At 62.2% G+C, this 461,373-nt stretch carries 431 protein-coding genes, 5 tRNA genes, 3 pseudogenes and 4 riboswitches; of the genes and pseudogenes, 202 read left to right on the top strand and 237 right to left on the bottom strand.

The annotated features are described in order from the left end of the window. Nucleotides 1-30 precede the first annotated feature (30 nt). The gene (locus R4P70_RS13545; RefSeq protein ID WP_317830926.1) at nt 31-771 is read right to left on the bottom strand and encodes a helix-turn-helix domain-containing protein; all 741 of its coding nucleotides are present in this window, start codon (nt 769-771) and stop codon (nt 31-33) included. A 267-nt stretch (nt 772-1,038) separates the two neighbouring features. On the opposite strand from R4P70_RS13545, the gene urtA reads away from it, so the two are divergent. The 12 genes from urtA to atzF all read left to right on the top strand — a co-directional run bounded on the left by urtA (nt 1,039) and on the right by atzF (nt 12,828). Beyond that, complete coding sequence (urtA, locus tag R4P70_RS13540; protein WP_019744446.1) at nt 1,039-2,295, top strand: urea ABC transporter substrate-binding protein; 1,257 nt, start codon at nt 1,039-1,041, stop codon at nt 2,293-2,295. 54 nt (nt 2,296-2,349) lie between these two features. Further along, a complete protein-coding gene (urtB, locus tag R4P70_RS13535) occupies nt 2,350-3,234 on the top strand; it encodes an urea ABC transporter permease subunit UrtB (protein WP_003941514.1) in 885 nt (294 codons plus the stop codon). Next, nucleotides 3,231-4,337 carry an urea ABC transporter permease subunit UrtC gene (gene urtC / locus R4P70_RS13530; RefSeq protein WP_020906728.1) on the top strand — a complete coding sequence of 369 codons (1,107 nt, stop codon included), beginning with the start codon at nt 3,231-3,233 and terminating at the stop codon, nt 4,335-4,337. The genes urtB and urtC overlap by 4 nt, the downstream gene beginning before the upstream one ends. Then, nucleotides 4,334-5,170 (top strand): urea ABC transporter ATP-binding protein UrtD, encoded by an 837-nt coding sequence (gene urtD / locus R4P70_RS13525; protein ID WP_019744448.1) that lies wholly within the window; start codon nt 4,334-4,336, stop codon nt 5,168-5,170. Before urtC ends, urtD begins: the two co-directional genes overlap by 4 nt. Before the next feature lie 3 nt (nt 5,171-5,173). Next, the gene (urtE, locus tag R4P70_RS13520) at nt 5,174-5,866 is read left to right on the top strand and encodes an urea ABC transporter ATP-binding subunit UrtE (protein WP_003941544.1); all 693 of its coding nucleotides are present in this window, start codon (nt 5,174-5,176) and stop codon (nt 5,864-5,866) included. A gap of 1 nt (nt 5,867) precedes the next feature. Further along, a complete protein-coding gene (locus R4P70_RS13515; RefSeq protein WP_020906727.1) occupies nt 5,868-6,557 on the top strand; it encodes a GntR family transcriptional regulator in 690 nt (229 codons plus the stop codon). Nucleotides 6,558-6,693: 136 nt separating this feature from the next. Continuing rightward, nucleotides 6,694-7,683, top strand: coding sequence for an LLM class flavin-dependent oxidoreductase (locus R4P70_RS13510; protein WP_020906723.1), 990 nt, complete (start codon nt 6,694-6,696; stop codon nt 7,681-7,683). Between the two features lie 9 nt (nt 7,684-7,692). Continuing rightward, nucleotides 7,693-8,889 carry an MFS transporter gene (locus tag R4P70_RS13505; RefSeq protein ID WP_317830925.1) on the top strand — a complete coding sequence of 399 codons (1,197 nt, stop codon included), beginning with the start codon at nt 7,693-7,695 and terminating at the stop codon, nt 8,887-8,889. Between the two features lie 97 nt (nt 8,890-8,986). After that, nucleotides 8,987-9,793, top strand: a complete 807-nt coding sequence (locus R4P70_RS13500; protein ID WP_069146196.1) for an SDR family NAD(P)-dependent oxidoreductase — start codon at nt 8,987-8,989, stop codon at nt 9,791-9,793. Next, nucleotides 9,790-10,323, top strand: coding sequence for a carboxymuconolactone decarboxylase family protein (locus R4P70_RS13495; RefSeq protein WP_019744457.1), 534 nt, complete (start codon nt 9,790-9,792; stop codon nt 10,321-10,323). The genes R4P70_RS13500 and R4P70_RS13495 overlap by 4 nt, the downstream gene beginning before the upstream one ends. A gap of 76 nt (nt 10,324-10,399) precedes the next feature. Then, complete coding sequence (locus R4P70_RS13490; protein ID WP_019744458.1) at nt 10,400-11,101, top strand: GntR family transcriptional regulator; 702 nt, start codon at nt 10,400-10,402, stop codon at nt 11,099-11,101. A gap of 17 nt (nt 11,102-11,118) precedes the next feature. Continuing rightward, nucleotides 11,119-12,828, top strand: coding sequence for an allophanate hydrolase (gene atzF / locus R4P70_RS13485; protein WP_317830924.1), 1,710 nt, complete (start codon nt 11,119-11,121; stop codon nt 12,826-12,828). Nucleotides 12,829-12,831: 3 nt separating this feature from the next. On the opposite strand, the gene R4P70_RS13480 is transcribed toward atzF, so the two are convergent. Beyond that, nucleotides 12,832-13,407, bottom strand: coding sequence for a TetR family transcriptional regulator (locus R4P70_RS13480; RefSeq protein WP_019744460.1), 576 nt, complete (start codon nt 13,405-13,407; stop codon nt 12,832-12,834). 68 nt (nt 13,408-13,475) lie between these two features. Between R4P70_RS13480 and R4P70_RS13475 the strand changes: the two genes are divergently transcribed. Further along, entirely contained in the window at nt 13,476-15,077 is a 1,602-nt protein-coding gene (locus R4P70_RS13475) for an MFS transporter (protein WP_003941517.1), read from the top strand. Between the two features lie 52 nt (nt 15,078-15,129). Here R4P70_RS13475 and R4P70_RS13470 read toward each other — a convergent pair whose 3' ends face one another. Then, nucleotides 15,130-15,981, bottom strand: a complete 852-nt coding sequence (locus tag R4P70_RS13470) for an SDR family oxidoreductase (protein ID WP_211917904.1) — start codon at nt 15,979-15,981, stop codon at nt 15,130-15,132. A gap of 118 nt (nt 15,982-16,099) precedes the next feature. Here R4P70_RS13470 and R4P70_RS13465 point away from each other — a divergent pair, with 118 nt between their 5' ends. Further along, nucleotides 16,100-16,549 (top strand): winged helix-turn-helix transcriptional regulator, encoded by a 450-nt coding sequence (locus tag R4P70_RS13465; RefSeq protein WP_020906720.1) that lies wholly within the window; start codon nt 16,100-16,102, stop codon nt 16,547-16,549. On the opposite strand, the gene R4P70_RS13460 is transcribed toward R4P70_RS13465, so the two are convergent. The 3 genes from R4P70_RS13460 to R4P70_RS13450 all read right to left on the bottom strand — a co-directional run bounded on the left by R4P70_RS13460 (nt 16,525) and on the right by R4P70_RS13450 (nt 20,140). Further along, nucleotides 16,525-17,517: an iron-siderophore ABC transporter substrate-binding protein gene (locus R4P70_RS13460; RefSeq protein WP_019744462.1), complete on the bottom strand. Its 993-nt coding sequence runs from the start codon at nt 17,515-17,517 to the stop codon at nt 16,525-16,527. The two genes, R4P70_RS13465 and R4P70_RS13460, sit on opposite strands and share 25 nt — an antisense overlap. 183 nt (nt 17,518-17,700) lie before the next feature. After that, the gene (gene lpdA, locus R4P70_RS13455; protein WP_003941477.1) at nt 17,701-19,104 is read right to left on the bottom strand and encodes a dihydrolipoyl dehydrogenase; all 1,404 of its coding nucleotides are present in this window, start codon (nt 19,102-19,104) and stop codon (nt 17,701-17,703) included. 49 nt (nt 19,105-19,153) lie between these two features. Next, entirely contained in the window at nt 19,154-20,140 is a 987-nt protein-coding gene (locus tag R4P70_RS13450; protein WP_030537958.1) for a dipeptidase, read from the bottom strand. A 233-nt stretch (nt 20,141-20,373) separates the two neighbouring features. Between R4P70_RS13450 and R4P70_RS13445 the strand changes: the two genes are divergently transcribed. The 3 genes from R4P70_RS13445 (at nt 20,374) to R4P70_RS13435 (ending at nt 24,818) form a co-directional block, all read left to right on the top strand. After that, entirely contained in the window at nt 20,374-21,423 is a 1,050-nt protein-coding gene (locus tag R4P70_RS13445) for an alpha/beta hydrolase (protein WP_007733735.1), read from the top strand. Nucleotides 21,424-21,665: 242 nt separating this feature from the next. Continuing rightward, nucleotides 21,666-22,682, top strand: a complete 1,017-nt coding sequence (locus R4P70_RS13440) for an alpha/beta hydrolase (protein WP_007733734.1) — start codon at nt 21,666-21,668, stop codon at nt 22,680-22,682. An 84-nt stretch (nt 22,683-22,766) separates the two neighbouring features. Next, nucleotides 22,767-24,818 (top strand): prolyl oligopeptidase family serine peptidase, encoded by a 2,052-nt coding sequence (locus R4P70_RS13435; protein WP_029254801.1) that lies wholly within the window; start codon nt 22,767-22,769, stop codon nt 24,816-24,818. A gap of 4 nt (nt 24,819-24,822) precedes the next feature. Here R4P70_RS13435 and R4P70_RS13430 read toward each other — a convergent pair whose 3' ends face one another. Both R4P70_RS13430 and ppk2 read right to left on the bottom strand, forming a co-directional pair. Further along, nucleotides 24,823-25,656 (bottom strand): alpha/beta fold hydrolase, encoded by an 834-nt coding sequence (locus R4P70_RS13430; protein WP_020906717.1) that lies wholly within the window; start codon nt 25,654-25,656, stop codon nt 24,823-24,825. Nucleotides 25,657-25,707: 51 nt separating this feature from the next. Further along, nucleotides 25,708-26,622 (bottom strand): polyphosphate kinase 2, encoded by a 915-nt coding sequence (gene ppk2, locus R4P70_RS13425; RefSeq protein WP_024487730.1) that lies wholly within the window; start codon nt 26,620-26,622, stop codon nt 25,708-25,710. Nucleotides 26,623-26,767: 145 nt separating this feature from the next. Here ppk2 and R4P70_RS13420 point away from each other — a divergent pair, with 145 nt between their 5' ends. After that, a complete protein-coding gene (locus R4P70_RS13420; RefSeq protein WP_003941534.1) occupies nt 26,768-26,971 on the top strand; it encodes a PspC domain-containing protein in 204 nt (67 codons plus the stop codon). A 271-nt stretch (nt 26,972-27,242) separates the two neighbouring features. Here the strand turns inward: R4P70_RS13420 and R4P70_RS13415 are convergent, their stop codons facing one another. The 4 genes from R4P70_RS13415 to R4P70_RS13400 form a co-directional block, all read right to left on the bottom strand. Beyond that, nucleotides 27,243-28,688, bottom strand: a complete 1,446-nt coding sequence (locus tag R4P70_RS13415; RefSeq protein ID WP_317830921.1) for a wax ester/triacylglycerol synthase domain-containing protein — start codon at nt 28,686-28,688, stop codon at nt 27,243-27,245. A 135-nt stretch (nt 28,689-28,823) separates the two neighbouring features. Further along, nucleotides 28,824-30,284, bottom strand: a complete 1,461-nt coding sequence (locus R4P70_RS13410) for a wax ester/triacylglycerol synthase domain-containing protein (RefSeq protein ID WP_317830920.1) — start codon at nt 30,282-30,284, stop codon at nt 28,824-28,826. Nucleotides 30,285-30,741: 457 nt separating this feature from the next. Further along, nucleotides 30,742-30,936, bottom strand: coding sequence for a hypothetical protein (locus R4P70_RS13405; protein ID WP_054825594.1), 195 nt, complete (start codon nt 30,934-30,936; stop codon nt 30,742-30,744). Nucleotides 30,937-31,173: 237 nt separating this feature from the next. Continuing rightward, nucleotides 31,174-31,317, bottom strand: a complete 144-nt coding sequence (locus tag R4P70_RS13400; protein ID WP_153212751.1) for a hypothetical protein — start codon at nt 31,315-31,317, stop codon at nt 31,174-31,176. Between the two features lie 565 nt (nt 31,318-31,882). On the opposite strand from R4P70_RS13400, the gene R4P70_RS13395 reads away from it, so the two are divergent. Then, nucleotides 31,883-32,626: a DUF559 domain-containing protein gene (locus R4P70_RS13395; RefSeq protein WP_317830919.1), complete on the top strand. Its 744-nt coding sequence runs from the start codon at nt 31,883-31,885 to the stop codon at nt 32,624-32,626. Between the two features lie 154 nt (nt 32,627-32,780). Here R4P70_RS13395 and groL read toward each other — a convergent pair whose 3' ends face one another. From groL to R4P70_RS13380, 3 genes are all read right to left on the bottom strand, one after another. Beyond that, nucleotides 32,781-34,406, bottom strand: a complete 1,626-nt coding sequence (groL, locus tag R4P70_RS13390) for a chaperonin GroEL (protein ID WP_003941476.1) — start codon at nt 34,404-34,406, stop codon at nt 32,781-32,783. Nucleotides 34,407-34,679: 273 nt separating this feature from the next. Then, nucleotides 34,680-35,237, bottom strand: a complete 558-nt coding sequence (locus R4P70_RS13385) for a DUF6764 family protein (RefSeq protein WP_019744475.1) — start codon at nt 35,235-35,237, stop codon at nt 34,680-34,682. An 81-nt stretch (nt 35,238-35,318) separates the two neighbouring features. Then, the gene (locus R4P70_RS13380; RefSeq protein ID WP_211917916.1) at nt 35,319-36,104 is read right to left on the bottom strand and encodes an HAD-IIA family hydrolase; all 786 of its coding nucleotides are present in this window, start codon (nt 36,102-36,104) and stop codon (nt 35,319-35,321) included. 82 nt (nt 36,105-36,186) lie between these two features. Here R4P70_RS13380 and R4P70_RS13375 point away from each other — a divergent pair, with 82 nt between their 5' ends. Next, complete coding sequence (locus R4P70_RS13375) at nt 36,187-37,332, top strand: PucR family transcriptional regulator (RefSeq protein ID WP_019744477.1); 1,146 nt, start codon at nt 36,187-36,189, stop codon at nt 37,330-37,332. A gap of 156 nt (nt 37,333-37,488) precedes the next feature. Further along, the gene (locus R4P70_RS13370) at nt 37,489-38,742 is read left to right on the top strand and encodes an NAD(P)/FAD-dependent oxidoreductase (protein ID WP_003941496.1); all 1,254 of its coding nucleotides are present in this window, start codon (nt 37,489-37,491) and stop codon (nt 38,740-38,742) included. On the opposite strand, the gene R4P70_RS13365 is transcribed toward R4P70_RS13370, so the two are convergent. Then, on the bottom strand, nt 38,714-40,105 hold the full coding sequence (locus R4P70_RS13365; RefSeq protein ID WP_019744479.1) for an amino acid permease: 1,392 nt from the start codon (nt 40,103-40,105) through the stop codon (nt 38,714-38,716). The genes R4P70_RS13370 and R4P70_RS13365 overlap by 29 nt on opposite strands. Before the next feature lie 189 nt (nt 40,106-40,294). Here R4P70_RS13365 and R4P70_RS13360 point away from each other — a divergent pair, with 189 nt between their 5' ends. The 7 genes from R4P70_RS13360 (at nt 40,295) to R4P70_RS13330 (ending at nt 47,768) form a co-directional block, all read left to right on the top strand. Further along, the gene (locus R4P70_RS13360) at nt 40,295-40,765 is read left to right on the top strand and encodes an SRPBCC family protein (RefSeq protein WP_003941500.1); all 471 of its coding nucleotides are present in this window, start codon (nt 40,295-40,297) and stop codon (nt 40,763-40,765) included. Nucleotides 40,766-40,799: 34 nt separating this feature from the next. Continuing rightward, nucleotides 40,800-41,252: a hypothetical protein gene (locus R4P70_RS13355; RefSeq protein WP_007733713.1), complete on the top strand. Its 453-nt coding sequence runs from the start codon at nt 40,800-40,802 to the stop codon at nt 41,250-41,252. Then, on the top strand, nt 41,242-42,261 hold the full coding sequence (locus R4P70_RS13350) for a MerR family DNA-binding transcriptional regulator (RefSeq protein WP_317830918.1): 1,020 nt from the start codon (nt 41,242-41,244) through the stop codon (nt 42,259-42,261). Before R4P70_RS13355 ends, R4P70_RS13350 begins: the two co-directional genes overlap by 11 nt. Nucleotides 42,262-42,333: 72 nt before the next feature. Further along, the gene (locus tag R4P70_RS13345; protein ID WP_003941540.1) at nt 42,334-43,047 is read left to right on the top strand and encodes a phosphatidylserine decarboxylase; all 714 of its coding nucleotides are present in this window, start codon (nt 42,334-42,336) and stop codon (nt 43,045-43,047) included. 59 nt (nt 43,048-43,106) lie between these two features. Then, nucleotides 43,107-43,937, top strand: a complete 831-nt coding sequence (locus tag R4P70_RS13340; RefSeq protein WP_029254795.1) for a CDP-alcohol phosphatidyltransferase family protein — start codon at nt 43,107-43,109, stop codon at nt 43,935-43,937. Between the two features lie 21 nt (nt 43,938-43,958). Further along, nucleotides 43,959-46,136, top strand: coding sequence for an AAA family ATPase (locus R4P70_RS13335; RefSeq protein ID WP_317830917.1), 2,178 nt, complete (start codon nt 43,959-43,961; stop codon nt 46,134-46,136). Between the two features lie 9 nt (nt 46,137-46,145). Next, nucleotides 46,146-47,768, top strand: coding sequence for an amidohydrolase (locus R4P70_RS13330; RefSeq protein ID WP_317830916.1), 1,623 nt, complete (start codon nt 46,146-46,148; stop codon nt 47,766-47,768). 112 nt (nt 47,769-47,880) lie between these two features. Here R4P70_RS13330 and R4P70_RS13325 read toward each other — a convergent pair whose 3' ends face one another. Continuing rightward, complete coding sequence (locus R4P70_RS13325; RefSeq protein ID WP_317830915.1) at nt 47,881-48,579, bottom strand: phosphotransferase; 699 nt, start codon at nt 48,577-48,579, stop codon at nt 47,881-47,883. 272 nt (nt 48,580-48,851) lie between these two features. Here R4P70_RS13325 and R4P70_RS13320 point away from each other — a divergent pair, with 272 nt between their 5' ends. Further along, the gene (locus tag R4P70_RS13320) at nt 48,852-50,090 is read left to right on the top strand and encodes an HNH endonuclease signature motif containing protein (RefSeq protein ID WP_317830914.1); all 1,239 of its coding nucleotides are present in this window, start codon (nt 48,852-48,854) and stop codon (nt 50,088-50,090) included. Between the two features lie 88 nt (nt 50,091-50,178). Here R4P70_RS13320 and R4P70_RS13315 read toward each other — a convergent pair whose 3' ends face one another. Genes R4P70_RS13315 through R4P70_RS13305 form a run of 3 tightly spaced genes read right to left on the bottom strand, consistent with a single transcriptional unit; the run spans nt 50,179 to nt 53,268 of the window. Then, complete coding sequence (locus tag R4P70_RS13315; RefSeq protein ID WP_019744487.1) at nt 50,179-51,198, bottom strand: DUF2804 domain-containing protein; 1,020 nt, start codon at nt 51,196-51,198, stop codon at nt 50,179-50,181. Nucleotides 51,199-51,200: 2 nt separating this feature from the next. Beyond that, nucleotides 51,201-51,953: an isocitrate lyase/phosphoenolpyruvate mutase family protein gene (locus R4P70_RS13310; protein ID WP_007730096.1), complete on the bottom strand. Its 753-nt coding sequence runs from the start codon at nt 51,951-51,953 to the stop codon at nt 51,201-51,203. A gap of 46 nt (nt 51,954-51,999) precedes the next feature. Continuing rightward, on the bottom strand, nt 52,000-53,268 hold the full coding sequence (locus tag R4P70_RS13305) for a cytochrome P450 (RefSeq protein ID WP_019744488.1): 1,269 nt from the start codon (nt 53,266-53,268) through the stop codon (nt 52,000-52,002). Nucleotides 53,269-53,396: 128 nt separating this feature from the next. Here R4P70_RS13305 and R4P70_RS13300 point away from each other — a divergent pair, with 128 nt between their 5' ends. Genes R4P70_RS13300 through R4P70_RS13285 form a run of 4 tightly spaced genes read left to right on the top strand, consistent with a single transcriptional unit; the run spans nt 53,397 to nt 58,308 of the window. Beyond that, nucleotides 53,397-54,032, top strand: a complete 636-nt coding sequence (locus R4P70_RS13300; RefSeq protein WP_020968862.1) for a TetR/AcrR family transcriptional regulator — start codon at nt 53,397-53,399, stop codon at nt 54,030-54,032. A 9-nt stretch (nt 54,033-54,041) separates the two neighbouring features. Then, the gene (locus tag R4P70_RS13295; protein WP_317830913.1) at nt 54,042-55,454 is read left to right on the top strand and encodes a hypothetical protein; all 1,413 of its coding nucleotides are present in this window, start codon (nt 54,042-54,044) and stop codon (nt 55,452-55,454) included. A gap of 13 nt (nt 55,455-55,467) precedes the next feature. Next, complete coding sequence (locus tag R4P70_RS13290) at nt 55,468-56,880, top strand: hypothetical protein (protein ID WP_317830912.1); 1,413 nt, start codon at nt 55,468-55,470, stop codon at nt 56,878-56,880. Between the two features lie 48 nt (nt 56,881-56,928). Continuing rightward, on the top strand, nt 56,929-58,308 hold the full coding sequence (locus tag R4P70_RS13285; RefSeq protein WP_020906696.1) for a hypothetical protein: 1,380 nt from the start codon (nt 56,929-56,931) through the stop codon (nt 58,306-58,308). Here R4P70_RS13285 and R4P70_RS13280 read toward each other — a convergent pair. Next, nucleotides 58,265-58,690, bottom strand: coding sequence for an NUDIX hydrolase (locus R4P70_RS13280; protein WP_007730102.1), 426 nt, complete (start codon nt 58,688-58,690; stop codon nt 58,265-58,267). The genes R4P70_RS13285 and R4P70_RS13280 overlap by 44 nt on opposite strands. A 190-nt stretch (nt 58,691-58,880) precedes the next feature. Here R4P70_RS13280 and R4P70_RS13275 point away from each other — a divergent pair, with 190 nt between their 5' ends. The 6 genes from R4P70_RS13275 to mnhG are packed head-to-tail and all read left to right on the top strand — an operon-like array spanning nt 58,881 to nt 65,235. Further along, entirely contained in the window at nt 58,881-61,718 is a 2,838-nt protein-coding gene (locus R4P70_RS13275; protein WP_317830911.1) for a Na+/H+ antiporter subunit A, read from the top strand. After that, on the top strand, nt 61,715-62,347 hold the full coding sequence (locus R4P70_RS13270; protein ID WP_019744495.1) for a Na(+)/H(+) antiporter subunit C: 633 nt from the start codon (nt 61,715-61,717) through the stop codon (nt 62,345-62,347). The genes R4P70_RS13275 and R4P70_RS13270 overlap by 4 nt, the downstream gene beginning before the upstream one ends. Continuing rightward, on the top strand, nt 62,344-64,059 hold the full coding sequence (locus R4P70_RS13265; RefSeq protein WP_019744496.1) for a Na+/H+ antiporter subunit D: 1,716 nt from the start codon (nt 62,344-62,346) through the stop codon (nt 64,057-64,059). Before R4P70_RS13270 ends, R4P70_RS13265 begins: the two co-directional genes overlap by 4 nt. Continuing rightward, a complete protein-coding gene (locus tag R4P70_RS13260; RefSeq protein ID WP_003945063.1) occupies nt 64,056-64,628 on the top strand; it encodes a Na+/H+ antiporter subunit E in 573 nt (190 codons plus the stop codon). The genes R4P70_RS13265 and R4P70_RS13260 overlap by 4 nt, the downstream gene beginning before the upstream one ends. After that, a complete protein-coding gene (locus R4P70_RS13255; RefSeq protein WP_003945061.1) occupies nt 64,625-64,894 on the top strand; it encodes a monovalent cation/H+ antiporter complex subunit F in 270 nt (89 codons plus the stop codon). Before R4P70_RS13260 ends, R4P70_RS13255 begins: the two co-directional genes overlap by 4 nt. After that, a complete protein-coding gene (gene mnhG / locus R4P70_RS13250) occupies nt 64,891-65,235 on the top strand; it encodes a monovalent cation/H(+) antiporter subunit G (RefSeq protein WP_003945045.1) in 345 nt (114 codons plus the stop codon). The genes R4P70_RS13255 and mnhG overlap by 4 nt, the downstream gene beginning before the upstream one ends. Here mnhG and R4P70_RS13245 read toward each other — a convergent pair. The 5 genes from R4P70_RS13245 to R4P70_RS13225 form a co-directional block, all read right to left on the bottom strand. Next, the gene (locus R4P70_RS13245) at nt 65,201-66,568 is read right to left on the bottom strand and encodes a phosphatase PAP2 family protein (protein ID WP_019744497.1); all 1,368 of its coding nucleotides are present in this window, start codon (nt 66,566-66,568) and stop codon (nt 65,201-65,203) included. The genes mnhG and R4P70_RS13245 overlap by 35 nt on opposite strands. A gap of 105 nt (nt 66,569-66,673) precedes the next feature. Next, nucleotides 66,674-67,798 carry a glutamate--cysteine ligase gene (locus tag R4P70_RS13240; RefSeq protein ID WP_003945034.1) on the bottom strand — a complete coding sequence of 375 codons (1,125 nt, stop codon included), beginning with the start codon at nt 67,796-67,798 and terminating at the stop codon, nt 66,674-66,676. Between the two features lie 90 nt (nt 67,799-67,888). Beyond that, nucleotides 67,889-68,590, bottom strand: a complete 702-nt coding sequence (sodC, locus tag R4P70_RS13235; protein ID WP_317830910.1) for a superoxide dismutase[Cu-Zn] — start codon at nt 68,588-68,590, stop codon at nt 67,889-67,891. A 95-nt stretch (nt 68,591-68,685) separates the two neighbouring features. Continuing rightward, nucleotides 68,686-69,282, bottom strand: coding sequence for a LytR C-terminal domain-containing protein (locus tag R4P70_RS13230; protein ID WP_142006090.1), 597 nt, complete (start codon nt 69,280-69,282; stop codon nt 68,686-68,688). Between the two features lie 53 nt (nt 69,283-69,335). Beyond that, complete coding sequence (locus R4P70_RS13225) at nt 69,336-69,686, bottom strand: DUF3263 domain-containing protein (protein WP_007730120.1); 351 nt, start codon at nt 69,684-69,686, stop codon at nt 69,336-69,338. A 244-nt stretch (nt 69,687-69,930) separates the two neighbouring features. Here R4P70_RS13225 and R4P70_RS13220 point away from each other — a divergent pair, with 244 nt between their 5' ends. Genes R4P70_RS13220 through R4P70_RS13210 form a run of 3 tightly spaced genes read left to right on the top strand, consistent with a single transcriptional unit; the run spans nt 69,931 to nt 72,299 of the window. Then, nucleotides 69,931-70,530, top strand: coding sequence for a peptide deformylase (locus R4P70_RS13220; protein WP_019744501.1), 600 nt, complete (start codon nt 69,931-69,933; stop codon nt 70,528-70,530). 40 nt (nt 70,531-70,570) lie between these two features. After that, the gene (locus R4P70_RS13215) at nt 70,571-71,482 is read left to right on the top strand and encodes a GNAT family N-acetyltransferase (RefSeq protein ID WP_081328989.1); all 912 of its coding nucleotides are present in this window, start codon (nt 70,571-70,573) and stop codon (nt 71,480-71,482) included. Between the two features lie 16 nt (nt 71,483-71,498). After that, complete coding sequence (locus R4P70_RS13210) at nt 71,499-72,299, top strand: exodeoxyribonuclease III (protein WP_020906690.1); 801 nt, start codon at nt 71,499-71,501, stop codon at nt 72,297-72,299. 44 nt (nt 72,300-72,343) lie between these two features. Here R4P70_RS13210 and R4P70_RS13205 read toward each other — a convergent pair whose 3' ends face one another. Continuing rightward, on the bottom strand, nt 72,344-72,775 hold the full coding sequence (locus tag R4P70_RS13205; RefSeq protein WP_223257849.1) for a GNAT family N-acetyltransferase: 432 nt from the start codon (nt 72,773-72,775) through the stop codon (nt 72,344-72,346). A gap of 149 nt (nt 72,776-72,924) precedes the next feature. Beyond that, a riboswitch (TPP riboswitch) is annotated at nt 72,925-73,033 on the top strand. On the opposite strand from R4P70_RS13205, the gene thiC reads away from it, so the two are divergent. Both thiC and thiD read left to right on the top strand, forming a co-directional pair. Then, nucleotides 73,024-74,655 (top strand): phosphomethylpyrimidine synthase ThiC, encoded by a 1,632-nt coding sequence (thiC, locus tag R4P70_RS13200; protein WP_092765609.1) that lies wholly within the window; start codon nt 73,024-73,026, stop codon nt 74,653-74,655. Its footprint overlaps the riboswitch before it by 10 nt. Next, on the top strand, nt 74,652-75,494 hold the full coding sequence (gene thiD, locus R4P70_RS13195) for a bifunctional hydroxymethylpyrimidine kinase/phosphomethylpyrimidine kinase (protein WP_003945044.1): 843 nt from the start codon (nt 74,652-74,654) through the stop codon (nt 75,492-75,494). Before thiC ends, thiD begins: the two co-directional genes overlap by 4 nt. Before the next feature lie 4 nt (nt 75,495-75,498). Here the strand turns inward: thiD and R4P70_RS13190 are convergent, their stop codons facing one another. From R4P70_RS13190 to thiO, 7 genes are all read right to left on the bottom strand, one after another. Then, a complete protein-coding gene (locus R4P70_RS13190) occupies nt 75,499-76,350 on the bottom strand; it encodes an adenylate/guanylate cyclase domain-containing protein (RefSeq protein ID WP_019744506.1) in 852 nt (283 codons plus the stop codon). A 97-nt stretch (nt 76,351-76,447) separates the two neighbouring features. Further along, nucleotides 76,448-77,902, bottom strand: coding sequence for a M20/M25/M40 family metallo-hydrolase (locus tag R4P70_RS13185; protein WP_317830908.1), 1,455 nt, complete (start codon nt 77,900-77,902; stop codon nt 76,448-76,450). A gap of 132 nt (nt 77,903-78,034) precedes the next feature. Beyond that, nucleotides 78,035-78,805 carry an ABC transporter permease gene (locus tag R4P70_RS13180; protein WP_019744508.1) on the bottom strand — a complete coding sequence of 257 codons (771 nt, stop codon included), beginning with the start codon at nt 78,803-78,805 and terminating at the stop codon, nt 78,035-78,037. Beyond that, nucleotides 78,805-79,809, bottom strand: a complete 1,005-nt coding sequence (locus R4P70_RS13175) for an ABC transporter ATP-binding protein (RefSeq protein ID WP_097387693.1) — start codon at nt 79,807-79,809, stop codon at nt 78,805-78,807. The genes R4P70_RS13180 and R4P70_RS13175 overlap by 1 nt, the downstream gene beginning before the upstream one ends. A gap of 129 nt (nt 79,810-79,938) precedes the next feature. Then, nucleotides 79,939-80,691 (bottom strand): thiazole synthase, encoded by a 753-nt coding sequence (locus tag R4P70_RS13170; RefSeq protein WP_020968851.1) that lies wholly within the window; start codon nt 80,689-80,691, stop codon nt 79,939-79,941. Next, on the bottom strand, nt 80,684-80,899 hold the full coding sequence (gene thiS / locus R4P70_RS13165; protein WP_003944402.1) for a sulfur carrier protein ThiS: 216 nt from the start codon (nt 80,897-80,899) through the stop codon (nt 80,684-80,686). Before thiS ends, R4P70_RS13170 begins: the two co-directional genes overlap by 8 nt. Then, nucleotides 80,896-81,975: a glycine oxidase ThiO gene (gene thiO, locus R4P70_RS13160; RefSeq protein ID WP_080910214.1), complete on the bottom strand. Its 1,080-nt coding sequence runs from the start codon at nt 81,973-81,975 to the stop codon at nt 80,896-80,898. Before thiO ends, thiS begins: the two co-directional genes overlap by 4 nt. Continuing rightward, nucleotides 81,975-82,121, bottom strand: a riboswitch (TPP riboswitch). Its footprint overlaps the gene before it by 1 nt. 26 nt (nt 82,122-82,147) lie before the next feature. Here thiO and thiE point away from each other — a divergent pair. Further along, a complete protein-coding gene (thiE, locus tag R4P70_RS13155) occupies nt 82,148-82,843 on the top strand; it encodes a thiamine phosphate synthase (protein WP_030536005.1) in 696 nt (231 codons plus the stop codon). A gap of 248 nt (nt 82,844-83,091) precedes the next feature. Continuing rightward, a complete protein-coding gene (locus R4P70_RS13150) occupies nt 83,092-83,223 on the top strand; it encodes a hypothetical protein (protein WP_003944354.1) in 132 nt (43 codons plus the stop codon). A gap of 78 nt (nt 83,224-83,301) precedes the next feature. Here R4P70_RS13150 and R4P70_RS13145 read toward each other — a convergent pair whose 3' ends face one another. After that, the gene (locus R4P70_RS13145) at nt 83,302-83,946 is read right to left on the bottom strand and encodes an NUDIX hydrolase (protein ID WP_029254778.1); all 645 of its coding nucleotides are present in this window, start codon (nt 83,944-83,946) and stop codon (nt 83,302-83,304) included. A gap of 158 nt (nt 83,947-84,104) precedes the next feature. Here R4P70_RS13145 and R4P70_RS13140 point away from each other — a divergent pair, with 158 nt between their 5' ends. Genes R4P70_RS13140 through R4P70_RS13130 form a run of 3 tightly spaced genes read left to right on the top strand, consistent with a single transcriptional unit; the run spans nt 84,105 to nt 88,865 of the window. After that, entirely contained in the window at nt 84,105-85,466 is a 1,362-nt protein-coding gene (locus R4P70_RS13140) for a hypothetical protein (RefSeq protein ID WP_269578095.1), read from the top strand. A gap of 14 nt (nt 85,467-85,480) precedes the next feature. Beyond that, nucleotides 85,481-86,467, top strand: coding sequence for a glutamate ABC transporter substrate-binding protein (locus tag R4P70_RS13135; RefSeq protein ID WP_317830955.1), 987 nt, complete (start codon nt 85,481-85,483; stop codon nt 86,465-86,467). A 7-nt stretch (nt 86,468-86,474) separates the two neighbouring features. After that, complete coding sequence (locus R4P70_RS13130) at nt 86,475-88,865, top strand: serine/threonine-protein kinase (RefSeq protein WP_317830907.1); 2,391 nt, start codon at nt 86,475-86,477, stop codon at nt 88,863-88,865. 15 nt (nt 88,866-88,880) lie between these two features. Here R4P70_RS13130 and R4P70_RS13125 read toward each other — a convergent pair whose 3' ends face one another. From R4P70_RS13125 to R4P70_RS13100, 6 genes are all read right to left on the bottom strand, one after another. Then, entirely contained in the window at nt 88,881-90,080 is a 1,200-nt protein-coding gene (locus R4P70_RS13125; protein WP_019749511.1) for an acetate kinase, read from the bottom strand. Nucleotides 90,081-90,082: 2 nt separating this feature from the next. Continuing rightward, on the bottom strand, nt 90,083-92,161 hold the full coding sequence (gene pta / locus R4P70_RS13120; protein ID WP_003944313.1) for a phosphate acetyltransferase: 2,079 nt from the start codon (nt 92,159-92,161) through the stop codon (nt 90,083-90,085). A gap of 146 nt (nt 92,162-92,307) precedes the next feature. Continuing rightward, entirely contained in the window at nt 92,308-93,321 is a 1,014-nt protein-coding gene (fgd, locus tag R4P70_RS13115; RefSeq protein ID WP_003944371.1) for a glucose-6-phosphate dehydrogenase (coenzyme-F420), read from the bottom strand. Nucleotides 93,322-93,429: 108 nt separating this feature from the next. Continuing rightward, entirely contained in the window at nt 93,430-93,777 is a 348-nt protein-coding gene (locus R4P70_RS13110) for a YidH family protein (protein WP_019749510.1), read from the bottom strand. After that, nucleotides 93,774-94,247, bottom strand: a complete 474-nt coding sequence (locus R4P70_RS13105) for an RDD family protein (protein WP_019749509.1) — start codon at nt 94,245-94,247, stop codon at nt 93,774-93,776. The genes R4P70_RS13110 and R4P70_RS13105 overlap by 4 nt, the downstream gene beginning before the upstream one ends. Then, complete coding sequence (locus R4P70_RS13100) at nt 94,247-94,954, bottom strand: hypothetical protein (RefSeq protein WP_019749508.1); 708 nt, start codon at nt 94,952-94,954, stop codon at nt 94,247-94,249. The genes R4P70_RS13105 and R4P70_RS13100 overlap by 1 nt, the downstream gene beginning before the upstream one ends. Nucleotides 94,955-95,069: 115 nt before the next feature. On the opposite strand from R4P70_RS13100, the pseudogene R4P70_RS13095 reads away from it, so the two are divergent. Next, nucleotides 95,070-96,012: pseudogene (locus tag R4P70_RS13095) on the top strand (alpha/beta hydrolase). 30 nt (nt 96,013-96,042) lie between these two features. Here R4P70_RS13095 and R4P70_RS13090 read toward each other — a convergent pair. From R4P70_RS13090 to R4P70_RS32705, 16 genes are all read right to left on the bottom strand, one after another. Continuing rightward, a complete protein-coding gene (locus R4P70_RS13090; protein WP_317830906.1) occupies nt 96,043-96,408 on the bottom strand; it encodes a nucleoside deaminase in 366 nt (121 codons plus the stop codon). Between the two features lie 28 nt (nt 96,409-96,436). Next, nucleotides 96,437-97,579 carry an LLM class flavin-dependent oxidoreductase gene (locus tag R4P70_RS13085; RefSeq protein ID WP_317830905.1) on the bottom strand — a complete coding sequence of 381 codons (1,143 nt, stop codon included), beginning with the start codon at nt 97,577-97,579 and terminating at the stop codon, nt 96,437-96,439. Beyond that, nucleotides 97,576-98,400, bottom strand: coding sequence for a DUF1684 domain-containing protein (locus R4P70_RS13080; protein WP_046378159.1), 825 nt, complete (start codon nt 98,398-98,400; stop codon nt 97,576-97,578). Before R4P70_RS13080 ends, R4P70_RS13085 begins: the two co-directional genes overlap by 4 nt. Continuing rightward, nucleotides 98,397-99,767: an NtaA/DmoA family FMN-dependent monooxygenase gene (locus R4P70_RS13075; protein WP_020906676.1), complete on the bottom strand. Its 1,371-nt coding sequence runs from the start codon at nt 99,765-99,767 to the stop codon at nt 98,397-98,399. Before R4P70_RS13075 ends, R4P70_RS13080 begins: the two co-directional genes overlap by 4 nt. Nucleotides 99,768-99,791: 24 nt before the next feature. Then, a complete protein-coding gene (locus R4P70_RS13070) occupies nt 99,792-100,910 on the bottom strand; it encodes an LLM class flavin-dependent oxidoreductase (RefSeq protein WP_019749502.1) in 1,119 nt (372 codons plus the stop codon). Beyond that, nucleotides 100,897-102,519, bottom strand: coding sequence for an ABC transporter ATP-binding protein (locus R4P70_RS13065; protein WP_317830904.1), 1,623 nt, complete (start codon nt 102,517-102,519; stop codon nt 100,897-100,899). The genes R4P70_RS13070 and R4P70_RS13065 overlap by 14 nt, the downstream gene beginning before the upstream one ends. Then, nucleotides 102,516-103,406 carry an ABC transporter permease gene (locus R4P70_RS13060; protein WP_317830903.1) on the bottom strand — a complete coding sequence of 297 codons (891 nt, stop codon included), beginning with the start codon at nt 103,404-103,406 and terminating at the stop codon, nt 102,516-102,518. Before R4P70_RS13060 ends, R4P70_RS13065 begins: the two co-directional genes overlap by 4 nt. Continuing rightward, entirely contained in the window at nt 103,399-104,397 is a 999-nt protein-coding gene (locus R4P70_RS13055; RefSeq protein ID WP_317830901.1) for an ABC transporter permease, read from the bottom strand. The genes R4P70_RS13060 and R4P70_RS13055 overlap by 8 nt, the downstream gene beginning before the upstream one ends. A gap of 2 nt (nt 104,398-104,399) precedes the next feature. Then, entirely contained in the window at nt 104,400-106,037 is a 1,638-nt protein-coding gene (locus R4P70_RS13050; RefSeq protein WP_003944291.1) for an ABC transporter substrate-binding protein, read from the bottom strand. Between the two features lie 137 nt (nt 106,038-106,174). Continuing rightward, nucleotides 106,175-106,264, bottom strand: coding sequence for a putative leader peptide (locus tag R4P70_RS13045; protein WP_310504006.1), 90 nt, complete (start codon nt 106,262-106,264; stop codon nt 106,175-106,177). 8 nt (nt 106,265-106,272) lie between these two features. After that, nucleotides 106,273-106,367, bottom strand: a riboswitch (SAM riboswitch). 17 nt (nt 106,368-106,384) lie between these two features. Beyond that, the gene (locus R4P70_RS13040) at nt 106,385-106,975 is read right to left on the bottom strand and encodes a GNAT family N-acetyltransferase (protein WP_019749497.1); all 591 of its coding nucleotides are present in this window, start codon (nt 106,973-106,975) and stop codon (nt 106,385-106,387) included. Nucleotides 106,976-106,983: 8 nt separating this feature from the next. Further along, nucleotides 106,984-108,093 carry an FAD-dependent oxidoreductase gene (locus R4P70_RS13035; RefSeq protein ID WP_317830900.1) on the bottom strand — a complete coding sequence of 370 codons (1,110 nt, stop codon included), beginning with the start codon at nt 108,091-108,093 and terminating at the stop codon, nt 106,984-106,986. A 10-nt stretch (nt 108,094-108,103) separates the two neighbouring features. Continuing rightward, the gene (locus R4P70_RS13030) at nt 108,104-109,075 is read right to left on the bottom strand and encodes an ABC transporter substrate-binding protein (RefSeq protein ID WP_020968834.1); all 972 of its coding nucleotides are present in this window, start codon (nt 109,073-109,075) and stop codon (nt 108,104-108,106) included. Nucleotides 109,076-109,109: 34 nt separating this feature from the next. Continuing rightward, entirely contained in the window at nt 109,110-109,895 is a 786-nt protein-coding gene (locus R4P70_RS13025; RefSeq protein ID WP_046378154.1) for an amino acid ABC transporter ATP-binding protein, read from the bottom strand. Continuing rightward, nucleotides 109,892-110,866: an amino acid ABC transporter permease gene (locus R4P70_RS13020; RefSeq protein ID WP_020906669.1), complete on the bottom strand. Its 975-nt coding sequence runs from the start codon at nt 110,864-110,866 to the stop codon at nt 109,892-109,894. The genes R4P70_RS13025 and R4P70_RS13020 overlap by 4 nt, the downstream gene beginning before the upstream one ends. Before the next feature lie 106 nt (nt 110,867-110,972). Continuing rightward, complete coding sequence (locus R4P70_RS32705) at nt 110,973-111,050, bottom strand: putative leader peptide (RefSeq protein WP_378447266.1); 78 nt, start codon at nt 111,048-111,050, stop codon at nt 110,973-110,975. A gap of 7 nt (nt 111,051-111,057) precedes the next feature. Then, a riboswitch (SAM riboswitch) is annotated at nt 111,058-111,152 on the bottom strand. Nucleotides 111,153-111,351: 199 nt separating this feature from the next. Here R4P70_RS32705 and R4P70_RS13015 point away from each other — a divergent pair. From R4P70_RS13015 to R4P70_RS12980, 8 genes are all read left to right on the top strand, one after another. Continuing rightward, nucleotides 111,352-112,119, top strand: coding sequence for a sulfite exporter TauE/SafE family protein (locus R4P70_RS13015; RefSeq protein ID WP_003944404.1), 768 nt, complete (start codon nt 111,352-111,354; stop codon nt 112,117-112,119). 37 nt (nt 112,120-112,156) lie between these two features. Then, nucleotides 112,157-112,972 carry an HAD-IIA family hydrolase gene (locus R4P70_RS13010; protein WP_020906668.1) on the top strand — a complete coding sequence of 272 codons (816 nt, stop codon included), beginning with the start codon at nt 112,157-112,159 and terminating at the stop codon, nt 112,970-112,972. Between the two features lie 287 nt (nt 112,973-113,259). Then, complete coding sequence (locus tag R4P70_RS13005; RefSeq protein ID WP_020906667.1) at nt 113,260-113,817, top strand: alternate-type signal peptide domain-containing protein; 558 nt, start codon at nt 113,260-113,262, stop codon at nt 113,815-113,817. A 4-nt stretch (nt 113,818-113,821) separates the two neighbouring features. Then, a complete protein-coding gene (locus tag R4P70_RS13000; protein WP_279163223.1) occupies nt 113,822-114,385 on the top strand; it encodes a hypothetical protein in 564 nt (187 codons plus the stop codon). Beyond that, nucleotides 114,382-115,026, top strand: a complete 645-nt coding sequence (locus tag R4P70_RS12995) for a signal peptidase I (RefSeq protein WP_317830899.1) — start codon at nt 114,382-114,384, stop codon at nt 115,024-115,026. Before R4P70_RS13000 ends, R4P70_RS12995 begins: the two co-directional genes overlap by 4 nt. Next, nucleotides 115,010-115,612: a SipW-dependent-type signal peptide-containing protein gene (locus tag R4P70_RS12990; RefSeq protein ID WP_020968827.1), complete on the top strand. Its 603-nt coding sequence runs from the start codon at nt 115,010-115,012 to the stop codon at nt 115,610-115,612. Before R4P70_RS12995 ends, R4P70_RS12990 begins: the two co-directional genes overlap by 17 nt. Nucleotides 115,613-115,617: 5 nt before the next feature. Further along, complete coding sequence (locus R4P70_RS12985; protein ID WP_167333746.1) at nt 115,618-117,198, top strand: signal peptidase I; 1,581 nt, start codon at nt 115,618-115,620, stop codon at nt 117,196-117,198. Next, the gene (locus tag R4P70_RS12980) at nt 117,198-117,794 is read left to right on the top strand and encodes an alternate-type signal peptide domain-containing protein (protein ID WP_020968825.1); all 597 of its coding nucleotides are present in this window, start codon (nt 117,198-117,200) and stop codon (nt 117,792-117,794) included. Before R4P70_RS12985 ends, R4P70_RS12980 begins: the two co-directional genes overlap by 1 nt. A 43-nt stretch (nt 117,795-117,837) precedes the next feature. Here the strand turns inward: R4P70_RS12980 and R4P70_RS12975 are convergent, their stop codons facing one another. Genes R4P70_RS12975 through R4P70_RS12965 form a run of 3 tightly spaced genes read right to left on the bottom strand, consistent with a single transcriptional unit; the run spans nt 117,838 to nt 119,958 of the window. Beyond that, nucleotides 117,838-119,061 (bottom strand): O-succinylhomoserine sulfhydrylase, encoded by a 1,224-nt coding sequence (locus R4P70_RS12975; RefSeq protein WP_029538600.1) that lies wholly within the window; start codon nt 119,059-119,061, stop codon nt 117,838-117,840. Beyond that, the gene (locus tag R4P70_RS12970) at nt 119,058-119,486 is read right to left on the bottom strand and encodes a rhodanese-like domain-containing protein (protein WP_243617378.1); all 429 of its coding nucleotides are present in this window, start codon (nt 119,484-119,486) and stop codon (nt 119,058-119,060) included. Before R4P70_RS12970 ends, R4P70_RS12975 begins: the two co-directional genes overlap by 4 nt. A 46-nt stretch (nt 119,487-119,532) precedes the next feature. Further along, nucleotides 119,533-119,958 carry a hypothetical protein gene (locus tag R4P70_RS12965; RefSeq protein ID WP_069146159.1) on the bottom strand — a complete coding sequence of 142 codons (426 nt, stop codon included), beginning with the start codon at nt 119,956-119,958 and terminating at the stop codon, nt 119,533-119,535. Between the two features lie 230 nt (nt 119,959-120,188). Here R4P70_RS12965 and R4P70_RS12960 point away from each other — a divergent pair, with 230 nt between their 5' ends. Further along, on the top strand, nt 120,189-121,586 hold the full coding sequence (locus R4P70_RS12960; RefSeq protein ID WP_317830898.1) for an FAD-dependent oxidoreductase: 1,398 nt from the start codon (nt 120,189-120,191) through the stop codon (nt 121,584-121,586). Between the two features lie 109 nt (nt 121,587-121,695). After that, nucleotides 121,696-122,535 carry an amidohydrolase family protein gene (locus R4P70_RS12955; RefSeq protein WP_024487914.1) on the top strand — a complete coding sequence of 280 codons (840 nt, stop codon included), beginning with the start codon at nt 121,696-121,698 and terminating at the stop codon, nt 122,533-122,535. Here the strand turns inward: R4P70_RS12955 and R4P70_RS12950 are convergent. From R4P70_RS12950 to R4P70_RS12925, 6 genes are all read right to left on the bottom strand, one after another. Continuing rightward, on the bottom strand, nt 122,439-122,921 hold the full coding sequence (locus R4P70_RS12950; protein WP_019749482.1) for a DUF456 domain-containing protein: 483 nt from the start codon (nt 122,919-122,921) through the stop codon (nt 122,439-122,441). The genes R4P70_RS12955 and R4P70_RS12950 overlap by 97 nt on opposite strands. Then, the gene (purT, locus tag R4P70_RS12945) at nt 122,918-124,153 is read right to left on the bottom strand and encodes a formate-dependent phosphoribosylglycinamide formyltransferase (protein WP_317830897.1); all 1,236 of its coding nucleotides are present in this window, start codon (nt 124,151-124,153) and stop codon (nt 122,918-122,920) included. The genes R4P70_RS12950 and purT overlap by 4 nt, the downstream gene beginning before the upstream one ends. Nucleotides 124,154-124,193: 40 nt before the next feature. After that, a complete protein-coding gene (locus R4P70_RS12940; RefSeq protein WP_020906657.1) occupies nt 124,194-125,699 on the bottom strand; it encodes a GGDEF domain-containing protein in 1,506 nt (501 codons plus the stop codon). A gap of 240 nt (nt 125,700-125,939) precedes the next feature. Next, nucleotides 125,940-126,086 (bottom strand): hypothetical protein, encoded by a 147-nt coding sequence (locus tag R4P70_RS12935; protein WP_003944356.1) that lies wholly within the window; start codon nt 126,084-126,086, stop codon nt 125,940-125,942. Between the two features lie 362 nt (nt 126,087-126,448). Further along, nucleotides 126,449-126,571 (bottom strand): hypothetical protein, encoded by a 123-nt coding sequence (locus R4P70_RS12930; protein ID WP_019749478.1) that lies wholly within the window; start codon nt 126,569-126,571, stop codon nt 126,449-126,451. A 210-nt stretch (nt 126,572-126,781) separates the two neighbouring features. Next, complete coding sequence (locus R4P70_RS12925; RefSeq protein WP_003944443.1) at nt 126,782-126,904, bottom strand: hypothetical protein; 123 nt, start codon at nt 126,902-126,904, stop codon at nt 126,782-126,784. Between the two features lie 320 nt (nt 126,905-127,224). Between R4P70_RS12925 and R4P70_RS12920 the strand changes: the two genes are divergently transcribed. The 3 genes from R4P70_RS12920 (at nt 127,225) to R4P70_RS12910 (ending at nt 132,229) form a co-directional block, all read left to right on the top strand. Then, nucleotides 127,225-128,958 carry an ABC transporter ATP-binding protein gene (locus R4P70_RS12920; protein WP_019749475.1) on the top strand — a complete coding sequence of 578 codons (1,734 nt, stop codon included), beginning with the start codon at nt 127,225-127,227 and terminating at the stop codon, nt 128,956-128,958. After that, on the top strand, nt 128,955-131,021 hold the full coding sequence (locus R4P70_RS12915; RefSeq protein ID WP_019749474.1) for an ABC transporter ATP-binding protein: 2,067 nt from the start codon (nt 128,955-128,957) through the stop codon (nt 131,019-131,021). Before R4P70_RS12920 ends, R4P70_RS12915 begins: the two co-directional genes overlap by 4 nt. 107 nt (nt 131,022-131,128) lie before the next feature. After that, on the top strand, nt 131,129-132,229 hold the full coding sequence (locus R4P70_RS12910; RefSeq protein WP_020968820.1) for a CaiB/BaiF CoA transferase family protein: 1,101 nt from the start codon (nt 131,129-131,131) through the stop codon (nt 132,227-132,229). A 59-nt stretch (nt 132,230-132,288) separates the two neighbouring features. On the opposite strand, the gene R4P70_RS12905 is transcribed toward R4P70_RS12910, so the two are convergent. Further along, nucleotides 132,289-133,392, bottom strand: coding sequence for a class I SAM-dependent methyltransferase (locus tag R4P70_RS12905; protein WP_020906655.1), 1,104 nt, complete (start codon nt 133,390-133,392; stop codon nt 132,289-132,291). Between the two features lie 47 nt (nt 133,393-133,439). Next, nucleotides 133,440-134,915, bottom strand: a complete 1,476-nt coding sequence (locus R4P70_RS12900) for a PLP-dependent aminotransferase family protein (protein WP_019749471.1) — start codon at nt 134,913-134,915, stop codon at nt 133,440-133,442. A 61-nt stretch (nt 134,916-134,976) separates the two neighbouring features. Between R4P70_RS12900 and R4P70_RS12895 the strand changes: the two genes are divergently transcribed. Both R4P70_RS12895 and R4P70_RS12890 read left to right on the top strand, forming a co-directional pair. Next, nucleotides 134,977-135,207 carry a hypothetical protein gene (locus tag R4P70_RS12895; RefSeq protein WP_003944349.1) on the top strand — a complete coding sequence of 77 codons (231 nt, stop codon included), beginning with the start codon at nt 134,977-134,979 and terminating at the stop codon, nt 135,205-135,207. Between the two features lie 45 nt (nt 135,208-135,252). Continuing rightward, nucleotides 135,253-135,723, top strand: a complete 471-nt coding sequence (locus R4P70_RS12890) for a 5' nucleotidase, NT5C type (protein ID WP_019749470.1) — start codon at nt 135,253-135,255, stop codon at nt 135,721-135,723. 51 nt (nt 135,724-135,774) lie between these two features. Here the strand turns inward: R4P70_RS12890 and R4P70_RS12885 are convergent, their stop codons facing one another. Continuing rightward, nucleotides 135,775-137,064, bottom strand: a complete 1,290-nt coding sequence (locus R4P70_RS12885) for an adenylosuccinate synthase (RefSeq protein WP_003944351.1) — start codon at nt 137,062-137,064, stop codon at nt 135,775-135,777. Nucleotides 137,065-137,347: 283 nt separating this feature from the next. On the opposite strand from R4P70_RS12885, the gene R4P70_RS12880 reads away from it, so the two are divergent. From R4P70_RS12880 to R4P70_RS12870, 3 genes are all read left to right on the top strand, one after another. Continuing rightward, nucleotides 137,348-138,022, top strand: coding sequence for a hypothetical protein (locus R4P70_RS12880; RefSeq protein ID WP_019749469.1), 675 nt, complete (start codon nt 137,348-137,350; stop codon nt 138,020-138,022). After that, the gene (locus R4P70_RS12875; protein ID WP_019749468.1) at nt 138,019-138,789 is read left to right on the top strand and encodes a site-2 protease family protein; all 771 of its coding nucleotides are present in this window, start codon (nt 138,019-138,021) and stop codon (nt 138,787-138,789) included. Before R4P70_RS12880 ends, R4P70_RS12875 begins: the two co-directional genes overlap by 4 nt. A gap of 70 nt (nt 138,790-138,859) precedes the next feature. After that, nucleotides 138,860-139,348, top strand: a complete 489-nt coding sequence (locus tag R4P70_RS12870) for a GNAT family N-acetyltransferase (RefSeq protein ID WP_317830896.1) — start codon at nt 138,860-138,862, stop codon at nt 139,346-139,348. A gap of 89 nt (nt 139,349-139,437) precedes the next feature. Here the strand turns inward: R4P70_RS12870 and R4P70_RS12865 are convergent, their stop codons facing one another. Both R4P70_RS12865 and R4P70_RS12860 read right to left on the bottom strand, forming a co-directional pair. Further along, complete coding sequence (locus R4P70_RS12865) at nt 139,438-140,676, bottom strand: HNH endonuclease signature motif containing protein (RefSeq protein ID WP_317830895.1); 1,239 nt, start codon at nt 140,674-140,676, stop codon at nt 139,438-139,440. 92 nt (nt 140,677-140,768) lie between these two features. Continuing rightward, nucleotides 140,769-141,266: a winged helix-turn-helix transcriptional regulator gene (locus R4P70_RS12860; protein WP_003944415.1), complete on the bottom strand. Its 498-nt coding sequence runs from the start codon at nt 141,264-141,266 to the stop codon at nt 140,769-140,771. A 58-nt stretch (nt 141,267-141,324) separates the two neighbouring features. Here R4P70_RS12860 and R4P70_RS12855 point away from each other — a divergent pair, with 58 nt between their 5' ends. Together R4P70_RS12855 and R4P70_RS12850 are read left to right on the top strand one after the other, a co-directional pair. Then, nucleotides 141,325-142,740, top strand: a complete 1,416-nt coding sequence (locus tag R4P70_RS12855) for an MFS transporter (RefSeq protein WP_069146155.1) — start codon at nt 141,325-141,327, stop codon at nt 142,738-142,740. Continuing rightward, nucleotides 142,737-143,906 (top strand): thiolase family protein, encoded by a 1,170-nt coding sequence (locus tag R4P70_RS12850; RefSeq protein WP_317830894.1) that lies wholly within the window; start codon nt 142,737-142,739, stop codon nt 143,904-143,906. The genes R4P70_RS12855 and R4P70_RS12850 overlap by 4 nt, the downstream gene beginning before the upstream one ends. Nucleotides 143,907-143,934: 28 nt before the next feature. Here the strand turns inward: R4P70_RS12850 and R4P70_RS12845 are convergent, their stop codons facing one another. Then, the gene (locus R4P70_RS12845) at nt 143,935-144,591 is read right to left on the bottom strand and encodes a class I SAM-dependent methyltransferase (protein WP_003944335.1); all 657 of its coding nucleotides are present in this window, start codon (nt 144,589-144,591) and stop codon (nt 143,935-143,937) included. 240 nt (nt 144,592-144,831) lie between these two features. On the opposite strand from R4P70_RS12845, the gene R4P70_RS12840 reads away from it, so the two are divergent. Then, on the top strand, nt 144,832-145,773 hold the full coding sequence (locus tag R4P70_RS12840; RefSeq protein ID WP_020968812.1) for a DUF808 domain-containing protein: 942 nt from the start codon (nt 144,832-144,834) through the stop codon (nt 145,771-145,773). On the opposite strand, the gene R4P70_RS12835 is transcribed toward R4P70_RS12840, so the two are convergent. Further along, entirely contained in the window at nt 145,774-146,724 is a 951-nt protein-coding gene (locus tag R4P70_RS12835) for a helix-turn-helix transcriptional regulator (protein WP_030535979.1), read from the bottom strand. A gap of 64 nt (nt 146,725-146,788) precedes the next feature. Between R4P70_RS12835 and R4P70_RS12830 the strand changes: the two genes are divergently transcribed. Continuing rightward, the gene (locus tag R4P70_RS12830; RefSeq protein WP_030535978.1) at nt 146,789-147,253 is read left to right on the top strand and encodes a pyridoxamine 5'-phosphate oxidase family protein; all 465 of its coding nucleotides are present in this window, start codon (nt 146,789-146,791) and stop codon (nt 147,251-147,253) included. Here the strand turns inward: R4P70_RS12830 and R4P70_RS12825 are convergent. From R4P70_RS12825 to R4P70_RS12815, 3 genes are all read right to left on the bottom strand, one after another. Further along, complete coding sequence (locus tag R4P70_RS12825; RefSeq protein WP_019749454.1) at nt 147,243-148,172, bottom strand: cation diffusion facilitator family transporter; 930 nt, start codon at nt 148,170-148,172, stop codon at nt 147,243-147,245. The genes R4P70_RS12830 and R4P70_RS12825 overlap by 11 nt on opposite strands. Before the next feature lie 91 nt (nt 148,173-148,263). Next, entirely contained in the window at nt 148,264-149,409 is a 1,146-nt protein-coding gene (locus R4P70_RS12820) for an FUSC family protein (RefSeq protein ID WP_019749453.1), read from the bottom strand. Continuing rightward, nucleotides 149,396-149,812, bottom strand: a complete 417-nt coding sequence (locus R4P70_RS12815) for a DUF3151 domain-containing protein (protein ID WP_003944361.1) — start codon at nt 149,810-149,812, stop codon at nt 149,396-149,398. Before R4P70_RS12815 ends, R4P70_RS12820 begins: the two co-directional genes overlap by 14 nt. A 125-nt stretch (nt 149,813-149,937) precedes the next feature. Here R4P70_RS12815 and R4P70_RS12810 point away from each other — a divergent pair, with 125 nt between their 5' ends. Further along, nucleotides 149,938-150,861, top strand: coding sequence for a nuclear transport factor 2 family protein (locus R4P70_RS12810; protein WP_317830893.1), 924 nt, complete (start codon nt 149,938-149,940; stop codon nt 150,859-150,861). 79 nt (nt 150,862-150,940) lie between these two features. On the opposite strand, the gene fbaA is transcribed toward R4P70_RS12810, so the two are convergent. After that, on the bottom strand, nt 150,941-151,978 hold the full coding sequence (gene fbaA, locus R4P70_RS12805) for a class II fructose-bisphosphate aldolase (protein ID WP_317830892.1): 1,038 nt from the start codon (nt 151,976-151,978) through the stop codon (nt 150,941-150,943). A gap of 180 nt (nt 151,979-152,158) precedes the next feature. On the opposite strand from fbaA, the gene R4P70_RS12800 reads away from it, so the two are divergent. Together R4P70_RS12800 and R4P70_RS12795 are read left to right on the top strand one after the other, a co-directional pair. Then, entirely contained in the window at nt 152,159-152,896 is a 738-nt protein-coding gene (locus R4P70_RS12800; protein WP_029254751.1) for a VTT domain-containing protein, read from the top strand. 29 nt (nt 152,897-152,925) lie between these two features. Then, nucleotides 152,926-153,588, top strand: coding sequence for a DedA family protein (locus R4P70_RS12795; protein ID WP_019749448.1), 663 nt, complete (start codon nt 152,926-152,928; stop codon nt 153,586-153,588). Between the two features lie 11 nt (nt 153,589-153,599). Here the strand turns inward: R4P70_RS12795 and R4P70_RS12790 are convergent, their stop codons facing one another. Beyond that, nucleotides 153,600-154,727 carry a GTP-binding protein gene (locus tag R4P70_RS12790; RefSeq protein WP_047888713.1) on the bottom strand — a complete coding sequence of 376 codons (1,128 nt, stop codon included), beginning with the start codon at nt 154,725-154,727 and terminating at the stop codon, nt 153,600-153,602. Nucleotides 154,728-154,771: 44 nt separating this feature from the next. Beyond that, nucleotides 154,772-156,124, bottom strand: a complete 1,353-nt coding sequence (locus R4P70_RS12785; protein ID WP_007726771.1) for an LLM class flavin-dependent oxidoreductase — start codon at nt 156,122-156,124, stop codon at nt 154,772-154,774. A 91-nt stretch (nt 156,125-156,215) separates the two neighbouring features. On the opposite strand from R4P70_RS12785, the gene R4P70_RS12780 reads away from it, so the two are divergent. Further along, the gene (locus R4P70_RS12780; RefSeq protein ID WP_317830891.1) at nt 156,216-157,214 is read left to right on the top strand and encodes a GNAT family N-acetyltransferase; all 999 of its coding nucleotides are present in this window, start codon (nt 156,216-156,218) and stop codon (nt 157,212-157,214) included. Here R4P70_RS12780 and R4P70_RS12775 read toward each other — a convergent pair. The 5 genes from R4P70_RS12775 to R4P70_RS12755 form a co-directional block, all read right to left on the bottom strand. Next, nucleotides 157,177-157,884: an alpha/beta hydrolase gene (locus R4P70_RS12775; RefSeq protein WP_317830890.1), complete on the bottom strand. Its 708-nt coding sequence runs from the start codon at nt 157,882-157,884 to the stop codon at nt 157,177-157,179. The genes R4P70_RS12780 and R4P70_RS12775 overlap by 38 nt on opposite strands. 11 nt (nt 157,885-157,895) lie before the next feature. Next, nucleotides 157,896-159,017 (bottom strand): glycoside hydrolase family 76 protein, encoded by a 1,122-nt coding sequence (locus tag R4P70_RS12770; protein WP_019749443.1) that lies wholly within the window; start codon nt 159,015-159,017, stop codon nt 157,896-157,898. 57 nt (nt 159,018-159,074) lie between these two features. After that, nucleotides 159,075-159,767 (bottom strand): TrmH family RNA methyltransferase, encoded by a 693-nt coding sequence (locus R4P70_RS12765; protein WP_019749442.1) that lies wholly within the window; start codon nt 159,765-159,767, stop codon nt 159,075-159,077. Next, nucleotides 159,767-160,366 (bottom strand): DUF6636 domain-containing protein, encoded by a 600-nt coding sequence (locus R4P70_RS12760; RefSeq protein WP_020968805.1) that lies wholly within the window; start codon nt 160,364-160,366, stop codon nt 159,767-159,769. The genes R4P70_RS12765 and R4P70_RS12760 overlap by 1 nt, the downstream gene beginning before the upstream one ends. A gap of 67 nt (nt 160,367-160,433) precedes the next feature. Next, nucleotides 160,434-161,216, bottom strand: coding sequence for an SDR family oxidoreductase (locus R4P70_RS12755; protein ID WP_317830889.1), 783 nt, complete (start codon nt 161,214-161,216; stop codon nt 160,434-160,436). Between the two features lie 34 nt (nt 161,217-161,250). Here R4P70_RS12755 and R4P70_RS12750 point away from each other — a divergent pair, with 34 nt between their 5' ends. Then, nucleotides 161,251-161,694, top strand: a complete 444-nt coding sequence (locus R4P70_RS12750; protein WP_020906637.1) for a hypothetical protein — start codon at nt 161,251-161,253, stop codon at nt 161,692-161,694. Nucleotides 161,695-161,698: 4 nt separating this feature from the next. On the opposite strand, the gene R4P70_RS12745 is transcribed toward R4P70_RS12750, so the two are convergent. After that, nucleotides 161,699-162,412, bottom strand: coding sequence for a lysoplasmalogenase (locus R4P70_RS12745; protein ID WP_021343244.1), 714 nt, complete (start codon nt 162,410-162,412; stop codon nt 161,699-161,701). 49 nt (nt 162,413-162,461) lie between these two features. After that, nucleotides 162,462-163,142: a lysophospholipid acyltransferase family protein gene (locus R4P70_RS12740; protein WP_003944312.1), complete on the bottom strand. Its 681-nt coding sequence runs from the start codon at nt 163,140-163,142 to the stop codon at nt 162,462-162,464. A 63-nt stretch (nt 163,143-163,205) separates the two neighbouring features. Between R4P70_RS12740 and R4P70_RS12735 the strand changes: the two genes are divergently transcribed. Genes R4P70_RS12735 through R4P70_RS12725 form a run of 3 tightly spaced genes read left to right on the top strand, consistent with a single transcriptional unit; the run spans nt 163,206 to nt 165,526 of the window. Continuing rightward, the gene (locus R4P70_RS12735; protein WP_019749436.1) at nt 163,206-163,769 is read left to right on the top strand and encodes a TetR/AcrR family transcriptional regulator; all 564 of its coding nucleotides are present in this window, start codon (nt 163,206-163,208) and stop codon (nt 163,767-163,769) included. 33 nt (nt 163,770-163,802) lie between these two features. Continuing rightward, on the top strand, nt 163,803-164,246 hold the full coding sequence (locus R4P70_RS12730) for a MarR family winged helix-turn-helix transcriptional regulator (protein WP_020906635.1): 444 nt from the start codon (nt 163,803-163,805) through the stop codon (nt 164,244-164,246). A gap of 23 nt (nt 164,247-164,269) precedes the next feature. After that, nucleotides 164,270-165,526 carry an MFS transporter gene (locus R4P70_RS12725; protein ID WP_020906634.1) on the top strand — a complete coding sequence of 419 codons (1,257 nt, stop codon included), beginning with the start codon at nt 164,270-164,272 and terminating at the stop codon, nt 165,524-165,526. A 50-nt stretch (nt 165,527-165,576) separates the two neighbouring features. Here the strand turns inward: R4P70_RS12725 and pyrE are convergent, their stop codons facing one another. The 5 genes from pyrE to clpB all read right to left on the bottom strand — a co-directional run bounded on the left by pyrE (nt 165,577) and on the right by clpB (nt 171,694). Next, complete coding sequence (gene pyrE, locus R4P70_RS12720) at nt 165,577-166,110, bottom strand: orotate phosphoribosyltransferase (RefSeq protein WP_019749433.1); 534 nt, start codon at nt 166,108-166,110, stop codon at nt 165,577-165,579. Between the two features lie 98 nt (nt 166,111-166,208). Beyond that, entirely contained in the window at nt 166,209-167,009 is an 801-nt protein-coding gene (locus R4P70_RS12715) for an SDR family NAD(P)-dependent oxidoreductase (protein WP_029254745.1), read from the bottom strand. Between the two features lie 46 nt (nt 167,010-167,055). Next, nucleotides 167,056-167,943 carry a hypothetical protein gene (locus R4P70_RS12710; protein WP_020968800.1) on the bottom strand — a complete coding sequence of 296 codons (888 nt, stop codon included), beginning with the start codon at nt 167,941-167,943 and terminating at the stop codon, nt 167,056-167,058. Between the two features lie 86 nt (nt 167,944-168,029). Next, on the bottom strand, nt 168,030-168,983 hold the full coding sequence (locus tag R4P70_RS12705; protein WP_182261677.1) for a hypothetical protein: 954 nt from the start codon (nt 168,981-168,983) through the stop codon (nt 168,030-168,032). Nucleotides 168,984-169,141: 158 nt separating this feature from the next. Beyond that, the gene (gene clpB, locus R4P70_RS12700; RefSeq protein ID WP_020906630.1) at nt 169,142-171,694 is read right to left on the bottom strand and encodes an ATP-dependent chaperone ClpB; all 2,553 of its coding nucleotides are present in this window, start codon (nt 171,692-171,694) and stop codon (nt 169,142-169,144) included. 182 nt (nt 171,695-171,876) lie between these two features. Here clpB and R4P70_RS12695 point away from each other — a divergent pair, with 182 nt between their 5' ends. Further along, a complete protein-coding gene (locus R4P70_RS12695) occupies nt 171,877-173,073 on the top strand; it encodes an FAD-binding oxidoreductase (protein ID WP_044480052.1) in 1,197 nt (398 codons plus the stop codon). Nucleotides 173,074-173,089: 16 nt separating this feature from the next. Then, a complete protein-coding gene (locus R4P70_RS12690; RefSeq protein WP_003944435.1) occupies nt 173,090-173,836 on the top strand; it encodes an FAD-binding oxidoreductase in 747 nt (248 codons plus the stop codon). 3 nt (nt 173,837-173,839) lie between these two features. Here the strand turns inward: R4P70_RS12690 and R4P70_RS12685 are convergent, their stop codons facing one another. Further along, nucleotides 173,840-175,000, bottom strand: coding sequence for a globin domain-containing protein (locus R4P70_RS12685; protein ID WP_283310100.1), 1,161 nt, complete (start codon nt 174,998-175,000; stop codon nt 173,840-173,842). A gap of 235 nt (nt 175,001-175,235) precedes the next feature. On the opposite strand from R4P70_RS12685, the gene R4P70_RS12680 reads away from it, so the two are divergent. Continuing rightward, nucleotides 175,236-176,423: a nitric oxide synthase oxygenase gene (locus R4P70_RS12680; RefSeq protein ID WP_020906627.1), complete on the top strand. Its 1,188-nt coding sequence runs from the start codon at nt 175,236-175,238 to the stop codon at nt 176,421-176,423. 6 nt (nt 176,424-176,429) lie between these two features. Here R4P70_RS12680 and R4P70_RS12675 read toward each other — a convergent pair whose 3' ends face one another. After that, entirely contained in the window at nt 176,430-177,815 is a 1,386-nt protein-coding gene (locus tag R4P70_RS12675) for a CitMHS family transporter (RefSeq protein WP_003944372.1), read from the bottom strand. A 93-nt stretch (nt 177,816-177,908) separates the two neighbouring features. Continuing rightward, the gene (locus tag R4P70_RS12670; RefSeq protein WP_020968797.1) at nt 177,909-178,916 is read right to left on the bottom strand and encodes a Bug family tripartite tricarboxylate transporter substrate binding protein; all 1,008 of its coding nucleotides are present in this window, start codon (nt 178,914-178,916) and stop codon (nt 177,909-177,911) included. Between the two features lie 212 nt (nt 178,917-179,128). Here R4P70_RS12670 and R4P70_RS12665 point away from each other — a divergent pair, with 212 nt between their 5' ends. Both R4P70_RS12665 and R4P70_RS12660 read left to right on the top strand, forming a co-directional pair. Further along, entirely contained in the window at nt 179,129-180,781 is a 1,653-nt protein-coding gene (locus R4P70_RS12665; RefSeq protein ID WP_317830886.1) for a sensor histidine kinase, read from the top strand. Further along, the gene (locus R4P70_RS12660; protein WP_021343236.1) at nt 180,778-181,461 is read left to right on the top strand and encodes a response regulator; all 684 of its coding nucleotides are present in this window, start codon (nt 180,778-180,780) and stop codon (nt 181,459-181,461) included. The genes R4P70_RS12665 and R4P70_RS12660 overlap by 4 nt, the downstream gene beginning before the upstream one ends. A gap of 24 nt (nt 181,462-181,485) precedes the next feature. Here R4P70_RS12660 and R4P70_RS12655 read toward each other — a convergent pair whose 3' ends face one another. After that, on the bottom strand, nt 181,486-183,060 hold the full coding sequence (locus R4P70_RS12655; RefSeq protein WP_317830953.1) for an AMP-binding protein: 1,575 nt from the start codon (nt 183,058-183,060) through the stop codon (nt 181,486-181,488). 222 nt (nt 183,061-183,282) lie between these two features. On the opposite strand from R4P70_RS12655, the gene R4P70_RS12650 reads away from it, so the two are divergent. The 5 genes from R4P70_RS12650 (at nt 183,283) to R4P70_RS12630 (ending at nt 188,328) form a co-directional block, all read left to right on the top strand. Then, nucleotides 183,283-183,828 carry a hypothetical protein gene (locus R4P70_RS12650; protein ID WP_020968793.1) on the top strand — a complete coding sequence of 182 codons (546 nt, stop codon included), beginning with the start codon at nt 183,283-183,285 and terminating at the stop codon, nt 183,826-183,828. A gap of 126 nt (nt 183,829-183,954) precedes the next feature. After that, complete coding sequence (locus R4P70_RS12645) at nt 183,955-185,151, top strand: Rieske 2Fe-2S domain-containing protein (protein WP_020906621.1); 1,197 nt, start codon at nt 183,955-183,957, stop codon at nt 185,149-185,151. A 51-nt stretch (nt 185,152-185,202) separates the two neighbouring features. Continuing rightward, nucleotides 185,203-186,384 carry an acyl-CoA dehydrogenase family protein gene (locus tag R4P70_RS12640; protein ID WP_019749417.1) on the top strand — a complete coding sequence of 394 codons (1,182 nt, stop codon included), beginning with the start codon at nt 185,203-185,205 and terminating at the stop codon, nt 186,382-186,384. A gap of 39 nt (nt 186,385-186,423) precedes the next feature. After that, nucleotides 186,424-187,335: a biphenyl-2,3-diol 1,2-dioxygenase gene (bphC, locus tag R4P70_RS12635; protein ID WP_020968791.1), complete on the top strand. Its 912-nt coding sequence runs from the start codon at nt 186,424-186,426 to the stop codon at nt 187,333-187,335. Between the two features lie 210 nt (nt 187,336-187,545). Then, nucleotides 187,546-188,328: an IclR family transcriptional regulator gene (locus R4P70_RS12630; RefSeq protein WP_020968790.1), complete on the top strand. Its 783-nt coding sequence runs from the start codon at nt 187,546-187,548 to the stop codon at nt 188,326-188,328. Between the two features lies 1 nt (nt 188,329). Here R4P70_RS12630 and R4P70_RS12625 read toward each other — a convergent pair whose 3' ends face one another. Then, nucleotides 188,330-189,031, bottom strand: coding sequence for a PadR family transcriptional regulator (locus R4P70_RS12625; RefSeq protein WP_019749414.1), 702 nt, complete (start codon nt 189,029-189,031; stop codon nt 188,330-188,332). A gap of 239 nt (nt 189,032-189,270) precedes the next feature. Between R4P70_RS12625 and R4P70_RS12620 the strand changes: the two genes are divergently transcribed. The 3 genes from R4P70_RS12620 to R4P70_RS12610 all read left to right on the top strand — a co-directional run bounded on the left by R4P70_RS12620 (nt 189,271) and on the right by R4P70_RS12610 (nt 190,518). After that, on the top strand, nt 189,271-189,771 hold the full coding sequence (locus tag R4P70_RS12620; protein WP_317830885.1) for a flavin reductase family protein: 501 nt from the start codon (nt 189,271-189,273) through the stop codon (nt 189,769-189,771). Between the two features lie 115 nt (nt 189,772-189,886). Continuing rightward, entirely contained in the window at nt 189,887-190,273 is a 387-nt protein-coding gene (locus tag R4P70_RS12615) for a nuclear transport factor 2 family protein (protein WP_020906616.1), read from the top strand. Beyond that, a complete protein-coding gene (locus R4P70_RS12610) occupies nt 190,273-190,518 on the top strand; it encodes a hypothetical protein (RefSeq protein WP_020906615.1) in 246 nt (81 codons plus the stop codon). Before R4P70_RS12615 ends, R4P70_RS12610 begins: the two co-directional genes overlap by 1 nt. Here the strand turns inward: R4P70_RS12610 and R4P70_RS12605 are convergent. Together R4P70_RS12605 and R4P70_RS12600 are read right to left on the bottom strand one after the other, a co-directional pair. Then, nucleotides 190,491-190,976 (bottom strand): flavodoxin family protein, encoded by a 486-nt coding sequence (locus R4P70_RS12605; protein ID WP_020906614.1) that lies wholly within the window; start codon nt 190,974-190,976, stop codon nt 190,491-190,493. The genes R4P70_RS12610 and R4P70_RS12605 overlap by 28 nt on opposite strands. Next, nucleotides 190,973-191,173 carry a hypothetical protein gene (locus R4P70_RS12600; RefSeq protein ID WP_021334256.1) on the bottom strand — a complete coding sequence of 67 codons (201 nt, stop codon included), beginning with the start codon at nt 191,171-191,173 and terminating at the stop codon, nt 190,973-190,975. Before R4P70_RS12600 ends, R4P70_RS12605 begins: the two co-directional genes overlap by 4 nt. A gap of 92 nt (nt 191,174-191,265) precedes the next feature. On the opposite strand from R4P70_RS12600, the gene R4P70_RS12595 reads away from it, so the two are divergent. The 3 genes from R4P70_RS12595 to R4P70_RS12585 all read left to right on the top strand — a co-directional run bounded on the left by R4P70_RS12595 (nt 191,266) and on the right by R4P70_RS12585 (nt 194,146). After that, on the top strand, nt 191,266-191,700 hold the full coding sequence (locus tag R4P70_RS12595) for a nucleotidyltransferase domain-containing protein (protein WP_195791900.1): 435 nt from the start codon (nt 191,266-191,268) through the stop codon (nt 191,698-191,700). Then, nucleotides 191,697-192,308 (top strand): AAA family ATPase, encoded by a 612-nt coding sequence (locus R4P70_RS12590; RefSeq protein ID WP_264614035.1) that lies wholly within the window; start codon nt 191,697-191,699, stop codon nt 192,306-192,308. The genes R4P70_RS12595 and R4P70_RS12590 overlap by 4 nt, the downstream gene beginning before the upstream one ends. Before the next feature lie 404 nt (nt 192,309-192,712). After that, nucleotides 192,713-194,146 (top strand): FAD-dependent oxidoreductase, encoded by a 1,434-nt coding sequence (locus R4P70_RS12585; RefSeq protein WP_317830884.1) that lies wholly within the window; start codon nt 192,713-192,715, stop codon nt 194,144-194,146. 21 nt (nt 194,147-194,167) lie between these two features. Here R4P70_RS12585 and R4P70_RS12580 read toward each other — a convergent pair whose 3' ends face one another. From R4P70_RS12580 to R4P70_RS12560, 5 genes are all read right to left on the bottom strand, one after another. Next, on the bottom strand, nt 194,168-194,818 hold the full coding sequence (locus tag R4P70_RS12580; protein WP_317830883.1) for a uridine kinase: 651 nt from the start codon (nt 194,816-194,818) through the stop codon (nt 194,168-194,170). Then, nucleotides 194,815-195,117: a hypothetical protein gene (locus R4P70_RS12575; protein ID WP_113682298.1), complete on the bottom strand. Its 303-nt coding sequence runs from the start codon at nt 195,115-195,117 to the stop codon at nt 194,815-194,817. Before R4P70_RS12575 ends, R4P70_RS12580 begins: the two co-directional genes overlap by 4 nt. Nucleotides 195,118-195,199: 82 nt before the next feature. Beyond that, on the bottom strand, nt 195,200-196,030 hold the full coding sequence (locus tag R4P70_RS12570; protein WP_030535958.1) for a mycofactocin-coupled SDR family oxidoreductase: 831 nt from the start codon (nt 196,028-196,030) through the stop codon (nt 195,200-195,202). Between the two features lie 4 nt (nt 196,031-196,034). Next, complete coding sequence (locus tag R4P70_RS12565; protein ID WP_021343228.1) at nt 196,035-196,832, bottom strand: mycofactocin-coupled SDR family oxidoreductase; 798 nt, start codon at nt 196,830-196,832, stop codon at nt 196,035-196,037. Next, the gene (locus R4P70_RS12560) at nt 196,829-198,454 is read right to left on the bottom strand and encodes a flavin-containing monooxygenase (protein ID WP_031332015.1); all 1,626 of its coding nucleotides are present in this window, start codon (nt 198,452-198,454) and stop codon (nt 196,829-196,831) included. The genes R4P70_RS12565 and R4P70_RS12560 overlap by 4 nt, the downstream gene beginning before the upstream one ends. Before the next feature lie 212 nt (nt 198,455-198,666). On the opposite strand from R4P70_RS12560, the gene R4P70_RS12555 reads away from it, so the two are divergent. Continuing rightward, a complete protein-coding gene (locus R4P70_RS12555; protein WP_019749394.1) occupies nt 198,667-199,107 on the top strand; it encodes a hypothetical protein in 441 nt (146 codons plus the stop codon). Nucleotides 199,108-199,114: 7 nt separating this feature from the next. Here the strand turns inward: R4P70_RS12555 and R4P70_RS12550 are convergent, their stop codons facing one another. Next, a complete protein-coding gene (locus R4P70_RS12550; RefSeq protein WP_019749393.1) occupies nt 199,115-199,774 on the bottom strand; it encodes a response regulator in 660 nt (219 codons plus the stop codon). 176 nt (nt 199,775-199,950) lie between these two features. Here R4P70_RS12550 and R4P70_RS12545 point away from each other — a divergent pair, with 176 nt between their 5' ends. Continuing rightward, nucleotides 199,951-200,412 carry a hypothetical protein gene (locus R4P70_RS12545; RefSeq protein ID WP_019749392.1) on the top strand — a complete coding sequence of 154 codons (462 nt, stop codon included), beginning with the start codon at nt 199,951-199,953 and terminating at the stop codon, nt 200,410-200,412. Between the two features lie 91 nt (nt 200,413-200,503). Here the strand turns inward: R4P70_RS12545 and R4P70_RS12540 are convergent, their stop codons facing one another. From R4P70_RS12540 to dnaK, 9 genes are all read right to left on the bottom strand, one after another. After that, nucleotides 200,504-201,679, bottom strand: coding sequence for an NADH:flavin oxidoreductase (locus R4P70_RS12540; protein ID WP_024487410.1), 1,176 nt, complete (start codon nt 201,677-201,679; stop codon nt 200,504-200,506). A gap of 132 nt (nt 201,680-201,811) precedes the next feature. After that, nucleotides 201,812-202,531, bottom strand: a complete 720-nt coding sequence (locus R4P70_RS12535; protein ID WP_020723665.1) for an ABC transporter ATP-binding protein — start codon at nt 202,529-202,531, stop codon at nt 201,812-201,814. After that, nucleotides 202,531-204,381, bottom strand: a complete 1,851-nt coding sequence (locus R4P70_RS12530) for an ABC transporter permease subunit (protein ID WP_019749389.1) — start codon at nt 204,379-204,381, stop codon at nt 202,531-202,533. The genes R4P70_RS12535 and R4P70_RS12530 overlap by 1 nt, the downstream gene beginning before the upstream one ends. A 1-nt stretch (nt 204,382) precedes the next feature. Beyond that, nucleotides 204,383-205,240, bottom strand: coding sequence for a branched-chain amino acid ABC transporter permease (locus R4P70_RS12525; protein WP_019749388.1), 858 nt, complete (start codon nt 205,238-205,240; stop codon nt 204,383-204,385). Continuing rightward, nucleotides 205,237-206,451 (bottom strand): ABC transporter substrate-binding protein, encoded by a 1,215-nt coding sequence (locus R4P70_RS12520; protein WP_019749387.1) that lies wholly within the window; start codon nt 206,449-206,451, stop codon nt 205,237-205,239. The genes R4P70_RS12525 and R4P70_RS12520 overlap by 4 nt, the downstream gene beginning before the upstream one ends. Nucleotides 206,452-206,785: 334 nt before the next feature. Further along, the gene (locus R4P70_RS12515) at nt 206,786-207,196 is read right to left on the bottom strand and encodes a heat shock protein transcriptional repressor HspR (protein ID WP_003944355.1); all 411 of its coding nucleotides are present in this window, start codon (nt 207,194-207,196) and stop codon (nt 206,786-206,788) included. Further along, a complete protein-coding gene (gene dnaJ, locus R4P70_RS12510; RefSeq protein WP_019749386.1) occupies nt 207,193-208,365 on the bottom strand; it encodes a molecular chaperone DnaJ in 1,173 nt (390 codons plus the stop codon). The genes R4P70_RS12515 and dnaJ overlap by 4 nt, the downstream gene beginning before the upstream one ends. Before the next feature lie 22 nt (nt 208,366-208,387). After that, on the bottom strand, nt 208,388-208,984 hold the full coding sequence (grpE, locus tag R4P70_RS12505; RefSeq protein ID WP_019749385.1) for a nucleotide exchange factor GrpE: 597 nt from the start codon (nt 208,982-208,984) through the stop codon (nt 208,388-208,390). After that, nucleotides 208,981-210,834: a molecular chaperone DnaK gene (gene dnaK / locus R4P70_RS12500; protein WP_019749384.1), complete on the bottom strand. Its 1,854-nt coding sequence runs from the start codon at nt 210,832-210,834 to the stop codon at nt 208,981-208,983. The genes grpE and dnaK overlap by 4 nt, the downstream gene beginning before the upstream one ends. Before the next feature lie 262 nt (nt 210,835-211,096). Between dnaK and R4P70_RS12495 the strand changes: the two genes are divergently transcribed. Beyond that, nucleotides 211,097-211,672 carry a hypothetical protein gene (locus tag R4P70_RS12495; RefSeq protein ID WP_070797223.1) on the top strand — a complete coding sequence of 192 codons (576 nt, stop codon included), beginning with the start codon at nt 211,097-211,099 and terminating at the stop codon, nt 211,670-211,672. Further along, nucleotides 211,669-212,673, top strand: coding sequence for a TIGR03617 family F420-dependent LLM class oxidoreductase (locus R4P70_RS12490; protein WP_021334267.1), 1,005 nt, complete (start codon nt 211,669-211,671; stop codon nt 212,671-212,673). The genes R4P70_RS12495 and R4P70_RS12490 overlap by 4 nt, the downstream gene beginning before the upstream one ends. 19 nt (nt 212,674-212,692) lie before the next feature. On the opposite strand, the gene R4P70_RS12485 is transcribed toward R4P70_RS12490, so the two are convergent. The 5 genes from R4P70_RS12485 to R4P70_RS12465 form a co-directional block, all read right to left on the bottom strand. Further along, entirely contained in the window at nt 212,693-213,337 is a 645-nt protein-coding gene (locus R4P70_RS12485; RefSeq protein ID WP_134998297.1) for an FMN-dependent NADH-azoreductase, read from the bottom strand. Between the two features lie 23 nt (nt 213,338-213,360). After that, complete coding sequence (locus R4P70_RS12480) at nt 213,361-214,944, bottom strand: MFS transporter (protein ID WP_019749380.1); 1,584 nt, start codon at nt 214,942-214,944, stop codon at nt 213,361-213,363. Between the two features lie 104 nt (nt 214,945-215,048). After that, a complete protein-coding gene (locus R4P70_RS12475) occupies nt 215,049-216,524 on the bottom strand; it encodes a dynamin family protein (RefSeq protein ID WP_317830882.1) in 1,476 nt (491 codons plus the stop codon). Further along, the gene (locus R4P70_RS12470) at nt 216,521-218,389 is read right to left on the bottom strand and encodes a dynamin family protein (protein ID WP_021334270.1); all 1,869 of its coding nucleotides are present in this window, start codon (nt 218,387-218,389) and stop codon (nt 216,521-216,523) included. Before R4P70_RS12470 ends, R4P70_RS12475 begins: the two co-directional genes overlap by 4 nt. A 123-nt stretch (nt 218,390-218,512) precedes the next feature. Beyond that, a complete protein-coding gene (locus R4P70_RS12465) occupies nt 218,513-220,780 on the bottom strand; it encodes an IniB N-terminal domain-containing protein (protein WP_317830881.1) in 2,268 nt (755 codons plus the stop codon). Between the two features lie 335 nt (nt 220,781-221,115). Here R4P70_RS12465 and R4P70_RS12460 point away from each other — a divergent pair, with 335 nt between their 5' ends. From R4P70_RS12460 to R4P70_RS12440, 5 genes are all read left to right on the top strand, one after another. Next, nucleotides 221,116-222,837 (top strand): Hsp70 family protein, encoded by a 1,722-nt coding sequence (locus R4P70_RS12460; protein WP_317830880.1) that lies wholly within the window; start codon nt 221,116-221,118, stop codon nt 222,835-222,837. 14 nt (nt 222,838-222,851) lie between these two features. Next, nucleotides 222,852-225,287, top strand: a complete 2,436-nt coding sequence (locus R4P70_RS12455; RefSeq protein ID WP_317830879.1) for a LuxR C-terminal-related transcriptional regulator — start codon at nt 222,852-222,854, stop codon at nt 225,285-225,287. Nucleotides 225,288-225,398: 111 nt separating this feature from the next. Beyond that, complete coding sequence (locus tag R4P70_RS12450; RefSeq protein WP_317830878.1) at nt 225,399-226,646, top strand: hypothetical protein; 1,248 nt, start codon at nt 225,399-225,401, stop codon at nt 226,644-226,646. Nucleotides 226,647-226,755: 109 nt separating this feature from the next. Further along, nucleotides 226,756-228,096, top strand: coding sequence for a S1 family peptidase (locus R4P70_RS12445; protein WP_019749373.1), 1,341 nt, complete (start codon nt 226,756-226,758; stop codon nt 228,094-228,096). A 223-nt stretch (nt 228,097-228,319) separates the two neighbouring features. Further along, entirely contained in the window at nt 228,320-229,630 is a 1,311-nt protein-coding gene (locus R4P70_RS12440) for a S1 family peptidase (protein WP_029538548.1), read from the top strand. A 95-nt stretch (nt 229,631-229,725) separates the two neighbouring features. Here R4P70_RS12440 and R4P70_RS12435 read toward each other — a convergent pair whose 3' ends face one another. Beyond that, entirely contained in the window at nt 229,726-230,376 is a 651-nt protein-coding gene (locus R4P70_RS12435) for a glycine zipper family protein (RefSeq protein WP_020968768.1), read from the bottom strand. A gap of 359 nt (nt 230,377-230,735) precedes the next feature. On the opposite strand from R4P70_RS12435, the gene R4P70_RS12430 reads away from it, so the two are divergent. After that, entirely contained in the window at nt 230,736-233,945 is a 3,210-nt protein-coding gene (locus R4P70_RS12430; RefSeq protein ID WP_317830877.1) for a (Fe-S)-binding protein, read from the top strand. A gap of 177 nt (nt 233,946-234,122) precedes the next feature. Here R4P70_RS12430 and R4P70_RS12425 read toward each other — a convergent pair whose 3' ends face one another. Both R4P70_RS12425 and R4P70_RS12420 read right to left on the bottom strand, forming a co-directional pair. Next, the gene (locus R4P70_RS12425) at nt 234,123-234,578 is read right to left on the bottom strand and encodes a hypothetical protein (RefSeq protein WP_029254716.1); all 456 of its coding nucleotides are present in this window, start codon (nt 234,576-234,578) and stop codon (nt 234,123-234,125) included. Between the two features lie 60 nt (nt 234,579-234,638). Next, a complete protein-coding gene (locus R4P70_RS12420) occupies nt 234,639-235,901 on the bottom strand; it encodes a DUF6745 domain-containing protein (protein WP_317830876.1) in 1,263 nt (420 codons plus the stop codon). A gap of 245 nt (nt 235,902-236,146) precedes the next feature. On the opposite strand from R4P70_RS12420, the gene R4P70_RS12415 reads away from it, so the two are divergent. Then, nucleotides 236,147-237,079: a hypothetical protein gene (locus R4P70_RS12415; RefSeq protein ID WP_317830875.1), complete on the top strand. Its 933-nt coding sequence runs from the start codon at nt 236,147-236,149 to the stop codon at nt 237,077-237,079. Here R4P70_RS12415 and R4P70_RS12410 read toward each other — a convergent pair. Beyond that, nucleotides 237,069-239,009, bottom strand: coding sequence for a prolyl oligopeptidase family serine peptidase (locus tag R4P70_RS12410; protein ID WP_317830874.1), 1,941 nt, complete (start codon nt 239,007-239,009; stop codon nt 237,069-237,071). The genes R4P70_RS12415 and R4P70_RS12410 overlap by 11 nt on opposite strands. Nucleotides 239,010-239,085: 76 nt before the next feature. Between R4P70_RS12410 and R4P70_RS12405 the strand changes: the two genes are divergently transcribed. Both R4P70_RS12405 and R4P70_RS12400 read left to right on the top strand, forming a co-directional pair. Further along, on the top strand, nt 239,086-240,339 hold the full coding sequence (locus tag R4P70_RS12405) for a pyridoxal phosphate-dependent aminotransferase (RefSeq protein WP_003943683.1): 1,254 nt from the start codon (nt 239,086-239,088) through the stop codon (nt 240,337-240,339). A 489-nt stretch (nt 240,340-240,828) separates the two neighbouring features. Next, nucleotides 240,829-242,091, top strand: a complete 1,263-nt coding sequence (locus R4P70_RS12400; protein ID WP_019747414.1) for a YibE/F family protein — start codon at nt 240,829-240,831, stop codon at nt 242,089-242,091. 9 nt (nt 242,092-242,100) lie between these two features. Here R4P70_RS12400 and R4P70_RS12395 read toward each other — a convergent pair whose 3' ends face one another. Continuing rightward, the gene (locus tag R4P70_RS12395; RefSeq protein ID WP_235867835.1) at nt 242,101-243,777 is read right to left on the bottom strand and encodes an Hsp70 family protein; all 1,677 of its coding nucleotides are present in this window, start codon (nt 243,775-243,777) and stop codon (nt 242,101-242,103) included. A gap of 149 nt (nt 243,778-243,926) precedes the next feature. Further along, nucleotides 243,927-245,246 carry a UDP-glucose dehydrogenase family protein gene (locus tag R4P70_RS12390; RefSeq protein ID WP_069146130.1) on the bottom strand — a complete coding sequence of 440 codons (1,320 nt, stop codon included), beginning with the start codon at nt 245,244-245,246 and terminating at the stop codon, nt 243,927-243,929. A gap of 108 nt (nt 245,247-245,354) precedes the next feature. Between R4P70_RS12390 and R4P70_RS12385 the strand changes: the two genes are divergently transcribed. Further along, entirely contained in the window at nt 245,355-245,879 is a 525-nt protein-coding gene (locus R4P70_RS12385) for a protein-tyrosine-phosphatase (protein WP_020906582.1), read from the top strand. Here R4P70_RS12385 and R4P70_RS12380 read toward each other — a convergent pair. The 24 genes from R4P70_RS12380 to R4P70_RS12265 form a co-directional block, all read right to left on the bottom strand. Continuing rightward, nucleotides 245,851-247,275 (bottom strand): polysaccharide biosynthesis tyrosine autokinase, encoded by a 1,425-nt coding sequence (locus R4P70_RS12380; protein WP_019747418.1) that lies wholly within the window; start codon nt 247,273-247,275, stop codon nt 245,851-245,853. The genes R4P70_RS12385 and R4P70_RS12380 overlap by 29 nt on opposite strands. Nucleotides 247,276-247,405: 130 nt before the next feature. Beyond that, a complete protein-coding gene (locus tag R4P70_RS12375) occupies nt 247,406-248,731 on the bottom strand; it encodes a UDP-glucose dehydrogenase family protein (protein ID WP_020906581.1) in 1,326 nt (441 codons plus the stop codon). Between the two features lie 53 nt (nt 248,732-248,784). Then, on the bottom strand, nt 248,785-249,753 hold the full coding sequence (locus R4P70_RS12370) for a GDP-L-fucose synthase family protein (RefSeq protein WP_029254711.1): 969 nt from the start codon (nt 249,751-249,753) through the stop codon (nt 248,785-248,787). Further along, the gene (gmd, locus tag R4P70_RS12365; RefSeq protein ID WP_019747421.1) at nt 249,750-250,781 is read right to left on the bottom strand and encodes a GDP-mannose 4,6-dehydratase; all 1,032 of its coding nucleotides are present in this window, start codon (nt 250,779-250,781) and stop codon (nt 249,750-249,752) included. The genes R4P70_RS12370 and gmd (R4P70_RS12365) overlap by 4 nt, the downstream gene beginning before the upstream one ends. A gap of 97 nt (nt 250,782-250,878) precedes the next feature. Continuing rightward, entirely contained in the window at nt 250,879-251,676 is a 798-nt protein-coding gene (locus tag R4P70_RS12360; RefSeq protein WP_019747422.1) for a WecB/TagA/CpsF family glycosyltransferase, read from the bottom strand. 5 nt (nt 251,677-251,681) lie between these two features. Then, nucleotides 251,682-252,848, bottom strand: a complete 1,167-nt coding sequence (locus tag R4P70_RS12355; RefSeq protein WP_021343206.1) for a glycosyltransferase family 4 protein — start codon at nt 252,846-252,848, stop codon at nt 251,682-251,684. Beyond that, on the bottom strand, nt 252,845-253,741 hold the full coding sequence (locus R4P70_RS12350; RefSeq protein ID WP_019747424.1) for a glycosyltransferase family 2 protein: 897 nt from the start codon (nt 253,739-253,741) through the stop codon (nt 252,845-252,847). Before R4P70_RS12350 ends, R4P70_RS12355 begins: the two co-directional genes overlap by 4 nt. Then, nucleotides 253,738-254,949 carry a hypothetical protein gene (locus tag R4P70_RS12345; RefSeq protein WP_069146126.1) on the bottom strand — a complete coding sequence of 404 codons (1,212 nt, stop codon included), beginning with the start codon at nt 254,947-254,949 and terminating at the stop codon, nt 253,738-253,740. Before R4P70_RS12345 ends, R4P70_RS12350 begins: the two co-directional genes overlap by 4 nt. After that, nucleotides 254,946-256,157, bottom strand: a complete 1,212-nt coding sequence (locus R4P70_RS12340; protein WP_069146279.1) for a glycosyltransferase family 4 protein — start codon at nt 256,155-256,157, stop codon at nt 254,946-254,948. Before R4P70_RS12340 ends, R4P70_RS12345 begins: the two co-directional genes overlap by 4 nt. Before the next feature lies 1 nt (nt 256,158). Further along, the gene (locus R4P70_RS12335) at nt 256,159-257,469 is read right to left on the bottom strand and encodes an O-antigen ligase family protein (RefSeq protein ID WP_317830872.1); all 1,311 of its coding nucleotides are present in this window, start codon (nt 257,467-257,469) and stop codon (nt 256,159-256,161) included. Then, nucleotides 257,456-258,979, bottom strand: a complete 1,524-nt coding sequence (locus R4P70_RS12330; RefSeq protein WP_269577931.1) for a sugar transferase — start codon at nt 258,977-258,979, stop codon at nt 257,456-257,458. Before R4P70_RS12330 ends, R4P70_RS12335 begins: the two co-directional genes overlap by 14 nt. Before the next feature lie 823 nt (nt 258,980-259,802). Further along, nucleotides 259,803-260,171: a GNAT family N-acetyltransferase gene (locus R4P70_RS12325; protein ID WP_372461248.1), complete on the bottom strand. Its 369-nt coding sequence runs from the start codon at nt 260,169-260,171 to the stop codon at nt 259,803-259,805. 418 nt (nt 260,172-260,589) lie between these two features. Further along, nucleotides 260,590-262,035, bottom strand: a complete 1,446-nt coding sequence (locus R4P70_RS12320) for a polysaccharide biosynthesis tyrosine autokinase (protein ID WP_019747429.1) — start codon at nt 262,033-262,035, stop codon at nt 260,590-260,592. Between the two features lie 682 nt (nt 262,036-262,717). Beyond that, a complete protein-coding gene (locus R4P70_RS12315) occupies nt 262,718-264,043 on the bottom strand; it encodes a UDP-glucose dehydrogenase family protein (RefSeq protein ID WP_099698604.1) in 1,326 nt (441 codons plus the stop codon). Between the two features lie 52 nt (nt 264,044-264,095). Next, nucleotides 264,096-265,064: a GDP-L-fucose synthase family protein gene (locus tag R4P70_RS12310; RefSeq protein WP_042951021.1), complete on the bottom strand. Its 969-nt coding sequence runs from the start codon at nt 265,062-265,064 to the stop codon at nt 264,096-264,098. Then, nucleotides 265,061-266,092: a GDP-mannose 4,6-dehydratase gene (gene gmd / locus R4P70_RS12305; protein WP_042951020.1), complete on the bottom strand. Its 1,032-nt coding sequence runs from the start codon at nt 266,090-266,092 to the stop codon at nt 265,061-265,063. The genes R4P70_RS12310 and gmd (R4P70_RS12305) overlap by 4 nt, the downstream gene beginning before the upstream one ends. A gap of 48 nt (nt 266,093-266,140) precedes the next feature. Then, entirely contained in the window at nt 266,141-267,493 is a 1,353-nt protein-coding gene (locus tag R4P70_RS12300) for a lipopolysaccharide biosynthesis protein (protein ID WP_019747433.1), read from the bottom strand. Beyond that, the gene (locus R4P70_RS12295) at nt 267,490-268,416 is read right to left on the bottom strand and encodes a glycosyltransferase family 2 protein (RefSeq protein ID WP_021343200.1); all 927 of its coding nucleotides are present in this window, start codon (nt 268,414-268,416) and stop codon (nt 267,490-267,492) included. The genes R4P70_RS12300 and R4P70_RS12295 overlap by 4 nt, the downstream gene beginning before the upstream one ends. After that, the gene (locus tag R4P70_RS12290) at nt 268,406-269,197 is read right to left on the bottom strand and encodes a glycosyltransferase (RefSeq protein WP_019747435.1); all 792 of its coding nucleotides are present in this window, start codon (nt 269,195-269,197) and stop codon (nt 268,406-268,408) included. The genes R4P70_RS12295 and R4P70_RS12290 overlap by 11 nt, the downstream gene beginning before the upstream one ends. Then, nucleotides 269,194-270,162, bottom strand: a complete 969-nt coding sequence (locus R4P70_RS12285; RefSeq protein ID WP_256064995.1) for a glycosyltransferase — start codon at nt 270,160-270,162, stop codon at nt 269,194-269,196. Before R4P70_RS12285 ends, R4P70_RS12290 begins: the two co-directional genes overlap by 4 nt. A gap of 77 nt (nt 270,163-270,239) precedes the next feature. After that, nucleotides 270,240-271,562: an O-antigen ligase family protein gene (locus tag R4P70_RS12280; protein ID WP_317830871.1), complete on the bottom strand. Its 1,323-nt coding sequence runs from the start codon at nt 271,560-271,562 to the stop codon at nt 270,240-270,242. A gap of 1 nt (nt 271,563) precedes the next feature. Beyond that, nucleotides 271,564-272,715, bottom strand: a complete 1,152-nt coding sequence (locus tag R4P70_RS12275; RefSeq protein ID WP_235867974.1) for a polysaccharide pyruvyl transferase family protein — start codon at nt 272,713-272,715, stop codon at nt 271,564-271,566. Continuing rightward, the gene (locus R4P70_RS12270; protein WP_031332980.1) at nt 272,687-273,784 is read right to left on the bottom strand and encodes a glycosyltransferase family 4 protein; all 1,098 of its coding nucleotides are present in this window, start codon (nt 273,782-273,784) and stop codon (nt 272,687-272,689) included. The genes R4P70_RS12275 and R4P70_RS12270 overlap by 29 nt, the downstream gene beginning before the upstream one ends. A gap of 151 nt (nt 273,785-273,935) precedes the next feature. Then, entirely contained in the window at nt 273,936-275,456 is a 1,521-nt protein-coding gene (locus R4P70_RS12265; protein ID WP_069146123.1) for a sugar transferase, read from the bottom strand. 872 nt (nt 275,457-276,328) lie between these two features. On the opposite strand from R4P70_RS12265, the gene R4P70_RS12260 reads away from it, so the two are divergent. The 3 genes from R4P70_RS12260 (at nt 276,329) to R4P70_RS12250 (ending at nt 279,835) form a co-directional block, all read left to right on the top strand. Further along, nucleotides 276,329-277,798 (top strand): hypothetical protein, encoded by a 1,470-nt coding sequence (locus R4P70_RS12260; RefSeq protein ID WP_264614013.1) that lies wholly within the window; start codon nt 276,329-276,331, stop codon nt 277,796-277,798. Next, the gene (locus R4P70_RS12255; protein ID WP_082148575.1) at nt 277,792-279,264 is read left to right on the top strand and encodes a glycosyltransferase; all 1,473 of its coding nucleotides are present in this window, start codon (nt 277,792-277,794) and stop codon (nt 279,262-279,264) included. The genes R4P70_RS12260 and R4P70_RS12255 overlap by 7 nt, the downstream gene beginning before the upstream one ends. A gap of 262 nt (nt 279,265-279,526) precedes the next feature. Next, complete coding sequence (locus R4P70_RS12250) at nt 279,527-279,835, top strand: helix-turn-helix transcriptional regulator (protein WP_317830870.1); 309 nt, start codon at nt 279,527-279,529, stop codon at nt 279,833-279,835. 9 nt (nt 279,836-279,844) lie between these two features. Here R4P70_RS12250 and R4P70_RS12245 read toward each other — a convergent pair whose 3' ends face one another. The 4 genes from R4P70_RS12245 to R4P70_RS12230 all read right to left on the bottom strand — a co-directional run bounded on the left by R4P70_RS12245 (nt 279,845) and on the right by R4P70_RS12230 (nt 286,226). Continuing rightward, entirely contained in the window at nt 279,845-280,768 is a 924-nt protein-coding gene (locus R4P70_RS12245) for a UTP--glucose-1-phosphate uridylyltransferase (RefSeq protein WP_019747444.1), read from the bottom strand. Between the two features lie 571 nt (nt 280,769-281,339). Next, nucleotides 281,340-282,488: a hypothetical protein gene (locus R4P70_RS12240; RefSeq protein ID WP_020968736.1), complete on the bottom strand. Its 1,149-nt coding sequence runs from the start codon at nt 282,486-282,488 to the stop codon at nt 281,340-281,342. 46 nt (nt 282,489-282,534) lie between these two features. After that, nucleotides 282,535-284,268, bottom strand: coding sequence for a glycosyltransferase family 39 protein (locus tag R4P70_RS12235; RefSeq protein ID WP_021343189.1), 1,734 nt, complete (start codon nt 284,266-284,268; stop codon nt 282,535-282,537). Further along, entirely contained in the window at nt 284,265-286,226 is a 1,962-nt protein-coding gene (locus R4P70_RS12230; RefSeq protein WP_205907559.1) for a hypothetical protein, read from the bottom strand. Before R4P70_RS12230 ends, R4P70_RS12235 begins: the two co-directional genes overlap by 4 nt. A 306-nt stretch (nt 286,227-286,532) precedes the next feature. On the opposite strand from R4P70_RS12230, the gene R4P70_RS12225 reads away from it, so the two are divergent. Next, nucleotides 286,533-287,255, top strand: coding sequence for a hypothetical protein (locus R4P70_RS12225; protein ID WP_317830869.1), 723 nt, complete (start codon nt 286,533-286,535; stop codon nt 287,253-287,255). Nucleotides 287,256-287,288: 33 nt separating this feature from the next. Here the strand turns inward: R4P70_RS12225 and R4P70_RS12220 are convergent, their stop codons facing one another. The 9 genes from R4P70_RS12220 to R4P70_RS12180 form a co-directional block, all read right to left on the bottom strand. Next, a complete protein-coding gene (locus tag R4P70_RS12220; RefSeq protein ID WP_019747449.1) occupies nt 287,289-287,486 on the bottom strand; it encodes a CsbD family protein in 198 nt (65 codons plus the stop codon). 100 nt (nt 287,487-287,586) lie between these two features. Continuing rightward, nucleotides 287,587-287,850 carry a GlsB/YeaQ/YmgE family stress response membrane protein gene (locus tag R4P70_RS12215; RefSeq protein WP_003943661.1) on the bottom strand — a complete coding sequence of 88 codons (264 nt, stop codon included), beginning with the start codon at nt 287,848-287,850 and terminating at the stop codon, nt 287,587-287,589. A 409-nt stretch (nt 287,851-288,259) separates the two neighbouring features. Continuing rightward, entirely contained in the window at nt 288,260-288,844 is a 585-nt protein-coding gene (locus R4P70_RS12210) for a hypothetical protein (protein WP_020968732.1), read from the bottom strand. Continuing rightward, the gene (locus tag R4P70_RS12205) at nt 288,841-289,410 is read right to left on the bottom strand and encodes a DUF6286 domain-containing protein (protein ID WP_317830868.1); all 570 of its coding nucleotides are present in this window, start codon (nt 289,408-289,410) and stop codon (nt 288,841-288,843) included. The genes R4P70_RS12210 and R4P70_RS12205 overlap by 4 nt, the downstream gene beginning before the upstream one ends. After that, nucleotides 289,407-289,799 carry an Asp23/Gls24 family envelope stress response protein gene (locus R4P70_RS12200; protein ID WP_019747452.1) on the bottom strand — a complete coding sequence of 131 codons (393 nt, stop codon included), beginning with the start codon at nt 289,797-289,799 and terminating at the stop codon, nt 289,407-289,409. The genes R4P70_RS12205 and R4P70_RS12200 overlap by 4 nt, the downstream gene beginning before the upstream one ends. Beyond that, the gene (locus tag R4P70_RS12195) at nt 289,792-289,971 is read right to left on the bottom strand and encodes a hypothetical protein (protein ID WP_003943629.1); all 180 of its coding nucleotides are present in this window, start codon (nt 289,969-289,971) and stop codon (nt 289,792-289,794) included. The genes R4P70_RS12200 and R4P70_RS12195 overlap by 8 nt, the downstream gene beginning before the upstream one ends. A 38-nt stretch (nt 289,972-290,009) precedes the next feature. Further along, on the bottom strand, nt 290,010-290,198 hold the full coding sequence (locus R4P70_RS12190; RefSeq protein ID WP_223258031.1) for a hypothetical protein: 189 nt from the start codon (nt 290,196-290,198) through the stop codon (nt 290,010-290,012). A 70-nt stretch (nt 290,199-290,268) separates the two neighbouring features. Then, on the bottom strand, nt 290,269-290,553 hold the full coding sequence (locus tag R4P70_RS12185) for a hypothetical protein (protein ID WP_021343181.1): 285 nt from the start codon (nt 290,551-290,553) through the stop codon (nt 290,269-290,271). Beyond that, nucleotides 290,550-291,014: an Asp23/Gls24 family envelope stress response protein gene (locus tag R4P70_RS12180; RefSeq protein ID WP_317830867.1), complete on the bottom strand. Its 465-nt coding sequence runs from the start codon at nt 291,012-291,014 to the stop codon at nt 290,550-290,552. The genes R4P70_RS12185 and R4P70_RS12180 overlap by 4 nt, the downstream gene beginning before the upstream one ends. Nucleotides 291,015-291,200: 186 nt before the next feature. Between R4P70_RS12180 and R4P70_RS12175 the strand changes: the two genes are divergently transcribed. Both R4P70_RS12175 and R4P70_RS12170 read left to right on the top strand, forming a co-directional pair. Further along, nucleotides 291,201-291,779, top strand: a complete 579-nt coding sequence (locus R4P70_RS12175) for an RNA polymerase sigma factor (RefSeq protein WP_020968728.1) — start codon at nt 291,201-291,203, stop codon at nt 291,777-291,779. Beyond that, nucleotides 291,776-292,267, top strand: a complete 492-nt coding sequence (locus R4P70_RS12170; protein ID WP_225989303.1) for a hypothetical protein — start codon at nt 291,776-291,778, stop codon at nt 292,265-292,267. The genes R4P70_RS12175 and R4P70_RS12170 overlap by 4 nt, the downstream gene beginning before the upstream one ends. A 220-nt stretch (nt 292,268-292,487) precedes the next feature. Here R4P70_RS12170 and R4P70_RS12165 read toward each other — a convergent pair whose 3' ends face one another. Then, complete coding sequence (locus tag R4P70_RS12165) at nt 292,488-292,736, bottom strand: hypothetical protein (RefSeq protein ID WP_019747457.1); 249 nt, start codon at nt 292,734-292,736, stop codon at nt 292,488-292,490. Between the two features lie 165 nt (nt 292,737-292,901). On the opposite strand from R4P70_RS12165, the gene R4P70_RS12160 reads away from it, so the two are divergent. From R4P70_RS12160 to R4P70_RS12145, 4 genes are all read left to right on the top strand, one after another. Continuing rightward, nucleotides 292,902-293,090 (top strand): PI-type proteinase, encoded by a 189-nt coding sequence (locus R4P70_RS12160; protein ID WP_228117918.1) that lies wholly within the window; start codon nt 292,902-292,904, stop codon nt 293,088-293,090. A gap of 259 nt (nt 293,091-293,349) precedes the next feature. Next, nucleotides 293,350-293,769 (top strand): STAS domain-containing protein, encoded by a 420-nt coding sequence (locus R4P70_RS12155; protein WP_019747460.1) that lies wholly within the window; start codon nt 293,350-293,352, stop codon nt 293,767-293,769. Beyond that, complete coding sequence (locus R4P70_RS12150) at nt 293,766-295,253, top strand: trehalose-6-phosphate synthase (protein WP_019747461.1); 1,488 nt, start codon at nt 293,766-293,768, stop codon at nt 295,251-295,253. Before R4P70_RS12155 ends, R4P70_RS12150 begins: the two co-directional genes overlap by 4 nt. A gap of 136 nt (nt 295,254-295,389) precedes the next feature. Beyond that, entirely contained in the window at nt 295,390-295,767 is a 378-nt protein-coding gene (locus R4P70_RS12145; protein ID WP_019747463.1) for a hypothetical protein, read from the top strand. A gap of 24 nt (nt 295,768-295,791) precedes the next feature. Here the strand turns inward: R4P70_RS12145 and R4P70_RS12140 are convergent, their stop codons facing one another. Next, on the bottom strand, nt 295,792-296,094 hold the full coding sequence (locus tag R4P70_RS12140; protein WP_003943719.1) for a MerR family transcriptional regulator: 303 nt from the start codon (nt 296,092-296,094) through the stop codon (nt 295,792-295,794). 358 nt (nt 296,095-296,452) lie between these two features. On the opposite strand from R4P70_RS12140, the gene R4P70_RS12135 reads away from it, so the two are divergent. From R4P70_RS12135 to R4P70_RS12115, 5 genes are all read left to right on the top strand, one after another. Next, on the top strand, nt 296,453-296,611 hold the full coding sequence (locus R4P70_RS12135) for a hypothetical protein (RefSeq protein WP_003943664.1): 159 nt from the start codon (nt 296,453-296,455) through the stop codon (nt 296,609-296,611). A gap of 84 nt (nt 296,612-296,695) precedes the next feature. Further along, nucleotides 296,696-297,241, top strand: coding sequence for a Dps family protein (locus R4P70_RS12130; protein WP_019747464.1), 546 nt, complete (start codon nt 296,696-296,698; stop codon nt 297,239-297,241). After that, the gene (locus R4P70_RS12125) at nt 297,222-297,449 is read left to right on the top strand and encodes a hypothetical protein (protein WP_225989304.1); all 228 of its coding nucleotides are present in this window, start codon (nt 297,222-297,224) and stop codon (nt 297,447-297,449) included. The genes R4P70_RS12130 and R4P70_RS12125 overlap by 20 nt, the downstream gene beginning before the upstream one ends. 48 nt (nt 297,450-297,497) lie before the next feature. Continuing rightward, complete coding sequence (locus tag R4P70_RS12120; RefSeq protein ID WP_020906546.1) at nt 297,498-298,169, top strand: ANTAR domain-containing protein; 672 nt, start codon at nt 297,498-297,500, stop codon at nt 298,167-298,169. A 184-nt stretch (nt 298,170-298,353) separates the two neighbouring features. Continuing rightward, complete coding sequence (locus tag R4P70_RS12115) at nt 298,354-298,671, top strand: WhiB family transcriptional regulator (protein WP_020906545.1); 318 nt, start codon at nt 298,354-298,356, stop codon at nt 298,669-298,671. A gap of 9 nt (nt 298,672-298,680) precedes the next feature. On the opposite strand, the gene R4P70_RS12110 is transcribed toward R4P70_RS12115, so the two are convergent. Then, nucleotides 298,681-299,118, bottom strand: a complete 438-nt coding sequence (locus R4P70_RS12110) for a hypothetical protein (RefSeq protein WP_029254688.1) — start codon at nt 299,116-299,118, stop codon at nt 298,681-298,683. A gap of 236 nt (nt 299,119-299,354) precedes the next feature. On the opposite strand from R4P70_RS12110, the gene R4P70_RS12105 reads away from it, so the two are divergent. Both R4P70_RS12105 and R4P70_RS12100 read left to right on the top strand, forming a co-directional pair. After that, nucleotides 299,355-299,789, top strand: coding sequence for an ATP-binding protein (locus tag R4P70_RS12105; RefSeq protein ID WP_019747468.1), 435 nt, complete (start codon nt 299,355-299,357; stop codon nt 299,787-299,789). A gap of 95 nt (nt 299,790-299,884) precedes the next feature. Beyond that, nucleotides 299,885-300,604 carry a SigB/SigF/SigG family RNA polymerase sigma factor gene (locus tag R4P70_RS12100; RefSeq protein ID WP_223258034.1) on the top strand — a complete coding sequence of 240 codons (720 nt, stop codon included), beginning with the start codon at nt 299,885-299,887 and terminating at the stop codon, nt 300,602-300,604. A gap of 15 nt (nt 300,605-300,619) precedes the next feature. Here the strand turns inward: R4P70_RS12100 and R4P70_RS12095 are convergent, their stop codons facing one another. Continuing rightward, nucleotides 300,620-300,868, bottom strand: coding sequence for a hypothetical protein (locus tag R4P70_RS12095; RefSeq protein WP_020968722.1), 249 nt, complete (start codon nt 300,866-300,868; stop codon nt 300,620-300,622). 316 nt (nt 300,869-301,184) lie between these two features. Between R4P70_RS12095 and R4P70_RS12090 the strand changes: the two genes are divergently transcribed. The 3 genes from R4P70_RS12090 to R4P70_RS12080 all read left to right on the top strand — a co-directional run bounded on the left by R4P70_RS12090 (nt 301,185) and on the right by R4P70_RS12080 (nt 303,206). Continuing rightward, the gene (locus R4P70_RS12090; RefSeq protein WP_070797274.1) at nt 301,185-301,622 is read left to right on the top strand and encodes an STAS domain-containing protein; all 438 of its coding nucleotides are present in this window, start codon (nt 301,185-301,187) and stop codon (nt 301,620-301,622) included. Nucleotides 301,623-301,708: 86 nt separating this feature from the next. Further along, nucleotides 301,709-302,686: a YihY/virulence factor BrkB family protein gene (locus tag R4P70_RS12085; RefSeq protein WP_003943713.1), complete on the top strand. Its 978-nt coding sequence runs from the start codon at nt 301,709-301,711 to the stop codon at nt 302,684-302,686. 316 nt (nt 302,687-303,002) lie between these two features. Then, a complete protein-coding gene (locus R4P70_RS12080) occupies nt 303,003-303,206 on the top strand; it encodes a cold-shock protein (protein ID WP_003943666.1) in 204 nt (67 codons plus the stop codon). A gap of 128 nt (nt 303,207-303,334) precedes the next feature. Here R4P70_RS12080 and R4P70_RS12075 read toward each other — a convergent pair whose 3' ends face one another. After that, complete coding sequence (locus tag R4P70_RS12075) at nt 303,335-303,574, bottom strand: CDGSH iron-sulfur domain-containing protein (protein ID WP_019747472.1); 240 nt, start codon at nt 303,572-303,574, stop codon at nt 303,335-303,337. On the opposite strand from R4P70_RS12075, the gene R4P70_RS12070 reads away from it, so the two are divergent. Then, nucleotides 303,575-304,624 carry an iron-containing redox enzyme family protein gene (locus R4P70_RS12070; RefSeq protein ID WP_151530597.1) on the top strand — a complete coding sequence of 350 codons (1,050 nt, stop codon included), beginning with the start codon at nt 303,575-303,577 and terminating at the stop codon, nt 304,622-304,624. On the opposite strand, the gene R4P70_RS12065 is transcribed toward R4P70_RS12070, so the two are convergent. Beyond that, nucleotides 304,581-305,279 (bottom strand): HemK2/MTQ2 family protein methyltransferase, encoded by a 699-nt coding sequence (locus R4P70_RS12065; protein WP_019747474.1) that lies wholly within the window; start codon nt 305,277-305,279, stop codon nt 304,581-304,583. The genes R4P70_RS12070 and R4P70_RS12065 overlap by 44 nt on opposite strands. A 110-nt stretch (nt 305,280-305,389) precedes the next feature. Between R4P70_RS12065 and R4P70_RS12060 the strand changes: the two genes are divergently transcribed. From R4P70_RS12060 to R4P70_RS12040, 5 genes are all read left to right on the top strand, one after another. Beyond that, nucleotides 305,390-306,157 (top strand): GAF and ANTAR domain-containing protein, encoded by a 768-nt coding sequence (locus R4P70_RS12060; RefSeq protein ID WP_019747475.1) that lies wholly within the window; start codon nt 305,390-305,392, stop codon nt 306,155-306,157. Nucleotides 306,158-306,389: 232 nt separating this feature from the next. Then, complete coding sequence (locus R4P70_RS12055; RefSeq protein WP_019747476.1) at nt 306,390-307,094, top strand: glycosyltransferase; 705 nt, start codon at nt 306,390-306,392, stop codon at nt 307,092-307,094. Continuing rightward, nucleotides 307,091-308,029 (top strand): acyl-CoA dehydrogenase, encoded by a 939-nt coding sequence (locus R4P70_RS12050; RefSeq protein WP_019747477.1) that lies wholly within the window; start codon nt 307,091-307,093, stop codon nt 308,027-308,029. Before R4P70_RS12055 ends, R4P70_RS12050 begins: the two co-directional genes overlap by 4 nt. Continuing rightward, nucleotides 308,023-308,781: a PIG-L deacetylase family protein gene (locus R4P70_RS12045; RefSeq protein ID WP_030535919.1), complete on the top strand. Its 759-nt coding sequence runs from the start codon at nt 308,023-308,025 to the stop codon at nt 308,779-308,781. The genes R4P70_RS12050 and R4P70_RS12045 overlap by 7 nt, the downstream gene beginning before the upstream one ends. After that, nucleotides 308,778-309,392, top strand: coding sequence for a class I SAM-dependent methyltransferase (locus R4P70_RS12040; protein ID WP_283384532.1), 615 nt, complete (start codon nt 308,778-308,780; stop codon nt 309,390-309,392). The genes R4P70_RS12045 and R4P70_RS12040 overlap by 4 nt, the downstream gene beginning before the upstream one ends. Before the next feature lie 52 nt (nt 309,393-309,444). On the opposite strand, the gene tatA is transcribed toward R4P70_RS12040, so the two are convergent. From tatA to R4P70_RS12025, 3 genes are read right to left on the bottom strand one after another with little or no spacing between them, the layout of a single operon-like run. Then, complete coding sequence (tatA, locus tag R4P70_RS12035) at nt 309,445-309,621, bottom strand: Sec-independent protein translocase subunit TatA (RefSeq protein WP_019747480.1); 177 nt, start codon at nt 309,619-309,621, stop codon at nt 309,445-309,447. After that, nucleotides 309,621-310,292, bottom strand: a complete 672-nt coding sequence (locus R4P70_RS12030; RefSeq protein ID WP_020968713.1) for a Rid family hydrolase — start codon at nt 310,290-310,292, stop codon at nt 309,621-309,623. Before R4P70_RS12030 ends, tatA begins: the two co-directional genes overlap by 1 nt. Before the next feature lie 39 nt (nt 310,293-310,331). Next, nucleotides 310,332-311,912 carry a flavin monoamine oxidase family protein gene (locus R4P70_RS12025; protein WP_264614627.1) on the bottom strand — a complete coding sequence of 527 codons (1,581 nt, stop codon included), beginning with the start codon at nt 311,910-311,912 and terminating at the stop codon, nt 310,332-310,334. A 238-nt stretch (nt 311,913-312,150) separates the two neighbouring features. Between R4P70_RS12025 and R4P70_RS12020 the strand changes: the two genes are divergently transcribed. Beyond that, the gene (locus R4P70_RS12020) at nt 312,151-313,662 is read left to right on the top strand and encodes an APC family permease (protein ID WP_317830865.1); all 1,512 of its coding nucleotides are present in this window, start codon (nt 312,151-312,153) and stop codon (nt 313,660-313,662) included. Further along, nucleotides 313,662-314,414 (top strand): IclR family transcriptional regulator, encoded by a 753-nt coding sequence (locus tag R4P70_RS12015; RefSeq protein ID WP_020968711.1) that lies wholly within the window; start codon nt 313,662-313,664, stop codon nt 314,412-314,414. The genes R4P70_RS12020 and R4P70_RS12015 overlap by 1 nt, the downstream gene beginning before the upstream one ends. A gap of 3 nt (nt 314,415-314,417) precedes the next feature. Here R4P70_RS12015 and R4P70_RS12010 read toward each other — a convergent pair whose 3' ends face one another. The 4 genes from R4P70_RS12010 to dcd all read right to left on the bottom strand — a co-directional run bounded on the left by R4P70_RS12010 (nt 314,418) and on the right by dcd (nt 317,149). Further along, nucleotides 314,418-315,941: a hypothetical protein gene (locus tag R4P70_RS12010; protein ID WP_317830864.1), complete on the bottom strand. Its 1,524-nt coding sequence runs from the start codon at nt 315,939-315,941 to the stop codon at nt 314,418-314,420. A 30-nt stretch (nt 315,942-315,971) separates the two neighbouring features. Beyond that, entirely contained in the window at nt 315,972-316,178 is a 207-nt protein-coding gene (locus R4P70_RS12005; protein ID WP_019747486.1) for a hypothetical protein, read from the bottom strand. A gap of 91 nt (nt 316,179-316,269) precedes the next feature. Next, entirely contained in the window at nt 316,270-316,554 is a 285-nt protein-coding gene (locus tag R4P70_RS12000) for a hypothetical protein (RefSeq protein WP_019747487.1), read from the bottom strand. Nucleotides 316,555-316,579: 25 nt separating this feature from the next. After that, nucleotides 316,580-317,149 (bottom strand): dCTP deaminase, encoded by a 570-nt coding sequence (gene dcd, locus R4P70_RS11995; protein ID WP_019747488.1) that lies wholly within the window; start codon nt 317,147-317,149, stop codon nt 316,580-316,582. A 306-nt stretch (nt 317,150-317,455) separates the two neighbouring features. Here dcd and R4P70_RS11990 point away from each other — a divergent pair. The 4 genes from R4P70_RS11990 to R4P70_RS11975 all read left to right on the top strand — a co-directional run bounded on the left by R4P70_RS11990 (nt 317,456) and on the right by R4P70_RS11975 (nt 321,827). Further along, nucleotides 317,456-317,529: transfer RNA gene (locus R4P70_RS11990), tRNA-Gly, on the top strand. 2,266 nt (nt 317,530-319,795) lie between these two features. After that, nucleotides 319,796-320,158 carry a GntR family transcriptional regulator gene (locus tag R4P70_RS11985; protein WP_019747490.1) on the top strand — a complete coding sequence of 121 codons (363 nt, stop codon included), beginning with the start codon at nt 319,796-319,798 and terminating at the stop codon, nt 320,156-320,158. Then, the gene (locus R4P70_RS11980) at nt 320,155-321,090 is read left to right on the top strand and encodes an ABC transporter ATP-binding protein (protein ID WP_317830863.1); all 936 of its coding nucleotides are present in this window, start codon (nt 320,155-320,157) and stop codon (nt 321,088-321,090) included. The genes R4P70_RS11985 and R4P70_RS11980 overlap by 4 nt, the downstream gene beginning before the upstream one ends. Next, nucleotides 321,087-321,827, top strand: coding sequence for an ABC transporter permease (locus R4P70_RS11975; protein ID WP_317830862.1), 741 nt, complete (start codon nt 321,087-321,089; stop codon nt 321,825-321,827). Before R4P70_RS11980 ends, R4P70_RS11975 begins: the two co-directional genes overlap by 4 nt. A gap of 142 nt (nt 321,828-321,969) precedes the next feature. On the opposite strand, the gene R4P70_RS11970 is transcribed toward R4P70_RS11975, so the two are convergent. Next, nucleotides 321,970-322,461 carry an FBP domain-containing protein gene (locus R4P70_RS11970; protein WP_019747493.1) on the bottom strand — a complete coding sequence of 164 codons (492 nt, stop codon included), beginning with the start codon at nt 322,459-322,461 and terminating at the stop codon, nt 321,970-321,972. A gap of 228 nt (nt 322,462-322,689) precedes the next feature. Further along, a pseudogene (locus R4P70_RS11965) lies at nt 322,690-323,308 on the bottom strand (DUF1109 domain-containing protein). Nucleotides 323,309-323,490: 182 nt separating this feature from the next. Between R4P70_RS11965 and R4P70_RS11960 the strand changes: the two are divergent. From R4P70_RS11960 to R4P70_RS11945, 4 genes are all read left to right on the top strand, one after another. Beyond that, nucleotides 323,491-325,155, top strand: a complete 1,665-nt coding sequence (locus tag R4P70_RS11960; RefSeq protein ID WP_317830860.1) for a hypothetical protein — start codon at nt 323,491-323,493, stop codon at nt 325,153-325,155. 46 nt (nt 325,156-325,201) lie between these two features. Continuing rightward, nucleotides 325,202-326,479, top strand: a complete 1,278-nt coding sequence (locus R4P70_RS11955) for a wax ester/triacylglycerol synthase domain-containing protein (RefSeq protein ID WP_019747496.1) — start codon at nt 325,202-325,204, stop codon at nt 326,477-326,479. Between the two features lie 279 nt (nt 326,480-326,758). Then, nucleotides 326,759-327,220, top strand: coding sequence for an Hsp20/alpha crystallin family protein (locus R4P70_RS11950; RefSeq protein WP_029537818.1), 462 nt, complete (start codon nt 326,759-326,761; stop codon nt 327,218-327,220). Nucleotides 327,221-327,278: 58 nt separating this feature from the next. Further along, nucleotides 327,279-327,422 (top strand): hypothetical protein, encoded by a 144-nt coding sequence (locus R4P70_RS11945; RefSeq protein ID WP_019747498.1) that lies wholly within the window; start codon nt 327,279-327,281, stop codon nt 327,420-327,422. A gap of 361 nt (nt 327,423-327,783) precedes the next feature. Here the strand turns inward: R4P70_RS11945 and R4P70_RS11940 are convergent, their stop codons facing one another. Then, entirely contained in the window at nt 327,784-328,500 is a 717-nt protein-coding gene (locus R4P70_RS11940; RefSeq protein ID WP_019747499.1) for a TetR/AcrR family transcriptional regulator, read from the bottom strand. 224 nt (nt 328,501-328,724) lie between these two features. On the opposite strand from R4P70_RS11940, the gene R4P70_RS11935 reads away from it, so the two are divergent. From R4P70_RS11935 to R4P70_RS11920, 4 genes are all read left to right on the top strand, one after another. Then, the gene (locus R4P70_RS11935) at nt 328,725-330,023 is read left to right on the top strand and encodes an ice-binding family protein (RefSeq protein WP_029537823.1); all 1,299 of its coding nucleotides are present in this window, start codon (nt 328,725-328,727) and stop codon (nt 330,021-330,023) included. Next, entirely contained in the window at nt 330,024-330,677 is a 654-nt protein-coding gene (locus R4P70_RS11930; protein ID WP_019747500.1) for a class F sortase, read from the top strand. A 95-nt stretch (nt 330,678-330,772) separates the two neighbouring features. After that, entirely contained in the window at nt 330,773-331,924 is a 1,152-nt protein-coding gene (locus R4P70_RS11925; RefSeq protein WP_070385366.1) for an alkane 1-monooxygenase, read from the top strand. Continuing rightward, entirely contained in the window at nt 331,921-332,262 is a 342-nt protein-coding gene (locus R4P70_RS11920) for a hypothetical protein (protein WP_019747502.1), read from the top strand. Before R4P70_RS11925 ends, R4P70_RS11920 begins: the two co-directional genes overlap by 4 nt. Before the next feature lie 77 nt (nt 332,263-332,339). Here the strand turns inward: R4P70_RS11920 and R4P70_RS11915 are convergent, their stop codons facing one another. From R4P70_RS11915 to R4P70_RS11900, 4 genes are all read right to left on the bottom strand, one after another. After that, a complete protein-coding gene (locus R4P70_RS11915) occupies nt 332,340-332,756 on the bottom strand; it encodes a hypothetical protein (protein WP_030535916.1) in 417 nt (138 codons plus the stop codon). Nucleotides 332,757-332,769: 13 nt separating this feature from the next. Beyond that, nucleotides 332,770-333,531 carry a pentapeptide repeat-containing protein gene (locus R4P70_RS11910; protein ID WP_021333876.1) on the bottom strand — a complete coding sequence of 254 codons (762 nt, stop codon included), beginning with the start codon at nt 333,529-333,531 and terminating at the stop codon, nt 332,770-332,772. 243 nt (nt 333,532-333,774) lie between these two features. Next, nucleotides 333,775-334,587, bottom strand: coding sequence for a peptidoglycan DD-metalloendopeptidase family protein (locus R4P70_RS11905; RefSeq protein ID WP_317830859.1), 813 nt, complete (start codon nt 334,585-334,587; stop codon nt 333,775-333,777). Nucleotides 334,588-335,285: 698 nt separating this feature from the next. Next, nucleotides 335,286-336,983 carry a 3-ketosteroid-delta-1-dehydrogenase gene (locus tag R4P70_RS11900; RefSeq protein ID WP_020906521.1) on the bottom strand — a complete coding sequence of 566 codons (1,698 nt, stop codon included), beginning with the start codon at nt 336,981-336,983 and terminating at the stop codon, nt 335,286-335,288. A 187-nt stretch (nt 336,984-337,170) separates the two neighbouring features. Here R4P70_RS11900 and R4P70_RS11895 point away from each other — a divergent pair, with 187 nt between their 5' ends. The 5 genes from R4P70_RS11895 (at nt 337,171) to R4P70_RS11875 (ending at nt 341,581) form a co-directional block, all read left to right on the top strand. Beyond that, complete coding sequence (locus R4P70_RS11895) at nt 337,171-337,563, top strand: hypothetical protein (protein WP_020968699.1); 393 nt, start codon at nt 337,171-337,173, stop codon at nt 337,561-337,563. A 15-nt stretch (nt 337,564-337,578) separates the two neighbouring features. Next, nucleotides 337,579-338,127 (top strand): hypothetical protein, encoded by a 549-nt coding sequence (locus R4P70_RS11890; protein ID WP_030535912.1) that lies wholly within the window; start codon nt 337,579-337,581, stop codon nt 338,125-338,127. A 122-nt stretch (nt 338,128-338,249) separates the two neighbouring features. After that, nucleotides 338,250-339,644 (top strand): FAD-binding oxidoreductase, encoded by a 1,395-nt coding sequence (locus R4P70_RS11885; RefSeq protein WP_317830858.1) that lies wholly within the window; start codon nt 338,250-338,252, stop codon nt 339,642-339,644. A gap of 164 nt (nt 339,645-339,808) precedes the next feature. Next, entirely contained in the window at nt 339,809-340,231 is a 423-nt protein-coding gene (locus tag R4P70_RS11880; protein ID WP_029537826.1) for a hypothetical protein, read from the top strand. A gap of 99 nt (nt 340,232-340,330) precedes the next feature. Continuing rightward, a complete protein-coding gene (locus tag R4P70_RS11875) occupies nt 340,331-341,581 on the top strand; it encodes an amidohydrolase (RefSeq protein WP_317830857.1) in 1,251 nt (416 codons plus the stop codon). Nucleotides 341,582-341,638: 57 nt separating this feature from the next. On the opposite strand, the pseudogene R4P70_RS11870 reads toward R4P70_RS11875, so the two are convergent. Then, nucleotides 341,639-342,745, bottom strand: a pseudogene (locus R4P70_RS11870) (MFS transporter); the annotation flags it as partial. Nucleotides 342,746-342,872: 127 nt separating this feature from the next. Between R4P70_RS11870 and R4P70_RS11865 the strand changes: the two are divergent. The 10 genes from R4P70_RS11865 to R4P70_RS11820 all read left to right on the top strand — a co-directional run bounded on the left by R4P70_RS11865 (nt 342,873) and on the right by R4P70_RS11820 (nt 355,279). Beyond that, the gene (locus tag R4P70_RS11865; RefSeq protein WP_317830856.1) at nt 342,873-343,322 is read left to right on the top strand and encodes a helix-turn-helix domain-containing protein; all 450 of its coding nucleotides are present in this window, start codon (nt 342,873-342,875) and stop codon (nt 343,320-343,322) included. A gap of 23 nt (nt 343,323-343,345) precedes the next feature. Continuing rightward, nucleotides 343,346-343,948, top strand: coding sequence for a hypothetical protein (locus tag R4P70_RS11860; protein WP_317830855.1), 603 nt, complete (start codon nt 343,346-343,348; stop codon nt 343,946-343,948). A gap of 493 nt (nt 343,949-344,441) precedes the next feature. Further along, nucleotides 344,442-345,668 carry an aminotransferase class I/II-fold pyridoxal phosphate-dependent enzyme gene (locus tag R4P70_RS11855; protein WP_020968692.1) on the top strand — a complete coding sequence of 409 codons (1,227 nt, stop codon included), beginning with the start codon at nt 344,442-344,444 and terminating at the stop codon, nt 345,666-345,668. Further along, entirely contained in the window at nt 345,665-346,864 is a 1,200-nt protein-coding gene (locus tag R4P70_RS11850) for an MFS transporter (RefSeq protein ID WP_080910136.1), read from the top strand. The genes R4P70_RS11855 and R4P70_RS11850 overlap by 4 nt, the downstream gene beginning before the upstream one ends. Next, on the top strand, nt 346,851-348,452 hold the full coding sequence (locus R4P70_RS11845) for a carboxyl transferase domain-containing protein (protein WP_069146106.1): 1,602 nt from the start codon (nt 346,851-346,853) through the stop codon (nt 348,450-348,452). Before R4P70_RS11850 ends, R4P70_RS11845 begins: the two co-directional genes overlap by 14 nt. Nucleotides 348,453-348,456: 4 nt before the next feature. Next, nucleotides 348,457-350,424, top strand: a complete 1,968-nt coding sequence (locus tag R4P70_RS11840; RefSeq protein WP_317830854.1) for an acetyl/propionyl/methylcrotonyl-CoA carboxylase subunit alpha — start codon at nt 348,457-348,459, stop codon at nt 350,422-350,424. A 61-nt stretch (nt 350,425-350,485) separates the two neighbouring features. Further along, nucleotides 350,486-351,316, top strand: a complete 831-nt coding sequence (locus R4P70_RS11835) for a sulfurtransferase (protein WP_042950994.1) — start codon at nt 350,486-350,488, stop codon at nt 351,314-351,316. Next, nucleotides 351,313-352,617: an NtaA/DmoA family FMN-dependent monooxygenase gene (locus tag R4P70_RS11830; RefSeq protein WP_060938292.1), complete on the top strand. Its 1,305-nt coding sequence runs from the start codon at nt 351,313-351,315 to the stop codon at nt 352,615-352,617. Before R4P70_RS11835 ends, R4P70_RS11830 begins: the two co-directional genes overlap by 4 nt. 14 nt (nt 352,618-352,631) lie before the next feature. Beyond that, a complete protein-coding gene (locus R4P70_RS11825) occupies nt 352,632-354,242 on the top strand; it encodes an ABC transporter substrate-binding protein (protein WP_158024838.1) in 1,611 nt (536 codons plus the stop codon). Nucleotides 354,243-354,301: 59 nt separating this feature from the next. Continuing rightward, on the top strand, nt 354,302-355,279 hold the full coding sequence (locus R4P70_RS11820; protein ID WP_020968685.1) for an ABC transporter substrate-binding protein: 978 nt from the start codon (nt 354,302-354,304) through the stop codon (nt 355,277-355,279). Between the two features lie 30 nt (nt 355,280-355,309). Here R4P70_RS11820 and R4P70_RS11815 read toward each other — a convergent pair whose 3' ends face one another. Beyond that, on the bottom strand, nt 355,310-356,761 hold the full coding sequence (locus tag R4P70_RS11815; RefSeq protein ID WP_317830852.1) for an APC family permease: 1,452 nt from the start codon (nt 356,759-356,761) through the stop codon (nt 355,310-355,312). Nucleotides 356,762-356,917: 156 nt separating this feature from the next. Here R4P70_RS11815 and R4P70_RS11810 point away from each other — a divergent pair, with 156 nt between their 5' ends. After that, complete coding sequence (locus tag R4P70_RS11810) at nt 356,918-357,538, top strand: TetR/AcrR family transcriptional regulator (protein ID WP_029254655.1); 621 nt, start codon at nt 356,918-356,920, stop codon at nt 357,536-357,538. Nucleotides 357,539-357,561: 23 nt separating this feature from the next. On the opposite strand, the gene R4P70_RS11805 is transcribed toward R4P70_RS11810, so the two are convergent. Next, nucleotides 357,562-359,175 carry an amidohydrolase gene (locus tag R4P70_RS11805; protein WP_029254654.1) on the bottom strand — a complete coding sequence of 538 codons (1,614 nt, stop codon included), beginning with the start codon at nt 359,173-359,175 and terminating at the stop codon, nt 357,562-357,564. 122 nt (nt 359,176-359,297) lie between these two features. After that, complete coding sequence (locus tag R4P70_RS11800) at nt 359,298-359,519, bottom strand: RGCVC family protein (RefSeq protein ID WP_019747515.1); 222 nt, start codon at nt 359,517-359,519, stop codon at nt 359,298-359,300. A 238-nt stretch (nt 359,520-359,757) separates the two neighbouring features. Between R4P70_RS11800 and R4P70_RS11795 the strand changes: the two genes are divergently transcribed. The 3 genes from R4P70_RS11795 to R4P70_RS11785 all read left to right on the top strand — a co-directional run bounded on the left by R4P70_RS11795 (nt 359,758) and on the right by R4P70_RS11785 (nt 362,758). Next, nucleotides 359,758-360,102, top strand: a complete 345-nt coding sequence (locus tag R4P70_RS11795; protein WP_019747516.1) for a nitroreductase/quinone reductase family protein — start codon at nt 359,758-359,760, stop codon at nt 360,100-360,102. Between the two features lie 234 nt (nt 360,103-360,336). Further along, complete coding sequence (locus R4P70_RS11790; RefSeq protein WP_046379799.1) at nt 360,337-361,068, top strand: response regulator transcription factor; 732 nt, start codon at nt 360,337-360,339, stop codon at nt 361,066-361,068. Then, entirely contained in the window at nt 361,058-362,758 is a 1,701-nt protein-coding gene (locus R4P70_RS11785; RefSeq protein ID WP_046378073.1) for a GAF domain-containing protein, read from the top strand. Before R4P70_RS11790 ends, R4P70_RS11785 begins: the two co-directional genes overlap by 11 nt. A 3-nt stretch (nt 362,759-362,761) precedes the next feature. Here the strand turns inward: R4P70_RS11785 and R4P70_RS11780 are convergent, their stop codons facing one another. Next, nucleotides 362,762-363,142, bottom strand: a complete 381-nt coding sequence (locus R4P70_RS11780) for a VOC family protein (RefSeq protein WP_020906510.1) — start codon at nt 363,140-363,142, stop codon at nt 362,762-362,764. A gap of 198 nt (nt 363,143-363,340) precedes the next feature. Between R4P70_RS11780 and ctaD the strand changes: the two genes are divergently transcribed. After that, nucleotides 363,341-365,083, top strand: a complete 1,743-nt coding sequence (gene ctaD / locus R4P70_RS11775; RefSeq protein WP_047890136.1) for a cytochrome c oxidase subunit I — start codon at nt 363,341-363,343, stop codon at nt 365,081-365,083. A 233-nt stretch (nt 365,084-365,316) separates the two neighbouring features. Next, nucleotides 365,317-366,168 carry a universal stress protein gene (locus tag R4P70_RS11770; protein WP_046378072.1) on the top strand — a complete coding sequence of 284 codons (852 nt, stop codon included), beginning with the start codon at nt 365,317-365,319 and terminating at the stop codon, nt 366,166-366,168. A gap of 17 nt (nt 366,169-366,185) precedes the next feature. On the opposite strand, the gene R4P70_RS11765 is transcribed toward R4P70_RS11770, so the two are convergent. The 4 genes from R4P70_RS11765 to R4P70_RS11750 form a co-directional block, all read right to left on the bottom strand. Then, nucleotides 366,186-366,659 (bottom strand): NUDIX domain-containing protein, encoded by a 474-nt coding sequence (locus tag R4P70_RS11765; protein ID WP_020906507.1) that lies wholly within the window; start codon nt 366,657-366,659, stop codon nt 366,186-366,188. A 79-nt stretch (nt 366,660-366,738) separates the two neighbouring features. Next, complete coding sequence (gene katG / locus R4P70_RS11760) at nt 366,739-368,961, bottom strand: catalase/peroxidase HPI (protein ID WP_211918067.1); 2,223 nt, start codon at nt 368,959-368,961, stop codon at nt 366,739-366,741. 36 nt (nt 368,962-368,997) lie between these two features. After that, complete coding sequence (locus tag R4P70_RS11755) at nt 368,998-369,441, bottom strand: Fur family transcriptional regulator (protein ID WP_020906505.1); 444 nt, start codon at nt 369,439-369,441, stop codon at nt 368,998-369,000. A gap of 116 nt (nt 369,442-369,557) precedes the next feature. Continuing rightward, nucleotides 369,558-369,890: a hypothetical protein gene (locus R4P70_RS11750; RefSeq protein WP_037119238.1), complete on the bottom strand. Its 333-nt coding sequence runs from the start codon at nt 369,888-369,890 to the stop codon at nt 369,558-369,560. Nucleotides 369,891-369,963: 73 nt separating this feature from the next. Here R4P70_RS11750 and R4P70_RS11745 point away from each other — a divergent pair, with 73 nt between their 5' ends. Further along, nucleotides 369,964-370,272 carry an amphi-Trp domain-containing protein gene (locus R4P70_RS11745; RefSeq protein ID WP_024487387.1) on the top strand — a complete coding sequence of 103 codons (309 nt, stop codon included), beginning with the start codon at nt 369,964-369,966 and terminating at the stop codon, nt 370,270-370,272. Nucleotides 370,273-370,299: 27 nt separating this feature from the next. On the opposite strand, the gene R4P70_RS11740 is transcribed toward R4P70_RS11745, so the two are convergent. The 10 genes from R4P70_RS11740 to R4P70_RS11695 form a co-directional block, all read right to left on the bottom strand. Continuing rightward, nucleotides 370,300-372,597: a serine/threonine-protein kinase gene (locus tag R4P70_RS11740; RefSeq protein ID WP_317830849.1), complete on the bottom strand. Its 2,298-nt coding sequence runs from the start codon at nt 372,595-372,597 to the stop codon at nt 370,300-370,302. 84 nt (nt 372,598-372,681) lie between these two features. After that, nucleotides 372,682-374,097 (bottom strand): FAD-dependent oxidoreductase, encoded by a 1,416-nt coding sequence (locus R4P70_RS11735; RefSeq protein ID WP_317830848.1) that lies wholly within the window; start codon nt 374,095-374,097, stop codon nt 372,682-372,684. Nucleotides 374,098-374,188: 91 nt separating this feature from the next. Next, a complete protein-coding gene (nagB, locus tag R4P70_RS11730) occupies nt 374,189-374,968 on the bottom strand; it encodes a glucosamine-6-phosphate deaminase (RefSeq protein ID WP_029254646.1) in 780 nt (259 codons plus the stop codon). Next, nucleotides 374,969-375,886: an N-acetylmuramic acid 6-phosphate etherase gene (murQ, locus tag R4P70_RS11725; RefSeq protein WP_020968668.1), complete on the bottom strand. Its 918-nt coding sequence runs from the start codon at nt 375,884-375,886 to the stop codon at nt 374,969-374,971. A 97-nt stretch (nt 375,887-375,983) separates the two neighbouring features. After that, complete coding sequence (locus R4P70_RS11720; protein ID WP_042950990.1) at nt 375,984-376,859, bottom strand: MurR/RpiR family transcriptional regulator; 876 nt, start codon at nt 376,857-376,859, stop codon at nt 375,984-375,986. Continuing rightward, complete coding sequence (locus R4P70_RS11715; RefSeq protein WP_020906499.1) at nt 376,856-378,049, bottom strand: anhydro-N-acetylmuramic acid kinase; 1,194 nt, start codon at nt 378,047-378,049, stop codon at nt 376,856-376,858. The genes R4P70_RS11720 and R4P70_RS11715 overlap by 4 nt, the downstream gene beginning before the upstream one ends. A 46-nt stretch (nt 378,050-378,095) precedes the next feature. Further along, nucleotides 378,096-379,427 carry an MFS transporter gene (locus R4P70_RS11710; RefSeq protein ID WP_317830847.1) on the bottom strand — a complete coding sequence of 444 codons (1,332 nt, stop codon included), beginning with the start codon at nt 379,425-379,427 and terminating at the stop codon, nt 378,096-378,098. A 105-nt stretch (nt 379,428-379,532) separates the two neighbouring features. Further along, nucleotides 379,533-380,513, bottom strand: a complete 981-nt coding sequence (locus R4P70_RS11705; RefSeq protein ID WP_317830846.1) for a linear amide C-N hydrolase — start codon at nt 380,511-380,513, stop codon at nt 379,533-379,535. A 17-nt stretch (nt 380,514-380,530) separates the two neighbouring features. Further along, nucleotides 380,531-382,438 carry an alkyl/aryl-sulfatase gene (locus R4P70_RS11700; protein ID WP_134998334.1) on the bottom strand — a complete coding sequence of 636 codons (1,908 nt, stop codon included), beginning with the start codon at nt 382,436-382,438 and terminating at the stop codon, nt 380,531-380,533. Nucleotides 382,439-382,534: 96 nt separating this feature from the next. After that, nucleotides 382,535-383,941 (bottom strand): MFS transporter, encoded by a 1,407-nt coding sequence (locus R4P70_RS11695; RefSeq protein ID WP_317830844.1) that lies wholly within the window; start codon nt 383,939-383,941, stop codon nt 382,535-382,537. Between the two features lie 110 nt (nt 383,942-384,051). Here R4P70_RS11695 and R4P70_RS11690 point away from each other — a divergent pair, with 110 nt between their 5' ends. Continuing rightward, nucleotides 384,052-384,654, top strand: coding sequence for a helix-turn-helix domain-containing protein (locus R4P70_RS11690; RefSeq protein ID WP_030535889.1), 603 nt, complete (start codon nt 384,052-384,054; stop codon nt 384,652-384,654). On the opposite strand, the gene R4P70_RS11685 is transcribed toward R4P70_RS11690, so the two are convergent. Continuing rightward, nucleotides 384,651-385,430, bottom strand: coding sequence for an IclR family transcriptional regulator (locus R4P70_RS11685; protein ID WP_317830843.1), 780 nt, complete (start codon nt 385,428-385,430; stop codon nt 384,651-384,653). The genes R4P70_RS11690 and R4P70_RS11685 overlap by 4 nt on opposite strands. Before the next feature lie 167 nt (nt 385,431-385,597). Between R4P70_RS11685 and R4P70_RS11680 the strand changes: the two genes are divergently transcribed. From R4P70_RS11680 to R4P70_RS11660, 5 genes are all read left to right on the top strand, one after another. Then, on the top strand, nt 385,598-386,365 hold the full coding sequence (locus R4P70_RS11680; RefSeq protein ID WP_153211317.1) for a CoA transferase subunit A: 768 nt from the start codon (nt 385,598-385,600) through the stop codon (nt 386,363-386,365). Beyond that, nucleotides 386,362-387,024 carry a 3-oxoacid CoA-transferase subunit B gene (locus R4P70_RS11675; protein ID WP_020906493.1) on the top strand — a complete coding sequence of 221 codons (663 nt, stop codon included), beginning with the start codon at nt 386,362-386,364 and terminating at the stop codon, nt 387,022-387,024. The genes R4P70_RS11680 and R4P70_RS11675 overlap by 4 nt, the downstream gene beginning before the upstream one ends. Then, nucleotides 387,021-388,220, top strand: coding sequence for an acetyl-CoA C-acetyltransferase (locus tag R4P70_RS11670; protein WP_317830842.1), 1,200 nt, complete (start codon nt 387,021-387,023; stop codon nt 388,218-388,220). The genes R4P70_RS11675 and R4P70_RS11670 overlap by 4 nt, the downstream gene beginning before the upstream one ends. Nucleotides 388,221-388,320: 100 nt before the next feature. Next, nucleotides 388,321-388,683, top strand: a complete 363-nt coding sequence (locus tag R4P70_RS11665) for a DUF3817 domain-containing protein (protein WP_317830841.1) — start codon at nt 388,321-388,323, stop codon at nt 388,681-388,683. A 105-nt stretch (nt 388,684-388,788) separates the two neighbouring features. Beyond that, complete coding sequence (locus R4P70_RS11660) at nt 388,789-389,685, top strand: tetratricopeptide repeat protein (RefSeq protein ID WP_029538373.1); 897 nt, start codon at nt 388,789-388,791, stop codon at nt 389,683-389,685. Nucleotides 389,686-389,703: 18 nt separating this feature from the next. Here R4P70_RS11660 and R4P70_RS11655 read toward each other — a convergent pair whose 3' ends face one another. The 3 genes from R4P70_RS11655 to R4P70_RS11645 are packed head-to-tail and all read right to left on the bottom strand — an operon-like array spanning nt 389,704 to nt 395,377. Further along, nucleotides 389,704-391,152 carry a neutral zinc metallopeptidase gene (locus R4P70_RS11655; RefSeq protein WP_317830840.1) on the bottom strand — a complete coding sequence of 483 codons (1,449 nt, stop codon included), beginning with the start codon at nt 391,150-391,152 and terminating at the stop codon, nt 389,704-389,706. After that, entirely contained in the window at nt 391,152-393,353 is a 2,202-nt protein-coding gene (gene glgB, locus R4P70_RS11650) for a 1,4-alpha-glucan branching protein GlgB (protein WP_317830839.1), read from the bottom strand. Before glgB ends, R4P70_RS11655 begins: the two co-directional genes overlap by 1 nt. Beyond that, on the bottom strand, nt 393,353-395,377 hold the full coding sequence (locus tag R4P70_RS11645; RefSeq protein WP_041816053.1) for an alpha-1,4-glucan--maltose-1-phosphate maltosyltransferase: 2,025 nt from the start codon (nt 395,375-395,377) through the stop codon (nt 393,353-393,355). The genes glgB and R4P70_RS11645 overlap by 1 nt, the downstream gene beginning before the upstream one ends. Nucleotides 395,378-395,577: 200 nt before the next feature. On the opposite strand from R4P70_RS11645, the gene glgP reads away from it, so the two are divergent. Beyond that, a complete protein-coding gene (glgP, locus tag R4P70_RS11640) occupies nt 395,578-398,178 on the top strand; it encodes an alpha-glucan family phosphorylase (RefSeq protein ID WP_046378802.1) in 2,601 nt (866 codons plus the stop codon). 68 nt (nt 398,179-398,246) lie between these two features. On the opposite strand, the gene R4P70_RS11635 is transcribed toward glgP, so the two are convergent. The 3 genes from R4P70_RS11635 to R4P70_RS11625 are packed head-to-tail and all read right to left on the bottom strand — an operon-like array spanning nt 398,247 to nt 402,289. Next, entirely contained in the window at nt 398,247-400,295 is a 2,049-nt protein-coding gene (locus R4P70_RS11635; RefSeq protein WP_019749155.1) for an ATP-dependent DNA helicase, read from the bottom strand. Between the two features lie 9 nt (nt 400,296-400,304). Next, nucleotides 400,305-400,952 (bottom strand): isochorismatase family protein, encoded by a 648-nt coding sequence (locus R4P70_RS11630; protein ID WP_019749154.1) that lies wholly within the window; start codon nt 400,950-400,952, stop codon nt 400,305-400,307. After that, on the bottom strand, nt 400,949-402,289 hold the full coding sequence (locus R4P70_RS11625; RefSeq protein ID WP_021344775.1) for a nicotinate phosphoribosyltransferase: 1,341 nt from the start codon (nt 402,287-402,289) through the stop codon (nt 400,949-400,951). The genes R4P70_RS11630 and R4P70_RS11625 overlap by 4 nt, the downstream gene beginning before the upstream one ends. A 121-nt stretch (nt 402,290-402,410) precedes the next feature. Here R4P70_RS11625 and clpS point away from each other — a divergent pair, with 121 nt between their 5' ends. The 7 genes from clpS to rdgB all read left to right on the top strand — a co-directional run bounded on the left by clpS (nt 402,411) and on the right by rdgB (nt 407,491). Next, nucleotides 402,411-402,722 (top strand): ATP-dependent Clp protease adapter ClpS, encoded by a 312-nt coding sequence (gene clpS, locus R4P70_RS11620; protein ID WP_029255695.1) that lies wholly within the window; start codon nt 402,411-402,413, stop codon nt 402,720-402,722. Nucleotides 402,723-402,778: 56 nt separating this feature from the next. After that, a complete protein-coding gene (locus R4P70_RS11615; RefSeq protein WP_069147356.1) occupies nt 402,779-403,369 on the top strand; it encodes a DUF2017 domain-containing protein in 591 nt (196 codons plus the stop codon). Continuing rightward, entirely contained in the window at nt 403,366-404,433 is a 1,068-nt protein-coding gene (locus R4P70_RS11610; protein ID WP_020970034.1) for a P1 family peptidase, read from the top strand. Before R4P70_RS11615 ends, R4P70_RS11610 begins: the two co-directional genes overlap by 4 nt. 92 nt (nt 404,434-404,525) lie before the next feature. Then, nucleotides 404,526-405,185 (top strand): rhomboid family intramembrane serine protease, encoded by a 660-nt coding sequence (locus R4P70_RS11605; RefSeq protein WP_317830838.1) that lies wholly within the window; start codon nt 404,526-404,528, stop codon nt 405,183-405,185. Nucleotides 405,186-405,282: 97 nt separating this feature from the next. Beyond that, a complete protein-coding gene (locus tag R4P70_RS11600) occupies nt 405,283-406,041 on the top strand; it encodes a cyclic nucleotide-degrading phosphodiesterase (RefSeq protein WP_007733274.1) in 759 nt (252 codons plus the stop codon). Between the two features lie 52 nt (nt 406,042-406,093). Beyond that, entirely contained in the window at nt 406,094-406,879 is a 786-nt protein-coding gene (rph, locus tag R4P70_RS11595; protein WP_003945332.1) for a ribonuclease PH, read from the top strand. Between the two features lie 3 nt (nt 406,880-406,882). Further along, nucleotides 406,883-407,491 (top strand): RdgB/HAM1 family non-canonical purine NTP pyrophosphatase, encoded by a 609-nt coding sequence (rdgB, locus tag R4P70_RS11590; protein WP_019749148.1) that lies wholly within the window; start codon nt 406,883-406,885, stop codon nt 407,489-407,491. Between the two features lie 63 nt (nt 407,492-407,554). Here the strand turns inward: rdgB and R4P70_RS11585 are convergent, their stop codons facing one another. Further along, nucleotides 407,555-407,935 (bottom strand): DUF3817 domain-containing protein, encoded by a 381-nt coding sequence (locus R4P70_RS11585; protein ID WP_003945334.1) that lies wholly within the window; start codon nt 407,933-407,935, stop codon nt 407,555-407,557. After that, nucleotides 407,932-408,339: a hypothetical protein gene (locus tag R4P70_RS11580; RefSeq protein ID WP_021333455.1), complete on the bottom strand. Its 408-nt coding sequence runs from the start codon at nt 408,337-408,339 to the stop codon at nt 407,932-407,934. The genes R4P70_RS11585 and R4P70_RS11580 overlap by 4 nt, the downstream gene beginning before the upstream one ends. A 256-nt stretch (nt 408,340-408,595) precedes the next feature. On the opposite strand from R4P70_RS11580, the gene R4P70_RS11575 reads away from it, so the two are divergent. Further along, nucleotides 408,596-409,315 carry an aspartate/glutamate racemase family protein gene (locus R4P70_RS11575; RefSeq protein ID WP_317830837.1) on the top strand — a complete coding sequence of 240 codons (720 nt, stop codon included), beginning with the start codon at nt 408,596-408,598 and terminating at the stop codon, nt 409,313-409,315. Between the two features lie 57 nt (nt 409,316-409,372). Here the strand turns inward: R4P70_RS11575 and R4P70_RS11570 are convergent. Further along, nucleotides 409,373-409,454: transfer RNA gene (locus tag R4P70_RS11570), tRNA-Leu, on the bottom strand. 73 nt (nt 409,455-409,527) lie between these two features. Further along, nucleotides 409,528-410,244 (bottom strand): hypothetical protein, encoded by a 717-nt coding sequence (locus R4P70_RS11565; protein ID WP_317830836.1) that lies wholly within the window; start codon nt 410,242-410,244, stop codon nt 409,528-409,530. Between the two features lie 419 nt (nt 410,245-410,663). On the opposite strand from R4P70_RS11565, the gene R4P70_RS11560 reads away from it, so the two are divergent. Both R4P70_RS11560 and R4P70_RS11555 read left to right on the top strand, forming a co-directional pair. Continuing rightward, entirely contained in the window at nt 410,664-419,975 is a 9,312-nt protein-coding gene (locus R4P70_RS11560; protein ID WP_317830835.1) for a polyketide synthase, read from the top strand. Nucleotides 419,976-419,985: 10 nt separating this feature from the next. Beyond that, nucleotides 419,986-420,384: a holo-ACP synthase gene (locus R4P70_RS11555; RefSeq protein ID WP_042446143.1), complete on the top strand. Its 399-nt coding sequence runs from the start codon at nt 419,986-419,988 to the stop codon at nt 420,382-420,384. 58 nt (nt 420,385-420,442) lie between these two features. Here the strand turns inward: R4P70_RS11555 and R4P70_RS11550 are convergent, their stop codons facing one another. Next, the gene (locus R4P70_RS11550) at nt 420,443-421,144 is read right to left on the bottom strand and encodes a TetR family transcriptional regulator (protein WP_019749142.1); all 702 of its coding nucleotides are present in this window, start codon (nt 421,142-421,144) and stop codon (nt 420,443-420,445) included. 290 nt (nt 421,145-421,434) lie between these two features. On the opposite strand from R4P70_RS11550, the gene R4P70_RS11545 reads away from it, so the two are divergent. After that, nucleotides 421,435-422,784 carry a dipeptidase gene (locus tag R4P70_RS11545; protein ID WP_317830833.1) on the top strand — a complete coding sequence of 450 codons (1,350 nt, stop codon included), beginning with the start codon at nt 421,435-421,437 and terminating at the stop codon, nt 422,782-422,784. Here R4P70_RS11545 and bcp read toward each other — a convergent pair. Then, entirely contained in the window at nt 422,781-423,254 is a 474-nt protein-coding gene (gene bcp, locus R4P70_RS11540) for a thioredoxin-dependent thiol peroxidase (RefSeq protein WP_019749140.1), read from the bottom strand. The genes R4P70_RS11545 and bcp overlap by 4 nt on opposite strands. A gap of 145 nt (nt 423,255-423,399) precedes the next feature. Between bcp and R4P70_RS11535 the strand changes: the two genes are divergently transcribed. Next, entirely contained in the window at nt 423,400-423,621 is a 222-nt protein-coding gene (locus R4P70_RS11535; protein WP_007733292.1) for a DUF3618 domain-containing protein, read from the top strand. Between the two features lie 66 nt (nt 423,622-423,687). Here R4P70_RS11535 and R4P70_RS11530 read toward each other — a convergent pair. The 3 genes from R4P70_RS11530 to R4P70_RS11520 form a co-directional block, all read right to left on the bottom strand. Continuing rightward, nucleotides 423,688-423,760 (bottom strand) — tRNA-Lys (locus R4P70_RS11530). A gap of 93 nt (nt 423,761-423,853) precedes the next feature. Then, nucleotides 423,854-425,284, bottom strand: a complete 1,431-nt coding sequence (locus tag R4P70_RS11525; protein ID WP_285183121.1) for an amidase — start codon at nt 425,282-425,284, stop codon at nt 423,854-423,856. Nucleotides 425,285-425,395: 111 nt separating this feature from the next. Then, nucleotides 425,396-425,468 (bottom strand) — tRNA-Lys (locus tag R4P70_RS11520). Between the two features lie 368 nt (nt 425,469-425,836). Here R4P70_RS11520 and R4P70_RS11515 point away from each other — a divergent pair. Beyond that, nucleotides 425,837-427,006, top strand: a complete 1,170-nt coding sequence (locus R4P70_RS11515; RefSeq protein ID WP_125052658.1) for an Ig-like domain-containing protein — start codon at nt 425,837-425,839, stop codon at nt 427,004-427,006. A 134-nt stretch (nt 427,007-427,140) separates the two neighbouring features. On the opposite strand, the gene R4P70_RS11510 is transcribed toward R4P70_RS11515, so the two are convergent. From R4P70_RS11510 to orn, 3 genes are all read right to left on the bottom strand, one after another. Continuing rightward, nucleotides 427,141-427,266, bottom strand: a complete 126-nt coding sequence (locus tag R4P70_RS11510; protein ID WP_256279807.1) for a hypothetical protein — start codon at nt 427,264-427,266, stop codon at nt 427,141-427,143. A 150-nt stretch (nt 427,267-427,416) separates the two neighbouring features. Next, nucleotides 427,417-427,489 (bottom strand) — tRNA-His (locus R4P70_RS11505). 84 nt (nt 427,490-427,573) lie between these two features. Further along, on the bottom strand, nt 427,574-428,173 hold the full coding sequence (orn, locus tag R4P70_RS11500) for an oligoribonuclease (RefSeq protein ID WP_024487359.1): 600 nt from the start codon (nt 428,171-428,173) through the stop codon (nt 427,574-427,576). Between the two features lie 120 nt (nt 428,174-428,293). On the opposite strand from orn, the gene R4P70_RS11495 reads away from it, so the two are divergent. Continuing rightward, nucleotides 428,294-430,042 (top strand): helicase HerA-like domain-containing protein, encoded by a 1,749-nt coding sequence (locus tag R4P70_RS11495; protein WP_317830831.1) that lies wholly within the window; start codon nt 428,294-428,296, stop codon nt 430,040-430,042. 19 nt (nt 430,043-430,061) lie between these two features. Here the strand turns inward: R4P70_RS11495 and lysA are convergent, their stop codons facing one another. The 5 genes from lysA to R4P70_RS11470 form a co-directional block, all read right to left on the bottom strand. Further along, nucleotides 430,062-431,405 (bottom strand): diaminopimelate decarboxylase, encoded by a 1,344-nt coding sequence (gene lysA / locus R4P70_RS11490; protein WP_020908262.1) that lies wholly within the window; start codon nt 431,403-431,405, stop codon nt 430,062-430,064. 135 nt (nt 431,406-431,540) lie between these two features. Further along, nucleotides 431,541-431,978, bottom strand: a complete 438-nt coding sequence (locus tag R4P70_RS11485) for a hypothetical protein (RefSeq protein WP_020970019.1) — start codon at nt 431,976-431,978, stop codon at nt 431,541-431,543. 172 nt (nt 431,979-432,150) lie between these two features. Further along, the gene (cmrA, locus tag R4P70_RS11480) at nt 432,151-432,954 is read right to left on the bottom strand and encodes a mycolate reductase (protein WP_019749133.1); all 804 of its coding nucleotides are present in this window, start codon (nt 432,952-432,954) and stop codon (nt 432,151-432,153) included. A gap of 19 nt (nt 432,955-432,973) precedes the next feature. Next, nucleotides 432,974-435,004 (bottom strand): NADPH-dependent 2,4-dienoyl-CoA reductase, encoded by a 2,031-nt coding sequence (locus R4P70_RS11475; protein WP_021344757.1) that lies wholly within the window; start codon nt 435,002-435,004, stop codon nt 432,974-432,976. Next, the gene (locus R4P70_RS11470; RefSeq protein WP_019749131.1) at nt 435,001-435,615 is read right to left on the bottom strand and encodes a PadR family transcriptional regulator; all 615 of its coding nucleotides are present in this window, start codon (nt 435,613-435,615) and stop codon (nt 435,001-435,003) included. Before R4P70_RS11470 ends, R4P70_RS11475 begins: the two co-directional genes overlap by 4 nt. A gap of 128 nt (nt 435,616-435,743) precedes the next feature. Between R4P70_RS11470 and R4P70_RS11465 the strand changes: the two genes are divergently transcribed. Beyond that, nucleotides 435,744-437,105, top strand: coding sequence for an MFS transporter (locus tag R4P70_RS11465; protein ID WP_019749130.1), 1,362 nt, complete (start codon nt 435,744-435,746; stop codon nt 437,103-437,105). Here R4P70_RS11465 and R4P70_RS11460 read toward each other — a convergent pair. The 3 genes from R4P70_RS11460 to R4P70_RS11450 form a co-directional block, all read right to left on the bottom strand. Continuing rightward, a complete protein-coding gene (locus tag R4P70_RS11460) occupies nt 437,095-437,916 on the bottom strand; it encodes an acyl-CoA thioesterase (protein ID WP_020908258.1) in 822 nt (273 codons plus the stop codon). The genes R4P70_RS11465 and R4P70_RS11460 overlap by 11 nt on opposite strands. 75 nt (nt 437,917-437,991) lie before the next feature. After that, nucleotides 437,992-438,831, bottom strand: a complete 840-nt coding sequence (locus tag R4P70_RS11455) for an alpha/beta fold hydrolase (protein ID WP_020970015.1) — start codon at nt 438,829-438,831, stop codon at nt 437,992-437,994. 35 nt (nt 438,832-438,866) lie between these two features. Further along, nucleotides 438,867-439,562, bottom strand: coding sequence for a TetR family transcriptional regulator (locus tag R4P70_RS11450; RefSeq protein WP_003945327.1), 696 nt, complete (start codon nt 439,560-439,562; stop codon nt 438,867-438,869). 168 nt (nt 439,563-439,730) lie between these two features. Here R4P70_RS11450 and R4P70_RS11445 point away from each other — a divergent pair, with 168 nt between their 5' ends. The 3 genes from R4P70_RS11445 to R4P70_RS11435 are packed head-to-tail and all read left to right on the top strand — an operon-like array spanning nt 439,731 to nt 442,331. Continuing rightward, on the top strand, nt 439,731-440,864 hold the full coding sequence (locus tag R4P70_RS11445) for a ferredoxin reductase (protein ID WP_021344756.1): 1,134 nt from the start codon (nt 439,731-439,733) through the stop codon (nt 440,862-440,864). Nucleotides 440,865-440,899: 35 nt separating this feature from the next. Next, nucleotides 440,900-442,072, top strand: a complete 1,173-nt coding sequence (locus R4P70_RS11440) for a fatty acid desaturase family protein (protein ID WP_020908255.1) — start codon at nt 440,900-440,902, stop codon at nt 442,070-442,072. Between the two features lie 13 nt (nt 442,073-442,085). Next, nucleotides 442,086-442,331, top strand: a complete 246-nt coding sequence (locus R4P70_RS11435; protein WP_019749125.1) for a hypothetical protein — start codon at nt 442,086-442,088, stop codon at nt 442,329-442,331. 175 nt (nt 442,332-442,506) lie between these two features. On the opposite strand, the gene R4P70_RS11430 is transcribed toward R4P70_RS11435, so the two are convergent. From R4P70_RS11430 to gdhA, 4 genes are all read right to left on the bottom strand, one after another. Beyond that, a complete protein-coding gene (locus R4P70_RS11430) occupies nt 442,507-442,674 on the bottom strand; it encodes a hypothetical protein (protein WP_003945367.1) in 168 nt (55 codons plus the stop codon). A gap of 244 nt (nt 442,675-442,918) precedes the next feature. Then, complete coding sequence (locus R4P70_RS11425) at nt 442,919-443,065, bottom strand: hypothetical protein (protein ID WP_019749123.1); 147 nt, start codon at nt 443,063-443,065, stop codon at nt 442,919-442,921. Between the two features lie 363 nt (nt 443,066-443,428). Further along, on the bottom strand, nt 443,429-444,688 hold the full coding sequence (locus tag R4P70_RS11420; RefSeq protein ID WP_019749122.1) for a PucR family transcriptional regulator: 1,260 nt from the start codon (nt 444,686-444,688) through the stop codon (nt 443,429-443,431). Nucleotides 444,689-445,174: 486 nt separating this feature from the next. After that, nucleotides 445,175-446,518, bottom strand: a complete 1,344-nt coding sequence (gene gdhA, locus R4P70_RS11415; RefSeq protein ID WP_003945368.1) for an NADP-specific glutamate dehydrogenase — start codon at nt 446,516-446,518, stop codon at nt 445,175-445,177. Nucleotides 446,519-446,788: 270 nt separating this feature from the next. Here gdhA and R4P70_RS11410 point away from each other — a divergent pair, with 270 nt between their 5' ends. Further along, entirely contained in the window at nt 446,789-448,123 is a 1,335-nt protein-coding gene (locus R4P70_RS11410; protein ID WP_317830952.1) for a DUF4185 domain-containing protein, read from the top strand. An 82-nt stretch (nt 448,124-448,205) separates the two neighbouring features. On the opposite strand, the gene R4P70_RS11405 is transcribed toward R4P70_RS11410, so the two are convergent. Then, the gene (locus R4P70_RS11405) at nt 448,206-450,383 is read right to left on the bottom strand and encodes a glutamine synthetase III (protein WP_019749120.1); all 2,178 of its coding nucleotides are present in this window, start codon (nt 450,381-450,383) and stop codon (nt 448,206-448,208) included. A 225-nt stretch (nt 450,384-450,608) separates the two neighbouring features. Between R4P70_RS11405 and R4P70_RS11400 the strand changes: the two genes are divergently transcribed. Further along, nucleotides 450,609-450,878 carry a putative quinol monooxygenase gene (locus R4P70_RS11400; RefSeq protein ID WP_225989342.1) on the top strand — a complete coding sequence of 90 codons (270 nt, stop codon included), beginning with the start codon at nt 450,609-450,611 and terminating at the stop codon, nt 450,876-450,878. A gap of 364 nt (nt 450,879-451,242) precedes the next feature. Here R4P70_RS11400 and R4P70_RS11395 read toward each other — a convergent pair whose 3' ends face one another. From R4P70_RS11395 to R4P70_RS11380, 4 genes are all read right to left on the bottom strand, one after another. Then, complete coding sequence (locus tag R4P70_RS11395; RefSeq protein ID WP_020908249.1) at nt 451,243-452,058, bottom strand: class E sortase; 816 nt, start codon at nt 452,056-452,058, stop codon at nt 451,243-451,245. Nucleotides 452,059-452,124: 66 nt separating this feature from the next. Further along, nucleotides 452,125-452,268, bottom strand: coding sequence for a hypothetical protein (locus R4P70_RS11390; RefSeq protein ID WP_003945342.1), 144 nt, complete (start codon nt 452,266-452,268; stop codon nt 452,125-452,127). 128 nt (nt 452,269-452,396) lie between these two features. Then, nucleotides 452,397-457,004, bottom strand: coding sequence for a DUF5979 domain-containing protein (locus R4P70_RS11385; protein WP_411742470.1), 4,608 nt, complete (start codon nt 457,002-457,004; stop codon nt 452,397-452,399). A 1,725-nt stretch (nt 457,005-458,729) separates the two neighbouring features. Beyond that, a complete protein-coding gene (locus R4P70_RS11380; RefSeq protein ID WP_003945304.1) occupies nt 458,730-458,888 on the bottom strand; it encodes a hypothetical protein in 159 nt (52 codons plus the stop codon). Between the two features lie 101 nt (nt 458,889-458,989). Between R4P70_RS11380 and R4P70_RS11375 the strand changes: the two genes are divergently transcribed. Continuing rightward, the gene (locus R4P70_RS11375; protein WP_259349277.1) at nt 458,990-459,115 is read left to right on the top strand and encodes a hypothetical protein; all 126 of its coding nucleotides are present in this window, start codon (nt 458,990-458,992) and stop codon (nt 459,113-459,115) included. Between the two features lie 268 nt (nt 459,116-459,383). Further along, nucleotides 459,384-459,920, top strand: a complete 537-nt coding sequence (locus R4P70_RS11370; RefSeq protein ID WP_182262272.1) for a hypothetical protein — start codon at nt 459,384-459,386, stop codon at nt 459,918-459,920. A gap of 75 nt (nt 459,921-459,995) precedes the next feature. Here R4P70_RS11370 and R4P70_RS11365 read toward each other — a convergent pair whose 3' ends face one another. Beyond that, on the bottom strand, nt 459,996-460,754 hold the full coding sequence (locus R4P70_RS11365; protein ID WP_182262271.1) for a hypothetical protein: 759 nt from the start codon (nt 460,752-460,754) through the stop codon (nt 459,996-459,998). A gap of 201 nt (nt 460,755-460,955) precedes the next feature. On the opposite strand from R4P70_RS11365, the gene R4P70_RS11360 reads away from it, so the two are divergent. Then, nucleotides 460,956-461,168, top strand: coding sequence for a hypothetical protein (locus R4P70_RS11360; protein WP_182262270.1), 213 nt, complete (start codon nt 460,956-460,958; stop codon nt 461,166-461,168). Nucleotides 461,169-461,373 lie beyond the last annotated feature (205 nt).

Raw genomic sequence — 461,373 nt, 5'->3', positions numbered from 1 at the left:
ATTCGAACTACACGCGCAGGAACTGCGGTGTTACGGCTTCTGCAGCTGCCGGATCGAGGAGCTGAGTTCGCGAATGACGGACTTCAATTCGTCGACATCAGAGCGGAGTTCGGCAAATTCGGAGGCAGGAGATACGGCCTGCGCTTCCTTCTTCGTCGTGCGCTGCGCAATGCGTGCCACCGGCTCGCCGTCGACGGAACGTGCGGCGAAGCCGTCCAGGAAAACCGAAATCAGATTGCGCTGCAGATCATCCGCCAACTCGGAAAGCTGCGGGCGATACTGCGCGACGGTGGACCAGACGGATTCACGCAGGAGACGGTGAAACTGTTCGGGATCGATGTCTTCCCGAAACTCCGCGTCGGCAATTCCGCGAGCGATAGCCGATCGCCAGTATCTGTGTGCCTTCTGAACCAGGATGGTGATGGGCGCGTCCGCCGGTTGCGACGAAAGTATGGCTTCTCCCTGGTAGACCTCCGTGGCATACGGGTGATCCACCGCCGATGCAAAAGACACCGAGACCATCGTTGCCAGGCGATCTCGGGCCGAACCTCCCGACTCGATCGAGTCTTCGTACCTGACGTTGAGGTCTTCGAGAAACCGGACGACGATCTCGTTGGCTATCGCATCCTTGGAGTCGAAGTAGTGGTAGAGGCTGCCGGAGAGAATCCCGACTTCGTCGGCGATGTCGCGTACCGTCGTCGCGGCGATTCCCCGCTCACTGAACAGCTTGGCCGCATGAGCGAGTATTTCGTCCCGTCGGGTCGAGCGCACGAGAAGATCCTTCCGACGTTCCGATCGTCAAGCGAGTGCTTGATCAATTTCTCGTCGATGCTAACACCGCACCCTCGCTGACCTGCGGTGTGAGGTCCTGGACATCCAATCGAAACACCGGACACACACTTGTCACCGACAGTCATTCCACCGCAACAACTTCCACCTACTCTGTGCACTCGACGAATACAGCGTTGTATACGCACTCCGGATACAGATCTGTCAGAGCCATTGTCTGCCAGAGCCATCGACACGAAAGGCCCGTACATGCGAACCTTCTCGAAGCGCACCCTTGCCGCGCCGGCCGCTCTCGCCGCGCTGGGCTTGGTTCTCACCGGCTGCGGAAGCAAGGCGACAGACACCGCATCGGGAGATTCGACGGCTACGTCGTGCGTCGACACCTCGGGGGACACGATCAAGGTCGGTTCTCTGAATTCACTCTCGGGCACCATGGCCATCAGTGAAGTGACGGTCCGCGACTCCATCTCGTTGGCGGTGCAGGAGATCAACGATTCCGGCGGTGTGCTGGGCAAGAAGATCCAGATCGTGGCAGAGGACGGCGCGTCGGAGCCGACAGTGTTCGCCGAGAAGGCCGAGAAACTGATCAGCAGCGATTGCGTCGCAGCAGTTTTCGGTGGCTGGACTTCCTCGAGCCGCAAGGCCATGCTGCCGGTGTTCGAGGACAACAATTCCTTGCTCTACTACCCGGTCCAGTACGAGGGGCTGGAAGATTCGAAGAACATCTTCTACACGGGTGCAACGACCAACCAGCAGATCATCCCGGCTCTGGATTACCTGAAGGAGAAGGGCGTCAAGTCGCTGTATCTGGTCGGCAGCGACTACGTGTTCCCGCAGACCGCCAACCGCATCATCAAGGCCTACGCGGCAGCGAACGGCATCGAGATCAAGGGCGAGGATTACACGCCATTGGGCTCGACCGACTTCTCCACCATCGTGAACAAGGTCCGCACAGCCGACGCCGATGCCGTGTTCAACACACTCAACGGCGATTCCAACGTCGCGTTCTTCCGTGAATACTCGAATGTCGGCCTGAAGCCCGCCGACATGCCCGTCGTCTCCGTCTCCATTGCGGAGGAAGAGGTCGGCGGTATCGGAGTCCAGAACGTCGAAGGCCAGCTGACGGCGTGGAACTACTACCAGACCATCGACTCCCCCGAGAACAAGAAGTTCGTCGAGGCGTACAAGGCGAAGTTCGGCCAGGACAAGCCCACGTCCGATCCGATGGAAGCGGCATACACCTCCGTCTACCTCTGGAAGAACACCGTCGAGAAGGCCAACTCGTTTGCGGTCAAGGATATTCAGGACAACGCCGACGGTGTGACCTTCCAGGCACCCGAAGGACTCGTCACCATCGACGGCGACAACCACCACATCACCAAGACTGCCCGAATCGGCGAAATCCGTTCCGACGGACTGATCTACACGGTCTGGGATTCGGGACAGCCGATCGAGCCGGATCCGTACCTGAAGAACTACCCCTGGGCCGAGGGACTCGGCAGCTGATCGACGAAAGGCGGAATTGACGGAATCGACGAGTAGAGAGGTGGAGCGTCTGTCATGGATGTTGTGATCGGACAGTTGTTCACGGGTTTGAGTATCGGATCGATTCTCCTGTTGGCAGCGTTGGGATTGTCTCTCACGTTCGGGCAGATGGGTGTCATCAACATGGCACACGGCGAGTTCATCATGGCCGGCTCGTACACCGCATACGTAGTGCAGCAGGTGATCTCGAATGCAACGGGATCGTTGATCATTTCTCTGCTCGTCGGTTTTGTCGTCGGCGGACTGATGGGTGTCGTGCTCGAAGTGGTCCTGGTATCGCGGATGTACCACCGACCCCTCGACACCCTGTTGGTGACATTCGGCGTCGGATTGATCCTTCAGCAGTTGGCGCGCGACATCTTCGGCGCGCCGGCAGTCAATGTTTCGGCGCCGAGCTGGCTTTCGGGTGGGGTCGATATTTTCGGCGCCGTGGTACCGAAAACCCGCATCTTCATTCTGGTGTTGGCGATCGCAGCGGTGATCGCGCTTTCGGTCGCACTGAAGCAGTCGTCGATGGGTCGACGCATCCGGGCCGTCGTCCAAAATCGCGATCTGGCCGAGACGAGCGGAATCTCTTCTCGTCGTACGGACATCACGACCTTCTTCCTCGGTTCCGGACTCGCCGGCGTCGCGGGTGTCGCGTTGACACTCATCGGTTCCACCAGCCCGACCATCGGCCAGTCGTATCTGATCGACGCCTTCCTTGTTGTCGTCGTCGGCGGTCTCGGTCAGATGAAGGGAGCCGTGATCGCAGCCTTCGCCCTCGGCATCTTGAACTCGTTCATCGAGTACTCGACGACGGCGTCGATCGCGAAGGTGATCGTGTTCGTCATCATCGTCGTCTTCCTTCAAGTTCGGCCGCAGGGCCTGTTCGCAGTCAAGACGAGGAGCCTCGTATGAGCATCCTGAACAATTCCCGAATTCGGGTGTGGGGCGGATTTGCACTTGCCGCGATCGTGCTGTTCGCCATCGCTCCGGCTGTGCTCTCGGACTTCAGGCTGTCACTGTTGGCCAAATTCCTGTGCTTCGCCATAGTCGCTGTCGGCATCGGCTTGGCTTGGGGCAGAGGCGGAATGCTCACGCTCGGCCAGGGCGTCTTCTTCGGAATCGGCGCATATGTGATGGCGATGCACCTCAAGATCGCCGATGCCGAACTCAAGGGCGACGCGGTCCCGGACTTCATGTCCATCGCCGGCAAAACAGAACTTCCGGGATACTGGCAACCGTTCGCCTCGCCATTCGTGGCGATCTTCGCCATCCTTTTCCTGCCTGGCGCTGTTGCCTTTCTCCTCGGACTCGGTGTGTTCAAGCGGAGAGTCAAGGGCGCATACTTCGCGATCCTCTCGCAAGCACTCGCCGCGGCTTTCGCGATCCTCTTGATCGGCCAGCAGTCGATCGGTGGCAGCAACGGCCTCAACCGCTTTCGCACGTTCTTCGGTTTCAACCTCAACGATCCGGCGAACAAGCAGATGTTGTTCTTCATCGCCGCCGGAGTTCTTCTCGCATCGGTCGCTCTGATTCGCCAGCTGATGAACTCCCGATACGGCGAACTCCTCGTCGCCGTCCGCGATCAAGAGGAGCGCGTACGTTTCCTCGGATACGATCCGGCGAACATCAAACTGGTCGCCTACGTGACCGCGGCGTTCCTCGCCGGTATCGCCGGTGCGCTGTTCGTTCCGATCGTGGGCATCATCTCCCCCGCCGACGTCGGGATCGTTCCGTCAATCGCCTTCCTCATCGGGGTCGCGATCGGTGGCCGCGCAACGCTTCTGGGTCCGGTACTCGGTGCGATCGGCGTCGCTTGGGCGCAGTCGACATTCTCGGAGAAACTCCCTTCGGGATGGATCTACGCACAAGGGTTGATGTTCATCGTCGTGGTCGGGTTCTTCCCGGCAGGTGTGGCCGGATTGTTCGCCCTGATGCGCCACCGCAAGAAGCGTGAGACCCCGGCCGACCCGCCGGTCAAGGTCTCCCAACCCGAACCAGTGGAGGTGTCGTCATGACCAACACAACCGCCACCAGCGAACCCACACCGGCACTGGGCGGCAACGCCGGAATGTCGTCCGAGTACCTCGAAGTACGGAACCTTTCGGTCAGCTTCGACGGTTTCAAGGCCGTCGACGGCGTCGACTTGACCCTCATGCAGGGCGACCTCAGGTTTCTCATCGGCCCGAACGGGGCTGGAAAGACAACGCTGGTCGACGCCATCACCGGACTCGTTCCCGCGACGGGTTCGATCACGAAGTCCGGCGAGCAACTGCTCGGCAAGAAGGTTCACAAGATCGCCCGCCTCGGCGTCGGGCGAACCTTCCAGACGGCAAGCGTCTTCGAAGAACTCTCGGTGCTGCAGAATCTCGACATCGCGGCGGGAGCCGGTCGATCGGCGTGGAACCTGCTCCGAAGGCGCAAAGGTGTGCTCCCCGAGATCGAGGAGGCTCTGGAGACAACCGGCTTGGAGCACCTCAGAGACACTCCCGCGGGCATTCTGGCGCACGGGCAGAAACAGTGGCTCGAAATCGGAATGTTGTTGGTGCAGAACTGTTCCGTGCTACTACTCGACGAGCCCGTCGCTGGGATGAGCCTGGAGGAGCGCGAGGAAACCGGAAACCTTCTACGGCGCATCGGCGGTGCACGAACCGTCGTCGTGGTCGAGCACGACATGGACTTCATGCGATCGTTCGCCACGTCCGTCACAGTGCTCGCCGCTGGGAAAGTACTCGCCGAAGGAACTGTGGCGGAGGTTCAAGCCGACCCCAAGGTGCAAGAGGTCTATCTCGGCACAGCCGCTGCCGGAACCGATCTCGGCGCCGACACCGAACCGACCCCGGAGGACTGAATCATGCTCGAGCTCGTCGACATCCGCGCCGGCTACGGACGCACCGAAGTGATCCACGGCGTTTCCCTGCTGGTTCCCAGCGACGGGGTTGCGGCAGTCATGGGTCACAACGGTGCGGGTAAAACCACCTTGCTGCGCGCCGCCGTCGGTCTGATCAAACCTACGCGGGGAAAGGTACTTCTGAACGGTGAGGACATCACCGGACTACGGCCGAGCGCCCGCGTCGCTCGCGGACTTGCCTACGTACCGCAGGGTCAGCAGTCGTTCGGACAACTGACAACTGCCGAGAATCTTCGGGTGGTCGCCGACGGGCGCAAACGCGGAAAGGCGCTCATCGCAGAGGCATTGGATCTGTTTCCCGCGCTCACCACACTCCTCGACCGTCGCGCGGGACTTCTCTCCGGCGGGCAGCGCCAACAACTTGCCATCGCCCGCGCATTGATCACCGAGCCCAAGATCCTCATCCTCGACGAACCAACCGAGGGTATTCAGCCCAACGTGGTCGCCGAAATCGAAAGAACCGTCATGGAACTCACCGAGCGCGGCGATCTCGGTGTCCTCCTTGTCGAGCAGCACATCGGTTTCGCGCTCCAATCTGCTCAGCATTACAGCATTCTCGCGGCCGGACACGTGACCTCGACCGGTGAGGGCGGCACCACGTCCACCGAGGCGGTTCGTCGAGCGATGGCAATCTGACATGAGTGTGCGGCCGCCGCTGCGCGAACAGGTTTACCGGTCGATCCGAAACGATCTGATGTCCGGTCAGATCGCGCCCTCGGAACGACTGGGCGAGGAACGCCTGGCCCATCTCTACGGTGTCTCGCGAACACCGGTGCGCGAAGCGCTCGCAAAGTTGGAATCCGACGGGCTGGTCGAGCGCGACGAACACGGACTCTTTCCGTACCGACCGCACCTCGACGAGTTGGGTGGCCTCTACGAGCTGCGCATACTCCTCGAGGTGCACGGGCTTCGTCGGGTACTCGACGGTGAGGCCCCCGCTCATGATCGAGACGCGCTCGGTTCCGAGCTCGACAAGTGGTACGCATTTCTCAAACAGATGCCGGTACCGGACGCCGGTTTCGTGACGCTCGACGAGGAGTTCCACATCGCGCTCCTCGCCTCGTCCGGAAACCACGCGTTGGTCGACGCCTTGCAGGCCGTCAACTCGAAGCTGCGCCCCGTGCGGATGTTCGACTACCTGACTCCCGACCGTATGAAGGCCACCGTGGAGGAACATATCTCCGTCGTCGAACTGGTTCTGGACGGCAAGATTCCGCAAGCGCACGAGGCACTGGTATCGCACATCGACATCTCTCGTGCGGTTGTCCTCGACCGTGCTCGTCAGGCCCTCTCGTTGGCCGCCATGGCCAACGCTGTGCGGAACTGATCGAGCGGGAGTCACCGCCCCTCCGAAAATCGCACTTGCTCAGCGTGGGAAGGCTCTCGGAAATAGGAATGGACTCACAGCGGTTGCACCTCACAACGACGCTTGCGTTCTATTCGCTGAGAAAGGCTCCACCTCCATGGCCGTACCACTTTCCATCCTCGACCTCGCCCACATCGGGGACGACGAAACCGCCAAAGACAGCTTCGACGCCAGCGTGACCTTGGCGCAGCGTGCCGAGGAGTGGGGCTACAAGCGAATCTGGTACGCCGAGCACCACAACATGGGTTCCATCGCGTCTTCGGCAACCAGCGTTCTGATCAGCCACGTCGCCGCGAACACCAGCAAAATCCGCCTCGGCGCCGGTGGAATCATGCTGCCCAACCACGCACCGCTGACGATCGCCGAGCAGTTCGGCACCCTCGAGACTTTGCACCCCGGTCGAATCGATCTCGGTCTCGGCCGCGCGCCCGGTAGTGATCAGAAGACGATGCAGGCTTTGCGACGCGACCCGAGTTCTTCGGACAGCTTCCCGCAGGACGTACTCGAGCTTCAGGGCTACCTCGGCGACACCTCGCGCGTCCCCGGAATCAATGCCGTTCCCGGTAAGGGCACTCACGTTCCGCTCTACATTCTCGGATCGTCACTGTTCGGCGCCAAGCTCGCCGCGATGCTCGGCCTGCCGTATGCATTTGCCTCGCACTTCGCCCCCAACGCCCTGCGCGACGCCGTCGCAATCTACCGACGCGAGTTCAAGCCGTCGGAGCAGTTGGCGGAGCCGTACGTCATCGCCGGCGTCAACGTCATCGCCGCCGACACCCATGAGCAGGCTCAGCAGGACTTCCTCGCGGCCAAGCGTTCGCGCGTCAGTCTTCTTCTCGGGCGTGGACGCAAATTCACGGACGACGAAGCGGACATGCTGCTCGACTCCCCCGCCGGTCAGCAGGTTCTGCAAATGACCAAGTACAGCGCCATCGGCACGCCCGCCGAGGTGCGTGCGTACCTCGACGAATTCACCGAGCATGCGCAGGCCGACGAGCTGATCACGGTGTCGACCGGCACCAACCGCGAGGCATGGTTGCGCACGTTTGAACTCCTCGCCGACGTGAGCGATCTGGTGCCCGCCTAAGCTGCCGGTATGGGCGATCCATCCCGTCGCGGGTTCATCTCGGTACTGGCCGTACTACTTTCGACGGGTTGGGCCGCCAACCACTTTGCTTCGCTCATCCCGGTTCTCCGGGTGGACGAGGGCCTTTCGCATACCGTGCTCGACGGTGTTTTCGGTATCTATGCGCTCGGACTCCTACCCGGCCTGTTGACCGGTGGAGCAGTGTCGGACCGCGTCGGCCGAGCTGTAGTCGTCCTTCCCGGAGCACTCATAGCCTCGCTCGGAACCTTGATTCTTCTTCTCTGGCACGACGCGCCCGGGCTCATGGTCGGGCGCCTCGTAGTCGGTATCGGTGCCGGTCTGGCAATCGGCGCCGGTACCGCGTGGGCGGCTGACCTTCGCGGCAAGTCCGGAACCGTGATGGCGGGTGTCGCACTCACCTCGGGTTTTGCACTGGGACCACTGTTTTCGGGTCTGTTGGCACAATTTGCCGCCTTCCCACTCGCTACGCCCTTTGTCGTCTCGGCCGTCTTGTCGGTGGGTTCGGTTGCCGCGGCAGCTGTGTGGAGTCGTACTCCTGCTCCCACCAAAGCTGCGATGTTCACACAAATTCCCGACCGCGCAGAGCGGTCGGGAACCGGTGTGAAGGTCGCACTGCTCTGGGCACTTCCGTTGGCGCCATGGGTGTTCGCCAGCGCAACAGTGTCTTTCGTGACCATGACGGCCAGGCTCGGCGACCGCTACTCAGGTCCTCTCCTTCCGGGTTTCGCCGCGGCGCTGACTCTGGGTGCTGGAATCCTGGTTCAAACCGCTGCGCGCCATCGCAATTGGGGTCCTCAGGCCGGCACGGTCGGCGCCGCACTGGCGGCACTCGGATACTGCCTGGTCGCAGTCGGCGGCGCGCACCCCGCGCTCGGGTTGTTCATCGTCTGCGCGCTCGTCCTCGGTACGGCCTACGGACTGTGTCTACGTGAGGGACTGCTCGACCTCGAGTCGCTGGCTCCCCCGGCCTCGCGGGGCGCTTTGACCGGGATCTTCTACGTCGGCACCTATCTCGGATTCGGACTGCCGGTGCTACTGGTTGTCATCGAGCCCACGATGGGTCCGGCACTGCCGTTGGTGATCCTCGCCGCTGTTGCCGCCGTCGTTGCCGTGGTCCGATTCCGTCGATTGCGGTCGCCCCAGGCTTCCACGCCACATCCGCGTCTCGAAGCCGCATCGGTCTGAACACCCGTTCGGACGGAGTTGGCGGTACTTGCAGTCGCAGCTACCCGGCGGTGTTAGCGTCGGAGGACCAGAAGGTAACTGCGTAGGGACACAGCACATGGGCAAGAGCGAGGCGGGCAAGGCCGAATCGGCCAAGAGCAGTGGCGACGATCTGACGGGTCGGCGCATCCTGATCACCGGCGCTGCCCGCAATATCGGTTCTTCGCTGGCCAGACGCCTGTACGACCGTGGTGCGTCCGTGGGACTGCTCGGCCTCGAGCCGGAACTTCTCGAGCAAGTCGCCACTTCCTGCGGCCGCGCACCCTGGCAGTTGTGCGATGTCGCCGACCCCGAGCAGGTATCTCGCGGCGTCGACTACATCGCTGAGAAGTTGGGAGGCATCGACGTCGTCGTGGCCAATGCCGGCGTCGAGGCGAACTCGTCGATCCTCGACGGAGACGTCGAAGACATGCGTCGCGCAGTCGAAGTCAACCTCATGGGCACGTACTACACCCTGCGCGCAGCGGGTCCCCACATCAGTCACGAAGATGGTTACGCCCTGGTGGTCGCCTCGGCCCACGGCGCGGCGAAGCACCCGTTCCGCGGACCGTTCGGTGCTTCGCGCGCCGGTGTCGAAGCGTTGGGCGACGCGTTGCGCCTGGAAATGAAACACCTTGGTACCAAGGTGGGCGTCGCGTATATCGGAGACATCGACACCGATACCACCGCACTCTCTTTCGACGGCGCTCGCGGAACCCTCGCCAGCGCCGGCACCACGACCGTCGCTGACGCCGTCGACGCGTTCGAGCGCGGTATCGTCGGCCGGAAGTCACGCGTACACGCGCCCCGCCGCAGCGCTGCGGTTCGCCACATCGCGCAACGAGCTATCGACCTCCGTCCCTCTCACATCCGTGGAGTCGCATGAACCCCCGCATCCCGCCCGGCCGATTCAAAGATCTCGGTCCGATCAACTGGGGAATCTGGCGTGTCCTGTCGAAGGCTGCCGGAGCACCCGATGCGCATCTGTTCAGCACCTTGGGGCGCACGGGTGGACTCTTCCGCGGTTGGCTGCACTACTCCGGCTCACTCATGCCCGGCGGCAAGATCTCTCGCCACGACACCGAACTGATCATCCTGCGGGTCGCGCACCTGCGGGACTGCGGTTACGAGATGGATCACCACATCAGGCTCGGCCGCAAAGCCGGAATCGACGCAGAAGAACTGGCCCGAATCATCGAGGGCCCTGGCGCTTCCGAGTTGAGTCCGCGTCACCGTGCGATCTTGACTGCGGTCGACGAGTTGGTCACCACCAAGGACATCACCGACAACACGTGGGGAACGCTCTCGCAGCATCTCGACGATCGTCGGTTGATCGAATTCACCTTGCTGGTCACTCAGTACGACGGCCTGGCCACCACGATCGGAACCTTGCGGGTTCAGCGCGACTTCTCCTGAAGTTCCGCGGCGGCCGTAACTCAGCTCTTACCCGAAGACATCTGGACGAAACACCTGATCAATAGCGTATACAGGTATGTCGACAGGGATGAATACGGCGCCGGAGCCACTGCGTGAGGTGGTCTACCGGGAACTACGCACCGAACTGGTCAACGGGACTATCGGGTTCGATCAACGCCTGACGGAACCGAAACTCTCCACGCGTTTCGGCATTTCTCGCACACCAGTACGGGAAGCGTTGACGATGCTGTGCGCCGATGGACTCCTGCGCCGGGAAGAATACGGGTTCTCCGCCGTGCGCCCGAGCATCCCGCGGATCCGAGATCTGTACGAACTCCGAATCACTCTGGAACTACAAGGAATTACCCGGGCGATCGCAGATCCGACGATCCGGCACGACCGAACAATCCTCGACGACGAGTTGGTGCGGTGGCGTGCCCTGGCTCTCGATCCGCCCGCTCAGGAACCGGGGTTCGTCGAACTGGACGAGGAATTCCACGTCGCCGTACTGAGGGCGTCGGGAAACAATGAACTGGTCGCGTCGCTGCTGTCGGTGAATTCCCGTATCCGGCACGTTCGGATGTACGACTTCATGGTCAACGGCCGCATCGACACCTCGATCGCGGAGCACATTCGAATCCTCGAAGAACTACGTGCCGGCAATCTGCCCGAGGCCCGCACGCTTTTGCACCAGCACATCGGCGAGTCTCTCGACGTCGTCCTCGACCGGGTGACCCGCGCGATCACCGCGCTCTCACTCGCCAACATCACGGACTGATCGGAGCAGTACACACCATGACCATCGCAGCAGAAGTTTTCACCCCGACAGCCCGGGTCGAGCAGGCATTCCAGCGGATCGAGGAAGTAGATCGCCCCGAAATCTGGATCACGTTGCGCCGCAAGGAAGATGTGCTTGCCGATGCCGCCTCGGCCGAAGCCAGACTCGCCGCAGGCGAGCACCTTCCCCTGGCTGGGCGCCTGGTCGCCGTCAAGGACAACGTCGACGTCGCCGGTCTGCCGACCACAGCGGCGTGCCCCGAATTCGCTTATGCGCCGGACGAAACTGCCAGTGCCGTTGCGCGGTTGATCGAGCACGGAGCTGTTGTTCTGGGGAAGACCAATCTGGACCAGTTCGCCACCGGACTGGTCGGAACGCGTAGTCCGTACGGAGCCGTTCGCTGCGCCTGGGACGAGAAGTTGATCTCGGGCGGTAGTAGCTCCGGATCCGCCGTCGCCGTGGCACTGGGGATTGCTGATATCGGAATCGGCACCGACACTGCCGGTTCCGGCCGGGTACCGGCGGCATTTCACGGGATCTACGGACTCAAGCTCTCGCTCGGCGTCATTCCCGTCCACGGAGTAGTGCCCGCCTGCATCGACTACGACGCTCTGACGGTGTTCGCCGGCGACCTCGAATCGGCAACCGCGGCAGCGGCAATCATGGTCGGCCACGAACCTCGAGATCCCCGCAGCCGCGTCTGGCCTTCCGACGTTCGTCTCGCGGCGGCGCCGAATCCCCGCGTCGCGGTCCCCCGAATCGAGGATCTCGCTCAACTTAGCCCGTCGTATCTGGCAGCATTTCAGGACACTGTGACAGCTCTGGTAGCCGGCGGCGCCGAGACCGAGACCGTCGACATCTCCGGGCTGCTCGACGCGGCCCGATTGCTCTACGACGGCGCCGTGGTGGCGCAGCGGTACGCCGCTGCCGGCGAGTTCCTCGAAACTCGTCCTGCCGGAGCAGATCCCGCGGTGTCCGACATCGTGCTCGGCGCGAAGCACCCCACCGGATACCAGCTAGTCGACGATCTCGACGCTCTCACCCACGCCAAGGCTGCCGCCCGGGAACTCCTCGCAGGGTTCGACGCCCTACTGCTTCCCACCACCACCGAACATCCGACCATCGCTGCCGTGACCGAGGATCCATTCGGAATCAACCGCCGGATGGGAACTTTCACCAACTTCTGCAACCTGCTCGACATGGCGGCCGTCGCGGCGCCCGGACACCGCACTGCCGAAGATCACCCGTTCGGCGTCATGTTCGTCGTACCCGCTTTCGACGACCAGATCGCCATCGACCTCGCCGCACGACTCGGTGATGTGCCTTCACCCACCCTCGTCAATACCGGAATCGACCTCGCAGTATTCGGCGCTCACCTGCGCGGGCAACCCCTCAACACACAGTTGGTCGACCTCGGCGCGCGGTACGTCGAAACCGTCACGACCTCGGATGCCTACCGGCTCTTCGCTCTCGACACGACGCCACCGAAGCCCGGCCTGGTACGCCGTGGCCCTGGACTCGGCGCACCGGTCGTCGGCGAGATCTTCCGGATCTCACCGGCTGGCCTGGGAACGTTTCTCGCCGCCTTGCCCGCGCCGATGGCGCTCACCAGCGTCGAGTTATCGGACGGCAGAACGACAGTCGGTTTCAGCTGCACTCATGACGCCGTAAACGGCGCAGCTGACATCACCGGCTACGGCGGTTGGGCCGCGTACCTCTCTCGCTGACAGTCACGGCTTGCAGATTCGAGTGACGGCCTCGCGCACCACTTCACGGCGGCGCGCGATCTCGTCGGCGTCGACGTTCTGGTTGTCGGCCACACCGGGGGCCACGACCCAACCGAACACGAGGCCGAACAGCATCGTGATCAGGTCCTGGGGATCCCAGTGCTTCGAGATGAGGCCGTCTTCTTGAGCCTTGCGGATCGTGGCCATTCGCGGAACCCAGCTGGAATGTTCCTCGGCCAGCTTCTTCATCCGTGGTGCCTCACCCTGCAATTGACCCCAGATCATCATCCGTTGAATCTGTGGTTTGGCGAGCATTGCGTCGAACAGTTCGACGGCATGCGCGGGCATGTCTTCACCGGTGAACTCGACAGACTCCATCGCCTGCTCGAAGTCGACGTCGAGCACCGCGTGGAACAACGCGACCTTGTCACCGAAATAGGCGTAGAGGCGCTCCTTACTGGCGTTTCCGTTCTTCGCAATCCGATCGATGCGCGCACCGGCAAGCCCGTAGGTACCGAATTCTTCTTGCGCAGCGTCGAGGATTCGCTGTTTCGTCGCGGTCACGTCAGTGGGAGCCATAGTGATGATGGTAACCGAACGAACTATTTCGTTTGACTCACCTGAGAAGGCTGGAATACCTTTTTCCAATGACCACCACGTCCCACGTCGACGGCGGCACTCTGCCACCGATCCCGGCTGTCTCCGAGAATCCGAATCATCAACGTCGCTGGCTGGTGCTCTGCATCGTCGCGTTCGCTCAACTCATGGTGGTGCTCGACGGCACCATCGTCTCCATCGCCCTACCGGCAGCCCAGGAGGAACTGGGCATCAGCGACCTTGACCGCGCGTGGGTGGTCACGTCGTACGCCTTGGCGTTCGGTGCGCTGCTGCTCCTCGGCGGACGTATCGCCGACTACTGGGGCCGAAAGCGATCCTTCATCGTCGGCATGGCGGGCTTCGCGGTTGCCTCCGGCATCGGCGGCATCGCGCAGAGCGGTATCGAACTGTTCATCGCCCGCGCCGGCCAGGGCGTCTTCGCAGCATTGCTCGCGCCCGCTGCGCTGTCGATGCTCACCACCACCTTCATCGGAGAGAAGGAGCGCGCCAAGGCTTTTGCCGTCTACGGCGCGATCTCCGGCGGTGGCGCTGCCATCGGCCTGCTCCTCGGTGGAGTGCTGACGCAGTACGTCGACTGGCGCTGGTGCCTGCTCGTCAACATCCCGATCGCGCTGATCGCCATCGCTGCAGCCGTCCCGATCGTCAAGGAAACCAAAGCGCACGGCGACACGAGCTACGACCTTCCCGGCGCTGTCCTCATCGCCCTGGGGCTCGGCTCACTGGTCTACGGATTCACACGCGCCGAGCACGGCTGGGGTCAGGCGGACACTTTGCTGTTCATCGCACTGGGTCTGGTCTTCCTCGCGATCTTCGTGGTCGTCGAGAGCCGCAGCAAGAATCCGCTTCTACCGCTGAGCGTTCCGTGGCATCGTGATCGCGGCGCTGCTCTGATCGGCTCCATGCTGGTGGGCGCCGCCCTGCTCGGCGGCACGTTGTACCTGACGTTCTACCTGCAGATCGTGCTCGGATTCAGCCCGGTCATGGCCGGCGTCGGATCGCTGCCGATGGCATTCTTCATCGTCTTGGCGTCGACCATCGCAGCGCAGTTGTCCACCAAGATCGGCCCCAAGCCGCTCATGGTCGCCGGCCCGCTGGTGGCAGCAGTAGGACTGCTCATGCTGACCCAGATCGAGGTACACAGCTCCTACTGGACGCACGTGTTCCCCGGCCTCGCGATCTTCGGCTTCGGACTCGGTCTACTGATGGTGCCGATGCAGAACCTCGCACTGATCGGCGTTCCCGACCACGACGCCGGCGCTGCCAGTGCCCTGGTCAACGCCACCCTGCAGATCGGCGGCGCACTCGGAACCGCACTGTTCACCACGATCTACGCTTCGGCCAAGTCGGCCTTCACCGCCGACAACGCGGCGCCGATCCCGCCGGAAGGCATTCCTGTCGACATGTCGAATGCGACCATCCCGACCGGGGACCAATTGGCGCTACTCCCCCAGCCGGTGCAGGACTTCGTCGCCTCGATGACGGACTACTTCTTCGGCGCCGAGGTATCCGGATACTCGGCCGCATTCGGTTGGGCGGCAATCCTGTTGGCGATCATCGCACCGGTAGTGCTGGTTCTGGTCCGCGCCAAGAAGGGTGATCTGCCCGCCGAGGGTGCAGTCCACATGGGATAACCCCCTGTGCGCCTTTATTAACCGCCCGCGGTTAATAAAGGCGCACAGCAGGTCAGGCCTTCCTCAACACCTCAGCCACCGGAGCGCTGCTGCGGCCGATCAACTTCTGCAGGTCACCAGACTCGGTGTCCAACGCCCCCTTGGCAATTGCAGCATCGGAATCCGCGAGAATCTCTGCGACCGGGGCAGGCAGGCCGACGCTCTCGAGAATCCCCTTGTATGCGTCCTCGCTCACGAATTGGTACGCGACAGGCTTGCCTGCAAATTCGCTGATCTTCTCGGCCAATTCGGCGTAGGTGAGCCTCTCGTCACCGCCCAACTCGTACACTGCGCCTTCGTGACCATCGGTGGTCGCGACTACTGCTGCGGCGTCGGCGTAATCCGCACGCGCCGCAGCCGCGATCTTGCCTTCCGCTCCCGCACCGACCAGTGCGCCGCGTTCGATCACACCGGCCAGGTCGTTGGTGAAGTTCTCCCAGTACCAACCGTTGCGCAACAGCGCGAACGGAATACCGCTCCGAGTGAGCACGTCCTCGGTCGCCTTGTGCTCGGCAGCAAGCTTCATCGGCGTGTCCTGAGCATTCAAGATGCTCGTGTAGGCGATGAATCCGACGCCGGCAGCCTTCGCCGCGTCGATGATGTTGGTGTGTTGCGCGAGCCGTGACCCCACTTCACTTCCCGAGATCAGCACCAGCTTGTCGACGCCCGCCAATGCGGTTTCCAACGCCGAGGCATCCGCATAGTCCGCTTGACGTACAACTACTCCGCGCGCGGCGAGGCTTTCCGCCTTCTGTGGATTGCGGACGACTGCGACGATGTCGGACGCGGCGGTTCCCCGCCCGATCAACGACTCGACTACCAGTTGTCCGAGGTTTCCGGTTGCGCCGGTGACTGCAATGCTCATGCGAACTCCCGATCCAGGTTGAAGCGTAAATGCGTTCTGCAACCATCATGCACTTATTTTTCGTAAGTGCAACACTTCGAGTTAGCGCTATGGGATCGTGCAGTAGTAGCCTGGGTTCATGACCAGCACCGACTCACCTTCATGTGCTGCCCAGACTCCTGATCCGAATGCCGACGTCGTGGACCCGACGCTCGAGGCTGACGTCTTCGCTCGCGGGTGCAACTCTCGGGCGGCATTGCAGAATGCAACCGGACGCTGGGGCGCACTCGCGCTGGCAGCACTGAACGAGGGTCCGTACCGGTTCAGTGCCCTGCGCCGACGCGTCGACGGAGTCAGCGAGCGCATGCTCTCGCAGACCCTGCAAACACTCGAGCGGGATGGCCTCGTGCACCGTGAGGTACTCGAAACCATCCCGCCCAAAGTGGAATACAGCCTGACCGAACTCGGCGCCGACGTCGCCGCAAAGATCACGGCCCTGATCGAACTACTCGAATCGCAGGTGCCGAAAATCGTTGCGTCACAAGCGTCGTACGACGCTCGGAATCAGCTCAACTTGTCCGAAAGCTGAGCGATGAACTCGTCGAATGCGTAGGGAACGCTCAGCACCGTCGGAGCGGACGTAGCCATCGCGTAGTCCATTCCGACCAGACGAACCAGACGGCCGTTCGACACCGAGGTCATGTTCGCGAACGGACCGAAGGACATCAGCTTGTCCAGGTTGGTGCCGTCGGCGTCGACGAGAATGAAGACGTCGGCGTCGAGTGTGTCGATGGATTCCATGCCCACGGACACCGAACTGTCGCCGGAAGTGCACACTGCGTCGACACCGGGCGAGGTCTTCACCCCGAGCTGGCCGAGAAGACGGATCCGCGGGTCGGTGCCGCAGAAGACGATCAGGCCCTCGTCGGTGCGCATTGCATACGTCGCGGTTTTGCCCTGGAACTGTGGGTGATCAGCGGCCTGCTTCTCGAAGTACGCCCCGGTCTCGTCGATCAGCGTCTGAGCCTGCTCCGGCTGTCCGAGCGCTGCACCGATCATGCTCATCTGCTTGTCCCACGCCGTATCCCACGGCTGGTCGGGGAACGCGACGGTCGGCGCGATGTCACTGAGGCGCTTGTACTCGCCCTCGTCGATGCCGGAGTAGACGGCGAGGATCACGTCGGGATCGAGCCCGAGGATCTGCTCGAACGGGATATCGGGATTGGTCGTCATGAGAACGGGCTTGGCACCGTTCAGACGCGAAGCGTCCCAGGGCAGGATGTTGTTCTCGATGCCGTCGCCGGAGAAGCTCTCCATGGCGACCGGAACCTTGTTCAGTGCGATCACCGCATCCTGGCCACTCCATCCGATGGTCACGATGCGCATAGGCTCCGCGTCGATCGTCGTCGAACCGTAGGCGTGGTCGACGGTCACGGGGAACGCCCCCGCCTCGGCGGCACCCGAAGCTTCGGTGTCCGATCCGGAGTCACCTGAGGTTCCACAGGCGGAGAGCGTCAGCGCGACGCAAGCCGCGAGCAGTACGGAACGAGTTTTCATGAGTGGTCCTTCGAAAGCCGGATGGTCGACTCGGGACGCTAATGCGTTGCGCGCCTACACCCCGACTCGAAGGCCTCAGATGGCGGTTTCGCAACACAACTCGACACAAAAGACGAAAAACCCCGTGCGTCTTTCCGGTAGTGCGAACTACCGAAAAGGCGCACGGGGCCGAAGGCCCTGCCGTCAGAAGTTGATCATGTGGCCGGCGAGGCCGTGGATCGCTTCTTGCAGTGCCTCACTGAGTGTGGGGTGGGTGTGGACGTTGCGTGCCAACTCGTTGACCGTGAGGTCCCACTTCTGGGCCAAGGTCAGCTCGGGCAGCAGTTCCGAAACGTCCGGTCCGATGAGGTGCCCGCCGAGCAGTTCGCCGTACTTCTTGTCGGCGATCAGCTTGACGAAACCGGTCGGGTCACCGAGACCGTGTGCCTTGCCGTTGGCGGCGAACGGGAAGTTCGCGACCTTGACGTCGTAGCCCTCGGCCTTGGCCTGCTCCTCGGTCAAACCGAACGAGGCGACCTGCGGCTGGCAGAACGTCGCACGCGGCATCATCCGGTAGTCACCGAGTGTCTGCGTCTCCGCGCCGCCGATGGTCTCGGCAGCGACGACAGCCTGAGCTTCTGCGACGTGCGCGAGCTGCAGCTTGGCGGTGACGTCACCGATGGCGAAGATGTGCGGGACGTTGGTGCGCATGTAGTCGTCGATCGCGATGGCGCCGCGATCGGTCAACGCGACACCGGTGTTCTCGAGACCGAAGCCCTCCACACGCGGTGCGAAGCCGACGGACTGCAGAACCTTGTCGACGACCACGGTCTCGATCTCGCCGGACTTGTTGTCCTTGATCGAGACGGTGACCTTGCTGCCGTCGTCGCTGATGGACTGCACAGCGGCACCGGTCTTGATGGTGACGCCGAGCTTCTTGTATTGCTTGGCGATTTCCTTCGAGACGTCGGCGTCCTCGTTGGGCAGTGCCCGATCGAGGAACTCGACGATCGTGACGTCGACGCCGTAGTTCTTGAGGACGTAACCGAACTCCATGCCGATCGCGCCGGCACCGACGATGAGGATCGAACCCGGAAGGTCACGGGTGAGGATCTGCTCTTCGTAGGTCACGACGTTCTCGCTCAGCGAGGTGCCGGGCAGCAGCTTGGTGTACGAACCCGTCGCGATGATCGCGTTGTCGAACGTGATCGTCTCGGTGCCACCCTTGCTCAGCTCCACGCTGATGGTGTTGGCGTCGACGAACGTGCCCTTGCCGTCGTACTCCGGGATCTTGTTCTTCTTCATCAAGAAGTGAATGCCCTTGACTCGCCCGTCCGCGACCTTGCGGCTGCGATCGAAAGCGGAGCCGAAATCGAAGGACACGTCTCCGGACATGCCGAACGTCTTCGCTTCTTTCGTGAAGATGTGCGCGAGTTCGGCGTTACGGAGAAGCGCCTTGGACGGAATGCAGCCGACATTCAGGCATACACCGCCCCAGTACTTCTGCTCGATGATGGCGGTGCTCAGGCCCAGTTGTGCCGCGCGGATAGCAGCGACGTACCCACCGGGGCCGGCTCCGAGGACAACGACGTCATAGTGTGAGGTCACGATTCACCAGGGTAGTCCTGCATCGTTTCGCTGTCCCCAGATGGTCGCATTACCCGTCGGTAGCCCACACTTCTCGGGCAACTCGGGCGAAATTTCCGCCGTACACGGCCTCGATCGACGGCTCGTCGAAGCCCCGCTCACGCAATACCTGATCAAGTGTCAGCACGTCCTCCGGAGGAGTCCACTGCAGTGGCCCCCACGCGGTGTACGCCTCGGAGAACGACGACGGGTTCTGCTCGATCTCTTCGCGGAAGTCGTCGGCGTCGAAGGAGAAGTCGGAGCCGATCCCGACATGATCGATGCCGACGAGTCCCACAGCCTCTTCGATGTGGTCGGCCATCGCGGACAGCCGAGCCTGGTCGTCATCCGGTCCGTTGACGCCGAGGAATATGCCCACGCCGTTGATCCCGATGACGCCGCCGGTCTCCGCACACGCTCTGGCCTGATCATCGGTGATGTTGCGCGGATGCTCCCACAACCTTCGGAGGTTCGAGTGGCTGTAGATCATTGCTCGCTGGGTGATAGCTGAGATGTCCAACCCCGTCTGTACCGAACAATGTGATCCGTCGACTGTCATTCCGACGCGATTCATCTCGGCAACCAGGTCACGGCCGTATCCACTCAACCCCGTGTCCGCCAGGTCCAAGCAGCCGCAGCCGGCAGCGTTCATGTAGTTATACGTCGGCAACATCGAGCGGACTCCGAGATTGTAGAAGTACGAGACGTTGGCCAGGTCTCCCTCCAGCGGATTCGAGTCCTCCAGGTCAAAGGCCAGGGCGATTCCGCCGGACTCCTGAATCTCGACGACGCCGTCGACGGTGAAGACAGGGGTGATCTCCGGGAACTCGACCCGCGCCTGCCACGCGAAACTCTTGGCGATTGCCGTCGAGTCCGCGCGAGTCTGCGGCGAGTAACCGACGTTCACCGAAACGTAACTCCCCGCTGGGCGCTGATATCGGAGAAGATCTTCGACAGACGCGTTCGACTGCAGAGGTAGGCAACAATGTTGTTCCCATAGTGGATATGTCCGGTTCACTCACTAATCCCGTCGATGATCAGGGAAATTCACCTGAAACTGGTCGTACGTTCAGCAAATCTCTGGTTCACTGGCGGATAACGCACCGATGCGGTAGAACTTACAAGACTCACACGCCCTGTACCTATCGACAGAGCATGTACCCAGCATGAATTCCCGCACGGGAACAGCAACAAAGGACCGTTCACTCCTGGGCGGATTCGAAGAAATTTTAGGTGGAGGTTTCTGAACGTATGCGTGCTCGCACTTTCAAGCGTGGCCGTCTGGTCGCCGCTGTAGCCGCAGTATCCGTGCTGCCGATGCTGATCAGCCCTGCAGTATCGTCCGCAGGCGGAGATCCGTCGACCACCACGGCAACTGTTGCCAAGGCAAACACAACGGGTTCCAAGCTCTCGAGCCGCACGGACAACGGGCGCATCGCCACCATCAAGGTGTACTCCCCTTCCATGGAACGCGATATTCCGCTCGAGGTCATCCTCCCGGCAGACGGCAGCGAACCCCGCCCGACGCTCTACCTGCTCAACGGTGCAGGCGGCGGCGAAGACCGGGCGACGTGGCAGCGTCAGACCGACGTCAACGAGTTCTTCGCTGACAAGAACGTCAACGTCGTCACCCCGCTCGAAGGTGCATTCAGCTACTACACCGACTGGGTGAACGACGACCCGTCCCTCGGCCGTCAGAAGTGGCAGACGTTCCTGACCCAGGAACTCCCGCCCGTCATCGACGCCGAGTTCAACACCAACGGCGTCCAGTCGATCTCCGCGATCTCGATGACCGCGACCTCGGTCCTCAACCTCGCCATCGCAGCTCCGGGCCTCTACAAGGGCGTCGGTGCATACAGCGGATGCGCCGAGACCAGCACACCGGTCGGCCAGTCCTCCATCGAACTGGTTGTGGGCATGCGCGGCGACGCTGACGTGACCAACATGTGGGGCCCCCTCGACGGCCAGGGCTGGATCGACAACGACCCCGTCGTCAACGCCGAGAAGCTCCGCGGCACCGAGCTCTTCATCTCCACCGGCTCCGGACTCCCCGGCCCGCACGACACCCTGAACAACGAGGCGATCAACGGACAGGTCGGCACACTCGCCAACCAGGTGATCGTCGGCGGCGTCATCGAGGCAGCAGTCAACTACTGCACCCACAACCTCGCCTACCGCCTCAACGATCTCAAGATCCCGGCCACCTTCGACTTCAAGCCGACCGGCACCCACTCGTGGGGCTACTGGGAAGACGATCTCCACAACTCCTGGCCGATGCTCGCTCGTTCGATGGGCATCTGACCGAAATCGTTCCGACTCGACCCCGCTCCCTGCACTTCCGGGAGCGGGGTCGAGTGCTTGTCTGGGCCGATTCGGGGGTTAATTCCGGGGCCAATTCAATTGTCAGGCAATCGAATCGCGTCACTTTCTGCGCCGCTCTGCTTTACTGACACATAACAAAAAGTGAACCTGTTCCAGTAAGGGCTCACAGGCACTTCGATCCGTTCCGGATCCGAAGACATTCAGGTGGAGGATCCGAACGTATGCGTGCTCGAATTTTCAAGCGTGGCAGTGTGATCGCAGCTCTCGCAGTGGCCACGGTGCTGCCGATGCTGATCAGTCCGGCGACAGCTTCTGCAGGCGGTGACACGTCCGGATCGCACGTCGTGAGCAACACCAAGACCGGCGACCGCAAGGTCACCATCTCGGTCTTCTCCCCGGCGATGGATCGCAACATCCCGCTCGAGGTCATCCTCCCCGCAGACAACAGCGAACCCCGCCCGACGCTCTACCTGCTCAACGGTGCAGGCGGCGGCGAAGACTCGGCGACCTGGCAACGCAAGACCGACGTCATGAACTTCTTCCAGGACAAGAACGTCAACGTCGTCACCCCGCTCGAAGGCGCATTCAGCTACTACACCGACTGGGTGAACGACGATCCGGTTCTCGGTCGCCAGAAGTGGCAGACGTTCCTGACCAAGGAACTCCCGCCCGTCATCGACGCCGAGTTCAATACCAACAAGGTCCAGTCGATCTCCGCGATCTCCATGACCGCGACCTCGGTCCTCAACCTCGCCATCGCAGCTCCCGGCCTCTACAAGGGCGTCGGCGCGTACAGCGGATGCGCTGAGACCAGCACCCCCGTCGGTCAGAGTGCGATCGAACTTGTCACAGGTACCCGCGGCGGAGCTGACATCACCAACATGTGGGGCCCGCTCGACGGTCAGGGCTGGAAGGACAACGATCCGGTCCTCAACGCCGAGAAGCTCCGCGGCACCGAGCTCTACGTCTCCACCGGCTCGGGACTCCCCGGCCCACACGACACTCTCGCCAACCCCGCGATCAACGGTCAGGTCGGTGCGCTCGCCAACCAGGCGATCGTCGGCGGCGTCATCGAGGCAGCGGTCAACTACTGCACCCACAACCTCGCCTACCGCCTGAGCGATCTGAAGATCCCGGCCACCTTCGACTTCAAGCCGACCGGCACCCACTCGTGGGGCTACTGGCAGGACGATCTCCACAACTCCTGGCCGATGCTCGCTCACTCCCTGGGCGTCTGACCCGATTCGTTCTCACTCGACCCCGCTCCAGTGTTTCGGGAGCGGGGTCGAGTGCTGTCGGGAGCGAGCAGTAAGAATGGACGTATGACTTCCGATCAGCAGCCCACCACCGGCGACGACCCCTACCTCTGGCTCGAAGACGTGACCGGTGAGTCTGCACTCGATTGGGTCCGTCAGCACAATGCCGTGACCGAGGAGCAGCTCACCGACAACGAGCGCTTCGATCGACTGCAGAGCGACGTGCGCGAGATCCTCGATACCGACGCGCGAATCCCCTACGTCCGCCGTCGAGGTGAGTTCCTCTACAACTTCTGGCGCGACAGCACCCACGTTCGCGGATTGTGGCGACGCACGACGTTCGATCAGTACGTCACCGACGACCCGGAATGGGACGTCCTCGTCGACCTCGACGCCCTGGCCGAGGCCGAGGGCGAGAACTGGGTCTGGAAGGGCACGCAACTTCTACGGCCACACCGCAACCGTGCATTGATCAGCCTCTCCCGCGGCGGGGCAGACGCGGCGGTCGTTCGCGAGTTCGACATCGACAAGCGCGAGTTCCTCGCTCCCGAGGGCGAGAACCCCGGCTTCTACCTTCCCGAGGCCAAGACCGACATCGACTGGATCGACATCGATACCGTCTACGTCGGAACGGATATCGGACCAGGGTCGCTCACCGATTCCGGATATCCCCGTCTGGCCCAGCGGTGGAAGCGCGGCACTCCCCTCTCCAGCGCCGAGACCGTCTACGAGGGCCAGGCCACGGACGTGGCCATCTCGGCTTCGCACGATCCGACGCCCGGGTTCGAACGAGACTTCGTCACTCGCTCGGTCGATTTCTACAACTCTCAGCATTTCGAAGTTCGCCCCGACGGTGAACTGGTGCTCGTGGACGTCCCCGAGGACGCCGGGATCTCGATTCACCACGAGTGGTTGTTGATCCGCACCAAGTCCGTGTGGGCCGTCGAGGACACCGAATATCCGACCGGCGCACTGCTTGCCATCCGTTACGACGATTTCCTTGCCGGCTCACGAGCACTGACATCGATCTTCGAACCCGACGCACATTCCTCACTCGAGCACTACACCTGGACACGCGATCATCTGATTCTCGTGGTACTCACCGACGTCCGCACCACGCTGCGCATCCTGACACCGGGCGAAAACGGCTGGGAGGACCGGCCTTTCGAAGGGCTCCCAGAACTGACCAGTATCGAAATTCTCGACACCGACCCCGATGTCAGCAATGAATACTTCGTCAACTCGAGTGGATACACCTCCCCTGCAACTCTTTTGCACGGCGTGATCGGCGAAACCGAACCCACTGCCCTCAAGCAGGCTCCCTCGTTCTTCGATGCCGAGGGCATCACCACAGAGCAGTTCTTCGCCACCTCTGCCGACGGCACCCAAGTTCCGTACTTCGTGGTGCGCAGTCCGCGTAACGAGCCCGGCCCCACCCTGCTCTACGGGTACGGCGGATTCGAGATCTCGCTGACGCCGTCGTACAGCGGTTCTCTGGGCCGTGCCTGGCTGACGCAGGGCGGCACCTACGTGGTTGCGAACATTCGTGGTGGCGGCGAGTACGGACCCGGTTGGCACACACAGGTTCTCAAGGCCGGGCGCCACAAGGTGCACGAAGACTTTGCTGCCGTCGCGAGGGACCTCGTCGATCGCGGAATCACGACCCCGGATCTTCTGGCAGCTCAGGGCGGAAGCAACGGCGGCCTGCTGATGGGCATCATGCTGACCAAGTACCCCGAGCTCTTCGGCGCCATCGTCTGCCAGGTTCCGCTGTTGGACATGCGGCGATTCCATCTCCTGCTGGCCGGCGCTTCGTGGATGGCCGAATACGGTGACCCCGATGTCCCGGAGGAGTGGGCATTCATCTCGGAGTACTCGCCGTATCAGAACATCGACGCCGCCGCGTCGTACCCACCGATCCTGATCGCGACGTCCACCCGCGACGACCGCGTCCACCCCGCACATGCCCGCAAGATGGCCGCACGGCTGGAAGAGCTGGGAAAGCCGGTGCTGTATTTCGAGAACATCGAGGGTGGCCACGGCGGCGCCGCGGACAATGCTCAGCTGGCCTTCAAGACCGCGCTGACCTACGAGTTCCTCTGGCAGAAGCTCGGCTGATCTTTCAGCGGTCGCGCAACCACGCGACGACGCGCTCGCTCACAGCGGTGGGATTGCGTATCCAACCGTTGTGACCGAGTGGTTCGTCGATGTGCGTCATCGTCACTTGGGCCCCGGAGAGCTTGTCCACCAGGTTCTTTGCCGACCGGCGTGGAGCGAGATCGTCCCCTTCGATCGTGATCGACAGAACCGGCAAGGTCAGGCGAGCGATCCGCTCCTCGTAGTCGATATCCGCACCGACGGGTTCCATGCGACCGGTCCTGGCGAACCGGGCCCAATCGGTGATCAGTACTTTCGACTGTCGACCGAAGCCGCCGACGTTGACCCGGTCTCCAGGCCAGAAGCCGGCAATGTTGGCTGTCACCGACATCGCGGACGAACCCAGATAGAGTCCGGGCGCACGGATTCCGGGGAATCCGCGGTGATACGGCGATCCGGAGGCAACCAGGATCAGTCCGCCGAGCCGGCCCCGAATCCTGGACGCGTACATGACCCCGATCTGGCCGCCCATGCTGTGCCCCATCAGAAATGGTGTGCTGGCCGGAAACCGCTCACGCACCACCTCGAACGTCGCCGGACAATCGATCGAGACCAGTTCCTGATATCCGAAAACACTCGACGCGCTCGGGCGCGGTTTGCTGTCACCTTGGCCACGCAGTTCACCGATGGCCGCATTGAAGCCGGCTTCGACCAGGGCCTGCGCCACCGGATCGTAGAACCCGGCGGGAACTCCGAGCCCGGGCAACATCACCACCACGGGTGCGTCGTCGTTCGGTCCGGGAAACAGACGGATCGGGGTCACGGTGCCGTCGGGGAGTTGGATCGGTACGGTCTCCATTCAACTCACACTAACCACCCACGCCGCGGATGGGCAGAGCACACGCGCCGACTATTCGAGGCTTCCCACGATCAGCGGATCCGGAGTACCCACGATCTCGTAATCCTTGTTGTCGTAATCGAACTGACTGAGCACGTGACGCATCGCGTTAATCCGCGCGCGTTTCTTGTCATTGCTCTTGATGACGGTCCACGGAGCGGTGTCGGTATCGGTGAACCGAATCATCTCTTCCTTCGCCGCCGTGTACGCATCCCACTTGTCCAGAGAAGCGATGTCCATCGGCGAAAGCTTCCACTGCCGAACGGGATCGACCTGTCTGATCGCGAACCGCGTGCGCTGCTCCAGCGGTGAAACCGAGAACCAGAACTTGATCAAGCTGATGCCGTCGTCGACGAGCATCTGCTCGAACAACGGCACCTGGCGCAGAAAACGCTCGTGCTCCTCGTCGGTGCAGAAGCCCATGACCCGCTCGACCCCGGCCCGGTTGTACCAAGACCGATCGAACATCACCAGTTCCCCGGCTGCGGGAAGGTGCTGCACATAGCGCTGGAAGTACCACTGCGTCGACTCGCGAGCCGACGGCTTCTCCAATGCGACGACCCGTGCGCCGCGAGGATTGAGGTGCTCCATGAATCGTTTGATCGTTCCGCCCTTGCCGGCGGCGTCGCGTCCTTCGAACACTATGGCGTGCCGTGCGCCGGTTTCTTTCGACCAGTTCTGCAGCTTGAGGAGTTCGATCTGCAGCAGACGCTTGGACATTTCGTACTCGTCCCGAGGCATCCGTGCGTCGTACGGGTAGCCCTCCCGCCAGGTGTCGACCTCGAAACCGTCCGGCGACGTCAGCAGCACCGGATCGTCGTCGTCATTGTCGTCGACGGTGAAGGCGGCGGTGTCGGCCAGATCGACGGCGGTCGAGAGATCCGCGAAGGCGCTGAGGAACGGTCGGCGTTCTGCTAAATCGGTCACCGCCGACAAGTTAGTCTCCCGCAGCAACTGTTCGGTGAAGCTGGGATGAACTACCGGGGTATGACACGGCGGCCTCAAAAGATCAGGGTGCAGATGGGGGTCGTCCCCGATGGTGCGCGGCGCCATCTCGCTTCAGAATTGAAGCATGACATTCGAAAGCAACACACCTCGCCCCTTCACCCGTTCCAACGACAAGAAAATGTTCGCCGGAGTGTGCGGCGGAATTGCAGATTACTTCGGCGCCGACGTAAATCTTGTCCGTCTACTCGCGGTTATCGCCGCTATTTGCACGGGTGGAACCGCGGCTTTGGTATATCTCGCCGCCTGGATGCTCATGCCGTTAGGGTGAGAATTCCGGCAATTGACATGGCTGGAATTACGCGCCGACAAAAGGTATTTCGGGGCCTACGCGCCGATACGAGCAGGCCCCGAAATCGACAATCTACTTGGCGGCCTTCAACTCTCCACCGCTGAGCGCAGCGAGGGCCTCGAGACCCTTGACGGCCAGGCCACTGACGCTGCCCAACCAAGATGTTCAGTGGTTCGCTTGGGACGAGCAAATGACGCCGATCAGAAAACTCGGGGACGACAGGCGGCGTAAAGCTGAGGGTGTCGAGAGATTATCGTTCGACCAACTCACGATTTTGGTCGGAAACCGCCTGCAGAAGCGTCGTGAACCCCACCCGCAACAATTCGACGTAGTGCTCGATATCCGGCATCGTCTCTCGCGAGACGATGACATTGAGCGTCAGAGAACCTCCACGCGCGGCAATGAGGAAGTGGCGCAGAATGTCTCCGTCGACCGGCGCCTGCCCACCGAGAACTGCCACCGCCGGCGCACCTTCGAAGACATTGCCGTCGACCGATACCGGGACATTGCTGATCGTCGTGTTCTGAATGACCTTGTGCGAAGGGTCCAGCTTGTTGAGCCGACGCGAGAGACAGGTGAGTCTGAGCAGAGCCGCAGGCGAGGTTTCGATGCGTGTGCCGTAACGACGGACGGCTGGGTGTGAACTCCGCCCTTTGGCCCTCCGCGCCGAATCCCTGATCAGTGTCAGCCGCTCGACCGGATCTTCGACGTCTGTGTGCAGATCGACCGTCAACAGCGCCAGTTGGTTGGCCGATTCCCATTCGGCTATCTTCCGCATCGATCGGGGAACCATCGCCGCCAACCCACTGGCCGATTTCTCGCCCTTCTCCGACAGGTATGCGTCGAGAGCACCGGCGACGACGGTCAGGAAGATGTCGTTGACCGTCACGCCCGGAACGGCCGCTCGGATCGCCTTGATGTCTAGGCCGTCCAGAGTCAGGAAATCGATCGTGATGTCTCCGCCCAGCACGCCGTTGAATCGGGTCGGTAAGCGGTCGGCCGAGTACGTAGGTAGCTCTCCGGCCTCTTCTGCCTCCCGAACCGTCTCGGCCGCAACCTTTGTCACGGACAGACCCCGGTCGAAGCGGATCGCCTGGCCGGGCAAACCGACGACCGTGCGCCCGATCAAATCCAGCGACGAAAGCCCCGAACCGGCACGCTTCGTCTCCGGCTTCGGCAGAGCGGAGAACAGAAGGTTGGTCAGATCGCGGATCGCCAGACCGTCACCGGCCCCGTGGTGGGTCTTGAGCATGATCAGCGTCAGATTGCCCGGCAGCTCGTCGATCCCGTGCACTCTGGTCATGACGTGCAGCGCCCAGGGCGGCCGGGACAGGTCCATCGGCTCCCCGAGCGAGCGCCCGAGCAATTCACGAACCGGCGCCCACCCGGCAACAGGGGCACGATGGACGTGCACGTGATCATCGACGTCGAAATCGGCCGGGACCCAATAGGGATAGTCCAGATCCAGCGGAACTCGCTGGAGGCGACTCGTGAACAGTGGCCAGTACCCGAATCTTTCGGTGATCCACCGAACCGCGTCGTCGTGCGTCATCTCTGCGAGTGGATGGCCCGTCGTGTCGAAGAAGCAGGCGCAGACCATGTGGCTCAGATGTCCGCCGGACTCGTTGTAGACGAACTCCGCGTCTCGCGGTCCCATCTGAGATACAGCGGCTGGCAACGAGTTCCGAAAGATCATGCATGCCCTCAATTCCGACGCTGAACGAATGTCCGAATTGGAGCGGGCTGACATGCAGATCCTCTGGGTTCTGCTCGGAATCGTTGAGCATCACCGGATCCAGCAATCGGAGAAGGTGCCTGTGATTCCGATCAGTCAGGAGGCAACCTCTTGGTTAGGTGAATCCGCAGTCTGCATTGCGGCTGCCGCTGCCAAGTCATCGAAACTTGCTCGCAGTAGTTCGATGTAATGGTGGAGATCGGGCATGGTCGCGGTATCCGCGATGACGTTGAGGGTCAGTCCCCCACCTGCTGCGGCGACCATGAAATGCCGTAGCCCGTCCCCGTCGATAGGCGCTTGCACTGCAAGCACAGCCGCGCCCGGGGCGCCGGCAAGCGTCAACCCTTCGACCGAGAGAGGAATGTTACTCACCATGGTGTGCTGGTAACGCGGTCGATCGAGGCTGTGATCGTTCTGCTTGCGCGCATACGCCATCAATCTCATCAACGGCGCCGGCGTGGTCTCGACTGCGGCCCCGGCACGCCTGACCGCGGGATGGGACGTGCGCGCCTTCTCCGACCGTGCCGAACTCGAAATGAGCGCCAACCTCTCCAACGGGGACTTGACCTGGGTGTGCATATCCACCAGCAGAGCCACCAACTGATTCGCCGACTCCCACGCTTCGACCTTGCGTACCGAGCGAGGAACCATCGCGATCAAGGAATCTCGTGGCCGTTCGTCCTTTTCCGTGAGGTAGCGCGTCAGAGCACCTCCGACGACGGCGAGTAGAACGTCGTTGACAGTCGCACCGGGCACCGAATCCTTGATCCCACGGACCTGCTCCCCGGACATTGTCATCGGTTCCAGTGAGGCCACTCCACTCACCTTGCCGTTGAATCGAACTGCAGGCCTCTCGTTGAGGCTCTCCACCCATTCTCCTGCCCTCTTCGCAGCGTCAGCATCTCTCTGAGCGCGTCGGTTGCCTGGTACCTGCCTTGCGAAGCGATAAATTCGGCCGGGAAACCCCAGTAGCGACTTGGTGAATATCCTCGCTCGCACAAACGGCACAGGCGGTTCGGACCCAGCCTGCTGCACCTTGCCCGAAAAGATAGTTTCGCCCAACGTCCTGATGGCGATACCGTCAGCTGCACTGTGGTGAGACTTGAGCACCACCGCCGTCAGTCGGCCCGGCAATTCTTCAAGTCCCTCCAAACCTACGAAGAAGTGCAGTTCCCACGGCGGACGGCGCAGGTCCATCTTCGTCGTCAACAACGCGCTCAACGGCTTTTGCAGTGCTGCCCATCCGTTGTCATTGATCTTGTTGACGTACACGTGCTTTCGCACGTCGAAGTCAGGGTCTGTCACCCAGTAGGGATGGTCCAGTCCCAACGGAGTCCGTTGGACTCGTTGAGTGAACATACGATCACATCCAAGGCGTGCGGTAACCCAGTCCACTGCCTGTTCTGCCGTGAATTCCGCGCTTGGGTGCAACGATGTCTCGAAGAAGTACACAGCGATCAGATGGTTCAGGTGACCAGCGCCCTCGTGATAGATGAATTCGGCATCGCGTGGGTTCAGCTGCGCCATCCTTGCGCCTGACGTGTTGGACGCGCCCATTGAACTCCTTGTATCGCGGCTGGTTGCCCGCACATTCGCCTGAGTGCAAAGCTTGTGACTATAGATCCGGTGATTGCAAAACCAATGGTCCCCGGAGCCACAGGGCTACGGGGACCATAGTTTCAAGCAAGTGCAGGTTCGCCTGACTGCTCCGCTACGATGCTGTCCTCGACAACCGAACAATATGATGCAGTCGCTGGAGTGATCACGGCTTTTGTGGAGGATCCTTGATGATCTTGCTTCCAGCGGAAGTTAGACCAAGCATGCTCGATACCCACGTGATCATTCCGGTTAAATAAGTTTGCAGCATGACCGATTCCGTTCTTCTATGGCGTGGGGGAGGACGACAGCGCGTTCAAATACTTCACAAACGTGCCTACGAGATCGATCGATCCGAAATCGACGATCTTGGACAGGTAGTCCAGGAAGAGATCGAACATCTTTTCTCCTTCTCCTTTTACAGGCCGGCTACGGAACCGAGGACCGATTGGACGCTGCCTGCCGCAGCCTCACCGAGCGCACCGCCCATGTTGAGGCTTCCGGTGATCGACAAGAAGATTCCGTCAACGACCTTGACCAAGTAGAACAGTGGATCCACCAGGGATCCGACGTCAACGCTTGCGAGCGCACCTATCAAACTAGCTGTGTCCACCGTATTTCACACTCCTTGAGATTGATTTCGTTCACTGGGTAAAGCAATTCACTTCTCAGTCGACGTTCGGGAACCACCCGAAGTCAACCGAAGCCATAAACGGGGTAAACAAAGCCACCCCGAGAATGTTTTTGATCAACCCCCCGGCCTCGCCCTCGAGAACATCCGCAATCGATCCCAGATCCATCATTCACTCCTGTCATCAAGAAACATTGGAAGAAGAACTAGCAGGTGCCGTCAACTGAGGTCGATTGCCGAAACCAACGATCCGGTGACCCCGTCGATTCCCGGCATGAGCGAACCGGACCAGACGTTACCCAGCAGGTCGGTGAACAATGCCGCCGTTGTCTGCAGGAACATGACGATCATATTGAATCCCACGCTTTCGATTGGCCGCGAATACTCACGGAACATTTACATTGGAATGCTTGATGCAGCCCACAAAGAGCCGGTCCAAGTAGCAATTAAAGAATCTCTGTCGAACGATGTAACCGAGATCCTCCGGGGTTGGTGCCCACTTTCCGCGGCTGTGACTGACATCAAGGTAGTGCAATAGGATCCGGTTTGGGTGCCTTTTGCCCAAGAATTTCAGATGGATCTGAAACCTGTTCCATATTCGCAGGTCTAGCGTCCAAGACGCTTGAAAATCGAGCAAAATGGAATAGCAACCGGAATGCACGTCATCCGAAAGGCCTAGTACTTGAGGGTATTCAGAACAGAATTATCCACCAAAAGAACTAGAGGTATCCGCACTTCACAGGTTAGCGGAGGCGAACAATCGGGACGGAAAATATCAAACATCCTTCAACATTCGGATAGATGAAGCTTCTCGTTCCCCACCTTCTCGATACACCTGTTACGCCATGAGGTTGTCCACACACACGCGGCCATCCACAAAGTGGCTTCTGAATCCGCGTCGTCAGGCCCTTGCCGCCACAGTGCATACGTGGAAGTTGTCACGAGAAACCAGTTGCTCGAGCAGGGCACCTCGAGCAGTTCGATCTCTCGATCCACGCGGTCAGGGCGACTCCATCGAATCCTGCCGTCGGTGTACTCCACCGAAGAACCTGGATACTTCGAGCGTTGCGTCGCGGTCACACTGTGGAAGCCCGAGGCCGTCCTCAGCCATACCAGCGCGGCCTGGCTGTGGGATCTCCTGCCGGAGGAACCACGCTTTGTCGAGGCCACCGTGGCTCCCAGCGTCCGAGCAGGCAGTCCGCAGTGGGTACGGCTTCACCGACGAACAGGAGTCTCGTCGGATGAGTGGATGGGTTTACCGATCGTGCCGATCGAGCAGTGCTTCATCGACGTCGCGACCACGTTGCCACGCCCGGAACTCGAGGCCTTCTTCGACGCGGCGGCCTGTTGCCCGCTCACTCGTTCGGAACCGGAGCGAGCAGTCGCCCGTGCGCTGACTGCGCGCAACGTCCACCTGGAGATCAACGCTCGGGTCGGACCCTACTTCGGCGACCTGGTCGACACGCGAGCCCGGGTGATCGTGGAGATCGACGGGCGCGAATTCCATACCGACCCCGCAACTTTCAACAACGATCGACGGCGTCAGAACGCACTCGTTCTCGACGGATGGATGGTGTTGCGTTACTCCGCCGCCACCGCGATGGCCCATCTCGACGCTGTTGCGGACGAAATCATCACAGTGGCCCGAAGACGCCGACACAACCGGGCGTAAGCGCGGGCGTAAACGCACACAGCATCGAGCGTGCAACGGGAAACCGCGATCGCGTCGCAGTAGTGGACAAAAATGCCCGCATTTATCTCCAGACAAGCAAAAGCCCGGCCCACCGAATGGTGGGCCGGGCTCTAGGAGCTAGGTGGAGATGGACTCAGAAGTCCATGCCGCCCATGCCGCCGGTCGGATCGCCTGCAGGCGCTCCGGCCTTCTCGGGCTTGTCAGCGACAACGGCTTCGGTCGTCAGGAACAGAGCCGCGATAGACGCTGCGTTCTGCAGTGCCGAGCGGGTGACCTTGACCGGGTCGTTGATGCCTGCAGCGAGCAGGTCGCCGTACTCGTTGGTCGCAGCGTTGAGGCCGTGACCTGCGGGCAGGTTGGAGACCTTGTCCGCAACAACGCCGGGCTCGAGGCCTGCGTTGAATGCGATCTGCTTGAGCGGAGCGGACAGTGCAACGCGAACGATGTTCGCGCCGGTTGCCTCGTCACCTTCGAGCTTGAGGTCGTCCAGTGCGGGAGCTGCCTGGAGAAGTGCAACGCCACCACCGGCGACGATGCCCTCTTCGACGGCTGCCTTTGCGTTACGCACTGCATCTTCGATGCGGTGCTTGCGCTCCTTGAGCTCGACCTCGGTAGCAGCGCCGGCCTTGATGACTGCAACGCCGCCGGCCAGCTTGGCCAGACGTTCCTGCAGCTTCTCACGGTCGTAATCCGAGTCGCTGTTCTCGATCTCGGCGCGGATCTGGCTGACACGACCGGCGATTGCGTCGGCGTCGCCGGCACCCTCGACGATGGTGGTCTCGTCCTTGGTGATGACGACCTTGCGTGCCTGGCCGAGGAGCTCGAGGCCTGCGGTCTCCAAGGAGAGTCCGACCTCTTCGCTGATGACCTCGCCACCGGTGAGGATGGCGATGTCGGCGAGCTGAGCCTTACGACGGTCACCGAAGCCGGGAGCCTTGACGGCAACAGACTTGAAGGTGCCACGGATCTTGTTGACCACGAGGGTGGAGAGAGCTTCGCCCTCGACGTCCTCGGCGATGATCAGGAGCGGCTTGCCGGACTGGATGACCTTCTCCAGCAGGGGCAGCAGGTCCTTGACCGTGGAGATCTTGGAGCTGACGAGCAGGATGTACGCGTCTTCGAGGACGGCTTCCTGACGCTCTGCATCGGTGGCGAAGTACGCCGAGATGTAGCCCTTGTCGAAGCGCATGCCCTCGGTGAGCTCGAGCTGCAGGCCGAAGGTGTTGGACTCCTCGACCGTGATGACGCCTTCCTTGCCGACCTTGTCCATAGCCTCGGCGATGAGCTCACCGATGGACGGGTCGCCGGCGGAAATACCGGCGGTAGCAGCGATCTGCTCCTTGGTGTCGATCTCCTTGGCGGTCTCGAGCAGGCGAGCTGTGACAGCCTCGACAGCCTTCTCGATGCCGCGCTTGAGGCCGAGCGGGTTCGCGCCGGCTGCGACGTTGCGCAGGCCTTCACGGACCAGAGCCTGTGCGAGAACGGTAGCGGTGGTGGTGCCGTCGCCAGCGACGTCGTCAGTCTTCTTGGCGACCTCCTTGACGAGCTCGGCGCCGATCTTCTCGTACGGGTCGTCGAGTTCGATCTCCTTGGCGATGGAAACACCATCGTTGGTGATCGTGGGGGCGCCCCACTTCTTTTCGAGAACGACGTTGCGACCCTTGGGGCCCAACGTCACCTTGACAGCGTCGGCGAGGGCGTTGAGGCCTCGCTCGAGGCCACGACGTGCCTCTTCGTCGAACGCGATGATCTTTGCCATTGCGAAGTGATCCTCCGGATAGGGGGTGACACACAAGGTGACCGCTCGTCGGGTCACCTCATCGGCACAAGGCGACCGTTTGACCAGTCACCTCATTACACGGGCGACCGATTTGCCTGGTCACCCATCTACGCCTGTGGTCTAGTCAGTGCCCGCGACGGACGACCGGGGGTGTCTATGGTTCCCGGTCTCACTGCCTCGACCTGGCACTCACGGTTCGCGAGTGCCAACTGCATTTTTAGCACTCGAGCGTGCCGAGTGCAAGGTTGAGCCTCAGCCCGCGATGCAGAACTGTCCGTTACTCAAATTGACCGCAAACGAGAGCACTCCGACGCAGTCGACGCCGTTGGCATCGGCCGTAGCGCCCGCTCCGTAACCGGCGATGGCGAAGGTGACGTTGCCGTCAGCCGCCCCGGCCCGCGCGATACCGCCGCCGAGCGCAAATGCCTGCGCCTGACCGTTACCGCGAGAAGCCCCCAGCGCGGTTCCGAAGCCGTTTGCATATGAATTGGAGTAGCCGTTGTCGGCGGCGACGCTCACAGCGGTACCGCTCTCGGCAGCACCGGCCTGCGAACGGCCGGCTCCGACGGACTGCGCGCCGCAGCTCGCGGTCTCGGAGACCTGGATGTCATTGGCCGACGGCGGCGAGACACACGTGACGGGGGCTGCCGAAGCAGCTCCCGCACCGGTCAGCGCCAGCCCGGCGGCGAGCCCCATACCTACAGTCATCACAGCCCCTGTTCTCGCCAGGCGGCCCCCCAACCGACTACTGGAAATTCCGCTGACTCGAGAGGATGAGCGACGGAACCAGACTGACGAGATCAAGGGCATAGAAAACTCCTTCGTGGAACAAGTTCATTGGATTCGGGCGCGAGAGTACCCGCTCGAGTGAAGTCCGTCACCCCCGCCTGGTCAAGCCTCGAGGACGACCCCGAGAAGGGCCGGAAGATCCGCGACCGAATCGATGACATGATCAGGCTTCTGAACCGACAGGTCGAGCACTGTTTGCCGAAACTTGCCTGTGCGCACCAGAACTCCGGTCAGGCCGACCCGCTGTGAGGAGAGGACGTCCCCGATCAGGTCGTCGCCGACCATCACCGTCGCCTCAGGTTCGACATGCATCAGCTCCGTGGCTGTCAGGAACCCCGTGAGAGACGGTTTACCCACTGCGGCGATATTTACACCTGCCACTTCCTCGAAGCCCGGCAAGTACGTTCCGGTGTCGATCCGAAGGCCGTCTACGGTCTCCCACATCATCCCGCGGTGCATCGCGACGACGGGCACACCGGCGAGCAGAAGTTCGAGCACTCGGCTCAGCGCCTCGTGGGTGAACTCCGGGCCGGCGCCGCCGAGAATCACGACCTCCGGATCGGCGTCGTCGAATTCGATTCCCTCGAGATCGGCAGACACGTCACCGTGATTGAGGACCCACGCCCGCGCGTCCGGGTAGGTCGCCCGCACGTACTCCCCTGTGAGCCTGGCGGCAGTAACTATCTGGCTCGCCTCGACCTCGATACCGGCGTCGCACAACCCCTGCGCGATGAGCGTCGAACTGCGCGAGGTTGTGTTGGTCAGAAATCCACAGGCCAATCCGCGCCGCCGAACTTCGCGTACTGCTTCCCCTGATCCCTCGATCGGCTGCCAGGACGTGAGCAGGACTCCGTCGATATCGAACAGAACACCTTCGATGTCGGCCATTGCACCAGCCTATATTCGCCATCGAGGTCCTGCCGAGGCGTCGTAACCCGAAATCCGTCGATCGCTCAGTAGGCTCCCACCCATGGACCTGCGCGACGACGACCTCTTCTCCGTTGCCGGTTCTCTGGCCGAATTGCTCGGCGCTCCCGTCACGATCGAGGACGAGAACTCGACTGTCCTCGCGTACTCCGGCGGCGAGCAGGCCGTGGACGAAGCTCGCATCGGCACGATCCTCGGCCGGCAGGTACCCAGCCGATTCCGCCAATTACTCTCCGATGCAGGAGTATTCGATCGCCTCCACCGAGAGAGCGACCCCATCTACGTCGATCTCGAAGACCCTGCGATCACGCCGCGACTGGTCATCGCAGTTCGCGAGAACGATCACCCCGTCGGCTCGATCTGGGTCGCACTCGCCGGAACACCGACGCCCACACAGGAATCGATACTTCGATCCGCGGTATCTGTCGTGGCCGAGAGAATCGCCTCGGAGCGTGACCGGGTCGACAGCACACGCCGTCGTCAATCCCAGCGCGTCCAGGCTCTGATCGGTGGTGGCGAACCCGCATTCCGCGCCGCAGACGACTTGCGGTTGGCAGGCCCGCTCACCGTCGTCGCCGTCGGAACCGTTGCGGGACCACTGCCGGCGGGGTTGGTCGCGTCCTTGAGCTTGTACCTCGACACTCTGGCCGTCGACGCCGTTGCCGCTCAACTGTCCGAGACCATCTACCTTGTCATCGCGACAGACGAGACCAACGCTCGCCGATTGTCCGCCGACTTCCTCACCCGCGCCCGTGGCCGCGAATTCCTGGCAGTGGCCGTCGGCCGGACCGTGAAGTCTGCAAGCGAATCACATCTTTCGCGCTCGGACGCCGACCATGTTCTCGGAGCGCTTCGTCATGGCCGGTCCGGCGGAACCGTCGCGGGAATGAGGGACACGTTGGCCTCCGTACTCGCCCTGCACGTCGCCGACATCATCGACGGACTCGGCGACTCCACACCACTCGGAAGCCTCGAACGTCACGACTCTCAGCACGGCAGCGATCTGGTCGCGACGGCAAAGGCCTTTCTCGAGCACGGCGGTGACGTGGCGAATTCTTCTGCCGCACTGCATGTTCACCCCAACACGCTCCGCAACCGCCTGCGTCGAGGCAAGGAGATGTGCGGCGTCGATCTCACCGATGCCGACACCCGCCTCATTCTCATGTTGCAGTTCAAACTCGCTCGCTGAGCAGGCGTGGCGGCGCGTTGTGCGAATCCACAACGCGGCAGCTCCGACGATGGCCGAACGGCCAGTCCTTTTGCCGCCCCCGCGATTCATGCTTGAGAGAAGAGCCGGATGTGACCGGCGTCTCGGTTCGAGCAGAGTCTGTAGAAGGAGTGCGTCATGGGAACTCGTCAGAGCCCCGATCGTGTGGTCGTGGTCGGTGCGGGTGTTGTCGGATTGTCGACGGCCTGGTTCTTGCAGGAACGTGGAGTCGAGGTCACCGTCGTCGATCGCGACGGCGTCGCAGCCGACGCGAGCTGGGGCAACGCCGGTTGGCTTGCCCCCGCATTGACGCTTCCGCTGCCCGAACCCGCAGTGCTCCAATACGGCTTGCGCGCGATGCTCAGCCCGTCGTCCCCGGTGTACGTGCCACTGACCACCGATCTGAAGCTGATTCGGTTCCTGGTCGGGTTCGCGCGCCACTGCACGCCGTCGAAGTGGCAGGAAGCGATGTCGGTCTACACCGAGGTCAACCGAACAGCCTTGGGCGCGTACGACGAACTCGCCGACGGTGGCGTCAAAGAGCTGACCCGCCTGGCCGATCCTTTCCTCGCCGCGTTTGCGTCCGAGAAGGACCGACAGACTTTGGTGGACGAGTTCCATCACGTCGAGGCCGCGGGCGGCGAGGTCGACTTCGACCTCCTCGACTACGACGCGATTCACTCGCTCGAGCCTTCACTCGGTCAGGGTGTGAAAGCCGGTTTGCGTCTGCGTAATCAGCGTTTCATCGATCCCCCGTTGTTCGTGAACTCGTTGGCGGACGCGGTTCGTGAACGTGGTGGAGAAATCGTCAGCGGTTTCGACGTCACGCAGATCGACGATCGGGTCGGCGGAGTCACTGTTCGCAGTGCACACGGTGATTCACGCGACGGTGACTCCGTAGTCATCTCGAGCGGTGCCCGCTTGAACAAGCTCGCAGCACCGTTCGGTGTGCGCAAACTGGTGCAGGCCGGACGCGGATACAGCTTCAGTGTCAAGCCCGAGCACCTCCCCAAGAACCCTGTGTATTTCCCCACCCAGCGCGTCGCATGCACTCCGTTGCACGATCGCTTCCGAGTGGCCGGAATGATGGAATTCCGCAGCCCTGACGCGCCGCTGGATCCGCGCCGCGTGCAGGCGATCATCGATGCGGCCAAGCCGATGCTCAGCGGCATCGACTGGACTGCGCGGGAAGAGGAATGGGTGGGATCACGACCGTGCACTACCGACGGCTTGCCGTTGATCGGAGCCACGAAGTCGCCGCGGGTGCACGTCGCCGGTGGTCACGGGATGTGGGGAATCGCCCTGGGTCCGTTGACCGGAAAGATGGTGGCCGACTCGATGACCGGCGCTCAGACGCCGACCGTCATGCGCCACTTCGATCCGCTGCGCTGACAGCCGGTTTCACCCACTTGTAGTACGCGCCCGTCAGCAGAACCAGCCATCCGGCACCGACGAGCAGCGCAACTCGGGTATCGGCGATGACGCCGAGCAACACGATGACAAAAGCCAGGAACACGATCGCGAAGATCTGACCGTACGGCCACAGCGGCACTGGAAACTTCAGTGCCGCTGTTTCGTCTGCACTCATCTGAGCGCGGGAACGGAACTGCGAGAGCAGGATCATGATCCAGACGAAAATCGTGGCAAAGGTGGCCAGCGAGGCGATGACGAGGAACACCTGGTCCGGGATCAGGTAGTTGAGCAGTACTCCCACCAACAGGGCACCGGTCATGATGACAACGGTCATCCACGGAACACCGTTGGCGGAGACTCTCTTCATCACCTGCGGGGCCTGACCGGCATGCGACATTCCGAACATCATGCGACCCGCACCGAAAACGTCGCTGTTGATGGCGGACAGGGCCGCGGTGATGACAACGATGTTGAGGATCGATGCGGCCGTTCCCAATCCGAGGTTCTCGAAGATCTGGACGAACGGGCTGTTGTCGGAGTTGATGGTCTGCCACGGAATGATCGCCATGATGACGGCGAGGGTGCAGATGTAGAAGAGAATGATGCGCACCGGGACCGTGTTGACGGCTTTCCTGATGGTCTGCGCCGGATCCTCGGCTTCGCCCGCGGTGATACCGATGATCTCGGTGCCACCGAACGCGAACATGACGATCGCGAAACACGCGACGAATCCGCCGAAGCCCGTCGCGAAGAACCCGCCGTCCGACCAGAGGTGGCTGATTCCGGCATCGGTGTCGTGAACGCCGAATCCGAACACGATGATCGCGATGCCGCCGGCGATCATCGCGATGATGGCGGTGATCTTCACGAGCGTGAACCAGAATTCCAGTTCGCCGAACACCTTGACGCTCAACAGGTTTATCGCGCCGATGAAGAAGACGACAGCCAGAACCCAGATCCATCTCGGTACGTCCGGGAACCAGAACTGCATGTACAGCCCGAAGGCGGTGACGTCGGCGAGGCACACGATCACCATCTCGAACGTGTACGTCCACCCGGTCATGAAACCGGCGAGTGGTCCGAGGTGCTTGTTCGCGTACTCGCTGAACGAACCGGAAACCGGGTTACGGACCGCCATCTCGCCGAGCGCTCGCAACACCAGGTAGACCGCGATACCGCCGATCAGGTAGGCCAGGAGCACCGACGGGCCGGCTCGTTTGATGGCCTCGGCGCTGCCGTAGAACAGTCCGGTTCCGATGGCTGATCCGAGGGCGATGAAGCGGATATGGCGCGCTGTCAGCCCTCGCTTGAGGCCATCCTGCGTCGCGGCGTCGCTGTTCACTTCTCGGTACTCCAGTCGGATGGATCGTCATACGTGCGCGAACCATTGTCCGCTACCACCGCGCGTGTTCCCGCACGACCCTGTTGGACGGCCGTACAGTGACCTGACACACATGGTCCATTGACGGATCGCTTACGATCGACAAAAGTGTTTGTAACTTTACGTAGCATCAACTCGACTGGAGAGACTGTGTCCAACACCCTCGAAGCAAGCATCGACATCGACGCATCACCGCAGGACGTGTGGGCAATCGTCGCCGACCTGCAGCGCATGGGCGAATGGAGCCCCCAGTGCAAGGTGATGAAGGTAATCGGCGGGACCGTGCGTGAGGGCGCCAAGACGATCAACGTCAACCGCAAGGGCCTGCTGGTCTGGCCGACGTCGTCGAAGGTCGTTCGCTTCGAGCCCAACAAGTCGGTGGCGTTCCGCATCGCGGAGAACCGCACGATCTGGTCCTACGAACTCGAGCCGACCGCTACCGGCACCAAAGTGACCGAGCGTCGCGAGGCTCCCACCGGAACGTCGAAGGTCTCGCAGTTCCTCGTCAAGACCGTCCTGGGCGGAAACGCCGACTTCGAGGTCGAGCTCGTCGAAGGCATGAATGCCACATTGAAGCGTGTGAAGAGCGAGGCCGAGGCGGCTGCACGCACCTCTGCTTGACCCTCGACCTGGTCGAGGCATCAGGATCCGTTCCATGGATCCCGTGATGACACAGATAGCGCAGGCACAAGAATTGGCGAGCTCCGGCGATCGAGCCGGGGCTCGCTCTGCGTTCGAGAAGGTGTGGGAAGAGATCAGCGCCGCCCCCGATGCGCTCCACATCGTCTCCCTCGCGCACTACATGGCCGACGTTCAAGACGATCCGGCTCAAGAGCTCTGCTGGGACCTGCGCGCCCTCGACGCTGCCGATTCGTTGACCGACGCGCGAGCCCAGGAACACCACGCATCGCTGCAGGTCGCCGGTTTCTATCCGTCGCTGCACCTCAACCTGGCTGCCGACTACCGCAAACTCGGACGCGACGCCGAGGCCGTCGAGCATCTGACGAAGGCCGAGGCGTCGGTCGGCACACTCGCCGACGACGGTTACGGCCGGATGATCAGGGGCGCTATCGAGCGACTGCGGGCAGAATTGATCCGTGACCACTAGTTCCGCCCTCCTGACGATCGGCGAGATGTCCCGGGCGTCGGCGCTCCCGATCAGCGCGCTGCGGTTCTACGACAAGGAAGGCGTGCTCGTCCCGCATTCCGTCGATCCGCACACCGGTTACCGCTGGTACACCGACGATCAGCTCCGCGACGCCCGCGTGATCGCCGGTATGCGGCGCGTCGGTGTTCCGATCCGCGACATGATGGCCGTCCTGACCGGGCCGGAACCCCATTCGTGCCTGGACGCCCATCTGCGCAACCTCGAGGACGGTCTCGCCGACGGCCGGGCCGAACTGGGGCGAATTCACCGGCTGATCGATTCGCTACCCGCCTCCGGCGGCGTGGACATCGACTCGTGGGATCTACGACGCGCACTCGACGCCGTGCTGTTCGCCGTGAACGAGGAATCGGAGTTCCCGATACTTCGCGGCGTCCACCTCGACATTCACGACGGCGTCGCTGCGTTTGTCACCACTGATCAGTTCCGGCTCGCGGTCGCAGAGGTGAAAGTTCACTCTGCTCTGACGGTGTCCGCTGTCGTTCCCGTGGCCTTCGCGCGATTGTTGCGCGATGTCGCCGGCGTCGTGACGCTGACTTTCTCCCCGCGCACGGTGACTGCGTCGTATCCGGGAGGTGAGGTGTCCAGCCCGCTGATCGAGGACGGCGAGTTCCCCGATCACCGAATCCTGCGCGAGCACCACGACGCGGTCGAACTGAGCGGCGACCAACTTGCCGCCCTGCTCAACGGCACCGGACACGGAGCCGTCGTCAGCATCGGCGAAGACGGTGGTGCCCGGGTGGATCCGGGTGGAATGGATCCCCGTGAGAGGTTCCGCGTACTGGTCGACCGGCAGCGACTGCGCGACGCCGCCGCAGCCCAACCGGGGCGGCAACTGGTGATCCGAGTAAGCGGCGCGACGCTCCCGCTGGCGATACGCACCGGCGACTGTGTCGGGTACTACTCGTACTTGATGCCACTACAGCCTGTAGGAGAGAAGGCGTTCACGTAATCTATGGATGCTCTACCACCCCGTACTGTCAGTGCGACCAGCAGAAGACCTACCGAGTAGTTAGAGGAGCCTGTGGCACGCCGACCCACACCCCCCGGAACCCCGCAACCCACCGGGATCGGACATATCGTCGATCTGGTTCGCCATGCGATTCCGCCACTTCATCCCGCCGGCCTGCCGTTCGTGCTGGCCCCGCTGGGAGTTGCAGCTCTAGGCCGCAACCGTAAGTGGGTGCGCCGAGCCGGTCTGACCACCGCCGCCGCATGCGCCACGTTCTTCCGTCACCCGCACCGGGTGCCGCCGAACCGCATCGGCGTCGTCGTCGCGCCCGCCGACGGCGAGGTGGCGTTGGTCGACAACGCCGTTCCGCCCGCCGAGCTCAATCTCGGAAGCGAGCCGCGCCCGCGCGTCAGCATCTTCCTGTCTGTTCTCGACGTGCATGTCCAGCGCAGCCCTGTCGGTGGAACGGTCAAAGAGGTCGTTCACCAGGCAGGCAAGTTCCTCTCCGCAGATCTCGCCGACGCCAGCGAGGTCAACGAGCGCAACAGCATGCTGATCGAAACCGCCGATGGTCACGACGTTGCGGTTGTCCAGATCGCGGGACTGCTCGCGCGCCGCATCGTCTGCTACGCCGGTGTCGGTGACGTCCTGCCGATCGGCGACACGTACGGACTGATCCGTTTCGGCTCACGCGTCGACACGTATTTCCCCGCCGGAACCACACTCCTGGTCGAGCCGGGACAACGCACGATCGGTGCTGAAACAGTTATCGCGCAACTGCCGTGAAGACGCCGAAGATGAAGTCAGCCGTGAAGAAGCCGGGAGCAGCCCAACCCGGCGCGAAGATGCCCAAACGCACCCAGGCGGTGCGGTTGCTGCCGTCCGTCATCACCATCCTGGCGCTGTGCGCCGGGCTGTCCGCCGTCAAATTCGCTCTCGACGGACAACCCGGTACCTCGCTCGCGATGATCGGCGCCGCTGCCGTCCTCGATTCACTCGACGGCCGCATCGCGCGACTGCTCGACGCCACCAGCAAGATCGGCGCCGAACTTGACTCACTGGCCGACTCCATCTCCTTCGGCGTCGCCCCGGCCCTGGTCCTGTACGTGACCTTGCTGGACGGCACCAGCATCGGCTGGATCATCGCGTTGATCTACGCGGTCAGCATCGTGTTGCGACTCGCACGTTTCAACACCCTGCTCGACGACGACGACGTCCCCGCGTACGCACGTGAGTACTTCGTCGGCGTGCCGGCTCCGGCCGGCGCACTCATCGCCCTCACTCCCCTGGCCGCGACGGCTCAGTGGGGTGACGGCTGGTGGTCTTCGCACTTCGTCGTCATCGTGTGGACGCTCTTCTCGGCTGCACTGATCGTCAGCCGCATCCCGACGCTGGCGATGAAGTCGGTATCCGTGCCGCCGCACATGGCGGCCGGCCTGCTCGTCCTGGTGACGTTGGCTGCGGCCGCACTCATCACCTACCCGTACATCCTGCTGATCGTTCTCATCGCGATCTACCTGGTGCACATCCCGTTTGCCGTGCACTCGAAGCGGTGGGTGGCAGCACGTCCCGAAACCTGGGACATCAAGCCTTCCGAACGCCGCGCGATCCGACGTCAACCCAACGTCGGTGGCCGCCGCTCGGCCGCTCGTCTCGGATTGCGGCGACCCCGCTAGTCCACGACGTACTCTCGAGAGGTGACTTCGCCGGAACTCGCCCTCACCGTTCGACTCAACACCTCTGCCGCCGACCTACGCCGCGGGGTAGTGCGCTTGCACCCCGAAGCGTTGGCGGCGTTGGGCATCCGCGAATGGGATGCCATCGCACTCATGGGAGCCCGCGGCACCGCGACCGTCGCGGGCCGTGCGCCCACCGGAACCCCGGCAGGCACGATCCTTCTCGACGACGTCACCATGTCGAACGTCGGCCTGACCGAGAACTCTTCCGTCGTGGTCGGTCCGGTGACGGTGTACGGAGCGCGATCCGTCTCCGTCACCGGCTCGTCCATGGCGACAAATTCGATCAGCTCGACGGTTCTGCGACAAGCCCTTCTGGGCAAGGTCGTCAGCGTCGGCGACACGGTCTCGCTCCTCCCCCGCGATCTCGGTCCGGGTACAAGCACTTCCGAAGCCACCCAAGCGCTTTCCCGCACCTTCGGCGTCGCGTGGACATCCGAACTGCTCACCGTCACGGCCGTCGAGCCTGCCGGTGGTCCGGTCAGCGTCCAGCCGAATTCGGCGGTCAACTGGGGTTCCGGCTCGGCGGGCACACTGACACCGAGTGCGCTTGTTTCCAGTCCGGCCGCCGTCGCGATCGAGCCTGCGCCGTCGGTTCCGCTGGATCACCTTGTCGGCGCGCAAGCGCAGGCAGCCAAGCTGACCGAGTGGCTCGGCCTGGCACTCGACGAACCAGAACTGCTCCGTACGCTCGGCGCCTCCCCGCACCTCGGCGTCCTCATCACGGGCCCCGCCGGCGTGGGCAAAGCCACGTTGGCCCGCTCGGTCCTGTCCTCGCGCAAACTGGTCGAACTCGACGGCCCGGGAGTCGGTGCCACCGAGGCGAATACCCGCCTGCAGCGAATCGTCGACGCCGTTGCTGCCGTGCGCGGCGGTGGTGTACTGCTGATCAGTGACATCGACGCTCTGCTTCCGGCCGCCGCGGAACCGGTGTCCGCACTGATCCTCGAACAACTGCGCAGCGCCGTCGCAACCCCGGGCGTGGCATTCGTCGCGACCTCCGCCCATCCGGAGACCGTCGACGCGCGCCTTCGCGGCCAGGATCTCTGCGATCGAGAACTCGCACTTACCCTGCCGGACGGCGCAACTCGCAAGGCGTTGCTCGAACTCCTGCTCCGCCGCGTGCCCACCGGAACCCTCGAACTCGACGCCATCGCCTCGCGCGCACCCGGATTCGTGGTCGCCGACCTCGCGGCGCTCTGCCGTGAAGCTGCCTTGCGAGCGGCGACGCGGGCGTCCAAATCCGGTGATTCTCCGGAGATCACGCAGGAAGATCTTGTCGGGGCCCTCGAAGTGATTCGGCCACTGTCTCGTTCGAGTACCGAAGAACTGTCGATCGGCAGCGTCACCCTCGACGACGTCGGCGATATGGTCGAAACCAAACAGGCCCTCACCGAAGCGGTGTTGTGGCCGCTGCAGCACCCCGACTCCTTCGCACGCCTCGGTGTCGACCCACCCCGCGGCGTGCTCCTCTACGGCCCTCCCGGCTGCGGTAAGACGTATCTCGTTCGTGCCCTTGCCAGCTCAGGTCACCTCAGCGTCCACGCCGTCAAAGGGGCAGAGCTGATGGACAAGTGGGTCGGCGCCTCCGAAAAGGCCGTGCGCGAGTTGTTCCAGCGCGCACGCGATTCGGCGCCCTCGCTGATCTTCCTCGACGAGATCGACGCCCTTGCACCGCGTCGTGGTCAAAGCTCCGACTCCGGAGTGTCGGATCGCGTCGTAGCCGCGTTGTTGACCGAACTCGACGGCGTCGAACCGCTACGCGACGTCGTGGTGTTGGGCGCAACCAATCGACCGGATCTGATCGACCCTGCCCTCCTGCGCCCCGGCAGACTCGAACGTCTCGTATTCGTACCGCCGCCGGATGCGGAGGCTCGCAAAGCGATTCTGCGTGCTTCCGGCAAGTCGGTACCGCTCGCCGAAGATGTCGATTTGGACATTCTGGCCGTCGATCTCGAGGGATACTCGGCAGCAGACTGCTCGGCTCTCCTGCGTGAGGCTGCACTCGCCGCCATGCGTCGGAGCATGGACGCGGCCGACGTGACGGCCGCGGACGTGGCAACCGCCCGTGAGAAGGTACGTCCCTCACTCGATCCCGAGCAGGTGGCACACCTACAGGCGTACGCGGACAACCGATAAGGACTGACCATGGCTGTTGATCTGGTTCTGTACGGCGACATCGTGACCATGCACGAGGAAGCACCGCGCGCCCAGGCGCTCGCCGTGACGGGCGGCCGGATCACGGCCGTCGGCGCGCGCACGGACGTCGAGGAACTGGTGGGGCCGGATACCCGCGTCGTCGACGTCGGAGGTGCCACTGTTCTGCCGGGGTTCATCGAGCCACACGGTCACCCTTTGGAAGAAGCCATCGTGCTCGGGCCTGACGTCGTCGACATTCGGCCTGTCACGATCGCCGAGGCGGATGCCGTAGTTGCTGCCGTCGTCGACACTGTTCGTTCGCGAGGTGCTGCCGGCGCTTCTTTGAACGGTTGGGACCCGTTGCTGCAGAAGGGCCTACCCGATCCGACCATCGACTGGCTGGACTCCGTAGCGCCGGAGTACCCCCTCGTGATCATGCACAACTCGGGACACGTCGCGTATTTCAACACGGCGGCAGCAGTGCAGGCCGACATCACCCGCGATACCCCCGATCCGATCGGCGGATCGTACGGCCACGACGCGACGGGCGCACTCGACGGATCCGCGTACGAAATGCCCGCGGTGTTTGCAGTCGCGGGCCACGCAGTCACCATCGGTGACGACTTCCCCGCACTGGTGGCGGCCGAATGCGCCCGGCTGAACGCCGCGGGAATCACCACCATCGCCGAATTGTCGTTCGACCCCAAGATGCGGCCCGCCCTGGCAGCGATAGCCGACGCCGGACTGCTCACCACCCGCCTGCGGCTCTACGAGATGTCCAACGACGCGCGCACTACCGAGGCGTCACCGGGCGACGGAAACGACCTGGTGCGCCAGATCGGCATCAAGGTCTGGTCCGACGGTTCACCGTGGGTCGGCAACATCGCCACCAGCTTCCCGTATCTCGATACCGAAGCCACCCGCGCGCTCGGGATCGCCTGCACGCACGGGCATGCCAACTACACCGGCGAACAGATCCACGACATCAGTTCCGCTTACTTCGCCAAGGGGTGGCAGATGGCGTGCCACGCCCACGGCGACGACGCGATCACCATGGTTCTCGATGCGTGGGAGCAGCTACTGAAAGAGCATCCCCGGCCCGATCACCGGTTGCGTCTCGAACACGTCGGCGCGATGCGTCCGGATCAGTTCGTCCGCGCAGCGGAACTGGGCGTCACGGTCAGCATCTTCATCGACCACTTGCACTACTGGGGTGACGTTCTGGTGGATGACCTGTTCGGACCCGAATACGGATCCGTCTGGGCCGCAGCAGGTTCTGCGCTGGCAGCCGGGCAACGGTTCACCTTCCACAACGACGGTCCCGTCACCCCCGCCAATCCGCTACGGAATATGCAGGACGCCGTCACCAGGCTTTCGCCCAGCGGCCGCGTCGTCGCGCCCCAGGAGCGGATCCCCGTGGACGCCGCCGTTCGCGCCCACACGGGCAACGCCGCTTGGCAGCTGTTCAGCGAAGATCACATCGGGTCCATCTTCCCCGGCGCCTACGCGGATCTTGTTGTCCTGTCGGCGAATCCCCTCGATGTCGAGCCGACCGAGTTGGCCGACATCACGGTGCTCGCCACCACCCTGGAGGGCCGGACGGTGTACGGGGACCTGAGCGCGATCGGCTGATCGGTCGCCGAACGCCGTGGACAAAAGCCGATAACCTTCTCTGCTCGAGTTCCAAGGATCGTTGCGAGAACGGAGACGGCGCAAGTGGTCTCAGGGTTCAGTGCGGATCTCGTCAATGACCTGGGCAATCGCATGTTTCGCCCAGGCCGTGATCTGCTCGTTCGTGTCGCGGTAGTACGGCAAGGCAACCAATGCAATTGACGCTCACCAGGATGTTTCCCGGGTGCAGATCCGAGTGCATCCACACCGCTGGGCCTGCGTAGTCGATGACGTGGCGCGCCTTTTCCCACGCCGCCTCCGTCAGCGCTCCGTTCAGCAGGTCGCCACACGCTGCAATACTCGCTCGAGTCGCTGAATCTCGTCGCTCAATCGGATCGGCCCGGTAGGAATGCAGCGATCCCTGTGGGCGCAATCCGAGTGTGTCGATCCGACGTAGACTGTTCACGAAGTCTGCGAGTTGGATGGCCAGGTGGTCATCGACCATGCCGGGCACAGGGTTTCGCCCTGGCACCCACGGGTGCACCGACCATTGCCACGGGTATCCGAAGGCCGCCTCACCCACACCTACCGGAACGGGCACGGGGACCGGTAGGTGTGGAGCCAGATGCGGCACCAACTGTTGCTCCTTTGTGATTCCCTCTGCCGCACCTGGGGTGCGGGGCATACGGATTACGAGTGAATCGCCTACTCGGATCATGACGTTGTCGGTGCCGATCGACTCGACCAAGCGCAACGGCAGATTGGCCCACTGTGGCATCTGACTCGAGAGCAATCGCCGCACCAACGCAACATCGATGTCTGGTTCCTCCATGTGCAACTTCCGAATCTGCATGACATGAGCAAACCACTCCCGCACATTCCGGCGATCAAGAAGTCATGAAGAAGACAGCAGCCGCACAGTGCCGACAATGTCCGTCCGCATCACCGACTGCGACACATCCAGACCTCCTTCGCCGTGACTGCCGCAGATCGAATGAACATCCGAAAAGTCCCAAAAATCGGAATTGTCGAAAATTATTGCATAGGAACAGTTTTCGAGATACAAGTCTTGTGTTCGAAACTTTGTTCGATTAAACTTTGGGAATGGACAGTCGGGAAGCGTGGCAGCTGGATGGTGAGGGCCTCAAGGGTGAGGTTCTGGATCTGGTGCGTGTCCGGCACGAGTTGCAGTCGCGGATGGTGTTGTTGATCGTGGAGATGTTTTCCCGTGAGGTTCTCGGTGGGAAGGGTTTTCGGGCGATCGCGCAGTGGTTGCATGGTTCGACGAATCTGGAGATCGGTGAGTGCAGTCTGCTGGTCGGGTTGGCGCGGTTGTTGATGCTCGAACCTGTTGTGGGCGATGCGTTTCACCGGGGTGATGTCGATGCGTTGAAAGCCCGTCAGGTGGCGTCGTTTTGTCAGCATCCACCCAAGAACATGACCCTGGCGGATGTGGACAAGGCCCGGGGGATTCTGCTTGGCCTGGCGTCGAAGAACATTGCCGATTGTGATGCGGTGCGGGCGGCGATCCGGCGGATCGAGAAGCAGTACGGCAAGCGTGAGGACGGTGTTCCGGTCGGGGAAGATTCGGAGCGTAATGAGTTCTACGCCTCGAAAGGCTTGTACGGCAGAGTGACTGTGAAGGGCGATTTAGATGCTGTGAACGGGGCCCGGTTGATCACGTTGCTGTCGAGCCTGTCCGCTCCGACACCGGAGAAGGACGGCGTGAAGGACACGCGCACGCCGGCATTACGACGGGCGGACGGGTTTTGCGAGTTGTTGCGCCGGTACGAGCGAGCGGGGTTGGGTCCGATCGAAGGCGGAGTGAAACCACACATCACGGTCACCGCGTCCGCGAAAGACATGACGGACCTTAAAGTTCTGAAAGACCTGTTGCCGTCCACTCAGGAGTTGGGGTTCGCGTGGACGGATTGGGTGGGCCCGATCAGCATCGACACTGCCCGGATGTTGGCGTGCGACTGCACCGTCACCCGGATCCTCCTGGATGAGAATGGTGTTCCGCTCGAGTGCGGTAAGGAAGCGAGAACGGCGACGGTGCCGCAGCGGCGGGCGTTGGCGGTTCGGGATGGTGGGTGTGCGTTTCCGGGGTGCGGGACGCCGTCGGGGTGGTGCGATGCTCATCATATTGTTCACTGGAACGATGGTGGCCCAACAGATCTCGACAATCTGATCTTGTTGTGCGGTCATCATCATCGGACACTGCACCACACGGAGTGGCGTGTCGAGATCGGCCCGGATCGGAAGTCGGTGTTCTATCCGCCGATGTCCGTTGACCCGTATCAACAGCCGATCGGCGGGAACAGCCCACCAACAGCAGCCTGAAGTGAAATAACTCGAGACGCGAGCACCGGGGCACGATCATGCCCCGGTGCCCATGCTGCGTTCCGTCATCTTCGCGGAGATGTACGGCCTACCAGCGGTTCCGAACCTCCTCGGCAAATCCGAGGAGATCTCGAACCACCACGGAGGTACCGTCGTCGAGGATCACTGTGCCGGAGAACTTTCCGAACACCTGATGCTGAATCGAACGCAGCACCCCGACATCGAAAGTCGCGGCACGGTCGATGATCGGCTCGAAAGTCATCTCGAAGCGACCATCGTTGCTCGAGAAGTTCCACGGCGCGCCGTCGTACTTTCCCTGCGGGATGCCGAAGTCGATCCTGTCCAGTTTGTGTGCCCGCCCTCCGACAAACACGATGTTCTCGCTGGCCGCCGTCGTGTCGCCGAAGCCGTAACCGATGTTGAATCCGAACCGCTCGCCGTTCACCAGTCCGGATGCAGAACCCCAGTACCAGGTGTTGTCGTAAGTCCAGACTCCCCTGCCCCAATCGAGAACGCCGAACGAGTCTTCCGAGCGAAATGTGAAGTCGTCGCTCCCGATTCGCACAGTCCCGGCAGCGGGCAGGCAGTTGATCTTCTGGTTGTAGTAAAACGAACGGGACGCCTTCGGAAACGGTGTGGCGATCACCATCCGGTCATCGGCAGGACTCGCCAGGAACAAATCGGCATGAAGGCCTCGCCCACCGTCGAAAGCCGGGTAGTCGACAATCAGGTGGCGCCCACCGTCCACATGGCGAAACTCGAAGCGAGCTTTACCTTTCGACACCACCACATCACCGTCGTCCGCGCTTTCGGGCAGACCGAGCCTTCCCATCGGGAACGGCAGCATCACGTTTTCGGTGATCTCGTGTGGTGTTCGGAAATCGAGCCAGGAGACTCCGAGCAAGCCCATGTACCCGTTGTCGGCGACGGTCAACGCGATGCCGTAATCCGCAGTGAGAACGCAGTAGTAGTCCCACTCCTTGATCCGGAACTTGGGAGCGGTGATCGCAGAGCGTCGATACTTGCGAATTTCCGATGGGGCCCAACCCGTCTCGACCAAATGTCCACGATCGTCGAGAAGCGGGCCGGGCGACATCAGTGTCTGCATTCTTACTTCCAGCGTCCCAAGATCTCGTTCGCACGGTTGGCCAATGCCATCTGGAAGAACGGACCGAAGCTCACACGTGCCACTCCGAGCGGACCGAAACTTGCCGGATCGTCCTGGTCCGGGATTCCGATCGCATTGATCGGAAGTGGAAGTTCGGACGTCAGGCGGCGCTGGGTCGCGTCGTCATGCCGCCCGACGGGGTAAAGAACGTCGGCGCCGGCGTCGGCCGCCAGCTTGAGGCGTGCGATGGCGCGATCGACACGATCGGACTCGTCACCGACCTGCTTCACGAACAGGTCGGTGCGCGCGTTGACGACAACGTGAACTCCGGCTGCGTCGGCGGCCTGACGAAGCCCACCCACAAAGTCGGCGTGCTCCTGCGCCTCACGCAAGCGTCCGCCTTCACTGTGGACGGTGTCCTCGATGTTGAGTCCGACAGCGCCGGCATCGATCAACCCGTCGATGAGAACTGCCGGCTCGAGCCCGTAACCACCCTCGATGTCCACCGAGATCGGGGCGTCGACCGCACCGGTGATCTGCTTGATCCGGTGCAGAAGTTCGTCGAAGGTGATGCCCTCGTTGTCCGGCTTGCCGATGGAATCGGAAACCGGGTGGCTGCCCACCGTCAGGGCCGCAAAACCGGCAGCCACCGCAAGATTCGCCGACCACGCGTCCCAGACCGTCGGGAGAATGACCGGGTTACCTGGCTGGTGCAACGCCAGTAGAGCAGTTGCTTTGTCGTTGATCGAAGTCATGCGGTGGCTCCTCGAGATCGTGGGGTGTACCTCTCACCTATCGACTCTAGTGAGCGACCGGGCAGCCTGTGCTCTTGTAATCGACCTGGAACTCCTTGATGCCGTTGATCCAACCCGAGCGCAGACGGCGCGGATCACCGATCTTGGTGATGTCCGGGACGTTGTCGGCGATCGCGTTGAACATCAAGTCGATCTCCATGCGAGCGAGGTTGGCACCGATGCAGAAGTGCGCGCCCGTTCCGCCGAAGCCCAAGTGCGGATTGGGGTTACGAGTGATGTCGAACGTCATCGGGTTCTCGAACACGTCCTCGTCGAAGTTCGCGGAGCTGTACAGCATCACCACGCGCTGCCCCTTCTTGATCGACACTCCTGCCAGCTCGGTGTCCTCGAGCGCGGTGCGCTGGAAGGCGGTGACGGGTGTCGCCCACCGGACGATCTCGTCGGCCGTCGTCTTGGGACGTTCCTTCTTGTACAGCTCCCACTGCTCGGGGTTGTCCAGGAACGCGATCATTCCGTGCGTGATGGCGTTGCGGGTGGTCTCGTTCCCTGCGACCGCCAGGATGAGCACGAAGAACCCGAACTCCTCCGGGCTCAAAGCGTCGCCGTCGATGTCGGCCTGGACCAGTGTGGTGACGATGTCATCTGCCGGACAGGTACGACGCGCGTCTGCCATTTGGTACGCGTATCCGAGGACCTCGGTGGACGCGACTGCCGGATCACCCTGGTATTCCGGGTCGTCGTAGCCCATCATCTCGTTGGACCACTTGAACAGCTTGTCCCGATCGTCCTGCGGTACACCGATCAGATCCGCGATCGCCTGGAGCGGCAGCTCGCTGGCGACCTGCTTCACGAAGTCGCCCGGGCCTTCGCTCACAGCGGTGTCGACGATGCTGCGCGCACGACGATCCAATTCGTCGCGCATGCCGTTGATCGCGCGCGGCGTGAACAGCTTCGAAATCAGCTTGCGGAGCTTGGTGTGCTCCGGCGCATCCTTGTTGAGCAGAAGATGCCGGAGCATCTCGACGGCCTCACGTGGCATGTCGTCGGCGAAACGCGCGATCGCGGTGTTCTCCCAGCTCGAGAACACATCGCTGCGCTGGCTGACCTCTTTGACGTCAGCGTGACGCGAGACCACCCAGTAGCCCTCGTCCTGGAATCCACCAACGGTCGGCGGCTGCTCACACCACCACACCGGCGCGCTTCGACGCAGTTCGGCGAATTCCTCGAAAGGGATCCGCTCCCCGAGGACAGCAGGATCGGTGACGTCGAATCCGGCCGGTAGGTCAGGCGTGCGAGTTGTGTCCGAGATGGTCATGGCGTCCTCTGATCGGTCGATTGTGCGCTACACCACAGAGTAGCTTTCACTAACAGACTGTCAAGTGAAAGACGGAGAGTCTCGTGCAACTGACCCGTGAGAGCCCCCGCGGCACTAGGATCCCGGTAATGACAGATACCTCCGGCAGACTGACGCTGCGAGAGAAGCAGAAGCAGCGAACCCGCGCAGACCTCGTGGATGCCGCCGGCGCGCTCTTCACCGAACGCGGATACGCGGCTGTCACCGTCGAGGACATCGCCGGCCGGGTCGGTTGCAGCCGCGCCACCTTCTACCTGCACTTCCCCGGCAAGATCGACATACTCAAGGCCCTCGGCTCGAACACGGTGGTATCCAGCACGCTCGCGATATTCCAGGATCTCGACCACGTACTCGATTCCGGTTCGCGCGAAGAATTCGCCGGCTGGATCAACCGCGCTCTCGACTGGTGCCGCGATCACCACCACATGATGCGGGCGTGGGACGAGGCCATGGTCCTCGAACCCGAATTCCGAACACTGGCACGTGAAGGCATCTCCGCACTGCCCAACGCGATGCCGTCGTACCTGGCACGCTGGCCGCAGAGCCGACACGACGAGGCGAAACTCCGGGTCGAGCTCCTGCTGACACAGATCGAGCGCTTCTTCATTCGGTGGGCGGAACAGGGCGCGATCACCGCGGGTGCGGACGTCGCAGCAGACGTTCTCACCGACATCTGGTTTCCGGCACTCACGCCGCCCACGACCGATGTTGCGGCGCCGCGATAGGTTGGCCCGATGCCACTCGACCTTCGAGCGATCCTCACCACCGTCGCTGCACTCCTGTCCGGGATACTCGCGGCGCTGGCCCTGACCAATCCCGTTCTTCGCGACTGGGCCATCGTGGCCTCCCCGTCAGAAGTAGATCGCTGGATCAGCAGCGGACCGACTGCTGTCGGCCTCGGCGCCGTGATCGCCGTGCTTGCCTGCGCCCTCTCACAACGTCGCGGGTCCCGTCGGGCGGCGTGGATCGCGATCGCCGCCGGCGTCGCCGTCATCGCGATCGTTCGGGCAGTCGTACCCGAAGTTGCGTCACTGGACCTGCTGATCGCCTTGATCATCGTCAAAAGTGTTGCAGCCGGCACCATTCTGGGCTGCGTGGTTGCCGTCAGTTGGGACCGCACTGCCACGAAGAACGCGACACTCCTCGGCGTGCTCGCCACCTTCCTCGCGATCCGCACGTTCGCCGGTGGGACAGCCAGGATGACGACGTCTTCGGTGGGTGAGCCGTCGTGGTGGCTGATCGGCGCCACGGCCGCAGCAGCAATCGCCTGTGCAGTGACCGCGCAAGCCGGCTTCCGGATTCGCAAGCCGGACTCGGGTGAAATCCGCATCGCTCTCGTGGTGATCACCGCGCTGGCGATCGGGCATCGAGTGCTCGGCGCCGTGATCGACCGCCAGCAATACGCGTCTGAGGCGACCGCCTGGATCGTCATGGTTTTGGCGGCAGGCGCTGCGCTCGCCTTGACGTGGATCGCCGCTTACCGCCTCGGCGACGCCTCCGGTGCTGGTGGCAAGTTCCTCTGGGCGGCAACCGCACTGGCCGCTGCGTCGGCCCCGCTCTTCGTCGACATCGCGAAGGGTTCCGGCCACTGGGGAGACCTGAAGTCCCCTTGGGTACTGGTGCTTTTCGCGGCCCTGCCGGTTGCCGTCGGATTGAGACTGCACAAGCAGGTGCCAAACTTCGTGCCCATCGCCGTTCTCGTTGCGGTTCCGCTGTCAGAACTACTGCCCTTCGACTCCGCGCACGGCGTCTGGTCAATCGCGCTGAAGATCGCCGCGCTGGGCCTCGCCGCCGGTTTGCTGTTCGGTTCCCTTGCTCCCGGCAGCCTGGTCGACGCCACACTCGGACTCGCCATTCCCTTTGCCGCGATGACCTTCTCGTCGATCGCCATTCTCACCGATCAGCTCTCTTTCCCACCGATGATGACGTCGATATACATCCAAGGCCAGCTCGACATCGATGCGGTCTCTCCCCACGGCGACGGAGGACTATTCGGACGCGGAATAGGCATCACCGTCGACTACGTCACCGCTCAGACTGTCGGCACTGCAATCCTCTTCGCCCTGATCATCGGATTCTGTGGTGCGGCGATCCTTCGACGATCCCACCCACCCGTCGAGGTATCGGAACCCACCGAGACCGCCTGATCGGGACAGACCGATGACCATCGACCTCCGGTCATGCACCGGCGCCCTCGCGGCCTTTCTCTCGGGAATCCTTGCCGCCCTGGCGCTGACGAACCCAGCGCGAATGAGATGGCCTGTTACCGAACCGCAGTCGAAGATCGACCAATGGATCAGCAGCCAATCCACCAGCGTCGTGGTGGGTGCCATCGTCGCCGTAGGGGCCTGCGCGTATCTCCAGCACCGCCGTTCTCGCAGGCGTGCGTGGGCGTTTGTGTACACGGGCGTCGTCGTGCTGATTCTGATCAGATTCCTCGTCGCCGAAGAAGTCGGTCTTGATCTGCTGAGCGTTCTGGGTTTCGCCAAAACCATTGCAGCCGGACTCATCCTGGGCGGCGTTGTCGCCGCATCGTGGGACAGCCGCCTCGGACGCAACCTGCTGATCATTGGCGTGGTGTCGACGTGGTTGGCCGCGCAATCGTCCACCGGCGATTTGATACCCGTCAGCACGTCGTCCATCGGCGAACCTGCCTGGGCACTTCTGTTGCTGACCCTGATCTGCGCAGTGGCGTGCGCAGTGACAGACGACTCCGAATTGCGGATCAGCGAAAGCGAACCGGGCGTCGCCGCAGCCGCTCTGGCAGTTGTCACCGGCCTCGCTGTCACCCAACGGATTCTGAGTTCGGTCGTCGACCGGCAAGAGAACCCACCGACGTTTTCGGGTTGGCTGGTCATGGTCGCGTCCACCGTCGCCGTCCTCACCCTGACCTGGTTCTGTGTGAGGAGACTGGACACAACTTCAGGCAGTGGCGGATTCCTTTGGGCTGCAACCGCTGTTGGAGCCGCCGCCACGACGGTGTTCGCGGATCTGACCGACCGCTTCTTTCTCGACGGTGACCGAACCTCGCCGTTGGTAATCGCTGCCCTCGCGATCATCGCGGTCGTCTTCGGCTTGTCGCGTTCTCGACACCGGGATCGCACGATTGCAGGTCTGGCTCTGCTGGCTGCGATCCCGTTGTCGGAGTGGATCTTCGACGGCGAACACGAACTTGCTCTACTGCTCCGCATTGTCGCGCTAGGCGTCGGGTCGGGATTGCTGCTCGGATCTGTTCTGCCGTCGAATCCCGTCGCAGCGACGCTGGGGTTGACGATTCCTTTCACTGCCCTGGTCTTCATGTCGATCGGGCAGCACGAGATCGAGACAGTGTCGTCAACGTACGTCCGGCACGATCCGCCCTCGACGTACGTCGAGTACAACTCTGAATTGCGAGCCTACGTCGACGCGAGCGAGCCCGATGCAGCCTTCCGGGCCGAGGCCGCGACCATTGCCTACGCGTACGAGGCGTCGCCACGCTCCGACGGCGCGGCACTCCTGATGTGTGTAGTTGTCGTCGCCACCGGGATCGCGCTCCGCCGCCGCAGCCCCGTTGACACACCGTCACCGGACTGAGACCTCCTATTGCGGTGCAACTGGTACCGGATTGACTATTTTGGAGCAGTGCCCATCGCCCGCAGGACGCTGCTCGTCGCACTGAGTGGTGTGACGGCATTCGTCGTCACCGTCGTCGCTTTGGCACCGTTCGTGAACAGCCAGTCGACGTCGATTTCGACGGGCGACCGATTCTGGTCCATCTCGACCATCGGCGCCGGCGTCTTGGCTGTCGTCGCGGTCGGGACAGCCGCGATGATGGCCCGTTGCCGATTGCGGACCGCGGCCATGACGGTCTTCGGCGGGCTCCTCCTCGAACTGCCCGGGCTCTACGATCACAACTTCGAGGCACTCTCGCCCGTCGGTGCGGGAGTCGCTGTCGGCGCGGTGACGGTTGCTGCCGCTCCCCGGGTTCGAGCTGCCTCGGTCGCGGGAACGATTGTGGCTGTGCATGTCTCGGATTCGCTCCTGGACGAAGACGCAATTCCTCGGCGGTACGCGGACTACATCGCCGACAACACCAACCAGTTTCAACCACCGGTGTTGGGGGCAACACTTCTCGCGCTCGCTTTGGCCGCCGCCTGCGTCGCCGCGTTCTGGTTCCACGATTTCGACAAGGACCACCCCAAGGAACGGATGGCCGTTCGGCCGGTGACTATCGCGGCGGTGCTCACTCTCTTCGGGGTCGCGGCAAATTGGTGGTTCGAGATCACCACCGTCACGGCGGCCGTACCCCTTCTACTCGTCGCGCTCGTAATCACGGTGATCTGCGCGCGGGTGCTGGGCGATGGCGGTCGAATCCTGCTGATGTGTACCGCCGCCGTCGCAACTCTGGCGGCGGTTTCGGCGAACCGTCCCGCAACCGAAGCCATGGAATGGTCGAAAACCCCCGCCTCGACCGCCGTCGTGATCGGCGTCGTCATCGTCGCCGCGGCAGCAATCGGCGCGATCGCTCCCTCGCGGGTCGTCGGCTACGGATTGCTCCTGACGGTGACGGTCGCCGGGATCGTCAGCTACGCCACGTCGCCGTCGCCGAAGATCGGTGACGTTCTCACGATCAGCGATCTTCTTGTCGCCTTCACCTCTGCGGTCGTCACGTACGCGATCGCCAGCGCGATGTACCGAGAGCCACCGCGGACCGGAGCGTCACGAGCCCTCGTCGGACTCGGTGTCATCTTCGGCCCGACGGCGCTGGCCCTGCTCGTCTATCCGCAGTTCGACTACGGATGGACCGCGTACACGCCGCTCGACGAGAACAAGCCGTTCAACGGCATCACGACGGTCGGCCCGTTCGAAATCTCGACCGACATCCTGATACTCGACGCCGTGGCACTGATCATCGTGGCCGTCTGCGCCTATGCAAGTCTGCGCTTGGGGCGAGTCAATCGATCCGTACCTCCGCCGATCAGTCGATCAGATCCATCGACGCCAGGCGATGGAACACTTTGAGTGATCCCGGCGCCACCTCGTCCATCGCTGCGTACTCGGCGAGCGTGAAGTAGCGGAACTCGGCGATCTCGCTGGTCGGGTGCGGGTCTCCGGCCATCTCCGCCAGATAACAACTCATGTGCAGTCCCGTGTCCGCGGAATGTCCGAAAGCGTGAGCCTCGAAGACGTCGAGGAACGTGACCGTCCCGTCGACCAGATCGACGTCGAGTTCCTCCCGAATTTCGCGGTGCAGTGCCTGCTCGGGCGTCTCACCCGGGTCGATCTTTCCGCCGGCCATGTAGAACGCGGTCTTGCCCACGGACCGGGTCTGGATCAGCTTGCGGTCACGAATGTGCGCAAGGGCGGCGGTACGGATGATCGTGGTGGGAGTCGACGAATTCACGTCGTCCAACCTACGTGTATCAGCGAGTGCCGATGATGTCCGAATCGACTCGCTGCACATCGAAACTGCCACGCCCGGTAATATGTACGCAAAGACAACCTCTCCGACTAGGTGAATTGTCTCGTTAATCCGATAGGTTCGATTTTGTTCGGACACCCCGCCGCCCGCTGACAACACGACGGAGTGCCTTTTGCTCGCTATCTTGCTTGCCCATGCCGTTGCCGCCCTCTTGGCTCCGCTTGTGGTGCGCAGGTTAGGGCGAAACGGCTTCTTCCCCCTCGCGATAGTCCCCCTCGCCAGCCTCGGCTGGGTCATCGACAAATGGGGCACCGTCGAGACGCTGCACATCACCTGGGTTCCCGGCCTGTCGATGGACATCGACTTCAGGTTCGACGCGCTTTCGGCCATCATGGCCGTGCTCGTCCTGGGCGTCGGCACGCTGATTCTGATCTACTGCGCCCGCTACTTCAACGACGACGAACCTCGACTCGGCATCTTCGCCGCCGAGATGGTCGCCTTCGCGGGTGCCATGTTCGGACTCGTGACCAGCGACAACATGCTGCTTCTCTACGTGTTCTGGGAACTGACGACGGTCTTGTCGTTCCTGCTCGTGGGTCACTACGCCGAACGCGCCACCAGTCGCCGCGCCGCGACCCAGGCACTGCTGGTCACCACCGCCGGTGGTCTGGCGATGTTGGTCGGCATGATCATCCTCGGCCAGGTCGGCGGCAGCTACAACCTGTCCGAACTGGTCGCGAACCCGCCGACGGGGTGGCTCCCGTCCGTCGCGATCGTCTTGATCCTGATCGGTGCGCTCTCCAAATCGGCAATCGTGCCCCTGCACTTCTGGCTGCCAGGTGCGATGGCCGCGCCCACCCCTGTCAGCGGTTATCTTCACGCGGCAGCAATGGTCAAGGCCGGTATCTACCTCGTCGCGCGCCTGGCTCCCGGGTACGCCGATTCGCCGCCGTGGCGCATCACCATCATCAGTTTGGGTCTGCTGTCGATGATCCTCGCCGGTTGGCGAGCCATGCGCGCGTACGACCTCAAACTCGTCCTCGCCTTCGGAACCGTCAGCCAACTCGGCTTCATGATGGTCCTGGTCGGCATCGGCACGCGTGACGCCGCCTTGGCCGGCATGACGATGGTCGTGGCGCACGCGATGTTCAAGGCCGCACTCTTCATGGTCGTTGGCATCATCGATCACACCACCGGCACCCGTGACCTGCGCAAACTTGCTCACCTGGGTAAAGCGGCACCCGCTCTCGCGATCATCGCGAGCCTCGCTGCCGCCAGCATGGCCGGTCTACCACCGCTACTCGGATTCGTCGGCAAGGAAGCCGCACTCGAATCAGTTCTCGAAACGAACGCGCTCGGCCACTGGTCGTCGATCGCCGTCGTCACGGTGATCGTGTTGGGCTCGATCCTGACCGTCGGCTACAGCGTCCGGTTCATCTGGGGCGCCTTCGGACGCAAGACCTTGAGCAAGCCGAGTCCGGCCGTGAGCAAGATGCACAAGCCGGGTTGGCTGTTCCTGTTCGCGCCCGGCCTACTCGCGGTTCTCGGTCTGGCCGCCGGCATTCTCTCGCCCCAACTCGAGAAGCTGCTGACGCCGTACTCGACCACACTGGCCCCCGGACCGCACGCCGACTACCACCTCGCGCTGTGGCACGGATTCAACACTCCACTGCTGCTCACCTGCATCGTCATCGCCGGCGGCATCGCGCTCTACATCGCGCAGCGTCAGATCAGCCGCCTGCACTTCGAGCACCCGCCGCTCGGCAACGCCGACCGCATCTACGACGCGACCCTGCGCGGCATGGACACCATCTCGATGCGCCTGACCGGTGCCACTCAGCGTGGTTCGCTCCCCCGCACGCAGTCGACGATTCTCGCGACACTGGTCGTGGTGCCACTGTTCCTGCTGATCATCGACACCGATGGCGGCGGAGTCGACCTTCGGATGTGGGATTCACCCATCCAGTTCACTATCGCGCTGATGATGATCTCGGCCGCCATCGCCGCGACGCTGATGCGCAACCGACTCGCCAGCGTCATCCTCGTCGGACTCACCGGCTACGGCTGTGGCGTGTTGTTCGCGCTGCACGGCGCACCCGACCTCGCGCTGACCCAGTTCCTCGTCGAAACCTTGACCCTCGTGATCTTCGTGCTGGTACTCCGGAAGTTCCCCGCAGAGGTCGACGAGAGCAAGGCAATCGGCTTCAAGTGGCCGCGTGCGGCACTCGCAGTCGCGGTCGGTATCACCGTCACCACCATCGCGGCCTTCGCGACCAATGCGAGAAACACTCGTCCGATCTACGAACTGCTTCCCGACGCGGCCTACGAACTGGGCAACGGCAAGAACGTCGTCAACGTCCTACTCGTCGACATCCGCGCATGGGACACGCTCGGTGAGATCTCGGTGCTGCTGGTCGCGGCAACCGGCGTCGCCAGCCTCGTGTTCCGCAACCGCCGCTTCGGTATCGCGCCGCGAGTCGCGGACGCCCCCTCCGTCATCGTCGACAAGGCAGCCGCCAACTCGGACACGACGTGGTTGCGCGGCGGAGACCTCATCGATCCTCGACACCGTTCGCTGGTTCTCGAGGTCACCACGAGGTTGATCTTCCCGACCATCATGGTGTTGTCGATCTACTTCTTCTTCTCCGGTCACAATGCCCCCGGCGGCGGTTTCGCCGGAGGCCTGACGGCGGGCCTCGCCCTCGTGCTGCGTTACCTCGCTGGTGGCCGCTACGAACTCGGTGAAGCCGTACCCATCGACGCGGGCAAGATTCTCGGCCTCGGTTTGGCGCTGGCCGCGGGCACCGCCCTGGTGTCGCTGTTCCTCGGCGCTCCGGCACTCTCGTCTGCTGTCTTCGAGTTCACGCTCCCACTCATCGGCCACGTCAAACTGGTCACCGCACTGTTCTTCGACCTGGGCGTCTACCTCATCGTGGTCGGCCTGGTCCTGGACGTACTCCGAAGTCTCGGCGCCCGCCTCGACGCAGAAATCGAGGTGAAAGCACCATGAGCGCAAATATCGGAATGCTGATCCTGATCGGCGTCCTCACGTCGGCCGGTGTCTACCTGCTGATCGAACGAAGCATCACCCGGATGCTCCTCGGACTGCTCCTGTTCGGCAACGCCATCAACCTCTTGATCCTGACCGTAGGTGGATCGGACGGGAATCCGCCCATCGTCGGCCGAGATTCGGTCCACGAGGAGATAGCGGATCCGCTCGCCCAGGGCATGATCCTGACGGCCATCGTGATCACGATGGGTATCGCCGGCTTCGTTCTGGCACTGGCGTACCGGTCTTACAAGATCAACACCGCCGACGCCGTCGAGGACGATCCCGAAGACACCAAGATCCTCAAGCGTCGCCTGCCTGCCGACGCTCCCGACCACGACCGCTCCGACGACCCGGTCACCGGTGCCCCGAGCATCGGCGGCGACGCATTCGACAAGGACGGAAACCCTATTCCCCTCGAACAACTGGTCAACCTCGAGGACATCGAATGCTACGACGACCTCCACGACGGCGACTTCGAGGACGAACCGGTACCCGACTGGGCCACCGACCTTGCTCGTAAGAAGGAATCCGAGAAGCGGCGCAAAGACGCTCGCCAGACCAAGATCGAGGGAGGTGGCGGCGCATGACCATCTCGGACAACCTGATGGGAGCCCTTGCGCCCCTGCCCGTCCTGATCCCGATGCTGGCCGCAGCTGCGACGCTGGTTGTCGGCCGACGTCCGCGTTTCCAGCGTGTCATCACACTGATCGCGCTCATCGGCGTCGTCGCGGTGTCTGGATTGCTGCTCTACCTCGCCGACCGCGACGGTACGACGGCCGTTCAGGTGGGCGGCTGGGACTCCCCCATCGGCATCACACTCGTCGTCGACCGTCTCTCGGCGATGATGCTCGTGGTCTCGTCGGTGGTGTTGCTCGCCGTCATGATCTACGCGATCGGTCAGGGTATTCGCGACGGCAGCGAGGCCCAGCCGGTCTCGATCTTCCTACCGACCTATCTCGCATTGACCGCCGGTATCTCCAACGCGTTCCTCGCCGGTGACCTCTTCAACCTGTACGTCGGATTCGAGGTTCTGCTCGCCGCGAGTTTCGTGCTCCTGACGCTCGGTGCCAGCGCCGACCGCGTTCGGGCCGGTGTCTCGTACGTGATGGTCTCGATGGTGTCTTCGCTGATCTTCCTGGCGGGCATCGCCTTCGCCTATGCGGCGACCGGCACCCTCAACATGGCCGACATGGCCCTGCGCTTCGACAACATTCCGCCGGGCACACGAACCGCCATCTTCGCTGTCCTGCTCGTGGCGTTCGGCATCAAGGCTGCGGTCTTCCCGCTGTCGGCGTGGCTACCGGACTCGTATCCGACCGCGCCCGCACCGATCACCGCCGTCTTCGCCGGGTTGCTCACCAAGGTCGGTGTGTACGCGATCATCCGCGCGCACTCACTGTTATTCCCGCAAGGAGAACTCGACAACGTACTGATGGTGTGCGGTCTGCTCACGATGGTGGTCGGCATCATGGGTGCCATCGCGCAGAGCGACATCAAACGTCTGCTCTCGTTCACACTGGTCAGCCATATCGGTTACATGATCTTCGGTATCGCACTGTCCACGACGTCCGGGCTGTCCGGCGCGATCTACTACGTCGCCCACCACATCATCGTGCAGACGACTCTCTTCCTCGTCGTGGGTCTGATCGAACGACAAGCCGGGTCGTCGTCGCTGCGCCGACTCGGCGGTCTGGCGGCCGCCAGCCCGATCCTCGCGATCGTCTTCCTGATCCCGGCACTGAATCTCGGTGGTATCCCGCCGTTCTCGGGCTTCATCGGCAAGGTCGCGCTCCTGCAGGCCGGTGCGGCCGACGCCAGCGCGCTGGCCTGGATCCTCGTCGCCGGCGGCACGATCACCAGCTTGCTGACGCTCTACGCCGTCGCCCGCGTGTGGACCAAGGCCTTCTGGCGAGCCCGCGCCGACGCCCCCGAAGGTGACCTCGCCGACGTCAGCCCGTCAGCACTGATCGACGAGTCCGAAGAGGACATCGCGTTCGTCGACCGCGAGGACGTCGGCAAGATTCCGGTCTTCATGCTGATTCCGACGGTCGGACTCGTCATCGTCGGCCTGGCACTGACGGTGTTCGCAGGCCGGATCATCGACATCAGCGACAGAGCGGCGAAGGATCTGCAAGACCGGTCCATCTACATCGACGCGGTTCTCGGCAACCACCGACCCGTGCCGGTCGACGAAGCTCCCGTCGCTGCAGACGACCCTGCTGTAGCTCCCAGTACCGATGCCCCGAACAGCGATGTCCCGAACACCGACGCCCCGAACACCGAGGAGGCTCCGCGATGAAACGCGAACAGGTACTCCGCGTCGGGATCCTGCTGTGGCTGATGGTCGTATGGATCCTGTTGTGGGGCAACATCAGTTTCGGCAACATCTTCGGCGGACTCGCCGTCGGCCTGATCATCATGGTCCTGCTTCCCCTCCCTCGCGTACCGGTCGAGGGTCGGGTACATCTGTTGTCGATTCTGCGCCTGCTGTGGATGATCGTGTACTACGCGATCCAGTCGAGTATCCAGGTCGCGTGGCTGGCGATCCGTCCGTCGCCGCCGCCGGTCACCGGAGTTCTGCGTTACCAACTCGGGATCAAGTCCGACCTGGTTCTCACGCTGTGCATCGACGTACTGAACCTGATCCCGGGCACCATGGTTCTCGAGATCGACCAGAACCGGCGCATCGTCTACGTCCACGTGCTCGACGTCGGCTCGCAGAAAGCCGTCAGCGCGTTCTACCGCTCAGTGGAGGATCTCGAACGGTTGTTCATCGCGTCGTTCGAACGTGATTCGGACTGGCAACCCAGCCCGTGGCACCAGCGCGACTACGAATTCGATGCACCCCGGCAGGAGGACCAACCATGAACGGGTTCATCACCACCATCTTGATCATTTCCGGAGTGATTCTGCTGATCGCCGCCGTACTGACCACGTTCCGATTGCTCGACGGTCCGAGCTCACTCGACCGCCTCGTCGCTCTGGACACGATCATCGCGGTCTCGATGTGTGGACTCGCCGTCTGGGCCGCGTACAGCAAAGACACCACTATCGTTCCCGCGATCGTGGCGCTGGCACTGGTCGGCTTCATCGGTTCCGTGTCAGTCGCGCGCTTCCGGGTGAGTGACCAGTGATCGGCAACATCCTCGACACGATCGGGGCCATCTCCATCTTCCTCGGCGCGCTGCTCGCGCTGACCGCCGCGGTGGGAATCGTTCGCTTCCCCGACACCCTGCGTCGTATGCACGCGGCCACGAAACCTCAGGTGGTCGGACTTATCCTGGTTCTGATGGGCGCCGTGTTCCTGCTTCGTGGGAGCGTCGACATCTGGATGTTGGTCCTGGTGGGCATCTTCACGCTGCTGACCGCGCCCGTGATCGCGCACAGTGTCGGCCGAGTCGCCTACCGCGAACAGCGCGAAGAGGACGACCTCATGAAGATCAACGAGCTGGAAGACCCGGACTCTCTCCTGTAGCGGCATCCCACTCGCCGTCGCGCTCGCCCCACACCGCAAGAGCAGTGCCGGGGCGGGCGAAGAAGGTTGCGAAGTACGCCACCGACATGAGAACCAGGACAGCCATCAGCAGCGGCCCGAAGATCGCCGGGTACTCGGCCATCTGCACCGCAGCGAACCGGTACGAGAGCAACAACCCCGCAAGTAGTGCCGAGCCACCGATCAACAGACGCACTCGGAACCACCCCCAGCCTCGCTCCGGATCCCGTAGCGCCGCATCGAGGGTCAAGCACAGGACGGCACCGGCAATGAGGTCGACGCCGTAGTGGAATCCGAAACCGAGCGTCGCGGTCAGGGTCGCAACGAGCCAGAACGATCCCAGGCTGCGAATCCACCACGGCCCGCTGCGCGAGTGGATGAACAATGCGACCGCCCACGCGGTGTGCAGGCTCGGCATGCAGTTTCGCGGTGCGGCGTCGTCGAACGGCAGCGACGACGGTGATGCGAAGTCGAAGTTGGGCACGATGTTCGGCCAGTAATCACCGATCTGGAATCCGAACCCACGCGGACCGAAGGCGAACACCGGGCCGACCACCGGGAACAGGACGTAGAAGATCGGGCCGATCAGCCCGATGAGCAGGAACGTGCGCAGCAGGTGATGCGACGGCCATCCCTTACGTGCTTGGTAGAGGGCAACCACGATCACTGCGACGGGCAGTTCGACGTAGATCCAGTCGAGGGCTGCTGCACCGACGGGGCCCATGGCGTCGACGATCTGGCCCATCACCCACGACGGATTCCCGAGAGCCTGGTCGGCGAGGAACACGTACTCGTCCCACACGTCGGTGCCGACGAGAATGGTGATCTCCAGCCACGTCTCGGCAACCTTGGCCGCGATGATGAGCAACGCGCCGAGAGCGACGCCGTGCAGAACGCTGAGTCGACGCTCGCCGGACAACTTCCACACCGCGTACACCGCGATGGCCGTCAGTACCCAGGTGCCGCCGGTGCCCATAGTCAGCGGCCCACCCGAGAACCAGCGAATTGCCCCGACGACCACGTCGATGACAACGGCCGCGGATACCGCGTAGATGCGTTCTTTGTTGTTCAGTCCAACCAGCGCGAGAGCGAGACCCACCCAGGGCATGGTCGCCGAGCGAGGAACGAGGAAGTAGTCACCGAACAGGCTTTCCACCGGACCGAGATAGCCCTTGTACGACGCGAACGCCTGCACACCCAGGACCAGCACGGTCAAGGCTGCTGTGCCGATCAGAAGGAGTCGATGAGAACTCGACCACGAACGATCCGACTGTCCGGGTACGCCCCCTCGTTGGGACCAACTGTCTATCAACACCGGACAATAGTAAACGCCGTGTGAACCGAATATGGACGCAGACTGGACAATCGGTCTGTATGCCCGTATTTCGACCCTACGAAACCATCGGCAACACGGAGTGCTCTAAGTACCCAACTCCGCGACCAATGCGTCGACTACCGCAACCAGATCGCCGCCCGTCGCTTCCGCGACACGGCGTTGACGCTGGTAGGAGGCACCGCGACGGGGAATGTCCGCCACCGACGCCAACTCGTCCGCGCAGCCGAGTGAGACCGCAATCGGCGCCAAGTCGTCGAGCAGGCGATCCAGATCGTCAGTGACGAGGCACTCGTTTGCGTCGGAGTCGAGGATGATCTCGGCGTCCAGTCCGTATCTCGCTGCGCGCCACTTGTTTTCCTTGACGTGCCACGGCTGCATGTTCGGCAGAGTCTCACCGGCACTCAGTCTGCGGTCCAGATCGACGATGAGGCAGTGGACCAGAGCAACGAGAGCACCCAGTTCAGCGCGTGTCGAGACGCCGTCGAACACCCGGACCTCGATGGTTCCCCACTTCGGCGCGGGACGGATGTCCCAGTGCATGCCGCCGATCTTGGTGATCACACCGGTCTTCATCTGGTCGTCGATGAACGACTCGTATTCGGCCCAGTTCTCGAACTGGTACGGAAGGCCCGCGGTGGGGAGTTGCTGGAACATCAACGCGCGATTGGACGCATAGCCGGTGTCCACACCGGCCCACATCGGCGAGGACGCCGACAGCGCCAACAGGTGCGGATAGCGCTGCAGCAGTGCGTTGATGATCGGGAAAACGCGATCCGCGGACGAGACACCCACATGAACGTGCACGCCCCAGATCAGCATCTGCCGACCCCACCACTGCGTGCGTTCGATGAGTTCGTCGTAGTCGGGTGTCCGGGTGACCAGCTGCGTCGACCATTGCGCGAACGGGTGCGTGCCCGCGCTGATGAGGTCGACGCCGAGCGGATTCGCAGCGCGGCGAAGCAGATCCAGTGACCTGTCGAGATCACTCATCGCCTCGCCGACCGTCGAGTGAATACCCGTGACGAGTTCGACGGTATTTCGCAGTAGTTCCTTGGTGATGTGCGGGGTTTCCGAGCCGGCAAGCTCTTCGACCGCCGAAAACACCTCGGCTGCTGTGTTGGAGAGATCTCTGGTCTTGCGATCGACCAGCGCGATCTCCCACTCCACGCCCAGCGTCGGGCGCGGCGAACCTGGAAATGGAACTACCACGCAGAGAATCCAATCACAGTGTCGGTAAAAACACCGTGCTGGCTACTGCGTGGTAGTCGCCGGAAGTGATGCAAAACTCAGGTGAGTTTGTCAGCTCTTGGTGATGACACCGCAAGCGACGCGTCCGCCGGCGTCACCGGTGTCGAGGGTCTGCTGATCCGGTGCCGGCGCGTAACGCGTCGGGATGTTGCCGAAGTTGTCCGCACCGGCGTGGATCATGACGGATGTTCCACCGTTTGCGACCAGTTCGTCGACGGTGAACGCGTCGGTAGTGGTGACCAGCGTGGCGGTGCCGTCTTCGAGGACCTGAACCGAAGTGAGGTCACCGCTCGCCGGGTGGCCCGTGTGACCCTCGGCCTGGAAGTGTCCGCCTGCCGAGAGGAAGTTACCCGGCTCTCCGCCGCTGGGGGCTACGGAATTGGTCTCGCACTTGGCGACCTGGTGAACGTGGAATCCGTGGAAGCCGGGGGTCAGGCCCTTGGCGTCGAGGGTGACCTTGACGTCGCTACCTTCCTGCGCGAACGTGACCGTTCCGACCTTGGCGCCGTCGGTGCCGTTCAGTGTTGCGGTGACCGTTTCGGCAGAAGCGCCGGCGTGAGCCGTCTCGGAACCGTGGCCGCCCGCGCTTTCGTGCGCGCTGGGATCGGCTGCACCGGTCCACACCGGAGGAGTCGTGCCGGGGACGCTGCTGGGCTCTTCGCTGTTACTGCAAGCGGTCAAGCCGAAAGCGGCAATCGCGACTACAGGGGCAACGACGCGCCAGGATATACGCCGGGTGCTGCTGGGGGCCATCGAACCGCTCCTTTGAGGTGGCGAGAAAGTGCTTCTGATCATAACGGCGCGTGTAGTAGCTGGAACCGACGGGTCAGTTCCACCTTCACGACCGGTCAGTTGGAGGTCACGATCACGATCACGCCAGGTGACGCGTTCGCGATGCCGGCGAATCGAGGTTCTGCGGTGACTCCGAGTTCAGCTGCGATCTTCTGCGCCGCTGCCTTCTCCGCCGCGGACGATCCGTAGTACACCGTCGTCGTACTGACGGTGCCCTCGCTGTAGTTACCCGTCTCCTCGACGTTCCAACCTGCAGCCGTCAATTCCTCGGCAGTGCCTGCTGCCAGACCCGAGACGGTGCTGTTGTTGAGAACTCGAACGCTGATATTCGACGTGTCGACGCCGCTCGCGGAGCTGGAAGTCGTGGTCGTCGCAGTTCCCGAGGGACGCGACGTAGTGGTGGTATCGCCCGAAGCGGGTTGCGTCGTCGCTGCCGGCTTGGAAGTGGCAGGTGCCGACGCGGGGGCGCTCGTCGTGGCAGACGCCGAGGATTCGGCCTGCTGTGCTGCGGTGTTCTCGTCGCCCGATCCACCGTCGCTCGATCCACCCAGTGAGGCTGCTCCGAGACCGATGAACACGATCGCCAACGCGATCAACACCATGGCGATTGCGCGAAGCGGAGGTCCGGACGGCTGCTCTTTCGGGGTACTCACGATGTCGACCTTATCGCCAGTGCGTGGACAGCCCGATCATATGTACGCGTGATTCAGGTGACCTCGAAGCCGAGGCGACGGGCGGCCCTGGCCTTCTGACGGCTGGCACGCAGACGACGCAGGCGCTTGACCAGCATGGGATCAGCCGCCAAGGATTCGGGGCGATCGACCAAGGCATTGAGAACCTGGTAGTAGCGGGTTGCCGACATGTCGAACAACTCCTTGATGGCTTCTTCCTTCGCACCGGCGTACTTCCACCACTGGCGCTCGAAGGAGAGGATGTCGTGCTCCCGGCGGGTGAGGCCGTCTTCGCCCACCTCGTGCATGCCTGCTGTATCTACTACCGAATCGTCGGCGCCAGTGCCTTCGGACTGGTTCCGACTACGCGCGGTTGCGCCGTCCATGTCACTCCTCGACTGCTGTGCTCGGCGTCAGCGAGACTCGTATGCCCGGTGTTCTTTTCCGACCGATATTCTCGCGGCCGTGAGTTTCCCGGTCCCCTGGCCCGAAGGTAACTCACAATTTCCCCCGCGGCCCACGTTCCGACCGAGCAACGAATTACATCGCTGTTCTTCAGCAACCATTGAACCATGATCGAGTGTGCGGGCCGTGATAACTACGCGGGCGCGCCGCACTATCCTTGTCCGCATGGCTATCCTCCCCATCCGAATCGTCGGCGACCCGGTACTGCACAAGGCGACAGAGCCGGTCACTCAGTCCCCGGCCGAGATCGCCGAACTGATCGCAGACATGTACGAGACGATGGACGCCGCCAACGGCGTCGGTCTGGCGGCCAATCAGGTCGGCGTTTCACTCCGAGTCTTCGTCTACGACTGCCCCGGTGACGACCGCAGCAGCGAGCGTCGTCGCGGCGTCGTCGTGAACCCGGTACTCGAGACGTCCGAAATCCCCCAGACGATGCCCGACCCGGAAGAAGACTTCGAGGGTTGCCTTTCCGTTCCCGGCGAGCAGTTCCCGACGGGCCGCGCCGATTGGGCGAAGGTCACCGGCACCGACGCCGACGGCAACCCGATCGAGGTCGAGGGCACCGGATTCTTCGCACGGATGCTCCAGCACGAGACCGGGCATCTCGACGGTTTCCTCTACACGGACGTGCTGATCGGCCGCAACGCGCGCGCCGCCAAGAAGATCATCAAGCGTTCCGGTTGGGGCAAGCCCGGTCTGACCTGGACGCCGGGCACCGTCGACGATCCGTTCGGTCACGACGACGACGATTACGAAGACTGAGAATTCCGCTCTGAACGGCAACATTTCGATCGGTAGCCGGGTGGTTTTGCGATACAAGCTCCCACCCGGCTATTCGCATCCCATGACCGACGTCATCGGCATCCTCGAGGGCGCCGATCCCATCGCCGTCCGCAGCGGCGACGGTCGGCTGGTCCAGGTCTCCGCCGATCAGGTGATTGCACTCAAGACTCTCTCGGCCCGTCCGATTCGCATCGGCGAGATTCGAAACCTCGAAACGGCTGCTGCGGCGGCGTGGCCGGGGGTCGAGCAGGCGTGGATCGACGGTTGGTTGCTGCGCGCCGGTCACGGTTTCACCGGCCGCGCCAATTCAGCTTTGCCGCTCGGTGGTGCGGGGACGGTTGCCGGCTTCGACGCGAGCACCATCGAACGGATACGCCAGTGGTTCGGTGACCGCGGCCTGCCGACCCTGCTTCTCCTCCCCGATCGACTCGGCACCGCTCCGGACGGGTGGACCAGCGAGAAGGAAACCATCGTGATGGCCGCCGATCTGGGCAGTGTCACGCTGCCGCTCGGTCCTCCGGTCACCTCGTTCGCCGACCGCCCCGACCACAACTGGCTGTCGACGTACGACGCCCACGGAGATCCGGCGTACGTCGAGGCGGTCCTCACGGCTGTCGTGGGCAGTGCAACTTTCGGCGCGATCGGAAACACCGACACGACGCTTGCCATCGGGCGCGCTGCGCTCACCGAGGCGCCCGATGGCAAGCGCTGGGTAGGACTGACCGGCATTCACGTCGCCCCTGAACACCGTCGTCACGGAATCGGGTCGCTGATCTGCGGAGATCTACTCTCCTGGGGTCGTCAGAACGGTGCGACGCACGCGTACCTCCAGGTTTCGGCGGAGAACTCCGCGGCGATCGCGCTCTACGAGCGGCTCGGATTCGTCGAACACCACCGCTACCGATACGCCACCGATCCTGTCGGCGGCTGACGCTAGGCTTGCCCTCGTGCGCATCGCTACTTGGAACGTCAACTCCGTCCGTGCCCGTACCGACAGGATCATCGACTGGCTCGGTCGATCCGACGTCGACGTCCTGGCAATGCAGGAAACCAAGTGCAAGGACGAGCAGTTTCCGTACGAACGCTTCAAGGAAATCGGCTACGAGGTCGCCCACGTCGGGTTAAGCCAGTGGAACGGTGTCGCCATCGCTTCGCGCGTCGGCCTGGACGACGTGCAGATCGGCTTCGAGGATCAGCCCGGGTTCGACAAGGATCCCGAGGCAGACCCGGTCCGCGAGGCACGTGCGATCGGTGCCACCTGCGGCGGTGTGCGGGTGTGGAGCCTGTACGTCCCCAACGGCCGTGAGCTGGAAGACCCGCATTACGCCTACAAGCTGGATTGGCTGGCCAAGCTGCGCGACGACGCGGAGGGCTGGCTCAAGCAGGATCCCGACGCGCAGATCGCCCTGGTCGGTGACTGGAACGTCGCTCCTACGGACGACGACGTGTGGGATCCCGCTTTCTTCGAGGGCAAGACCCACACGTCGGAGCCGGAACGAGCTGCGTTCACCGCCTTCACCGAGTCCGGGTTCGCGGACGTCGTTCGCCCGTACACCCCCGGTCCCGGTGTGTACACGTACTGGGACTACACGCAGCTTCGCTTCCCGAAGAAGCAGGGCATGCGAATCGACTTCATCCTCGGCTCTCCGGCATTCGCAGCGCGCGTCGAGGCGGCCGAGATCGATCGAAACGAGCGAAAAGGCAAGGGCGCCAGCGATCACGCTCCAGTGATCGTAAAGCTCGGGTGATCGTAAAGCTCGGAGCCTGATCGTCTGTTTGCAACCTCCGGCGGCTAGTCCTCGACGAGCAGTTCCAGATACTCGGGATGCTCGCCGAGGTACCGCTGAACATAGGTGCACACAGGCCGCACCGACCATTCACGTTCACGGGCGCAGTCCATCGCGAACTGCACGAGTACGGCTGCCAGTCCCTGCCCGCCGTACTCCTCCTTGACGACGGTATGCATGTACGCAACCACGTCGCCCGCTTCGGCTCCGCTCCCCGAAATCTCGTCCTCGTCGCGGTATCCGAGGATGCCGACCAACTCGTCGTCGGAGAGCAGTTCGAATCGTTCGTGCGACGGATTGTCCACGAGCGTGACTTCCGGTGAGGTTCCGGTTCTCGAGTTTTCGATGTCGTTCATTGCGGCGACCTCCACGGCACGATCTGCAACTGCGCGATCTGCGACTGCTGCGTTCGCACGCTCTCCATAACTGTGATCCATGCCACTCATAGAATCAGCTACCGACGACGCTGTCCCGGGTTCGACCAATTTTTGCACCGCGAACGACTCCACCGCAATCGCAGTGAAACGCTTTTTCGGGGTTGAGATAGAGTCGCCCGGTGCCGCTGTGACAGCGAGCACAAATTTCATACAACCACCACGGGGGCTCGCACCAGCGGGCTGAGAGGACGGCTAGGGCCGTCGACCGGATGAACCTGACCGGATAATGCCGGCGTAGGGAGCGCACCATGCAGGAGAAGTCTGTCCGTACGGCTGTTCACGCGACTGTCCACACCGCTGTGACAACCGGCCCGATCGAGGGCAGTAGCAAGCACTACGTCGAATCGGATTCTCTCCGGATCCCACTTCGACGCGTCACTCTCACCAATGGTGAGCATCTGGACCTGTACGACACGTCAGGTCCTTACACCGACACGGACGCCGACATCGACCTCGATGCAGGGCTCCCGACGACCAGGGACACCTGGGAACGCCCGGAAAGCGATCGGACGCAATTGGAATGCGCCCGAGACGGTGTGATCACCCCGGAGATGCGCTATTGCGCTGCACGCGAGGGCGTTTCAGCCGAACTGGTGCGTTCCGAGGTGGCTCGCGGGCGGGCGGTAATTCCCGCGAACCATCGCCACGGCGAGCTGGAGCCGATGATCATCGGCAAGAAGTTCGCCGTCAAGATCAACGCGAATATCGGGAACTCGGCCGTAACCTCCTCTGTTGCAGAGGAAGTCGAAAAGATGGTGTGGGCGATCCGCTGGGGCGCCGACACCATCATGGACCTGTCCACCGGCAAGGACATCCACCTGACCCGTGAATGGATTCTGCGCAACTCACCCGTACCGGTCGGCACGGTACCGATCTACCAGGCACTCGAGAAAGTCAACGGAGATCCCACCGCTCTGACATGGAAAATCTACCGCGACACGGTAATCGAGCAGTGCGAGCAGGGCGTCGACTACATGACCGTGCATGCCGGTGTACGAATCGGTTACATCGCTCTGACTGCTGGTCGCGTCACGGGAATCGTCTCGCGCGGCGGCGCGATCATGGCCGCGTGGTGCATGCACCACAGGCAGGAATCGTTCCTCTACACCCACTTCGACGAACTGTGCGAGATCTTGCGCCGATACGACGTCACGTTCTCCCTCGGTGACGGGCTTCGACCGGGATCGATCGCCGACGCCAACGACGCCGCCCAATTCGCGGAGCTTCGCACTCTGGGAGAACTCACGCAGATTGCGAAATCCGCAGGAGTCCAGGTCATGATCGAGGGCCCCGGACACGTTCCCATGGACAAGATCGAGGAAAACGTCCGCCTGGAAGAGGAGCTCTGCGACGAGGCACCGTTCTACACCCTCGGACCGCTCGCTACCGATATCGCGCCGGCGTACGACCACATCACCTCCGCCATCGGTGCGGCGATGATCGCACGGGCGGGAACGGCGATGCTCTGTTACGTCACACCCAAGGAACACCTCGGCCTGCCCAACCGAGACGACGTGAAAACCGGTGTGATCACCTACAAGATCGCTGCCCATGCAGCAGACCTGGCAAAAGGGCACCCGAATGCACAGGCCCGCGACGACGCACTGTCCAAGGCGCGCTTCGAATTTCGCTGGTTGGACCAGTTCGCTTTGTCACTCGACCCGGACACCGCCAGGGAGTTCCACGACGAGACACTACCGGCCGAGCCCGCCAAGACCGCACATTTCTGCTCGATGTGCGGGCCGAAGTTCTGCTCGATGCGGATCTCGGCGGACGTACGTCAGTACGCGGAAATCCTGGAAGCGGAAATCCCGGAAACCGAGTCCATCCGGACCGAGCTGCCGTTTCCCCAGGTCCGGTCGGTAGGCTCGTCGTCGTGAAGCTGCTGCCCCTGACCCCCGCCGGACAGACCCCGATTCGGGCATTGACCATCGCCGGAACCGACTCCGGCGGCGGAGCCGGCATTCAAGCCGATTCCCGCACGATGGCGATGTGCGGAGTACACGCCTGTGTGGCCGTCGCCGCTGTGACGGTCCAGAATTCGGTGGGCGTCAGCGGATTCCACGAGATCCCGCCGGAGATCGTCGCCGACCAGGTGCGCGTCGTGGTCTCGGACATCGGCGTCGGCGCAGCGAAGACGGGAATGCTGGCCTCGACGACGATCATAGAAGCGGTAGCCGCAGTTGCCGCCGAGGTGGGGATCGGCCGCGACCGACCGATTCCGCTGGTGGTCGACCCCGTGTGCGCGTCGATGCACGGCGATCCGCTGTTGCACGAAGAAGCTCTCGACGCGGTCCGCAACACCTTGATCCCGGCTGCCACGGTGGTCACTCCGAACCTCGACGAGGTTCGGTTGATCACCGGCATCGAGGTCGTCGACGACAAGAGCGCCCGCCAAGCGGCAGAAGCGTTGCATGCGCTCGGCGCTCAATGGTCCATCGTCAAGGGCGGCCACCTTCGTACTTCGGAGTTGTCCACCGATCTGTTGTTCGACGGAGACCGTTTCCTCGAATTCAGCAGTGCCCGGATCGACACCGGCAACGATCACGGCGGCGGAGACACGCTGGCCGCTGCGATCACTTGCGCTCTCGCACATGGCTATTCCGTTCCGGACGCGGTGGCGTTCGGCAAAGAGTGGGTGACCAAGTGTCTCGAGGCGTCGTACGACCTCGGCGCGGGACATGGTCCGGTGTCCCCGCTTTGGCGGCTCCAGGTCTAGTGCGCTAGTTCCGGCGTACGCGCCAGATTCCCAGGTCGACGGGAACTCCGTTGGGCGTGGTCGCGAAGAACCCTCGCCGCCACGGACGGATCGTGAGATCGAGATCCTCCAGGGTGCCGGCTTCGAGTTCCTCGAGAGTTGTCGCCGACATCATGACGTTGCCGTCGCCGCCCAAGCCCATCATCCGGGCGGCGATGGTCACGTCGACGCCGAGCCAGTCGTCGCCGATCTGGCGCGGGGTACCCGTGTGGAGGCCGACGCGCATTCGTGGGGTGTATCCGTCGAGGTCGACTTCCGCGAGTGCGTCCTGCGCGGTGAACACCGCCTTCAAAGCCGCATCCGGGCGAATGAACACGGCCATCAGACCGTCGCCCATCCGTTTGACGACGTGTCCGCCGTTGTCGGTGATCGGGGTTTCCACGGCCTGCGCCACGGCACGCAGGAGCGTCAGCGTGGCGCCGTCACCGGCTTCGAGTGACCAGGTGGAGAAGCCAACCAGATCGGTGAAGACGATGGTCAGTTCTTGATCACCGCGGCCGCGGCCCATCTTTTCCAGCGCCGCCTGCCACACCTGCAGTGCTCCGAGGCTCACTTCGCGAGTGGCTGCCGGCTTCTGATCGAGCAATCTGTCGGCGACGCGGGCCACGGCACGAGCACCGCCAGGACCTGCCAGCGAGAGCGGGTCTCCGAACCCGGGATCACCGGGTAGTGCCCGCCTCAGCCGTCGTAGCGCGTCGATGAGCTGCTGCCGACGGTTCAGTTCTGCCGCAGAGTTCAAGACGACGTCGACGACGCCTCGAACCGAGGAGGAAGGAGCACCTGTCGTGTCGGTGCCCTCCGGGGACAGATCAGCCATAACTCAAGCGTAACTCAGAGTTACAGACAGTGTGCTGCCGCCGTTCTCGCACAGTGGCCTCCTGGTCGCTCGCACAGTCGATCATTCGGTCAGTCGATCATTCGGTTCTGGCCTGTGTCCGGGCATCGCCGACGGGAACGCCGTTCGGCCCGCTCAAATCCTGGGCATACGTCGCAACTCCGAAGGCTACTGCAGAAGCGTTGGCAGCGAGCGCTTCGCGATCGATGTTCGCGAGGTTGTCCTGGGCACTGTGGTAGTTCGGGTCGAAGGTCTCCTCCGCTTCGCCGCCCCACTTCTCGGCCTGAGCCGGCGTCTTGCGTTCGTCCGCGCCGCTGAACACTCCGCCCGCCGGGATTCCGATCTCGATGAACGGGCCGTAGTCGGAACGCCCGTCGAAGTCAGTTCCGTCCGCCGCAATCCCTCGCCCGGCGAGAAAATCGACGAAGGTGCGCTCGATGCCCGCCGACCCCTCGGGCCCTGGCCCCTCCCCGACGGCATCCGAGTTGTCACCGTCGTAAGCCAGGTATCCGGCATTGGGCGAACCGAGCATGTCGAAATTCAGATACAGGGCGATGTCGGCCCGTTCCTGATCGCTCAGACCTTCCACGTAACGGGTGGAGCCGACCAATCCCACTTCTTCCGCTCCCCAGAAAGCGAAACGCACGGCATTCTCGATGCTCGGTGAGCTTCCCATCTGCAGCGCGGTTTCCAGCACGGCTGCGGTGCCGCTTCCGTTGTCGTTGATTCCGGGACCTTCCGGCACACTGTCCAGGTGGGCGCCCACGACAACCACGTTGTCGGTCGCGCCGGTCTTGGTCTGTGCAATCACGTTGCGCGACTTCGTCGTTTCCGTCGACGTGTCGAGAATCAGCGTGAGGTCTCCGGGCGCTACGGCAAGAGCCTCGCCCGACGCCTTGCTCACCCCGCCGGTCGGGATGCGGGCGTCTTCGGGTTCACCCAAGGTTGCCCCGCCCAGCATCGCGTCCTCGTTGTTGGCAACCAACAACGCTGCCGCGCCGCGGTCAGCGGCGATCTTCTGCTTGTCGCCGAACGGGCACACTCCGCGGGTGACCAGCACGATTGCACCATTCACGTCACGGCCGTCGTAGTCGGTGGCCTCGCAACCTGGTGTCTCGTCGGCGGGAATCACCACCAGGCGTGCCGTGATTCCGGTCGGTCCCGTGGAGGGGGAATATGTCAACGCCCGCACCGGAACATCGGAGCCGTCAGTAGCTTTCAGGGATTCGGTGCCGGGATCGAAGGAGCTGAAGTCGAATTCCGGGGTACTGACGTCGAAGCCCTTGTCTTCGAGCAGGTTTGCCACGTAGTCGACACTGGCGTCGTAGCCGGGGGTTCCGGCCGATCGATTGCCGTCGTTGTTACCGGCGATCTTCTCGAGTTGCTCCAGATGCCCGGTCACGGCGTCGACCGTGACGGTCTCGGCGAATGCCACCGGATCTGCCGGGACGGCTGCTTCACTTCCTGACGACGAGCATCCACTGACCACGAGTGCTCCAGCCATTGCGACCACAACCACACCGAAGAGTCTCATCTTCGGAGGATATCGGCCGGAGCACAGGAAAGGGACCCAGTACGAATGGTTTTTCGTACTGGGTCCCTACTCTGCTGTCACTCCGCGTTCTCGGTAGGTCTCCCGACAACACCTACCGAGGGAGCGACAAGATCAGGCGTCGCGACGATTCACGATGACAATACTTGCTCCGAAAATCACCAGAACGAAGGCCGCGAAGTAGATCAGGCTGCCCCAGGGTCCCCAGTGGAAATCAAGGCTTCCGCCGCCAGGGCTGAGGAAGTGGTTTGCATTCGCGAACGGCAGGAACGGGGTGATCTTCTCGCCGACACTGCCGAACAGTCCGAACAGGCTCTCGATGAGCAGCGGCCAGAGCAGGAGCAACGCAATAGCGCCCGCCGACTGGCGGATGATCGATCCGACGCCGACAGCAAGAATCACGCAGAGGAAGGCGTACACCGGGATGCCGTAAATCGCACGCCAGTCATCGCCGGTCGACAGGGTCAGGCCCGTGCTGGCCTCGGTACCGGCCATGGCTTTGGCCACCGCATAGGACCCGAAAGCGAGGACAAACGTCAGCACCGCGCCGAAGGCACCGATGAGGCCGGCTTTGGCGATGAGAACCGAGGCACGGTTCGGAACTGCCTGGAACGTGGTGCGGATGGTCCCGAAGCGGTACTCACTGGTGACCGCGAGGGCCGCCATGATCATGAGAACCATGATTCCGAAACCCGAGATGCCGGCCGTGGCAACGGCGGTGTCGAGGTCCGGTGCTCCCTGGACATCGGAGGACGTCAAAGCCGACTTGGCAACCGCGCCCATGATGGCAGCGAAGCCGAGAGCGAGCACGACGATGATGACCGAGCACCAGAGCGGCGACTTGGTCGTGGTGATCTTGATACGTTCAGCACTGAGAACAGCCATTACAGTGCACCTCCCATAGCCTGCTGTGTGTTTGCCTGCTGTGTGTTTGCCTGCTGTGTACTTGCATGGTGTGCACCAGCACCCGGATCGATACCGGATGCGTGGTACTGGACATCGTCTCCGGTCAACTTCATGAACGCATCCTCGAGCGAACCCTGCTGGGACGCCAACTCGTACAACACGATTCCCTGCGAACCAGCCAGACCGCCGATCACGTCAGTGGTCGAATCCACGACCACCAACGCCGGCGCAACACCGGAACCGTCCTCACGCACCGTCAACCCCTGCGAGAGCAACACACTGCGCAACGCATCGAGCTGAGGACTACGCACCCGCACCGTCGACTCCGACGAGCGATCCACGAACTCCGCGACCGTCGAATCCGAAATCAACCGTCCCCGACCGATCACCACCAACTGCTCCGCCGTCAATGCCATCTCCGAGAGAAGGTGACTCGACACCAGCACCGTGCGGCCCTCGGCCGCCAACCGCTGCATGAACTTACGAATCCAGACGATGCCCTCCGGATCGAGACCGTTGACCGGCTCGTCGAACAACAACACCTTCGGATCACCCAACAACGCACCCGCCAACCCGAGACGCTGCGACATACCGAGCGAGAACCCGCCGGCCTTCTTGCCCGCCACCTCGGACAACCCGACCAACCCGAGCACCTCGTCCACGCGGGACTTCGGGATCCCGTTCGAAGCAGCCATCCACTGCAGATGCGCCCGCGCACTGCGATTGGGATGCACCCACTTCGCATCCAACAACGCGCCCACCGTCCGCAACGGCGTCTTCAACTCCCGGTACGGCTTGCCCTCGATCAACGCCGCACCCGACGTCGGCTGATCCAAACCCAGGATCATCCGCATCGTTGTCGACTTACCCGCACCGTTGGGGCCCAGAAAGCCCGTCACGATGCCCGGCTTGACCGTGAACGACAAATCGTCCACCGCTTTCGTCGGTCCGTAAACCTTGGTCAATCCCCTCAGTTCAATCATGAGGAGAACTCTGCCCTACCGGCAATGACCAGCACATCGGCCACAGGTCTAGTTCCGAGTGGTACTCAGGTAGGACATGAGTCCGGGCAATTCGGGCAGAACCCCGAGAAATCACCCGGATCTCGTCCCTCAGGACGACGCTTGAGCCCAGAATCGCTTGGGGATCCGGCCGGCGTGCCGCGCCTCGAAACCTGCCACGACAGCGTGACGCATCGCCGACGCCATCAGCGCGGGATTCTTGGCCCGCGTCACCGCTGTCGCAAGTAGGACGGCGTCGCAGCCCAACTCCATGGCAAGGGTGGCGTCGCTGGCCGTTCCGATCCCGGCGTCGAGGATGACGGGTACGCCGGCGCGCTCGACGATCATCTCGATGTTGTGCGGATTCGCGATACCAAGCCCGGTGCCGATGGGCGAACCGAGCGGCATGACCGCGGCGCAACCAACCTCTTCGAGGCGAAGCGCCAGCACCGGATCGTCCGTCGTGTACGGCAGAACGGTGAATCCGTCGTCCACCAATTGTTCTGCGGCGGAGACGAGTTCGATTGCGTCGGGCAGCAGTGTCCGCTCGTCGGCGATGACTTCGAGTTTGACCCAGTTCGTCTCGAGCGCTTCGCGTGCCAACTGCGCCGTCAGGACCGCTTCGGCGGCGCCCCGACACCCGGCGGTGTTCGGCAACGGTTCGATTCCGAGGCGACGAAGCAGGTCCAGAACGCCGGTGCCGCCGGCCGCGTCGACTCGCCGCATCGCGACGGTGGTCAGTTCGGTGCCGGAGGCGACGAGCGCTTCCTCGAGCACCGCAAGGTTGGCGGCGCCGCCTGTTCCGGTGATGAGCCGGGAACCGAAGGTGCGGCCAGCGATAGTGAGAAGGTCCTGCTCAGCCACCCTGCACCGCCGTGAGGATCTCGATTTCCCAACCACGTCCGACGGATTCGTCCCAACGCCCGCGAGGAAAGAGCGCACCGTCGACGGCGACGGCGATACCCTTGCTCGGCAACTCGAGGTGCGTCAGTAGCTCGGTCACCGTGACTGCTCGATCGAACTCGAGATCTTCGCCGTTGACGGTGATCCCGATCGGGACCTGCTCACTCATGAATTTTCCTTAACTACTGCGAACCGCTCGGGTTCGGTTCCTTTTACCTCGACCAAAGATGTGCCGTTCAGCAACGCGACCGTCGCATCGGCGGTGACGGGCGTCAGCAGGACACCGTTGCGTCCGTGTCCGGTGGAGACGACAACACGATCGGACACGCGCCCGATCAAGGGCAGGTTGTCCGGCGTCATGGGACGCAGGCCTGCCGCGCATTCGTACAGTTCGTATTCGCCGATCGCCGGCATCAGCGCCTCGGCGTCGTTGATCAGGTCCCGTACTCCGGCCATCGTGACCTGTGTGTCCTCACCGGACTCGTATTGTGTTGCGCCGACGACGATTCCGTCACCGCGCGGGACGAGGTAGGCGGGCCGCCCGTGGACGCTTCCGCGGATGGTGCGGCTGGGCGCCGGGGTGACTCCAGGCCTACTCCGCAGGCGAAGGATTTCGCCCTTGACCGGGCGTACCGGTAACCCGGGCCACAGCTTGGGTGACGCGATACCGGCGGTGAGCACGATCTGATCGGTGTCGAGTTCGGCGAGGTCGTTGACGGCACGCGCGATCAATTCGACGCCGGATTCCGCACAGGCCTTCTGCAACGCCTCCAGCAGAAGTCTGTTGTCGACGGCGGACTCACCGACAGCCATCAGTCCCGACCGGATGCCCCGGCCGAGCATCGGTTCGAGTTCGCGGATGCGGGCGCGACCGAGAACTTCGAGTTCATGGCCCTGCGCGGTCACCCACTCGGCGATGGTCTGCAGGTCCTGCGCGTCGGCCGCATCGAGTGCAACCGTCAGCGAACTGTCCGCGGTGAAGACCGATGGCCCGAACTTTCCGAGCTCCTCACCGAACGTCGGCCACCGTTCCAGGGACGCTGCACCAACCGTCAACGCTGTCTCTTCACCCGGCCAGCCTTCGGAAAGCGGGGCGAGCATTCCGCCCGCCACCCACGAAGCACCTGATCCAATGGACGGGTCGTACAACCGAACGGACCACCCGTCGCGGGCTGCTCGCCACGCAATGGCGAGACCGATGACACCGCCGCCGACAACCGACACCGTACGAGCGTGTGTACTCACGAAACTCCACCTCCACTTCCTGCGCCGGCATGATCCGGGTCAGGTCTGACGGTCGGGATCTGGTCGCGATCCCCTCTCAGCCCCACGAACCTCGCAGTCACGACAAAAAGTGACAACGACGTTTCAGGACTCCCGTGTCGAACCTTGCTCCCTAGAGGCTACCGTTTGCTCCGTGCACCCCACACATCCCAGTAACGTCATCGACCGGCGCGAGCGCCTGGCAGCAGCACGGCTGTACCTGTGCACCGACGCGCGCCGCGAGAAAGGCGACCTCGCGCAGTTCGCCGAGGCAGCATTGTCCGGCGGAGTCGACATCATCCAATTGCGCGACAAGGGCTCTGCCGGTGAGCGCGAGTTCGGCCCGCTCGAGGCCAAGGACGAATTGGTAGCGCTGGGCATTCTCGCGGCCGCAGCGCGACGCCACGGCGCATTGTTGGCCGTGAACGATCGCGCGGATCTCGCGATGGCTTCCGGTGCCGACATCCTCCACCTTGGCCAGAACGACATTCCCGTCCCCTACGCGCGAACCGTTGTCGGTGAAGACGTCGTCATCGGGCGTTCGACGAGTAGTCGCGCGCAAGCAAGTCTGGCCGCAATCGAAGAGGGTGTCGACTACTTCTGCACCGGGCCGGTCTGGGCGACACCGACCAAACCGAATCGAAGTGCGTCCGGTCTGGAACTGGTTCGATCGACCGCCGACGCCGCACCGCCGCGCCCCTGGTTCGCGATCGGCGGCATCGACGAGGATCGCCTGCCGGAGCTGCTCGATGCCGGTGCCACGCGCATCGTCGTCGTGCGTGCAATCACGCAGGCGTCGGATCCCCAGGCGGCTGCGCAGCGCCTCGCCGCCGCCGTCGCTGGACGCTGAAAACCGGTAACTGGCGACCGTCAACTGTTTGCCGGGCGATTTCTGCACAGTTACGGGTCAGCACGCCTGACTCGAAACATGAACGGAAGTTGTCCGATCAGACAACAAACCCCCAGTTCCTAGGTGCGATTGGATGTCCGAAAAGTCGGATTACGTGATCTTGATCACAGTTGTTTCGATTGCGTGTCACATCCCATTCGGTTTGTTGTAGTTTACCTCCAGTTACTAACTGAACCTAGGAGCACTAAATGGGATCCCTCGACACCGGCTCGCTCAGCACCGAATCGCTCGAAGACCTGAACCTCGGCAAGATCAGCGAGCTGCTCAAGCTCGGTATCACCGCGGTCAGCTTCATCACGGCGCTGAACTCGCTCAGCTGAGCCTCGTTTCGGTCGGGAGACCGAAACACAGAAGGGCCGGACTCCTGAGGAGTCCGGCCCTTCTGTGTATATGCCTTGTTAAGACTGCGTACTCGACGCCTCGGACAGGTTCTGGTCACTGCCTGACTGCTCACTGCCTTGGTGGGAACTGCCTTGGTGGGAACTGCCTTGGTGCGAGCTGACCGACAACCATCCGAAGCCACCGTCTTCGAGTACGACGGTGTGTGGGTCGCCGGCCTGTAGGTCTTCGGTCTCGGCTGGTACAGGCGCAGTCCGGAGCTCGGGCCACGAGGAACCGAATCCCGGATGCAATGGCAGCGAATCGACGTCGGCTTCACGCACCCACCGCAACTCGGTGCTCTCACCGTTGGCAACCGTCGACAGTGGATGTGCCGCATCAGCCACGACGGTGGTGTAGGTCCACCCGCTCTCCGCGTGCATCGTCACTACCTCACCGCGGACGCGAACGGCGTCTTCGGCGATTCCGGCTTCTTCGTGTGCCTCCCGGACAGCGGCGTGCGTCGTGCTTTCGTGTGAGTCCCGTGCTCCACCGGGCAATGCCCAGGTACCACCTTGATGGCTCCACGCCGCACGATGCTGCAGCAAGACCAGGGGCGATCCGTCCGAATCGGGGGCGCGCAGAAGCAGTCCAGCGGCTCCGTGTTTACCCCAATGCCGAGTACCGTCCGGTCCGATCGACCAACCGTCACCGTCACCACGCATCGACTACCTCGCTCCGCCTGCTCTCGCCGTTGTCCCACACTAACCGTTTCAAACTGCTCCAGGTGTAGGTGATGCTTATATGCTCGCGAAGATGCCCTGAATCATTTCTCGGCGGCATCATTTCTCGGTAGCCCGCCTACAGCGAAGTGAGGTGCTCGATGGTCGACCGTGTCGTCCCGTCCATCGAACCCCGGTCGCTGCCGCCCTCCGAGGGCACTTCGGTATCGGCGGAGGACGAGCGAGCACTTCTGCGGCGCGAACTCCAGGCATTCATGTCCTCGACGCCTGGCCGGTTGACCGTCGTCGGAGTGATCTTGATTGCGATCACCTTGATCGCCGGACTCCTCGCCACCGCAGCGATCGAGAACCGACAGGCGAACCTCGACCTCCTCCTCGTCGAAACCGAACCTCTCGCCAACTCGGCCCAGAACCTCTACAGCGCGTTGTCTTTGGCAGACGCCGCCGCGGCCACCGCCTTCATCTCCGGCGGCCTCGAACCCGCCGAAGTACGCGACCGATACACGCAGTCGATCGGTGAGGCGTCGGCGGAGATCGTCCAGGCGTCGGCCGGTCTCGACTCGACTGATCTTGCCGGGCACAGCGCGTTGACCACCATCTCGACCGACCTCTCCGTCTACACCGGGCTGGTCGAAACTGCACGGGCGAACAATCGCGTCGGAAACCCGGTCGGGGCAGCATATTTGAGCGAGGCCTCGCAGTTGATGCAGACCTCGCTGCTGCCGATGGCTCAGCAACTGCACGCCTCGCAGGAGACCCTGGTCTCGCAGGTACAGCGCGATTTCGAGACTCCACCGTGGTGGCCGATCGTGGCATTCGTCCTCGTGTTGTGCGCGCTGGTGGCAACACAGGTGTACTTCTCCCGCAAGAGTCGCCGACGCTTCAATCTCGGGTTGATCCTTGCCTCGCTCGCCGTCGCGGCTGCGCTGCTGTGGCTGCTCACCGTCGGACTGGTGTCCGCACTTGCCACCGGACGTGCACTCGACGCGGGCGCCGAGCCACTGCACGAACTGACCGAGGCCCGGATCATGGCACAGCAGGCACGTACCGTCGAAACCCTCACGTTGGCGAGACGGGATTCAACTGCCGAGGACAACGTGACGTTCACTCGCAAGGTCGACGCCCTGCGCGACATCCTCGAGGGCCTACGCAGCGACGAACGCGCCCGAGTGAACAACGAGGTGCTGACCGCCGCACTGGATTCGCGCGAGCAATGGGTGGCTGCGCACACGCGCATGTACGACCGTCTCGCGACCGGCGACTTCACTTCCGCTGCCGCCATCACCATCGGCTCCGGAGAACAGGATTCGGCCGCGGAATACGGAAAGCTCGATCACGAACTCTGGCAAGGAATCGTGGATTCGCGCACAAATCTTCGGTCCGACGTCTCGTACGCCTCACGTGTGTTGGCTGCCTCTGCACCGGGCATGACTGTATTGGCAGTTCTCGGAGTTGCCGGAATCTTCATCGGGTTCTGGCCCCGACTGCGGGAGTATCAGTGACGGGAGTACCGGAGATGCGGAGGAAGCTCCCGGCCGTGTGCGTCGCGGTTCTGGCAGCGGCCATGCTGGTGCTCGCCGGTTGCGGTGCGGATCGAGCCGAAGACTTGGACAACGCAGGCGCCACGTCGTACACGGAACCGCCGCTGCCGGCCGAGGCCACCATCGCTCCCAGCCCGACACCGACGACTACCGCGTCGTGCACCAACCTCACCGCGAGCCTGCGGCCCACCCCCGCAGACGCATCTCCGCAGCCACCCACGCCGAGCCTCGACGCCATCCGCGCCCGCGGGCGGCTGATCGTGGGCCTGGACACCGGTTCCAACCTCATGAGCTTTCGCGATCCGGCCACCGGGCGCCTCGAGGGTTTCGACGTGGACATCGCCCGCGAAATCGCCCGAGATCTGCTCGGTGACCCGGAGAAGATCGAGTACCGAATCCTGACGTCGGACGATCGGATCGCCGCACTCCAGGAATCGATGGTCGACGTGGTCGTCAAGACCATGACCATCACGTGCGAGCGGCGCGAGAAGGTCGACTTCTCGACGCAGTACTTCTCCGCTGAACAACGAATTCAGGTCTTGCAGGGGTCATCCGTCCGCGGCATCGACGACCTCGCAGGCAAGCGGGTCTGCGCTGCCCGGGGAACGACCTCGGCCACTCGAATCCAGCAACTCCAACCCGAAGCCACCGTCGTCACCGTCCCGATGTGGTCCGACTGCCTCGTCGTCCTCCAGCAGGGGCAGGTGGACGCGATCAGCACCGACGACACGATCCTCGCGGGCCTCGCCTCGCAAGACCCGTATCTCATGATGGTCGGTGGTTCACTGGGCGTCGAACCCTACGGAATCGGAGTGAACAAGGACAACCCCGACTTGGTCCGATTCGTCAACGGAACCCTCGAGCGGATCCGGGGTGACGGGACCTGGAACCGTATCTACGACCGTTGGCTCAGCGTCCTCGGTCCTTCACCCGGTCCCCCGCCGGCCGTCTACCGGGATTGAGGCTGACATGACCGAAGAATCCGGCCCCGAGCCCGACGCCACGCAAGCCTCCGTACGCCCCGAGCCTGACTCCACGCAAGCCTCCGTACGCCCCGAGCCTGACTCCACGCAGGCAGTTCACCGCGAGCCTGACTCCACGCAGGCATCCCTACGCTCCGAACCCGAAGCCACCGGTGCCTACGAGCGCCTCGAACCGACCTCGGCCCAGATACGAGGAACCACGCCGTCCGCATCCTCCTCCCCGACCGGCCGCTCCACTCGATCCCGCCGCAGCCGGTCGGGACGAAAGCTGCGCCTCGGCGGCGGCCTGGTCGAAGTTCCTCCCGTCCCGCAGATCGACCCCGCATCTGCGGTGATGAGTGACCCGACGGTCCCCGAGCGCAAACGGTTCTGTTGGAAATGCAACGAACCGGTCGGCCGTAAGAGCGCAAGCACCAAGGCAACTCAGCACGGCACCTGCCCCAAGTGCGGTTCCACTTTCGACTTCCGCCCACTCCTCGAAGAGGGCGAATTGGTATCAGGTCAATACGAGGTTCAAGGGCCCATCGCGCACGGCGGCCTGGGATGGATCTACCTCGCGATCGATCGCAATGTCAGCGACAGGTGGGTAGTTCTCAAGGGACTCTTGCATTTCGGTGATTCCGAAGCGCAAGCCGTTGCGGTGGCCGAGCGTCAGTTCCTCGCCGAGGTCGCCAACCCCAGCATCGTCAAGATCTTCAACTTCGTCGAGCATCCGCGCCCGGACGGGACACCCATGGGGTACATCGTCATGGAGTACGTGGGCGGGCGATCATTGCGCGAGGTGCTAGCCGAATTCCCGGACGGCAAGCACATGCCGATCGAGCAGGCAATCGGCTACGTACTGGAAATCCTTCCGGCGCTGAGCTATCTGCATTCCACCGGCCTGGCGTACAACGACCTCAAACCTGAGAACGTGATGGTCACCGAGGACCAACTGAAGCTGATCGACCTCGGCGCCGTGTCCGGGATCGAAGACTACGGATACCTGTACGGCACTGCCGGCTATCAAGCGCCGGAGATCATCGAGACCGGCCCGACCATCGCCTCCGACATCTTCACCGTCGGAAGAACACTCGCGGTTCTCACCCTCGACATGCCCTCGAAGCACGGACGGTACCTCGACGGCCTTCCCGAACCCGAGGACGAGCCACTGCTGCGGGACAACGAGTTCTTCCACCGCCTGCTGCTGCGCGCCACCGATCCGGATCCGAAGAAGCGTTTCCAGTCGGCCGAGGAGATCGCGGGCCAACTCACCGGCGTTCTGCGAGAAATCCTCGCGGAGCAGACCGGGCAGGAGAATCCCGGGCTCTCGCTCGTGTTCAGCAGGCAGCGAACGTCTTTCGGCACCGACGAATTGGTCGGGCCAACCGATGTGTACGTCGACGGTATCAGCCACGACGCTGCTCTCGATCCGCGCGAAGTTGCGCACGCACTTCCCATCCCGTTGGTCGACCCCACCGATCCCAGCGCGCCGTTGCTGGCGGCAGCGGTGCACAGCGAACCGTCTCAGACTCTCGATGCTCTCAAGCATGCCCGTGAGAACGGAATCGACCGAACATCCGGCACACCGGCGGCCGCTATCTCCGGCGAGGTCCGACTGGCCGAGGCCAAGGCTCATCTCGATCTCGGCGATCCGGAGACCGCGCTGAGTGTTCTGGACGAACTCCAGCAGAGCATCGGTGATCACTGGAAGATCCAGTGGTATCGAGGGCTTGCAGCGTTGCAACTGGACCGATTCGAGCCCGCCTTCAGTCATTTCGAGACCGTCCTGACGGCTCTGCCGGGCGAGGCTGCACCCAAACTCGCGTTGGCGGCGACAGCAGAACTGATCCTCCAGCATTGGGAGAGCGACGACCCGGACCAATGGTGCCGCTTCTCGGAGAAGTACTACCGCACCGTCTGGCGGACCGAACGGAACTACGTCAGCGCAGCATTCGGGCTCGCCAGGCAACTCGCCGATCACGGCAACAAGAAGGCAGCCATCGCCGCCCTCGACGAAGTTCCCACGTCTTCCCGGCACTACAACGTCGCACGGATGTCGAGCGCTCTGACGATGCTGTCCGGCGTTCCGATCGCCGAACTCGACGAATCGACTCTGAGGGAAGCCGCCCGTCGCGTTCGCGCGCTACCGGCCGAGGAGAGCCGAAGTCTGCAGATGCGAACCCTGGTGTTGGGTACGGCACTCGATTGGATTCGCTACGGAAACCGCTCGCACACCGAACTCGAACCCATCCTCGACCTGCCATTCACCGAGCAGGGTCTGCGCACCGGAGCCGAAGCCTGCCTTCGCGCCCTCGCCCGCGCCACGACCTCCCGCACGCACCGCTACGCCCTCGTGGACCGGGCGAACGCGGTGCGTCCGCGCAGCAATTTCTGACGCGCTCCCCGAGATTTACAGCGCGGCCACCAAAGCCTTCGCCGCGCGGGCGATCGCCAACTCCTCGTTGGTGGGGACCACCAGCACCTCGACGGCCGACGTGGATGCGGAGATACGACGCTCGTCGCGGCTCTTCGCCTCGTTGAGAGCCGGGTCGACCTCGATTCCGAGACGGGAGAGGCCGGCCAGGCTGTCACGTCGTACGTCGATGTTGTTCTCGCCAACACCGCCGGTGAAGGTGATGACGTCGACGCCACCGAGTTGAACGATGAAGGCGCCGATGTACTTACGGAGCATGTGTACGTAGACGTCGTAGGCAAGTTGTGCGTCTTCGTCGCCGCCCTCGATCAGTGCGAGCAGGGCACGGAAATCGTTGACTCCCGACAGTCCCTTCAAACCGGAACGACGGTTGAGGAGGTCGTCGATCTCGTCGACCTTCATTCCCGAGTTGCGGTTGAGGTGCAAGATGATGCCTGGGTCGATGTCGCCACTGCGGGTGCCCATGACAAGACCCTCGAGCGGGGTGAGGCCCATCGTGGTGTCGATAGCCTTGCCGCCCTTGATTGCCGAGGCCGAAGCGCCGTTTCCGAGGTGCAGAACGATCTGATTCAGCTCGGCCGGATCCTTGCCGAGGAAGTCCGCGACTCGTCCCGACACGTATTCGTGTGAGGTCCCGTGGAAGCCGTATCGACGAATCTGGTTGGCCTTGGCCACATCCCGATCGATCGCGTAGGTCGACGCTGCGGCGGGCAGCGTGTGAAAGAAGGCAGTGTCGAACACTGCTACGTGCGGAACGTCTGGCAGTTCTTCGCGCGCCACCTCGATACCGATCACGTTGGCCGGATTGTGCAGCGGCGCAAGGTTCGACAGATCCTCGATTGCTTTCACGACGCCGTCGTCGATGAGCGTCGGCGAATAGAAGATGTCACCACCGTGCACGACTCGGTGACCGACGGCGATGATTCCTGCCTCGCTCAGCGGCCGTCCGACCTCGGCGACGATGTCGAGCACCATCTTCAGTCCCGCACGGTGATCGGCGATGGGGAGGCTGCGGTCCTCGACTCCGGTGCGGTGGTTGTAGACGATGTGGCCGTCGGGTTCACCGATACGCTCGATGAGGCCGTGCGCTACCGATTCCGCTGTATCCGGATGCACGAGTTGAAATTTGATCGATGACGAGCCGGAATTGATGACCAGTACGGTGCCGTCGCTCACGCTTACGCTCCCTGTGCCTGTATTGCCGTGATAGCCACGGTGTTGACGATGTCCTGGACCAACGCTCCACGCGAGAGATCGTTGACCGGCTTGTTCAGTCCCTGCAGAACCGGGCCGACGGCGATAGCGCCGGCGCTACGCTGCACTGCCTTGTAGGTGTTGTTGCCGGTGTTCAAGTCCGGGAATACGAACACCGTGGCCTTGCCCGCCACCAGAGAATCCGGCATCTTCTTGTCAGCGACACTCTGCTCGACGGCCGCGTCGTACTGAATGGGCCCTTCCACCAATAGGTCTGGTCGGCGCTCGCGCACCAACGCGGTCGCGGTGCGAACCTTGTCGACGTCGGCTCCACTGCCCGAATCGCCGGTGGAGTACGAGAGCATCGCAATGCGCGGATCGATACCGAACTGCGACGCCGTCTGTGCGGACGAGATCGCGATGTCCGCCAACTGCTCCGACGTCGGGTCCGGAACCACGGCGCAGTCACCGTAGGAGAGAACGCGGTCGGCCAGGCACATCAGGAAGATGCTCGAAACCGTCGAAACTCCGGGGGCCGTCTTGATGATCTCGAACGAGGGCCGGATCGTGTGAGCGGTGGTGTGGGCGGCACCGGAGACCATGCCGTCGGCAATACCCAAGTGCACCATCATCGTTCCGAAGTACGAGATGTCGGCGATCACCTCGCGTGCCCGCTCGATGGTCATGCCCTTGTGCGCCCGCAGCGCGGTGTATTCCTGTGCGAAGCGCTCGGTGTACTCGGACTGCGCGGGCGCGAGGACCTGCGCGCCGCTGATGTCCACGCCGAGTTCCGCTGCGCGTCGACGCACACTGGGTTCGTCGCCGAGGATCGTCAGGTCGGCAACCTGGCGCTGCAGCAGCCGGCCGGCCGCGCGCAGGATCCGGTCGTCGTCACCCTCCGGGAGGACGATGTGCTTGCGATCGCGTCGAGCGCGGTCGATGAGCTTGTACTCGAACATCTGTGGGGTCACGACCGACGGAATCGGCAGTGCCAGTCGGTCCATCAGGACGTCGGCGTCGACGCGCTGTTCCATCAAGCTCAGCGCAGTGTCGACCTTTCGCTGCGAACCGACTGCCACGCGTCCGCGGGTTTGGGCTGCAGCGCTTGCGGTGTCGAAAGTGCCGAGGGTTGTCGTGAGGATCGGAAGACGCTGTTTGAGGCCGGCCATCAACGCCGCGATGGCCGGGTGCGGCGTGATCCCGCCATTCATGATGATGCCCGCGAGCGACGGAAATCCCTCCGCCTCATGCGCATTGAGCAACGCGAGCAGCACGTCCGAGCGGTCACCCGGTGCGATGACGACCATGCCCTCGACCAGACGCTCGAGGATGTGCTCGGCGGTCATGCCGCCCACCATCACCTTCAGTGCCTCACGGTGCAGCAGTTCCGGGTCACCCGAGTACAACTCGCCGCCGGTGGCTTCCATCAACTCGGCCATCGTGGGTGAGACGAGCAACGGAATCTCCGGCAGGCTCCACGTCGGAACACCGATGTCGGACAGGGCTGCGGTGACCTCGTCGAGCTTGTCGGGATCGCAGCGATTGGCGACGACCGCGAGCAGGTGAGCGTGGTTGGCAGCCAACTCGGCGGCGCACAGGTGCGCGAGCTGAGCAACCTCCTCGACGCTGCGCCGAGCGCCTCGAACCGCCAACAGGACCGGCGCTCCCAGGTTCACAGCGATGCGGGCGTTGAAGCTCAATTCGCTGGGGCTTGCGACGTCGGTGTAGTCACTTCCGATGATCACGACGGCGTCGCACTGCTCGGCCACGGTGTGGTACTTCGCGACGATGTCGGCCAGTGCGGCTTCCGGATCGGCGTGAACTTGCTCGTAGGTGACGCCGAGTGCGTCGGCGTAGGAGAGATCGGCAGTGGTGTGCTCTAGCAGCAGTTCGAGGATGTAGTCGGTTTCCTCGGTCGAGCGGGCGATCGGGCGGAAGACACCGACCCGGGCGACAGTCGCGCACAACATCTGCAGCACGCCAAGCGCGATGGTGGATTTTCCGGTGTCACCTTCAGGGGAGGCGACGTAGACACTCGACACGGCAGCGGGCGCTTCTGGCATGCCCAACAGCCTAGTGTGGGCCGCCGCCCACCTTGCCACTGATCGTGGTCACGCTCACGGTGCAGCCGACAACCGGCCGCTACGAGAAAGACGAACGGTGCCTGCCACACGTCGAGTGGCAGACACCGTTCAGTTGATCTCGAGGATCAGCCAAGAGCACGCAGGCGGGGCGCGAGGTCACGCTCGAACAGTTCGAGGAAGCGGCGCTGATCGTGGCCCGGTGCGTGGAACACCAGGTGATTGAGACCGGCGTCGACGTAGGCCTTGACCTGCTCGACGGCGTCGTCGGGATCGGAAGCGACGATCCAGCGCTTGGCCACCTGCTCGATGGGCAGAGCGTCGGCAGCTGCTTCCATTTCGATCGGATCCTCGATGCTGTGCTTCTGCTCCGGCGTCAGGGACAGCGGCGCCCAGAAACGCGTGTTCTCGAGTGCAGCCTCCGGGTCGGTGTCGTAGCTGATCTTGATCTCGATCATCTTGTCGATGTCGGCGACGTCGCGCTCGGCCTTGGCTGCGCCCTCGGCAACCGCCGGAAGCAACTTCTCGGTGTAGAGCTCCATGCCCTTGCCGGAGGTGCAGATGAAGCCGTCACCGGCACGTCCCGCGTACCGGGCGACAACGGGTCCACCGGCCGCGATGTACACGGGAATCCCACCCTCGGGGACGTCGTAGATCGACGCGCCACGAGTGGTGAAGTACTCGCCTTCGAAGTCGACACGATCGCCCAGCCACAGCTCACGCATCAGCCGCACCGACTCACGCAGGCGCGCGAAGCGTTCCTTGAACTCGGGCCACTCGCCCTGGAAGCCGGTGGCGATCTCGTTGAGAGCCTCACCGCTGCCGACGCCGAGCATGATGCGCCCCGGGTAGAGACATCCCATCGTCGCGAACGCCTGAGCGATGACCGCCGGGTTGTAGCGGAACGTCGGCGTCATCACGGACGTGCCGATCTGCACGCGCTCGGTGCGCTCACCGACGGCCGTCATCCAGGCGAGCGAGAACGGCGCGTGTCCACCGTTGTGGCGCCACGGCTGGAAATGATCGCTTACCGCAACGGAATCCATGCCGTGCTGCTCTGCCAGAACTGCCAGCTCTACCAGTTCGCGAGGGCCGAATTGCTCGGCCGATGCCTTGTATCCGAGCTTGAGTTCCTGCGCCACCGTGCACTCCCTTGTCGTCTGTTTCGTTTACTTCTCTGACGTGCTTCTCGTTCTTTGCAGACTATCCAGACACCGCTCGGACTTCTCTGCGTATCTCAGCGAGGTATCTCAGCGAGCGAGGCTGGTAACCACCGTTGCCACGCCGGCCGCGACGGCAACCCCGGCCAATGCCAGTGCGAACAGCCACAGCGCATGCGGTTCCGGCATCGCCGCTCCGTCCTCGAGCGCCTTCTTCACCTGTAGCCAGCGTCGCATACCGACAAGGGCGGCTGCTGCCGAGAGTGCGATCAATGTCAGACCGAGCGCCGTACGAACCCACCCTGTACTCCACTCGGGGACCAACTGGACGACGGCAATGCCGCCCGCCAGCAGGGCAAGCGAGCTACGCATCCACGCGAGGAAGGTGCGCTCGCTGGCAAGGGTGAATCGCTCGTCCGGGCGGTTCGGTTCACTCATGCGTGCTCGCCTCCGTGGGGTGCCACCAGATCCGGGTCCTGACGCCAGTCGTAGACGACCTCGGTGCGCAGAACGATGTCCTGCAACGATCGTCGCCGCCGATCGACCGCCGACCACAGCAATCCGAAGGCGAAGAGCACACAGAGCACCGCACGGATGAAGGCGAGCGGCCAACGGACCAACCGGTGACCCGACGTGATCACCCGCAGCCCCATCACGAGGGAGCCGACAGTTCGACCGGTGGTCGCCCAGCAGGCAGTCAGGTAGGCCACCGAGACGCCGAGAAATGCCGTCGTGGACAGGAAGATTCCCGGTTCCGAGAACGTGAAACTCTGCGGCGAGAAGAGCAATCGAACAAAGGCCAAGGCCACGTACACGGAACCCATCAGGATCAGCACGACGCCCAGGTCGATCAGTCCGGCGAGGCCACGGGTGACGATTCCGGCCGGGCCGGAATTCTCCTGGGCCACTAGCGTTCACCTGCGTTCGTGTCCGGATGCGGCTCGTGTGAGGGTGGTGCGTTGTCGCGGCCGAACAATCGTCCGACGAACCCGGCGACAGCGTCGTCCGCCTGCATCCCCTGCACGCGCGCCCCGTGCACGGCTTCGGTGGAGAGTGAACCGGTCGATTCACGAATCATCTGTGGGAGGTCGACACCCTCGATGACCTGGTCGGCGATCTTGAGGAGGTCGACGCGGTCGATCTGGCGCTCGAGGTCGACGCTGTCGACGATGCCGTCGAGGTCGAGGCGATCGATCACTGCTTTGACGTCGAGTCGGCTCGCGATCGCATCGACGTCGACGCGATCGATGATCGGTTCGAGCGAGACCCGTTCGGCAATCTTGTCCACGTCGATGTTCTCGGCGATCTTGTCGATGTCCACGTGGTCCACGACGATCTTCGTGATGTCGACTTCGGCAAGAGCAGCGTCGACGACAGCTTTGATCACCGTTCTCAACGTGGAATCGGCAAATTCCGCTGTCGAGCGAATCGCTTCCGTGCCGCGGGTGGCGACCTGGGTGATCGCGTCGTCGAGTGCGTCACCGACAACGGGGATCCGCTGCACCGAATCAATGGCGAGACCAGCGGTTCTGCGCGCCGCACCAGCCGTGATCGCGGCCAGCCCGAAGGCCAGCCGAATCACGTCGGATTCGGGGTGATGCGACTGCGATCCCACGCAATTGTCTCCATCTTCTTACCGGACTGTTATCCGGACATTCGTCACTCTCCTTCGCATTGTGCCACTGTTGGTAGGCACAAATACGCTGTCCGGCTTGCGCCAGGGGGAAATAATGAAGGCACGTCGATTCACGGTCCGATTGACGATGGCGGTGGCCATGGCTGCCGGCTTTCTCGGGCTCAGCGCGCCGACCGCGAGCGCGGATTCAGTGGTCAGCCGCATCGATGTCTACTCCCCCTCCATGGGACCGCTGGATCGCCAACGACGTGATTTCCCCGGCCGGCGGTGGCCCCGCCCCTACCTTCTACCTGTTGACCGGCGTCGGCGGCGGTGAGGACGGAATCTCGTGGTTCAACAACACCGGAGTTCGTGACTTCTTCGACGACAAGCACGTCAACGTGGTCATGCCGGTCGGCGGCAAGTTCAGCATGTACACCGACTGGAACGCCGACGATCCGGTGCTCGGCCGCAACAAATGGCAGACGTACCTCACCAAGGAACTACCGGCAGCGGTCAACGCTCGATACAACACGACCGGCGTCAACGCACTCGGCGGCGTGTCGATGGCCGGTGGACCGGTTCTGGACCTCGCGATCCAGTCGCCGGGCACCTACCGCGCCGTCGGCTCGTACAGCGGCTGCCCGCGCGCCGGCGACCCGCTCGGCCAGGCTGCGGTGCGCTCGATGGTCGAGATACTCGGCGGAGGAAACGCGGCCAACATGTGGGGGCCGTGGGGTAGCCCGCAGTGGGCTGCTCACGACCCGCTGATCAATGCCGAGAAACTGCGCGGCACAGCGCTGTTCATCTCCACCGGCAACGGCCTTCCCGGTCCGGTGGACGGAATCAACTCACTGGCGATGGCTGCCGGAGTCGTTCCCGGCGCTGTGCTCGAAGGCATCACCAACATGTGCACCGCTGCCCTACAGGGTCGATTCGGTCAGCTCGGCATTCCCGCGACGTTCAGCTTCCGGCCTGAAGGCACCCACACCTGGGGACTCTTCGAAGCCGACATGCGTGCGTCGTGGCCGATGATCGCGGGCGCGATCGGGGCGTGAGCCTCACGGCCCGCCTTTCAAGCCATGGCGTCAGGTGAGACTGCGCGCCCAGTCCCGCATCCCGGCGGGGCCGGTGCCAGTGGCGTATTCAGCGAACCACACCCGGGACACGCCGAGTGTGATCGCGGCACCCATGCACATCAGGCATGGTTCGAGATTGACCGCCAATGTCAATTCTCCTGACGCTCGAGTGAACCCGAGAGCCTCGTCGGCCTGCAAGAGCGCTTGAAGGTCCGCATGGACTACCCGTCGGCCGAGTGCCCGTTCTTGCGTATACGCCCGCCCGAGCACACGGTCGTCGTCGAACACGACTGCCCCGATCGGCATCTCCCCGAGTTCCATGCCCTCACTCGCTACGTCAAGAGCAAGCGAAAGCGCATCTCGGGGCGAAAACATCACTCGACACTAATGGACAAAGGCAAGCTCATGCTGCCAGTAGTGCGGGTAGTCCCCATTCCTTGGCAAGCAGCTCGTACGAGCGCAGGCGATCCTCGTGCCGATGGGTCACCCCGGTGATCACCAATTCGTCCGCTCCGGTGAGCTTCTGCAAACTGTCGAGCCTGTCGGCGACGGTGGTGGGTGAACCGACGAACTGCGTGATCAGCCGATCCTCCACTACTGCTTTGTCGGCATCGGAAAGTGGGAGCGCTGTGGCCGGATCGGGGTACGGGATGGCGCCGTGCCCGCTGCGAATGCTGTGTGTCCAGTGCGCGAACGTCGACGCCAACTCTCTCGCCGTCGCATCGTCCTCTGCGGCAACAACATCCGCGGAGACGACGACATACGGCTCCGACAGAACTGCCGACGGCCGGAATGCTGCACGGTATGCCTCGACGGCATCAAGCGTACTCGAGGGCGCCACATGGTAATTCGCGCCGAACGGCAATCCGAGTCGTCCGGCGAGTTCGGCACTGGGGCCTGCGCTGCTTCCGAAAACCCACAATTCGACGTCGGCGTCCTCACCGGGACTGGCGTGCAATTCGATGCCGTCGCGGGTGCGGTGGGTGCCGTTCAGGAGCGAGAGTATGTCGTCGACCTGCTGCTCGAAATCGGGCGCCTGTGAGCCCGGAAACGCCAATGCCTCGAACGACGCCTGCAATCTCGGTGACGTGAGAAGACCGGTTGGATCGAAGGGCGCCGGGATCACGACGCCGTCGCGTACGACGGTCTCCCGCTTCGATTCTGCCGGGGCGGGCGTTCCGGCAGCGACGGCACGAAGTGCCTCCACCCGACGCTGTCCGCTGCGCCCGATACCGAGATCGATACGACCCGGATACAACGCTTCGACGGTACCGAAGGCCTCGACCACTTGAGCTGCCGTGTTGTTGCCCAGCAGCACGGCGGCCGAGCCGACGCGAATGGTGTTGGTCGCGGCCGCAATCAGTCCGACCAGAACGGCCGGTGACGAGCTGGCTACGCCGACGAAGTGGTGTTCGGCGACCCAGTACCTCTTGTATCCCCACGCTTCGGCAGAACGAGCGAGGTCCAGCGAGTTCCGCAAGGCCTGGCGGGCCGTTTCACCCTCACTGATCGGAGAGAGGTCGAGTACGGACAGGGGCGCGCTCACCTCGGTGCGCTTCCGTCGCGGGTCTTCGGTGTCTTCTCGCCGGCTTCCACCGCGAACGGCAAACGATTCTCGGCGGGGGCGACGGGGCACGTCGCGTAATCGGTGAAGGCGCAGGGCAGGTTCGACGCCCGATTGAAATCGAGGGCTACCGCACCACCGGGCTCCGGTGCGCTCACGTGCAGCGAGCGTGCGGCCGGGTAGGTGGATACACCACTGGTCGCGTCGGTGAACAGGATGTGAAAGCCGTTGTCCTTGCCCGCGAACGCAATCAGCGTATGCGTTGCACCATCGTGTTCGAAGCTGATGGTTCCGCGGGCGTCGTGATGATGCTCGAGGCGCTCGACGACCGCACCCGTCGTCACCGTGCGAGCCTCCTCGAAAGCTGTGAAGACACCCTCGATGCGCCACTGCGGGTTCGGCTCGAAGGTCGGGATACCACTGAACTGCGCCAATGCCGGGGCCGACGAATCGTGGATCCGCAGAGCTACCTCGCCGGTGCGGCGGATGACCTCGACCAACCGCGCGCCCTGCTTGACGATCAGTCCCGGCGCCCCCTCGATCGGATTCAGAGTGAGTGAACCGTCCACTGCGACGCCGTCGATCGAGAGGTCGTCGGCCGGCGTCGCGGTGACGACAACGGCATTCGCGTCGGCGCGCCACGCACCGGGCAGGTCCGTGAAGGTGGAATCGGTGTCAACCAGCCAATGCAACGCAGTCAGGCTCAGCCAGCCGAGCGGTTCGCTGAAGGTGGCGTCGCGCGAGGCATGCCAGGCATTCCACTCGCCGGTGAAGGTGCTGGTGGAAGTGTCGGTAACGGTCATGATGCGCGGACTCCTTCAGCCTGCTCGTACGGGTGGCGCAGCCCGAGATGGCTGCGCAGGGTGGTTCCTGAGTATTCGGTCCGGAAACTGCCGCGGTCCTGTAGTTCTGGTACGACGGTGTCGATGAACTCGTCGAGGCCCGCGGGGGTGATGTGGGGAACGAGAATGAATCCGTCGCTCGCGTCGCCCTGGACGTAGGTGTCGATCTCGGCAGCCACCTCCGCTGCACTACCCACGAACTGTTGGCGGGCAGTCACTTCGATGATGAGTTCACGGATGCTGAGGTTTTCGGCCTCGGCCTTGGCACGCCACTGATCTGCGACCGCTCGCGGATCCTTGACGTGGCGGACGCGTCCGCGGGTGATGTTGACGTCGTCCGACGGATCTTCCTTCGGCAACGGGCCGTCGGCGTCGTACTGGGAAAGGTCTCTGCCCCAGACTTGTTCGAGAAAAGCGATGGCAGTCTGGGGTCCGACCTGCTGCCGCCGGATGTGATACGCCTTCTCCTGTGCGTCCGCGGCGTTGTCACCGAGCACGAAGGTGGCGGCGGGGAGAATCTTGAGGTCTGCGTGCGTGCGTCCGTACTTGGCCAAGCGTCCCTTCACGTCGGCGTAGAAGGCCTTGCCTGCTTCGAGCGTTCCGTGCCCGGTGAAGATGGCGTCTGCCTTGGCGGCGCCGAACTCGCGTCCTTCGTCGGAGTCACCTGCCTGCAGCAGGACTGGGTGTCCTTGGGGACTCCGAGGTACCTCGAAGCGTCCGGTGATGTCGAACTGCTTACCGGAGTGTTGGAACTGACCGACCTGCTGGTCGGTGGCAAAAACGCCGCGCTCACGGTCGACGATCGGACGATCGATGCTCCAACTGTCCCACAGAGTCCGTACTGCGTCGACCAACTCGTTTGCGCGTGCGTACCGCTCGGAATGCTCCAGATACCCACCGCGGCGGAAGTTCTCACCGGTAAAGGCATCCGAAGAGGTGACCAGGTTCCACGCGGCGCGGCCGTCGGAGAGATGATCGAGCGTCGAGAACTGCTTGGCCAACTCGTATGGCTCGTTGAACGTGGTGTTGATCGTCCCGGCCAGGCCGAGATGCGTTGTCACACCGGCAACCGCGTTGAGAATACTGAACGTGTCCGGGCGACCGACCACGTCGAGGTCGTGAATCTTGCCCTGATGCTCGCGCAGGCGCAAACCCTCTGCGAGGAAGAAGAAGTCGAACAATCCGCGTTCGGCACTGCGGGCGAGATGCTCGAACGAGCTGAACTCGATCTGGCTCTTGGACGCCGGATCGGTCCACACCGTGGTGTTGTTCACGCCGGGGAAGTGAGCACCCAGGTGAACTTGCTTGCGAATCCTGTTCTGTGTCATCGGTGTTCCTGTTCTCTGTTCGCGCTACGCGAACTGATTGACGGGCAACTCGAAACCCAACCGCTCGCGCAGCGTCGGGCCGGTAGTCGGTCGCGGATTGAGAGTCGGCACCACGTCCGCCGCGATCTTCTCCACTGCGGCAGCCAAAGCCAAGGGACGCAGGACAACACCGTCGACCCCGGCCAGCCCACCGATCTCGCGAAGGAGGACAGTCAGGCCGGCGCTGTCACCGCGATAGAACAGCGAGTGCGGGGCGTACGGCGCTCCCGCCCATTCCTCGAGTTCCGCCAGAGCGTCGTCGGCGGCTCCGCGATCAGCGCCGAGAAGCACGTCGACGTCGAGGAGAACCCTGACGCTGCGCCCGAGGGCAGCGGCATTCGCGTGGACCAACTTGGCCGTGGCGTTGGCCTCGCCGAGGTCGGTTGCCGAGATCCGAATCAGATCTCCGCGCGCAACAGCGAGCTCGCGTGCCTCCGGCCTGCTCGCGTCGACGGCGATCAGCGGCTGCCCCTGCGGGGAGCGCGGCGTGATGGACGGCCCCTTGACGGAAAAGTTCTTTCCCTCGAAGTCGATGTAGTGCAGCTTGTCTCGATCGATGAATCGTCCGCTCGCAGCGTCCCGTATCTCGGCGTCGTCCTCCCAGCTGTCCCACAGCCGACTGACCACCTCGACAGCCTCGGACGCTTCCTCCCACGCGGACTCGGGGCCCTGCACTGCCTTTCGGCCGAACAACGACGCCTGCTCAGCGGTGTCGGACACCGCGACCTGCCAGCCGGCCCGCCCCGCTGAGGAGTAGTCGATACTCGCGACGGCCTTGGAGATGTGGAACGGCTCGGTGTGCGTGACTGTCGCAGTGGGGATCAGGCCGATACGCGAGGTCACAGCACTCAGTCGCGCCGCAGTTGCAACCGCCTCCAATCTGCCCCGCACTGCGTGCTGGCCCTCGGATTGCAGTCCGAACGAGTCAGGGAGGAACGCCAGATCCACCCCACCCCGATCCGCGGCGGTCACCAGGTCCACCCAGTACGAGGGCGTGAACAGATCTTCGGCGCGCGAATCCTCGCGTCGCCAGGAGTACGGATGAGCTCCGGTTCCCTCGAATTCGAGGCCGACCAGGAATGCTCCGGAACTACGCTCGGACATGTTCGGCCTTTCGTGTCGAATGATCCCGCCCGGGGATCGCGTCGAGAAGTGTGCGTGTGTACTCGTTTCGGGGATTGTCGAAAATCTCGGTGGTAGCACCGATTTCGAGCAATCGCCCGGCCTGCATGACGCCGACCACGTCGCTGATCTGGCGAACAACCGCAAGATCGTGGGAGATGAAGAGATAGGTCAGGCCCAGTTCGCGCTGCAACTCGTCGAGTAGCGCCAGAATCTGCGCTTGCACCGAGACGTCGAGAGCGGACACAGGTTCGTCGAGAACGAGCAGGTCCGGCTTCAAAGCGAGCGCACGAGCGATCGCCACCCGTTGACGCTGGCCGCCCGAGAGTTCGGCCGGTTTGCGGCTCAGGAACTGCTCGGGAAGTGCAACCTGATCGAGCAACTCTGCTGCACGACTCTGCTGCTGGCTGCGTCCACCAACCTTGAAGGCCCGCAGCGGCTCCGCAACGATGTCCTGGACGGACAATTTCGGGTCAAGTGATGCATAGGGGTTCTGGTACACGAGCTGGATCTTTCGGCGCAGCTCGCGCAGATCGCTGCCCTTGACCTTCGTGATGTCGTGTCCGTCGAAGGAGATGGTGCCGGCATCCGCCTGCTCCAACCGCACGGCGATGCGCGCCGTGGTCGACTTGCCGGAGCCCGACTCCCCCACCAACGACACCGTCTGACCACGCGGAACAGTCAGCGATACCTCGTTCACCGCGGTGATCGAACTCCCGCGTCCGACGTTGAAACGCTTGGTGATTCCGGTCAACGTCAGCAGCGGGCTCGTATCCTGACGGACCGGCCGATCGACCGGTCCCGAGGACAGGCTCGGAGCCGAGTCGAGCAGCTTCTTCGTGTACTCGTGTCGCGGGTTGTCCAGAATATCTGCGGTGCGGCCGGATTCGACGATCCTGCCGCCCTGCATCACCAGGATCCGGTCCGCGCGGTCTGCGGCCACTCCCAGGTCGTGCGTGATCAGGAGCACGGCGGCACCGGATTCGGCGATTCGCTCGTCCAAGTGGTCGAGGATGCGTCGTTGAACCGTGACGTCCAGAGCACTGGTCGGCTCGTCGGCGATGATGAGGGCGGGGTTCGCGACAAGCGCGATACCGATCAGAACTCGTTGCCGCATACCGCCGGAGAGCTCGTGTGGGTACTGGCGTGCTCGGATTTCCGGCCGGTCGATACCCGCGCGCTCGAGCACCTCGACGGCGTCCAACCGGGCTTTGCGACGGTCTGCGAGGCCGTGGATCCGGAGGACTTCTGCAACCTGGTCGCCGATCCTCGTCACCGGGTTGAGCGAGGTCGTCGGATCCTGCGGCACCAAACCGATACGCGCGCCGCGGATTCGCTGCCATGCACGGTCGGAATACGAGTCGATCTGTTCACCCTCGAACTCGACGGTCCCGCCGGTGACGTGGCCACTGCCGGCGAGCAGACCCAATATCGCGTGTGCCGTGGTCGACTTACCGGAACCCGATTCCCCGACCACCGCAACTACTTCGCCCCGACCGACGGTGAAGCTCACGCCGGATACCGCGGGCTCGGCGCCGTAGGCGATCTGTAAGTCGGTGACGGAAAGCAACTGTTCCTCGGTCGTGCTCATCGCCGGTTGTTCCTTTCGATCTCGTGGCCGATACGGTGTGCCGAGATGACCACGGCGACAATCGCGAGACCGGGAAGTGTTGTCATCCACCAGGCATTGGCGAGGAAATTGCGTCCCTCGGATACCAGCGATCCCCATTCCGGGGTAGGCGGAACGGCGCCGAATCCCAAGAAGCTCAGAGCCGACACCGCCAGTACCGCCTGCCCGAACTCGACAGCGGACAGCGCGACCACCGGCGCGTAGGAGTTGGGAAGCACGTGCCGACGCAGGACACCGAGCCACTGCACACCTGAACTGAACGCAGCCTCGACGTACTGAGCTCCGCGCACCCGCATCACTTCGGCACGCATCACTCGCGCGAAATTGGCGACCATACTGACGCCGACAGCAATGGCGACGTTGATGGTGCCGAAGCCGAGTGCGGTGACAAGGGCCAACGAGAGCAGCAGTGCCGGAATGGACAGCAGCACGTCGACGAGGCGCATCAGCACGGCGTCGACGACGCCACCGACAAAGCCCGCGAGCAATCCGATTATCGATCCCGCCACCAATGCGATTCCGACCGCCACCAAGGTTGCGGTCAGGGACAGCGCGGCGCCGTGCACGAACCGTGTGTACAGGTCACGTCCGAGATTGTCGGTTCCGAACCAGTGAGCCAGGCTCGGGCCCTGCAGTTTGTCCGCCGGGACACCGGACAACGGATCGCCGCTGGCGAAAAATCCGGGTGCGACGGCAAAGCCGATGGCAAGCAACACGATCAACACCGGAATGACCAAGCCGGGCTTTCGGATCCAGCCGATGGCCGTGGACTTTCGGCGCGAGACAACAGGTGCCTTCGCCTCGACGCTCGGATCGAGGAGTAGGGGTTCGATCAATGTGTCAGACATGAGCCGGCTCCAGATCGGTCGAGCTTTCGGTATTCGACTTTTCGGTGTGACTCTTCTTCGTCTGGATGATCCGTGGATCTATCAAGGGGTAGAAGAGGTCGACCGCGAGGTTGACGAGCACGAACACGAGAGAGGCGAACACAACGACTCCCTGCACCACCGGGATGTCCTGCGCCATCACCGACGTCTGTGTCAGACGGCCGACGCCCGCGCGAGAGAACACCGTTTCCACAACCACCGAGCCGGCGAGCAGCGTGCCGACCAGCACACCGGCAATGGTGAATGCCGGAATGCTCGCCAGTCGCAACGCGTGACGGGTCTGCACGCGCCAACGGCTTGCGCCCTTGGCGTACGCAGTCTCCACGTGCGGCGAACGTAGCGTCGACTGCAGGCTGGTCGTGAGCACCTGCGCGATCACCGCGCCGGTCGGGATCGCCAAGGTGATCGCCGGAAGAATCACCGTTGCAAATCCCTTGTCTCCGAATGCCGGGAAGATGTGCAGACGGAACGAGAAGAGTTGCAGAAGAATCAGGCCCACCCAGAAAGTAGGCACTGCCACACCCAGCGGCGGCAGAGAGAAAAACAGGTTCGCGAGCCACCGCTTGCGGGTGTAGGTAGCGAAGAACGCGATCGCCACTCCGAACAACACGGCCAGAACCAAGGCGGTGGTTGCCAGCACCAGAGTGCTGGGCAGCGCCGAGAAGATGGCATCCGTCACCGACTGACCGGTGGAGATCGATGTACCGAAATCGCCGCGAAGAGCATTCGTCAGCGACGTCCAGTACTGCACCCACACCGACTGGTCCAAGCCGTACCGCGCCCGAAGCTGATCGAGCGCAGCCTGATCCACTGCGACACCCTGACCGGACGAGTCGGCAGCCATGCTGACGGGGTCACTCGGCAGGAGGAACAGAATCACGAACGAGATGGTGAAGGCGGCCCACAGGACCACTGCGGCCTGACCCAGTCGGGTGAGTACGTATCGAGTCATGATTACTTACCCGACAACCATGCGTCGTAGAACTGCAGGCGTGAAGAGGCTTCGAAGTTCAGGTCCTGCACACTCGATCCGGCGCCGATGGCCTGTGAGAGCTCGATGGTGGGGATGGAGAGTCCACGGTCGAGGATCAATTCCTGTGCAGTGGATACCAGTTCGCCGCGTTGGCCGTTGTCCGTGGCTGCAAGCTGGTCTGTGAGTACCTTGTCGAGCTCCGGATCTGCGCCGCGACGGTTCAGGTTGCGGCCCTCTGTGCTGAACGATGCCCGCAGGATGTCGGCGTCCGCGCGAGTGCTGTTGTAATACAGCGAATCGTAATCACCCGATACTCCCTTCTCGGTCCATTCACCGTTCGAGACCAGGTTGAGCTGCAAGTCGACGCCGACCTTCTTGAGCTGCTGCTGTACGAGCTCGAGGATGGCCTGGTTACCCGAGAACACCGGACTGAAGGTGACGCTGAAAGTGAGCTTCTGCCCGTCCTTCTCGCGGATACCGTCGCTGCCGGTCTTCCAACCAGCCGCGTCGAGAAGCTTCGCCGACTTGTCGGCGTCGTACGTCACGACACTGGATTCGTCGCTGTAGAGCGGAGTGGTGTGAGCCAACGGGCTCGTGGCCGGGAAGAACGACGGATCCAGAACGGTGTCGACGAGTTCTTGGCGGTTGATCGCGGGAATGATGGCCTGGCGAACAGCCTGATCGGCGAGAACGCCGCGACTGACGTTTGGCTGGAAGAAGAAGCTCACACCCGGGTTCGGCCTTGTGAGGATTCGTCCGCCTGCGCCCTCGATCTGCGGCGCATCCTGCGGAAGCGCATCGCTGACCGCATCGAGCTGGCCGGAGGCCACGCTGCCTGCCCGCACACCGGATTCGGGGACCACCGTGAAGTCGACGCCGTCGAGGTAGGCCTCACCCTGATGCGCGACCGCGTCCGACGCCCAGTTGTATCCCGCACGCTTGGCGATCTTGACGCTCTTGTCCTGCTGCCAGTCGGTGTACACGAACGGTCCGGAGGCGATCACCGCTGCACCGGGGCAGCGCTGCTCGGATGCCAGCGCGGTGGTGGAATCGGCGAGGATTCCGAGCTGTGGCGTCGAAGTTGCCTGCAGGAACTGAACATTGGGTCCGGAGAAATTGATCTTCGCCGTGTGAGCATCTACGACGTCGGTACCGGTGTACGAGGACAGGTAACTCTTCGCCAACGACGCGTTCGGTCCGAGATTCTTGACCGAGTCGAAGGTCTTCTTCACCGAATCCGCCGTCACCGGGGTGCCGTCGCTGAAGGTGGCGTCGTCGCGAAGGACGAACGTGAAGCTAGCGGCGTCGGGGCTGATCTCCCAGCTCTTGGCGAGCCACGGGGTGATCTCTCCGGTGTCGGGATTTTGATCGGTCAGCGAATCCACCACGGTCCGAGTGACATACACGGTCTGGTTACTGCCGGCCTGGGCCGGATCGGCGCACGTCGGCGCCTGCGACAGACCATAGCGAAGGGTTCCGCCGGACTGGGCGGGGCCTGCGTCGGCAGCACTGTCACTCCCGCTGCTGCAGCCGGCGAGGACGGTGCCGAGAACCGAGACAGCACCGATACCGGCGATTACGGTCGCGCGTTTGCGGGCACCGAATGAGGGCGAAGACACCAAGAACTCCTAAAGAGGCATGCCGAAGAGCGCACCCGTCGCCTGAGACGAGAAAGGCGATCGAGCACGAATCACTTGTGAGAGAATAGAAAACAGACTTGTCGACGACTCGCCTGAGTGTGAATGACTGACCGAGGTCAGTTGGTACAGAAAGATCCCGCGGTGCGGCACAGGTCTACGTGACGACGCGACCAGGCGGTATCGAAACCGCCTTCGACTGCCTTCATTTCGTGTTCCTCCATCGGTCCTGGCGGTAGCACCCGCACCCGATCACTCGGGGGGTTGCTGCGACTTCAATGAGCCAGGTCTCTCGGTCGCTCTGGATGGTCGTTCGCAAGTGTACGAGGTTAAACCCGGGTGTTGTCAACCCGGTCGGTAGGAATTGCTGCTCGAGTCACATTTTCGAGGACCCGAAGTTGTTTCTCGAACGGGTGGATGCCCACCTCTTCGGGCGAGAGTGAAGCGTCGTAAAGCGGTGTGTATCCACTGGACAGATACAGCGCGACGGCCTCGGGTTGCCGAGGACCCGTCGTGAGAAACACCCGGTTGTATCCACGAAGTTCGATCTCTCGTTCCAACTCGCGAACGACGGCCTTGCCGAGGCCGCGCTTCCGATAGTCGACCGATGTCCAGATTCTCTTCAGTTCGGCAGTGGTGGAATCGAATTGACGAAACGCACCACCGGCGATCGGCAGACCGTCGTGGGTGAGCACCAGAAGCGCACCCTGCGGGTAGGCAAATTCTTCTGCCGGATACGTCGTGAGATCCTCGAGCATCGCTTCGCGAGTCCCGCCGTAACGCGAACTGTATTCGAGTGCCAACTCCGCGATCAGTGGAGCTGCCAAGGGATCGTCCTGCGATACCGAATAGACCTCTACCGCTCCGACACCCTCGAGCTGTCGAGTTCCGAGCTCCAGTGCCACAACACTTTCCTCCATGAATCTGGTCAACGCTCCCCCAGCCTGAAAACTTCCGGAGCGAGGGTGGTTCCGTCGACGAGGTCCGCCACAAGTTCACCCAAGGCCGGACCGAACTTGAACCCATGCCCCGAGAACCCCGCCGCCACCGTGACGGCTCCGACTCGGTCGATGACGAAGTTACTGTCCGGCGTGCTCGTGTACAGGCAGGTGAGCGACTCGACACGGGTGGAATCGACACCGGGCAACCACGACTCGGCGTACTCCACCAATCGCTGCTCTCCGTCGACACCAGGGCTGTAGTCACGGGTCTGCGGAGTCACCACCGGCCCGGTCGCGTGTTCGCCGATCTTGATCCCGTCCTCGGAACCAAGCCCGTAGATCCCCGCGGTCTCCAATTCTGCGCCGGTGTGGTGAACGAAACTCGGCCACTCGACTCCGGGATCGAGCGGTGCGAAGTGTGCCGGTTGTTCCTGTGTCGTGCGCAGTGTCGGCAGTACGATCTCGGAGCCGAGACCGCTGTCTGCGATCAGATCCGCAGTCCACGCACCGGCCGCGATCACTACCTGACGAGCTGCGAGCGTTCCACTGTCCGTCACCACGTCCACGCCGTAGGACGCCCGCGCGAGTGCCAACACCCGAACGTCGTGACGGACCTCGGCGCCGGCAAACACCGCTCCCGCCTTCAGAGCGGTCACGGCGCGGTCCGCGTGCAACCGGCCTGCGTCGGGATGATGGAGCACCGTGGTGTCGAATCGCAGCCCCGGCCAACGGGCGGACGCCTCGGCAGGGGTGAGGATCTCGCCCTTGATGCCCGCCTCGAGAAGTATCTTCGCCTTGGACTGCACTGCCTGCGGCAGGCCGTGATCAACGGCACCGGTGAGTTCCAGGAACCCGATGTCCGTCGTGGTCTCCAACTCCCGCCACAGCGGCAGCGCGTCGGCCGCCAACCCGGTGTACAGGTGATTGTCGTACGCCTGCCGGTAGATGCGCGAAGTACCGTGCGACGCACCGTGCTTGTGCCCCGGCCCGAACTGTTCCAGCTGAACGACGCTACGTCCGCGCGCCGCGAGCCGCCAGGCGGCGGAGGACCCGACGAGTCCTCCACCGATGACGATCGCATCGAAAATCTCACTCATGGACGAGAGCTCACTTGGTCTTCGGAAGGCCGGGCGGGTTGATCAGGGACGTGTCGACAGCTTCACTCGTGATGTTCCAGCGCTCGAGGATCTGCTGGTACGTGCCGTTCTCGATCGTGTGGTTGATCGCGTCGTTGATTGCCTTGATCAGGCCATTGTCCTTCTTCACCAGAACCGCGATCTGACCCTGCAGCGTGTCGCCTGCACCGGAGAACTCACCGACAACTTCGGTTTCACCCGACTGCTTGGCATGGAACTGCGACGACGGGTTCGGTCCGAAGTAGGCGTCGATCCGGCCGGACTGCAGCGGCAGGTAGTAGTCGGTGGTGTTCTGGTAGTAGGAGATGTCGGTGGGCGCCAGGCCGGCCGCGACGTTCTGCTCACTCCATTTGACCAGCAGCGCTTCCTGATTGGTGCCCGAGGAGACGGCGATCTTCTTACCCGCGACGTCCTTGGGCTCCTTGATGGAGATCCCGGCTCCTTTCTTGGCTTCGAAGGCGAGGGTGTCGAGTCGGTAGGTGGCGAAGTCGTACTTCTCCTTACGCTCTTCCGTCACAGTCACATTGGACAGGAATGCATCAGCCTCGCCGGAATCGACGCGAACGAAGTTCTGTGCCCAGTCTGCGGTCTGCAGGTCGACCTTCAAACCGAGAACGTCACCGATCAAGTAGGCGAAGTCGGTCTCGGAACCGATGAGAGTGGTGTCGTCGTCGGCGTAGAAGCGGAGCGGCGGAGCGGAACCGGCACTGCCGGTGACGCGCAGCGTGCCACGATCGCGGATGTCCTGAGGTAGCTCGGCGGCGATGGAATCCACCTTGTCGGTGGTGATGCGGTTCTGATCGGCCGTGAGGTTGTAGCCCGCAGCAGCGGTGACCTGGGCGCCGTCGGACTCGGCGTCCGCGCTGCTGCATGCAGCGCTGAGCAGTCCGACTGTGGCAAGGGCCGAGATCAGAAAAGTCGCGCGACGGGATGGGGAGAACATCAATTTTTCCTTCCGGGAATGAGTCTGGGTCGCGTCAGAGGACGCGGGAGAGAAAAGCTTTGGTCCGTTCGTGGACCGGATTGTCGATCACCTGCGAAGGTGGGCCCTGTTCGACGATGACGCCGCCGTCCATGAAGACCGCTGTGTCCGCCACTTCCCGGGCAAATCCGACCTCGTGTGTGACGATCACCAAGGTGGCGCCGTCACGGGCCAGCTGAGCGAGGACCTCGAGAACCTCGCCGACCAGTTCCGGGTCGAGCGCCGACGTCGGCTCGTCGAAGAGAATGACCGCCGGCCGCAGTGCCAGCGCTCGCGCTATCGCGACGCGCTGTTGCTGGCCACCGGAGAGTTGGCGGGGATACTCGTCCGCCTTGTCCCCCACTCCCACTCGCTCGAGCAGTGCGCGGGCCTCGCGGTACACCTCGTCACGATCACGCTTCTGGGCCGAGAGCGGCGCTTCCACCACGTTTTCCAACGCGGTCAGGTGCGGAAACAGGTTGAAGTTCTGGAACACGAATCCGATGTGCGAACGCTGTTTCAGGATCTCGCGGTCACGCAGTTCGTGGAGCCGATTTCCCTTGCGCCGGTACCCGATCAGTTCTCCGTCGATCCGCACGGTCCCGCGGTCGACCTTCTCGAGGTGATTGAGGGTGCGCAGCAAGGTGGACTTACCGGAACCAGACGGACCGAGAATGACGGTCACTTCACCCTTGCGGACCAGGAGATCAACGCCTGCAAGTACTTCCAGCGTGCCGAACGACTTGTGAATTCCGCGCGCTTCGACGGCATACACCGTCTCTTCGGTCAGTTCTGCGGTCATCGGGTCGCACCTCTCGGAATATCGAGACGCGCATCACGAATCTCTTCGAACTTCTTGCGCGCCTTCTGTACCGGAGTCAACGGAAGCGCACGGGCGGATCCTCGTGCATAGTGGCGCTCCACGTAGTACTGACCGATCGAGAGCAACGTCGTGAGGATGATGTACCAGATCGTGGCGACCATCAGCAGGGGCACGACTCGTCCGTTGCGGCCGAAGATGACCTGCACCTGGTAGAACAGTTCGGCGATTGCCATGGTGGAGACGATCGACGTTCCCTTGAAGAGTCCGATGACCTCGTTGGCGGCGTTGGGGAGGATCGCTCGCATTGCCTGCGGGAGAACGATCTTGAAGAACTGGCGACTGCGCGGAATACCGAGCGAGTGAGCAGCTTCGATCTGACCGTGATCCACCGAGATGATTCCGGAGCGGATGATCTCGGCCGAGTATGCAGCCTGGTGCAGCGCCAAACCGATGACCGCCGCGGTGAATCCGCCGATCACACCGCTGACCTGGAAGGTGAAGAACTCGGGCCCGAAAGGTATTCCGAGAGAAAGTGTCTGGTACAGGTATGTGATGTTGAACCAGAAGAGCAGCTGCACGATGAGTGGAATCGAGCGGAAGGCCCAGATATAGGTCCAAGCGATCACCTGCAGGACCGGGTTTTTCGACAACCGACCGAGTGCCAGGAAAACACCGAGACCGAATCCGAGGATCGTCCCCCACAGCGTCAGTTTGATCGTCATCCACAGCGCGGCGAGCACTGATTTCGCGGTGAAGTACTGCGCGAAGGTCGGCCAGTCCCAGCCGGGGTTGACGACGAGTCCGTGGATGAACTGAGCAAGCAGTACCAGCACGACCGCACTGATCACCCAGCGCAGCGGGTGCCAGGTGCGAGCAACGACAAGCTCCGAGTCCGGAAGTTGCGGCTCGGACACCGACTTTTCGGGGCGGACATCGGTGGGCGCGCTCACGGCGCGCTACCTGACGGAGTGGACATGACGAATAGACCTTTCGGGGAATGGGAACGCAGCTGTGGTCTCGAGTTGGTGAGCTCGAGTTGCGAAGACGACGGTTCGGTCAGCGACAGTGACACGAAGCGGTGCGGCACAGATCGATATGGCGGCGCCTGTGCGCAGCGTGCGAAGTGGAACCCATGTGATGCCTTCCATCGGTCCTGGCGGTAGCACCCGCTCCCGATCACTCGGGGGGTTGCTGCGACGTCGACGAGCCAGGTCTCTCGGTCGCTCTGGATGGTGAGCAAAGACTAGACCCGAAATGCCTAGTCGTCAAATGTTGTATTTCCCTGCACTGCAAGGGAAATGAAGGATCAACCAGGTTGAAATCGCACTGATTTCAACGGTGTCAGAAGCCGCGTTCGACGTGTTCAATGGAGTGTTCGAACGAAGACCGGGACCGCCGTCTGGACCGACTTTTCCTCTGCCGTACCGTCTGCGGAGTGAGTGGACTCGACGCTTTCTTCATATTGCTGGCCGGCATCGGTGCGGGCGCGATCAACGCCGTGGTCGGCAGTGGAACGCTGATCACGTTCCCGACGCTGGTCGCCTTCGGCATGCCGCCCGTGACCGCGACCATGTCCAACGCGGTCGGGCTCGTCGCCGGCGGAGTTTCCGGCACCTGGGGCTACCGACGCGAGCTGTCCGGACAGTGGGATCGACTGAAGTGGCAGATTCCGGCGTCACTCGCCGGGGCACTACTCGGTTCCTGGTTGCTCATGCATCTACCCGAGAAACTGTTCGAAACCATCGTTCCGGTGCTGTTGGTCCTCGCCCTCGCGCTCGTCCTCCTCCAACCACGCATCCAGGCGTGGGCCAAGAAGCGTTCCACCGAAGAAACGACGCTGTCCACCAAGAGGCTGATGCTCCTGACCGCCGGCACCTTTGCGGTCGGCATCTACGGCGGATACTTCACTGCCGCGCAGGGCATCCTTCTCATCGGTGTGATGGGTGCCATCCTCCCTGAAACCCTCCAACGCATGAACGGCGCGAAGAACCTGCTCTCACTGCTCGTCAACATCGTTGCAGCGGGGATGTACATCACTCTGGCGTTCGATCAGATCAATTGGGCAGCAGCCGGTTTGATCGCTGTCGGCTCGCTCGGCGGTGGCGTCCTGGGCGCCCGCTACGGACGGCGCCTGTCCCCCACTGCATTGCGCTACACGATTGTCGTCGTCGGCCTGATCGGGCTGTGGCGCCTTCTCGCTTGATCGCCCACATCGGGCGGCACCCGCACATACTGGAGTCATGACCAGTACAGAAGATCAGACCGGTTGGACCTACCTCATGGACATGGACGGGGTTCTCGTCCACGAGGAGCACTTGATACCTGGAGCGGACACGTTCCTGGCAGAGCTGGCGTCGAACGACATCCCGTACATGGTGCTCACCAACAACTCCATCCGAACCCCGCGTGACCTGCGAGCACGCCTGCTCAATTCGGGACTCGACATCCCGGAGAAGTCGATCTGGACGTCAGCGCTCGCTACCGCGACGTTCCTGGCCAACCAGCGGCCAGGCGGCAGCGCCTACGTGGTCGGCGAATCGGGCCTGACCACTGCCCTGCACGACATCGGTTACGTCCTGACGGACAGTGACCCCGACTACGTCGTCCTCGGCGAGACGCGCACGTACTCGTTCGAGGCGATCACCACCGCCATTCGCCTGGTCGAGCGTGGTTCGCGGTTCATCGCCACCAACCCCGACGCCACTGGGCCGTCGCGTGACGGCTCGCTGCCGGCCACCGGCTCGGTCGCCGCTCTCATCACCAAGGCAACCGGACGCGATCCCTACTACGTCGGCAAGCCCAACGCCTTGATGATGCGCTCTGCCCTGCGGTCCATCGGCGCTCATTCGGCCAACACGTTGATGATCGGCGACCGGATGGACACCGACATCGTCTGTGGCCTCGAAGCCGGACTGCAGACGATTCTGGTGATGACCGGGATCTCGACCCGCGCCTCGGTGGAGCTCTTCCCGTACCGACCCACAGTCGTTCTCGAGTCGGTCGCCGATCTTGTAGGAATGACAACCGATCCATTCCGTCGCACCGCAAACAATTGATTCAATTGCAAAACAAAACCGCGAGTCGGTAATTAGCTGGTAAAAAACGCTAGATTTGCCAGGATCCGACTCGTCCACTTTGTCCACCTGGACAAACAAGCGGTTTCTTTCGAAGGAAGATTGCGTACTGATAGTTATTCGCAGGTCAAAGGCAAATCCACCTCCGACGATAGGTGGATCACAGTCCAAAAAGAAATTTGAGAAAAAGTAGTAACGAATCGTTTGCCGTGGCTGATACTCATGTCTGAACGACCCATTTCGGGTCCCAGACATGAAATGAGATTTTCATGAAGAAGCAGACCAAGGGCGCGATCGCTGCTGCGGCGGCCGGCGCCCTCCTCCTCGGCGGTGCCGGCTCGCTCGCTGTGTGGAGCGACTCAGCCGACGTCAGTGGCGGCGGACCCGTCACTTCCGGTGCACTCGACCTGAGCGCCTGCGCACCGGTCGGCGGCGGTTGGAACTCCCTCAACCCGACGAAGACCGCGATCACCAACATCTCGGCTTACCGCATCGTCACCACCGAGAGCATCGAATACACCTGCGACGTCACAGTGACCGCAGTTGGCGATCGTCTCGCGGCTGTTCTGACCGCTGATACGGCCGGCATCGTTCCGGGTGCCAACAGCGCCGAACTTGCCGCCGCTGTACAGCCGGTTACGACCATCAAGGACGCTGGTGGCAACCCGATTTCACAGATCACCAAGGTACAGAACGGCACGATCGTGCACGTCGGAGTCCGTCTGAACTTCACCGAGGTGGCCAACCAGGTCGCGCAGAATCAGTCGCTGAACTTGGCGGCGATGAAGCTGGTCGTCACTCAGACAGCGCTGACTCCGGCTCCGTAATTTCATGAGGAAAAAGGTCTGGGGAGCGATCGCAGTCGCGGTGGCTGCTGTAGCGGTGTTCGCATCGTCACAGCAGTCGCTCGCGCTGTGGTCCGATTCGGCGAGCGCGAGTGGTGGGACCGCAACTGCCGCAAGCGTCAACCTGCAGGTAGGAACGTCCGGCGGCACCAGCGCGTCGTACCCGTTGTCAACGCTGACGACCGGAACGACTCTGGTAGTTCCTGGTAATACGGTGCAAGCGCCGCTGACCGTCAAAAACTCGGGAACCGACCCCTTGCAATGGCGAATGCAGGCGACGACGCCTCTGACCGACTTCACGCTGACCACATACGGAGTCGCCAACGAAGGCGCCTGCCCGGTTGGAGTGAACACAGCGGCTCCGGCAGTCGCCCCCCTGATATCGGGTTCGATGAACGCATCGCTGCAATACCCGGTTTCACCGGCGTTCATGCCTCCGCTGGCCTCGAACGCAACCTACGTCCTGTGTTTGCGACTCACGGTAGGAACCGAGTCGGCCTCCGGAGCAACAAACACCACTGCCTTGACGTTCCAGGCAGGTCCGGTATGACAAAGCACTCCACGAAGCGCACCGAACGTACAGGCCCGCTCTGGTGGGTCACCTCTATCGTCAGTTGGACACTGCTGCTGGCAATTTCGGCTGTCATCGTCGCAACCATCGTCGTCCCGTTCTTTGCCGGCGCACAGCGCTTCACGATTCTGACCGGTTCGATGCGCCCGACGTACAACCCTGGATCACTGGTCGTCGTCAAACCTGTCGATCCGTCCGAACTGGGGATCGGTACACCTATTACGTACCAGCTGGAATCCGGTCAGCCGACAGTCGTCACGCACCGGATCATCGCCACAAGTGAAAACCAAAAGGGTGAACGAACTTTCATCACCCAGGGCGACGCGAATGGTGAACGCGACGAGAAAGAAGTACGGCCAGTACAGATCCGGGGAAAGGTCTGGTACAGCCTTCCGTATCTCGGCTACGTCAACACTTGGCTCACCGGAGAGCAGCGCACCGTGATCGTGGTGATAGTCGTGACGGCACTACTGCTGTACGCGGCCTACATGATGATCAGCGGCATTCGTGACGGCCGGAAGGAGCGAACTCGAGCCCGATTGGCTCCTGACGCTGCAGCTTCCAACCTCACCGACTCCGCCCAGACCGAGAAAGGCCAGCACGATGCCCTCGCGCCCTGACCGTCCGGCTCACCGGATTCGTCACCTGTTGACCAGCACGCGCTTTCGCGCGCTGCTCGCTTTGGGGATGGTACTGGGTGTCGGCGGTGTCACTACACTCGCCGCCTGGACGTCTTCGGCGATTGCGACTTCGGGCAACATCACGACCGGGTCGATCAATCTGCAGTTGAACAGCACCACCAATCCCGGCCTGACCACAACCCTGAATTTCAGCGAACTCGGCAAAACCGGGATGATTCCCGGCGATTCGAACTCCGCGATCCTCAAAGTCAACAACGTCGGCACGGGGGCGACCGTTCCACTGAAGTACACGATCACATCGACGAGTAGTGGTGCTTTGACGACGTACCTGCGAATGACGGTGTCGTTGAATGGAACTGTGGCCAACAAGTGCGCCGACGGCATCATCGTGGTGTCATCGCAGCAACTCAGCCTTGCAGTGAATCAGGCCGTCGGTTCCCCCGACCGCTCGCTGGCGGCCGGGGTTACCGATAACTTGTGCTTCTCGGTACAGCTTCCGGCAAGTCCGACGCCGCCGAAAAGCAATTCCTCGAGCATCAACCTGACCTTCAAGGCAAAGGTGTGAGCACAGTGGCCCGACACACGAAGTCGCCTTCGATCACTTCAAAGCCCCGCCGCGTTCAGGAGGTCTTGCTCACGCTCGGCGCCCTCGCCGGACTGGTGTCCATCGCCTTGTTCGTCGCCGGTCTGGCTTTCAATATCACTCCGTTGATCTTCACGAGCGGATCGATGTCTCCCACGATCGATACCGGCGCATTGGCATTCGCGCGTACCGTGCCCGCATCCGAAGTTCAGGCCGGTGACATCGTCAGCGTGTACGACAGCCAAGGGTCGCGAATCACCCATCGCGTCGAAACGATCGAGCAGCAAGACAACAATCTTGCAATTGCACAGCTGCGCGGCGACGCGAATCCCGTCACAGACCCAGATCCTTACGTCATCACCGAAGCGGATCGAGTTTTCTTCAGCATCAACCGCCTCGGCTACGTGGCCGTCTGGCTGTCCGGACCGAGCGGGCTTGTGCTTGGTGCGATTGCCGTCGGAGGACTGCTGTACATCGCATTTCGCCCACGGAAAAGACCGGATGAAGGGGAACCCAGGCTGGATCGTCAAGACGCGCACGGCGATTCCCACGCCTTCAAGGCAATCGTCGCATTGGCAACGGTCGGTCTCAGCGTAGCTGGCGCGACCAACGTCGGCGGTACGCGAGCCGCATTCACCGGTACGGCGACTGCAGGTACGGCTCAATTCCAAACCGCGGCAACGTTCCCCGCGCCAGCGGTCGCTCCCACATCGGTGTCGTGCGCGACCGTAGGATTTCTGGTTACCACGGGAGTCGATATCTCCTGGCCTGCCGTCAGCGGGAATTCGTATCGGCTGATCGTGCGAAATCCCACGACCAATGCGTTTATCGGATCGAACGACTACACGGCATCATCGTCAGTGGGCACAGTGCGGTACGGCTCACCCAATGGTATGACGGTTCCTTTCAATCTCATCGCCGGCCAGTACAACGTCGAAGTCCACGGCTTGAGCGGAAGCAACGTCACCACCGACTACGCAGGATTTCAGTTCGGCATTCTTTTGACATTGCTCTATTCGTGCAACCAAGCGATCCCGTACACAGCCGGTGCCGCTGCAGCCCGCATCGCCGCATCGCCCCCGGCGCCAGAAACCACAACGCCGTCTGGCACGGCTACAACATCCGTAACCTCACCGACTCCAACCGTCACGACTGAGCCGAGCGCATCGCCAACCTCACGAACTGCAACACCTACCGGCTCGACTGCGCCCTCGACAATCACCTCGTCACCGCCCACAACTACTCCGTCCACAACGACAACGGTGCCACCGATCACGACCACACCGAGCGAGGTTCCCATCGGCACCCCGGCGACCACGACCGGTCTCAGCGCCCAGAAGCTCTCGACTGCCAGTGGAACCGTTGTGTCCGTGTCGAATTCATCAGGAACCGAGGTATATCGAGGTACCGTCGACGCTGACGCTGCCCTCCACTGGCTCACCGGAACCGATCAGCTGTACGTGATCACCACTGGCGGCGTCACGGTCATCGACACGTCAACGGGAGTCTGGGCCGAATCTCCTGCCCCGAGCGAACTTCCGGACGAGATCCAGGCCCTGGTGCCGTGATGAAAAAGACGACGAAAGCCGCCATGGCAGTCGCCGCGGCCGGAGCTGTATTGCTCGGCGGCTCGGGCACATTGGCGAAATGGACGGACAGTACGACCCTGACGAGCGCCGCTGTCCAGTCCGGGACCCTGGATCTAGGAGCATGCGTGACCACGAGCGGCGGGGGCTGGTACTCGCAGGTCTACGTCAACGCGCCCAACAACCCGAATCCTCTCGTATATATCCCGGACATCACTACCTACCGGCTCAAGCCCGGATTCAACTACACGTATTTCTGCGATTCGAAGGTGATGGCCACCGGCCCACGTCTGAAAGCGAACGTGACAGTCGACAAGACCAAGTTGAGCGGCGGGCTCGCAGCCGCCAACATCGACCTTCGCACGTACGTCACGGACCAGAGCGACAATCTGCTGTACGACAGCACGTCACCGACGCCGAACCTCATCGCGATCACGTCGGCGTTGAACAACACCAATCTGACGGCGCAGGTGCTGTTCACGATCTACCCCGGCGACACGACAAGCTCAGGCCTCACACTGAATACGACAGCATTGACGATCGACGTCAAACAACTGGGTCTGACACCTGCGCCGTAGAACGCCTTGCCGTCGGAAGTTCGAGGCAAGGCGCTCTAGCGTTTCAGCCGAGAGCGCGCTTCAGATCAGCCAAGAGATCGGCGGTATCTTCCAGACCCACCGACAAACGCACAACGCCATCTGTAAGACCCACTGCTGCACGACCTTCCGGACCCATGGCCCGGTGCGTTGTGGTTGCTGGGTGGGTGATCAACGACTTGGAATCACCCAAGTTGTTGGAGATGTCGATGACGCGCAGACCGTTGAGAACCTCGAACGCCCGCTTCTTGCCCTCGCCGTCAGGCGCATTGAGCTCGAACGTGACTACAGTTCCGCCGCCGCTCATCTGAGACTTCGCGAGCTCGTGCTGCGGGTGCGAAGTCAGGTACGGATACTTGACCCACTTGACGCCGGAGTGCCCTTCGAGGAATTCGGCGATCTCGAGCGCTGAGGCCACGGAATGCCGAATACGGACCGGCATGGTCTCGAGACCCTTGAGCAGAGTCCACGCGTTGAACGGGCTGAGCGCAGGACCGGTGTGCCGCATCAGTTCTCGGACGGGACCGCTGATGTATTCCTCGGTTCCGAGGATCGCGCCGCCGAGCACGCGGCCTTGACCGTCGATGTGCTTGGTACCGGAGTACACCACGACGTCGGCCCCCAGATCGAGGCTGCGCTGCAGAAGCGGCGTCGCGAAGACGTTGTCCAGCACTACCTTTGCACCGGCAGCATGAGCAAGCTCCGACACCCGCCGAACGTCGACGAGGGACTGCATCGGGTTGGACGGCGTCTCGAAGAACACCGCAGTGGTCGGCACCGAGAGCGCCTCTTCCCACTGCGCGTTGTCTTCACCGTCGACGAAGACGACCTCGACTCCCCAGCGCGGAAGAATCTCGTTGCACACGACGAAGCAGGATCCGAACAGGCTGCGCGCAGCCACCAATCGGTCGCCGTTGCCCAACAGCGCGCCCAACGCGGTGAAGACAGCCGACATTCCGCTGGCAGTCGCAAAGCAGGCTTCCGCGCCTTCGATGAGACGCAAACGCTCTTCGAACATCTTGACCGTCGGATTGCCGTAGCGGGAGTAGACAAAATGATCCACCTCGCCGGTGAAGGCTTGTTCGGCGGCTTCTGCACTCTCGTAGACGAATCCGGAGTTGAGGAACAGCGCTTCGGAAGTCTCCTCGAACCCGGTACGCATCAGTCCGCCGCGAACACCGAGAGTGCCGAGACCGACGTCGTCCGGCAGCGCTCGTTGAAATGCGCCACCCTGGGGAATTCCGCTCACTGCTGCCTCCATGGCAAGCCGATGGCCCGCCAACCTACAAGTCCGCGATGTCCGTCGGCACCCAATGCGCCTTCGAACCCGTCGAGCACGTTGTACGACGGGCCGATGCCCGCCGCAGTCGCAGCTTCCGCCGCACCGATGGAACGTTGTCCGGATCGACACAGGAAGATCACCGGACGCTCCGACCCGGAGGAATCGGCGGTGATGCCGGCTTCCTTCAACTGGTCGACGAAGTTGTCATTGCGCGCGCCGGTCGGGTGGCTCACCCATTCGATCAGTGCGGCCTGCCTGCCGAGGGAGGAAACATCGGGGACACCGACGTACTTCCACTCCGCATCGGTCCGCACGTCGACCAGCACGGCGTCGGGGTTTTCGCGGAGCAGCTCCCAGGCTTGCTCCGGCGTCAGATCGCCTGCGTAACTCACGTAGTCCATGTTTTCACAAGACTGCCGTGAGCGCCTGAGCGGGCCGTCAGTTACAGACGACCCAACGGTTGCCGTCACGGGTCAGGGCCCAGGTCGAGACCCGCTCGCCCGCTCCGCCGCCGGTGATCGTCACGTCGGCCCGGGCGCGATCGCCGTTGACCACGACCCCGTCCACACCCTTCAGTTCGACCGTCCCGTCGACTCCGGCCATCGGACCAGTGCTCGAATTGAAGCTCGCGCAGGTCAGGGTCTTGACCGTCTCCGCGTCATTTCGATTCTCGGCATCGACGTAGTCGGTGACGGAGCGGCTCACGCGGTCCGACTCGGTGACGTTCTTCTCGGCCGGCGAGATCCACGACGCGACGAAGATTCCACCCAGAATCAAGGCGACGATGGCGACAGCCAAGAGGAACGGCCCCGCAGACGCCTTCTTGCCATCGATGTTGTCGGATTCGCGAAGCTCGTCACTCATAACGCCAATACTCCCCCACAACTTGAAATTGTGGCCCGTCAAGGACCAGGCCCCTACCCCTAATACCCGAGACAACGGGAGAATGGGAAGAAAGAATAGGTTTACCCACAACCGATCGAGTGAGAGTGTGGATCCGTTCGGCCGCAACCGAGGCACTGTGCTTAGGTTCGGCTAAATTGGATACTTGTCGATATGTTGTCCGAACTTCGAAGAAGGTAGCTGTCCTCACGATGACTGACTCCAACCGCCCACTCCGGGTCGCGATCGTCGGCGCCGGCCCCGCCGGCATCTACGCCGCCGACGCCCTCATGAAATCCGACACCGCAGTCTCCGGCCGCGGCGTCAGCATCGACCTCTTCGAGCGCATGCCCGCGCCCTTCGGCCTGATTCGTTACGGCGTCGCGCCTGATCATCCGCGCATCAAGGGCATCATCACCGCTCTGCACAAGGTGCTCGACAAGCCTCAGGTCCGCCTGCTCGGCAACATCGACTACGGCACCGACATCACCCTCGACGACCTGCAGTCGTTCTACGACGCGGTCATCTTCTCCACCGGCGCCAACGCCGACCGCGCGCTCGGCATCCCGGGTATCGAACTCGACGGCAGCTACGGCGCGGCCGACTTCGTCTCCTGGTACGACGGCCACCCCGACGTACCGCGTACGTGGCCGCTCGAAGCCGAGAAGGTCGCTGTCCTCGGCGTGGGCAACGTTGCGCTCGACATCGCCCGCGTCCTCGCCAAGACCGGCGACGAACTGCTGCCGACCGAGATCCCCGCCAACGTCTACGAGGGCCTCAAGAACAACAAGGCCGTCGAGGTTCACGTCTTCGGACGCCGTGGCCCGGCCCAGGCCAAGTTCACGCCTCTCGAACTGCGTGAGCTCGACCATTCCCCGACCATCGAGGTCATCGTCGACCCCGAGGACATCGACTACGACGAGGGCTCCGAGCAGGCTCGCCGCAACTCCAAGCAGGTCGACATGGTCGCGAACACGCTGCAGGACTGGGCAATCCGCGACGTCGGAGCCCGCCCCCACAAGCTGTTCCTGCACTTCTTCGAATCTCCCACGGAGATCCTCGGTGAAGACGGCAAGGTCGTCGGCCTGCGCACCGAGCGCACTCAGCTCGACGGCACCGGCAACGTCAAGGGCACCGGCACGTACAAGGACTGGGATGTCCAGGCCGTGTACCGCGCCGTCGGTTACCTCTCGCAGAACGTCACGCAGCTGCCGTTCGACGACCAGGCGGGCACCGTCCCCAACGACGCCGGACGCGTCGTCGCCGACGACAACGCCGAGGGCGCAGCCCGGTTCATGCTGGCCACCTACGTCACCGGCTGGATCAAGCGCGGCCCCGTCGGCCTCATCGGCCACACGAAGGGTGACGCCAACGAAACCGTCGCGAATCTTCTCGAGGATTCCGTCGGCTTCGCCGGCGCCGCGAACCCCGACGAGAACGCCGTCATCGAGTTTCTCGAAGGCAAGCAGGTGCCGTACACGACCTGGCAGGGCTGGTACCGCCTCGACGCGCACGAGCGCAGCCTGGGCGAGCCCGAAGGCCGTGAGCGCATCAAGGTCGTCGAGCGTCACGACATGCTGAAGGCATCCGAGCCCGACCGCGCGAACTGAGTGCGCAGAAGTAACTGAACAGAAGCCCTCCACCGGCCCGACGCGACCCAGGTCACATCGGGCCGGTGGTGTGTGCGGGGACCCAAGGCAACAGGGCAAAATAGACCCCGTGTTTGACGCCCACGTGCATATCATCGACCCGCGCTTCCCGCTGGTCGAGAATCACGGGTACCTGCCTGAGCCCTTCACCGTGGCCGATTACCGGGCCCGGCTTGCCTCACTGAAGGGCCTGAGTGTCGACGGCGGCGCGGTGGTGACCGCGTCGTACCAGGGCAATGACCAGGAATACCTGAAAGCCGCCTTGTCCGAGCTCGGCGAAGGCTGGGTGGGCGTCACTGCTTTGCCGCTCGATGCGACGGATGAAGACATCGTTGCGCTGGACGCGCTGGGAGTGCGCGCCGTCCGATTCAATCTGCGCCGAGGCGCCACCGACCTGCGTCTGCTCGCCGATCTCGCCAACCGCGCATTCGATCTGGTCGGCTGGCACGCCGAGTTCTACGTCGATGCCACGCTGTTGCTGTCGCTGGAACCCGTATTCGCCAAATTGCCGGCGGTGAGCATCGACCACTTGGGAATGTCCACCCGAGGACTGCCGTATCTCCTCAACCTCGTCGACCGCGGGGTACGCGTCAAAGCCACCGGGTTCGGACGCACCACCATCTCCGACGTCGGCGACGTGCTTCGCCAGATCCACGCGGTCAACCCCGCTGCGCTGATGTTCGGCACCGATCTACCCGGCACACGGGCACGTCGAGCGTTCGAGGTCCACGACCTGGACGTGATCGCCGAAGCTGTCGGCGACGACCTGTCCGCGGTCATGTGCGACAACGCCCGCTCCTGGTACCGCTGCGCTCAAGTGAACGCGACGGCTCCCAGCCACAGCCCCGCCGCGATCAGCGCTCCGAACAGTTCCACCAGCATGGACAATCCGACTGCCTTCACCGCGTGAAGCGTCGACGACCAGGCGATGTCGTAACGGCGCAGCCGCGCTAGTTCGGCGAAATACGTTCCGACGATGAATCCGAGGAACAAGCCCACGACCGGAATCACGAAGAACCCGATGATGCCGACGACGCCGCCGACCACCACCGACAGGTTGGGCACTCCCCCGGACTTCATCCGCTTGCCTGGCCAGGTGTACTTCACGATCCCGGTGACCACCAGTGCCAGCGTCGACAGCGCGAACACCGTCCACGCCGTCGCGCCGCCGGTCATGATCGCCCACACCAGAATTGCACCGAAAACGAGAAGTGTCCCCGGAAGAATCGGAACGACGACACCGATCAGACCGACCAGGATGACCAGCCCGACGAGGACCTCGGCCACAGGACTCATCCGACGGGACGCACCTTCGACGCGGCCTCGCGAGCACGGGCGCGTGCAGTCGGCACATCGGCGGCCGTCGACACTGCAACACCCATGCGACGACGCGTGAAGCTCTCGGGCTTGCCGAAGAGCCGCAGGTCCGTCTCGGGAACCGAGAGTGCCTCGGCGACGCCGTCGAATCCGATCCCCTTGGCCTCCATTCCGCCGTAGATCACCGCCGATGCTCCCGGAACCGTGAGCGTCGTGTCGACCGGCAAGCCCAGGATCGCGCGGGCATGCAGCTCGAACTCCGAAAGTCGCTGCGTCCGCAGAGTCACCAATCCGGTGTCGTGCGGCCGTGGGCTCACTTCGGAGAAGAAGACGTCGTCGCCCTTCACGAATAGCTCGACACCGAAGATGCCTCGCCCGCCCAGAGCCGTGGTCACCTTCTCGGCGACGTCTCGGGCCGAGGCGAGGGCAACTGCGGACATCTGCTGCGGCTGCCACGATTCGATATAGTCACCGGCCTCCTGCAGGTGCCCGATCGGCTCGCAGAACGACGTCTCGACCTGACCGCTCTCACCGACGGCGCGAACCGTCAATTGTGTTATCTCGTAATCGAAATCGACAAAACCCTCGACGATCACCCGGCCGTGATTCACACGACCTCCGGCCATCGCGTAATCCCATGCGGCGTCGAGATCTTCGGCGGATCGAACCGTCGACTGTCCCTTCCCCGACGAGGACATGACGGGCTTGATGACGCACGGGAAACCGATTCGGTCTGTCGCTGCCTGCACTTCGGCAAGCGAGTCCGCGAAAGCGTACGGCGAAGTGGGCAGGCCCAATTCCTCGGCCGCGAGCCGACGGATCCCCTCACGGTTCATCGTGAGCTGGGTGGCGCGGGCGGTCGGAATGACCACCGCGGCCCCGCGTTCTTCAACGAGTGCAAGCGCATCCGTCGCAATGGCCTCGATCTCGGGAACCACGAAGTGAGGCTTTTCCAACTCAATGACGGCAAGCAGCGCTTCCGGATCGGCCATGTCGACGGTATGCGCACGATGAGCCACCTGATGCCCAGGGGCATCGGGATACCGATCCACCGCAATCACTTCGACGCCCAGACGCTGCAACGCGATGACAACTTCCTTACCCAACTCGCCTGATCCCAACATCATCACGCGGATGGAGTTCTCGGTCAGGGGAGTTCCGAATCGGAGCGGAAGCGTCGGCAGGGGCGAAGGCGTCGAATCAAGCTGCATGGGTGCGACTATATGCCAATCCCGATGCAGGTCAGCGCGGTTATCGGCCGTCCACCACACCTTCGCGGCCAAATCCCCGCCTGATCGTTCGTGGTATGTCAGGTTTGCGATAGGTGCGGGTGGCCATATCCGGCTCGGAATTCCGTTGCGGCAATGCATCGTTGCCGAGCCGGCGCACTTTCACGAGGTTGCGCCCGGCGCGCTTGGCTTCGTACAGAGCCTCGTCCGCGACGCTCATGAGGGTGGTCAACGTCGGCGTCGCATGATCGACCCACGCGACGCCGACACTGACGGTGCTCGTCACTTCTGATTCGGCCGAGTACTCGACTTGCGCGCCGCGGACCGCCTCGGCCACATCGACTGCTCGCGCGTAGCTGCAGTCCGGAAGCAGAATGGCGAACTCCTCGCCGCCGAGCCTTCCGATCAGATCGCCGTCCGACAATCGGTCAGCGGCCCGTTCGGCGAAGTTCGCGAGAACGCTGTCACCGGTCATATGTCCATGCGTGTCGTTGATGCTCTTGAAGTGGTCCAGGTCGAGCATCAGCAGGCCGACCGGGGATTGTGTGCGGGCCGCGGCGGCAAGCTCCGATTCCGCATGCCCGAGAAACGCACCACGCGAGAGGACCCCGGTCAGATGGTCGAATTCGACAGCAAGGAAGAGCTCACGCTCGGCAGCGCGACGTTCCTCGGTCGCACAGGCAACCGCGATCGGCCCCAACGCGATCAGCGTGACGGCAATGGACGTGATGACGTCCTCGTTCCACGTCGAGGCGGCTTGATCTCCGATATCGAGTCGACCGCTACCCGCCATCATGAGCGACCACACCGACCAAACCACGGAAACGAAGGCAGTGCTCGGAACCGAGATGCGAGTGGCGCACCACAGGAGAGCCGGAATCGGAAGGACCAGCGCGATCGGCCCTTCGATACTCAGGGCGATCGGCACGCAGGCTGCAGTGGCGAGTAGCGGAACGCTCATAGCGGCGACAGTTTTGGCAGTCAGTTTGCTGCGGAACTCGGCAAGGCTCGACGGGATGGTGAGAGTGAGAATGAGAGGAAGGACCAGCAGGTACGCCATGACCTCGGTGGCGCCCCAGTGGAAAAACGTGTCGGTAAAGGACTGACCGCGTAAGAGCCGGTCCAAGGCGCCGGCAGTGGCCGCGGTACCAGTCGCCGCGACGAACGAGACGAAGACCATCCACACCAGCGACTGCGAATCGACCAATCGGAACGGTGTGCGCTTCAAGTAGTACAGAACAAGAACACCGACTGTGACTCCGGCGAGGTTCGCCCCGTTCAACTGCACCGCAAGCGAGAGCGAGTTGCCGGTGATCAGGTCAGCGCAGACGTATCCGACAGCCGCAGCGATCCACGTCGGCCACTCGATCAGGACCGGCCATCTGACCATCATCCCCAGCAGAATGGCGTTGGCGCACCAGAATGTCGCGAGCAACCCTGGTGGGCGCGTGAGGATGCCGATCAACGAAGCCGCAAGTACAACGGCCAGCACTAGGAGAAGGCGCAGAAAGCGACTCGTCCCTACCATGCGTCACCTCGCGGTCGGCTACCTCTGAATTCGGGAGCACCGGACGTCGCGGTGACCGTATGCCGATGTCGTCGAACCATCGTACGCAGGTGCTGCCACTCACAGTTCTGTGTTCACATGCCAAAACGGCAATTACGAAAATCTCCGCAAACGCGGGTGCCCTCCGGCCACGACAGTGGACAGAGGGCACCTGCATGCAATCCGATTGGCAGAGCCGAATGGACCTGCCGGAAGGGATGACTACTCGGCGGATCCGCTGGACAGACCCGAGAGTGAACCGGTGGACGAGCCCTCGCCCTCGCCGGACAGCGATTCGGTGGGAACGGACTTGAGGAAAGCTCCGAGCGCGGTGAGCAGGGGTCCGAGGGTGCTGAGTGATCCGAACATAGGAGGTTCTCCTGTTTGTGAGGTGGTGTGATGTTCCAGCGCCATTCCGGCCGCAGGCGGTGGCCGAGATGGTTCGGGAACTTCTGCCGCGCGGATGGCTGAACCGCCCCCCGAACAACATCCCGAGCTGTGATGTAGCGCACTACCTTGGCGCTGCCTGCATTTATAGACCGACTGCTCACACTTGTCTAGCTACCGAATAGCTACCAACGTGAACTGTCGGTAACACCTTCTGGCATAATTGCAGTTCAGAGCCCAAATAGACAGTTCGAAATATCCAATAATGTGATTTAGCTCACAATTGAAATGCAGAAAGTGTGGCTCGCAGACAACCGCGAGCCACACTTTCGGACAAACGGGACTTACTTGTCAGCCGCCGATCCGGTACCCGGGGTGAGCGAGCCACCACCGAGTGCCGTGAACAGGTCCTTGAGTACCGGAATGAACGTCTTGACGACGCCGCTGAAGTCTTCGAACGAACCCATGTCGGGTCTCCTTATGTCGGGATGCAGTTGAAATGAAGTGGGGACCGAGAACTACTCGGCAGTGGAACCGGCCGAACCCGAGCCGTCTGCCGATCCCGCGTTCAACTTGGTCACGAACGCGAGAACGCTCTTGAGGAAGGCGTCGAGATTCTGAATCGAGGTCATGCGACTACTCCTGTGTTGTTTCGGAAGAATTGTTGTGGTCGAACGTCAGGAGTTCGAGCTCGCGGTGTCCAGCCCCTGAAGGGTCTTGAGCATGTTGACCAGGGGAAGAAGCTGGAGAATGCCCCAGCCCATGCCGTTGGCCTTGAGAAGGTTTCCGAGGGATCCCATGTGTGACTCCTTGCATGAATATCTATGACGCGGCGCACGTTTTGTTCGCTCCGCCGCTTTGTAGCCAAGCTAAATACGTACGTCCAGTTTGTTTCGATCCAAATAAAACCGTGACATATTGGAGCAATGTGTAAACCGGCAGTTCAGGACCTGTGACCTGAAACCAATATCGAATTCAAGTGTGTTGGACATCACATTCGATTTGGACAAATGGTTGCAATCGTCAGAGTCGGTGCCAACCTCGACCACGATCTGTCATACCGTGTGCTTGTGATCAATCGCGAACGAGCGGCAACCGAAGCAACTCACCGGGAACCGTCGTGCTAGCAAAACTCCTCAAGGCGTACCTGCCGCCGTACCGCTGGTTGCTTGCCGGGGTCCTCGCACTTCAACTCTTCGGGGCCATCGCGTCGTTAGTCCTCCCCACGCTCAACGCTCGGATCATCGACGACGGTGTAGCCCGAGGCGACACCGGATTCATCATGTCCACCGGCGGGATCATGCTGCTGGTCTCGCTTGCGTCGATCATCGCGTCGGTCGCATCGACCTATCTGGCGGCAAAATCGTCGATGGGCTTCGGCCACGACGTTCGAGGCGCCTTTTACAAGGCCGTCGGCAGCTTCTCTGATCGCGAATTCAACAGTTTCGGTGCGCCGACGCTGATCACACGGAACACCAACGACGTCCTGCAGATCCAGGCCCTGGTCATGCTGACCTCCTCGATGCTCGTCAGCGCCCCACTGATGTGTATCGGCGGCATCATCATGGCGCTGCGCGAGAACCTGCAGATGTCCTGGCTCCTGACGATTTCGGTACCACTGCTCGGCATCACCGTCTCGGTCGTGGTGGCCAAGCTGATCCCGCATTTCCGGACGATGCAGACGCGGATCGACAACATCAATCGATCACTGCGCGAACAGCTCACCGGTATGCGTGTCATCCGCGCCTTCGTTCGAGAACCCGACGAGACGATCCGCTTCGACAAAGCCAACAAGGAACTGACCGACACCTCGCTCCTCATCGGTCGCTACCAGGCGGTTCTGCTGCCCACCGTCATGTTGATCGCCAACCTGTCGAGCGTCGCGGTGCTGTGGTTCGGCGCGCATCTGGTCGATACCGGAGACATGCAGATCGGCCAGATCAGCGCCTTCCTCGCCTACGTCATGCAGATCCTGATGTCCGTGGTCATGGCGACCATGTTGGCCGTCGTGATCCCCCGCGCGGCCGTGTGTGCCGACCGCATCACCGAGGTACTCGACACCGAGCCGACCGTGCCCGCACCGGCCCAGCCCCTTCGCCCGACCAGCCCCTACGGCGTTGTCGAGTTCGGTGGAGCCGGATTCACGTATCCGGGAGCAGAAACGCCGGTCCTGTCGAATGTCTCGATGCGATGCATGCCAGGAACGGTCACCGCGATCGTGGGCAGTACCGGTAGTGGCAAATCGACCCTCGTCTCACTCATCCCCCGACTCTTCGACGTCACGGCCGGCGCCGTCCTGGTCGACGGCTTGGACGTCCGTGGCTGGGATCAGGACGAACTCTTCGCCAACTTCGGATACGTGCCCCAGAAGGCCTACCTGTTCGCCGGCACGATCGCGAGCAATATCCGCTACGGAAACCCGACCGCCACCGACGACGACATCTGGGCAGCCCTCACCATCGCCCAGGCAGACGACTTCGTCCGTGAACTCTCCGACGGTCTCGAGTCTCCGATCGCCCAGGGCGGCGGCAATCTCTCGGGCGGACAGAAACAACGTCTCGCCATCGCCAGAGCTGTAGTCCGCAGACCCCGGATCTTCGTCTTCGACGATTCGTTCTCCGCACTCGACATGCACACCGACGCCGCAGTCCGACGCGAACTCCGCACGGTCTCGACTCATTCGACGGTCATCATCGTCGCGCAGCGCGTCGCGTCCATCATCGATGCCGACCAGATTATGGTCCTCGAAGACGGCGCTCCGGTCGGTCTCGGCGACCATCAGTTCCTTCTGGCCAACTGTCCGACGTACCAAGAGATCGTGGCTTCCCAGATTCCCGCGGAGATGAGCGCATGACCAGCCCGCAGGACCCGACGTGGGGCAGCCCCAACAGCCAGTACTTCGACGATGCCCCGACGGTGGTGTTCGCCAAGATCCCGAGCGAACCTGAATCCGCGGACGGGGATGCGAAGTCGAGTAACCCCGAGAACCCCGACAAAGAGCCGAAGCCCGCGCTGACCGCGACGGACACCAAACCTCGCCACTTCAAGGCGACGATGAAGCGGCTTCTCTCGCTTCTGCAGCCACACAAGTTTGCGGTCGTCTGTGTCGTCGTTGCGACGATCGCCAGCATCGCGCTCTCCGTCGCGGTGCCGAAGATCCTCGGTCACGCAACAGACCTCATCTTCGCCGGGTTCATCGGCAAGAGCCTGCCCGCCGGACTGACCCGCGATCAGGCAGCAGAGGCGATCCGCGCATCAGGAAATTCGACGTTCGCCGACCTCGTCGCCAACTCGACCGACGTCGTTCCCGGTGTAGGTCTGAACTTCGACGCCATCGGCAAAGTCGTCATGCTCGCGATCGTCGTGTACTTGCTCTCGTCGCTACTTGCCTGGTTGGAAGCATTCCTCCTCAACATCATCGTCCAGAAGACCATCTACAACCTGCGTGCCTCGGTCGAGGCGAAGCTTCACCGTCTCCCCCTTCCATACTTCGACAAGACACCTCGCGGCGAGATCCTCAGCCGCGTCACCAACGACATCGACAACATCTCGTCGACGTTGTCGTCGACGTTGACCTCGCTCCTGACGTCGGTGCTCACCGTCCTCGGCGTCCTGACGATGATGTTCGTCATCTCTCCGATGCTCGCCCTGATCGCACTGATCGCGGTGCCGGTATCGGTGCTCCTCGTTGCCAGGGTCGCCAAGCGTGCACAGGTGTTGTACAAGGCTCAGTGGACCGAGACGGGCAAGATCAACGCACAGATCGAGGAGAACTACAGCGGTCGCGACCTGGTACGCGTGTACGGGCATCAGGCCGAAGCCGAGCGTGAATTCGCCGAGCAGAACAAGAAACTCCTCGACGCGTCCTTCGGCGCACAGTTCCTCTCCAGCCTGATCATGCCGGTCATGAACTTCGTCGGAAACATCACCTACGTGCTGCTCGCTGTGGTCGGCGCACTCAAGGTCGCCAGCGGCAACATGTCACTCGGTGACGTTCAGGCGTTCATCGTCTATTCGCGCCAGTTCAGCCAACCACTCACGCAGATCGCGTCCATGTCGACGAGCCTGCAGTCCGGAGCCGCGTCGGCTGAGCGGGTCTTCGAGCTTCTCGACGAACCTGAGCAGTCGCCCGACATCGACGTGCCACTAATGCCCGAGCCTGCCGGACGCCATCGCAACGTCGGACACATCGAGTTCGAGAACGTCTCGTTCCGCTACGAGCCGGACAAGCCGTTGATCGAGAACGTGTACCTGACGGCTCGGCCCGGGCAGATGGTCGCCATCGTCGGACCCACCGGTGCCGGCAAGACCACCTTGGTCAACCTGCTCATGCGCTTCTACGAAGTCGACTCGGGCCGAATCACTCTCGACGACGTCGACATCTCGCAGATGCGCCGCTCCGACTTGCGCAAGCACGTCGGCATGGTCCTGCAGGACACCTGGCTCTTCGGCGGAACGATCCGCGACAACATCGCGTACGGCCGGCTCGACGCCAGTGAATACGAGATCCACGAAGCCGCACGCGCTGCCTTCGTCGACCGCTTCATCCACACGCTCCCGGACGGGTACGACACCGTGCTGGACGAGGAGGCATCGAACATCAGCTCCGGCGAGAAGCAGCTCATCACGATTGCCCGAGCATTCCTGTCGGAGCCGTCGCTGCTGATTCTCGACGAGGCGACCAGCTCGGTCGACACACGTACGGAACAGCTTGTGCAGCAAGCAATGTCCGCGTTGCGCGTCGGGCGCACCAGCTTCATCATCGCGCACCGGCTCTCCACCATCCGTAACGCCGATCTGATCGTCGTGATGGAGGCGGGCAAGATCGTCGAGCAGGGCACACACGACGAACTCATCGCAGCTGCGGGCGCGTACTTCCGTCTCTACAACGCTCAGTTCGAGGGTGCCGCCGTCTAGTGATCGGCGCCTCCCTCGGCGGACACAGTGCCCCGGAGCACACCTGACCGATTCGACACGTTACCGTCGAGTCAGGAGTGTTGTCACCGTCTGAATTGGGAGTGCGTGTGTCTGCAGAAGCTGTGGAGAAGAAGGGCCCGCTCGCGGGCATTCGGATCGTGGAATTCGCTGGATTGGGACCGGGCCCGCACGCCGCGACGCTTTTGGCGGACATGGGCGCCGACATCGTCATCGTGCAGCGCGCAGGGCAGATTCCGCAGGACTCGAACGCAACCGACCAGATCAAGCGCGGCCGCCGCATCGTCGAGGCCAACCTGAAGGATCCGGCCGACGTCGCCAAGGTTCTCGATCTCCTGGGCCGCGCCGACGTCCTCATCGAGGGCTTCCGCCCCGGCGTCATGGAACGCATGGGACTCGGACCCGACGTGGTGTCGGAGCGCAATCCGCGCCTCGTTTACGCCCGTATGACGGGCTGGGGACAGGAAGGACCGCTCGCCAACGCCGCCGGTCACGACATCAACTACATCTCACTGACCGGTGTCCTCAACGCCATCGGACGCAAGGGTGAACGCCCCGTCCCGCCGCTCAACATGGTCGGCGATTTCGGCGGCGGTTCCATGTTCCTGATCTTCGGCATTCTGTCGGCTCTCGTCGAGCGCTCGACGTCCGGTAAGGGCCAGGTCGTCGACGCGGCGATGGTCGACGGAACCCTCGCGCTCTCGCACATGATGTGGGCATTCCGCGGTCGCGGCGTCTGGTCCGACGAGCGCGGCGTCAACCTCCTCGACACCGGCGCTCCGTTCTACGACACCTACGAGACCTCCGACGGCAAGTACATGGCCGTCGGATCCATCGAACCGCAGTTCTACGCATTGTTGCTCGAGGGCCTCGAACTCGATCCCGCGACGCTCCCTCACCAGATGGACACGTCCAAGTGGGACGACATGAAGACGCTCTTCACCGAAAAGTTCTTGTCCAAGACTCGCGACGAGTGGGCCAAGATCTTCCTCGGCACCGACGCCTGTGTCTCCCCTGTCCTGACTTTCGCCGAGGCTCCGTCCAACGAACACATCGCGGCCCGCGGTTCGCTCATCGAACTCGACGGCGTCACTCAGCATGCTCCCGCACCGCGCTTCTCGCGCACGCCCACCGCGACGCCCGCTGCGCCGGCGCGTGAGGCGACGGATATCGACACGGTCTGGACCTAGGGCCTTCGGCCCCGTGCGCGGTTAAGGAGCCTCAGGACTCTCTAACCACGCACGGGGCGTCAGCCCAACCTGTAGAACCTGAACATCTCGTGCTCGATCGGGAGCACGTCAACCCGCTCGAAACCGGCCGCCTTGGCATAGCTTTCGAGTGTCGAGTGCCTCATCACCGTCCCGGTGGCAACGCTCCCCGGATGCGACAGGCTGTCCGGTAAGCAGCAGGTCAGCGAAAATCCGTACAGCAATTGCTCGATCGGACCCGCCTCGGGATCGAACACATCTGCCGTTCGTTCGTCCATGACGATCACCGGAGCGCCCGGCTGGGCAATCGCCCGAGCCGTGGACAGAAATCCCACCGGATCCGGAACGTCGTGAAGGCACTCGAAAGCGAAGACGGCATCGTAGGTCCCGGCATCGACTCGCCCGGCCTCAGGAGCCTGTCCGGCGACGTCGACCAACGAGAAATGTACTCGGTCGTCCACCCCACGATCGTGGGCGTTACGACGGGCAGCGTTCACCGATGCCGCGTCGACGTCGAAGCCGTGCACTTCGATCTTCGGGTATCCGAGGGCGAGCGCGATCGACGACCAGCCCTCCCCCATCCCGAGATCAGCGACCTGCCCGCCGCCGACAAGTATGGCGTGCAGGTCGGTGACTACCGGCAGGAACTGCTGACAGAGCTGCTGGAGATACATCGGCCGGTTCAGCAGCGCCTGGCCCTCGCGAGCATCGGGGCCCATCGATTCCCACGTGACTCCCCCGCCGTGACGATAAGCGTCGAGTAGACGCGGCATCGACGACGTTGTCGCGACGAACAGCCTCGCCAACGGCGCCAGGAAAAGCAGGTTCTCGTCGTCGACCAGAACATCGGCGTGGGCCTGCGGCAGGCTGTACCGGCGATCGGCATCCGAATTGACCTCCACATAACCGGCGACGGCCTGCTGCTCGAGCCACTCCCGCGCATACCTTTCGACGGTCCCGGTCCGGTCCGCCAGCTCCGTCGACGTGAGCGGGCCGTGATCGCTCAGCGCGCGGTACCAGCCCAGCCGGTCGCCCAGATACACAGCCTGCAGCTCCGACGCCCCGAGCGTGGCCGCGAACAATCGTTCTGCGAGCGCGTCCGCCGCACTTGTTCCCGCTGCGCCTGTACCGTCTACCGCCGTCATGCCCTACCTCCTGGTTTCACACCACTTTCAGGGTGTGTACCCAGTTCTCAGACGACGACCATTCGTTGGTCTGCCGTGTCGCGATCCGTCGCGAGGGTGTCGTACGCAGCGGCGATGGACGCGACGCCGCGAATGAGGTCCTCGGGAGAACGTGCGTACGGCACGCGGATGAATCGTTCGAACGCACCTTCGACGCCGAAACGGGGGCCGGCGGCAAGGAGTACGCCGAAGTTGGGTGCCACCGCCGCCAACGCCGTCGAGACTGGCGCGGACATTCGCATCCAGACCGACATTCCGCCGGAGCCGATGGTGGGACGCCAGTCCGGCAGATGCTCTGCCACTGCGCCGAGGAGTACCGCACGCTGTTCTCGCAGAACTTCGCGACGCTGTTCGAGCAACGAGCGGTCGTCGGCGAGCAAGTAAGCGGCTGCCAACTGATCCATGACGGGAGTACCGAGGTCGACCGCGGCACGCGCCCCCACCAACTGGGTGATGAGCGCGGCATCGGCGCGAATCCAACCGACACGTAGCCCGCCCCACAACGACTTCGCGGTCGAACCGAGCGTCACCACTTCGGTTTTCGCCGCGCCTCGCCCATGTGAGGCGACCGGCGCCGGCGGCGGTGCGTCGAGCCACAGGTCCACCATCGTCTCGTCGACGACCAGAGTCATTCGCGTTTCGTGCGCAATCTTCGCAAGCTCGGCGCGGCCGGAAGAGTCCATGCAGAGGCCGGTCGGGTTGTGAAAGTCGGGAATCAGGTATGCCATTCTGGCAGCGGTTTGCCTTGCTGCACTTCGAATCCCGTCGAGATCCCAGGCTCCGGCCGCCGCGAACTCCGGTCGGACCGGAACCGGCACGGGCCGAGCACCGTTTCGCCGAATCGCTTCCAGCGCATTGGGGTACGTCGGATGATCGACCAGCACTCGCTCGCCGGGTGAGGTGAGCACCGACAGCAACAACCGAAGCGCGTGCTGCGCACCCGAGGTCACCATGATCTGTTCGGCGGTGGTGGGAAGACCCCGCGCCGTGTAGCGCTGCGCGATCACGTCACGCAAGTCGGCGATCCCGACCGGTTCCATCCCGTGCGTGGGCAGGAAGTTCGGAAGTTCCTGCAGCGCAGAAGCATACGCCAGTTCGACCTGAGCGGCGGGAGCTGCCATCGCCGCGTAACTGAGGTCGACGACGGGCCCACTCGGCCCCGGTTGATGGGAGCGGAACATCAACCCGTTCGGCCGCGCGCCGGCGGGCAAAGCCACGGTGCTTCGCGAACCCTGCCGGCTGATCAGATACCCCTCGTCTCGCAGCACCGAGTACGACGACGTGATCGTGGTCCGACTGAGTTCGAGCACCGCCGCGAGTTCACGCTCACTCGGCAGTGCGACCCCCAGCGGAACGCGACCGTCGTGCACGAGCAGGCGGATACCGTCGGCAAGCGCACGGTACGCGGGCCTGCGCCCAGACTCTTCCTGCCAGGACCCCAGATCGCGCGCAAGCGAACGGGCACCGAGAACTCGAGTCATCATGCAGTCCAGTATCGACAACTTGGCTATGTAACTCAATACCAGTCGAGTTGATCATATGTCCATGACTACCTTCGCAACCCTGATCGGCATCGGACTCTTCGTGGCACTCGTCTACTTCTTCGCGCCCGCTGAAGGTGAAGGTACATACATTCGTTTGGAGCAGTTTCGCCTGGCAGCACCCCTCGGCGGCATCTTCCACGACAAGACTTCAGACCGCGAAAACGACGCTGTCAGACCCCCGTGCGATTGTGATCAGGGGGAAGAATTCACTGATCTCAGTCCAGTTGCGTAAAACTGGACTCTTTTCGCACTCAGAAAGTCTCCAGAGAGGGATTGCATGCCGGCTTCCAAAAAGATCCTCTACATCGATCTCGACAACACCTTGGTCAACTTCCAGTCGGGCATCGATCGCCTGACCGACGGCGTCCGGGAGAAGTACAAGAACGACCTCGACGAAGCGCCACACATCTTCTCTCGCATGGATCCTCTCGACGGTGCTATCGACGCCTACCACCAACTGGCGCAGCAGTTCGACACCTACATCCTCTCGACAGCGCCGTGGAAGAACGCCACAGCCTGGCACGACAAGGTTCTGTGGGTCCAAGAGCACCTCGGCATGGAGGAGGGCAGCGTCGCGTACAAACGTCTGATCCTCTCGCACCACAAGCACCTCAATCGAGGCGATTACCTCGTCGACGACCGCGGAGCAAACGGCGCAGATCGTTTCGAGGGCGAGTGGATCAAGTTCGGCAGCACCGAGTTTCCCGACTGGAAGACCGTCACCGCACACTTGTCGAAGCTGGCTTGAAACACGAATCCCCGCTCCTGCTTGCAGGAGCGGGGATTTCGAGGGAACGAACTATCGGACGATCTCGCGCCGGACGATCGTCTCGTCGCGGCCGGGACCGACACCGATGCAGGAGATGAACGCACCCGAAAGCTCTTCGAGCCGAAGCACGTAGTTCTGCGCATTCTGCGGCAGTTCCTCGAAGGTGCGAGCCTCCGAGATGTCTTCCCACCAGCCAGGCATCTCTTCGTAGATGGGCTTGGCGTGGTGAATGTCGCTCTGCGACATCGGCATTTCGTCGTGGCGGACACCGTCCACCTCGTACGCGACACAGATCGGCACGGTGTCGAGGCTGCTCAACACGTCCAGCTTGGTGAGGAAGTAGTCGGTGATGCCGTTGACGCGCGTCGCGTAACGCGCGATGACAGCGTCGAACCATCCCGTACGACGAGCGCGTCCGGTGGTGACACCGACCTCGCCGCCCTGCTTCGCCAGGTATGCGCCGTGATCGTCGAACAGCTCCGTCGGGAACGGACCGGAACCGACACGCGTCGTGTACGCCTTGAGGATTCCGAGCACCGTGGTGATCTTGGTGGGACCGATGCCCGAACCGACCGCCGCACCACCTGAGGTGGGGTTGGACGAGGTCACGTACGGGTACGTGCCGTGGTCGACGTCCAGCAGAGTGCCCTGCGAACCTTCGAGCAAGACGGTCTCGCCGCGCTCGAGGGCGAGGTTGAGCTCCAGGCGCGTGTCCGAGATGCGGTGCTTGAAACCCTCGGCCTGCGTCAGTACCTCTTCGACGACCTGCTGCGGGTCGAGTGCCTTGCGGTTGTAGATCTTGACCAGCACCTGGTTCTTGAATTCGAGTGCTGCTTCGACCTTCTGGGTCAGGATCTTCTCGTCCAGGACGTCCGCAGCACGGACACCGACACGGGCGATCTTGTCCTGGTAGCACGGGCCGATACCGCGGCCGGTCGTGCCGATCTTCTTCGCTCCCAGGAAGCGTTCGGTGACCTTGTCGATGGCCACGTGGTACGGCATGATCAGGTGCGCATCAGCAGAAAGCAGCAGGCGGGACGTGTCCACACCGCGCTCTTCCAAGCCTGCCAATTCAGTCAGCAACACACCCGGGTCGACGACGACACCGTTACCGATGACGTTGTTGACGGCGGGGGTGAGGATTCCGGACGGGATGAGGTGCAGTGCGAACTTGTCACCGTTCGGCAGAACCACGGTGTGTCCGGCGTTGTTACCGCCCTGGTATCGCACGACCCACTGAAGCTGCTCGCCCAGTAGATCTGTAGCTTTGCCCTTACCTTCGTCGCCCCACTGGGCGCCGATCAGGACGATTGCCGGCATGACGTTGTCTCCTACGGTCGACGTGCAGCAGTTGTCCCGCCGCATTGGTACTGCCTGGCTTCCGCGCACATGATGCAGCGCCGAACTGTTGCAGTGACCGAAGGAGCAGTCTAGCCCAGAGCACCAGACCAGACCTGACGGTCCAGAATTTGGCCGGTGACCATCACGATTGCGAGTCGACACAGAGACTCGCACTAAGATCGTCGGCAGTGATTCGGACGGCCATTTCGGGGAAGGGTGGCGAGGTCCCACTACCCGAGAAGAAGTCTTGATCGAGCTAGGAGTGGCTTTGACCCCTGTGGTGCTCAAATGTGGCGATTCGCCGGTTCCACTCCCCCTGGGTGAACTCACGTCGTTCACTGTCCCTGAACTTCCGGAGAAGCAGGACTTCGACGAGGCCCTGTCCCAACTGCAGGTCGTCACGGAGCCTCGCTTGATCGTCGTGGGTAACGACGGCGCGTTTGCCGCGGCATTGACACGGTTGATGCGACTGGAGCGACTCAACGTCGAACTCGCCTACGTCACCGAGAACAGGTCCGACGCAACCGACGCGTACAAACTCGCAACGGGTGCCCGGGCTGCGCGCACGGCGTTGAAAGGCACAGTCCACACCGTGCCGCTCATTCGCGACGACGCCGGAATCGCGCTGGTCGGTGCGGCAACTGTCACGGGTCCGGCCGATGCCGCCGAATTGATCGGCGAGGCGTATGTCGACGACAACAAGCTGTTCTCCGGCACAGTCCCCGGTATCCGGATTGTGCCGAGCCCCAAGCTCCCGGGGATCAAGGCATCGGTCGACCGCAAGAGTCGCTGGAGCGGGCGACGCTGGCTGGAAGGCCGAGCCATTCAGCTGGGCTCGCCGGCAGCGCGTCTGGTTCGCGACGGGGTGGCCAACCCACGCGATCTCAAGCGTTCGACCTTCTACCGGCACGACAAGACTTGGTTGTTGGTCAGGTGAGAACCGGAGCAGCACGGTCGGCGGTTCGGCCGAGCCCTGTCTTCCTGGGCGTCGTTGCGATCACCGTCATCGCCGGTGTTGTCGCCTGGAACTCGACGTGGGGTTCCATCGCGGGCCGTGCGGGTGTTTTTGTCCTCGTGGTCGCAGGCTGGGTGGTCACGCTGTGCTTGCACGAGTTCGCGCATGCATATCTGGCGTGGCGTCACGGAGACACCGACGTCGAGGCTCGTGGTTATCTGACGCTCAACCCGCTCAAGTACAGCCATCCGATGCTCTCGATCGGGCTGCCGGTGCTGTTCATCGCCTTGGGCGGCATCGGGCTTCCCGGCGGCGCCGTGTACCTGCGCACCGGGATGTTCCCGCCCAAGGTGCAGGCGCGAATATCGCTCGCCGGTCCGTTCACGAACGCCGTCGCCGCGGTGATCCTCCTCGTCGTCATACGTACGTACGGCTCATCGGCCGAGCATCTGACGTTCTGGGCCGGCCTCAGTTTCCTGGCCTTCTTGCAGGTCATGGCAACAGTTTTGAACCTGCTCCCAGTCCCCGGTCTGGACGGATACAACGCGCTGGAGCCCTACCTCGCGCCCAACACACGACACCAACTCGACCAGTTCAAGCCGTACGGACTGCTCCTGCTGGTTGCGCTCCTGTTCGTCCCGCAGATCAATGTCGTCTTCTTCGATGCGATCTACTGGATCTTCGAACTGAGCGGTGTGTCCGACTACTACGCCATGCTCGGTAACGCCCTCATGCGTTTTTGGACGTGATCGAGTGCACTGGAGGAGACTCGTGAGAGTCTGACATTTCAGACATTCATTCTTCTTCAGGAGAGCATCGATGATTGCGACGTCATTTCAGTCCGGCGGAGTGGAGTACACCCTCACGCGGGCCGAGATTCGACACGTGGAAGCACTGATCGACTTGCTCGCCGACGACCCGATCGGGAGCACCCGGGAGACGACCAACCCCGAGGCCCGAACGATCTACGAGGACGCATTCAAGCGAATCGACGAGGATCCGGCGCAACTCCTCGTCACCGTTCTGGTCGGTGACGCAGTGATCGGCACCATGCAATTGACCTTCATTCCGGGTATGAGCCGAATGGGGGCGACACGACTGCAGATCGAAGCTGTTCGCGTCCACGAGGATTACCGGAGCAAGGGCATCGGCAGTTCGATGATCCGTTGGGCCTGCGAAGAAGGTGCCCGGCGCGGCGCGTTCCTGGCGCAGCTCACCTCGGATCAAACTCGCAGGGAAGCCCACGACTTCTACGAGCGACTCGGATTTGTCGCCTCCCACGTCGGGTTCAAGAAGTCGCTGAGCTGACACACAGCCAACCACCCAGACTCCCAAACGCGGGCGCGAGCACCGGGGCATGGTTGTGCCCCGGTGCTCGCGTCTCGAGTTGTTTCACTTCAGGCTGCTGTCGGTGGGCTGTTCCCGCCGATCGGCTGTTGATACGGATCGATCGACATCGGTGGATAGAACACCGTCTTTCGATCCGGTCCGATCTCCACCCGCCATTCCGTGTGGTGCATCGTCCGGTGGTGATGACCGCACAACAAGATCAGGTTGTCGAGATCTGTTGGGCCACCATCGTTCCAGTGAACAATATGGTGAGCATCGCACCACCCCGACGGCGTCCCGCACCCCGGAAACGCGCACGCGCCATCACGAACTGCCAACGCCCGCCTCTGCGGCACCGTCGCGGTTCTGGCTTCCTTGCCGCAGTCGAGCGGAACACCGTTCTCATCCAACAAGATCCGCGTCACGGTGCAGTCGCACGCCAGCATCCGGGCAGTGTCGATACTGATCGGGCCCACCCAGTCCGTCCATGCGAACCCCAACTCCTCGGTGGACGGCAAGAGGTCTTTCAGAACTTTAAGGTCCGTCATGTCTTTCGCGGACGCGGTCACCGTGAGGTGCGGTTTCACTCCGCCTTCGATCGGGCCCAACCCCGCCCGCTCGTACCGGCGCAACAATTCACAAAACCCATCCGCACGCCGTAATGCCGGCGTGCGGGTGTCCTTGACGCCGTCCTTCTCCGGTGTCGGCGCCGACAGGCTCGACAGCAGCGTGATCAGACGGGCCCCGTTGACCGCATCCAGATCACCCTTCACAGTTACTCTGCCGTACAGGCCTTTCGAGGCGTAGAACTCGTTCCGTTCCGAATCCTCGCCGACCGGAACACCGTCCTCACGCTTGCCGTACTGCTTCTCGATTCGGCGGATCGCTGCCCGCACCGCATCACAATCGGCGATGTTCTTCGACGCCAACCCCAACAAGATCCCGCGGGCCTTGTCCACATCCGCCGGGGTCATGTTCTTCGGCGGATGCTGACAAAACGACGCCACCTGACGCGCCTTCAACGCATCCACGTCACCACGGTGAAACGCATCGCCCACAACGGGTTCGAGCATCAACAACCGCGCCAACCCGACCAGCAGACTGCACTCACCGATCTCCAAATTCGTCGAACCATGCAACCACTGTGCGATCGCCCGAAAACCCTTCCCGCCGAGAACGTCACGGGAAAACATCTCCACGATCAGCAACACCATCCGCGATTGCAACTCGTGTCGGGCGCGCACCAGATCCAGAACCTCACTCTTGAGGTCCTCACCATCCAGCTGCCATGCTTCCCGACTGTTCATGCCGAAAGTTTAATCGAGCATACTTTCGATAACCAGGGACATAACGGACAACTTCAAGAAGACCTACACTCGAGAGCTGTTGAGATGCATTGCTATTCGCGCAACCGCCGACGCGATTCATTGACAGAGACTCGCAACTCCCCCAAAGGCACTTCACGGCCCGACTCACTGCGCACCTCGACACGAACACGCTCACCAGTAGCGTCGTCAGCCACCTCCAACGGTCCGCCTTTTCCGCCGTGCAGATACTTGTCTCCCCACTGCATCAGCGCAAGAACCGCCGGCAGCAGGTCACGACCCTTCTCGGTGAGCACGTACTCGTGCCGCGTCCGCTTTCCAGGCTCCTTGTACGGCACACGCTCGAACAGTCCCGCCTCAGTGAGCTCTTTCAGCCTTGCCGACGCAACCGCCTCGGTGATGCCGACTCGCGACGCGAAGTCGTCGAAACGCGTTGTGCCGTAATAGGCCTCTCGCAGAATGAGCATCGCGGACCGGGTGCCGACCACTTCCATCGCCCGCCCGATCGAACAGTGCGTGGCCCGCCAGGCGTCGCGATCTTCGAGCACTCCGGTCAGTCGTACAGCGTCCATGCAATTCACCATACCCCCTGGCTTGCCATAACCATAGTCAGAGTCTAGATTCCTGACTATGGAACTTCATAGCCAGCCGGTGCGGACTGGGCCGCTCCTCGCAATTCTGTCGGGAGCACCGTTTGTCGCCAGCCTCGATCTTTTTGTGGTCAACGTGGCCTTCGGCGACATCGCCAAGAGCTACCCGGGCCACTCACTCGGCGAGTTCAGTTGGATCCTCAACAGCTACGCGATCGTCTACGCCGCGCTTTTGATCCCCCTCGGACGCTGGGCGGACCGGATCGGGCACAAGCGCGCCTTCATCGCCGGCCTCGCACTGTTCACCCTCGCCAGCGCCGCCTGCGCTTTCAGTCCGTCATTGTGGGCACTGGTGGCATTCCGCATCGTTCAGGCAGTCGGCGCCGCAGCGCTCACCCCGGCCAGCCTCGGCCTCCTGATCAGTGCACTCCCGGCTGCGAAACGTCAATCCGGCGTACGCATCTGGGCGGCAGCCGGCGCGGCCGCTGCGGCATTCGGCCCCGTCGTGGGCGGCATTCTCGTCGAGGCGTCGTGGCGCTGGGTCTTCCTGATCAATGTTCCAGTCGGGATCGTATTGCTCTACTTCGCAGTCCGACTCGTCCCGGATACAACACACAAGGACTCCGATGCCGGGATCGACTTCGTCGGCGCCGCCCTCCTCACCGTCGGAATCGGCTCTCTCGCGCTGGCACTCGTCCAGGGACCTGATTGGGGATGGACCGACAACCGCGTTCTGATCGCCTTCGCCGTCGCCGTTGCGACCCTACTTTCGTTCTGGTGGAGCAACTCTCGCCATCGCACTCCGTTGATTGCTCCCGATCTTCTGAAGATCCGCTCCTTTGCCTGGTCCAACGTCACCGCCATCCTGTTCAGCGCGGCATTTGCTGCCGGACTGCTCTCGAACATCCTCTGGCTGCAAGAAGTTTGGGGATACTCGGCATTGCGCACCGGTTTCGCCGTCTCGCCGGGTCCGCTTCTGGTTCCGCTGTTCGCGATCGCCGGTGGATCGCTTGCGCGCAAGTACTCGGCGGGACGCGTCGCCGCACTCGGCAGCCTTCTGTGGGCAGTCGGAACCGTACTCGTTCTCGTCTCGGTTGATTCGACGCCCAACTACGCGACCGGACTACTGCCGGGCTGGATCATCGCCGGGATCGGTGTCGGCCTTGCCCTGCCGACCATTCTGTCGCAGGCCACGGCGGATCTTGCACCTGCCAGATCGGCCACCGGTAGCGCAATCGTCAGCATGAGCCGACAGATCGGAACCGTTCTCGGCGTGAGTGTTCTGATCGCGGTTCTCGGCTCCTCCGTCGACCCCGACACCTTCCGCCAGGCCTGGTGGGTGATCTTTGCCGTCGCGCTTGTGTCTGCCCTGGCATCGCTGGGAATGACGCCTTCGACCACACCCACCCCAGTTGTCCCTGCTGAATCCGCCATCCCTGAAAGGAATTTGTCATGAGAGACGCAGTTATCGTCGAAGCCGTTCGCACTCCGATCGGCAAGGGAAAGGCGAACGGCGCCCTGCACGGCATCAACGCCGTCGACCTCCTCGCCCACAGCCTCAAAGCGGTAGTCGAGCGCACCGGGATCGATGCCGCGCTGATCGACGACGTCATCGGCGGCGCGGTCAGTCAAGTCGGTGAACAGAGCCAGAATGTCACTCGCACAGCCCTTCTCGCCGCCGGCTACCCCGAGTCGGTACCGGGAACCACCGTCGATCGCCAGTGTGGAAGTAGCCAACAAGCAGTTCATTTTGCTGCTCAGGGCGTTATTGCCGGTGCGTACGACATCGTTGTTGCTGCCGGAGTCGAGTCGATGAGCCGAGTGCCGATGGGCTCGAGCAGCGTCGGGCGCGAGTCACTCGGTGTAGGTTTCGAAGAGCGCTATCCGGACGGTCTGGTACCGCAGGGCATCAGCGCCGAATTGATCGCTGCCAAGTGGGGACTGAGCCGCACCCAACTCGACGAATTCTCGGCGTCGAGTCATCGGAAAGCCGCGCTGGCAACCGAGAGTGGTTACTTCACCAAGGAACTCGCCACGCTCCCGCAGCTGTCGGTCGACGAGGCCATCCGCCCCGGTACCACGGTCGAGACCCTTGCCGGCCTACGGACCGCCTTCGAATCCGACTACTACGCCCAGCGATTCCCACAGATCGACTGGTCCATCACCGCGGGCAACAGCAGCCCGCTTTCGGACGGCAGTTCGGCGGTGATGATCACGACCAGTGAGATCGCCGCGAAACTCGGCCTCACCCCGAAGGCACGGCTGCACAGCTTCGCTGTCGCCGGCGACGATCCGCTGTACATGCTCGCGGCGGTCATCCCGGCCACCGAGAAGGTCTTGGCCCGTGCGGGTTTGACGATCTCGGACATCGATCTGTTCGAGGTCAACGAGGCCTTTGCTCCCGTCGTCCTCTCGTGGGCAGCAGACACCGGCGTCGATCTGTCCAAGGTGAACGTCCGCGGCGGTGCCATCGCACTCGGCCATCCGCTGGGCGGCAGCGGAACCCGGATCATGACCACTCTGGTCAACGCTATGGAACAGCGCGGCGCGCGCTACGGACTCCAGACCATGTGTGAGGCAGGTGGGCTGGCCAACGCAACCATCCTGGAGCGCTTGGGCTGAGCAATCACCGCTGGACGGCACTCGGACACTAGTGACCGAGTGCCGTCCATTCGGGATCCGGCTTGCGCGCAACGACCCGGAACACGATTCCACCCCGTCCACTGCGCTGCACCTCGTCGATCAGGAAGCCTGCGTTTTCGAGGTATCCGACCGGTTCGCGGGTGAGGTGATCGGCACCGAACCGTACAGAAAGCGGTTCGACGGCCTTCATCAGCGCCCGTACAACCGTGTTGGTGCTCGGCCCGTGCTCAGCGAGCACGAATCGACCACCAGGCACCAGCACTCGAAATGCTTCGCTGGCAACTCGGTCCGGATCGGGGATCGTGCAGAACGCGTAGGTGGAGACCAATGTGTCCACGCATTCGTCAGGAACATCGAGTGCTTGCACGTCTCCGAGTCGTAGGTCGACTTCGGTCTTCACTCCCTCGGAGACCTTGACCCTGGCCTGATCGAGCATCGCAGTCGAGATGTCCACGCCGATGACGTAGTCGACGTCGTCCCCGTAGAGCGGCAGGTTCAGCCCGGTGCCCACGGCAATTTCGACCACGCGCCCATGCGCCTGATCTACAGCCCATTTCCGGGCGTCACCGAGCACAAAGCGCTCGAAGCGCCCGATCTGTCGGTCGTAGTGCGCCGCCATTGCGTCGAAAGTCTTGGCGACCTGTGCAGTGTCTGGTTCACGCATAGTGCCCCGTTTCGATCGATCTTCTGTGCAGTCTTACACGCGAGCACCGGGTCGGGAAGACCTTTCGTGACGAAGAGCGACCGGCCGCGCGACGCAGTCCCTGACGGATGACCCCGGTATCGTTCCAGGTGACCTGACCTCACCAACGACCATCATGGATAGAGACCTCGTGCGATCAAGTAACTGCGTCACCGGATCGGTCCGGCCACCTTTTTCCACTGATTCCACTGGAGGTCTGTGATGGCCGGAGGACTCTTCGCCCTGCTCGACGACGTCGCAGCCCTGGCTCGTATGGCTGCCGCCTCGATCGACGACGTTGCCGCCGCAACCGGTAAGGCGACCGCCAAAGCGGCAGGCGTCGTCATCGACGACGCAGCCGTCACGCCGCAGTACGTCCGTGGGCTCGCGGCCGAACGCGAGTTGCCCATCATCAAGCGCATCGCCATCGGATCGCTGCGCAACAAGCTGCTGATCATTCTTCCGATCGCTCTGCTGCTGAGTCAGTTCCTCCCCTGGCTGCTGACGCCACTGTTGATGGTCGGCGGCTGTTACCTCAGCTACGAAGCGGTTCACAAGATCTGGGGTGCAATTTTCGGCCACGGTGACCACCACGAGGCCGCCGACGAGCATCCTCGCGACGAAGAAGCAGTGGTTTCCGGCGCAGTCCGCACCGACCTGATCCTGTCCGCCGAGATCATGGTGATCGCACTCAACACCATCGCGGGCGAAGGTTTCTGGAGCCGGTTGGTGATCCTTGCCGTCGTGGCGGTCGTCATCACCGTGGTCGTCTACGGCGTCGTCGGACTGATCGTGAAGATGGACGACATCGGATTGAAGATCGCCGAGACGTCGTCTGGCTTCACCCACAAGGTCGGCCGAGGCCTCGTTCGCGGCATGCCTCACGTGATGTCAGTGCTCTCGGTGGTGGGTACCGCCGCGATGCTGTGGGTCGGTGGCCACATCCTGTTGGTCGGCATCGACGAACTGGGCTTCCACCCGCTCTACGACGCCGTTCATCACGGCGAAGAAGCAGTCAGTGACATCGCCGGAGTCGGCGGGGTACTGGCGTGGATCGTCAACACACTTGCGTCGGCGGCACTGGGTCTGGTGGTCGGCGCCATCATCGTCGCAGCTCAACTGGGTATCACCCGCCTGCTCGCAAAGCGTTCTGCAACGGCCTAGTCACTGCGAGTTGTGGCGGAGCACCATCTGCTCCGCCACGGCGCGCAGTCCTTCACGCAACGACCGTGGCTCGAGCGCTTCGACGTCCGCTCCCAAACCGATCAACTGCGAGAGCGCAACAGCTTCGCTCTCGAGTTTCAGCTCGGCATTCACCCATCCGTCGTTGTCCTCTGGCCCCACTTCGACGGCAGCGGCAAGCTCGCCCACCACATCGGGGAGCCGGCGCCTGCCCTCTGGTGACAACCGCACGCGACACTCGAAGCGAAGCAGCGAACGGTCGAACTCGGCCATCGACGCCGCCCACCACGACGGCAGATCGAAATCCACCGGCCGAGTGAACGAATCATCTTCTACCACGGCATTTTTGATGCGCCCGACTCGAAACGACAGCGTTCGACCGTTCATCCCCGCCACCAGATACCAAACACCGGCTTTGATGACCAGACCCAGCGGATCGACCGTCCGATCGCGATCGCGATAGACGAAGCGCAGTCGACGCGAGTCCAGCACAGCGGATGTGACGATCGGAAGCGCAGAGATGTCGTCGACGCCGCCGAACCAACCCGGAACGTCCACGAGAATGCGGTCCTGCCACAGTCGTGCACTCTCGCGCAGGGGACCGGGCAGGGAGCGGAGCAGTTTGGCCCCCGCCGAACCGACGGCGTCGGATCGCCCGAGATCTGCAGCGATGGACGGCACGCCCAACAGCATGAGTGCGGACGTCTCGTCGTCCGTCATGCCGGACAGCTTGGACTGCCAACCGTCGAGCAGACGGATGCCACCACCGGGTCCGCTCTCGGTCCAGATCGGCACGCCGGCAGCCGACAACGAGGCCACGTCGCGGTAGATCGTCCGCACCGAAACGCCGAACTCTTCGGCCAACTGATCGGCGACGACGCCGCGACTCCCCTGCAAACGCAGCATGAGTTGGAGCAACCGCGCGGATCTCATGGACCGAACATTACCGAGAATTATTGACAGAAGTTGTCAGGAATAGGGGTGCACAATGACCGTCATGGTCACTTGGAAGCAGTTCTCCGAAGAAGTTCCCACTCTTGCCGACGCGGTCCAAGAACGGTTCAAAGCCCACAAGCATCACGTCCTCGCAACGCTGCGCAAGGACGGTTCACCGCGCGTGAGCGGCACCGAAGTCGAAATCCTCGACGGGCGTCTGGTGCTCGGTTCGATGTTCGGCGCACTCAAGGCGAAGGATCTCATCCGTGACGGGCGCTACGCCCTACACAGCAATCCCGGTGAGCACACCATGGAGGGCGGCGATGCGAAGATCGCCGGAATCGCACGCGAGGTGACCGGCGACGAGTTCGAAGCCGTGCTCGCAAGCTACACCTACGAGGTTCCGAAACCCCTGCACCTCTTTGTGCTCGACATCGACGAGGTGGTGCACACGACGGTCGACGACGAGCACATGTACGTCGATCTCTGGAAGCCGGGCAAGGAGATCACCCGCTTCACCAAGTGACGTTCTTCTCGCAATGCTCGCCGTTGGCGCACGATTCCACCTGAACGGTGGCGTGGGAAAGACCGTGACTCTCGAGGACGGTGCGCGCGGATTCCAGAACGTTCGACGAATTCGCGTCACTGGTCAGGTGGACCGTCGCGACATCCATGCCGGTGGTGAGCGTCCAGACGTGTAGGTCGTGAACACCCATCACGCTCGGCAGCGCCGCCAGGTCGGCCTCGACCGCTTCGACGTCGACGTCGGCCGGCGACGCCTGCGTCAGAATGCGCAGCGATGCTGCGGCCAGTTTGATCGCACGCGGCACCACCCACAGCGAGATGAGAACACCGACGACGACGTCCGCCCACGTCCAGTTGAACAGCAGGACAAGGCCACCGGCGATCAGAACACCCACGCTACCGACGGCGTCTGCAAGCACTTCGAGGTACGCGCCACGCACCGCGAGGCTGTCCTTGGAATCGCCGCGCAGCATCAGCATCACGACGATGTTCGCGGCCAATCCGGCAGCTGCAGTGATGATCAGGGCGCCGCCCGGGATCTCGGGTTCGTTACCGATCCGGCCGATTGCCTCGTAGAAGACCCAGGCGGCGACGGCCAGCAGCATCACGGCGTTGGCCATGGCAGTCAGCACTTCGGCGCGGTGCCAACCGAAGGTCCTGGCCGCGGTGGTGCTGCCCTTCTTCGCGAGCAGCAAAGCCGTCAATCCCATGGCCATGCCCACCACGTCGGTGAGCATGTGGCCGGCGTCGGCAAGCAGCGCCAGCGAGTTGATCAGAATGCCGACCGTGGCTTCGAGTACGAGAAATGCAACGAGGATCGCAAGCGCGATCGCCATTTTCTTGATGCGTTGCGGTGACGGCCCTACTCCGACCGAATCTGCTGCCGAGTGGCCGTGTGAATGGCCGTGCCCTGCTCCCATTTGTCCTGTTCCCTCCCAAGTCCTTCTCAGAGCATATGCATACATTCGCATACATACAATGAGTTGCTCAGTGAGCGGGAAAAGGCAGAGGTCAGTGATCCGGCTCGTACGCCGGGTGCGGCACAGTGGGCGGCAGTGTGGCGATCGACGAGATGCGCTTCATGCCTGCTACCTGCAAGAGGTCGACCACCAGCGATCGAATCTGGGCAAACACCACCGTCGAGGACAGGCCTGCGTTCTCGACTATCGCCGGTTTCAGTTCCTTCGCCACCGAGCGCAGGACGCGCGCTGCCTCGGCCTGATCAGGCTGCTCCCCCGGCTCCGCCAGGATCATGTCCTTGAGAACTTCGACGGCTTTCGACAAGCGCTCGACCTGAGCCACCAGACGCGGATCGAGGATCTCGTCGTCCCTGACCAACGTCAACGAACGACGCGCGAGCACTCGAATGTTGCGCATCGCGTTGTCGATGGGATCGGCTGTCGCCATGAGCCTTTCGAGGCGCGGTCGACTGTTCCAGTACAGCGGGGAGATTCGGCTGATCTCGCGCCCGCCGAGGAGGTTGCTGCGCAATCCGTCGATGGCACCCTGAGTTGCGCGCGCCTTCTGCAGCGCCTTCACGATCGGGTCCGGGTCGTTCGCGACGAGGCCGTCTGCCACCAATTGCAGTACCTCTGACGCTGTTCCGAGGATCGATGCAGCGTCCTTGCGTGCGCGTCGTACCGGGTGCGTGGGGATGATCGCGACCACCGCGATGCCCACCAAACCACCGACAAGGGCGTCGATCATGCGATCGGGCCCGCCGCTGCCGCCCGGTGGGATCAGCGTCGCCACCAGCACGGCCGAGTTTCCGGCCTGCATGGAGAAGATCGGCCCGCTGTTCAGTAGCACCGCGACGGACATCGCCAGCACGACAACCAAACTGATCTGCCAGGGTCCGCTCCCGATGCCGGAGATGATCAGGTCACCGATTCCGATACCGACCGTGACACCCGCAACCAACTCGAACGAACGTCGTAGTCGGGCGCCCAACGACAGACCGAGCGAGACCACGGCGGCAATCGGCGCGAAGAACGGCGCATGGTGCCCGATCACCGTGGTGGCAACCCACCACGCCAATCCGGCCGCCAAGGCACATTGAATGATCGGTAGTGCCGACGTCTGAAGCCGACGCACCGATTTGCGAGCACGGTCCTTGATACCGGCCCGGCTCGGACGGAAACTGCTAACCGAGGCCAAGCGCTTCGGCGGCGTTGGGATCGCAGTCTTCGAGCAGATCTAGGCAACGCGCGTACTCGTCGGCCTCACCGATCGTCTTCGCGGCCTTGGCCAAGACAGCGACGCAACGGAGGAATCCGCGGTTCGGTTCATGGCTGTAGGGCACAGGACCGAAACCCTTCCAACCGTTACGACGCAGTTGGTCGAGTCCGCGGTGGTAGCCGGTACGCGCGTAGGCGTAGGCAGTGATGGTTTCGCCCTTGTCCAGGGCAGCCTCGGCGAGGTAGGCCCACGCGATGGAGGCAGTGGGATGGTCGGCCGCGACCTGGGCCGGGTCAGCGTGGTTGAGCAGTGCCGATTCCGCCTCGTCGTCGCCGGGAAGCAGAGTGGGCTTGGGTCCGAGCAGGTCACCGAATTGGGTCATGCGCTCATTGTGCCCGCTACGCCTTTCTGCCACAGGACCGCCTCGCCGACGGTCGGAGTTATGCCCGGTACATACCGGTCGTTACCCTGACATGGTCATTGCCGCATAAGACCGAAGGGTTACCCGTGCCGGACTCGAAAGACGACAACTCGAAAAAGAGCGCAGCCCCGAAGGGTGCGCCCGAGAAGTCGGCCCCGACCGAACCTGCGACTGTGGCGATCCAGAAGGCAGACAAGAACTCGAAGGCGGACAAGAACTCGAATGCGGGCGGCGACGCCAAAGCCGCCAGCGCGCCAACCGTCGCGATCCCCAAGGCAACTCAGGCACCCGCAGCAACACCAGCAGAAACACCGGCAGCAGCACCGACACCCCAGCCCAAGCCGGAGCCCGCCACCGTCGCGATTCCGAAAGCCGCGCAGCCGACACCGCCACCCCGGCAAGCTCCAACCCCGCCGCCACCGCCACAGCGCGCCGCGCCTCAACCGCCACAGCGCTCCGCGCCTCAACCGCAGCAGCGCGCCGCACCTCAACGCGTGGGTGTCGCAGCGACCCCACCGCCGGCCCAGCCGATGCCGACTCGCATCGAGCCTGCAGCGCCGGAAAAAACCAAGCGCAGCGGCAAGGGCTGGTACATCGCGGCAGCAGCGGCCGGCGTCGCCGTCCTCGCGGCAATCGGCATCGCAGTCTTCGTCTCGTCCACCAGCGGTAGCGGCGAAAGCTCACCTGAAGCCCAGGTTCAGACCGCCATCTCGACGTACGTCGACGCTCTTCAGACCGGCGATCTGGCAACGCTGCGAACGTCGACATGTGGGGCGTTGGGTGAGTACTACCGCACCATTCCGGACGCGGCGTTCGCTCAGGTCCACGACAATGCCGTCGCTCAGAAGACGATCCCGCAGGTCGGAGCCGTCGATGCGGTGCGCATCACCGACGACACCGCGATCGCTCAGGTCCAGGCAAGTTTGCCAAGCACCGGCGAGCAGTCGTGGCGCACGTTCGACCTCGAGCGCCAGGACGGCACGTGGAAGGTCTGCGATCCCAGCAAGTAAGCACCTGAACAGAAAATGCGCGCCGACGAGAAATTCGTCGGCGCGCATTTTGTTCTGTGAAGCTGAGTTGTGAAGCCGATCAGCCTGCGGACACCGAGCGTCCGGCCGACTTCAGGTCGTTGCACGCCTCGACGACGCGAGCCGTCATGCCTGCTTCGGCCCTCTTGAGGTAGCTGCGCGGGTCGTACGCCTTCTTGTTTCCGACCTCGCCGTCGACCTTGAGGACGCCGTCGTAGTTGGAGAAGAAGTGTCCGGCGATCGGACGGGAGAACGCGTACTGGGTGTCGGTGTCGACGTTCATCTTGACGACGCCGAAGTTCAGCGAATCCTCGATCTCGGACTTCAGCGATCCCGATCCACCGTGGAAGACGAAATCGAAGGGCTGCGAGCCGGCGGCCAGGCCGAGCTTGGCAGCGGCGACCTTCTGGCCCTCTTCGAGAACCTCGGGCTTGAGCTTGACGTTGCCCGGCTTGTAGACGCCGTGGACGTTGCCGAAGGTGGCTGCGAGCAGGTACTTGCCCTGTTCGCCGATGCCCAGAGCATCGACCGTCTTCTCGAAGTCTTCACTCGAGGTGTAGAGCTTGTCGTTGATCTCGGCCTCGACGCCGTCTTCTTCGCCGCCGACGACACCGATCTCGACCTCGAGGATGATGCGTGCAGCCTTGGAGAGGGCGAGCAGTTCCTTGGCGATTGCCAGGTTCTCGTCGATCGGGATAGCCGAGCCGTCCCACATGTGCGACTGGAACAGCGGGTTACGACCGGCGTCGACGCGCTCCTGCGAGATCGCGAGCAGCGGACGCACGTAGGTGTCCAGCTTGTCCTTCGGGCAGTGGTCGGTGTGCAGCGCGATGGTGACGTCGTACTTTGCCGCGATCACGTGTGCGAACTCGGCGAGCGCAACAGCGCCGGTGACCATGTCCTTGACGCCCAAACCGGAACCGAACTCGGCGCCGCCCGTCGAGAACTGGATGATGCCGTCACTGCCGGCGTCCGCGAAGCCCTTGATGGCTGCGTTGATGGATTCGGAGCCGACACAGTTGATGGCGGGGAAGGCAAAGGAATGCTCCTTGGCCCGACCAAGCATCTCGGCATAGACCTCGGGAGTTGCGATAGGCACGGCGGGAGTCCTCCATATACGTGTCGTTCGGAGCGCTCGGCGATGTGAAAGCGCTTCGTGTGGTCCTAGCAGTATGGCAAGTCCGACTCGTCACGTCTCTTTGCGGTCTCGGCCGCCGCCACCGACGCGATGACCTGCGGTGGTGGGAAACACTCAGATTCGGCCGGTACTCTGGCCCCCGTGAATGTGCAGGCAGCAACTGAATCCGTGACGAACCTGGCCTTGCTGCCCGGCTTCCTCGATCCCGTGAACCTCTTGAATTCCTTCGGAACGTGGGTTCTGGTGGGACTGCTTCTGGTGGTCTTCATCGAATCAGGGCTGCTGTTTCCGCTCTTGCCCGGCGATTCTCTGCTCTTCACCGCAGGGCTGATCGCGGCTTCCAAGTCCACCGAGATCGAACCGTTCGCGCCGCTGTGGGTGCTCCTGGTGACGATTCCGATCGCCGCGATTCTGGGTGACCAAGTCGGGTTCTACATCGGCGCCAAGGGCGGAACTGCCCTGTTCAAGACGGACGACGCGCGGTTCTTCAAGAAGAAGTACATCGACGAGTCGCATGCCTTCTTCGAAAAGCACGGCCCGATCACCATTATCCTGGCGAGGTTCGTGCCGATCGTGCGTACTTTTGCACCGGTTGTCGCGGGCGCCTCGAAGATGAAGTACTCACTGTTCCTGACCTACAACATCGTCGGCGGCATCCTGTGGGGTGCCGGTGTGACTTTGCTCGGCTACCTCCTGGGGCAGATCGAATTCATCCGCGACAATGTCGACTACATCTTCATCTTGATCGTCCTGGTGTCGGTTCTGCCGATCGTCTTCGAAATCGGAAAGCGAATTCTGGCGTCGAGACGTGGTGAATCGGCGAATACTTCCACTACGGACAATTCGACGGTGACAGTCCCCGAAGACCCCACCCCCTGATTGCAGAACGAGGCGAAGAACTGACCACGATGACGCTCGCATCCGGCAGTTTCTCCCCACTCGAGACTGCCGGACCCCTGTTGGTCTGGATTATCGTCGTCACGTTCGTCTTCATCGAGTGCGCGATCATCCTCGGGTTGTTTCTCCCTGGTGACTCGCTGCTGATCACAGCCGGAATCGTGCTTGCCGGTCACGAATCCGGTGCAGGCCACGTGTGGGCGCTGTCGGTGGGCGCGATGATCGCTGCCATTGCCGGCAACCAGGTCGGGTACGTCATCGGCCACCGGACGGGCAACCACATCAAAGCCCGTAAGGGCGGCAAGTACTTCACCGAGAAGAATCTGCACCGCGTCAACATCCTGTTGGAGAGACACGGGTTCTGGGCCGTCCTGATCGCCCGCTGGGTTCCGTGGGTTCGCACCCTGTGCCCGATGGTCGCAGGCGCAGCCAAGATGAACCACACGCGCTACACCATCGCGAGCACCATCGGCGCGATCATCTGGGCACCGGTACTCCTGCTGCTCGGTTTCTACGGTGGCTCGTTCCTCGATCGCGTTCCGTGGTTGCTGCCCGCCGTGCTGATCGTGATGATGGTCAGCTTGGTCATCGGCACCGCGTTGGGAATCTGGCAGTACCGCAAGGAAATGGCCCGACCGGCCGAAGACGTCGAGGTCGAAGAAGTCCTCGACTAGAAGCTGTCTGCTCAGTGCAGGTGGCTCTGGTCCCACGCCGGAAGCGGGTCCTCGTAGCGAGTCCAGGCCCGCGGTCCTTCGCGTAGTTCGTCATCGGTCAGCAGAGCCGGATCGAGGATTCGCGACGGCGTCGCCGGGTCGAGTTTCACTCCGATGAACACGATCTCCTGCCCTGGCACCTCCGCTGCCGACGCCCACAGTTGCGCCGGTTCGATGACGAGGTTGGGGCCTGCCTGCGACCAGATAGCGGCGAACTCGGGCCTACTGGCGATCCAGCAGAAGCCTTTGCTTCGCAAGAGTCCCGCGAACTGACCGAGCGCAGCCTCGAGTCGCGCCGGATGAAAGGGTCGCGAGGCTCGATACGTGACGCTGCGTATTCCGTATTCCTCGGTTTCCGGGGTGTGCCCGCCGGCCAGCTCCTCGTCCCAACCGGGTACCTGCGCAGCCAGTTCCGGGTTGTAGAGACCGGTTTCGAGGACGCGATCGAGGGTGACTTTTCCGTGGTCGGTCCGAATCAGCTGAGCAGTGGGGTTGAGCCTACGAAGCGTCGCCTCGACGGTTCCCGCCGCCCGCGGACTCACCAAGTCGGTTTTGTTCAGCAAGATGACGTCGGCGAACTCCACCTGATCGACCAGGAGATCGGAGATGCTGCGTCCGTCCCCCTCCCCGGCTTCGAGGTTGCGCTCGTCCAGTCGTTCGCCTTTTGCCAGCTCGCCGAGGAAAGTCGACGCGTCCACCACGGTCACCATCGTGTCGAGCTTCGCGAGCGAGCCGAGGCTGAAGCCGTCCTCGAATTCCCAGTCGAAGGTGGCCGCCACCGGCATCGGTTCGGAGATGCCGGTGGACTCGATCACCAACTGATCGAACCGCCCCTCGCGGGCCAGCGCGCCGACGGCGTCGATCAGATCCTCGCGCAGTGTGCAGCAGATGCATCCGTTGGTCAGCTCGACCAACTTCTCCTCCGTGCGATCGAGGTGGCCCTGGCCCGCGACGAGGGCCGCGTCGATGTTGATCTCGCTCATGTCGTTGACGATGACGGCGACCCGCCGGCCGTCGCGATTGGCGAGGATGTGGTTGAGGAGTGTGGTCTTGCCTGCGCCCAGAAATCCGGACAGCACGGTTACCGGTAGCTGCTTCATTCCTTAATGGTAACCATTGTCATTATCGACAACGGGAGGCGGGCCTACTGCACTGCAGACGCACTACCCGAGAACTGGCTCTCGGGCCTCGGCAACCCGAAATGATCACGAAGCGTCGTACCCGTGTATTCGGTGCGGAACAGACCGCGATCCTGCAGGATCGGGACCACACGCTCGGTGAAGATTTCGAGTCCACCCGGGTAGTACGGCGGCATGACGTTGAATCCGTCAGCAGCACCGCTGGTGAACCATTCCTCGATCGTGTCAGCCACCTGCTCGGCGGTTCCGGCGAACACCCGGTGTCCGCGCGCACCCGCCAAACGATGAAGCAGTCCCCGAACCGTCGGACGCTCACGCTCGACTATGCCGGCGATCACCTGCAATCTGCTTTGCTTGTTGTCGGTGACATCACCTGCCGCCGCGAACAATTCGACAGGAACCGGTGCATCCAGTTCCAGATTCCGAACATCGGTCCCGGTGAGTGCACCGAGTTGCGCGAGCCCGTACTCCGGCGAAGTCAACTCGTTGAATTCTCGCTCCAGCGCCTTGGCTTGTTCCTCGGTGTCACCGATGAACGGGCTGATTCCCGGCAGAATCTTGACATGATCGGGGTTGCGCCCGAACTGAGCAGCCCTCGACTTGATGTCGGTGTAGAACGCCTGCGCATCGGAAAGTCTCTGGTGCGCTGTGAAAATCGCCTCCGCATACTGACCGGCAAACGCGCGACCGTCGTTGGACGCCCCGGCCTGCACCAGCACCGGGTATCCCTGCGGCGTTCGCGGTGCGTTGAACGGCCCCCGCACCCGAAGATGCCGGCCGACGTAGTTGATCTCGTGAATCTTGTTTCTGTCCGCGTAGATTCCGTTCTCCCGGTCCAGACTGATCGCGTCGTCCTCCCAGCTGTCCCACAACCGCACCACCGCGTCGACGAATTCCCTTGCACGCGAATACCGGTCGCCGTGGTCCGGATGCTTGGCCAGCCCGAAGTTGGCGGCAGCCAGATCCGTACCCGTGGTGACGATGTTCCACCCAGCGCGTCCGTTCGAGATGTGGTCGAGTGAGGCGAACAGCCGAGCCAGGTTGTACGGCTCGTAGTACGTGGTCGACGCCGTCGCGATCAATCCGATCCGCTCGGTTGCCACTGCAATGGCCGTCAACAAGGTGATCGGCTCCAACGTCCCTGCGGGACCGTGCTCGACGTCGCTGCGCAACGCGGGACCGTCGGCGAAGAAGATTCCGTCGAACTTCGCCGCCTCAGCAGTGCGAGCGATCTCCTGGAAATACGTGACGTCGAACAGACGTTCCGGTGTTGTCCACGGATGACGCCACGCCGCTTCGTGATGACCGGCGGGGTGGATGAACGCGTTGAGGCTCAGTTGGCGCGGAGAATCAGACATGCCTGAATGCTGGCAACTGCCGCCGCAGTCCGACAGGGTTAGGGTTCGCGTGATTCCAACTCGGGGTTGGCAGCTCGGTATCGTCACATGGGTGAGCCGCGTAGTTGTAGCCGAGTTCGTACCGTCCGGATCGACAGCATCGGTTCTTCACCAGTGGTGTGAGGTCTTCGCCGAAGGCCAGCGTCACCTGTCCGGAACTGCGCCGACAGCGACGGCGCTGATGGAAATGATCGAGGCCGAGGACGGTTCGGCCGATGTATGGCGTTGGATCGCACGCGACGGCGGAACGGACGAGGTCCTCGGTATCGCCCAGGCGCGACGCAACTCGGCGGAACCTGATCTCGCAGAGTTTCGGATGTACGTGACACCCCACGCGCAGCGACGAGGGGTAGGACGAGCGCTTGCCGAACTCGCCGAAGTCGACATCGCCGGGTTCGGCGTGCGAAGAATCAGAGTGACGGCGCTCGTCGGAAGCGCAGCCGAGCATTTCCTGGGATCGTTCGACGGCCACCGTGTGTTGCTTCGGTTGGCCAACCAGGTTCAGCACCTCAGCCCTCCCACCGCACACAGCGCCCGCCCCGGCTATCGAATCGTCAGTTGGCGCAACCGAACCCCGGACGAGCTGGTCCACTCCTTCTCGGAGGCATTGAACCGACTCCTCGACGCGCCGGGCGCTGAACTGCAGATGCCCGAACGTAATTGGGGAGCCGACGAGGTCAGATCGTGGGAACAGAAGATGACGGGTGGCTCTCAAGTACTCCTGGTGTGCTGCGCGGTCGACGACAGCGTCGGCGAAGTAGCCGCAGCGACAGTGGTGACGGTGGACGAACATGACAGCACCCACGCATCACAGCACGACACCGTGGTACTTCCCCAGCACCGCGGACACGGTCTCGCTCGGTGGGTCAAGGAGCAACAAGCGTCTGTGTTGGCAGCTGAATTTCCCTCGCTGCAAAAGATTTACACAACGGTGAACGCGGAAAACCACCCGATGCTGACCGTCAATCGGAGCCTGGGATACCAGACCGTTGCGGAGCGGATCCTGGTGGAGATCAGGAGAGTCCTGAGTGCGTCGCACAAGCCTCGGTGACGATCTTCCTCCACAGGAGCGGGTGAGACTGCCAGAAGTTGTGCGCGACACCGTCGACGACCTCGAAACTACCGTTAGGCACGAGCTCGGCCAGTTGCTGCAACGGCCACGACGGGCGAATATCGTCGGCCGCCGCGAGAAATGTCATGGGCACGGGTGAGTCGGCCAACTGCCGAAACAGCTGTGGTTCATAGATCCATTCGATGAACGATTCTTGAAGCGATTGCCAGACAACAGGTTCCCAAGGTATCTGCGGGTCCGGCTCGATTCCCGCTTCGTACTGCTTCGACCAGGTCCGGTCCTTGTGGAGGCCGTGCCCCGCGATGCCGACGACGCCGGACACTGATTCCGGACAGTCGAGTGCGTACCGCACCGCCAAGTCGGATCCCCACGAGTGCCCCAACACGACCCAGCTGTCGATCTCGAACGTGCGTCGGACGAGTTCGAGGTCCGCAACCGCCTGCGCCATCGTATGAGCGCCGCCACCGGACCAGCCGACTCCGCGCGGCTCAGGGCACCACGCGCGCATTCCTTCCGGAACCAGCTCGTCGTGAGCAAGATAGTGAACGCATCCCGGGCCGCCGGAGAGAACCAGAACGTCCGCCCCTGCCCCACCGACATCGATGTGAAGACGTACGCCGTCCGTGTCGACCACGTGCCGGGATTCCATGAGCGAAAAGCCTAACGCTTACGCGGGTATCCAGCCGCCGAGACGACAAATGCCGCCTCCATGAGCATCCACCCACCTACCTGCACCGAGAGGTCTCGCTCGGGCACGCTCGACGAGCGCACCGTTCCGGCGGCGAAGGTGGCGATGTCGCCGGACAGACTCGGCAACTGAGCATCCTTGGTCCAGTCATGCCCGAACAGCGGCAGACCTTCGATCTGCAGTCTGTTGTTCCAGGCCGCTTCCGCGGAGGACAGAACGATCTGCGCTGCGAGTTCGCGCGCTCGCAGGTCCTCGTGAGTCTCCCAGGACAAGTTCACCACCACGAACGCGAGGTAGCGAGCCAGGATTGCGTTGAACAGTCCGCCGTCGCCTCCGCCACCGCCCGTGATGACTCCGTACTCGGTCATTCCGTCGTACACCGCGTCGACGAGTTTGTGGACTCGCTCGCGGTGGCGCGGTTCGCCCAATCGCGTCGACAACTCGGTTTCCAACCCCAGCGTGACGCCCTGACAGTACGAATAGATCGCGCGCTCGAGGGTGCCGTCGCGGCGGATACCGTCGAAGATCAGTCCGGAGTCCGGATCCCGCAGCGTCTCGTCGATCCAGTCGGCCGTTGCCTGCGCGCGCCAGAGTTTTCCGGTGCGCGCCAGCATGATTCCGGCGGGTCCGTTTGCCGGGGTGTTGTAGAAATCGGAACCTTTGCACCACGGAATACCGCCGCCGTCGGCCGGGGACCACGAATCGAAGAGTTGCGATTCGAGCGCCTGGACCGCGGTCCGGTGATCGACCGAGAACATACGTTGAGCACGTTCGAGCGAGAGGCCCAGCCACGCCATGTCGTCGTAATAGTTGTTGGTCCACGCCGAGACGTTGCGGACCCGCACACTGCGGGCAACCTTCGCCACCCGGCGACGACGCTTGGGCGTCGGGTCACGTTCGAGCGCGTCGATTGCAGTGTCGAGCAGGTGTGCTTGCCACCAGTAGTGCCACGGCTTGAACATCCGCTCGCGCCGAACAGCAGGCCAGGCAACCACGCCGAGTGCTGTCCGGGGCAGTCCCCACAGGCGCCGAAGGTGACGACTGACTATCGCGCCCTCAGCCGCATCGGCTCGCTCTGCCCACACTTCCTGCATAACTACCTATCCTGTCTGGTCGAGGCGCTACGCGCTAGCCGGAATTCGCGAGCGAGATCAGCGGGAATCGGCGAGATCGGCATGCTCACGTACCCACGCGTGCATCGCAATGCCGGCCGCGACACCGGCGTTGATGCTGCGAGTCGACCCGAATTGCGCGATCGAGACCGTCATGGACGCAACCTCTTTCGCATGATCGGTCACTCCGGGCCCTTCTTGACCGAACAGCAGGATGCACTCTCGCGGCAGGCTTGCCGTTTCCAGCGGCACCGACCCCGGGGTGTTGTCGACGGCAACGATCGTGAGTGAATTCTCACGGGCGTACTCGACGAGCTCGCTGATGTCGGCGTGGTGAACGATGTGTTGGTATCGATCGGTCACCATGGCGCCCCGCCGATTCCAGCGCCGACGCCCCACGATGTGGACCGCGGCCGCAGCAAACGCGTTTGCCGTGCGAACCACCGTGCCGATATTGGCGTCGTGCGCGAAATTCTCGATGGCGACATGCATCGTGTGACGGCGCGAGTCGATGTCCTCGACTATCGCTTCCCGCGTCCAGTACCGGTACTCGTCCAAGACGTTTCGACGATCACCCTCGGCGAGAAGTACGGGGTCGTAGCGCTCGTCTGTCGGCGGTTCCGTGTCGTGCTCCTCGGCCCACGGCCCGACGCCGTTGGGGTTCTCGCCCCACTCGGTGGGTCCCGGTTCACCGGCCCCACCGGAGACGTCGTCGGCTGCGACTTCGGTCATCAGTACACCTCGTTGGAATCTGCAGCCACCGTGAAGCCGTGCGTGGTCTGATCGTTGACACACGAGACGTCTGTCGCGGTGGTCGTACAGGTGAAACCCAGTTTGCTCAGCGGTTGACCGGCCGCCAACACCGGATCGGCGTCGGGACCGCCCGAGGTGTACACCTCTCCGCCCGAACACATGAAAGCACCCTCGCCCTCGTCGGTGACGCGAATACCGTTGCCCCAGTTGACCATGCAGCTCTCCGGCCGCGGCGGAACCGGAGTGGTCGTTCCCTCGCACCCGGCTTCGATTCTGGTGGGCAACTTGATGATGCCGCACTGGAAGTTCCCGTCGGGAGTGGTGAAGTAGTACGACTCGTTGCGCTCGAACTGCACGTCCGTGAGCGTCGTCGTCGGTGGCAGCGTCGTGGTCGGTGGTTCGGTGGTCGTGGGGACGACGGGCGCGACGGTGGTGGTTGTCGTCGGCACTGCGGTAGTGGTGGTCGAACTTGGCTGCGCCGCTACGGTCGGCGCTGAATCCGCCTCCCCGCCGCACCCTGCGAGCACGAGCGCCGACCCGACGCCCAACAAGACGAACCCCACCCGAACACGAACCACCCGACTACCTCCACACACGTCATCTTGGCCCAGCAACAGCCGACAGTGCACTCTATCGTGTGGTCGACTAAGTGCTGGTGACGCGCTTGTTCATCAGCCGTGAGAGCCACGCGGGCGAGAACCGCGACGCACTGAGAAAGAGCTTCGCCTGCGTTCCGACCGGGTAGTGAACCTTGTGTACGCGTCCGGCGCCGCGTGTGGCCGCCCACAGCTCCTTCGCGACATCGGTGGCAGTCAGCTTGATACCCAACGATCTGGTGGCTCCGGTGTCCATTCCAGTGACCATCGCGGTCTGGACGAACAACGGCCAGAGCGCGAGAACACGGATGTCGTGCTGTGCCCATTCCAGATCGAGCGCCTCGGTCAGGCCGCGGATCGCGAACTTGGTTGCACCGTACGTCGCCAGTTCGGGCTGGCCGTAGATCGCCGAAGCGGAGCACAGATTGACCACCTGAGCGCCGACGGTATCGCGGAGGTACGGGAAAGCCGTGTGCGTGCCGTTGAGGGTGCCGGTGATGTTGATGTCGACCATTCGGCGATGCGCCGCAAGAGAAATATCCTCGAACCGTCCCGAGGAGAGCACGCCCGCATTGTTGATCAGGATGTCCAGACGCCCGGACTCCCCGGCAAAATCGGCCAGACACTGCGCCCATCCCACCGGATCGGTGACGTCCAGGACACCCGTCACGACGCTCCCCCCGAAACCGTCGATCTCGGCCTTCAAGGAGGCAAGGCCGGCGTCGTCGATGTCGAACGCGCCGACGCGGTATCCGTTGCGCGCGAACAACAGCGACGTCTCCCGCCCGATTCCAGCCGCAGCACCGGTGATGAAGATGTTCGGTTCGCTCATCCGGTCAGGCTATCCTGGATGTGGAGGAAATCTGATGAATCACCGTCGCGTCGTACACACCGTGTGTTTCATCGCGGTGGGATATCTGATCGTGCTCGCGGTGTGGCTCGGATGGCTGGTCGAGCACACCCCACCTGGCACTCTGCCCTATCAGATCGGCGGGCTACTCGCCGCTTTCGGCTCGGTACTCGGATTCGGAATGGCCTGGGCCAATCGACCGACCCGCGCCGAGCGCAAGCTCGAAAAGCACGGCCTCGAAGGGTGGGCACGAATCGACAAGGTCACACCCCTGCGCCGAACCGTCGACGGCGAGTTGGCCAAGCTCGCACTCCGCCTCACGGTTCCAGGTTCCGATTCGTACTCGGGCCGGATCGAGTACGAGATCCGACCCGAGTTCAAAGACAAGATCACTCCCGGATCCACGGTCACCGTCATGGTGGACCCGAAGAACCGAGACCGAATCATGCTGTGCCCGTGAAAAACTAGACGCTCTTCTTGCGTCCCAGCGCCAACATGCCCTCCACCAGCATCAGTTGCGCTCCCGCGTACGACGCCAGGATCACACCCTCGGCAGCGGCGCGGCCGGCGGTCCCTCGAATGAACAGTCGACGCACCACGATCAGCCCGTCGGACGCGGTGAAGAGCACTCCGCCCAATCCGAGCCAGGAGCGTCGATCCTTGTTCGGGACGACAACGTCGAGCACGGCCTTGGACTGCGGTGCCAGAGCGGGGTCCGCCGACAACGTCGAGGTGGTTCCCAACATCAATCCGTATCCGGTGAGCGGCGTCGACACGCTCGGTGCCTTGGCACGGAGCAGACCGGACGCCGTCGACCAACCGCTGATGCGGGGTTTGAGGGCAGCACGGGTCGGCCGTGCCCCGCGGCGCAGGAGAAGAGCCGAGTAACTGGCCTGCATCACCGCGAACGACGACGCGCCCTTGATCAGACGAGCATCGTTGTCCGGGTCGATCATGAACACGTCGCCGACGGTCGCAGCGGCGAGGCCGGCGAGAAGCAGTGCGGTATCGGCTGTTTCCGTCTCCGAGCGCTTGCGCAGCACTCGGGCCGCCAAGGCAGGTGCAATCAGCGGCTTCGCGATCTGCTGAACCCGCTCGTTACCGACCACTGCCCCGACCACCGTCGCTGCCGTCGCCGCCGCAAAAACTGCGTGCTCGATGCCCCACTTGCCCGCCATCACAATCCTCCTGTTGGTTACACGTCCAACAGCGACCGTACTGGGTCACTCAGGCAGCATCGCCGGATTTGACGTCCGCGCCGTAGACATCGACGTATTCCTGCCCCGACTGGTCACAGAGCACCGCCATCAATTCGTCCGTCGCCGCGCGCACGACGGCCTGGTAGCCACGAAGTTCGCGGTACCGAGAGAAGTCGATCGGCTCCCCTACCGTGATCCGGACCTTGCTGAAGCGCCACATCCGCGTACCCGGCGGGTTGACTGCGTCGCCGCCGTGCACGACGACGGGAATGACCGGCGCCCCGGTTTCCAAGGCGACACGAATCGCTCCGGTCTTTCCCTTGTACAGGCATCCGTCGGGCGATCGCGTTCCCTCGGGATAGATCCCCCAGACGCCGCCTTTGTCGAGAATTCCGATGGCCGTGTCCAATGCCGCACGGGAGGCATCGGCGCCACTACGGTCGATCGGCACCTGACCCGCCCCACCGAAGAACCAGCGCTGCATCGCGCCCTTCACACCGGTCCCCGTGAAATATTCACTCTTCGCGACGAAGGTGATGCGCCGGCGCACCATGAGGACCAGGAAGAACGAGTCGACGACTGCCCGATGGTTTCCGGCGAGAATCACCGGCCCTTTCTTGGGGATGTGGTGCTGCCCCTCGATCGTCGGCCGCCCGAACAGCCAGAGGACCGGGCCGATCAGAACGTATTTGAACAGCCAATAGAGCACAGGGCATCACCTTTTCCGTCTAGTAGACAGTGTCTACGTCCAGAATAATAGACACTGTCTTCCATGACTGTCAGCAGCCTTCGCGAAACACTCGTCGCCACCGGCGTCGAGATTCTCGATGCCGACGGCGCCACAGAACTGACGCTACGGGAGATCGCGCGTCGGGCGGGCGTGTCGCACGGCGCCCCGCGGAGATACTTTCCGACCCACAACAGCCTGCTTGCCGCAATTGCCTCACACGGCCTGCGCGATCTCACCGAAAGACTCCAACCGGCACTTGTCGGCAAACAACCCGCTCGTAGCCGATTGATCTCGGCAGCAATCGAATACGTGTCATTCGCCCAGGAGCGGCCGGCGATGTTCGAGTTGATATTTCGCCACGACCTCCTCGAAGCCGCCGGCAGCAACCTCCGAGAGTCGTCACTCCCGCTCTTCGCCGCCCTGCAAGCCTTGACCGAAGAGGCCGACGCGTCCGATCCCACCACTTCTGCGGTGAACATCTGGACCGGAACCCACGGCATCGCAGTGCTGGCGGCAAATCGAAGCCTCGCGCTCGTTGCACCCGGCCTCGACATCGCGGCACTGGTCACCACAAGTGTGACGGACCACCTTTTACGGACTCGTTGATTTACATAGTTACCCTATGCAATAATATTTTTCGTGACAGATGAAGAGCAGCAACTGCACGAACTACTCGTCGACCTCGTGAGCAACACGCACCGCTTCGCGAAGCTGGCAGGTTCTTTCGCGTCCGATCAGTACCCACGCGCCTGGCTGCGCGCGCTCTCACTCCTCGAGGAATACGGCGAAATGCGGATCAGCGATTTCGCTCGACTCGACAGAAGCTCGCAGCCCTCTGCCACTGCCCTACTGCGCAAACTCGGCGAGAACGGTTACGTCGAACGCCGCGCCGACCCGGAGGACGCCCGCGCAGTGCGCGTCGCCATGACCGAGAAGGGTCGAAAGATCCTGAACGACGGCCGAAACGAGATCGCCGACGCTCTAGTCCCCCACTTCGTCGAACTCGGGCCCGAGCAGATCAAGAAACTGGCCGACGGATTGGCCGAATTGCGGTCCATCATCAAGACTTCCGACCCCAGCTGAAATACCAACCACTGAAAAAGGAGGTGGCCGTGAGCAACACGACCGCGACATCAACGCACCAGAACGAGGCTCCGCCGAGCCTCCTGAAACAACCGAAAGCGGTGTGGGCGGTAGCCTTTGCCAGCGTCATCGCCTTCATGGGCATCGGATTGGTCGATCCGATCCTCAAGCCGATCGGCGAACAACTCGACGCCACACCGTCGCAGGTTTCGCTCCTGTTCACCAGCTACATGCTCGTCACCGGCGTGGCCATGCTCATCACCGGTGTGGTGTCCAGCCGCATCGGCGCCAAGAAAACACTTCTTGTAGGCCTTGCCATCATCATCGTGTTCGCCTCTCTGGCAGGCGCTTCCAGCACCATCGGCCAGATCGTCGGATTCCGTGCCGGCTGGGGACTGGGCAATGCACTCTTCATCGCAACGGCACTGGCGGCCATCGTCGGCGCGGCCAGCGGCGGCGTCGCACGGGCGATCATCCTGTACGAGGCTGCACTGGGCATCGGTATCGCGGTTGGACCGCTGGTCGGCGGCGTTCTCGGTGACATCAGCTGGCGCGCACCGTTCTTCGGCGTCGCAGCCCTGATGGCGGTTGCTTTCATTCTCATCGTCGTGATGCTTCCGAGCGCACCCAAGCCCGAACACCACACGTCCATCGCTGCACCGTTCCAGGCGCTGCGACACCGCGGGCTACTCACCGTTGCCATCACCGCGCTGCTCTACAACTACGGATTCTTCACGCTGCTCGCGTACACACCGTTCCCCCTCGACATGGGGGCGTACCCGATCGGATTCATCTTCTTCGGATGGGGCCTGATGCTGGCGATCTCGTCGGTTTTCCTCGCTCCTCGCCTGCAACGACGCTTCGGCACACTACCGATGATGATGCTGGCGCTGACACTGTTCGCACTCGACCTCGGCATGATGGCGCTCTTCACCGAGAACAAGATCGTCTTGATCGTGGGTGTCGTCCTCGCCGGGTTGTTCCTCGGTGTGAACAACACACTCATCACCGAAACCGTCATGATCTCGGCGCCCGTGGAACGGTCGACCGCCTCGGCTGCCTACAGCTTCGTTCGATTCGTCGGCGGCGCCGCAGCTCCGTGGGTAGCCGGCAAGCTCGGCGAGTCCAACGTCCACATGCCGTTCTGGGTCGGCGCGGTGCTCACCCTCGCCGCCGTGTTCGTCCTGTCGAGCGGACGCAAGGTCCTCGCTCACGTCGACGACCACGATCCCGCGCCGCACAGCGTCGACGAAGCACTCGCCGTCACCGTCGGCGACTGACCCTGTGAGTGGTTGAGGAGTGCAGGGACTCCTTAACCACTCACGGGGCATCAGCTCAGGTTCAGATCTTCCAGGCCCAGCAGCGATCGGTACTCGACGCCCTCGGCGCCGATAATCGCGTCCGCACCCGTCGCGCGATCGACGACGGTAGCGACTCCGACCACTGTGGCCCCTGCCTCGCGCAGAGCCTTCACTGCTGTCAACGGAGAATTGCCCGTCGTGGTCGTGTCCTCGACAACCAGGACACGCTTGCCCACGATGTCCGGGCCCTCGATCTGACGCTGCATCCCATGAGCCTTCGCAGCCTTGCGAACGACAAACGCGTCGATCGGGCGTCCGGGAGCGTGCATCACCGCCATCGCAACCGGATCGGCGCCCATCGTCAAACCTCCGACGGCGTCGAAATCCCAGTCCGCGACCAGTTCACGCAGCAGCGAGCCGATCAGCGGCGCCGCCTTGTGATGAAGTGTCGCGCGGCGAAGGTCGACGTAGTAGTCGGCTTCCTTGCCCGAAGACAACGTCACCTTTCCGTGTACAACAGCCAATTCGCGCACCAGCGCAGCCAAATCCTCACGATCGCTCATGAGTGCTCAGCCTACCGACCACTGGCTTATGTTCGGCTTCTGCCTCTGGGCTACGTGCGGCTACTGCCTCTGGGCTACGTGCGACTGCTGCCTCTGGGCTACGTTCGCCCGCGGCCTCGTCCAACGATGTTGGTCAACCGGCGAACCAGCCCCTTGGGAACCAGACGCCCAGCCGTCGTGAGGACCTTGTACTGAATTCCCGGAATGCTGATGACCTTGTCGTCACCGAGATCCTTCATCGACGCCGCAACCACCTGGTCGACGCTCAACCACATCGGCTTGGGGATCGTGGACATCTCGATGCCAGCACGCTCGTGGAACTCGGTGCGGATGAAGCCCGGGCACAGCGCCTGAACGCGCACTCCCGTCCCGGCCAACCCGCCGGAAAGCCCTTCGGTGAACGAAATGACATAGGCCTTGCTTGCCGAATACGTCGAACCCCGCCCGGAGAGCAGGCCCGCGACGCTCGCCACATTGACAATCGTTCCGTGCGCCGACGCGATCATGCTGGGCAGCGCCGCACGGGTCAGCCGCATCACGGCGGTGACGTTGACGTCGAGTTGAGACTGAAGAAGCGCCGGATCTGCAGTCCAGAACTCACCGGAGGTACCGAATCCGGCGTTGTTCACCAACACCTCGACGCCCTTCTCCAGACGAAGCGCGACGGTGTCGCGTCCAGCCTCCGATGCGAGATCGGCAACCAGAATCTCCGACTCGGTGCCGAACATCGTCTTCAACTCGGACGCGAGGTCGTGCAATCTGACCTCGTCACGTGCGACGAGAACCAGGTCGTATCCGAGGGAGGCGTATTTCTTGGCGAAACCGGCGCCGAGACCAGAGGTAGGTCCGGTCACCAGGGCAACGGGACGCACAGGGCGATCCGAGTGGGAAGTCGACATACCGGCCACGCTAGTGGTTATCGCGGCTGGACGGGAACCTTAAAGGTCAGTCGACCGGGCGAATTGTGCCCGAGCGCTGGGACGCCGGACGCTGAGCCGGCTTGTCAGCCGCCTCGGGCTTGCGCAGCGATTGATCCGGACGTGGCGCAGATTCCCGCGGTGCAGGCTCACGCGGTGCGGACTCACGCGGGGCAAATTCACGCGGCGGAGCTTCACGGGGCGGCTGCTCTTGACGCGAACGGGGCTGTTCTACCGGATCCGGAGTTGGGCGAGACTTCTCGGCGCCCGGCCGCGGGCGGCTCGGATCGTGATCGACCTCGAGTTCGTTGGGATCGGTGACGGGAGGCAGGACATGCAGAATGCCGGACAGGCGCGCAACCGACTCGATTGCAGCGTCCCAATCCCGGCCGTTACTGGTCACCGGAAGCGAACCGAGCGTCCACTGCCCTTCGCTCCACAGCATGCTGATCGACGGCGGAACCGATTCGGTGAACGCCACCATGCGCTGATCACAGACACGACGTGCGATCTCGAGATCGGTCGCGAAGACGACTCGTGAACCGATCGCACCCAGCAGGTTCAGGTCGCCGTCCTTGGGCGGAGCCGTCGATTTCAACCGAAGATCGATGTCGACGTCCGACCCGATCTCGCGGCGAACGGCGACGATGGTTGCGGTCTCTTCCAGGTCGAACAGCACGAACTGCTCTCCGCGACGACGGCCGCGGACGACGTCGGTGGCAGTGAGGTAGTCCTGCTTCGCCATGACCGCGCGATGCCATTCGCCTGCGAGCTGATCGTCAGTGGCCGTGTACGTGTATCCCTGCGCCTTGGCCCAGATCTGACGCACTCGCCCGGATTGATCTCGCCTCGTCCTGTCGACGTACAGGAGCGCACCCGCGCCTGCGAGTGCAATTGCTGCCAGTCCGAACCACATTCCAGTCATCACCCTCCAGGGTAGCGACTCGCGGCCTCAACCTCCCGCGACACCCTGGTGGACTCGCCTGATGTGTCGTGAACGACTCAGTTGCCGAACTTCGGCAACGACGTACTCAGAATCGTGTTGGCGGTCATCGTGCCGTTCTCCACCGGAGTTCCGTCGACGACGATGTTGTCTCCTGGTTGCAGATCGGCGATCGTGGCGCGGTTGAGCGCGATGAGGGTGGTGTCGGCTGTGGTCAGAACCGTCACCTGCGATCCACCGATCGAATCGATGACCAACGTGCCGCCGTCGTTCGACTTGACGGTGCCGACGGCTCCCCCGGCGTCGCCGATGACTTCGCCGAGCCCGCCCGGGAGCTGGCTGAGCGGGGAATCCGTCGTCGGAGTCGGTGCCGTGGTGCTCGCCTTCGGCGGTGTGGTGGTCGGCGCCTGCGTCGTGGTTGTCGGGGGAACGAAAGCGGTCTGGGTGCCCTTGTCGTTCGAACCGAACGCCGAGAACGCGATGATCGCGATCACGGCGACCAGGATCCCGACCACGCCGGCGGCCACCCATGTCGCGAGCTTGCGCTTCTTGCCGCCTCCCGACGACCCGTCTTCGATGAACGGCTGTTCCGGCGGGACACCACCGCCACCACCGGCAACCGGATACTGCTGTGTATTTCCGTACTGCTGCGTACTTCCGTACTGATCCGTGGTCCCGTACTGCTGGGCCGTGTACGGCGGATAGGCCTGCGTCGCTCCGGGCGGCGGCGCCTGCGGATCGAACTGCGGGTTGTAGGCAGGGAACGCCTGAGTGGGATTCGGCTGCTGCCCCTGCTGCCCCAAGTACTCCGTGTTCTGATCCGGGCCACCGTAGGGATACTGCTGTGCCCCCGGCTGCTGACCGAAGTACTCCGTCGGCTGGTTCGGATTCTGGCCGGACACCGTCCCGTACTGCTCTGTCGGCTGGTCGGGCGTACGCCCCCACACCTCGGTGGCCTCGGGATCCTCACGGCGCGGCCCACCCGAGTTACGCGGATCGTTCTGATCGGTCATGCCTGGCTCACCTTCGGTTGGGACGAAAGAGCGTCGAAGTCGTTCGGAGAGGCGCGGGTGCAGACATCCCCAGTTCGAGCATCCAGCCATCCAGGGTAGAACAAAATGCGAATGCCCCGCCGATCCACTTGGATCGACGGGGCATTCCACTTACCGAATCAGGACAGAACCAACTGATCCGCGTCCTCACTGACACCGACGTGCACGGTGTCGCCGTCCTGGACCTTGCCGGCCAGGAGCAGCTTGGCGAGCTGGTCGCCGATCGACTGCTGAACGAGTCGACGCAATGGCCGAGCGCCGTACAGCGGGTCGTAGCCGCGCACCGCGAGCCACATCCGAGCCGCACCGTTCACCTCGAGGGTGAGACGACGCGCAGCCAGACGCTTCTGCAGCTGCTCGAGCTGGATGTCCACGATGTGCTCCAACTGCTCTTCGGAGAGCGAGTCGAAGACGACCACGTCGTCGAGACGGTTGATGAACTCGGGCTTGAACGCGTGGCGTACCGCGTCCATGACCTGCTCCCGCGTGCCACCGGATCCCAGGTTGGAGGTCAGGATCAGGATGGTGTTGCGGAAGTCCACCGTGCGGCCTTGACCGTCGGTGAGACGGCCTTCGTCGAGCACTGCAAGCAGGACGTCGAACACGTCGGGGTGTGCCTTCTCGACCTCGTCGAAGAGGACCACCGAGTACGGGCGTCGCCGAACTGCTTCGGTGAGCTGGCCGCCGGCTTCGTAGCCGACGTATCCCGGAGGGGCACCGACGAGTCGGGCCACCGAGTGCTTCTCACCGTATTCGCTCATGTCGATGCGGATCATCGCGCGCTCGTCGTCGAAGAGGAAGTCCGCCAAGGCTTTGGCGAGCTCCGTCTTACCGACGCCGGTCGGGCCGAGGAACAGGAAGGAACCGGTGGGCCGATTGGGGTCGGCGACACCTGCTCGGGCGCGGCGAACCGCATCCGAGACGGCGACGACGGCGTCGGTCTGGCCGACGACGCGCTTGCCGAGTTCGGACTCCATGCGGAGCAGTTTCTCGGTCTCGCCTTCCATCATCCGGCCGGCCGGAATGCCGGTCCAGGCTGCGACCACGTCTGCGACGTCGTCCGGCCCGACCTCTTCCTTGAGCATCACGTCACCGTCGGAGGCGGCTCCGGAAGCGACTGCTGCCTCTTCCAGTTCCTTCTCCAGCGCCGGGATGCGGCCGTAGCGCAACTCGGCTGCCTTGCCCAGATCGCCGTCACGCTCAGCGCGTTCGGACTCTCCTCGCAGGGTTTCGAGCTGTTCCTTCAGCACGCGCACCGAGTCGATGGCCTGCTTTTCGTTCTGCCAGCGGGTGCTGAGCTGATTGAGCTTTTCGCGATCGTCGGCGAGTTCCTGACGCAGCTTCTCGAGCCGAGCCTTGGACGCGTCGTCGGTTTCCTTCTCGAGTGCCACTTCTTCGATTTCGAGTCGGCGAACAGTGCGTTCCACCTCGTCGATCTCGACGGGTCGCGAGTCGATCTCCATACGAAGTCGCGATGCGGCTTCGTCCACGAGGTCGATGGCCTTGTCCGGCAGGAACCGCGAGGTGATGTACCGGTCCGACAGCGCGGCAGCAGCCACCAACGCGGAGTCGGTGATGCGTACGCCGTGGTGAACCTCGTAGCGCTCCTTGAGACCGCGCAGGATGCCGATGGTGTCCTCGACCGAGGGCTCACCGACGAGCACCTGCTGGAAACGACGCTCGAGTGCTGCGTCCTTCTCGATGTACTTGCGGTACTCCTCGAGCGTGGTGGCACCGACCAGCCGCAGCTCACCGCGGGCGAGCATCGGCTTGATCATGTTGCCTGCGTCCATCGCGGATTCACCGGTGGCGCCGGCGCCGACGATGGTGTGCAACTCGTCGATGAAGGTGATGACCTGTCCGGCACTGTTCTTGATGTCGTCGAGAACTGCCTTGAGGCGTTCCTCGAATTCACCGCGGAACTTGGCACCGGCGACCATGGACCCGAGGTCCAGGGACACGACGGTCTTGCCTCGAAGCGATTCCGGGACGTCACCCGCGACGATGCGTTGGGCAAGGCCCTCCACGATCGCGGTCTTGCCGACGCCGGGCTCACCGATGAGTACCGGGTTGTTCTTGGTACGACGCGAGAGCACCTGCACGACACGGCGAATCTCGGTGTCGCGACCGATCACCGGGTCGAGCTTGCCGCTACGTGCAGCTTCGGTGAGGTCGGTGGAGTACTTTTCCAGCGCTTGGTAGGTGCCTTCGGGCTCCGGGCTGGTGACGCGAGCGCTGCCGCGGACGGTGGTGAAGGCTTCCCGCAATGCGTCCTGGGTAGCGCCATGACGTACGAGCAACTGCGCGACGTCGGAGTCGCCGCCGGCCAGTCCGTAGAGGACGTGCTCGGTGGAGACGTATTCGTCGTCCATCTCGGTGGCGAGGTGCTGAGCAGCAGTGAGTGCCGCGAGTGCCTCACGCCCGAGTTGCGGGGTGGAGCTTGCGCCGGTTGTCTTGGGCAGGCGATCGACGATTGCCTGTGCTTCACGGTGTACGACCGTGGGGTCGACGCCTACAGCTTTGAGTAGTGGGGCAGCGATGCCGTCGGTCTGGTCGAGCAATGCGACCAGCAGATGGGCAGGCCGGATATCGGGATTACCCGCCGACGACGCCGACTGCAGTGCAGCCGTCATCGCAGCCTGGGTCTTGGTTGTTGGTGTGAACGAGTCCACTTGTCACCTTTCTGGCGAAGTCGAACGGGAAGAGCCGCGACCGGTTGGTATTGCGACTGTGTCAATATGCTCAACGCGGACAAACTTGAGTCTATTCCGCTCAAGTTTGTTTTCGCCAGGCCGAGTTGGTTTCGTAGGTCACATTTTGAGCCGTACTAGAATTGTGGCGAGAGTTGCAGCTGGTGCGAAAGGGGGATGGATTGGATCCGACAGTGATCGCCCGTCTGCAATCCAGCCTCGATTCTCTGACCGACGACGAAGAGAGCCGTGCGCACTTCTCGGCTGTGTTCTACACCGGCCTCTTTGCGGAACATCCTCTGTACCGCTCATTGTTCCCGGCCGGGATGGAATCGCAGGGGCACCGTTTCTTCAGAGCGATCGAGTTCGTCGTCAAGAACCTTCCCCAGCATCGTCGGATCCGGAAGTTCCTCACCCAACTCGGCCGCGATCATCGCCGCTACGGCGTCGAGCGTGAGCACTACGAGGCTGCCGGTGTTGCACTCGAGCGCGCAGTTCGGTCGATGTACGGAACCAGCGCGCACAGTCGCTACAAGTGGACGCAGGAACTGGAGGACGCCTGGTCTCAGTTCACCGACCTCGTCGTGAGCACGATGGCCGACGGCGCCGAGTCCGATACGACCCCGGCACTCTGGGGCGCAACCGTGGTCAGCCACGAACGAGTCCTCGACGATCTGGCGATAGTGCGCCTCGAAGCCGACCCACCCATTCCGTACGGGGCGGGACAGTACGTCGGCGTTCAGATTCCGCAGCGTCCGAAAATGTGGCGGTACTACTCACCGGCGATTCCGACCAACCCTTTCGGTCAGCTCGAGTTCCACATCCGCAAGGTGTCGGGAGGATGGGTCAGCCCCGCGATCGTCAGCGAGACCAACGTCGGTGACCGCTGGGTCATGTCCACTCCCCTCGGCGGTCTCGAGGTCGATTTCACCAGCGACCGTGACGTTCTCATGATCGGATCCGGCACCGGCATCGCCCCACTGCGGGCACAGGTGATGGAAATGTCCCAACGCGCGCACAATCCGCGCGTGCACCTGTTCGTCGGCGGCCGGTATCCGTGCGACCTCTACGACCTCGAAACGCTCTGGCACATCTCGCTCAGTAATCCGTGGTTGACCGTCGTACCGGTTTCCGAAGAACCCGAAAACCCTTGGTGGCACAACGGACCGGTGCTGGAGCCACCCTTCGGAATGCACAGCCGACTGATCGGACCGATCGGAAAAGTGGTCTCGCAGTTCGGCTCGTGGGCCGACCGTCAGGTGCAGATCTCGGGGTCACCGTCGATGATCAAGACCACCGTCTACGCCTTGCGGGCCGGCGGAACTCCACTCGACCAGATCCGGCACGACCCGCTCTACTGACTACAGGAGAACTTTCATGGCCCAGCGAACCTGGTCGAGCACAGTCGTCGAACATCACCGTCTCCGTGAGGATCTGGCGGTTGTCCGCTTGGTCGGCGATGTCGTCCCCTTCCGCCCCGGCCAGTACGTCGATGTCAGCGTCCCGCAGAATTCGCGGTTGCTCCGCCGACTCTCCCCCGCCCTGCCTCCCTCACACGACGGGAAGTTGGAGTTTCACGTCAAGACGGTTCCCGGCGGTTGGGTCAGCGGTTCGATAGTCAAGGACACCCAGCCTGGTGACGTCTGGCAGATCCTCGACCCGCGCGGCAACCTGTCCGTCGACGAGAACGGCCCCACCGTCATCATGGTCGCGGGCGGAACCGGCTTGGCCCCACTCCGGTCGATCATTCTCGATCTGGCTCAGACCCCGAACCCGCCGCAGGTGTACCTCTTCTTCGGTGGCCGAACGCTTCGCGATCTCTATGCGGCGGACATGTTGTGGCTACTCGCCGATCAGTTTCCGTGGTTGCAGCCCATTCCCGTCGTCGAAGATCTCTCCGACGGCGGCCCGCCCGACGGATGGTTCGACCGTTTGAACGTCGACATCGGATTCGGCGACGACCATCTCATCGAAGGCACGCTCGCCGACGTCGTCGCGTCGTACGGTGCGTTCACCGAACATCAGGTCTTGGTGTGCGGATCAGCGGCCATGGTTCGATCGACGCGTGATCGATTGATCGAGGCCGGAACGCCGGCCGAGGTCATTCAGTTCGATCCGTACTGACGGTCAGTACGTCGGATCATTGCGAACGGTGTCGACGTCGATGCCCACCGCGCGAAGCCTGAATTTGGTGCTGTTGACCATGGATTCACTGCCGACGACCTGGATGTCGTAGCCCGCCCAGTCCCCGAACGAGGTCACGACCTTACCGACCTTGCCGACGATGCGCCTTGCCATGCCGATCGGCGGCAGCGGTTCCGGTTCGTTGTGCCACCACGGATTCTCGTCTTCTTCCGAGACCGGGATGATCGTGAGCCACGGGTGCTTCTCGGCCAGCTTCCACAGATGAGGAAGGTCGTAGAGATCGCACGGATGCTGTCCGGAGTAGAACAGTTGGACCTTGCGAGTGTTGCCGCGTCGGATCAGTTCGAGGATCTGAGCGCGAAGAGGCGCGACACCTGTTCCCGACGCAATCATCAAAAGGTCCTTGGAGTTCTCCGGAATCCCCAGGGCGCCGATGGGCGAACCGACCACCCAGGTGTCACCGACAGCGGTTTGGTTCACCATGACCGGGCTGACCCACCCGCCGGTGACCTGACGAACGTGGAACTCGAGGACTCCAGTCCCGTCGTACGGCGTGGCCGGTGAGAGGTAGCGCCACATCCGCGGCCTCGCGGCGACCTGCACGCTGACGTACTGACCGGCGCGGTATTGCATAGTCTGGTCGAGTTGCAGCCTGACGACGGCGACGCCCTTGATGACCGGGCGGCATTCGATGACGGTGGCACTCCAGGCGGGCGGGCCGTCCTCCGCGTTGGCGGCGTCCATCATCGCTGCCGAGATGATCGCGAGCGCGTTGCGCCATGCGCTGTCGACCTCGTCTGTCCACATTTCGGCGCCACCGAAAGTCTCGAGTGCTTCGATCAGGGCATTGCCGACTGCCGTGTAATGCTCGTCGGTGACGCCGTACTTGCGGTGATCGCGGCCGAGCTGCGCGAGGTACTCGAGTATCGCGTCGGACTCGTCGAGGCGTTCGACGACGTGAGCGATAGCGCCGACAAGCCGGTCCCGCTGCACATCCATCGCCGCCGGAAAGAACTCCCTCGTTTCGGGCGATCGAGCGAACAGGATCGAATAGAAGGTACGGGCGAGCCGTTCCGGACCATCTTCTACCGCAGCGACGGATTTGAAGCTCGACCGGACCAGAGAGATTGCTTGCGAATCCACGCTCATCCTCGTCCCGACTAGACGCGGCAAGACCCGCCGCGGAATTTCGTCTGCAGCTTATGTCACAAATGTCTGACTCGTAAATCATTCTGGACAAGTGTCACAATGCGACCCCATTTCGCGGTGTGACCGTCCCTTTCTTATTCTTGCGTGCAAGATAAACAAGAGCTTCGACACTCTCAATCGCCGAGCTAACGTTCAGCGAAATCTCAACCAGCCAAACAGGAGTCGTGCCGTGGATTTTGTTCGACAGGACGAATTGCCCACCGATAGCGGGCTTACGTCCCAGATCGCCTCCACCACCCCGACGCTGACCGAGCTTCAACGTCGGGAACTCGAGTGCGTCGAATTTTTCGACTCTCCGGAACTGGGCCACCTTCCGACGTCTCGGCGGCGCGAGGCCTTGCGTGAGCTCCACCGGACCGGTACCTACACGCACACAGCGGAGGAATTGCTCGTCGGCGCCAAACTCGCCTGGCGAAACCACGCCAGGTGCGTCGGTCGCGCGCATTGGCGGACCCTCAAACTCATCGACGCGCGCGACGCCGTCACGGCTTCCGCTCTCGCAGAAGCGTGCTGGGAGCACCTGCGACTGTCGACCAACGGCGGCGCTCTGCAGTCCGTCGTGACGGTCGGGCCGCTTCCCCGCGAGGACGGCCAGGAGTACCGCATCCTCAGCCCGCAACTGATCCGCTACGCCGGCTACCGTCAACCGGACGGCACCATCCTGGGCGACCCGTGGCACGTCGATCTCACCGCTCAGGTCACCGCGATGGGATGGAAGGGCGCCGGCACGGCGTTCGACGTTCTCCCCGTGCTGATTTCGGTTCCCGACGAACCCCTGCAGTACTTCGACGTCCCGACCGACCTCGTTCTCGAGGTCGAGATCGAGCATCCCGAATACAGCTGGTTCGCTGATCTGGGGCTTAAATGGCATGCCGTTCCCGCGGTCTCGGACATGAACCTCGACATCGGCGGAATCGTTTATCCCTGCACACCGTTCAGCGGTTGGTACGTCAGCACCGAGGTCGGTGCACGCAACTTCAGCGACACCGATCGCTACAACATGTTGCCGACCATCGGGGCGATGATGGAGCTCGACATGAGCCACGACCGCACGCTCTGGAAGGACCGTGCACTGGTCGAACTGAACCGTGCAGTTATCCACAGCTACCGCAAGGCCGGCGTCATCATGGTCGACCATCACACTGTCGCAAAGCAATTCATCGATCACATCGCGCGTGAGGACAAGGCCGGGCGCAAGTGCCCGACCGACTGGTCATGGGTGAACCCGCCCATGTCCAGCTCGCTCACGCCGACGTTCCACCGCCTGTACGACGAGCCCGATCTCGACATCCGGCCCAACTTCGTGACAAAAAAGAAGAAGGGCACCGACCAAGGCCGGTGCCCCTTCCACAACTGATCGCACTCAGAAGGGGATCTGCCCCAATCCGACACCGACTACGAGCATCGTGATCGAGATCAGGCCTGCTCGCCACAGGACCTTCTTGTGGTGATCCGCCAGGGACACACCGGCGAGCGTGACCAGCAGCAGGATCGCCGGGACCAGCGGACTCTGCATGTGCACGGCCTGCCCGGTGATCGAGGCGCGCGCCATCTCCACCGGCTCGATGCCGTACTGGGCTGCCGTCTCGGACAGCACCGGGAGCACACCGAAGTAGAACGCGTCGTTGGTCATGAAGAACGTGAGCGGAATGCTCAGGACGCCCGTGATGACGGCCAGATGCGGGCCCATCGCGTCGGGAATGACCTGGAGCAGCCACTCTGCCATCGCCTCGACCATGCCGGTTCCCTGGAAAACGCCGGTCAGCACCGCTGCTGCCAGGACCATCGCGACAACGGAGACGATGCTCGACGAATGGCGTGCGATTGCTTCGCCCTGATCCTTGACCGCCGGGAAGTTGACCGCGAGAGCGATCGACGACGCAATCATGAACAGCACCGGGATGGGCAGGATGTCCATCACGAGCACGACGAGAAGGATCGTCGTCAGCGCGGCGTTGAACCAGAGCAGCTTCGGTCGCAAGGTGTCCCGCTTGGGGTCGAGGCCGTCGATGAATCGTCCGGTGTCGCCGCCGTCGTCTTCGGAGTCGTTCGAGCCGCCGGTGCCGGCGCTACCGGTGCTGGAACTTCCACCGTTTCCGACCTTTTCGAGGATGCGCTCAGAAGTCAGGACCAAAGTCCCGATCCTGCGACGCTCCATGATCCCGAGGTGAATCGCGAATCCGAGCACCATGATCAGGCCGACGATCAACGACGGCACCATCGGGACGAACACGTCGGAGGGCGAGAGTCCCAGCGCGCTAGCCGCCCGCACGGTCGGGCCACCCCACGGAATGATGTTCATCGTCGCGTTGGACAAGCCGGCGATCACCGTCAGTACAACGGGACTGACACCGAGTTTGAGGTAGAGCGGCAGCAGCGCGGAGGTCACGATGATGAAGGTCGTCGAACCGTCGCCGTCCAGCGAAACCACCATCGCGAGCACCGCGGTGCCGACCACGAGCCGCATCGGATCGTCTCGCACCATCCGCAAGATGAGTTTGACCAGCGGATCGAAGAGGCCGACGTCGATCATGATTCCGAAGAAGATGATCGCGAAGAACAACAGCGCCGCGGTGGGTGCGAGCGACTTGATGCCGTCGGTGATCATGTCGCCGATGCCGAGGCCCGCTCCGGCGAGTAGTCCGAAGGCCACCGGCACCAGGGTCAGTCCCACCACCGGGGTCGCGCGTTTGGTGAGGATCAGGAACATGAACACCGCAACCATGAGGAAGCCGAGTGTGACGAGCATGATGAACTCCTTTTGTGCTGAGTTGCCGAGAAAAACGGCACGGCAAATCGAGCCGGTGGCCTTCGTGGAGGTGAAACGAAACTTCGGTTGTGCTCAGTAGGTGCCGGGCGGATCGAGTGTCGCGTCGACGAACCGGGATTGTTCGGCGAGGAAGGCAGAGAACTCGGGTTCGGTGAGAACTGCGCTGTTCCAACCATTTCGGTCGGACAGCTCGTTCCACCGTGGACTTGCCGCCAGATCCCGCACTAAATTCTGTAAATGCTGACGCTGGTCGTCACTCAATCCGGGGGGCGCCATGAGACCCCGCCAGTTGGTGAACGTGACGTCGACGCCCGACTCCGCCATGGTCGGTGCATCCACCGCCGGAGTGCGCTCCGGCGAACTGACCGCAAGGACCCGAACCGTGCCTGCCGCAATCTGATCCAGGTACTCACCGATACCGGTGGCGGCGACGTCGACCTGCCTGGTCAGCAGCGCCGGAAGCAGTTCTCCGCCGCCGTCGTAGATTCGGTAAGGGGACAGCGACGGATCGACGCCGACCGCCCGTGCGAACAGAAGGCGGAACAGCCCGTCCGGTCCGCCTTCACTCGAACCACCACCGATCGAGATCGACGACGGATCCGCCACCCAGGCCTGCGTCAGATCTGCCAGAGTTTTGTACGGCGAATCTGCTGGCACCAGTACAGCTTCCGGTTCTTCGACCAGTCTCGCGATCGGTGTCACGTCGGAAAGGGTGTGCTCGGACGGCAGTATCTCGAGCGAACCGAGAACGCCGAGTCCCATGACCATGAGTAGATCGGGATTTCCGCGTTCGAGAGCCAACCGGTTGAGTCCGACGATGCCACCCGATCCGGGCAGAACAACGACGTCGGCGTCGACGGTCCCTTCGTCGGCCAGTGCCTGCACCATGGTCCGGGCGGTCAGGTCGTAACCACCACCGGCCACCGAGGGCACCAGTACACGCAGTTCTTCGGAAGTCTCACCCGCTCGACCACCGGCGAAGAAGGACTCGACCGGAGTGCATCCGGTCGAGAGCACAAGAGCCATCGCGCAAGCACCGAGCAGGGCGATATGCCTGCTCAGTCGCTTCGATGTCCTCATGGCCTTGTCCTTGTCTGCTGGCTGTCTGCTGGCTGTCTGCTGGCTGTCTGCTGGCTGTCTGCTGGCTGTCTGCTGGTACCGCTGTGTGAACAGTTTTCATACTGACGCACTTTGTGACTGGGGTCACCATTGGGAAAGCAAATTGATTTGTGCTCATTGTGCTCACGAACAACTGCTTTCCCGGCATCGAACCGAAGGCTAGGGTCTGGCTGATGTCCTCAGGAAACGAGCAGGCCGAGCGAGAGCGCAAGTCGCCTCTGCGTGAGCGCCTGTTTCGGCGCCGGCACACTCTGGCGACCCAACTTCTCGAACTGCAACTTCTGATCGTCGTCGCAGTTCTCGTGTGTGTCACCGCCCTCTCCCTCGCTCAGTCGTCTGCGAGTTTCCAACGCGAGGAGGGACGTCGCGCACTCTCGGCAGCGGAATCACTCGCGGCCAATCCAGCGGTACGTGAACTATTCCCCCAGGCGCAGACTCGTCTCCGCTCCGGACTACAAGGTTCGGTCGACTCGGTGCGCGCCATCTCGGGCGTCACCTACGTCTCGCTTGCCGACGCCGACGGCAGTGTCGTCATTTCGACGCGTCCCGGTGATGTCGGCGTCGACGCACGTCAGACACAGGATCGGTCATGGACGGGTTTGGTCGACACGTCCTCCGGCAAGGCAGTGGAAGCGCACGTTCCGATTCTCGGCAGCGAAGGAGGGATCACCGGAACCGCGATCGTAGGCATCGAGTACCCCTCGATCTGGACGCGACTGCTGCAGTCTGCACCGAACCTCCTGGTATACCTCGCGGTGGCCTCGCTTCTCGGGGGCGTCGGTTCGATCCTGTTGGCCCGCAGGGTCAAACGGCAGACCCTCGGCATGGAGGCCCGCGAGATCCTGGACCTGGTTCGCCAACGTGAGGCGATGCTGCGTGGCCTCAAGGAAGGTGTCATCGCATTCGATGCGCAGGGAAAGGTGGTGCTGATGAGCGACAGCGCCCACCAACTCCTCGACATCCCACGCGGGAGTGCCGGTAGATCTGTGCGGGACCTCGGTCTCGACGACCGACTCCAGAGTGTACTGACCTCCGGCACAACCGAATCCGATCAGTTGGTTCTTGTCGGAGATCGACTACTCGTCCTCAACACCGTCTTGATCGAATCGAAAGGCCGCACCATCGGGTCGGTCACCACCTTCCGCGACCGCACCGAATTGCGCTCCGTGGAAGAAGAACTCGACGTGACCAAAACCAGCACGGACGCGCTACGCGCCCACATCCACGAGTTCGACAATCAGTTGCACACCATTTCCGGCCTCATCCAGCTCGGCGAGTACGACGAGGTGGTCGGCTACGTCGAGGGCCTGACCATGGAGCGCGCACAGGTCAGTGCGGCCGTGACCGACAAGATCGCCGACGTCGGCACTGCCGCACTCGTGATCGCCAAGATAGGTGCCGCTGCACAGGGATTGGTCACCGTGGAACTGACCTCGGACACGCACCTGGACTCGGTTGATCGCCGACTCGGCCGAGACCTCGTGACGGTGGTCGGAAACCTCGTCGACAATGCCGTCGACGCTGTCGGTGAGATGCCGGAAGCGTCGCGCCGCAAGGTTCGATTGTCGATTCGGGGCCGTGGCACCGCCGTCGAAGTGCGGGTCGAGGACGCCGGCCCCGGTATCGCGCCGGAGAATCGCGACAGGGTTTTCGGCCAGGGCTGGAGCACCAAGGGACAATCGAGCGACGGACACGGTTTCGGCTTGGCACTGGTACGCCTGACGTGTCGTCGACGCGGTGGCGACGTCACCGTGAGCAGTCGTTCGACAGAGGGCATCGAATGGACTGTCTTCACCGCAGTCCTACACGACGGAGAGGGCGCATGATCCGGGTACTGGTGGTCGACGACGACTTCATGGTGGCGAAGGTGCACAGCGGATTCGTCTCGCGGATAGACGGTTTCGAAGTGTGTGGCGTTGCCCATTCGGCCGAGGCCGCGCTGGCCGCAGTCGGTGAGTTCCAACCCGACCTGGTGCTTCTCGACGTCCACCTGCCTGGCACCACCGGACTCGATCTGATCGCCCCGTTTCGCGAGCTGGCACCGGAGCTGGATGTTCTTGTCATCACGAGTGAGCGTGAGGCCGGCTCGGTCAAGAAGGCGCTGCGCAGCGGCGTCGTGCATTACCTGATGAAGCCATTCACGTTCGAGGTTCTCCGTGAGCGTCTCGAGCGTTACCGATCGACATACGCGAATCTCGACAGCTCCGGCGAAGCAGAACAGACAGCAGTGGACGAGGCCTTCGGTGTTGCAGGTGGCGCGCCAGGGGCGTCGTCCCACAAAGGTTTGCCCAAGGGACTCAGTCCCGAGACCCTTCAGTTGGTCGAGACAGCTCTGCGAGACGACACCGAACCCGCCTCGGCAACAGACATTTCCGAGAGGGTCGGTATCTCGCGCGCGAGCGCGAGGCGTTACCTCGAGTACCTCTACGAGTCCGGGCGGTCCACCACCTCGCTGAAATACGGAGTGGTGGGCCGCCCGGAGCGTCGTTACGTCTGGAAACGCTGACCCTTCGCTACACGACGCTGGTTCCTAGACTGCGCGGGCGCTGGTCTCCCAGTACCGCGCGCGCAGTGCCTTCTTGTCCAGCTTGCCCAGCGGTGTCAACGGGAGTGAATCCACGAAGTCGATGCTCTTGGGAGCGTGAACCGAACCCTTGGCTGCCCTCACCTTGTCGACCAGTTCCTCGGTGTCCACGGTCAGTCCGGCACGAAGCACCACGCAGGCCTTGACGGCTTCGCCCCACTTGTCGTCCGGTACACCGACTACCGCCACCGATGCGACGGACGGGTGCGCCGAGATCACGTCTTCGATCTCGCGCGGGAACACGTTGAAACCACCGGTCACGATCATGTCCTTCTTGCGATCGACGATGGACATGAACCCGTCCTTGTCCTTACGTGCGATGTCGCCGGTGTGCAGCCAACCCCCACGGAACGCCTCGGCGGTTTCGGCCGGCTTCTTCCAGTAGCCCTTCATGATCAGCGGGCCGCGCACGCAGATCTCACCGAGCTCTCCTTGCGGCACCTCGTTGAGGTCGTCGTCGAGCAACCGGACGTCGAGCCATGGCACCGGCCGCCCACAGGTAGCGAGGCGGGCCGGATCGTCGGCGACGTGTTCTTCCTTGCGCAGCACCGAGATTGTCATGCCGCACTCGGTCTGACCGTAGAACTGGAAGAAGATCTGCCCGAACTTCTTGATGCCCTCTTGCAATCTGGCCGGGGACATCGCGGACGCTCCGTAGAACAGCGTCTGCAAACTCGATACGTCACGCTTGGGCAGATCGGGGTGGTCCATGAGCATGTAGATCATGGTGGGCACCAACATGGTTGCCGTGATCTTGTGCTTCTCGATCGCCTCGAGCACGGCCCCCGGTTCGAAGGCGGGCAGGACGATCAGAGCGCCCCCGCGCAGCAAAGTCGGGATGAAGAACGCCGCGCCTGCATGTGAGAGTGGCGTGCAGATGAGAAAGCGGTTGTCCTCGGGCCACTGCCACTCCGACATCTGGATCTGATTGAGCGCTGCACCCGAACGGAACGATCCCACAACACCTTTGGGCTTGCCGGTCGTTCCACCGGTGTAGACCATGCTGCTGGCGTCTTCGGCATCGACGTGCGCTGCCTTCAGCGGCGCAGGCTCGAATGTCGCGGCCAGAGCAAGGATGTCGATCCCCACTTCGGACGGGCCCATCGAGAGCACGTTGGTCAGCGAAGGCGACGACGCCTTCAACTCGGCGGCACGCTCTTCGAAGGCGTTGGGATCGAAGATGAGGGTCTCGATCTCGGCGTCGTCGACGATGTACTTGTGGTCGTCGAGCGATCCCATCGGGTTCAAGGCACTCGCCCGGCAGCCGGTGATCATGGTCGCGCCCATGCTGATCAGCACCTCGGGGCGGTTCTTCGACAGCATCGCGGTGCTGGTGCCCTGAGTGATTCCCAGCGACGCGAGAGCCTGGGCGAAGCAGCTGATCTGATCGCGCATCTGCCCTCCGGTGAGGATCACGTCTCCGAGGTACAGCGCAGGCTTGTCGTGATTGCGTTCCAGAGCGGTGATGAGCAGGTCCGGACCGTATACCGGTCGGTGCAGGTCAGCGAACTCGTCTGTCATCTGGTCTTCCTTCTGCTCGGCGCGTGCAGTCATCGAGATGTGCTCCCGGTCACGGATACGATATCCAGAATTGCACAAAACTGGAACAGGTTCCACCTCTTCGATCGAATCCGAGAATGCTCCCGATCAGCGGGAAGCCCGTCGTCACCCGCGAGAGCGGTGGTTAGCGTCGATGTACCCACCGAGACGACAGCGTCTCGGTCGCGTCCAACGGAGAGTGTCATGACTACCAACCTCGGTACCGCCCACTTCACGGCATCTGCTCCCCGCACGTCCACCACGCTCCTCTCGGATTTCGACTCGCTGTACGGCACCGTGCGCTCGGCACCCGACGGGTCCGTCGTCGAACAGGACGTCGTGTTCTTCGGGCGCCCTGATCCGGGCGCACTGCTCACCGGATCCGTGAGGCCGCTGGGCTCGACTCTCGAGCGAATCACCGAATACCACGACCAGACCGGGCATCTGGTTGCCGAGGTCTTCGTCCGGGAAGCCCCGACAGCGGGCACCGGAACCGATTCCGTTGCTGCCCTTGCCGATTTCGCCGCTCGTCGTTACGGTTCGGCGTCGCTACGACGGTTCCGCGGACGTTGCACCGCAACTTCCGCGGGGGCAGATCTGAACTGCTCCGTGACGGTGCTCGCTACGTACGAGAAGGACCACGAGAGCGTCGCCGACGTAGCTCTGGTCGCCACCGATCCCACCGGGGTCGTCACCGCTCGGGCCTGGGCGACTTACGCGATCGACGATGTGGCGACACTCGCGAGCTGAATCTCTGCAGGTCACCGAGCGGGTGTTCCATCCAGCGGGAACTGCCGTATCTCCAGAGGACGCTTCGTCGTTGTATGAGACGGATCACATCACTGGAGCGTCGCAAGACGCGGCTCGGAGGAAGACATGGCACTCGGAACCGGCCCACTCACCACTACGGACGCCTCGACGCAGTCGGGCGCCGGCGAGGAAATTCGAGAAATCGAAGCGGCAGCGCCCCCGGCGCGGTTCGCGCGTGGATGGCACTGCCTCGGACTGAGCAATACCTATCGCGACGGTCAGCCCCACCAGATCGAGGCATTCGGCACCAGCCTTGTCGTCTTCGCCGACAGCAAGGGCGACATCAAGATTCTCGACGCCTACTGCCGCCACATGGGTGGCAACCTCGCTCACGGAACCGTCAAGGGCGATTCGATCGCCTGCCCGTTCCACGACTGGCGTTGGGGCGGTAACGGAAAATGTACGGCGATCCCCTACGCACGACGCGTTCCGCCGCTGGCCAAGACGCGGGCGTGGACCACACTCGAGAAGAACGGTCAGCTGTTCGTCTGGCACGATCCCCAGGGGAATCCCCCGCCCGCCGAGGTCACAATTCCCGACATCGAGGGCTTCGGAAGCGATGAGTGGAGCGACTGGAGCTGGAACACGCTCACCATCGAAGGCTCTCATTGCCGCGAGATCGTGGACAACGTCGTGGACATGGCCCACTTCTTCTACGTTCACTACTCGTTCCCCAAGTACTTCAAGAACATCTTCGAAGGTCACGTAGCGAGCCAGTACATGGAATCGGTGGGACGCGAGGACATCATCAGCGGCACCAACTACGGCGATCCCAACGCTGTTCTTCGTTCGGATGCTTCGTATTTCGGTCCGTCGTACATGATCGACTGGATCAAGAGCGAAGCCAACGGGCAGATCATCGAAACTGTATTGATCAACTGCCACTACCCCATCTCGAACAATGCCTTCGTGTTGCAGTACGGCGCGATGGTCAAGAAGCTTCCCGGTATGGACGACGAGTCCACTGCCGCGATGGCCGCGCAGTTCACCGAGGGCGTCGAGATGGGATTCCTTCAGGACGTGGAGATCTGGAAGAACAAGGCCCCGATCGACAACCCGCTGCTCTCGGAGGAGGACGGCCCGGTTTACCAGTTGCGGCGCTGGTACAACCAGTTCTACACCGATGTCGAGAACGTCACGGAAGACATGACGAAGCGCTTCGAATTCGAGATCGACACTACCCGCGCAGTGGAGAGCTGGAAGCGGGAAGTCGCCGAAAACGTTGCCGCACGTGACGCCCAGGCGCTCGAGACAACCTCCTGATTCGCAGTCGAAAACACTGCTGAGACAACCTGACTGAACGCAAGGAACAACATGACGTACGAAGTGCTCGAACAGATCAACGCGATGGCCGACGACATCTTCGCCGAAGGCATCGAGGCCGAGCGGATCGGCCGGGTGGCCGACGACACCGCCAAGAAGATGAAGGCAATCGGTTCCATCCGCATGCTCCAACCCAAGGAACACGGCGGAATGGAGGCGCATCCTCGCGAGTTCGCCGAGACCGTGATGCGCATGGCTTCGCTCAATCCCTCGGCCGGCTGGGTACACGGGATCGTCGGAGTTCACCCGTGGCAGCTCGCGTTCGCCGATCCCAAGGTGCAGCAGGAGATCTGGGGATCGGATCCCGACACCTGGATGGCATCGCCGTACATGCCCGGCGGAATGTGTATCCCCACCGACGGCGGCTACAAGTTCTCCGGCCGCTGGCAGTTCTCTTCCGGCACCGACCATTGCGACTGGGCTTTCCTCGGTGCGATGGCGTGCGACAAGGACGGCAACATGGAGATGCCGCCGCGCATGCTCCATGTGATCATTCCGCGCACCGACTACGAAATCATCGAAGACTCGTGGGATGTCATGGGACTTCGCGGCACCGGCTCCAAGGACCTCGTGGTCAAGGATGCGTACGTCCCCGATTACCGCGTCATGGACTGCGACGAGGTCATCGACGGAACGGCGGTGCGCAAGTACGGGCGCACCGAGACGCTGTACCTGATGCCGTGGTCGAACATGTTCCCCCTCGGTATCACCGCCGCCACCATCGGCATCTGCGAGGGAATGCTCTTCCACGCCAACGAGTACCAGGCCGATCGCATCAACGCACAGGGCACGGCGGTCAAGGACGACCCGTACACCTTGTTCGCCATCGGTCAGGCAACTGCCGACATCCGGGCAGCCCGCGACACTCTGCTGGCCAACGTCGACCGCATGTGGGATCGAGTGGATGCCGGCAAGGAAGTCACCTTCGAGCAGCGCGCCGAGGGACGTCAGACTCAGGTGCAGGCAGCGTGGCGCGCAATCAACGCGATCGATCAGGTCTACCCGCGCTGCGGCGGCAACGCACTGCGGATGGACAAGCCGCTTCAGCGATTCTGGCGCGACGCCCACGCGGGACAGCACCACGCAATTCACGTGCCGGGCACTGTATTCCACGCCGCCTCGCTGAGCCGTCTCGGCGCAGATCCGCAGGGTCCGCTGCGGGCGATGATCTGATCAGACTTCGACACAAGAAATCGACAGGAACAGAACACGATGACACACACTGACATCAAGGGACTTGGCTACGTCAAGATCTCGACCAACGACATGGCACGTTGGCGCACTTTCGCTTTCGATGTTCTCGGATTCGCCAAGGGCAGTGGGCCGGACGAGAACGCTCTCTACCTACGACTCGACGAGCGTGCTGCTCGCATCGTCGTCGTCGAGGGTGAGCGCGACGAGATCGTCAACATCGGTTGGGAGGTCGCCGATCACGCCGCACTGCGCCGCGTTCAGGAGTCCCTCGAAAAGAACGGCACCGAGGTGGAGCAGCTTTCGCTCGCCGAAGCGGATGCTCGACGGGTCGAAGAGGTCATCGCCTTCACCGATCCCGGTGGAGCAGCCATCGAGGTCTTCCACGGCGCGATCCTCGACCACAGCCCCGTGGTGACGCCCTTCGGCGCTCGATTCGTCACCGGCGCACAGGGTCTCGGCCACGTCGTGCTCCCGGTGATGGACAGTGCTGCGAGCTTCGACTTCTACACCGAGGTGCTCGGCTTCTACCCGCGCGGCGCCTTCCGCCTGCCGGCCCCGCCCGAATTCGGGCCGCTGCGAATCCGTTTCATGGGCGTCAACGAGCGTCACCACAGCTTGGCCCTGTGCCCGGCACCGCACGGCGGCGCACCCGGCCTGATTCACATCATGGTCGAGGTCGACACCCTCGACGCTGTCGGCCAGGCTCTCGACCGCGTGATGAAGGACGGATTCTCCGTGTCGTCGACCTTGGGTCGCCACACCAACGACAAGATGATCTCCTTCTACGTCCGCGCACCCGGCGGCTGGGACATCGAGTTCGGCACCGAGGGCGCGAAGGTGGATCAGGACTCGTACTCCTCCGAGGAGATCACCGCTGACAGCTACTGGGGCCACGACTGGTCCGGAAGCGAACCGCTGGCAGCTATGTAGTACCTGTCGGCGACGATGTAGTACCCGCCGGTAGTGAACCGACGAAGGGGCTTGCGCGAGCATTCGCGCAAGCCCCTTCGTCGTTTCCACCGTGACGCGCCCGAAAACAGACCGGTGATCCACTTCACAAATCCAGAACTCTATGACACTATTTCTAATTGAAATAGCCAGTTCACTGGTTGTGGAGCTCTAAGAGAAGTGAGGTACACGATGACACTGCAGGCTGTGGATGCTTTAGGCGCCGATTCGGCCCCGACAGCAATTCTCGATCGCGTCTCGCTGGTTCTCGACGCCTTCGACGGTCCCGGCAGGTTGACGCTCGCTCAGGTCGTTCGGAGCACGGGCCTGCCACGCTCGTCTGCCCACCGCATGCTCGAACGTCTCGTCTCGATGCGTTGGCTGCGCCGCGACGGCCGCGACTACGAACTCGGTATGCGCCTCGTCGAACTGGGATCGCTCGCGGTTCATCAAGACCGCCTCCACGCTGCAGCCATGCCGCTCCTCCACGAGCTCTACCGCGTCACCGGCTTCGTGGTTCACCTCGGCATCCTCGACGGGCCCGATGTGGTCTACATGGAGAAGATCGGCGGACGCCTCGCTGCCGCGGTGCCGACGCGTGTCGGTGGTCGACGCCGGGCCGAGACCACTGCGATCGGTCAGGCACTGCTTGCATTCGGTTCGCCGAAGTCCTCGGGCTACGCACTGCCCCACCTCGCCAGGATTCGCGAATCAGGGGTGGCATTCGAAACCGGAAACGGCCTACCGGGATTCAGCTGTCTTGCGGCACCGATCGGCCCCATCGGCCGCGCTGTTGCCGCGGTATCCATCTGCGCGCCGTCGAAGGCTCTCCGACTCGACCACGTCAGCGCAGCGCCGGTTCGGATGGCGGCCGCTGCCATTTGGCGTGGCATCGACGGCGGATCGCTGAGCGTCACTCCGACGTTGCAGCGTCGTCACCTGCTGCGCAACATGCCCACCGCAGCCGGGGCCTGACTCAGATATTCGAGCCGTTGCCGGTGAGACCGGCTTGCTCGAGCGCCAACACGTACTCCTCGACGTTCTTCCATCTGCCAGGCGTCGAGGGCAACGGCGATCCCAGTCGGTCGTGCTCGGCGACGTTCGCGAACTCGGCGGACGCACGATCGATGTCTTCGAGTAGTTCGCGAGCAAGTTCGATCTCGGCTCGGAAGTACCGTTCCGACCATCGCAACGTCATGACCGGGAACGACCAGGCCGGCTCGTTCTCGGCATGATCTGCGTGGAGTTTCGCGCGTCGAATCTGCTCTTCGACGTTGGCGATATGGGCTTCGACCAGTGCCTTCAGTCGCTCGGGTTCGTTGAGGTGTCCCATCCACAGACGCAACATCACGCCGTGCTTGAGCACCGGGACTTCCACCGGCGCCTCCCGTGACCACGTCCGGACGGCGTCGGTTCCTGATTGGGTGATCGAGTAGAGGCGCTTGCCCCGTACCCCGGGCTCGGAGACGACCCGGGACTCCACGAATCCGATGCTTTCGAGCTTCTTCAGCTCTGCGTAGACCTGGCTGATGGACGGGCTCCAGTAGAAGAAGCCAACACTCCAGTCGGCCCACTTCTTCAAATCGTTTCCGGTCAGTTCCTCCCCGAACGTCAGCATCCCGAGCACTGCCCAGCTGGTAGCGGGAAGTCCTCGGGACACGTCATCAGGTTCGGACATGCCCGAAGTCTAACAATCACTGGTGATTTGCTGGTTTCGTAGAATCCGAACGGACCGCTGAGCGGGATCAAATTTGCCCGAGACCCCTCCACCTGACACTCGGTCGGTCCGAACCCGTGGCGAGAAGCCATTGCTGCCATTGAGTGGGACTGCCGCTGGATTACGACCGCGGCGCCACACATCGTTGCTTCTGAAGCTGTTTGCAGAGTTTTGAACAGAGATTTGAACAAGGAGACGACATGACCGTGGAAAACGCCGAGCCGCCAGTTCTGGACGGACGCACACTTCGCAACGTGATGAGCAATTTCTGCACTGGCGTCACCGTCATCACCGCTCACGATGGAGATTCACCCCTCGGCTTCACCTGCCAGTCTCTGGTCTCGGTATCGCTCGATCCCCCGTTGCTTTCGTTCTGCCCGGCGAAGACGTCGACAAGTTGGCCGAAGCTTCGCGAATCCGGAACTCTCTGCATCAATGTTCTCGCCCACGATCAGCAGGACATGTGTTCGGCGTTCGCTCGCGGCGGGACCGACAAGTTCCTCGACGTCGAGTGGGACGCGGCCGGCAACGGTGCTCCGGCGCTCAGCGGCGCACTCGCTCGCATCGAGGCCACCGTCGAGCAGGAGCACGACGCCGGTGATCACACCATCGTCGTCGCACGCATCACCGATCTGAACGTGCTGCGCCACGACGGTCCGCTTCTGTTCTACCGCGGCGGCTTCGGACGCTTCGACGCCTGAATTTCTTGCGGGCCGTCCCGCTGCGTGGGAGATTGCGACGCCGAATCGAGACGGCACCGATAGCGTCCGAAGTAGTTGTCAGACCCTGAACTTCTCGACTGATCGGACTAACTCGATGACCACTCTCGAACCAGACACCACGGCCGCGATCACGGCGACGGTTACCACCTACCTCGACGCCGTGGCTCGCGGATCGTCAGCGGACATCGCCGCCCTCTACGCCGAGAACGCGACACTCGAAGACCCGGTCGGCAGCGAACCCCGTGTCGGCAAAGCTGCGATCACCGAGTTCTACGGCGCTCTCGAGGGCGGTTCGCAAGAGACGGAGCTTCTCACCTTGCGGGTGAGCGGATCCAGCGCGGCCTTCCACTTCCGCGTCGTCACACCGGTGGGCGATCAGGTCTACGAGGTCGAACCGATCGACGTCATGACTTTCGACGCGGACGCCAAGATCACGAGCATGCGCGCGTTCTGGTCACCGGCCGATCTGATTGCACGCTGATGCGTCAGGTCAGCTGTCGGAACTGCGGAAACCGCGTTCTGGTCGAGAAATACAGCGAAGCGCACACCAGCGTCCAATGGCTCGAAGAGTCGCAAGTGGTGTGCCCGGAACTGGGGCGTGAGAACGGTCGAGCCAACGCTCAGCGGACGTGTGGCGCTCTGCGTCAGACGATCAACGACCTTGCCGACGCCGGTGAGCTGGAGATGAGCCTGCGCAGCTACCCGGTGCCGGGCAAGCTGTCCTGAACGCTACCGCGTAGGACTTCGGCGAACGTGCGCGCCGATTCCAAGTCGTCGGCGTTCGGCCGCCCCTTCCGGATACCTCCGAACGGCTTGAACGGAAAATACGTATCCCACGCGCGGGACGAGAAGGCTGCGACCACATCGAAGCCCTTCTGCTCGAGCAGCTGAACCAGTGGACGCGAGAAGCGATGAATCCCCTTGTCGGGAAAACCACTGGTGGCGAAGACAAAAGCCTTGGATCGCCGTTCTTCGGGGAGTGCCTCGATGAACGAGCGTAGATCTTCGTGGTACGAGCGTAGGTAGATGCCGGAGCCGAAGCCCACGAGGTCGTAGTCAGCGAGCTGCGCGGCGTCGATGTCACCGGGCTCGACCACGCGAGCATCGAGAACTTCTCCGATGACGTCGGCGATACGCTTCGTATTGCCATGGGAGACAGAGGTACACACGATGATTGCCTTCATCGACTGCCTTCTTTCGTCGCTGTGTGTGGGACGCCATCTACGTTCTCGCGCAGGTAGATCCAGGTGATGAATCCACCGCAGATTGCAAAAATCACGGCGACAACCGAATATGCGTCGAGCGGAAACCCAGTCCAGATCAAGCCTGCAACAAGGACCATCGCACCAACAGCCAGACCTGCCGATACTTCCTTGGACATTCGCATCCCTCCCCTGGTTCATCACTGACAATTCCAGGATAGAGGTACCAGCGAAGCTACGGACAGCCGTGACGGTGGGGAATGATGCCCGTATGTCAGCACGATTGAAAGGACGTAGGCGCGCGGTCAACGCTTTGCTCGTCGACGTCGAACGATGGGCCGATGAATACGACGGAGTCAAGGCTGTAGCGCTGGTCGGGTCCTACGCGCGCGGCGCGGAGCGTATGGCGAGTGATCTTGACCTGATGATCCTGGCCGACGACGCGAACGCGCTCGCAAATGAAGACTGGTTCGTGCGGCTCCGCCCCGACGCGCGATTCATCAGAGCCGCAAACTGGGGGCCAGTTCGAGAACGACGCTTCCGCCTACGGTCCGGCCTCCTCGTCGAGCTGAATTTCGCGAGCGAGAGCTGGGCGGACGTTCCGCTCGACGCGGGCACTCGACGTGTTCTCGAAGACGGACACCGAATCCTGTACGACACGGGGCCTCTTCGTGTCGCTGCGAGTGCAGTAGGAATTGATCGATGAGCACTGCGTCGGTCTTCGAAACCTTAGCCGCCGAAATATCCGCGTTGCGCGGCTCGCCTCTCGTCGCGATCGACGGTGTCGATGGGAGCGGCAAGACGACATTCGCGAAAAGCCTTACAGCGCAGCTGAATGCACGCACAGCCATCGTGATTCACGTTGATGACTTTCTGAATCCGCCGGAGATTCGTCATCGTAGAGGTCGGCAATCACCGGAAGGCTTCTGGCTCGACAGCTACGACTACGACGCCCTCGAACGACATGTTCTCGATCCGTTGGGGCCGGGCGGGAGCAGAAGGTACCGACAACGGCGGGACAGCGACGCGTACCTGCATGCAGCCGATGGAGCGATAGTCCTTGTCGAAGGACTCTTCCTGCATCGAGACGAACTCGCCGAACGATGGGACTATTCGATCTTCCTCGATGCGCCCTTCGAGGAGACCGCGCGGCGCATGAACCTTCGCGACGGAACGAACGCGGATCCGGATCATCCTTCGATGAACAGATATGTGGGCGGGCAACGGCTTTACTTCGCCGCTGCAAAACCCTGGACCCGAGCCGACTGCGTCATCGACAACTCCGACCCGGGCATGCCGCGCATCCACTCCTGATATCGCGTCGAGATCGCGAGCGATACTCGTATTCCGCCATCCCTCCCGGCCTGGGAATTCTCCCGAACGGTCGTGAGAAGTCGAGTAGGGTTTCTCAATGACGTCACCAACCGCCTCCCGCATCAGAACTCTGAACTGGATCGCATTCGGGATCGGGATTCTGCTGACTGCCCTCGCAATTTACGATCTCGTTCAAGGCGAGCGTTCAACGAGTGTATGGATCGCCGTTGTGTGTTGGCCGATTGTCGCAACACTCAGTGCGGTCCAGCTATTCAAGTCGAGACCCGACAGCTGAGTACCTGATGTGCACCCACCGATCCTCAGGCGAATGTCCGGAACAGGCCTTCTCTCGCTCACCGGGAAGGCACGTATGAGGCGCCACCGTCCGACCATAGCTTTGTGACATGGACAACAACGTCGATGTCATTGTCATCGGATCGGGCGCTGCCGGATCCGCCGCAGCACTCCAAGCACACGCTGACGGCGCGTCGGTGGTGATTCTGGAGAAGCGTGGACGCGATACCGCGGGCGGCAACACTCGACTGTCCGGCAGTGGATGGTTCGTCAACCAGGACCCTGCCGCCGCCCGCACCTTCCTGCGTTCGTTGAACGGATCGTTCACCGTTGCCGACGACGTCATCGACGCCTGGGCAGAGAATACGCAAGGACTGTCCGACTGGCTCCGCAGTCTGGGTGCAACTGTAGCGATGAGCGGCGATTTCCATTCCACGGCGGAGTACGGCGAACTCGACGGAAGTTCTTGTTACGCAGGGATGGATACCATCGAAGGGAAGATGGGCAATGAACTTCTATACCGCTTCCTCGTTTCCGCTCTCGCTGAACGCGGCATCACAACTCTTTTCGACACCGAGGCCACCAGACTCTTGACGGACGAATCCGGAGCGGTGACCGGAGTCGAGATCCGTTCGGGTGAACAAACTTCGCAGATCCATGCGCGCCGAGGTGTCATCCTTGCCACCGGAGGTTTCGAAGCAAATCCGGCCATGGTGCGCGATTACCTACGCCTGGAGAATCCGAAGATCTGGGGCTCACCTTCGGCAACAGGTGACGGCCACCGGATGGCACAGGCAGTGGGCGCAGATCTGTGGCACATGAACAACATGATGACCATTACGGGAATCCCCGGCGACCTCGAAAATCCGACTGGATTCTTCCTCGCACTGTGGAACGCGCACAACTATGTATTCCTCAGCCGGGAAGGTCGACGCTTCACCGACGAGTCAGCCGAAATGCGGCACGGTCATGTGTTCAGAGAGGGTTCCTACCAACACTTTCCGGTGCAACCGATGAACATAGTGTTCGACGAGACGATGAGGTTGGCCGGGCAGCTGAGCCCCGGTCGCGACGTACTGCCCGTCGGACACATGGTCCTCGACGAAGGGTACGAGTGGAGTTCGGACAATCAAGCCGAGATCGACAAGGGTTGGATCGTCAAAGCGGACACGCTTGCCGAACTCGCCGGGAAGCTCGGCTTGGACCCCACCGTCGTGGAAACAAGTGTGCACCGCTACAACGAGGCGTGCGCGGACGGCGTAGACCATTCCTTCGGCCGCAACCCGGAAACTTTGGCCCCGGTGGCAACCGCTCCGTTCTACGCCGTCTCCGGGCCGCCACTGCTGGGATGGAGTAGCGGTGGGCCGCGCCGCGACGGTCATTCCCGCGTCCTCGACACCGCCGGTAGCCCGATTCCGGGGCTGTATGCGGCGGGCGCAGTGAGTTCCACCTACAGCGCGGCGAAGGACGGTGGATTCCATATTGCCGACGCCTTCGCATTCGGCCGTGTCGCCGGGGCCCACGCTGCCGCGCGCCAAGCTTGATACCGTCGGCCTTTCGACTGACTATCTGCGCACAATCACGTGGCTCGTCAGTTGTGGTCGATCGTCACGCAGATGAATCCTCTGCGCCGGATGAAACCGGGATTCGTACCGGGACACTATCGCCTCGGCGGTCCCGTAATAGCTCACATCGCGCGGACGAACCTTCGCACGCCGCAAGGACTCGTCGAAGCTGGTTTCAACCCAGATTCGTAGGTCGAACTGATCTCGCATCAGTCCCCGAAAAAGCAGAACTCCCTCGACGAGCACGATGGCACGATCTGGAACCCGGGCCTTCGTTACCACCGATTCGTCTGTCTCCGGATCAGTCGAGACGTAGGAAATGTCGGAAACTTCGGCCGACCGTAGCGGCACCAGCACACGACTGCTGAGGATCGAATAGTCGTACGCATCCTCGAGATATCCACGCACCGTGTCAGGATTGTTGTTTCGTACGGCTTTCGCAGTCGAGAACTCGTCGCCACGGATCGTGACGACGTCATGGCCCGACGTCGAGATACCGTCAGCCAACTCGTCTGCGATCGTCGATTTTCCGGACGCCTCGATTCCCGAGAGCCCGACGACAGTGCGTCCGAAGCGTACTTCGTGGCAGCGTACGACGTGTTCGACGAGAGAACCCGAATCATCTGCCCCGAAGGTTGTCTGTCGCTTCACACCCGAGCGGCCTTGACCTCGTCGAAGAACGCGACGACGGCGGCTTCGTTCTCCGGCGGAACTGTGAGCGATGCCCGTGGACCCGCTACCGCGATGGAGTCGTCGGCGAGCCGGTTTCCAATGGTGAGTTTCAATCCCGATTTCGACGGTTTCGCCTTCACCGCAATGTGTTCGACATGCCAGCGAGCCACTTCGCTCGTGCTCGCGGCGGTGCGGTCGAAGACCTCCACCGTGCGGTGGTCGAGGACCATGACGATGTTGGTCCCGACGGTGACTTCCAGATAGCGTCGTTCCGCCACGGTGTGCGCCTTTCGGTTAGGTGAAACCGACGCTACACACCGTGGCGGAACCCAGCGCGACAAACCTCAGCTATTCCAAACTTCAGCGGGACGAACTCCCCGCATCCACCGGCAGGGCGACCGACGTGATGTAACGGGCCTCGTCGGAGGACAGGAACAGTGCCGCATTCGCTACGTCCACCGGTTCGATCCACGGAATGGCAAGCATGTTCATCGTCATCGCCGCCGCAGCGAATTCCTCCCGCGTCGGGTTCTCGAGATCGGGGCGGAACTTGCCGCGCACCAACGGGTTCTGAATCATCGGAGTGTCGACGTTGGTGGGATGAACGGTGTTGACCCGCACGTTGTGCGGCGCCAATTCCTTTGCCAGCGAACGCATCAGACCAACGACTCCATGCTTGGCTGCGGTGTAGTGCGCAACTCCGACCAGCCCCCGCAGTCCGGCGATGGAACTGGTGAGTGTCATCGATCCCCCACCTCGCGCGATCAAGTGCGGCGCCGCAACCGTCGTGGTGTGCCACACCCCGGTCAGGTTCACGTCCAGCATGGTCTGCCACATCGTTTCCGACATCGTCAGAGCCCCGTCGGAAGACGTGATACCAGCTGTAGCGCACACGATGTCGAGTCCGCCGAGCGCTTCGACCCCCGAGTCCACCGCGCTGCGTAGTGCCTCGAGATCCCGAACGTCCACTACCGCAGATTCGACCTTTCGCCCCAGTGCCTCGATCTGGGCTACCGTCTCGGCGAGATCGGATTCCGACGCGGGCGGGGTGACTGTCGTTTCCACCGACGCGCACACGTCGATCGCGATGATGTCCGCACCCTCTTCGGCGAATCGCACGGCCTGAGCCCTGCCGATTCCTCGAGCCGCACCCGTGATCAGCGCGATCTTGCCTTCCAATCGAGAAGTCATCAATTCACACTTTCTGGGTCAGGCCGGCGTCGACCACCAACTGACAGCCGGTCATGTAGCGGGACTCCGCGGATGCGAGAAACAGGACGGCATTGCTGACATCCACCGGATCGACCCAGGGAACAGGCAGCAGGTTGCGTGCGCTCAGTACTGCAGCGGCGTCTGCTTCCGTGGGATTCTCGATGTCCGAGCACAGGTTCGCGAACACTCGCTCGTTGATGATCATCGGGGTACGTACCGAACCCGGATGCACGGAGTTGACGCGAATACCCTCCGCGCCCAACTCGTTGGCCAGCGTTCTGGCCAGGCCCACCACGGCGTGCTTGGCGGCGCTGTAATGACTCGCTCCGGCAATACCTTTGATTCCCGCTGTCGAGCTGACCAGAACGACGGATCCACCGTCGCCGAAGTGCGGAACACAGGCCTTGACGGTGTGCCACGCCCCGGTCAGATTGACGTCGAGCGAGCGGTTCCACACTGCAGGATCGACGGTCCACGACGGTCCCGGCGTGTCGTACACGCCTGCATTCGCGACCACGACGTCCAACCCGCCGAGTCCGGCGACACAATCGGCGACTACCGCGGCGAGATCTTCGAAGTCACGAATGTCCGCGACGCCGGTGACCGCCACGCCTCCACGCTCGCGTACCGCCTGGGCGGTCTCCTCCAGCTCGGACTTTGCCTGCACGACATCCAACGCGATCACGGACGCGCCTTCGTCGGCGAGACGCTCGCAGTGTGAGCGGCCCATCCCGCCGGCCGCACCTGTCACCAGTACACGAAGACCCTCGAGGCGACTCATGCGTGCACCGCACTGTTCAGTTCGAAGCCTCGGTATCCCGCTGCTGCCACGTCTGCACAGATGTCGGAGTAGACACCGAATCCTCCGATGAATGGCATGAATATCCTCGGCTTTCCCGGAATGTTGGCTCCCATGTACCAGGAGTTCGCGGATGGAAACAGCGTCGCCGACGCCCGGCGTGAGCATTCGTCGAGCCAGTTGTCCACGGCTTCGGCACTCGGTTCGATGGTGTCGATGCCCGCCGAATCGAGGTGGTTGATCGCGCCCGCGATCCAGTCCACGTGCTGCTCGGCAGCGAGAATCATGTTGGACAGCACACTCGGGCTACCCGGCCCGGTGACGATGAACAGGTTGGGGAACCCGTGTACTCCGAGGCCTAGATACGTCCTTGGACCCGCATGCCAGTTCTCGCGCAACGTCTCGCCATTGCGGCCGCGGATGTCGATGCGATCGAGCGCTCCCGTCATCGCGTCGAACCCGGTGGCAAACACCAGCGCATCCAGTTCGTAGTGCGCATCGGCCGTCTTGATTCCAGCCTCGTCGATCGCCTCGATCGGTGCGGACTTGAGATCTACCAGGCTGACGTTGTCACGGTTGTAGCTCTGGTAGTAGTTCGTGTCCGTGACAATCCGCTTGGTTCCGATGGGGTGGTCGTTCGGAATGAGCAGGTCGGCGATCGCCTGATCCTGGACTTCCGAGCGAATCTTGCGTTCGGCAAACGCTGCCGCTGTCCCGTTGGCCTCGATGTTGCTCGTCTGGTCTGCGAAGGTCTTGGCGAACAGGACACCGCCGAGCTTCCACCGCTCCTCGTATGCCGCGATTCTCTCGGCCTCCGAGACCTCGAGGGCGCTGCGAGGATCTGAAACGAACGGCGATCCACCGCCACTGCGCTTGGACAGCGCTCGACGCTCTGCGTAGCCGGCCTTGATCTCGGCGCGGCGCTTGTCATCGAGAGGCGTGTTTCCTGCCGGCACACTGTAATTCGCGGACCGCTGGAAAACGTAGAGATGATCGGCCTGCTCGGCGATCAGCGGAATGGATTGGATGCCCGAGGATCCGGTGCCGATCACGCCGACTCGTTTGCCGGTGAAGTCGACGCCCTCGTGCGGCCAGAAACCGGTGTGGAACACCTCGCCACCGAAGGTCTCACGGCCCGCAATGTTCGGAACGTTTGCGGTCGAGAGGCTACCGGTAGCGCACACGACGAAGCGTGAGGTGACGTCGTGACCGCCGTCGGTCTGTACTCGCCACGTGGCAGTACCCTCGTCGAACTGTGCGCTCAGAACGCGTGTGTCGAAGGTGAAGCCAGTGCGTAGGTCGAAGCGATCAGCCACGTGATCGAGGTACGAGAGGATCTCCGGTTGCGCGGCGTACTTCTCGCTCCAGTCCCAATCCTGTTGCAGCTCTTCGGAGAACGAGTAGGAGTAGTCGAAACTCTCGACGTCACAGCGTGCGCCGGGGTAGCGATTGAAATACCACGTGCCGCCCACTCCGGAGCCCGCCTCGAAGCCGTGGACACGCAGCCCCTGCTCGCGAAGTCGGTGCATGGCGTACATGCCAGCGACGCCGGCGCCGATGACTACGACGTCGAGTGGTGCGGTGGAGAAGTCAGGATCGGTCATGGTGGTCACGCTACGAGTGGACTGGTTGGTAGAGGAACGGGTTCTCCCGCTGGGTGGGCGGGCCCGGACGGGTTTGTCCGCCGATCGGGGGACACCGATGTCATCCAGCACTCGGACCCGTAGGTGGACAGACCCGAAGGGATTTCGGGGCCATAGTTGTCTCATCACCGAAACACACGGTCACCGAGACCGACAAATCGAGGAGAAACATCATGGCTACCAACACAATTCGACCCGAAGCAATTTCCTTCTCCGGCCTCAGCATGGCAGCTCTGGTCGCCCGCGCCGCCGGGGCGAACGCGGTGAAGTCGATAACCGACACTTCCGTCACGACGGCGATGATCAGCAATTCGGGCTTCGGGGCCCTGTATCTGGTCGACGCATCCAATCCGAACGGTGACTGGATCGTCCCGCCGGCCGACTACATCCTGCCGAACATGAACGTCAACGTGGTCGCCACGAGCAAGAATCAGAACGACTTTCCCGTCGTGCTGACGTACCGCTCCGACGACGGTGGAGTGTTTGTCTTCAGCGCCACCAACTCGAAGACCAGGGCAGATGCCGGCGGAACGTACGCCCCCGACGGCCACGACGTCACGGTGACGATGACCTCGGGTTACCCGGCCATGAACGTCACGTACGTACTGCGGTGACTCCCGTTCACTCCAACAGACCCTGCCGCATCGCGGCGGCGACGGCGGCACCTCGATCGTTGACTCCGAGTTTCTCGTAGAGGCGCTGCACGTGGGTTTTGACGGTCGAAGGCGCAAGAAAGAGCTGGGAGGCGATGGTGGGGATACTGGCGCCCTGTGCGATCAATCCGAGAACTTCACGCTCACGGGCGCTGAGAGTCGGGCCGGACGGCTCGCTACGGCGACGCACCTCCCCCACCAGTCCGGCAGCGATGCTGGGCGGCAACACATCTCGGCCCGCGGCGCAGTCGAGCACGGCGCTCACGATCTCGGCCCGGGTGGATTCCTTCGGCAGAAATCCGGCAGCACCCGCCTGCAGAGCCTGATACACGACGGACGATTCGTCGTGAGCACTGAGCAGGAGCACCCTGGTCGGCAACTCGTCTCGAACCACTGCTGCTGCCACCTGGGTCCCGTCCAGGTGCGGCATCCGGAAATCGATCAGCGCCACCTTCGGGCGTAATTCCCGAATCATTGCGAGCGCAGCTGCGCCGTCGTCGGCCTCGCCCAGAACGTCGATGCGGTCACTGCCGGTCAGGGCCCGAACCACGCCCTCACGAAACAACGGGTGATCGTCGCCGACCACCACGGAAACCTTGCCGACCACCGGCTTCGTGCCTTCTCGCATTGCTCACTTTCTCACGCCCGTACCAGCAATGCGAGCACTTGCGCCTCCCCCGATCGGGGGACACGCGATTCAACCCCGCCACGGCCCCGTCGGCGGACATACAGCAGCCCTGATTCGCGACAAGATTGATTCATCGCCGAGAACGGCAACCACACACCAGCCCAGGAGCAGACATCATGCGTACCAACACCACTCGCTTCGTAGCAGTCACCGCGATCGCCCTCGCTCTCGGCGGAACCGCACTGGGAACCGCGGCGGTCGCCAACGCCGGCACCATGCCGACCGACGGCCCGACGGTTGCCATGACCATCACCAACAACACCGACAACCCGATGCTGCTGGACAGCGCGTCCAACCCCTACGGACAGTGGATCAACGGCCCCCGCTCCTACCTGGCTCCGCACACGACCGAAATCGTCACCGCCTACAGCAGCGATCCGCGCGGCATCGGTGTCGACGTCACCTACAACGTGGCCGACGGAGTCCAGACCGTCATGGCGGCCAACAACTACGCCGGCAACCCCACCCTCGACGGGACCCGCATCATCGGTGACCCGACGCACGTCATCCTCACCGACTACATGGCCACCGGCTACCCCACGATGAACGCCTCCTACGACGTCTTCACGCAGAACTGAACCGAGCGTTGAAGCAACCACGAACTTGATCCGCTACGGCCCACGACCCGGTATCCGCATGGATGTCGGGACGTGGTGTGCGCTGACCAACTCAGACGCGTTCGACCAACACGCAGCGGGCACCACTGAAGATCGTAGGCATGCACTTGTTGCAGTGGATGCACAGTGATTGGGTATCGGATTCGGCTGCGATCCGATTGATCAGATCCGGTTCTCTGAGCAGTGCCCGTGCCATGGCGACGAACTCGAACCCTTCCGCCATTGCGGTATCCATGCCCGCTTTGTCCGTGACACCGCCGAGCAGCACGAGCGGCAACTTCACCGCAGCACGGATCTGCCGAGCCTCTTCCAGCATGAACAGCGGCTTGTACGGATAGGCATGCAACATGCTCTTGCCCACCAACTGCACGCCGAGTCGAACAGGTTGCGGCATCGCGGCGGCAAACTCGCGGATCGGCGCATCGCCCTTGAACAGGTACATCGGGTTGAGCAGTGAGCTACCCATCGTCAACTCGAGCGCATCGACACTTCCGGATGCCTCGAGCCACTGCGCCACCTGGATTGCTTCGTCCACCCAGAATCCACCTGGCACACCGTCATCCATGTTCAGCTTGGCCAAGATCGCGATCTTGTCACCGACGGCGTCGCGCACACTGCGCGCAGTTTCGAGTACGACGCGAGCCCGGTTCTCGAGCGATCCGCCGTAGGAGTCCTTACGACGGTTGAGTTTCGGACTCAGGAACGAGCTCGCGAAATAGTTGTGACCGAAGTGGATCTCGACGGCGTCGAATCCTGCTTCGACGGCAAGTCGCGCAGCGCTCCCGTGCGCCGCCGCAATTCTGGTGATGTCCGCTGTGGTGGCAGTGCGAATCATCCTCATGCTCAACGGATTGAACGAACTCGACGGTGCCAGCGCAGGCAGTCCGGTCGACTTCTGATTCGCGACGGGGCCGGCGTGCCCGAGCTGCGCCGATGCTGCTGCCCCTTCGGCGTGAATGGCATCGGTGAGTCGTCGCAGTCCGGGGAGGGCATCGGGCCGCATCCACAGCTGGCCGTATTCGGTGCGCCCTTCCGGTGCGACGGCGCAATACGCGACGGTGGACATCCCGACTCCGCCGGCTGCCGGGCGGCGATGGAACTCGATCAGCTCGTCGGTGACCAGGGCGTCGGGAGTTTTGCCTTCGAATGTCGCGGACTTGATGATTCGATTTCGCAAGGTCACCGGGCCCAGCTTTGCCGGGGCGAGCACGTCGGGAGCAGTCATCAAGTTTGCCTCTCGCAGGGGTTGTTTGCTGGACGGTAGATCGATGGTCCAGAGCTGGCCAGCCCCCGTGCCACGGAGCGGGAAAACAACTTCAGCCCGGCCGAGGTGGCCGGGCTGAAGTGACATCGCTGCAGATCAGATGCGTCCGAAGTACGCGTCCTTGAGCACTGCCAGGTCGTCGATGTCCTTGGCGTCGGCATCGAGGACCACCTTGCCGATGTCGAGGACCGTCACGTGATCGGCGACGCTCATCGCGGCCTCCACTGCCTGCTCCACCAGCAGAACAGCCAGGCCGGTTTCCTTGAGCTGCTGGACGCGGTCCATCACCTCACCGACGATCACCGGAGCCAGCCCGCCCGACGGTTCGTCGAGAAGGAGCAACCGCGGCTGCGCCATCAGCGCTGCGCCGATCGCGAGCATCTGCTGCTGACCGCCCGACATGGAACCGGCGGGAAGCGCACGCTTCTCCCCCAGGATCGGGAACATCTCGTACATGGACTCGACGGATTCCATCAGCTCGCCGCGCTTTGCCTTGCGGGTGTACCCGCCCAGCAGAAGGTTCTGCTCGACGGTCTGCTTGTGAAAGACCCGCTTACCCTCCTGCACGTACGCCATACCCTGCCGCACCCGCTTGTGGGCGGGAACTCCGGTGATGTCGGCACCGTCCATTTCGACGGTTCCAGAGGCCACCTTGTTGAGGCCGGACAGAGCACGGAGCGTGCTCGTCTTGCCTGCACCGTTGCGCCCGAGCAGGGCTGTCACCTGACCGGGATAGACGTCGAACGAGACATCCCAGACGACGCGCAGATCGCCGTACCCGGTCTGCAGGTTACGGACCTTCAGAATCGGTTCCATCACTTCACCTCGCTGGTCTGATGGTCTACCGCGCCGATTTCTTCGAGCAGCGCATCCTCATCACCGGACTTGACTCCGAGGTATTCGCTCAACACGCGCGGGTGATGTTCGATCGTCGCCGCATCGCCGGTGGCGATCACCTGCCCCTGCGCCAGTACCACGATCTCGTCGGCCAGCGAGAGCACGAGGCGGAAGTTGTGCTCCACCAACACCACTGTGGCCCCAGCATCTCGCAGTACCCGGATCAGGTCTGCCAGGCGTTCGAGTTCGTCCTCGTCGAGTCCGGACGCAACCTCGTCGAAGAGGACGACCCTCGGCTCGGCGATGACGGCGCGAGCAACTTCGAGCATGCGACGCATCCCCAGGGGCAGCGACGTCGCGATCTCGTTGCGCAGGTGCGACATCCCCACGAGCTCGAGAACACGCTCTGCCTCGACGATGTCGGCCTTCGCGATCCTGCGGAAGCTGGGCAGGCGAAGCACAGCCGACGCCATCGACGCGCGGTGCACCGAATAACGTCCGGATGCAACAGCTTCCAGAACCGTGATGTTCTCCGGAATCGTCGGAGTTTGGAACGTCCGCGCCACACCCACGCGCGCCACCTTGTGCGGCGACGACTGCGAGACCACCGTGTCACCGATTGTGATCACACCGGCGTCCGCGGTGTAGAAGCCGCAGATCATGTTGAGCATGGTCGTCTTACCCGAACCGTTGGGCCCGATCAACGCGGTGACCTTACCTGCCTCTGCGGTCAGGGTTGCCGCATTGAGAGCCTGGTTGCCACCGAATGCCTTGGACACTCCGTCGACCACCAACCGTGCGCCGTTGATCGGCGCCAGTTCCGGTGTTCCGCCGCTGTTTTCCTTTGCGGTGACTACGCCCAGTCCGGCCCTGCGATCGAGTTTCGAGACGATCGCTCGCCCGACCTTGGTCAGCCCACCGGAGAGCAGCACACCGCCGATGATCAGGAAGCCTCCGTAGAAGATCAGCGAGTATTCCTGAAATGCCGTCGACTGGTTGGGACCGAGCTGCATGATCGCGGCACCGACTACGGCGCCGTACACACTTGCCGCACCGCCCAGAATGGATGCCGCCAGAACCGCTGTGGCAAAGGTGAACCCGAAGGCTTCCGGCGAGATGAACAGGTCGGTATTGGCGAACAACGCACCCGCCAGGCCGGCCGGGAACGCACCGATCGCATAGCCGAGCAGTTTCATCCGGAACACCGACACACCCTGCGACGACGCCAGCACCGGCGACTGCTTGAGCGTGCGGAACGCGATGCCGTGGCGCGAGACCACCAGGTTGCGCATCACCGCGAACCAGAGGACGGTGACCACGACAACCACCATGTAGTACTGCTGGGTGTCGAGTTCGGAGCCGAAGAGCGTCGGTGGCTCCATACCGGTGAGGCCGTTTCGGCCGCCGGTCTTGCCGCCGAAGATCGCCAGTACGTCCGGTACCAGCAGGACCAGGAAGAACGACGTCATCGCCAGGGACCAGTTGCCCAGTCGCAGACCGGGAACGCCGGTCAAGATGCCGACGCCCAATGCCACGGCACCGGCCGCAGCGAGCTGGACCAGGATGTCGGTGTGACCGGCCTGGGACATCAGACCCGCGGTGTATGCACCCGCCGCGTACATCGCGGCCTGGCCGAGCGCCAGTTCACCGGCAAAGCCGAGGCTCAGGTTCAGGCCGCTGACCACAAGTGCCAGGATGCAGGCCAATTGAATCTGCCGTGATGTCGACAGGTCGAGCCCCATCACGGGCAGCAGCAAGATCACTACCGCCAGGACCAGCGGGATGATCCAACTCGGAAGGGAACGGAAAGTCCGCCACGCGCTTACCATTTCACACCACCCGTTCTCGGACGTTGCCGAACAAGCCGGCAGGTTTGACCATCAAGATGATGATCAGCACCGTGAAGACGGCGATATTGCTGTACTGACTTCCCGCCCACAGGGCGGTGAACGATTCCACCAGGCCGACGGTCAGGCCGCCGATCAAAGCGCCTGGCAGAGAGCCGAACCCGCCGATCGCCAAAGCCACGAATCCCTTGAGGGCCAGCGCGGCACCCAACGTCGCAACTGCAAACGTCTTGGGGCCGACAAGGAGTCCGAGGACACCGGCCAATGCACCCGAGAAGGCAAACGCACCCAGCGCCAACCGTCGTACATTGACTCCTCGCAGCATCGCCGCTTCACGATCCTCGGAGATGCCGATCAGAGCCAGACCCGTCATGGTCTTCTTCGAGACGTAACTCAACCCGATGACCAGTGCAATAGCCGCAACAAGCAGAGCGATCTCCACCGGGTAGGTACGGCCGCCGAGTAGGGTGATCGGTTCGTTCGATCCGAAGAACGGAACCGTGAGAGGTTCACTACCCCAAATCAATTGAGTTGCACCATTGAGCAGCGTGGCAACGCCAAGCGTGGTGACCAGCTGGTTCTGGTGATCGGCCACCGGTCTGATCGCGACGATCTCCTCGACCGAGGCGAGGAGCATCACGGTCACGGTTGCCATGACGGCCACCACGAGAACGGGAAGTTTCAGGGTCACGAGACCCGTGTAGGCGACGAAAGTGCCCACCATCATCAGCTGAGCTTGAGCGAAGTTGAACGTGTTGGAGGAAACGAAAACGATGTTGTACCCGATGGCAACCAGCACGTAGACCGCGCCGAGCGCCAATCCGGACCACAGAATGGTCATGACGCAGCCGGGTTTCCGAACTGACCGTTGAGGATCTTCGTCGGGCTGATGAACTTCAGCTCACTGGTATCCGGGTTCGGGCCGTGGTTGTCAGAGCTGAAGTTGTAGCGCGAGAGGAATGCGGTCTTGGCATTCTCCTGAACCTCTGCGGTTTCCAGTGCTTCGGCGAGCTTCTTCGGATCGGTCGAACTGCCGACCTTCTCCGCTGCTGCCGCGACGAGGGGGAATGCGTCGTAGTTGTCCGCGAGGATCAGCGTCGACGGGATCGAGCCCAGCGACGCCATCGTGTCCACCATCGTGTTGACGAGCGCGTTGTTCGGATCGAACACCGTGCTGGTGAACACCTGCGTCACCAGGTTCTTCACCTGCGGGGTGCCGAGCACACCGGCGGGCGGATCATTGGCGATGAGGTTGGTGGCAGAGACCGACGTGTTGCCGATCAACGGCACGTCCCAGCCGAGTCGCTCCAGGCTCTGCAACACGTATCCGAGCGGGGCGCCGTACGCGTCCAACGCGATTGCCGTTGCACCGGCATTCTTGAGGGACTGCAACTGCGCCGTCATGTCCAGAGCAGCGGCGTCGTATTCTTCGTTGCCGGCAGCCTTCAGACCGACCTTCTCGAGCGCACCGGTCATCTCCTCGCCGAAGAGTTCACCGTAAGCGGTACTACCGTGCAGGACTCCGACGCTGCTGTAGCCCTTGGTCTTTGCATACTCGGAGATGCCGCGAGCGGTGTCGGTCGCGCCCGGAGCCAGGTCGAAGTTCAGCGGGAACTTCGAGGGGTCCGTGGAATCGGGAGAAGGCGCCATGCTCAGCGAGAGGATGTTGTTCTGCTTGAGGATCGGGAGAACCGCAGCCGCGATCGACGAAGGACCCGAGTTGAGGTAGAGGTCAGGCTTGTTCCCCGAGTTGATGGCTTCGCGCAGCTTGGTGACAGCGATGGTTGCATCACCCGCGTCATCGACAGTGGTGAGCTCGATCTGACGGCCGCCGATGCCCCCGGCCTCGTTCTGGACCTGAACGCCGGCCTTCGTGGCCAGCAGGGAAGTCTGCGAGTTCGCCGCGAGAACACCCTGCGCACTGATCCCGCCGGTCAGCAGGACGCGGTACGGCGAATCCGCGCCACCTTCGGACTCCGAAGAACCACTACACCCCGCGAGAGCCAGAGCCGTCACGGCAACTGCCGCAACAAGAATGGGCCGACGATTCATGTCTGCACTCCTAGAACACATGTATGCACCGAACGTCAGGCGAATACCTGACGAAAGAAGGATCGGCCGGTGGGAACGCCTGATTTCGAGCACCAGCCAACCAAGCGCCCGCTTGATGATCTAGCAAGCAGTTGCTTGGGTTGGAGCATAGAATGTGATCTGGATAACGTCAAACGCACAAAAGAGGAGACATGGAAGCGGACGCTATGCATATGCGGGCGGCCTCGACAGACCGATTCCCGCTGGGTGGAAACGCCAAAACGGCCCCACGCCCTGCGGGATTCGATGAGGTGAATCCGAGCAGGGCGTGGAGCCGTTTGCGTAAAAGTCTGAACTATCGCTGGTTTCGTGGTTTCCAAACCACCAACGCGTTGTTGCGTGGAATCGGAACGAGGTCCCGGCGATAGCCCGCATGGACTTTCGCGATTTCCTCGGCCAGTTCGCGGACGCGATGCTGCAGAGCCTCGACCTGGTTGGTCAGTTCGATGATCCGTTTGATTCCGGCGAGGTTGACGCCCTCGTCCTGCGAAAGCCGTTGCACTTCACGCAGAAGCGCAACATCACGCGGGGAGTAGCGTCGTCCGCCACCAGTGGTTCGGTGAGGGGTGACCAAACCGAGTCGATCGTAGTTACGCAAGGTCTGCGCATGCATTCCGGCCAACTCGGCTGCCACCGAGATCACGAAGATCTGGGCGTCAGGATCGACCGTCGCATCCCATTGATTCTGCGGTCGTTCGGTCATCATGCACCGGCCCACCCGGCCCGTGGATCGAACCCGCTCGCCTTCTCGGCTTCGAGATAGGTCTTCAGCGCTTCGATCGCCGGGTCGTCCAACTTCTGCGGGACGGATACCTTGACGGTGACCAGAAGGTCGCCTGCCCCCTCGGGACGCTTGGGGATGCCGCGTCCGCGAACTCGCAGAATGCGTCCGTCCACCGTTCCGGCCGGAACCTTCACTCCGACGCGGCCGTCCAGGGTCGGCACGGACAGCGTCGTCCCGAGCACCAGTTCGCCGTAGCTCACCGGAACCGTCAGCGTCAGATCGTCGCCGTTACGGCCGAAGACATTGTCCGGCTTGACGCGGATGTTGACGAACAGGTCACCCGCCGGAGCTCCGCGGAGACCCGCTTCGCCCTTGCCCTTGAGTCTGATTTTCTGACCGTCGCTCACGCCTGCCGGCACGCGAACCGTGATGGTCCGTGTCCGGTTGGTGACGCCGCTACCGTGGCAGTCCTCGCAAGGCGAGTCGATGATCGAGCCGGTTCCCCGGCAGTCGTCACACGGCTCACTGAATCCGAATGCGCCCTGGTTGCGGCTGACCACGCCGGTTCCGTTGCAATGCGGGCACACTCGCGGGCTGGTGCCCGGCTTTGCGCCGCTGCCGTGACACGTGGTGCACGACGTCGGGCTGGTCAGACGAAGTGGGACGGTGACACCGAGCGCCGCTTCGCGGAAGGCGAGCGTCGTCTCGGTCTCGAGGTCCTTGCCTCGACGCGGGCGGTTGGGCGCAGCGGTGCGCTGGCCCGCTCCCCCGCGATTGAACAATCCGCCGAAGATGTCTCCGAGACCCGAGTCCTGCCCGCCGGCACCGCCGCCGAACAGGTCGTTGATGTCGAAACCACCAGCGCCGGGGTTGAATCCACCGCCACCTTGCGCACGGGGACCGAAGCCTCCGCTGGCAAAGAGACGCCTGGCCTCGTCGTACTCCTTGCGCTTGTCCGGATCAGACAGAACGGCATGAGCTTCACTGACGGACTTGAAACGCTCTTCGGCCTTCGCATCGTCAGGGTTGGCGTCGGGATGAAGATCCCGGGCCAGCTTGCGATACGCCTTCTTGATTTCGTCGGCCGTCGCGGTGGACGAGACGCCCAGCTCCTTGTAGAAGTCCTTCTCGATCCACTCCCGTTGACTCACTGGGCGTCTCCTCCTCTCACTCTTACTTCGCTTCTTGTTCTGAACCGTCTGCAGGCTTGTCGCCTACCCGGTCCGTCACGGCCACCATTGCGGTCCGAAGGACCCGGTCGCCGAGCTTGTAACCCTTGCGCATGACCGTCCCGAGTACGGGGTCGTGGCCTTCGCCTTCATGCTGCACCGCTTCGTGGAGTGCGGGATCGAAATCGTCGCCCTCGTTACCGAAGTCGGTCAAACCCAGACCCGTCAGGGTCGTGTTGAGCTTGTCCGCGAGTGCACGCAGTGGACCTGATTCGAGGTCACCGTGTGCCCGAGCGCGATCCAGGTCGTCGAGGATTCCGATGAGTTCGGTGATGACCGAAGCTCGCGCGGTTTCCTTGATGACCTGCTTGTCACGCTCGACGCGACGACGGTAGTTGGTGAACTCCGCCTGAAGTCGCTGCAGATCCGCAGTTCGTTCGGCGAGCTGATCGGTGGCGGATGCTTCCTCCACGATCGACTCTGCTTCCTGAACTACCCCTGTGTCTTCCGAGTCGAGCGGCGGCAGGGATTCCCCCGCCGCCTCTCCCTGTGCACCGGTCTCGGGGTCGACCGGGTTGTTCTCGGAGTTGTCCGAGGTCACTTCTTGTCCGAGTCGGTGGGCTCGTCGACAACCTCGGCGTCGACGACGTCGTCGTCATTGCCTGCGCCGTCGGTGTTTCCGGCCTCGTTTGCAGCGGAAGCCTCGTAGATGGCCTGGCCCAGAGCCTGCGACTCGGTGCCCAGCTTCTCCACCGCGGTCTTCACTGCAGCGATGTCGGTGCCTGCCAGGGCGTCGTTGACGTCCTTGACCGCTGCCTCGACCTTGGTCAGGATCTCCTCGGAGACCTTGCCCGCGTTCTCACCTTCACGCTGCTCCTTGACGAACTTCTCCGTCTGGTGGACCAGCGACTCGGCCTGGTTGCGGACCTCTGCCTCTTCGCGACGTGCCTTGTCTTCCTCGGCGTGAGCCTCGGCGTCCTTGACCATGCGCTCGATCTCTTCCTTGGACAGACCGGAGCCGTCCTGGATCTTGATCGTGTTTTCCTTGCCGGTGCCCTTGTCCTTCGCCGTCACGTGCACGATGCCGTTGGCGTCGATGTCGAAGGTGACCTCGATCTGCGGAACGCCACGCGGGGCGGGCGGCAGATCGGTGAGCTCGAAGGAGCCGAGCAGCTTGTTGTGCGAAGCGATTTCGCGCTCACCCTGGAAGACCTGGATCTGCACCGAAGGCTGATTGTCGTCAGCGGTGGTGAAGGTCTCGGAACGCTTCGTGGGGATGGTGGTGTTGCGCTCGATGAGCTTGGTCATCACGCCACCCTTGGTTTCGATACCGAGGGAAAGCGGCGTGACGTCGAGGAGCAGAACGTCCTTGACCTCGCCCTTGAGCACGCCGGCCTGGAGTGCGGCGCCGACTGCGACGACCTCGTCCGGGTTGACACCCTTGTTGGGCTCACGGCCACCGGTCAGTTCACGAACCAGATCGGAGACTGCCGGCATACGGGTGGAGCCACCGACGAGCACGACATGGTCGATGTCCTTGACGGCGATTCCGCTGTCCTTGATCACTGCCTGGAACGGCGCACGGGTGCGATCGAGCAGGTCCGAGGTGATCTTCTGGAACTCGCTGCGGGAGAGCTGCTCGTCCAGGAAGAGCGGGTTCTTGTCCGCGTCGACCGTGATGTACGGGAGGTTGATGGAGGTGCTCTGCGAGCTGGAGAGCTCGATCTTCGCCTTCTCCGCAGCCTCACGCAGACGCTGCAGGGCCATCTTGTCCTTGGTCAGATCGATGCCGTTCTGAGCCTTGAACTTGTCGACCAGCCAAGCGACGACGCGCTCGTCCCAGTCGTCGCCACCGAGGTGGTTGTCACCGGAGGTTGCGCGAACCTCGACGACGCCGTCGCCGATTTCGAGCAGGGAGACGTCGAAGGTGCCGCCACCGAGGTCGAAGACCAGAATAGTCTGCTCGGTGTCACCCTTGTCCAGTCCGTATGCCAGTGCAGCCGCGGTGGGCTCGTTGACGATACGAAGGACGTTGAGGCCGGCGATCTGGCCGGCTTCCTTGGTTGCCTGACGCTGTGCGTCCTCGAAGTATGCGGGGACGGTGATGACGGCGTCGGTGATGTCTTCGCCGAGGTAAGCCTCCGCGTCACGCTTGAGCTTCATGAGCGTGCGGGCGCTGATTTCCTGCGGCGTGTACTTCTTGCCGTCGATTTCCACGTTCCAGTCAGTGCCGATGTGGCGCTTGACGGAGCGGAGGGTGCGGTCGACGTTCGTGACTGCCTGGTTCTTCGCGGGCTGACCGACGAGAACCTCGCCGTTCTTGGCAAATGCGACCACCGAGGGGGTGGTACGTGAGCCTTCGGCGTTGGCGACCACTACGGGCTCGCCGCCCTCCAGCACTGCAACTACCGAGTTGGTCGTACCGAGATCGATACCGACTGCACGAGCCATAGTGTTCCTACCTTTCGTTCTGCGGTTTTCTGCCCGAGTGGTTGATCTCGAACATGACCGCGAGTTTTTCGCTTGGTGAGCGTCCTCCGCTCAAGTTTGCCTCCGACCGTGGCCGGGAGTCAACTTGAAGTTGAGCCGAGGGCGCTCAAGCTTGTCGAAATGGTCAACTACAGCCCACGTAGATTTGTTCCCGCCTTCCCCGAAAAGCCGAAAAAGTGCGCCACATCACTTCCGAATCTCTCCGAATGGCTACGATCGGCCGGTGACCGATCCCGACAATTCTCCCGTTCGACCTGCTCGACCGGCGCCGGCGCGCCCGGCACCCGAGCGACCCGACGTCTCGGTTCGGCCGCTCCGACCTGCAGCGAACGACGAGATACCCAAGGCCGTGACCTTGTCCACCTCTGCCTGGATCGGCTCGTTCGTCGTCGTGGCCGGTATCGCCGGAGTGGTAGTCACCAGCCTCGACGACGTCCGGTCAGCCCTCGAAGAATCGACTGCGCGCGACAATCCCGGATACTCGTCCACCGACATCTCCGATGCCGTGACGGTCGTACTGGCCGGCAGTGGCGGCGGCGCTCTCGTCCTGATCCTGCTCGCACTCATGAGCCTTCAACTCCTCCGTGCCCGCAAGAACGCCGGGCGGGTGATGACGGCGATCATCGGAGCCCTCAGCATCGCGGCCGCACTCGGCTTCATGTCTCTGGTCGACGGCGCTGCGGATATCGGCGCCGGAGTTCTGAGATGGGGTCCGATTCTCTACTGCGTCCTTGTAGCAGTGGCGGCGATCGCTCCGTTTGCTCCCGGTGTCAGCACCTGGCTGCGAGTACGCCGATGAAGGTTCACGTACAACTCGACTCCGCGCCGGGCGCGGGCGCTGCTCGCAGCCGTGAACTCGCGGACACCGGCGCCGGTGGCCTGTTCACATTCGAGGGACCACACGACGTGTTCTTCCCGCTCGTCGAAGCGGCATCGGCCGTCGACCTCGACCTGATGACCAACGTCGCCATCGCATTCCCCCGCAGTCCCATGCATCTGGCGCATTCGGCCAACGACCTACAGTTGCTCAGTCGCGGCCACTTTCGCCTCGGTCTCGGATCGCAGATCAAACCGCACATCGAAAAACGCTACAGCGCAACGTGGTCGCGTCCAGCGGCCCGCATGAAGGAGACGGTCGCAGCGGTCAAGGCGATCTTCACGGCGTGGGAGAACACCTCGACGCTGAACTTCCGCGGCGAGTTCTTCACCCACACTCTGATGCCCCCGACGTTCGATCCAGGCCCCAATCCCTATGGACCGCCGCCCATCCTGATGGGTGCGCTCGGACCGGTGATGACCCGGACGGCGGCGGAGGTGGCCGACGGACTCCTGGTCATGCCGTTCCACACGCAACGCCATTTCCTCGAACGAACACTTCCGGCCGTCGATGCCGGCCTCCGTGAATCCGGCCGCACCCGAGACGAATTCACGATCATCCCGCAGGTCATCGTCGGCGTCGGCCGCGGCGACGATCAACTTGCCGCGGCCGCCCGAGGCGTCCGAGCCCTGCTCTCGTTCTACGGTTCGACGCCCGCATACCGTCCGGTGCTCGACGTCGAAGGGTGGGGCGAGGTCCAACCGGAACTCAATGCCCTGTCGAAGCGAGGTGGTTACGCCGACATGGCATCACTGATCACCGATCCGATGCTGACAACACTCGCCGTCGTCGGCACCCCCGAAGAGTGTGCTGCCGAGATTCGGCGGCGGTTCGGCGAGCATGCCGACGAAGTGTGCTGCTACTTCCCGGGTTACGACGTAGAACCGTCAGACGTGGCGTCGATGATCTCGCTTCTCACCTGAACCTGGTCGAACTTCCTGATCAGGCCCCCAAGGTACGGGCCAGCTCGGTCAACGACTCCCGGGCAGCACGCAGGCTCGCGTCACCCTGCTCGATCAGCGGTGCCATCGCCGGAATACGCTGCGCCAAAGTCAGTTCCGCGGTGATGACGGAGACATCCATTCCCATCGACACCCCGAGCACCTGAACGAGTGGCGGGACGGTGTGATCGTTGGCCTCGTTCCCCGAGCCCGGTGCATAGGTGTTCCCACGGCTGGACACGATCACCACGGGCTTACCTGCGAGCGGCTGAGTACGCGTGTCGAAAGGCACCGTCGTCCCCAGGACGTGCACGTAATCTATCCACGCCTTCAACGTGGACGGGATCGACCAGTTGTACATCGGCGCGCCGATCACGACTACGTCTGCAGCGGTAAGTTGCTCGATGACCCGAGCCTGTAGTGCTTCCGCGGCGGGATCCGGAATCTCTCCCTCGACCCGCAAACGTGGTGCATAGTGCAGAGCCGCGTCCGCGAGGTGCGGCAAGGGATCCCGGTGCAGGTCCACCGTCACCGTCGTGTGATCCGGACTGTTGTTCGACCACTGCTGAGCGAACAGGGCGGTGAGTTCACGAGAGGTCGAGTTGTGGAGTTCGGCAGACGAATCAATGTGAAGTAGCTGTGGCATCCTTCATCAGTACCAGAGCGCGCTCAACTCTTCTCCGCGGCGAGATCGGATTCTGCCGCGTACTGCGCCAGCAGGACACGTTCGCGCTCGCGGCGCGGATAGAAGAACGTCACCACCGCGGCACCGGCACACACGATGATGATCGCCGCGATGTAGGCGTTTGTATCCCCGTCCAGGAAGGCGTTTTTGGCGGCGGTCATGATTTGGTCCGCGTATTGCGGGTAGCGTTCCGCGAGAACTTCGGCGCTGGAGAAAGATTTGGTGAGCGCGGCCTGAGTTTCGGGAGTCACCTCGGATGCGTTCGGCGAGGACGAGATCGCATTCCCCAACGATTTTGCGTACCCGGCCGTGAGTATTCCGCCGAGAATCGACTGCATGATGGCGCCGCCCAGGTCGCGTTGCAGGTCCGAGGTTCCCGACGCCATACCAGCGCGGTGCACGGGAACGGATCCGGTCAGCGAACGCGATGCCGGTGTGCCGGCCAGGCCGACGCCGATCCCGACAAGCGCATAGGCCAGCGCGACCTGCCAATACTGTGTGCTTTCGTTCCACAGGAAAAGCGCGACAAACAACCCGAGAACCACGAACAGGTAGCCGGAGAGCAGCGTGACGCGGGCGCCGTACCTTTCGATCATGGTCGCCGAGCGCGGCGCAACGATCACCATCGCCAGCGCAGCCGGAATGATCGCCGCACCGGCTGCCAGCGTCGAGTAGCCGAGGACGTTCTGCAGGAACTGCTGGCCGATGAACATCGCGCCCATGAGCGAACCGAACACGACCAACCCGCCCACCGCCGCGACCCAGAAGGTCGGGCGCGCAGCTACGTGAAGATCGAACAGCGGATTGACCGCGCGTCGCTGTTGCAGGAAGAACCCGATACCCGCGACGACCGCTATCGCCCCGAGCACCAGAGCCAACGTGCCCGAACCCTTCACCGGCGCAAAGTTGATGGACAGCACCAGCGCCCCGATGAAGACGATCGACACTATGCCGCCGAGGTGATCAACTCGCTCGGTCGTCTCGTTGACGTGCGCGGGCACCAACACCAGCGAACAGATCAGTGCCACGAGAGCCAACGGAAGGGTGACGAAGAAGACCGAACCCCAGTGAAACTGCTCGAGCAGCGCCCCCGAGACGATCGGACCGAGTGCTGAAATCGCGCCACCGATTGCGGACCACATGGCAATCGCCTTGGTTCGTGCCGGTCCGGCCCACAGCGCCGTGATGATCGCCAGCGTGGTCGGGAATGCGAGACCTGCCGAGACGCCTCCGACTATCCGAGCAAGGAACAGCACTTCGAAGTTCCCGGCGAATCCAGCCACGATCGACGCCGGAATGGACAGCGCCATGCCGGTGACCAGCAGCATCTTGCGGCCGTATCGGTCTCCCAACGCCCCAAGGTAGAGCACCGTTCCGGCCAGGCCCAACGAGTACCCGACCGCGATCAGGTTCAGTTGTGTCTGGCTGGCGTCGAAGGCCCGCCCGATGTCCGGCAGCGCGACATTCGCGACCGAGAGATTGAGATTCGCGACCGCAGCGACCAGGATGAGCGTCCCCAGGACGAGGGTGGCTCGATCCGGTGAAGCGGACTTGATGTCACTCGCCATGCGCGTGCTCCCATCGAGGTGGGACCCGAACCTGGGAGTTATGTCCGGGTCATCCCGAACTCAAGATAGAACCCTCTCCAAGCGCTCGCACAGTGAACGGGTCCCTATTCGGGCACAATTTCAGCCAAGGCGCCCTCGGCGCTGCGGGCAGCAACCAGGCAGGCGCGGGAGGTGAACCTGTCGAAGAGCGGATGCCTGGACAACTCCCGCCATCGCCGGACAGCCGCGGTAGCCCGCGCACGCTGGACCTCCGGCGATTCTTCCGGTTCGCAGCCCAACCGGTCACTGGCCCGGATTCCGTAGCCACCGATCAGCCTTTGCAGTTGTGCCAGGTCGTCGGGTGGCAGATCTGTGTGTACCGAACGAAGTCGCCCGAGCAGGCGAAGTTCGTGGAAACCGTGAACGTCGGCGAGCAACCGTTGTGCCTCCGCCGCGATCAGATCGCCTTCCTCACTCGGATCGGCTTCGAGGATTCGGCCCAACGTCACCAGCGCGGTGTGCGATTTCAGTTGATCCGCGCGCTGCCCGAACTGAACGTCGATCACCTGACGAAGTTCGTCCAGTCCGCTTCGCTCCAGCAGTTCCGCGGCCAGAGACGGTGAATCAGTGGCCCCCAGCTTGATCGACGTCACGGCGAGGCGAATTCCGAAGAGCCCGAACCGATCGGCCAATTGCGCCCGCATCGCCGCGTCGACCGGGAGCGGACTGTCCTGCCTGGCAAAACGATCCGCGGAGAGCAGTGCCAGGCTCAGGTCCTCGGATGAAACCTGCGCGAGCGCCGAGAAGGCAGCGAACTCGCTCTGCCGCATCGTCCGTGCGGCGAGTGCCAGCAGACCTGCCACGGGAACCACCGACTGGCACAGGCCGGTTCGCTCCAATTCCTCGGCAAATCGTGCCGCGACGTCCTTCGCCGAAGACAACGCGTCGAGCCTGCCTGCGCCGACCTCGTCGGCACGCGAGAGAACACCGATCACTCCGAGCGGGCCGGATTCTCCGCCGACATGATCAGCGATCTTCCCGAGGAACTGCATGTCACTGGCGTTCAGGGCGCGCAGCAGGTAGACCACCGCGTCCGCGCCGGGCGCACCACCATCGGGAACCAGCATGTCCCAGGTTCGGGCCGAAACCTCGGTCGAGAGCGACGACGTACCTGGGGTGTCGATGATCGTCGTACGAGCCAATGCCGAAGACGGCCAGTCGACGTCGATGCGGTCCACCGAGTCTGCGGTGTACTCCCCCAGATCGAACGTGAGCCTGCCGTCGCGGCGCGTCACCGGCACGTTGAACTCGGCACCGTTCTCGGCCGTCGCAGTCACCTGGGGCGTTGTCCCGTTCCGATACCAGGTGACGACGCGCGTGCACTCCGTCGCGTCGGTAGGCGCTATGTCCTGTCCGACAAGCGAATTGAGCAGCGTCGACTTCCCCGCCTTGAGGGAGCCGGCGAGCGCCACTCGGAGTGGCTCGCCGAGTCGGGCAGCGCATTCGTCCAACTGGGCTCGCGTCTGCGGCTGGTCCGCGTAGACCCGTCTGGCCTGGTCGATCAGAGCATGTGCCGACTCCACGGCGGTCGTGGCACTCATGCGTTGGTCACCTTTGCCGGAGCAGGAGCGGGAGTTTCGCCGATCAGCGTTCCGGCAACGGCGTCAAGCTCTGCGACGACGCGCATGTCGGTCTCCAGACGCTTGATACGAGCGGCGTGTTCGCTCGACTCCAACTGCGCGGCTTCCTGCGTGGCGCGGAGGGATTCGTTGATCGAGCGCAGCGCCTGCTCGGCGATGTCGGTGAAATGATCCCGCAGAAGCCGCTGCACCAGGCGGAGGCGGTCCTTCGACTCCTTGCCCACCTGGAAGCTGACGTCGTCGGCGAACCGTCGGATAGCCGCTTTCGCCTCGGCCCGACGCTTGAGCACCTGTGCTTGTTTGTCTTCGCGATAAGCCTTGGTACCCAGCAGAACCCCGGCTCCGATGGAGATCGGGTTGACCAGTGCCATGCCCATCATCGTGGTGATCAAGCCGAACATCAGGACGCCGCCGTACGAGCCGCGCATGCCGACCAGGACCTTCTGAGTGATGCCGATACGGCCGGATTCGAGGTCCGACAACGCGCCAACCGGTTCCAGGAAACCGTCGGTGTCGGCGACGTCGAGATGCGGGAGCGCGACGTCGCCGGTCTCCGCGAAGTGCTGCGCCACAACTTCTGCCAACCATTGAGCTCGATCGTGAGCCCACACGAAGTTGTCACCGATAGCGGTGGCGATCTCCTGTTCGAGCCACTCCCCCACTACGTCCCAGTCCTTACCTGGATCGCCTTCGTCGACCGTCTCTTCGGCCTGGCGGGTGACCCGGCGCAACCGGTCCCGGAGGTCGTGATCGATGTCGGCGGCGAGGTCTGCAATGCCGTCGCCGAGGCTCTGTTGCCAGAGCGAGGTCTTCTTGTGCAGTTCCTCGGCCGCTGCCCGGGCACGCTGCAGGCCGGCGACCGCCGCTTGAGCGGTGGACGGATCCTTCAGCGCCGCAAGCTCACTGCCCATCTCCAACGTCAGATGTGCTGCCGAGGAACGCACGTCCATCGCAACTGCGCGTCGCGTGTTCGACTCGGCACGCGCAACCACGTTGTCCCGCAGGAACTGATAGAGGTCCAGAAATCCGGATTCCGCCTCGAGTTCCTTGTCCCCCAGCCTCAGTGCGTGCGACCGCAGTACCGAGGAGATCGGAATGAGCGGCAGGTCCAACCCGGCGCGCTGGAGATGTCCGCGATCGGCGTCGAGGATCTGTCGCCAGTGCGGGTACAGATCGGTCTTGCTGATCAGACCGGCCACCGCAGGACACAGATTGACGACCTGGCGGATGAATCCCAGCTCGGGTTCGGTGAACTCCTGACTGGAGTCCGACAGAACCAACACGGCATCGGCCGCAGTGATCAATCCCAATGTTCCTGCAGCATGCGGATTTCCATGACCGCCGACACCGGGGGTGTCGATCAGAACCAAACCGTCGGCCAACAGCGGACTGGGAACACCCACTTCCACACGCAGAACTTCACGCCCTTCGGCGCGAGGCGTGGCCGGGGTGATCCCCATCAGTTCTTCGAGCGGGAGGGGCACCCGGATGGGCGCCGCACCCGGATCGGCGAGAATCAATTCGGCGACCGCGGTCTCCGCGTACTGCACGACCGTCGCCACGGCAGTGGTCTCGTCGTCACCGACCGAACACACGTCGATGCCGAGCAGAGAATTGACGAACTGGCTCTTGCCCTGTTTGAGGGGACCGACCACCACGATACGAATACGTGGATCATTGACTCTGACCTGAGCATTCTCGAGTCGGCGCACCAGATCCGTGCGCCCGAAATCCTTCGCCACGACGGCTGTTCGTTCGAGCAACGACGCCGTCGACGACGCGACGCGCGCCTTCCGACTGCTTACCTGACTCGCTGAATCACTCATGAGCTACGTTGACCCGCAATTCTTCCCGACTCGAATATCCGGCCCTGCGAACGCATAGCGCACGCAGGGCCGGATTTGTTACATCAGGTCATTTTGACCGATTTCAGTTCCTGCGTCAGCAGATCAGGGATGCAGGTGATCGACAACCGCAACCGGGTCGATGTGATCGACCGGTGCTGCAACCGAATCCTCGGCGAAGAGCGAGTGTCCGGTATCGGCGCTCAGTCCCGAACCGGAGCCCGCACCGAAAGCGTCGGTCGCATCGATCGACGACCACGGGTTCAGCGCACCGGTCAAGGAACTTGTCAGGTCGGACACGCCGCTGACTGCTCCACCGAGGGATCCACCCAGGTCAGCGACTCCGCCGCCGCCAACGGTACCGCCACCGTCGACGGTGCCACCGGCAGCCGCGGCTGCGTCGGCACCGATCGAACCTGTCACGTCGGTGACTGCTCCGACAGCCCCGCCGAGCGATCCACCGAGATCGGTGACGCCGTTCAGTGCTCCGCCGAGCGACCCACCCAAACCAGCCGCAGCGTTCGTGGCGGCGTCGAGACCTGCTGTTGCGTCCAGAGCACCGCCCACCGTTGCTCCGAGGTCGCCGGTCACACCGCCGAGGTTCAGGCCGTCTGCCGCGATGCTTCCGAGGTCGACGGAAGGCAGTTCAGCGGAGATCGGGCCAAGGTTCACTGCGCCGAGGTCGACGGAGGGCAGGTCGGCGCCGATCGAACCGGTGTCGATTCCGCCGAGGTTCAGTGCCGTGTCCAGCGCTCCACCGAGTGCGCCTTCGGCACCGAGCACGCTGTCGAGAGAGCCCCCCAGCCCGAGGCCGGCGCCCAGCGCACCGTCCAGCGCGCCGGTGAGGTCCGTGCCCACGGAACCGACAGCACCCAAGCCGCCTGCACCTGCGAGAGCGGTGTCGAGAGCCGCAGCCACACCGGCTGCCAAGCCTGCTTCGCCGCCCAGGCCGAGTGCACCACCGAGGTCGATTCCGGTAAGTCCGCCTGCGCCCAGCGCTGCGTCGAGTGCGCCGCCGAGACCGCCCGCCAGCCCGGCATCGATGCCGAGTGCCGAACCGAGGACACCTTCGAGAGCCGTCGACAGATTCGCACCGCCGCCCAGAGCCGCTGCGAGGTCTGCGCCGAGACCGCCTTCGAGGTCGAGTGCTCCCCCGAGCAGTCCACCGAGTGCGCCGCCCAGGTCGGCTCCGACCGTTCCGCCGGCACCGAGGGCGCCGGAGAGTGCCGCGCTGAGCTGCGCGCCCAGGTCTGCACCCCCGCCGAGTACGGCGTCGAGGTCGAGTCCTCCGCCGAGGCCCAATGCTGCGTCGAGTGCGCCGCCGAGTGCAGTTTCCAAACCGCCGCCGACGCCGAGTGCGCCGCCGAGTGCGCCGCTCAGGGCTGCACCGAGATCGAGGCCGCCCGCGATATCGGTGAGAACGCTGACATCCGTGATCGCTCCGAGGACGCCGCCGAGTGATGCACCCAGATCGGCGCCGATCGTGCCGCCGGCTCCCAGGACACCGGAGAGCGCGCCGGACAACGCCGTGCTGAGGTCGCCCGTCAGAGCGCCGGCCAGATCGAGGCCGCCGCCCAGTGCAAGGGCGGATTCCAGTGCGCCGGTCAGGCTCGCGCCCAGTTCGCCGCCGATGTCGAGGAGTCCGCTGAGGTCTGCTGCGCCGCCGAGGAGTCCACCGAGAGCCAGTCCGAGGTCGGCTCCGAGGTCGCCACCGATGGCAAAGACCGGTGCGAGGGCTCCGCTGAGCCCTGCCGTCAGGTCGAGTCCGCCGACCACACCGATGGCGGCGTCGAGGGCTTCGCCCAGTTCCGCGGTCAGACCGCCGGTCACTCCGAGGGCGCCGCCCAGAGCCGCGCTGAGCTGTGCGCCCAGATCGAGAGCTCCTTCGAGATCGAGTGCACCGCCGAGGCCCAGGCCGGCTTCGATGACGGCGCCGAAGGCTGCGCCGAGGTCGGCACTGATCTCGCCGCCGATGGCAAGCGCAGCGCTGAGGGCTGCTGCGAAGTCGCCGACCAGGTCGAACTGGCCGCCGAGGGCGCCTCCGACTCCGAGGCCTGCACCGGCACCGAGACCCAGGCTGCCGCCGAGGCCGCCACCCAGTCCACCGGTGAGACCACCACCGATTCCGAGACCGCCGCCGATGGCACCCGCAGCGGACGCGCCGGCGTTGACGATCGCGGACAGGTCGGCGCCGCCACCGGCAAAGAGTCCGGACTCGGCAACCAGCGGAGCGACGGCGACGATGTCGGCGGGGCTGACGTCGCACAGACCGGCAGCGTTGAGTGCCGCGGTCGGGTTGGCGCAGTAGTTGGCAGCTGCCTCGTCGTCACGAAGTAGCCCGAGGATGAATTCGAGTACGGCGTTCGTTGCCATGGCGGGTTCTCCTGAAGTTCGTTGACCGGGTTGTTGCCGGTGGGTTGTTGCCGGTGATCCGGAAACTGGTGCGCTGCCAGAGGTAGCGAGTGGAATCAACGCTAAGAACTTTTGCGACTGGGGCCAACGGGGAGCGCCCCCCTCTTCTGCGTGGACAGACGGGGAAGCCCCCTACGGGGTACGCCCGCTCGGAATAGGGGGATTTGCTCCGATTAGGGGATCGGTCCCCTACTTCGCCGCGACGCCTCCGATCCGGTAACGATCTAGGTCCTGAAACCGACATCGCAGACAACCGCGACAGTCCTTCTGTCGCCCACGACCAGGGGAGTTCGTTCATGGCGGCAGGGCTCGGCATCAGCATCGGTTCGGCCACTCTCGTAGCTGTCACCGACGGCTCGACCGGTGAAACGCAACAGGTCCGCTTACCCAGTGCGCTGCAATTGGAGGACGGATCCGTCATCACCGGATTTGTCGAGCGCGTCGGAGACCCGATCCCGATACTTGCCGCCGACGGTACCGAGTACCGCGGCGAGGCTCTCGCAGCGACAGCGGTAGGCGCGCTCGTCGGCCAGGCTGGCGGCGAAGAAGGTCCAGCTGTTGTCCTGGCTCACCCGGTGGGGTGGAATCGTCACACAGCACGCACCATGGAGTCCGCGCTGGACGACGCCGGGGTTCACGGGGCTACTCTCGTCGCCGAACCCGCGGCCGTCATGGCGTGGCTCGCCGCTTCCGGAAACGCTGCCAACGACGGTCTGACCGTCGTCTACGACCTCGGCGCTCGCTCGCTCGACGTCACGATGATGTCCACGACCGGCGGACGAAGCGAGATCTTCGGAAAGCCACTGCGCAGCGAGGACATCGGCGGCGACGAATTCGATCACCTCGTCACCGTGCACCTGCTCGATGCGGTTTCCGACCACTTCGCAGCCCTTGATCCCTTTGCTCCCGAGACGATTGCAGCGCTGGAAACTCTGCGCGAGCAAGCCCGCGCAGCCAAGGAGGAACTTTCCACCGAGACGGAAACCGTTGCTCGCGTGACGCTTCCCGGCGCCGTCAGCGACATTCGACTGGTTCGTTCCGAGCTCGAGGATCTGATCAGGCCCGCCCTCACCGAATCGGTGGCCTTGGTTCGCGAAAGCCTGCGATCTGCCGGCGTCGAGTCCAGTGATGTCAATCAGGTTGTTCTGGCCGGCGGAAGCTCGTCCATTCCCCTTGTCGCCGAACTACTGTCCGCGGAGCTTCGTGTTCCGGTGATCGCCGACGCCGATCCCGCGTCGTGCGCGGCGTCCGGCGCCGCGGCACTCGCCCTCGACGCCCGAGACTCGCAAGTGCCGGCCGCCGCCACTGCAGTGATTCCCGCCGAGCCGTCGCGCAAGCCCGCACCGGTTCCTGCCTTCTCCACTCCGTTGCTTGCCGAGCCGACAGAGGAAGAGAACACGGCGACTCGACGCTCGTCGAGGGTGGGCGTCGTTGCTGCGGTGGTAGGAGCGTTCATCGTGCTCGCCGCAGGCGGACTCGGAATCGGAACGGCCATGGACAAGATCAACGTTCCGTCCAGTTCGGCGGACACCACCAGTGAGTCCACCTCGTCCACCGCTTCGACCACGCCGGGCTCTACCCCCGGCAGCACCACGGCAGCCGAAGCAGCAGGTAACGGATCCACGACTGCGAACAACGTTACTCAGAACAATCAACCCGGCTCTCCTGCTGCCGCAGGCGGTTCGACGACGGCACCAGGGGCAGTTCCGGTTGCCGGCGCACCAGCTGGATCTGCTCCCGCACCAGGTGAGACCGCCCAGTCGGCGCCTGCACCTGCCGCACCCGGCGCCCCGGCGCCCGCACCGGCTCCCGCCCCGGCACCGGCGCCCGCGCCCGGAGCAGGCGTCGGAACCGGTATCGGTGATGCTGCGACCGGCATCGGCAACGGTGTCGGCGGTTTGGTCAACGGCGTCGGGGACGGTGTCGGCGGCGTGGTCGGAGGTCTCGGTAACGTCGTCGGTGGTGTCGGAAACGTGGTCGGTGGTGTCGTCGGCGGCGTCACCGCGCCGATCCGCTGACCGGCGGGCTTTCGATGAACCGTGGCAGCGGCACCGAATCGTCTTACATTGCAGGACTTTTGCGCGGCATCGACCTGACTGCATCGCCACTGCGCCTGTTCGTCACCGGGACCGACGCCAGCGCTCGGCCCCAAGTGACGAGGGCGGTGCGCAAGAGGATCGAATCTGGTGACAGACCCGTGGTCACCGTCGTCACGCATGACGCCCCGGCCGATGCGATTGTGGTGATCGCGGACGCGCAGGCTCTGACCTCCGACGAAATCCGTGCTCTGAACGAGCTGGTTCAACGTGACGACCTCGGAGTTGTCATCGCCTCCGATCGGATCGATCCTCCACTCGCACCGATCTACTCGAACATCTCGAGTTTCGGTACCGTCCTACATCTGAACCCGTTGAACCGGTCAGATATTCGGAAGATCGCCGCGGAGCGAAGAGTTCCGCTCGACGATCGTGCCGTGCTGACGCTCGAGCATCTGGCCGGTGGTTCCTTCGGGGCCGTCGAAGCGTATTTCACCGCCGTCTCGGCGGGCCGCCCGGAAATGGCGACAGCCGTACGCACACACATCCTCCATCAGGTCACCGCTCTGCATCCGATCGAGCGTGAGATCCTCGAGGTTTCATTCGCCGTCCCGGACATCGACGCTTTCGAGCTCGATCTGGGACAGGAGAAGTTCAGCCTCACAGCGGCATTCGACCGAGCACTGGCCACCGGACTGTTCGGTTCGCGATCACCTCTCGTCGCGAGCGTTGTGGCAGAGTCGACCAGCACAGGACGTATTCGCAGCGAGCTGATCAGAATCGTCGAATCACGCGCGCACGCGAGAACCCTCGATATCGGTACAGCACGAAGACTTTTCGACTCCGGCATCCGACACCGCGATCTCACGGCTGTACTACGAGACGCAGTCGACGCGAGCACGCCGGCGGTCGCGGCAGATCTTTTTCGTCGTGTGAATTCGATCGAGCCTCTCGGCGTGGCGGACACGCTGCTGTACGCCCAGGTCTCGGCTCGGAGTGGTGACCTCGACACTGCCTGCCGCCTGGCCGATTCCGTCATCGCCGAACCCGATCTCGACAACGCGAGACTGGCTGCGGCGGTGCGAATCCGCGCAGCTTCGTCCGCAGCATGCGGCCAACTCCGCGCCGCCGCAGATCTCTACACCTGGCTCGGGCCAGGGCGCACCGAAACCGAATCCCCCTTCGCCGCAATCACCTTCCTCGGCATCGGCAACGTCGACGACGCGAACGCGGCGCTCGCCGGGCATACTGGATCACCGTCGAGCTCCACGGTCGGCGCTGCCACACTGGCCAATGGACTGATGCAATCGGTCACGGGGAGTGCACCGAGTGCGCTCAACACGATGTCGCGCGCACTTTCGCTCCCCGGCGGCTCCGGCACATCTGAATTCCAGCCTGATTCCGCCCCGGCGCTGGTAGCTCTTGCACTCCTGCACAACGGCGCCCATGAACGGGCCGCCGCTGTCGTCGCGGCCGCGATCGCCGCCGACGACGCAAGCAGTCACACGTGGGCGCGGCTTCACCTTCTCGACGCGTGGATCGCGATGACCCGTGGGCACGACACTGCTGTCGAAGATCTACCGGAGGAGGTAGTCCGCGGCCCCCTCCGTGAGCGTGACGCACTGTTTCTGCATGCCATGATCGTGGGTCTCGCTCGACGCTCCGGCGATCTCGCCCAGCTGCGGCGCGCCTGGTCGGGCGCAGCCGGCACCCTCTCGTCCTGCAGCGTGGATCTCTTCAATTTGCTTCCCATCGGCGAACTGTGGCTTGCGGCAGTACGACTCGACGAGGCCGAGCAGGTCGAGCATCTGGTCGACGACGCACGCACGCTCCTCCGAGCACTCGGCGAGCCTCCGCTGTGGTCTTCGCCGCTGCATTGGTACGGCGTCCAGGCGTCGATCCTCTCGCAGTCACCGGCCGATCTCCTTCCACACGCCCATACCCTTGCGGAATCAGCCAAAACCCACACTTACGCAGCCGGTTTGGCGACCGCCGGACGCCAATGGCTCCTACTCATGCAGGGCAGCGTCGACGCAGACGACGTGGAAGCTGCAGCGCGAACACTCAACCGCATCGGGCTGCCCTGGGACGCGGCCCGCTTGGCGGGCGAAGCAGCATTGCGCACACCGGACACCAAATCGGCCACCGCATTGCTCCACGTTGCGCGCTCGCTACGCACAACGTCGACGGCCGAGACGAATGCAACCGATTCGACCGACAGCGCGGCACCACCGTCGGTACTGACCGAGCGCGAACAAGAAGTTGCCGAACTCGTCGTCGTCGGCCTGACCTATCGGGAAATCGGCGAACGCCTCTACATCTCCGCAAAAACCGTCGAGCACCATGTCGCACGCATCAAGCGGCGCGTCGGGGCGCAGTCTCGTTCGGAACTGCTCACCATCCTTCGCAGCATGACACCGCCGAACAAATAGTTAGCTGCATATTGTCCGGAGGGTTGCGTATATCCGCTTAAGTGATAGTTTTCACAGGAATCAGGACATGCATGCCGAGCAAAGTTCGGTAACTGTGAAACGGGGATCGCTATGAAGTGGGGAGTCGAACTCGCCGTCGGCAATAAACGAAGCATTGCTGCGATCGCGAAACCCGACTCGGAACCAGTGATCCTCGAACGCGAATCGGTGCTGCACCACGCTCCTGACGGCACCGTGCAGCTAGGTGAAACCGCGTTGGGGTCAACCGGCTTGCGCGGGTTCCTCGACAGGGTCGGAACTGACGATACCGACAACTTCTCCGAGCACATGACGCGAGGAGAGGAACTCGTAGCGACAGCAATGTATTGCCTGGTCAAGGAGGTCCGAACACTCACTGATCAGAACCTGAACATCTCTGCGGTGATCCCGGCAGGTTGGTCGAGCGATTCCGTCGACGCACTGCGCGGCGCACTCGACAGCATGGATCTCGACGGCGTCGAACTGATTCCGGAAGAGAAAGCCTCCGCGGCCTGGCTCGCGGATCCGGATGCCGACGACAGTGCAGCCCGCGGAGCCGCAGCGTTGGCCGCGCCTTACTCGATCACCTCTACCTGTTCCGAACCCGAGCCAACCGATCTTGCCGAGCCAGAGGACACCATCGAGGAGTTTCCGCCGTTCGTCCTGATCGAACCGGAGCCGGAATCCGGCGTGGAAGTACCGGGCACGAAAGCACCGAGCGTCGACGGTTGGCTGAATCGTCAGTGGCGATCAGAGCGCCGACCGATCATCGCCGCAGCCGCCGCCGCAGTCTTTCTGACGGTGTCGGGGTGTGCGGCCGCGGTCATCATCGGACACACTCCGACCATTTCAGCGCCCGGGATTCTCGACGCACAATCTCCCCTGCCCACCGGCACCACGCCCGCCACTGCGGCGAGTCCGTCCGGCACGGTTTCGCAATCAGCGACCTCGCTCCCGTCGGAAGTACCCGCTCTCGGCGCGCAGCCGACGGCGCAGTCGTGGTCATCCGACGCGGAATCGACCTCATCCGAATCCCAGCCCATCCCGGCGAGTCCGGGCACCGGTACCGAGAAATCCACTACGGCGAACGTCCCCGCGCAACAGGGATCGCCGATCACCATCCAGCTCGACCCCCTTCGGATCGAGAACCTGCCGCCGGTCGTCGGACCGCTGAATCCGGTCGATCCGGCTACCCCGGACACTCCCGCCGTGACCGACCCCACTGATACACAGACAACGCCGACGCAGCCCTCCAACCCGACCGACACAACCGATCCGGTGGTGCCGAATCCCGACATGCCCGTCATGCCATTGGCCCCGAGACCCGGAATGCCAAGTTAGACAGAAAGATTGAACAGCCAGACAGGAGGCGCATATTCCTCGTCGAAACTTTTCCCCTATGGTGGGTGCGGTACCTACCGGCTCGGTGCCGGGGACTTGAAGGGATTTCATGCGTAACTCGTTGGCGATCCGCACCGCTGTGGTCGGCGCCTCGGCACTACTGCTCGCAGCTCCATTCACCACGACGGCATCGGCAGAGCCCGCCTCCGACACGCATGTCGAACAGCTCGAAGCCGACCAGCTTCCGGCTGAGCTGGTCGAGGCGATCACACGCGATCTGAAGATCTCCCCACAGGAGTATCTCGACCGCGCTGCCAAAGCTCAGGAACTCGGCGCGTACGCCCAGGAATTCAAGTCCGAGCGCCCCGGCGACTACGCCGGATCGTGGATGGGACTCGACGGTCAACCCGTCGTAGCCGTCACCACCACCGAAGCTGCTCGAATCGCGGCCGACGACGGATACCGCACCCACGTCGCCCCCGTCTCCGCCGACACCCTCGAGAAGACGCTGGCCGACGTAAACGGATGGATCGCCGGGCTGCCCAAGGAAATATCACGCGCAGTCAATTCGGCGACCATCGACGTCTTGAACAATCAGGTCGTCATCGACGTTGCGAACAGCCCCGTCGGGCAGGCACTCAATCTTCCGACCCTGCTCGAGAACACCAAGATCGTTCTCAGCCCGGACGGTGGCGGATCGGTTGATCCCGGAGCGCTCGGCGGCGACACCTACATCACGTCGACGGGACCCATTCGCGAGACGCCGACCGAGAACATCTCGGTCTGCTCGTTCGGGTTCAACGCCGTCGACGATCAGAACAATGCACTCAATATCAGTGCCGGACACTGCAATCCGGCCGAGGGCTCGAAGTCGCCGGTCTACCTGCCGAATCACGCGAACGTCGACGACAGTCAGTTGATCGGCGCGTTCTCACAGTCTTCCGTCGGCAACAACGCCGGTGATCTCGATTACTCGGTCATCAAGTTCGACCAGTCGGGCATCGACGCGGGCCTCGACCGCGCTGCCGTCCGCGGTGCCAACGGGACCACCCTCGCGATCACCGGAACAGCACGTCCCGTGATCGGCGCTCCCATCTGCAAGTCGGGTCAGACGTCGTCCTTCACCTGTGGCGTCGTGGCAGCCGATCGCGTCGAAACACAACTGGTCATGGCTGACGGCGATTCACGAACCGTCCGCGGGTTCGCCGGTACCGCGTGCACCCTCGCCGGGGACAGTGGCGGCGCCATCGTCTCCGGAACCCTGGCGCTGGGCATCACCAGCGGTTCCAACAGCAGCGGCGCACCCAGTTGCAACGAAGCGAACCTGGTACTCGCGACCTCCGGTGGAACCTCGAATCTGGGTATCCCGGTCGGAGACATCCTCGACGCTGCAGATCGCGCATCCGGCGGCGGTGTCGGTTCCGGAATCCGCGTTCGCACTGCGGGTTGACCAACGCCTGATTCACGCACTGTGCCCGCCGATCTGTTCTGATCGGCGGGCACAGTGCTGTTGTCGGTCGGGGTCAGCGCTGTTTGCTCATGTAACGGGTGGGAATAGCGCGTTCGAACCCATATAGTCATGGTCGACTGTGATCGGCTCACCACAAGTCCGTGAGCCGTATCCGTGTGCTCCCAGGGGGGTGGTACGCGGTCAACGAAGTGGAAAGGCCCACATGCGAAGCTCCATCGCACGTCGCGCCGCAGTGTTCGGTTCGGCCGCGCTGCTGCTCCTCGGACCGATTACCGCGGTCGCGAACGCAGAACCGAATGAACCCGGTGTATCCGATCAGGCAGCCCATCTGCCCGTCGAACTCGCCGAAGCCCTACAGCACGACTTGGCGCTGACGCCCGACCAGTTCGTCTCGCGTTCCGAACTCGCGCAGAAGCTCGCAGAGTTCGCCGCCATCGCGCGCGTCCAGTTTCCCGACTCTTTTGCCGGCGTGTGGCTCGACGACCTCGGCAAGGGCATCGTCGCTCTCGCTGACGGTCGCGACAAGGATGCTGCCCGCGAGGCCGCCGAGAAGGCCGGCTTCGAGGTCAAGGACGTCGCGCAGAGCGAGCAGGCTCTGCAAGGTCAACTCTCGGCACTCAACACCTGGCTCGATTCGCAGCCTGCCGAGGTCGCAGACCTCGTGCGTGGCATCGCCGTCGACGTGGTCGGCAACGGAGTCGCCCTCACCGCCGATCCTGCCGCCGGCATCGAATTGCCTGAGTTCCTGAAGCGGACCGTCGTCCACACCGCTGCTCCGCTACTGGTTCCCCCGATCGTCGCGGACCTCATTCCCGCAACCGGATCCGCAACCGGCGACGCTGCACTGGGCGGAGACGCCTTCGGCGCAACCTCCGGTAACACCGGACTGCGTTGTTCATTCGGCTTCAACGGCACCGACGGTTCAGGACGCACGGTCAACATCAGCGCCGGTCACTGCGATCCCAACCGTGCCGCTGCCGGCACCTCGAACTCCAGCCAGGTCTTCCCGATGGTGAACAACCAGACCGGGCCCCGCGTCGGATACTTCGCCAAGAGCAGCTTCGACGGGCGTGACTACTCGATCATCAACATCGACGACAACGCGAAGTACCGCTTCGAGAACAACAGCGTGCGGGTCCCGTTCAACCGTTCGGTCAATATCACCGGTACCGCCGATCCCATTGTGGGCGCCCCGGTCTGCAAGGCGGGATCGACCACCGGCTTCAGCTGCGGCGTCGTCACCGGCGTCAACCGCGTCGCCAAGGTCTTGGATCACACCCTCGACAACGGCTTCACCACCAACATCTGCGTCCTGCAGGGTGACAGCGGTGGCCCCATCGTCTCCGGAACGTTGGCAGTGGGCATCACGAGTGCGTCCAACGTCGCCACCTCTCCCCTGTGCGAGATCGCTCAGGCCGAGACGTTGTTCGGACAAGAAGCACCGACGCAGTACGCGACGCCGATCAACGACATCCTCGCCGCCAATCCAGGCCTGAAGGTTCGCGACTACTGATCGCACGCATTCCCCGAGACAGCAAAACGGGCGCCACACCTTTCGAAGGTGTGGCGCCCGTTTCGGCGTTCGTGACGTCTAACCGGTAGAGCTGCTTACTGGAAGAGAGTTGTTCCGGCCGGAGCGTTCAGGACCTTGATCAGGTCCATGCCCGCGACGATTGCGGTTCCGCCGCCGGCGAGGATCGTACCGGCGACTCCACCGATACCGGCACCGGTGACCATGCCGGGGAGGCAGCCGATAACCAGGCCGGGCAGACCCACGATGCAACCGATGACTGCTCCGACGATCGTGCCGGTGAGGCTACCGATCTGCGTGGCAAGCCCGAGCTGTGACTGGAACTTCTCGATTGCCTTCTGATCCTCGTCAGGCGAAGCAACCGGGGTGAACTCGGCAGCGACCGGCTTCGGCTTGGAGCTGGCCGGGTCCAAGTTCGGCTTGAGGGTGAGGGTCTTGCCGTCCTCACTGACGGTCTCGTCGAACGGGAACTGAACGTCCCCGAGGTTGAACGCGAGCGGCAGGCTCACGAGAGTTGCGCCCTGGCTGTTCTGCAAGTCGACGTGTGTGCCGTCACCCGATACCCGGAATGCCCCGGCATCGATGGTGGTGACAACAGCCTGGTCGACGACCTCGGCGGTGTACGAAACGTCGGGTGACGTCTCCGGAGCTGCGTAAGAAGTACCTGCAGCGATGCCCGTAGCGGCAATGGTCATCGCTGCGATGGCCGCAGCTTTACGAATGAACATTTTTGATCCTCCCCGGGAGCGAGCGGGCGCAAGTCGATGACTCACACCACCCGTTTCCCCTGTGCGTGACGGGCGTAACGATAACAGCCGGTCGGTTGTCCTCACCTGCCCGGAAACCGAGTTAGGGCTGCCTGACAGAAAGGAGCCCGACGGCCACCGCCTAACGTGACGACCAGACATGTCTGCGTTTGACCAAGCCCGTCCGACGCAGAAGATTGATCTCTCCAGGCCACGAGCGGTTACCAGTCGGTATCTACAGGCTGGTAATGCTAGTTACTGGCGGGTAACATAACGCAGGTTAGTATCAGTGGGCTGTCCCGAGGTGGCCGACGCGTCGCCCTGAAACGAAAGGCCGCGACATGAATGCCCTGACGATTACGTTGGGCACGATTGGTGCTCTGCTGAGCTTGGTGTGTTGGTACATCTTCCTCTCAGGCGCGCTGAGGATGTTCAACACCGTGCGCATCGGCCAGTCGGCACCCGATCGATGGCGCCCGTTCTTCCCTCGCTTCAAGCAGATGATCATCGAGTTCATCGCGCACACGCGCATGAACAAGTTCCGCAGCGTCGGCTGGGCCCACTGGCTCGTCATGGTCGGCTTCCTCGGCGGATTCCTGCTCTGGTTCGAGGCTTACGGCCAGACGTTCAACCCCGAGTTCCACTGGCCCATCTTCGGTAACACGTGGGCGTGGCACCTGTGGGACGAGATCCTGGGCCTCGGCACCGTCATCGGTATCACCACGCTGATTGTGATCCGTCAGCTCAACCACCCGCGCCTGCCTGCGCGCCTGTCCCGGTTCGGCGGCTCCAACTTCAAGGCCGCCTACGTCATCGAGGGCATCGTCCTGCTCGAGGGCCTGGGCATGATCATGGTCAAGGCCGGCAAGATCGCGACCTACGGTCACGCCAACCCGTGGACCGACTTCTTCACCATGCAGGTCGCCAAACTGCTTCCCGCCAGCCCCGTCATGATCTCGGTGTTCGCGTTCGTCAAGCTGATGACCGGCATGATCTGGCTCGCGATCGTGGGCCGCAACATCACCTGGGGCGTCGCCTGGCACCGCTTCTCCGCGTTCTTCAACATCTACTTCAAGCGTGAAGACGACGGCACCGTCGCGCTCGGCGCGGCAAAGCCCATGATGTCCAAGGGCAAAGTCCTGACGATGGAGAACGTCGACCCCGACACAGACACTCTCGGCGCCGGAAACATCGAAGACTTCTCCTGGAAGGGCTGGCTCGACTTCACCACCTGCACCGAGTGCGGGCGTTGCCAGTCCCAGTGCCCTGCTTGGAACACCGGAAAGCCGCTCTCCCCCAAGCTGCTCATCATGTCGCTGCGTGACCACGGCTACGCCAAGGCCCCGTACCTGCTCGCTGGTGGACGCAAGGACATGGGCGGCGACGAGATCGGACTCGTCGACAGCGAAGGCAACGTCAAGGAAGCCGCACTCGCAGCCATCCCCGAGGCCGCACGCCTCGAGGCCGACCGCAAGCTCGTCGGTGAAACCGTCGAAGGTGAGATGGCCCCGGTCATCGACGCCGAAACCTTGTGGAGCTGCACCAACTGCGGCGCCTGCGTCGAACAGTGCCCCGTCGACATCGAACACGTCGACCACATCATCGACATGCGTCGCTACCAGGTCCTGATCGAATCGGAGTTCCCCTCCGAGCTCGCCGGCCTGTTCAAGAACCTCGAGAACAAGGGCAACCCCTGGGGCCAGAATTCCAAGGACCGTCTCAACTGGATCAACGAGATGGACTTCGAGATCCCCGTCTTCGGCAAGGACGCCGACAGCTTCGAGGACTACGAGTACCTCTTCTGGGTCGGCTGCGCCGGCGCCTACGAAGACCGTGCCAAGAAGACCACCAAGGCCGTCGCCGAACTCCTTGCCACCGCGGGAGTGAAGTTCATGGTCCTCGGCGCCGACGAAACCTGCACCGGCGACTCCGCACGTCGTGCCGGCAACGAGTTCTTGTTCCAGCAGCTCGCAATGCAGAACATCGAGATGCTCAACTCGGTCTTCGACGGTATCGAGCAGAAGAAGCGCAAGATCGTCGTCACCTGTGCGCACTGCTTCAACGCCCTCGGCAACGAGTACCCGGAGGTGGGCGGCGACTACGAGGTCGTGCACCACACTCAGCTGCTCAACCGTCTGGTGCGCCAGAAGAAGCTGATCCCGGTGGCATCCGTGAGCGAAGACGTCACCTACCACGACCCGTGCTTCCTCGGACGCCACAACAAGGTTTACGACGCTCCCCGTGAACTCATGGAAGCCTCAGGCTCCAAGCTGGTCGAAATGCCGCGTCACGGCGAACGTTCCATGTGCTGTGGTGCCGGTGGTGCTCGCATGTGGATGGAAGAGAACATCGGTAAGCGCATCAACGTCGACCGCGTCGACGAAGCGCTCTCCACCAACCCCAAGAAGATCGCCACGGGTTGCCCGTTCTGCCGCGTCATGCTCACCGACGGCGTCACTGCCCGCCAGGAGCAAGGCCAGGGCGAAGGCGTCGAGGTCGTCGACGTCGCGCAGCTGATGCTGAACTCCGTCACCCGCCTCGATCCCGCCCAGCTCGGCGAGAACATCAAGGTGATCCCGCGTGAGAAGGCCCCGGTCGCTGCTGAGGCAAAGGCTGAGACTGTCGAGCAGGATCGGGTCGCCGAAGTCGAGGAAGCCGCCGCGACTCCGGAAGCCAAGGCTGCACCGGCAGGCAAGGGTCTGGCCATGAAGGGCCTCGCCAAAGCACCAGGCGCAAAAGCTCCCGGCGCCAAGGCACCAGGCAAGGGCCTCGGAATGGCCGGCGGGGCAAAGGCTCCCGGCGCCAAGAAGGCGGCTCCCGCCGCAAGCGCGGAAGCTCCCGCCGCCGAAGCTGCTGCACCGGCCACACCTGCGGCAAAGCCCAAGGGGCTCGGTCTTGCGGGCGGAGCCAAGGCTCCCGGCGGCAAGGGACTGCAGATGAAGGGCGCCGCCAAGGCACCCGGAGCAAAGGCCGCTGCCGCACCGGCAGCGGAAGCACCGGCAGCTGAGGCTGCTGCACCCGAAGCTGCTGCGCCCGTCGCCAAGCCGAAGGGTCTGGGCCTGGCGTCCGGCGCCAAGGCTCCCGGAGGCAAGGGACTGCAGATGAAGGGCGGGGCCAAGGCTCCTGGCGCAAAGGCTGCACCTGCTGCTGAAGCACCTGCCGCTGCTCCGGCTGCACCCGCCGAGGCACCCGCAGAGGCTCCGGCCGCCGAGGCGGAAGCCCCGAAGGCTCCACCGGTCGCCAAGGCCGGCGGACTCGGATTCAAGTCGGGCGCAAAGGCTCCCGGCGCTCGGAAGGCTGCTCCTGCTGCAGCCCCGGCGCCAGCTGCGGCACCGGCTCCCGAGGCCGAACCCGTGAAGGCAGAACCCGCCGCCGAACCTGTGAAGGCAGAACCCGCCGCCGAACCTGTGAAGGCAGAACCCGCTGCCGAAGCACCTGCTGAAGCGTCCGCACCCGCGGAAGCTCCGGCTCCTGCTGCCGCGCCGCCCGCCCCCAAGGCAGGTGGGCTCGGATTCAAGGCCGGCGCAAAGGCTCCCGGCCGCAAGAAGTAACCGCTCCACACGCGAATGCCCTCACCGTCATGGTGAGGGCATTCGTGTTTGTGTGGGGAGCCAATCCCGACCGAGCACCCTTTCCCGCGACTCAACACACCTTGCTCTACGCGGAAAGCGGTGCTCGCCGTGGACAAGTGGTGCTCACTCCCCCGCTGCCAAATCGAGGTCGCCCTGTCAATCTGCGACAAGCATCACCGCACCGCGCGCACGCCCGACGCCCCTTTCCTGCTGCCGTCCGATGACGTATCGCCCCGGAGCGATTCCGGTCGCGCCGTGCTCCGGATGGATCAGGTACGCGGTCACTCGGGTGTCGAGCATGCCGAGCGCAAGGCCCCGAGCATCTTTCACCGGCGTCGACCACGTGCACTCCCCTTCGTCTGCAACCAGACTGTGGGGGTTACCGCCCGCCGCGCTTCGCAGCAACTCCACTCCCGAGAGCGGCACTCTCACAGAGCGTGTCCACGGCAGAGGCGCCACGATATTTGCGAGCAGCGAAAACGGGATCACGATGAGATCGCCCTGCGCCTGAAGTCCGTCGATCACAGGAATGGACACTTCCTGGTCCAGGTAGTCGAAGACATCGAGGCCGGTGAGGGTGGTGAGAGCGGACAAGGTCATGTTCGAGTTCATAAGTATCACCAAGGGTTTGAGGATTGAGGGTTTGAGGATTGGGGCTTGAGGGGTCGAGATTCAGGTTCGACGAACGAGACGGGAGTAATCGGCGCCGGTGATGCCGTAAGTCCAACCGGCGGCATCCAACGCGGAGGTAAACCATCCGGGTACGTGAAGGCCGTATCGACGCCGATGCCCGTCGCGTTCGAAAGAACCGTTGACCGCGAGGAGAATGCGTCCACTTCGGCCCCAGCCCTCCGGTGACGCGTAGAGCTGCAGCAGGCAACCGACATTACCGGGATCGTCGGCTTGGTCGACCAGTGTCAGGCCGGCCAGCTCGATGTAGGAATCCCACCCGATCCGCTCGATTGCACATCGACGGATCTCTACATTGCGCTCGTGTGCGATGCGTTCGGCGGTCGGTTCGAGCACTACCCAGTCGGGAACGATCGCTCCGTGCAGAACGAACGCCTTTGTTCCGTCTGCGAATTCGAGTGCCGGGGAATCAGAGTGGTGGAGTCGGCGTTCTCCCCGCGCACTGCCCGGTATCCGCTCCGAGTGCAAGACCCTGGGTCGTTCCGCCATGATGCACACGTCGTCGAACGCCCACCACCACCCGGTCGAGTCAGCCAGTGCGGTCTGCACATCGAGAAGTTCACGGTCTTCCGAGCGGAAGGTCGCAAGACCGTATCGATGGCATGTGTCGTAGTACGCGATTCGATGGGCGTCCTGCTGCCCGTACCAGGTCACTCCGCCCGCCACCGGGGTCGACATCGTTCGTATCGCAGCCGCGACGCCGTCGAACAGTGTGGTGTGCAACGATTCCCAGATTGCGGATCTGATGATCCGCGCTGGATTAACGCGGCGCTGAGTCGACCCCCGCTGATCCGACCCCTCGGACACGCTGGCACCAACGCCCCCGAACGCGCGACGTTCCATCTCCCAGCGTTCTATCTGCCAGTCAATGCTCCGACGTTCGATACGCGCGTTCATACGTCGGCGCGACGCCGAAAACATGCTCGCGATGTGCCCGCAAGCGCAGTCGAGTCCAGTGCCGTCGAAGGACATCTTGTTCGACAGACCTTCGGCGGCGATCAGATCCGATCCAGCAGAGGGCGACTGAACCCAGACGAACTCCGGTTTCGGGAGCCCGGATCGTCGGTATAGTTGCGCGACAGCAGATTCTGCAGTGGATCGATCGGCCGGGCGTGTACACAGACCGCGTTCGAGCCATACGTCGCGGACTGTTTCCAAGGCCTGATTGTCTTCATCGAAGATATCGATGTTCTCGGTCGATGTCGCTCGACGTGACGTCGACGAGCGAAACGGTGCGGCGCTCACGCGACGGTGGCGGTGTCCGCCTTTCCTGTAGTCATAGTTCAACAGCCTGGCACGCAAACGCTCCGGACGCAAGGGTTGCCTAGAGTGCGACACCGAGAACCTGCCACCGTTTCCCCACACCCAACACCCTCTCCAGCGACGCGAAACCGGTTCGAACTGTGGACAAGTGGTGTTCACTCACGGCTATCCACAGCCCCGGGTTCACGGCTTCCTTTCCAGCGCCGGGCGCAGCAAGATCGATCGGTATGGGGGAACAAATACGCATCATCCGTCGGCCAGAGCAACTGTCGACAGGTCGTACCGATTCCGAGATCCGGCAGGCCTGCGCGAGTGGAAATTGGTCCAGAATCCATCGCGGTGCCTACGTACCCAGCGACCACCTGTCCCACCTCGACGCATACGGGCTACATCGATTGCGCGTCGAGGCTGTGGCCGGTACCGCTTCGGCACATGCAGCGGTCAGCCACATCTCGGCAGCGGTGGTGCACGGCTTCGAACTCTGGAACACTCCGCTCGAAGTTGTGCACCTCTCTCGGGACCGACGAGGCGGTGGCCGTAAATCCGCTCGACGACACGTGCACTCGGTATCGTTCACCGACGACGAGGTCACCCACGTCGACGGCCTACGCGTCACGACGCCGGCACGAACTGTTGCGGATCTCGCGAGGACGCTCCCTTTCGAACCGGCTCTCGTGGTGGGCAATTCAGCATTGCACCGTTCAGCGTTGACCAAAGATGCAGTTGCGGCCTCGCTTGCACTCAGCCCGAACCATCCGCGCCATCGACATGCGCTCCACGCGCTCACCGCGATGGACTCGCGCATCGAAAGCGTCGGCGAATCACGGAGCCTCGCATTGTTCCTGCAGGAGCACTTTCCACTCCCCGAACCCCAGGTCGAAATCCACGACGCTCGAGGGTTGGCCGGCCGCGTCGACTTCCTGTGGCGTGAGCAGCGCACCATCGGAGAGTTCGACGGCCGCATCAAATACGGCCGACTGGTGCCCGCCGGGCGCAGCGCCGAGGACGTGCTCTGGAACGAGAAGCTCCGCGAAGACCGACTCCGTGACGCGGGGTGGGAAGTCGCGAGGTGGACGTGGGCCGACCTGTCGACCCCGTCACTGGTGGCAGGTCGGATCCTCGCGGCCTTTGCGCGCAGCCGCGGGGCCGTCAGCTACTGATCGCAGGCTTCCACAGCTCGAGCGTCGCAATGCCGGGTGGGGTGAATCCGAGCACCTGCCCGTAGAAGGACAGCTCGGCGTTGCGTGAGCTGATGATGGTCGACTGCTTGCGGAATCCGTGAGATTCACCCTCGTAGGCCAGGTAGGCATGCGGAATACCCTTGGTCACCAGAGCATCCCGGAATCGCTCCGCCTGCGAAGGTGGCACGATCGGATCGTCGAGACCCTGGAGCAGCAACACCGGGCAGTTCAACCCGTCGACGTTGTTGAGCGGAGCACGTTCCGCGTACAGGTCGGCAGATTCCGGCAGCGGGCCGATCAAACCGTCGACATAGCGCGATTCGAAATCGTGAGTTTCCTGCACGAACAGGTCCAGTTCGGCCACGCCGAAATAGGAAGCACCACAAGCGAACACGTCGGACGTCGTCAGTCCGGCCAGAACGGTCCATCCACCGGCAGATCCGCCTTCGATGGCAAGGCGGGCCGGATCGGCAAGCCCTTGCTCGGCCAACCCGGTGACGGCGGTGACGACGTCCTGCACGTCGACGACACCCCACTGTCCGCGCAGCCGGTTGCGGTACTCACGTCCGTAGCCGGTCGACCCGCCGTAATTCACATCGACGACGCCGATTCCGCGGCTGGTGAAGAAGGCGTAGACGAGGTTGAGGGCCGGGGCGACGTGCGCCGTCGGCCCACCGTGAACAAACGCAACGTATGGCGGCAGTTCGCCGTCGAGTCCTTTGTATCGCGGACTGCGCGGCGGATACGCAACGGCGTGAACTTCTCGCCCGTGTCCGTGAGCCACGACAGCTCGCGCTTCCGGAAGGTATGCAGACTCGGGTAATTCTTCGACCGACGAACGGATTTCGGTGAGTTCGCCGGTACCGAGGTCGAACTCGCGTAACGCGCCCGCCAGTTTCGCGCCTCCCGAGGTGAGCAGCAACCGATCGCCGCGAACCTGCATGAGGCCGATGCTGGTGACACCTGGAATCGCGATGTCGCGCAGTTCCCCCGACGCCGGATCGAGTACCGCCAGCGTGTCGGTTCCCACCGTGCGTGCGGTGAGAAGGTGCCCGTTGTCGAGTTCGACGAACCAGCGCGCACCGAAGCGCCACTGTGGGCCACCGAAATCAGCATCCACCGGGCAGATCGGGGTGATCTTGCCGCCGACGCGATAGATGTTCCACCAGCCGCTGCGATCACTGATTGCGTAGAGTTCGTCGTCGGTGATCCACTCCGGTTGCAGGACGGACTCTTCAAGTCCGCCGATCAGCACGGAGCAGTTCTCAGCGACGCCGTCGACGAGTGGAGCTACCCGCAGTTCGGTACCGTCCCAGGGCATTTGCGGATGGTTCCACGCGATCCAGGCTATTTTGGTTCCACTCGGCGAAAGCCTCGGTGACGAGAGGAAGTCCGAGCCGCCGACGATCGAGCGAACCTTGCCGGAACCGTCCAGCGGAATCGCGCAGATATCGCGAGTGATCGCCCCGCCCTCCGCGTGCGCTTCCCGAACCGCCCACACCTCACCGTTCACGATCTGCAGGTCTGCGTATCGCAACGCGGCCGGCGACGCGGGTTCAGGCGTCAGAGCCCGCGGAGTGACTCCTTCGAGGATGTACACCCGTTGATCGGAGAATTCACTGAAGACCAGTTTTCCGGACTCGGTGACGGTCCAGGCGCCACCGCCGTACTCGTGAACCCTGGTCCGCGCGTTCCACGGCGCAGGGAGGATGTCGACGGGTTGGTTGTCGAGACCGGATCGACGGATCGATGTCCGACCACCCTCGGTCGGACGAAGTTCAGCCCACCAGATCTCGTCACCGACGTATCGTCCACCCTCGACAGGGTGGCCACCTGCAGCCAGATCCGCTGCTCCGATCGGAGAAGTCCACGATCCGTACGGGGCTGCAATCTGCTCGCTGGGGGTCATCGCTCGACAATAGCCAACTGGTCGCGCGACACGGTCCCCGACAATGCACTTGCACAGTGGTGGAATCATGTAACTCGTGAGCACACCAGAACCCGTCCGCCATCGTCAGCCGCAGCGCGAGCTGGAGCAGTCGTCGAAGCTCCAGAACGTCCTGTACGAAATCCGTGGGCCGGTGCACGCGCATGCCGCCCGGTTGGAGGCGGAAGGACACCGGATCCTCAAGCTCAACATCGGCAACCCGGCACCGTTCGGATTCGATGCTCCCGATGTGATCATGCGCGACATGATCGCCGCCCTGCCCTATGCGCAGGGCTATTCGGAGTCGAAGGGCATTCTGTCGGCGCGGCGCGCAATCGTGACGCGTTACGAGCTGGTTCCCGGCTTCCCCGAGCTCGACGTCGACGACATCTACCTCGGTAACGGTGTTTCCGAGCTGATCACGATGACCATGCAGGCCCTCCTCAACAACGGGGACGAGGTTCTGATCCCAGCGCCGGACTACCCGCTGTGGACTGCGATGACGAGCTTGTCCGGAGGCACGCCCGTCCATTATCTCTGCGACGAGGCCAACGACTGGAATCCCGATATCGCCGATATCGAATCCAAGATCACCGACAAGACCAAGGCTCTCCTCGTCATCAACCCGAACAACCCCACGGGTGCGGTGTACTCCATGGAGGTTCTGCAGCAGTTGGTCGATCTGGCACGCAAGCATCAGCTTCTGCTGCTCGCCGACGAGATCTACGACAAGATCCTCTACGACGACGCAAAGCACATCTCGCTGGCAACACTTGCCCCGGACCTGCTGTGCCTGACGTTCAACGGCCTCTCGAAGGCCTACCGCGTCGCCGGCTACCGCTCCGGCTGGGTGGCGATCACGGGCCCGAAGGATCACGCCGCCGGCTTCCTCGAGGGACTCGACCTCTTGGCGTCGACCCGCCTGTGCCCCAACGTCCCCGGACAGCACGCCATTCAGGTCGCCCTCGGCGGACACCAGAGCATCGAAGACCTGATCCTGCCCGGCGGCCGCCTGCTCGAGCAGCGCGACGTCGCGTGGGAGCGATTGAACATGATTCCGGGTGTTTCGTGTGTGAAACCCCGCGGTGCGCTCTACGCGTTCCCTCGTCTGGATCCGAACGTCTACGAGATCCACGACGACGAGAAGTTGGTTCAGGACCTGCTTCTCCAGGAGAAGATCCTGATGGTTCAAGGCACCGGGTTCAACTGGCCGAACCACGATCACCTTCGGATCGTCACCCTTCCGTGGGCCCGGGATCTCGCCGTGGCCATCGAGCGATTCGGCAACTTCCTCACCAGTTACAAGCAGTGATTTCGGCCCGTCGAATCGGGCAAAATCAGGTAAACAATTCGTTGTACAAATACCCCGTAAACGTAAAAGTGCGGCGTATTTGTGAGACCTTCGTCACAACATTCGCATACCAGGCGGTTTGATTGACACTTTAACTATTTAGTGACCTGCCCTGATGCGAAAACGGTCCAACCGGTACGTGATTCGTCGTGAAATTGGTAGTTGGACAACGCGCCAAACCCGATTGAAATTGGGTACATTGGTTATCAGCACTTCGGTGCCGCGAGCACCTGGTATCCCTCCCCCCCCTGTGGATACCAGGTTGGTGGCGGGGACAACCCCCCCCTGTTCCCCGCCACCCAGCTCGACCAATCCCAGTTTCGCCTGTTTCCCGGAAATCACCTGTGCCGACGCTGTCGTCGATCGACACTATCCGCAGAAGCTGACCATTCGCATCTGAGCCGATAACATTGCACCGGTGCAAATCCCCAGTCCGACACTCAGTTTCCGATGAGTCACGGCCACGGCCACGGTGGCCCCATTCAGATCGGCCCCACCGCATCACGCGTCGTCATCGGCTTGCTCGTCGTCATCGGCATGGTTGTCGTCGCGGCAGCTATCGCGCTGTGGCCGGACAAGAACACCATTCCCGTCCCGCTCCCCTTTCAGAATGCCGACGGCAGTTCGGTGGAGACCGAGGCGGGCACCGTCACGATGCAGGATCTCGGCGACTGCGGAAGTTCCTCCGCTGGAAGGGTATTCGTCGGTGCACCGCAACCGCCACCCACCTCCGCCTATCAGTGCCAGCGCAGTATCGTCGATATCGAGTCCGGGCCGAATGCCGGAACGAAGACACTCCTCGAGATCATCCCGGGTGCCGGACAACCGGATCTACGGGTCGGTGACCACATTCGCCTGGTGCGTCAGACCGACCCGAACGGAAACACGCAGTACTCCTTCGAAGACTATTCGCGTGGACTCCCACTGGCGCTGATCGTCATCGCGTTTGCCGTCGTCATCATCGCCGTTGCGCGGTGGCGCGGACTGCGCGCACTCGTCGGTCTGGTGATCGCCTTCGGCGTCGTCGTCGGGTTTCTCCTGCCCGCATTGCTCGACGGTAAGCCTGCGATACCGGTTGCACTGGTCGCCGGCGCGGTGATCTTGTACGCGGTTCTCTATCTGGCGCACGGTGTCTCACTCAAGACCAGTTCGGCTTTGCTCGGCACCCTTGCCGCGATGGTGCTCGCTGCCGTTCTCTCCTACCTCTGTATCGAACTGACGCACCTCACCGGGCTGTCCGAAGAGCAGAACACCAATGTGCAGACCTACATCGAGCACATCGACATCACGGGCCTGCTGCTGGCGGGCTTCATCATCGGATCGCTCGGTGTTCTCAACGACGTCACCATCACCCAGGCATCTTCGGCATTCGAGTTGGCCGAACTCGACAAGCACGCACCCCGCCGAAAGGTGTTCAGCGGGGCGATGCGGGTCGGACGCGATCACATCGCCAGCACGGTCTACACCTTGGTTCTCGCGTACGCCGGCGGGGCGTTGCCGCTGCTTCTGCTTTTCAGCGTCAGCGGGCGCCCTCTTCAGGACGTCCTGGTCGGTGACGCTGTAGCGATCGAAATCGTACGGTCCGCGGTCGGCGGGATTGCTCTGGCGCTATCTGTTCCGCTCACTACTGCTATCGCCGTGATTCTGGCTCGCCCACCCGGTAGTGCGGTCAAGGCCGGCCCCACGTCAGGCGGCCGACACTCTAAACGCTGAAAGCGAGCCTCAGAGTCCGGGAATCGGTGGGAGAACCGGTAACAGAATCGGCGGAAGCCCCGGAATGTAGATCGCGGGCGGTGGCGGCGCGGGAGCGGGCGCGGGCGGCACGTAAGTGTCCTGCACGACTGGCGGAGCCTCGACGACCGGAGGGGCTTCCTCCGTCGTCGTCGGGGGCGGGGTCGTTGTGGTCGTAGGCGGCGGGGTAGTCGTGGTCGTCGGCGGCGGCGTAGTCACCTCGGTTGCCACAGGTCCGGCATCCTCGGAATCGAAGACCTTTCCTCCGTAGCCCAATCCCAACCCCACGATCACGATCGCCGCGATCACACCGGCGCCGAGGCCCGCGAACCGTAGCGGGTTTCTCGGCTCTTTGGATGTCGATTCGACGGGTTGTGTCCCGGCGAGCCAGGACGGGTGTGCGGTTCCTGCCCCGGGTGCCTCGCCTTCGTACATCGCCGAGTACGCCTGGGCGTCAACCATCACAGCCTCGGTGTCGGCGTCATGTTCTGTGCCGAATCCGTCCGTGGCCTGATCACTGTCGGCGACCGCGAGATCTGCGGCCGGATCGAATCGTTGCTCGTGTCGGTTCGGTCGCGGCTGAGGCAGTTCCGCCGCGTAAGGGCTCGGCACCTGTTCCTGCGGAACGGACTTCGTGCCGGAAGCGGCTTCGGACAAGGCATTCGGCCGCTCCGATTCCGCGAGCGTTGCCACCCCTCCGTGGCTGAACGCCTGAACCGGAACGGGTACCTCCGCCGGGGTGTGGATCGGATACGGCGCAAAGATCGGCGCTACAGCCGGAACCTGAACCGGGGCAGATACCGCGCGCGCCGATGGCGTCATCGACGACTCCGCGATCAGCGCAGCACCTTGCGCCGTCACGAGTTCCGGCTGCTCGGGCGCGATGAGGGGGCACTCCAGCCACGCGGCGAGGGTCGCCCGCACGATCGGAATGCGTGCACCGCCACCGATCAGGAGAATCGCGTCGGGGTTACGGCCGGACGTTGCGATGACCTCTCGTATCTCGCGTGCGAAGGCCTCCACCGACGTGACGACCAACGAATCGAAAACTTCCCGCGACAGCAGGAGAAGCCCGCCGGGCCCGGGCAGGCACACCGCACTTCGTGAGGACAGCTGTTCCTTCGCGAGTCGGCATCGCGCCTGCAGTTCGGCATCGCCGCCCGGGTCGGCCGGCGTAGCTATACGGCGACGCACGGTCTGATCCGAGTAGACGAGCTCGTCGAAGTGATCTCCGCTGACCCGCGTCGACCGGGCGGTGACGACGGTAGACCGCATCTGCCTGTCCACAATGCTGATCGTCGATCCAGAACTACCGATGTCGACGACGACGAGTGTGCTCTGGTCGGTCAGCGCGCCGGACTCCTCGAGCATTCGAAGCGTCGCGACTACTTCCGGAACCAGCTCGAAGTTGTCGATGCCTTTCTGTTCGAACGCTGATTGGAGTGCGCCGGCCTGCGCTTGATCCCGGTAGGCGACGACCGTCTTGCTGCCGAGATCGGCATTCTCTGTCAAAGCCACGCCGGTTGCCTCCGCTGCGACTTCCTCCGGAATCTCACGACCGCGATCGACCGCTCTGGATCGGAACACCGGACCACTGTGGTCGGGCGTCCCCGGGCGCGCCAAACGCACAGCGCTGGCTCCCACCGTCACACCCAAAACCAAGTTCATGATCCACCTTCGTCGACCGGCGACGGGTTCCGTCAGCAGACCCCGTCATTCCCCGGCCGGAAGTCTACCCACTGGGCATGGTCTGCGAGGTTCGCGCATCTCACCTAAGGCCTTCTCGCAGCTATTTTTTCGCAACCTGGACGGTCGACCTACCGCCCCAATCCGCGGTAGTTCCAACCGGCGCCGCGCCACAGGTCCGGATCGAGGCAATTTCTGGCGTCAACGATCACCCGCCGCCGAACGAGTGGTTCCAAATCGCCGGGCACGAGTGAGGCGAACTCGTCCCATTCCGTGGCGATCAAGACCACATCAGCATTTCTGCAAGCTTCTGACGTGGAGGTTGCATAGTGAAGGGTGGGAAACAGTCGGCGAGAATTGTCCATGGCCTTCGGATCGAAAACGGTGACCGCTGCCCCGTGCAACTGCATCATTCCGGCAACGTTGAGCGCAGGCGAATCGCGCACATCGTCGGATTCGGGCTTGAACGCGGCCCCCAGCACCGAGATGTTAGCTCCCAGCAAACTGCCGTCGCAGGCTGCCGTCACCAGTTCCACAGCTTTTGTGCGTCGTCGCATGTTGATGCTGTCTACCTCGCGGAGGAAGTACAGAGCCTGGTCGACACCCAATTCCCCGGCGCGTGCCATGAACGCCCGAATGTCCTTCGGCAGGCAACCACCGCCGAACCCCAAGCCCGCATTGAGGAACCGTCTACCGATCCGAGCGTCGTACCCGAGAGCGTCGGCCAACATCGTGACGTCGGCGCCGGTCGCCTCGCACACCTCCGCAATCGCATTGATGAAGGACACCTTGGTCGCGAGAAACGCGTTCGCAGATCCCTTGACCAACTCGGACGTCGCCAGATCGGTCACGAGGAACGGCACCCCCGCGCCCAGTATCTCGGCATACACCTCGCGAAGAACGCCTTCGGCGTTTCCCGGCCGGTCACGATCGATCCCCAGAACCAACCGGTCAGGGCTCAAGGTATCCGCGATCGCGTGTCCTTCACGCAGGAACTCCGGATTCCAGGCCACCTCTACCGAGCCACCCGCCGGCGAATTCGCTCGGAGTCGCTCGCCGAGAGCCGCTGCCGTGCCTACCGGCACCGTCGACTTCCCGACTATCAGCGAAGGCTTTCGCAACAACGGCGCCAACATGTCGATCACCGAATGAACATGACTGAGATCTGCGGCGTACTCCCCCTTCTTCTGGGGCGTCCCCACACCGACAAAATGGATGTCGGCAAAATCCGCGGCATCGGCGTAGGAAGTCGTGAACTGCAGCCGACCCGACGCCAGATTCTTCTCGAGCATGTCGGTCAGACCCGGCTCGAAGAACGGGACCTCCCCACGAGACAACTTGTCGACCTTGGACTGGTCGATGTCGACTCCCAGCACGTCGTGACCAAGTTCGGCCATACACACTGCGTGGGTCGCCCCCAGGTATCCCGTTCCGAACACGGTCATCTTCATGTGTAGTTGGTATGCGTCCGAACTTTCCGAAACGCGTACGCCAGGTGGGCGCGAAACCAACATCGGGCGTACGACGAGTGCGTCGCGCGTGCAACCTATGCTTCTGCCATGCACGTTCTCTTCGTTTGTACGGGAAACATCTGCCGATCACCCACTGGCGAACGCCTTGCACGTGCTTATGCCGCCGAAGCCGGAGTTTCCGGATTCACCGCGTCGAGTGCCGGAACCCGGGCGATGGTCGGACACCCGATCGAGCCGACTGCTGCGAGGGTTCTCGCGGGGCTCGGCGGCGACCCCACGGAGTTTCAAGCCCGACGCATGACAACAGCGCTGGCCTCGGACGCCGACCTCATTCTCACGATGACCGAAAGTCAGCGAGACAAAGTCCTGGCGATGGCTCCGGCGCGCCTCAAGCGCACGTTCACACTTCGAGAAGCCGCACGGTTGGGCTCGCTCGCAGATGCAGCAACTGTCGAGGACCTCGCCGCCGCCAGACCCCGATTTCGTGCCGCCGAACCCGAGGACGTCATGGATCCGATGGGTAAGGAAGAGAACGTGTTTCACGAAATCGGACTTGAGATCGCCGATCTCCTCGGCCCGCTGCTCAGCCGACTTCGCTTCGGTGAGCGCTGAGAGCGGGCACCGCGGTCAACTGCGGTAGCGACTTGTCCGACTCGTAGTAGTAGCTGTACTCGTACGCATTGCGTCCGCGAGACGGCGTCATCGTGATGACAGTGCCCAGGACGTGTGCACCCACACTCTGTAGGTTTCCGACCGCGCGCGCCAGTTGATCGCGCTTCGTGGAGCCGTGTCGGGCGATCACCAGGGCACCGTCCGACATCGCGGCCAGGACCGCGGCATCCGTGACGGGTAGCAACGGCGAGGCGTCGATGATGACGTAGTCGTATCGCGCCCGCAGTTCATCGAGAACATGTTTGGCCGTGTCGGTGCCGAGTAGTTCGCTCGGGTTCGGCGGGATCGGTCCGGAGGCGAGCACTGTCAGCCCGTCGAATTCGGTCGGCTGAAGCACATCGTCCAGCGTCGCTTGACCGGAGAGCACCGAACTGACGCCGACGCTTCCGATCAACCCCAGATACTTCGACACTCGCGGCTTCCGGAGGTCGCCTTCCATCAGGCACACTGATTTACCGGCCTCCGCCAAGACAAGAGCGATGTTCACGGCGGTCGTCGTCTTACCCTCGGAGGGAAGCGAACTCGTGACGACAATGACACGCGGTGGATGATCCACCTCGAGGAACTGAAGGTTGGTGCGCAATTCACGGAAGGCTTCGGCACTCACGGAATTTCCGTCACTGAAAGTGATCGCATGGTTGACTTCGACGACTTTGTCGAACGGGATCGTGCCCACCATTGCCGAACCCGCAATCTCTTCCACCGTTCGACGATCCTTCACCGTGTTGTCGAGTCGATCGCGAATCAACGCAAGCGCGATTCCCGACACCAGTCCCGCCACTGCTCCGAGAGCGAGATTGCGCGAAGTCTTGGGCGAAACGGGAACAGACGGCTCTTGGGCCTGTTGCTCGACGACCACACGTGCAGGCGGCGTTCCGCCGTTCTCGGGTGTCTCCAGTTCCTTTGCCAGTGCGACGAATTCGGACGACAGAGTATTTGCGATCTCTCGCGCGAGCTCCGGTGAAGGATCCTTGACTCCGAGGTCGATCAACACAGTGTCGGGCGCCGACGTCGCAGTGACCTTGGAGGCCAACTCTTCAGCCGACATCCCGCCGACCACCCTCGGTCCCAGTTCGTCGATCGTCCGCTGCGCAAGTGTCCGGCCGGTCAGGAGTTTTGTATAGGACAGAACTCGCTGCTGTGAAAGTTGACTGCCCTGCAGTGCCTCGTTGACCGAGGTACCCGCCGACGTCGAAACGAACAGCCTCGTCGAGGCCTGGTAAACGGGCGTCGAAAGAAGAGAAGCGCAAAGGGCTCCCAGGATTCCGAGCACGGTTACAGCAGCGACTATTCGCCATCTGGCTTGCAATATCTTCAGGTAGTCGACAATTTCCATCTTGATGTCTCCTTCGGCTCACGCATGTCCACTGCGGGTCTGAGCGGTCTTTGCCGGTCAGACCGCGAGGGCGAACCGGGCTTTCTCAATTTCGATATCGATCAGCTGCGACGGACGAAACGTCCTGTGCTCACGGGCGTCCCAGTCCGCGGTAGTTCCAACCTGCGCCTCGCCACTCGTCGGGGGAAAGGCAATTGCGCCCGTCGACGATCACCTTCTTGCGAACGACTGCATCGAGATCGGACGGCTGCAACTTCAAAAATTCGGGCCACTCGGTCAACACCAGGACGACATCGGCGCCTTCGCACGCCTCCAACGCATTTGCCGAATAGGTCAACGTCGGGAACAGCGCACGCGAATTGTCCATGGCCTTCGGGTCGTACACGTTCACTGCTGCGCCTTGAAGCTGAATCTGACCCGCGACGTTGAGCGCCGGCGAATCACGAACGTCGTCCGAGTCCGGTTTGAACGCGGCACCCAGAACTGCGACTCTCGCACCGAGAAGCGATCCGCATGCCTCCCGCGCCAGTTCGACCATGCGTGTCCGTCTGCGCATGTTGATGTTGTCGACTTCGCGTAGGAACGTCAGTGCTTGGTCGGCGCCGAGTTCACCGGCGCGAGCCATGAAGGCACGGATGTCCTTGGGTAGGCAACCGCCGCCGAAACCAATTCCCGCGTTGAGGAATCGACGTCCGATCCGAACGTCGTACCCGATCGCGTCGGCGAGCACTGTGACGTCGGCGCCAGCAGCCTCGCACACTTCGGAAATCGCGTTGATGAACGAGATTTTCGTGGCCAGGAATGCATTCGCTGACGCTTTGACCAACTCGGACGTAGCGAGGTCCGTGACGAGAAAGGGAATTCCCTCATCGAGGAGGTCTGCATAAACCTCGCGCGCAGCAGATTCCGCGCGACCGTGTCGACCGCGGTCGACCCCGAGCACCAGACGATCTGGATGCAATGTGTCCTGGACGGCAAACCCCTCGCGCAGAAACTCGGGATTCCATGCGACTTCGACGCCGTCACCAACCGGTGCCAGTTCCCGCGCGCGCTTACCGAGCCGTTCCGCGGTTCCCACCGGCACCGTGGACTTCCCGAAGATGACCGCGGGTTTGGTGAGCAGCGGTGCCAGAGTTTCGATCACGGCATCCACGTAGACCATGTCAGCGGCGAACTCACCCTTCTTCTGCGGCGTACCGACCCCGAGGAAGAACACGTCCGCAAATTCAGCGGCTTCCTCGTAAGACGACGTGAACTTCAGCCTTCCTCGATCGATGTTTCGTCGTAGGACCTCGCCCAAACCTGGCTCGTAGAAAGGAACTTCCCCTGCTGCCAGTTTCTCCAGCTTTGCCGCGTCGACATCCACTCCGAGGACCTCGTGACCGAGTTCGGCCATACACGCCGCGTGTGTCGCGCCCAGGTATCCCGTGCCGAAAACTGCTATGCGAGTGCTCATGTTGCTCGATCTGCTTTCTCGACAGTGTGTGAAGTGTTGATGGGATGGGTAATTCAGGTGCGCACGGCACCGATGTTGTCTCGGTACCACGAGACCGTCGACGCGATTCCTTCGCGCAATCCGATTGTCGGCCGCCATCCGAGTTCACGAATCATGCTCACGTCCAGAAGTTTCTGCATTGTTCCGTCAGGCTTCGAGGTGTCCCACCGCGTCTCGCCGGTGTATCCGACCTCGTCGGCGACCATCGAAGCGATCTCACGAATTGTGTGGTCCTCGCCGGTTCCCACGTTGACGTGCGATGCACCGTCGTAGTTGTCGAGCAGATGCAGACACGCCGACGCCAGATCGTCGACATGCAGAAATTCACGTCGAGGATTGCCACTCCCCCAGTTGACAACCAACGGCACTGCGGATGACTGCGCCTCGTCGTAGCGCCGAACGAGGGCGGGAAGTACATGCGATCCACGCGGCGAGAAATTGTCTCCCGGGCCGTACAGGTTGGTGGGCATCGCCGAGATCCACGATCGACCATGCTGCCGCCTGGCAGCTTGAACATGGAGTATTCCCGCAATCTTTGCTATTGCATAGGCGTCGTTGGTCGGCTCGAGATGCCCGGTGAGCAGGTATTCCTCCTTGATCGGCTGCGGCGCCAATTTCGGGTAGATGCACGATGATCCGAGGAACAGGAGACGCTCGACGCCGTGTGCAAGGGCAGCGTCGAGCACGTTCACCTGGATACGAAGATTCTCCGACAGGAAGTCGACGAGGAACGTGCTGTTCGCCGCAATCCCACCAACTTTTGCTGCTGCAAGGATCACGTTGGTCGGCTTTTCGCGGGCGAAAAAATCGAAAACAGCTTCCCGCTCACGCAGATCGAGTTCGGCGGAGGTCTGTCCGAGCAACCGTGAGAAGCCGGCAGATTCCAGTTTTCGCCACACCGAAGAGCCGACCAAACCTCGGTGTCCAGCCACGTAGAACGGTGCGCCTCGATCGAGTGGTCGCGCTGCGAATGAATCACTCATCGCGTCGCCAACCAGTCGGGAAGTGCCGGAGTGTCGATCCACGGGCGCCCTTCATGTTCGAGCGCTTCGATGTCTGCCTCGACCATGATTCGAGCCAGTTCGGGTGTGTGCACGCCGGCCTTCCAACCGAGTTTGCGCTCGGCATGGCTCGGATCCCCGATCAGTGCGTCCACCTCGGTCGGCCGAAGATACCGTTCGTCGAATCGAACGTGGTTCTCCCAGTTCAGACCTGCGTGTTCGAAAGCGACTGTGAGGAAGTCGCGCACCGAGTAGTTGCCACCGGTGGCCAGCACAAAATCCTCAGGCTCGTCGACCTGCAGCATGCGCCACATTCCCTCGACATACTCCGGCGCGTACCCCCAATCGCGTATCGCATCGAGATTACCCATGTACAGATGATCCTCGATCCCGGCCTTGATACGTGCGACTGCCCGCGTGATCTTGCGCGTCACGAACGTCTCGCCGCGCCTGGGGGACTCGTGATTGAACAGAATTCCGTTCACCGCGAAGATTCCGTACGCCTCACGGTAGTTCTTGGTGATCCAGTACGAGTACACCTTCGCCGCACCGTAGGGCGAGCGTGGATAGAACGGTGTCTCCTCGTTCTGCGGTGGTGGTGTGGCACCGAACATCTCAGAGCTCGACGCCTGGTAGAACCGGCAGTCGAGTCCGGCCATCCGAACCGCCTCCAGTAGTCGGATCGACCCCACACCTGTCGTGTTCCCCGTGTGTTCGGGTTCGTCGAAGCTGACTCTGACGTGAGACTGCGCAGCGAGGTTGTATACCTCGTCCGGTTTGATCTGCGCGAGCAGCGTCACCAGGCGCGCTCCGTCACTGAGGTCACCGTAGTGAAGGAAAAGCCGTGCATCCGCATGGTGGGGGTCCACATAAATGTGGTTGATCCTCGAAGTATTGAACGTCGACGATCGACGGATCAGTCCGTGAACCTCGTAGCCTTTGGAGAGCAGCAACTCGGCGAGGTAAGAGCCGTCCTGTCCCGTGATTCCGGTAATCAGTGCGCGTTTCATCCTGCGTTCCTTCCGTTGCGGGACAGCCCGCCTGATAGTTGCGAAACCACGGTTGTGGTCCGTATTCCTCCGAATCGCCCGGCAGTCTTGATCTCGCTCATGTGCGTCCCCCCGAACGGCCGAGGAACTTTCGAATGTCACGCGATGCCAACCGAACGAATGTCGAGTTACCGAACAGGTAGCGCCGCCACAGACGTTTGGGTTCCGATGCAAGTCGATACAGCCACTCGAAACCCGAGTTCTGGACGAAAGATGGTGCCTCCGAGACAGTTCCGGCCAAGAAGTCGAAGGCCGCGCCGACACCGACGGCCACGTAGTCGGTTCGATCCGCTATCGCCTTCGTGACAAAATCCTGCTTCGGAGCTCCCAAGCCGACCCACACGATGTCCGGGGCCGACGGACCGACCTTCGTGATGATGTCATCGACGAACTCCTTGCTGAACGCGGCAAACGGCGGGGCATAAGTGCCAGCCACCTCGATGCCCGGGTATAACTCCTCGACTCGATCCGTCAAGAGGCTCAACGTCTCTTCTGTCGTGCCGACAAAGTGGTGACGGAGGCCGTAGCGGCGCCCCTTGTCCAGGGTGGCCTCGAAGAACGACGGACCCCGGACTGGTCGAACACCGACGTGATCGGAAGCGGTGCCGCCGATCAGGCGCATCACCCAGTTGACCGGGGTTCCGTCTGCGAAGTTCACACCGGGACCCTTCAAAACCGCGGAGTAGTCGCGATCGCTGTGCGCCGCCGACACGCAGTAGGAATTCGACAACCTCACGGAGACTCCGGTTCCCGCTCCCTCTCGTCTGTCGTTGACTACCCAATCGGTAGCTCCCTCGAGATTGGTCGCGGCAAACGGAATGCCACCCACCTCGATGACCTCGAACGGACTGCTCATCTGTCTCACCACTTCTTCGAGTTCGTTTGTTGACGTTCATTGCACTGGCCGTAACTGCGCGACAAGACCGATGTCAACCGAGATCGAGTCCAATCACGCTGTGGTTCAAAGAAAGAAAGTTCTGTCTCGACAACCGATCGAGCGATACGAGAGGCGAGAGTCGAGGCCGGAGCAACCGGGATCGCCACGGCGTTACTACCGGCCAGTGTCGGCACACCGCCGAGATCCAAACAGACCACCGGGAGGCCCACCGCAGCCGCTTCGGCCGCCACCCAGCCGCCCGAATCGTGCATGCTCGGGAAGAGCAGAACGGAGGAGGCCCCCATCTCGCCCACCACTTCCGATCTGTCGAGCCACCCGCGAAGCGTGACCTGACCGCGCCGATACGGAAGCGACTTCTCGATCCGCCCGCGGGCGGGTCCCTCCCCGACAAAGGTCATGGACCACTCGGCGCCCAAATGCTCGAGCGCGTCCAGAATCAGGTCGATTCCTTTGTACTGCAACAGTCTTCCTACGAACAAGAGCCTTCGTTTCGGCCTGGGTACCGCTTGCTTCTCGATTCCGTCGTAGTCCAGAACACAATTGGGTTGGATGACGACGTTGCGTGCCCGCGGTGCGCCACGCCCGCTGTCGGAGTTCATCGCGATGAAAGTGTCGACTCGTCCGGCCATGAAGACATGTGTCAGTGACCGAACGGCTTTCGTCGAGCAGGTTCGAACTGCCGTGGTTGCCAGATACCGCATACCGATGCGCTTGGCGAGCGGCATCGGCGGGTAGGTGTTGCCCCCGGCAGGCCCCCATACGAGTCGTGCGCCGCCGGCTCCACCGAACAGCACCGGTGGTGGCAGCCAGTCGGAGGCGAAAGTTGCATGGTGCAGGACGTCGAAGTTTGCCGCTTCACGCCGAACGAACAGTGAAGTGTGCCAGAGCCATCGGAGGTATCGACCGTACGATCCGGCTTCTTCCGCGGTCAAAGTCGCTATTCGCACGACACGAACTTCGCAACCGAGCTTTTCACACTCCGATTCCAAAGCAGGAGCCTCACCGGAGCGAGTCACCACCGTGATCGACTCACACAGTTCGGAAGCCGCCGAGAGAAGCGCCCAACCCGCACCGGATTCACTCCCCTGATTCGGATCGCAGGCGTATGCCGTCATCAACAACCGTGTCATCGCGCTACCACCAGCCTCTGTGCGCGCGGCTTCCGAGAATCGCGGCGGCTGAATCGCTCTGAGAACCAACCGATGTTGCGTGCACCGTGGTCGAGAACCACGCGTTTGATCCGTGGACTGATCAGGGCAACGGGGATCAACGTCGCCGACGCGAGTACGAGCAGAGCGCGTTTGGCACTCTGAGCCGTCAACAGTGGCAGGTCGAGCTGTCCTTGACAGACCGCGAGGATTCGTCCGTTGTTGACATACCGGGCGAAGAGCCAGGAGTCCCGACGCCGATCCTCGTCGACGGGTTCGTACGCAAGCGCCTCGTCGCACCACAACAACCGGACACCGCCGGCGCTCATCCTGAGCGTGAACTCGGTGTCCTCGCCGCCAGGTAGATCCCAGTCGTCACTGAAGTTCAAGCCGTTCAAAGTCTTCAGGTCCAACAACAGATTTCCGGCGCCTGCAGACGCAACCGGGGTGCCGGTCGAATGGCGAACGCGAGTGTGCAATGGAAGTTCTGAGGCAGGCAGACCCACCGGAATCACAGGACCGGCCACAGCACCTGCGTCGAAATCTGCGGCGCAGGTGAGGAGATTCGACAGCCAGTCGACATCGACGTACTCGTCGTCGTCGACGAAGACGATGTAACGACGATCTCGTGCACGGGCGAGATCGACCAGCGCACGTCGCGCCGGAGATACCCCGCCAAATCCGAGATGCAGTCGTTCGATCCCGTCGGCAACATACGTCGGTGTGGTGGATTCCGGATCATTGTCGCCTACTACGACCTGGGCGGAGACACCGGAAGCCTGGATCGATGCCCGGACGCTGTCGATGCATACAGCCAGTTCCGATTCGCGACGGAAGGTCAGAATCGCCACTATGACGCCGCTGGGATTCTTCATGAGAGGTCAACTTTCGGTCGGGCGCCACGGTTCATCGAGACCAGGAGTGCGACGCTCGCGCTGACGCACGCCGACGCGGCCAATGCTCCTGCGACGTGTACGGCGCTGTCGGTCAGTCCTGCCCCGAGAACGATCAGAAACTGCAGAGGCAACAGCAAGGCGCGAAATCTGTTGAGGTTTCCCGTCTTGTCCACGACGCGGATCGACGTGCCGACTCCCAGCAGAATCCCGTTGAACGCCACCGCCAACCCGCAGAGCAGAATGACCGGTATCAAGTTCGGAAAGTGCGGTCCGACCAGATGATCCATCAATCGCACTCCCGAGAGTCGAATCTCGAGTGTGAGACAGATCAGCGAAACGCAGATGATCGAAATCCAGAAGATCTGCAAGCCCACTCGGCGGCCGAGTGCCATGCACTCGCTCGCGCTCATCGCTTCGACACCACTGCCGAACTTACGCATCAGAATTGGCGAGATGCCCGCGAACATCAAGGACAGTGGACCGAGCAGTGTCTGGGCAGTTCTGATCTCACCGATCATCGAGATCGACGCCACCACGGTGAGTATCAAGAACATCGCCTGCTGCGCAGCTGATCCCATCAATATCTCGATCGCAAACGGCACGGATCTATATCGGTGAGTGCGCGAGTACCTGACCGACGGCACCGGCGGTACCAGACGCATGGATGCGTGACCGAGCGCGAGCGCGACGAAGACACCGACCGTATAGGTCACGAGTGCAAGTGTCAGATTCTCGACCAGGAAAGCTGCAATTAGGACGAACGAGAGTGTCACGATCTGTATCGACGCAGAGATCCAACTCGCTCCGTCGTGCATCAGCATCGTACGTATCACGTCCAACACCACGAAACCAGCTGCAGCCAAGGCGTATACCGTGAGATTCATCGAGTCCGAGCCGGCGATCAGGAACAGTGCCCACACCGATGTCACCGATACCGCCGCCAGCACGATCGTGGGTGCCAACGCCGGTCCACGCTCGTCGGACACCGCCCCTCGCGACAGCCAGACGTCGACGCCGATCGCTCTCCCCAGTGCCAGTGCCAACAGACCCGCCGATTGAATCACGGCAACCTGGCCGACTTCGATCGGACCACCGAGTCGTGCCACCGAGGTGAGAACGACAAAAGTGAGGACGCTCGAAAGCCCTTGATCGGCCATGAATGTCACATACCGAGTGCGATCGTTCACGATCTCACCTCGTTGATGAGCTCACGCATCGACGTCGCCGCCTTGCGCGATGTGAAGCGATTCGAGTAGTGACGATAAGCGGATCTGCGTATCGCCGATCGGTCGTCCGCTCCGAAGATTCGGTCGAGGGCCTCGCGTATCGACGACTCTTCCAAGGTATGGAGAGGCGTTCCGCCCGGTCCGACGATGTCCGCGAGTGCACCGCTGGTTGCGTAGATGACCGGGGTGCCAACCGACATCGACTCGATCGCAACGCGTCCGAACGGTTCTGCCCACTGAGACGGCACCACGGACGCCGCACTGTCGCGGAGTATCTCGATCACATCTTCGTGTGAAGTGAATCCGGCCAGCGTGACGTTGTCGAGAGCTGCGCTTATGCTGGAGATCTCGCCGTACTGCGGTCCGTCACCGAGAACTGTGAGCGAGGGACTTCCAGCGCCCTGCGGCCAGTTGCGCACCAAGTCCAGGACGCCCTTCTCCGGTGTCAGTCGGCTGACGCACACGACCGAATCAGTGCTCCGGAACTCGGGTTCATTTTCTTCGAATCCGAAGTTCGGACGAACCACGACGCGGCCAGAATCGATCAGTCGTCCCTCGACCAGACGTGCTGTCATCGCGCTCGTTGCGACAAACCTGTGCTGCTTCCACCCCAAGACGCTGATCTTGACCGCCGCAGCGCTCAGGTAGCAGACAAGGCTCTGCAGTCGGCTGTTTCCGTAGCATCCGTTGCGGACACAACTCGTGAAGTAGTTGGTGGAACCGCATTCGGTGCACGTGCCATCTGCGCGCAACTTTGCTGACGGTGTGGCGAGGCGATAGTTCCGAACCGCCTGCAACGTAGGAATTGCGGCGGCTCGTGCGGCCACGAGCAACGAAGCCGAGAACGCCGGCCAGAGATTGTTCACGTAGACGATGTCCGGTCGCTCCGAACGAATGATGCGCAATGCATCGACGAGTACTCGAGGACTGAACACTGCGGTGACTGCCGCCCACGGTCCCCGGGAGATCTTGGAATTCTCGGTAGTGCACTGAACCGTCTCGTATCCGATCGATTCGAGGAGCTTGGATTCGTTCGCGAAGCTCTGCTCCTCACCACCCGGATTCCGATAGATCGCATGGAACATCAAGGCTTTCGGCGGCGTGGATCCACCGGCGGACGTCGGGTTCACTTCAGGCTTCGAACGCGCTACATCGAACGACTTGTACATCTCACTGACCTCCTCTTCGCTCCGGAGCGAACCCGTACGCACGACCCCTACAGATCGACAATTCGGCGTTGCCTGCACTGTGAGAGCGGTGCGTCGAGGGTCCGTACGGCGCCAGGAAGACCCATGCGATCAGCCACATGGCGCCGAAGAAGAGCGTCGACTCCGTCAAGTCCATCGAGAAGACGAGAACCATGATCGCGACGACGGCGATGTACTCCGTTCTGCTGCGAGCTCGCCCGAGCGCCGTGTTCAGAAGCAGGTAATAGCCGGCCAACAGCAGCAGGAATCCGATCCAACCGATCTGGAGACGAATGTCGAGCATTCCGTTGTGCGCGCTGGTCGCCGGAAAGGACAGCTTGGACCGGATCATCTGTCCGACAACGCTGTCAGGTGCCCAGACCGAGCCGAAGCCCCAACCGAGCAGGGGCCGCTGTTCGGCGTAGTACTCGGATACCGTCCAGAGATGTAGCCGGCCGGTCAACGTGACATCTCGCGAGAGTAGCGCTGCGACATCGGGTCCGAGCACCTTCATCGCGCCGGACACCCCGATGTACAGCCCGATGATCACCGTCGAGGCAAGGCGAGCGTTAGGTGTCCGTCGAAGGCACTTCAGAGCAAGCACTGTCGCCAGCGCAATCCCTGCAGCGACGAGACTGGTCTGGCTCCGGGCTTCGAACAACACGATGCCGGCGACAGCCAGTGCCGCCACCCACGGAATACGCTTGACGTCGGGAAGCATGAGCATGACAGCAACAAGGACAACTTCGATCGCAGCCATTCGGCCCAAAGTATTCTTGTGCGTGAAGATTCCGCGGTAGGCAACAGCGCGGGTATCCACATCGATGCCGGTCGAAGGATCGAGGACCACGACCATCAGCGACAGCACCAGTAGTACCAGCAAGGTGACGGCCACAGTCCGCACTCGCACCGGGAAGGTCAACTCGCGGGCGACCATGATTCCCGTGATCGCCAGGCACACGATGACGATGCCGGCGACGACGGAGTTCCGGGGCAACGTCGACCAGTACCAGCTGGTTGCCGGAACGCCGGCCGCGATCAGAAGCGTGAAGACAGGCCAGGACGCGTTGCGTGAGTATCGCCGGTCGAGGAAGTAGACCAACGCGAGTGTCGCCGAGAGAACAGCCGAACCGTGTACGAGCAACGATCCGAGCGCTGTCTTCTGCGTGTAGGCCTGAAAGGCTCCGCTCGCGCCGATGACCGCGATCACCAATGCCGTTCGCAAGATCAGCGGATTGTTCGGTGCCTCATTTTCGCAAGGCGCCGGTGCCGCATTCTTGTCAGTAGGCGCCATCACTTCCCACCACCGCCTTGAGCGTCTTCGCGACGATCATGACGTCACCCATCATCGACCAGTTGTCGACGTAGGAAAGATCAAGGCGGACAGTGTCTTCCCACGACAGATCAGAACGTCCGCTGACTTGCCACAGACCGGTGACACCGGGCTTGACCAGTAGCCGGCGACTGACCGCACCGTCGTACATCTCGACCTCGCGCCGAAGCGGTGGCCGCGGTCCGACGACGCTCATCTCGCGCCGAAGAACATTGACGAACTGGGGCAACTCGTCGATCGAGTACCGACGCATGAAGCGACCGACCGTCGTCACACGCGGATCATCTCGCATCTTGAAAAGCACTCCGGCGCCTTCGTTCTCCTTCATCAGCGCCGTGACTTGAGAATCCGCATTCTGGACCATCGAGCGGAACTTGAGCATGGGGAACGGCTGCCCGTCCAACCCCATCCGCTCGGACTTGTACAGAACCGGCCCCTTGCTCGTGAGCTTGACTGCGATCGCAGCCGCCAGAAGCACCGGACTGATCACGGCGAGTACCACGGTCGAGAAGACGATGTCGAAGGTCGTCTTCGTGAACTTCTGCGCGCCGTGATAGCGCGGACGCTCGACATGGATCAGCGGAAATCCAGCGACCGGGCGCATCGACAGTCTCGGTCCGGACACATCCAGAATCCCTGGTGCAACAACAAGGTCCACATGATCGCGCTCGAGATCCCAGGCCAACGTGCGCAGCCTTTCCGGTCCGAATCGCTCCGACGCCGTCACTGCCACCGTGTCGGCACCGACCTGTTCGATTGCGTCCGTGACACTGTGCTCATCTCCGAGCACCGGAATGTCCCGACCGTTCACTGTGACAACTTCGCCCACGTCTCCTCCGTAGCCAGGTACGCAGACTCCGACGACTCGGTATCCATGGGCATCGTCTCGCTCGAGGTTGCGTGCAAGATCGACAACTGCCCCTCGCACACCGACCACAAGTACGGCAGTTCGAAATTCACCTCGGGCTCGCTCACGAGCAATCACCCGTCGCCAGATCCAACGACTCGCGATCAAGGCGGTCAATCCCATCGGAAACGCCACGGCGAGGTACAGGCGCGCGATCTCCAGGTGAAGGAGAAGGCTGGCGATCGCAATCAGTCCGAACAGGCGGAGCGTTCCGACAGCGATCAATCGGTACTCTTCAGGGCCGCTTCCGATCACGCGAGGAGATCTGGTGCGAAATACTCTCAATACGGCGAACCAGCCGATAATCAGGGCGAAAGACAGTGCGGTGTAGCTGAAATGGCCGAACGCTTCACCGTCGACGACGTCCGCGTCGCTACCGAATCGCCACCATTGAGCCAGAAACACAACTGCCGCAACAATGATCGTGTCGGTGATCGCCAGACGACGAAGATACGCAGATTGCCATTTCCTGCGTGCGGAAACTCCACCAGCCCTCTCGGGCGCTACTCGTCGGTGTTGTTGTGGCCGTTCTTTCGTGGGCGCGGCCATCTCGAGAACCGTCATGTGTTCAGAAACCTTTCCCCATGCACAAAATTCGGCCTGAAGCTGTTCGCCGGCCGAGGTCCATCGGACCGCCTTGCCGAATCCCGAAACTTCGACAGCGAAGCAACTGCTCCGCATTGCTGCGTTCAGTGCGAATGGTCGCATTACGTGCGCCTTGCAGTTAACCCGGCGACTGTTGTCAGGCCTCGGCCCAACTGTCGATTTATGCGGCATTGCCGCAGCTCACACCCCATGATTGAAGCAGAGTCCACTAACGACCCAAACACAGGACGATCGGCGATTTCTCCTCGCCCGCTGACGTCGCCAGCCTCGATATTGTCAGGACTCACGTCTTGGCAATTTTTCGGCTAGCTGGTCAGTACCAGTGAGGAGTTTGCCACATTCCGGACAGTGTGGCAATAGCGCTTTCCGAACTTCTTCCGAACGCCAGCATTGAGGTCAGTTATTCACCCTCTAAGCAGGAGGGTGCGAACATTCCTCACCATTACCATTGCGTACCTATAGTTTTCATCGCCTTGATCAATTGGACTCCACGTTTGGACGGAAACCAGCACGCAGTTGGTAATCGCTCTGCAAACCATACTTTGATGCGTTCGGCGTCGCCTCAGACCTGGACGATTGTCCGGCACTTGGCCTCTGCGCGCTTTACTTACGACTGGCCGGCAATGCGCGAACCTACGGTCGGGCGACACCGAGAATTTAGACATGCGAAAGGAGGAGCCTGGACCGCCACTGACCGTCCATGCGGTGCAGAAAGATTTGCAGCACAATCCAATTCGAGAAGGGGGAATTGAGCAGCCGTTCGACTACAAACTACCGACGGCTATGTCCATGGCAAGCATGCACGGCCATGGCAAGAGTGCGTGGCCGCGTATAGGTCAACTGACGCTCGACATGCTCGTTGGCGCCCAGTAGCGGATCGTGTCTCTCGAACAGCCGAGGTTGCGGTCGACTGATCAGCTGGGCGCACGCTCGCGAGTAGACCCCCGCAAACCTCGATGGCCTTGCGTGAACCCACGTTCATCTCGTTGCGGGCAATCAGGACTCGACCGAGGCCCACCGGTTGTGTGGCATACGTGAGCATCTCCTGCAGCGCCGTCGACGCGATACCTTGCCGGCGTTCCGGCGGCCGGATTCCATAGCCGATATGACCACCGAAATCGGCCAAGATCTCGTTCATGCTGTGCCGCATCTGGATAGCACCGAGATACCGGCCGCCGCGAGCGATCCACCAGTTGGTTGCCGGGACAATGTCGGGCCCCGTCCACGACTCTGGCTGCGCCAACAGCTACTGCACCCACTGCCTGAATCCAGCACAGGATGCCAGACCGAGATCTAGACGTTGCGCAACTCCAATCGCCGAACCGTGCTGGTCCGCCTGCGGTCAGCCACACTCGTCACACGACTCCAACAGGAAGCTCACAACGGCTCGTCAGGCGCAACCAGATCGAAAGCCGTAGCGGCACCGGTCAAGTAGGACAGGTCAGACCGCAGCGTCGCAGACTCAGAGGACCCGACTAAAGAATTGCGTCCGATTCACCACACGCAGAAGGGCCCTCGAGCATTGCTCGAGGGCCCTGTGAGGCGTCGGGATTTAACGTACGACCAGATCAGTTGACTGTCGACGTTACCCTTCGTTCGCCGACTGGATTGCTGTCCACGGAACCTCCCACGGCCACGTCAGCGACAACCGGATCGGAATCGTAGTAGTACTTGTACTCGTAGACACCACGACCGTTCAGCGGGGTCATCGTGATGACAGTGCCGAGAATTGTCGCGCCCACACTGTGGAGATTGCCGACCGCCCTGCTCAGCTGATCCCTCTTCGTCGAGCCGTGACGAGCAATCACGAGCGCACCGTCCGCCAGCGCTGAAAGCACTGCAGCATCCGTAACCGGAAGCAACGGCGAGGCGTCGATGATGACGTAGTCGAACCTTCTGCGGAGATCGGTAAAGACTGCATGGGCAGTGTCAGTCCCCAGCAGTTCGCTCGGGTTCGGGGGAATCGGACCTGAAGCAAGGACCGTCAGGTCAGCATTGCTCGTGACTTGAAGTACGTCGTCGAGATCTGCTTGCCCAGCCAAGACCGAGCTCAGACCGACGCTTCCGATAAGTCCAAGGTACTTCGAAACGCGAGGCTTACGGAGGTCACCTTCGACGAGACACACCTTCTTGCCTGCCTCGGCCAGCACGAGTGCGATGTTTACCGCAGTCGTGGTCTTTCCCTCGGAGGGAAGAGAACTCGTGACGACGATGACACTCGGTGGACGATCCACGGCCAGGAACTGCAGATTGGTTCGCAGTTCGCGGTACGCCTCGGCACTTGCGGAGTTGCCCTCGTGGAAGTTGATCGCTTGATGAACTTCACGTTCCTTGTCGAACGGAATTGTTCCCACCATCGCCGCGCCGGCGATGTCTTCGACCACCTTGCGCTCTTTGACGGTGTTGTCCAGGCGATCACGCACGACAGCCAATCCGATCCCCAGCAGAAGCCCGATCGCGGCACCGAGCGCCACGTTCCGCGAAGTCTTCGGCGACACCGGTTCCGCGGGAGTTTGTGCTCGCTGCTCGACAACGACGCGCGCCGGCGCTGTGCCACCATTCGCGGGCGTACCCAGATCTTTGACCATCACGACAAACTCGTCCGACAGCGCATTTGCGATTTCGCGTGCCAGTTCAGGCGACGCATCTTGCACGCTCAAATCGAGAAGTACAGTATCCGGCGCCGATGTGGCGGTCACCTTCGACGAGATCTCCGCCGCGGACAGCCCACCCAATCGATCTGACCCCACTGCATCGATTGTTCGCTGCGCGAGCGTCTCCCCAGTGAGGAGCTTGGCGTAGGAGGTGACCAACTGCTGTGAAAGCTGGTTGCCTTGGTAAGCCTCGTTCACGGTCGTTCCAGTGGAAGTCGACACGAACAGGCGCGTGGAAGCCTGGTAGACCGGTGTCGCAATCAACGAGGCACCCAAAGCGCCCAAGATCACAACCACGGTGACGACAACGACTATTTTCCACCGTGCCTGCAAGATCTTCAGGTAGTCCCGTACATCCATCGTCGAATCTCCTTCGGCTCGAGCACGTAGTACGTATTCGAGTAGTAATCGACAGCCGCTTGTCGAGCCGCTGCACTCAATCCAGGCTGAACGAGGCAGCCAATCTTTTTATCGCGCGTCCCTGCGTCACAGAGAGGTCGATCCCGAAACAGGCAGGGACAAGAAACCTTCGTGGCATCTCACGCATCTCAGTTCGTGGTCCACACTTGACGGCACGACTACATGTTGACGCAGCGGCGAACCTGCGACACGGACATCTGGTCCAGTTCTCTTCGTCAGCCTCATCGGCCGACACCGCCACCTGGAGTTCACTGCACATCGAAGAGAGCGGACGTAACGTGCAGCCAGGCTGAACTCTACTGTGTCGTGGTTCTTTTCACCACCGCAACGCAGCATCGAAACCCCTCGATTTCGCCAGCCGAATGTGCTGACCACGCGAAGATCACACACCCTCAGCCGGCCGTAGGACCAAAGTCCGCAAACATCCAACAACACCCGCCGCCACCGGAAGCCGGTGCACACCAATCGAACAGGGCAAACACCACTCGCCCCGAAATCGACGGGCGGCGATCGAAGTTTCCACACCGGAATAGTTCATCTACTGACGGACCTTCGTCCCAGACACGCGGGCACTCCCCTCGACGCCATGCAATAACCATCCCTCACTGAGGGTTTCATCGATCTACGGCCTTCCAAGACCTCGATAGGTCCACCCTGCGTCGCGCCAGGTGGTCGGTTCCAGGCAGTTACGTCCGTCGATGATGACCTTCTTGCGGACGACCACTTCGAGATCCGACGGCAACAACTTTCGAAACTCGGTCCACTCGGTCAGAACCAAGACGACATCAGCTCCTGCACACGCGTCAAGTGCACTCGAAGTGTAAGTGAGGGTGGGGAACAACGCCTTCGAGTTTCCCATGGCCTTCGGGTCATAGACATTGACGGCAGCGCCTTGGAGCTGAATCTGGCCGGCAACGTTCAGCGCAGGTGAGTCGCGCACGTCGTCGGAGTCAGGCTTGAAGGCTGCACCGAGAACCGCCACATTGGCTCCGAGTAGAGAACCACACGCTTCTCGAGCCAGTTCGACCATCCGAGTACGACGACGCATGTTGATATTGTCGACTTCGCGTAGGAAAGTGAGTGCTTGATCTGCTCCCAGCTCACCCGCACGCGCCATGAAAGCACGGATGTCCTTAGGTAGGCAGCCACCACCGAAACCGATTCCGGCGTTGAGGAATCGCCTACCAATTCTCTCGTCGTGGCCGATGGCATCGGCAAGAACGGTCACATCCGCGCCCGACGCCTCGCACACCTCCGAGATCGCATTGATGAACGAGATCTTCGTCGCCAGAAATGCATTGGCTGACGCTTTGACCAACTCCGAAGTCGCAAGGTCGGTCACAACGAAGGGAATACCTTCGTTCAAGAGCTGCTCGTACACTTCACGCGCAACCGATTCCGCACGTCCGGGTCGATTACGGTCGACCCCGAGCACAAGCCGGTCCGGGTGAAGTGTGTCTTTCACCGCGTAGCCTTCCCGGAGAAATTCCGGGTTCCACGCCACCTCGACGTCTTGTCCGGCAGGCGCCAGTTCCCGTGCCCGCGCACCCAATCGCTCTGCTGTACCAACTGGCACTGTTGATTTCCCGAAGATAACGGTCGGCCTGGTCAAGAGGGGTGCAAGCGTCTCGATCACCGAATCGACAAAACGCATGTCGGCCGCGAACTCCCCCTTCTTCTGCGGCGTACCGACGCCGAGGAAATGGATGTCGGCGAACTCTGCGGCCTCCTCGTAGGAAGCCGTGAATCGAAGACGTCCCGCGGCTATGTTGCGGCGCAGCACTTCCTCGAGTCCCGGTTCGTAGAAAGGAACCTCCCCAGCTTCGAGCATCGCGAGCTTGTTCGGATCAACATCCACCCCGAGAACCTCGTGACCCAACTCGGCCATGCAAGCTGCATGTGTCGCCCCGAGGTAGCCGGTGCCGAATACCGCAATACGAGAAGTCATAACGATGTCTGCCTGTCGAAGTCGGGTTTACGTCGAATAATGCTGTAGTACTTCATGTCCTGATCGAATCGACGTTCTGTCGATACCACTCCACGGTCGATGCGATTCCCGCACGAAGATCAATCCTGGGCTGCCACCCCAAATCTCGAAGCTTCCCGATGTCAAGCAACTTCCGCGGCGTCCCGTCAGGTTTCGAATGATCCCATTCGATCTCGCCGTCGAACCCGATCTCGTCCGCCACGATCGCGGAGATCTCCGCGATACTCTGGTCCTCGCCCGTACCAACATTGACGTGTTCTGCTCCGTCATAGTGGTCGAGCAAATGAAGGCAGGCATCCGCCATGTCGTCGACGTGGAGAAACTCGCGCCTCGGCGTCCCGCTGCCCCAGTTAACGACTGACGCAGCTCCATCACGGCGCGCGTCGTCGAAGCGCCTGATGAGGGCTGGCAGCACATGAGAGCCCTTGGCAGAGAAGTTGTCACCCGGGCCGTAGAGGTTCGTCGGCATCGCGGAGATCCACGGTCGCCCGAACTGCTTGCGAACAGCCTGTACCTGCAGGATTCCCGCGATCTTTGCGATGGCATATGCATCGTTCGTCGGTTCCAGATGACCGGTCAGCAGATATTCTTCGCGAATCGGTTGAGGTGCGAATTTCGGGTAGATGCAGGATGATCCGAGGAATAGAAGGCGATCTACGTCGAATTCGGCCGCCGCGTCCATCACGTTCACCTGGATGCGAAGGTTGTCGGAGATGAAGTCCACCGGCAGTGTGCTGTTCGCCAGTATCCCGCCCACTCTGGCTGCCGCGAGGACCACGTTCTTCGGCCTCTCAGCGGCGAAGAATTCGAATACGGCACCGCGGTCGCGAAGATCGAGTTCGGCGGACGTGCGACCGACAAGGCGATTGAAACCGTCGGCTTCCAAACGACGCCAAATCGCTGAACCAACGAGTCCACGATGGCCCGCAACGTATACCGTGTCGCTTCGATCGAGGGACTTCTGCGTGTACTCCCCCGTCATCGAGCGTGCTCCCAATCCACCAGGTTCGGACGGTCGATCCAGGGCTTGCCCTCACACGTCAGAGCCTCGATGTCCGCATCGACCATGATTCGAGCCAGCTCCGGGGTATGTACAGTCGCCTTCCATCCGAGCTTCTGCTCCGCCTTACCGGCGTCTCCGATCAACGCATCTACTTCCGTCGGCCGCAGATAGCGCTCGTCGAAGCGCACGTGATCTTCCCAGTTCAGGCCGGCGTGCTCGAAGGCCACCGTCAGGAAATCCTTGACCGAGTAGTTACCGCCTGTCGCGAGCACGTAATCGTCCGGTTCGTCGACCTGAAGCATTCTCCACATTCCCTCCACGTACTCCGGCGCATAGCCCCAGTCGCGGATTGCATCGAGATTGCCCATGTACAAATGGCTTTCCAGACCGGCCTTGATCCGCGCCACCGCTCGCGTGATCTTGCGAGTGACGAATGTTTCGCCTCGCCGGGGAGATTCGTGGTTGAACAGAATTCCGTTCACGGCAAAGATCCCGTACGCCTCGCGGTAGTTCTTGGTGATCCAGTACGAGTACACCTTCGCCGCACCGTACGGCGATCGAGGATAGAAGGGAGTCTGCTCGTTCTGCGGAGGCGGTGTCGCACCGAACATCTCGGAACTGGATGCCTGGTAGAACCTGCATTCGAGACCAGCCATCCGGACTGCTTCGAGCAACCTGATCGACCCGATTCCGGTCGTGTCACCGGTATGTTCGGGCTCGTCGAAACTCACTCGTACATGGGACTGCGCTGCAAGGTTGTAGACCTCGTCCGGGCGTATCTGTGCGAGAAGAGTGACCAAACGCGCCCCGTCGCTGAGATCTCCGTAATGAAGGAACAGTTTTGCATCCGGCGTGTGGGGATCCACATACATGTGGTCGATTCGAGCTGTATTGAACGTGGACGATCTACGAATAAGTCCGTGGACCTCGTATCCCTTGCTCAACAACAGCTCCGCGAGATAGGAGCCATCTTGACCGGTAATGCCTGTGATCAGTGCCTTCTTCATTTCTCTCCTTGATGTGGATGTACGACTTCACAATTTCCTGGCATCTATTCACACGGCCACGCCCGTCTCCACCGCCTTCTCCATGCTTGAAATTCGCCGTGTCGAAATATAGATGCACGGAATGACTTGGAGTACAACCATTCCTGCGGATAGCCCCAGGTAGAGTGCGGCGGGTCCGAGTTCAGGAATCAGAGATATTGCCAATACCATTCCGACGAGGCCGCTCAGCCAGACGCACAGGACTTGCACCCATAGTCCTCGTGGGTCCATGAGGAACATTGCTGCCGGTTGATGCACCGAAACAACAAGGATGTAAACACTTCCAGCCAAAACGGTTGCCAGTGGGACGACAAGACTTCCACCCGAGACAAACCGTATTCCCGGATAGCTGATGACGATCAGAGCGAGCGCAAATACGGCGCCTACTGTGCCGAGAAGTACTATATGCTGGGCGAATTCGCGTACCCGAAGCGTCCCGATTCGGAATCGTTCGCGATACCTTGACCACAAGTTCTGGCCCATCACTCCCAAGATCGCCAATAGCGGTCCAGCGAATTGCGCCACTACCGAATATTGTGCGACGTCTTCGACCGTTCCGAAAGTGGAGATCAGCAACCTGTGGCTCTGAAAGCCGACAACCATACCGATCGATATCAGAAAAAACGGGACCGCAGTTTCAGCTATGCGAACTCGCACCGGGCTTGTAAGACTCCAACCGATCAACGAACCCTCATCGCCGGAAATCGACCGAAGCGCGAGAGCGAGGGTAAGAAATCCGACGGCGAGGTAGCCTGCGCACGGTGCCAGAACAAACAGGTAGGCCGGCGCGTGAGTTGTCCAACAGACCACTATCACGATCAGTTGAATGATCGGACCGATCAACGCTGCGGTAACGACAACGCGCATCTTTCCGCAACCCTGCAGGATGCGGGACCCCAAACCCAATGGAATACCAACTGCCGCAGATATAATCACCACTGTGGCCAGCGCCGACGCATGATTCATCTCACCGACCGCGCCTAGTATCGGCACCCACAGCCCCATCTGGTACAACAGGAACGCGAGGCTTGCGACAGCGAGGGAAACCAGAACTGTGACCAGACTCGCCCGACGAAAATGGGATTGGAACGACATCCGATCGAGTGCACCACTTCGGTAATCTGCTGTTGCGTTCACCATGGTCGCGCCGATACCGAAGTCCGCGAAGGGAAGTAGATTCAACATGGACGCCATCAGCGCGTAGAAGGCGTAGTACTCAACGCCGTAGTCACGAGACAGAATTGCTATTACGGCGAAGTTCGCACAAGCTCCAGCCAGCAGACCTACCAGTCGAAAAAACCCGGTCCCGCCCAGGTCGATCGACTTCGCCGACCTCAGGTAGGAGCTGACGACTGTGTTCACCCTCGTGCCTCCGAGGTCCCAGCACCAGAGACGATTGTGGACTGCTTCAGACCGCTGTTACCGAGCCGAGAAAGTACCTTGTAGCACGCGGCAACTACTACCTTTGTGCAGCCTCGCCAGTACAAACCTTGCGCGAACGACGCTCGTCCCATACGTGCATTCGCAGCTGCGGCAACCGCCGATGCGTTCATCAGCCGAACGTTGATCCCCAGATGTCGCGCGTAGTGGCCCCTGATCGACTCCTTGCACAACAGCGATTTCTCAGGAGAACCAATGGATTTACCTGCGTACATCGAATACACGAGGGAAACAGTGTTGTGCTGAACGATTCGGCCGACGACGGATAACCGAATGAACATCTCGTAGTCGTCGGCGTAACGCTCGACGATCTCAGGTACGTCCAGCGCAATCGCCGCTTCGTAATCGGCACGCCGAACCAGCGCAGCTCCCGGTGGAAACGGACCGTACCCTTGTGTCAACAGGGTTCGAGTATTGATCTCGGAGTACGACTGATTGTTCAACCGACTACGCCCACGCGGGAGGCTCGCCATCACACGTCCAGCGACGACTGCGCAGTCCGCCTGCGCAGAGAGAATACGCAAGGACTCGTGAACGCCGGATGCGACCAGAAGATCATCCGCGTCCAGGAACACGATGTACGGTGCCGTGACAAGCTCGGCCCCCCGCCGTCTCGCGAGGTATGCACCCGCATTTGGCTGCGTCAGAACACGTATATCGTGGGCGCGACATAGCGCGGCAGTACTGTCGGTGGAACCGTCGTCTACCACGATGACTTCCGAAGCGCCCGCACTGTGCGCGCTCTCGATTGACGCCATAAGTGTGGCTTCCGCATTGAAAGCTGGTATGACAACTGCGAATTCCGCACTCAATTGCGTTGTGGGTTCCAAATAGTCATCGGACACGAGGAGTCACCCCTGCTAACACACGTCTTTGGACACGATCGGTTTTTGCCAGAAGCGCAACTCCCAAGGACACTGCATAATCAAGCCACTGCGCCCTGAAGACTGTGACACCGGTCAGGGCGCGTGATCGCCGCATGTCCCGGTAATGATCCATCATGCCCCGCACCGAACCGGCGCCGGCCGAATCAAAATCACAGAAAAACTCGGTCCACACCCGCGGTTGCGATCGAACCGCCATCTTCAGCAGATAAAGTTGGTCGGCACTGAGCCCGAATTCGGTATCGTAGCCGCCGATCTCAACATGCAGCGACTTCTCGATCACACATGCTTGATGGGGAATTATGTTTCCGCCTAGCGAAAATCGGGACAGACTGAACGGGATTCGGCCACCGATTCCGATGGAACTTCCGGAGTCATGGATGTTGCTCAGCCCGTAACCCCACCGCCAAGAGACATCCCCTCCTTGATACTCCCGAGAGACTCTCTCCAGAACGTCACATGAATGGAACACGTCGGACGAGTGCATGAACCACAGCAACTCGCCACTCGCCAGTTCCGCGCCGATGTTCATTGCGTCATAGCGACCGCTGTCGAGACCTGAGTTCCACACTAACGAATCACCCAACGAATCAAGGTATTCGACAGTCCCATCGGTCGAGCCACCATCGATCACGATGTGTTCGACTCCTTGTGCACTCTGAGCCCGGACGCTCTCGATCGTGCGGATCAGCCCCGAAAGATCGTTCCTGGTGATGGTAATGACGGTGACCGATGAAGTCATCGAGAAGCCCCTATCGCGAATGCATAGGCGTCGATGAGCGCTGTACGCGAACTCACGACGTCCACTGTTCGGTTGAAATATTGTGTCTTGGCTTGAACCGTCGTTCGGTAGTCCAGGCAGTCGAAGTAATGTGTGACGGCCATCGACAGAGACTCGGCGGTATTGCCAGCGACTGGATAGCCAAGCGAGACCATACTTTTGATGTCACGACTGATTACGGAGACACCGACCGCGGCGGCTTCCGCAGCGGAAATCGGAGCGCCCTCCCAGGCCGCAGTATGGAGATACAGCGAACTGGCGCGCACTTCGTCCAGCACCTGTTCAGCTGGAATCCAACCCGTCACCCGAACCCCTGATTCCACGAGACTTTCTTTCAAGACGGCTTCGCCATCTCCTACCCACACGAACTCGAACCTGCTCGACAGCCTTGCTGCAATATCGGCGAACAGTTGGGGATCCTTTTGGGGAAATATCCTTCCCACCATCACTACTCGGCTTCGTTCAGCCGGTACCTCCGCTGTCCGAGAGCTGCTTGCGCGCAAATATTCGCCGTGATCGGTCGGTGATACGTTGCCGACCACGATGGAGGTGGAGGAGTTCGACAACTCCGTAGTCAACTCGGCTTCTCGTCCACTCACTGCAACAACACACTGACGCCGAATCGAAAGTAGCCCACGCTCAACAGACTTGTAGAGTACCCGCGCTAGGGGACTGACGTCGGTGCGCTCGAATGCGTAACAGTGTGGGGTGTATACGATCCCAGCTCGGTGCCCAGGGATGATCCGGGCGAGACCGGCAAGACTGGAATGCAGGTGCAGAATATCGAAATCTCCTCGGCGCACCATTCGAATCGCGGATAGCAGTAGTGCGGCCAGACTTCCAGGTACCAATGTCACGCTGAGTTCGGAGGGGAAGCTGTATGTGCTCTGCCCGACCCGTTCGCGAGCGATCACGCAGTGATGCATTTCTGGCGTCAACGCCTGATAGTTCAAGATCGCGGTGCTTACACCTCCTCCGAGTGCTTCCGTGACGTGCAGAACCTTCATCGCGCACCATCCCTCGTAAGGCCGGCAAGAACATTTTGGTTTCGAATAGCTTTCATCGCAAGGTCTTCCGTCTCCGAAGTATCAACTGATCTTTTCCGCATGCCTGAGGAGCACAAGAGAAGAATGAGAGGGCACAGGAAGGGAAGCAGACCGGTTCGATACGGCTGGATCGGTGCCTCCAGGAAACCCACAGCGACCGTGGTTACGATCAGCGCCGATGCCAAGTATCGATTTTCGACATCCGTGGTCAGCAGCGCCCAGACGGCAGCGACGACAAGCACGGCAATTCCGAAGAACCCGACGGCGACGCCGAGTTCTAACCAAATGTTGTGCGCGGCATAGTTGGAGGAGAAGCGATACGCGTTATGCTCCGTCCAATAGTTCGCACCGTGACCAACATTCGGGCTCTCCGAAATCAGCTCCTTCGCCCGCATCCACAAAGCACCGCGATAGGTGTAATCACGGAGTCCGTAAACTCGGAACACTGGCACAAAAGAAATCACCAACGCAACCATCGCAGCTGCCAGTGCCACAACCCGCGACATGCGGTTTCCGATACCGAGGACTACCAGGTAGCCGAGAACCAGACCGATCATCGCTGTTCGACTGCCAGAAATTTCGATCACGATCAGGCTCGCCAGTCCAACCGCCGCGACTGTGATCCAGTGTTGCCGATACACCGCAATGACGCTCAGCAGTGCGACACACAGCCCCAGGAAGTTGCCATTGCCTGTGATCGACGACGTGAGCACTTGGCCGGCCACAGTGCACTTGTCCAGCCGACAGGTCTCGACCACAGCCTCAGGCCAGACGACGAAAACCACAGCCATACTCAGACAAAGGACGAGCAGACCCTGGTAACAAAGACGGGGCCAGTTCAGTACATCAACCGAGAGCGCGCGGCACCACAGAAGCGTAGGCACAATCATGAATATCGCTCCGACGACACCGATGTCCACGACCCCGAAGATGAGGATCGGCATGATCACCACCGCCATGACCAGTATCGCGGGGACATAGGGGAATGAATCTCGGGATCCGAGCGCGACGATGAAAATCGCGATTCCGATGACAATCGAAGGCACGTAGGAGATCACGAAGACCGCGGAGCCAGAAACTGGAAGGTATAGGGCAAGGACGCTGCCTAACACCGCTTTGAAAAGGACCGGCCATACGACCGATACCCAAAACCAGATCCCGATCAACCCGCTTCTGGTGCTTGTCGAGGTTTGTCGTCGGGGTTGCAACACCGTGACCACACGTAAACGTGCCATCAGCAAGAGAAAAACACTGGCAAACAACAAGATCGAGAGATTCATGTCATTGGCCAACCGTCGGCAGGTGGCATGGCACAGCCAGGGAGTCGAGCAGGCATTCCCTCTGGGATGCGACGGCCTCGATGCGTGAATCGATCAGGCTCCAGTAAGCGGCTGGATCGTCTCGAATCGATTCCACCGCGTCGAGAACGCGAGTTGCCGAGGTCCTTCGGGCATCGAGAACGTACTGTTCCAACCCCAGATCATGAAATGCTCCCCATGATTTTCGTTCGTAGCCTAGGTGCACACTCGGCTTTCCGGCGAGCAATGCAGACAACGATCCGTGGAGGCGCGTACTGACAACGACGCGATTCTCCGTGCTTTCCAAATAGTGCTGCAATGGCTTTGGGGTTCCCGGAGAGTATTTGACGGTGAGGGGCGTGTCATTGTTTCCGCCACCGGTGGACTGAATCGCCCATACAACATGATCTGACCGAGCCAAGTCGGACAAAGTGTTCTCGTAGGATCCAGGGCGGGACAGCTCACGTGCCACGACTACCGGGCCATGCGTGATCTCGATATTGCGAGGTGTACGGACCTCCGCCATCTTCAGAACCGCCAGATCCGAGATTCGTTCGACATTGGTCAGGTCGGCGAACAAATCGCGTGATCGATCGTCACGAACGAGCACCTGGTCCATCGCCTTCAGTGAACTCGCGATACGGCGACGGAGAATGTTCGGGAACGGGCCGATACTCTGCGGCAGATAGATCTTGCGCGCACGACTTCGTGCGGCAAGATCGAGTTGACCGAAATGCGCCCCCGCAGTTTTCAGGGCCTCGGAAACAGACGAGCCCCGAAGGTATCCGCCCCCGACAGCGACTATCAAGTCCGCTTGTTCGAACAGTATCTTGACAGGTGCTGGCCCGCCGGTGACGGAACTAGCCAGCATGGAAACACGCACGGACGCCTTCTTTTTCGGGTTCGGAATCCATGCCGATGCCCACTGATGAAACTTGACATGATTTGCCATCGGATGGTGGCGGAACGATTCGGCATCAGTGGCAATCACGTCGACGACAGAATCCGGCCACACCGATCTCAGCAATTCGAGTGTTTCCTCCACCAACAACCGGTCGCCAGAGTTTTGAGCACTGTATGCGTGAATGACCAGGATGCGCGGGTGGTCACGATTGTATTCGGGCAACGATCTCACTCCTGGTCGTCATGGTTCGGGACGCCTGCAAACCCATTGAATAGGCAAAATCTCGGTACTCGTCACTCGATACGACGCCGAGGGCGGACCGAAGGCTGGGCGCGCCGGCAAATGTAAGCACCGGCCCGGAGGTGCGCAGATCCTCGAATGCAGGTAGATCGGCAGCAACAACCGGCCGGCCGCGCGCCCACGCCTCCCATACGAACACAGGATTGAGTTCGTTTCGACTGGGCATAAATGCTGCATCTGACCAATCCAGGTAGGGCACAACATCGTCGACGCGTCCCACCAGTTCCACCGTATGCGAAGAAGGCTTCGCACTGTCGAACCGCTGTCTCAGGTCTTCTTCTTCGGGCCCTGAACCCAAAATCTTTATTTCACAGGGAATCTCGATATCCGACAGAAGTTCGGGAATACGATCGAAGCCCTTCTGCTTGGATAGACGGCCACAGGCCAGCAGCCGTAGGGGTGCCCCCGAAGATTCACGACGAGTGGTTTCTCTCGAGTCAACTCGGATCAAGTTCGGCTCGTACACAAGGCGAGCGTGCGGTCCGTAACGTCGTTGACGAATCTGACTCACGGCTAATTCCGAAGGCGCAGTGATCAGCTTTGCGTGCCGAAGTGCATTACGAACGAGCACGTTCTCGACCAGGGAGACAACGCCAGTTTCATCCGCACTCGGCAACTGATGGAAGGTCGCAATCAGCTCACCCGGAAGACGTTTGAACATACTCGAAACACCGAGGGCGACATGGCTACCCCTCATCAGTGAATAGACCACATCCGAACGCTGCAGATGTGTTGCTACTGCACGACTGGCTCCGACCAGTCCGCCAGGACTTCTTGGATAGTCGAGCATGACGAACTCGTCTGCGAGGTCGGCAACCTCGTTGAAGTCTCGGCAGCCTGCGAACAAAGTGACCACGGTCGTATGTGTGTCGGTAAGCCCGCGCAATAACCCGCACAAGGATTTCTGTGCACCCCCACCTTCCAACCAGGGCGCCACAACAAGCAACGACTTCAACTTTGGCGGTTCCGACACAAACTTCTCCTGGTCAATTTGCTCCATCACTTCCCAACATCGCCTTGAGCGCCTTCGCGACGATCGTGTTCTCGCTCGTCATCGACCAGTTGTCGAGGTACGAAAGATCAAGGGGAGCTGCGCCTTTCCACCGAGAACATCACGAACTGAAGTCGGTCCAGACATCCGTATTCACGTCTCAGTACGCGCCGTCACTGGCCAATACCGCTTTCAACGTTTTGCCGACGATCAAGACATCACCCATGAGCGACCAGTTGTCGACGTACGAAAGATCCAGTCGTACAGTCTCTTCCCAAGAAAGGTCCGAGCGCCCACTGACCTGCCACAGCCCTGTGATCCCCGGCTTGACAAGAAGTCGGCGACTGACAGTTCCGTCGTAGGCCTCGACCTCGCGACGCAGCGGCGGCCTGGGGCCGACAACGCTCATCTCGCGCCGAAGAACATTGACGAACTGGGGCAGCTCGTCAATCGAGTAACGGCGCAAGAAGCGCCCGACCGGTGTAACGCGCGGGTCGTCGCGCATCTTGAAGAGCACACCCGCGCCGTCGTTCTGGGCCATCAACGATGCCACCTGCGAGTCTGCGTTCTGGACCATCGAACGGAACTTGAGCATCGGGAACGGTTTCCCGTCCAGCCCCATTCGTTCCGCTCGATACAACACCGGGCCCGGGCTCGAGAGCTTGACCGCCAGAGCAGCGGCCAGGAGAACAGGTGCAATTGCCGCCAGTATCAGTGACGCGAAGATCACGTCGAACGAGGATTTCGCAAAGCGCTGCGCACCATGATATTTCGGACGCTCGACGCGTATCAAAGGCTGACCGGCCACCGGCCGCATCGACAGGCGTGGCCCCGACACATCGACGATGCTGGGCGCAACGACGAGATCGACGTCCCGCGATTCCAGATCCCAGGCAAGCGCACGTATGCCATCCGAGCCGAGATGCTCCGTTGCCGTTACCGCAACGGTGTCTGCGCCGACCAGTTCCAACGCTTCGACTACCGATGTCTCACCGCCGAGGAGCGGTATGTCACGCCCGTCGACCGCGATGGACTCGTCCGCGTGCCGAAGGAACCCCGGCACACATACTCCGACCACGCGGAAACCGTCTGCGCTACCTCGCTCGAAATTTCGTGCGAGTTCAGCGCCGGCATCCTTGCTGCCCACCACCAGTACAGATGTGAGGCACTCACCGCGAGTACGCCGTCGCACGATCACCCCACGCCAGAGCCAACGGCTCAACAGCAGCGCGAGAAGGCCGACAGGAAACGCGAATGCGAGGTAGAGCCGGGCGATATCGAGACGGAGCAAAAGGCTTACGATCGCAATGACGCCGAACAATCTCATCGCGGACACCAGGATTCGTCGATACTCCTCGGGACCGCTTCCGATCACACTCGCAGATCTCGTCCTGAATATCTGCAACGTCGCCAGCCACGCGACCACCACACCGATGGACAAACCGGTGTAGCTGAACTGCCCGAGCTCACGAGCGTCGACGGCGGTCGGCGCGGCGCCGAATCGAAGCCACTGAGCGGCCGAAACCGCACCAACGACAATCAGCGAATCCGTCACTGTCAGAGCACGTATGTATCGATGCTGCCACGCAGCACGCGAGGAAAACTCCGCACGGGAGTCCGGCACGATGCGCGGACGCCGATACCCGAGCGACGGCGCCATGGACATGTCCAATGCCGACATCTGACCAACCTTCCCGTTTGCGAGCCGCCAGGCCCCGACCGTTCTTCGGAATTTCCGGTTTGCGCCCGAAAGCTTCAGGCACAACTAAAAGATGGAGAAGAGCAAATGTTCCGCTTAGGTGTCGGCAACGTTGCAACTCGATAATCTGGAGGCATTGCACGTGCCGCGTGAGTACTATGAGAACATCTCGAAGGCCGGAGTTCAATTCGAATAATGTTGCAGGTCAAGACTCTAACCGGCAATTCTTCTTCCCAGCACACACCCGAAGAATGTTGGACGATCGTTCACGTTCGATCGCCGTAAAGCCACGGTGCCATTTGCGATGCAGTTACCAGTTGGTAGCTATAATTCAGCTATTCAGCAAATGCACGGAAACCTCCAGGGCTTAGGTCCCGACGACCGCAATAGCTCACAAAGCGGACATTGCCTCTCACTGCTGACCACAGTTCTTTCGCATGGGTAACTGGACCCGCATCCACGCAACCGAGAACCGTCCCTGCACGTTGGGGACCTATGTCCCCGTAGGTCGAATCCGCGGAACTTGATTGAACGTTCTGCAATCCGAAAGTGAATTACCCTTCGATACGGAGTAATTCGGCAGACCGAAAATCTCGTCATGCCATCCGGCCGGCCAAGGCCCGCACTGGGAAGCGAAAAAAAGATTTCAAACTTCCCACTATGTGAGATGCGAGCACGTGAGGCGTCCGGCCGGACTGCTCAGAGACCGGCGCCTCGACGTGGCGAGGGCGATATGTCTTGATCAAGTAATGTCTGCATGTGGCGCCGGACCGACGGCGATGGTCGGCAGTCCCTAGCGGTGCGCAGCCTCGAATCGCACGCAGATGTCGGGTAGCAAGCGAATGGAACTGGAAATGTTGAAGATTCGTGAGATCCGCTCCGAGTCCGGGATCATTCCTCGACTCGCAGTGCGGTGGTTGATGATCGCGCTCGCCACGATCTTTGCATTCTGGCCCACCTGGACCAAGCTTTGGCAGAGCACGGCCAGCGGAACTGCCATCGGCTACGTCTTCGCTCTACCGCTCTTGTGTTTGGTTGCCTCCGTCGGAACAGACTTGAGGCGCGGCCCGGAGCTTCCTATTCACGATCGCGAGACCGACAAGATAGTCGGCTGCATCGGCCTCTTCGTCGCATTGGGACTCCAAGCGCTCCTGCTGCCGCGTTTTGCCGAGACCTACGAATTGATGCATATCGACGTGATCGCGGCGTGGGTATTCGTCTGGAGCGCAGCGGTTCTGATGTTCGGCCTCCGTCCGGTCAATCGGTATTGGGCAATCTGGGTGGTCCCGGTCATCTTGGCGCCGCTACATTACCGCGCCATCGCGACCGAAATGGGCGGGACCCGTTTCGACTACAGCGTCCTCATGGTGCTGGTCGCGTCTGCCGCGACCACGATCGCCGTCAGTAGAACGTGGAGGCGAGGGGCGATCGCCTTTGTCGCCGCAACGGTGCTCGGTGTGGTGGTTCTCTACGTCACGATTCAGAAGTATCCCACTGCTCCGCTTTTCGCCGTGCAGTTGTTTCCGGCGCTCGGAACCGCAATCGTCGTCGGTGGCGCCTTCTATCTGTACGAACGCCGGGGAAAGTCGCTCAAACCGTTCGATCGACCACTCCGAAAGCCTTCGACAGCCACGAGCAACTGGACCATCCTTGCGGTGTTTGCCGCCGCAGTGCTGATGTTCTTCACACCGCTGCCACCGACAAGTTTGACCGTCAACGTCGGTCCGCCTCCGGCTACGGCCGATCCTCGACTGGTCGTTCCACTGGGCTGGCATCAGATTGCAGCATCCGAATACGACTGGCCCCGTCGGTACTTCGGCAGCACCTCCGAACTGAGCCGTCAGACAATTCGGGCCGACACTCCGAATCCCGCTTGGGACGCGCAGATGCGGCCTCGCACGGTACAGCTTGACGTCGTCCAGGTCCGGCGGCCCTCCACGCTCGCCGTGTACCCCAGCAAGACCACCTACGACCTGGAGAACGCGAGAGTCAGCCCGACGGTCACGGTGGAGTTGCCGCACGGGATCGTCGCCGAGATGTACACGATCGTCGACGACGCTCTCCTTCTCACATGGAGCAATCTCAATTTCGTCTGGACGCGGGGCGACGGAGCCGCGCAGCGAGTCAGCCTGATCAGCGTCGACAATCACGATCCCGACGCCTACTTCCCCGAACCGAAGCCGTCGATGGCGTCCAACGGTAGCAATACCCTCGCCGTTCTACTGCGTGGTGAAACCTCGACCGAAGACACCGAATCCGAGTACAAGGACCTGGACATGCTCGAAGCACTCGCTCGACTACTCGTGGAGGCTCAGACGTGGTGAACGAAAACCGAAGCCAGTCCAACAGTGTTGTGGTCAGCGGCGACCCGGATACAGCGGAGTACCGCGAGGCCGCCCTGCACGATGCAGTGAACGGTCTACGCGAGCGCCATCCGATCTCGTCCGCCTCCGTGGCCTTCTATCCGTGGCAACGAAATACGTTGTTGGCAGGCTTCGCACTAGTCGTCATCAGCCTCGTGCTCTTCCTCGTCCCAACTCTCATCGCGCTGACACTGATCTGCACCATTGGATACATCTGGGCGATGGTCGACCGTCTGATCTTGTTCACGAGGGGTCTCGATGCGTCCTCGATCATGACGATCAGTGACGAAGAGGCACTGGCTCTTTCATACGACGACCTTCCCACGTACACCATTCTGGTCCCCGCATACAACGAGCCTGAAGTCGTCGGCGACCTCATCGCAGCCATGCGAGCGATCGATTATCCGGAAGACAAGATGCAAGTCCTTCTCCTATTGGAGGAAGATGACGCCGTCACTATCGAAGCCGCTCTTGCCGCCGGCGTGGACGAGGTCGTCAGCATTCTGAAGGTGCCCGCGGCCGATCCACGAACCAAACCGAAAGCATGCAACTACGGTCTGCATTTCTCGACGGGCGAGATCGTCACGATCTACGACGCCGAGGATTCCCCCGACCCACTCCAATTACGGCGAGTAGTTGCAACTTTCGCGAAACTTCCCGAGAACACTGCTTGTGTTCAGGCCAAACTTGCATTCCACAACGGAACTCAGAACCTGTTGACCGCGTGGTTCACCGCCGATTACGCGCTGTGGTTCAACTTCATCCTCCCTGGATTGATGCGGAGCAATTCACCGATTCCTCTCGGCGGTACCTCGAATCACCTACGACGTAGCGTCCTCGACGAGATCGGTGCGTGGGATCCCTTCAATGTCACGGAGGATGCGGACCTCGGGGTACGGATTGCCGAGAGCGGATACCGCACCGCGGTGTTGAATTCCACCACGCTCGAAGAAGCCAACAGTGACACGATCAACTGGATCAGACAGCGCTCGCGTTGGTACAAGGGCTATTTGCAGACGTGGCTCGTCCATATGCGCCAACCCGTGAAATTATGGCGAGGATTGGGCCCGATCGGCTTTCTCCGCTTCACGATTCTCATGGCCGGCACACCTTTGGTCGCCACTTTGAACATGGTGTTCTGGCTCATCAGTCTGGACTGGATTCTCGGACAACCTGAAGTGATCCACCAGGTCTTCCCCAACTACGTCTATTTCCCCGCGTTGATCTCTCTGGCATTCGGTAACGCCGCTGTTCTCTACATGAACCTCGTGGCGTGCCGAGAAACGCGAAACGCGATGCTCCTCCTCGCCTGCCTGACTGCTCCGTTGTACTGGGTGCTGATGAGCATCGCGGCGATCAAGGGGACCTACCAATTGATTCGCAACCCGTCCTACTGGGAAAAAACCTTCCACGGTCTGAACACGTGACAACGCAATCCTTCACGTTCTACACAGGTGTGAGTTATGTCTACTGGTCCGCCTCACCCACAATTTCACCCGATTTCGGGTTTCAACGGAAAACACACAGCTAGATGGTCGCGGTAAACACACAATCCAGTCACAAAACTTAACTACCGGTACGCGAGAACCGCGGTGATTGGTTGCCGAATGATCACAGATCGGCCGTCGAGCGCCTTAAGTGCCGAGACGGCACTGGCTTACCGCGCAGCACTCAGGCACTATGACCGGTATGAGCGGTTTTTCGGAATGGGTGAAGCATCAACTGGAACTTCGCCAAGAAACAGACGTAGCCGATGCTGCGCGTGCGCTGGGAATACGCCCCTCCGAGCTTGGTCGGTGGCTGTCCGCGAAACGCCCTCCCACGCAGGACACGATCAGAACTGCTTGCCGCGTCTTCGACGTCCACGTACAGGAAATTCTTGTCGCGGCGGGCTACATGACACCCGACGAGTCGGGTCTGGACGACAAGCCGATTTCACTGTCGTCACTCAGCACCCGAGATCTCCTCGATGAACTGGCGAGACGCTCCGTCGCATAGCCTCGCAAGTCAGTAGGTCAGCTGCGGATCCGGCTGATCCAGTCGTTCCTTGAGCCAGACTCTCAATTCCGGTCCGTACTCGGTGCGACTGAGCGCATGGTCGAGAGAGGCCCGCAAAAATCCGCCCGGGTTTCCCAGATCGTGACGCGTTCCGTGATGGACGACGACGTGAACCGGATGCCCCTCTGCAATCAGCAGCGCTATCGCATCCGTCAGTTGCAGCTCGCCACCCTGCCCTGGCGAGATTCGTCTGAGCGCGTCGAACACGGCGCGATCGAGAAGGTAGCGTCCGGCCGCAGCGAGAGTGGATGGAGCATCCGCTGGTGCGGGCTTCTCGACCATGCCGACGACGGCAAGCACATCGGGATCACCGCCCTCCACAGGCGCTTGGACGTCGAATACTCCGTAAGCACCAACACGATCCGGCGCGACGTCGAACGCGCACAACACGGAACCGCCTCGCTCGGCACGTACCTTCGCCATCGCGTCGAGAACACCGCAGGGGTGGACCAGATCGTCCGGAAGCAGCACCGCGAACGAGTCCTCGTCCGCATCCAGCACCGATTCGACAAGACCCACAGCGTGTCCCAATCCCAGCGGAGACTCCTGCACAACCGGCTCCACCGAGATCAGGCCTGGAGCCCGGCGCACACGCTCGAGTAGATGATGCTTCCCGCTGGCGGCGAGCTTGCCCTCGAGCACCAGATCCTCGACGAAATGCCCGACGACCGATGCCTTGCCCGGCGCAGTGACGATCACCAGACGTTCCGCGCCTGCTTGCGCCGCTTCGCTTGCGACCAGCTCGATCCCGGGTGTATCGACCACGGGGAGCAACTCTTTCGGAACCGTCTTGGTGGCCGGGAGGAAGCGAGTCCCCATCCCGGCAGCCGGCACCACAGCAGTCTTGAAAGCCCGTTCAGCGCACCCAGTCATCGTTCACCTCTCCGCTCACGCGATGTTTCACACAATTACCGTTACGCGCATGCAGCGATCGTCCCCTCATTTCGACGACCGAAGCTCACACCGCATGTACAGCCTGCGCACAAGGTTTACCGGGCGACCGATGCCGTCGCAAGTTGACCCGAACTCGGAATTCGTTGCGCGCGAGAGCTACACAGCACCCCCCGATGTCACTTCCACGAAGGGCACACGGCACTCCGCGCACTACCCGTTACCGCAGCGAACGGTTGAGATCCTTTTTCGACGTTGACCACGGCGGGACGTAGCAACTGGCCAAAGAGACAGGTACGACACAACTTCCGAACTCAGCACCTCAACCGGACCGTCCCCAGCCGACCCGGACGTAGGTCCTGGAGGCGTCGCATCGATGGTCCCGAGCGACTCCACAAGCCTTCAAGTTCGGTTATCCGCAGGTGAATGCCACTGAATACCATTGGATGCAAACGAAATACGGTCATCACGTCACAACACCAGGTTCAGGTTGTTATCAGATCGTGACCATACTCCCACTGGGCGGAACTCCTAGTGGACTACCAGCAGTGTCCTAACTTGCCAGTGAAGCGATCACGTCGAAGAGTGGATCGTCGGGCCCGATGTCCATTGTGCACTCGTTCGGCCGCGGATCCGGTACGAAGGCCCACAGGAGAGCTCCGGCCGTGCCGGCCGCCTTCTGCCCCGTCAGCTTCGTCTCGATATTCGTGGCTCGGGTTGCCAATGATTCACAACTGCCCGCCAATTCGCCTGTCTCAGCGACCAACAACGGCTTCGAGACGTTCGTGGCCTGTTCGATGCGACGCGCCAGTCCGTTCCACTGGTCGCCCGGAAGCGGAACCCCGTCTGCTCCGTAGTCGTGATACTGCAGAATGTCGACGAAGTCGGACTCGCTCACGTATTGGTAGTCGTCACCAGCAGTGCCGCACTGACCGCCCCCGACGTATCCCGCCGTGATCAGGGTGTTCGGATCGATCGCCCGAAGTTCGGCGCCTGCCGTGTCGAAGAACTCCCGCAACACCTGCGCGGAATCAGACGGGCACGTTCTTGTCCACCAATTGCAGGCGGCGTCGGTACACAGGCTCGGTTCCGGCTCCCCCACCAATTCCCACGCCGCGACGGAAGGCTCGTTCTTCCAACGGTCGACGGCGGTGTGCATCCAGTCCTGAAAGCTCATGGTGGCTCGACCTGGGATCAGGTTCGCAACCTTCCAGTCGTCGGTGTACCAGTCCCTGGATTTGAACAGCCCGTCATCACACCCGCTGTCCTGTGGTGAGAGCACCGGAATCGTGAACTGGTTGTGTCGCGCCGCAGCGTCGAACACCGCGTCCATCGGTCCGAAATCCATCTCCCCGGACACCTTGTTCACCGCGAGCGCTTGGAAGGCGTTGAAACGCGTGACGGAATTCGGTGGCAGAGAACCGAAGTAGGCATCGAGATCGACCATCGCGCCACAGCCGAAGTTCACCGACCAATCAGTGGCCAGTTGATAAGCATTGAGCCCGGTGGGCCACCACGGCTGTCCGTCGAGTGTCAGTCCGCTCGACGACGCTCCGACCCGAACCGTCTTGGGCGAATCGGCAACCACCGGCGTCGTGAACATTCCTGTCACGACCGCGACGGTTGCAAAGCTGACTACAGCGGCAGCGATACGGCGACGCACTGTGCCACGCACACGCGGACGCGCTTCTTCAGAAGACATCTACAACCATCCACGTCATACGGACAATCCTCCCACACGAATTCCCTCATCGACCCGTTTGACGTTCACCGGTCACGCGATACAAACGCCAGGCCGAAGGGTCCATGCCGCCGTCGTTGGGCACCTCGAGCACCAGTGCTCCCACACCGCCGGCACCGGTGTCGTACATCGTCGGATAACGCCGATTGACCGCGTCCGACACACCGCGACCGGTGTTCGGAACCGACAGGATGTACTCGACGTGATGTTCGGCCGGGTTGTTCAGTACGCGCACGAAGTCCGCATCGGAAGGCACGACGAATTGCCGAGGGTTGTTCGACGACGCCACGACGGCATAGCTCTGTACGGTGTCGAGCAGAACCGACCCCTCCGGCAGAGCCAAGTCGTCCAGGTACCTGGCGATGCGACGCTCGGCCGCAAACGTGCGTAGATTCGTCTGCTCCTCCAGGTTCTGGCGGCCCGGAATGATCGCGCTGGCAATGGAATGCTCGAGCACTGCGATCCGCGCACTACCCATCGCGACAAACGTGACCAGCGTCGAACCGACCAGCAAGCACAGGGAGATCACAAGAGGTAGAGACGGTCCCGCCTGCTCGGGGTACGTCGACACCGAGCGCGACGCAGCAGCCCCTGGTCGACGCGTGATGACCGGCGCTCCGCGAGGAGCGATCAGGACGACCAATACGAAACACAGCGGAATGATCGAAATGTAGAAGCGCAGAAGAGGAAACGTCGATCCCATCAGGTAGAGCAACGTCTGCGCTCCAAGGATGGCGCCGAACAGCACAAGAGGCACCACCACTTCGGTGTCGCGCCGCCGAAGTGCGCAGATGACTGCCAGAACCACGAACACCGGGAGCGCCGGCCCGAGTACGGCCATTTCGGTAATCGAGAACGCAAGGCGGGCAACCGGTGAGTCGGTTCCGGCACCAGCCTGTTCCAGGATGGAACTGTTCCCGTACACCGACGAGAACTGTTGGAACGCTTGACCCGTGATGAGCCAACTGGCAAACGACCACAAGGCGAAGGCCAGGAATCCCGGCATCAGCACGACGGCACCGTCGAGCGCTGCTGCCCAGAGCCGCAAGCCAGGTCCTGCGCCCTCGCCCCGCTCCTCCGCTGTCGGTTGAAAACGAAGCCAACTCACCACGGTCACCAGCACCACCGCGACAAACAGGGGTGCCAATGCGTCGTATCGAGTGAGGTACGCCAGAGCGAACGCGAGGCCCGCACCGATGAGGTCGTGTACGTCGTCGCTGCGCATCCACCGAATCAGTCGACGTGTCGCCCACAGAACGAAGAAAAGGAACGGAGCTTCGCTCATTCCGCTCGCCGCGTACATGACGATCATCGGATTGACAGCGAACAGCACGGTAAGGACGACGGTGACCCATCGCGGACACCCACGGTCGCGGCTGATCCCGCGTATCTGAATCACCGCGCCAGCCATGAAGGCCGCGGACATCACGACCGCAGTGATGTTCCACCGCAGCAGATCCGGCCACCAATGACCCATCAGGCCCATCGGAATCTGGACTGCCGCCGTCAACGGGGTGAACACGAATCCGATCGCCGCGAAGTGCGGATCACGGCTGAGCAGCATCGCCGACACCGCGGCGACACGACTGAGCGAATCGGTGAAGATGAACCCGATACCCGCGTTCATCCATACGCCCAACGCGGTGTAGATCGCGAAGAGCACGACGAACATCCGCCATGGCTTCCGGCCCGGTAGATCGTGGACCGCGACGGACAGGGCCGGGCGATCGGTGACGGTCACTGTCCGCGACGCCGAGCCACGAGCACACCACCGACGGCAACAGCGATCAGAACCACGGTCCCGAATCCGATCCAGCCGATCGTGACCGCGCTCAGTCCGGTCTCTTCTTCGGCCGAGGTCGCAGTGCCCAACGGGGCGACGTCGACTCCGACGTCGAACGGCTCACCTCCGCGAGGTGCGACCAGTAGATCGCCGGTCAGTTCTGCGAACCGGTCTTTCCCACCTTCCAACCAGTTGAGCAGACCGTCGGCATCGGCCGCATCACCCTCAGACGTCAGCGCCACTACTTCGTTGTGCGAACCCGAAACCACCTGCAAGGCACCGTATTGTCCACCGAATTCCAGACCCTGCAAGCGCAGGAGACCTTGATCTGCCGTGTCCATGGGTAGAGCCACCGGAGTGGGCAGCGTCCCGTCCGCCGCGATCAACAACGCCGGCAGCGAACTGGTCGCCGCGTCGCCGAACGGGAGCACGCGCGGTTGCAGCGGCAGATAGCTCAACCGCTGCATCGCGACAACGAGGCGCTGGGCTCGAACGAGATCTGCGAAATCACCGTGACTCAAACCGACATCGAGTGTGGGCAGCATCGACTGAGGCAAGGACTGGAATCCTCCAGGCGTCGGCGGGAATCCGGTAGTGGACGTGATGGTGCTGGCCGGATCCACAGTGAGCGAAGAAGGGCTACTGGTGCCGCACTGGAAGTCGCCGGTCACATCCATCGAGACCTCGAACGTCAAGTCGCGACGCAGGAGTTCGTTCGGAACATCGACGCCGATGTCGAAGCGCCCTGTCTCGTTAACCGTCTGCGAGGCGAGTCGTCTATCCCCGAGTGAGATCGACAGTTCTCCGTTACGCGAATTCGGTAGCGGGACATAGGAACCAATCATTCGCACCGAGACATCCTTCATCGGACGCCCCAGTTGCGACTGACTGAACGGGACGCCGACCTCGATGTGATTGAGACCGGAAGCCGTCAGCGTTCCGAGCTTCAGCTCACCGACGGTGATGGCGTCCTGGGAAATCTGGGCAACCGCGTTGTCCGGTGACGCCAGCGCTCTGCTCGCCGCCCAGTAGCCGTCGAAGTTCGCCGCCAAGAGACTGACCTGAGGAACGAGCATCTTGTCGTCCCCTGAAATCCGCAGCACGGGTGAACCATTCGGCGCCGTCGCGAGATCGATGCCGGCGTCCCCACTGTTACCGAGCACTACAGCTCTCTCGAACAGTCCCGGCTCAGCGGAGGGCAGACTCTGGCCGTTCGGCAGCTGCTCCACCACCACGGCACCAGGCTGACTTCCGTACTTGTTGACAATCGCTGCACTCAGTTGCAAAGCCGCACTCTGCTGCGCCCCTGACGAACCATCCGTGACGTAGATGGTTGCCTTCCTCAAAATCGGTGGGAAGAAGGTTGCAACAGTTGTGGGCTGTCGCTCTGCACCGTCGTAGGCGACAAAGGCATCCCGGAGCGCGAGGGGCTGGTATCTCGTTCGGTCGTAGCAGCGGTCGTCGACGGGAACTAGGTGAGCGATCATCGACACGGTCACACTACGGTCGACCACTTCGAGACCTTGCAAGGGAACCGAAATCGGTAACCCGGCCCCGGCCTGCCCGGCGTCGAAGTCGACGCGGCTCACCAATCTGCCGTCCGAAGTCACTTCGAGCCAGCCCCTACTGAAGTCGGTCGGGGCGGTCAGGATTCCGGTCACGGCTGTTGCGGTGAGTCCGTCCGGCACCGGCACGGTCACCAACACTGGTGCGTCATCGGAAGAGAACACGATGTCCGTTCCTCGGCCGAGTTCGGTGAAGGAGATCGGAGTTGTGGCTGCGGCGACCACCGAAGTATCTGCGTCGTCCTCGAAATCCTGGGCCGAGGCGACACTGCCGAGAGGAAGCAACAAAGTCACCGCGACAGCCACCGGCATTGCCAGCGCGCGCGTCAGCCAGGTTCGAGAGTGGCCCATCAGCGTGTCTCCTCGACATTTCTTGTTTCCGCGCAATCACCAAACACAAATCACGAGTAGCAATCTCGCCAGTTCGCGACGGTCGCAGGTCCGATCGCACCGTTACGGACAAACGAACCATAACGACCAATTTGTGCGTTTGGCTAATTATCCCGACCGGCGAGACTTTTGTTACGGCGCGTCACATGATTAGCAATCGCTGCCGCTGGGAAGCCGAAAGAAACCGTCCGCAAGCCCGTCAACACGCCTGAACGTCCGTCCAGTCTGGGCGCTTCGGGGGGCGGAGAATTCTCAGACAAGGAAGCTGTGACGCTCAATTCGATCATCCCCGCCGGCAAGAGCGCGATCGGAAAGCTGGTCGGCGCACCGTTCCACTTCGCATCATCGCTGCGCATGGCCAGGGTTTTTCACCCGCACGGGATCGAACTGAAGGGAACATTGAAGCCGGCCACCCCGTGGTGGCCGGTAACGGAGTCGTCGACGATCGCCGTCACCGCTCGAATGTCGAAAGCACTCGGAATTCCGGGAGACCTACCCGACATACTTGGCCTGGCGCTTCGGTTGCACGATGTCGGCGCAGATGAATACCCGTGGGACATTCTTCTCGCAACATCAGGACTTTCTACCTTCTCGAAAATGTTTCCAGCTCCGGCTTTCTCGTGGAACGGCGCGAGATACAGCACACTGGTTCCTTACTCACGCGCGGGCGGGGCCGCGGCGTGGCTGATCGTGACACCGCGCGGCGTCCACCCGGCCGGCACTTCTTTGTCTGCATTAAAAGCTGCGGTCGATCATTCCCCGCTGCACTTCTCCGTGTACCTCGCGAGAATTCAACTTCAGTTGATACCGATCGGACATCTCTGTCTCGACGAAGTCGAGGACCACCCGGATTGCCTCCAGCCGTCCTTCGATCCGATCCTGAACAGGCCGGCACACATGCGCATGGTTCCGGAGTGGCTCGCGGAAACGCGGAAGCTAGCGTATCGCGGTAGCCGCGACGGCCGAGGAGACACACAAAAGCGCGGTTGACCGGACATGCCGGTCAACCGCGCCGAAACTCATTCAGCTTGTGAACTTGTCCTTGATATCCGAGACCTTGTCACTGACAGTGTCGCCGGCCTTCTTGACCTTTGCCTCGCCCTGATCGGCAACACCTTCGGCAGCCAGATCGTCATTGCCCGTGGCATTTCCGATCTTTTCCTTGGCTTCGCCGATGAGATCCTCAGCGCGGTGCTTTGCCTTGTCGATGAAGTCAGACATGTGTTTCTCCTTCTTGAATTCGGTGTGGATTCGGTCGTGCGTTCGGCCGTGGGATTCGGCCGTCGGATTCAGTCGAACTCGAACTGCGTGGACAAATGTGTCAGCGCTTTCCGGTGACTGCCTTGACCAGGAACAGCAAGATGACTGCACCGAGAAGGCAAGTGAGGAAGCTGAAGATCCAGCCTGCACCCTCGACATCGACGCCGAAGACTCGAAGCAGGAAACCACCGATCAGGCCGCCGATCACACCGACAACGATGTTGAGGAAGATCCCCTGCTGCGCATCGGTTTTCATGATCTTACTGCCGATCCAACCCGCCAGCCCACCGATGATGATCCAGGCGATGATACCGAGAGGAAGCATTTGAACTCCTTAGAGTAAAGAGGGACGGCGCAATGAGTGACTGCCGGTGAAGGGAGAGTTCCGAGCGATCGGCCCGCGCAACTAGACCGTGATCGCGGGTTGTGTTTGCACACAACCAGACTCTCCGCCGCACGACGCGGGGGATCGTGCACTCAGTAGCAGCCACATTGTCTGCTTACCTTTCTATCAGGTGTTCACGACAGAACCAAAATGACTGGCGATTCACCACATACGAGAAACGACACTCACCGACGCGCACATGATCAGCGTCACTACGATCGCGATCGCCATCGAAGTGACGGCCGCAAGGAGCACCGTGACACACAGTGCCACAGCAACATCCATGACTCTGTGCACGATCGGGAGGTCTACCAATACCCGGTCACCGGGAGGCTCAAACCTCGATTGATCAGAGAGTTCTCGGCTCATCGCGTTTCGCGCTTTCCACGGCGATGTGAGTTCTGGTCGCGACGGATGGATCACCGACCATCGACTCGACTTGATCCCCCGTGTCAGTGACGCGAGAAATCAACTCGGACAACGTTTCCGATCCGGATACGACGCTACGTCTCAATGTCACTCGCAAATCGATCGTGCGAACTCCACGATCGAGCAACGCTTTTCCTCGGACACGCGACACTTCGTCGAAGTCCTCCAGTGATGCGCTCGCCCCTTCCGCCACCGCACCCAGATCCGCGGTGATGGAATTGTGTGAGTTCGACCCAGGGACCGTGATCTCCTTCACCCGACGCAGCGGCACATGCGCGATCAACCACCGCAACGCGAGGAGGACTAGCAATACTCCCCCAGCTCCGACAGCCCATGGCCACCACGAGTGATCGACAAGATCTTCAGCCCACGGGATCTCGATACGCGCCGGGAAATCCTTGATCGCGTCGAGATTCCACAGGATCGCTGCAACTCCCAGCGCTACCGCGAGCATCCCCACCACGCATGTCGCCACGCGATCCATCGCCGTCGCCGTCCGAGTCATGACATCGATCCCGTCTGGATACGAACCTTGATTCGCGGCGATGGTGACAGCGACCCGGCCAAGTCCCCCAGCACCGCACGGATCTCCGATTCAGCGGTCGCGGCTCCATCGGGCGTGACCGAGGCCTTCACTTCCAGCTTGCGCCGGGTCGCGTGTGACGAAGCGGATCGAACCTGGGCCAGTGACTCGACGCGAACAGACGCTATCGCCGCTACATCGGCGGGATCGATCCATGTATTCGCGACTCCGACCAAGGCATTGGCAGTCTTTCGTCGCGGTTTGAGTCCGAGGATGACGAACCACAGGCCGAGAACGACGGCTGCGATCCCCGCCGGCAACATCCAACCCTGGTACGCGAGCCCGTCCACATATGCGGCAGCACTTGGTATCCGCTGCGACCCGGTGATCACGCCGGTATCCACCAGCGCGTCGCGGACGCCGACCACGCCGAGCGCGAGAAGCGCCGCGGCGATGAGGAATCCCGTGACGGCCGATCCGGGCGCCGCAAGGGGAACAGGAGCAGCAGCCCTCGAGGCAGTGGGTGGTGCGACCTTGTCGGCGGTCATCGCACTTTCCTTCCCGCGTCACGCTTGGTCGATGCCGGGAGAACGCTCACGATCGCCACGTCCACGCCGTCTACGTCCAGGCCCGATACAGACTGCAACTGGGTTGTCACGTTCTCTCGCACCGCGGTACCGATGACCGACAAGGATCCGGGCCACTCGATCGCGATGTCCACCTTGGCCCGTACCCGCTTGCCGGATACCAGCACTCGCGCCCTCGGCAATTCGCGCCCGGTCAGTTTGTCCATGCCGGCGGCGTGATGGCGCACCCCCGGGGTTCCGCGCGTCGCCTCGAGAACCAACTTCTGCGCGACTCTGTCTCGAATCGTCAGCGTTCCGCGATCGCCCGGCTCACCAAGCACAGACGACTCCGGTCGAGCTGTCTCAGCCACGTCCGCGACCCTTCAGCATCACACCGAGATCGAACTCGCCGTCACGCTGACCACCGACGAGGTATCCGATCACACCGAGAACCAGAGCGATGAGGAATCCGGTGAAACCGCCTGCAGCAGCTGCGACTCCGAGAAGTAGTCCTGCCAGTAGGCCGACAGTCGAGGTGGTCATGTGAATCCTCCGTTGTGGATGATGTTCGATGGTGCCTGTCAGATCTCGGTGTAGGTCTTTGCACCCGGAAACCGAGCGCGCACCCGCGTGTACTGGGCCCGAACGGGTTTGGCTATCTGTCGCATCGTGCCGCGCAGCGACGTGCGCACAACCACACCGATCGGGGATGCGAAGTCCCGGTCGACGCGTTCGAGTGCTCGATTGAGCGCGTCGGCAGATCCGCCCACGTCGGGGTGGTAGTTCCTGATCGCCTCTCGGCGTGCGGATCGTCGATCGGGAACTGAACCCCGAGAGTGCTCAGGCATCGCGTCCACGACCGACTACGTCTTCCACTGTCACGTTCACGGGGCCTGTAACGAGTCCTGAAACCGCTTGGCGGATACGTAAAGCCGTGTCTCGAACGGCGGCGTCGGCGAAGATGCACACATGGATGTCTGTCGACGACTCCGTCACCCGCACGCCGACGACGCGGCGACCGGGGAGGTACGTGCCAACCTCGCCGAACATTCCGGCATGAAGCGAGGCGACCCCAGGTACCCCCGTCACAGCCGCCGCGATGGTGTCAGCGATTTCGGAACTCACTGCACCCGTGCAGTCTTGGGCTCGCCGGTTTCGTCGTCGCTGCCCTCGTCGAGGTGGACGTCGTGAACTGTGATGTTCACCTCGGTCACTTCGAGACCCGTCATCCGTTCGAGCGCCGCAATGACGTTGCGGCGAATGCCGGTGGCCAGATCGGCGAGCGATACGCCGTACTCGGCCACGATGTCGATGTCGACCGCTGCCTGCTTTTCGCCGACCTCGACCGATACTCCCTGGGAGTGGTTGACACTCGCGCCGGGGATCCGCTCGCGCAGTGCCCCGACAACCCGGGACGCTCCGCCGCCGACGTCGTACACACCGCTCACCTCTCGCGTGGCGATGCCGGCAATCTTCGAGACAACGGTGTCGGCGATCGACGTCTTTCCTTGAGAGCTCACGAGAGCCGAGTCGTTCGGTGATGCAACATCCTTCGTAGATGCTGTCGCAACCTGTGTGCTGACCATTGTCATCTCCTCCTGTTGATCGATCTACCTGTGTAGTCGTCACTCGAAGGCAAAACCGAATGCCCCAGTCAGGTGACGTGCATCACTGACACTTGTTAGTTACTGTCCGTAACATTCAACGCCCCGGCCGGGCGAACAATCTTCGAACGCAGCCGAGTTTTCCGCATTTCCGCGAGAGGAGCGACTGTGGCGTTACCGCACACACAGGGGCTCACCGAAGCACCTGACGGCTTGGACACCGCAACGGTGGACGCTGCGATACTCGGCGACCGAGAAGCATTCGAGTCACTGGTGCACTACTACGGACCTGCACTTCACCGCTATGCGCGTCGAATGCTCGCAGATGAAGGCGACATTCTCGAGGTAGTCCAGGACACCTTCGTGGCCGCGTGGCGCCGACTCGATTCATTTCGTGGCGAATCGTCGATGCGAACATGGCTTTTCGCGATCTGTTCCCGAAAGATCGTGGACAGCTATCGAATCAAGAGAGCGCAACCGATCGACGACAAGCTGCTGGATCCTCTCGTGCCGTCTCCCGAGGCCGGCCCGTTCGACACGACCTCGAACGCCGCGTTCCTGGAGGCACTGGAAGAAGCGTTGGGTGAATTGCCTTATCGCCAGCGTGCGGCCTGGACGCTGCGAGAGGTGGAGATGCTCACGTTCGTTCAAATCGGCAAGATTCTGAGACTCACTCCGGATGCAGTGCGAGGGCATCACCATCGTGCACGGGCTAACCTGAGTGAACGAATGACGAGGTGGCGATGACTGAATCACGAACCGACGCATTGATGGCGCACGCATCCGACGTCCTGCGGAACGCTCCCGAGCCAGGCTGGGATCGAATCAGCGACAAGGTGATCCGGGCGCTACGGTCGACCTCGGCGTCCGGTTGGCCGCTCGACGCACACGCGTCCGAAGGTCCACGTCTAGGCACGGTGTCGGTGAGCGATCACGTACTCCGCACCCATTTGGCCGCCGAGATACGTTCTCGACACCACTGCTCGCCGAGCAGTATCGAGTTCTTCGTCGACGGCCACGAAATACGTTCACTACGTATCGAACTGGCAGCGCCATACGGAGTGGATCTGGCCGAACTGTCGGACCGGGTTCGATTCACCGTCGTCGATGTCGTTCACCTGATCCTCGGTGACATGGACCCACCCGTCTCTGCAGAGAGCGTCCACATCGCCGTAGTCGACATCGTGGATGATCTACCTGCCGAGGAGAACACCAAAAGCCACTCCGAGCACTAGGTGTTTGTTCGGCAAGTGTTTGGGAACCCGGCACTCATGACCACGCCCCCACCACCGGATCCGGGCCCCGTCCCCGACCCGGGGTCGCCGACACCACCCGCGCCGGCACCACCCGATCCGCTGAATCCCCCGCCCGTGCCACCGAGTCCGACGCCACCGAACCCGTATCCCCCGGATCCGATCCCGCAGATCTGAAGTCAGCTGCCCCGAACTTCAGACTTCAGCCGCCGAGTTCGGCGATCATCTCGCTCAACGATTCTGCGGCGATACGTAGTTCACCTTCGTCGGGGTTGTCGGGCGAGGACGGTAGGCGCTCGGCCAACTGCTCGCGAGTGACAAGCGAGATACCATCGAGGCCGAACCCTTCTTCATCGGGGACGTAGATCTCGATCTCACCCCCAACCGCTACCAATTCCGAATGGGGCCCGCTGCCCAGCAGTGCACGCAGGTGTTCGGTCGTCACGGTCATATGGTTCACGTGAAATCTCCTGCTTCGGTGACAGCTGACTTTGCCGGTATGGCTCGACGTGACGTACTGACTCGACGTGACGTACTACCCCTATTGAGTACCCCTCGCGGGTGAGCAAGAAACGACAAGTACATGAACACCAACCTTCAGAGAGACGCAGCCACCATGAGTGAACGAAATTCCACCGACCGCACGGATCAGACGGATGAGCCGCAGACCACCGGCACCGACCACGGTCCCGGAACCGGGGCCGATGCCGCACACAAGGACGTTCAGACCGATCCGTCGGGCGAACGTACGTGGGCCGACGAGGGTGGAGCCTCGAGTACCGGCCCGGCAACCGACACCGACTGATCGCGCAAGAGCTCGACCCACGGGACCAAGGTCCCGTGGGCCGACGCTCACGGGTCCTTGAAATCCTTACGGATCTAACGCTTTTCACCTGGGTTTTCGCGATGCGGTAAGGTAGGCACTCAGCACGGTTGAGTACCCAGCCGTTGAAGACGAGCACGGTTCGTGCGTTGCTTCCCGTGCCGTTTCCCGGTTTCGAACGAAACCGTTTCGAACCAGACCGTTCGAACGAACCGTTTCGAGCAATCCGTCAGGAGTTTCGATGAACGAGTTTTCGAGAACTACAGATGAGCGTACGGACAGTCCCCCCACATTCACCACGACGTGTGCGGAAAACATTCAATCACTCGTGGTCAGCGGCGAGATCGACGTCCGGTCCCGAGCTGATTTCGCTGCCTGCGTCGACGACCTGATCGGTGAGCGTCACCCGTTCGTACTCGACTGCTCGGACGTCCAGTTCATCTCCGTCGGAGGTCTTTCCATCATCGAGACTCTGTCGGCCAAGGCACGAAGGCTCGGCGTTCCTTGGACGCTCGTCGCAGCGCACCCCGTCAGGCGCCCGCTGTCTCTTCTGAAGATGGACGCAGACATCGTGTTCACCGACTCGACAGCCGAGGCGGTCACATACCTGTCCTCGACCACCGTGCTGGACGAGACCCTGGCGGAGCCGATGTCGGCGTGAGTACCGATCTCGAAAAGCTCTCCGAATTCGTCGTCGTCGCAAACCGACTACCCGTCGATCTCGAAACCGACGAGGACGGTGGCAAGAACTGGAAGCGAAGTCCGGGTGGACTCGTCACTGCTCTCGAACCCATCCTGCGACAGCGAGACGGCGCTTGGGTCGGCTGGCCGGGCGTCGCGGACGAGAAGGTAGATCCCATAGTGGTTGACGGCCTTCGTCTGTTTCCCGTCGAGCTGACCTCTCAGGACCTCGCCGAGTACTACGAGGGGTTCTCCAACGACACGCTGTGGCCGCTCTACCACGACGTCCTGGTGGCACCGACGTTCGAACGGTCGTGGTGGCACACGTACGTCGCGGTCAACCAGCGGTTCGCCGAGGAAACCGCCCGTTGCGCCGCGGACGGAGCCACCGTCTGGGTGCAGGACTATCAATTGCAACTCGTGCCGGCAATGCTGCGCGAACTGCGCCCGGACCTGACGATCGGGTTCTTCCTTCACATTCCGTTTCCTCCGGTCGAGCTCTTCATGCAGCTTCCGTGGCGCAAGGAGATCGTCAAGGGAATGCTGGGCGCCGATCTGATCGGCTTCCACTTGCCTGGTGGCGCAAACAATTTCCTGTTTTTGGCCCGAAAACTACTCGGACTCAAGACAACGACCGCGGGCGTCGGTGTTCGAAGTGCGCTCGGGCATGTGGATTTCGACTCTCGCGTCGTCAAGGTGGGGGCATTTCCCATCTCCGTCGATTCGGCCGAGCTGGAGCGCCAGTCGAAGAGCGAATCGGTCCTGCGCCGCGCACGCGAATTGAAGGAAGAGCTCGGAAATCCCGAAAAAATCCTGCTGGGAGTCGACCGCCTGGACTACACCAAGGGCATCGACCTGCGACTGCAAGCCCTCAAGGAACTCCTCGACGAGGGCCGCTTGGATCCGGAGAAGTACACGATGGTGCAGCTCGCCACGCCCAGTCGTGAACGCGTGCAACACTATATCGACCTTCGCAGTGTCATCGAGGAACAGGTGGGCCGCATCAACGGCGACCACAGTCAGATCGGCCGCCCCGTAGTTCACTACCTGTATCAGCCGGTCGACCGCGAAGAACTGATCGCACTGTTCGTCGCTGCCGACGTCATGCTCGTGACGCCGATGCGTGACGGGATGAATCTGGTGGCCAAGGAGTACGTGGCCTGCCGAGGCGACCTCGGAGGCGCTCTCGTTCTCAGCGAGTTCACCGGTGCTGCAATGGAATTACGACAGTCATACCTGGTCAACCCGCACGATTTGGACGGCGTGAAAAATACAATCCTGACCGCAGTTCATCAGGATCCGAAAGAGGGCCGTCGCCGTATGGCTGCGCTGCATCGCCAGGTCATGACGCATGATGTGCATCAGTGGGCCGAGTCGTTCCTGACTGCACTTTCGCCGCCCGAACCGCGCCCGGACAATCAGTTCGTCACGGAGCGCGAGTCTGACTTTGCACGCAACAACTGACCCCGTGGGCTTGCGTCAAGGGTGAGCGGAGACTCGAGCTAGGATTGGTTTCAGTTCATCGTCAAGCAGCGGCTGCGAACTGATCTCCTCAACATAGCCGTGCAATGCTGCATCGGCCCAGAAAGACAGGCCGACCATGCCCCTCACGGTGAAGTACTCCGAAACCTACAACGACGCTCTCATCGCGCTCGCTGCTGCTACTCATCGGCCGGCCAATGTGGTGAACCTGTTCGGCGAGTACGCCATTCGTGTCGATCTCGAATACAACCGTTATCTTCTGGCGACCAATACCGCGGCCGGACTCTCCGATCGACCCGACAACGGAGAATCGTGGCTGGTGCGGTTCTTCCAATCCGAAAACACCGACACACCGGATCGCCTCCTCGCGGAAGCGTCGCATCAATGGTTGGTCGATGCTTTGGACGCCGCGCTCGAACAGATCGAAGCGGCAGGCAACAAGATCTCCGCCGACGCGGACTTCGGCGACCCTACCCGCACCGAAACTCCATCCTGAACGGCATCGTATGGAGCAACGCTACTAGTCACCCTCGGCGGTCAACTGGCTGATTCGAGCCGCCAAGACTGCATTCTCGGCCTCCAGGGACAGAATCAGACGGATACCGACCAGATTGACTCCGTCGTCGATCAGCGCGGTGATTCGTCCGAGCGTATCCAGGTCGGCCTCGCTGTAACGGCGTGTACCGCCATCCGTGCGGGTTGGTGTGAGCAGGCCCCTTCGCTCGTAAAGGCGCAGCGTCTGAGGTCCTACCCCGGACAGTTCTGACATCACTGAGATCCCGTATACGCCGCGCAGCGCCCGGGTCTGGGATTCCGACGTCACTGGAACCTCCTAGTTCGGTGTCGGCTGTCTCAATCGGCGTCATCCGACCTTAGCATCATCACGCAGTGAATCTGACGCCCAGGACATAGATTCAAGCGTGTCCAGGGCCACTCATGACAAAAATCGTCGAGCCGAGAAGGCATGTAATGGCAGATCAAAGCCGATTTCGGCAAGATCGCACAGGGAGCTTCCCTTGGCTGTCGAATCGAAGTAGCCTTGCCAATTATCTACATCGGCTGATATAGATTTTGTAGCACTTGAAAGCGCCATAACCGGCACTCGAAGGTGTAGAACACCCAGACGTCGGAGTCGGTGGTTCAGCCGACTCCCTCACGGCACACTCTTCACCGGGAGCAAGATGACCACGATCGACATCCCGCCCACACAGGGCGAGAGCACCACCGGCATCGGAATCACTGTTGCAAGCGCGACATTGACAACCGAAGAGGTCAAGCGCCGAATCGCGATGATGTACGGCGACCCGGTGACAGAGGAGCCAGTAGCACTCGCGCACTGAACCTGACCGACACGCGATCCGATTGACGATGGCGCGAGACCGCCCCGTTCGCGGGCGATCCCCATCAAGACGAGAGGAAAACATATGTCCGAGTTCACCGTACCGGGACTGAGCAGCGCAGACGGTTCGTCCGTCGCCGATATTCTGCAGGAACGCCTCAGCGCCTACAACGACCTTCATCTGACGCTCAAGCACGTCCACTGGAACGTCGTCGGACCCAACTTCATTGGCGTGCACGAGATGATCGACCCACAGGTGGAGCTGGTTCGCGGCTACGCCGATGATGTGGCGGAACGTATCGCGGCACTGGGCAACTCCCCCAAGGGCACAGCGGGAGCGATCGAGCGCGATCGGACTTGGGACGACTACTCCGTCGGCCGCGACGACGCTCGCGCCCATCTGGCTGCGCTCGACCTCGTCTACACCGGGGTCATCACCGACAGCCGCACTGCAATCGACAACGTCGGCAAGATCGATCCGATCACAGAAGACATGCTGATCGGCCAAACGGCACAGTTGGAGAAGTTCCAGTGGTTCGTTCGTGCGCACCTCGAGAACTCCGGCGGCAGCCTCGTACACGAAGGCGCGTCCACCGAGCAGGATGCCGCAAATGAGGCGCGTCAGAACTGACGCACCGTCCGCGATTTCGGCCGATCGGGGGTCGGCCGAAATCGCGATCCCCACAACAGGAAAGGGCAAGAGCATGTCTGCGGACTCGCGCGGCACGTCGGCACAAACGCGTCGCGAGTATCAGATGTTCGTGTTGCAACAGCGTTTGTTGTTCGGATCGATCGTGGCAGGCACCGCCCTTGGAGTTCTCGCGATCAATTACTTCTGAAATATCAGGGGCCGCAGCCGTCGAAGACAGGACAGAAACGACACAATCATGAGTTCGAGCACTCTCCGCTCGATCGTTCGAAGCGATCGATTTGCGGCAAGCACTTCTTCTCTTCTGCTCGTGGACAGCGATTTCCGTATCCAGGGCGCAAACGACGAATACCTTGCCGTGTCCGGCCGCAGCCTCGATCAGTTGCACGGAGTGGAAGTGTTCGAAGCCTTCCCCGACAATCCCGACGACTCGTTTGCCGACGGAATCTTCTCGTTGACAGCGTCATTCGAGCGCACGATGCACTCCAGAACTCGGGACGCACTGCCGACTCAGCGTTACGACGTGCGCGATGAGCGAGGTAGTGGGCTGTTTGTCACGCGCTATTGGAATACGGTCAATTCCGCCGTCACCGATGATGACGGCAGGGTGATCGGAGTGCTTCATCGTGTGTACGAGGTTCAACGACCCCAGGCTCAGCAGTCCAGTTCAGCGTCAGACGTCCTCACCCGCCTTCGCGCGGAAAACGACGAACTGAGAAGAGCTTTGGATTCTCGGCCCGTGATCGAGCAGGCCAAGGGATTGCTGATGGCCGAGCGCGAGTGCTCGGCCGACCAAGCCTTCGACCTTCTGGTCGAGATGTCGCAGGAATGGAACGTCAAGTTGCGCGACATCGCCGGTGGTCTTGTCGCCGCAGCAGAGAGACGTGCCGTCGATCAAAAGAATTCCTGACGACCGGGATTCAAAGGTTGTACGGCTGGGTAATGACCGACCAGAGGTACCCCCGAAATCTTCCCCTCGAGGGAGGAGCCTCGAAGGTCCCGCCGGTTCAGGCCGGCGGGACCGAGCTTTGCCTTAACACCCGACCCGGATCCCCGATCCGAGTCGAGTTCGTCACGCAGCGAAGGGAACGTCCATGTTCATGCGCTCCTACACATCTCCCAGGCCCCTTGCCGACGAGTGGGATTGGCAGCTGTCCGGCACCTGCCGCGACACCGACCCCGCCCTGTTCTACGACGACACGAACGAGCGCGGCTCCAGGCGAGCGAAACGCGAGAGTTCGGCGAAGCTGGTGTGCGCCAGGTGTCCTGTCGTTCAGAGATGCCTCGTGCACGCCATCCAGACCGGGGAACCCCACGGTATCTGGGGCGGCATGACCGCGACCGAACGAGAATCGTTGCGTAAAGGTCGAACTGAACCACTGATCAGTGCCGCTGCGAACTCACCGGAGTAGGTGGCAACCTCAAGGCCTGGCCTCGTGATGTCGTAAACCGTGCGTGCGGCGTCGCTCCTTCATCTCGGCTTCGAAGAGGTGCGGCACTCCGCCGGCCAGCTTGTCACGCACCACCTGTTCGCATTCCCGAAAGAAGGACCAGTAGTTCTCGTCGAACTCCTCGACCAGCTGGAAGGTCCAGCGCCCTTCGACCACGTTCCGGCCCATCAACTCTTTCTCGACCTGATCGGCCAGCTCGTCGTTACCGCTGGTTCGCAGTAGCTCTACGACCTCGTCGAGCATCAGATCTGCATGTCCGATCAGCTGATGGAAGTCGTACAGAGCGCCTCGCGCCCGCTCCACCGTTTCGAGGGCGTTCGACAACACCCCCGCTGCCTTCACCTCGTCGTCCGTGACGCCTTCCGGTCGTGCGTGTACGGGGATCTGCCTGTCCGCCTGAGTGCCCATGAAACGGACGTACCCGAACGGGTCACAAATGAAAGATGGGATTCGGTACGAGCGCACCACAGGTGATGTGTCTCACAATTCATCCTCTAGTTCGGGTAAAGAGGATTACTTCGCCGGGCGAAGGGTAATCGAAGGCCATGAATACTTCCGGGGTAGAGATGGCTGGCACGCATGGCCGGTACCGTTCCTTGCCTCGGTCCGCCGGAATTACGCCACATCTACCTACAGGAAGCCCCTTGATTCCTCTGTCGAGTCCGACCGAAGCCGAACTTACTCACGACTCCATTGCCTCGCTCCGCGTCCGAGCGTCGTACTCCCAATTGCCGACTCTGCGCGGAATCACCCGCACGGTTGCCAACAACACCGGATTGGACGTCGACGGGACAGCCGACCTTGCTCTGGCAATGGACGAAGTCGCGAGCATCCTCATCGGCCATGCGATACCGTCCAGCGACTTGACCTGCCGATTCGAGACCTACGGTCGCACTCTTCGGATCGTCGTATCGGTGATCGCACACTCCGAAATACCCGACAAGTCCCACAGCTTCGGATGGTTCGTTCTCGAAGCACTGGTCGACTCGGTCCGTTTGGAGCAATCGGAAATCGACGCGGACGGTCACATCACGCTGACGATGACGCTTGAAAAGGGCTTGCTCCAGGAGCGTGCGTGACCGCTGTCCCACCGGACGATACTGTCCCACCGGACAAGGCTGTACCACCGGACAAGAAGGACCAGTACGAACTAGCTGTCGAATTGTTCGTCTCGATGGCCTCGCTTCCGCCGGATGATCCGACCCGGGAAAAGATCACCAACTCGATCATCGAACTGTGCCTACCGCTCGCCACCCACGTTGCACGTCGCTACCAGGGGCGCGGCCAGCCTTTCGAGGACTTGGAACAAGTTGCGCGCGTGGGGTTGGTACAGGCTGTGCAGCGATTCGACGTAGACAAAGGATCGGATTTCCTGTCGTTCGCAGTCCCCACCGTAATGGGTGAGGTACGCAAGCATTTTCGCGATCACGGCTGGTCCGTACGCGTACCTCGCAGCCTTCAGGAACGACATCTTGCCCTCAACCGGGCGCTCACGTCGTTGTCGCAGACGCTCGGCCGTGCACCGACGGTAGCGGAACTTGCCACGGAGCTCGACATCGAGCCGGACGAGGTCGAACAGGGGTTGACCGCCGGAAATTCGTATCGAACCACACCGCTCGACACCGCGTCAGCCGGCGACGGGAGCGGTCTGACTCTGATCGATACTTTGGGACAGTACGACGAAGCGATCAGTCGGATCGACAATCACGAAACCCTGCGACCCGCGCTCCTTGCACTACCGGAGCGCGAGCGCACGATCGTGGTTCTCAGATTCTTCGGTCATCTCACCCAGTCCCAGATTGCCGAAAAGATCGGCATCTCTCAGATGCATGTATCCAGAATCCTCACTCAGACACTGAAGCAGCTGCGCACCGAGATGGGTGAAATCTTCTGAAGTAGGTCCCCAGGATCAGATGTATTCCTGCGCAAGACGTTCCATCTCGTCTCGGTCAATGAGCCCGGGCTGGCCGATGTCGAGAGCCTCGAGATACTTGTTGGCGAGACGGTAATCGTGCCCCCACCGGCCGTGCTCGCCGTCCTGCTCGGTGCGCTGAACACTGGAACCGGGCGGAACCTCGTCCTGCAGACCGTTGGTCTCCGCACCGATCAGTGTGTCGAGCTTGGTCGAGATGGCCGTGAGTGCATCGCGGTCGTTCATCTGAATCCCTTCGTCAGGTGGCACCGATCCCCAACCATACCGAAGTCTCGAGCCAAAAACATTGCACCGCTTAATGTTCGACTACAAGCCTGGACCGATCCAAGCCCTCGAGCTACACTGAGCGATACCGAGGTTGAGAATACAGCCGGGGCTGAAGCCGCTGGCGCTCGGTTCGCATCAGGACTCTGGATTCAGGTCACAACTTCCTGCGTACATCCATTGGGCTCAATGCTTTCCACACCTGGACTCTTCCACTTTCCGTGCCGCCAGGTCGGTCGTCAGCCTTTCGACGAAAAGCACACAGACCGGATCTGCCATGAATCTGAATGAACTCGACCACACAGCGATCGATTTCGTCGATCCCTCAACACAATTGGGTCCGATCGTGGACACACATGGCTTCGCGGCCTGGCGGATAGCACCCTCGACAGTCCTGATCCAGGTCGACGTCGACCTCGATAAACTGTCCGCCCCAGAACTGAGAGAACTTCTCAACTCGTACGCTGCGGAGTGGTCCCGCGTCATTCTCGACCTGTCAAACTCACTGTTCGTCGGTGCGGTCTGCCTCGAACTGTTCGCCGAACTGAACTCCCGTTCACGAGCGCACGACTTCCAGTGGTCCGTCATCGGGTCACACCCGCTTCGACGCTTGCTTCGGGCCGCACGGGCGGAAGAGGAATTTCCGGTCACCAACTCTGTCGAGGGAGCAATGCGCGCGCTCGCCGAAGCAGAAAAGTCACTCGAAGCCTCCTGACGCCAAGCCTGCACCGGCGTCGAGCGCCGCGCGCTCGCAGCGACTAAGGTTCGTCGGGCTGTCCGACGAGCTGAGAGAGACCGAGAATGACAATCGCCAAGCGCCTCGATGCCTTGCAACAGAAGCATCCGGCCCTGGGGTTCCCGATAGCGGTCCTCTACAAGTTCCTCGACGATCAAGGTGTTTATCTCGCCGCGCTGATCGCGTACTACGGCTTCGTCTCGCTCTTCCCTCTTCTTCTGTTGCTCTCGACCATTCTCGGCTTCGTGCTCTCTGGCAACCCCGAGCTTCAGCAACAGATCTTGGACTCCGCTCTGCATCAGTTTCCGGTGATCGGTGACGATCTGGGCAATGCGCAACAGATCGGCGGCGGTGTCACAGGGCTGGTGATCGGAATCGTCGGTGGTCTCTACGGTGGCCTCGGTGTCGCTCTGGCTTGCCAGAATGCGATGAACACGGTGTGGTCGGTGCCCCGAAACATGCGACCGGATCCCATCCGCGGGCGTCTTCAAGGGTTACTGCTCCTGGGCACCATCGGTCTCGCGATCTTGGGGACCACCGCTGTCTCCAACATCGGCGGTGCGCTTCATCTGGGCGGTTCGTTCAGCTTCCTGTTGACCCTTGCGGTAGTCGTCTTGAATGCAGGCATCTTCATCGTCGCTTTCCGGCTCACCTGCGCCCGCCCGCTCTCGGTAGCCGATGTGGCGCCTGGAGCGATCGCCGCTGCTGTTCTCTGGCAAGCACTTCAGTCCTTCGGTGCCCTCTACGTGACGTCCGTGGTGCGGGGCGCCTCCACCACCAATGGCGTCTTTGCCATCGTTCTGGGTTTGTTGGCCTTCTTGTTCCTCGCTGCCGCCTCGATCGTCATGTGCGCGGAAATCAACGTCGTGCGAGTCGACAAACTCCATCCGCGGGCGTTGTTGGCTCCGTTCACCGACAACACCGAACTCATCGAAGGCGATCGGCGTACCTTCGCCGATCAAGCAAAAGCCCAACGCGCGGTTCCCCACGAGAACATCCATGTGACGTTCGACGGGCACACCAAACCCGACGATTCGGACTGATCTCGACCCCGATCGAGTTGGGTATTTGGTCCCCTCCTGGGTATCGGGGTGGCATTCTGCGCCGCGAATCCAGATTTAACACAGGTGTTGTCATTTCGCGCTACATCGAAGCGACGAATACATCACAGCAGGTAAACGCGCATAGTTGAACAATCACCTGCTTCTGACGTGGTCCAGGAACGGGACAAACCCGTCAAATACTGCAACTCGCCATGCATGTAATTGGAGACAGAAAAAGAAGAGCATGGCAGGATCAGGTGTGAGACCGGACTCTCGATGGGAGGGCTCGGCTCGATGGATCCAGGAGAATTTGGTTATGGCTCAGGGCAGTGTCAAGTGGTTCAACGGTGAAAAGGGCTTCGGATTCATCGAGCAGGAAGGTGGCGGACCGGATGTGTTCGTTCACTACTCGGAGATCCAGGGCAGCGGCTACAAGTCCCTCGACGAGGGCCAGAAGGTCGAGTTCGAGATCGGACAGGGCCAGAAGGGCCCCCAGGCTCAGAACGTTCGCGCCATCTGAGTTCGATCCCAGTCTGACTTCAGACTGAAAAGGCTGGACGCTGCACCGCACGGTGCCGGCATCCAGCCTTTTCTTGGTTTCAGGGCCGTCTTGGTTTACGGGTCCGGCTCGTTCCGAGTTGGCCCCGGTTACGTCGCTCGCGCCCGCTTCTTCTTGTGGGAGCTGTCGCAGAACGGCGCGATGCCGGTCCGCCCGCATCGACACAAAGCAACCGTAGAGCGCTTGTTCTCTATCGGAGTGCCGTCGTCACGGAGCAACTCGAAGTCACCACGCACCAGCAGCGGGCCGTCCGAGCAGGCGGTTATGGTGGTGTTGTTACCGGCAACACTCGGTGTTTCGGCAGATGACGATTCGGGAAACGCGGTCATATGTCCTCTTCACTTCTCGATTCGGCCACTGGCGTGCCCACTTCCATGCCTGTTCCACAGGCTCGCGGCCCACTGAGCGCCACTCTCGTTTCCATTCTGCGCTCCTCGGCCGATCCGAGGGAGCTTACGGCTGCCGCTGACGCGTACGAGGTTGCACGGTCCATCGACCCCACCTACGACATTCTTCGAGACGACGACGCTCAGTTGACTCTGACGCTCCTCTACGAGCTTCATTTGCAGGGAATCGAGAACGTCTCGGACGCGTGGGAGTGGAATCTGGACCTGCTCGCGGCGAGGTCGCGTCTCGAGACGCATTTCGAGGCCGCCATCGTGGAACTCGTGGGAAAGGTTCCGTCGTCCGGTGACGTCGTAGCCGATTTGTGGGCGATGACGGCTCCCAGTGCAGGCCCCGGTCTGGCGTCCTTTATGGCGAAGGACGCCACAATCGATCAGTTCGCGGAGGTGCTGATTCACCGTTCGCTCAATCAGCTGCGTGAAGCGGATGTGCACACCCTTGGAATTTCGCGCCTCTCCGGTGCCGTCAAAGCAGCCCTCGTCGAAGTGCAGAGCGACGAGTACGGAGGGGGCAGCGCAGAGCGAATGCATTCGCGTCTTTTTGCCGACACCATGCGGGCTGTCGGCCTTTCGGACCGCTACGGCCACTACATCGATGCTGTTCCCGCGGTAACCTTGGCGTCGTTGAATGCTCTCTCGCTCTTCGGCTTTCATCGCCGACATCTCGGAGCGCTGGTCGGGCACCTGTGCGCCGTCGAGACCACGTCGGCGCTGCCGAGCAAACGGTACAGTGCCGGCTTGCGCCGACTCGGATTCGGTTCGGACGCGACACTGTTCTACGACGAGCACGTGGAAGCGGATTCCGTTCACGAACAGATCGCCGTTCGGGAACTTGCCGGCGGTCTTGCTTCTTCGCAGCCGCACCGCACTGATGACATCTTGTTCGGCGCTGCAACGTGCCTCGCGTTCGACGACCTTCTCGGCGATCACCTCACATCGAGTTGGGAGAAGGGCGAGACTTCGTTGCGCGAATGATCACGAGTTGTTCGATTTCCTGACCGGTGGTGATCAACCCTCGTGCCTCGAGCATGGTGCGCCTCTCGCGCATCACGGGCCCGAAGGGAATGTACTTCCGGGCCGAGATCTCCACGGCCATACCGTGTTCCTCGAGTATCGCCTCGGTCTTGTCGACCCCACACAGTACCGACTGCAGAAGAAGTAGTGTGCCGCCGGGGACGAGTACTTCGTGAACGGTGGCCGCGATCCTGTCGATGAGGGCGCGTCCGTCCTTGCCTGCGTCCCAAGCCCGTTCGATTCCAGCGGTAGGTAGATCGTCTGCCAGTGCAGGGACGTACGGCGGGTTGGAGATCACCAGGTCGAAGAGTTCGCCGTGTACCGCCTCGGTGAGGTCGCCGCGACGGGAATCGATCAAGGTTCCGTTGAGGATTCCGTTGAGACGAGCATTGGCGCACGCTCGGCGAGATATGTCGACCGCGACGACGTGGCCTGCACCAGCCGCCGATGCCGCGACGGCGAGGGCGCCGGTCCCCGTGCACAGATCCAGGACCCGGCTGCGAGCGGTGAGGTGCTCGAACAGCAGCGCATCCGCCAGTAACGACGTGTCATGTTGCGGTCGATACACACCAGGTAGACGCAGGATCATCATCGGCTCCTCTTTTTCAGGCGACATCGCACATCGCTGCGTGCGGCTACCCAGGAACCTCGGATTTCATGCGAACATCGCAGCATCGACTGCCCGGAACGGTTACATCGTCGCAGTTTGCGGAGTAGACCTGAGTCATGACAGGCAATGCGGACGCTCCTCAGGTAGCCGCGGCGTTTGCTTCCGCAGCAGATTCGCTCGACACACTCGCCGAAGCGATTGCCGGACTCCGGTCCAATCTGAACACGGACGAGCATCTCGACTCCATGCTCCAACGTCTGGCCGAGACGGCGGTCAAAGCACTGCCTGACGCCGATGCTGTCAGCGTGACGGTGTTGTCCGCCGATGGCCCACGAACTGCTGCGTCCACCGCGGACTACCTTTCCGAGATAGATGACGCCCAGCACTCCGCTGATCGTGGTCCGTGCGTTGACGCCGCGCGCACGGTGTCCTCGGTTCGGGCGAAGGTGGGTGATCACGTCGACGAATGGCCGGAATTCACCGACGAAGCCCGCAAACAAGGCGTCCGGTCCTACTTGTCCGTGCCGATCACCATGGGCGAAGGGAACACCGAACTGCTCGGCGCTTTCAACGTCTACGGATTCGCCTCGACAGAGTTCAAGGCCTTCGACGAAGAGTTGATGAAATTGTTCACCGCCGGTGCGGGCGCGGCGATCGCAGATTCACGACGCTGGCGTCAAGCACACGAGCACATCGAACAGTTGCACTGCGCCATGGAATCTCGGGCCGAGATCGAACAAGCCAAAGGTGTCCTGATCGCCGTCCACGGCATCGACGCCGAGGAAGCATTCAGCCGTCTTGTGCAGCAATCGCAGAACACCAACGTGAAACTGCACGAGGTTGCCCGGATGCTCATCGATTCGGTGCGCCACCGCCGGCTCTGAAGATTCTTCGGTGCAAAACCCCGTTTTGCACCCGAAGCACAGTCGCAAAACCCCGTCTTGTACCCCGAAGTCACAGTTCCCAAACGCATCCAGAGATGTTTCACCGAAACAGTTTTCGACCTGCGTGACTGCTGGCGGTCGAGCGGCGGCACTCGTCCGAAATGTGGTTATCTGTTGAGAACCGGGACGAAAGAAGACCCGACCGTACCAGGGTGAGGAAAGGATCGTCACTGTGCCAATCGACCAGGTTCTTGTCGTAGTTCCCGCCCACAACGAAGCCGAAGACCTCCCCAGTTGCCTTCGCGCACTCGCAACAGCGGCGTCGGCTTGCGTTGTCCCCGTCCGACTGGTTGCCGTCCTCGACAACTGTTCGGACGGAACCGCCGGTGTCATCCCCGACGGGGTCGAAGTACTTCGCGTCGAGCACCAGAACGTCGGACGTTCGCGAGCGACGGGCTTTTCCGAGTTCGGCCGAGAGTTGGGAGCTTCGGCGTGGTTCACCACCACCGATGCAGATTCGGTGGTCGGCCCCACCTGGATTGCGCGCCAATTGGAGTATGCGCGTACTGCGGACGTCGTCGCGGGAACCGTACGCATCGCGGATTGGGAAGGCCATCCACACTCCGTTCGTGAACGATACGAACGTATGTACCACGCACATCCATATGGCCGACACGGTCACGTCCACGGGGCCAACCTCGGTGTCCGCGCGGATATGTACTGGAGCGTCGGAGGATTCTCCGATCTCGAAGAAGACGAGGACGTCGATCTCGTCCGGCGGTTGAGCGAGGCTGGTGCCTGTATCGCGTGGGCAGAAGACATTGCGGTCACCACGTCTGCGCGTCTCGACGGCCGAACTCCGGGCGGCTTTGCCGGACATATCCGTAACCTGGGTTGTACGACCGCCGATAACGAAGAAGCGGAGCTGGCACGATGAAACGACTACACACACTCCTGGACGCAGGTGGACTGTACTTGCCGCTTCCCGGCGGCGGCGCGACAGCCGCGCGGTGGACCTCCCTGGCAGAGCTCACGCGCGAGAATGTGGTTCTCGGGCGGATGGCTGAGGCTCACACCGATGCCGTCGCGATACTCACCGAACTCGACGGGCCGGATCCCGAACCCGGGCAGCTGTGGGGAGTGTGGGCGGCCGAGCCACCCGAACCTGTGGTGAATGCGTCTGAGCACGTAGGGATCTGGACGCTCACCGGCCGCAAATTGTGGTGTTCCGGCGCCAACACCTGCACGCATGCACTGATCACCGCCTTGGTCGACGGAGTACCCTCACTCTTCGCAGTTGAGCTCGGACTACCTGGGGTGCATCCCGTTCCCGATTCGTGGAAGGCCGTTGGTATGGCCGAAAGCGACTCCAGCGCGGTCGACTTCGACATGGTTCCGGCGATACCGGTCGGGACGGCAGGCGACTACCTGAGCAGGCCGGGGTTCTGGCACGGCGCGATAGGCGTGGCTGCATGTTGGTACGGCGGTGCCTGCGGCGTTGCAGATCCGTTGTACGACAAGGCTGCAAGCAGCGACGATCCCTACCTACTCGCCCACCTCGGCGCGGTCGATGCAGCGCTGGCCGCAGCGCGCAACGCGCTCGCAGTCGCGGCGGCGGAGATCGACGCCGATCCTTTCGACGAAAATGCCGAGGCCATGCAGCGGGCACTCCGTGTGCGGGCAATTGTCGAGCGCGCCGCCACCGAGACCCTGGATCGGGTGGGACGCGCTCTCGGCGCCGCACCGCTCTGCATGGACGCCGAGCATGCCGCGCGGGTAGCCGACCTCACCGTCTACTTGCGGCAGAGCCACGCCGAGAAGGATCTCGCCGAACTGGGCCGGATTGCGGCCAAGGGGAAACGGCCGTGGTGAACTCGAAACTGTTCGCGCAGAAGCCTGTCGACGATGGCGGCACTCCCGAATCGACATGGCAGGAGTGGGGACGCAGCTTTCCGGAACTGGATCTCACCGGGTGCTCGCGATTGATCGTCGTCGCTCCCCATCCCGACGACGAAATACTCGGACTGGGTGGAACTGCTCTTCTCGCAACGCTTTCCGGCATCGACGTTCACGTGGTGTCTGTCACCGACGGTGGAGCCTCACATCCCGATTCACCAACAGTGACTCAGCCTGAGATGGAACATCTCAGGCGGTCCGAGTCGGATCGAGCAGCGCGTGTACTCGGAATTCCCGCACCGGTTCGATTGAGCCTTCCAGACGGGAAGATCAGGGAGAACCGACAGGAGTTGACCGACCGTCTCAGCTCGATTCTCGGTGATTCCTCGACGGGTACCTGGTGCGCCTCGACATGGCGCGGGGACGGCCACCCCGACCATGAAGCCACCGGGGAGGCAGCGGCGAAGGCCTGCGCGGACACTGGATCACGATTGATCGAGTACCCCATCTGGGCGTGGCATTGGGCTGAGCCGGATCATGCAGCAGTCCCGTGGGAAAGGGCCAGAAGAGTGGCCTTGCCCTCCGACGTTCAGGCTGCAAAATCCGCTGCTGCCAATGAGTTCACTTCACAGATCGCCCCGCTTTCCGACCATCCCGCGGATGCCCCCATCCTCCCCCGACATGCGATGGAACGACTACTGCGACCGTACGAAACGGTGTTCGTATGACCGATCGTGAGCTTCCCGCGGACTACTTCGCCAAGATGTATGCGGCGCAATCCGATCCGTGGGACTTCGAATCCCGGTGGTACGAGCAGCGAAAGTACGCGCTCAGCGCCGCGATGCTCCCCAAACCTCGATACCGTCGCGCATTCGAACCAGGATGCTCGATCGGGGTTCTCACCGAGAAGTTGGCAGAGCGCTGCGACAGCGTTCTCGCCACCGACATCGTCCCGGCCGCACTCGAGACCGCCCGTGCGCGGCTTACCGGACGTGATGCCGAATTTCGTCTGTGGGCGTTGGGTGACGACTGGCCCGACGAGACTTTCGACCTCGTCGTCATCAGCGAGGTCGGCTACTACCTGACCTTCGAAAAGCTGATCGAGGCAATGCTGCACGTCGTCGAGCATCTCGAGACTGGTGGAACGCTGCTGTGCGCCCATTGGCGTCACGTCGTACCGGAGTATCCGCAGAACGGTGACGCCGTTCATTCGGCTGTGCGCCAGACACCGGGGTTGGCGCAGTTCGCGTCGTACCAGGACGAGGACGTGCTGATCGATGTCTTCGTGAAGGGTCCGCCGTCACCACCATCGGTAGCGCGTTCCGAAGGTCTGATCTAGAAGACCTGTGCGCGGTTGAGGAGTGTGGGGACTCCTCAACCGCGCACAGGGGTCAGTCTCGCTTCTCCAACGCGAGGTCCGTATCCGAGTGCAGTTCACCGACTTCGGTCTTGAGGATCCGCATCGACCTGCCAAGGCCGCGGGCCGCGTCGGGCAGCTTCTTCGAACCGAACAGCACCACGAGCACCACTGCAACGATTGCCCAGTGGGTCGGGCTGAGCGCGCCCATCAGGCGGGTTCCTTGCCATCGGGGTACACCGCGTCGACCTCTACCTCGACGAGCCAACCGGCAACGGGCAGTCCGGCAACCTCGAGGGCGAAGCGGGTGGGCCGAGCGCTGTTGCGCTCGATCGGAGCGATCGGCTCGGCAGTGCCCATCGGCACCAGCTCCGTATCACCGGTGTCGAGATTGGTATTGGCGAAGAACTGGCGGTACGCGCGATTCCATCCTGTGTAGTCGGCCTTGTCCGACCCCGGCGCGTTGTCCAGGAAGACGCGCATCGTCACGACGTCTTCGAGACTCAATCCCTGGGCTTCGAGGTTGTCGCGGATCTTCTTGAGTACGTTGATGCCCTGCGCCTCGGTGACGGTGACCCCGGCAGGCAGAACTCCGCCGGAGAACTGCCCGTCGATGTATGACTCCGGCGAACCTTCCGGCGCCGCCTTGTTTCCTGCCGACGGGCCGATGCCGCTGGTCTTGTAGATCGCGGTGTCGCCGCCGATCGCGACACCCTGAGCGATCATCGGGTTTGCCTGCCCCGCTTCGAGAATCGATTTGGAGACGAACGAACTCGATGTGGTCTCGGCGTCCGCCTCATCGGACGAGCAGGCCGTGGCGAAGCCCAGTAGCGCGGTGGCGGCAAATGCCGCTGCAAGAACCTTGGTGCTGCGAGATTTCATGATGTGACCTCCAGAGAAAGTGATGGAAAACGAAGCACGTCAGGCAGTTTGCGCAACACGCTGATGCAGATGGGTGACGACGTCCTGCGCGGACGTGAAGGCCCCGTGCTGCCAGGCGATGGCGTTGGAGAGGTGATCGCCGGCGAAGTAGATCCGGTCGACGGGTTCGAGCAGCTTGGTGTACTCGGGAGTTGCCATGCCGCCGTGGGAATCTCCCGCGCCGGCCCATGATGCCCAGGCGGATTCCGAATACTTGGTGCGACGCCAGCTTCCGGAGAAGGACGACGAGATGTCGCGAGTGTATTTGTCGCCGTGGATTTCTGCGCCTTCGGCGATGGCCTTTGCCAGCCGCTGACGGTGGGTGAGCGATTCGAAAGCCTGTTGACGCTTACCCGAGCTGTAGTACGCGACCACGACGCCGCGGTCGGAGTTGTAGTGGTCGTAGGGGAACATGATCTGGGAGATGTCGCGGTCGGTGTTCGACGCGCCGCCGTAGATGCGGTCCTCCGTCTCCCACCACCGACGCGAGTATTCGATACCGAGCTTGCCCGACGACGACGGCTTGGCTGCATCCAACGCGAGCAGGATGTCGGAGGGCAGGTTGTTGTTCAGCCGCTTGATAAGGTGCGGTGGGATCGTGCAGATTGCGTAGTCGGCGGTGATCGACTTGGTGTTGCCGTCGACGACGTAGTCGACGGTGACGCCTTCCGGCACGTTCTTCATGCCGCTGACCTCGGCGCCGAACTCGATGTTGTCCATCCCGATCGCGTCCTGGAACTTGTAGTAGATCCGGTCCATGCCGCCGACGGGGGTCATCATCGTCATGGCCTGGTCGTAACCGAACTCGAAGGAAAATGCACGTCCGATGCCGCCCTGGATGACATCGCTCATCCCGAATGGTTCGATCTCGGTTCCGAAGTTGAGGCCGGCGCCCGGCTCCGCGGAGTGTCCTCGACGCGAGGATCCGACGTAGCGGCCGTCGCTGGAGAGATCACCGAAGTCGGTGAGGAAGGACGAGAGTGCTTCTTTGTCTTCCTTGCTCAAGACCTGGTCGAGAGCGCCCTGATTGGTGGCCTTCTGCAGCAGCTCGGACATGTATCCGTAGGTGTCGGCTTTGGCTGCTCGGTAGGTGATCGACTGATTCGCCAGCGGCTTGTTGCCGGTGTAGTTGACGAAGGTGTTCGCATTCTGGTTTCCGAACATCTGCAGTTCGACGCCCAGTTCGCGGCAGTAGTCGATGGTGTTGTGATTTTGCGGAATACGCGTCGCACCGAGGTTGTAGAAGTGCCCCTCGGAGAACGTACAGGTCTGTGTCTCACCGTTCAGGTCGGTTTCTTCGGTGCCGTTGCGGATCGACCACACCCGACCACCCGGCCGGTTGCGCGCTTCGAGGACAGTGACCTTGTATCCGGCCTTCTGCAGTTCGTAGGCGGAGCACAGACCGGACGGTCCACCGCCGAGGATCACGACGGAGTGATTTCCCTTGACCTTTCCGATCAGGTCACCCGCGGCAGGTGCCTGAAATCGCCTCGGCGTCGATGCCACCGCCGGCGCCAGGCCGATGGACGACATAGCACCGAGTGCCAGGCCGGCGCCGCCGGTGATTCCCAGACTGCGCATGAAAGATCTACGTGTGTATGGCATTCGAGCTCCCCAGTGTGCTCCCGGTGACCCGGGTGGTTGGTGTTGAACACAGACTTCAGGAGCGTTGGGTCCGGAACTTGACGCGCAGGAAACAGTCAGTGGGGACCGAGTGAGAAACCTGCGAGCATCAGCATCGGGCTCTCTCACCCGAGTGCGATCAGCGGAAGCATGTCCGCAATATCCGCGTTACAGAACCGGACTAGCGTGACGCGACATGTCCGCTCTCACCGAAGCTATCGCGCGGTCCTTCACCACGCGCGAGAAGCAGCCCCCGGCGCGATCACCGCTGCGCGCGTTGGGCCGTCGGCAACTCTCGGGCGCTGAAGTGCTGGCCCAGTCGGTGGCAACCACCGCCCCTGCTGTGTCGATGGTCGTTCTGCCCGTCACCATGCTGACACACGGCCGATTGTTGAGCGGGATGATCACCATCATCGCGGCCACCGTGCTGGTGACGCTCATCGCTTTCTGCGTTTCGCAGTTCACGCGCCGAATGGCAGCATCGGGCGGGCTGCACAGCTTCGTCTTTCGTGGCCTGGGCACCCGGGCAGCATTGACCACCGGCATCGCCATGCTGGTCAAGTACGTCGGCAGCGCGGTGATGACGCTCTATCACGGAGGACAGGTCGCAATCGCATTACTCGGCTTCGCGGGTGTGCACGTGGACAAGACTTTTCACGTCATCGCGCTCTATCTGGGGATAGCCCTGCTGATTCTCGGTGCCCTCGTTCGAAGTGTCAGATTTGCTGCTCTCGCGATCCTCGTCGTCGAAAGCTGTTCACTTCTGTTCATCGTCGGGCTCATGATTGTGGGCGGTTCCGGAAGTCAACAAGCACAGATCGTTCCGCCCACCTCCGGCCACGGGCTGTTACTCACCGCCCTGGCTGCCGTGTTCGCTCTCGCCGGATTCGAGAGCGCGGCCTTCTTCGGCCCCGAAGCTCGTCGTCCGCTGGTAACCGTCACCCGCACAGTCCTTCTCACCCCGATCATCTGTGGATCGCTCTTCATCTTTGCGGGCTGGGCCGCTTGGTCGGGACGTAGCGACACCCTCGTCAACGCCTATCTCCACGGAACAGCGACGGGTGTGAGTCCAGGTGTCGTCATCGCGCTCAACGTCGGTCTGGGGTGCTCGTGGCTGGCGTCGTCGATGGCGTCGTCCAATGCTGCGTCGCGTCTGGTCTACTCGTTCGGCGTCGAACGCCTACTCCCCCGCCGGTTCGCCTCGGTTCACAGCGCATTTCGCACGCCCTACTTCGCGCTGACCGTCGTCGTCTGCACAGTTCTGGTGGGCGGCGGAGCCTTTGCCATCCTTGGACGCGGAGAGATTTTCGACGACGTTCGACTGACGGTTCGCGGTGCCGTCATCGTTGCCTATGCACTGGTGGCGATCGCATCGGTTGTCTTCCTGACGCGTATCGGAGAGCACACTCCCGGCGTTCTCGCAGCCGCGTCATGTGGAAGTGGTGCCGGTGCGATAGTTCTCGGTTACCTCGTTTACGCCAACACGATCGACCATGCGTACGTTGCACCGATCGCTGTGCTCGTGATCCTGACCTCGGGCACGCTCTGGCAGTTCTACCTGCGACACCGAAGCCCCAAGAGCCTGCTGCACGTCGGCGCGTTCGACAGTCCCGAAACCGAGGACGTACTACCAGGAGCTGGGGTGTTCGCCACCGACGCAGCCGGAAACATCGTGCTGGTGGGCGAGCCGACTGCCGGCGCCCGCTGATGGTGGGCCGACCACGCGACCTCGGTGGGCACGAACCCCGAGCGGTTCAGCGCGCCCTTGCCCTCCTCGAGTCGGCGGCCAGGCTCGGATCGGGAGCCACCGCCAAAGACATTGCCGCCCTTGCCGACATCCCACCTGCCACTGCGTATCGGTTGCTCAACATCCTTGTCGCCGACGGTTACCTGGTTCGGATCGCCGACCTCTCCGGCTTCGCGCTGGGCCGACGCACCCGTGAATTGGCCGGGGCTGCCGCCGAACCCACCCCCGTCGACAATTCGGTGCTCCTCGAAGAACTCCGCGAACAGCTACGGTTCGGCGTCTACCTCGCGTCGTTTGCAGAGAACAGAATTCGACTGGTCGATCGCGATCCAGACCACGAGCTCAGCGGCGAACGGACGCTGGTCGCAGCCGTTCACGCGTCGGCTATCGGGAAGCTGCTCCTCGCCAGCCGACCCGAATTGGCCGAGGCCCCATTGCGAAAGGTCACCGCACACACCATCACCGACGGCGACCAGTTGGAACTCGAACTCTCTCGGATCCGGCGCGGCGAGCCCGCCCGTGAGGTCGACGAGATCCGTGTCGGACGCTCCGCCGTCGCCGTCCCGATCCACGACGCGGAAAGGTGTGTCGTCGGTGCCTTGGCTGCGATAGGTCCGACCGGCAGACTTTCCGTCGACGACGTAGACCTGGTCGTGCTGTTGCGGGAGTACGCGGAACGCATCGTTGCACCGACGATGTCGAAGGCAAGCTGAAAATCAGAGGCCGAACACACGTTTGGCAAAGCCGAGATGCTCGTCAGCCCAGCCGATGACCTCGAGCGTGGAATCGAGATTCTGCGGCGGAGTGCGCACCAAGGTGTCGCGTCGGACGAGTCGGTCGAAATCGACCTGAGCGCGGTCGAACTGGACCCCGGCCGTGACCATGATGTTCGCCAGTTCTTGCGCCATCACCCCGTACGCGACTGTCGTGGGATGAACGCCGTCGAGCGAGAAGAGGCCGCCCGACGCGCGGCCGCCGCGACCGTCGGCGGAGAGGAACAGCGAGTCCGGCACGGGTTGCAAGTCGGTCAGTGCTTTGGGGAGGGGGTACGGCGTCCACCATGACGGCCGCGCATTGACGTCGGTGACGTAGCGCCGTGAGGCCACGCGCTCGAGCAACCCGGCAATATCGCAGAGGTACCAGTCCTTCCCCACCCGACGGGCATTCGCGACGGCTTGCTCGATTCCGTCGTTGTACACATCGATTGCGGTATCGACGGCCCACGCCTGCGCGCCGGTGATGTGTTGATCGCGCTGTGGGTCGAAGTCTGTGTCGCGCACCCACGGTCGCGCGTAGTACGGGAAATAGCGGGATCCGATTTCGATCTTGCCGCCGAGCCCGTGGGCGATCGGTGCGATGGTCACGTGTGGGACGGTGCAGAGGATGACGTGCTGGGCGTTGATCTTGCGGATCGCGGCCAGCACCTCGGCGTACTCCGACGCGAAGTGCTCGGGCTGCCACACCGTGTATTCGCGCTTGCCGTCCGGGTCACGGAAGTTGTTGCCGCTCCACTCGACTCGGAGTTCGGTGACGGTGCGGAGCGCATTGTTGGCCCCGAGAAAGACGATCAGAGTTTCGATGCCTTCCTTGCCCAGTTCCGCTGCCGCGTCGAACGCCGTCATGCGCTTCTCTGCCTCGGAGCCTCGCGGCAGAACTCTCAGTGCGGCGCGTTCGCCGTTGTTCTCGACGATCTGGCTGATCAGGTCGTCGTGCGGTTCGTGCAGGGCTGCCTCACACCCATGTGCGGTCTTGGTCAGAGCGTCACGAAGATCCCACCCGTAGACCGAAAGGCTGTGATTGATCGCCGAGAACGTCGGCGCTTCGCTGCCCGGCCCACGCTCCCAGTAGTCCTCCACCTGGTCCATGAACTCGCGTGCAGCAAAGAGTGCGAGCGGAACCTCCCAGGGGTCGAGCCGTGGGCCGAAGCGCTCTTCGAGGGTGCGGAGCAGCAGTTCGATGTTGAGTGGGAGCCCGCCCGGACCGCCGTATCGGGGAAAGCGGAACCGCTCGAGCCAGCCCAACTGGTGAGCAATGATCGACGGATACGACAGATCGGTATTGAAGACCGCCCCGCTCTGAAATCCCTGCGACAGCGAGTCGCCGATGACCACCAACCGGTGTGGAGCATCTCCCGCAGGCGGAACTACCGGAATCCCGACTGTGGGATCGAACTGCGGAATCCTGGGTCCTCCGGCGGCTGCGGCCACGACGTCGTCGGGAGTATCGGATGGAAGTTCCACGCCCACTCACCTCCGGAAAAGTTCAGCTGGTCAGCTGATCAGTGGTGGCTTACGCCGATCGGCATTGTCCTGATCCGATTGCTTCTCTATCGACCTGACAACCTCGTCGGCCCACTGTTGATTTCGGCCGTCGAATTCTGCGCGGTCCCGGCGCGCGATACCGCGTCCGACCAGGATGGCAATCGGAATGGAACACACGACCCATACGAGTAGTACGCCTCCGACAATCCACCACATACTCAGTAATTGTGCCCGATTCGCCGACCGTTGTGCTCCAGGTCGAAACTTCTGCCCGAATCGTGGCGTTCAATTGAGGTGAGCTCGCAGGTCAGTAACGATCGGCGTCGACGGTTTCGCGGACCTTACGGACCTGATTCCAACCACGAGCGGCGATGCCGAAGGCAACAAGCGACATCAGATCCGAGACCGTCAGACCGTGTTCTCGATTCAACGACCACAAGACCTGACCTTCCAGCGGGCCGTTGAAGAAGAGCCACGCCACTCCTGCGCAGACGGTCGCAACAACACTGGCCTTCGACGGCTTCATCAAGCACACGGTGCTGGTCACGAACAACAAGTTCATGAACACCAGACCGTAGAAAATTCCGATCATGCGACTCCCCCCGAAGTTGGTTCGTTCAGCTGCGGTTGAAGTTCAGGTACGCCTTCGACGGAGTCGGGCCGCGCTGACCCTGGTACTTGGATCCGGCCTCGGAGCTTCCGTAGGGGAACTCTGCAGCGCTCGACAGCTTGAGCAGGCAGAGCTGCCCGATCTTCATTCCCGGCCACAGCGTGATCGGCAGGTTTGCGACGTTGGACAGCTCCAGTGTGATGTGGCCACTGAAACCCGGGTCGATGAAGCCGGCAGTGGAGTGCGTCAAAAGGCCCAGGCGCCCGAGGCTCGACTTACCTTCGAGGCGGCCGGCCAGGTCGTTCGGCAGTGAGCACACTTCGAGAGTCGAACCGAGAACGAACTCGCCGGGATGAAGCACAAACGGCTCGCCCTCTGCCGGTTCGACCAGGCTGGTCAGCTCGTCCTGGCGCAGTGCCGGGTCGATGTGCGTGTACCGCGTGTTGTTGAACACCCGAAACAGACCATCCAGGCGCACGTCGACGCTCGACGGTTGCACCATGGAATCGTCGAAAGGGTCGATACCCAGACGTCCAACGGAGATTTCGGCACGGATGTCACGATCGGAGAGCAGCACAGGTAGAGGTTACCGGTTCTGCGGGCAGTGCCGACCCATCGATGGGTGCGATCACACCGTGGTTACCGAACACGATGCGCGGGTTCTGGACTCCCACGGCAGAGCCCAGCCCCACCTGTCTCAAGTTCTCCATGCCGAAAGGCTTTCCCGCGCAGAACTTGTGGGCAAATCATTTACCGATGGCGCCGACTTCCACACGCCTGTGTTGATCAATGACGGCCGGGGACACCGCTGCTTGAAAGCTCGTCTGATAATGTTCGGACAGCACGTTGATCGGCGGTGAAAACACGTCCGGTCGGCTGCGACGCCGATGTAGTTCAATGGTAGAACATCAGCTTCCCAAGCTGAATACGCGGGTTCGATTCCCGTCATCGGCTCCACAGATTCTCCGCAGTTCAGAGTCCTTTTTGGGGCAGACGAACTTCGCTTGTTTGGGTCCCAAATCCTGTGACAGGTACACGGCAGGTACACAACCTCCTCCATTCAGTGATCAGTTAACGTGTATCCAACGCAAATGGGGGTGCTAGAGGACCGGATCTCGGAATTCTGCAGTTCATCGATGCCGTCCGACTGGTCGTGCCCCGGCCTAAATCGGTGTCCATTGCGCGCACTGTCAGGAGAGTGCTGTCGACCTCGAAGCCGATGGTCGCCGGTACCTCGGTTCGTTTGCCGTCCATCAGTGATTCGAGCGCGACTACCAACCGATGGGGTTGGAAACTGTCTCTGCTCGGGCACCGCGCGCTTATCAGTTTTTAAAACCGATCTGCCGTAGCGCACCCGGACACCGGGGACCACAACTCACGCAAGAATGCAGGTCTTCTCACAATCACAACTGTGAAAATACCCAAGTCCGTCAAAAATCACCTTCGAAAAGCATCAAGTACGTATTCTTCCTCAGTATCGGACAGCCCTAACCGTAAGTCCCAATGCACGACCATCGGTCTGCACATTAAAAACCCTCACCGACCTACATCTTGTGCCTGCTCGGATCATCCGTGGTTCGACTCATACACTCCGGATCCGGAAGAGCCGGATAAATCTCGAAGAAATACCCCAGTTTGGAGGACTGTCACCTTAGCGTCGCGCTACCTTCCCGAAGATCTTAAAAAACCGGCAGGTTGGCCCCAATTCGATAGAGGGCCGTAGGTGTCCAGAGTCGAAACCTTATTCCTCGCAAGCATTGCGGCGCCTTCCCTGGTTATGACGTTCGGAGCTACGGCTTCTCACGCAACTCCCAAACCGGGCAACTTTGGCGGAGGCGATTCTGGTGGACCTTGGTTGGTGGACTACAACTCCTCGAATGGCCTCGGATATATCAGGACAGCCACCTCATTCGGTCCAGGCTCGCCCGCTTACATTGCAGTCCCAATTTCGATAGCAGGGCCTCTGCCCTGTATGCAATAGCGAATGCTGCCGGGCTCTAGACGGAGAGAGGAGGTGAATTTGAAATGAATAACGTCCTCTTTGCTATCGTCAACGTGATCGTGGCGATGGCGAACGGTTCCACGATCCCCTTCTCATTAGAAGGCGCAGGGCCACTAACCGCACCCGACTTGTAGAGAAGATCGGCCGACCGCATGTGAATGACAGTTTCAGCTCTGCCTGAAACCTGCATATCAGCAGATGCGTGGATCGTGCGGTGGTCACAAACACAATCTCCCCTACCTGTCCAGGAAGGGGAGATTGTGTTTGACAGGTCCCATGCCACGGTGAGGCAGCTACCGATCTCGGACGCGAGCGGGAGCTGTCTCCGATGTTGACCACGATGGACCTGTACCTAGTTGGCACAGAACCTAGTTGGCACAGACCACTTTAAGTCGTCGACCAGGTAGCCGGTGGAAGCGCTTCGGTCTTCGGCCTGATCACGGGCGGCCGCACTATTTGGTGAGAATCGGTCGGTCGCCTCTTGAAATGTAATTGGCGAATCGCTCAATTCCTGCTTGTGAGAAGCTCCCTCGGCCTGCGCGTTTCAGTGCGGCTTCGACGAATGGGAGCGGTTTCCTGCGGTATGTGCGGTAGATGCTGTCGAGTACTGGTTGCAGTGCCCGGCGTGCGAGGTCTGCTGTTTCCGGGTCTGAACCCCCGAACTTCACTGTCACATTCGGCATTGATACCCCTGTTGGTCGAGTGTCCGATTCCCTGGCCGGAAGCGTACGTATCGGGATCGCGAATCAGTACAGAAACACCAAAACGAGGCGCTAAGTCCCTACTTGCGGTGGATGCGATTCCGTCTTTGGGTTGACGAAAAACAGCCCGACCGCGGCGTGCGGTCCGGCTTCTGTTCTACGACTCCGGGTTACGCCCCGAAGCCGAGGCCGCGGTTTCGTCTGTTCACGTTGGGTGGCGAATTGCCGATGCTGACGGGTGTTTCGGTCAACCCCGTCCCGTGGTCGACCACCTAGATCGGCGGTTCCACGGTTCCGCAGAAGCTCAATGCCTGTGCGCAGCGCCCCGGGGATCTGGAAGTCGTAGCTGGTCTGCATCCAAGCTGTTCCATCAGCCTCTGCGATGAATATCGCGATGGGTAGCGCTCGGAGACCCAAGGCATCGGTGCCAGATTCCGCGATCTCATTGCCAACATGCCCCACGACGTTCTATGGTTCATTACATGAGTAATGAACCAGTGAACACCGGGCGTCGATCATCGTGATCGACGACGGACGACCACTGTTCCAGCAGATCGCCGAGCAGATCGAAGGCTCGATCATCGACGGCTCACTGCCGGAAGACGGGCAGGTGCCCTCAACCAACGAACTGGCGGCGTTCCACCGAATCAATCCGGCGACGGCAGCCAAGGGCCTCAATCAACTCGTAGGCGAGGGGCTCCTCTACAAGAAACGGGGAATCGGAATGTTCGTCACCGTCGGCGCCCGCGACGCACTCAGGTTCAGACGACGAGAAGCGTTCGCGCGCCAATACATCGAGCCGTTGGTCATGGAGGCCGACCGCCTTCAGATTTCCCTCGACGAACTCAAATCCATGCTGGACGACAGGAAGGCGGACCGATGAACTCAAGCACGACAACGACCAAGTCGCACGTCAGGCGTTTCGACGAAACTGAACTCGTCGCCTCGATGCGAGCAGTGAACAGAAGCTACGGGGACGTCGATGCGCTCTCGGACGTCTCGTTCGAGATCGGCCAGAACAAAATCTACGGCCTGCTCGGACGTAACGGCGCAGGCAAGACCACGATCATGCAGATACTGACCGGACAGGACCTGCACACCAGCGGCGACGTCGAGGTATTCGGCGCTGCCCCTTTCGAAAATGCCGACGTCTTGGCGAACGTGTGCTTCGTCAAGGAAAGCCAGACGTACCCCGAGGACCTCAAGGTCAAGCATGTACTCGTCGCCGCCGGCCATCTGCTCCCGAATTGGGACCACGCGTTCGCCGAGACACTGCTCGACGATTTCCAACTTCCACTGTGCCGCAAGGTGAAGAAGCTCTCGCGCGGCATGCGGTCAGCGTTGGGAGTGATCATCGGACTTGCCTCCCGTGCACCGCTCACGCTATTCGACGAGCCGTATCTCGGCCTCGATGCCGTTGCACGCCAACTGTTCTACGATCGACTGCTTGCCGACTACGCCGAACATCCTCGCACTGTAGTGCTTTCGACTCACCTTATCGACGAGGTAGCCAATCTGCTCGAGCACGTGATCGTCGTAGACAGCGGCCGGATTGTCGTCGACGAGGACGCGGACGCACTGCGAGGTCGCGCCGTAGCGGTATCCGGCCCCATTGATGCGGTGGATGCCGTTGCCGCGTCCGGCAGGGTCCTGCGCCGGGAGACACTAGGCGCCCACAGCCGAATCATGTTGCAGGCCGATGTGACCGAGACCGAGCGAATCCGACTGCGGGAGGCCGGAGTCCAAGTGGAACCGGCATCTTTGCAGGAACTTGTCATCGCGACTTCGACGCAGCGCAAGGAGATCACCGCATGAGCATCGCAACGACAGCGCCACGGACGGTCCCGAAGGCGCCCACTCGGTCCAGGATCGGTTCCGTCCTCCAACTGCACACGGTCGCGTGGCCGTTGCTGATCGCCTGGCCGGTAGGCATCCTTTTGATCTCTTTCCTCATCAGCTTCACCATCTACGCGATCGTCCGGAACGATGAGGGTGAGGGATTCACCGGCAGTATGTTCTCCGTTTACGGTTTCGTGCTGGCGTTCTACCTCCAGTCGATGACCCAGACGTTCCCGTTCGCGCTCGGGCTGAGCGTGACTCGCCGCGAGTTCTTCACTGCCACCACGATAATGGCGTTGGCACAGTCCGCAATCTTCGCAATCGCGCTACAACTGCTGTCAGTGGTGGAGTCCGCCACCAACGGCTGGGGTGTGCACATGCGCATGTTCGGCATCGCACGCTATTTCACCGACAGCGCAGCCGTTCAGTTGCTCGCGCTGTTCGCGACGCTGCTGCTGACCAGTTCGATCGCAATGCTGACAGGTGCGATCTACCAGCGATGGAGGACCACCGGTCTGCTCGCCTCTCTCACCGGTCTCTTCGGTGTGCTCGGCCTGTCAGCGATCGTAATCACCTGGGCCAGCTGGTGGCCGGCGATCGGTTCGTGGTTTGCCGATACTTCCCGAGTGGTGCCGATGGCACTACTTCCATTGGCCCTGGCCGTCGCCTGCATAGCCGGAGCCTGGGTCACTTTACGTCGAGCAACGCCCTGACCGAGTAATCATGTGCGACGCCAGATGTCGCACCGTGTCCGAGTGCCCCTCGGATCGACACCGTCCAGGCAGTTCGGCCCCTTCCTCAGCCCAGGGAGGGGCCGAACTTCACAACAGGGATATCGCGTCCCCGGGGTCCCCTCTACTGCCGAGCCACTCGCTCGACAAAACTCGAAGCACGCAGCACCAGTTCATCTTTCCGGTCCTGGCGCGCAGCGGCGGCATCGTAGCCGGCATACGGGAGCGGGGGGTCGTTACGAACATTGGCCGAGCACTGGAAGTCTCGGCAGATCAGTGTTCCGACTGTGCTGCCACGTCGACCAGCGGGCCCGGCCAACTTGGCGCCGTAGAAGACGACCTCGTTGGGAAGGCGCGTGTCACGGCACCAGGAACACTGGGCACGCGATCGCGGAGTGGCTTGCGCTTGAACGAGCAAGACTCCGATGATCTCCCCGTCGAGTGTCGGGACGATCGCGTAGGCGCGTCGGCCCATTTTGGGATCTCGCCAGCCCAGATAGTCGAGAGCGTCGAAGTCGATGGTGTCGAAGCCATCCGGCAACGTGAGATCAGTCTTCTCCTTACGGCTCGCGTTGACGAGGCTGGAACGGGTAGATGTATCGGTCAAAATGATCATGGGTGTATGCCAATCGTGGATCGGTGAAGGTGGGTACAGCTCATGGCCCGACCAGCACCTAGTGCTGTCGGGTCCGAAATGCGCTATCTGCTGCCGGCGAAGACGACGCCGACAACCCCCTCACGCCCATGGGGCATCACGATGTCCACACCCCGATGGTAGCCACAGGTCCTCGACACGGGCCACTCGATTTATCGACGCACTTCATGCGTGAAATGGCGCGGTGAATCAGTCACGCCAGACCGCCGTGAACTCGTACCAAGGTCCGTCCGAGGTGCTTTGCGGAGAAATCGTCGAACCCCGTTGGTGCGCCGCTGGGCGAGTACACCCATCCACTCGTGGTGGTGAACATGCTGTCGTTGTCGATGAAGTAGACCTCATCGGGACGTACGACATGGGCACTGCTGATCTCGAACTGGCCGATCTCGAGCTCTTCCACAGTCGATCCAGGCTGCTCCAGGAGAGCAATCGCGACGGTCTCGAACTCTCCGCTCTTGTCGAGGAAAGTTGCCGGCGGCATCAACAACACCGCAGCGACCGCGGCGATAACGGCAACCGGAGAGGGCAGGATCCACCACGACCACCGTCGGTCCTGGCCGAGAACGTAGAGCGTACGAACCGCCCACACCAGACCAACAACGATCAAGGTGAGCAGAGCCGCAGCGCTGACGAGGAGAGGATCGAACCACCTGAAGTCACCGAATGGCGAAGGCCACCACCCGTAATGCCGGCAGACCAACGCAATAAGCGGAACAACGGTGAATGCCAAAAGAATCGGCCCCGGTGGCTTGGACGACTCCGGAGGGTCAGCTACCAACCATTCACCCAGCGACTTCGGCCTTCTCATCACCCCACCGTATCTGCAGGTCATGGCAAACTCAGCTACACGGCGAATACCTTTGCAGTACAAGCACTCTCGTTCCACCCACAACAACCAACGCCGCGATCGGCACTCTCGCCGCAACCGACACAGATGGACAAACCTCACAATCCGCAGATTCAACGTGCCGATCATGCGACAATCGGACGGTGAACGAGACCGCGAGTGGAGTTTCGCACCCGTACCGATCGCGACTGTCGACCGTCGGCATCCTCTTCGCCGCCGGCCTGCTGTGGTCCACTCCCCTCTCCGCAGCCACGCCCACCGAAACCGGGCCGGCCAGTTGCGTACCATTCGGAACCGCCCAACTGCCACCCGGCGCACCCTCGGGAGGCGGACGAGTCGGGTTGGAAAACCTTCCGTTGTTCAACGGCACGGCCACCCCCTCTTCCATCGAGATTCGCACGCCAACAACCCAATTCAATCGATTCTGGGACTTTACACTGGTCGACCACGACTTACTCACTCGTCCGCGGGCGCCCGGCGAACCAACGACCGAGCCATGGCGTTTCGTACCGATGCCCGAATGCCTACGTGGACGACTGGTCGGGATATCACTGGACGACGACGAACTCGTCGCAGTCGACGACAACGGCTGGATTTACACGATGGACAACGCCTCCCAGGACCCGCTCGTGTGGAACTGGACTTCCGCGTGGGGTGCGCCCCTGTGGAGCGGCACAGGTCGACAACTTCCGGGAGACCGGCCGAACGGGTGGGCACTGAGCGTCTCGTCGCCTTGGGATAATCAAACTTTCACCGACATCGCAGGACGGATTCACTTCGTCGGACTCGCCAAGATGACGATGATCCCCACGCTGACCGCGGACGGCAGCCGAATAACCTACGCAGACCCGTGGCTGCCCAACGACGACAGCTACGAGATCGGCGGCCCGCTCGGCGGGCGATTCCAGGCGGACTCGCTGTCGGCGGCCGGATCAACCACTTTCGTGATGAACAAGTACGGCGACATGTACACCCGCACATTTGATTTCGATTCTTCGGGATCGGACTCGATCTTCTTCCGCTACAGCTGGGAAGATCAGTCGGACAAGCCGTCGGCACCCAACCTCGTGGCCGAAACGCTGGACCGCAGCACCGCCGCGATCCAACTTCCGGCACCGGACTGGGTGCACCAGCCCAAGATTCCCGGTGAAGTCACATCCGCGATCAGTGTGCACTCACTCGGCCCCGGCCCGAACCGGCGGGAGTTGCGTGTCGAGGGCCGCCGCGGCGCCGAATCCGGTTTCTGGCACAAGGATCTCGTCGGGGATGCTTGGGAGTTCACGCCGACTGGCGCGTCCCTCCTCGGCACACTGATCGAAAACGCGCCGACAGACCGGTCGACGGATACCCTGTCCCCCGCTGCCCCCTGGCACTTGTCCACGACCTTGCCCGCCCGCGACGGCGCCATCGACGGTCAGACTCTGATCGACATCGGGTTTCCGTACTCTGTGGTGGATCCGCGCATGCTGGACGCGATCGGCCAGTACGCACAACCGTCCGGATACCGACTGGACGTGGACCATTTCGACCCGGTCGCCACCACCCGGACCGCGACCGTGACTGCACCGGATGGCACGGTTCTTCCGGTCGTCCTGCACACCGCCGACGGACTACGGATGACTCGCCGCGCATCCGGCCTCGATGCCGATCCGCGCCACCTCGTCGGGGCAATCGAGATCCCGTCGGACGCGTACGCGGATCGGGCATCGAACCCCGCTCTGAACGCGTTCGTGCAGGACTGGATGCGCGGAAACCCCATTGCCGCGATCACGCTCAGCGCCACCGACCACGACTTGGTGATCCGCTAGCCGAAACCAGCGCCGTCCACCGTGTCGCCTCGATTAGGCTCAGCAGATGGTCGACACCACACCCGACGTGCCGATATCACCCGTCGACGCTGCGAGCTTCCAGCTCGGTGTGGATGTCCAGCCGTACCTGGTCACTATTGCCGGTCTGCTCTCTCCGGGCGGCTTTGTCGACAGCGACGGTCGACCGGATCTAGCGCATCTTCACCGAACACTCGCCGCGCAGATCGCGCAGGAACCGTTGTTGCGGCAACGACCGATTGTGCGGCATGGGTCATGGTGGTGGACGGAAAGCAACATAGAGGTCGACCTCCATGTCTCACTGGAGGAACGCGGTCCCACCGAACCCGACTTCGAAGCGGTTTGTGGTCGACTTGTGATGCAACCCCTTGACACCACCCGACCGTTGTGGCACATCGCATTGATTCCTGTAGCTCGAACTGGTCAGTGCGGCATCGTCATTCGAGTGCATCATGCGGTTCTCGACGGCGCCGGTGCCAGCGACCTTTTCGAGCGCTTGTTCGCCTCGCCTGATTCGAAAAAACCCGACCCAGGGGCGCCACCAACGGCGAAAACCGGCCACTCCCCCGAGCCACACATCCCCCAGAAGGCCAGTTCCCTGGACCTCCTCCGATTTCGAATCGGGACGTTCCTACATCGGCCGATCCGATCACGGGTACTCCTCGGCACAATCGGCACCACTAGATCCATCGCTTCCGTCAGCACCCGGACCGCTCCGGTCGTGCGCGGTGCGCAAAGTGTGGGAGGCACATTGAACGATGCCTACCTCGTTGCAGCGGGCACCGGACTGCGATTCATCCTCGAAGATCGTGGCGAGTCCATTCCGAAAACGATCGCCGTATCGGTCCCCGTCGCAGTCACAGCGATCGGAGACGCACGCAACGCCGTCGGATTCATGATCATCGACCTCCCACTTCAAGAAACAGACCTGGAACGTGCCGTCGCAATCGTCGCGAAGCAAACTGCGGCCGCAAAACCGTCCGCACGTGCGGCAGGAACAACATTTCGGTCGCCGCGTGTAGCCGGCATCTTCGACAAATTCGCGAAGCGACAGCACATGATCGGTGCAGTGGTGTCCAATGTTCACGGACCACGCGGTCCGCTCACGCTCGACGGGGCAGCGCTCGTCCAACTCTGGCCGCTCGGCCCGTTGGCGGGCAATGTTCGAATCGGCTTCACAGCAGCGTCCTACAACGACAAATTCTGGATCGGAATCCAGACCGATGCCGAGCATCTCCCTCCGGCAAGCAAGATCGCGCAAGCCGTAGAACGAGCTCTCAACGAAATAGCCAGCACCACAAGCTGACTGGTACTTCATCACACTCGTTCGAGTCGGATCGAACCGAGGCATCTGCGGATTTCTCAACCCGGGTGTCCTGATCCAGCAGGACTCGAGTGATCGCGTGATCACCGAACAGTCACGCCCCCAGATGCTCCCGAAAATCTAGCCGAAGTTCAGTCGAAGAATCTGGCACTCAAGGTTGCAGAGTGCCAGATCGGTTGGTTATCATGTTCTCGCACAGTGAGTTCGGTCGCCGTCGAGGTGACGGTGGCCTTTCTTAGACGATACGGGAGGTGTGTTGCTGTGCTTCGTTTCGATCCCTTCACCGACATTGACGCGATCACCAAGTCCTTGCTTGCTACCGGAACCGGCAGCAACCGAAGTCCACGTTTCATGCCGATGGACCTCTACAAGATCGATGATCACTACGTCCTTCACGCCGATCTTCCCGGCGTCGACCCGGGATCGGTGGACGTACAGGTAGATGGCTCGACCTTGACCTTGACCGCGCACCGCAGTGCTCTCTCCGAAGATGGAGTGACGTGGCTGGCCAGTGAGCGTTTCACGGGAACGTATAGAAGGCAGCTGTCCATCAGTGAGGACATCGACTCCGAGCGGATCGTCGCCTCGTACGACAACGGCGTGTTGACCGTGAGCTTGCCGATCGCAGAGAAGGCGAAACCGCGGCGGATCGAAATCGCGTCGGGGCCGCCGTCCAGCACTGCCAACTCCGAGGCAGAAACTCAGGGACAGATCGAAGCCTGACCTGAACGGCTTGGCACGAAATCGACTGTACAAGAACCTTTCATCCAGGAGGTCCACTATGCCCGCGCCAATCATGGCCCCCGCCGCAGCTCTGGCTGAACCGGTCGTCTGGAACGAAGATCCGCAGCGACAAAGGTGGTGGACGCGCATACTCGCGGCCGGCTCGCCGGAGAATTCATCCAACGACGAATTTCAACCCTGACAAGACCCGACCGCGATCGCCGAGTGCGTTCACCCGCAACTGAATTGAGGTCTTCCGTCCGTCTATTCGGGCGGACGGAAGGCCGTATTCAGTCGTCAAGCCCGGGCGAAGCCTGAGGATCGTTCCACGACGCAAGCCGAAGATTCACCAACCTCAGCTAGATGAAGAATCGCCCGAAATGGGCGGAGCGGGACAAAACACTCACACAACAAGGACGAAGCGCGCCGACACCGGCCACCCGTGACACGTACGGTTAAAATGTATACGATCAGTGACCCCACTGATGTTTACCGGCCTCGTCGGTCCCCTGAATTGTGTGGCCGTCGAGGTCGTCTCATCTCGATGCCCAACCTGAAAGTGGTCAGCCTTCTGCACTCGAGGGCGGGGAAGCTGTCGCCAGGCCCTCCAGAAGAATTGCCAGACCGCGCTCGAGTTCGTCCTGCCCGTCGTAGTGAGCCATGATCGTAGCCATCGATCGCAGTCTGGGGAACTCGGCAAGCGGAAGCCGATGCAGGCCGAGTCGCAGGAGATCGTCGGTCTCCTCCGGATTTTCGACTATTTCCTGAAGCTCGTTGAGAATGTGCCCATTGAGGAAACCGAACACCGCCCGGTAGATGTGCAATGCGTCTTCAGAGGTGAAACCGGCGCGTATCAGCAGTTCGAGTATCGCCTCGAGGTAGCGCAGCGTTCCCGGGGGACGCAATCCGAGCGGCGTCGACAACGGCCGAGTGACCAGCAAAGGAACCACGTTAGGGTGCTCGAGTGCGAGTCGGCGATACCCGTAGGCAACCGCGTGCAGTTGCCCTCTCCAGTCGCGATCGGACGGATCGACGGCCAGTTGTTCGAGCACGGTCTCTACGACCCCGTCCAACAGCGCCGCCTTGTTTGCCGCATATCTGTAGAGGGTCATCGGATTTCTATCGAGCGCTTTCCCCAGCCGCCGCATGGAAAGGCCTTCGGCGCCTTCCTCGTCGATGATCGCCAATGCCGTCGAAAGCACGAGCGCCCTGGTGAGAGGTTCCTCGCGGTCCGCGACTGGAACCAAACCATCATTGCGATCTCGCGAGTGTCCGGTCATTCACAGAACATACATCGTATGCCTACGCATTGACAGAACCGCACGGCTGGTTTACTGTTCGGGGACGCCCTACCTATACAACGTATACACACATCGTATAGCCGGAATGTCCGGATTCATTGGGCGCTCATCGATACGTCCCTGGCGCCGAAGCCGGCGCGGAACGTACGGACTCACTTTCGTCGCATGAGTCCCTTCTTCAAAGGATCGAAGATGAACAGAACATGACAGCACCCACCGCAACACGACGCTCGCGGTTCTTTCAATTTTCCGGCATTGCAACGATTTCCGTATTCTCAGTCGGCATTCTCGTCCTGCCGGCCGGCACTGCGGGCGCCGAAGCGACTGCCGTCGGACTCGGTACCGCTGAGCCCTTTGCAGTCCTTGCCGGAGCAGGAATCACCAACACTGGGCCGACGACGCTCGGCGGCGACATCGGCACATATCCGACGCCTACCATCACCGGTGTATCGGATCTGACGATTACCGGCACCAACCATGGCGGCGACGCGGTATCGCAGGGAGCGAAGCCCGATGTGTTGACTGCGTACAACACTCTCGCCGGTCAGGGACCCACACAACCGACCGGAGCCGACTTGACCGGTCGGACACTGGTTTCGGGTGTCTACAACTCCGGTTCGTCGATCGCGCTGTCGGGAACCGTCACCCTCGACGCGCAAGGTGACCCCGATGCAGTCTTCGTCTTCCAAGCGGGATCAACGCTGATCACATCGTCTTCGAGCACCGTCGCACTGATCAACGGAACGCAGGCATGCAATGTTTTCTGGCAGGTTGGAAGTTCCGCCACCCTCGGCACCAACTCCGTCTTCCGAGGAAACCTCTTGGCGCTGACAGACATTACTGCCACAACCGAGGCAACCGTCGAGGGTCGACTGTTGGCGATCAATGGCGCAGTCACTCTGGATACGAACACCGTTACGATCCCGACCTGTGCGCCTCCTGTCACGACTACGACCCCGACCACTACGACGACGACCGTCCCGCCTGACACCGCGATAACTACCACCACGACTGTGGTCCCGCCGGTGGTGACTACAACCACGACGGTCGTCCCGCCGGAGGTGACTACAACCACGACTGGTACACCGGTGGAAGCGACGACCACCACACCAGGGCCGAACGGCACGACTACAACCACTGCGGGCGTACCGCCGATCATCACGACCAGCCGAAACATTCCGTCCATACCCGAGATTCCCGGTCTCCCAACACTGCCGGTAATACCTCCCACCGTGCCCGGGACGGTAACCGTCCCGTCTCAGGTGCCGACGACGTCAGCTTCTCGAACGGGTGCCCCGACCACTCAACCGACAGTCCCGGAATCCCCGAATGTTCGAGCCCCTCAGGTGCAGCAGGTACCACGAGGGTCGGTCGACACCGGTGACGGAAGCACACAATCCCAACGTTCCGGCCAGTCGGGTGGAGCGTGGACAGCCTTGCTGGTCGCCACCTTCGGCGTCGTGGCTATATCGGCCCTCGTCATCCGTCGGACAAGTCGATAGATGAAAGACAAGAACTCCGTGATGGCTCCGCGATCTCGCCGAGCCATCACGGCTCTCGCCCTCACTGTTTCAGTACTCGTAACGGTGGTCGGATGCGCCGGTGGACAATCCGACAGCGGAAATTCACAACCACACTCGTCGCTTCGACAAGACACCACATCCGCGCCGCGCGCCACTGACTCTGCACTGCCCGAAAGGGCACCGGTAACTGCTGACCACCGCCCCGCTCGACTCGAAATCCCGTCCATCGGCGTCGATACCGACATCATCGATCTCGGACTCGATACCGATGGAGCACTCGAGGTCCCACCGGATGGGAAGGACGCAGGGTGGTACACCGGCGCTCCCGCCCCCGGTGAGGTCGGACCGGCAATCATCGCCGGCCACGTCGACTGGCAAGGCACCGACGGGGTCTTCTTCGATCTGCGGAATCTCGAAACAGGAGCCGACATCATCGTCACCCGCGAAGACGGAAGTCGCGCAGTGTTCACCGCTACCAGTGTCGAACACTTCCCCAAAGAGGACTTTCCCACCGAGGTCGTATATGGCGACATCGACCACCCTGGACTCCGGATCATCACGTGCGGTGGATCCTTCGACGAAACCGCACGCAGTTACAACGACAACATCATCGCATTCGCCGACCTGGCCTAACCGCCTGAGACGCCGCAGCACACCACTTCGAAAGTCCGCACGAACCGTTGGAGAGCAATGACCGTATTCCACTTTCCCGTGCTCGAGAAGTTTCGATGACAGACACCGACGACATTCGAGCGAGCGCCGAAGCAGGTGTCGACGCTCCTGCATGGCGGGATCGGAAGCGTTACTGGTGGCCGTTGGGATTGCTGATCCCGCTGAGTCCCTTCCTGTCCTGGCTGCTGGTCGAATATTTGCACCTCGGCCTGTTCTGGGCGACCGGTGCCTGGATCCTGATTCTCGTCATCCCGATCGTCGACGTCGCAGTCGGCGCAGACGGCCGCAGCCCACCCGACAACGTGATCGCGGCATTGCAGGACGACCGCTACTACCGATGGTGTACCTACCTGTTCGTGCCACTTCAATACGCTGGCCTCGTCTTCGCCGCATGGTGTTGGGTGTACGCCCCGATGGCAACCGGAGAGAAGATCGCACTGGCGATGACCGTCGGCGTCGTTGCGGGAGTCGGTATCAATGCCGCACACGAACTAGGCCACAAGAGCAGCCGCCTCGAGCGGCGGTTGGCAAAAATTGTGCTCGCTCAATCGTTCTACGGGCACTTCTACATCGAGCACAATTACGGGCACCACGTCAACGTTGCGACACCGCGTGATCCCGCCAGTGCTCGTTTCGGGGAATCGTTCTGGATATTCTTGCCCCGCAGCGTATTCGGAGGTCTGAAATCGGGCTGGCGGATCGAATCAGCACGCCTGCGCCGACAGGGTTCACCCGCACTGTCGCCTCGAAACAACATCGTGCAGGCATGGTCGCTGAGCGCCGCACTGTTCGGGACGTTGATCACCCTATTCGGGTGGCAGATACTGCCCTGGCTGCTCCTGCAAACCTTGGCCGGGATCACGTTCCTCGAGGCCGCAAACTACCTCGAACACTACGGATTGCTCCGTGTGCGAAGACAAGACGGCAGCTTTGTCAAAGCCCGGCCCGAAGACAGTTGGAACAGTGATCATCTCGTGTCCAATTTGTTCCTGTACCAATTACAACGACACAGTGACCATCACGCGAATCCGCGTCTGCGCTACCAATCTCTGCGCAGCGCTCCAACCGCTCCGCAACTCCCTGCCGGATACGCGGTGATGATCGTCTGCGCTGCCGTACCACCACTGTGGCGGCGGATCATGGATCACCGTGTCCTCGGCTACTACAACGGCAACGTCGAGCTCATTCACACCAAGGCCATCATATGAATAGCACTGCCCGAAATGACGATCGCAACGACGGGCGCTACACAGCCATCGGACCGGCCCAGCACACCAGAACCGAGTACCAGCCGGCGCATACCCGACTCATGCGAGCTGCACCGAGCCCGGACGTCGTCGCCGCCGCGGAGTACCTTTTGACCCAGCCCGACGCATACCTCTATCGCCGCCGATACCTCGATCTGATCACCCAGACCTCCGGGCCCGACGGCACACGGATCACCGACTACGCCGCAGCTGAACGCTACCTACTTGTCACCGCTACCGCGCACCGCAGAACTCATAGTGAGGTTCGTCCATTACCGGCACCCGGCGATTTTCTGTGAAGTGGTCACCGCAGTGTTTGATGCCAGAAAGTGACAACAGCCTGACGAATTTGGGAGCGCAGCATTTGTCATTGCCTTCACAGCTTTGATTCGCACTCGCCACTGTCATCGAGGATCAAGAACTCGATCTTCGCCCGCTCCCCGTCCGCATCGAAGACGTTGTCGCGGTCTGAGACACGCGCGATCAGTTCCGTCAGTGCCGCATGGATCGTCGTGTACAGAAATGTGCGGGGATCGGACACCCCCATCACGTCGTCAGTGTTCATCTGAACCTGCGCCGTAGCGGTACGCCTGCCCAGAAACACACGTGGAAGCCGGATCCCGGTCGGATCGGTCACCACGGTGATGTCGCCACCAACGACAACAAACAGATCGAAGTCGTACTGCATCGCGATGCCCCTCAGCCGGTGTCTGAGCCGAGTCAACTCCTCAATGAAGTCGAGCGGCACCGACGGTCCACCGAATACTGTTCTGAACGTGACCCCGCGAGTCATCGATCTGCCCCCTTTACGAATCATCCATTTCAGGATCGAGGGCCATACCCTCTGTGTCCCCCACGCCGAGTGCTCGGGCATATCGACCGGCATACCGCTCCAGTGCGACTGCTGAATCAGCCTCACCTGCCCATTGATCCGGAATCGCGGTGCCGTCACATGTTGTTCGCGACACTCGCGCCTCGGAGAACTCGACAGCGGTCCGGGTGAAGGAACACCGCACAAAACTCGTGGCCGCCGAGAATCGTGCGCCGCCGAAAGTGCACTCCACGAAAGAGGTATCGGCGAACTGCGCACCAGGCAGGTCTGTGTCGTCGAATGCACATCGTTCGAACACAGTATTGGGCACGGAGCGGAGCCCGCGTGCTTTGGCTCCAGTGAAATCGCAATCGACCACCCTCGGTCCGAGCGCCAGACGCGAGAGCGTGGCACCCCGGAAACTGCACCGTTCGAATCGGCGATTGAAACGGGGTTGTCCGGTCAGTGCAACGAAATCGAAACGGCAGTCGAATAGTTCGGATTCGAAGACGGAGATCGCACCCCGAGCGAAACTCAGATCAATCCGTTCCAACGTGAGATACCGGATGTCCAATCCACCGCTACCCGCTGTCAGGCCACGCACGTCGATCAGCCCGTCATCGGTCTCCGCCCATGGGGAGACGAGAGTGTGGGGCGGCTTGACGATCCGCGACTGATCGAGCAGCTGCGCCCGTAAATTGTCGACGCCCTCATCTGACCAACGTCGACGTAGGGAGGTGATCGCGGACCGGTTCACGGGCTCAATAGTATCGGCAAGATCCCCCGCGATTGGCCGTGGCTGCCCAAGAAGCGAACCGCCACGCATCAGCACTTCGGTAGGAATCACTTCTCGGAGCGCGCAAACAGCCGGACCGTGAAATACACGGCCCGGCTGCAGCGCTCACACGCACCAACTGGAACTCGGAGTTAACTCGGGTACTGGAACCGGTCGTATACGAATCTTTGACTCACCCCAGGATCAGTATCGAATTATCCACTCTCACAGATTGACTACGTCGCCCACAAAGATCTGGTCGGGATCGGCGATCTGTGGATTGATGTCCCACAGCTGCTGCCAGGTGAGACCTCGTTCTGCAGCGAGGCCGAACAATGTATCACCGGCCGCAACGACTACCTCTTCGCCAGACGCTGGAGCCTTCGACTCCGGAATGCTCTCTACCGGTGCAGATTCGGCTGCCTCAGAGTAGACAACGGGAACTGGCGCCGATTCCGGTGCGGATTCGGGTGCTACTTCCGGTGCCGGCACGGGTGCGGGTGCGGGTGCGGGCACGATACTCGACCCGGTATCGCACGCCCCGATCGAACTCAGGAAGGACATGGGATCGACGGCGCCACCAGTGTGAATGCGGAGGTGCAGATGTGGACCGGTGGAGCTACCGGTGTTACCCGTTGCCCCGATCTGGTCGCCTACCTCGACGTGCTGCCCCACACCGACCCAGGTTTCGGAGAGGTGGCCCATCTGAATCTGCTCGCCACTGTCCGCTTCCAACTGGATGTACGTTCCGTATCCACCCGGATCATTGGGTCCGGCAACAGAAATCGTGCCCGATGTCGGCGCGTGAAGCGCGGTGCCGACGTTGACAGCGAAGTCGACTCCGTCATGTCCCGCGTGGTACCCCTGCGAAAGTGATCCGCTTACCGGCCACTCCCAACTGCAACTCGCCGACCAGCCCTGCGCACCGGCGGTACCTGCATTGACAACTGCTCCGGCCCCCACAAGGGCGCCCAGTCCTGCAGTTACGGCGATGAATCGTTTTGTGCTGGAAGGCTTGTGTTTTCTGTGCTTACTCATATTTTCCTTGACTGATGTGCTCGGAGCCGGCGCAGGCTCTACCGCCAGACAGCACTCAGTACGTGCTGAGCTACGCGGTGCATCGCACCGAGACTCCGTTGGAGTGAAATTTTCGGATTGCGCCATGGAGAGAAGTACGGTGACCACTCTCGAACGCGATCGCGCGCATAGACCCGCAGGTCTGTATCTCCTGGTGACAGCACAGGAGATACGGGTTCTACTTCGAGGCAGTGCCTGAATCGATCGTTGATCGAGGACTACGAATGCCGGACCGAACTGAGGGCATTTTGTTCGAAGATCGACAGGGTGGGTGTCTACCCGGTTGGTCGGAAATGGGGTGGAACATGGAGATCCTTGCGTTGCGGATGAGGAATCACCTCATACGCTGTCGCTTCACGACGCTCCACGCCACGGTTGAATTACCTGGGTACGTACCTGTTTTTGCGCTTTCGACCCGACCGGTCGATATCAGGCGCCACTTCATTCCACGGCATCTGGTGAAAAAATCAGTGCCTCACATCACTTCTGGAGACGATACCGCGCCTCGGTCACCCGGCACGTCAGCGTTACCGAGATGGGACATACAGCTGGCATTGCTGCTACACGCCGAACGGGAGACCAGTGCACGTTCCGGCATCGGAAACGCGCGCTGATCTCCCGTCAGGTCGATCTACTAGCTAGTGCATCTACGGTTTGAGCTACTTCTCTGCTGCGTGATGGGCCGCGATGTATCCGTAAACCAGCCCCTGGCCGATCGTCGCGCCGGCGCCTGGGTAGGTGTGACCGAATGCGTTGGCCGCAGTATTGCCGATCGCGTACAGGCCGTCGATGACGCTGCCGTCCTCACGAAGCACGCGTGCATGCTCGTCCGCCTGCACACCGCCGCAGGTGCCCAGGTCGCTGAGCGTCATCTTCACCGCATAGAGGGCGCTCTTGTCGAGCTGGCGCAGATTCGGGTTCGGAGACACTGTCGGGTCGCCGTAGTACCGATCGTATGCGCTGCCGCCGCGACCGAACTCCGCATCGCTACCTGCAGCAGCGGCCTCGTTGAACTTCTGGAAGGACTCGGCAAACGCATCCTCGGGGAGACCGACCTTGCGGGCGAGTTCGGCCGGACTGCTCGCCTGGTGCGCGATGCCGGACTCGAAGAACGCCTGCGGAAGGGGCTGACGGGGGAAGATACCGCCTGCGAACACGTAGCTGTTGCGGTACTCCTGGTCGAAAACAAACCACATCGACTCGGCCGGATCGCCAGCCTTTTCCCGTTCGAGCACGCGCTGGCCGAACGACATGTAGTCCGTCGCCTCGTTCACGAATCGACGACCGGTCTGGTCGACGATGAAAGAGCCGGGCAGCGCACGCTCTGCGAGCATCACCATCGGCGGGCGGCCCTTGATGCTTGCCACCGCGGGGAACCACCAGGACTGATCCATCGATCCGATACCTGCACCGAGCTCTTGTGCTGCCTCGATCGCTTCGCCGGTGTTGCCCTCTGCGCCCAGGCTCTCATGCTCACCGAGGCTCTCCGACTGGTACTTGTGGCGCCACTCCATGTTGTGGTCGAACCCGCCGGCTGCCAGGACGACACCGCGCCGAGCGGTCACCGTCACTTCACGTCCGTCTTGCACCACAACTGCACCCGTTACGCGGCCGTCTTCGGTGATGAGCCGAACCAACGACGTTTCCGTCCACACCGGGATACCGGCCTGGACCACACCGGCGAACAGTCCGGCGGCGAGCGCCTGACCGCCCGCGATGTATTCACGCTTGAGGACGTACTTGCCGTAAACGCCTTGCGCCAGGCGGCGGATGATGCGGGGAAAAGCCTTGCTCGGCTTCTTCACCATCAGATTCATCCACTTGTAATCCGCACCCGTCACCGGCATCGGCAGTCCGGCTTCCATCAAACCGGGGCGCAGGCGACCGCGTTCCGCTCCCAGTACCGACGCGTCGAACGGCAGGCACTCGCAGGTACGTCCGGCGGCGCTACCGCCCGGCAGTTCGGGGTGGTAATCGGAGTATTCCTTGGCCCAGAAGAACTTCATGGGCGTCGTGCGGTAGAGCATGTCGACAGTGGCCGCACCGTTGTCGACGAATGCTTCTCCTCGTTGGGCAGGGGCAGTATCACCGACCACCGAACGCACGTATGTCTTCGCTCGCTCAACGGTGTCGCCCGCACCGGCTTTCGCCAAGATCGGGTTGGCAGGCATCCAGAACGCACCACCGGACCGCGCCGTCGAACCGCCGACGTACTGCGTCTTCTCCACGATCAGCGTGGACAAGCCGAGTTCGTTCGCGGTGAGGGCGGCAGCCATGCCGGTACCGGACCCGATCACCAGTAGATCGACAACGATGTCCTTGGCTTGTGTCGCGGGGGGTGCCTGATTCTTAGCCATTGAACAAATCCCTTCACGTGGTTATCGACGTAGAACGCTAAGGCAGTCGCGGCGCAGAAGGTTCCGGATGCCCAGTCAGCGGGACATTGCGAGTGGATTGGCGAAAAACAGCTCCTGCCACGGTTCGGACGTTGTGGCCGTCTCAGCAGAACTACGCCTTGCCCTCGTCAACCTTTAGGCTGCTCTCGTGACGACAGACTCCGGCTTCGGCATCACTGACGAAGCGCTCGGCACCCTTGTCCGCGGGCACTACATCTTGTCCGACGGTGAGCGATTGGACGACGACTACTACAGCCTGACCTGCAACCTCGACGGGCGAGCCGTCGGATTTATCGCCCACTCACTCGAGCCTGACACCGTACGCGGCATGCTTCCCCGCCTACGCCACGTCGTCGACCAGCACCAGGCTCTTCATCGTCTGGCCGTCGAAGCGATTGTCAACGAATTCAGCGAAGAAGCTCCGTCACGAGGCGAAGTGATCGATGCACTGCGCGATTTGGTGCTCGAGTCCGTCGAGGTCTTTCCCGACAACTGCGATCCTCGTCTCGGACTATCTGCTGACGTTCCTCGGCACCGATGAAGAATAATCATCTACATGAAATGGAACACCCCTACAGAGACCGGCTGGTTCGTGAACCTTGCCGAAGGTGGTTCGGCCGTATCGATATTCGATCCGTCGGGGAGCGTCCAAGGCGAACTGATTCCCGCACCCGACGACGAATTGGAGAGCGTTTCCGGCGGGCGGAAGAGAAAATCGTCAACAGCCGAGCAGGATCGACCAAGGCTCACATTCCGCAAGGGCCGACCTGCATCACTTCGATTGTCCGACGGAACGATCGGGACTCTGATCGACCAGAGACCCAAGGCCATGCGCCGCAAGAACAAGCTGTGCGAAGTCGATATCGCGGGCAGAAGATACCTCTTCGTTCATTCATCGGGCCGAAAGGCAACAGCCCGGCGTGACGGAATCGCATTGGCTCACATGGAACGTGGGCGATGGTCCGGTAGAAGTATCGTCACCAGAAGAACCCTCACAGCAACGGACACCCTTGACGAGTGTGTCCTGACTCTGTTTCAGAAGGTAGTGACACCTGGACGTACCGGTGCCTTCGATCAGGTACTGACCGACCTCAGCAACATATGACGTACGCCACATTCGGTGGATCTCAACCGCACTCGAGATACTAACTTTCAACTCTTAGGTCCACGGACATGCCCTGGACACAATGAGTTTCACATCTCGGATCGGAAGGCTGAAGCCAGATCATGGTCAATGTCGACGCTTTGAACACGCTCGCCCGACGATTGTCGCCGGGTGCGATGATCACAGATCCAGATCTACTCCAGTCCTATCGGCAGGACTGGAGTTTCGATCCCGCAGCCGGCACTCCGATCGCCGTCGTACGTGCTTCGACGACGGCAGATGTCCAGGAGACCTTGCGCTTCGCCAACAGTCACAATGTCCCGGTCATTCCACGGGGCGCCGGCACGAGCGTCGTCGGCGGATCCACCGCCGTCGACGGCGCTATCACCCTCAGCCTCGAGCGAATGAAATCTATTCGAGTGGACGTCTCGTCACGAACCGCGATCGTCGAACCAGGGGCAATCACCAATGACGTCAAGGCTGTTGCCGCACGCGAAGGTTTGTACTATCCACCAGACCCGTCGTCTTATGAAATCTGTTCCATCGGCGGTAATGCCGCCACCAACGCAGGCGGACCGTGCTGCATAAAATACGGCGTCACCAGTGATTACATCCTGGGTATGACGGTTGTGCTGCCTGATGGATCCGTCGCCGAACTGGGCGGAAAACGGATCAAAGACACCCCAGGGCTTGCATTGACCAAGCTATTCGTCGGCAGTGAAGGAACGCTCGGTGTGATAACCGAACTGTCGCTGCGACTCATCCCTCAGCCTCCGACTCCCCACACATTGGTGGCCTTCTTTCCACTCATGGCCGACGCAGTTGCCGCTGCCCGAGATATCACAAGTTCAATACGCCCTTCAGAACTCGAAATCCTCGACAACGCAGCCATCAAGGTGGCGGAAGAATTCCTCAACATGGAACTGGACACCGATGCCGGAGCACTCCTGATCGGGCGATCCGACGCCGGTAACGGCGCAGAGACAGAGATGAAATTGATGAGCACTCTCTGCGAAAAGCATCGAGCCACAGCTACATACGCTACCGACGACCCTCACGAAGGCGAACTGTTCATCCGCCCCCGCTATGCCGTTTACGAAGCCTTCGAGCAGAAAGGGGTGGTCATCGGCGACGACGTCGCGGTACCCATCGACAGACTCCCCGAGCTCACCGACGGTATAGCCGACATCGCGAAGCGCTACAGCACCACCATCGTCAGCTACACCCACGCAGCCGACGAGCTCACGCACCCAGTCCTCAACTACCCCATCGGAGACGTGGCCGCCGCTGAATCCGCCTCCGCGGCGCGACAAGAAATCTATCAACTCGTGAGCACTCTGGGCGGATTCGCAGCAACAGAATATGGTGTAGGACAAGATAAACGAGATCGCTTGTCGAACTCGCTCGATCCCGTCGTCAGCAAACTGAACAGGACCATCAAGAACGCTGTCGACCCCAACAACATCTTGAATCCGCGCGTTCTGATCCCCTCGAGCGGTTCGACGGACGGCATCTGAGGCCGCTACAGGTATCGAATAGCGACGAGTACCTGAATTCTCCTGTGCAACCGGATATGGTGAGGCTGTCGTCTTCAATGCGGCGGTGTAAGAAGGGAAGTTACGACCAAGACGTTATGTCGGGGAATAAGCAAATCGCCTGGATATGGCTGGAGGCCTCCGTGATGAATCTCGTTCGCCGACTGAGCGTCTGCACATCCGTCGTGATCACGTCGGCTCTGACGTCGGTAGCGCTCGCATCCGCTGCGGTGACCATTCCATTCCAGATCAACCCTGCGCCGTACGGCAACCCGAACGGCAGCTTCGACGCGCCGGCGGTCCGCTGCGTAGCTGTAGTCGGCGAACTACCCGGCACAGTGACGATCACTGGGGGCAAGGAAGACCGCTGGGGATGCCTGCTCTCGTCCGAAGTGCGCTGGCTGAACCTTTCGACCGGGGTCTCCGGCTCCGCTCGTCTCTCGGACGGTCTGAACGGAGTCCCGGCAGGGGCGATCGTGCAGACCGGGACCGGTCAAGTCGCTGTCGCCGTGACGTCTGTGGCCGGATCCATCATCACCCCAGGTGTCGCATCGTTCTACGTGCCGTAGCACCAGAACTCCGCATCGCGGACGCGGTGGGGCCTAAGGGTCCTGTTTACCGACCCGTCATCCCGGTTAGCCTGAAAAGACGCTACCGAGAGGACTCTCATGACCTCGTCAGTGCACGAAACGATCGCAGTGGATCTGGATTTGATCGACCTGTACAAAGACCTCCACGGCAACCCGGAACTTGGATTTCACGAGCATCGAACGTCCAGTCTGGTGGAAGGACATTTGACAGCACTGGGATTCGACACGACTACCGGCGTCGGGACAACCGGAGTCGTCGGAGTCCTGAAGAACGGAGCGGGCCCCACAGCGCTGCTGCGTGCGGACATGGACGCCCTCCCGGTTCGGGAAGAAACCGGATTGGACTACGCCAGCACCGTGACAACGACCGACGATCAGGGGAAGACCGTCTCGGTCAGCCACGCGTGCGGACATGACCTGCATACGACCTGCTTACTCGGTGCAGCCCGGATCCTCTCGCAGGACACGACGACCTGGTCCGGCACTCTTGTCCTCGTATTCCAACCGGCTGAGGAACTTGGCGCGGGTGCGCAAGCCATGGTCGACGACGGACTGTTCGAGCGATTCCCGAAGCCCGACATCGTTCTCGGCCAACACGTATCGCCGCTACCGGCAGGCACGATCGCCGGGCACGCCGGCCCCTCGTATGCGGGATCGGACTCACTTCGTGTGAGACTGGCCGGAAAGGGCGCCCACGGATCTATGCCGGAGAACTCGGTCGATCCCGTGGTCATGGCGGCCGAAACCGTGTTGCGTTTGCAAACTGTCATCTCACGCGAGGTCCCGAGTACTGCAACAGCTGTCCTCACCGTCGGCTCCATCCATGCTGGAGATGCCGCCAACGTCATTCCCGGCGAAGCAGAACTGCAACTCAACATCCGCAGCTACGACGCAGTTGTGCGTCAGCGCATCCTGGATAGCGTCGACCGCATCGTCCAGGGCGAAGCGGCCACCGCCGGCGCTCCCACCCCACCGACCATCACCGAGACGGAGCACTTTCCGATCGTCGTCAATGACCCGGCGGCGCTGGACAAGACACTTGATGCGTTTGCCGAATGGTTGGGGACGAACAAGATTCTCGATCCCGGCGCAGGAGCAGGTAGTGAAGACGTCGGCATTCTCGCGACCAGTGCCGGTGCGCCACTGTCGTACTGGTTGTTGGGCGGTACCGACCCTTCACTGTTCACGACAGGTGACATGACCGATCCGGCTTTGCGAACCGTGCCGTCGAACCACTCCCCGCACTACGCTCCCGTGATCGAGCCGACCCTGACCATCGGTGTGAACGCCTTGGTCGTCGCGGCCAGGACGTGGCTCCCAACTCCCTAGGGTGTTGCGGGTCCGCAATCGATCGACCGTCCACACGATCAAGGCTGCAAACGCGTAGGCGCCGCCGAGAATACTTGCAGCGCCCCACCCTGCCGCGTCGAAAACCATAGTGGTGGAAACCGCCCCAGCCGCGCTGCCCAACGAATAGAACACCATGTAACTACCGATGGTCCGCCCGGCCGATTCCGGTTCATCCGCGACGATCAGGTTCTGGCTCGAGACATGAACAGCCTGCACGGCGAAGTCCAACGCAACAACACCGACTACGACTAACACCAGCGAGTGCGTCGCCTGCGCGTTGAAAACCCACGACAGCAAGAGAACGACCAACGACGCCCCGGTGACGCGTTGGGCTTTGCCTTGATCGGCCCAACGTCCGGCACCGATCGCGCCCAATGCTCCGACCAATCCGGCGATTCCGAAGAGCCCGATCTGTGTGGTCGACAATCGCCATGGCTCCTCGCTCAGTGGTAATGCCATACCGCTCCAGAGCGCACCGAAGGACGCGAACAGGAACAGGGTGATCAGAGCCCTCGTGCGAAATAGTCGGTTCGTAAGAGTCAATGTCACGACCGATCCCATGGCACGCGCATACGAACCCCGATCCGAGTGCGAACGAAGGTCTTTCGGCAGCATCGTCAACGCGACAGCCGCGATGAGGACCGAAATCAAGGTGGATCCGGCGTAGACCGCCCGCCAGCCTGCCAGATCCGCAACTGCGCCGGCGACAGTTCGAGCGAGGATGATGCCGACAACAACGCCGCTGGTGATCACACCGATGTTTGCGCCGCGCTCATCTGGGTCGCTGATTGCCGCAGCGTAGGCGACTACGACTTGAACGACGACCGAGAAGGTGCCTGCGACGGCCATCCCGATCAGCAGTTGCAGATTCGTGGCGGCCACAGCAACAAGCATCGTTCCTGTTGCAGCAGAGACGATCTGGATTGCGATCAATTTCTTGCGATTCACGAGATCGCTCAGTGGCACCAACACGATCAACCCCACCACGTAACCGAGTTGGGCGAGTGCCACGACGAAGCCGAGGCCGGCCGGAGCAATTGAAAGATCTGAACCGATTTGCCCGAGGAGCGGCTGTGCGTAGTAGATATTGGCTACCGAGACCCCGCAGAGCACCGCGAGCAACAGGCGAAGTCCACGAGGCATTTTGAACTTGTCCCGTGCGCTCTCGACAGTATGACGTGCAGTCACTTCCACCTCAATTTGGTTGCGTTTTGATACCATTTGAAGACTACGTCAATACAGTTTCAAAACGCAACCAATGAGGAACCCGATGCCTGATCGCACACAATGGACGGACCCGCACTGCCCGACAGCCCGAGCGGCCGACATCATCGGCGACAGATGGTCGCTGTTGATCGTGCGAGACGCCTTCGACGGGTCGTCGAGATTCAGTCAGTTTCAGCGAAACCTGGGCATCGCAAAGAATATCTTGACGGACAGGCTGAAAACCCTTGTCGAGCAAGGAATTTTCGAAGTCCGACCGAACGAACAAGGGACCCGCAACGAGTACATCCTGACCGGACGCGGTATGGATCTGTTCATCGTGATCACGAGCCTGCGGCAATGGGGAGAGCGCCACGCCTTCGATGACGGTGAGCCACACTCGATCTTGATCGACGACACCACGGGCGATCCGGTGCCCAGGCTTCGACTGATCAACGCACGGAATATCGACCTGGACCCGGCAAGTACACATGTGGAGAAGATCGAGGAAGGTTGACCCGCAACTCGCCAGATCGGTAGATGGGCGCACAGGATTCGAAGTTCGCGCATACTCCGATCATGACTGTCGATCTCGAGTTTTCCTGGCCGCAGTTTCTCTGGATTGCATTCATCTTCGTCGGCGTGCCCACAGCTATCGGCGCGAGCATCATCTGGACAATCTGGCGTTCGGAACGAACTGGCGTGGAGCACTCCACGACCGCCCTCGACGCCGGGCGCACGGGATCGGGCCCACTCGGACTGTGGCGCACCGGTCTGTTGGCCTTTGCACTGGGCTTTCTGTCTTGTGTGGGCTGGCTCAGCTGGTCAGCCGACTACAAAGGCGGATTCCGCGGCCCCGGCCTGCCTGCCCCGACGCAGTTTCCTCCCTGGCAGGTGTTTGCCTGCGGATTAACGGTGATCCTCGCGTGTTTCGTTTCCGCGCATCGGTCGCGATGGATGGAGGCAGGCGGCCTGACTGCAGCTGCCGGCACGGCTGCGGGATTCACCACAGCATTCAGTATCGACGCCAGTACTGATGTCACCGGACAGGCAGGCGTGGGCGTCGCACTGTCCACGATCGGATGGGGCCTCACCCTTACCGCACTGATGCTTCTGCGCGGCAAGTGGTCGCGACGAGGATGAATCATTGCCGGATCATCCATCCTCCGAGTAAAGAATTCGATAAGCGGACCTAACACGTTTTGAAATTCATTAAGAAGAAAATCGATTCCAGATACAGGATCGCCTGATTGCCGAACCTCCACGAGATCCTCGAAAAATATGAGACAGAAGCCTTATCGCTTCCGTGCCAACCCTTTGACGCATGCGGATCATAATGTTCTTCGAACATCACGCGGAAGTGCACACAAGTCTGTGACTCACGGCATTATCCGATTTATCACGGGAAATCGTGATAAATCATCACCGTCATTGAACTGCAACAACGCCTTAAGTTACAGATTCAACTAGTTCCAAACCATAGGGTTTCTTCCTTTTTCTCGGCGTCTCGATTCCGTAATGCTTGACATCGAATTGTCTTTCGTTCTCAATGAGCGATGTCAACTGACGATGATGCATCTCAGTGCATCAACGCAGTAATTCCGCTATCGAATCCAGTGAAGGGACCAGCCGCGAAATGACGGTTGCCGAGAGCTTGAAAGATAGGAATCTGTACTCCAACCTCAGGCGTGCTGCTGATTTGAGCAACCCATTCTGGGATCGCGCAGTCAGTGAGGGTCTGGCCGATATCACCGCCGATCGCGTCGCAGGTTTCGAACACCGGACGATCCAAGGATACGAATTCGAGAACTTCTCCACGTACTCGTATCTGGGGCTCGACACCGACGACCGAATTCGTTCGGGTGCGATCGCCGCTCTCGAGCGCGAACGAACGTTGAACAGTTCCATCTCGCGGATGAGAGTCCACTCCAGCCTTCTCGACGACACAGAGGCCGCGTTGAGCGAACTGCTTGACGCACATGTGCTCACCCTCGGATCCGCCGCAAACGCTGCGTGGAGTTTGCTCCCCCTCGTTGCGTCCGGGTTGCTCACCGGCGGTGAACCTCCCCTCATGGTGTTCGACAAGAACGCACACTTCTGCCTCAATGCCATGAAGGCGAGCGTCGCCGACGAAACGACGATCGTGACCATTCGGCACGACGACGTCGATGAACTCGAAAGTCTTTGCCGAACAAATTCTCAGGTGGCATACGTGGCGGACACCGTCTACAGCACAGGCGGGAAGGCGCCGCTGAACGAACTGTTTGCATTACAGGCCAAATACGGACTGATTCTCGTTCTCGACGAGGCGCACAGCACCTCGGTCATCGGACACAACGGGCGTGGCGCGGTCCTGGATCTCATCGGCAGCCTCAATGATCGAACATTCTTGCTGACATCACTGAACAAGGGATTCGGTGCTTCCGGCGGCGCGATCGCACTCGGTCGGAACGGGGGCAGCCGAAATCGTGATCTCGCACTTCGCTACGGCGGCCCGTTGACGTGGTCGCAGCGTGTGAACGTAGCCGGGCTGGGTGCTATTGCGGCGTCCGTGGAGCTCCACCGCAGCGGAGAGGTCGACAAGCGGCAGCGGCAACTCCGCACGGTTGTCGAACTGTTCGATTCGCTCGTCGACACGCCGGCATCGGGCGATGGACTCCCGATCCGCTTCGTCACGCTCCACGAGGAAGAACAAACCATCACCGCAGCACAGAAACTGCTGGCTAGCGGTTTCTACACATCGGCGGTCTTCTTCCCTGTCATCGGCCGGGGCAAAGCCGGGCTGAGACTGATGCTTCGGGCGGACCTTCCACATGCAACGATCGAGCGCTTCGCCGACGTCCTACGAAGAGTCACGGAATGAGCGACGACCGCACTGTCGCAGTGACACCTCTGGCTTGTGCCGTCGTGTTGACAGCACAAATGGCCACGACCATCTACCTCCCTTCACTGCCGAAGATCGCGACGGATCTGGGCATCGAAGATTCCGTGGTGAAGTGGTCTGTGACACTCTTCGTGATCAGTGCCGCACTTCCGGTGGTCGTGTGGGGGCGGTTGGCAGATCGACTCGGACGCAGGACGGCACTGTTGTCCAGCTTAATACTGTTCGTGATTGCCTGCGTTGCATTGGCTTTGGTCCAGAGCGCCGCCGTACTACTGATCGGCCGGATCGTTCAAGGCATCGGAGCAGGGGGTGCGGCCATCATCGTGCGAATGATGGTGAAGGACAAGTTCACCGGTTCGGAGTTGGCTAGTCGATTGTCGCTGTTGTCGATGGCATTTGTGGTGGCACTGGGCGGTGGCCAACTGATCGGCGGCGCTCTCGCGTCGTTCACCTCGTGGCGAACCGGCTTCGGCGTGCTCGGAGTACTCGGAGCAGCACTCGCTGCGGTGGCACTGAGGACCGAGAACACCACAGTCCGCGACAACAACGAACGCGTTGTTCGGTGGAATGCCATAGTCCTGACACCGCAGTTCTACAAACCAGCCATTGCGGGGGGCCTGGGTTTCGGCGCGATAGTCCTTGTGCAGCAATCGAGCCCCTTCCTGTTCAGCGATCGATTCGACTTGCAACCGTGGGCATTCGGAGCCTTCGGTATCCTCTACGGAACCGCCTACTTCAGCGGCGCGCTTTACGTCAATCGAAGGGCCACAACCGTCGGTTCAGAGAAGTTGATGCGTCGAGGTGCGCTGTGCATGCTGCTTGCCGGCCTCGTCCTCATGCTCTGCTGGTATCCCCCACTCGGTTCCACGCCGTTGCTCGCGGTCTTCCTGCTCGGATACATCGCACTGACATTTGGGCAATCACTTCTCTTCCCGAACTCGGCAGCATCAGCAGTGACGCATTTTGCTGAAGGCGGAGCCATCGCCGTCGCGTACTGCGGACTCGTACAGCAGGGGATTGCCGGCATCGCCTCTGTAGTCGGACCTCTCGCATCCGATGAACGCGTGTGGTCGGCAATCGTCGCACTGATCACTGCAGCAGCGACTGCGCTCGTATTCTCCCTCCGCACAGCTTCCTCCGAACCGACAGTAGGTACGTCCCATGCCCGTCATTGAACGCACCGCACAACTCGACCCCGGCACCCGCGAGCAAAACTTACTGGCATACAAGCAAATTCGCGAGCGAGTTGCGGACGCGCAACACTTGTCCGTTCACGGGGCACCCGAGCGGTCGGTCGCCAAGCACCGGGCTCGCGGCAAATTGCCCGCTCGCGAACGCATCGATGCTCTTCTCGACGTGCAGTCCCCGTTCTTCGAGATCGGACAACTGGCCGGATTCGAGGTGTACGACGAGCAACTCCCGTCGGCTGGTCTGGTCACGGGCGTAGGGCTCATCCGCGGCTCACTCTGCGCCATCTTCGCGAACGACGCCACCGTCAAGGGCGGCACCTACTACCCGCTGACCGTCAAGAAGCAACTGCGATTGCAATCCGTCGCTCGTCGGCTGAGGCTGCCGTGTGTCTATCTCGTCGATTCCGGAGGTGTTTTCCTTCCGATGCAGGACGAGATCTTCCCCGACGAGCACCATTTCGGCGAGATGTTCAAGAACATCGCCGAAATGTCGGCGGACGGCATCGTTCAGATCGCAGCGGTCATGGGTTCCTGCACGGCTGGAGGTGCATACATCCCAGCGATGTGCGACGAGACCGTCATCGTCCGCGGTACCGGCACCGTCTATCTGGGCGGCCCTCAGTTGGTCAAGGCTGCAACCGGTGTCGACGTCGAACCGCAAGAGCTCGGCGGCGCCGACGTGCACGGGGTGATCAGCGGCGTCGTCGATCACATCGCCAACGACGACATCGAGGCTCTGAGCATGATCGCCGACATCGTCGCCCGCGGTGATCGACGGGAGGTAAGGGCGCCGTCACGATCTCCGCGACCACCTCTTCACTCCCCCGAATCGCTCGACACGGTGATCCCGGCTTCCTCGAAAACCCCGATCGTCGCGCGCGACGTTCTGGCCCACCTGCTCGATGCCAGCGAATTAGTCGAGTACCGAGCGAATTACGGCCGAACCATCGTCTGCGGGACCGGCCACATCGAGGGGTACACCGTCGGGGTCATCATGAACGACGGTGTGCTCTTTTCGGAGGACTCCCTCAAGGCCGCGAACTTCGTCGAACTGTGCTCACAACGAGACATCCCATTGTTGTTCCTGCACAACGTCAACGGATTCATGGTCGGGAAGCAGTACGAAGCGGAAGGTATCGCCAAACACGGAGCGAAACTGGTCAATGCCGTTGCCTGCGCCAGGGTTCCCAAGCTCAGCATCGTCATCGGCGGAAGCTACGGGGCGGGAAACCTCGCGATGTGCGGACGCTCGATAGGTCCTGACTTCATGGCCGTGTGGCCGAACGCGAAGACCACCGTGGTCGGTTCCGAGCAAGCAGCGTCGGTGATGGCATTGATGAAGATCGAATCTGCGCGCACACGCGGAACTCCGCTCACGGAAGAGGAAATCGAGGAAATCAAACGGCCGATACGCGAAGGTTACGACCGGCAGGGCGAGTCGGTGTACGTCGCATCCAGGCTGTGGGTGGACGCGATCGTCGACCCGGTCGACACGCGATCCTGGGTTTCACTCGCGCTGTCCATGCTTCCCCGCAATCACGGAACTACGCGCTTCGGCGTCTTCAGGATGTGAGAACATGACTCGACTTCTCATCGCCAATCGGGGTGAAATCGTCACGCGCATCGCGCGCACGGCCCGTCGTCTCGGCATGTCGGTAGTGACGATCTCCTCCCCAGTCGATTCACACGCACAGTGGCATCGCCTCGCCGATCACACCGTGCTTCTGGACGGAGACATCCCCTCGGAGTCCTACACCAATTCGGATCAAATCATTGCGGCCGCGCTGGCCGCGGATTGCGATGCCGTGCACCCGGGTTACGGATTCCTCTCCGAAGACTCCGATTTCGCTGAAGCCGTCGTCGCTGCAGGTCTGACATTCGTCGGTCCGGCCGCTGAATCCATCGCTCTACTCGGAGACAAGGCAAGAGCGAAGAAGGCCGCCGCTGACGCCGGCATCCCGACTCTCACCGCGTGGGGCGAGGCAAGCGCCGATCCCGATACCGTCCTCGGTCACGTTCGATCTCTCGACGTGCCGGTGCTGCTGAAACCGGTGTTCGGGGGCGGCGGCAAGGGGATGGTTCGACTACATCCGGGTGATGACGCACGAGAGGTCATCACCTCTGCAATCGGTTTGAACGAAAGGAACTTCGGCCGCGGCGACCTGATGATCGAATCGCTGGTGGAGCGTCCGCGTCACATCGAAGTTCAGGTCCTCTTCGATTCCTTCGGTACAGGAGTTCACTTCTTCACCCGTGAATGCTCCCTACAGCGTCGCAACCAGAAGATCATCGAGCAGGCACCGGCAAGTTCTGTCCCCGAATCGGTCCTGGGAGCCATGCAGCACGACGCTCTGCGACTACTCGGAGGCGTCGGCTACGTGAATGCGGCAACCGTCGAATTTCTGGTTGACGCCGAAAACCGCTACTACTTCCTCGAAGTCAACACGCGCCTGCAAGTCGAACACACGGTCACCGAGGAAGTGACCGGCGTCGATCTCGTCGAACTGCAACTCGACATCGCCCTCGGCGCCCGTTTGCCGTTACGGCAGCGCGATATCGCGCTGCGGGGTTTCGCGGTGCAAGCCAGAATCTACGCCGAGGATCCGTCGAACGGATTTCGGCCCGCACCTTCACATTCCGTGGACGTAACCTGGCCGTCGACGGTTCGCATCGACAGTGCTTTCGAGGGTGTCGGCAGCATTGCGCCGTTCTACGATCCGATGATCGCAAAGGTCATAGCAAGCGGTCCGACGCGGTCAACCGCACTGGAATCATTGGACCGAGCTTTGGCCGACTCCAGTTACTTCGGTGGAACCTCGAATATCGGTTTCCTCCGACTTCTCTTGGCGACACAGGCTGTGCGCGCGGATGACATTCACACTTCCTTCGTCGACGAGCACCTCACTCGGTTGATCCCGGATTCTGCAGAGCTCCAGGCCACCGCCGCTGCTGTTGCGATGGTGTGGACTTCCGTCGAGGAACAATCGCCGGTCACCGGGTCGTCATGGACCGGCCCCCACGGACTACATCGAGAGACATTGCGCAAGGTGGGATCCGACCCGATCGGACGCGAACTCATTGCCGACGGCCGCGTCGTGCCGACCACGGTCATCTCACAACGAAGCAACCACTGGATTGTCACCGCCGACGGCCGGAACATTTCGGTGGTCGTCAGGGGCGGAACCGACGAAGTGACACTCAGCCTGGTCGCCGATGGTTTGACAACCACCGCTGGACGCCTCGGAGTCGGCACCGGTACATGGGTGTGCGTTGGTGGCTGGACCGTGAAGGTGATCGAGAAAGTCTATACAGCAAAGGATTCCGATCTCAGCGACGGAGAGATCACATCGAAGATGCCGGGAACCGTGCTGGCAGTGCTGCAGACTGGAACGCGGGTGTCGGAAGGTGATGTCGTCGCGGTCGTAGAAGCAATGAAGATGGAGACTGCCCTTCGTGCTTCCTCACCCGGAATCGTCTCGGCGGTGACAGTAGCGGTGGGAGATGTCATCGATGCCGGACAAGTGCTGGCAGCCGTGGCGCCATGAGTAAAGATTGCCACGATCTTATCTCTTTCTTGACTGAAGCAATTGTTACACAATATCTTTCATGCCAGAAGCAGGGGGAATCGAGCGTCGCGCAGTCATTGTTTCCGCAACCGAACTCCGCGAACTCCTTCGTTCCGATCGGACGCTCGTCGTCGTCAACGTGGTACGAGACAACAGCGAGGGCGGAGCCGGAATCATTACTGCGCCGCAGTCCATCACATTGTCGATCAACGACTTTCAAAGCAGTGGCGGCGGGACTGAAGGGAATCGACCACTGCCAGATCTCGACGCATTCGGAAGAACACTGAACGATCTGAAAGTATCCGCCGATGCTCACATCGTGGTCTACAGTTCGGACAGCCCCCTGCTTGCGGCCCGCGCGTGGTTCACGCTTCGCTGGGCGGGACGTTCAGTGCGGTACTTGGACGGCGGATCGTCCGCATGGGCTTCATCCCGAAAACCCATATCGACAAACGATTCGATGCCCGTACCACCTTCCACCGCTAGCACGACACTCGCCGACGCAGAAGGCGCCCTGCGCGCGGCATCGGCCGGCAGATTGCTCGACGCCCGAGGATCGAGCAGTTTCCGCGCCGGCCACATCCCCGGATCTATCTCAGCGCCGGCAACTGACCTACTCGACGACAACGGATTCCTACTTCCCGACCGCGAGTTACGAGAATACTTCCACCAGTTCGGAATAGAGCGTGGTGGCACCGTCGTGTCCTATTGCGGCGGCGGAGTTGCCGCGTCGCACAACGCACTGGCGCTTGCAGCGGTCGGCATCAGCTCCGCGGTCTACGTCGCGTCGTGGTCGGGGTGGAGCGCCGACCCCGAACGACCCGTCTCCACTGACATCCATCACACACCAAGGAATCCGGACCAGCGATGACACGACAGATGATCCTCGGCGCCTACATGGTGTTTCCGAGTATGCACAGTGCCGGAATGTGGCGACATTCTTACTCGGAGAATGCCTTCGAGGACAGAGCGCTCTACGAGCGATACGCGCAAGCCGCGGAACGAGCGAAATTCGACCTGATATTGATACCTGAGCGTGTGCACTACGTCGACGGCCACACCAAATACGGTCTGCTGACCGGCTTTCAACATGATCCGACGCAGTTGGCTGCAGTGGTAGCCGGCGTAACAAATCGTATCGGTCTCGGCGTAACCCTTTCGGCAAGCTTCAACAGCCCGTACAACCTGGCGAGAACTCTGGGCAGCCTCGACATACTCAGCGGTGGGCGCGCGGCCTGGAACATCGTGATGACGGCGCCCGGTCCGGCAAACGACAACTTTCCCGAAGTCGATCGGCTTCCGAGAGAAGAACTGTACGAGCGCGGCGACGAGGTTCTCGAAGCGACCACCGCACTCTGGTCATCGTGGGACGGCGACGCCGTATTGGCCGATCGCGACAGCGGAATCTACGCAGACACAAGCAAGATTCACGCGGCCGACTACAAGGGCAAATACTTGTCGGTGCAGGGTCCACTCACCTTGCCACAATCACCTCAGGGCCGCCCGGTCTTCATCCAGGCAGGTGAATCGGCGCGAGGGCGCGAGTTCGGTGGGCGGTGGGCAGATCTGGTCTTTGCGATCGACCCGTTGGAGGAAGATCTTCGAGCGAAGCGCCAGGCAATTCGCGGCTACGCGGAAGAGGCTGGACGCGACCCCGATTCGGTGCGCCTCGTCGCCGCCGTGCAACCGATAGTCGGCGAGACGACGAGCATCGCGAAGGAACGGCAGGAGTATCTGCGATCCCTGATCCATCCGGATGCAGCAATCGAGTGGGTCTCCCACTCCGCCGGACTCGATCTGTCGCAGTTCGATCCGACAACTCCGATCAACGACGTCGTCGATCAGGGAAAAGGTCCGTCGCGTCGTCTGGCGCGGCTGATCGACGCCCAGGATCTCACTATCGCCGAAGCCGCACAGTTGTTCGCGCGTAACGATCTCACTCCCGAGATTGTCGGCTCGCCGCAAGAGATAGCGGACGAGTTGACCCATCTCTTCGAATCGGGAGCAGCTGACGGTTTCATCCTGACGGCTACCCACTTCCCCAGGGGGCTCGACGACTTCGCCAGTTCCGTTGTGCCACTTCTGCAAGATCGGGGCGTGTTCCGGCGCGAATACACCGGAACGACCTTGCGGTCCAACATCTTCGATTCCACTCGCACTTCCACACGATGAACGGAACTCAGTCCATGACGACGTCGCGGCTTTCATCCACACCGATCCGAGTCGCCATCCTGGCGTCGACGCTTGCAGTTGCGGCTGGTTGCAGCACTGCAACACCAACTGCCAGCGCGGACTCCGAGCCCGCGTCCGGGGGCGATCTGACCTTTGCCATCAATACGTTTCCACCGTGCATCGACAAGACCCTGAACGGTCAAACCGCCACGGCGTTCCATCCCCTCTACGACAAACTCGTCGACCAGAATCTCGACACCGGGGAGATCGTGCCTTGGTTGGCGACGTCCTGGGAGGTCCAGAACGACGGTCGACGATTCGTCTTCACTCTCCAGGACGGAGTTACCTTCAGCAACGGCGAACGTCTGGATGCACAGGTCGTGGCAGATAACTTCGAGAGCCAGAAAAGACTGGGAGACAGCGGCTTCGCAACCACTGCGAAATCTCATCTCGCGACCTTCATCGGGGCCGAGGTACTCGACCCCTCGACTGTCGCACTCGATTTCTCGGAACCATCGGCAGGATTCCTTCAATCCGCCCGCTCCGACACGCTCGCCATCATCGCACCGGAATCCTTGAAGAAGACGCCCGAAGAACGCTGCGCCCAGGGCGTTATCGCTTCAGGTCCGTTCGTACAGAAAGAACTGGAGACCAACGCGAAGGTCGTACTCGCCCGCCGGGACGGGTACCACTGGGGATCCTCACTCAACAAGAACAAGGGAGAGGCATATCTGGATTCGATCACCTTTTTGGTGGTCCCCGAATCCTCGGTGCGAATCGGCGGTTTGACGTCAGGACAACTGGACGCCGCGATCGACATTCCGAGCACAGACGTCGACCGCGCACAAAGCGCCGGACTCACTGTCATCCCGTCCATTGCTGCCGGCATCAACGACTCGCTCTTGCTCAACCCCACGTTCGCGCCGGTACTTGCGGACCTGAACGTGCGGCGTGCTTTGGTGAAGGGCATCGATACCCAACAGATCATCGATACCACCTACACACCGAGTGACGAGAAAGCACGCAGCATCCTGTCTGTGAAAGCGCCCGGCTACACCGATCTCTCGTCCGAGTACACCTATGATCCGTCGGGTGCGAAGTCACTGCTGGACGCCAGTGGATGGACAGTCGGCGGTGACGGATTCCGAACCAAGGATGGTGAGAAACTGACCGTTGAATTGGCCTACCGCAACCACCTCCCACAATCGCAGTTCGAACTGATCCAATCTCAGCTGCGCGACATCGGAGTCACGGTGAACTTGCAACCTCGCTCGACTGCCGAGGACAACGCCGCGAGAACCGACGGCACGTGGGAATCGATCTACTTCCAGAGCTTGCGCGCCGACGGTGACGTACTGCTGGTGTTCAGTCCCACTCTCGGCTCGACCAAAGGCATCGCCTCGACTCCCGAGCTGAATGCGTTGCTGGTCAAACAATCTCAGACCGTTGACATCGATGCGAGAAACGAAGTGTTGAAGGAGATTCAGGAGCTGATTGCCGATCAGGCACTGGCGATCCCGTTGCACGCCTCTTCGTTGATCTACGCGACGACTCCCGCGGTTCACGACCTGCGCATCCAAGCCGATCTCTACTCGGTGGACTTCGTGGATGCGTGGAAGAGCTAGTTCACACTTCCTCAACTCGACAACCTGCTTCGACAAACCCTTTTCTCGGAAGGAACCCGATGTTCACCCGTCCTCGCACCGCGACGCTTCTGATCTCTGCCCTGGCCACAGTTGCCCTCCTTGGCACCGCTTGCGGAAGCCCAGATGAAGAATCGACCGAGCAACATTCCGGTGCAACAACATCCGGTATCAACTTGTCGGCCGAGCAGAACCGCATCAGTACCGACAAGGTTGATTCGATCGCAGCGAAGGTCCCTCAGGAGTTCCGCGACCGAGGCACGATCCGAATCACCGGCAACGCTGGAACCGCGCCGCCGTTGCGCTTCTATGCCGACGACGACAAGACGGTCATCGGTTCCGAGACCGACTTCGCGTATTTGATTGCAGAGGTGCTCGGGTTGAAAATCGACCTTCAGGTCGCGGATTGGGCCCAGAATTCAGTGCGGATCGATTCGGGAGATGCAGATGCGTTCATCTCCAACGTGACGGTCACCGAAGAGCGTAAAGAGAAGTACGACTTCGCGACGTACCGCCTCGATACTCTCGCATTCGAAGTCAGAAAGGACAAGAATCTCTCACTCGAGAAGCCGGAAGACATCGCCGGACTGAAGATCGGAGTCGGCGCTGCCACCAATCAGGAGGCATTGCTTGTGAAGTGGAACGAGGACAACGTCGCGGCCGGGCGTGCTCCCGCTGAAATCACCGTATACCAGAAGACCACTGACTACTACCTGCCGCTGTCTTCCGGTCGAATCGATGCTTACTTCGGCCCCAACCCGTCATCGCAGTTTCACGCTGCACAGACTGGCGAGAACGAAGTGATCGGTCAGTTCTCCGGGGCCGGTGAGGCCGCGTTGGGCCAGATCGGTGTACTGGTCAAGAAAGACAACGGCTTGGTACAACCGATCAGCGAAGCGATAGATCATCTCATCGAAAACGGCACATACGAGCAAGTTCTCGAGCGGTGGAAGATCACCAACGAGGCAGTCGACAAGTCGCTGGTCAATCCCCCTGGCCTCCCGAAGACGAACAAATAGGAGAACACCACTGGTGGAGTAAAAGCCGAGTCAGGCCGAAGGACCGGCATCGACGTCGGTAGTTCCCAGCCGTGCGAACTGCGCCGGGTCACGTCGTTCGAGTCGGGAGCCGAGTAGCCAGCCGACAGCCAAGCTGACCGGTGTGACGGCAACGAGCACCACGTTCACTGCCGTGCCGGCGGCAGTGATCAGCTCCATCTGATCAACGATCAAATACGTTGCGTAGACCAACATCAGGAGAGCGGATGCGGGCGCGATCAAGACTCTCCACACCGAATGCCCACGGCGATCTTTCCAGAAGAATGCGATGACAGCCGCGGCCGCCATGACCTGAAGCACGACGATGCCGACAATGCCTGGCGAGTTCACCCACAGCAGGAGTTCGAGGTACGGGTCTGCGCCGATGATCACGAACACGACGATCACCACCATCGCGAGGAAACTCTGGACTGCGCTGGCAACGTAGGGCGACTTGTAGACCGGATGTAGTTTGCCCAACGCTCGGGGCAGCACGCGTTCACGCGAGAGCGCAAAGACGTAGCGGGTGATCGCGTTGTGGAACGCGAGCAGACTGGCGAAAATGCTCGTGATGATCAACAGTTCCATCAAGGTGCTCGCCCAACCGCCGACGTACTGCTCGATCGCGTTGAAGTACATGCCGGCGGGATCGGAAGCAGCAAGCGCGAGAGCCTGATCCGGGCCGTACGCCTGAATGATGATCCACACCATGAATGCGTAGAAGAGTCCGAGGAACGCGACGGCAATGTACGTTGCCCGCGGAACCGTCCGAGCGGGATCTTTAGCTTCCTCCCGATACAGGGCGGTGGCTTCGAATCCGATGAACGCAGCGAAGGCCAGAGTCAACACCCCGCCGAGGCCTGGACTGAAAACATTGGAAGGAGCAAAGGATTCGACATCGATTCCGACGGCTCCGCCTTGAAAGAGGACCGCTCCTGCGAGCAGAACCAGAATCCCTGTCTCCGCGGTCAGCAAAAGGATCAAAAATCGCGCCCCGAGGTGTACCGATCGAGATCCGAGGAACCACACCAATCCAACACCCAACAGCGACCACAATCCCCACGGCAGATCTACCCCGACCAGGTCCGCCATAGTGGTTTGGGCGAAATATCCTAGAGCCCCGAAGATTCCGATCTCGAGAGCGTTGTAGGACACCAACGCGAGTACTGCTGCGGCGAGCCCCCAGCGAGGCCCGAGTCCAACTGAAATGTAGGCGTAGAAGGCGCCTGCATTGTGGATGTACTTGCTCATCGCAGTGAAACCGATTGCGAACACTCCCAACGCGAGCCCCGCCAAGATGTATCCGCCCGGAGCCCCGATGCCTGCAATGTTCAAGGCCAGCGGCGCGACCCCTGCCATCACCAGCAATGGAGCCGCGGCGGCCACGACGAAGAAGACGATCCCGGCAGTGCCCAGGACGCCTCCTTGCAGCTGCACGGTGGGCGAGGTTTCAGATTTCTTCATGAGGCACTTCTCCAGTGAAGGAAGGGGCATGACGAGGAGAAAACACGAACGGGAATCACCGACCGGATTAATCGAATCAGTTTCGATTATGATAGATCCTTGTGACCGGCGCCACAAGGGCATAATCGAATCAACTTCGATTAGAGAGGTGGGACCGTGGGTAGACCTCGTATCGCACGCCTGGACCGCGAACGGATCGCAAAGGCTGCACTGGAACTAGTCGACCGCGACGGCGACTTCACGATGCCTGACCTGGCGAAACACCTGAATGTTCAAGTCTCGTCGATCTATCACCACGCCAAGGGCCGCGCCGCGGTCGTAGACCTGGTTCGTGATCGCGTCGTACGTGAAATCGACGGGTCGTCGTTTGAGCGCTTGCCATGGGACGAAGCGTTCTCCGAGTGGGCGAGGTCGTATCGAGCCGCGTTCAGTCGCCACCCCACTTCCATCCGCCTCCTCGCCACGGAGACGGTGCGCGACCCCACGTCACTGTCGGTGTACCGCGCTCCCGCTGCGGGTCTGTGCGAGGCGGGATTCCCGGACGACCACATCTTGGCCGTCATCACTGCATCGGAGAATTTTCTGCTCGGAGCGGCACTGGATGCGGCCGCACCGGAGGTCATGATCGAAGCGGACGCGACAACACCCGACGACGCCCTGACTCGGGCACTTGCCGCGGCACCGAGGGGACCGGCCAGGGCCGAGCAAGCCTTCGAACTCGGCTGGACGGCATTGCTTTCAGGTTTTCGACGCCTCTTACATGAGGTGCACGAGTAGCCGTCGCGAATCCGGCCGGGAGGTCAATGAACGCGCTTACCCGCCAACCAGGTTCGGGACACGACCAGGTCACTGAGCTCCTTGGACGAAGCAAGGTGGCGGGGATCGACGGGCAGCTGGATCATGTCGGCTCGCATGCCCGGAAGGAGGCGACCCCACGAGTTCTCTTCGAACCCTTGATAGGCGATACCGGCCGAATATGTCGCGAGGGCCCAGTCGAGGCCGACGCGTTCACGAGGCAGCCATCCTTCGCTCGGAACTCCTGCAGACGTCTGGCGGTGAATTGCGGTGGCAATTCCCTTGATCGGTTCGTGGGCCGTGATGGGCCAATCGCTGCCGAATGCCACTCGCGCGCCTCGCTCGGCGAGACTTCCGATGCGATATTGCAGCTCACCGCGGTCGACGCCGATACGCGGAATGGTCAGTTCCGTCATCAGAGGATCGAGCTGAGCCCAGAGCGGCTGGAAATTGGCAATCACGCCCAATGATTCGAACCGGTCGAGGTCGTCGCCGTCAACCAATTGCAGATGCGCGATCGTGGCGCGCCGATCACGCGGGCCATTACAGCGATCGACGTATTCGATCGCGTCGAGCGCCATGCGTACACCTGCATCACCGATGGCATGGATATGGATCTGAAAGCCCAACCGGTCCACTTCAGCTGCAACCCGACCGAGTTCATCCGTCGTCCAGTTACTGATTCCGTGCGAATGCGGGCAGTCCGAGTACGGCGCAAGGAGCGCTGCCGTGCCCGCCTCGATGACACCGTCGGCGAAGAATTTCACCGTTTCGGCTCTGACTGTGTCACCGCCCCGTTCTGCAACTTTCTGCCGAGCCTCGACAAACGCCGGTAGGTCGGCTTTCCAGCTCTCAGGTGTTGCTCGGAAGGCAAGATTCACTCGCGTCGACAGGCGCCCGCTTTCAGCGGTGGCCAACCAGATCTCGACATCGTCCAACTCGGTCCATGCATCCTGAACCCAAGTGATACCCGCTGCCGCAAGCATTTTCGATGCCGCAGCAAGCGAATCGACTCCGTCGTGAAGTGTCACTTCGGGAAGAAGAGCCAGTACCGGGTTGATCGCTCCCCATTCACGCAGCGTCCCCAGCAACTCGCCGTCAGCTGTTCGCACAATTTCCCCGCCGACCGGATCCGGGGTATCGCGCGTCAGACCGGCGCTCCGAAGCGCGGCGCTGTTGACCCACGCGGTGTGATAGTCCATCGTGCGCAAGACGACCGGCCTGTCCCGCACTACATCGTCGAGCCAGTGGGCGTCGAACAGTCCGCCCGGCGCCAGAGTGGGAGAGACGCCCTCTCCGAAGATGCACTCGGCGTCCGGATTCGCGTCCGCCCAGCGACGCACTTCCCGCACCACCTCGTCGATGCTGTCGCAATCACGAATCTTGGCGCCGCGCATTTCCAGGCCAGCCATCAACGGGTGAACATGGCCGTCGCCGAACGACGGTAGAAGCGCTCCCCCTGCCAAGTCGACAACTTCCGTACGGGCCGACTCCAACGCCCTGGCCGCATCCCCCAAAGCAACAACTCTGCCGCCTGCAACGGCCAATGCGTCACTGACACCGCGGGCCGAATCCCCCGTACGAATCGTGCCTCCGACGAACAGAAGTTCGGCCTCCACTTCCAGCACCTCCGCAATTAATCGAATTTGATTCGATTAATCTAGACCGCGTTTGCACCGCCGTCAATAGCGGTTCAGTCGTTGCGAATTGAAGGATCTCCGGCGCTGTTCAGCCCGAAAGCTCAGTATCGCGAATAGTGCTGCATCTCCTCACGATCGGCAGCGCAGATGCACTTTCGATCGAGACCGCGGTCGGCTGTCACTGCGCAGAACCGAACGCCGAGCGGATCGTGGGATTCCATACTGTGCTGACACGCAGGGCAGATGGACGGCGTTTTCTGATCCGCGTCTGTCGACTCGGCTTGCCCTGGTGCATTCGACACATCGGACGGGTTCGACGCCATACAGGCGCTCCAGTTCTCGGCCGTTCGACCACAGACCGGGTTGGCGTCGAGGACGACATGGCTTGACCGCGCATATACGAATGACCCTCGACGTACCCCCACGCTACTCGCTTCGGCGCACCGGTTTGTACCAATTTCTGCCACGCGACAATCACCGTCGAGCAGGATAGAACTACAGCACGCACCATTTCCGTGCAGCGTTCGAATCCGTGCAGCATCCGAAGCGAAAGGGCTTCTTGTGAACACTTTCCAACGTGTATCCGCCGCCGTCAACGTAGTGGTCCAACCACTGATCGGCGCTCCGATCGTGGGCAAATTACTCGGCCGTTCAATGACCGTCATCACCTACGTCGGCCGCAAATCGGGACGTACCTTCAGCGCGCCCGTGTCCTACAAAAGAAAAGGCGACCATGTGACGATCGGAGTTGCCATGCCGGACAAGAAAAGCTGGTGGCGCAATTTCTATCCGGAACAAGGCCCCATCGTTCTCCAACTGGACGGTATCGATCGTCCTGGCGAAGCCCTCGCACATCGAAAAGGCAAGGGAGTTTACGTTTCGGTCGAACTCGCGCCTACGGACTGAAACGATCGAAACGGCACCGGCGCAATCACATTCACTTCACACTGATCGCCTAGCCGAACCTCGGTGATCCATATCTCGTCGCGATCGGGACCTTTGACTCTGTGCAATCGACACTCGGTCTCGCACCGTTCGACGCGGGTTTTTTGTCGACCGTTTGACGAACAACCCGTCCTTGCCAGTACATTACCGTCCGGTAACATCGATGGCAGGCGCGAGCTGGAAGAGGTGACCACCGTGACGATCGGCATCTATCTGGTCGACGACCACGAGATCGTCCGTCGTGGATTGGCAGACCTGTTGAATCAGGTATCGGGACTCAACGTTGTGGGCGAGGCGTCGTGTGTTCGCGAAGCTTCGGACGGAATACCCGAATGCCGACCCGACGTGGTCGTCATGGACGTCAGACTTCCCGACGGCAACGGTGTGGAACTGTGCCGGGAACTGGCGTCGACCTGCCCGGAAGCGGCCACGTTGATGCTCACGTCGTACTCCGACGACGACGCCCTACTCGACGCCCTGATCGCCGGCGCACGCGGATTCGTCCTCAAGAACATCCGCGGCCACGACCTGGTATCCGCGATCCATACGGTCGCCACCGGCAAATCGCTGTTGAACACTCAGGCGGTGGTCGGTTTGGTCCGGCGCATCCGATCCGAGCAGGAGTCGGGCACTGCGGCAGCACTGTTGACCGATCAGGAACTGTTGATCTTCGAGTTGATCGGCAAGGGGCTGAGCAATCGAGAGATCAGCACGCACGCGGAACTCTCGGAGAAAACAGTCAAGAACTACGTCTCACGCATCCTCGAAAAACTGGGTCTCGAACGTCGAACGCAGGCTGCAGTTCTGGCGACCAAGCTTCGTGCGGGCACTGCTTACCCGGATCCATCGGGACAGGCGACCACACACCTACTGACGCCGTCCGGTTCACCATTCTCCGCCACTACAGGCACACACCATGCCAGGTAGCCGCGACGCGCTCATGCTCAGCCTTTTCGGCGACATCGCCGGAAGCGCAGAGCTGACTGCCCTCAACCCGACTGCAATTCCCAAGCTGCTCAGTGCCGTATTGACAGTCGGGTCCACCCTCCAACTCGACGAAACGCTGCAACAGATAGTCGACGTCGCAAGACATGTGCTCGAAGCGGACTACGGTGCGCTCGGCGTGAAGTCTCCCGACGGCCGCTTGTCGCGCTTCATCCATTCCGGTTTGAATCAGGGGCAGGTTGCCAAGATCGGGCATCTTCCCGAAGGTCACGGACTGCTGGGCCTGGTCGTTCAAGAACCTTGTCCGGTTCGAACCGACCGAATCGCCTCACACCCGTCCTCGGCGGGGTTTCCAACCAATCACCCACCGATGGACACGTTTCTCGGTGTTCCGATCTTCGTCAGGGGCGAGGTGTTCGGCAGCATCTACCTCGCGGACAGCTCGGAACGGACTGCATTCGACGACCGTGACGAGGCCGTACTCCAGATTCTGGCAAACGCTGCGAGCATCGCCATCGACAATGCGCGTCTGTTCGAGGAATCCCAAACGCGGGAAGCGTGGCTCAAGGCCGTCGCCGCCGTAAACGCACGCCTGCTCAGTGGAGGATCTCGCGACGAGACACTGGCCGAACTGGTTCGCACGACGCGCCGTCTCACCGACGGCAATCTGGTGTGCATAGTTCGCTACGACCTCGGCGAAGGGCCGGGTGTTCACGTCGCAGAATCCCGGACTCGCGGGATGACCGTCTCGGACGGCACAGTTCTCGATCTTTCCGGAACCGTGATCGACGAAGCTGCCCGCAGCCGGCGAACGATTTCCGCCCCCAGCGCCAGTGCTGTTCCGGCACTGCATGTTTCCAGCGAGGAATCCGTCGTCGCACTCCCATTGTCGGGAACCTCGTTCGGCGGCGGCGTCCTCTTCGCGTCACGCCGCAGCGATCGTCCGTGGGGCGTCGATGAGATCGAGCAGCTGACGGCAATGGCCGACATCGCCGCTGTCACTGTCGAATTCGCCGAACAGCAACGAAAAGAGCGACTGGTCGACGTCCTCGAAGATCGAGACCGAATCGCGCGTGATCTTCACGACCACGTCATTCAGCAGTTGTTCGCCACCGGATTGAGTTTGCAGGGGGCATTGCAACGTCCCGGCGACGAGGAAACCATTCGCACGGTGTTGGACAACTCCGTTGATCAACTCGATCGAACGGTCCGCGAAATCCGCACCGCAGTCTTCGACCTCCACACGAGTGAGATGTCGACTCCCACAAGCCTGCGACGCCGATTACTCGACGCCGTCAACGGTCTGTCCGGTCACTCGTCGATCACTCCCAGCGTCACTTTCGAGGGGACCATCGACAGTTCCGTCCCGGCTCGACTCGCCCCGCACGCCGAAGCCGTTGTGCGCGAAGGGTTGAGCAATGCTCTGCGGCACGCCCATGCCAACGCCATCGACGTCACCATCCGGGCAACGGAAGATCTTGTCATCAGCATCGTCGACGACGGTGTGGGAATCGACCAGGCAACCAGAATCCACGGTCTCGACAACCTGGCGACCCGCGCTCGTCAGTGCGGCGGCTCGAGCAACATCACCAGCGAGAACGGCGTCACCGAATTGGTGTGGCGAGTTCCGCTGAGCCCCAGGCGAAGTCCGTTGTCAATCCAGCACGGTTGAGCGTCAGAGCGGATCCAGTTGGGCCTTGAGCAGGCAGAACTCGTTACCTTCTGGATCGGCCAGGACATGCCATTGTTCCTGCCCCGTCTGGCCGATGTCGGCCGGCCGCGCACCAAGACCCAATAGGCGTTCCAGTTCGGCTTCCTGATCGCGGTCGGTGGCGTTGACGTCAATATGTAGGCGGGGCTTACCCTTCTCCGGTTCGTCTCTGCGACTGAGGATGATCGTCGGCTGCGGACCGCCGAACCCTTCGCGCGGGCCGATCTCCAGAGAACCGTCGTGCATTCGATCGAGCACGACGAAGTCCAGGACCTCGCACCAGAACCGCCCCAGAACCTCAGGATCCCGGCAACCGAGCACCAATTCACTGATACGACATGCCATGACAACTCGCTTTCCATCCGCAAGGACAATTGTCTTTCGACCGTACCGGACCACGTGATCTACGCCATGCCGCCCTGTCCGATCCTCGGGACCTTTTCCCCTCGTCCGAGGTCGTGGCCGCCGCGATCATTGCGTTTATGTTCCACAGGCCCAATAATTCTCGGTATTTCGTCACGTCGATGCACACAGGCGGCCGTCGTGGTTGATCTCGCGCCCCGGCCGGTCGACGAGGTCGATATCCACCTCGGCGCAACTCCCCGGACCGCTCCGAAGGGTTCGAAACTGGTCGAGATCCTGAGGACCACCGATCACAAGATGATCGGGCTGATGTACATCGTGACATCGTTTGCCTTCTTCCTGATCGGCGGACTGATGGCGCTGCTCATGCGCATGGAATTGACTGTCCCGGGAATGCAATTCCTGTCAAACGAGCAGTACAACCAGCTGTTCACCATGCACGGCACGATCATGCTCTTGCTGTACGCGACCCCGGTCTTCTTCGGATTCGCCAACTACCTCATGCCGCTGCAGATCGGCTCGCCGGACGTGTGTTTCCCGCGGCTCAATGCGTTCAGCTACTGGTTGTATCTCTTCGGCGGCCTGATCGCCTCCGCCGGGTTCGTAACACCCGGTGGTGCAGCAGATTTCGGCTGGACCGCTTACGTGCCACTCACCAGCGAACTCCACTCCCCCGGTATGGGTGCCGACCTGTGGATCATCGGGCTTACTCTCGGCGGCGTCGGCACCATCCTCGGCGCAGTCAACATCGTTTCGACGATCGTCTGCCTGCGGGCCCCCGGGATGACGATGTTCCGCATGCCGATCTTCACGTGGAATGCGCTGGTCGCCAGCATGCTGATCCTCCTCGTTTTTCCGCTGCTCGCTGCTGCCTTGATCGGGCTGTGGGTGGACCGGCACCTGGGAGCGCATTTGTTCGACCCCGCGACAGGTGGAGTCATGTTGTGGCAGCACCTGTTCTGGTTCTTCGGCCATCCCGAGGTCTACATTCTGGCGCTTCCGTTCTTTGGCATAGTCTCCGAGATCTTCCCTGTCTTCAGCCGCAAGCCGATCTTCGGATACACCGGATTGGTCTACGCAACACTGGGAATTGCAGCTCTGTCGATCGCTGTGTGGGCGCACCACATGTACGCAACCGGCGCCGTTCTCCTCCCCTACTTCTCGTTCATGACCTTCTTGATCGCAGTTCCCACCGGAGTCAAGTTCTTCAACTGGATCGGCACGATGTGGAAGGGGCAGTTGACTTTCGAGTCGCCGATGCTGTTCTCCGTCGGCTTCCTGGTCACATTCCTGTTCGGCGGACTCTCCGGCGTAATTCTCGCAAGCCCGCCCCTGGACTTTCATGTCACCGACTCGTACTTTGTTGTCGCGCATTTCCACTACGTCCTCTTCGGAACAATCGCGTTCGCGACATACGCCGGAATCTATTTCTGGTTCCCGAAAATGACCGGCCGGATGTTGGACGAGAAGCTCGCCAAGATCCATTTCTGGTTGACTCTGATCGGCTTTCACGCGACATTTCTCGTCCAGCATTGGCTCGGCGCTCAGGGTATGCCTCGGCGGTACGCGGATTACCTGCCGTCGGACAATTTCACTCTTCTCAACACGATCTCGACCGTCGGCGCGTTTGTGCTCGGAGCCTCGACGATTCCGTTCATCTGGAACGTTTTCAAGAGCTATCGGTACGGCAGGATCGTGACGGTCGACGATCCCTGGGGATTCGGAAACTCACTCGAATGGGCGACGTCCTGCCCTCCACCACGACACAACTTCACCGAACTCCCCCGAATCCGCAGTGAGCGGCCTGCATTCGAACTGCACTACCCCCACATGGTCGAGAGGATGCGCGACGAGGCGCACGTCGGACTGCTTGGTCACAAGCCGGTTTCCACGGTAAGCACAGAGGTGAAACGACATGAATGACGGCACGAAGTATCGAGCTTGGGCAGAAAGTCAGCAGGTTGAACGCCGAGCGAAACCCGGCCATCTCCTGATGCCGTTGCTCTTCCTCATGTTCGCAGTCACGACGCTCGTGTGGTTGCCCCTGACAACTGCCGCTTGCTCGATAGTGGTTGCAGGATTGCTGTTCGGCACTGTCCTGCAAGCCAGTTCGCATTCAGCAGAACCTTCGACAGACATAGCGCGAGGAGCTCGGAATGACCTCCCAACTTTCGACTGACGTCTTCACCTCGGAGTGGTCCGCAGACGGAGCGGTCGTCGTGTGCATCGATGGATCCCCGCTGCGCACCGACGTGATCACGTGGGCGGCCGAGTTCGCGCATCGCCACAGTCTCTGGATGCGAATAGTTTTCGTAGCTCCGAACTCCGCAGATCCGAACACCGGCGATCCGAATACCTCGGCATCACCGACCGGCCTGTTCATGGAAGCCATTCAAATCGCAGAGTCGGTGTCGCCAGATCTTCGGATCCGGACCGATCTGATCTCCGGGGAGAACACCGCAATCCTCACCGCGTTGACGTCCGAGGCTGCCTTGATTGTCAACCCGTTGATCGTCACACCACAGGACGATCTCACTGCACCCGCCCCGGCATGTTCATTCGCAACAGTCGGAACTTCGTGTGAAAGCCAGGCTACGGCTGATCTTCCCGTTGTCGTCGGTTTGGACGGAAGCGCCTACAGCGAAAGCGCTTTGGCCATTGCATTCAAGGAAGCCGAGGCGGCGAGCACCGAACTGGTCGTCGTGCACGCCGCCCCGCCCGAGGCCGAGCTGAGTCGAAACTTCGCAGCCGGGCACGCGCCCCAGCATTCGACGCCGCTGACGTGGCAACTGTCAGGTTGGGCCACGCTCTACCCCGGCGTCACCATCCGACAGATCGAGTACGACGGCCCCTCGGTTGCCATTCTGGAACAACTCTCCACCGAGGCACGGCTTCTCGTCGTGGGCCGGCGCGGCCGAGGTTCGTTCGACGACACCGCTCTCGGCACCACGAGCAGTGCAATGATTCGAAAAGCTCACTGCCCGGTCATCGTTGCGAGCGAAGCCTGAATTGGATCCTCGCTCGGTCAGAACCCGTAACTGTGGATGGGTGCGAGCTGACCGGCGTGGTGGGCTTCGATCACGAAACGCTCGTGGTCGACCAACTTCTCCGGGAGTTCGTCAACCGGCCACCACCGCAGATCTGCAGATTTCAACGGCTCCATCCGGCGTGGTTCACCCGACCACGTGCGGCATTCGTAGAAGAAGTCCACTCGATGATCCACCGGGTCGACCCCTTCCGCATGTCGGCGATGCAACACGGTGAGTGGCTTCAGTTCCGAGGAAAGCAGCTCCACGCCAAGTTCTTCCGCGGCCTCCCTGACAGCCGCATCGAGTGCCGACTCCCCCAGTTCGACGTGTCCCGCAGCAGCGTGAGCCCAGTATCCGTCCATGAAACCGGTGCCCTCACGCAACTGCAACAGCACCTCCGGCCGTTGCGCCGGGTTGCTTCGACGAAACATCACGTACACCGCTGGTACCAGCGCAAATTGATCGGCCACATGACCACGCTATCGTGCGGGAAACGGCGGCGCCCCGCGAGAACAAAGCTCGCGGGGCGCCGTCGGCTAATCTGCTGAATCAGTTGACGTCGAACCTGTCGAGGTCCATCACCTTGGTCCAGGCGGCAGCGAAGTCCTCGGCGAACTTCTGCTTCGCGTCTTCGCTGGCGTACACCTCGGAGAGTGCGCGCAGTTGCGAATTCGATCCGAAAACAAGGTCGACCGCAGTTGCCGTGTACTTCGGATCTCCAGTCGCCCGATCAACCCCGTCGTAGACGTTCTCTTCCGTCTTCGACGGCTTCCACTCGGTACCCATGTCGAGAAGGTTGACGAAGAAATCGTTGGTCAACGTCTCGGGACGGTCGGTGAACACCCCGTGGCCGGTCTTGCCGAAGTTCGCGTTCAGCGCGCGAAGTCCGCCGACCAGAACTGTCACCTCGGGCGGGGTCAGCGACAGCATGTACGCGCGGTCGACCAACAGAATCTCTGCCGGAATCTTCTCCCCTCCCTTGAGGTAGTTCCGGAATCCGTCGGCCCGGGGTTCGAGTACCTCGAACGAGTCGACGTCTGTCTGCTCCTGAGTTGCATCCGTACGTCCCGGCGTGAACGAGACCGTGATGTCTTGTCCGGCGTTCTTCGCGGCCTGCTCGACTGCCGCTGTACCACCCAGAACGATCAGGTCGGCAAGTGAAACCTTGGCTCCACCAGCCTGGTTGAATTCCTGCTGAACTCGCTCGATGGTCTGAAGCACCGCGGAGAGGGCTGCGGGCTCGTTGACTTCCCAGTTCTTCTGCGGCTCCAGGCGAATTCGAGCACCGTTGGCGCCGCCGCGCATGTCAGTGCTGCGGAAGCTCGCAGCCGACGCCCACGCGGTCGACACCAACTGTGAGACGGACAGCCCGGAATCGAGAAGTCGACTCTTGAGGATCGCGATGTCCGCGTCCCCGATCAGTTGATCATCGGCCGAGGGAACCGGGTCCTGCCACAACTGCGGTTCGGGAACCCACGGTCCCAGGTAACGCGTGACCGGTCCCATGTCGCGATGCAGGAGCTTGTACCAAGCCTTGGCGAACTCTTCAGCGAATTCTTCGGGATGATCGAGCCAACGCCGTGTGATTTTCTCGTACGTCGGATCCAGGCGTAGGGAGAGGTCGGTGGTCAGCATCGTCGGAGTACGTCCGGCCGTCGAATCGAACGGATCCGGGATCGTGCCGGCCCCCGCGCCATCCTTCGGGATCCACTGCCACGCACCCGCCGGGCTCTTGGTCAGCTCCCAGTCGTATCCGTACAGAATCTCCAGGAAAGTGTTGTCCCACTTCGTCGGAGTGGGAGTCCACACGACCTCGAGACCACTGGTGATCGCGTCCTTACCCACGCCCGTACCGAAGGCGCTCTTCCAGCCCAGTCCCTGTTGCTCGACGGGTGCGCCTTCCGGTTCGGGTCCGACGAGGTCGGCCGGACCGGCACCGTGTGTCTTGCCGAAGGTGTGGCCGCCGGCGATCAGCGCGGCCGTTTCCACGTCGTTCATCGCCATGCGAGCGAAGGTTTCTCGGATGTCGCGGGCGGCCGCTACCGGGTCCGGTTGTCCGTTGGGTCCTTCGGGATTGACGTAGATCAGGCCCATCTGAACTGCGCCGAGCGGTCCGGACAGCTCACGGTCTCCGCTGTAGCGCTCGTCGCCGAGCCAGGTGTCCTCAGGACCCCAGTAGATCTCCTCGGGCTCCCAGATGTCTTCTCGGCCGAAGCCGAAGCCGAAGGTCTTGAACCCCATCGACTCCAGAGCGCAGTTGCCTGCGAACACCAGCAGGTCGGCCCAGGAAACCTGCTTTCCATACTTCTGCTTGACCGGCCAGAGCAGGCGACGTGCCTTGTCGAGGCTGGCGTTGTCCGGCCAACTGTTGAGCGGGGCGAAACGCTGAGCGCCCTGACCGCCACCGCCGCGGCCGTCTGCGATGCGATAGGTGCCGGCAGCATGCCAGCTCATACGCACGAAGAGTCCGCCGTAGTGTCCGTAGTCGGCCGGCCACCAATCCTGCGACGCCGTCATCAGCGCGATGACGTCGCGCTTGAGCGCCTCGACATCGAGTTTGGCGAATTCCTGGGCGTAGTCGAAGTCGGCACCCATGGGATTCGACTTCGACGAATGTGAATGCAAGACAGAGAGATCCGGCTGATTCGGCCACCAGTCCCGGTTGGTTCTCGGACGATTCCCGGTCGGTGTCGGAGACGGGATCGCGGGGTTTTCACTTTCGCTGGTGCTCGCGGTGTTTCCATCGTGAGCAACCGGGCAACTATCGGACACGGTAATCCCTCCATGAGCGAGTAGAACGGACTTCGATCACGGGTGTGATCGCAAACTCTGAGTTGTCGAACAGTCGGCACACAGGCCCCAGTAGATGACCTCGGCTTCATCGAGGACGAAGCCGTTGTGCGCCGACGGCGTCAAGCACGGCGCCTCTCCGACTGCACAGTCGACATCTGCAACGACCCCGCAGGACCGGCAGACGACGTGATGGTGGTTGTCACCGACGCGAGACTCGTACAGCGCCACCGATCCGGACGGTTGGATCCGCCTGATCAGCCCGGCGTCGGTGAGAGCGTGCAACACGTCGTAGACCGCCTGCCGCGACACCCCTGGCAGAACAGCCCGCACAGCATCGAAGACAGTCTCGGTGGCTGCGTGTGGGCGTGCATGCACAACCTCGAGCACCGTGACTCTGGGACGAGTCACGCGAAGCTCAGCGTTACGCAGTTGGGCTGCATAATCCGGCGTCGAAGGCACCTTTCCACTATTGCGCAATCTTCTGGACTGAACCCAGACTTTCGCGAAAATCCTCGCCTACGCGGATTTGCCGACCGATTCGTCAGCGCTCCGAACAGGACGAACGGGCCCGGGAATCATGGGAGATGAACTGGGGGTAGGTCTTGTTGCGCCAGTCGCAGTTCAGCGGCGGCGATGACGCCGGGGAAGTAGTAGTGCCCCTCCGGCGACTGAACAAGAGATGCAGCGTCGATACCGTCGACTTCCCATACGTCAACCGCGCCGCCGGTGTTGTTCATTCTGACAAACCAGTCCCGTTCGCCCTCGTCGCTGGCGAGGAAGCATCCCTCCTGCTCTGCTCGTAGACTTCCTGCGATTCCGCGAGCTGAGCCCATTCGGCGCCAGTCCAATCCATACCGCTGGATCGACGCACGGTTCAAGGCGGAGGTGACGTGGTAGCGGGTCGACATCGTCCAAAGGTAACAATCTTCCGTTTGTTCCAACTACGGTGAAGGGGAGAATCCGCCGAGGTCAGGAGTGATCGTGCCCAAATTGGAGATCAAGAGGAAGTCACAACTCTCACGGCAGGAAGTCGCCGACCGACTCATCGCCCTCGGCCAGGCCCTCGCCAGTGGATCGGAAGTGGAACTGGGGTCGGGTGGGGACTCGATCGAAATCAGTGTTCCGGAACAGGTTCGGTGGGAACTCGAGATCGAAGTCGACGGTAACGAGGTCGAGATAGAAATCGAGATTCACTGGCGCGACGACCCTCAGGAAGAATCAGAAGAGAAGTCTCCGCCGCCCACCAAAGCAGTTCGTCGCAGCCGACCGCGCAAGAGCACTGCCAAATAGGCCAACCCGGGTGCGGTTGTCAGGCAACTACGGAGACGCCGACACCTCGAGAGACACAACGCGCAGCAGTGCTCGGAGATCACTTTCGATCCGTCGAAACAGTTGATACACAACGATGAAGCCCGCGATCCCGCCCAGACACAGCGCACGGACGGTTGCGTTGAGTTCCTCCCCGGCCCCGGAACCGACAAAACTGAGTCCCGCGATTCCCACCAGTGGAACCGACGCCGCGACTGCGAGGTAACGCGTGCTGCTCCGACCCAACGAGCGAATATCGCGTCCGTCGTCGCTTCGTAACTCGCCGTGTGACAACAAGATCGGATACAGACATCGAACCGAGTAGTACGTCAGGATGAAGAACGGATACGCGACTGCGACGGCGCCGCACACTGCCAGCGACGACATCAGGTGCACGTATGCTCGTTGCGGAATTCCTCCGGCGGCAATCTGCAACGCAACTGGATATGCGATACCGGCCAGGACCCACAGACCGAATGCGATCACCACCGCGCGGTGTCCGACGTTCAGCGTCGCGGTACGCGCTTTGTTCAAGACCTCCGCGCTGTACGTCTGACCGTGACGCAGTCCGTGAGGCACAGTGAGCGCAAGCCGGCACCAATACAGGATCGCCGCGGCACCGAGTGAGAACGCGGCCACCCCGATGACCAGATGAACCTGCTCGAGGTGCTGCTGAGCCTGCGGCGAGAGTCCCGAGATGATCAGCATCTTGTTGTAGTAGTAGTTGTAGCCCGCCGCCAGGAGATTCGGAACTCCGATCGCGGCCAGAAGAATCGGCAGTGCCCACTTCCACAACGTCGAACGCGGGCTCCCTTCCGGTGGGTCCACCAGGTTCCGGGCCGACCGGTCCAGACACAGTGCGAACTGACGGGCAAGCTTTCGTCCGCCAGACCACCTTCCGTCTCTCTCGGGCGAAAGAGACTTCACCAGTACTCGGCGCAGCGCCGGCGGGCAGTCGTCCGGTAACCGGGCCTCGGCCGCGGGATCCACCCCACGCCGACGTGCCTCGAGCGCCTTCTTGGGCGACGGTGGGTTCTCCCCCGTGCCGTCGTCCGTGAAAGGCCTACTCCCGGTGAGGAGTTCCCACAGCATCACACCGAGTGCATAGATGTCGCTACGGGTGTCGAGTGTGCCGGGAGACCCCACGGCACAGGCCTCCAACTGCTCTGGAGACATGTAGGCGAGCGAGCCTCCGACAAAACAGGCAGCGTCCTCGGTCGAGACCTCCTCGCTCGAACTGACGTTGAAGTCAGCGAGTTTGGGAATGCCTTCGACACTGAGAAGTACGTTCGCCGGCTTGATGTCCCGATGTAGTACGCCGTGCTCACGCGCGTACTCGAGGGCGTCGGCCAGTCTCATTCCCATCCAGGCCACGGTCTCCGGCCACGACATCGCTGCGATCTCGTTACGTAAACTCGTCTCGCTCGGTTTCATCTCCCCCTTCTTCGCCAGGGTCTGATCGATGGCGTCGAGAAGTAGTTGTCCGGACCGCTGAGCCTGCGGTGTCACGCGGACAAGTTTGACCACGTCGAGCAAGGTCCCGCCTGGCACGTATTCCATGAACAGAACTCGCAGTGCGCGTTCCTCGAGCAGCCGTTGATCGAAGACGCGAACGATGTTGGGATGGTCGAGTTGGGCGAGAGTCTGCGGCTCGACCCCGACGTTGCGCGAGATTTTCAACGCAACCCACCGCTGCATCGACAGTTGCCGTGCCAGGAACACTCGGGCGAATGCACCGTGCCCGAGTTCCAACACCAGTTCGAAATCATCGAGGCGCTGTCCGATCTCGAACTCGTCGAAACCCGAGAGCCCCAACATCATCACGTCTTCGCGGCCGGCCATCGAATCACGGTCGAACAACCGCTCGAAACCCTCTGCTTGCAAAGGGAACTCGCTGAGGTACTCGGCCGCTACGACGTCCTCCCCGCCCTGCTTCCGCAGCCGGAACTCCTCGTACAGAAGCTCGGCCGGTAGTGGCTCTTCGAGCAATTCCGGGTACTCGGCGCAATACTCCGTGAGTCGTTTCGGACCGTCATTCTTCAGCCAGCGGTACTCCATGTCGATTCCGACCAGTTCGATCAGCGCGCCCCGACGAATCTTGGCTGGATCGGGCAGATATTCACTCAGGTCGGACGGGGTTCGTCCCGCCTCCCAGTCCCCGACCAGGCGCCCGAGACCGTCGGCATCGTTCGATTCGCCGCGCACTACCGGCAGTGCGGACAGCCGCAACTCGGTGACGGTGCCCCGTTCGGTCAGGGGCCCGCTCGCGACTGTCGCGTCACTGGCCTGCGCACCACGTTCATTCATGAGTTCTGCTCCGCACCTCGAGCACGATGAATCGAGGCGACTCATTTCAGCGTAACCCCGGCGGTACCTCTGACCCCAGCGAATCTATTCGGCGTGAACTGCCGACTTCGTGCCGATACGAACGAGTTCTTCGCGGTCACCGATCTTGACGCGTGGACGTCCGTGCTCGACACCGAGGTCCTTCTCGGCGGCGTCGATACGAAGCCAGCCTTCCCAATCGACGGGCAACAGATCGCCGGCCGCGAGGACCTCCTCGATCCGGCTGCGATCTACCCGACGCCCGCCGAACGAATCAAGTTGGCGCAGCATCGTTTCGACTGTTTGGCGAGCGTCTGGCCGCGCCGCACCGATCAGCCCCGCGGCACCGCGCTTCATCCAACCGGTCACGAACAAGCCCGCGATCGGTAGACCGCTCTCGTCGACCACCGCGCCGCTCCGGTGCGAAACTATGCCGCGCCCGTGATCGAAGGGCACCCCGGCAAGTGGCGTGCCGAGGAATCCGATTGCCCGGTACACAGCTTGAACCGGATAGTCGGTACAGACACCCGAAGCGGTGACGTGACCGTAGCCGTCGGGATCAGTCCGCTCGACGCGGAGTGCCTCGACTTTCCCGTTACCGAGAATCTCCACGGGCTGTCGGTAGAAGTGCAGGTGAACTCGACGCTGGGCAGTTCGGTCGGCAGGCGCAGTGCCAGCGAAACTACGGAGTGTCTCGACTGCCAGTCGGGTGTGCACCAACTGTTTTGTCATCCGCTCGATATGCCGGTCCGGCGCGACATCGGCAGCATCGACGACAACATCTACGCCGGGTAGTTCACCGAGAGCGCGCAACTCGTTCGGGGAGAAGCGAGCGTCGGCGGGTCCGCGCCGGACAAAGATGTGTACTTCACGAACGCGACTTCCGGCGATCCCTTCCCGAACTTCGTCGGAGACGTCCGTGGCCTGCAGCGGTTGCGCCTCTACGAGGAGCATCCGCGTGACATCGAGCGCGACATTGCCGCCGCCGATCACTGCCACCGACTCGGCGTGCATGGGCCAATGTTGCGGGGCGTCGGGGTGATCGTTGTACCAACCGACAAAATCGGCGGCCCCGAATGAACCGGGAAGCTCGACGCCCGGAATTTCGAGTAGTGCATCCCGCGGCGCACCGGTTGCAATGATCACCGCGTCGTAGGAAGAACGTAGGTCCTCGACGGAAAGGTCCTTTCCGATCTCTACGTTGCAGAACAGCCGGAAGTCACTGGCGACCAGCACGGTGTGCAGAGAATCGACGAACTTTTCGGACTCGGCGTGCCCTGGGGCGAGACCGTAGCGCACGAGTCCGTACGGCGTCGGTAGACGCTCGAACATGTCTATGTTGGTGCCAGGAGCCAGTTCAGCGAGAGCGCCGGCAGCGTGGATTCCCGCCGGCCCTGCTCCGACGATCGCGACCCTGAGCGGTGGTGAGAAAATCCGGGGCGCCGCCGGCGGGGATACCGCTGAACCTCTAGCGTTGATCATGCCCCGAGGCTAGGACCTCAACTGCGCTGGAGATCAAGTCCGCTTTTCAGTAACCCGCTTTTCAGTAACCCGCTTTTCAGTAACCCGCTTTTCAGTAACCCTGCTCGGCCGGCTTGTGCTCGGTTGTGTAGCGGTAGAAGTCCGCTAGTTGGAGTTCACCGGCCGCTGCCTCGTCGACGACGACCGTCACGTGCGGATGCAACTGAAGTACCGATGCCGGGCAGAACGCCGACACCGGACCTTCAATCGCAGCCCGGACCGCGGGGGCTTTGCGCGCCCCCTCCGCAATCAGCACAAGATGCTTTGCATCACTGATGGTTCCGAGACCCTGCGTGATCACGTGATGCGGCACATCGGCTGGATCTGCGAAGAACCGCGCGTTGTCGGCGCGGGTCCTCTCGGTCAAGGTCTTCACTCGGGTACGCGATGTGAGTGAGGAGGACGGCTCGTTGAAGCCGATGTGCCCGTTGAGACCGATGCCGAGAATCTGCACGTCGATGGGACCGTTGTCGACGATGGCAGCGTCGTAACGCCGTGCAGCTTCACTGGGATCCGCGGCTCCCCCATCGGGGCTGAACACTCGCGCATTGTCGATGTCGAGGTGATCGACGAGTTCCGTGCGGATAGTGTGCGCGTAGGACTGCGGCTGATCGGGCGTGAGACCTACGTACTCGTCGAGAAGATACGCGCTCATCGCCGCGAACGACACTCCCGATTCTCGATGCCGCTTGATCAGCTCCCGATACGTGTGCAGCGGTGACGATCCCGTCGCGAGGCCGAGCGTCCGCGCTCCTTTTTCGATTGCGCCGCAAACGATGTCGGCAGCGATTCGCCCGCCGTCTTCCGGACTGGGAACTATGACGATTTCCATTCAGGCTTCCTCTCTGCTCTTGCCGGCTCCGACGATGGCTTCGCGTACGGAACCCGAAGCGCGATCCAACAATTCGGTTGCTTCGGCGAAGTCGCATTCGGCCAACAACATGACGACCGCTGCCTTCACATGACCGTCGGCATTCTCGATGGTCTCCGAAGCGATCTCGGTATCCACTCCGGTGGCTGCCGCGACGATCCGGTTTGCACGATCGACCAGTTTGGCGTTGGTAGGCCGAAGATCGACCATCAGGTTGTGAAACGCCTTGCCGGAACGGACCATGCTTGCCGTCGAAAGCATGTTGCACACCATCTTCTGTGCAGTCCCGGCCTTGAGCCTCGTCGATCCGGTGAGGATCTCGGGGCCGGTCTCCACTTCGATGGCCACTCCGGCGTGCGAACTCATTGCCGCATTTCGGTTGCACGAGACTGCCACTGTTGCGGCGCCGAGTGCGCGGGCATGATCAAGTCCCCCGATGACGTAGGGAGTACGACCACTCGCCGCCAGACCCACCACGACGTCCGTGGCGTTCAACGAGATTGCGTCGAGGTCGGCCCCAGCCGCTCGCGGATCGTCCTCTGCTCCCTCGACGGCGTTCAGAAACGCTCCCGGGCCACCGGCGATGATGCCGATCACCTCACCTGGATCGGTCCCGAAAGTCGGAGGGCATTCCACCGCGTCGAGCACTCCCAGACGCCCACTGGTCCCAGCTCCCAGGTAGATCAGCCGACCACCTTGTGCCCGAGCGGTGACGATCGAATCGACTGCGGCTTCGATGGCCGGTAACACCGCCGCGACCGCGTCGGCCACGATTGCGTCCTGCTGGTTCATCACCGTCAGCAGATCCGACACCGACATGACGTCGAGATCGCGGGTGAGAGGGTTCGGTCTCTCGGTAGACAGCATGTCCAATTGCATTGTGGCGAGTCCTCCTCGATCAAATTTCACTACGACGACTCCTCGTCAGTAATCACAGCGACGACTCCTCGTCAGTAATCACAGCGACGACTCCTCGTCAGTGACGCTTCGAAGCAATGGCATCATGACTTCGTTGCAGCGCAGACAGGGCGCTCGGCAGCGAGTGCGCGACCATCGCAAAAATTGTGTCGACTACCAACAGCTGGCCGGTGCGGCTTGCCATTGCTGCCGACCGGAAACCGAATTCTCTACCGGCAGTGAGTAGAACGTGGTGTGACTGCACAGCGAGCGTCGACCGCGCCCCGCCGGTGATCGCGGCCGTCGACGCCCCGGTACGACGGGCAAGGGCAAGCGGTTCGACCACATCAGAAGTCTCGCCGGAATGCGAGATTCCCACTGCTATGTCGTCCGGCCCGAGCAAACTGGCGCTGACCATCGCCGCGTCTCGGTCGAGATGAACCCGGCAGTTGACGTCGATCCGCGAGAGCTTCAACGTGAGGTCTTGCGCGACGATGCCTGACGCGCCGATGCCGTACACCTCGACCCGGCGGGCGGATCGAATCCGCGACACCACTTCTTCGAGTGCAACAGGGTCAGTCAATTGTGCTGTGCCCTTGAGTTGTTCGGATTCGAACTCGGCGAGTTTGGCCATGACTTCACTGGCAGAGTCGGCGGCAACGATGTCCACACCGAGTGGAATCGAATCACTTGACGCGGAACCGCTGATGGCCGCCAATGCCAGACGAAGCTGGGGATACCCCTCGAATCCGAGCCTTTTGGCTGTGCGGACCACTGTCGCCGTGCTTGTCGACGCTCGTTCGGCAAGATCGTTGACCGTCAGTGTGGACGCCAGGCTGGGGTCGGCTTCGATGATTTCGGCGATCCGCAGCTCGGCAGGTGAGAGGCTGCTCAGTGATGCGCGAATACGAGCAAGCAGGTCGACGGACGCCGGAGCACTCCGGTCCAAAGTCATAACGCCTCGATTCGCATCGTTTTCGGAGCTGACGGCACCGATGTGATTCTAGGCAGCCCACGGCTTCCTGGCGTCAAAGATCCGAGCACACTGGCGTGACGCGCACCGGTGCACGACGCAATACTGCCGGGCAATCCGTGTGCGGTGAGGAAGCCGAGAACCGCGAAAGCCAATGCTTCCTTGATGTCGGAGGTGACTCCGAGTTCGTCCGAAGAGACAAGCGCGATGTCGCCCAGTTCGTCACGGAGCATCGCCATCAACGTCGGATTCTTGGTGCCACCACCTGACACAACCACTTCGGTGGCCGCGAGTGCTTTGACGGAATCGGCGACGGTCCGGGCCGTAAGTGCAGTCAGAGTCGCGACGATGTCTGCCAGAGACAACGACTCGTAGCCCCGCAGAGCGGCGAGCAGATAGTCCCGATGAAACAATTCTTTGCCCGTGCTCTTGGGAGCGGGCTGCGTGTAATACGGTTCGCTCAGTAGATGTGCGAGCAGATCGACGTTCGGCGTGCCGGCTGCACCCAGCGCGCCACCGAGGTCGAACCACTGCTCCCCCGCAGTGAATTCGCTTACCGCCGCGTCGATCAGCGCATTTGCCGGGCCGGTGTCGAAGGCAATCGGTACTGCGGGACCATCTGCCGTCGTACCGCCGCCACCCGGAGCAGTGACGTTCGCGATGCCACCGAGATTGAGCGCGACGGAACCCGAAGTTCTTCCGTTGAGCCACAATACGTCGAACGCGCTGACCAATGGTGCACCCTGTCCACCCGTCGCCACGTCGCGAGAGCGCAGGTCCGACACGACGGTGCATCCGGTCTTCTCGGCTATCCAGGCCGGCTGCCCGAGTTGGAGAGTGCCCTTTACTTGCGCTCCTTCGACCCAGTGGAACATCGTCTGCCCATGTGAGGAGATCAATTCCGCACTGCCGCCACACAGTTCCGCGTTCGCCCGCGCAGCCACGGCCGCGAATGCCTGCCCGATCTCGGTGTCGAGTTGGCAGATCTGACCGACAGTGGTGGACGCAGGCGGTACCGCAGCGGCCACCGCTGCCCGCAACTCACCGGAATATGGTTCGCTGACCATCCCCAGTGGGGTCAGCACAAGAGTGTCCCCGTCGATCCGGATATCTGCTGCGGCAGCATCGATAGCGTCGTACGAAGTACCGGACATCAGGCCGATGACTCTCATGAAATTTCCCTTACTCGGATCGTTTCGGCATTCGGGCAAGCTGCGGTCAGTCGACGAGTGCCCGCTTGTGGGCATTTCCTCGCAAGGTACTCAAAGCGATCGCGCTGACGGCGCACGTTGCCATCACGAAGTAGGCCGGAATATCGAGATTGGAAGTTTCCTTGATCAGCCATGTGATTATCAGACCGGCGCAGCCCGAAAAGACCGCGTTGGACAGGGAGTATGCGAGTCCTAATCCGGTGTACCGGACCGAGGTGGGGAACATCTCGGAGAGCATGGCGGGTCCGGGTCCGGCGACAAGTCCCACTGCGGCGCCGGCGGCAAACACTGCAAATCCCTTGGCGGTCAGAGACGTCTGCTCATTCTGCAGGACGTTGAGCAGCGGCAACGCAAGGACCAAGATCAAAACGGTGCCGGTGAGCATGACCGCGCGTCTCCCGATGCGATCACTGAGCCCGCCCGCAAGCGGAATCGTCACCGCGAAGCCGGCATTGGCAAGTACCGAAGCAACCAGTGCCTGATGGAATGTCGCGTTGAGTGAACTCTGAAGATAAGTCGGCATCACGACGAGGAACGTGTAACCCGCCGCAGACCAGCCCATCAACCGACCGATGCCGAGCAGGATCGCCCTGGCGGTCTCGCCGACCGTCGGCTGCGCTACCGGCGTCGCCGCATCAACTGTCGGTTCGGACTGGACTGCGCGGGCACGCTCGAACGACGGCGTTTCTTCGAGTCGGAGCCTGAGCCACAGGGCAACCAGGCCCATCGGAAGTGCAAGGAGGAACGGGATGCGCCAGCCCCAGTCGTTGAGCTGACCGGAGTCGAGAGCTGTCGCGAGGAGCGCCGCGATTCCGGCACCGGCGAGCAATCCGAGCGCGACCGTGAACGATTGCCACGACCCGTACAGTCCGCGTCGTCCCGGGGGCGCAAACTCGGTCATCACCGACACCGCGCCGCCGAACTCGCCTCCGGCCGACAATCCCTGGAGGATCCGAAGGACCGTCAAGAGCAGCGGTGCCAGAATTCCGACACTCTCGTAGGTGGGGAGCACACCGATCAGGGTCGTCGCACCCGACATCAGCAGAAGAACGATCACCAAGGTGGGGCGTCGGCCGATGCGGTCACCGAGTCGACCGAACAGTGCTGCCCCCACTGGGCGGAAGAAGAAGGCGAGCGCAAACGACGCGTAGGTCTTGATCAGGCTTTCGAGGTCGCCGGAGCCGTCGGCGCTGAAGAAGTTCGACGCGATGATCGTCGCGAAGAACCCGTACACACCGAACTCGTACCACTCGATGAAATTTCCGACGGAGCCGGCGACGAGCGCCCTGCGCCGTTTGAGCTGCGCACCATCGTTCCGTGTCTGCACTGTGATGCCCATGCCGTCCTCCGTTGACGAAACCCGAATATGCAACAAAGTTTCATCTGAACGAAGTAGAAATGTCAAGAAGTTTCACAATTGGGTTTTCGTGGGTCCCCCGAATCCCTACGCTCCTGCGAACGTGAATGCCTCCGCCCGTTCGAACTGGACGGTGGAGTCTCCGGAGTAGACCGTGCTCTCGTTCGGGCCCAGCCCGAGCTTCCGGACGGGCGTCCCCTCCCCGAGATCCATCGACGCCACATCCACCCAGAACGTATTCGGGGTCATCGCGGACTCGAAGAAATAGAGCGTGCGTTTGTGATCGACCACCGTACGCCAGCGGGTCGACGAGATGTTGGGCTCGTCTGGAGTCGAAATACCCAGCGGCACCGAGACATTGCGAATAACACTGAACGTCGACGCCAACGCGGACCGCGGATCGTCCGTCTGGGGTATCGCATCCACGTAGAACGACGCGCGGGCGAATCTGTCAGCGGCACGGTTCGTTCCGGGCAGCATCACAGTCCCGTTGATCTGCTTCCAGTACTCGTTGACCGCGAGTTGCTGATCGAAGATCGGAGAATTTGTCATCACCTGGTACTCACGGCTGTGATGAATAGTCGCGCGTCCACCGACGTATTCGATGATCGCACTGTCTCCCCTGGCGTCCGAGAGTGACATGTGAAGGGTAGCGAGACGGTCTTCACCGGGAACAGCAGCAGTCACGACGGTGAACGGTTCCGCTGCCAACACCTCCACTGCTTCCTGAACTGTCGCAAAACAATCCAGAACATACTGCGCCCACGCTGCGATGGACAGACCCGGAGTCGAGCCGTCGTATGCCGGGTACTCCGACTCGACCAACCACAAGAGATTTGCAGACAGTCCTGCCTCGTTGACCCCATCGGTTGTGCACATGTCGTAGGCCGTTGCGACAACACTTCCGTATTTCGACGTCCACTGAATCGAGTTCGGACCCGCGCAACCCTCTCGCGTCATGCCCCGCGGAAATGCCCAGAGATTGGTTCCGAGATCAACCTTCCAATCCATCGATCGAGCAGTGATCACAGTGTCGTTGGGCCCCAAGTAGACCAAGCGTGTACACATCGAAAACTATCCCTTCCTCACGGCGTGACGATATTGAAACTGGGATCGAAGGTATCCAGCAACCCTCCCAGTGTCTCCAGCGCCGTTTCGTCTCCGGTGAGCGAAATCTTCCCGGCTTTGGCAAGTTCCGCAGCCGCACCCGGTTGCAGAAGTGCGCCGATCAGTGCAGCTTTCGGCCCGGACACCGTCAGTTGTGTGTTCGACGCCGCTCCCCGGCGGGCATTGAGGACGCCGCGCCTGACCCAGGCCGTCCAGGTCTCGTCGTCGTGATCGGTGAACACGAAATCGATGTGGAGGTCGACGTCAGTTGCCTTGTCTCCGATGAGATGCACTGCTACGAAGTCGAACAAAATATCGATGGGCATCGCGAGGACGCTGTCTTCGCTCGCAGTGATGTACGGCGGGGGTTGCGAGCCCTCACGCAATTCCAACGCTGCCGAAAGGTAGATACCTCGCCACTGAGGTCCCTCGGCTTGATACCCCATCTGCTCGTAGACGTCAGCCTGAAGGTTCTTCGCCTCCGTGTTCTCCGGTTGAGCGAACACCAACTTGTGCAGGATCTCTGCCGCCCACCGGTAGTCCGCGGCGTCGAATGCTCGCTTACCCTCATCCAGGATCTTCTGCGCGCCAAGGAGATCGACGAACCTCTTCGCCGACTCGACCGGTGGATGTGGATGAAGCGTCACCGGATCGCCGTCCCACATTCCCAGCTCCTTGGTGTACACGGCACGCACGTCATGATGCAAAGTTCCGTGGTAACCGCGGTTGTGCCACTTGCGGCCGAGCTCCTCGGGTAGCTCGATCACCTCGGCAGCTTCGAGCGGCGTGTATCCCTTGTTCGCCAGCCGGAGCGCCTGGTCGTGAATGTATTTGTAGGTATCCCTTTGTGATTCGATGAAGCCAACGAGGTTCTCGTTCCCCCACACCGGCCAGGTGTGCGGTCCGTAGTGAACGGCCGCGTCGTCGCCCCACCGTTCCAAAGTCTCGTCCAGGTATCGCGCGAAATTGCGGGCATCGCGGGTACGCGCACCGCGCAGGGTCTGGATGTTGTGGAGTGAATGATTGGCGTTCTCCGCACACGTCAGTGCAGCGAGTTCGGGGATCCAGATGTGCATCTCCTCCGGAGCCTCGGTATCGGGTGCATAGAGGAATTCGAACTCCAGACCCGCAATTTCTCGCTTCGTTCCGGTTTCGGTGATGCCGTCGGTGGGGGAAATATACGAGATCTGAGGGCCTTTGGTGCTGAGCACGCCGATCCCGCACGAGACCGCCCCTTTCGGACCGAGGTCGAGCAATCCGCCGAAGGCATAGAACGACCGCCTCGCCATGGCATTGCCGGCGACAACATTCTCGCCGATTGCGAACTTGTCGAACGATGCGATCGTGCCCGGCGCGATGATCGGCACCTTTCCCGACGCAACGTCCTCGACGTCGATGATGCCTTTGACTCCGCCGTAGTGGTCGATATGGGTGTGCGTGTAGATGATCGCGGCAACCGGCTTGTCGCTGACGTGCTCGCGAATCATCTTCATGCCCTGGCGCGCTGATTCGACTCCCGCCATGCAGTCGATGATGATCAGGCCTTCATCACCCTCGACGACCGTCAGGTTTGCGATGTCGTTGTTTCTCACCTGGTAGAGGCGATCCGTCACCTGGTAGAGCCCACCCCGGCGAATGACCTGACTCTGGCGCCACAAACTGGGATTGACGGTGTCCGGCGCCGGAACGTCGTCACCGATGTACGCCAATGCCTCGGGGTCGAAGACCACATGCCCGTCGTCGCCGAGAACATTGCCAGGCAACGGTGCGATCAAGCCACGATCCGCGTCGACAAAATCTTGCCGGTCATCCATGGCGTACCGCGTGACCGCTTCGCGGTTCACCGCCACGGTGGCCGGTGTTGCGTCCTTAGGTGTCTGGCACATGGCTCTCCCCGCTCGGATACGACGATCAGATACCCCATAATCTCTATCCGGCGGCAGCGGCGTTGGAATCACCCGCGCAGGGTGAACTCACGCTCCTCACCCCTTCGTCTTCTCGGAACCTCCCGACGCCAGGGCGATGACAAGAACCACGAGCCCACAGGCGACAACAAGGATCCAACCCGCTCTCGATGCCTCGGCGATGCCTGATTGTGCGCTGCCTGCGATCATGCCGCCGGCCAGCGCCACACCGAGAGCAGCGCCGAACTGCCTTGCACTGGAGGTGATCCCGCCGGCAAGGCCTGCCTGCGATCTCGGTAGTCCGTTGACGGCGGTGTTGGTGATCGGAGCATTCGAGAAACCGAAGCCGATACCGAGGAACAGGTACGCGACGAGCAACGTCGAAGTGCCTGTGCTGTTGTCGAGAGAGACCAGGCACAGTCCGCCGAGCGCGGTGAAGCTTCCGGCGATCAGCAACGGCAATCGTGCACCGAAGCGCCCGACGAGAATCCCCGACAACGGCGCACAGATGGTTGCCGCGACTGCCATCGGTAGTGTCATCGCGCCCGCGGCGGCGGGAGTCATTTCACGCGCCTGTTGAAGGTAGAAGGTGCCCAGAAGCAGCGTCGCGTTGAGAGCCACGAACACCACGATCGCGCCGAGGACTGCCGCGGTGAACGGCCGGTGCCGAAACAGCGAGGGGTCCATGAGCGGCTCGCTCTTTCTCGATTCGACGCGGACGAACGCTGCCAGCGCGGCGGCGACGGCGACGTAACCCGCGATTGCACCGGAGGCCAGCCACCCGATTCGTGGGCCTTCGATGAGCAGAGCCACGGATCCGCCCACGACGACCATCAGAAGCACCTGCCCCGGTAAGTCGAGACGTCGAGGTTGTTCAGCCCGGGACTGCGGTACGAACACCGCGGTCAGCACAAGAACGACTGCAATGACGGGCACGTTGATCCAGAAAACGGATCTCCAGCCGAAGCTCTCGATGAGGACTCCGCCGACTATCGGTCCTGCTGCCATGCTCAGACCGAAGACCGCAGCCCACACGCCGATCGCCTTGGCTCGCTCCTTCGGGTCGGTCATCACGTTGACGACGACCGCCAGGGCCACCGGACTGAGCATCGACCCACCGACTCCCTGCGCGATCCTCGCCGCAATCAGAACTCCCACCGACGGGGCCAGCGCGCAGACGATCGACGCCACCCCGAAAACGACCAGTCCGATCTGGAAGATCCGCCTTCTACCGAACCTGTCGGCCAGGGCGCCGGACGAGATCAGCAAGCTCGCCAAGACGAGTGTGTACGCGTTGACGATCCATTCGAGACCAACGGTTCCGACGCCGAATCCCTCCCCGATCGCGGGGAGAGCGACGTTGACGATGGTCGTGTCCAACCCGACGACGAACAAGCTCGTGCAGCAGATGGCCAGAATGCCCCACCGGCGGCGTGCGTCAAGTCCGATCACTTTCGGTTCGTCGATCCCGCTCGAAGGTTTCATCTCGGACTCCATCTCTCGAAGTGTTCTGCCGTGCTCGCCAGTCGAAAAGATCGTCGCAACCCGGCCCGCGAAGCCGGTAAGAAATTTGCAGAAACTGCAAAGATGAGCGCATGGACGCCGAACTCGAGCAGTTGCTTACCGATATCGGACCGAGACTGCGAACACTTCGTCGGGATCGCGATTTGACCCTCGAGGCCCTGTCCGACGCCACCGGCATCTCCGTCAGCGCACTGTCGCGACTCGAATCGGGTAAGCGTCGTCCCACCCTCGATCTGCTGTTACCGCTCGCGCGTGCTCACCGGGTCGCGCTGGACCAACTCGTCGGCGCTCCCGCCACGGGCGATCCTCGGGTCCATCTCACCCCGAGCCGACGCAAGAACGGCAGTGCCGTCGTTCCGTTGACGCGCTATCCGGGCCGGGTGCAGGTGTTCAAACAGGTGATCGGTCCACGTCCACCGAAGCTCGTCACCCACGCCGGCTACGAATGGCTCTACGTCCTCGCCGGGGATCTGCGTCTCATTCTGGGTACGAACGAGGTTGTCCTGCACCCCGGTGAAGTCGCGGAGTTCGACACCGCCGAGCCCCATTGGTTCGGGCCCGCCGATGAACAGGTTGTGGAGATCTTGCATCTGTTCGGCCCGCAAGGCGAGAAGGCCCACGTGCGCACGAAGGCAAGAACTGCTGCTGCGCATGACGCAGTTCCCGAAAGTTAGACCACTGCATGCGTTTTCAGTCGGTTCGACAGCGTATGAGCGTATTCGAGAAGTAGCGTTCCCAACTCGGCATGACGCGCGGGCCGAAAGCGGGTTTCCACTCCGGTCAGGCTCAGCGCCCAGTCCGGGCGCCCGTTGCGGTCGAACACCGCGGCACCCATCCCCCAGCTTCCCTCGACGATGAGGGCTGGATTGACGGCATAGCCGGTGACACGCGTCGACTCGATTCGCTCGCGGATTGATGCCTCACTGTGGATCTCACCCCATTCCGACTCCAGATTCACTCGGGCGAAATAGTCGTCGACGTCCCGCGTCGGTAGGTGACTCAAGATGGCAAGCCCCGCCGACGCGACCCCCAACGGGAATCGCTTCCCCTCGTGCAGCACGTGAGATCGCAGCGGAAAACTGCCTTCCTGACTCAAGATGCAGACGGTCTCGTCGCCGCGACGTGCCGAGAGGAATGCACTCTCCCCCGTGACCCGGGCGAGGTCGTCGACGATGTCGCGAGCGCGGTCGGTGATGTCGTACCGATTTCCGGCCGCGGCGCCCAGGAGGTACAACTCCGGGCCGAGAGACCACCGACCGGTTCGTACGTCACGGTCGACCAGTCCTTCGGCAGCCAAAGACGTGAGCAGTCGGTGCGCGGTGGGCCGAGCGAGGCCGGTGACCTTGCCCAATTCAGTGGTGGAAATGCCCGTTGGCTCAGAGGCGCCGAGGGCTCGCAGAAGTGCCGCCACCCGCGCGACCATGGCCGGTGATTGCTCGTGAGTAAGCATGAGTTCATCCTAGTGTCCATTCAGTGAACGAATTTTCTTCAGATGGTCAGCAGTCGATCAGTTCTGTGTTGATATTCAAGATCCCTTGAACCTGTGAACAGGAGATAGTTCACTGGATAGCGAAGTGAGTGAGTGTCTACTCAATGAACGCTTGGCAGGGAGAAAACATGACAGCAAAGGTGTACGAGTCCGCGGCGGACGCGGTCGCCGACATCGTCGACGGAGCAACGCTGGCCGTCGGCGGATTCGGTTTGTGCGGCATCCCCGACGTATTGATCGACGCGATCGCAGCAACGAGTGCAACCGACCTCGAGGTGTTCTCCAACAACTGCGGCGTCGACGATCACGGTCTCGGAATCTTGCTGAGCGCCGGACGTATCCGACGGGTGACCGCGTCGTACGTCGGTGAGAACAAGGAGTTCGCCCGGCAGTACCTGGCCGGCGAACTCGAAGTGGAACTGACGCCGCAGGGCACGCTCGCCGAGCGTCTGCGCGCCGGCGGAACCGGAATCCCCGCATTCTTCACACCGGCCGGAGTGGGTAGCCCCATCTCCGACGGCGGAATGCCCTGGCGCTACGACGCCGACGGCTCGATCGCTATTGCATCGCCTCCGAAGGAGACTCGCGTCTTCGGAACCAAGCGTTACGTGATGGAAGAGGCGATCAACGCCGACTACGCACTCGTGCACGCTGTTCTCGGTGACACCGACGGCAACCTCGTGTTCGACAAGACCGCGATGAACTTCAACCCGCTCGCCGCGATGGCGGGACGGGTCACCATTGCTCAGGTGGAACGTCTGGTCGAGCCCGGTGAAATCGACCCGGCATCGGTACACCTGCCCGGAGTCTTCGTGCAGAGAATTGTGCACACCGGCCCTCAGAACAAGCGAATCGAAAAGCGAACCGTCAGCGCTTCGGAAGGAACCTCACGATGACCGCACCAGTGACAGTGACGGGTTGGACGCGCCAGCAGATGGCAGCGCGGGCGGCTGCAGAGATGATCGACGGCGAGTACGTCAATCTCGGAATCGGTCTTCCCACACTGATTCCCGGATACCTGGGCTCGGACGTTCGTGTGGTCCTGCACTCGGAGAACGGAATTCTCGGTACCGGACCGTATCCCACCGAGGACAACGTCGATCCTGACCTCATCAACGCCGGCAAGGAGACCGTGACCGTCAATCCCGGTGCGGCATATTTTGATTCGGCCCTCTCGTTCGGGATGATCCGCGGCGGCCACATCGACACCGCCGTTCTCGGCGGCATGCAGGTGTCGAAGACGGGTGACCTCGCAAACTGGATGGTCCCCGGCAAGATGGTCAAGGGAATGGGCGGCGCAATGGACCTCGTCCACGGTGCCCGGCGTGTCATCGTCGTCATGGAGCACAACGACCGCGACGGCAACCCCAAGATCGTCGACGCATGCACCCTGCCCCTGACCGGCCAGGGCGTGGTGAATCGGATCATCACCAACCTAGCCGTCATCGATGTGAGCGACGAAGGCCCACTCGTCCTGCGTGAACTGGCCCCCGATGTCAGCGTCGAAGACGTTGTTGCCGCGACCGGCACCGAACTGAAAGTTGAACTGGCATGACCGACACGACCACTGTGATTGTTGCGGGAGCTCGTACCCCGATGGGTCGACTCCTCGGATCGTTGAAAGACCTCTCCGGGTCCGACCTCGGCGGCATCGCCATCAAAGGCGCCCTCGACAAGTCCGGAGTCGCCCCCGAACAAGTCGACTACGTCATCATGGGACAGGTCCTCACCGCCGGCGCCGGCCAGATGCCCGCCCGCCAAGCCGCCGTCGCCGCCGGCATCCCCATGAACGTCCCCGCCCTGAGCATCAACAAAGTGTGCCTCTCCGGCATCGACGCCATCGCCCTCGCCGACCAACTCATCCGCGCCGGCGAATTCGACATCGTCGTCGCCGGCGGGCAGGAATCGATGTCCCGCGCACCCCACATGCTCGAAAAAAGCCGCGAAGGCTTCAAATACGGAGACGTCACCCTCCGCGACCACATGGCCTACGACGGCCTCCACGACATCTTCACCGACCAGGCCATGGGCCTGCTCACCGAACAAGTCAACCAACAAGAAACCGCCCACATCACCCGCGCCGAGCAGGACGCCTTCGCCGCCGCCTCACACCAGAACGCGGCCCGCGCCTGGAAAGACGGCTACTTCGACAACGAAGTAGTCCCCGTCTCCATCCCCCAACGCAAGGGCGACCCGATCGTCTTCTCCCAGGACGAAGGCATCCGCGCCGACACCACCACCGAATCCCTCGGCAAACTGCGTCCCGCGTTCAGCAAGGACGGCACCATCACCGCCGGCTCCGCCTCCCCGATCTCCGACGGCGCCGCCGCCGTGATCGTGATGAGCAAAACCAAAGCCGAAGAACTCGGCCTGACCTGGATCGCGGAAATCGGCGCCCACGGCGTCGTCGCCGGACCCGACTCCACCCTCCAGTCCCAACCCGCCCGCGCCATCGCCAAGGCCTGCGCCAAGGAAGGCATCGACCCCACCGACCTCGACCTCGTCGAAATCAACGAAGCCTTCGCCGCCGTCGGGATCGCCTCCACCCGCGAACTCGGCCTCGACCCCGCCAAGGTCAACGTCAACGGCGGCGCCATCGCCATCGGACACCCCCTCGGCATGTCCGGCGCCCGCATCGCCCTGCACCTCGCCCTCGAACTGCAACGCCGCGGCGGCGGCATCGGCGCAGCCGCACTCTGCGGCGGCGGCGGACAAGGCGACGCACTCATCATCCGCGTCCCCAAGGCTTGAGTGTCTAAATACACCTGAACGAGCGCTCTCGCTCTGCGACGCCCCGTGGTTTTGCTCACACAACTACGGGGCGTCGTAGTTGTTCGGGCACAATGGCCTCATGGCGAACATCTTTGACGTATCCACTCCCGCGAAACGCTTCCGTCTGGTGGCGTGGTGGGAAGCTGTGACCTGGGCGGCCTTGCTGGTTGCCATGTTCTTCAAGTGGGTCCTCGGACACGAAGAAGCGATTCGCATCCCCGGAATGGTCCACGGCACCGCGGGCTTCCTGGTGTTCATCGTTGCTGCTCTGCTGACTGCGTGGTCGCTCAAGTGGGATATCAAGACCACGATCCTTGCGCTGATCTCGAGCGTTCCCCCGTTCGGCACCGTCATATTCGAACGCTGGGCAGTGCGAAACGGCAAGCTCGGCGAGCTGTCCACGGAGTTCGAGGCGTCCAAGGGCAACGCGGCGCTCGTCTGAGTGCTGCATCCCTCTACGTAGCTTCGCGCAACTCGTGACAAACTGGGAGTCGTGACTCGACCAGGTTCCAGGCCCCCCGCGCGTTCGTCCGCAGTTGCTGCCGCCATGAGCGGCGCAGTCGACTTGTCCGCCTTCAAAGAGCGGGCCACGGCCCCACCACCGCCGCGTAACACCAGCGGCGACGGGGCCGTTTCTGCTGTCTCCGAGGCAGTGATCGAGGTGACCGAGGAGAACTTCGAAAGCGAAGTCCTGCTGAAGTCGAGCCAGGTGCCGGTCATCGTCAACATCGGTGGCCGCGCATACGAGCCCTCGGTCGTGTTCACCGAAGTTCTCGAATCATTGGCGGCGCGCGCCGGCGGCAAGTGGATTCTTGCCAACGTCGACGTCGACGTGAGTCCTCGCATCGCGCAGGCATTCGGTGTCCAGTCGGTGCCGACGGTTGTTGCCGTCGCAGCTGGTCAGCCGTTGGCCGATTTTCAGGGCGCTCAGCCAGAGGCGCAGCTCAGCCAGTGGTTCGACGCAGTGCTCCAAGCTGTCGAGGGCAAGTTGAGTGGGCCGGTGTCCGACGGGGACGAACCGGTGGAGGAGGTCGAGGATCCACGCTTCGTGGCCGCTGAAACCGCGCTGGACGGGGGCGATCTCGACGCCGCCATCGCTGCGTACCAGATGATTCTCGACGCCGAACCCAACAATGCGGAGGCCAAGAGCGCTGTCCGCCAGGTGAAGTTCATGGCCCGGGTTCAGGGCGTCGATCCCGAGTCGATCGCGGCCGCGGATGCTGATCCGTCCAATCTCGAACTGCAGTTCGCTGCGGCCGACCTGGAAATGTTCGCCCAGCAACCCGAGGCGGCGTTCGCGCGCTTGATCTCGGTGGTTTCGCGAACTGCCGGCGACGACAAGGCCGCAGCGCGGACGCGCCTGCTCGAGCTGTTCGAACTGTTCGACCCGGCAGAACCGATCGTCATCGCGGCCCGGCGTAAGTTGGCTTCCGCTCTCTACTGACGTGTGGACCGGCAGCCGCTACTCCGTGTAGCGGCTGTCGCACACTTCCCGGCCACCCAGTACACCGGTCCGGAACGCGTCTACGCGTGCAAACCCGCTCGGCACCGTCTCACCGTTGACGTCACTGGCGGCGAGGCCGTCGGTCAGCAGCCCCGATACGGCTTCGTCGAGGTCGCCGGGGGAGAGTGTGACTTGAGCTCCGGACGCCGCAGCGTTGGTGGGACTGAGCGCTGCGGTGATGACGCCGGACAGGCAGGCGGCGCGCAAGGCAGTCTGCGGAGTGTCGAGCGATTGGCCGTTCTCCTTCTGCATCGCGAGGGTGTACCGCGACGCGAGCAGGACGTAGGCGTTGTAGTCACCGGTGATGTTGGTCTGGATCAACTCACGTCGTCCGACGCGACCCGGCGTACCGCGCTCGGCCAGGTCGTCGACGCTGATTCCGATTGTGTTCGTCGACGGGCAGTACGAGACGGGCTCTGTCGCAACGGCGTCGCTGCACCCGGTGTCTGCGCCGGTGAACACGACCTTCGGCGGCTCGGGTAGATCGAAGATTGCTTGGAATGTCTTCACGAACTCGTCGAGCGTTGCCTCGGTGACAGGCAGTTCTCCGGAGTCGTTGCCTTCGGCGAACTGCTGCGGGAGGTCTGCGCGTCGTGACTCGATTTCGTCGGCGTCCATCTTCGCGCAGGCGCCGGCGCCGTCGGTGAAGCCGATCTGAGTGGCGGTGACGCGCTCGAACGCCGAACCATGGTGGCTCTCAGGATCATTAGGGTCTTCGTCGCGGATGGCGACCGCCGAGGCCAACACCTTGTTGAGGCCGTCGGAGGTGTTCATCGTGAAGTGTGCGGCCTTGTCCTCGGCGACGTGCCGCAAGAAGGCACCGCCGAAACAGTCGGCTTGCTGTTCTCGCACCAGGGCCGCATCCCGTTTACCGCCGACGATCCCGGCTTTGCGTTGAACGGCGTGGCCGTACTCGTGCGCGAAGATGAAGGCGACGGCCACTTCACCGAACTTCTCTCGTACCTCGGGCAGTAGCAGTTCGCGATCCCAACCGATGGTGTGATCGATGCTGCAGTACCCGGCGTTGATGAGTTCTTCGGTGGTCTCTTCGCAGAAGTCCGGGCCGTTCGGTTCGGTGGGGTCCCACGAGATCAGCTCGTCGACCGGTTCGAAGGGCTTGTCGAACAGAGCCGGGTACTCGGTGGCCCAGTAGGTTTCGAAGTCGGTGATGGCATTGGCCGCCAGGGCGTCGATGTCCCCGCCGTCGGTACCGGTGATTGCTCGGTCGGCATTGGGGGCTCCCGGGCGCAATCCGCTGGGGCCTGCTGTTGCGTCGAGTCCGGCGACGCGGAACGGATCGTGATAGATCGAGACGGCGTGCCCGTTCGTTCCGCTGGCACAACCGGCGAGCAGTGCGGCCACTGCGAACAGTGACGACGTGACAATGACTACTCGCCGGCCGACCATCAACGCTCCAGACTTATCCAAATCGCTCCAGCAGCTGGCAGCGCCACCTGTGCGGAGGCTGGCCGACCGTGCCACGAACGCGACGTTGCCGTGACCGCTCCGAGGTTCCCGACTCCGGAGCCGCCATACACCTCGGCATCGGTGTTGAGAATTTCCACCCATCGGCCGGGCTCTGGTAGCCCGACGCGGTAGCTCGAGTGCTCACTGCCCGAAAAGTTGAACAGGCAGGCGACAATCGAACCGTCAGTACCGTAACGCAGAAAACTGAGGACGTTGTTCTCGGTGTCGTTGGCGTCGATCCAGGAGTATCCGCCGGGGGAGGTGTCGAGGGTCCACATCGCCGGATGGCGTCGGTACGCGGAGTTGAGATCTCCGACCAGTCGCTGGACGCCGCGGTGGAGAGTGCCGGTGTACTGATCGTCGAGTTGCCACCAGTCGAGGCCGCGTTCTTCGGACCATTCCGCGCTCTGACCGAACTCCTGTCCCATGAACAGCAGTTGCTTGCCCGGATGCGCCCACATGTACGCAAGCAGTGAGCGCAGGCCGGAAGCCTTGGCGAAGTCGTTGCCGGGCATCCGGGTCCACAGAGTTCCCTTGCCGTGCACCACTTCGTCATGGCTGATCGGTAGCAGGTAGTTCTCACTCCACGCGTACATCAGCGAGAAAGTGATCTCGTGATGGTGGTAAGTCCGGTGCACCGGGTCGTGACCGAGGAATCCGAGGGTGTCGTGCATCCACCCCATGTTCCATTTCATGTTGAACCCGAGGCCACCGACATTGGTCGCCCGAGTGACTCCGGGCCACGCCGTCGACTCCTCGGCGACGGTGACGACTCCTCGGTGGTTCTTGTGGACGGTGGCGTTCATCTCCTGCAGGAACGCAACAGCTTCGAGATTCTCGCGGCCACCGTGAATGTTGGGAGTCCATCCACCTTCCGGACGTGAGTAGTCCAGGTACAGCATCGATGCGACGGCGTCGACGCGCAGTCCGTCGATGTGGAACTCCTCGAGCCAGAAGAGCGCGTTGGCGACGAGGAAGTTCCGGACCTCGCGGCGACCGAAGTCGAATACGTATGTGCCCCAGTCCAACTGCTCGCCGCGACGCGGATCGGCGTGCTCGTACAACGGCGTTCCGTCCAAACGGGCAAGCGCCCATTCGTCTTTGGGGAAGTGTGCAGGCACCCAGTCGACGATGACGCCTATCCCTGCGGCATGCAGGTGGTCGACGAACCACCGGAAGTCGTCCGGGGTGCCGAAGCGGGAGGTCGGTGCGTAGTACGAGGTGACCTGGTACCCCCACGATCCACCGAACGGATGCTCGGAGACGGGCAGCAGTTCGACGTGGGTGAATCCGGTTTCGGTGACGTATACGGCGAGTTGCTCGGCCATCTGCCGGTAGTCGAGTCCCGGACGCCACGATCCGAGGTGCACCTCGTACACGCTCATCGGGGACTGCGAAGGGTCGACACCAGCGCGGGTTTCCAGCCAGGCCGCGTCGTTCCATTCGTGCGAACTGGTGGTCACTCGCGACGCCGTCGCCGGCGGTACCTCGGTACCGAATGCCATGGGATCGGCCTTGTCGCGAACCGAGCCGTCGTGGCCGTGGACCCGGAACTTGTACAGCGAACCGACTGCGATGTCGGGCAGGAAGAGTTCCCAGACCCCGGTGGAGCCGAGGACTCGCATGGGGGCGAATTGCCCACTCCACCCGTCGAAGTCGCCGACGACGGTCACGCCGCGGGCGGCCGGAGCCCAGACGGCGAACGAGGTGCCGTCGACGGGTCCGTCCGGTGTCTCGTACGAACGCGGATGTGCGCCGAGGATGTCCCACAGTCGTTCGTGCCGACCTTCGCCGAACAGGTGAAGGTCGAGTTCACCGAGAGTCGGCAGGAATCGGTAAGGGTCGGCTGCGAGAACTGTGTGGCCACCCGGGTACGTCACGGAATAGCGATAGTCGATCAGGTCTGGGTAGGGGACCAGGGCCGCGAATATTCCGTTCGAAACATGTTCGAGAGGAAAGGTTTTGCCGCCGATGACGGCACTGACGGACTCGGCGTTGGGACGCAACGCTCGGAGAACGGTGCCGTCGGCGTGGGGATGGGCGCCGAGGACACTGTGCGGATCGTGATGTTCACCGCGCGCCAACAGTTCCAGATCGTGATTGTCCGGCGCGATACCCGAAGGGGACTTTTCGGTTGGCATCACTTGCCTCCACCTGCGCGGTGCGCATTGCGAGCTTGGTAGGCCAGAGAGATCCGGGCCGGATACGGAACGGGTGGGAGCGCGAGGATGTGCGCCACCGAACGCCAGGGCTCGAGCCGGACGAAATTGGCCTGGCCCCAATTGAACTGCTCACCGGTAACCTCGTCGAGCACGGTCATGTGGTCGTGCCATTCGCGTCCGAGCGCCGGCATGTCCAACCAGACGGTGCCCTCTTCTGCCGCGAACGGGTTGAGGTTGATCACCGTCAGGACGGCGTCACCGGTCGAGGCGTCGAACTTCGAGTAGGCGATCAACGCGTCGTTGTCGATGTGGTGAAAGTGCAGGTTCCGCAACTGCTGCAGGGCCGGGTGTGCACGCCGGATGCGATTGAGTGCGGTGATCCACGGCTCGAGAGATTCGCCTCGCGCTGCCGCTTCGGCGAAACGGCGCGGACGAAGTTCGTACTTCTCGGAGTCGAGGTATTCCTCGCTGCCGGGGCGAACGGCTTGATGTTCGTAGAGTTCGTAACCGGAGTAGACGCCCCACGTCGGCGCCAGGGTGGCGGCGAGAGCTGCTCGCAGTGCAAACATTCCGGGCCCACCGTGCTGGAGGGACTCGTGCAGGATGTCCGGTGTGTTCACGAAAAGGTTCGGTCGAGCTTCGTCGGCCTTTGCCGCCAGCTCGTTACCGAATTCGGTGAGCTCCCACTTCGCAACTCGCCAGGTGAAGTACGTGTACGACTGCGTGAACCCGCGCCTGGCAAGGCCGTACATGCGCGCCGGACGAGTGAACGCCTCGGCGAGGAACAGGACGTCGGGGTCGGTTTTCTTGACCTCCGAGATGAGTGTCTCCCAGAAGTTGGGCGGCTTGGTGTGCGGGTTGTCGACACGAAAGATCTTGACTCCGGCGTTGATCCAGTGGCGGACCACGCGCAGGATTTCCTTGTCCAGACCGCGAGGATCGGTGTCGAAGTTGATCGGGTAGATGTCCTGATACTTCTTGGGCGGGTTCTCGGCGTAGGCGATGGTGCCGTCGGGAAGGACGTTGAACCACTCCGGATGCTTCTGGGCCCATGGATGATCCGGGGCGCACTGCAGCGCGAGATCCAGTGCCACTTCGAGATCCAGCTTGCGGGCCGCAGCGACGAAGGCCTTGAAGTCCTTGAGCGTGCCGAGTTGCGGGTGGACTGCGTCGTGCCCGCCGTCGGCAGAGCCGATCGCCCACGGCGAACCGACGTCGCCGGGTTCGGGGGTGAGGGTGTTGTTGCGTCCCTTGCGGTTGATCTCGCCGATGGGATGGATCGGCGGAAGGTAGACGACGTCGAAACCCATTGCGGCGATGCGGGGCAGGTCTTCGGCAGAGGTGCGGAACGTGCCGTGCTGCGGTACTCCGTTCTCGTCCCATCCACCGGTCGAGCGGGGGAAGAACTCGTACCAGGAGCCGAACAGCGCACGGCTGCGATCGACGACGACAGGGTGGGACTCGCCCTTGGTGACCAGTTCGCGAAGTGGAGTAGCGCGGAGCAGTTCGGCGACGTCGGAGGCGAAGGCCGGAGCGACGCGAGCAGTCAGCGCCTGATCGCTGCGCAGCGACGCCGTGACGGCCTCGAGCCTGGACCTGTTGCCCCGCGGCACTTCGTGCGCGGCCTGTTCGAACAGGCGCGCACCGATTTCCAAGTCGTTGGCCAACTCGGCCGCCCCTTGCCCGACGGCGAGCTTTGCTTCCACGGCGTGCTTCCAGGTGGCGATGGGATCGCTCCACGCCTCGATCCGGAACGACCACATACCTTCGGCGGACGGCGTGAACACCGCGTCGACGGTGTCCGGTTCGGTCCCGGGATCCATCGGAATGCGCAGCGGCTTGGTACCGCGCGGACCACGCACGACAAGAGTGGCGGAAATGGCGTCGTGGCCTTCTCGCCACACGGTGGCGTGCACCGGGAAGACTTCACCGACCACGGCCTTTGCCGGATAGTTACCCGAGATCTCGGGTACCACGTCGTCGATACCGAGGCGTCCTGACACGGGAAGCTCCATTTCTGATGATGGATCGCGGTAAAACTTTCTTTCGCCGGGTCCAACCGTAGTGGGTGCGGCGCTGGAGTGCTGATAACGGCGAAGCCGCCAGGCTGATAACGACGAATTCGGGTCTGTCGGTGGTCAGGTCGGCTCGGGCGTTCGGTTCCACCGGACAGAGTGCAAGGAACTCGACTAGGGTTCGCGGGGTGAAAGCCTTGCGTCGGTTCACTGTCCGAGCCCACATTCCGGAGCGCCTTGCCGCGCTCGGCCCCCTGTCCACCAACCTTCGGTGGTCGTGGCATCCCGAGACACAGGATCTGTTCTCGCGACTCGACCCCGAACTCTGGCAAGCAGTCCAGTTCGATCCGGTCCGCATGCTCGGGGAAGTCAACCCCACCCGTCTCGACGAACTCAGCAGTGACGAGGCATTTCTCGGTGACCTCGACACTGCAGCAGCCGATCTCGATGCCTATCTGAGCACGCCGCGCTGGTATCAGTCCCAGCAGGCCAAGGGCACATCGTTGGCCGGCGGAATTGCGTACTTCTCCATGGAGTTCGGAGTCAGCGAAGTTCTGCCCAACTACTCCGGCGGATTGGGCATCCTCGCGGGCGATCACCTCAAGGCCGCGTCCGACCTCGGGCTGCCGCTCATCGGCGTCGGACTGCTCTACCGATCCGGCTACTTCCGCCAGTCACTGACTGCCGACGGTTGGCAGGCCGAGCACTACCCGCCGCACGACCCTCAAGGGTTGCCTCTTCGTTTGCTGACGGACGCAGGTCCGGCGTCCGACGACGGATCGCCGGTCGTCATTCACGTCGCCATGCCCGGTGGCCGAGTGCTGCGTGCGCGAGTGTGGATCGCTCAGGTCGGACGAGTGCCGTTGCTGCTGCTCGATTCCGACATCGCCGAGAACGACGCGGATCTGCGCGGCGTCACTGACCGTCTCTACGGTGGGGACCAGGATCACCGCATCAAGCAGGAGATCCTCGCAGGTATCGGCGGCGTCCGTGCGGTGCGTGCCTACACCGCGGCGTACGGATTGCCCGATCCCGAGGTTTTCCACATGAACGAGGGGCATGCCGGATTCCTCGGCATCGAACGGATTCGGGAACTTGTGACCACCAGCGGTCTGGACTTCGATTCGGCTCTGGCCGCGGTCCGCGCCGGAACGGTCTTCACGACGCATACTCCGGTTCCCGCCGGAATCGACCGCTTCCCGGCAGATCTGGTCCGTCACTACTTCGGCGGAGCGAACGGCGAGAACGAATCGAGTTTGCTTCCCGGACTGACCGTCGACCGCATCGTCGGGATGGGGCGCGAATCTGATCCGTCGATCTTCAACATGGCGCACATGGGTCTTCGCCTGGGCCAGCGAGCCAATGGCGTCTCGAAGTTGCACGGCATCGTCAGTCGCGACATGTTCAACGGACTCTGGCCGGGATTCGACGCCGACGAGGTGCCGATCGGATCGGTCACCAACGGTGTCCACGCTCCGACGTGGGCGGCGCCGGAGTGGATGGACGTGGCCAGGCGGATCGTGGGGCAGGAGCAACTCGAAGAAGCGCGAGGTTGGGAGCGCCTACACGAGTTGTCGGCCACCGAACTGTGGGAAACACGTAATGCGTTGCGCGGCAAGTTGGTCGACGAAGTCCGTCGTCGCGTCCGAGCGTCGTGGCTCGAACGCGGCGCGACCGAAGCTGAACTCGGCTGGACCACTGGAGTTTTCGATCCCAACGTCTTGACAGTCGGATTCGCCAGGCGCGTGCCTACGTACAAGCGGTTGACGCTGATGCTCCGTGATCCCGAGCGTCTGCGTGCGATGTTGCTCGACGAGAAGCGTCCGGTGCAGTTGGTGGTGGCCGGTAAGTCGCACCCCGCCGACGACGGCGGTAAGGCACTCATCCAGCAGGTCGTACGGTTCGCCGACGAAGCGGATGTGCGTCACCGCATCGTCTTCCTGCCCGACTACGACATGTCGATGGCCCGGTACCTCTACTGGGGCTGCGACGTGTGGCTCAACAACCCACTTCGCCCACTCGAGGCGTGCGGCACTTCCGGCATGAAGTCCGCGCTCAACGGTGGACTCAACCTCTCCATTCGCGACGGATGGTGGGACGAGATGTACGACGGCGAGAACGGGTGGGCCATTCCGACGGCCGACGGTGTTCTCGACGACGTGCGGCGTGACGATCTGGAAGCCAGCGCCCTCTACGAACTTCTCGAGCACGCGGTACTGCCGACGTTCTACGACCGTGATGCAGCCGATCTGCCGACACGCTGGGTCGAGAGGGTTCGCCACACCCTCGAGAATCTGGGCCCGAAGGTGTTGGCATCACGCATGGTTCGTGACTACGCCGTCGACTACTACGCCCCTTCGGCGGAATCAGCTCGAGCGGTAGTGGCGGACGATTTTGCCGGCGCGCGTGAGGTGGCCGAGTTCCGTCGTCGCATCGAATCGCAGTGGCCGTCGGTCGCCGTCGAGCAGGTGGACGGTTCCGGCTTGCCGGACACTCCGGAGATCGGTGCGACCATCTCGTTGAAGGCCAAGGTCCGCCTCGGCGGCTTGTCGGTCTCGGATGTCCAGGTCCAGGCAGTCCTGGGACGCGTCAGTCCGGGCGAGGAACTCACCGACGTGGTGACGTTCCCGATGACACACTTCGGCGCCGAGGAAGGAACCGAGATCTTCGAAGCCGAGGTTGCGCTTCCGGTCTCCGGTTCCGTGGGATACACCGTGCGGGTGCTGCCGCATCACCGGTTGTTGGTCGATGCGTCCGAACTCGGGTTGGTGACCACTCCGAGCGTCTGACGTATTGCATTCTGCCCCGGTCCGTTCGGTCGGTACCGGGGCAGAATTGTGTCCGCGTGAGAACTGGCTCAGGGACGTGAGTCGCGGATGCGGGTGAGCGCCTTGCGGACGACTTCGGGGTTGGTCGTCTCCCAGAAGGGCGGCAGCGATGCGCGAAGGTAACCCGCGTATCTCGCCGTGGCCAGACGCGGATCGAGCACGGCCACCACGCCCTTGTCGTCGGTGCTGCGAAGCAGGCGACCCACGCCCTGTGCCAGGAGCAGCGCCGCGTGATTGGCCGAGACGCTGAGAAAGCCGTTACCGCCATGGGATTCGATGGCTTGTTGGCGAGCCATCAACAGTGGATCGTCCGGGCGCGGGAACGGAATCCGGTCCAAGATGACGAGGCTCAGCGATGGGCCAGGGACATCGACGCCCTGCCACAGGGACAACGTGCCGAACAGTGACGTGGGTTCGTCCTTGGCGAAGGCCTTGACGAGGGTGCCGGTGGCGTCGTCGCCCTGGCACAGGATCGGGGTGTCGAGGCGTTCGCGCATCGCCTCCGACGCGGCTTTGGCGGCGCGCATCGAGGAGAACAAGCCGAGGGTGCGTCCGCCGGCGGCCTCGACGAGTTCGGCGATCTCGTCGAGATAGACCGGGGAGAGGCCGTCGCGGCCGGGCGTGGGCAGGTGGCGGGCAATGTAGATGATGCCGGCCTTGGCATGGTCGAAGGGCGACCCGACGTCGAGTGAGTTCCAGCGGAAAGCAGAAGCGTCAGAAGGTGCTTCAGTGCCGATGGCGGTACCCGAGTCGGGTCGCACCGACGATTCCGCAGGAAGGCCCCAGTTGACGGCGAGACCGTCGAACGATCCGCCGACGGTCAGTGTCGCGGAGGTGAGAACGACGGTGGATTCGGCGAACAGTCGCGAGCGCAGCAATCCGCCGACGGAGAGCGGAGCCATCCGGACGGAGCGCCGCACCGATCCGCGGAACTCGTCCGAGGACAGCCAGACGACGTCCTTGCGCTTGGCCGGGTCTGGTTCGTCGAAAGCGGTGAGAATACGCACGGCACTGTCGTGGACGTCGTCGACGGACGAGAGCGCAGCGTTGCGGGCTGCAGCGGCTTCGGGGTCTGCGGCTGCCATGCCCGGTTTGGCCGGACCGATTGCGGTGCGCAGCGACCAGGCCGCGTCGCGTATCGCGGCCAGTGCGGGCGCCGCACCGTCCGGGAGGCCTTCCCATCGACCTGGACGCAATTCCTCGAGGAGCCCCGCCCAACCCTCGCCGGCGGCTTCGAGTCGGTCGGCGTCCTGCTCTTCGGCGATCTTGCCGCAACGCCTGGCCGCGGCACTGATCGAAGAAGCTGTGAGATCGGCCGTGGCAACACCGGTGACGCGGTCGACCAATTCGTGGGCTTCGTCGATCACCACGACGTCGTGGTCAGGGAGGATCTGGATGCCGGTGATGGCGTCGATAGCGAGCAGCGCGTGGTTGGTGACGACGACGTCGGCCTTCGACGCCTCGACGCGGGCGCGCTCGGCGAAGCAGTCCTCACCGACCGGGCATTGGTTCTTTCCGATGCACTCGCGGGAGGTGACGCTGACCTGCCGCCACGCCTGATCGGATACGCCCGGTACCAATTCGTCACGATCACCGGTTTCGGTGTCGGAGGACCATTCGGTGAGGCGGACGACCTCCCGGCCCAGACGCGAGACCGTGAACGGATCGAACAACTCGTCCTCGGGCGGCTGTTCCGACGCGCCGGTGTGAATCTTGTTCATGCACAGGTAGTTGTTGCGGCCCTTGAGGATTGCGAACTCGGCGCGTCGGCCGAGTGGCTTCTTCAGTGCATCGGCCAGCCGTGGCAGATCTCGATCGACGAGCTGGCGCTGAAGCGCGATGGTGGCAGTGGACACGACCACAGTGCGCCCAGACTCGACCGCATGGCGCAGGCTCGGAACGAGGTAGGCGAGTGACTTACCGGTACCGGTGCCGGCCTGGACGGCCAGATGCTCGCCCGTGTCGATCGAGTGCGCCACGGCCGACGCCATCGTCAGCTGACTGGTTCGTTCGGCACCGCCGAGCGACCGCACCGCTGTCTGGAGCAGTTCGGGAACGTTCGGGAGTTGATCGGCCACCCACGAAGGTTAATGGATCCCTACGTCAGAAACGTCCACGGATGATTCCCGGGGTAGTTCCCCGGCATTCGAGTCTTCATCCGACGACGCCTCGTCTCGCCCGATCAGCTGCACTCCCGCCTCCTGCATCTGTACCAATGCCGACTCGATCGTGGCAGTCGACACACCTGCGGTGAAGGGGAGAAGGACCGTCGTGGCGAATCCCGCGCGCGCCGCGTCGATGGCCGTGGCCTTGACGCAGTGATCTGTGGCAATGCCGATCACGTCGACGTCGGTGATCTTGTGGGCGCGGAGCCAGTCCTCGAGCGTCGTGCCGTCCTCGGCTGCTCCTTCGAAACCGGAATAGGCCGCGCTGTAGGCGCCCTTGGAGAAGATCGCCGAACCGGCGACGGAAGCGTCGAACGCCGGATGGAACTCGGCGCCGGCCGTCCCGACGACGCAGTGAATCGGCCAACTGTCGACGAAGTCTGGGGTCTCGGAGAAATGCGCCCCAGGATCGATGTGGAAATCGCGAGTCGCGACTACGGCGTCGTACTCATGGGAGTTGACGAAATCGTTTACGGCCGCCGCAACCGCAGCACCGCCGTCGACCGCGAGAGCGCCACCTTCACAGAAATCGTTCTGAACGTCGACGACGATCAGTGCTTTGGCACTCACTGGTGCTCACCTCCGGAGAATCGAACGGGTACAGCCGAGTCTCCGCGCGAGAGCTTGAGTCCTTCCCACGGCAGGCTCACGAGCCCGGCCTTCAGAACTGCGCGGCTCTCTTCGAGCGTCGGTGCGCTCTCGACGACCTTGCCTTCGCGAACCAACGGGATCAGCAGTTCGGTCGCGCCGTCCGCCTCGGAAACCGGAGCGGGCGAGCCGGCAGGGTAGATGACTTCTTCGACGATCGTTCCGGTCGGGCGAACCACGCGCAGTGCCTTCTTGGCGCCGCCGCGAGATGCCTTGTTGGTGCTTCTCTTCTCGACCGCGATTCCGTCGACCTCGACCAGCTTGTAAACCATGCCTGCGGTGGGCGCGCCCGATCCGGTGACCAGTGAAGTACCCACGCCGTACGAGTCGACGGGTTCGGCGCGCAGAGCCGCGATCGCGTACTCGTCCAGGTCGCCTGAGACGACGATGCGTGTCTTGGTAGCACCGAGATCGTCGAGTTGTTGGCGTACCTGACGAGCAAGAACGCCGAGATCGCCGGAGTCGATGCGAACCCCACCCAGCTCGGGACCGGCAACGGCGACAGCCGTTTTCACACCCTCGGTGATGTCGTAGGTATCGACGAGCAACGTGGTGGATACGCCGAGTGCCGCGACCTGACCGCGGAATGCCGCTGCCTCGTCCGGACCGTCTTCGGTGGTGTGCAGGAGAGTGAAGGCGTGTGCACTGGTACCTGCGCTGGGTACGTCGTGACGCCGCGCGGCTTCGAGGTTGGAGGTGGCGTCGAAGCCGGCGAGATACGCGGCACGTGAAGCGGCGACGGCGGCCTGTTCGTGTGTGCGACGCGAGCCCATCTCGATCATCCGTCGACCGCCCGCTGCGCTCACCATGCGGGCTGCGGCCGAAGCGATCGCGCTGTCGTGGTTGAGGATCGAGAGAATCAAGGTTTCGAGGATGACGCACTCGGCGAACGTTCCGCGGACCGAGAGGATCGGTGAGCCGGGGAAGTAGAAGTCGCCCTCGCGGTAGCCGTCGATGTCACCGGAGAATCGATAGTTGCGCAGCCACTCGACGGTCGTGTCGTCGAGGAATCTCGCAACGATCGCCAGTTCCGGTTCACCGAACCGGAACTGCTCGAGTGCGTCGAGAAGGCGTTCGGTACCGGCGACGACGCCGTAGCGACGACCGTCTGGCAGCCGCCGTGCGAATACCTCGAAACTGCAGTTGCGGAAGGCAGATCCGTCGGCGAGAGCCGCCGAGAGCATGGTCAGTTCGTACTGATCGGTGAGCAGTGCGGTGCTGGCACCGGCGTCGCGGATGTCGGAAATTTGCGTAGGCACGCACACAACTCTATGCGCGAGACGACGTGGGTGGGTGTTGTCGCCTCTCGTCGCGCCGTACCCTGGATACATGGTTTTCGGCGGCGCGACCGTGTCCGGCACTTACTCGGCGAACGTAACGATGAGAGGCGCTACGGCTTCCTCTCCTCAAGCCACGCCCGAGCAGTCGGAGGCTGTTGCGACCATCGAAGCCGCAGATCGGCCCTGGGTGACCATCGTCTGGGACGACCCGGTCAATCTCATGCATTACGTGACTTACGTGTTCCAGAAGTTGTTCGGTTACAGCAAAGCCAAGGCCACCGACCTGATGATGCAGGTCCATTCGGAGGGCAAGGCCGTGGTGTCGAGCGGTTCGCGCGACAAGATGGAGGCCGATGTTCGTCGCCTCCACGCTGCCGGTCTCTGGGCCACGATGCAACGCGACGACACCTGAGAAAAGCACTTTTTCGACCGATTTGTTCGCCTAACTCGTAGACGGGAGTCCGACGCGTGCGGACGTGGAGTAGGAAGAGTTCACTCGGCGGAGTGAAGTTCAAGTCCGAGATGGACGGCCACGAGGCGGCGGTTCTGCGCTCGCTCGTGGAGTCGGTATCCGGGCTTCTCGACGAGCGCGCGTCTTCGGCGCCGCAAGACGAGCTCGCCGCGCTGACGGGTCTTCGTACCGGAAATTCGGAGACACCCGACAATCCGGTGTTGGCGCGTTTGCTTCCCGACTTCCAGCGCACCGATCCGGACAAGGTCGCTCCGGACAGTGACGATCTCGACGACGCCGGTGCCAATGTCAACGGCGCGCTGCGCAGTTTGCACGAGCCCGAGATCATCGATGCCAAGCGTGAGTCCGCTCGCATGTTGTTGGCTTCGCTTCCGGAGGCCGGCGGCAAGGTCGTTCTCACGCAGGAACAGGCCGATGCGTGGCTGTCCTCGCTCAACGACGTCCGTCTCGCGCTCGGAACCAATCTCGGCATCGACGCCGACACCCCGGAGAGCCTCGAACCCGACGACCCGCGCGCCCCGCATCTCGACGTCTATCACTGGTTGACGTGGATGCAGGACTCCCTCGTCCAGGCGCTCATGCCATGACCACGACGCGGACCGGGCCCACTGATTCACTGACAGATGTCGCCGGCCTCGCTGTCGGCCATCACCACAAGCTCGACGAGGGAGCCACTCTCGGAAGCGGCGCAGCCACCGGGTGCACGGTCGTGCTCGCGTCGGCCGGTGTGGTTGCCGGAGTCGACGTCCGGGGCGGCGGTCCGGGTACCCGCGAGACCGACCTACTCGACCCGAGCCATTCGGTCCAGCAGGTCAATGCCGTGCTGTTGACCGGCGGTAGTGCCTACGGACTTGCCGCGGCCGATGGAGTGATGCGCTGGCTCGAGGAACACGATCGCGGGATCGCGATGGGTGCTCCTGGTCAGGTGGTACCGATCGTGCCCGGCGCCGTGATCTTCGATCTGCCGGTGGGGGACTGGACCGTTCGTCCGACCGGAGACTTCGGATTCCTCGCTGCCGACACCGCTTCGCGCGAATTCGCCACGGGCACCGTCGGCGCCGGGGTAGGTGCCAGAGCCGGAGCGCTCAAGGGTGGGGTGGGAACGGCCAGCGTCGTGATCGCCGACGGCCCGGCCGAGGGTACGACGGTCTCCGCGTTGATCGTGGCGAACCCGGTGGGTTCGGTCTTCGATCCCAGAACAGGCTTGCCGTGGGGCGTCGGCTCGGACGGGGCGGAGTCGTTCGGGCTCAGGCTTCCCGACGCGTCCGAACTCGCGGCGGCCAACGCCGTTGCAGCCAAGGGAACAGTCCTCAACACCACGATCGGTGTGGTCGCCACTGACGCCGCCTTGACAAAAGCCGGGTGCCGACGCGTCGCCGTCGCAGGGCATGACGGTCTGGCTCGTGCGATTCGGCCCGCGCATTCGCCGCTCGACGGCGACACGATCTTTGCGCTCGCCACCGGCGATCACACTCCGAATTCGGAGATCGCGGTTCCGGCCGCTTTTCCGAACGATCTGCCGATACTCGATGCGGTGTGTGCCGCCTCGGCGCAGGTTGTCGAACGTGCGATCGTCACAGCGATTCTCGACGCCACGTCGGTAGCCGGAATCCCGAGCTACCGCGAGCTCTTTCCGTCGGCATTTCTCTAGGCAGCACTCCTGGAATCGGCGGTAATCTCGAATTGAGCCTGGTCGCGAGTGACCGAATCAGAAAACCGGATCGACGGTGGAGGACGCACACGATGACGATGGATTTCAACAATCCGGACTTCGGCACCCGGACGCCGGCACCGAAATCCGGTCCGCCCTCGGTGTGGAAGCAGTCGGCCGTGTTGGTGGGCGGCTTCACGATCTTGCTCTACGTGATCGAGATCGTGGATGTCATCTCCGGTCAGAACGTCCAGAACGCCGGCGTCACCCCGCGCACGCTCGACGGCCTGTGGGGAATCCTGTTCGCCCCGGTCCTGCACGACGACTGGGCTCACCTGATTGCCAACACCATTCCGGTCCTGATCCTCGGGTTCCTCGTGCTGGTGTCGGGAATTGCGCGCGGACTCGCGGCGACCGGCATCATCTGGGTGATCGGCGGTGTCGGGACCTGGTTGTTCGCCGGCTCGAACTCGAATCACGTCGGTGCGTCCGTGCTGATCTTCGGCTGGGTCACCTACCTGCTGGTGCGCGGGTTCTTCACGCGGAGCTTCACACAGATCCTGATCGGCGTTGCCGTCTTCGTCGTGTACGGCGGAGTGCTGTGGGGCGTTCTCCCGAGCGATCCACGGGTTTCCTGGCAAGGACATCTGTTCGGAGCGATCGGCGGCGTGGTGGCAGCCTGGGCGCTGACGTCGGGGGAGAGGGCCAAGCGCGCAGGGTCGGCGCCGGCCGTCCGACCACCGAGTTTCTGAACGGACGTGGGTCACACCCTCGCTGCGGTGTGACTTCGACGCGCCAAAACCACCAAGAGCTTTTTTCCAGACGGGTAGACGTGGCAGCATGACCGGTATGCGCATGACCGTCCTGGGGTGTTCCGGCAGCGTCACGGGTCCGGATTCACCGGCTTCGGGATACCTGCTCACGGCACCGGGAACTCCGCCGCTCGTGATCGACTTCGGCCCGGGAGTTCTTGGGGCGTTGCAGCGATACGCCGATCCGGGCGAGGTGACGATCCTGCTTTCGCACCTTCATGCGGACCACTGTCTCGACATGCCCGGCCTGCTCGTCTGGCGTCGCTATCACCCCAACCCGCCGGTCGGGCGGGCTCTGGTTTACGGCCCCACCGACACGGCCTGCCGCATCGGAGTGTCCTCCGCCGAGTGCGCCGGCGAGATGGATGACATCTCCGACACCATCGACGTCCGGCTCTGGGCCGAGAACGAGCCGGTGACGTTCGGAGAACTGAGCGTCGTCGCCCGTCGGATGAATCATCCACCCGAGGCTTACGGTTTCCGGATCACCGGCGCCGACGGCCGCGTGCTCGTCTACACCGGTGACACGGGTATGTGCGACAACGTCGTCGAACTCGCCCGTGGAGCGGACGTGTTGCTCTCCGAAGCTTCGTGGACCGACAGTCCGGATCGCCCCGAGGGAGTTCACCTCTCCGGTAAGGAAGCCGGCCGTGTGGCTGCCCTCGCCGGCGTCAAGGAACTTCTCCTCACGCACATCCCGCCGTGGACCTCCCGCGAAGACGTGATCGCCGAAGCGAAATCCGAATTCTCCGGACCGGTCCATGCCGTCTCCGCCGGAAGCGTCTACGACATCTGATTCCCCTCACATTCGATGCAGTGCCGACCGGGCGACCGCTAGGCTCACGAAGGTGACTACACGAGAAGACGGTAGGGCGGACGACGAGCTCCGCACGGTCAAGATCACCCGCGGGTTCACCAGTCATCCGGCCGGATCCGTTCTGGTCGAGTTCGGGAACACTCGCGTCATGTGCACGGCCAGTGTCGAAGAGGGTGTACCCCGCTGGCGCAAGGGCTCCGGCTTGGGTTGGCTGACAGCCGAATACGCGATGCTTCCCGCCGCCACGCACACACGCAGTGGCCGCGAATCGGTCAAAGGCAAGGTCGGCGGCCGCACGCAGGAGATCAGTCGACTCATTGGCCGATCACTTCGGGCCTGCATCGATCTCGCTGCGATCGGCGAGAACACCATCGCCCTGGACTGTGATGTCCTCCAAGCCGACGGTGGCACCCGCACCGCGGCAGTGACGGGGGCATACGTGGCCCTGGTCGACGCCGTGACGTACCTGCGCGCAGCCGACCTGCTCTCCGACCCACAGCCCATCTCGTGTGGCATAGCGGCCGTCAGCGTCGGCGTCGTGGACGGACGAGTGCGCCTCGATCTTCCGTACGAAGAGGATTCGCGCGCCGAGGTCGACATGAATGTCGTGGCCACCGATACCGGCACGCTGGTGGAAATCCAGGGAACCGGTGAGGGCGCCACGTTCCCACGCTCGACGCTGGACAAGCTGCTCGACTCCGCTCTGGCTGGTTGTGAGCAACTTTTCGAGATCCAGCGTCAAGCGTTGGCCGAGCCGTATCCCGGGGTGCTACCCGAACCGAAGAATCCGGAACCCAAAAAGAAGTTCGGTGCCTGAGCTGTGAGCGTACGAGTACTGGTTGCCAGCCGAAATGCCAAGAAACTGAAGGAACTTCACCGGGTGCTCGACGCCGCTGGAGTGAACGGAATCGAACTGGTCGGGCTCGACGAGGTGCCGCCGTTCCCCGAGGCCCCCGAGACCGGGGCGACGTTCGAGGAGAATGCACTCGCCAAGGCACGTGACGGGGCCGCTGCAACCGGAATGCCGTGCATCGCAGATGATTCCGGTGTCGAGATCGATGCGCTCAACGGTATGCCCGGCGTGCTGTCCGCGCGATGGTCGGGCACTCACGGAAATGACGGCGCCAACACGGCTCTTGTCCTGGCTCAGCTGGGAGACGTGCCAGACGAGCGGCGCGGCGCGGCATTCGTCTCCGCCTGTGCACTGGTGATCCCCGGCGGCGACGAGACTGTCGTGCGCGGCGAATGGCGCGGGGTGATCGGCCGAGAACCAGCCGGCGACGGGGGCTTCGGATACGACCCCATCTTCCGTCCGGACGGCGACACCCGCTCTGCCGCTGAACTCACCCCGGCCGAGAAGGATGCGGCGTCACATCGAGGGCGCGCGCTCGTGCAACTCGTTCCGGCGCTGGCGGCACTGGCCGGCTGAACCGAATTTCGAAAAGTAGAGCCCTGAACGCGTCTGCGTTCAGGGCTCTACTTTTCGAAACTCTCAGAGCTGATAAGCCTGCTTCACCTGGGCAGTTCGCTTGTGCTCGAACACGAACGACAGGAACGGGATCGTGCCGGCGAGCGCGGTGGCAACCGTCGTACCGGGCTTCCACCGGGCCTTGATCGCCAAGTCGATCGTGAACACGAGATAGAGCATGTAGAACAGGCCGTGGATCTGGCCGATGTAGAACAACCACGACGGTGCGTCCGCCGAATTGTCGAGAATCAGGTACTTGTAGACCATCTCGCCGGTCAGGAACAGCAGCCAGAGACCGGTGATCCAGGCGAGAACGCGGTATCGGACGAGCGCCGACGCAACCTTCTTCTGCTTTTCTGCGTTGACTGCGGGGGTAGCGATGCTCGCTTCCGAACCGGTACTCACGTCGTGCTCCTATCGGACTCGCGAGCGGCGAGCTGCGCAAGGTAGTCGTTGTATTCCAGCATTTGGCGGGCTTCAGGGTCGTCGACGTCGAGGTTCACATCGTCGAACTCGGCCTGCGGGCGTTGCGGCAAGAGGTCGGCGGGAATCTCACGCGGCTCCGCGGCGGCTTCCTCGGCTTCGGCCTCTTCGGGGTCCACGTCTTCGAGCTGAACGAACTTGCGATACGCGTACACGACAAACGCCGCGAACAGCGGCCACTGGAACGCGTACCCGAGATTCTGTCCCGAGCCTCCGACGGCTTCGAAGCGCTCCCACTGCCACCAGCCGAGCGCGAGGCAGCCGGCAGCTGACACGATGACCAGCAGAATCAGCGCAGGTCGGCGTTTAGTAGCGTTCTTGGACACACTAAGACGGTACCTGAGAGCTATAGTGCCTCGCCCTGCGATCTCCGACACGGTGTCGTAGAAGCCGTGCCACGGCGTGTCGTAGAAGCCGTGCCACGGCGTGTCGTAGAAGCCGTGCCACGGCGTGTCGTAGAGGCCGTGCCACAGCACCTGTGCGTTATGCCCACCCAACACCGCACCGTCGGGCATTGAACACATTTTTCCGGCTGTGCTGCATCGATAACCTCGGGCGTATCCGAAAGCAGGGGAGTGTTTCATGCACATCAGAGTGATTCGCCCGGTCATCGACACCACACTGACTCCGGCGGTGACAGACGAGGTGGAGCACTGGGCGGCGCCCGGCACGACGGTCGATGTCGTGTCACTGCTCTCTGGCGCGGCGAGCATCGAGTCCGAGTACGACGAGGCACTGGCCGGCCCCGGGATCGTGCAGCGGGTCGAAGAGGCGGCAGTCGACGGCGTCGACGGTGTATTCATCACGTGTTTCGCCGATCCCGGAGTGCATGCCGCCCGAGAGATCATCGACGCACCGGTGGTCGGCGGCTTCGAGCCGTCATTTCTGACAGCGATGAGTCTGGGCGATCGCGTCGGTGTCGTGACCATCCTGCCGAACGTCGTGCCGATGCTCCGATCGCTCACTCGGCGGTATGGGCTCGATAGTCGGCTGGGCAGTATTCGAGTCGTGGACATGCCGGTGCTTGGCCTCACCGATCGGGAGGAACTGATTGATCGACTGGCCGCTCAGGCGTCTGCGGCAGTGCAGAACGGCGAGGCCGATTCCGTCGTTCTCGGTTGCACCGGGATGCTCGGTGTGACCAGTGCAGTCCGAGACAGGCTGCATGGCAAAGGGATTCACGTTCCGGTTGTGGATCCGACGGCGTCGGCGATCACGTGGTTGGAGAGCTCGGTCCGTCTGGGGCTGACGCCGAGTCGGACGACATACATGACCCCGCCGGTCAAGGCTCGAAAGCGCTGAGCCTGATCTAGAACCGAATAAGCCCCGCCGGATCTGATCCGGCGGGGCTTTTCGTTGTGCGCGAGGGGGGACTTGAACCCCCACGTCCTGAGACACTGGAACCTAAATCCAGCGCGTCTGCCAATTCCGCCACTCGCGCGCGGAATTCAAAGGATACGCGAGTGGAATCGCTCGCGGGCACACCACCCTGGTCGGGATGCGCCCGCCCGCTCTCAGGCCGTTTCGGCGAGTGGATCCGCTGCGGGCGGCGTGGTGGATTTCTTCGACCGGCGCGGTTGCTCGGCCGTGCGTTGATATCGCCACGCAGCGTGGGTGAGTGTTGGAACATCGACATCGAGATGTTCGGCAACCGCAACTAGCAACTCGGCTGCGTCGGTGCTCGACAACAATTCCTCACTACTGCTTGCTGCGGTGGCGAACCGTGCAAGTAGATCTATCGAAGTTGCCGTCAACTTCCCGGACAGGAACACCAGCGTCTCGAAGGTCCTGGGGCCCAGGCCCGGAACGGAGACGACTGCCGAACGGAGGCCTTCGGTGTCCTCGACGTCGGCACCGCACCGGCAACCGGCGTCGGCGAGCGCTTTGGCCGCACGAGCCGCGCCTTCGGCTTTGGTGAAGTAGTTGCCCGGCACGCGCTGGCGATTGCCGAGAATCGTTGCGAGCTCGTCGCCACGGTCGGTGAAGGCGGCGAGAGCGGACAAGCTGTCGAGGTGTTCGCCTGCGGCTACCGAGCGGTGTGTGCGCCAACGGTCGACGACGGCGCGGACTCCGGTCTTCGGTGTTCCGTAGGCGGCGCGCGACGAGAAGATCGCGTCGAGAAGGGCGGCTTCGGACTCGCGCGGCCATCCCTGATTCCAATGCGGCCACGCCTCGCGCGGAAGCTCGGCGCCGATGAATTCGGCCGCTCTGACTACGTCTGTGTCTTTCATGATTTCTCCCCCCGAGAAGTCGTCCGGTGTGGACGCGCTGAACGTAGCGAGGGGGTCCGACAGATGGTGGCCCGGAACGCACGGGATCGACCGTCCGTCAAGGAGGTCACGAATTGGTAACAATAAATATGAGGGGTTCCTCAGGTTTCTGAAAATCCCGGTAACAGTCCCAGGCAGGGCGTTCGCGACCTACTCGCGAGTCACTTTCTCGAAGTCTCGTGAGGAAGATCACGGCCTCGAAAGTCCAGATTTCCAGGGTGCCGACAAACGTGAGGAAATCCTCATGATTCTGTGTAAACCTTGTCTTGCACGAACGCCCTGACTCCGTCGATTCTCTCGACGAATTCGCGAGCACTTCAGCCGGGCAGCACACCGCAAATCCCACCTCGCCGCAGAGGTGACCAGGAGAGGACGTACGCGTGACGATCGATGACACGACACCTACAGGAAACGGACGCGACTCGAAGGGTGGACGCCGTTTCGGCGTCGATGGGGGACAGTCCCGCACGACCAGCAAAGGTGCCCTCGTCGATTCGCTGAACAACGGCGTTTCCTACGCAATCGCTTTCGGTGGACAGGGCGCTCCCTGGCTCACCTCGCTCGAGGAGCTCAGCCGTGACAACGGCCTGGAGCCCGTTCTGACCGATCTGGTCAATGACGCAGCCGCACGCCTCGCGCCCGTCGCACAGGATCTCCTCGTGGTTCGCCCGGTCGGATTCGATCCGATCGCGTGGATGCTCGAAGCCGAGATCGTCGACGAAGAAGAAGGTGAGAAGTCGGCCGGGCCTTCCGCTGCCGCGCTCACCGCAGCTCCGGTGTCACTCCCCGGCGTCTTCCTCACGCAGCTTGCGGCGTTGCGTGCACTCTCCGCTCAGGGTCTGGATGTAGCCGGTAACCCGCCTGCTGCCGTCATCGGCCACTCGCAGGGCCTGCTGGCCACCGCTGCCGTAGCCGCGCAGGGCAACGACGACGGTGAACTTCTCGCCGTCGCACAGCTCGTCGGTGCTGCTGCCAGCTTGGTCGGCCGTCGCCGCGGCGTCATCGCCGGCGCCTCCGCGAAGCCGATGGTTGCGGTCTCGGGCGTCGATCCCGAGCGTCTCGCCGCCATCGTCGCCGAGCTTGCCGAGGGTGTTGCCCCCGAACGCGCGGCTGTTCTCGCCATTCGCAACGGCCGTCGCCGCGTCGTTCTCGCCGGACCGCCCGCTCAGCTGGCACGCGTGCAAGAGCGTTGCGAGCAGATCGAAGCCGAAGAAGCTCGCGAGCGAGAGGGCAAGAAGCGTGGCGGTTCCGTCTTCGCTCCGTCCTTCGATCCGCTCGACACCGAAATCGGCTTCCATCACCCAGCATTGGCCGAGGCCGTCGAACTTGTCGGCAGCTGGGCAACCCGTTGCGGTCTCGATGCCGACCGTGCGCGTGAACTTGCACAGGGTGTCCTCGTCGATCCGGTCGACTGGGTCGAGGCTGTCGACGGCGCAATCTCCGCCGGCGCCAAGTGGATTCTCGATCTCGGGCCCAGCGATCAGCTGACCCGTATGACGTCCTCTTCGCTGCGTGGGCAGGGCATCGGCATCATCGCCGCCGCCACCCGCGGCGGACACCGCAATCTGCTCACCCCCGGTGCTGCGCCTGAGGTCTCACGTTCGTGGAGCGAATTCGCGCCGAAGCCTGTTTCGCTTCCCGGTGGCCGCATCGGCGTCGAGACGGCGTTCACGAAGCTGACCGGTCGTTCACCCATCCTGCTCGCAGGCATGACGCCGACGACGGTCGACGCCAAGATCGTTGCCGCGGCAGCCAATGCCGGTCACTGGGCTGAGCTCGCCGGTGGCGGACAGGTCACCGAGGAAATCTTCGAAGACCGTGTCGCAGAGCTGAAGATGCTGCTCGAGCCGGGCCGTGCGGTCCAGTTCAACTCCCTGTTCCTCGACCCGTACCTGTGGAAGCTGCAGCTCGGTGGCAAGCGCCTTGTGCAGCGTGCCCGTACTGCCGGCGCTCCCATCGACGGCGTCATCGTCACCGCCGGTATCCCGGAACTCGAAGAGGCCGTTGCCCTCATCGACGAGCTGTCCGAGATCGGCATCACCAACATCGCGTTCAAGCCCGGCACCGTGGCGCAGATCCGCTCCGTGATCCGCATCGCCAACGAGGTTCCGAACTTCCCGGTCATCGTCCACATCGAAGGCGGCCGCGCCGGCGGACACCACTCGTGGGAAGACCTCGACGACCTGCTCCTCGACACGTACGCCGAGCTGCGTACACGTCCGAACTTGGTCATCTGCGTCGGCGGCGGCATCGGAACACCCGAGCGCGCAGCCGATTACCTCACCGGTCGCTGGTCTGCCGCAGCCGGTTTCCCGGCCATGCCCGTCGACGGCATCCTGGTCGGCACGGCAGCCATGGCGACTCTCGAGGCCACCACCTCTCCCGAGGTCAAGCAGCTCCTCGTCGACACGCCCGGAACACCGGATTGGGTCGGTGCCGGTACCGCCGAAGGCGGAATGGCCTCTGGCCGTAGCCAGCTCGGTGCCGACATTCACGAGATCGACAACGCGGCTTCGCGCACCGGACGCCTCCTCGACGAGGTTGCCGGCGATTCCGAGGCAGTGGCCGAGCGCCGCGACGAGATCATCGCCGCCCTCGACGTCACCGCCAAGCCGTACTTCGGCGACGTCGAGACCATGACGTACGCACAGTGGCTGCGCCGCTACCTCGAGCTGACCGTCGGCATCGACGCGGCGAAGGAATTCGATTGCGGCGCAGATCTTCAGGACGCCATCGTCGAGGCGACCTCGAGCCCGTGGCTCGACATCACCTGGCGTGCTCGCTTCGGCGAGATGCTCCAGCGCACCGAGGCGCGTCTGCACCCGGTCGACCGTGGCCCGATCCCCACACTGTTCGGCGACGCCGAGACCCTCGAGCGCCCCGAGGCTGCGATCTGCGCACTGCAGGCGTCGTACCCGGACTACTCGACGACGGTTCTGCATCCCGCAGACGTCTCGTTCTTCACCTCGTTGTGCAAGACGCCGGGCAAGCCGGTCAACTTCGTTCCCGTCGTCGACGGTGACGTTCGCCGTTGGTGGCGCAGCGACTCCCTGTGGCAGGCACACGATCCCCGCTACACCGCCGATCAGGTTTGTGTCATCCCCGGCACCGTCGCCGTCGCGGGCATCACCCGTGTCGACGAGCCGGTCGGTGACCTGCTCGATCGCTTCGAGAAGGCGACCTACGACGAATTGGTTGCTGCCGGAGCCGCTCCGGTTGCACTCGCGAGCCGTCGCCACCAGGATTCCGCACCTGGACTTCTCGACGCCGTCCTCTCCGCTCCCGACCTCCAGTGGGCCGGCCGCCTGACCCAGAACCCCGTCCGTCGCCTCGGCGACCTCGACGAGTGGAACGCAGAGTCTGCCGACAAGGCAGTTCACGGCACCACGGGGTCCAGCTTGACCGTCGTCGATTCCTCGCACGTGCTGCTCTCGGTTCCGTTGGTGGCAGACAAGTCGGTCGACATCACGATCACCATCCCCGAGTCCGTCGTAGACGGCGGCGCTCCGGTTGTCACCGAGGCAGACGCCGAGGGTGCGATGTCCGCGCTGCTGGCAGTTGCTGCCGGACAGGAACTTCCGACAGTCAAGAACGGAAAGGCCCGCCTCAACGTCGCGTGGGTTCCCGATCGCATCGCCGATCACGCCGGTGTCACCGGTTCGGGTCTGCCCACCACGCTCAGTGTCAGCGGCAAGGCTGTTCCGGACGTCGTCGTCGGAGCATGCTGGCCTGCAGTGTTCGCAGTCCTCGGCGCAGCCAAGCTCGACAGTCTTTCCGTTATCGAAGGCATGCTCGACCTGGTCCACCTCGACCACACCGTCGACTTTGTCGGTGAACTTCCCTCCGAGACAAGCATTCTCGTGGTCAATGCCGAGGTCGCCTCGGTTCTCGACACCGACCTCGGTCGCGTCGTCGAGGTCAAGGTCGAGGTCGGTGCCATGCTCGGCGAGGGCCTCGACGCCCCCGCAGTCGTCACCATGGCCGAGCGTTTCGCGATCCGCGGACGCACCGGCGCTGGCGAACTCGCCGACCCGGCTCGCGCCGGTGGATCGATCAGCGATGCGGCTGTCGACACCTCGCGTCGTCGTCGCCGTGACGCGAAGATCCTCGCGCCGGTCAGCATGGGCGCGTTCGCTCAGGTTTCCGGTGACCACAACCCGATTCACACCTCCGACAACGCCGCTCTGCTGGCCGGCCTCGGAACCCCGATCGTGCACGGCATGTGGCTCTCCGCCGCAGCGCAGCAGGTAGTCACCGCAGTCGACCCGGCCGAGACCCGCGTCCCGCCGCGCCGCCTGACCGCCTGGACCGCCCGCTTCCTCGGGATGGTTCGCCCCGGCGCCGAGATCGACGTCCGCGTCGACCGTGTCGGCATCGACCAGGGCGCAGAAATCGTCGAGGTCGGCTGCCGCATCGACGGCGAACTGGTGATGGTCGCCACCGGCCGCACTGCCGCACCGAAGACCGTCTACGCCTTCCCCGGCCAGGGCATCCAGCGCCCGGGCATGGGCCTCGACGCTCGTGCACGCTCCAAGGCCGCCCGCGACGTCTGGGAGCGTGCGGACAAGCACACCCGCAAGGCGCTCGGATTCTCGATTCTCGCTGTCGTGCGCGACAACCCGGTGACCGTCAAGGCGCGCGGTGTCGAGCACAAGCATCCTGACGGTGTCCTGCACCTGACTCAGTTCACCCAGGTGGCCATGGCCGTTCTCGGTGTTGCCCAGGTTGCCGAGCTGCGCGAATCCGGAACCTTCATCGAGGATTCCCTTCTGGCCGGTCACTCGGTCGGTGAGTACAACGCACTCGCTGCTGTCGCCGAGGTTTTCCCGCTCGAAGCACTTCTCGAGGTCGTCTTCCAGCGTGGCTCCGCCATGCACCAGCTCGTTCCCCGTGACGAAGCCGGACGCTCCGACTACCGCATGGCTGCTATTCGCCCGTCGCAGATCGGTGTTTCCGACGACGACGTGCAGGGCTTCGTCGCCGGTGTCGCCGAGACCTCCGGTGAGTTCCTCGAAATCGTCAACCTGAACCTGCGCGGCAGCCAGTACGCCATCGCCGGTTCGGTAGCCGGTCTCGACGCACTCGAGGTCGAAATCGACCGTCGCCGAGCAGAATTCGGTGGCAAGCGGGCATACATCCAGGTTCCCGGCATCGACGTGCCGTTCCACTCCACCGTCCTTCGTGGCGGCGTGGCGGACTTCCGCGTGTGCCTGCAGGACTTGCTCCCGCACGACATCGATCCGGACATCCTGATCGGCCGCTACATCCCGAACCTGGTTCCGAAGCCGTTCTCGCTGCGTCGTGACTTCGTTCAGGAAATCGCCGACCTGGTGCCGTCCGAGCCGCTGCAGGAAGTCCTCGCAGACTTCGACAGCTACGCAACGCGCACTCACGAGTTGTCCCGCATCATCCTGATCGAGCTGCTGGCTTGGCAGTTCGCCAGCCCGGTCCGTTGGATCGAGACGCAGGACCTGCTCTTCGGCGACGAGTCCGAAGGTGGACTCGGGGTCGAACGCTTCGTCGAGATCGGTCTCGGCGCTGCCCCGACCGTTGCGAACCTCGCGTCGCAGACCCTCAAGCTGCCGGGCCGCTTCGGCTACCCGGTCGAGGTTCTCAACGTCGAGCGCGAAGCTGCGATCGTCTACGGCACCGACGTCGACCCCGCCGTCGATGACGACGACGAGATCGAAGCGCCTGCCGCGCAGGCTGCTCCGGTTGCCGCGGCCGCTGCTCCGGTTGCAGCTGCTGCGCCGGCCGCACCTTCGGGTGGACCGCGTCCGGACGACCTCACCTTCAAGGCGCCCGACGCCACGAAGGTCCTGATCAGCCTGTGGACCAAGCTCCGTCCCGATCAGGTCGGCCCCGCCGACACGATCGAGGCACTGTGCGACGGCGTCTCCTCGCGTCGTAACCAGCTTCTGGTCGACCTCGGCTCCGAGCTGTCTCTCGGCGCCATCGACGGTGCCGCGGATGCCGACATGGGCTCCTTGGGAGCAACCGTCGACAAGCTCGCCCGTACGTACAAGCCGTTCGGACCGGTGCTCTCCGATTCGATCAACGATCACCTGCGCAAGGTCTTCGGCCCCTCGGGCAAGCGTCCCGGCTACATCGCCGACCGCGTCAAGAAGGTCTGGGAACTGGGCGACGGCTGGGCGCACCACGTCACCGCAGCAGTGGCTCTCGGCACCCGTGACGGCGCCAGCATCCGCGGCGGCGACCTCGGTGGCCTGAGCTCCGGCGCACTGGCCGACGCCGCAGCGGTCGACGCAGTCATCGACAGCGCAGTTGCCTCGGTCGGCTCTGCACGCGGAGTCAGTGTCTCGTTGCCGGCCACCGGTGGCGGAAGCGGCGGAACCGTCGACGCAGCCGCCCTGGGTGAGTTCACCGAGAACATCACCGGGCGCAACGGCGTTCTGGCCTCGGCTGCACGCCTGGTGCTCGAGCAGCTCGGACTGAACGAAGAAGCGGCAGTCGCGACGGTCGAGGACACCGAACTGGTCGACCTGGTCTCGGCTGAACTCGGCTCCGACTGGCCGCGTCTGGTTGCTCCGGCATTCGACGCACAGAAGGCCGTGCTGCTCGACGACCGTTGGGCAAGTGCGCGTGAGGATCTCGCTCGTATTTGGCTCGGTGACACCGCGTTGTCGGTCGAGAACTTCATCGGTGCCGGTTCCACCGTCGCCGCACAGGCCAAGTGGTGGGCCACCCGTGCAACCGACGAGGGCCGCACGGCGCTCGCCGAGGTCTACACCCGCATCGTTGATGCAGCCGTGACGACAGAATCCGACGCACCCGAGTGGGCAGGCGAGGTCGCAGTAGTGACCGGCGCCAGCAAGGGTTCCATCGCGGCAGCGGTCACGGGCAAGCTCCTTGCCGGTGGCGCAACGGTATTCGTGACCACCTCACGACTCGACGGTCAGCGTTTGGGCTTCTACCGCGACCTGTACCGCGAGAACGCTCGCGCCGGTGCCGCCCTCTGGGTGGTTCCCGCGAACATGGCGTCGTACACCGACGTCGACGCACTGATCGACTGGATCGGCAACGAGGCCACCGAGAATGCAGGCGGCGCAAAGAAGCTCATCAAGCCGGCCATGACGCCGACGATGCTCTTCCCGTTCGCAGCTCCGCGTGTCGGCGGCGAACTCTCCGACGCCGGCGCTCGCGCCGAAATGGAAATGCGCGTGCTGCTCTGGTCGGTGGAGCGCCTCATCGGCGGTCTGTCGAAGATCGGTTACGACAGCGATGTCGACACGCACCTGCACGTAGTGCTGCCCGGTTCGCCGAACCGCGGAACGTTCGGCGGCGACGGTGCTTACGGTGAGGCCAAGGCTTCGCTGATCGCCGTGGTCAACCGCTGGAAGGCCGAGCGGAACTGGGCCGAGCGGGTCACGTTGGCACACGCGGTCATCGGTTGGGTTCGCGGAACCGGACTCATGGGTCACAACGATCCCATCGTCGACGCAGTCGAAGCTGCGGGCGTCCGCACCTGGTCCACCCAGGAGATGGCGACCCAACTGCTGAAGACGGCAACCCGCGAGTCGCGGCGCGCTGCTGCCGAGGCTCCGCTCGAGGTCGACCTGACCGGTGGGCTCGCCGAGGCGAACCTCGACCTCGCCGCACTGGCCAAGGAAGCTGCCGAGGTGGCCGAGATCGCCGAAGCTGTCGACGAAGCAGTGGACGAGTCCAGCATCCTGGCGCTGCCCGCGCCGGCTCGCATCGACGACTCGGTCAAGGCTCCGAGCTGGCCCGAACTGGACGTCACCCCCGCGGACCTCGTGGTCATCGTGGGTGCCGGAGAGCTCGGACCCTACGGTTCCTCGCGTACCCGCTTCGAGATGGAGGTCGACGAGCAGCTCTCTGCCGCAGGCGTTCTCGAATTGGCGTGGAACACCGGACTCATCGTCTGGGAGAACGACCCCAAGCCGGGCTGGTACGACGTCGAATCCGGTGACCTGGTACCCGAGGCGGAAATCGCCGACAAGTACCACGACGCAGTCGTCGAGCGTTGCGGCATCCGTCGTTACGTCGACGAGGGCGCGATGATCGACAACACCGCTCCGCTGCTCACCTCCGTGTTCCTGGACAAGGATCTGAGCTTCGTGGTCGGCAGTGAGGCAGAGGCTCAGGCCTTCGTCGAATCCGATCCGGAGAACACGACGGCGACGGTTTCCGCCGAGTCCGGCGACTGGACGGTCACCCGCCGCGCAGGCACCGAGATCCGCGTCCCGCGCAAGATGAAGCTGACTCGTAGTGTGGGCGGTCAGATTCCGACCAACTTCGACGTCACCAAGTGGGGCATCCCCGCCGACATGGCAGATTCGGTCGACCGCGTCGGCCTCTGGAACATCGTCGCAACGGTGGACGCCTTCCTCACCGGCGGCTTCACTCCGAGCGAACTGCTCCGCTGGGTACACCCGAGCCTGGTCGCCAACACGCAGGGCACCGGCATGGGCGGCATGACCTCCATGAGGAGCCTGTACATCGACACGCTGCTCGGCGAGAACCGTCCGAACGACATCCTGCAGGAAGCGCTGCCGAACGTCATTGCGGCGCACGTCGTTCAGTCGTACGTCGGCGGTTACGGCGCGATGGTTCACCCCGTCGCCGCCTGCGCCACGGCAGCGGTATCCGTCGAAGAAGGCGTCGACAAGATCCGACTCGGCAAGGCGCAGTTGGTTGTTGCCGGCGGGTTCGACGATCTGAGCACGGAAGGCATCATCGGCTTCGGCGACATGTCGGCCACTGCCAAGACCGAGGACATGCATGCCAAGGGCATCGAGGATCGCCGCTTCTCGCGGGCCAACGATCGTCGCCGCGGCGGATTCGTCGAGTCGGCCGGTGGCGGAACGATTCTCCTCGCTCGCGGTGACCTGGCACTCGAGATGGGCCTTCCCGTCCTCGGTGTGGTCGCCTGGGCCGGATCGTTCGCCGACGGTGTCCACACCTCGATCCCGGCACCGGGACTCGGAGCACTGGGCGCCGGACGTGGGGGAGCGGATTCGCAGCTCGCACTCTCGCTCAACGCACTCGGCGTGAGCGCCGACGACATCGCCGTGATCTCCAAGCACGACACCTCCACTGCCGCCAACGATCCCAACGAGGCAGAGCTGCACGAGCGCCTCGCCGGGGCATTGGGACGCAGTGAAGGTGCGCCCATGTTCGTGGTCTCGCAGAAGAGCCTGACCGGTCACGCCAAGGGTGGTGCCGCAGCCTTCCAGCTGATCGGGCTCTGCCAGGTACTGAGCCAGGGTATCGTCCCGCCGAACCGCAGCCTCGACTGCGTCGACGACAAGATGGCCGAGTTCGAGCACCTCGTGTGGGCACGTCAGCCGCTCAAGTTCGGTGATCAGCTTCCGCTGCGTGCCGGCCTGCTGACCAGCCTCGGCTTCGGTCACGTCTCCGGCCTGATCGCAGTCGTGCACCCGCAGGCATTCGTCGAGTCGGTTCCGGCCGACAAGCGTGACGCCTATGTTGCTGCGGCCCAGCAGCGGACGATCGACGGTCAGCGTCGCCTCGCCAAGGCGATGTGCGGTGGCGACAGCCTCTACGAGCGCCCGGCGGATCGTCGCCTCGGTGCCGACGGAACGCCGGCCAAGGCGTCGCGTCAGCTCGAAGCGGACATGCTGCTGAGCGAGGACGCACGACTCGGCGCAGATCTGGTGTACCGCTCGAATCTGCCCGGCTGCAAGTAATAATCACGGTATGGGAGTTCTGGGTATCGGCTTCGACCTCGTGACGGTGTCGGAGTTCGCCGAGCAATTGAACAGGCCGGGAACGGCAATGCTCGACAACTTCACACCGGGCGAGCGTCGAGACGCCGTTACCCGGAGCACCGAACCGGCACGACATTTCGCCGCCCGGTGGGCTGCGAAGGAAGCAGTGATCAAGGCATGGTCAACTGCTCTCTTCGCCGGCCCACCGGTGCTGGGGGAAATGATCCACAATCAGATCGAGGTCGTCTCGGACGCCTGGGGGCGCCCCGGCATCCGGCTTCGCGGTGACGTGGCCAAACACCTCACCGGAGTGAAGATTCATATCTCGCTCACCCACGACGGGGACATGGCGGGCGCTTTCGCGGTCATCGAATCCGACCCGGAGTAGCACTGCCGGACACGAAAGAGCCGGTCTCCCAAGGGGAGACCGGCTCGTTGGCGTTCGACTAGTCCTTCGTGCGGGATTCCTTCTCGGCGACGAGGAGATACGCGATCATCAACCTTTTCAGTTCGGCGACGGCGTCGGCATGCGACTGACCGTCCTGAACCGAGAAATTGAGCATCGAATACACCACGTGGACAAGAACTTCCGCCATCATCAGGCGACGATCTCGCCGCGTACGAGGCGTCAACGGACCGAGCATTTTCGCTACGGTCTCGGCGAATTGCTTTTCGTGAATGACTCCGGTGGCCCGCGTGGACGGCGTCGACTGCATCGCCAGCCAGACCTCGCGGCGCGACGGATCCGACGTCCACAGTCCGGCCATGTGATCGACGAAACTGTTCAGGAACCGCAACCAGTCGAGTGACGGTACTTCGCCGCCGAACTGCGCAAGCTCGTGCTGGACCCCGACGAGGTCCTGACGGTTCAATTCGCACACTATGACGTACTTGTTCGCGAAGAATTGGTAGAGCGTCCCGATCGGGACGTCAGCACGTGCCGCGACCTCTTCGCAGGTGAACGATTCGAAACCGACATCGGTGAGGAGTTCCCGTGACGCTGCCAGGAGTGCGTCGAATTTACGCTGGCTGCGCTCTTGCGTCGGACGCTTGCGCGGCAGCAGTTCCTGCGGTTCTTCGAGGCTCTGAGGATTCTCCAGTGCTGGGTCGACTCGTCGCCGCGCGCGGTTACGAGTCGTGGGCTGCACGTCTTCCAGGCTATCGGTGTTTTCTGTCGAATTTGGGACTTGTGCATTATCCGGTGTCATCGGCCACCTACTTCGGCGGTCGTGATCGGTCGAAACGCACCGCGCAGGTGCGCGCACACGAGTCCCGATGCTGTTGCCACACCTCGATACTAGGTGACCACCTGTCCAGTAGCTGAAGAGGTTGCTGCGCGGTGTGGCGCAACGGCGATCCTGCCGACTCCCTACGCCCGATTCGGGCACACTGAGATTCTTCGGGCACACCGAGGTTCGATGCCGAGGAGAGGGAGACGATGACGGAAGAACTGCGAACCGCGGTACGTGAACTCATGCCGCGTGCCCATGAGGATCTGAGTGCACTTGTGGCGATGAAGTCCGTCGCAGATGCACGGCAGTACCCGCCGGAAGAATGCGCGGCCGCGGCACATTGGGTCCTGGAGGCATTCCGCGATCAGGGTTTCGCCGATATCGAGGCGATCGAGACCCCCGACGGCTCGGCCGCCGTCGTCGGTCGTCGACCAGGTCCAGGCGGTGCTCCGACGGTTCTGCTGTACTGCCACTACGACGTTCAGCCGCCCGGAAACGAAGAGCTCTGGGGCTCGCCGCCTTTCACGCTCACCGAGCGGGGTGGACGGTGGTACGGACGCGGCGCTTCGGACTGCAAGGGCAACGTCGTCATGCATCTGACAGCTCTGCGAGCGCTCGCCGCAGCAGGTGTGGATCCGAGCGCACATCTGACGATCGTCGCCGAAGGATCCGAGGAGATGGGCACTGGCGGTCTCGAGGATCTGGTGCGAGAGCGGCCCGAACTTTTTGCGGCCGACATGATCCTGATCGCCGATACCGGCAACACCGAGGTGGGGGAGCCGACGATCACGACGTCATTGCGCGGGATCGCGAACGTTGTGGTCCACGTGTCGACGCTCGAGGGTGAGATTCACTCCGGTGTCTTCGGTGGACCGGCGCCCGATGCGATCACCGCGCTGGTGCACATTCTCTCGACGCTGCACGACGGCGCCGGAAACACCACTGTCGAAGGCTTGACCAACGACCAGGAATGGGCGGGTGTCAGTTATGACGGCGATCAGTTCCGCTCCGACGCCGGGGTGCTCGAAGGGGTGCAGCTGACTGGTTCCGGTTCGGTCGCCGAGCAGGTGTGGGCTCGTCCGGCGCTGACCATCCTGGGTATCGACTGCCCGCCGGTCGTGGGTTCGGCGGCGGCGATCACGCCCCGCGCATCCGCACGCCTGAATCTTCGTGTCCCGCCTGGCACGGATCCGGCGCAGGCACAGAAGTTGTTGACTGACCACCTCCGCGCAGCGGCGCCGTGGGGCGTCCACATCGAGGTCGTACCGGAATCGACGGGATCACCGTTCTCGTCCTCGACGGAAGGAACGGGATTCGCGCAGCTGAAGTCTGCGCTGACCGATGCCTACGGCCGCGAAGTGGGGTTTGCCGGCCAAGGGGGATCGATTCCGCTGTGCAGTGCGTTGGCCGAGCAGTTCCCCGACGCGGAGATCGCGTTGATCGGCGTCGAGGAACCGCAGTGCCGCATTCATGCACCTGACGAAAGCGTCGACCCGTCGGAGATCGAGAATCTCGCTTTCGCGGAGGCGCTGTTCTTGAGCAGGTACGGGAGTTAGACCGACAGATCGCGTCGTAGCTTGGCGACGTGGCCGGTGGCCCGGACGTTGTACTGGGCCACCTCGATCTTGCCTTCCTCGTCGACGAGGAACGTCGAGCGGATGACGCCCTGGACCGTCTTGCCGTACATCTTCTTCTCACCGAATGCGCCCCAGGCTTCGAGCGTCGCCTTCTCGGGGTCGGAGAGCAGCGGGAAGGTCAGCTCTTCGGTATCGCGGAACTTCGCGAGTTTTGCTGGCTTGTCCGGCGAGATTCCGACGACCTCCAGCCCGGCACCGTTCAATTCGGCGAGGCTGTCGCGGAAGTCGCAGGCCTGCTTGGTGCACCCCGGGGTGCTGGCCGCGGGGTAGAAGTACACGATGACCTTGCGGCCGCGGTAATCGTGAAGCGAAACCTCGTTGCCGTCGGCGTCTGGGAGCGTGAAATCCGGCGCTACGTCGCCGGCGGACAATCTACTGTTCTCGGTCACGGGAATCGAGGTTAGTCGAGAAATTGCGCGGCAGGTGGGCGCGAGGGCATTCTGCTCCTCTACGGTAGAGCGAAGTGTCGGCGCGCTGCGTCCGCACAGCAGACCCGCACACAGAGCAGCAGAACACAGACAAGTTGGAGGACACGTGCCCAGGGACACCGAGAGCATCGAACGCGAGATCGAGAAGGCGCGTAACCAGCTCGCGAGCACACTCGACGAACTGACGGTCCGCACCAACCCGAAGCGGCTGGTCGAGAACACCAAGAAGACGGTGCTCGCCAAGCTCAACGAGCCGGCAGTGAAGTACGCGCTGATCGCAGTCGGTTCAGTGGTGGGAATACTCGTGGTCCGGAAGATCATTCGCTGACCCGAGTTGTCGAAGACAGAACATGAAGAAGGCCCCCACCTGGTGAGGTGGGGGCCTTCTTGCAAGTGCGCCCACAGGGACTCGAACCCCGGACCCAGTGATTAAGAGTCACTTGCTCTACCAACTGAGCTATAGGCGCTCGCTCTTGCGAGACAGAACATTAGCCGACAGGCTCAGGAGTTTGCAAAACGCGTGTTCATCGTGGTGACGATGGTTACATCGCTTCCGGAATTCACGAGTGTGGAGGGTGCGAATCCGGCCAGCGGACGGTGCTTTCCAACTGCTGTGCGACGGCGAGAATCGTCGGTTCACCACCGCTGCGCCCGACCAGTTGGACGCTCAGGGGGAGTCCGCGTTCGGAGAACCCGGCGGGCACAGCGGCCGCCGGGTTGCCGCAGACATTCCAGATCGAACAGTAGGCGGCGATCGGCAACGCCTTGCGGACTGCTGACAGAAGGCCGGTTCCTTCGAGTTGTCCGATCGGGCGTGGCAGCGCGGGCGTGGTCGGCATCAGGACCAGGTCGAAGGTGTCGAAGACCTGGTTGACCGTCGCTGCGATTCGCTCACCTTTGCGGTAAGCGAATTTCCCGACGCGCGCGGGAGCGGCTATCCGGCCGATGGACGCGAGTGCGCGCGTGCGCTTTTCGAGGAGCGCCGGATGATCGACGCGCAGTGCTTCGTCGCGGACGCCGCCGAGTACCTGCGGGAGAAATGCTGCAGTTGCGTCCGGGTACTCGGGGTCGTGTTCTTCGACGTGATGTCCCAACGCGCTCAACATCTCTGCGATCGAATGCACCGCGGCAACGACCTCCGGGGACGGGCGGACGCCCCGGACCGGACTCCGGGTGGACACTGCAATGCGAAGCGGCCCGGGCGCCGACGCGGCTGACTCGGCAAAGCTGGTGCGGAGCGTTTCGGCTGTGTAGTCGTCGGTCCCGGTGGTACCGGTTATCACGTCGTACACGAGCGCGCTGTCCTCGACGGAACGAGTGAGAGGGCCTAGCGTGCCGAGTCCGCGCCAGAGGTTGCGGTTCGGCGCGGTGCTCACCCGACCGCGCTGCGGTTTGAGTCCGAACAACCCGCAGAACGCCGAAGGCAGTCGGATGGAACCGCCGCCGTCGCCGCCGATTGCCGCTGCGACCATGCCCGACGCGACGGCCGACGCAGATCCTCCGCTCGATCCGCCCGTGGATACGCCGGTGTCCCAAGGGTTTCTGGTGTAGCCGTTTGCAGCAGTCTCCGTGAAGGGCCAGATGCCGAACTCGGGCATCGTCGTCTTGCCGACGATCACCGCGCCGGCTTCGCGCAACCGCCGGACGACCTCTGAATCGGCCGATGCGATGCGAGTTGCTGCCGCACCGCCGTACGTCGTCGGCGTTCCGGCGACGTCGTTCTCGTCTTTGATCGCGATCGGGACTCCGTGCAGTGGGCCCAGGCTGTGGCCGTCGGCCTGGCGCTGATCGAGACGTGTCGCTTCGTCGAGCGCTTCGTCTGCGAGAACCCGCACAAAAGCATTGAGCGTCGAATCGAGGCGTTCGATACGGCGAAGTGTGTTCTCGGTGAGCTCGCGGGCCGATAATTCTCCTGACCGGATCAGAGCGGCCTGACCCGCAACCCCGGCAAATGCCAGCTCGCTGCCCGGTGTGGTTTCGCGCTCGGTCATCAATCCTCCAGGCCGTGGTTCCGATAACTGTGAAGTCTATTCACCACAACCTGTTCACCACGACACAAAGAAAAATCCCCACCTTCCGAAGAAGGTGGGGACCTTTGCAAGTGCGCCCACAGGGACTCGAACCCCGGACCCAGTGATTAAGAGTCACTTGCTCTACCAACTGAGCTATAGGCGCTCGCTCTTGCGAGACAGAACATTAGCCGAATCGCCGGTTCGGGAGCAAATCGCCAGGTGGAGGCGTCACCGCTGTAGTCCGATCGGAGGAAATCCGCTGAAAGCGGTAACAAAACGGACGGTTCGGAGCGATTGATACTTGAACGTTACTGACGGCGTGGCCTTTCATGACCGTTGGTAACGAGCGCGCCTGGCATCATTGGTGCAGCGCAGTCATACCGCAAGTCCCACTTGCCTTCCGGTAAGTGGGATTCGCATGTGACGCGGAAGTTAGTCGGAGAAATTGTGAAGCGGAGTCGAACGATGAGTCGTCAAAGGTGGGGTCTGTCCGTGTGCGGGGGGAACGGTCGAGCGTCGAAGGGCGCGGCGATGATCGCGGCGTCTCTCGGTGCTCTCGTTCTGATGACCGCGTGCACGTCGGGCGGCAAGGACGTCAGTACCGAAGGGTCGGCGCCGATCGATTCCAATCCGCTCACCGAACTCATCAAGCCGAAGCTCACCTCGACCGCTGCCGACGGCGCTGTCGGCTTCTCGCCGGGCGACCCGGTCAAGATCAACGTCGCTGACGGCGCTCTGTCCGACGTGACGATGGTCAATCAGGACGGTAAGGCAGTTGCCGGCGCGATTGCTGCCGACGGTGCGTCGTGGACCACCACCGAGCCACTCGGCTACAACCGCAAGTACAAAATCGAGGCCCGCGCATTCGGATTGGGTGGCGCAAGTACGACGGTCACGTCCTTCACCACCAGCGCACCCGGCAACGTCACCAAGCCGTACGTCTTGCCCAACGAGGGTGACGTGGTCGGCATCGGTCAGCCCATCGCGGTGCAGTTCGACGAGAACATCCCCGATCGCAAGGCTGCCGAAGCCGCGATCACCGTCACCACGACTCCGGCCGTCGAAGGTGCGTTCTACTGGGTCAACAATCGTGAGGTCCGTTGGCGTCCGGAGAACTACTGGGCACCGGGCACCAAGGTCGACGTGAGCGTCAACGTGTACGGGCGCAATCTCGGCAAGGGAGTCTTCGGGCAGGAAGACGCCAAGAGTTCCTTCACCATCGGTGATGCCGTCATCGCCACGGCGGACGACAACACCAAGCAGGTCACTTTCCAGGTCAACGGTGAGACTGTCATGACCATGCCCACCTCCATGGGCAAGGACAGCACTCCTACCGACAACGGCGTCTACATCATCGGTGACCGCTTCGCGAACATGATCATGGACTCGTCCACGTACGGCGTCCCGGTCACCTCGGCGCAGGGTTACAAGACCCCCGTCGACTGGGCGACCCGAATGTCCTACAGCGGTATCTTCTTCCACTCGGCGCCGTGGTCGGTCGGGCAGCAGGGCTACTCCAACACAAGTCACGGCTGCCTCAACCTGAGCCCGTCCAACGCCAAGTGGGTCTACGACAACACCAAGCGTGGGGACATCGTCGTCGTCAAGAACACCGTCGGCGGAACGCTCTCCGGCACCGACGGCCTCGGTGACTGGAACATCCCCTGGAGCGTCTGGAAGACCGGCAACGCGGACGTCTGAGTGCGTTCCTGAAGCGCTGAACGCCAGAATGCCCCCGACCGTCCGGTTGGGGGCATTTCTGCATCTGTACACCTTTTGTGAGCGAAAGTGCCTCTCGGTCTATCTGAGGCGACGGGAGGTACGTTCGCTCGGCGTCAGCGTCGACCGAAGGCGTCCACTCCGGTCATTTCAGCGGACAGCGCCCACAATCTGCGTGCGTCGTCGCGATCGGTAGCCCAAGGTTTCACTCCGCCGACGCTCATGTCATCCGTCTGCGCCATTTGCGGCAATTTCCAGCTACCACCATGTGAGCGAAAGTGGCTTTCGGTCTATCTGAGGCGACGAGAGGTACGTTCGCTCGGATAGGGGCTGGCGCACAAACCAAAAGAACCCCCGAAAATGTCTTTCGACATATTCGGGGGTTCCGCTTGGGTGAGCGACGGGACTCGAACCCGCGACAGCCAGGATCACAACCTGGTGCTCTACCAACTGAACTACGCCCACCATTGCCTCGGCCACCGGTTTGACCCGGCTGCTTTGACGAAAGAGATACTAGCGCGAAAGTCGGTCAGGAAGCCAATCGGCAGGTCAGGCGGGACCCAAGCCCTCTACGACGGCTGCGATCTCCGCGCTCGACGGTCCGGGCGCCGCGACGAATGCAGTGCCGCGGTAGTACTTGAGTTCGCGGATGGATTCCTTGATGTCGGCGAGTGCCCGGTGGGCGAGACCTTTTTCGGGCTGGCCGAAGTAGATTCGCGGGTACCAGCGGCGGGAGAGTTCCTTGATGGAGCTGACATCGATCATCCGGTAGTGCAGGTATGTGTCCAGCGCCGTCATGTCACGCGAGATGAATCCGCGGTCGGTGGCGATGGAATTACCTGCCAGGGGAGCCGTACCGGCGACGGGAACGTGCTTGCGGATGTACGCGAGCACCTCTTTCTCCGCCTCGGCGAGGGTGACCGTCGACTTACGAACCTCTTCGGTCAGCCCCGACTTCGCGTGCATCTTCTTCACGACGTCGGGCATCGCAGCCAATGCGTCGTCGTCGGCGTGGATGACGATGTCCACACCTTCGCCCAAGATGTTCAAGTCGCTGTCGGTCACCAGAGCCGCAATCTCGATGAGTTTGTCCGACTCGAGTCGCAGCCCGGTCATTTCACAATCGATCCATACCAATTTGTCCTGCACCAGGAACACAGTAGTGCGCGCGGGCGCGGGATAAGGTCTGCGGTGGAAACTCGACGTGTGTAAGACGGCGTTCGGGTGATGACAAGAACTTCGCCGCATTGCAACGAGGAGGGCTTTTCGATGACCGTGGATCCGAAGGACGGAGCCGCGCCGCTGACGCCGGCGGAGAAGGCGAAAGCTGCCAAGGCTGCCGCTGCCGAAGCCGCTCGGATTGCAGCTGAAGCCGCTGCGGCAGCTGAGGAAGCCGAGAAGGAAGCGGCTGCCGCTGAGGCCGAAGCATCGGCCGGAGCCACCCCCGCCACCCCCGCTGCTCAGGCGCCGTCGGGTGCTGCAGCTGAAATCGCGGCGGGCTATTCATCCGAGGGGCGGGCACTCGAGCTCGGCTCGGTGGTGATCGACGGAGTGGCAGATCCCACCGCGCGGGTGCGGATTCCGTTGGCGACGATCAACCGTCACGGTCTGATTGCCGGTGCGACGGGTACCGGCAAGACCAAGACGTTGCAGGGCATCGCCGAGCAGCTGTCCGCCGCGGGTGTGCCAGTGGTGATGGCCGACGTCAAGGGCGATCTCTCGGGTCTGTCGAAGGCAGGGGAGCCGAGCGAGAAGATGAAGGCTCGCGCAGTCGAGACGGGCGACGATTCGTGGACTCCCGCTGGGATGCCAGTCGAGTTCTTGTCGTTGGGAACGGACGGAATCGGTATCCCGGTGCGCGCGACCATCACCAGTTTCGGGCCGATCCTGCTCAGCAAAGTGTTGGGCCTCAACGAGACCCAGGAATCGACTCTCGGACTGATCTTCCACTGGGCCGACACTCAGGGCCTGGCCCTGCTGGACCTCAAGGATCTGCGTTCGGTCATCGCCCACCTGACGAGCGCTGAGGGCAAAGCGGATCTGAAGGGTATCGGCGGAGTTTCCTCCGCGACGGCGGGGGTGATTCTGCGCGCGTTGGTCAACCTCGAAGCCGACGGCGGTGACACCTTCTTCGGCGAACCGGAACTCGAAACCGAGGACCTGCTGCGTGTCGTCGGCGGTGCCGGTGTGATCACGCTGTTCGAACTCGGTGCCCAGGCCGCGCGTCCGGCAATGTTCTCCACCTTCCTGATGTGGGTGCTCGCGGACCTGTTCCAGACGCTGCCCGAAGAGGGAGATCTGGACAAGCCGAAGCTGGTGTTCATCTTCGACGAGGCGCACCTTCTGTTCGCGGACGCGTCGAAGGCCTTCCTGCAGCAGGTCGAACAGACGGTAAAGCTGATTCGCTCCAAGGGCGTCGGCGTGTTCTTCTGCACGCAGCTTCCGACCGACATTCCCAATTCGGTGCTGTCACAGTTGGGCGCGCGCGTCCAGCACGCCCTACGCGCATTCACGCCCGACGATCAGAAGGCGCTCAACAAGACCGTCCGTACCTACCCGAAGACCGAGCACTACGACCTGGAAAAGGCACTGACTTCACTCGGCATCGGTGAAGCCATCGTGACCGTGCTCTCGGAAAAGGGTGCGCCGACGCCGGTGGCCTGGACCAAGATTCGTCCTCCGAGGTCGCTGATGGACACCATCGGCAACGACGCGATCAAGGCGGCAGCGTCGTCGAGTCCGCTGAATCAGAAGTACGGCCAGACCATCGACCGCGAGTCGGCGTACGAAAAGTTGACGGCGAAGGTGGCCGGTGCTCCGACGGCGGATCAGTCCCTGGATCTTCCGTCGCTGCCCGATCTGCCGCCACCGCCGCCGGCCGAACCTGAGGGCCCCAACATCGCCGAGCAGATCCTGGGTAACTCGGCCGTGAAGAGTTTCCTGCGTTCGGCGGCTTCGGCTGCGGGACGCGAGATTTCGCGAAATATCTTCGGTACCGGTAGCCGTCGCAAGCGCTGAGGCTTAGGCGCCCGCGAGGTCAGATGCCGACCTCGCGGGCCAGCAGGTCGTTGATCGATTCGCGCCTGATCAACGGCCGCGCAATCCCGCCCAGCACAGCGACGACCGGTGGCCGGCCGACGCTGTTGTAAGTGGAGGCCATGCTGTGGTGGTATGCGCCCGTACACGGCACTGCCAACAGGTCACCTTCATGTAGGTCGGCGGGAAGCCTTGCTCCGACGGCGATTTCGTCGCCCGATTCGCAGTGCCGCCCGGCGACGGTGACTTCCTGGAGCGGTGCGCTCGAATGCCGGTTCACCAATTCGACGTCGTAGTGGCTGTCGTACAACGACACCCGAGGGTTGTCGCTCATCCCACCGTCGACGGAAACGAAGGTTCGACCGCCGCTGATCGACTTGATGTTCTGTACGCGATATAGCGTGACTCCGGCGCGCGCGGCGATCGCTCGGCCAGGCTCGAGCACGATTTCGGGGCGAGGGAAGCGGTTTCGGGTGCACGCGTCGTCGAGAGTTTCGTCGATGACGTGAGCGAGGCGGGTCAGATCCAGTTGGGCGTCTCCCGGCATGTATGCGATCCCATGGCCACCGCCGAGATCGAGTTCGGTGAGGATGATTCGATGCGTGCGTCGTATGTCGTCCATCTGTGCGATCATCGTCTCGATCGCGGGGCGGAAGAGTTCGGGATCGGTGATCTGGGAGCCGAGATGGCAATGCAGGCCGATGAGTTGCAGGTGCGCCGCGTTGGCGACGACGGATACCGTACGTTCCAGTTCTTCGGAAAACGCTGGTAGGCCGAACTTTTGGTCCAAGATGCCTGTGGACACTGCCTTGTGTCCGTGTATGTCGATGCCGGGTGTGACTCTGATCAACACCTTCTGTCGGTGGGTACACACCGACGCGAGCCGTACCGCTTCGCTGGGGGAGTCGAGGACGATCCGGCCCACACCCGCGTTGACCGCCGCCCTCAGTTCGGAAACCGATTTGGCATTGCCGTGCAGGATGATTCGGTGGGGGTCCACGCCCGCGGCGAGCGCGACGGCGAGTTCACCGGCGGAACAGACATCCACCCCGAGTCCCTCGTCGGAGACCCAGGTAGCCATCGCTCGAATCATCAGTGCCTTGCCGGCGTACACGATCTCCGAGTCGGGGAAGATCTCTCGATACGTGCGGCAGCGGTGCCGCACGTCCGCCTCGTCGACGACGTACGTCGGTGTGCCGTACTGGTCCGCGATCTCTTCGAGGGAGACGTCGCCGATGCAGACACGCCCGCTGTGGTCGTGGCGAGTACTGATGGGCCACAACGCAGGATCCATACGCGGTGTCATTGCGCCGCGTAGGGAGGGGAAGATTTCGAGTAGCGTCACGTCGATCTCCTGAAGGTGACCCGCCGTGTTGCGGGCTACCTTCAGATCTACTCCCGAAGATCACCGGTGGGGCGGATCTTGACGCTTACTTGACGCGCCGCCGAACGAGGTTGACGCGGCCCTGACGTCCTCGACTTACTGTGCTCGCCGGCGCTTCCATCCGAACCAACCGAGCACCGCGAGCAATGCCACCGCGGCGCCTCCGCCGATGACCGTCGATCTGTCGGCGGACACACCAACGGACGGAGTTCCGCCGGAGCTCGGGGCGTAACCGGCGCCGTACACGGACTCGACCGCCGCTTGGATGTCGAACCCGGTTTCGGTAGCCGGCCCGCAGCTGTACCCCTCGTGCTCGGCGTCGACGTCGTACGGCGCAGAAACGAACATCAGCTGCTCGGTGCCGAGCACGTAGCTTGTGCCACAACCGTTCCCGTTCGCGAGTGTCCCCACCGACGTCACCGATGCCAGATCGCCTTTGTAGACCCGGCTGACGTCGAACAGGTAGGTGTCCTCGAACCCGTCCGAAGTTTTCTCCGTCGGAGTCCCGAGGAAAACGGTGCTGGAGACGCTCACGGCTTCTTCCGGGGTAGCCGATGATGCGCACGAACATGCATTCGCTGCCGTGGGCAGCAGTAAGGGCAACCCTCCGGTCAGAAGAAGGATTGCCCCGACTGCCAGTGTTCGTCGCATCGCCATTAACCGACTATATGGTCTGCTATGGCCTGCTCTGAGAAGTTTGCGTGAATCAGCCGCCGAGCTTCTTGTAGAACGTGCCCACGATGGGCGCAACGACGGCACGCGGGCTGTAGCCGCCCGCGACGGACATCGCCTTGCTCAAGATGCCTGGTACGACGCGCATCTTGTTCTCGGCCAGGCCGTCGAGCGAGACCTTGGCGGTGTACTCGCTCGAGATCCAGAAGAAGTCCGGGACGAGCTTGTCGACGATCGACGCTTCGGCCGGGTCCGGGGTTTCGGTGCGTACTGGGCCTGGGGCGAGCAGGGTGACGTTCACTCCGGTGCCCTTGAGTTCACCTCGCAACGATTCCGCGAAGGTGTTCACGAACGCCTTCGTGGCGGCGTATGTCGCGTTGTTGGGGATCGGCATGTTTCCGGCCGCGGACCCGACCATCAGGATGGCTCCGGACTTGCGTGCGAGCATGCCGGGCAGCACGGCCAGCGTGAGATCGTGCACTGCAACGGCGTTGAGCTCGACCTGGTCGCGCTCGTATGCCGGGTCCAGCTCGGCGATCGGCCCGAAGGTGGCGATACCGGCGTTGTTGCACAGGATGCTGATGTCGCGGCCACCGAGTTCCTCGACCAGAACGGCACGCGCCGCGCTGTCGGAGAGGTCCGATGCACGGACCTCCACCTCGACGCCGTGCGCGGCGCGAAGCTTCTCGGCGAGGACCTCCATGACCTCGCCACGACGGGCAACGAGGATCAGGGAATGTCCGCGTGATGCCAGATCAGCGGCCAGTGCCTCTCCGATGCCGGAGGAGGCGCCGGTCACTACGGCGCGGGCTGTGGTTGTGGGTGTCGGCAGGCTCACGATCAGTCAGCGTAGCCGGTCAGATCTTCGCGGCCAGTCGTGTGCCCTGTTCGATGGCACGCTTGGCGTCGAGTTCTCCTGCCACGTCGGCGCCGCCGATGATGTGGGTCACCACGCCCGCGACGGTCAGTTCGTCCACGAGATCGCGAACCGACTCCTGCCCGGCGCAGATGACGATGGTGTCGACCTCGAGAAGTCGGGGCTTCTCGTGCTTCTCACCGAAGGTGATGTGCAGGCCGGCGTCGTCGATGCGCTCGTAGTTGACGCCCGAGAGCTCGTGGACGCCCTTGTTCTTGAGGGCCGCCCGATGGACCCAGCCGGTGGTCTTCGCGAGGCCGGCGCCGATGCGTCCTGGCTTGCGTTGGAGGAGGTAGACCTCCCGCTCGGAGAGCTCCGGTACCGGAGTGGTGAGAGCGCCCGGGGCCATTTCGGGTTCGGTGACGCCCCATTCCTGCTTCCACTCCTTGAGATGAAGAGTGGGGGAAGTGGGGTGCGTGAGGAATTCGCTCACGTCGACGCCGATGCCGCCGGCGCCGATGACGGCGACGGACTTGCCGACGGGCTTGCCCTCTCGGACGACCTCGGCGTAGGTCAGCACCTTCGAGTTCTCGATGCCGGGGATCTTGGGAACGCGCGGCGTCACGCCGGTGGCAACCACCACTTCGTCGAAGGATCCGATGAGATCTGCCGGTGTGACGCGGGTTTCGAGCTTGACCGTCACTCCGGCCACGTCCAGCATGCGGGTGTAGTAGCGAATGGTTTCGGCGAACTCTTCCTTACCCGGAATGAGCTGTGCGATCCCGAACTGTCCGCCGATCTTGTCCGAAGCCTCGAACAACGTGACCGAATGACCACGCTGAGCAAGATTGAGTGCTGCGGAAAGTCCGGCAGGACCGGCACCGACGACGGCGAGGTTCTTGGTCCGCCGAGTGGGGGAGAGGATCAGTGTGGTTTCGCGGCCCGCGCGCGGGTTGAGCAGGCAGGAGACCTGCTTGTGAACGAAGGCGTGGTCGAGGCAGGCCTGGTTGCAGGCAATGCACGTGTTGATCTCGTCGGACGCTCCTCTCTCGGCCTTGTTTACCCAGTCGGGATCGGCGAGCATCGGCCTGGCCATCGAAATCAATTGTGCGTCACCGCGGTTGAGGATCTCTTCGGCGGTCTCGGGCATGTTGATCCGATTCGAGGCGGCTACCGGAATGTCGACGTGCTTCTCGAGCTTGCTTGTTATGTCGACGAAGGCTGCTCGGGGAACCGAGGTGACGATGGTGGGGACCCGTGACTCGTGCCACCCGATGTCGGTGTTGATGATCGTGGCGCCGGCGGCTTCGACTTCCTTTGCCAGTGAGACGATTTCATCCCAGGTCTGACCGCCCTCGACCAGGTCTGCCATCGACAGCCGGAACACGATGATGAAGTTCGGGCCGACAGCCTTGCGTGTGCGTCGCACGATTTCGACTGCCATGCGTCGACGGTTCTCGGAACTGCCGCCCCACTGGTCGGTGCGCTTGTTCGTGCGCTCGCAGAGGAACTGGTTGATGAAGTAGCCCTCACCGCCCATGATTTCGACGCCGTCGTAACCCGCGGACTTGGCCAGGCGCGCGCAGCGAACGTAGTTGCGGATCTGCCAACGCACCCCACGGCCGGTCAGCTTGCGCGGACGGAACGGGTTGATGGGCGCCTTGATCGACGACGCGGAGACACTGAAAGGCTGGTAGCTGTAGCGGCCGGCGTGCAGGATCTGCATGGCGATCTTTCCGCCCGCGTCGTGAACCGCCTTGGTGATCCGGCGGTGACGGCGCGCTTCGATGCGGTTGGTCAGCTTGGCACCGAAGGGCAAGAGCCAACCGGTGCGGTTGGGCGCGTAGCCGCCGGTGATGATCAAGCCGACACCGCCACGAGCACGTTCGGCGAAGTACTCGGCCAAGCGGTCGGTGTCCTTCGCGCGATCTTCGAGGCCGGTGTGGATCGATCCCATGACGACGCGGTTCTTCAGCGTCGTGAATCCGAGGTCGAGCGGTTCGAGCAGGCGGGGGAACTGTGTATCCGTCATGACTGAAGATGTCCTTCCGTGGCGTACTCGCCGGTGTCTTCGATGGCGTACTCGCCAGTGTCTTCGATGGCGTACTCGCCAGTGGGCAATGCGTCCAGAACTTCCTGGCACCAGTCGGTGAATCCTTCTTCGACGCGGATACCGCCGCGAAGTACCAGGTACTGGTGCAGTGAAGAGCCGGAAAGTGCTGCTGGATTGGGGAAGTCACGCTTTTCGATGAGTCGGTAGACGTCGAGGCGGGCGGCGTGGCCGTCGCGGTGGCGAGCGACTTCGCGTCGTAGAGCGGGGAGATCGGCGTGCGCTGCGGCCCTGATCTTGATGGCCAACTCGTTGCGCAGGTGGTTCGGTTCGGACGGCTCGGCGATCCATCGGGTCAGTTCGGCGCGGCCGGCATCGCTGACGCGGTACATCTTCTTGTCCGGTCGGCCGTCCTGCGCGATGGCCTCCACCTCCACCCAGCCTGCCTCGTCCATTCGCTTGAGGACTCGGTAGATCTGCTGGTGCGTCGCGCTGTGGAAGAAGCCGATCGACTTGTCGAACCGGCGTGTGAGGTCGTATCCCGACGCATCCTGTTCGGACAGGGAGACGAGCAACGCATGTTCGAGTGCCATGGAAAAAGTATCTATGCACTCAGGTGCGTATGCAACTAAGTGCGTACTAACTTGGGTGCATAGAACGTCTTGTATGTCGACTTCGGAGAGAGGCGCCGAGTCGCCCGCGCGCAGTTAGGCTTCGCCGTATGAGCGCCGAGTCCACGAGCATGCAGGCCGAGCCACCCGCAGGCATCGGTGGTGCGGCCACGAAGAGTCAAGTGTTCGCGTGGGGGCTGTGGGATTGGGGATCGGCAGCATTCAACGCCGTGATCCTCACGTTCGTCTTCTCGGTCTATCTGACCGACGCGGTCGGCGACGACCTGCCCGGCACGATTTCGGCAACTACGTGGCTCAGTTGGGCTCTCGGAATCGCCGGCTTCTTCATCGCGATACTCGCCCCGATCACCGGACAGCGTTTCGATGCGTCGGGTAAACGCAAACTCTCGCTCGCGATACTCACCGGCATCACCGTGCTCTCGATGGCGGGTCTCTATTTCGTCGAAGACAACTACCGCTACCTGTGGCTCGGATTGGTTCTGCTCGCAATCGGTTCGGTGATTTTCGAACTGGCCGGCGTGCCGTACAACGCCATGATGCGGCAGGTGTCGACACCGGAGAATCTGGGACGAGTCTCCGGCTTCGGCTGGGCCATGGGATATTTCGGCGGAATCGTGCTGCTGTTGCTGTGTTACTTCGGGTTCATCGTCGGCGACGGCGACACTCGGGGATTCCTGGGATTGACCACCGACGGCGGCATGAACATCCGGATGGTGGCACTGCTGGCTGCAGCGTGGTTCGCGGTCTTCGCGATTCCGGTGTTCTTCAAGGTTCCCGAGTTGCCCAGCCCCGCGGTCGATCCGGGAGCGTCCAAGGCCGGGTTCCTCGACTCCTATCGGGTGTTGTGGCGCGATCTGCGCGAACTCTGGAACGTCGACAGGCGCACGATCTGGTACCTGATCGCAAGCGCACTCTTTCGTGACGGTCTGGCGGGCGTGTTCACCTTCGGAGCCGTGTTGGCTGTCAACGTCTACGGAATCAGTGCGGCCGACGTCCTGCTGTTCGGTGTTGCCGCCAACGTGATTTCCGCAATCGGTGCATTGGTGGCCGGACGCTTCGACGATCGGATCGGACCCAAACAGGTCATCACCGTCTCGCTGGCGTCGATGATCGTGGTCGGCGCGATATTGATCGCGGTGTCCGGGCCGGTGATGTTCTGGATCTTCGGTCTCGCGCTCTGTCTGTTCGTCGGGCCCGCTCAGTCTTCGGCACGAACCTTCTTGGCACGCATCACCCCGCCTGGGCGTGAAGGTCAGATGTTCGGCCTGTATGCGACCACAGGCCGAGCAGTGTCGTTCTTGGCGCCGACACTGTTCGGCCTGTTCGCTTGGCTCTTCGGTGCAGACCGTGCCGGCATCATCGGACTGCTGGTGGTTCTCGGCGTCGGCCTTGCCGCATTGTCGATGGTGAAGGCGCCGGAAGGGGACAGTGCGATCCCCGTCAATCCTTGAAGTAGACCAACTGGTGTGTCGTAGCGAGCAATGCGCCGTCACTGCCCCAAATTTCGGCCGACTGATCGAAGTATCCGTTTCCGAACCGTTGGGTCCGCGCCGTTCCCAGCACGGAATTGTCTGCCTGTGCGGTCAGCGTCTGAGCGTCGGCGTGGAAGTAGATGGTCATCGAGACCGTTCCGGCCGGAGCCATCTTGCCTCGGCGCAAGAAGACTCGTGGGAAGAAGACATCACACAGTGCGGTCAGCGACGTGAAGTCGAGAGCGCGTGCCGGTTGATCGCGCACCCAGAGTGTCGTGGTCGAGTCGGGATGCTCGCCCGACTCCAGATCGGGGATCGCACCTTCGACAAAGCGCATCTCGTAGTTCTGTGCCCAGGCGATGAACTCGGGGAACGGCAGCAGCGCAACGTTTTCGGCCGACGGAACTTCCGGCATCGTGATCTCGGTAGACGACCAGGTTTCACGCCTGGTACCGAACACTGCCGTCGCGGTAGTGGCGACGGTTCCGTCCTGAGACAGTTCGATGGACCAGTGCTGCGTCGAGCGGTTGGTACGCACCGGCCGGGCGGAGATCTCGAAGGCGCCCTCGGTGATCGGACCGGCAAAGTTGACGGTCAACGACAGCGGATCGCCGAGGCGTTCGGGGTGCTTCAGTACAGATTCGAGCAACGTGGCAGCGGTGACGCCGCCGAACGGCCCGACCATGTTGTTGTACGCCGGATTGGTTTCGCCGGTCGACAAGCCGGCGGTGAGTGGCGTCAATCCGACAGCGGTGTCGAACGGATGGGGTGGTGCAACGGTCTCGGTCATCGCAGAACTCCTGGTGGTGGAATCAATTCGGCTCTATGTATGACAACATACATAGAGCCGAATTCGTCGCGACGATCAGGATCCTGCACGTGCGAGGATTGCCTCGGCCAACTCTTCGGCTCGCTCTTCCGGAATCCAGTGACTTCCGCCGTCGAGCACGACGAACTCGTAGGGAGCGTCCACGAATTCACCACAGCGTTCTGCGCCTGCGCGGCCGAGCGCTGTGTCGCCGGTGCTCCAGACATACGTGGTCGGCACGGTGGTGCGATCGATGTCGCCGAAGTCGCGAGTCATCGCGCGGTACCAGTTCAAGGCGCCGGTGAGCGCGCCCTCCCCGCTCATGACACGAATGTGCTCGTCGGCGAATTCAGGATCGATCTGGCCGTCGAACATGGCGCGCAGCCGGCGGAAGTTGTCCTCCGACAACACTTCCTCGGCTTTGCCCTCCTGTCGGAGAAGTCCGATGTACGACGAGCGTTGCTTCTGGTCCTCGTCCTCGCGGAGTGCCCAACCGAAGGCGGTGGGGTGGGGGACCGAGATCGCCGTCAGGCTGCGGATCCGGTTCGGATGGCGACCGGCGACCTGCCAGGCGACCGCCGAACCCCAGTCGTGGCCGACCAGATGCGCGTCGGACAGGCCGAGTGCGTCGAGCAATCCGACGACGTCGGCTACCAGATGCTCGATCTTGTAGGCATCCACCCCTTCGGGGCGCGCGCCGGCGGAGTATCCGCGCTGATTCGGTGCGATCACACGGTATCCCGCCGCGGTGAGCAGTGGTGTGACCTTGCCCCAGGATGCGGCGCTCTCCGGGAAGCCGTGCAGCGCTACCAGCGGAATGCCGTCGTCCGGGCCCGAGATCAGTACGTCGAAGGTGAGGTCGCCAACGGGGATTTCGTATGTACTCGTGGAAGACATGACTCTCACCGTACGTCGAAAAGGTGAACCCGAGGTCAGTTTCGAGGTGGATTCCAGGTGGCCATTCCGAGCATGATGACTCGCAGTTGCTTCTCGGCTCGTGTGATGACGGCGGCTTCGTCGCGATACCCGGCCGTCCCGGCGTCCAGCAGTTCGACGACAGCGCTGAACATCGTCGAGACGATCAGGTCGGCAGCCATTTCCAGATCGTCCGACGACCAGCTTTCCAGTCCGGCAATCCTGGAGAGGTCGATGGTCAGTTCGCTGACGAACAACCGCATTTCAGTGGCTATCGCACGTCGTACCTCACTGACGCCGCTGTAGCGTTCGCGGCAGAGGAACCGAAACTGTCGCTCGTGTGTATGCACTTGTCGCACAAGGATGCCCAGTGACGTAGCGGCGTCCTTGGTGCTGGGATTACGCCTTGCGTCGCGCAGCATCTGGCGCAACATGCGCATGCTCTCTTCGACGAGGACGACACCGACGTCCTCCAGTGAAGCGAAGTGGCGGTAGAACGCCGTCGGAACGATCCCGGCTTCCCTGGCTACCTCTCGCAAGCTGATTCCGGCGAAGCCGCGATCGGCCGAGAGGTCCATGGCAGTGTCCAGGAGCGCTTGGCGTGTGCGTTCCTTCTTTGCAGCACGACTTTCCGGTTCCCTGTTGTCGGGTTCCCTGCGCTCTGGGTTCACCGGTCCGGCCTTCGTCACGACGTCGAGTGTAGGTACAGGCATTCCGGCTCCTTTCGGCAACTCGTGTAACTCGGATCACATTCTTGTTGACATGTACTTGTGTGCACCTGTCACACTATCTTCGGTGAACATTTGTACACTGAATTCACGCAGTCGGGGGAAGCTAGCCCAGCAATCGGTACACCCGGCAATCGAAGTACGAGGAGGGTCATGACAATCGCATCTGCTCCTGAGAACACGACACCGAAGTCCACACCTCGGCGCGGACTGTCCTTGGTGGGACTGATCGAAGCCATGGCTGCTCCACATCAGATCGATCGGTACCTCGAGTTGGTCAACCCGATGGCGACCGTTCGTGACATCCGCGCGCAGGTTGTCGCCGTCGACCATCCGACCGCTGACTCCGTCACTCTGACGCTGCGCCCGACTCGCCAGTGGCGCGGTTTTCAGGCGGGCCAGTTCGTGCAGTTGGGCGTGGTGATCGACGGTGTTCGTCACACTCGCTGCTACTCGCCGGCCGGTGGCGCGTCTACGCGCAACGGGCTGATCGAGCTCACCGTGAAAGCGCATCCCGGTGGCCTGGTGTCGCAGTATCTGTACGCCAACGCGGCGCCCGGACTCGTTGTCAGCCTCTCGCAGGCAGACGGTGTGTTCTCCCTTCCCGTCGACCGCCCGCGTCGGGTGTTGTTGATCAGTGGCGGCAGTGGAATCACCCCGGTCATGTCGATGCTTCGGACGCTGGTGGAGGAGGAGCACTCGGGCGAGATCGTGTTCGTGCACTACGCGAACACCGATGCCGACGTGGCATACACGCGCGCGCTGAAGACCATCGCCGAGCAGAACCCGAACGTGAAACTGGTACTCGTGTACACCGAAAGCGGTGGAGGTGACCTCGAAGGTTTCTTCGATCGCGGGCACCTCGACGCCGTGGCTCCGTGGATCGCCGATCCGGACACGATCGACGCCCAGGCTTATCTCTGCGGGCCTCCCGGTCTGATGCGGGGAGTGCGTGAGGTGTTCCGTGAGGTCGACGTCGAGCACTTGCTCAATACCGAGGAGTTCGCGCCGGCGGTGGCCGAGCCGGGTGAGGCCGGCGGCGAGGTGTCATTCACCAAAAGTGGGGTGGCGGCCGAGAACTCCGGCGAAACACTTCTCGAACAAGCAGAAGCTGCGGGCCTCAATCCCGAATACGGATGCCGGATGGGAATCTGCTTCTCCTGCACCTCCGTCAAGAAGGCGGGTCGTACCCGAAACGTGCGCACCGGTGAGACAGACGACGAGCCGGACAAGAAGATCCAGCTGTGCGTCAGCGCTCCCGTCGGCGACGTCACCGTCGACATCTGAAGTCCCATTTTCCACACGACTGTCTGGAGACCGACATGTTTGGACTTTCACTTCCCACCCTCCCGTTCCTCGGCAACGGTTCCGATGCGAAGGACGACGCTCCCGTCGTCCTGACGTACGAGCAGGTCGAGGAGATCGGCCGTGAGTTGGACGCATTGCGTGATCGCACCGTCGCTTCGCTTGGGGCCGAAGACCGGGAGTACATCTACAAGATCATCAAGGCTCAGCGCGGGTTCGAGGTCGCAGGTCGCGGCTTGATGTACCTCGGATTCCTACCGCCGGTGTGGCTCGCGGCAGTCGGTGCGCTGAGTGTGTCGAAGATTCTCGACAACATGGAGATCGGCCACAACGTCATGCACGGTCAATATGACTGGATGCGGGAACCCGGGCTCAATTCCGAAGTCTTCGAATGGGATACGGTGTGCCCGGCCGACCAGTGGCGCCACTCGCACAACTACATGCACCACACGTACACCAATATTCTCGGCAAAGACCGTGACATCGGATACGGCATCCTGCGTATCGACGACGCGCAGAAGTGGAACCCCTATTACCTCGGTAATCCGGTCTGGGCCTTTGCCTTGATGATGCTCTTCGAGTGGGGTGTGATGATGCACGATCTCGAGATCGAGAACGTCATCCAGGGCAAACGCAAGTGGCACGACGTCAAGCCGCTTCTGAAGGGCTGGTGGAACAAGGCGGGCAAGCAGGTCCTCAAGGACTACGTCATCTTCCCGGTTCTGACGGGGCCGCTGTTCGTGACCACTCTCGCGGGGAACGTCACCGCCAACCTGGTCCGAAACGTGTGGACGTACTCGATCATCTTCTGTGGCCATTTCCCCACCGGCGTACAGAGCTTCACCGAGGACGAGACGGCCGACGAGACTCGTGGTCAGTGGTACGTGCGTCAGATGCTCGGCAGCGCCAACATCGAGGGAAGCCCGCTCTTCCACATCATGTCCGGCAACCTCTCGCACCAGATCGAGCACCACCTGTTCCCGGACCTGCCTGCGCATCGTTATCCGGAACTCGCTCCCCAGGTGAAAGAATTGTGTGGGAAGTACGGTTTGCCGTACAACACCGGTGGGTTCTTCAAGCAGATCGGTTCGGTATGGGGCAAGATCTTCAAGCTCGCTCTTCCGCCCGGTTTGGTCAAGTCGAAGACCCCTCCCGGTGTTATCGTCGAGCGCCAGCGAACTGCAGCCTGAGAGGCACACACTGATGGTCGGGAAATTCGAACGCCGCAAGGACACGGTCCAGGAACTGACCGAAAGTGCAGCCAACCACGTGGGCTCCATCGCGATGATCATCGCCGGGGCTGTTCGAGACGTGACGCGCGAGATCGGTGACTGGGTGTCCGACGGAATCGAGATGCGTGAAGCAGCGAAAAAGGCTGCGGCTGACGATCGTTCGGAGTCCGTGACCATCGAGCACGACGAGACCGATCCACCGGAAGATTGGCGTTGATTCCAACTCTTCGATCGCCGAGACAGTAAGGCCGACGGCCGGATCGCCCAACCGCGAGCCGTTTCGCCTGAACGACCACGTTGCCCTCCGTCACAGATGACGGAGGGCAACGTGGGTTTCGTGGACTGTTTCGGCGGCCGAAGACGCGGATCGAACACCGATCACAAGTGAGGTCCTAAGCAGCGCTTCCGAGGCTCGCCGAGTCGAAGCTGCCGAGCCCGGTGCTGCCGAGACCGCTGCTACCGACCCCGCCCAATGCGAGCGCATTGCTGCTACCCGCGCTCAGTAGCTGGACGATGATGTTGATGACGATGGGGTCGCCGGTGAGCGGAATTGTAGGCACAGGGGGACCTGCTTTCTGTTTCGAGATGTGGTGAGCAAGGTGAGCGGCGACGGGATCGTCGACGTGGTCAGGCGGGCTGTTTCAGCCACTTCCGGTGCTGCCGAGCGACACGATAGAGCCGTTGCCGAAGCCGAGTGCTCGGGAGAGTGAGCCGAAGTCGATGACCAGGCTGCCCAGGGTGTGCTGGTTTATCACGGTGGTTCCTGTCTGTGCCGCGACTTTGTGATGCGAGCGGGTAAGTCGATCAGGGAGCAGGCGTCGTGGGAGTTTCGCCGCCGCCGCCGCCAATCGGAGAGTTGTTGGTGTAGAGGAAACTGCTGCCGGCGTTGAACATCTGTAGGACGGTGTTCAAGACGACGGCCAAAGCGCCTGTGGTTGGTGCGGCGATCATGTGCTTGCTCCTGGTTTCAGCGGTGGCGACGTGGTGGTCACCGTGGTCACCGCCATCACAGTGTCAGGCGGCTTGGAGCGGGCCCTGCGCGAGAGATTCTCTCGCACAGGGCCCGAGATTCGTCCTAGGAGACGCCGCCGCCATCCGTCGAACCCGTGCCGGTGCTGCCCGCGTTGAAGAGCTGCAGGATGGTGTCGAAGAAGGCACCGAGGAGAGCGTTATCCTGGCCGTTGATCATGTGTTTCCCCTTAATTGTTACTGGTTTGCGCGGTGATTCGCACCACACTTTTATAGCCCGGTTCGGAGCGGAAAAGTGGGGTCCAGGCGCCACACGTGGACAGCTAATAGCGAGGATGTGAGTGTTCACATTTTCGCTGGACGATTGTCCACATCAGTGCTTGCGAAAGTCAGAGAGATCATGGCAGCGCGCAGTTTGAGCAGTTCAGAGGGCAGGGCCGGATCCAATCCGGTCAGGGTTGCGATGCGCTTGATTCGATTGTCGACGGTGTTGGTGTGCAGGCCGAGCGCCGACGCGGTGCGCTGACGATGCTGGCCGTTGGCGAGATGTATGGACAATGTCTGCAGCAGTTCCGGATTGCCGTCGAGTGGCCTTAGAAGATTGATCAAGCTGTCGCGGCCTGCGCCACCCCGAGTGAGTTGATACTCGAGCGCGAGGTCTTCCATTCGGTACGACCGCGCCGGCAGTCTCAGGCGCCGCACGAGTTGCGCCAATTCGTGAGTGGTTGCTTGGGCGGCGGCGATATCTCGTACCGCGGCGTTCTCGGCGATTGCTGTGATCTCCACCCCGACCGTTGCGCGTGCACGTTGGATGACCTCGCACACTGTTCCCCAGTCGGGTGTGCCCTCGATCAGGACCAGACCACGTTGCGGTGCAGGAGCTTCGAGCAGTGCCGACCCGAAGTGGGCCGCGATTTTCGATTGAGCGACGGAGAGGTCACGGTAGGCCTGTATGCGCTGGTGGTTGCCGTTGCGTGCTCCCGGGCGGATGGGCGGCAGGTTCACCAGGAGCCGCAGGACGAGATAGCGGGGTGCGAGTTCAACGCCCATCTGCAACGCAAGCTGGGTGGGATCGTCGCCGTCCAGCATGGCTTTCACGAGAGCGCCGGCGGAGTATTCCCCGAGTTGGGAGCCAGCTGGAAGAGCCGAGAGATAGCTGATCGAGATGAACGAGTGAAGCCGCTGCGCGAGTGCGAACAAGAACTCGTTGAGATCCCCGAGATTGGCGGAGTCCTCGGCGTCGGCCCGGCTGAGGATGAGGGTGCGGAAAGTGCTGATGCCCTCGTTGGTCAAGTTGAGGATCGCGCTGAGTGGCACGCCTTTCAATGCTTGTTGGACGGTCATCGTGTGAATGCCGTCCAACTCTTGGTCGGTGGGAAGTTTGCGGTGATCCAGCAGCTGGATCCCCACTTGGAGCCCCTGCACGATCACCGCAATCAGTTCCCGACGAACTGCCTCCGTTTGGAGGGAAGTCAACGTCGGGTTGGCACGGGACAGGTGATCTACGAGATCGCTTGCCAGTGGGATGACGTCGTTGACCGCTGTGGAGGCGGGCTTGCCTCCCAACATGAGCGGTCCCGGGTTGTTCAGCAGCGCTGGGGACATGGGTGGCCTCCTCTAGACAGGTGCGTCGCCTGGCACAGGCACCCGGAGGCTCGGCGCGTTACGAAGCGGGGTACACGCTGAGGCCTTGTTCGGGGACATACTCGCCGCTGAAATTTGCGGATCGAATTGCGCCAGGCGTTGTGATTTCTACCACATGAACGATCGTCCAACTGTGAAATGGACAAATGTGAAGATAAGTCCATATGCCCCACGCGCTGCGGACCTAAACAATCGTCCACTTACGGTGTTTTTCGACGTCAGAGCGGAAAACGGATTCGGAGGACATCACGAGTTCCGTCTGGGATCATTGCCGGCGCCTACGGTGCTCGTCGCGGGCGATTTGCTCAGATCAAGCTCGAGGGCCCTGGGTCCTCGCGGACCCAGGGCCCTCGAGGCCTAGGTATTGATTCGACCAGTCCGATGTACGGGAACCGGTTCAGGGTGAAATCACCCCTTTTTGTACTGCTGTCTGTATTGCGGAAATCTCTAGATGACGCCCAGTGAAATCATGGCGTCGGCCACCTTCACGAAGCCGGCAATGTTCGCGCCGTGCACGTAGTCGCCCGGCTTTCCGTACTCGGCAGCGGTGTTGATGGTGCGCTTGTGAATGCCGCGCATGATTCCGGCGAGACGCTCGTCGGTGTACTCGAAGCTCCAGGAATCACGCGAAGCATTCTGCTGCATTTCGAGGGCGGAGGTTGCAACGCCACCGGCGTTGGCCGCCTTGCCGGGCGCGAAGGCTACGTTCGCGTCACGGAAGAGCTGGATGCCACCGGGGGTGGTGGGCATGTTCGCGCCTTCGGCAACGGCCTGAACGCCGTTGGCGATCAAGGTCTTTGCGGCATCTTCGTCGAGCTCGTTCTGAGTCGCGCAGGGGAGTGCGACGTCGCACGGCACGTCCCAGATGGAGCCATCGGCGATGAACTCGGCATGCGGAACTGCGTCGGCGTACTCGCTGATGCGGCCGCGGCGAACTTCCTTGATCTCCTTGAGGAGGTCGAGATCAATGCCCTTCTTGTCCACGATGTATCCCGAGGAATCCGAGCAGGCGATCGCGACGCCGCCGAGCTGGTGGATCTTCTGGATTGCGTAGATGGCGACATTGCCGGATCCGGAGATCACGACGTTCTTGCCTTCGAGGCCTTCACCCTTTGCCTTGAGCATTTCGGCGACGAAGTACGCGACGCCGTAGCCGGTGGCCTCGGTGCGAACCTGCGATCCGCCCCAGGTGATGCCCTTGCCGGTGAGGACGCCCGACTCGTACGTGTTGGTCAGCCGCTTGTACTGACCGAACAGGTAGCCGATCTCGCGACCACCGACGCCGATGTCGCCGGCCGGAACGTCGGTGTATTCACCGATGTGACGCTGCAGTTCGGTCATGAAGGACTGACAGAAGCGCATGACCTCTGCGTCGGAGCGGCCCTTGGGATCGAAGTCCGAGCCACCCTTGCCGCCGCCGATGGGCAGGCCGGTGAGTGAGTTCTTGAAGATCTGCTCGAAGCCGAGGAACTTCACGATGCCCAGGTTGACGCTGGGGTGGAAGCGCAGGCCGCCCTTGTAGGGGCCGAGTGCACTGTTGTACTGCACGCGGAAGCCACGGTTGACGTGAACGTTGCCCTGGTCGTCGGTCCACGGCACGCGGAAGATGATCTGGCGTTCCGGCTCGCAAAGCCGCTCGATGAGTCCGGCGTCGGCGTAGCGGGGGTGGCGTTCGAGCACTACGTGAAGAGACTCGAAGACCTCTGCGGCGGCCTGATGGAACTCGGGCTCTCCTGCATTGCGAACCAAAACCTGATCGTAAATCTGCGCTACGCGGTCACGTACGGACACCGCTCACCTACCTCGTTGTGAGAACTCTTTTACATTTCCGTTACATACTAGGCGCCTTTATTGCTGTATCGGACAACTGTCCTGTGAAGGTGAAATCGGACACAGCTGTCACTTGTGTCAGTTGAACGGGCGATTTATAACAATTTGCTCAGCTTTCACTCTCTTAACACAGTCCAAATGGTTTGCTTCTGCGGTCGGGGATCACTGTGCCTGTGGTCCGAACGGGAGTCGAAATGATCAGAGGGGCTGCACGTGCGTAATAAACACTCCATGTCGGCGATGTTGTCGATAGGCGTCGTCACGATTGCCGCGACGATTGCCGCAGCACCGTCTGCGTCGGCGATCGGCGGACCGTGTGGGTCGGGAGGAAGTGGTTCCGCCGGATCGATGACGGGTTCGCTCGGTTCGCTGACCGGATCACTTGGCAGTGGTTCCGCCGGTACCGGCTCCCTCGCCAACGCGTTGCCCTGGATCACCGGCGCGCCCAACGGTGCTCTGCCGGTGCTGACCGGCCGCACCAAAGCGATCGAAATGGTCACTGGCCCAGGCAGTCCCAACAACACGATCGAGCGGTTCAACGTGTCGGGAACCGACCTCGGAATCATGTGGGACAACGGTCTTTCGGGGCCGGATCACGACGTTCTGATGGCATTCGGCGATACGGTTGGCGACTGCGACACCCCGGGTGACGACTGGCGCAGCAACGTGTTGTTCCGCAGCAACGACACCGCCATCGCCGACGGCATGAAGATCGACAGTTCTCCTTTGGACGGCCCCAATCATTCCAAGGAGATCATTCCGGGATTCGGCATTCCGGGCGAGTTCACCACCATCCCGACCGCTGGAATCTCTTACGGTGGTGTGCAGTACATCAGATTCATGTCCGTTCGGTCGTGGGACGAACCCGGAGCCTGGACCACCAACTACTCGGCTCTGGCTTTCTCCACGGACAACGGCGAGAACTGGGAGCTCGATCCGGCGACGGTTCGCGCGAACACAGAAGGACTCGGTATCCCGGGGATTCCGGCGGTATCACCGATCAATTCCAACTTCCAGCAGAGTGCCTTCGTCGACGGACGCGATGGTTACCTGTACGAATACGGAACTCCCTCAGGTCGTTTCGGTAAGGCGGTCCTGGCGCGAGTGGCCGGCGCCGACATCAGAAACCTCGGCGCCTACGAATACTGGGACGGCTCCGGTTGGAGTCCGCGAGATACCGATGCCGTTCAGGTCATCAAGGCACCGGTCAGTGAACTTGCCGTGCAGTGGAACGACTACCTGAACAAGTACGTTGCCATGTACACCAGTGCCGAGGGCAACCTGGTGATCCGTCAGGCCGACCAACCGCAAGGCCCGTGGAGTGGTACGCAGACCCTGTTGAGTGGAATCACGTTGCCCGCGTTGTACGGCGGATTCATGCACCCGTGGGCGAGCGGACAGTTCCTCGAATTCGTCGCGACCACGTGGGACCGTTACAACGTCATCTACATGCGGACCGATTTGAACGGACTCCAGATGGCGTCATCGGATTCGCGCGATCGTCCTGACCCCGCGACCACCGGTGAGGCTCGCGTCCTCGAAGTCACGATGCCGGAAGACCGCTAGCCCGAGCAAGATTCGACAACTGTGGCCTGCAACTCGATCGAGTTGCGGGCCACAGTTTTGTGAGCGTTGATTTCGGTGATGCTCAGAGAATGAAGAGCATTTCCTGATACGTCGGGAGTGGCCAGTGATCGTCGGCGACGATGGTTTCGAGGAAGTCGGCCGCTGCACGTACCTCTGCCATGGCGGGCAGGAGTGCGTCCTGTGCGTGCTTGGCCTGATCGAATGGCGACTCGCCGGCGTCGGTGTCGATTGCTGCGCGCAGGGCCGCGAGCGCTGTGCGCAGAGCCGCAACGGGCGCCGACACTTCTTCGAGCGGAGCTGAATCCGGTTCGAGGCCGGCGGACTTCAGTGCGACGAAGTTCTGCGCAACTTCCGTCTGGTGGCGCACTGCAGCCGGAAGGATCAGCGTCGTACCGATTTCGGCGGCCAGGCGTGCCTCGACGCCGATGCTCAGTGCGTACTGTTCGAGTCCGACCTCGTAGCGACTGTGCATCTCTCGGTGGTTGAAGACCTTGTACTTCTCGAAGAGTTCCATCGAGGACTCGGTGATCAGTTCAGGAAGGGCGTCCAACGTCGTGCGAAGGTTCGGCAGGCCGCGAGACTCGGCCTCGATCTGCCAGTTCTCCGAGTAGCCGTCGCCGTTGAAGACAACCGCACCGTGGTTGGTGATGATCTCGGTGAGCAGATTCTGGACGGCGGTGTCGAAATCGGCGCCGTCGGCGACCGCGGCCTCCAGTTCGGTGGCCATGTAGTCCAAGGCCTCGGCCATGATCGTGTTGATGGTGACCATCGGGCCGTTGACTGTTTGCAGCGATCCTGGTGCGCGGAACTCGAAACGGTTGCCGGTGAAGGCAAATGGGCTCGTGCGGTTGCGGTCGCCCGGATCGGTCGGCAGGACGGGAAGGGTGTCGGCTCCGATCATCATGGTGCCCTTGTCCTTCGACGATGTTGCCGCGCCCTTGGCGATCTGCTCGAAGACGTCGGCCAGTTGATCGCCGAGGAAGATCGAGATGATTGCCGGGGGAGCCTCGTTGGCACCGAGACGGTGATCGTTGGTTGCCGATGCGACCGACGCGCGCAGGAGGCCGGCGTATTTGTGGACGGCCCGGATGACTGCGGCGCAGAATACGAGGAACTGGGCGTTGTCATGCGGATTGTCGCCGGGGACAAGCAAACTGCCGAGTTCGGAGTTGCCCAGCGAGAAGTTGACGTGCTTGCCGGAGCCGTTGACACCGTCGAACGGCTTCTCGTGGAACAGACATTCCATGCCGTGCTTCTTGGCGATGGTTTTGAAGGTGGTCATCAGCAACTGCTGGTGGTCAGCGGCGATGTTGCCTCGCTCGAACATCGGGGCGATTTCGAACTGGCCGGGCGCAACCTCGTTGTGCCGTGTCTTGGCGGGGATGCCGAGTTTGAACAGTTCCCGCTCGGTGTCCATCATGAATCCGAGCACACGTTCCGGGATCGCCCCGAAGTAGTGGTCGTCGAACTCCTGGCCCTTGGGCGGCTTTGCGCCGAAGAGTGTTCGGCCGGCGTTGAGGAGGTCGGGGCGGGCGAGGAAGAAGTGTCGATCGATCAGGAAGTACTCCTGCTCGGGACCGCAGAACGACACGATGTGCTCGGGGTCGTCGTGGCCGAACAACTTCAGGATTCGTTCGGCGTGGAAACCCATTGCCTGTTGTGAACGCAGCAGGGGAGTCTTGTGGTCGAGCGCTTCGCCGGTCATCGAAACGAACACGGTCGGGATACACAGTGTGTTGCCGTTGGGGTTTTCGAGAACGTAGGCCGGGCTCGTGACATCCCAGCCGGTGTATCCGCGAGCCTCGAATGTGTTGCGCAGCCCGCCGTTCGGGAAACTCGAAGCGTCGGGTTCACCTTGGATCAAGGTCTTGCCGGCGAACTCCGCCAGTGCACTGCCGTCGCCGACCGGCTCGAGGAAGCTGTCGTGCTTCTCGGCCGTCAACCCGGTCAGTGGATAGAAGACGTGGGCGTAGTGGGTTGCGCCTTTCTCCAACGCCCAGTCCTTCATCGCCGACGCGACCGCATCGGCGACCATGGGATCAAGCGGTTTGCCTTGCTCGATCGTCGCCATCACCGACTTGTAGACGAGCTTGGGCAGTCGCTTCTGCATGACCACCTTGTTGAAGACGTTGGCACCGAACACCTCGCCGGGTGTCTCGTCGGTGGTGAAACTGACCACCGGAGGTGTGTAGGCCTCGACGTCCTTGATCGCTTGCAAGCGAACTGCATTTCCACTCATGTGCTTACCCCTCGCCCGGGCCCAGGGCTGCGCTGCTGATTGCGAGCCCGACTTCGGCAAACCCTACGAACCTCCGGTATCGGGGGTGTTTCGTAGATATTGCGCCTGTCCGCAAACTTCGAGTCACAACGGAAATGTCGATCTGTCGGAGGTCTACGGCAGACTTCGAGCCGACGGGCTATTGCAGGACAGTCGAATCGGAGAGTCTTTGTGATCAGGGTGTTGGTGCCAACAACGGTGGAGCAGGGCGATCTCGCGGAAGTGCTTCGGTTGTATGACGAACTTGTCACCGAGACCCGAAAAGAGGACGGCTGCATCAATTACGAGTTACTGCAGCGCACCGACAATCCCTGCGAGCTCGTGTTGGCGGAGGAATGGGAATCGCAGGAGCACCTCGACGCCCACACTCATACCGAGCACTTCGTCAGGTTGGTTGAGGCGCTGGACAAGCTCGAGACGGCAGCGCCGGCGCAGATCTTCACGAAGGTTCTGTAGCGGCGGAGTCCGGTCTCAGTGCTCGCTCAGGCGTCGAACGAACATTCCGGAGAGCCTCGAGCGTCAACTAGGCGAGCCGTTCCGACACACGCGGAAACTGGTTTGCATCGACACGCCAGAATCATCGTAGGTCCGTCGAGTCCGATGTAGGACAGCGCCTTCGGGCTTCAGCCGGGCCTTGTGCCGGTGTCGGCCGCCCTGCACGGGCGCTCTATACGGTCACGTCGGAGTAGGGCATATGCTCTGACACCCAAGGAAATACGACTTCCATGAGTAGCAGCACCACCGCGACCAAGAGAACGATCGCCAGCAGGGCCTTCACTGGTCGGGGGCCGGGGAGCGCGCCCCAGAGGTAGCCGTACATTCATTGCTCCTGGAATGCCGCGGGCATGGTGCCCGAAGTCTTCGAGATTGTTTCGACGAGAACCGCGTGGACGATCAAGCGTTCGCTGTTCGAGTAGAGCGGATGGCACGTGGTCAGTGTCAACATACTTTCCAGCGTGGCGTCGGGCTCGGCCCAAGGGCTTCCGGGCAGCGGGTTGACGACCGCAACATCCCCGGGCACGGTGATGTGCCGCCCGAGGAGATGGGCGTAGTCGCCTTCGGAAACCCGATCGGCTTGCTCGGGATTCAAGCAGGCTTTCGCCGCAGCGCGACGTTCGGGCGAGGCCTGGTCGAGCGGGAGTAACCGGTACGTCATCCACTGGGACTCGGTCTCCACGACGACGGCATCGCATGCATCGAGTCGATCCAGGTGTTGGAAGACTGCGCCGGAACCATTGCGGTGCCCGGCGAGCGCGAAGTTTCCGGCTTCGCCGGGCATCTGCGAGTCCGGGTAGTGGCCGGGGCCGGCCCGCAGGTCCTCGTTGCGTGTGCCCTCGACGATTGCGTACGCGGCGCCGAGTGTGGGGAAATGCACGCGCGCGAATCCCTCGCCGAGCACAGGGATCAGCGGGGACACCGGCTGACCGTCGATCGCTCCTGAGGCTTCGGGGACTTCGGCCCAGGATTCCTCCAGACTGTTGTTGAGCTCGTCCTGCAGCCGCCCTGAGACGATATTGGTCCAGAACGCCTCATAGATGACGAACAGCAGGACGACGACCCCGGCCGTGAGGAGCAGTTCGCCGATTACCTGGCCTGCGCCCGGCCGCCGACGCCCTGGAACTTTGGTATCGCTCACGGACCAGGGTCTCCTCTTCACAGATCTACCGAGCTAGCCGATGTGTCGAATTGGTGCCGTATCGAACTAGCTGCCCGCGTTGATCGTGGCGCTTCCGGTACCGCCGAGGAGATCGTAAAGGAGTACGGACAGGCGACCGAGGCCGTCGATCGCGGCAGAACCAGTGGTCTCGATGCCTTCGATGACGATCGGGAACGGGAGGAATGACATGGTGTTTCTCCTTCGAGGGGTGGGCCGCGGGGGCGGCCGCGAGATAGATACGTCGTGACGGTGAAACAGGGCGGGGGCGACCAGGCGTAGGTCGCCACCCGCCCTGTTTCGGTATTCCTGGTTGGGAGTTACTCCTGGCCGGGTGCACGCTTGCGGTTACGCAGGGTGAGCCATGCGCCACCGCCGATCAGCGCCAGCGCCAGACCGGCGAGCCAGATGACGTTCGCGCCGGTTACCGGCAGGGACGATGACTGGTCCGGTTTGGCCTGAGCAGGATTTCCCGGAGCAGGCGTGCCCGGAGCACCGTTGTGTCCACCACCGTTATTGCCGGGAGTGTTGTTGCCGGGAGTCGACACGTCGGTGCCTGGTCCTCCGGGTACCTCAGAGCCCGGCCACGTCGGGATTTCCCACGGCGGCAGCGGGATCGGGATCGGGATGATGATCAGCCCATTGCTGCTGGTTTTGTTCTCGAGTCCCAGGACCACCGACTTGTTTGCTTCGCCGGTGAGCTTGACGGAAGTTGCGGTCGGTTGGCCGTCGATATTCGAGACGTCCGCCTTGCCTTCCTTGACGCCCCAGATCACTTCACCCCACTTGACGTTGGTGACGTCAGTGTGAGCACCGGTTTCTGTAAAAGTGATGTCGGTGTTCAGCGGGAACTGGACCCGGCCGTCGATGACGGCTGCGTCGCACTGGGCGGTCGGAGTGACCGAAGCGCCCGGTCTGACATCGAGAACACAAGACCGCGCCTCATTGTCGATGTCCGTCCACGTAGCCGTGACCTGGAAGATCGTGGATCCGTCCTTTGCCACCTGGCTGCCCTTGGGGCCGGTCACGATCTTGTCGATATCCACCTCGGTGGTCGGGATCGGGCGGTTGTGGATCTCCACCACAGCCTTCTCACCGGCTACCGCCTTGACGGTGTCGCGGTATTCGGCGTCACCGGCATCCGCGGACACGTAGTAATACGGCCGCGCCCAGTCGATACCGGCCAGGGGCTTGGGGTCGACCTCGGAGAAGGTGATCACGGTGTTCCGCGGCACAACCTCGTCGGACGTCCAGCTCCAGTCGTTTCCGGCATCGAGGGTGATGGTCTGGCCCACTGCCGGGAAATCGGTTCCGGCGGGGAGCGCCGGATCGATTCCGTCGATACGGACTTCGAACTTCGTGCTGTCAGGCAGGTCGGCCTCGGGGGCGCGGACGGGGTTGCCGTCAGCGTCGAGGATGAACTTCGTGAATTCGACCGATCCGAATTTCCACAGCGCCTCGTTCGACAGCGTGATCAGTCGACCGTCGGTCGGGTCGTCGGAGACTATGCCCGTCGCGGTGCCGTCGAGGTTCGAATGCAGCCACGATTCGCCTTCCGGGCTGGTTCCCCAGGAGATGGTGCCCCACTCGACTCCGTCGACATCGGGACGGCCGGTCTCGGTGAAGGTCACCTCGGTGCCGACGGGGAGGTCGACGCCGAGCGGTGTGGTCTGTCCCTGCTTGACGCTCAGCACCTGGGTGCGGTACTCCACACCGTCGCGCCAACGCGCCTCGACCGTGAACTCCACGTCGTCGCCGATGGCCTCGGCGGCCTCACCGCCGACCTGCTTTGCGATGCGCAGAGTGCCGTCGTTGACGTCGACGAAGTTCGACACCTCGATCTTGCGCAGATCCTTGCCGATGGTCACCACGGCTGCGTTGTCCGGATTGATCCTGACATTCCCGGAGTATGCGGGCACGCCATAGGCGAGACCGTCACCGTTTGCCGGAACCAGCTCTGTCAGTGTGACTTCGGTGCCGCCGGGCAGGTTCTCGCCGAACGGAACCGCGGTGCCGTCGGACGGAAGAGACAGTGTCTTGCTCTGCGGTTTGTCGTCCGTATCGAGCCAGGTGGCAATCACGTCGAAGCTCGCCGGTACGGCCTTGTCGAACGCCTTCGGGCCCGTGAGTTTCTTGCTCACTTCGAAGGTGCCTTGCGTGATCGTGGCCTCGTTGGTGACGGAGACCGTGTTCGCCGACGCATCGGCGCCGATGGTGAGCATTTTCGGGTTGATCACCGGCTCCGACCAGGTCACGAGGTCGGTGTTCATCGGTTGTACCTCGGTGAAGGTGACTTTCGCTCCGATGGGCAATTTGCCCAGGTCGTAGTGCTGACCGTCCTTCAGAGTGAATTGACGCAACTCGTTGCCGGCGGCGTCGTCACCAAAGGCGATCTCTGCGTTGACGACGAAAGCCTCGAGTCCCGTGCGCGCTCCGTCACCGATGACGGACTTGGTGATCCGCGCCGATCCCAGACTCGCTTTGTTGAGCAGTGTGACACCGACATTGCTCTTCGGTGTGATGGTCACCAGCGCCTCGGTGCGGTCCCCGTTGAGCGTCACACCCTCTGACGGGCGGAACGTCCCTCTCTCGAAATACACACCGTCAACGGTGGGGAGGTTGATCTCGGACAGTCGGATCTGCCAGCCGGTTCCGCGGGGGTTGATCCCACTGACCGGTGTCCCGTCAGCCTTCACCTTGATCTCGTAGGAGCTCACCGGGGCGTCGGTCGCTGGGTTTTGCCCGGGGGCGAACTCCTCGACTTTCACGGTGAACTCGGTGTCTTGCGGGAATTTCTCGGAGAAGGGAGCGATCTCCTTCAGCAGCGAGAACGAGCCCCGTGACACACCTTGACCGGTGCCGCCGCCGCCCCATTCCTGCTTGACGCTCTGCGACAGCGTCTGCTTGCCGGCATAGGTGAGGGTGTTGGCGTATTCCGTGTCGCGCTGGTCGAGTCCGCCGCTGCTGGTGCACAGGGTGTAGCTGACGAGGTACTTCGTCTGACGGCTGTAACCGTCCGCGTCACGCGGGAGAGTGAGATCGAAACCGCCGTCGGCGCGCGCCACCGAGGTGGCATCGGTGATATCGCGTTTCTTGTTGCCGTCGAAGAAGTCTTGCGCGACGACCTTGAGATTGAGGTTGCTCTTGAGATCGCCGCCGATTTCACACACCGTCATGTTCGGTGAGAACCTGTCGTTGATGACCGCCGGTTCGGTAAGGCCCTCGAGATCGTGTCCGGAGATTTCCACGGTCCAATTGAGGGTGGTGCCTGCCGGCTGCTCCACGCCGCCGACAGTCTGCGACGTGGTGTTGATCGCGCCGTTCTTGCCGCTCGTGAACCCAGGCCCCTCAGTCTTTCCCGTGATCGACGTCTTGTTGACGACCGCCGAGTTGGTGAGATGGTCCTCGGAGTCTGGCACCTCGGTGGTGGTCAGGCAGGTCCGGTACGTGAGGTAGTAATACTGCTCTTCGTTGAACGTGTCCGGGTTATCCACAGTGATCGCCGCGGTGAAGGTACTCGCGCCGGCTACTGCGCCGATGGGAGCAATGGTGAATCCTGCGGCAGGAGTGCGGTAGTTGGGTTCGTTCTCCCGACCTGGGAGGTAGTCAGACTTCTCGATGACTACCTGCACGCCCGAGGCACAGACCGCATGGGGGCCGCCGAAGGTGTCGGTGATGTCGATCTTGTGGTTGTTGGCGGCAATGTCGGTGCCCGGAACCACAATCGTCCAGACGGCTTCCATATTGCGCTTACCGCCGTCGAGGTAGCCACCCTTCCAGGGCTCGGTCTGCGGCGCATAGTCCTGTCCCACGCCATCCGAAGCCACCGTGTTGTCACCGATCGTCACGGAGTTGGTGTACTGAGTCCCCTTGAGATCCACCACGCCGCTGGTCGTGCATGAGGTGTACTCGATGCGGTAGAGCTTGTTGCCCTCGAAGGGCGCGCCGTTGTTGATGTTGATGGTGACCTGATCACCCGCGTCGGGTTGAGTGACGGTGACGCCGCCGGGGGTCTCTTTGAGATCGCCCGGGCGACCGGACCACAGCTTCGCGTTGAGCAGGCTGCCTGCACACACCTTCATGTTGTCGGAGAGCTCGTCGCTCAGGGTCACCGAACCGGTGTTGCCTGCGTCCAACTTGGCCAGATCGGCGCCGGGGATGTCGATGGTCCACCGCACTGACTGCTTGTTGTCCTGGAGTTTGCCGGACTTCGTCGACTCGCCGATTACGCGGCCGTCGGTGATGCCGCCCGTGCCGGGCAGGTCGACCGGCGTGACCTTGTTGTTGATCGTGAAATCCACAGTCTCTGACGTGGTGTACTCGACTGCCTTCGTGTAGACGAAGAAATCGCCCTTCACCTCGTCCGGCCGATCCGCCACAGCGTCGGAGAGCACGCAGGTCATGAGATTGGTGGAAGCAGCCAGACCGCATGTGCCCCAAACCGTCCCATCGTCGCCCTCCAGCGCGATCGTCGGGTTGGACTGAAGCTTCAGCTCGCCAGGGAATTCAATGGTGAACTGGTCGCCCGGCTGCGGACTCGCGCTTGACGCGTCCCAGGTGCCCCGCACAGTGACGGAGTCCCCGACCGTAATCTGCTGGTCGTTCTTTCCCTCGACCTGGACGTCGGTGATTTTCACATCGATGCCGGGATTGACTCCGCGTGCGGCCAGTCGCTGCGCCGCCACAGAAGTCGTAGACGGGTGCGCCGTGGTTGTGATCGGCGGTTTCGCAGAAGTGGGTGACTCCGACGTGGAAGTAGGCGGCGCCGTCGTTTTCAGTGGCGCCTCCGTCGTAGTTGCGGGCGGCTTCGTTGTGGTCGGAACTGTTGAGGTCGGAACTGTGACGGTCGAGGTCCCGACGTCATCTGCTGAGGCAACCTGGACGAAAGAGAACGACGATACGACCAGCGCCAGGACCGCAACGATCATCCCCAAAGCTGCCCACCGAGACACCACCCCCTCCCCGGCACGGCGTGGGAAGACACGGTTACGCATGACGAACACCTTTCGTTCAGAACACATGATTTAGGCCCCGTTTCCGGGGCCGTCGAATAGCGAAACGGGACCTTTGAGCAGCTCTGGAGCCTGGATGCGAGCGTTGGTGATTCTCAGGCGACCTATTGCGGAGCCGAACAGTTGGTAATCGGACCTGGTTGGCGCCAGCGCAGACCGACGGCCGGCTCTGGGTAGGCCAGGAAATTCCAAGAAAAATCGACCGCCGGTATTACCTAACGCGACGACCTACGAGGTACTAAAGGCTGCGGCCGAGGATCTTTCCTGCGCGATTCATTGCAGTTCTGGCATGAGCACCATCCCGGATAGCAAAAGCAACAGTGCGATGGCTCCGAGGGGGGAGTCTTCGTGCTACGTGCTTCGCTGCCGTGACGGTTTTCATGAAATTCCTTTCTTTGGCACAACGTAAAGAAATTTGCGCGGGGCCTTCGCGAGAAGATGCAAATTCCGCGCAAACAACGCAGAAGGCGCAAACCGGGCGATGCGCAATCAGGAATCTAACACGAGCAAATCGCATAGCTGGACACGCCATGGACGTGCGTCCATGCAAGAAAAACTGCGCTTACCTGGCTATATCTATCTTCCGTTGATTTCTTTCAAGTTAACTGGCTGGTTCATCACAATTCGATCTCGACCATCAGTTGAATGCCTGCCTTGGCCCTTTTCGACAATCGGTGAGCGGCCGAGCCGAGTCGGCGCTGCTGTACCGAATGAGCCTTTATGCAGTTCACTGACCCTTATTTGCTGTCTGAACGACAAGGTGTGGAGCGAATTATCTGTGCACACACGCTCGACATAAATGCAAATCATTTTTCTGCGTATAGGAGGAGGGTGAATTAGGGGGTGAATTCAGTCGCGGGTCATCGAAACCCCTGTTCTGAAAGGATCCAGAGATAGGAGTCACATTAGATTCGTTTTTCTTAGCAGATTGGATTCCGGCCTGAGCTAACCGTCGATAATGCTTCGGGGGCCGACATGGCATTTCGAGACGAAGAATCGCCCAGCTTTTCGTAGAAAGCCTTCGGTACGGTTACGTCAGTCCAGCTGATCACGCGCCGCAGCGACTTTTGGCGACGCTCTTGTGCGCACGGATGAGGCACTGCCTGGGATGTGTGTGGATCTCGGAAAATGCCACGTCGGAGGCTTCTTCGAAGATCTCGAGACCTCGCAAGTTCAGGTCGTTCTCGCGCGCCTCGGCACGATGAACTGGCTTACTTTTCAAGCGCTTTCGATGCCCGGAGTCAAATGGTGACGGTGGTTGCGTAGTTGCCGACGGTGGATGCGACCGGCTCGATCGGTGCTCAGTCGCCACATCCGAGCAACCGCACCGAGTGGCCGCGAGGTCCCACAGCCGGTACTTTTCGCAGCTCTCTGGACACTTCGCGAAATCGGACCTTCGAATCGAGTTCTCGCGCAACCATTCTGACGCAGCTTGTGTCAATGGTGCTACACCCACGGCTGACCGCAAGGTTTGACTGCCCCGGCTGCTGTGACGCCTTGGGATCCGGAGCCCAGAGATTCTGTGACAGTCGCGGCCGCTCCGCGCAGCGTGTTGCATGCGACTCAGCCGCCATTGGTGGACTCTTGCCTACCGACTCGTCGTCGTAGAACTTCGTGAGACGACCTTGTCGCAGGGAAGGGCTACAACGATTGGTCGGGTCCGGTCAACGAGGCGGGACCGGTAGTCGGTTGGTGTGCGCCGGTGAACCGCTCGACGACGGATACAACGACGATCGCGAGTGCCAGGATTCCAACGGTCCGGGCGAGTGACTTCAGGGTCTTCGGAAGTGCCTTCTTCATGCGTGGCAGATTACTGCGGACGGCACGCAATTGGGCTAGGTTTCGGTCCGAATCGGATCGGTCTGCACAGATACCGCTTTGCCCACACAGCGTGACTATCCATGATGCAAATCTTGTGGTGCCCCGGCAACTGGCTCTCCACCCCGCCCCACGGAACCGCCGACATCGTCCGGGTGTCCGACGGGTTCGCCCCTACGCACGGTGCGCGCACGGTGATCCCGGGATGAAATGTGACGGTGGGCATCCCAGTTTCGCAGGGATTCTCGCGCTTGCGGATAAAACCGCCATGTACGTTCCCGTCACCTGGCCGGACGGCTGACGCCCCGATCCTCATTGCGGGAATGCGAGGGTTTCGTCGCTTTCCGGAGCGCAAATATGGTCTGAGCTGCAGGTTTCGTGCAACGTCATCTGTTTGGATGACTGCCCGGACCGGTTTTCTCCCGGTAGCGTCTGCCACTCCCATGCCCACAGGTGGCAGAAGTCGAAGGGAAAGCTATGCGCGCAAAGGGATTGGCCAAGAAGGCTGCGGTTGTCGGGGCTGTGGCGGCAGCTAGCGTGATGGTTCTTCCGGGACTGGCAAGCGCCGACGACATCATTACACCGACACCGACTGACGTTTCGCTGTCGGTCAACGACAGGACGGCCACACTGAAGTACACGACTCCGGAGTTCGCGAACTGCACTTCGGCCGTCCATACGCCGAAAAATGTTGAAGCGATACGCGCCTTTGCCGAACATAATCCGGTACGGTTCGCCGCCACCTTCATTTATGGGCACCCGAATCTGGAGGCCGATCCCGTGTGGAAGTCGCTTAACCCGGCTTCCGAAAATAGTGCGAAGATTACGGATGCCATCGCAGGACTTCCGTATGGCAACTATGTCGCCGGAATCTACTGCGTCAGTGACGGACCCACCCCGGCCGGATACAACCAGACTCACAACTTGGTTGAGCTTCCGTTCACTCTCCCGCAGGCGCCTGCGAATCCGGGCGGGGGATTCGGATCCATCCAATTCCCTGCGTTCGGCTCGTAGAAACTCACGACGAAAGCCCCTCAACCTCGCAATGAGGTTGGGGGGCTTTCGTCATCTGCAGAAGGGCTGTTGCTGCTAGCTGCCGAAGATGTCGCCGAGTGAACCGAGCGAACCGGTGCCTGTCTCGGGCTTCGGATCCTTCTTGGCGAAGTTGGTGGTGCAGCCGTTGAACTTCACCGCGTCGACGAAGACGCTCGAGGCCGCCGAGCCGGTGCCGACGCTCACACCGTAGTGCTCGACCTTCGCGCCGGGGTTGGCTGCCACGATGGCATCGAGTGAGGTGGGCTCGCCCTTGACTGCACCGCCGATGGTGCGGGTGCTCCACCAGAGTCCGTCCTGGATGTTCTCGTGCTTGACCGCAGCGTCCGTCACGGGTGCGCCGTTCTGGCTCGGCACCCACACCAGGGTGGTGAAACCGTTGTCGTTCGGGTTCGTGGTGCCGGTCAAACGCAGCTGGAACGCGGCGCTGGTGGTTACGGCGCGCTCGGAGAACCCGATTTCCTTGGCAGCCGCGTCGGCGAGCTTGATGCTTCCAGCCGCGTGGTAGGACACGGAGCGGTCCTTGACGTCGGTGACTTCGAGTTTGAGTGAGCCGTCCTTGTCGAAGACATTATCGGCCGCGTAGGAGGCGGTCTGGTCCTTCTCGTCAGTGAACGGGATTCCCCAGCCGTTCGCGGTGGTTTCGGTAGACGTTGTGGAGCAGGTGAAGCCCGCTTCCGGCTCTGCGGAACCGAGTGAACCAGTGGGCGCTGCGCCCGCGAAAGCCGGTGCAATCAATGCGGCGGAGCCGACAAGTGCGGCAACGATTCCGGCGCGGCGGGTGGCTTGAGACATGCGTGATGAACCTCTCGGAGGGTAAAACGGGGGTGAAGGTCTGTAAAATTTAGCACAGACTGTCCGGTTTGTGAATGTTGAGGATGGGAAACGATTGCCCAAAGTCGTCCGGGGAAAAATGCTGGCAAGTAACGCATTTCGGTTTTCCGCGCGATTTACGATCGCGGCATCGGTGAATCGGCACTCGTGATTTCTCAGTAAGTGAGAACGAGCTACCTCGTCGTCGAACTCCGCAAGAACGGCACCGCAGTGTCCGGCACATCGACCACGATCGGTGCCGGCAATCAGGTCACGGGCGGAACATCCATCGGAACATGGGCTTTCGCAAAAGGTGACGTACTCACTGTGTATGTGACCGGCGTTGGAACATCCCCCGGCAAGGGCCTCGTCGCCGACCTGGAAGGACTCGCCTGATGCCGCTCCTCTTCGCCCGCCCATCAATCGCGCCGGTCGCTCGAACGCTCGCGTGCACCAACGGCGGGCAGGGTGGCTGCGTGGCCTACCCGACACCGTCGTCGGGGACTATTACGCAGCTCGGGCCCCGGCATGTCATTGGCATCGACGAGCAGACCGATGAATGGCGCGTCAAGGCGCGCAACTGGCGATCGTTCGACGACAC

Source organism: Rhodococcus sp. IEGM 1241 (assembly GCF_033142365.1).
Classification (GTDB): Bacteria; Actinomycetota; Actinomycetes; order Mycobacteriales; family Mycobacteriaceae; genus Rhodococcus_F; species Rhodococcus_F erythropolis.
Note: the sequence above shows the minus strand (reverse complement) of the source record. Positions and strands in the feature narration are given on the sequence as shown.

Coding starts and splice junctions, on each gene's coding strand:
- R4P70_RS12015 (WP_020968711.1), top strand. CDS start 313,662: ATGGTGGGCCGACCACGCGACCTCGGTGGGCACGAACCCCGAGCGGTT.
- R4P70_RS13340 (WP_029254795.1), top strand. CDS start 43,107: ATGCCCAAACGCACCCAGGCGGTGCGGTTGCTGCCGTCCGTCATCACC.
- R4P70_RS13515 (WP_020906727.1), top strand. CDS start 5,868: ATGAGTGTGCGGCCGCCGCTGCGCGAACAGGTTTACCGGTCGATCCGA.
- R4P70_RS12350 (WP_019747424.1), bottom strand. CDS start 253,741: ATGAAGAATCCCAGCGGCGTCATAGTGGCGATTCTGACCTTCCGTCGC.
- R4P70_RS13220 (WP_019744501.1), top strand. CDS start 69,931: ATGGCTATCCTCCCCATCCGAATCGTCGGCGACCCGGTACTGCACAAG.
- R4P70_RS12965 (WP_069146159.1), bottom strand. CDS start 119,958: ATGAGTGACGAGCTTCGCGAATCCGACAACATCGATGGCAAGAAGGCG.
- R4P70_RS13035 (WP_317830900.1), bottom strand. CDS start 108,093: ATGAGTGAGATTTTCGATGCGATCGTCATCGGTGGAGGACTCGTCGGG.
- R4P70_RS12845 (WP_003944335.1), bottom strand. CDS start 144,591: ATGCGTGAACCAGACACTGCACAGGTCGCCAAGACTTTCGACGCAATG.
- R4P70_RS12195 (WP_003943629.1), bottom strand. CDS start 289,971: ATGACCACCTCGACTGTCGGCCTACTGGCAGGACTACTTCTCGGAGTC.
- R4P70_RS12890 (WP_019749470.1), top strand. CDS start 135,253: ATGCCGGCTTCCAAAAAGATCCTCTACATCGATCTCGACAACACCTTG.
- R4P70_RS11840 (WP_317830854.1), top strand. CDS start 348,457: ATGACTCGACTTCTCATCGCCAATCGGGGTGAAATCGTCACGCGCATC.
- R4P70_RS12555 (WP_019749394.1), top strand. CDS start 198,667: ATGGCTACCAACACAATTCGACCCGAAGCAATTTCCTTCTCCGGCCTC.
- R4P70_RS12860 (WP_003944415.1), bottom strand. CDS start 141,266: ATGGACGCTGTACGACTGACCGGAGTGCTCGAAGATCGCGACGCCTGG.
- R4P70_RS12745 (WP_021343244.1), bottom strand. CDS start 162,412: ATGGCGGGCAAGTGGGGCATCGAGCACGCAGTTTTTGCGGCGGCGACG.
- R4P70_RS12270 (WP_031332980.1), bottom strand. CDS start 273,784: ATGGAGCAAATTGACCAGGAGAAGTTTGTGTCGGAACCGCCAAAGTTG.
- R4P70_RS11875 (WP_317830857.1), top strand. CDS start 340,331: ATGACCTCGTCAGTGCACGAAACGATCGCAGTGGATCTGGATTTGATC.
- R4P70_RS12155 (WP_019747460.1), top strand. CDS start 293,350: ATGAACGAGTTTTCGAGAACTACAGATGAGCGTACGGACAGTCCCCCC.
- R4P70_RS12390 (WP_069146130.1), bottom strand. CDS start 245,246: ATGAAGATGACCGTGTTCGGAACGGGATACCTGGGGGCGACCCACGCA.
- R4P70_RS12940 (WP_020906657.1), bottom strand. CDS start 125,699: ATGGTAGGGACGAGTCGCTTTCTGCGCCTTCTCCTAGTGCTGGCCGTT.
- pta (WP_003944313.1), bottom strand. CDS start 92,161: ATGCCAGAAGCGCCCGCTGCCGTGTCGAGTGTCTACGTCGCCTCCCCT.
- R4P70_RS13150 (WP_003944354.1), top strand. CDS start 83,092: ATGGGATCCCTCGACACCGGCTCGCTCAGCACCGAATCGCTCGAAGAC.
- R4P70_RS12850 (WP_317830894.1), top strand. CDS start 142,737: ATGAGAGACGCAGTTATCGTCGAAGCCGTTCGCACTCCGATCGGCAAG.
- R4P70_RS13270 (WP_019744495.1), top strand. CDS start 61,715: ATGAGCGCAAATATCGGAATGCTGATCCTGATCGGCGTCCTCACGTCG.
- R4P70_RS12665 (WP_317830886.1), top strand. CDS start 179,129: ATGTCCTCAGGAAACGAGCAGGCCGAGCGAGAGCGCAAGTCGCCTCTG.
- R4P70_RS13420 (WP_003941534.1), top strand. CDS start 26,768: ATGACATTCGAAAGCAACACACCTCGCCCCTTCACCCGTTCCAACGAC.
- R4P70_RS12070 (WP_151530597.1), top strand. CDS start 303,575: ATGTCCTCTTCACTTCTCGATTCGGCCACTGGCGTGCCCACTTCCATG.
- R4P70_RS11750 (WP_037119238.1), bottom strand. CDS start 369,890: ATGTCGACCCGCTACCACGTCACCTCCGCCTTGAACCGTGCGTCGATC.
- gmd (WP_019747421.1), bottom strand. CDS start 250,781: ATGAAACGCGCACTGATTACCGGAATCACGGGACAGGACGGCTCTTAC.
- R4P70_RS13300 (WP_020968862.1), top strand. CDS start 53,397: ATGACAGATACCTCCGGCAGACTGACGCTGCGAGAGAAGCAGAAGCAG.
- R4P70_RS13355 (WP_007733713.1), top strand. CDS start 40,800: ATGGATCCCGTGATGACACAGATAGCGCAGGCACAAGAATTGGCGAGC.
- R4P70_RS12360 (WP_019747422.1), bottom strand. CDS start 251,676: ATGAGCAGTCCGTTCGAGGTCATCGAGGTGGGTGGCATTCCGTTTGCC.
- R4P70_RS11715 (WP_020906499.1), bottom strand. CDS start 378,049: ATGAGAGTCATCGGCCTGATGTCCGGTACTTCGTACGACGCTATCGAT.
- R4P70_RS13205 (WP_223257849.1), bottom strand. CDS start 72,775: ATGGATCACAGTTATGGAGAGCGTGCGAACGCAGCAGTCGCAGATCGC.
- R4P70_RS13010 (WP_020906668.1), top strand. CDS start 112,157: ATGACCAGTACAGAAGATCAGACCGGTTGGACCTACCTCATGGACATG.
- R4P70_RS12750 (WP_020906637.1), top strand. CDS start 161,251: ATGAATCACCGTCGCGTCGTACACACCGTGTGTTTCATCGCGGTGGGA.
- R4P70_RS11860 (WP_317830855.1), top strand. CDS start 343,346: ATGGGCGCACAGGATTCGAAGTTCGCGCATACTCCGATCATGACTGTC.
- R4P70_RS12550 (WP_019749393.1), bottom strand. CDS start 199,774: ATGCGAGAAGGCACGAAGCCGGTGGTCGGCAAGGTTTCCGTGGTGGTC.
- R4P70_RS11780 (WP_020906510.1), bottom strand. CDS start 363,142: ATGGCATGTCGTATCAGTGAATTGGTGCTCGGTTGCCGGGATCCTGAG.
- R4P70_RS11365 (WP_182262271.1), bottom strand. CDS start 460,754: ATGTCTCAAGCCACCCGCCGCGCCGGAATCGTTGCCGCACTTGTCGGC.
- R4P70_RS13145 (WP_029254778.1), bottom strand. CDS start 83,946: ATGCGTGGTGACGGTGACGGTTGGTCGATCGGACCGGACGGTACTCGG.
- R4P70_RS13065 (WP_317830904.1), bottom strand. CDS start 102,519: ATGAGCACGACCGAGGAACAGTTGCTTTCCGTCACCGACTTACAGATC.
- R4P70_RS12230 (WP_205907559.1), bottom strand. CDS start 286,226: ATGGGCCACTCTCGAACCTGGCTGACGCGCGCGCTGGCAATGCCGGTG.
- R4P70_RS12265 (WP_069146123.1), bottom strand. CDS start 275,456: ATGTCGGCATTGGACATGTCCATGGCGCCGTCGCTCGGGTATCGGCGT.
- R4P70_RS12030 (WP_020968713.1), bottom strand. CDS start 310,292: ATGAAATCTCGCAGCACCAAGGTTCTTGCAGCGGCATTTGCCGCCACC.
- R4P70_RS12325 (WP_372461248.1), bottom strand. CDS start 260,171: ATGCGGCACAGCATGAACGAGATCTTGGCCGATTTCGGTGGTCATATC.
- R4P70_RS11865 (WP_317830856.1), top strand. CDS start 342,873: ATGCCTGATCGCACACAATGGACGGACCCGCACTGCCCGACAGCCCGA.
- R4P70_RS12525 (WP_019749388.1), bottom strand. CDS start 205,240: ATGACCATTCTGTGGTCCGGATTGGCGCTCGGCGCGGTCTACGTGCTG.
- R4P70_RS12755 (WP_317830889.1), bottom strand. CDS start 161,216: ATGAGCGAACCGAACATCTTCATCACCGGTGCTGCGGCTGGAATCGGG.
- R4P70_RS11915 (WP_030535916.1), bottom strand. CDS start 332,756: ATGACTCGCGGGGTCACGTTCAGAACAGTATTCGGTGGACCGTCGGTG.
- R4P70_RS13385 (WP_019744475.1), bottom strand. CDS start 35,237: ATGCCCTTGATCTCGTCAGTCTGGTTCCGTCGCTCATCCTCTCGAGTC.
- R4P70_RS11700 (WP_134998334.1), bottom strand. CDS start 382,438: ATGTGCCAGACACCTAAGGACGCAACACCGGCCACCGTGGCGGTGAAC.
- R4P70_RS11720 (WP_042950990.1), bottom strand. CDS start 376,859: ATGACTTTGGACCGGAGTGCTCCGGCGTCCGTCGACCTGCTTGCTCGT.
- urtC (WP_020906728.1), top strand. CDS start 3,231: ATGAGCATCCTGAACAATTCCCGAATTCGGGTGTGGGGCGGATTTGCA.
- R4P70_RS12825 (WP_019749454.1), bottom strand. CDS start 148,172: ATGGGAGCAGGGCACGGCCATTCACACGGCCACTCGGCAGCAGATTCG.
- R4P70_RS12735 (WP_019749436.1), top strand. CDS start 163,206: ATGACTGTCAGCAGCCTTCGCGAAACACTCGTCGCCACCGGCGTCGAG.
- R4P70_RS11675 (WP_020906493.1), top strand. CDS start 386,362: ATGACCGCACCAGTGACAGTGACGGGTTGGACGCGCCAGCAGATGGCA.
- R4P70_RS13185 (WP_317830908.1), bottom strand. CDS start 77,902: ATGAGACTCTTCGGTGTGGTTGTGGTCGCAATGGCTGGAGCACTCGTG.
- R4P70_RS11525 (WP_285183121.1), bottom strand. CDS start 425,284: ATGACCGAGCGCGAAACCACACCGGGCAGCGAGCTGGCATTTGCCGGG.
- R4P70_RS11940 (WP_019747499.1), bottom strand. CDS start 328,500: ATGACCGGACACTCGCGAGATCGCAATGATGGTTTGGTTCCAGTCGCG.
- R4P70_RS12075 (WP_019747472.1), bottom strand. CDS start 303,574: ATGACCGCGTTTCCCGAATCGTCATCTGCCGAAACACCGAGTGTTGCC.
- R4P70_RS11465 (WP_019749130.1), top strand. CDS start 435,744: ATGAGCGCCGAGTCCACGAGCATGCAGGCCGAGCCACCCGCAGGCATC.
- R4P70_RS12515 (WP_003944355.1), bottom strand. CDS start 207,196: ATGATGACCGAACGACCGCAGAATCAATGGGATGCGACGGTCGATCCT.
- R4P70_RS12095 (WP_020968722.1), bottom strand. CDS start 300,868: ATGAACGACCGCGATGCACTCACGGCCATCTCGACCAAGCTCGACACA.
- R4P70_RS12895 (WP_003944349.1), top strand. CDS start 134,977: ATGACTACCTTCGCAACCCTGATCGGCATCGGACTCTTCGTGGCACTC.
- bphC (WP_020968791.1), top strand. CDS start 186,424: ATGACACACACTGACATCAAGGGACTTGGCTACGTCAAGATCTCGACC.
- R4P70_RS12595 (WP_195791900.1), top strand. CDS start 191,266: ATGTCAGCACGATTGAAAGGACGTAGGCGCGCGGTCAACGCTTTGCTC.
- R4P70_RS13030 (WP_020968834.1), bottom strand. CDS start 109,075: ATGTTCTCCCCATCCCGTCGCGCGACTTTTCTGATCTCGGCCCTTGCC.
- R4P70_RS12085 (WP_003943713.1), top strand. CDS start 301,709: ATGACAATCGCCAAGCGCCTCGATGCCTTGCAACAGAAGCATCCGGCC.
- R4P70_RS12385 (WP_020906582.1), top strand. CDS start 245,355: ATGCACGTTCTCTTCGTTTGTACGGGAAACATCTGCCGATCACCCACT.
- R4P70_RS12130 (WP_019747464.1), top strand. CDS start 296,696: ATGTCCGAGTTCACCGTACCGGGACTGAGCAGCGCAGACGGTTCGTCC.
- R4P70_RS12925 (WP_003944443.1), bottom strand. CDS start 126,904: ATGGGATCCCTCGGAAACCTTCTCAAGGCCAACGGCATGGGCTGGGGC.
- R4P70_RS11655 (WP_317830840.1), bottom strand. CDS start 391,152: ATGGTCGGCCGGCGAGTAGTCATTGTCACGTCGTCACTGTTCGCAGTG.
- R4P70_RS13265 (WP_019744496.1), top strand. CDS start 62,344: ATGACCATCTCGGACAACCTGATGGGAGCCCTTGCGCCCCTGCCCGTC.
- urtD (WP_019744448.1), top strand. CDS start 4,334: ATGACCAACACAACCGCCACCAGCGAACCCACACCGGCACTGGGCGGC.
- R4P70_RS11405 (WP_019749120.1), bottom strand. CDS start 450,383: ATGAGTGGAAATGCAGTTCGCTTGCAAGCGATCAAGGACGTCGAGGCC.
- R4P70_RS12830 (WP_030535978.1), top strand. CDS start 146,789: ATGGTCACTTGGAAGCAGTTCTCCGAAGAAGTTCCCACTCTTGCCGAC.
- R4P70_RS13070 (WP_019749502.1), bottom strand. CDS start 100,910: ATGTCCGAGCGTAGTTCCGGAGCATTCCTGGTCGGCCTCGAATTCGAG.
- R4P70_RS12655 (WP_317830953.1), bottom strand. CDS start 183,060: ATGACAGACGAGTTCGCTGACCTGCACCGACCGGTATACGGTCCGGAC.
- R4P70_RS12585 (WP_317830884.1), top strand. CDS start 192,713: ATGGACAACAACGTCGATGTCATTGTCATCGGATCGGGCGCTGCCGGA.
- R4P70_RS12240 (WP_020968736.1), bottom strand. CDS start 282,488: ATGTCTTCTGAAGAAGCGCGTCCGCGTGTGCGTGGCACAGTGCGTCGC.
- R4P70_RS12570 (WP_030535958.1), bottom strand. CDS start 196,030: ATGACTTCTCGATTGGAAGGCAAGATCGCGCTGATCACGGGTGCGGCT.
- R4P70_RS13310 (WP_007730096.1), bottom strand. CDS start 51,953: ATGACTTCGATCAACGACAAAGCAACTGCTCTACTGGCGTTGCACCAG.
- R4P70_RS11925 (WP_070385366.1), top strand. CDS start 330,773: ATGACAGACACCGACGACATTCGAGCGAGCGCCGAAGCAGGTGTCGAC.
- R4P70_RS12100 (WP_223258034.1), top strand. CDS start 299,885: ATGGCCTCGCTTCCGCCGGATGATCCGACCCGGGAAAAGATCACCAAC.
- R4P70_RS12310 (WP_042951021.1), bottom strand. CDS start 265,064: ATGACGGGGGAGTACACGCAGAAGTCCCTCGATCGAAGCGACACGGTA.
- R4P70_RS12470 (WP_021334270.1), bottom strand. CDS start 218,389: ATGAGTGATTCAGCGAGTCAGGTAAGCAGTCGGAAGGCGCGCGTCGCG.
- R4P70_RS11935 (WP_029537823.1), top strand. CDS start 328,725: ATGACAGCACCCACCGCAACACGACGCTCGCGGTTCTTTCAATTTTCC.
- R4P70_RS13305 (WP_019744488.1), bottom strand. CDS start 53,268: ATGACCATCTCGGACACAACTCGCACGCCTGACCTACCGGCCGGATTC.
- R4P70_RS13175 (WP_097387693.1), bottom strand. CDS start 79,809: ATGATTGAACTGAGGGGATTGACCAAGGTTTACGGACCGACGAAAGCG.
- R4P70_RS12640 (WP_019749417.1), top strand. CDS start 185,203: ATGACGTACGAAGTGCTCGAACAGATCAACGCGATGGCCGACGACATC.
- R4P70_RS13325 (WP_317830915.1), bottom strand. CDS start 48,579: ATGGAGGAACCAGACATCGATGTTGCGTTGGTGCGGCGATTGCTCTCG.
- R4P70_RS11425 (WP_019749123.1), bottom strand. CDS start 443,065: ATGATCGCCGCACCAACCACAGGCGCTTTGGCCGTCGTCTTGAACACC.
- R4P70_RS12250 (WP_317830870.1), top strand. CDS start 279,527: ATGAGCGGTTTTTCGGAATGGGTGAAGCATCAACTGGAACTTCGCCAA.
- R4P70_RS12315 (WP_099698604.1), bottom strand. CDS start 264,043: ATGACTTCTCGTATTGCGGTATTCGGCACCGGCTACCTCGGGGCGACA.
- R4P70_RS11610 (WP_020970034.1), top strand. CDS start 403,366: ATGACCACGACGCGGACCGGGCCCACTGATTCACTGACAGATGTCGCC.
- R4P70_RS12395 (WP_235867835.1), bottom strand. CDS start 243,777: ATGAACTTGGTTTTGGGTGTGACGGTGGGAGCCAGCGCTGTGCGTTTG.
- R4P70_RS12090 (WP_070797274.1), top strand. CDS start 301,185: ATGAATCTGAATGAACTCGACCACACAGCGATCGATTTCGTCGATCCC.
- R4P70_RS13430 (WP_020906717.1), bottom strand. CDS start 25,656: ATGGAGACCGTACCGATCCAACTCCCCGACGGCACCGTGACCCCGATC.
- R4P70_RS11455 (WP_020970015.1), bottom strand. CDS start 438,831: ATGTCTTCCACGAGTACATACGAAATCCCCGTTGGCGACCTCACCTTC.
- R4P70_RS11385 (WP_411742470.1), bottom strand. CDS start 457,004: ATGATCGTTGCGGTCCTGGCGCTGGTCGTATCGTCGTTCTCTTTCGTC.
- R4P70_RS12590 (WP_264614035.1), top strand. CDS start 191,697: ATGAGCACTGCGTCGGTCTTCGAAACCTTAGCCGCCGAAATATCCGCG.
- R4P70_RS13320 (WP_317830914.1), top strand. CDS start 48,852: ATGGACAGTCGGGAAGCGTGGCAGCTGGATGGTGAGGGCCTCAAGGGT.
- R4P70_RS11690 (WP_030535889.1), top strand. CDS start 384,052: ATGGACGCCGAACTCGAGCAGTTGCTTACCGATATCGGACCGAGACTG.
- R4P70_RS11460 (WP_020908258.1), bottom strand. CDS start 437,916: ATGACCGAGACCGTTGCACCACCCCATCCGTTCGACACCGCTGTCGGA.
- R4P70_RS12005 (WP_019747486.1), bottom strand. CDS start 316,178: ATGTGGTGGATTGTCGGAGGCGTACTACTCGTATGGGTCGTGTGTTCC.
- R4P70_RS13045 (WP_310504006.1), bottom strand. CDS start 106,264: ATGAAGGCAGTCGAAGGCGGTTTCGATACCGCCTGGTCGCGTCGTCAC.
- R4P70_RS13435 (WP_029254801.1), top strand. CDS start 22,767: ATGACTTCCGATCAGCAGCCCACCACCGGCGACGACCCCTACCTCTGG.
- R4P70_RS12835 (WP_030535979.1), bottom strand. CDS start 146,724: ATGAGATCCGCGCGGTTGCTCCAACTCATGCTGCGTTTGCAGGGGAGT.
- R4P70_RS12165 (WP_019747457.1), bottom strand. CDS start 292,736: ATGACCGTGACGACCGAACACCTGCGTGCACTGCTGGGCAGCGGGCCC.
- R4P70_RS11420 (WP_019749122.1), bottom strand. CDS start 444,688: ATGTCCCCAGCGCTGCTGAACAACCCGGGACCGCTCATGTTGGGAGGC.
- R4P70_RS12840 (WP_020968812.1), top strand. CDS start 144,832: ATGGCCGGAGGACTCTTCGCCCTGCTCGACGACGTCGCAGCCCTGGCT.
- R4P70_RS12530 (WP_019749389.1), bottom strand. CDS start 204,381: ATGGTAAGCGCGTGGCGGACTTTCCGTTCCCTTCCGAGTTGGATCATC.
- R4P70_RS13055 (WP_317830901.1), bottom strand. CDS start 104,397: ATGACTCGATACGTACTCACCCGACTGGGTCAGGCCGCAGTGGTCCTG.
- R4P70_RS13445 (WP_007733735.1), top strand. CDS start 20,374: ATGCGTGCTCGCACTTTCAAGCGTGGCCGTCTGGTCGCCGCTGTAGCC.
- sodC (WP_317830910.1), bottom strand. CDS start 68,590: ATGGCCCCCAGCAGCACCCGGCGTATATCCTGGCGCGTCGTTGCCCCT.
- murQ (WP_020968668.1), bottom strand. CDS start 375,886: ATGCAATTGGACATGCTGTCTACCGAGAGACCGAACCCTCTCACCCGC.
- R4P70_RS12080 (WP_003943666.1), top strand. CDS start 303,003: ATGGCTCAGGGCAGTGTCAAGTGGTTCAACGGTGAAAAGGGCTTCGGA.
- R4P70_RS11845 (WP_069146106.1), top strand. CDS start 346,851: ATGCCCGTCATTGAACGCACCGCACAACTCGACCCCGGCACCCGCGAG.
- nagB (WP_029254646.1), bottom strand. CDS start 374,968: ATGGAAATCGTCATAGTTCCCAGTCCGGAAGACGGCGGGCGAATCGCT.
- R4P70_RS13490 (WP_019744458.1), top strand. CDS start 10,400: ATGTCGACAGGGATGAATACGGCGCCGGAGCCACTGCGTGAGGTGGTC.
- R4P70_RS12115 (WP_020906545.1), top strand. CDS start 298,354: ATGTTCATGCGCTCCTACACATCTCCCAGGCCCCTTGCCGACGAGTGG.
- R4P70_RS13330 (WP_317830916.1), top strand. CDS start 46,146: ATGGCTGTTGATCTGGTTCTGTACGGCGACATCGTGACCATGCACGAG.
- R4P70_RS12690 (WP_003944435.1), top strand. CDS start 173,090: ATGGCCCAGCGAACCTGGTCGAGCACAGTCGTCGAACATCACCGTCTC.
- R4P70_RS13080 (WP_046378159.1), bottom strand. CDS start 98,400: ATGACCGTTACCGACACTTCCACCAGCACCTTCACCGGCGAGTGGAAT.
- R4P70_RS13500 (WP_069146196.1), top strand. CDS start 8,987: ATGGGCAAGAGCGAGGCGGGCAAGGCCGAATCGGCCAAGAGCAGTGGC.
- R4P70_RS12960 (WP_317830898.1), top strand. CDS start 120,189: ATGACTGACTCCAACCGCCCACTCCGGGTCGCGATCGTCGGCGCCGGC.
- R4P70_RS11495 (WP_317830831.1), top strand. CDS start 428,294: ATGACCGTGGATCCGAAGGACGGAGCCGCGCCGCTGACGCCGGCGGAG.
- R4P70_RS12145 (WP_019747463.1), top strand. CDS start 295,390: ATGCCCCTCACGGTGAAGTACTCCGAAACCTACAACGACGCTCTCATC.
- R4P70_RS12320 (WP_019747429.1), bottom strand. CDS start 262,035: ATGGATGTACGGGACTACCTGAAGATCTTGCAGGCACGGTGGAAAATA.
- R4P70_RS11890 (WP_030535912.1), top strand. CDS start 337,579: ATGAAATGGAACACCCCTACAGAGACCGGCTGGTTCGTGAACCTTGCC.
- R4P70_RS12815 (WP_003944361.1), bottom strand. CDS start 149,812: ATGACCCAATTCGGTGACCTGCTCGGACCCAAGCCCACTCTGCTTCCC.
- R4P70_RS13040 (WP_019749497.1), bottom strand. CDS start 106,975: ATGGAGGAAAGTGTTGTGGCACTGGAGCTCGGAACTCGACAGCTCGAG.
- R4P70_RS13295 (WP_317830913.1), top strand. CDS start 54,042: ATGCCACTCGACCTTCGAGCGATCCTCACCACCGTCGCTGCACTCCTG.
- R4P70_RS11735 (WP_317830848.1), bottom strand. CDS start 374,097: ATGATCAACGCTAGAGGTTCAGCGGTATCCCCGCCGGCGGCGCCCCGG.
- R4P70_RS11390 (WP_003945342.1), bottom strand. CDS start 452,268: ATGTCATTCCTCCCGTTCCCGATCGTCATCGAAGGCATCGAGACCACT.
- R4P70_RS12710 (WP_020968800.1), bottom strand. CDS start 167,943: ATGTGGTTCGGACTGGCAGCAATTGCACTCGCAGGCGCGGGTGCGCTC.
- R4P70_RS13255 (WP_003945061.1), top strand. CDS start 64,625: ATGAACGGGTTCATCACCACCATCTTGATCATTTCCGGAGTGATTCTG.
- glgB (WP_317830839.1), bottom strand. CDS start 393,353: ATGCCAACCGAAAAGTCCCCTTCGGGTATCGCGCCGGACAATCACGAT.
- R4P70_RS11565 (WP_317830836.1), bottom strand. CDS start 410,244: ATGAAAGACACAGACGTAGTCAGAGCGGCCGAATTCATCGGCGCCGAG.
- urtA (WP_019744446.1), top strand. CDS start 1,039: ATGCGAACCTTCTCGAAGCGCACCCTTGCCGCGCCGGCCGCTCTCGCC.
- clpS (WP_029255695.1), top strand. CDS start 402,411: ATGAGAGGCGCTACGGCTTCCTCTCCTCAAGCCACGCCCGAGCAGTCG.
- R4P70_RS11955 (WP_019747496.1), top strand. CDS start 325,202: ATGGTCGACACCACACCCGACGTGCCGATATCACCCGTCGACGCTGCG.
- R4P70_RS13190 (WP_019744506.1), bottom strand. CDS start 76,350: ATGGCTGATCTGTCCCCGGAGGGCACCGACACGACAGGTGCTCCTTCC.
- R4P70_RS12400 (WP_019747414.1), top strand. CDS start 240,829: ATGAGTCACGGCCACGGCCACGGTGGCCCCATTCAGATCGGCCCCACC.
- R4P70_RS12170 (WP_225989303.1), top strand. CDS start 291,776: ATGACTGAATCACGAACCGACGCATTGATGGCGCACGCATCCGACGTC.
- R4P70_RS12120 (WP_020906546.1), top strand. CDS start 297,498: ATGAGTTCGAGCACTCTCCGCTCGATCGTTCGAAGCGATCGATTTGCG.
- R4P70_RS11575 (WP_317830837.1), top strand. CDS start 408,596: ATGCACATCAGAGTGATTCGCCCGGTCATCGACACCACACTGACTCCG.
- R4P70_RS11380 (WP_003945304.1), bottom strand. CDS start 458,888: ATGAAGAAGGCACTTCCGAAGACCCTGAAGTCACTCGCCCGGACCGTT.
- R4P70_RS13025 (WP_046378154.1), bottom strand. CDS start 109,895: ATGACCGCAGAACTGACCGAAGAGACGGTGTATGCCGTCGAAGCGCGC.
- R4P70_RS13140 (WP_269578095.1), top strand. CDS start 84,105: ATGGTCGACCGTGTCGTCCCGTCCATCGAACCCCGGTCGCTGCCGCCC.
- R4P70_RS11855 (WP_020968692.1), top strand. CDS start 344,442: ATGACGGTTGCCGAGAGCTTGAAAGATAGGAATCTGTACTCCAACCTC.
- R4P70_RS12485 (WP_134998297.1), bottom strand. CDS start 213,337: ATGCCACAGCTACTTCACATTGATTCGTCTGCCGAACTCCACAACTCG.
- R4P70_RS12220 (WP_019747449.1), bottom strand. CDS start 287,486: ATGTCTGACTTCATCGACAAGGCAAAGCACCGCGCTGAGGATCTCATC.
- R4P70_RS13000 (WP_279163223.1), top strand. CDS start 113,822: ATGAGGAAAAAGGTCTGGGGAGCGATCGCAGTCGCGGTGGCTGCTGTA.
- R4P70_RS12900 (WP_019749471.1), bottom strand. CDS start 134,915: ATGATGACTCGAGTTCTCGGTGCCCGTTCGCTTGCGCGCGATCTGGGG.
- R4P70_RS11945 (WP_019747498.1), top strand. CDS start 327,279: ATGCCCGCGCCAATCATGGCCCCCGCCGCAGCTCTGGCTGAACCGGTC.
- R4P70_RS12480 (WP_019749380.1), bottom strand. CDS start 214,944: ATGGCGAGTGACATCAAGTCCGCTTCACCGGATCGAGCCACCCTCGTC.
- R4P70_RS12460 (WP_317830880.1), top strand. CDS start 221,116: ATGGCGGCAGGGCTCGGCATCAGCATCGGTTCGGCCACTCTCGTAGCT.
- R4P70_RS13380 (WP_211917916.1), bottom strand. CDS start 36,104: ATGGCCGACATCGAAGGTGTTCTGTTCGATATCGACGGAGTCCTGCTC.
- R4P70_RS12205 (WP_317830868.1), bottom strand. CDS start 289,410: ATGACCGCCGACAAGGTCGCACCACCCACTGCCTCGAGGGCTGCTGCT.
- R4P70_RS12475 (WP_317830882.1), bottom strand. CDS start 216,524: ATGAGTGCCACGACCGCCGTGGAGTCGGCACATGCTCTGATCGACCAG.
- R4P70_RS13135 (WP_317830955.1), top strand. CDS start 85,481: ATGCGGAGGAAGCTCCCGGCCGTGTGCGTCGCGGTTCTGGCAGCGGCC.
- purT (WP_317830897.1), bottom strand. CDS start 124,153: ATGCAGCTTGATTCGACGCCTTCGCCCCTGCCGACGCTTCCGCTCCGA.
- R4P70_RS12340 (WP_069146279.1), bottom strand. CDS start 256,157: ATGTACAAGTCGTTCGATGTAGCGCGTTCGAAGCCTGAAGTGAACCCG.
- R4P70_RS12865 (WP_317830895.1), bottom strand. CDS start 140,676: ATGAACAGTCGGGAAGCATGGCAGCTGGATGGTGAGGACCTCAAGAGT.
- R4P70_RS13075 (WP_020906676.1), bottom strand. CDS start 99,767: ATGACACAGAACAGGATTCGCAAGCAAGTTCACCTGGGTGCTCACTTC.
- R4P70_RS13260 (WP_003945063.1), top strand. CDS start 64,056: ATGAAACGCGAACAGGTACTCCGCGTCGGGATCCTGCTGTGGCTGATG.
- R4P70_RS12330 (WP_269577931.1), bottom strand. CDS start 258,979: ATGACGGTTCTCGAGATGGCCGCGCCCACGAAAGAACGGCCACAACAA.
- R4P70_RS12415 (WP_317830875.1), top strand. CDS start 236,147: ATGGGGGAACAAATACGCATCATCCGTCGGCCAGAGCAACTGTCGACA.
- R4P70_RS13440 (WP_007733734.1), top strand. CDS start 21,666: ATGCGTGCTCGAATTTTCAAGCGTGGCAGTGTGATCGCAGCTCTCGCA.
- R4P70_RS12180 (WP_317830867.1), bottom strand. CDS start 291,014: ATGGTCAGCACACAGGTTGCGACAGCATCTACGAAGGATGTTGCATCA.
- R4P70_RS12210 (WP_020968732.1), bottom strand. CDS start 288,844: ATGACTCGGACGGCGACGGCGATGGATCGCGTGGCGACATGCGTGGTG.
- R4P70_RS12715 (WP_029254745.1), bottom strand. CDS start 167,009: ATGTCGACTTCCCACTCGGATCGCCCTGTGCGTCCCGTTGCCCTGGTG.
- R4P70_RS13505 (WP_317830925.1), top strand. CDS start 7,693: ATGGGCGATCCATCCCGTCGCGGGTTCATCTCGGTACTGGCCGTACTA.
- R4P70_RS13415 (WP_317830921.1), bottom strand. CDS start 28,688: ATGATCTTTCGGAACTCGTTGCCAGCCGCTGTATCTCAGATGGGACCG.
- R4P70_RS12995 (WP_317830899.1), top strand. CDS start 114,382: ATGACAAAGCACTCCACGAAGCGCACCGAACGTACAGGCCCGCTCTGG.
- R4P70_RS13130 (WP_317830907.1), top strand. CDS start 86,475: ATGACCGAAGAATCCGGCCCCGAGCCCGACGCCACGCAAGCCTCCGTA.
- R4P70_RS12675 (WP_003944372.1), bottom strand. CDS start 177,815: ATGCTCGTCACACTCGGCTTCCTCATGGTTGCGGTGTTCATGTTCCTG.
- R4P70_RS12905 (WP_020906655.1), bottom strand. CDS start 133,392: ATGACGGCGGTAGACGGTACAGGCGCAGCGGGAACAAGTGCGGCGGAC.
- R4P70_RS13110 (WP_019749510.1), bottom strand. CDS start 93,777: ATGAGTGAACCGAACCGCCCGGACGAGCGATTCACCCTTGCCAGCGAG.
- R4P70_RS12600 (WP_021334256.1), bottom strand. CDS start 191,173: ATGTCCAAGGAAGTATCGGCAGGTCTGGCTGTTGGTGCGATGGTCCTT.
- R4P70_RS12790 (WP_047888713.1), bottom strand. CDS start 154,727: ATGAAGCAGCTACCGGTAACCGTGCTGTCCGGATTTCTGGGCGCAGGC.
- R4P70_RS12650 (WP_020968793.1), top strand. CDS start 183,283: ATGACTACCAACCTCGGTACCGCCCACTTCACGGCATCTGCTCCCCGC.
- R4P70_RS12375 (WP_020906581.1), bottom strand. CDS start 248,731: ATGAGCACTCGCATAGCAGTTTTCGGCACGGGATACCTGGGCGCGACA.
- R4P70_RS13005 (WP_020906667.1), top strand. CDS start 113,260: ATGAAGAAGCAGACCAAGGGCGCGATCGCTGCTGCGGCGGCCGGCGCC.
- R4P70_RS12290 (WP_019747435.1), bottom strand. CDS start 269,197: ATGACTTCATCGGTCACCGTCATTACCATCACCAGGAACGATCTTTCG.
- R4P70_RS12335 (WP_317830872.1), bottom strand. CDS start 257,469: ATGGCGCCTACTGACAAGAATGCGGCACCGGCGCCTTGCGAAAATGAG.
- R4P70_RS11510 (WP_256279807.1), bottom strand. CDS start 427,266: ATGGCGCAGACGGATGACATGAGCGTCGGCGGAGTGAAACCTTGGGCT.
- R4P70_RS12605 (WP_020906614.1), bottom strand. CDS start 190,976: ATGAAGGCAATCATCGTGTGTACCTCTGTCTCCCATGGCAATACGAAG.
- R4P70_RS12620 (WP_317830885.1), top strand. CDS start 189,271: ATGACCGTGGAAAACGCCGAGCCGCCAGTTCTGGACGGACGCACACTT.
- R4P70_RS12930 (WP_019749478.1), bottom strand. CDS start 126,571: ATGGGTTCGTTCGAAGACTTCAGCGGCGTCGTCAAGACGTTCATTCCG.
- R4P70_RS12765 (WP_019749442.1), bottom strand. CDS start 159,767: ATGACCGAAGTCGCAGCCGACGACGTCTCCGGTGGGGCCGGTGAACCG.
- R4P70_RS12410 (WP_317830874.1), bottom strand. CDS start 239,009: ATGACCCCCAGCGAGCAGATTGCAGCCCCGTACGGATCGTGGACTTCT.
- R4P70_RS11660 (WP_029538373.1), top strand. CDS start 388,789: ATGAGCGGCGCAGTCGACTTGTCCGCCTTCAAAGAGCGGGCCACGGCC.
- R4P70_RS11680 (WP_153211317.1), top strand. CDS start 385,598: ATGACAGCAAAGGTGTACGAGTCCGCGGCGGACGCGGTCGCCGACATC.
- R4P70_RS11850 (WP_080910136.1), top strand. CDS start 345,665: ATGAGCGACGACCGCACTGTCGCAGTGACACCTCTGGCTTGTGCCGTC.
- R4P70_RS12430 (WP_317830877.1), top strand. CDS start 230,736: ATGAATGCCCTGACGATTACGTTGGGCACGATTGGTGCTCTGCTGAGC.
- R4P70_RS12355 (WP_021343206.1), bottom strand. CDS start 252,848: ATGACACGGTTGTTGATGACGGCATACGCCTGCGATCCGAATCAGGGG.
- R4P70_RS13090 (WP_317830906.1), bottom strand. CDS start 96,408: ATGTTTTCGCCCCGAGATGCGCTTTCGCTTGCTCTTGACGTAGCGAGT.
- urtE (WP_003941544.1), top strand. CDS start 5,174: ATGCTCGAGCTCGTCGACATCCGCGCCGGCTACGGACGCACCGAAGTG.
- R4P70_RS13225 (WP_007730120.1), bottom strand. CDS start 69,686: ATGGACGGCGCAACCGCGCGTAGTCGGAACCAGTCCGAAGGCACTGGC.
- R4P70_RS12990 (WP_020968827.1), top strand. CDS start 115,010: ATGCCCTCGCGCCCTGACCGTCCGGCTCACCGGATTCGTCACCTGTTG.
- R4P70_RS12450 (WP_317830878.1), top strand. CDS start 225,399: ATGAAGTGGGGAGTCGAACTCGCCGTCGGCAATAAACGAAGCATTGCT.
- R4P70_RS13470 (WP_211917904.1), bottom strand. CDS start 15,981: ATGAGCATTGCAGTCACCGGCGCAACCGGAAACCTCGGACAACTGGTA.
- R4P70_RS11900 (WP_020906521.1), bottom strand. CDS start 336,983: ATGGCTAAGAATCAGGCACCCCCCGCGACACAAGCCAAGGACATCGTT.
- R4P70_RS11685 (WP_317830843.1), bottom strand. CDS start 385,430: ATGCTTACTCACGAGCAATCACCGGCCATGGTCGCGCGGGTGGCGGCA.
- R4P70_RS11450 (WP_003945327.1), bottom strand. CDS start 439,562: ATGCCTGTACCTACACTCGACGTCGTGACGAAGGCCGGACCGGTGAAC.
- pyrE (WP_019749433.1), bottom strand. CDS start 166,110: ATGAGCGATCGTGAGGATTTGGCTGCGCTGGTGCGCGAATTGGCTGTT.
- R4P70_RS13290 (WP_317830912.1), top strand. CDS start 55,468: ATGACCATCGACCTCCGGTCATGCACCGGCGCCCTCGCGGCCTTTCTC.
- R4P70_RS12950 (WP_019749482.1), bottom strand. CDS start 122,921: ATGAGTCCTGTGGCCGAGGTCCTCGTCGGGCTGGTCATCCTGGTCGGT.
- R4P70_RS12560 (WP_031332015.1), bottom strand. CDS start 198,454: ATGACCGATCCTGACTTCTCCACCGCACCACTCGACGTCGTAGTCATC.
- R4P70_RS11930 (WP_019747500.1), top strand. CDS start 330,024: ATGAAAGACAAGAACTCCGTGATGGCTCCGCGATCTCGCCGAGCCATC.
- R4P70_RS11605 (WP_317830838.1), top strand. CDS start 404,526: ATGACGATGGATTTCAACAATCCGGACTTCGGCACCCGGACGCCGGCA.
- R4P70_RS11470 (WP_019749131.1), bottom strand. CDS start 435,615: ATGGCACTCGAACATGCGTTGCTCGTCTCCCTGTCCGAACAGGATGCG.
- R4P70_RS13375 (WP_019744477.1), top strand. CDS start 36,187: ATGGACCTGCGCGACGACGACCTCTTCTCCGTTGCCGGTTCTCTGGCC.
- R4P70_RS12215 (WP_003943661.1), bottom strand. CDS start 287,850: ATGCTTCCTCTCGGTATCATCGCCTGGATCATCATCGGTGGGCTGGCG.
- R4P70_RS12440 (WP_029538548.1), top strand. CDS start 228,320: ATGCGAAGCTCCATCGCACGTCGCGCCGCAGTGTTCGGTTCGGCCGCG.
- R4P70_RS11600 (WP_007733274.1), top strand. CDS start 405,283: ATGCGCATGACCGTCCTGGGGTGTTCCGGCAGCGTCACGGGTCCGGAT.
- thiC (WP_092765609.1), top strand. CDS start 73,024: ATGCAGGAGAAGTCTGTCCGTACGGCTGTTCACGCGACTGTCCACACC.
- R4P70_RS11980 (WP_317830863.1), top strand. CDS start 320,155: ATGAACTCAAGCACGACAACGACCAAGTCGCACGTCAGGCGTTTCGAC.
- R4P70_RS11740 (WP_317830849.1), bottom strand. CDS start 372,597: ATGAATGAACGTGGTGCGCAGGCCAGTGACGCGACAGTCGCGAGCGGG.
- R4P70_RS12000 (WP_019747487.1), bottom strand. CDS start 316,554: ATGATCGGAATTTTCTACGGTCTGGTGTTCATGAACTTGTTGTTCGTG.
- R4P70_RS13475 (WP_003941517.1), top strand. CDS start 13,476: ATGACCACCACGTCCCACGTCGACGGCGGCACTCTGCCACCGATCCCG.
- R4P70_RS11815 (WP_317830852.1), bottom strand. CDS start 356,761: ATGAAGAAATCTGAAACCTCGCCCACCGTGCAGCTGCAAGGAGGCGTC.
- R4P70_RS12260 (WP_264614013.1), top strand. CDS start 276,329: ATGTTGAAGATTCGTGAGATCCGCTCCGAGTCCGGGATCATTCCTCGA.
- R4P70_RS11665 (WP_317830841.1), top strand. CDS start 388,321: ATGGCGAACATCTTTGACGTATCCACTCCCGCGAAACGCTTCCGTCTG.
- tatA (WP_019747480.1), bottom strand. CDS start 309,621: ATGGGCGCGCTCAGCCCGACCCACTGGGCAATCGTTGCAGTGGTGCTC.
- R4P70_RS12020 (WP_317830865.1), top strand. CDS start 312,151: ATGTCCGCTCTCACCGAAGCTATCGCGCGGTCCTTCACCACGCGCGAG.
- R4P70_RS11975 (WP_317830862.1), top strand. CDS start 321,087: ATGAGCATCGCAACGACAGCGCCACGGACGGTCCCGAAGGCGCCCACT.
- R4P70_RS11445 (WP_021344756.1), top strand. CDS start 439,731: ATGACAATCGCATCTGCTCCTGAGAACACGACACCGAAGTCCACACCT.
- R4P70_RS12645 (WP_020906621.1), top strand. CDS start 183,955: ATGGCACTCGGAACCGGCCCACTCACCACTACGGACGCCTCGACGCAG.
- R4P70_RS12615 (WP_020906616.1), top strand. CDS start 189,887: ATGACCACTCTCGAACCAGACACCACGGCCGCGATCACGGCGACGGTT.
- R4P70_RS12775 (WP_317830890.1), bottom strand. CDS start 157,884: ATGGAATCCCGGCACGTGGTCGACACGGACGGCGTACGTCTTCACATC.
- R4P70_RS13495 (WP_019744457.1), top strand. CDS start 9,790: ATGAACCCCCGCATCCCGCCCGGCCGATTCAAAGATCTCGGTCCGATC.
- R4P70_RS11970 (WP_019747493.1), bottom strand. CDS start 322,461: ATGATCATTTTGACCGATACATCTACCCGTTCCAGCCTCGTCAACGCG.
- R4P70_RS12425 (WP_029254716.1), bottom strand. CDS start 234,578: ATGAACTCGAACATGACCTTGTCCGCTCTCACCACCCTCACCGGCCTC.
- urtB (WP_003941514.1), top strand. CDS start 2,350: ATGGATGTTGTGATCGGACAGTTGTTCACGGGTTTGAGTATCGGATCG.
- R4P70_RS12445 (WP_019749373.1), top strand. CDS start 226,756: ATGCGTAACTCGTTGGCGATCCGCACCGCTGTGGTCGGCGCCTCGGCA.
- R4P70_RS12435 (WP_020968768.1), bottom strand. CDS start 230,376: ATGTTCATTCGTAAAGCTGCGGCCATCGCAGCGATGACCATTGCCGCT.
- R4P70_RS12380 (WP_019747418.1), bottom strand. CDS start 247,275: ATGGAAATTGTCGACTACCTGAAGATATTGCAAGCCAGATGGCGAATA.
- R4P70_RS11435 (WP_019749125.1), top strand. CDS start 442,086: ATGGTCGGGAAATTCGAACGCCGCAAGGACACGGTCCAGGAACTGACC.
- R4P70_RS11370 (WP_182262272.1), top strand. CDS start 459,384: ATGCGCGCAAAGGGATTGGCCAAGAAGGCTGCGGTTGTCGGGGCTGTG.
- R4P70_RS12770 (WP_019749443.1), bottom strand. CDS start 159,017: ATGCAGGAAGTGTGGGCAGAGCGAGCCGATGCGGCTGAGGGCGCGATA.
- R4P70_RS12285 (WP_256064995.1), bottom strand. CDS start 270,162: ATGCATCACTGCGTGATCGCTCGCGAACGGGTCGGGCAGAGCACATAC.
- R4P70_RS11880 (WP_029537826.1), top strand. CDS start 339,809: ATGAATCTCGTTCGCCGACTGAGCGTCTGCACATCCGTCGTGATCACG.
- R4P70_RS11475 (WP_021344757.1), bottom strand. CDS start 435,004: ATGACGGATACACAGTTCCCCCGCCTGCTCGAACCGCTCGACCTCGGA.
- R4P70_RS12855 (WP_069146155.1), top strand. CDS start 141,325: ATGGAACTTCATAGCCAGCCGGTGCGGACTGGGCCGCTCCTCGCAATT.
- gmd (WP_042951020.1), bottom strand. CDS start 266,092: ATGAAGAAGGCACTGATCACAGGCATTACCGGTCAAGATGGCTCCTAT.
- R4P70_RS11555 (WP_042446143.1), top strand. CDS start 419,986: ATGGGAGTTCTGGGTATCGGCTTCGACCTCGTGACGGTGTCGGAGTTC.
- R4P70_RS12065 (WP_019747474.1), bottom strand. CDS start 305,279: ATGTCGCCTGAAAAAGAGGAGCCGATGATGATCCTGCGTCTACCTGGT.
- R4P70_RS12060 (WP_019747475.1), top strand. CDS start 305,390: ATGACAGGCAATGCGGACGCTCCTCAGGTAGCCGCGGCGTTTGCTTCC.
- R4P70_RS12670 (WP_020968797.1), bottom strand. CDS start 178,916: ATGAGGACATCGAAGCGACTGAGCAGGCATATCGCCCTGCTCGGTGCT.
- R4P70_RS12245 (WP_019747444.1), bottom strand. CDS start 280,768: ATGACTGGGTGCGCTGAACGGGCTTTCAAGACTGCTGTGGTGCCGGCT.
- R4P70_RS12535 (WP_020723665.1), bottom strand. CDS start 202,531: ATGGAACCGATTCTGAAGGTCCGTAACCTGCAGACCGGGTACGGCGAT.
- R4P70_RS13315 (WP_019744487.1), bottom strand. CDS start 51,198: ATGCAGACACTGATGTCGCCCGGCCCGCTTCTCGACGATCGTGGACAT.
- R4P70_RS12980 (WP_020968825.1), top strand. CDS start 117,198: ATGAAAAAGACGACGAAAGCCGCCATGGCAGTCGCCGCGGCCGGAGCT.
- R4P70_RS13460 (WP_019744462.1), bottom strand. CDS start 17,517: ATGAAAACTCGTTCCGTACTGCTCGCGGCTTGCGTCGCGCTGACGCTC.
- R4P70_RS11545 (WP_317830833.1), top strand. CDS start 421,435: ATGACGGAAGAACTGCGAACCGCGGTACGTGAACTCATGCCGCGTGCC.
- R4P70_RS11885 (WP_317830858.1), top strand. CDS start 338,250: ATGGTCAATGTCGACGCTTTGAACACGCTCGCCCGACGATTGTCGCCG.
- R4P70_RS11710 (WP_317830847.1), bottom strand. CDS start 379,427: ATGGGCATCACAGTGCAGACACGGAACGATGGTGCGCAGCTCAAACGG.
- R4P70_RS13465 (WP_020906720.1), top strand. CDS start 16,100: ATGACCAGCACCGACTCACCTTCATGTGCTGCCCAGACTCCTGATCCG.
- R4P70_RS12465 (WP_317830881.1), bottom strand. CDS start 220,780: ATGGCAACGAACGCCGTACTCGAATTCATCCTCGGGCTACTTCGTGAC.
- atzF (WP_317830924.1), top strand. CDS start 11,119: ATGACCATCGCAGCAGAAGTTTTCACCCCGACAGCCCGGGTCGAGCAG.
- R4P70_RS13060 (WP_317830903.1), bottom strand. CDS start 103,406: ATGTCTGACACATTGATCGAACCCCTACTCCTCGATCCGAGCGTCGAG.
- R4P70_RS12545 (WP_019749392.1), top strand. CDS start 199,951: ATGCGTACCAACACCACTCGCTTCGTAGCAGTCACCGCGATCGCCCTC.
- R4P70_RS12110 (WP_029254688.1), bottom strand. CDS start 299,118: ATGGGCACTCAGGCGGACAGGCAGATCCCCGTACACGCACGACCGGAA.
- R4P70_RS12040 (WP_283384532.1), top strand. CDS start 308,778: ATGACCGATCGTGAGCTTCCCGCGGACTACTTCGCCAAGATGTATGCG.
- R4P70_RS12520 (WP_019749387.1), bottom strand. CDS start 206,451: ATGAATCGTCGGCCCATTCTTGTTGCGGCAGTTGCCGTGACGGCTCTG.
- R4P70_RS12370 (WP_029254711.1), bottom strand. CDS start 249,753: ATGAGTGATTCATTCGCAGCGCGACCACTCGATCGAGGCGCACCGTTC.
- R4P70_RS13480 (WP_019744460.1), bottom strand. CDS start 13,407: ATGGCTCCCACTGACGTGACCGCGACGAAACAGCGAATCCTCGACGCT.
- R4P70_RS11835 (WP_042950994.1), top strand. CDS start 350,486: ATGCCAGAAGCAGGGGGAATCGAGCGTCGCGCAGTCATTGTTTCCGCA.
- R4P70_RS11825 (WP_158024838.1), top strand. CDS start 352,632: ATGACGACGTCGCGGCTTTCATCCACACCGATCCGAGTCGCCATCCTG.
- R4P70_RS32705 (WP_378447266.1), bottom strand. CDS start 111,050: ATGGGTTCCACTTCGCACGCTGCGCACAGGCGCCGCCATATCGATCTG.
- R4P70_RS11820 (WP_020968685.1), top strand. CDS start 354,302: ATGTTCACCCGTCCTCGCACCGCGACGCTTCTGATCTCTGCCCTGGCC.
- R4P70_RS11440 (WP_020908255.1), top strand. CDS start 440,900: ATGTTTGGACTTTCACTTCCCACCCTCCCGTTCCTCGGCAACGGTTCC.
- R4P70_RS13410 (WP_317830920.1), bottom strand. CDS start 30,284: ATGGGCGCGTCCAACACGTCAGGCGCAAGGATGGCGCAGCTGAACCCA.
- R4P70_RS11410 (WP_317830952.1), top strand. CDS start 446,789: ATGTCGGCGATGTTGTCGATAGGCGTCGTCACGATTGCCGCGACGATT.
- R4P70_RS12160 (WP_228117918.1), top strand. CDS start 292,902: ATGAGTGAACGAAATTCCACCGACCGCACGGATCAGACGGATGAGCCG.
- R4P70_RS11830 (WP_060938292.1), top strand. CDS start 351,313: ATGACACGACAGATGATCCTCGGCGCCTACATGGTGTTTCCGAGTATG.
- R4P70_RS11695 (WP_317830844.1), bottom strand. CDS start 383,941: ATGAAACCTTCGAGCGGGATCGACGAACCGAAAGTGATCGGACTTGAC.
- R4P70_RS12870 (WP_317830896.1), top strand. CDS start 138,860: ATGATTGCGACGTCATTTCAGTCCGGCGGAGTGGAGTACACCCTCACG.
- R4P70_RS12135 (WP_003943664.1), top strand. CDS start 296,453: ATGACCACGATCGACATCCCGCCCACACAGGGCGAGAGCACCACCGGC.
- R4P70_RS11705 (WP_317830846.1), bottom strand. CDS start 380,513: ATGTGTACACGCTTGGTCTACTTGGGGCCCAACGACACTGTGATCACT.
- R4P70_RS13510 (WP_020906723.1), top strand. CDS start 6,694: ATGGCCGTACCACTTTCCATCCTCGACCTCGCCCACATCGGGGACGAC.
- R4P70_RS11905 (WP_317830859.1), bottom strand. CDS start 334,587: ATGAGTAAGCACAGAAAACACAAGCCTTCCAGCACAAAACGATTCATC.
- R4P70_RS12705 (WP_182261677.1), bottom strand. CDS start 168,983: ATGACCGATCAGAACGATCCGCGTAACTCGGGTGGGCCGCGCCGTGAG.
- R4P70_RS11375 (WP_259349277.1), top strand. CDS start 458,990: ATGATGCAAATCTTGTGGTGCCCCGGCAACTGGCTCTCCACCCCGCCC.
- R4P70_RS12630 (WP_020968790.1), top strand. CDS start 187,546: ATGACACTGCAGGCTGTGGATGCTTTAGGCGCCGATTCGGCCCCGACA.
- R4P70_RS12455 (WP_317830879.1), top strand. CDS start 222,852: ATGAACCGTGGCAGCGGCACCGAATCGTCTTACATTGCAGGACTTTTG.
- R4P70_RS11770 (WP_046378072.1), top strand. CDS start 365,317: ATGACCTCCCAACTTTCGACTGACGTCTTCACCTCGGAGTGGTCCGCA.
- dnaK (WP_019749384.1), bottom strand. CDS start 210,834: ATGGCTCGTGCAGTCGGTATCGATCTCGGTACGACCAACTCGGTAGTT.
- R4P70_RS12025 (WP_264614627.1), bottom strand. CDS start 311,912: ATGCGCAGTCTGGGAATCACCGGCGGCGCCGGCCTGGCACTCGGTGCT.
- R4P70_RS11920 (WP_019747502.1), top strand. CDS start 331,921: ATGAATAGCACTGCCCGAAATGACGATCGCAACGACGGGCGCTACACA.
- R4P70_RS13180 (WP_019744508.1), bottom strand. CDS start 78,805: ATGGCTGTTCTCAGTGCTGAACGTATCAAGATCACCACGACCAAGTCG.
- R4P70_RS12050 (WP_019747477.1), top strand. CDS start 307,091: ATGAAACGACTACACACACTCCTGGACGCAGGTGGACTGTACTTGCCG.
- R4P70_RS12915 (WP_019749474.1), top strand. CDS start 128,955: ATGACCAGCCCGCAGGACCCGACGTGGGGCAGCCCCAACAGCCAGTAC.
- R4P70_RS12610 (WP_020906615.1), top strand. CDS start 190,273: ATGCGTCAGGTCAGCTGTCGGAACTGCGGAAACCGCGTTCTGGTCGAG.
- R4P70_RS12625 (WP_019749414.1), bottom strand. CDS start 189,031: ATGTCCGAACCTGATGACGTGTCCCGAGGACTTCCCGCTACCAGCTGG.
- R4P70_RS12490 (WP_021334267.1), top strand. CDS start 211,669: ATGAAGGTTCACGTACAACTCGACTCCGCGCCGGGCGCGGGCGCTGCT.
- R4P70_RS12565 (WP_021343228.1), bottom strand. CDS start 196,832: ATGAGTCGCCTCGAGGGTCTTCGTGTACTGGTGACAGGTGCGGCCGGC.
- R4P70_RS11785 (WP_046378073.1), top strand. CDS start 361,058: ATGCCAGGTAGCCGCGACGCGCTCATGCTCAGCCTTTTCGGCGACATC.
- R4P70_RS12785 (WP_007726771.1), bottom strand. CDS start 156,124: ATGTCTGATTCTCCGCGCCAACTGAGCCTCAACGCGTTCATCCACCCC.
- thiS (WP_003944402.1), bottom strand. CDS start 80,899: ATGAGTGAGCAGGTCCCGATCGGGATCACCGTCAACGGCGAAGATCTC.
- groL (WP_003941476.1), bottom strand. CDS start 34,406: ATGGCAAAGATCATCGCGTTCGACGAAGAGGCACGTCGTGGCCTCGAG.
- R4P70_RS12280 (WP_317830871.1), bottom strand. CDS start 271,562: ATGAATCTCTCGATCTTGTTGTTTGCCAGTGTTTTTCTCTTGCTGATG.
- R4P70_RS13370 (WP_003941496.1), top strand. CDS start 37,489: ATGGGAACTCGTCAGAGCCCCGATCGTGTGGTCGTGGTCGGTGCGGGT.
- R4P70_RS11670 (WP_317830842.1), top strand. CDS start 387,021: ATGACCGACACGACCACTGTGATTGTTGCGGGAGCTCGTACCCCGATG.
- R4P70_RS12660 (WP_021343236.1), top strand. CDS start 180,778: ATGATCCGGGTACTGGTGGTCGACGACGACTTCATGGTGGCGAAGGTG.
- R4P70_RS12125 (WP_225989304.1), top strand. CDS start 297,222: ATGAGGCGCGTCAGAACTGACGCACCGTCCGCGATTTCGGCCGATCGG.
- R4P70_RS11515 (WP_125052658.1), top strand. CDS start 425,837: ATGATCGCGGCGTCTCTCGGTGCTCTCGTTCTGATGACCGCGTGCACG.
- R4P70_RS12935 (WP_003944356.1), bottom strand. CDS start 126,086: ATGTTCGGATCACTCAGCACCCTCGGACCCCTGCTCACCGCGCTCGGA.
- R4P70_RS12885 (WP_003944351.1), bottom strand. CDS start 137,064: ATGCCGGCAATCGTCCTGATCGGCGCCCAGTGGGGCGACGAAGGTAAG.
- R4P70_RS11800 (WP_019747515.1), bottom strand. CDS start 359,519: ATGGCGTCGAACCCGTCCGATGTGTCGAATGCACCAGGGCAAGCCGAG.
- R4P70_RS12795 (WP_019749448.1), top strand. CDS start 152,926: ATGACGCTCGCATCCGGCAGTTTCTCCCCACTCGAGACTGCCGGACCC.